General features: G+C 52.9%; 380 protein-coding genes, 3 tRNA genes, 1 pseudogene and 1 riboswitch (2 of these 385 cut by a window edge). Of the genes and pseudogenes, 148 read left to right on the top strand and 236 right to left on the bottom strand.

Translation table 11 applies throughout. The features are described 5' to 3' along the window. From rpoD to ACJJIF_RS16870, 4 genes are all read left to right on the top strand, one after another. Window positions 1–1,229, top strand: the 3' portion of a protein-coding gene (rpoD, locus tag ACJJIF_RS16885; protein WP_444929489.1) for an RNA polymerase sigma factor RpoD. It extends 643 nt beyond the left edge of the window; the window shows 1,229 of its 1,872 coding nt (coding positions 644–1,872); the start codon falls outside the window, past its left edge; the stop codon is at window positions 1,227–1,229. Window positions 1,230–1,321: 92 nt separating this feature from the next. Beyond that, window positions 1,322–1,741 carry a diacylglycerol kinase gene (locus ACJJIF_RS16880; RefSeq protein WP_444929488.1) on the top strand — a complete coding sequence of 140 codons (420 nt, stop codon included), beginning with the start codon at window positions 1,322–1,324 and terminating at the stop codon, window positions 1,739–1,741. Window positions 1,742–2,089: 348 nt separating this feature from the next. Then, window positions 2,090–2,166, top strand: a tRNA-Ile gene (locus ACJJIF_RS16875). 298 nt (window positions 2,167–2,464) lie between these two features. Then, window positions 2,465–2,716 carry a hypothetical protein gene (locus ACJJIF_RS16870; protein WP_444929487.1) on the top strand — a complete coding sequence of 84 codons (252 nt, stop codon included), beginning with the start codon at window positions 2,465–2,467 and terminating at the stop codon, window positions 2,714–2,716. 183 nt (window positions 2,717–2,899) lie between these two features. Here the strand turns inward: ACJJIF_RS16870 and ACJJIF_RS16865 are convergent, their stop codons facing one another. The 3 genes from ACJJIF_RS16865 to ACJJIF_RS16855 form a co-directional block, all read right to left on the bottom strand. Then, complete coding sequence (locus tag ACJJIF_RS16865; protein ID WP_444929486.1) at window positions 2,900–4,102, bottom strand: DNA-methyltransferase; 1,203 nt, start codon at window positions 4,100–4,102, stop codon at window positions 2,900–2,902. Window positions 4,103–4,367: 265 nt separating this feature from the next. Then, window positions 4,368–5,615, bottom strand: a complete 1,248-nt coding sequence (locus ACJJIF_RS16860; protein ID WP_444929485.1) for a hypothetical protein — start codon at window positions 5,613–5,615, stop codon at window positions 4,368–4,370. Further along, a complete protein-coding gene (locus ACJJIF_RS16855; protein WP_444929484.1) occupies window positions 5,612–6,559 on the bottom strand; it encodes a GlxA family transcriptional regulator in 948 nt (315 codons plus the stop codon). The genes ACJJIF_RS16860 and ACJJIF_RS16855 overlap by 4 nt, the downstream gene beginning before the upstream one ends. Window positions 6,560–6,882: 323 nt before the next feature. Here ACJJIF_RS16855 and ACJJIF_RS16850 point away from each other — a divergent pair, with 323 nt between their 5' ends. Further along, the gene (locus ACJJIF_RS16850) at window positions 6,883–7,158 is read left to right on the top strand and encodes a hypothetical protein (protein WP_444929483.1); all 276 of its coding nucleotides are present in this window, start codon (window positions 6,883–6,885) and stop codon (window positions 7,156–7,158) included. 82 nt (window positions 7,159–7,240) lie between these two features. Here ACJJIF_RS16850 and ACJJIF_RS16845 read toward each other — a convergent pair whose 3' ends face one another. The 3 genes from ACJJIF_RS16845 to pepB all read right to left on the bottom strand — a co-directional run bounded on the left by ACJJIF_RS16845 (window position 7,241) and on the right by pepB (window position 11,169). Continuing rightward, on the bottom strand, window positions 7,241–7,966 hold the full coding sequence (locus ACJJIF_RS16845; RefSeq protein ID WP_444929482.1) for a CARDB domain-containing protein: 726 nt from the start codon (window positions 7,964–7,966) through the stop codon (window positions 7,241–7,243). Between the two features lie 533 nt (window positions 7,967–8,499). Beyond that, window positions 8,500–9,537, bottom strand: a complete 1,038-nt coding sequence (locus ACJJIF_RS16840; RefSeq protein WP_444929481.1) for a DUF3667 domain-containing protein — start codon at window positions 9,535–9,537, stop codon at window positions 8,500–8,502. A gap of 342 nt (window positions 9,538–9,879) precedes the next feature. After that, window positions 9,880–11,169, bottom strand: a complete 1,290-nt coding sequence (pepB, locus tag ACJJIF_RS16835) for an aminopeptidase PepB (protein WP_444929480.1) — start codon at window positions 11,167–11,169, stop codon at window positions 9,880–9,882. Between the two features lie 165 nt (window positions 11,170–11,334). Here pepB and ACJJIF_RS16830 point away from each other — a divergent pair, with 165 nt between their 5' ends. Continuing rightward, a complete protein-coding gene (locus tag ACJJIF_RS16830) occupies window positions 11,335–12,435 on the top strand; it encodes a DUF4013 domain-containing protein (protein WP_444929479.1) in 1,101 nt (366 codons plus the stop codon). Between the two features lie 236 nt (window positions 12,436–12,671). On the opposite strand, the gene ACJJIF_RS16825 is transcribed toward ACJJIF_RS16830, so the two are convergent. The 13 genes and pseudogenes from ACJJIF_RS16825 to ACJJIF_RS16765 all read right to left on the bottom strand — a co-directional run bounded on the left by ACJJIF_RS16825 (window position 12,672) and on the right by ACJJIF_RS16765 (window position 32,017). Next, window positions 12,672–12,830 carry a hypothetical protein gene (locus ACJJIF_RS16825; protein WP_444929478.1) on the bottom strand — a complete coding sequence of 53 codons (159 nt, stop codon included), beginning with the start codon at window positions 12,828–12,830 and terminating at the stop codon, window positions 12,672–12,674. 91 nt (window positions 12,831–12,921) lie between these two features. Beyond that, window positions 12,922–13,083: pseudogene (locus ACJJIF_RS16820) on the bottom strand (IS3 family transposase); the annotation flags it as partial. A 22-nt stretch (window positions 13,084–13,105) separates the two neighbouring features. Continuing rightward, window positions 13,106–14,509 (bottom strand): rhomboid family intramembrane serine protease, encoded by a 1,404-nt coding sequence (locus ACJJIF_RS16815; RefSeq protein ID WP_444929477.1) that lies wholly within the window; start codon window positions 14,507–14,509, stop codon window positions 13,106–13,108. A 138-nt stretch (window positions 14,510–14,647) separates the two neighbouring features. Next, window positions 14,648–16,810, bottom strand: a complete 2,163-nt coding sequence (locus tag ACJJIF_RS16810) for a mechanosensitive ion channel family protein (protein ID WP_444929476.1) — start codon at window positions 16,808–16,810, stop codon at window positions 14,648–14,650. Between the two features lie 64 nt (window positions 16,811–16,874). After that, complete coding sequence (locus ACJJIF_RS16805; protein WP_444929475.1) at window positions 16,875–17,483, bottom strand: DUF6515 family protein; 609 nt, start codon at window positions 17,481–17,483, stop codon at window positions 16,875–16,877. Window positions 17,484–17,611: 128 nt separating this feature from the next. Continuing rightward, the gene (locus ACJJIF_RS16800) at window positions 17,612–18,928 is read right to left on the bottom strand and encodes a PepSY-associated TM helix domain-containing protein (RefSeq protein WP_444929474.1); all 1,317 of its coding nucleotides are present in this window, start codon (window positions 18,926–18,928) and stop codon (window positions 17,612–17,614) included. 17 nt (window positions 18,929–18,945) lie between these two features. Then, a complete protein-coding gene (locus ACJJIF_RS16795) occupies window positions 18,946–21,021 on the bottom strand; it encodes a TonB-dependent siderophore receptor (RefSeq protein WP_444929473.1) in 2,076 nt (691 codons plus the stop codon). Between the two features lie 226 nt (window positions 21,022–21,247). Further along, entirely contained in the window at window positions 21,248–22,351 is a 1,104-nt protein-coding gene (locus tag ACJJIF_RS16790) for an efflux RND transporter periplasmic adaptor subunit (protein WP_444929472.1), read from the bottom strand. After that, window positions 22,348–25,443, bottom strand: a complete 3,096-nt coding sequence (locus ACJJIF_RS16785) for an efflux RND transporter permease subunit (protein ID WP_444929471.1) — start codon at window positions 25,441–25,443, stop codon at window positions 22,348–22,350. The genes ACJJIF_RS16790 and ACJJIF_RS16785 overlap by 4 nt, the downstream gene beginning before the upstream one ends. Before the next feature lie 312 nt (window positions 25,444–25,755). After that, a complete protein-coding gene (locus ACJJIF_RS16780; protein WP_444929470.1) occupies window positions 25,756–26,877 on the bottom strand; it encodes an efflux RND transporter periplasmic adaptor subunit in 1,122 nt (373 codons plus the stop codon). Further along, the gene (locus ACJJIF_RS16775; RefSeq protein WP_444929469.1) at window positions 26,874–29,969 is read right to left on the bottom strand and encodes an efflux RND transporter permease subunit; all 3,096 of its coding nucleotides are present in this window, start codon (window positions 29,967–29,969) and stop codon (window positions 26,874–26,876) included. The genes ACJJIF_RS16780 and ACJJIF_RS16775 overlap by 4 nt, the downstream gene beginning before the upstream one ends. Before the next feature lie 140 nt (window positions 29,970–30,109). Next, window positions 30,110–30,925: a LytR/AlgR family response regulator transcription factor gene (locus ACJJIF_RS16770; protein ID WP_444929468.1), complete on the bottom strand. Its 816-nt coding sequence runs from the start codon at window positions 30,923–30,925 to the stop codon at window positions 30,110–30,112. A gap of 3 nt (window positions 30,926–30,928) precedes the next feature. Continuing rightward, complete coding sequence (locus ACJJIF_RS16765) at window positions 30,929–32,017, bottom strand: sensor histidine kinase (protein WP_444929467.1); 1,089 nt, start codon at window positions 32,015–32,017, stop codon at window positions 30,929–30,931. Between the two features lie 121 nt (window positions 32,018–32,138). Between ACJJIF_RS16765 and ACJJIF_RS16760 the strand changes: the two genes are divergently transcribed. Further along, a complete protein-coding gene (locus ACJJIF_RS16760) occupies window positions 32,139–32,609 on the top strand; it encodes an EVE domain-containing protein (RefSeq protein ID WP_444929466.1) in 471 nt (156 codons plus the stop codon). On the opposite strand, the gene ACJJIF_RS16755 is transcribed toward ACJJIF_RS16760, so the two are convergent. From ACJJIF_RS16755 to bioD, 3 genes are all read right to left on the bottom strand, one after another. Next, window positions 32,606–32,797 (bottom strand): DUF3094 family protein, encoded by a 192-nt coding sequence (locus ACJJIF_RS16755; RefSeq protein WP_444929465.1) that lies wholly within the window; start codon window positions 32,795–32,797, stop codon window positions 32,606–32,608. The genes ACJJIF_RS16760 and ACJJIF_RS16755 overlap by 4 nt on opposite strands. A gap of 109 nt (window positions 32,798–32,906) precedes the next feature. Continuing rightward, window positions 32,907–34,688 (bottom strand): acyl-CoA dehydrogenase C-terminal domain-containing protein, encoded by a 1,782-nt coding sequence (locus ACJJIF_RS16750; RefSeq protein WP_444929464.1) that lies wholly within the window; start codon window positions 34,686–34,688, stop codon window positions 32,907–32,909. 105 nt (window positions 34,689–34,793) lie between these two features. Then, a complete protein-coding gene (bioD, locus tag ACJJIF_RS16745) occupies window positions 34,794–35,480 on the bottom strand; it encodes a dethiobiotin synthase (protein WP_444929463.1) in 687 nt (228 codons plus the stop codon). 182 nt (window positions 35,481–35,662) lie between these two features. Between bioD and ACJJIF_RS16740 the strand changes: the two genes are divergently transcribed. Beyond that, complete coding sequence (locus tag ACJJIF_RS16740; RefSeq protein ID WP_444929462.1) at window positions 35,663–36,202, top strand: L,D-transpeptidase family protein; 540 nt, start codon at window positions 35,663–35,665, stop codon at window positions 36,200–36,202. A 46-nt stretch (window positions 36,203–36,248) separates the two neighbouring features. Here ACJJIF_RS16740 and bioC read toward each other — a convergent pair whose 3' ends face one another. Genes bioC through bioB form a run of 3 tightly spaced genes read right to left on the bottom strand, consistent with a single transcriptional unit; the run spans window position 36,249 to window position 40,029 of the window. After that, window positions 36,249–37,793, bottom strand: a complete 1,545-nt coding sequence (gene bioC / locus ACJJIF_RS16735; RefSeq protein ID WP_444929461.1) for a malonyl-ACP O-methyltransferase BioC — start codon at window positions 37,791–37,793, stop codon at window positions 36,249–36,251. Continuing rightward, window positions 37,790–38,983 carry an 8-amino-7-oxononanoate synthase gene (gene bioF, locus ACJJIF_RS16730; RefSeq protein ID WP_444929460.1) on the bottom strand — a complete coding sequence of 398 codons (1,194 nt, stop codon included), beginning with the start codon at window positions 38,981–38,983 and terminating at the stop codon, window positions 37,790–37,792. Before bioF ends, bioC begins: the two co-directional genes overlap by 4 nt. Then, complete coding sequence (gene bioB / locus ACJJIF_RS16725) at window positions 38,980–40,029, bottom strand: biotin synthase BioB (protein ID WP_444932372.1); 1,050 nt, start codon at window positions 40,027–40,029, stop codon at window positions 38,980–38,982. Before bioB ends, bioF begins: the two co-directional genes overlap by 4 nt. A 159-nt stretch (window positions 40,030–40,188) precedes the next feature. Between bioB and ACJJIF_RS16720 the strand changes: the two genes are divergently transcribed. Together ACJJIF_RS16720 and ACJJIF_RS16715 are read left to right on the top strand one after the other, a co-directional pair. After that, the gene (locus ACJJIF_RS16720) at window positions 40,189–40,881 is read left to right on the top strand and encodes a ComF family protein (protein ID WP_444929459.1); all 693 of its coding nucleotides are present in this window, start codon (window positions 40,189–40,191) and stop codon (window positions 40,879–40,881) included. Between the two features lie 160 nt (window positions 40,882–41,041). Continuing rightward, a complete protein-coding gene (locus ACJJIF_RS16715) occupies window positions 41,042–42,187 on the top strand; it encodes a beta-ketoacyl-ACP synthase III (RefSeq protein WP_444929458.1) in 1,146 nt (381 codons plus the stop codon). A gap of 45 nt (window positions 42,188–42,232) precedes the next feature. Here ACJJIF_RS16715 and ACJJIF_RS16710 read toward each other — a convergent pair whose 3' ends face one another. Then, the gene (locus ACJJIF_RS16710; RefSeq protein ID WP_444929457.1) at window positions 42,233–42,769 is read right to left on the bottom strand and encodes a PadR family transcriptional regulator; all 537 of its coding nucleotides are present in this window, start codon (window positions 42,767–42,769) and stop codon (window positions 42,233–42,235) included. Window positions 42,770–42,978: 209 nt separating this feature from the next. Here ACJJIF_RS16710 and alaE point away from each other — a divergent pair, with 209 nt between their 5' ends. The 5 genes from alaE to ppc all read left to right on the top strand — a co-directional run bounded on the left by alaE (window position 42,979) and on the right by ppc (window position 49,431). Beyond that, window positions 42,979–43,509 carry an L-alanine exporter AlaE gene (gene alaE / locus ACJJIF_RS16705; RefSeq protein WP_444929456.1) on the top strand — a complete coding sequence of 177 codons (531 nt, stop codon included), beginning with the start codon at window positions 42,979–42,981 and terminating at the stop codon, window positions 43,507–43,509. Window positions 43,510–43,549: 40 nt separating this feature from the next. Next, window positions 43,550–44,251 (top strand): aspartate/glutamate racemase family protein, encoded by a 702-nt coding sequence (locus tag ACJJIF_RS16700; RefSeq protein WP_444929455.1) that lies wholly within the window; start codon window positions 43,550–43,552, stop codon window positions 44,249–44,251. Window positions 44,252–44,839: 588 nt separating this feature from the next. Beyond that, complete coding sequence (locus ACJJIF_RS16695) at window positions 44,840–45,991, top strand: response regulator (RefSeq protein WP_444929454.1); 1,152 nt, start codon at window positions 44,840–44,842, stop codon at window positions 45,989–45,991. 165 nt (window positions 45,992–46,156) lie between these two features. After that, window positions 46,157–46,519, top strand: a complete 363-nt coding sequence (locus ACJJIF_RS16690) for a DUF4870 family protein (RefSeq protein ID WP_444929453.1) — start codon at window positions 46,157–46,159, stop codon at window positions 46,517–46,519. A gap of 248 nt (window positions 46,520–46,767) precedes the next feature. Beyond that, entirely contained in the window at window positions 46,768–49,431 is a 2,664-nt protein-coding gene (ppc, locus tag ACJJIF_RS16685) for a phosphoenolpyruvate carboxylase (RefSeq protein WP_444929452.1), read from the top strand. A 41-nt stretch (window positions 49,432–49,472) separates the two neighbouring features. Here the strand turns inward: ppc and ACJJIF_RS16680 are convergent, their stop codons facing one another. Then, a complete protein-coding gene (locus tag ACJJIF_RS16680; RefSeq protein ID WP_444929451.1) occupies window positions 49,473–50,717 on the bottom strand; it encodes a DUF945 family protein in 1,245 nt (414 codons plus the stop codon). Window positions 50,718–51,404: 687 nt separating this feature from the next. Here ACJJIF_RS16680 and ACJJIF_RS16675 point away from each other — a divergent pair. From ACJJIF_RS16675 to ACJJIF_RS16665, 3 genes are all read left to right on the top strand, one after another. Next, complete coding sequence (locus ACJJIF_RS16675; protein ID WP_444929450.1) at window positions 51,405–51,791, top strand: hypothetical protein; 387 nt, start codon at window positions 51,405–51,407, stop codon at window positions 51,789–51,791. Window positions 51,792–51,926: 135 nt separating this feature from the next. Then, window positions 51,927–52,865 carry an NADP-dependent oxidoreductase gene (locus ACJJIF_RS16670; RefSeq protein ID WP_444929449.1) on the top strand — a complete coding sequence of 313 codons (939 nt, stop codon included), beginning with the start codon at window positions 51,927–51,929 and terminating at the stop codon, window positions 52,863–52,865. A 47-nt stretch (window positions 52,866–52,912) separates the two neighbouring features. Beyond that, window positions 52,913–53,515, top strand: a complete 603-nt coding sequence (locus tag ACJJIF_RS16665) for a DUF1287 domain-containing protein (protein WP_444929448.1) — start codon at window positions 52,913–52,915, stop codon at window positions 53,513–53,515. 24 nt (window positions 53,516–53,539) lie between these two features. Here the strand turns inward: ACJJIF_RS16665 and ACJJIF_RS16660 are convergent, their stop codons facing one another. The 3 genes from ACJJIF_RS16660 to ACJJIF_RS16650 are packed head-to-tail and all read right to left on the bottom strand — an operon-like array spanning window position 53,540 to window position 55,232. After that, a complete protein-coding gene (locus tag ACJJIF_RS16660) occupies window positions 53,540–54,394 on the bottom strand; it encodes an AraC family transcriptional regulator (protein ID WP_444929447.1) in 855 nt (284 codons plus the stop codon). 60 nt (window positions 54,395–54,454) lie between these two features. After that, window positions 54,455–54,778, bottom strand: coding sequence for a DUF1330 domain-containing protein (locus tag ACJJIF_RS16655; protein ID WP_444929446.1), 324 nt, complete (start codon window positions 54,776–54,778; stop codon window positions 54,455–54,457). Window positions 54,779–54,800: 22 nt separating this feature from the next. After that, complete coding sequence (locus ACJJIF_RS16650; RefSeq protein ID WP_444929445.1) at window positions 54,801–55,232, bottom strand: DUF4345 domain-containing protein; 432 nt, start codon at window positions 55,230–55,232, stop codon at window positions 54,801–54,803. A 209-nt stretch (window positions 55,233–55,441) separates the two neighbouring features. On the opposite strand from ACJJIF_RS16650, the gene ACJJIF_RS16645 reads away from it, so the two are divergent. The 5 genes from ACJJIF_RS16645 (at window position 55,442) to ACJJIF_RS16625 (ending at window position 59,380) form a co-directional block, all read left to right on the top strand. Further along, complete coding sequence (locus ACJJIF_RS16645; protein ID WP_444929444.1) at window positions 55,442–56,353, top strand: SDR family NAD(P)-dependent oxidoreductase; 912 nt, start codon at window positions 55,442–55,444, stop codon at window positions 56,351–56,353. A gap of 497 nt (window positions 56,354–56,850) precedes the next feature. Continuing rightward, the gene (locus ACJJIF_RS16640; RefSeq protein ID WP_444929443.1) at window positions 56,851–57,135 is read left to right on the top strand and encodes a hypothetical protein; all 285 of its coding nucleotides are present in this window, start codon (window positions 56,851–56,853) and stop codon (window positions 57,133–57,135) included. A gap of 308 nt (window positions 57,136–57,443) precedes the next feature. Continuing rightward, window positions 57,444–58,478: a Mut7-C RNAse domain-containing protein gene (locus ACJJIF_RS16635; RefSeq protein ID WP_444929442.1), complete on the top strand. Its 1,035-nt coding sequence runs from the start codon at window positions 57,444–57,446 to the stop codon at window positions 58,476–58,478. Between the two features lie 2 nt (window positions 58,479–58,480). Beyond that, window positions 58,481–58,912, top strand: a complete 432-nt coding sequence (locus ACJJIF_RS16630) for an SDR family oxidoreductase (protein ID WP_444929441.1) — start codon at window positions 58,481–58,483, stop codon at window positions 58,910–58,912. 15 nt (window positions 58,913–58,927) lie between these two features. Continuing rightward, complete coding sequence (locus ACJJIF_RS16625) at window positions 58,928–59,380, top strand: hypothetical protein (protein WP_444929440.1); 453 nt, start codon at window positions 58,928–58,930, stop codon at window positions 59,378–59,380. 87 nt (window positions 59,381–59,467) lie between these two features. Here the strand turns inward: ACJJIF_RS16625 and ACJJIF_RS16620 are convergent, their stop codons facing one another. The 7 genes from ACJJIF_RS16620 to ACJJIF_RS16590 all read right to left on the bottom strand — a co-directional run bounded on the left by ACJJIF_RS16620 (window position 59,468) and on the right by ACJJIF_RS16590 (window position 67,935). Next, complete coding sequence (locus ACJJIF_RS16620) at window positions 59,468–60,367, bottom strand: hydroxymethylglutaryl-CoA lyase (RefSeq protein ID WP_444929439.1); 900 nt, start codon at window positions 60,365–60,367, stop codon at window positions 59,468–59,470. Further along, window positions 60,367–62,367, bottom strand: a complete 2,001-nt coding sequence (locus tag ACJJIF_RS16615) for an acetyl/propionyl/methylcrotonyl-CoA carboxylase subunit alpha (protein ID WP_444929438.1) — start codon at window positions 62,365–62,367, stop codon at window positions 60,367–60,369. Before ACJJIF_RS16615 ends, ACJJIF_RS16620 begins: the two co-directional genes overlap by 1 nt. 5 nt (window positions 62,368–62,372) lie before the next feature. Further along, the gene (locus tag ACJJIF_RS16610) at window positions 62,373–63,170 is read right to left on the bottom strand and encodes an enoyl-CoA hydratase/isomerase family protein (RefSeq protein WP_444929437.1); all 798 of its coding nucleotides are present in this window, start codon (window positions 63,168–63,170) and stop codon (window positions 62,373–62,375) included. 72 nt (window positions 63,171–63,242) lie between these two features. Next, window positions 63,243–64,850, bottom strand: coding sequence for a carboxyl transferase domain-containing protein (locus ACJJIF_RS16605; RefSeq protein ID WP_444929436.1), 1,608 nt, complete (start codon window positions 64,848–64,850; stop codon window positions 63,243–63,245). Between the two features lie 118 nt (window positions 64,851–64,968). After that, the gene (locus ACJJIF_RS16600) at window positions 64,969–66,138 is read right to left on the bottom strand and encodes an isovaleryl-CoA dehydrogenase (RefSeq protein ID WP_444929435.1); all 1,170 of its coding nucleotides are present in this window, start codon (window positions 66,136–66,138) and stop codon (window positions 64,969–64,971) included. 107 nt (window positions 66,139–66,245) lie between these two features. Further along, window positions 66,246–66,662, bottom strand: a complete 417-nt coding sequence (locus tag ACJJIF_RS16595; protein WP_444929434.1) for a MerR family transcriptional regulator — start codon at window positions 66,660–66,662, stop codon at window positions 66,246–66,248. A gap of 154 nt (window positions 66,663–66,816) precedes the next feature. Next, window positions 66,817–67,935: a hypothetical protein gene (locus ACJJIF_RS16590; protein ID WP_444929433.1), complete on the bottom strand. Its 1,119-nt coding sequence runs from the start codon at window positions 67,933–67,935 to the stop codon at window positions 66,817–66,819. A gap of 299 nt (window positions 67,936–68,234) precedes the next feature. On the opposite strand from ACJJIF_RS16590, the gene serB reads away from it, so the two are divergent. After that, window positions 68,235–69,344 (top strand): phosphoserine phosphatase SerB, encoded by a 1,110-nt coding sequence (serB, locus tag ACJJIF_RS16585; protein ID WP_444929432.1) that lies wholly within the window; start codon window positions 68,235–68,237, stop codon window positions 69,342–69,344. Between the two features lie 13 nt (window positions 69,345–69,357). On the opposite strand, the gene ACJJIF_RS16580 is transcribed toward serB, so the two are convergent. Continuing rightward, window positions 69,358–69,489 (bottom strand): hypothetical protein, encoded by a 132-nt coding sequence (locus ACJJIF_RS16580; protein ID WP_444929431.1) that lies wholly within the window; start codon window positions 69,487–69,489, stop codon window positions 69,358–69,360. A 272-nt stretch (window positions 69,490–69,761) separates the two neighbouring features. Further along, complete coding sequence (locus ACJJIF_RS16575) at window positions 69,762–71,705, bottom strand: M1 family metallopeptidase (protein WP_444929430.1); 1,944 nt, start codon at window positions 71,703–71,705, stop codon at window positions 69,762–69,764. A gap of 310 nt (window positions 71,706–72,015) precedes the next feature. On the opposite strand from ACJJIF_RS16575, the gene ACJJIF_RS16570 reads away from it, so the two are divergent. Next, complete coding sequence (locus ACJJIF_RS16570) at window positions 72,016–73,677, top strand: alkaline phosphatase D family protein (protein ID WP_444929429.1); 1,662 nt, start codon at window positions 72,016–72,018, stop codon at window positions 73,675–73,677. A 69-nt stretch (window positions 73,678–73,746) separates the two neighbouring features. Here the strand turns inward: ACJJIF_RS16570 and ACJJIF_RS16565 are convergent, their stop codons facing one another. Continuing rightward, complete coding sequence (locus tag ACJJIF_RS16565) at window positions 73,747–75,834, bottom strand: EAL domain-containing protein (protein WP_444929428.1); 2,088 nt, start codon at window positions 75,832–75,834, stop codon at window positions 73,747–73,749. A 714-nt stretch (window positions 75,835–76,548) separates the two neighbouring features. On the opposite strand from ACJJIF_RS16565, the gene ACJJIF_RS16560 reads away from it, so the two are divergent. From ACJJIF_RS16560 to ACJJIF_RS16515, 10 genes are all read left to right on the top strand, one after another. Then, window positions 76,549–77,862 carry a 3-dehydroquinate synthase II domain-containing protein gene (locus ACJJIF_RS16560; protein WP_444929427.1) on the top strand — a complete coding sequence of 438 codons (1,314 nt, stop codon included), beginning with the start codon at window positions 76,549–76,551 and terminating at the stop codon, window positions 77,860–77,862. Window positions 77,863–77,927: 65 nt separating this feature from the next. Next, window positions 77,928–79,037, top strand: coding sequence for an SDR family oxidoreductase (locus ACJJIF_RS16555; protein ID WP_444929426.1), 1,110 nt, complete (start codon window positions 77,928–77,930; stop codon window positions 79,035–79,037). Between the two features lie 10 nt (window positions 79,038–79,047). Continuing rightward, window positions 79,048–80,460, top strand: a complete 1,413-nt coding sequence (locus ACJJIF_RS16550) for a hypothetical protein (RefSeq protein WP_444929425.1) — start codon at window positions 79,048–79,050, stop codon at window positions 80,458–80,460. 6 nt (window positions 80,461–80,466) lie between these two features. Beyond that, window positions 80,467–82,242, top strand: a complete 1,776-nt coding sequence (locus ACJJIF_RS16545; protein WP_444929424.1) for a class I adenylate-forming enzyme family protein — start codon at window positions 80,467–80,469, stop codon at window positions 82,240–82,242. Beyond that, on the top strand, window positions 82,212–83,462 hold the full coding sequence (locus tag ACJJIF_RS16540; protein ID WP_444929423.1) for a hypothetical protein: 1,251 nt from the start codon (window positions 82,212–82,214) through the stop codon (window positions 83,460–83,462). Before ACJJIF_RS16545 ends, ACJJIF_RS16540 begins: the two co-directional genes overlap by 31 nt. Before the next feature lie 38 nt (window positions 83,463–83,500). After that, a complete protein-coding gene (locus tag ACJJIF_RS16535; RefSeq protein ID WP_444929422.1) occupies window positions 83,501–84,235 on the top strand; it encodes an ABC transporter ATP-binding protein in 735 nt (244 codons plus the stop codon). Next, window positions 84,235–86,244: an outer membrane lipoprotein-sorting protein gene (locus ACJJIF_RS16530; protein WP_444929421.1), complete on the top strand. Its 2,010-nt coding sequence runs from the start codon at window positions 84,235–84,237 to the stop codon at window positions 86,242–86,244. Before ACJJIF_RS16535 ends, ACJJIF_RS16530 begins: the two co-directional genes overlap by 1 nt. Before the next feature lie 8 nt (window positions 86,245–86,252). Then, complete coding sequence (locus tag ACJJIF_RS16525; protein WP_444929420.1) at window positions 86,253–87,575, top strand: ABC transporter permease; 1,323 nt, start codon at window positions 86,253–86,255, stop codon at window positions 87,573–87,575. 31 nt (window positions 87,576–87,606) lie between these two features. Further along, entirely contained in the window at window positions 87,607–88,425 is an 819-nt protein-coding gene (locus ACJJIF_RS16520) for a class I fructose-bisphosphate aldolase (RefSeq protein WP_444929419.1), read from the top strand. Between the two features lie 93 nt (window positions 88,426–88,518). Then, window positions 88,519–90,057: an AMP-binding protein gene (locus tag ACJJIF_RS16515; RefSeq protein ID WP_444929418.1), complete on the top strand. Its 1,539-nt coding sequence runs from the start codon at window positions 88,519–88,521 to the stop codon at window positions 90,055–90,057. Here the strand turns inward: ACJJIF_RS16515 and ACJJIF_RS16510 are convergent. Beyond that, complete coding sequence (locus tag ACJJIF_RS16510) at window positions 90,054–90,779, bottom strand: autoinducer binding domain-containing protein (protein WP_444929417.1); 726 nt, start codon at window positions 90,777–90,779, stop codon at window positions 90,054–90,056. The genes ACJJIF_RS16515 and ACJJIF_RS16510 overlap by 4 nt on opposite strands. A 559-nt stretch (window positions 90,780–91,338) precedes the next feature. Between ACJJIF_RS16510 and ACJJIF_RS16505 the strand changes: the two genes are divergently transcribed. Next, window positions 91,339–91,950, top strand: a complete 612-nt coding sequence (locus ACJJIF_RS16505) for a hypothetical protein (RefSeq protein ID WP_444929416.1) — start codon at window positions 91,339–91,341, stop codon at window positions 91,948–91,950. Window positions 91,951–91,971: 21 nt separating this feature from the next. On the opposite strand, the gene epmB is transcribed toward ACJJIF_RS16505, so the two are convergent. Further along, entirely contained in the window at window positions 91,972–92,994 is a 1,023-nt protein-coding gene (epmB, locus tag ACJJIF_RS16500; RefSeq protein WP_444929415.1) for an EF-P beta-lysylation protein EpmB, read from the bottom strand. 842 nt (window positions 92,995–93,836) lie between these two features. Here epmB and ACJJIF_RS16495 point away from each other — a divergent pair. From ACJJIF_RS16495 to epmA, 4 genes are all read left to right on the top strand, one after another. After that, window positions 93,837–94,547, top strand: a complete 711-nt coding sequence (locus ACJJIF_RS16495; RefSeq protein WP_444929414.1) for an iron-containing redox enzyme family protein — start codon at window positions 93,837–93,839, stop codon at window positions 94,545–94,547. A 202-nt stretch (window positions 94,548–94,749) separates the two neighbouring features. Continuing rightward, entirely contained in the window at window positions 94,750–95,544 is a 795-nt protein-coding gene (locus ACJJIF_RS16490) for an aldolase (protein ID WP_444929413.1), read from the top strand. 289 nt (window positions 95,545–95,833) lie between these two features. Continuing rightward, complete coding sequence (efp, locus tag ACJJIF_RS16485; RefSeq protein ID WP_444929412.1) at window positions 95,834–96,406, top strand: elongation factor P; 573 nt, start codon at window positions 95,834–95,836, stop codon at window positions 96,404–96,406. 53 nt (window positions 96,407–96,459) lie between these two features. After that, complete coding sequence (epmA, locus tag ACJJIF_RS16480) at window positions 96,460–97,413, top strand: EF-P lysine aminoacylase EpmA (RefSeq protein WP_444929411.1); 954 nt, start codon at window positions 96,460–96,462, stop codon at window positions 97,411–97,413. Window positions 97,414–97,420: 7 nt separating this feature from the next. On the opposite strand, the gene ACJJIF_RS16475 is transcribed toward epmA, so the two are convergent. The 8 genes from ACJJIF_RS16475 to ACJJIF_RS16440 all read right to left on the bottom strand — a co-directional run bounded on the left by ACJJIF_RS16475 (window position 97,421) and on the right by ACJJIF_RS16440 (window position 105,757). Continuing rightward, the gene (locus tag ACJJIF_RS16475; RefSeq protein WP_444929410.1) at window positions 97,421–98,212 is read right to left on the bottom strand and encodes a GNAT family N-acetyltransferase; all 792 of its coding nucleotides are present in this window, start codon (window positions 98,210–98,212) and stop codon (window positions 97,421–97,423) included. 79 nt (window positions 98,213–98,291) lie between these two features. Further along, window positions 98,292–99,104, bottom strand: a complete 813-nt coding sequence (gene cysE, locus ACJJIF_RS16470) for a serine O-acetyltransferase (RefSeq protein ID WP_444929409.1) — start codon at window positions 99,102–99,104, stop codon at window positions 98,292–98,294. A 16-nt stretch (window positions 99,105–99,120) separates the two neighbouring features. After that, window positions 99,121–100,107 carry an SrkA family protein kinase gene (locus ACJJIF_RS16465; protein ID WP_444929408.1) on the bottom strand — a complete coding sequence of 329 codons (987 nt, stop codon included), beginning with the start codon at window positions 100,105–100,107 and terminating at the stop codon, window positions 99,121–99,123. 149 nt (window positions 100,108–100,256) lie between these two features. Further along, complete coding sequence (locus ACJJIF_RS16460) at window positions 100,257–100,727, bottom strand: ankyrin repeat domain-containing protein (protein ID WP_444929407.1); 471 nt, start codon at window positions 100,725–100,727, stop codon at window positions 100,257–100,259. Window positions 100,728–100,783: 56 nt separating this feature from the next. Next, window positions 100,784–102,283 carry a catalase gene (locus ACJJIF_RS16455; protein WP_444929406.1) on the bottom strand — a complete coding sequence of 500 codons (1,500 nt, stop codon included), beginning with the start codon at window positions 102,281–102,283 and terminating at the stop codon, window positions 100,784–100,786. A gap of 398 nt (window positions 102,284–102,681) precedes the next feature. After that, a complete protein-coding gene (locus ACJJIF_RS16450) occupies window positions 102,682–103,098 on the bottom strand; it encodes a hypothetical protein (protein ID WP_444929405.1) in 417 nt (138 codons plus the stop codon). 198 nt (window positions 103,099–103,296) lie between these two features. Beyond that, entirely contained in the window at window positions 103,297–105,234 is a 1,938-nt protein-coding gene (gene acs / locus ACJJIF_RS16445; RefSeq protein WP_444929404.1) for an acetate--CoA ligase, read from the bottom strand. A 235-nt stretch (window positions 105,235–105,469) separates the two neighbouring features. Then, the gene (locus tag ACJJIF_RS16440; protein ID WP_444929403.1) at window positions 105,470–105,757 is read right to left on the bottom strand and encodes a cupin domain-containing protein; all 288 of its coding nucleotides are present in this window, start codon (window positions 105,755–105,757) and stop codon (window positions 105,470–105,472) included. Window positions 105,758–107,186: 1,429 nt separating this feature from the next. Here ACJJIF_RS16440 and ACJJIF_RS16435 point away from each other — a divergent pair. From ACJJIF_RS16435 to ACJJIF_RS16415, 5 genes are all read left to right on the top strand, one after another. Continuing rightward, entirely contained in the window at window positions 107,187–107,543 is a 357-nt protein-coding gene (locus tag ACJJIF_RS16435) for a hypothetical protein (protein WP_444929402.1), read from the top strand. 221 nt (window positions 107,544–107,764) lie between these two features. Next, entirely contained in the window at window positions 107,765–108,010 is a 246-nt protein-coding gene (locus tag ACJJIF_RS16430; protein WP_444929401.1) for a hypothetical protein, read from the top strand. Between the two features lie 115 nt (window positions 108,011–108,125). Continuing rightward, entirely contained in the window at window positions 108,126–108,602 is a 477-nt protein-coding gene (locus ACJJIF_RS16425; RefSeq protein ID WP_444929400.1) for a hypothetical protein, read from the top strand. A gap of 124 nt (window positions 108,603–108,726) precedes the next feature. Further along, window positions 108,727–108,963: a UPF0175 family protein gene (locus ACJJIF_RS16420; RefSeq protein ID WP_444929399.1), complete on the top strand. Its 237-nt coding sequence runs from the start codon at window positions 108,727–108,729 to the stop codon at window positions 108,961–108,963. Between the two features lie 664 nt (window positions 108,964–109,627). Beyond that, window positions 109,628–110,545: a polysaccharide deacetylase family protein gene (locus ACJJIF_RS16415; RefSeq protein WP_444929398.1), complete on the top strand. Its 918-nt coding sequence runs from the start codon at window positions 109,628–109,630 to the stop codon at window positions 110,543–110,545. A 50-nt stretch (window positions 110,546–110,595) separates the two neighbouring features. On the opposite strand, the gene panD is transcribed toward ACJJIF_RS16415, so the two are convergent. Both panD and panC read right to left on the bottom strand, forming a co-directional pair. Next, window positions 110,596–110,982, bottom strand: coding sequence for an aspartate 1-decarboxylase (gene panD, locus ACJJIF_RS16410; protein WP_252084259.1), 387 nt, complete (start codon window positions 110,980–110,982; stop codon window positions 110,596–110,598). A gap of 13 nt (window positions 110,983–110,995) precedes the next feature. Further along, the gene (gene panC, locus ACJJIF_RS16405; RefSeq protein WP_444929397.1) at window positions 110,996–111,844 is read right to left on the bottom strand and encodes a pantoate--beta-alanine ligase; all 849 of its coding nucleotides are present in this window, start codon (window positions 111,842–111,844) and stop codon (window positions 110,996–110,998) included. Between the two features lie 291 nt (window positions 111,845–112,135). On the opposite strand from panC, the gene ACJJIF_RS16400 reads away from it, so the two are divergent. The 6 genes from ACJJIF_RS16400 (at window position 112,136) to ACJJIF_RS16375 (ending at window position 119,286) form a co-directional block, all read left to right on the top strand. Further along, the gene (locus ACJJIF_RS16400) at window positions 112,136–112,795 is read left to right on the top strand and encodes a DUF6515 family protein (protein WP_444929396.1); all 660 of its coding nucleotides are present in this window, start codon (window positions 112,136–112,138) and stop codon (window positions 112,793–112,795) included. A gap of 287 nt (window positions 112,796–113,082) precedes the next feature. Next, complete coding sequence (gene speA, locus ACJJIF_RS16395) at window positions 113,083–115,005, top strand: biosynthetic arginine decarboxylase (protein ID WP_444929395.1); 1,923 nt, start codon at window positions 113,083–113,085, stop codon at window positions 115,003–115,005. A 65-nt stretch (window positions 115,006–115,070) separates the two neighbouring features. Then, window positions 115,071–116,264, top strand: a complete 1,194-nt coding sequence (locus ACJJIF_RS16390; RefSeq protein ID WP_444929394.1) for a saccharopine dehydrogenase family protein — start codon at window positions 115,071–115,073, stop codon at window positions 116,262–116,264. A 70-nt stretch (window positions 116,265–116,334) separates the two neighbouring features. Beyond that, the gene (gene nspC, locus ACJJIF_RS16385; RefSeq protein WP_444929393.1) at window positions 116,335–117,528 is read left to right on the top strand and encodes a carboxynorspermidine decarboxylase; all 1,194 of its coding nucleotides are present in this window, start codon (window positions 116,335–116,337) and stop codon (window positions 117,526–117,528) included. Window positions 117,529–117,602: 74 nt separating this feature from the next. Further along, window positions 117,603–118,475 carry an agmatinase gene (gene speB, locus ACJJIF_RS16380; RefSeq protein WP_444929392.1) on the top strand — a complete coding sequence of 291 codons (873 nt, stop codon included), beginning with the start codon at window positions 117,603–117,605 and terminating at the stop codon, window positions 118,473–118,475. 109 nt (window positions 118,476–118,584) lie between these two features. Further along, window positions 118,585–119,286 carry a DUF6515 family protein gene (locus ACJJIF_RS16375; protein ID WP_444929391.1) on the top strand — a complete coding sequence of 234 codons (702 nt, stop codon included), beginning with the start codon at window positions 118,585–118,587 and terminating at the stop codon, window positions 119,284–119,286. Here ACJJIF_RS16375 and ACJJIF_RS16370 read toward each other — a convergent pair. From ACJJIF_RS16370 to rpsF, 9 genes are all read right to left on the bottom strand, one after another. Next, a complete protein-coding gene (locus tag ACJJIF_RS16370) occupies window positions 119,276–120,367 on the bottom strand; it encodes a winged helix-turn-helix domain-containing protein (protein ID WP_444929390.1) in 1,092 nt (363 codons plus the stop codon). The two genes, ACJJIF_RS16375 and ACJJIF_RS16370, sit on opposite strands and share 11 nt — an antisense overlap. A 207-nt stretch (window positions 120,368–120,574) precedes the next feature. Beyond that, the gene (locus tag ACJJIF_RS16365) at window positions 120,575–121,708 is read right to left on the bottom strand and encodes a hypothetical protein (RefSeq protein ID WP_444929389.1); all 1,134 of its coding nucleotides are present in this window, start codon (window positions 121,706–121,708) and stop codon (window positions 120,575–120,577) included. Between the two features lie 53 nt (window positions 121,709–121,761). After that, complete coding sequence (locus ACJJIF_RS16360; RefSeq protein WP_444929388.1) at window positions 121,762–122,646, bottom strand: hypothetical protein; 885 nt, start codon at window positions 122,644–122,646, stop codon at window positions 121,762–121,764. A 433-nt stretch (window positions 122,647–123,079) separates the two neighbouring features. Beyond that, the gene (locus ACJJIF_RS16355) at window positions 123,080–123,964 is read right to left on the bottom strand and encodes a hypothetical protein (protein ID WP_444929387.1); all 885 of its coding nucleotides are present in this window, start codon (window positions 123,962–123,964) and stop codon (window positions 123,080–123,082) included. A gap of 158 nt (window positions 123,965–124,122) precedes the next feature. Continuing rightward, window positions 124,123–125,565, bottom strand: a complete 1,443-nt coding sequence (gene dnaB, locus ACJJIF_RS16350; protein ID WP_444932371.1) for a replicative DNA helicase — start codon at window positions 125,563–125,565, stop codon at window positions 124,123–124,125. A 110-nt stretch (window positions 125,566–125,675) separates the two neighbouring features. Then, window positions 125,676–126,122: a 50S ribosomal protein L9 gene (rplI, locus tag ACJJIF_RS16345; protein ID WP_444929386.1), complete on the bottom strand. Its 447-nt coding sequence runs from the start codon at window positions 126,120–126,122 to the stop codon at window positions 125,676–125,678. Window positions 126,123–126,158: 36 nt separating this feature from the next. Next, window positions 126,159–127,001, bottom strand: coding sequence for a hypothetical protein (locus tag ACJJIF_RS16340; RefSeq protein WP_444929385.1), 843 nt, complete (start codon window positions 126,999–127,001; stop codon window positions 126,159–126,161). A gap of 43 nt (window positions 127,002–127,044) precedes the next feature. Beyond that, complete coding sequence (rpsR, locus tag ACJJIF_RS16335; protein WP_108731487.1) at window positions 127,045–127,275, bottom strand: 30S ribosomal protein S18; 231 nt, start codon at window positions 127,273–127,275, stop codon at window positions 127,045–127,047. Window positions 127,276–127,287: 12 nt separating this feature from the next. Then, a complete protein-coding gene (rpsF, locus tag ACJJIF_RS16330; RefSeq protein ID WP_444929384.1) occupies window positions 127,288–127,728 on the bottom strand; it encodes a 30S ribosomal protein S6 in 441 nt (146 codons plus the stop codon). A gap of 353 nt (window positions 127,729–128,081) precedes the next feature. Between rpsF and ACJJIF_RS16325 the strand changes: the two genes are divergently transcribed. Together ACJJIF_RS16325 and ACJJIF_RS16320 are read left to right on the top strand one after the other, a co-directional pair. Beyond that, entirely contained in the window at window positions 128,082–128,912 is an 831-nt protein-coding gene (locus ACJJIF_RS16325; protein ID WP_444929383.1) for an alpha/beta fold hydrolase, read from the top strand. A gap of 206 nt (window positions 128,913–129,118) precedes the next feature. Continuing rightward, complete coding sequence (locus ACJJIF_RS16320; RefSeq protein ID WP_444929382.1) at window positions 129,119–129,916, top strand: isocitrate lyase/PEP mutase family protein; 798 nt, start codon at window positions 129,119–129,121, stop codon at window positions 129,914–129,916. 236 nt (window positions 129,917–130,152) lie between these two features. Here ACJJIF_RS16320 and ACJJIF_RS16315 read toward each other — a convergent pair whose 3' ends face one another. Then, window positions 130,153–132,039 carry an RCC1 domain-containing protein gene (locus ACJJIF_RS16315; protein WP_444929381.1) on the bottom strand — a complete coding sequence of 629 codons (1,887 nt, stop codon included), beginning with the start codon at window positions 132,037–132,039 and terminating at the stop codon, window positions 130,153–130,155. 438 nt (window positions 132,040–132,477) lie between these two features. On the opposite strand from ACJJIF_RS16315, the gene ACJJIF_RS16310 reads away from it, so the two are divergent. After that, a complete protein-coding gene (locus ACJJIF_RS16310; RefSeq protein WP_444929380.1) occupies window positions 132,478–133,575 on the top strand; it encodes an IS630 family transposase in 1,098 nt (365 codons plus the stop codon). Between the two features lie 173 nt (window positions 133,576–133,748). Here the strand turns inward: ACJJIF_RS16310 and ACJJIF_RS16305 are convergent, their stop codons facing one another. The 3 genes from ACJJIF_RS16305 to rnr all read right to left on the bottom strand — a co-directional run bounded on the left by ACJJIF_RS16305 (window position 133,749) and on the right by rnr (window position 139,812). After that, a complete protein-coding gene (locus ACJJIF_RS16305; protein WP_444929379.1) occupies window positions 133,749–135,629 on the bottom strand; it encodes an RCC1 domain-containing protein in 1,881 nt (626 codons plus the stop codon). A 673-nt stretch (window positions 135,630–136,302) separates the two neighbouring features. Beyond that, complete coding sequence (gene rlmB, locus ACJJIF_RS16300; protein WP_444929378.1) at window positions 136,303–137,058, bottom strand: 23S rRNA (guanosine(2251)-2'-O)-methyltransferase RlmB; 756 nt, start codon at window positions 137,056–137,058, stop codon at window positions 136,303–136,305. A 12-nt stretch (window positions 137,059–137,070) separates the two neighbouring features. After that, the gene (rnr, locus tag ACJJIF_RS16295) at window positions 137,071–139,812 is read right to left on the bottom strand and encodes a ribonuclease R (RefSeq protein ID WP_444929377.1); all 2,742 of its coding nucleotides are present in this window, start codon (window positions 139,810–139,812) and stop codon (window positions 137,071–137,073) included. Window positions 139,813–140,055: 243 nt separating this feature from the next. Here rnr and ACJJIF_RS16290 point away from each other — a divergent pair. After that, a tRNA-Leu gene (locus tag ACJJIF_RS16290) sits at window positions 140,056–140,142 on the top strand. Window positions 140,143–140,377: 235 nt separating this feature from the next. Here the strand turns inward: ACJJIF_RS16290 and ACJJIF_RS16285 are convergent. From ACJJIF_RS16285 to ACJJIF_RS16275, 3 genes are all read right to left on the bottom strand, one after another. After that, window positions 140,378–157,198 (bottom strand): filamentous hemagglutinin N-terminal domain-containing protein, encoded by a 16,821-nt coding sequence (locus ACJJIF_RS16285; protein ID WP_444929376.1) that lies wholly within the window; start codon window positions 157,196–157,198, stop codon window positions 140,378–140,380. Between the two features lie 59 nt (window positions 157,199–157,257). After that, complete coding sequence (locus tag ACJJIF_RS16280) at window positions 157,258–159,177, bottom strand: ShlB/FhaC/HecB family hemolysin secretion/activation protein (RefSeq protein ID WP_444929375.1); 1,920 nt, start codon at window positions 159,175–159,177, stop codon at window positions 157,258–157,260. A 133-nt stretch (window positions 159,178–159,310) separates the two neighbouring features. Next, the gene (locus tag ACJJIF_RS16275; protein ID WP_444929374.1) at window positions 159,311–161,926 is read right to left on the bottom strand and encodes a bifunctional serine/threonine-protein kinase/formylglycine-generating enzyme family protein; all 2,616 of its coding nucleotides are present in this window, start codon (window positions 161,924–161,926) and stop codon (window positions 159,311–159,313) included. Window positions 161,927–162,777: 851 nt separating this feature from the next. Here ACJJIF_RS16275 and ACJJIF_RS16270 point away from each other — a divergent pair. The 8 genes from ACJJIF_RS16270 (at window position 162,778) to ACJJIF_RS16235 (ending at window position 169,983) form a co-directional block, all read left to right on the top strand. Then, entirely contained in the window at window positions 162,778–163,266 is a 489-nt protein-coding gene (locus ACJJIF_RS16270; RefSeq protein ID WP_444929373.1) for an Hcp family type VI secretion system effector, read from the top strand. Between the two features lie 162 nt (window positions 163,267–163,428). Then, the gene (locus ACJJIF_RS16265; protein ID WP_444929372.1) at window positions 163,429–165,336 is read left to right on the top strand and encodes a type VI secretion system Vgr family protein; all 1,908 of its coding nucleotides are present in this window, start codon (window positions 163,429–163,431) and stop codon (window positions 165,334–165,336) included. Window positions 165,337–165,349: 13 nt separating this feature from the next. Then, window positions 165,350–165,928 carry a DUF6931 family protein gene (locus ACJJIF_RS16260; protein ID WP_444929371.1) on the top strand — a complete coding sequence of 193 codons (579 nt, stop codon included), beginning with the start codon at window positions 165,350–165,352 and terminating at the stop codon, window positions 165,926–165,928. Window positions 165,929–165,931: 3 nt separating this feature from the next. Then, complete coding sequence (locus ACJJIF_RS16255) at window positions 165,932–166,225, top strand: PAAR domain-containing contractile injection system baseplate protein (RefSeq protein ID WP_444929370.1); 294 nt, start codon at window positions 165,932–165,934, stop codon at window positions 166,223–166,225. 812 nt (window positions 166,226–167,037) lie between these two features. Continuing rightward, window positions 167,038–167,514 carry a DUF6795 domain-containing protein gene (locus ACJJIF_RS16250; protein ID WP_444929369.1) on the top strand — a complete coding sequence of 159 codons (477 nt, stop codon included), beginning with the start codon at window positions 167,038–167,040 and terminating at the stop codon, window positions 167,512–167,514. A gap of 26 nt (window positions 167,515–167,540) precedes the next feature. Next, the gene (locus tag ACJJIF_RS16245) at window positions 167,541–168,695 is read left to right on the top strand and encodes a lipase family protein (RefSeq protein WP_444929368.1); all 1,155 of its coding nucleotides are present in this window, start codon (window positions 167,541–167,543) and stop codon (window positions 168,693–168,695) included. Between the two features lie 322 nt (window positions 168,696–169,017). Then, window positions 169,018–169,419 (top strand): DUF6795 domain-containing protein, encoded by a 402-nt coding sequence (locus ACJJIF_RS16240; protein ID WP_444929367.1) that lies wholly within the window; start codon window positions 169,018–169,020, stop codon window positions 169,417–169,419. Between the two features lie 42 nt (window positions 169,420–169,461). Next, window positions 169,462–169,983, top strand: a complete 522-nt coding sequence (locus ACJJIF_RS16235; RefSeq protein WP_444929366.1) for a DUF6795 domain-containing protein — start codon at window positions 169,462–169,464, stop codon at window positions 169,981–169,983. Between the two features lie 365 nt (window positions 169,984–170,348). Here ACJJIF_RS16235 and tssH read toward each other — a convergent pair whose 3' ends face one another. From tssH to ACJJIF_RS16145, 18 genes are all read right to left on the bottom strand, one after another. Then, the gene (gene tssH / locus ACJJIF_RS16230; protein ID WP_444929365.1) at window positions 170,349–173,012 is read right to left on the bottom strand and encodes a type VI secretion system ATPase TssH; all 2,664 of its coding nucleotides are present in this window, start codon (window positions 173,010–173,012) and stop codon (window positions 170,349–170,351) included. A 38-nt stretch (window positions 173,013–173,050) separates the two neighbouring features. After that, complete coding sequence (gene tssG, locus ACJJIF_RS16225) at window positions 173,051–174,181, bottom strand: type VI secretion system baseplate subunit TssG (RefSeq protein ID WP_444929364.1); 1,131 nt, start codon at window positions 174,179–174,181, stop codon at window positions 173,051–173,053. Next, a complete protein-coding gene (gene tssF / locus ACJJIF_RS16220; protein ID WP_444929363.1) occupies window positions 174,145–175,974 on the bottom strand; it encodes a type VI secretion system baseplate subunit TssF in 1,830 nt (609 codons plus the stop codon). Before tssF ends, tssG begins: the two co-directional genes overlap by 37 nt. Continuing rightward, the gene (gene tssE / locus ACJJIF_RS16215) at window positions 175,974–176,447 is read right to left on the bottom strand and encodes a type VI secretion system baseplate subunit TssE (RefSeq protein ID WP_444929362.1); all 474 of its coding nucleotides are present in this window, start codon (window positions 176,445–176,447) and stop codon (window positions 175,974–175,976) included. The genes tssF and tssE overlap by 1 nt, the downstream gene beginning before the upstream one ends. Window positions 176,448–176,452: 5 nt before the next feature. After that, window positions 176,453–177,973 (bottom strand): type VI secretion system contractile sheath large subunit, encoded by a 1,521-nt coding sequence (gene tssC / locus ACJJIF_RS16210; protein ID WP_444929361.1) that lies wholly within the window; start codon window positions 177,971–177,973, stop codon window positions 176,453–176,455. A 96-nt stretch (window positions 177,974–178,069) separates the two neighbouring features. Next, window positions 178,070–179,557, bottom strand: a complete 1,488-nt coding sequence (gene tssC, locus ACJJIF_RS16205; protein WP_444929360.1) for a type VI secretion system contractile sheath large subunit — start codon at window positions 179,555–179,557, stop codon at window positions 178,070–178,072. Beyond that, complete coding sequence (gene tssB / locus ACJJIF_RS16200) at window positions 179,554–180,075, bottom strand: type VI secretion system contractile sheath small subunit (RefSeq protein WP_444929359.1); 522 nt, start codon at window positions 180,073–180,075, stop codon at window positions 179,554–179,556. The genes tssC (ACJJIF_RS16205) and tssB overlap by 4 nt, the downstream gene beginning before the upstream one ends. Before the next feature lie 50 nt (window positions 180,076–180,125). Beyond that, window positions 180,126–181,424, bottom strand: coding sequence for a type VI secretion system protein TssA (gene tssA / locus ACJJIF_RS16195; RefSeq protein ID WP_444929358.1), 1,299 nt, complete (start codon window positions 181,422–181,424; stop codon window positions 180,126–180,128). 184 nt (window positions 181,425–181,608) lie between these two features. Beyond that, window positions 181,609–182,205 carry a hypothetical protein gene (locus tag ACJJIF_RS16190; protein WP_444929357.1) on the bottom strand — a complete coding sequence of 199 codons (597 nt, stop codon included), beginning with the start codon at window positions 182,203–182,205 and terminating at the stop codon, window positions 181,609–181,611. Between the two features lie 329 nt (window positions 182,206–182,534). Further along, window positions 182,535–183,260 carry a SapC family protein gene (locus ACJJIF_RS16185; protein WP_444929356.1) on the bottom strand — a complete coding sequence of 242 codons (726 nt, stop codon included), beginning with the start codon at window positions 183,258–183,260 and terminating at the stop codon, window positions 182,535–182,537. A gap of 16 nt (window positions 183,261–183,276) precedes the next feature. Next, entirely contained in the window at window positions 183,277–183,954 is a 678-nt protein-coding gene (gene tagF / locus ACJJIF_RS16180; protein ID WP_444929355.1) for a type VI secretion system-associated protein TagF, read from the bottom strand. A gap of 14 nt (window positions 183,955–183,968) precedes the next feature. After that, window positions 183,969–187,511, bottom strand: coding sequence for a type VI secretion system membrane subunit TssM (gene tssM, locus ACJJIF_RS16175; RefSeq protein ID WP_444929354.1), 3,543 nt, complete (start codon window positions 187,509–187,511; stop codon window positions 183,969–183,971). A 57-nt stretch (window positions 187,512–187,568) separates the two neighbouring features. Next, the gene (gene icmH / locus ACJJIF_RS16170; protein ID WP_444929353.1) at window positions 187,569–188,432 is read right to left on the bottom strand and encodes a type IVB secretion system protein IcmH/DotU; all 864 of its coding nucleotides are present in this window, start codon (window positions 188,430–188,432) and stop codon (window positions 187,569–187,571) included. Between the two features lies 1 nt (window position 188,433). Next, a complete protein-coding gene (gene tssK / locus ACJJIF_RS16165) occupies window positions 188,434–189,771 on the bottom strand; it encodes a type VI secretion system baseplate subunit TssK (protein WP_444929352.1) in 1,338 nt (445 codons plus the stop codon). A gap of 52 nt (window positions 189,772–189,823) precedes the next feature. Continuing rightward, entirely contained in the window at window positions 189,824–190,483 is a 660-nt protein-coding gene (gene tssJ / locus ACJJIF_RS16160; protein WP_444929351.1) for a type VI secretion system lipoprotein TssJ, read from the bottom strand. Next, window positions 190,461–192,449 (bottom strand): type VI secretion system-associated FHA domain protein TagH, encoded by a 1,989-nt coding sequence (gene tagH, locus ACJJIF_RS16155; RefSeq protein ID WP_444929350.1) that lies wholly within the window; start codon window positions 192,447–192,449, stop codon window positions 190,461–190,463. The genes tssJ and tagH overlap by 23 nt, the downstream gene beginning before the upstream one ends. 88 nt (window positions 192,450–192,537) lie before the next feature. Then, window positions 192,538–193,968 carry a type VI secretion system contractile sheath domain-containing protein gene (locus ACJJIF_RS16150; RefSeq protein ID WP_444929349.1) on the bottom strand — a complete coding sequence of 477 codons (1,431 nt, stop codon included), beginning with the start codon at window positions 193,966–193,968 and terminating at the stop codon, window positions 192,538–192,540. Between the two features lie 58 nt (window positions 193,969–194,026). Beyond that, window positions 194,027–194,794 (bottom strand): transposase, encoded by a 768-nt coding sequence (locus ACJJIF_RS16145; protein ID WP_444929348.1) that lies wholly within the window; start codon window positions 194,792–194,794, stop codon window positions 194,027–194,029. Between the two features lie 188 nt (window positions 194,795–194,982). On the opposite strand from ACJJIF_RS16145, the gene ACJJIF_RS16140 reads away from it, so the two are divergent. The 3 genes from ACJJIF_RS16140 to ACJJIF_RS16130 all read left to right on the top strand — a co-directional run bounded on the left by ACJJIF_RS16140 (window position 194,983) and on the right by ACJJIF_RS16130 (window position 200,069). Then, window positions 194,983–195,846 carry a Stp1/IreP family PP2C-type Ser/Thr phosphatase gene (locus ACJJIF_RS16140; RefSeq protein ID WP_444929347.1) on the top strand — a complete coding sequence of 288 codons (864 nt, stop codon included), beginning with the start codon at window positions 194,983–194,985 and terminating at the stop codon, window positions 195,844–195,846. A 23-nt stretch (window positions 195,847–195,869) separates the two neighbouring features. Continuing rightward, complete coding sequence (locus ACJJIF_RS16135; RefSeq protein ID WP_444929346.1) at window positions 195,870–198,953, top strand: DUF6531 domain-containing protein; 3,084 nt, start codon at window positions 195,870–195,872, stop codon at window positions 198,951–198,953. Between the two features lie 93 nt (window positions 198,954–199,046). Beyond that, entirely contained in the window at window positions 199,047–200,069 is a 1,023-nt protein-coding gene (locus ACJJIF_RS16130; protein WP_444929345.1) for a succinylglutamate desuccinylase/aspartoacylase family protein, read from the top strand. 8 nt (window positions 200,070–200,077) lie between these two features. Here the strand turns inward: ACJJIF_RS16130 and ACJJIF_RS16125 are convergent, their stop codons facing one another. The 13 genes from ACJJIF_RS16125 to ACJJIF_RS16065 all read right to left on the bottom strand — a co-directional run bounded on the left by ACJJIF_RS16125 (window position 200,078) and on the right by ACJJIF_RS16065 (window position 215,521). Next, window positions 200,078–201,298 carry a lytic murein transglycosylase gene (locus tag ACJJIF_RS16125; RefSeq protein ID WP_444929344.1) on the bottom strand — a complete coding sequence of 407 codons (1,221 nt, stop codon included), beginning with the start codon at window positions 201,296–201,298 and terminating at the stop codon, window positions 200,078–200,080. 178 nt (window positions 201,299–201,476) lie between these two features. Further along, on the bottom strand, window positions 201,477–202,130 hold the full coding sequence (gene trhA, locus ACJJIF_RS16120; protein ID WP_444929343.1) for a PAQR family membrane homeostasis protein TrhA: 654 nt from the start codon (window positions 202,128–202,130) through the stop codon (window positions 201,477–201,479). A 139-nt stretch (window positions 202,131–202,269) separates the two neighbouring features. Further along, window positions 202,270–203,592, bottom strand: a complete 1,323-nt coding sequence (locus tag ACJJIF_RS16115) for an adenylosuccinate synthase (protein ID WP_444929342.1) — start codon at window positions 203,590–203,592, stop codon at window positions 202,270–202,272. A 112-nt stretch (window positions 203,593–203,704) separates the two neighbouring features. After that, a complete protein-coding gene (locus ACJJIF_RS16110) occupies window positions 203,705–204,898 on the bottom strand; it encodes an ATP phosphoribosyltransferase regulatory subunit (protein ID WP_444929341.1) in 1,194 nt (397 codons plus the stop codon). 196 nt (window positions 204,899–205,094) lie between these two features. Further along, the gene (hflC, locus tag ACJJIF_RS16105) at window positions 205,095–205,994 is read right to left on the bottom strand and encodes a protease modulator HflC (protein WP_444929340.1); all 900 of its coding nucleotides are present in this window, start codon (window positions 205,992–205,994) and stop codon (window positions 205,095–205,097) included. Between the two features lie 11 nt (window positions 205,995–206,005). Then, entirely contained in the window at window positions 206,006–207,157 is a 1,152-nt protein-coding gene (hflK, locus tag ACJJIF_RS16100; RefSeq protein ID WP_444929339.1) for an FtsH protease activity modulator HflK, read from the bottom strand. Between the two features lie 185 nt (window positions 207,158–207,342). Continuing rightward, window positions 207,343–208,653: a ribosome rescue GTPase HflX gene (gene hflX, locus ACJJIF_RS16095; RefSeq protein WP_444929338.1), complete on the bottom strand. Its 1,311-nt coding sequence runs from the start codon at window positions 208,651–208,653 to the stop codon at window positions 207,343–207,345. Window positions 208,654–208,784: 131 nt separating this feature from the next. Continuing rightward, entirely contained in the window at window positions 208,785–209,069 is a 285-nt protein-coding gene (gene hfq, locus ACJJIF_RS16090; protein ID WP_020413623.1) for an RNA chaperone Hfq, read from the bottom strand. A 190-nt stretch (window positions 209,070–209,259) separates the two neighbouring features. After that, entirely contained in the window at window positions 209,260–210,183 is a 924-nt protein-coding gene (gene miaA, locus ACJJIF_RS16085) for a tRNA (adenosine(37)-N6)-dimethylallyltransferase MiaA (RefSeq protein WP_444932370.1), read from the bottom strand. A gap of 70 nt (window positions 210,184–210,253) precedes the next feature. Then, window positions 210,254–212,134, bottom strand: a complete 1,881-nt coding sequence (gene mutL / locus ACJJIF_RS16080) for a DNA mismatch repair endonuclease MutL (protein WP_444929337.1) — start codon at window positions 212,132–212,134, stop codon at window positions 210,254–210,256. A 45-nt stretch (window positions 212,135–212,179) separates the two neighbouring features. Continuing rightward, window positions 212,180–213,490 (bottom strand): N-acetylmuramoyl-L-alanine amidase, encoded by a 1,311-nt coding sequence (locus ACJJIF_RS16075; protein ID WP_444929336.1) that lies wholly within the window; start codon window positions 213,488–213,490, stop codon window positions 212,180–212,182. A gap of 55 nt (window positions 213,491–213,545) precedes the next feature. Next, window positions 213,546–214,040, bottom strand: coding sequence for a tRNA (adenosine(37)-N6)-threonylcarbamoyltransferase complex ATPase subunit type 1 TsaE (gene tsaE, locus ACJJIF_RS16070; protein ID WP_444929335.1), 495 nt, complete (start codon window positions 214,038–214,040; stop codon window positions 213,546–213,548). Continuing rightward, window positions 214,040–215,521: an NAD(P)H-hydrate dehydratase gene (locus ACJJIF_RS16065; RefSeq protein WP_444929334.1), complete on the bottom strand. Its 1,482-nt coding sequence runs from the start codon at window positions 215,519–215,521 to the stop codon at window positions 214,040–214,042. Before ACJJIF_RS16065 ends, tsaE begins: the two co-directional genes overlap by 1 nt. Window positions 215,522–215,655: 134 nt before the next feature. Between ACJJIF_RS16065 and queG the strand changes: the two genes are divergently transcribed. Then, entirely contained in the window at window positions 215,656–216,765 is a 1,110-nt protein-coding gene (queG, locus tag ACJJIF_RS16060) for a tRNA epoxyqueuosine(34) reductase QueG (protein ID WP_444929333.1), read from the top strand. A 13-nt stretch (window positions 216,766–216,778) separates the two neighbouring features. On the opposite strand, the gene orn is transcribed toward queG, so the two are convergent. After that, window positions 216,779–217,318 (bottom strand): oligoribonuclease, encoded by a 540-nt coding sequence (gene orn, locus ACJJIF_RS16055; protein WP_444929332.1) that lies wholly within the window; start codon window positions 217,316–217,318, stop codon window positions 216,779–216,781. An 86-nt stretch (window positions 217,319–217,404) separates the two neighbouring features. On the opposite strand from orn, the gene rsgA reads away from it, so the two are divergent. The 3 genes from rsgA to asd are packed head-to-tail and all read left to right on the top strand — an operon-like array spanning window position 217,405 to window position 220,125. Then, the gene (rsgA, locus tag ACJJIF_RS16050) at window positions 217,405–218,445 is read left to right on the top strand and encodes a small ribosomal subunit biogenesis GTPase RsgA (protein ID WP_444929331.1); all 1,041 of its coding nucleotides are present in this window, start codon (window positions 217,405–217,407) and stop codon (window positions 218,443–218,445) included. Continuing rightward, a complete protein-coding gene (locus ACJJIF_RS16045) occupies window positions 218,442–219,236 on the top strand; it encodes a sulfurtransferase (RefSeq protein WP_444929330.1) in 795 nt (264 codons plus the stop codon). The genes rsgA and ACJJIF_RS16045 overlap by 4 nt, the downstream gene beginning before the upstream one ends. A gap of 25 nt (window positions 219,237–219,261) precedes the next feature. Then, window positions 219,262–220,125: an archaetidylserine decarboxylase gene (gene asd / locus ACJJIF_RS16040; RefSeq protein WP_444929329.1), complete on the top strand. Its 864-nt coding sequence runs from the start codon at window positions 219,262–219,264 to the stop codon at window positions 220,123–220,125. A 76-nt stretch (window positions 220,126–220,201) separates the two neighbouring features. Here the strand turns inward: asd and ACJJIF_RS16035 are convergent, their stop codons facing one another. The 11 genes from ACJJIF_RS16035 to ACJJIF_RS15985 all read right to left on the bottom strand — a co-directional run bounded on the left by ACJJIF_RS16035 (window position 220,202) and on the right by ACJJIF_RS15985 (window position 235,834). Continuing rightward, complete coding sequence (locus tag ACJJIF_RS16035; protein WP_444929328.1) at window positions 220,202–221,554, bottom strand: cyclic di-GMP phosphodiesterase; 1,353 nt, start codon at window positions 221,552–221,554, stop codon at window positions 220,202–220,204. A gap of 168 nt (window positions 221,555–221,722) precedes the next feature. Next, window positions 221,723–222,802, bottom strand: a complete 1,080-nt coding sequence (gene hemE / locus ACJJIF_RS16030; protein ID WP_444929327.1) for a uroporphyrinogen decarboxylase — start codon at window positions 222,800–222,802, stop codon at window positions 221,723–221,725. Window positions 222,803–222,962: 160 nt separating this feature from the next. Next, window positions 222,963–224,381, bottom strand: coding sequence for a glutamate synthase small subunit GltD family protein (locus ACJJIF_RS16025; RefSeq protein ID WP_444929326.1), 1,419 nt, complete (start codon window positions 224,379–224,381; stop codon window positions 222,963–222,965). 20 nt (window positions 224,382–224,401) lie between these two features. Continuing rightward, window positions 224,402–228,850 carry a glutamate synthase large subunit gene (gene gltB / locus ACJJIF_RS16020; protein WP_444929325.1) on the bottom strand — a complete coding sequence of 1,483 codons (4,449 nt, stop codon included), beginning with the start codon at window positions 228,848–228,850 and terminating at the stop codon, window positions 224,402–224,404. A 342-nt stretch (window positions 228,851–229,192) separates the two neighbouring features. Beyond that, a complete protein-coding gene (gene aroB, locus ACJJIF_RS16015) occupies window positions 229,193–230,278 on the bottom strand; it encodes a 3-dehydroquinate synthase (RefSeq protein ID WP_444929324.1) in 1,086 nt (361 codons plus the stop codon). Window positions 230,279–230,346: 68 nt separating this feature from the next. Then, window positions 230,347–230,868, bottom strand: a complete 522-nt coding sequence (gene aroK / locus ACJJIF_RS16010) for a shikimate kinase AroK (protein ID WP_444932369.1) — start codon at window positions 230,866–230,868, stop codon at window positions 230,347–230,349. Next, complete coding sequence (locus ACJJIF_RS16005; RefSeq protein WP_444929323.1) at window positions 230,868–233,021, bottom strand: type IV pilus secretin PilQ; 2,154 nt, start codon at window positions 233,019–233,021, stop codon at window positions 230,868–230,870. The genes aroK and ACJJIF_RS16005 overlap by 1 nt, the downstream gene beginning before the upstream one ends. Then, complete coding sequence (locus ACJJIF_RS16000; protein WP_444929322.1) at window positions 233,021–233,551, bottom strand: pilus assembly protein PilP; 531 nt, start codon at window positions 233,549–233,551, stop codon at window positions 233,021–233,023. The genes ACJJIF_RS16005 and ACJJIF_RS16000 overlap by 1 nt, the downstream gene beginning before the upstream one ends. Continuing rightward, entirely contained in the window at window positions 233,548–234,168 is a 621-nt protein-coding gene (locus ACJJIF_RS15995; protein ID WP_444929321.1) for a type IV pilus inner membrane component PilO, read from the bottom strand. The genes ACJJIF_RS16000 and ACJJIF_RS15995 overlap by 4 nt, the downstream gene beginning before the upstream one ends. 12 nt (window positions 234,169–234,180) lie before the next feature. Next, complete coding sequence (locus ACJJIF_RS15990; RefSeq protein WP_444929320.1) at window positions 234,181–234,756, bottom strand: PilN domain-containing protein; 576 nt, start codon at window positions 234,754–234,756, stop codon at window positions 234,181–234,183. Window position 234,757: 1 nt separating this feature from the next. Beyond that, window positions 234,758–235,834 (bottom strand): pilus assembly protein PilM, encoded by a 1,077-nt coding sequence (locus tag ACJJIF_RS15985; RefSeq protein ID WP_444929319.1) that lies wholly within the window; start codon window positions 235,832–235,834, stop codon window positions 234,758–234,760. Window positions 235,835–235,982: 148 nt separating this feature from the next. Here ACJJIF_RS15985 and ACJJIF_RS15980 point away from each other — a divergent pair, with 148 nt between their 5' ends. Next, complete coding sequence (locus ACJJIF_RS15980; protein WP_444929318.1) at window positions 235,983–238,616, top strand: penicillin-binding protein 1A; 2,634 nt, start codon at window positions 235,983–235,985, stop codon at window positions 238,614–238,616. 63 nt (window positions 238,617–238,679) lie between these two features. On the opposite strand, the gene ACJJIF_RS15975 is transcribed toward ACJJIF_RS15980, so the two are convergent. The 6 genes from ACJJIF_RS15975 to pilG all read right to left on the bottom strand — a co-directional run bounded on the left by ACJJIF_RS15975 (window position 238,680) and on the right by pilG (window position 249,428). Continuing rightward, window positions 238,680–239,159 (bottom strand): chemotaxis protein CheW, encoded by a 480-nt coding sequence (locus tag ACJJIF_RS15975; RefSeq protein WP_444929317.1) that lies wholly within the window; start codon window positions 239,157–239,159, stop codon window positions 238,680–238,682. A gap of 34 nt (window positions 239,160–239,193) precedes the next feature. Then, entirely contained in the window at window positions 239,194–245,340 is a 6,147-nt protein-coding gene (locus tag ACJJIF_RS15970; RefSeq protein ID WP_444929316.1) for an Hpt domain-containing protein, read from the bottom strand. Window positions 245,341–245,479: 139 nt separating this feature from the next. Further along, entirely contained in the window at window positions 245,480–247,621 is a 2,142-nt protein-coding gene (locus tag ACJJIF_RS15965) for a methyl-accepting chemotaxis protein (RefSeq protein ID WP_444929315.1), read from the bottom strand. A 159-nt stretch (window positions 247,622–247,780) separates the two neighbouring features. Beyond that, window positions 247,781–248,320: a chemotaxis protein CheW gene (locus ACJJIF_RS15960; protein WP_444929314.1), complete on the bottom strand. Its 540-nt coding sequence runs from the start codon at window positions 248,318–248,320 to the stop codon at window positions 247,781–247,783. Window positions 248,321–248,336: 16 nt separating this feature from the next. Then, window positions 248,337–248,699 (bottom strand): twitching motility response regulator PilH, encoded by a 363-nt coding sequence (gene pilH / locus ACJJIF_RS15955; protein ID WP_444929313.1) that lies wholly within the window; start codon window positions 248,697–248,699, stop codon window positions 248,337–248,339. 333 nt (window positions 248,700–249,032) lie between these two features. After that, on the bottom strand, window positions 249,033–249,428 hold the full coding sequence (gene pilG, locus ACJJIF_RS15950) for a twitching motility response regulator PilG (protein ID WP_020413651.1): 396 nt from the start codon (window positions 249,426–249,428) through the stop codon (window positions 249,033–249,035). Between the two features lie 350 nt (window positions 249,429–249,778). On the opposite strand from pilG, the gene gshB reads away from it, so the two are divergent. From gshB to ACJJIF_RS15905, 9 genes are all read left to right on the top strand, one after another. Then, entirely contained in the window at window positions 249,779–250,735 is a 957-nt protein-coding gene (gene gshB, locus ACJJIF_RS15945; protein WP_444929312.1) for a glutathione synthase, read from the top strand. Between the two features lie 92 nt (window positions 250,736–250,827). Beyond that, entirely contained in the window at window positions 250,828–251,736 is a 909-nt protein-coding gene (locus tag ACJJIF_RS15940; protein ID WP_444929311.1) for an energy transducer TonB, read from the top strand. A 34-nt stretch (window positions 251,737–251,770) separates the two neighbouring features. Beyond that, window positions 251,771–252,355, top strand: a complete 585-nt coding sequence (locus ACJJIF_RS15935) for a YqgE/AlgH family protein (RefSeq protein WP_444929310.1) — start codon at window positions 251,771–251,773, stop codon at window positions 252,353–252,355. A 20-nt stretch (window positions 252,356–252,375) separates the two neighbouring features. Then, complete coding sequence (gene ruvX, locus ACJJIF_RS15930) at window positions 252,376–252,798, top strand: Holliday junction resolvase RuvX (RefSeq protein WP_444929309.1); 423 nt, start codon at window positions 252,376–252,378, stop codon at window positions 252,796–252,798. A 76-nt stretch (window positions 252,799–252,874) separates the two neighbouring features. After that, window positions 252,875–253,792 carry a hydroxymethylbilane synthase gene (gene hemC / locus ACJJIF_RS15925; protein WP_444929308.1) on the top strand — a complete coding sequence of 306 codons (918 nt, stop codon included), beginning with the start codon at window positions 252,875–252,877 and terminating at the stop codon, window positions 253,790–253,792. A gap of 1 nt (window position 253,793) precedes the next feature. Next, window positions 253,794–254,576: a uroporphyrinogen-III synthase gene (locus ACJJIF_RS15920; RefSeq protein ID WP_444929307.1), complete on the top strand. Its 783-nt coding sequence runs from the start codon at window positions 253,794–253,796 to the stop codon at window positions 254,574–254,576. Between the two features lie 120 nt (window positions 254,577–254,696). Further along, window positions 254,697–255,998: a uroporphyrinogen-III C-methyltransferase gene (locus tag ACJJIF_RS15915; RefSeq protein WP_444929306.1), complete on the top strand. Its 1,302-nt coding sequence runs from the start codon at window positions 254,697–254,699 to the stop codon at window positions 255,996–255,998. Further along, window positions 255,995–257,245, top strand: coding sequence for a heme biosynthesis HemY N-terminal domain-containing protein (locus ACJJIF_RS15910; RefSeq protein ID WP_444929305.1), 1,251 nt, complete (start codon window positions 255,995–255,997; stop codon window positions 257,243–257,245). Before ACJJIF_RS15915 ends, ACJJIF_RS15910 begins: the two co-directional genes overlap by 4 nt. Before the next feature lie 91 nt (window positions 257,246–257,336). Further along, the gene (locus tag ACJJIF_RS15905) at window positions 257,337–258,365 is read left to right on the top strand and encodes an alpha/beta fold hydrolase (protein ID WP_444929304.1); all 1,029 of its coding nucleotides are present in this window, start codon (window positions 257,337–257,339) and stop codon (window positions 258,363–258,365) included. Window positions 258,366–258,460: 95 nt separating this feature from the next. Here the strand turns inward: ACJJIF_RS15905 and ACJJIF_RS15900 are convergent, their stop codons facing one another. From ACJJIF_RS15900 to ACJJIF_RS15820, 17 genes are all read right to left on the bottom strand, one after another. Next, window positions 258,461–258,790, bottom strand: a complete 330-nt coding sequence (locus tag ACJJIF_RS15900) for a hypothetical protein (RefSeq protein ID WP_444929303.1) — start codon at window positions 258,788–258,790, stop codon at window positions 258,461–258,463. A 426-nt stretch (window positions 258,791–259,216) separates the two neighbouring features. Beyond that, window positions 259,217–259,708, bottom strand: a complete 492-nt coding sequence (locus tag ACJJIF_RS15895; protein ID WP_444929302.1) for a hypothetical protein — start codon at window positions 259,706–259,708, stop codon at window positions 259,217–259,219. Between the two features lie 76 nt (window positions 259,709–259,784). Further along, a complete protein-coding gene (locus ACJJIF_RS15890; RefSeq protein ID WP_444932368.1) occupies window positions 259,785–260,795 on the bottom strand; it encodes a serine hydrolase domain-containing protein in 1,011 nt (336 codons plus the stop codon). Between the two features lie 329 nt (window positions 260,796–261,124). Continuing rightward, entirely contained in the window at window positions 261,125–262,591 is a 1,467-nt protein-coding gene (gene ubiD / locus ACJJIF_RS15885; protein WP_444929301.1) for a 4-hydroxy-3-polyprenylbenzoate decarboxylase, read from the bottom strand. Between the two features lie 155 nt (window positions 262,592–262,746). Beyond that, window positions 262,747–263,016: an RNA-binding regulator gene (gene rbp / locus ACJJIF_RS15880; RefSeq protein WP_020413665.1), complete on the bottom strand. Its 270-nt coding sequence runs from the start codon at window positions 263,014–263,016 to the stop codon at window positions 262,747–262,749. A gap of 271 nt (window positions 263,017–263,287) precedes the next feature. Next, entirely contained in the window at window positions 263,288–264,547 is a 1,260-nt protein-coding gene (gene rho / locus ACJJIF_RS15875; RefSeq protein ID WP_444920731.1) for a transcription termination factor Rho, read from the bottom strand. 367 nt (window positions 264,548–264,914) lie between these two features. Continuing rightward, complete coding sequence (gene trxA, locus ACJJIF_RS15870) at window positions 264,915–265,244, bottom strand: thioredoxin TrxA (RefSeq protein WP_444929300.1); 330 nt, start codon at window positions 265,242–265,244, stop codon at window positions 264,915–264,917. Between the two features lie 147 nt (window positions 265,245–265,391). Then, entirely contained in the window at window positions 265,392–266,606 is a 1,215-nt protein-coding gene (hemW, locus tag ACJJIF_RS15865) for a radical SAM family heme chaperone HemW (protein ID WP_444929299.1), read from the bottom strand. Further along, the gene (rdgB, locus tag ACJJIF_RS15860; RefSeq protein WP_444929298.1) at window positions 266,599–267,216 is read right to left on the bottom strand and encodes an RdgB/HAM1 family non-canonical purine NTP pyrophosphatase; all 618 of its coding nucleotides are present in this window, start codon (window positions 267,214–267,216) and stop codon (window positions 266,599–266,601) included. The genes hemW and rdgB overlap by 8 nt, the downstream gene beginning before the upstream one ends. Before the next feature lie 89 nt (window positions 267,217–267,305). Continuing rightward, on the bottom strand, window positions 267,306–267,758 hold the full coding sequence (locus ACJJIF_RS15855) for a DUF4426 domain-containing protein (protein ID WP_444929297.1): 453 nt from the start codon (window positions 267,756–267,758) through the stop codon (window positions 267,306–267,308). A 139-nt stretch (window positions 267,759–267,897) separates the two neighbouring features. Continuing rightward, window positions 267,898–268,488 (bottom strand): methionine biosynthesis protein MetW, encoded by a 591-nt coding sequence (gene metW / locus ACJJIF_RS15850; protein WP_444929296.1) that lies wholly within the window; start codon window positions 268,486–268,488, stop codon window positions 267,898–267,900. After that, window positions 268,488–269,651, bottom strand: a complete 1,164-nt coding sequence (metX, locus tag ACJJIF_RS15845; RefSeq protein WP_444932367.1) for a homoserine O-succinyltransferase MetX — start codon at window positions 269,649–269,651, stop codon at window positions 268,488–268,490. Before metX ends, metW begins: the two co-directional genes overlap by 1 nt. Before the next feature lie 152 nt (window positions 269,652–269,803). Next, entirely contained in the window at window positions 269,804–271,771 is a 1,968-nt protein-coding gene (locus ACJJIF_RS15840; protein ID WP_444929295.1) for a dynamin family protein, read from the bottom strand. A 147-nt stretch (window positions 271,772–271,918) separates the two neighbouring features. Next, window positions 271,919–272,527 (bottom strand): YggT family protein, encoded by a 609-nt coding sequence (locus tag ACJJIF_RS15835; protein WP_444929294.1) that lies wholly within the window; start codon window positions 272,525–272,527, stop codon window positions 271,919–271,921. Between the two features lie 66 nt (window positions 272,528–272,593). Next, window positions 272,594–273,427, bottom strand: coding sequence for a pyrroline-5-carboxylate reductase (gene proC / locus ACJJIF_RS15830; RefSeq protein ID WP_444929293.1), 834 nt, complete (start codon window positions 273,425–273,427; stop codon window positions 272,594–272,596). A gap of 412 nt (window positions 273,428–273,839) precedes the next feature. Then, window positions 273,840–274,142 carry a hypothetical protein gene (locus ACJJIF_RS15825; protein ID WP_444929292.1) on the bottom strand — a complete coding sequence of 101 codons (303 nt, stop codon included), beginning with the start codon at window positions 274,140–274,142 and terminating at the stop codon, window positions 273,840–273,842. Between the two features lie 27 nt (window positions 274,143–274,169). After that, on the bottom strand, window positions 274,170–274,883 hold the full coding sequence (locus ACJJIF_RS15820) for a YggS family pyridoxal phosphate-dependent enzyme (protein ID WP_444929291.1): 714 nt from the start codon (window positions 274,881–274,883) through the stop codon (window positions 274,170–274,172). Between the two features lie 69 nt (window positions 274,884–274,952). Between ACJJIF_RS15820 and ACJJIF_RS15815 the strand changes: the two genes are divergently transcribed. The 3 genes from ACJJIF_RS15815 to ACJJIF_RS15805 all read left to right on the top strand — a co-directional run bounded on the left by ACJJIF_RS15815 (window position 274,953) and on the right by ACJJIF_RS15805 (window position 277,970). After that, on the top strand, window positions 274,953–275,987 hold the full coding sequence (locus tag ACJJIF_RS15815; RefSeq protein WP_444929290.1) for a type IV pilus twitching motility protein PilT: 1,035 nt from the start codon (window positions 274,953–274,955) through the stop codon (window positions 275,985–275,987). 60 nt (window positions 275,988–276,047) lie between these two features. Then, window positions 276,048–277,199, top strand: a complete 1,152-nt coding sequence (locus tag ACJJIF_RS15810; RefSeq protein WP_444929289.1) for a PilT/PilU family type 4a pilus ATPase — start codon at window positions 276,048–276,050, stop codon at window positions 277,197–277,199. 162 nt (window positions 277,200–277,361) lie between these two features. After that, entirely contained in the window at window positions 277,362–277,970 is a 609-nt protein-coding gene (locus tag ACJJIF_RS15805) for a LysE family translocator (protein ID WP_444929288.1), read from the top strand. 3 nt (window positions 277,971–277,973) lie between these two features. On the opposite strand, the gene ACJJIF_RS15800 is transcribed toward ACJJIF_RS15805, so the two are convergent. Beyond that, on the bottom strand, window positions 277,974–278,720 hold the full coding sequence (locus ACJJIF_RS15800) for a LytR/AlgR family response regulator transcription factor (RefSeq protein WP_444929287.1): 747 nt from the start codon (window positions 278,718–278,720) through the stop codon (window positions 277,974–277,976). Beyond that, entirely contained in the window at window positions 278,717–279,874 is a 1,158-nt protein-coding gene (locus ACJJIF_RS15795; protein WP_444929286.1) for a sensor histidine kinase, read from the bottom strand. The genes ACJJIF_RS15800 and ACJJIF_RS15795 overlap by 4 nt, the downstream gene beginning before the upstream one ends. Before the next feature lie 89 nt (window positions 279,875–279,963). Here ACJJIF_RS15795 and argH point away from each other — a divergent pair, with 89 nt between their 5' ends. Further along, window positions 279,964–281,388 carry an argininosuccinate lyase gene (argH, locus tag ACJJIF_RS15790; RefSeq protein ID WP_444929285.1) on the top strand — a complete coding sequence of 475 codons (1,425 nt, stop codon included), beginning with the start codon at window positions 279,964–279,966 and terminating at the stop codon, window positions 281,386–281,388. Between the two features lie 7 nt (window positions 281,389–281,395). Here argH and cyaY read toward each other — a convergent pair whose 3' ends face one another. Next, window positions 281,396–281,722 (bottom strand): iron donor protein CyaY, encoded by a 327-nt coding sequence (gene cyaY / locus ACJJIF_RS15785; RefSeq protein WP_444929284.1) that lies wholly within the window; start codon window positions 281,720–281,722, stop codon window positions 281,396–281,398. Between the two features lie 107 nt (window positions 281,723–281,829). On the opposite strand from cyaY, the gene lptM reads away from it, so the two are divergent. The 4 genes from lptM (at window position 281,830) to ACJJIF_RS15765 (ending at window position 285,172) form a co-directional block, all read left to right on the top strand. After that, window positions 281,830–282,177: an LPS translocon maturation chaperone LptM gene (gene lptM, locus ACJJIF_RS15780; protein WP_444929283.1), complete on the top strand. Its 348-nt coding sequence runs from the start codon at window positions 281,830–281,832 to the stop codon at window positions 282,175–282,177. Window positions 282,178–282,188: 11 nt separating this feature from the next. Next, entirely contained in the window at window positions 282,189–283,442 is a 1,254-nt protein-coding gene (lysA, locus tag ACJJIF_RS15775; protein ID WP_444929282.1) for a diaminopimelate decarboxylase, read from the top strand. A 92-nt stretch (window positions 283,443–283,534) separates the two neighbouring features. Further along, a complete protein-coding gene (gene dapF, locus ACJJIF_RS15770) occupies window positions 283,535–284,365 on the top strand; it encodes a diaminopimelate epimerase (RefSeq protein WP_444929281.1) in 831 nt (276 codons plus the stop codon). A 69-nt stretch (window positions 284,366–284,434) separates the two neighbouring features. Further along, entirely contained in the window at window positions 284,435–285,172 is a 738-nt protein-coding gene (locus tag ACJJIF_RS15765; RefSeq protein WP_444929280.1) for a DUF484 family protein, read from the top strand. 53 nt (window positions 285,173–285,225) lie between these two features. Here ACJJIF_RS15765 and ACJJIF_RS15760 read toward each other — a convergent pair whose 3' ends face one another. The 5 genes from ACJJIF_RS15760 to ACJJIF_RS15740 form a co-directional block, all read right to left on the bottom strand. Beyond that, on the bottom strand, window positions 285,226–285,450 hold the full coding sequence (locus tag ACJJIF_RS15760; RefSeq protein ID WP_444929279.1) for a hypothetical protein: 225 nt from the start codon (window positions 285,448–285,450) through the stop codon (window positions 285,226–285,228). Window positions 285,451–285,832: 382 nt separating this feature from the next. Then, window positions 285,833–286,171, bottom strand: a complete 339-nt coding sequence (locus ACJJIF_RS15755; protein ID WP_108731383.1) for a P-II family nitrogen regulator — start codon at window positions 286,169–286,171, stop codon at window positions 285,833–285,835. An 87-nt stretch (window positions 286,172–286,258) separates the two neighbouring features. After that, window positions 286,259–287,518, bottom strand: coding sequence for an ammonium transporter AmtB (gene amtB, locus ACJJIF_RS15750; protein ID WP_444929278.1), 1,260 nt, complete (start codon window positions 287,516–287,518; stop codon window positions 286,259–286,261). Window positions 287,519–287,570: 52 nt separating this feature from the next. Beyond that, window positions 287,571–287,909 (bottom strand): P-II family nitrogen regulator, encoded by a 339-nt coding sequence (locus ACJJIF_RS15745; protein ID WP_444929277.1) that lies wholly within the window; start codon window positions 287,907–287,909, stop codon window positions 287,571–287,573. A gap of 50 nt (window positions 287,910–287,959) precedes the next feature. Continuing rightward, window positions 287,960–288,670 (bottom strand): TorF family putative porin, encoded by a 711-nt coding sequence (locus ACJJIF_RS15740; RefSeq protein WP_444929276.1) that lies wholly within the window; start codon window positions 288,668–288,670, stop codon window positions 287,960–287,962. A gap of 447 nt (window positions 288,671–289,117) precedes the next feature. Here ACJJIF_RS15740 and ACJJIF_RS15735 point away from each other — a divergent pair, with 447 nt between their 5' ends. Both ACJJIF_RS15735 and ACJJIF_RS15730 read left to right on the top strand, forming a co-directional pair. Continuing rightward, complete coding sequence (locus tag ACJJIF_RS15735; protein ID WP_444929275.1) at window positions 289,118–289,360, top strand: accessory factor UbiK family protein; 243 nt, start codon at window positions 289,118–289,120, stop codon at window positions 289,358–289,360. A gap of 29 nt (window positions 289,361–289,389) precedes the next feature. Then, entirely contained in the window at window positions 289,390–290,880 is a 1,491-nt protein-coding gene (locus tag ACJJIF_RS15730; protein WP_444929274.1) for a YifB family Mg chelatase-like AAA ATPase, read from the top strand. Window positions 290,881–290,991: 111 nt separating this feature from the next. On the opposite strand, the gene ACJJIF_RS15725 is transcribed toward ACJJIF_RS15730, so the two are convergent. Next, entirely contained in the window at window positions 290,992–291,729 is a 738-nt protein-coding gene (locus ACJJIF_RS15725) for a YopT-type cysteine protease domain-containing protein (RefSeq protein ID WP_444929273.1), read from the bottom strand. 534 nt (window positions 291,730–292,263) lie between these two features. On the opposite strand from ACJJIF_RS15725, the gene ACJJIF_RS15720 reads away from it, so the two are divergent. The 8 genes from ACJJIF_RS15720 to ACJJIF_RS22390 all read left to right on the top strand — a co-directional run bounded on the left by ACJJIF_RS15720 (window position 292,264) and on the right by ACJJIF_RS22390 (window position 302,355). After that, complete coding sequence (locus ACJJIF_RS15720; RefSeq protein ID WP_444929272.1) at window positions 292,264–293,094, top strand: AraC family transcriptional regulator; 831 nt, start codon at window positions 292,264–292,266, stop codon at window positions 293,092–293,094. Window positions 293,095–293,168: 74 nt separating this feature from the next. Further along, complete coding sequence (gene elbB / locus ACJJIF_RS15715) at window positions 293,169–293,828, top strand: isoprenoid biosynthesis glyoxalase ElbB (protein ID WP_444929271.1); 660 nt, start codon at window positions 293,169–293,171, stop codon at window positions 293,826–293,828. 772 nt (window positions 293,829–294,600) lie between these two features. After that, window positions 294,601–295,161: a YbhB/YbcL family Raf kinase inhibitor-like protein gene (locus ACJJIF_RS15710; protein WP_444929270.1), complete on the top strand. Its 561-nt coding sequence runs from the start codon at window positions 294,601–294,603 to the stop codon at window positions 295,159–295,161. Between the two features lie 65 nt (window positions 295,162–295,226). After that, window positions 295,227–299,597, top strand: a complete 4,371-nt coding sequence (locus ACJJIF_RS15705) for an AMP-binding protein (protein WP_444929269.1) — start codon at window positions 295,227–295,229, stop codon at window positions 299,595–299,597. A 78-nt stretch (window positions 299,598–299,675) separates the two neighbouring features. Next, window positions 299,676–300,662 (top strand): porin, encoded by a 987-nt coding sequence (locus ACJJIF_RS15700; protein ID WP_444929268.1) that lies wholly within the window; start codon window positions 299,676–299,678, stop codon window positions 300,660–300,662. A 760-nt stretch (window positions 300,663–301,422) separates the two neighbouring features. After that, window positions 301,423–301,710: a putative quinol monooxygenase gene (locus ACJJIF_RS15695; RefSeq protein WP_444929267.1), complete on the top strand. Its 288-nt coding sequence runs from the start codon at window positions 301,423–301,425 to the stop codon at window positions 301,708–301,710. Between the two features lie 7 nt (window positions 301,711–301,717). Then, window positions 301,718–302,161 (top strand): MarR family winged helix-turn-helix transcriptional regulator, encoded by a 444-nt coding sequence (locus tag ACJJIF_RS15690; RefSeq protein WP_444929266.1) that lies wholly within the window; start codon window positions 301,718–301,720, stop codon window positions 302,159–302,161. Continuing rightward, on the top strand, window positions 302,158–302,355 hold the full coding sequence (locus tag ACJJIF_RS22390; RefSeq protein WP_507021910.1) for a putative antibiotic biosynthesis monooxygenase: 198 nt from the start codon (window positions 302,158–302,160) through the stop codon (window positions 302,353–302,355). Before ACJJIF_RS15690 ends, ACJJIF_RS22390 begins: the two co-directional genes overlap by 4 nt. A 31-nt stretch (window positions 302,356–302,386) precedes the next feature. On the opposite strand, the gene bla is transcribed toward ACJJIF_RS22390, so the two are convergent. From bla to ACJJIF_RS15660, 6 genes are all read right to left on the bottom strand, one after another. Continuing rightward, complete coding sequence (bla, locus tag ACJJIF_RS15685) at window positions 302,387–303,253, bottom strand: subclass B3 metallo-beta-lactamase (RefSeq protein WP_444932366.1); 867 nt, start codon at window positions 303,251–303,253, stop codon at window positions 302,387–302,389. A gap of 9 nt (window positions 303,254–303,262) precedes the next feature. After that, window positions 303,263–304,216 carry an alpha/beta hydrolase family protein gene (locus ACJJIF_RS15680; protein ID WP_444929265.1) on the bottom strand — a complete coding sequence of 318 codons (954 nt, stop codon included), beginning with the start codon at window positions 304,214–304,216 and terminating at the stop codon, window positions 303,263–303,265. Window positions 304,217–304,361: 145 nt separating this feature from the next. Next, window positions 304,362–304,919, bottom strand: a complete 558-nt coding sequence (locus ACJJIF_RS15675; RefSeq protein ID WP_444929264.1) for a GNAT family N-acetyltransferase — start codon at window positions 304,917–304,919, stop codon at window positions 304,362–304,364. A gap of 107 nt (window positions 304,920–305,026) precedes the next feature. Further along, on the bottom strand, window positions 305,027–305,269 hold the full coding sequence (locus ACJJIF_RS15670; RefSeq protein WP_444929263.1) for a GNAT family N-acetyltransferase: 243 nt from the start codon (window positions 305,267–305,269) through the stop codon (window positions 305,027–305,029). 49 nt (window positions 305,270–305,318) lie between these two features. Beyond that, a complete protein-coding gene (locus tag ACJJIF_RS15665; protein ID WP_152450565.1) occupies window positions 305,319–305,771 on the bottom strand; it encodes a YaiI/YqxD family protein in 453 nt (150 codons plus the stop codon). A gap of 2 nt (window positions 305,772–305,773) precedes the next feature. Then, window positions 305,774–305,992, bottom strand: a complete 219-nt coding sequence (locus tag ACJJIF_RS15660) for a DUF3565 domain-containing protein (protein ID WP_444929262.1) — start codon at window positions 305,990–305,992, stop codon at window positions 305,774–305,776. A gap of 153 nt (window positions 305,993–306,145) precedes the next feature. Between ACJJIF_RS15660 and rep the strand changes: the two genes are divergently transcribed. Continuing rightward, window positions 306,146–308,179, top strand: coding sequence for a DNA helicase Rep (gene rep, locus ACJJIF_RS15655; RefSeq protein ID WP_444929261.1), 2,034 nt, complete (start codon window positions 306,146–306,148; stop codon window positions 308,177–308,179). 182 nt (window positions 308,180–308,361) lie between these two features. Here the strand turns inward: rep and ACJJIF_RS15650 are convergent, their stop codons facing one another. Together ACJJIF_RS15650 and ACJJIF_RS15645 are read right to left on the bottom strand one after the other, a co-directional pair. Beyond that, a complete protein-coding gene (locus ACJJIF_RS15650) occupies window positions 308,362–310,296 on the bottom strand; it encodes a hypothetical protein (protein WP_444929260.1) in 1,935 nt (644 codons plus the stop codon). Between the two features lie 330 nt (window positions 310,297–310,626). Continuing rightward, window positions 310,627–311,049, bottom strand: a complete 423-nt coding sequence (locus ACJJIF_RS15645) for a c-type cytochrome (RefSeq protein WP_444929259.1) — start codon at window positions 311,047–311,049, stop codon at window positions 310,627–310,629. A gap of 183 nt (window positions 311,050–311,232) precedes the next feature. Between ACJJIF_RS15645 and ACJJIF_RS15640 the strand changes: the two genes are divergently transcribed. Continuing rightward, a tRNA-Arg gene (locus ACJJIF_RS15640) sits at window positions 311,233–311,309 on the top strand. Window positions 311,310–311,803: 494 nt separating this feature from the next. Here the strand turns inward: ACJJIF_RS15640 and ACJJIF_RS15635 are convergent. Next, window positions 311,804–313,657, bottom strand: a complete 1,854-nt coding sequence (locus tag ACJJIF_RS15635) for a 3'-5' exonuclease (RefSeq protein ID WP_444929258.1) — start codon at window positions 313,655–313,657, stop codon at window positions 311,804–311,806. A gap of 293 nt (window positions 313,658–313,950) precedes the next feature. On the opposite strand from ACJJIF_RS15635, the gene ACJJIF_RS15630 reads away from it, so the two are divergent. Next, entirely contained in the window at window positions 313,951–314,274 is a 324-nt protein-coding gene (locus ACJJIF_RS15630) for a hypothetical protein (protein ID WP_444929257.1), read from the top strand. 34 nt (window positions 314,275–314,308) lie between these two features. On the opposite strand, the gene moeA is transcribed toward ACJJIF_RS15630, so the two are convergent. The 12 genes from moeA to ACJJIF_RS15570 all read right to left on the bottom strand — a co-directional run bounded on the left by moeA (window position 314,309) and on the right by ACJJIF_RS15570 (window position 323,867). Beyond that, window positions 314,309–315,550 carry a molybdopterin molybdotransferase MoeA gene (gene moeA, locus ACJJIF_RS15625; RefSeq protein ID WP_444929256.1) on the bottom strand — a complete coding sequence of 414 codons (1,242 nt, stop codon included), beginning with the start codon at window positions 315,548–315,550 and terminating at the stop codon, window positions 314,309–314,311. Window positions 315,551–315,845: 295 nt separating this feature from the next. Further along, a complete protein-coding gene (locus ACJJIF_RS15620; protein ID WP_444929255.1) occupies window positions 315,846–316,964 on the bottom strand; it encodes an ATP-binding cassette domain-containing protein in 1,119 nt (372 codons plus the stop codon). After that, window positions 316,964–317,686: a molybdate ABC transporter permease subunit gene (modB, locus tag ACJJIF_RS15615; protein WP_444929254.1), complete on the bottom strand. Its 723-nt coding sequence runs from the start codon at window positions 317,684–317,686 to the stop codon at window positions 316,964–316,966. The genes ACJJIF_RS15620 and modB overlap by 1 nt, the downstream gene beginning before the upstream one ends. After that, window positions 317,683–318,453, bottom strand: a complete 771-nt coding sequence (gene modA / locus ACJJIF_RS15610; protein WP_444929253.1) for a molybdate ABC transporter substrate-binding protein — start codon at window positions 318,451–318,453, stop codon at window positions 317,683–317,685. The genes modB and modA overlap by 4 nt, the downstream gene beginning before the upstream one ends. Continuing rightward, window positions 318,438–318,917 (bottom strand): molybdopterin synthase catalytic subunit MoaE, encoded by a 480-nt coding sequence (gene moaE, locus ACJJIF_RS15605; RefSeq protein ID WP_444929252.1) that lies wholly within the window; start codon window positions 318,915–318,917, stop codon window positions 318,438–318,440. Before moaE ends, modA begins: the two co-directional genes overlap by 16 nt. A gap of 10 nt (window positions 318,918–318,927) precedes the next feature. Beyond that, the gene (moaD, locus tag ACJJIF_RS15600) at window positions 318,928–319,173 is read right to left on the bottom strand and encodes a molybdopterin converting factor subunit 1 (protein ID WP_444929251.1); all 246 of its coding nucleotides are present in this window, start codon (window positions 319,171–319,173) and stop codon (window positions 318,928–318,930) included. 21 nt (window positions 319,174–319,194) lie between these two features. Continuing rightward, entirely contained in the window at window positions 319,195–319,686 is a 492-nt protein-coding gene (moaC, locus tag ACJJIF_RS15595) for a cyclic pyranopterin monophosphate synthase MoaC (protein WP_444929250.1), read from the bottom strand. Window positions 319,687–319,689: 3 nt separating this feature from the next. Beyond that, window positions 319,690–320,232: a molybdenum cofactor biosynthesis protein B gene (gene moaB, locus ACJJIF_RS15590; RefSeq protein ID WP_444929249.1), complete on the bottom strand. Its 543-nt coding sequence runs from the start codon at window positions 320,230–320,232 to the stop codon at window positions 319,690–319,692. 2 nt (window positions 320,233–320,234) lie between these two features. After that, complete coding sequence (gene mobA, locus ACJJIF_RS15585; RefSeq protein WP_444929248.1) at window positions 320,235–320,834, bottom strand: molybdenum cofactor guanylyltransferase; 600 nt, start codon at window positions 320,832–320,834, stop codon at window positions 320,235–320,237. 4 nt (window positions 320,835–320,838) lie between these two features. After that, a complete protein-coding gene (gene moaA / locus ACJJIF_RS15580) occupies window positions 320,839–321,816 on the bottom strand; it encodes a GTP 3',8-cyclase MoaA (protein WP_444929247.1) in 978 nt (325 codons plus the stop codon). Beyond that, a riboswitch (molybdenum cofactor riboswitch) is annotated at window positions 321,805–321,955 on the bottom strand. Its footprint overlaps the gene before it by 12 nt. Window positions 321,956–322,151: 196 nt before the next feature. Then, window positions 322,152–323,399 carry an alginate export family protein gene (locus tag ACJJIF_RS15575; protein WP_444929246.1) on the bottom strand — a complete coding sequence of 416 codons (1,248 nt, stop codon included), beginning with the start codon at window positions 323,397–323,399 and terminating at the stop codon, window positions 322,152–322,154. Window positions 323,400–323,738: 339 nt separating this feature from the next. Next, entirely contained in the window at window positions 323,739–323,867 is a 129-nt protein-coding gene (locus ACJJIF_RS15570) for a hypothetical protein (RefSeq protein WP_444929245.1), read from the bottom strand. Between the two features lie 651 nt (window positions 323,868–324,518). Here ACJJIF_RS15570 and ACJJIF_RS15565 point away from each other — a divergent pair. Further along, complete coding sequence (locus ACJJIF_RS15565; protein WP_444929244.1) at window positions 324,519–325,319, top strand: porin; 801 nt, start codon at window positions 324,519–324,521, stop codon at window positions 325,317–325,319. A 472-nt stretch (window positions 325,320–325,791) separates the two neighbouring features. Continuing rightward, complete coding sequence (locus ACJJIF_RS15560) at window positions 325,792–326,463, top strand: CHRD domain-containing protein (RefSeq protein WP_444929243.1); 672 nt, start codon at window positions 325,792–325,794, stop codon at window positions 326,461–326,463. Window positions 326,464–326,589: 126 nt separating this feature from the next. Here the strand turns inward: ACJJIF_RS15560 and ACJJIF_RS15555 are convergent, their stop codons facing one another. The 4 genes from ACJJIF_RS15555 to ACJJIF_RS15540 form a co-directional block, all read right to left on the bottom strand. Further along, on the bottom strand, window positions 326,590–327,789 hold the full coding sequence (locus ACJJIF_RS15555) for an alginate export family protein (RefSeq protein ID WP_444929242.1): 1,200 nt from the start codon (window positions 327,787–327,789) through the stop codon (window positions 326,590–326,592). Window positions 327,790–328,439: 650 nt separating this feature from the next. Next, the gene (gene rtcA / locus ACJJIF_RS15550; protein WP_444929241.1) at window positions 328,440–329,459 is read right to left on the bottom strand and encodes an RNA 3'-terminal phosphate cyclase; all 1,020 of its coding nucleotides are present in this window, start codon (window positions 329,457–329,459) and stop codon (window positions 328,440–328,442) included. Window positions 329,460–329,500: 41 nt separating this feature from the next. Next, entirely contained in the window at window positions 329,501–330,661 is a 1,161-nt protein-coding gene (locus ACJJIF_RS15545; RefSeq protein WP_444929240.1) for a slipin family protein, read from the bottom strand. Window positions 330,662–331,291: 630 nt separating this feature from the next. Then, window positions 331,292–332,524 carry an RtcB family protein gene (locus ACJJIF_RS15540; protein WP_444929239.1) on the bottom strand — a complete coding sequence of 411 codons (1,233 nt, stop codon included), beginning with the start codon at window positions 332,522–332,524 and terminating at the stop codon, window positions 331,292–331,294. 219 nt (window positions 332,525–332,743) lie between these two features. Here ACJJIF_RS15540 and rtcR point away from each other — a divergent pair, with 219 nt between their 5' ends. Further along, window positions 332,744–334,342, top strand: coding sequence for an RNA repair transcriptional activator RtcR (gene rtcR, locus ACJJIF_RS15535; protein ID WP_444929238.1), 1,599 nt, complete (start codon window positions 332,744–332,746; stop codon window positions 334,340–334,342). 60 nt (window positions 334,343–334,402) lie between these two features. Further along, the gene (locus tag ACJJIF_RS15530; RefSeq protein WP_444929237.1) at window positions 334,403–335,887 is read left to right on the top strand and encodes a C13 family peptidase; all 1,485 of its coding nucleotides are present in this window, start codon (window positions 334,403–334,405) and stop codon (window positions 335,885–335,887) included. Window positions 335,888–336,608: 721 nt separating this feature from the next. On the opposite strand, the gene ACJJIF_RS15525 is transcribed toward ACJJIF_RS15530, so the two are convergent. The 7 genes from ACJJIF_RS15525 to ACJJIF_RS15495 form a co-directional block, all read right to left on the bottom strand. Then, the gene (locus ACJJIF_RS15525; RefSeq protein WP_444929236.1) at window positions 336,609–338,393 is read right to left on the bottom strand and encodes a DUF885 domain-containing protein; all 1,785 of its coding nucleotides are present in this window, start codon (window positions 338,391–338,393) and stop codon (window positions 336,609–336,611) included. Between the two features lie 194 nt (window positions 338,394–338,587). After that, entirely contained in the window at window positions 338,588–339,325 is a 738-nt protein-coding gene (locus tag ACJJIF_RS15520) for a YopT-type cysteine protease domain-containing protein (RefSeq protein ID WP_444932365.1), read from the bottom strand. Between the two features lie 600 nt (window positions 339,326–339,925). Further along, window positions 339,926–340,663, bottom strand: a complete 738-nt coding sequence (locus ACJJIF_RS15515; protein WP_444929235.1) for a YopT-type cysteine protease domain-containing protein — start codon at window positions 340,661–340,663, stop codon at window positions 339,926–339,928. Between the two features lie 603 nt (window positions 340,664–341,266). Continuing rightward, the gene (locus ACJJIF_RS15510; RefSeq protein WP_444929234.1) at window positions 341,267–342,274 is read right to left on the bottom strand and encodes a fumarylacetoacetate hydrolase family protein; all 1,008 of its coding nucleotides are present in this window, start codon (window positions 342,272–342,274) and stop codon (window positions 341,267–341,269) included. Further along, window positions 342,271–342,831, bottom strand: coding sequence for a VOC family protein (locus tag ACJJIF_RS15505; protein WP_444929233.1), 561 nt, complete (start codon window positions 342,829–342,831; stop codon window positions 342,271–342,273). Before ACJJIF_RS15505 ends, ACJJIF_RS15510 begins: the two co-directional genes overlap by 4 nt. A 14-nt stretch (window positions 342,832–342,845) precedes the next feature. Next, the gene (gene hppD / locus ACJJIF_RS15500; protein WP_444929232.1) at window positions 342,846–343,925 is read right to left on the bottom strand and encodes a 4-hydroxyphenylpyruvate dioxygenase; all 1,080 of its coding nucleotides are present in this window, start codon (window positions 343,923–343,925) and stop codon (window positions 342,846–342,848) included. A gap of 273 nt (window positions 343,926–344,198) precedes the next feature. Further along, entirely contained in the window at window positions 344,199–344,447 is a 249-nt protein-coding gene (locus ACJJIF_RS15495; RefSeq protein WP_444929231.1) for a hypothetical protein, read from the bottom strand. Between the two features lie 344 nt (window positions 344,448–344,791). Between ACJJIF_RS15495 and ACJJIF_RS15490 the strand changes: the two genes are divergently transcribed. Next, window positions 344,792–345,772: a calcium/sodium antiporter gene (locus ACJJIF_RS15490; protein ID WP_444929230.1), complete on the top strand. Its 981-nt coding sequence runs from the start codon at window positions 344,792–344,794 to the stop codon at window positions 345,770–345,772. A 102-nt stretch (window positions 345,773–345,874) separates the two neighbouring features. On the opposite strand, the gene ACJJIF_RS15485 is transcribed toward ACJJIF_RS15490, so the two are convergent. From ACJJIF_RS15485 to ACJJIF_RS15455, 7 genes are all read right to left on the bottom strand, one after another. Next, window positions 345,875–346,189: a chaperone modulator CbpM gene (locus ACJJIF_RS15485; protein ID WP_444929229.1), complete on the bottom strand. Its 315-nt coding sequence runs from the start codon at window positions 346,187–346,189 to the stop codon at window positions 345,875–345,877. Continuing rightward, entirely contained in the window at window positions 346,189–347,148 is a 960-nt protein-coding gene (locus ACJJIF_RS15480; RefSeq protein WP_444929228.1) for a DnaJ C-terminal domain-containing protein, read from the bottom strand. Before ACJJIF_RS15480 ends, ACJJIF_RS15485 begins: the two co-directional genes overlap by 1 nt. Window positions 347,149–347,290: 142 nt before the next feature. Continuing rightward, complete coding sequence (locus tag ACJJIF_RS15475; protein WP_444929227.1) at window positions 347,291–347,659, bottom strand: hypothetical protein; 369 nt, start codon at window positions 347,657–347,659, stop codon at window positions 347,291–347,293. 413 nt (window positions 347,660–348,072) lie between these two features. Then, entirely contained in the window at window positions 348,073–348,636 is a 564-nt protein-coding gene (locus ACJJIF_RS15470) for a TFIIB-type zinc ribbon-containing protein (protein WP_444929226.1), read from the bottom strand. Window positions 348,637–348,720: 84 nt separating this feature from the next. Beyond that, window positions 348,721–350,430, bottom strand: coding sequence for a flotillin family protein (locus ACJJIF_RS15465; RefSeq protein ID WP_444929225.1), 1,710 nt, complete (start codon window positions 350,428–350,430; stop codon window positions 348,721–348,723). Then, complete coding sequence (locus ACJJIF_RS15460) at window positions 350,431–351,084, bottom strand: YqiJ family protein (protein WP_444929224.1); 654 nt, start codon at window positions 351,082–351,084, stop codon at window positions 350,431–350,433. Beyond that, window positions 351,084–351,746 (bottom strand): PspA/IM30 family protein, encoded by a 663-nt coding sequence (locus ACJJIF_RS15455; RefSeq protein WP_444929223.1) that lies wholly within the window; start codon window positions 351,744–351,746, stop codon window positions 351,084–351,086. The genes ACJJIF_RS15460 and ACJJIF_RS15455 overlap by 1 nt, the downstream gene beginning before the upstream one ends. A 1,352-nt stretch (window positions 351,747–353,098) precedes the next feature. Here ACJJIF_RS15455 and ACJJIF_RS15450 point away from each other — a divergent pair. From ACJJIF_RS15450 to ACJJIF_RS15410, 9 genes are all read left to right on the top strand, one after another. Continuing rightward, window positions 353,099–354,730 carry a TldD/PmbA family protein gene (locus ACJJIF_RS15450; RefSeq protein WP_444929222.1) on the top strand — a complete coding sequence of 544 codons (1,632 nt, stop codon included), beginning with the start codon at window positions 353,099–353,101 and terminating at the stop codon, window positions 354,728–354,730. A gap of 35 nt (window positions 354,731–354,765) precedes the next feature. Further along, window positions 354,766–356,097, top strand: a complete 1,332-nt coding sequence (locus ACJJIF_RS15445; protein WP_444929221.1) for a TldD/PmbA family protein — start codon at window positions 354,766–354,768, stop codon at window positions 356,095–356,097. A gap of 27 nt (window positions 356,098–356,124) precedes the next feature. Then, entirely contained in the window at window positions 356,125–357,756 is a 1,632-nt protein-coding gene (locus ACJJIF_RS15440) for a TldD/PmbA family protein (protein WP_444929220.1), read from the top strand. A gap of 181 nt (window positions 357,757–357,937) precedes the next feature. Continuing rightward, the gene (locus ACJJIF_RS15435; RefSeq protein WP_444899365.1) at window positions 357,938–358,663 is read left to right on the top strand and encodes a DUF4159 domain-containing protein; all 726 of its coding nucleotides are present in this window, start codon (window positions 357,938–357,940) and stop codon (window positions 358,661–358,663) included. A gap of 2 nt (window positions 358,664–358,665) precedes the next feature. Beyond that, window positions 358,666–359,664, top strand: a complete 999-nt coding sequence (locus tag ACJJIF_RS15430; protein WP_444929219.1) for an AAA family ATPase — start codon at window positions 358,666–358,668, stop codon at window positions 359,662–359,664. Window positions 359,665–359,669: 5 nt separating this feature from the next. After that, window positions 359,670–360,572: a DUF58 domain-containing protein gene (locus ACJJIF_RS15425; protein ID WP_444929218.1), complete on the top strand. Its 903-nt coding sequence runs from the start codon at window positions 359,670–359,672 to the stop codon at window positions 360,570–360,572. Between the two features lies 1 nt (window position 360,573). Next, the gene (locus ACJJIF_RS15420) at window positions 360,574–361,773 is read left to right on the top strand and encodes an N-terminal double-transmembrane domain-containing protein (protein WP_444929217.1); all 1,200 of its coding nucleotides are present in this window, start codon (window positions 360,574–360,576) and stop codon (window positions 361,771–361,773) included. Further along, window positions 361,766–364,009, top strand: coding sequence for a hypothetical protein (locus ACJJIF_RS15415; protein WP_444929216.1), 2,244 nt, complete (start codon window positions 361,766–361,768; stop codon window positions 364,007–364,009). Before ACJJIF_RS15420 ends, ACJJIF_RS15415 begins: the two co-directional genes overlap by 8 nt. Further along, complete coding sequence (locus ACJJIF_RS15410; protein ID WP_444929215.1) at window positions 364,006–365,697, top strand: hypothetical protein; 1,692 nt, start codon at window positions 364,006–364,008, stop codon at window positions 365,695–365,697. The genes ACJJIF_RS15415 and ACJJIF_RS15410 overlap by 4 nt, the downstream gene beginning before the upstream one ends. Here the strand turns inward: ACJJIF_RS15410 and ACJJIF_RS15405 are convergent. Continuing rightward, complete coding sequence (locus ACJJIF_RS15405) at window positions 365,689–366,249, bottom strand: lipocalin family protein (RefSeq protein ID WP_444929214.1); 561 nt, start codon at window positions 366,247–366,249, stop codon at window positions 365,689–365,691. The two genes, ACJJIF_RS15410 and ACJJIF_RS15405, sit on opposite strands and share 9 nt — an antisense overlap. Window positions 366,250–366,387: 138 nt before the next feature. Continuing rightward, complete coding sequence (locus ACJJIF_RS15400; protein ID WP_444929213.1) at window positions 366,388–367,164, bottom strand: ferredoxin--NADP reductase; 777 nt, start codon at window positions 367,162–367,164, stop codon at window positions 366,388–366,390. A gap of 124 nt (window positions 367,165–367,288) precedes the next feature. On the opposite strand from ACJJIF_RS15400, the gene ACJJIF_RS15395 reads away from it, so the two are divergent. Next, the gene (locus ACJJIF_RS15395; RefSeq protein ID WP_444929212.1) at window positions 367,289–368,167 is read left to right on the top strand and encodes a LysR family transcriptional regulator; all 879 of its coding nucleotides are present in this window, start codon (window positions 367,289–367,291) and stop codon (window positions 368,165–368,167) included. Between the two features lie 46 nt (window positions 368,168–368,213). Here ACJJIF_RS15395 and ACJJIF_RS15390 read toward each other — a convergent pair whose 3' ends face one another. The 9 genes from ACJJIF_RS15390 to ACJJIF_RS15350 all read right to left on the bottom strand — a co-directional run bounded on the left by ACJJIF_RS15390 (window position 368,214) and on the right by ACJJIF_RS15350 (window position 375,829). Then, the gene (locus tag ACJJIF_RS15390) at window positions 368,214–368,708 is read right to left on the bottom strand and encodes a hypothetical protein (RefSeq protein WP_444929211.1); all 495 of its coding nucleotides are present in this window, start codon (window positions 368,706–368,708) and stop codon (window positions 368,214–368,216) included. Between the two features lie 132 nt (window positions 368,709–368,840). Next, window positions 368,841–370,466 (bottom strand): M28 family metallopeptidase, encoded by a 1,626-nt coding sequence (locus tag ACJJIF_RS15385; protein WP_444929210.1) that lies wholly within the window; start codon window positions 370,464–370,466, stop codon window positions 368,841–368,843. A 157-nt stretch (window positions 370,467–370,623) separates the two neighbouring features. Next, entirely contained in the window at window positions 370,624–371,367 is a 744-nt protein-coding gene (locus tag ACJJIF_RS15380) for a hypothetical protein (RefSeq protein ID WP_444929209.1), read from the bottom strand. Between the two features lie 14 nt (window positions 371,368–371,381). After that, on the bottom strand, window positions 371,382–371,792 hold the full coding sequence (locus ACJJIF_RS15375; protein ID WP_444929208.1) for an ACT domain-containing protein: 411 nt from the start codon (window positions 371,790–371,792) through the stop codon (window positions 371,382–371,384). Between the two features lie 289 nt (window positions 371,793–372,081). Further along, window positions 372,082–372,720: a hypothetical protein gene (locus tag ACJJIF_RS15370; RefSeq protein ID WP_444929207.1), complete on the bottom strand. Its 639-nt coding sequence runs from the start codon at window positions 372,718–372,720 to the stop codon at window positions 372,082–372,084. Between the two features lie 45 nt (window positions 372,721–372,765). Then, the gene (locus ACJJIF_RS15365; RefSeq protein ID WP_444929206.1) at window positions 372,766–373,245 is read right to left on the bottom strand and encodes a hypothetical protein; all 480 of its coding nucleotides are present in this window, start codon (window positions 373,243–373,245) and stop codon (window positions 372,766–372,768) included. Window positions 373,246–373,505: 260 nt separating this feature from the next. After that, window positions 373,506–373,973, bottom strand: coding sequence for an ecotin family protein (locus tag ACJJIF_RS15360; RefSeq protein ID WP_444929205.1), 468 nt, complete (start codon window positions 373,971–373,973; stop codon window positions 373,506–373,508). A 279-nt stretch (window positions 373,974–374,252) separates the two neighbouring features. Then, window positions 374,253–374,939 (bottom strand): thiol:disulfide interchange protein DsbA/DsbL, encoded by a 687-nt coding sequence (locus ACJJIF_RS15355; protein WP_444929204.1) that lies wholly within the window; start codon window positions 374,937–374,939, stop codon window positions 374,253–374,255. Window positions 374,940–375,166: 227 nt separating this feature from the next. Then, a complete protein-coding gene (locus ACJJIF_RS15350; RefSeq protein WP_444929203.1) occupies window positions 375,167–375,829 on the bottom strand; it encodes a c-type cytochrome in 663 nt (220 codons plus the stop codon). Between the two features lie 124 nt (window positions 375,830–375,953). Between ACJJIF_RS15350 and yihA the strand changes: the two genes are divergently transcribed. Continuing rightward, on the top strand, window positions 375,954–376,613 hold the full coding sequence (yihA, locus tag ACJJIF_RS15345) for a ribosome biogenesis GTP-binding protein YihA/YsxC (RefSeq protein ID WP_444929202.1): 660 nt from the start codon (window positions 375,954–375,956) through the stop codon (window positions 376,611–376,613). Between the two features lie 37 nt (window positions 376,614–376,650). Here yihA and ACJJIF_RS15340 read toward each other — a convergent pair whose 3' ends face one another. The 3 genes from ACJJIF_RS15340 to polA form a co-directional block, all read right to left on the bottom strand. After that, on the bottom strand, window positions 376,651–376,830 hold the full coding sequence (locus ACJJIF_RS15340; RefSeq protein ID WP_444929201.1) for a hypothetical protein: 180 nt from the start codon (window positions 376,828–376,830) through the stop codon (window positions 376,651–376,653). 13 nt (window positions 376,831–376,843) lie between these two features. Continuing rightward, on the bottom strand, window positions 376,844–377,302 hold the full coding sequence (locus tag ACJJIF_RS15335) for a hypothetical protein (RefSeq protein WP_444929200.1): 459 nt from the start codon (window positions 377,300–377,302) through the stop codon (window positions 376,844–376,846). Window positions 377,303–379,270: 1,968 nt separating this feature from the next. Then, on the bottom strand, window positions 379,271–382,009 hold the full coding sequence (gene polA, locus ACJJIF_RS15330) for a DNA polymerase I (RefSeq protein ID WP_444929199.1): 2,739 nt from the start codon (window positions 382,007–382,009) through the stop codon (window positions 379,271–379,273). A 300-nt stretch (window positions 382,010–382,309) separates the two neighbouring features. On the opposite strand from polA, the gene ACJJIF_RS15325 reads away from it, so the two are divergent. Further along, window positions 382,310–382,609 (top strand): hypothetical protein, encoded by a 300-nt coding sequence (locus ACJJIF_RS15325; RefSeq protein WP_444929198.1) that lies wholly within the window; start codon window positions 382,310–382,312, stop codon window positions 382,607–382,609. A gap of 47 nt (window positions 382,610–382,656) precedes the next feature. Here the strand turns inward: ACJJIF_RS15325 and ACJJIF_RS15320 are convergent, their stop codons facing one another. Beyond that, a complete protein-coding gene (locus tag ACJJIF_RS15320; RefSeq protein WP_444929197.1) occupies window positions 382,657–383,478 on the bottom strand; it encodes a metal ABC transporter substrate-binding protein in 822 nt (273 codons plus the stop codon). A gap of 187 nt (window positions 383,479–383,665) precedes the next feature. On the opposite strand from ACJJIF_RS15320, the gene znuC reads away from it, so the two are divergent. The 3 genes from znuC (at window position 383,666) to ACJJIF_RS15305 (ending at window position 388,100) form a co-directional block, all read left to right on the top strand. Further along, on the top strand, window positions 383,666–384,457 hold the full coding sequence (gene znuC, locus ACJJIF_RS15315; RefSeq protein WP_444932364.1) for a zinc ABC transporter ATP-binding protein ZnuC: 792 nt from the start codon (window positions 383,666–383,668) through the stop codon (window positions 384,455–384,457). Next, window positions 384,458–385,258, top strand: a complete 801-nt coding sequence (locus ACJJIF_RS15310; RefSeq protein ID WP_444929196.1) for an iron chelate uptake ABC transporter family permease subunit — start codon at window positions 384,458–384,460, stop codon at window positions 385,256–385,258. 229 nt (window positions 385,259–385,487) lie between these two features. After that, window positions 385,488–388,100, top strand: a complete 2,613-nt coding sequence (locus tag ACJJIF_RS15305) for a TonB-dependent receptor (RefSeq protein WP_444929195.1) — start codon at window positions 385,488–385,490, stop codon at window positions 388,098–388,100. A 152-nt stretch (window positions 388,101–388,252) separates the two neighbouring features. Here the strand turns inward: ACJJIF_RS15305 and ACJJIF_RS15300 are convergent, their stop codons facing one another. The 7 genes from ACJJIF_RS15300 to ACJJIF_RS15270 all read right to left on the bottom strand — a co-directional run bounded on the left by ACJJIF_RS15300 (window position 388,253) and on the right by ACJJIF_RS15270 (window position 394,911). Beyond that, a complete protein-coding gene (locus ACJJIF_RS15300) occupies window positions 388,253–389,449 on the bottom strand; it encodes a dipeptidase (RefSeq protein WP_444929194.1) in 1,197 nt (398 codons plus the stop codon). 475 nt (window positions 389,450–389,924) lie between these two features. Continuing rightward, on the bottom strand, window positions 389,925–390,716 hold the full coding sequence (locus tag ACJJIF_RS15295) for a CPBP family intramembrane glutamic endopeptidase (RefSeq protein WP_444929193.1): 792 nt from the start codon (window positions 390,714–390,716) through the stop codon (window positions 389,925–389,927). Window positions 390,717–390,770: 54 nt separating this feature from the next. After that, a complete protein-coding gene (locus ACJJIF_RS15290) occupies window positions 390,771–391,457 on the bottom strand; it encodes an SCO family protein (RefSeq protein WP_444929192.1) in 687 nt (228 codons plus the stop codon). A gap of 7 nt (window positions 391,458–391,464) precedes the next feature. Continuing rightward, the gene (cyoE, locus tag ACJJIF_RS15285) at window positions 391,465–392,358 is read right to left on the bottom strand and encodes a heme o synthase (protein WP_444929191.1); all 894 of its coding nucleotides are present in this window, start codon (window positions 392,356–392,358) and stop codon (window positions 391,465–391,467) included. Window positions 392,359–392,395: 37 nt separating this feature from the next. After that, entirely contained in the window at window positions 392,396–393,487 is a 1,092-nt protein-coding gene (locus ACJJIF_RS15280; protein ID WP_444929190.1) for a COX15/CtaA family protein, read from the bottom strand. Between the two features lie 25 nt (window positions 393,488–393,512). Continuing rightward, complete coding sequence (locus ACJJIF_RS15275; protein ID WP_444929189.1) at window positions 393,513–394,148, bottom strand: redox-active disulfide-containing membrane protein; 636 nt, start codon at window positions 394,146–394,148, stop codon at window positions 393,513–393,515. Then, window positions 394,135–394,911 carry an SURF1 family protein gene (locus tag ACJJIF_RS15270; RefSeq protein WP_444929188.1) on the bottom strand — a complete coding sequence of 259 codons (777 nt, stop codon included), beginning with the start codon at window positions 394,909–394,911 and terminating at the stop codon, window positions 394,135–394,137. Before ACJJIF_RS15270 ends, ACJJIF_RS15275 begins: the two co-directional genes overlap by 14 nt. 31 nt (window positions 394,912–394,942) lie before the next feature. Here ACJJIF_RS15270 and ACJJIF_RS15265 point away from each other — a divergent pair, with 31 nt between their 5' ends. After that, the gene (locus tag ACJJIF_RS15265; protein ID WP_444929187.1) at window positions 394,943–395,167 is read left to right on the top strand and encodes a DUF2909 domain-containing protein; all 225 of its coding nucleotides are present in this window, start codon (window positions 394,943–394,945) and stop codon (window positions 395,165–395,167) included. A 56-nt stretch (window positions 395,168–395,223) separates the two neighbouring features. Here the strand turns inward: ACJJIF_RS15265 and ACJJIF_RS15260 are convergent, their stop codons facing one another. Genes ACJJIF_RS15260 through coxB form a run of 4 tightly spaced genes read right to left on the bottom strand, consistent with a single transcriptional unit; the run spans window position 395,224 to window position 399,412 of the window. Continuing rightward, window positions 395,224–396,114, bottom strand: coding sequence for a cytochrome c oxidase subunit 3 (locus tag ACJJIF_RS15260; protein ID WP_444929186.1), 891 nt, complete (start codon window positions 396,112–396,114; stop codon window positions 395,224–395,226). A 5-nt stretch (window positions 396,115–396,119) separates the two neighbouring features. Further along, on the bottom strand, window positions 396,120–396,692 hold the full coding sequence (locus ACJJIF_RS15255; RefSeq protein WP_444929185.1) for a cytochrome c oxidase assembly protein: 573 nt from the start codon (window positions 396,690–396,692) through the stop codon (window positions 396,120–396,122). A 3-nt stretch (window positions 396,693–396,695) separates the two neighbouring features. Then, a complete protein-coding gene (ctaD, locus tag ACJJIF_RS15250) occupies window positions 396,696–398,246 on the bottom strand; it encodes a cytochrome c oxidase subunit I (RefSeq protein WP_444929184.1) in 1,551 nt (516 codons plus the stop codon). A gap of 20 nt (window positions 398,247–398,266) precedes the next feature. Further along, the gene (gene coxB / locus ACJJIF_RS15245) at window positions 398,267–399,412 is read right to left on the bottom strand and encodes a cytochrome c oxidase subunit II (protein WP_444929183.1); all 1,146 of its coding nucleotides are present in this window, start codon (window positions 399,410–399,412) and stop codon (window positions 398,267–398,269) included. Window positions 399,413–400,432: 1,020 nt separating this feature from the next. Between coxB and ACJJIF_RS15240 the strand changes: the two genes are divergently transcribed. Continuing rightward, a complete protein-coding gene (locus ACJJIF_RS15240; RefSeq protein ID WP_444929182.1) occupies window positions 400,433–401,782 on the top strand; it encodes an MATE family efflux transporter in 1,350 nt (449 codons plus the stop codon). Window positions 401,783–402,006: 224 nt separating this feature from the next. Here ACJJIF_RS15240 and ACJJIF_RS15235 read toward each other — a convergent pair whose 3' ends face one another. Genes ACJJIF_RS15235 through ACJJIF_RS15225 form a run of 3 tightly spaced genes read right to left on the bottom strand, consistent with a single transcriptional unit; the run spans window position 402,007 to window position 405,196 of the window. Continuing rightward, window positions 402,007–402,837: a hypothetical protein gene (locus ACJJIF_RS15235; RefSeq protein ID WP_444929181.1), complete on the bottom strand. Its 831-nt coding sequence runs from the start codon at window positions 402,835–402,837 to the stop codon at window positions 402,007–402,009. Continuing rightward, window positions 402,834–403,112 carry a YheV family putative zinc ribbon protein gene (locus ACJJIF_RS15230; protein ID WP_444929180.1) on the bottom strand — a complete coding sequence of 93 codons (279 nt, stop codon included), beginning with the start codon at window positions 403,110–403,112 and terminating at the stop codon, window positions 402,834–402,836. Before ACJJIF_RS15230 ends, ACJJIF_RS15235 begins: the two co-directional genes overlap by 4 nt. A 35-nt stretch (window positions 403,113–403,147) precedes the next feature. Next, the gene (locus tag ACJJIF_RS15225; protein WP_444929179.1) at window positions 403,148–405,196 is read right to left on the bottom strand and encodes a M3 family metallopeptidase; all 2,049 of its coding nucleotides are present in this window, start codon (window positions 405,194–405,196) and stop codon (window positions 403,148–403,150) included. 65 nt (window positions 405,197–405,261) lie between these two features. Here ACJJIF_RS15225 and ACJJIF_RS15220 point away from each other — a divergent pair, with 65 nt between their 5' ends. From ACJJIF_RS15220 to ACJJIF_RS15210, 3 genes are all read left to right on the top strand, one after another. Further along, window positions 405,262–405,816, top strand: a complete 555-nt coding sequence (locus tag ACJJIF_RS15220) for a gamma carbonic anhydrase family protein (RefSeq protein ID WP_444929178.1) — start codon at window positions 405,262–405,264, stop codon at window positions 405,814–405,816. Between the two features lie 19 nt (window positions 405,817–405,835). Further along, window positions 405,836–406,750 (top strand): LysR family transcriptional regulator, encoded by a 915-nt coding sequence (locus ACJJIF_RS15215; RefSeq protein WP_444929177.1) that lies wholly within the window; start codon window positions 405,836–405,838, stop codon window positions 406,748–406,750. Window positions 406,751–406,835: 85 nt separating this feature from the next. Then, window positions 406,836–407,354, top strand: a complete 519-nt coding sequence (locus tag ACJJIF_RS15210; protein WP_444929176.1) for a carboxymuconolactone decarboxylase family protein — start codon at window positions 406,836–406,838, stop codon at window positions 407,352–407,354. Between the two features lie 32 nt (window positions 407,355–407,386). Here the strand turns inward: ACJJIF_RS15210 and ACJJIF_RS15205 are convergent, their stop codons facing one another. From ACJJIF_RS15205 to ACJJIF_RS15170, 8 genes are all read right to left on the bottom strand, one after another. Beyond that, the gene (locus ACJJIF_RS15205) at window positions 407,387–407,788 is read right to left on the bottom strand and encodes a hypothetical protein (protein WP_444929175.1); all 402 of its coding nucleotides are present in this window, start codon (window positions 407,786–407,788) and stop codon (window positions 407,387–407,389) included. A 15-nt stretch (window positions 407,789–407,803) separates the two neighbouring features. Continuing rightward, window positions 407,804–408,637, bottom strand: coding sequence for a shikimate dehydrogenase (gene aroE / locus ACJJIF_RS15200; protein ID WP_444929174.1), 834 nt, complete (start codon window positions 408,635–408,637; stop codon window positions 407,804–407,806). Beyond that, the gene (locus ACJJIF_RS15195; protein WP_444929173.1) at window positions 408,634–409,083 is read right to left on the bottom strand and encodes a DUF6841 family protein; all 450 of its coding nucleotides are present in this window, start codon (window positions 409,081–409,083) and stop codon (window positions 408,634–408,636) included. Before ACJJIF_RS15195 ends, aroE begins: the two co-directional genes overlap by 4 nt. A 30-nt stretch (window positions 409,084–409,113) precedes the next feature. Then, window positions 409,114–410,019, bottom strand: a complete 906-nt coding sequence (gene hemF, locus ACJJIF_RS15190; protein WP_444929172.1) for an oxygen-dependent coproporphyrinogen oxidase — start codon at window positions 410,017–410,019, stop codon at window positions 409,114–409,116. A 28-nt stretch (window positions 410,020–410,047) separates the two neighbouring features. Next, a complete protein-coding gene (tsaC, locus tag ACJJIF_RS15185; protein ID WP_444929171.1) occupies window positions 410,048–410,614 on the bottom strand; it encodes an L-threonylcarbamoyladenylate synthase type 1 TsaC in 567 nt (188 codons plus the stop codon). A 278-nt stretch (window positions 410,615–410,892) separates the two neighbouring features. After that, window positions 410,893–412,326 carry a catalase gene (locus ACJJIF_RS15180; protein ID WP_444929170.1) on the bottom strand — a complete coding sequence of 478 codons (1,434 nt, stop codon included), beginning with the start codon at window positions 412,324–412,326 and terminating at the stop codon, window positions 410,893–410,895. Between the two features lie 93 nt (window positions 412,327–412,419). Then, entirely contained in the window at window positions 412,420–413,586 is a 1,167-nt protein-coding gene (gene dprA, locus ACJJIF_RS15175; protein ID WP_444929169.1) for a DNA-processing protein DprA, read from the bottom strand. Window positions 413,587–413,660: 74 nt separating this feature from the next. After that, a complete protein-coding gene (locus tag ACJJIF_RS15170) occupies window positions 413,661–414,731 on the bottom strand; it encodes a LysM peptidoglycan-binding domain-containing protein (protein ID WP_444929168.1) in 1,071 nt (356 codons plus the stop codon). Window positions 414,732–414,913: 182 nt separating this feature from the next. On the opposite strand from ACJJIF_RS15170, the gene def reads away from it, so the two are divergent. The 9 genes from def to ACJJIF_RS15125 all read left to right on the top strand — a co-directional run bounded on the left by def (window position 414,914) and on the right by ACJJIF_RS15125 (window position 424,996). After that, the gene (gene def / locus ACJJIF_RS15165) at window positions 414,914–415,420 is read left to right on the top strand and encodes a peptide deformylase (RefSeq protein ID WP_444918663.1); all 507 of its coding nucleotides are present in this window, start codon (window positions 414,914–414,916) and stop codon (window positions 415,418–415,420) included. 75 nt (window positions 415,421–415,495) lie between these two features. Then, window positions 415,496–416,443, top strand: a complete 948-nt coding sequence (gene fmt, locus ACJJIF_RS15160; RefSeq protein WP_444929167.1) for a methionyl-tRNA formyltransferase — start codon at window positions 415,496–415,498, stop codon at window positions 416,441–416,443. A gap of 2 nt (window positions 416,444–416,445) precedes the next feature. Beyond that, window positions 416,446–417,753 (top strand): 16S rRNA (cytosine(967)-C(5))-methyltransferase RsmB, encoded by a 1,308-nt coding sequence (gene rsmB / locus ACJJIF_RS15155; protein ID WP_444929166.1) that lies wholly within the window; start codon window positions 416,446–416,448, stop codon window positions 417,751–417,753. A gap of 30 nt (window positions 417,754–417,783) precedes the next feature. Further along, window positions 417,784–419,169: a Trk system potassium transporter TrkA gene (trkA, locus tag ACJJIF_RS15150; RefSeq protein ID WP_444929165.1), complete on the top strand. Its 1,386-nt coding sequence runs from the start codon at window positions 417,784–417,786 to the stop codon at window positions 419,167–419,169. A gap of 86 nt (window positions 419,170–419,255) precedes the next feature. Then, on the top strand, window positions 419,256–420,707 hold the full coding sequence (locus tag ACJJIF_RS15145) for a TrkH family potassium uptake protein (protein ID WP_444929164.1): 1,452 nt from the start codon (window positions 419,256–419,258) through the stop codon (window positions 420,705–420,707). 97 nt (window positions 420,708–420,804) lie between these two features. Beyond that, window positions 420,805–421,839, top strand: coding sequence for an efflux RND transporter periplasmic adaptor subunit (locus ACJJIF_RS15140; protein WP_444929163.1), 1,035 nt, complete (start codon window positions 420,805–420,807; stop codon window positions 421,837–421,839). 52 nt (window positions 421,840–421,891) lie between these two features. After that, window positions 421,892–422,587 carry an ABC transporter ATP-binding protein gene (locus ACJJIF_RS15135; protein WP_444929162.1) on the top strand — a complete coding sequence of 232 codons (696 nt, stop codon included), beginning with the start codon at window positions 421,892–421,894 and terminating at the stop codon, window positions 422,585–422,587. Beyond that, window positions 422,584–423,744: an ABC transporter permease gene (locus ACJJIF_RS15130; protein ID WP_444929161.1), complete on the top strand. Its 1,161-nt coding sequence runs from the start codon at window positions 422,584–422,586 to the stop codon at window positions 423,742–423,744. Before ACJJIF_RS15135 ends, ACJJIF_RS15130 begins: the two co-directional genes overlap by 4 nt. 64 nt (window positions 423,745–423,808) lie before the next feature. Continuing rightward, the gene (locus ACJJIF_RS15125) at window positions 423,809–424,996 is read left to right on the top strand and encodes an ABC transporter permease (protein ID WP_444929160.1); all 1,188 of its coding nucleotides are present in this window, start codon (window positions 423,809–423,811) and stop codon (window positions 424,994–424,996) included. Between the two features lie 34 nt (window positions 424,997–425,030). On the opposite strand, the gene ACJJIF_RS15120 is transcribed toward ACJJIF_RS15125, so the two are convergent. Next, window positions 425,031–425,912 carry a lysophospholipid acyltransferase family protein gene (locus ACJJIF_RS15120; RefSeq protein WP_444929159.1) on the bottom strand — a complete coding sequence of 294 codons (882 nt, stop codon included), beginning with the start codon at window positions 425,910–425,912 and terminating at the stop codon, window positions 425,031–425,033. A gap of 164 nt (window positions 425,913–426,076) precedes the next feature. Between ACJJIF_RS15120 and glyQ the strand changes: the two genes are divergently transcribed. From glyQ to ACJJIF_RS15100, 4 genes are all read left to right on the top strand, one after another. After that, window positions 426,077–427,033 carry a glycine--tRNA ligase subunit alpha gene (gene glyQ / locus ACJJIF_RS15115; RefSeq protein WP_444929158.1) on the top strand — a complete coding sequence of 319 codons (957 nt, stop codon included), beginning with the start codon at window positions 426,077–426,079 and terminating at the stop codon, window positions 427,031–427,033. After that, a complete protein-coding gene (glyS, locus tag ACJJIF_RS15110) occupies window positions 427,033–429,114 on the top strand; it encodes a glycine--tRNA ligase subunit beta (protein ID WP_444929157.1) in 2,082 nt (693 codons plus the stop codon). The genes glyQ and glyS overlap by 1 nt, the downstream gene beginning before the upstream one ends. Window positions 429,115–429,169: 55 nt before the next feature. After that, complete coding sequence (gene gmhB, locus ACJJIF_RS15105; protein WP_444929156.1) at window positions 429,170–429,721, top strand: D-glycero-beta-D-manno-heptose 1,7-bisphosphate 7-phosphatase; 552 nt, start codon at window positions 429,170–429,172, stop codon at window positions 429,719–429,721. Between the two features lie 276 nt (window positions 429,722–429,997). After that, entirely contained in the window at window positions 429,998–432,979 is a 2,982-nt protein-coding gene (locus ACJJIF_RS15100) for a S8 family serine peptidase (protein ID WP_444929155.1), read from the top strand. 67 nt (window positions 432,980–433,046) lie between these two features. Here the strand turns inward: ACJJIF_RS15100 and ACJJIF_RS15095 are convergent, their stop codons facing one another. The 4 genes from ACJJIF_RS15095 to ACJJIF_RS15080 all read right to left on the bottom strand — a co-directional run bounded on the left by ACJJIF_RS15095 (window position 433,047) and on the right by ACJJIF_RS15080 (window position 435,278). Continuing rightward, window positions 433,047–433,301: a hypothetical protein gene (locus ACJJIF_RS15095; RefSeq protein WP_444929154.1), complete on the bottom strand. Its 255-nt coding sequence runs from the start codon at window positions 433,299–433,301 to the stop codon at window positions 433,047–433,049. A gap of 579 nt (window positions 433,302–433,880) precedes the next feature. After that, window positions 433,881–434,312, bottom strand: coding sequence for a hypothetical protein (locus ACJJIF_RS15090; RefSeq protein WP_444929153.1), 432 nt, complete (start codon window positions 434,310–434,312; stop codon window positions 433,881–433,883). 429 nt (window positions 434,313–434,741) lie between these two features. Continuing rightward, the gene (locus ACJJIF_RS15085; RefSeq protein WP_444929152.1) at window positions 434,742–434,903 is read right to left on the bottom strand and encodes a hypothetical protein; all 162 of its coding nucleotides are present in this window, start codon (window positions 434,901–434,903) and stop codon (window positions 434,742–434,744) included. 114 nt (window positions 434,904–435,017) lie between these two features. Beyond that, window positions 435,018–435,278, bottom strand: coding sequence for a hypothetical protein (locus tag ACJJIF_RS15080; RefSeq protein ID WP_444929151.1), 261 nt, complete (start codon window positions 435,276–435,278; stop codon window positions 435,018–435,020). A gap of 343 nt (window positions 435,279–435,621) precedes the next feature. Between ACJJIF_RS15080 and ACJJIF_RS15075 the strand changes: the two genes are divergently transcribed. Then, on the top strand, window positions 435,622–436,518 hold the full coding sequence (locus ACJJIF_RS15075; protein ID WP_444929150.1) for an aspartyl protease family protein: 897 nt from the start codon (window positions 435,622–435,624) through the stop codon (window positions 436,516–436,518). A 686-nt stretch (window positions 436,519–437,204) separates the two neighbouring features. Here the strand turns inward: ACJJIF_RS15075 and ACJJIF_RS15070 are convergent. Beyond that, a complete protein-coding gene (locus ACJJIF_RS15070; protein WP_444929149.1) occupies window positions 437,205–437,597 on the bottom strand; it encodes a VOC family protein in 393 nt (130 codons plus the stop codon). A 399-nt stretch (window positions 437,598–437,996) separates the two neighbouring features. Here ACJJIF_RS15070 and ACJJIF_RS15065 point away from each other — a divergent pair, with 399 nt between their 5' ends. Then, entirely contained in the window at window positions 437,997–438,833 is an 837-nt protein-coding gene (locus ACJJIF_RS15065; RefSeq protein WP_444929148.1) for a transposase, read from the top strand. A gap of 211 nt (window positions 438,834–439,044) precedes the next feature. Here the strand turns inward: ACJJIF_RS15065 and ACJJIF_RS15060 are convergent, their stop codons facing one another. From ACJJIF_RS15060 to ACJJIF_RS15045, 4 genes are all read right to left on the bottom strand, one after another. After that, window positions 439,045–439,374, bottom strand: coding sequence for a hypothetical protein (locus tag ACJJIF_RS15060; RefSeq protein WP_444929147.1), 330 nt, complete (start codon window positions 439,372–439,374; stop codon window positions 439,045–439,047). Window positions 439,375–439,464: 90 nt separating this feature from the next. Continuing rightward, window positions 439,465–439,866: a hypothetical protein gene (locus ACJJIF_RS15055; protein WP_444929146.1), complete on the bottom strand. Its 402-nt coding sequence runs from the start codon at window positions 439,864–439,866 to the stop codon at window positions 439,465–439,467. Window positions 439,867–439,885: 19 nt separating this feature from the next. After that, complete coding sequence (locus ACJJIF_RS15050) at window positions 439,886–440,236, bottom strand: hypothetical protein (RefSeq protein ID WP_444929145.1); 351 nt, start codon at window positions 440,234–440,236, stop codon at window positions 439,886–439,888. Window positions 440,237–440,351: 115 nt separating this feature from the next. After that, window positions 440,352–440,708: a hypothetical protein gene (locus ACJJIF_RS15045; protein ID WP_444929144.1), complete on the bottom strand. Its 357-nt coding sequence runs from the start codon at window positions 440,706–440,708 to the stop codon at window positions 440,352–440,354. A gap of 373 nt (window positions 440,709–441,081) precedes the next feature. Between ACJJIF_RS15045 and ACJJIF_RS15040 the strand changes: the two genes are divergently transcribed. Beyond that, window positions 441,082–442,068: a transposase gene (locus ACJJIF_RS15040; protein ID WP_444929143.1), complete on the top strand. Its 987-nt coding sequence runs from the start codon at window positions 441,082–441,084 to the stop codon at window positions 442,066–442,068. 442 nt (window positions 442,069–442,510) lie between these two features. Here ACJJIF_RS15040 and ACJJIF_RS15035 read toward each other — a convergent pair whose 3' ends face one another. From ACJJIF_RS15035 to ACJJIF_RS15025, 3 genes are all read right to left on the bottom strand, one after another. Beyond that, window positions 442,511–443,176 (bottom strand): hypothetical protein, encoded by a 666-nt coding sequence (locus tag ACJJIF_RS15035; protein ID WP_444929142.1) that lies wholly within the window; start codon window positions 443,174–443,176, stop codon window positions 442,511–442,513. 27 nt (window positions 443,177–443,203) lie between these two features. Continuing rightward, window positions 443,204–448,180, bottom strand: coding sequence for an RHS repeat-associated core domain-containing protein (locus tag ACJJIF_RS15030; RefSeq protein ID WP_444929141.1), 4,977 nt, complete (start codon window positions 448,178–448,180; stop codon window positions 443,204–443,206). 700 nt (window positions 448,181–448,880) lie between these two features. Next, window positions 448,881–449,873, bottom strand: a complete 993-nt coding sequence (locus ACJJIF_RS15025; RefSeq protein WP_444929140.1) for a GlxA family transcriptional regulator — start codon at window positions 449,871–449,873, stop codon at window positions 448,881–448,883. A 320-nt stretch (window positions 449,874–450,193) separates the two neighbouring features. On the opposite strand from ACJJIF_RS15025, the gene ACJJIF_RS15020 reads away from it, so the two are divergent. The 6 genes from ACJJIF_RS15020 (at window position 450,194) to ACJJIF_RS14995 (ending at window position 455,196) form a co-directional block, all read left to right on the top strand. After that, window positions 450,194–451,369 (top strand): class I SAM-dependent rRNA methyltransferase, encoded by a 1,176-nt coding sequence (locus ACJJIF_RS15020; protein ID WP_444929139.1) that lies wholly within the window; start codon window positions 450,194–450,196, stop codon window positions 451,367–451,369. A 162-nt stretch (window positions 451,370–451,531) separates the two neighbouring features. Then, a complete protein-coding gene (locus ACJJIF_RS15015) occupies window positions 451,532–451,990 on the top strand; it encodes a GNAT family N-acetyltransferase (RefSeq protein ID WP_444929138.1) in 459 nt (152 codons plus the stop codon). Window positions 451,991–452,105: 115 nt separating this feature from the next. Next, a complete protein-coding gene (locus tag ACJJIF_RS15010) occupies window positions 452,106–452,786 on the top strand; it encodes a phosphoadenosine phosphosulfate reductase domain-containing protein (protein WP_444929137.1) in 681 nt (226 codons plus the stop codon). A gap of 337 nt (window positions 452,787–453,123) precedes the next feature. Further along, window positions 453,124–454,104 carry a DNA cytosine methyltransferase gene (locus ACJJIF_RS15005; protein ID WP_444929136.1) on the top strand — a complete coding sequence of 327 codons (981 nt, stop codon included), beginning with the start codon at window positions 453,124–453,126 and terminating at the stop codon, window positions 454,102–454,104. A 175-nt stretch (window positions 454,105–454,279) separates the two neighbouring features. Next, entirely contained in the window at window positions 454,280–454,747 is a 468-nt protein-coding gene (locus ACJJIF_RS15000; RefSeq protein ID WP_444932363.1) for a hypothetical protein, read from the top strand. A 197-nt stretch (window positions 454,748–454,944) separates the two neighbouring features. Continuing rightward, complete coding sequence (locus tag ACJJIF_RS14995; protein WP_444929135.1) at window positions 454,945–455,196, top strand: restriction endonuclease; 252 nt, start codon at window positions 454,945–454,947, stop codon at window positions 455,194–455,196. Here ACJJIF_RS14995 and ACJJIF_RS14990 read toward each other — a convergent pair. From ACJJIF_RS14990 to gyrB, 4 genes are all read right to left on the bottom strand, one after another. Then, entirely contained in the window at window positions 455,190–455,594 is a 405-nt protein-coding gene (locus ACJJIF_RS14990) for a very short patch repair endonuclease (protein WP_444929134.1), read from the bottom strand. The genes ACJJIF_RS14995 and ACJJIF_RS14990 overlap by 7 nt on opposite strands. Before the next feature lie 5 nt (window positions 455,595–455,599). After that, entirely contained in the window at window positions 455,600–456,712 is a 1,113-nt protein-coding gene (locus tag ACJJIF_RS14985; protein WP_444929133.1) for a response regulator, read from the bottom strand. Next, on the bottom strand, window positions 456,712–458,925 hold the full coding sequence (locus ACJJIF_RS14980; protein ID WP_444929132.1) for an ATP-binding protein: 2,214 nt from the start codon (window positions 458,923–458,925) through the stop codon (window positions 456,712–456,714). Before ACJJIF_RS14980 ends, ACJJIF_RS14985 begins: the two co-directional genes overlap by 1 nt. Before the next feature lie 201 nt (window positions 458,926–459,126). Beyond that, window positions 459,127–461,373: the 3' portion of a DNA topoisomerase (ATP-hydrolyzing) subunit B gene (gene gyrB / locus ACJJIF_RS14975; RefSeq protein WP_444929131.1), read on the bottom strand. It continues 174 nt past the right edge of the window; the window shows 2,247 of its 2,421 coding nt (coding positions 175–2,421); its start codon lies beyond the right edge, outside the window — the gene reads right to left on this strand; the stop codon is at window positions 459,127–459,129.

Genomic DNA, 461,373 nt, shown 5'->3' with positions numbered 1-461,373 from the left:
AAGAGGAAGCTACCGGCGGTATCGATCCCGAAGAACTCGCCGAGCGTATGAACGCGCTGATCGCCGCGCAGAAAGCGGCCGACGAAGCCATCGCCGCCCACGGCCGCGACTCCAAAGAAGCCGGTCAGGCCCTCGAAGCCGTCGGCGATGTATTCCGCTTCTTCAAACTGGCCCCGCGCCAGTTCGACCCGCTGTACGGCGAAGTTCGCTACGTACTCGACAGCGTGCGCGAGCAAGAGCGCGTGGTTATGGCCATGTGTATCAAACGCGCCCGCATGCCGCGCAAGACCTTTATCAAGGAATTCCCCGGCAACGAGACCAATGATGATTGGATCCCCGCGATCATCAAGAAAAAGCGCGATTACTCCGATGCCCTGCGCCACGTCGTAGACGAAGTTGTGCGCGCTCAGCGCAAGCTGGCTCAGTTCCAAGAACGCGCCAAGTTAGAAGTCGGCCAGATCAAAGAGATCAACCGCCGTATGTCCATTGGCGAGGCCCGCTCCCGCCGCGCCAAGAAAGAGATGGTCGAGGCCAACCTGCGTCTGGTTATCTCTATCGCCAAGAAGTACACCAACCGCGGCCTACAGTTCCTGGATCTGATCCAGGAGGGCAATATCGGCCTGATGAAGGCGGTGGACAAGTTCGAATACCGGCGCGGTTACAAGTTCTCCACCTATGCCACCTGGTGGATCCGCCAGGCCATTACCCGCTCTATTGCCGACCAGGCCCGCACCATCCGTATCCCGGTGCATATGATTGAGACCATCAACAAGCTCAACCGTATCAGCCGCCAGATGCTGCAGGAAATGGGCCGCGAACCCACGCCGGAAGAGCTGGGCGAGCGCATGGAAATGCCGGAAGACAAGGTGCGCAAAGTCCTCAAGATCGCCAAAGAGCCGATTTCCATGGAGACGCCCATCGGCGACGATGAAGACTCCCACCTGGGTGACTTTATCGAGGACCAAAACCAGTCCTCGCCGGTGGATACCGCCACTCAAACTGGCCTGCACGACGCAACCCGCTCGGTACTCTCCGGCCTCACCGCCCGTGAAGCCAAGGTACTGCGTATGCGTTTCGGTATCGATATGAATACCGACCACACGCTGGAAGAGGTGGGCAAACAGTTTGACGTAACCCGCGAGCGTATCCGTCAGATCGAAGCGAAAGCACTGCGCAAACTGCGACACCCCTCCAGGTCGGAGCACTTACGCAGCTTCCTCGACGAGTAAGCGCTAAACTAAAGCCCGGTCCAACCGGGCTTTTTTTTTGCGATCTAAAAATACCCCCCGGACAGGCCTTGCGATAGAAGAAGGAAGTAGACATGCAAGAAGAAGTGGCGAATAAACAGGAAAAGCCGGAAGAACTCAGCAACAAGCCCGGCAAAAAGGGCCTCGCCCGTCTCCTGGCCGCAGCCAGCTACTCCAGCCAGGGGCTCGCCGCCGCCTGGCGCAATGAGGCGGCCTTTCGCCAGGAAGTGATTGCCGCATGCCTGCTGGTACCGCTGGCCCTCTGGGCCGGAGAGACACCCACTGAACGCGCCCTACTCATTGCCGCCGTGCTGTTCGTACTGCCGCTCGAATTGATTAACAGCGCCATTGAGGCCACCGTGGACCGCATAGGCCCGGAGAAACACCCCCTGGCCAAGATCGCCAAAGACACAGGCTCCGCCGCCGTCGCCGTCGCCCTCTTCGCCGCATTCCTGGTTTGGTGCTGCATACTTATCCCCAAGCTACCGTTTTAACGGGCCGCTGAATAATTTTGGAAGGCACGCAGAGGTCTTACGGAGTTATGCAGAAGCTCTTTAAATACTTTAGTGTGACGTTTTGGCTGCCATCTCTTGAAAACAATGCAGTTGTACCAATCAAGATAACAACTTAACACTATCGAACCAATTAAAGTCTTTTGCGGCTGCTCTCGATAGAAAGCAGCTGCAAAAAGGCCTGTGATGAAGCCGGGGCCCTGATAAAGTGAGCCGAAGATTTATCAAAATTGGCCATATCCGCCCTTAGCGCTAACAAAGGCATTGATTTGCAAGGAAAAATCTTGTACTTTTCCCAACCGCTTGCAGCGATCCTCGCAAGCACTGTGTGGGCCCTTAGCTCAGTTGGTTAGAGCATCCGACTCATAATCGGCAGGTCCTGGGTTCGAGTCCCGGAGGGCCCACCATTTTACGATTAACTCAATGTTAATCGATCCTCCCAAGATCCCTCTGCTGTATTCCCCGATTTAAACAACTGCCAACCTATCGCCTAGCCCCCTTTGGCACTGAAAATTTAATACCCCACGAGATAAGGAACAAGGTTTTCAACAGGTATCCTTATTATTTAAGGGTGGCCACAATGAAGAATTTTCTGCAATTCACCACTCTATGCCTGCGCAAACTATCCAGTATCAGCACAAAATTTTAGACGATTATCCAGCCAATTAATGACTGGTACTGAACAACCGAGAAGTGAACTTAACAATGCCAATTATCGACAATGAAACTTTACTTGCCGCCCTACAAGCAGTCTACAAGACGGTAAATCATTATGAAGCACTACTTGACACTGAAACCCTAAGAGATCCAGAGAATATTTCGGAGCTGCTATTTTTCTACAATGAAGCCTTAGAAACATTAAAGGGCGCATATGAAGCAGAAATAAACAAAGGAGAAAACCTCCCTCCACTTCAAGCAATTATTAAACCCACAAAATTTATTGATCCCCAGCAGTAACGGACGGTAACTAATCGCATCTCAAACACCCTAGGAATAAAATAGTCATTAGCACTATAAAGTGCGATATCTATTGCAATTCACCTCTATATTCAATCATCTAATCAAGCTCGATATCGATAAAGGGACAGCTGAAACCGACCTATCTTCAACTTTTAACCGATGACTGCCCCAGCTTTCTATCTAAGAACTAGATTTTTTCGCTTGAACAGATTCAGAGGTCCACAAGCCCCGAGTCTCTCTTTTTTCTTTAACCTCAGGGATAAACAAAGAATTTACTTTCCCCCGGTACCCCTGCAAAATATCACGCTCTTCCTTTACCAGCCCAAAGCGCTCGACGATATCATCTACAGGCCCAATCTCACATCCAACCCACTTTCTTTTTTTCAACTCTGCCGCCATATACGTTGTCCCAGATCCCCCAAACGGATCAAAAACTACGTCACCCTCCCTGGAAGCCATTTCAATCACTCTATCTAACAATTTAAGAGACAATTCATTGGCCCCATTGCGCCGCTTGTATTTCGCGTGTCTAACCGGCGGTATATCTATCCATACATCGGTTAAATTTACCCCTTTGGGGTTCATCTTGCTTTTGTAGCCACCATAATCTTTAAGATCCCCATAACATTTGGGGCAAGTTTGCATGGGCAATCGATCAGGACTAAAGCTATTGGGCTTCTCTCCTTTAATATAATACAAAAGAGAGTAATGGGATGGGTACAGTCGACCCTGAATGGGAAGGCTGTACTTTATATCAACGGCTATCCAGTTTCTAAAAGTAAGGTGCCCGTCCAGAAATCCCGTTAAGGAGGAGTTCCACTTCGGGAGATTCCATAGGAAAAGTGCTCCGCCGGGCTTAAGCAGCCTAATACACTCAGACAACCATTTCTCACACCAATAAAGATATTTTTCAGTTTTCAGATTATCATCAATTTTTGAAGGATACAGCTTATCTAAGTTAAACGGTGGATCGGCAAAGACAAGATCCATCGAATCATCCTTCATCTCCCTCATAAGAGAGATACAGTCTCCTTGGTACAACTTGCCTAAGCGGGTTTTATAGACCAAATCATATTGTTTAAGCTCTTCCCCGAGACTCTCCTTGCTATCATTAAGGATAGCAAGGAGATCGTCCGAATTTTCCTGAAGCAGGGAAATGGTATCCCTATCCAACCGCCCCATCTTCAAGCGTAATGCAAGCTCGGATACTTTTGCCACTTTAATAATTTTTTTTAGATCTAGCCCGGATGGTACAATATTATTGTTGTTGTAATATTTGAGTCGATCCACTGGAACATCACACGCCCTAGAGAAGGCCGCAAGATTGCCCCCTCGCCCGGGCTTTACTCCAAGCGTACCAAAAAATTGATTTGAATAGCCCATCCGAGACCTCACAAAACCTATATATTAATCGTATTATAACAGTTTGCCCCACCTATTTGCTCTCCACTCTTGCAGAGGGCTGTATCAATAACAGAGACAGGCAGCTCTACAAATCTACACCTTTTTCGATAAAATTTTCAGAGGATAAACTGGCAGGTATCAGTATGAAAGGGATAGATAAAACACTTATAAAGTGCCAAAGGCGCCGGATAATATCCGGCCCCAATATGATTAACAAAAATTTAAACTAAGACAATTGGGTGATTCAATCACTCCGACCCTTATCCTGAATAAAGCTCAGCAGCTGCAATAGCGGCCCATCCCTGCCCTCTTTATAGTCTTCCCAGCGGGTTGTCATAGGTAAATCTGGGTAGAGGGCATCGCTGGGTGTTTGGCGAAAGCCATAGTAGCGCTTGGAGATACTGATACTCCGGTTGGAGTTTTTTAATCTGAAGTGGTTCGTTTCAGAAGCGATATTTGGGTCTGCACCTGTCGGACTTCCAACCAAGGTCGCATTGAGAATTTGTTGGTATTGCGCTGCATTGGACATCGCCGCTGACTGGGTGCCCGCGTCCATCATTACGAATATCCCCTTACGCCAGTCCAGTTGATCCAGGTCCTGAATACACGCGGAGAGCGCCAAACCAACATAGAAGTCACCACCGCGATTATTGCGGAAATCTATCACCAGATTGCTAGCGCCACTGTCGCGGATTTTATCTTTAATACTTTCACAGTGCTGCTGTAGTTGTACCGATTCAGGATAACTATCAAAGTCGACATAGACTGTATTATAATTATCGAGATACGCCAGCCTGATACCGACAAGATCAAAATTAAAGTAGTGAATTTCAGGCTCCGAAATAACATAGTCGCTACTGAGTTCCGCAAACTGCTGCATTGATATCGTTTCCATATCAATAGTGATCGGTTGATCGCCTTGCGCAAATTTAAAGGTTGCTATATTGAGATCATCACTGACACCTGCGCCAAAGAGAAACTTATTCACAGTAATATGAAAGCTAAAGGAATGCCTAAAACTATAGACGTTATCCACAAAATTTATATATGGTGAGAGATTCTGTTGTAGCTGCGCCAAAGAGTAATTATTAATACCCCGCAAATCCGCCCCCAATAAAAAATGATATTCCTTCGTTGTATCCACAACTTTGAGATTCTCACCAAAGTATTTGAAACGGAGCGGATAGTGCCGGTGCGCGCCGGACATAATATTGTAAGAGGTATGCGCATCACCGATACTACGCGTCAGACGCATAATCTCAACCTCGACCTGAGCTTCATTCAGACCGGGTAAACGCCCAACCAGCTGCTCGACAGAAGCATTAAATTTCTCTTCTTTAATATTTGCAAAGGGATCAATATGCTTCTCTGTTATTAAAGTCTGTAACTGGGTGATATCTTCACCCCACAAGTGTCTTTCCTCTAGGTTAAGCGCGTAGGTATCGGTCACACAGAGCTGTAAAATCACCCAGAGTAGTAATTGGTATTTCATTGACGATTCCTACTGAAATAAGAGGGGGAAACTCCAAACTGTCCATAAAAAGCCCGGCGGAAGCTATCGTAGCTGGTAAAGCCTACCTGACGGGCCACCTGCACAAGGCTTGTAGTTTCGCAAGTGATTAAGTCCCACGCCCGGTTTAAACGAAGCTGGTTTAGATAGTGTCCGGGGGTGCTATTTAGATGTTGCTTAAATAAGCGCGTTAACTGGCGATCGCTGACCGATATACGCTCCGCCATAGCGGAAACACTGATTACTTTGTGATAATTTTCTGACAGCCACTCCAGTAGTGGATTAAGCCTCATGCTGTCGCTGGATTGCACTTTCAACAGGTCAGAGTACTGGGACTGCCCGCCCCTGCGCTGGAGGTAAACCACCAGCTCTTTGGCCACACTGGCCGCAATGGTGTTGCCGAAATCCCGGCGAATCACTTCCAGGGCTAAATCGACCCCGGATAAAACCCCGGCGGAAGACCACAGTTTACCGCTTTCAATAAACAGGGGGTCCTGTTCAACTTGGTAGTTACCCGCCTGCTCGGCAAGCTGTCGGCAGTGGCGCCAGTGGGTAGTAATACGGTGCTGTTGCTCCGCGAATAGATCGGACAGCACAAATGCACCTGTACAAACGCTCAATACCCGCTCGGCGCTATCGGCAATTGAACGCAGGGCATTCACCTGCTTGGGACTCAGGTGCAGCTGCCGCATCCCACTGCCGCCAGTAATAATCAGGTAGTCAATCTCCACGGCCTGATAGATATCGAGATCTACAGACACCACCTGGCCGTAACAGGTTTTAACTGGCGCCTTGGTTAAGCCTAGCAAGCAGCTTGAGTAGGCCTCAGAGATAAAACTATTAGCCTCCATAAAAGTATCCAGGGGCCCAAAAAGGTCCAGCGCCTGAAAACCGTCAGCAACAAAGAAACCGATCTTCTTAGTCATAGGATTTCCTCCACACGGGCAATTGTACTCCTATGCGGGTGTCGGCTATGACACAATTACGACATAATCAGACATTTGGTGAATAAGACCTGACAGGGCTCTGAATCGCGCTTTTGAATCGGACTGAAGGCCGATTAATCGCCGGATAAGTAGAAATTAGGCCTGTTACTACAGCGGCAGTCCCCGTTTCTAAAAAATGGGTATCTGATTAACAGCAGTTAGCTGGCATATGTTTTCGCGTATCAGAGATACTGTGAGATATTCGCTAGGGTTATAATCTTATTTTTAGGGCCGCTATAGCCCGCTAAAGGTATAAATTCTCCATGACTCTCACATCCATAGTCTTCGCTATGCTCACCACGGCCACTGTACCGGGTAGCTGTACTGATGGTATCGCACTAAACCGAGGTGTCGCGGCCATTCTAGAGGAATACCCCTGGCTGAGTGGGGATAAAAAGGATTATATCGTGCGGCCCTATCCTCGAATGTATCTTGTCCTCCCCAAAGTACCGGGGCAGCAAATGATCGGCAGTGAACAACCCAATGCCGCTGTGGACAAGGAGAGCTGCCAGGTTATTAATGTATTCCTGTCGAGCTAAAACTTCCACAGGGCCCTGTAAGCACTGTCTATAAAAGCTCCCTACAACTGAACTCAGGGAGCGAAAAACCCCTGTGGACTATTTAACCCTGCTCAGCATAAATCAGGGTATTATTATTTTCATTACACTCATCGACGATATCGGTAAAGTCCGTAGTCACTTCCAATACTGCATCCGGATCAAATACCCAATATCCCAAGGTGAATGCCACACTGACCGTGCCACCTGCGGGAATTGCCGGAGTGGCCTGTACATCATTCGCCAGAGTATCCAGATCCACAAGGCGCGCCTGGCTTATAGGTGCCGCCAGGGCGCCAATATTGGTAATATCGGCTACGATAATGGATTGCCCAGTACCGGAATCCCAAACGGGGTCATAGATATGGCTCACGATCAGGTCTGGCTTATTGCATACGCACAGACACATATAGTGATCATCTTCTTTAACACCATAAGGGGTTCCGATATAGCAAACAGGCTTATCGTCAAACTGATTACCATAGAGCCAGTGAGATAAAGGATCATTGATGGGCTTTTCGATGATTGCCGGATCCCGAGTTACCTTACAGACACTGGTACGCTGAAAATCATCGATCAAGTCTGTAGCGAACTCCGACTCAGGCACGCCACCAACCCAAACTGCACAGGTCCTGCGACAGGTTAGTGGCCCATACCCTTGCCAGTAATTTGGATACCAGCCCGCCTCATAGTTTTGCATAGTTAAATCCTGGATAGGATCTGCATAACTGGCCGATGCCAATAACCAAGTCACTCCGGCAACAAATATACGCAACAACAATTTAGACATAACGCCCTCCTTTAAAATAGATACATCCTACCAATTGCCCCATTAAATACATTTATACGACTCAGACTAAATTTATGGGCAGGGTGATTGTAAGCAGCGCTCACACTATATCTAGGAAAATCGCAAAATTCTGGCGGCGATAAGATTAATGTAGCCACCGTGTAATAAAAATTGACACGTTAAAATAGCTGGAATTTCTATTTTTTATTTAAGATACAAAATATAAGCAGCAAACGTTATTAACCTAAAGGAAATACTGCAAGCTACAAAAAACCAATTACAATTCAAGCAGACTACAAACTGCGGAAATTATTGCAGCCGCCCTCAAAACTGAAGTATATATTGCAATTAGAGCAAGGGTTTTTATCACGCCTAAAAGCCAGGATTCTACATGAAAATTTTTTGGCATAATCAGCAGATTTACAGATATCTACACTGTCGGCAACAGGCTTCTTAGCGGTAGCTAAGAGACTTCGGGGTTAGTTGACTTAAAAATACCCATAAAACCTCTTACCTTTTACATGTCGCAAAAACTACAATTCAGCCAAACTCCACAAAACAGTAAAGGAGGCACCTATAGATAACAAAATCAAATAAATCAACCCCAAAAAGGAATACTTACACAGAGTTATAAACCAGCCCTGCCCGTATACCCGCTTTTGCATCCAGAACAGATAGATAGGCATCCATAAAACTAACAGCAGTATAAGATTATCAAAAAGTGAAGATATAAAAGTGTATTGATCCAGTTGCTTACTGGCGCTGTAAAATAGATTTGCGATCAGGATACTTAAGCAAATAAAGGCGTGGCTGTGCAGCGCTACTATCAAGTGTTCCATATAAAGTCGGCGCTTAAAGATATAGAGCAGCCACAGTATCATGGAAAATATAGGCAACATAACCATAAGGGTTGAAGGTAGGGCTCCCAGAAAGGCTTTCTTAAAGCGATTGGGGTCCTCAGTTACCCTCTCTACATTTTCATGGGCACTCTCTACTTTGCGATTAATCCAATCCTCCACTGAATTGGGCAGCCACTTAACCTGGAAAAACTCTTCGTCAATCTCATTGATGGTCTCATTCAATCCCGACGCCAGCTGCTGTTTGGAAAGGTTTTCTGAAGCTTCCGTTTCCCCCTCAGCTCCGCCTAACTGCTCGTTAAGCTCATCCAAGTCACCGCTGAGAGCAACTTTTCCATCGATAAGATCCCGCTCCACTTCCTCCAGTAGTGTTACCGTATAGCTATTGCTATTATCCACCTGCTCTTCTTTTAACCGGCTAATATCTTTGAGGGCATCGTCATATCCCCTGCCAGCATCTTCAACATCTACCACCCCATTTCCCCAACTAATAGTCCAATCGCTATTTAACTGAGTGACAAAGAAGCTGGTTATACAGAGAAAGATAAATAAACGAACAGGGCTCACATAGCGCACGCGGCGCCCAGAAAAATACTCTGCGGTTAAAAACCCCGGTCTAAACAACAGTGCAGGAACCGTTTTCCATATACGGGAATCAAAGGCCAGCAGGGTATCAAATAAATCCCCAATGATAGAGGAGAAGTGACGCACCATACCCTTAACTGGTTGCCCACAAGAGTAGCAGTGGGGGCCTAGTAGCTCTGTATGGCAATTGGCACAATGGTTTGAATTATACGCTTTATCATTTGTAGAGGTTGCAGTGCTCATTACCGCTCACCGAATCAAGAATTATCTGCTTTACCTGGCAAGTACTTCCAGGACTAATGCTAACGAGCCAAAGTCGAAATACCTCAATTAGCAGGGGGCTACTAATAGCCCACTTTGCCACTGGAGTACAATTTTTTAATGACTTAATAAGTACTAGAGAGAGGTAAGCAGACACGCGCCTATTATTAGGCGCGTTTTGCCAGGTAATTTGGCATTAATTGCCGCTGGTTAATTATCCAGAAGGAAGCGTGCAATGGTGCGCAGGCCGTGACCTTTAGCTCCTGGCGCCCACTGATCGTTGCCACTGGGCTGGTAGGAGCCGGACAGGTCCATATGTACCCAGTTGCGCCCCTCGTCTCGCACAAAGCGCGCCAGGAAGGAGGCTGCGGTTGAAGCCCCGGGACTACCTTCAACGCCCACATTGGCGATATCGGCGAAATTGGATGGAGTTTGCTCGAGGTGGAAAGGCTCCAGAGGTAATCTCCACGCCTTTTCATTTTCCTCGGCAGCAGCTGACAATACCTTTTGCGCGGTATCATCTTCAAAACTAAAGACAGAGTTGAAATCCCGGCCCACCGCCATCTTTGCCGCGCCGGTAAGCGTAGCGGCATCCAATAACCAGCGGGGCTCTTCTGCCGAGGCCGCGATTAAGCCATCGGCCAATACCAGACGCCCCTCCGCATCGGTATTCAGTATCTCTACGCTGACACCGTTCTTATAGCGAATAATATCGCCCAGCTTAAAGGCATGGCCGGAAATCAGGTTTTCCGCACAGCAGAGATAGAGTTTAACCCGCTTGCTCAGACCTCTGGCAATGGCGAGAGCCAGACCGCCGGTTACCATGGCGGCGCCCCCCATATCGGACTTCATTGTCGCCATATTGTTGGAGGGCTTAATACTGTAACCACCGGAATCAAATGTGATTCCTTTACCCACTAAGCACATATCGACGGGCGCCTGCTCATCGCCGCTGGGATTAAAGTCCAGCTGCAACATCACCGGCTCGCGTACACTACCGCGTCCAACATTGTGGATACCGACAAATCCTTCACGCAGTAGGTCATCTCCCGCAACTATACGATAGGTGACCGCACTGGGGGCGAGCTTCTGCAACATTTCTGCTGCGCTCTGTGCCAATACACGCGGGGATACATCCTCGGGGGTGCCATTAGTGATTTCGCGAACCCAGCGGCTGGCATTTTCACGGGCGGCGAGCTCTTGCAACTCGGCAGTGTCTTCACTACCCCAGTCAATTTTGTTGGATTTGCGCGGATTAAAAAACCCCGCCCAAAATGCCCAGCGACTCTCAAGTCCCCACTTTTCCCCTTTGAGGACAACCTCATTAATCCCCATGCCATCGAGTTTGCGGGCCGCTCGCTGGGCCGCAACCAACACAGCGCCTTTAGCCGCGCCGATATGAATATTGGCAGAGCTGCCGTCAAAGCTCAGTAGTGCTGACTCTCCCCAGGGTTCTGGCGCTGAGCCTTCCACCAAATGAACATGCATAGCCTTTGTCATACAACACCTATTTTGAAACTTGTGTGCCAATTTTATCGGTAATTCTCTCGCATTCTAACAGGACCGTAAAAATACTTGATGATTGCACCGCCATCGAGTCGACGGATAAACTGTGATAAAGGACAAAAATAGTTTTTCGTAAAGAAAATCATCAAGGAAGAGTAAATGGCTGACTCCTGCCACTATCACACCAGTAACCATGCATCCTGGCAGTGCCAATACTGTTGTCGCCAATACTGTCGGGAGTGTATCCCCGGTTGCAGTGTCAACTACGGCATTCAGGGTCAGGGCCCAGGCTGCCCTCTATGCCGGGAGCCTATGGGATATATTGAGGCCAGCAATAGGGCCAAACCTTTTTGGCAAATGGGACTATTTTATTTTCTCTATGCCCTAAAGCCCGGCCCCTTAACCGTCATAGCTGTGGCCGCCGCCGGCAGTCTTCTCATTAGCTCGACGGGAATGCTGAGTCTTATTGCCTTAGTGGCCATTATCGCCGTCGCACTCCGTTACAGTCTTTTAATTATCGAAAAACTGGCGAGGGGCCAGCGGAAGGCTCCCCTATTAACAGAAGTACTAGATGACAATGGTGCGGTTCTACTCCTTAAAGTCATCGGTATGACTGTGGCTGCGGCCTTTGTCGGCTACAAACTGGTCCAGGTCACAGAGAGTTTGGATACCCTAACTGTTTATGCTGTGGCCCTGTCATTTTTGGCCCCGGCAGTCATGATTGCCTTAGCCATTACCCACAGTCTGAGATCGGCCTTTACCCCGATCAATCTGTGGGAGTTTATCCTGATTGTTGGCCGGCCCTACTGGCTGCTATTAATCCTTACCAACGTTATTTCCTTTGCGCCAAGCGTTCTTATGGCCGCAGTTACCGATAAACTTCCCCCATGGGCGGTTATACCCTCAACTGCCGCAGTCGTAGCCTACTTTTGCATGGTTTCCAGTGCGGTGATTGGCTATATCTGCCTAACCCGCCAGCAACAGCTCGAAATAGAGGCATTGCGAGAGGATGATGAAGACTATCTGGAAGAAAATGAATACCTGTGCAAACGCGCGCGTGCGGAAGCACAGATATTTTTGTGCGAGGAGAATTTCCAGCGCGCTCGTCAGGTTCTGGAAGAGGGACTGCGCCGTTTTCCCGACGATGAGATTCTGAACGAGCACTACTACCGCCTGTTGCTGGCCAGCGACGATAAAAAAGCGCTGCAAGAACTGGGGCCGCATCTGCTGGAAAAATTTGTACAGATCAATCGCCCATAGTCAAAGCGGAGATGCGTCACGCGCTCGCCCAGGCACTATAGCAACAACACCAATATGTACCTGTCGTACTGCTGTTAAAGAACCTACACAAGGAAGCCTATCCACAATTGGATGCCGCCTATCTGTTATTGGCACAAGTGTATATGGATGGACTGGGGCGGGGGGGGGGGGGAGTGAACAACCCTCCCCAACTTTTAGCCTAAAACTAGAAAATGATTAACACAAATCCCAGCCAACTATTTCTTTGAGTCATTAGTAGAAACAAACCTCTCACTCTCCTTCTTCATTTTATCAAGAACTTCAGAAGACCTGGCATCCTCTTTAGCCTGTTTAAGAATTTTAGGGTTCATCTTTCTATCTAGTTCATCAAGGGATTTAGAGCTTTCTTTAAACATAATACACCTCAGTTATATTTCTCATATGTAGTGGTCAAGTATTTTTGGCCACCCTCTTTTGAGTATATCGAAATTTTTCTTCTGCCACATTTTATGGCAAGCCGTCGTTGTGCTGATATGGCCGCACTTGGCTGTAGTAGCCAATAATATAATCGTTGATTGACTGTTTTGCCGAAAGCAAACTTGAATAGCCTACTTCCGGTACCCACTCCCCCTTTAAGCTCCTGAAAAAGCGTTCAGTTGGTGCCTTATCCCCACTTGGCACAGGGTAGACCTCAACCCGAGGCCGCCATATCTTGCGTCAACTCTTTCATTTCCCGCGCGCGCCCCTCTTCACCGAGGCGGCGATAGTAGTTGACCAGGGCCATGCCCAGCTTGGGGATTAATGGGTGCTTGACTCGCTGTTGCTTCAGGCGGCGCAATAGCTCCTCCAGCCAGGGCCAGTCCTTCTCCTCCCCTGCGCGCCGCGCCATCAGCAAATTCGCCTTGGCGGTGAGCGCCCTCGGGCTCTGGGTTGCCGCCAGGTAGCGGCGATAGCCCCGCGCCAGGGTGCGCCCATCGATGGCCGGATTGCCGGCCTGGGTAAACAGGGCGAGATTGGCCCGGTGGTAGCCCTCACTCTCCGGTGCCGCTGCCGTCAGCTCGATATAGCGCTCAAGCAAAGACAGCGCCTGGGGGTACTGGCGCACCGCTGAGGCCGCAGCGTCAGTGGCCTCGGGGAGCTTTCCCTCTTCGATAAAACGATCGATCCGCGCCAGGGCGACCCTCTGGGGCGACGGTGTCTCCCCTTCCTCGGGCATGGGTTCGACCATCGGCCGCCAGTACAGCACCACCAGCGTGAGGGCAAAGCCGGCGAGCAGGCCGCCGGTATGCGCCCAGTAGGCGATACTGGCATCACCGTATAAATAGCCGAAAATCTCCTTGCCCAACCACAGCGGTAATACCAGCAGCGCCGGCGCACTAAACTCACCAAACATAAAGCCAATGGTGTAAAAGAAACGCAGGCGGCGCACACCGTAAACCGCGACGAACATGCCCATAATCGCCGAGACTGCACCGGAGGCACCCACCATGGGCACATCGCTGCCGGACTCCACCAGCATATGCAGGCCCGCCGCCGCCAGCCCGCCCAACAGATAGAGCCCGATAAACCACGCCCCTCCCAGGGCCAACTCAACCGACAAGCCAAACAGCAGCAGAAACACCATATTGCCGATAAGGTGATCCCAGCTGCCGTGTAAAAACATATGGCCAAACGCCCCGGCAATGCTCGGGTCTGTCGGCGTCAATCCCAGTGCCGTGCTGCTGACCCTATCCCGCAGTTGGGCAAACTCCCGCCTCTGCCGCAACCATTCGGTTTCGCCCTGCGCCTCAAGCTGCGGCAACAGCCACTGGTGAAACTCGGGGTTGCCTAGGGACTCCCGGTAAAAAAACTCTTCCCCTTCCACATCCATCTGCGCCCGCCACTCCGGGTGTATTTCATTGACGTACACCAGAAAACGCTGCTCTTCGAGATCCGGCAAGTCGCTGTCAAAATAATAATCTTCCGCTGCCTGCCAACGCGTCTCGTCTGTGCCCTGATAGAAAACAAAGATCAGCAGATTAAGCGCGATCAGTGCAAAACACATCAATGGCGGTCGACGCCAGTCCGGTTTATTTTGGATAGGGATAATTAGCACGGGCATTCCCTTATTGTGATTTCATCAGCGCCCTGGGAGAAAACGCCGTAATGCCGGTTAAAGAAATTGCACCGACACCAATGCCGGTGAGCTGAAAATACTATGAAACCCTTGAGGTGTCATGCCAACCGGACCCGTCTATTTCCTCGCGCTGCGGCCGAGGATCGCCGGGACATCCCAGCTGCGCAGGTGTAGGTCCCGCTGCGGAAAGGGGACCTCAATGCCTTTATCGCGAAATTCCCGCAACAGCTCCAGGTTGTACAGGGCATAGGAGTCCCCCAGAGAGGTCACCATATTGCTGTTTACCCACACCACCAGTTTGAAATCGAGGGCGTTCTCGCCAAAGCCCATCAGCCACACTTCCGTTTTTCGCTTCCAGTCGGTGTGGGTGATATTCACCCGCGCGGCCGCCTTCAGGGCGGCCTCCCGCACCAGATCCGGGTCCGAGGCATAAGACACGCCAAAAGGTACGTGGATACGGCGCACGGGGTCGTCCAGGGTGTGGTTGATAACGCGGCCGGCAACAAACTCGGTATTGGGTACCAGGATATCCACATTGTCCCGAGTGGTAATGCGGGTTGAGCGCACGCTGATATCGCGGATACGGCCAAATACGCCCGATTCCAATTCCACCAGATCTCCCACCTTCAGGGGGCGCTCAAACAGCAGTATCAGGCCGGAGATAAAGTTCGAGAAGATCGCCTGTAGGCCAAAGCCAATACCGACCGACAGGGCCCCGGCCACCAGGGCCAGCTTGGAGGTATCCAGGCCCAGCATACTGAGCATCACAATCAGGGCGATAAAAATAAAGAGGTAGTGCAATACCCGCCCGAGGTTGTACATGGAGGATTCACTGGCGTGCTCTCTGCGCACCAGCCGGCGTAGAAAGGCCTGGATAAGGCCTGACAGCAGCCAGGCACCGACGAATACCACGATCATCTTGGCGATCAAGCGTAGGGTAATCGGGTTCTGGGCAACGGTGAATAACTGGAAGTCCGCCAGCTTGCGCCAGCGGTTATAGGCCTGCCGGGCTGCCAGAGCCACGCGCTCGCGCACGGTCGCCCACCAGCCCTGGCGCTCCTGGTAAACTTGCAGCTGGGCCTTTTCATAGCGCTGGATGTCCTGCTCCAAATCGCTGGCCTGGGCCAGGCCGCTGCCAATGCGTTCAAAGTAAGACCACCAGCGGCTCAGATCTTCGCTCTCCTCGTCCTCCCGCCAGGCCACCACCTGGCGCTGGCGCACCGCCAGCTCCCGCGATGCGCTCTCAATCACCGAGCCGGCATTTTCCAGCAGCTCCCGGCTGACAATAAGCGGGCGCTCTTCACCCTTTTCATTCAGGACCTCATTGATCGACTGCAGCAACTCACTTTTGCGTTTCTCCAGCTGCTCCTCCAGCAGGTCCACTTCCAACTGCATCAGGGTGAGGTCTTTTTGCATATTAATGGTGGGGTCGGTGGAGGGTTCGGTGGTGCCCTGGATACTGGTGCGAGTCGCAGAAATACGCTCGATGTTCTTTTTGTTGCCGGCAATACTCTTCTCTATTTCCTGTGCATTTTTGCTGGAGTACACCAGAGTATCCAACAGCAGCCGCAACTTAATTTCCGCTTCATTAATCTTGTCCCGCCAGGTTCCCAGAAAGGTATTCACCGTACTCAGCTGTTCGATAATATTCAGGTGATTAATCTGTGCTAATAGCAGCGCCTGGGCCGCTTCATCTTCCTCGGGACCACTGGAATCGCGCAAGACAATCACCTGCTTGCGCAGCAGTGACAGCGACTGCGACTGGGTCGATTTAAGTTGGCGCGCCTCCAGCTCCACTCCCGTCAACCGGCGCCGGCCACGGCTGATGGCGGAGTCGGCCTCGGCCCAATTTAATACCGTCGGGTTTTCAGGGAATTTCAAATCCGGCATTAAGGCAACTTTCAGGTACTCCTCACGTTTTTTCCAGGTAATTGCAATCCCCTGTAAACTTTGGCTAATCTTTTCTGCGCCCTCCTGTAAAACCTCATCCTGCGGTATTTCTTCTTTCCACTCCTGCCAGCTTTTGGTCACCAGACTCAACCACTCCCGCCGCTCCTCCGGCGAGGCGCTGGTCCACCCGGTCCACCAATCCGCAGAGGGGTCGGCAAAATCCGGCACCTTGGGGGTAAATTCCTTCGCTTTACTGCCGGGCAGCTGCGCTACCGCAGAGAACGAGAGACAGGAGACGCTGAAAAAAAGTAGGAGTGAAAGGGCGAGGTGAAGAAAATAAGTTTCTTTGCCGGCGTTACAACGGGGGATAAAAAAGCTGGCACCCAGCATAAAGCACTGCTATCCGTGAAAAATATCCGGCACTAATAAAAAGGCGCCTACTGGGCCATAGTATTTAGTGTAGCCCAGGCCCCTCCCCTCTCAGGGGCTTTGACCTTAAGTGCCGACTTTGGCGCAAACATTGTCGATATACCCGGCGATATTCTCGTGCGGCGCGCCTGGAGTTTTTTCCGGGTTGCCGCGTACTGCGCAACAAGTTTGCCGCGCGGGCTTCACAGTAAATATCCCAGTCCTTGCGGCTCGCCCTTTTAGCCGCTGAGCGCTGTCGCAAATGCCCGGGCGGGTGGGCGCGGGGATAGAATTTTTTCTTCGGTGCTAAAGGATTGCGATTAACATGCTGCCAATTGGGCGGTGGCGTAACCACCACATATCGACGGTCTTTGGGGTCCAACCAAAAAAAAGTGCCATTGCCCGCGAGCATATAGCGCTGCTTGCCCAGGGTGATAGGGGTTGCGAAGGGCACCCGCGATACCCGCGCCCCCAGGGGCGGCTCTATCCGGGTATAGGCATCGGGGCCTTTGCGGTAGAAATAACCATTCTTATAAAAAACGGTCTGGTTATTCACCTCGATAGGCTCAGCGCCAAGCGGCAGGTGCTCCGTTCGCACCTGGGCCAGCGCCGCAGAGCAAAAAAATACCAGGCATACAGCGGGCAGGGATCGCATGGCTTACACCATCAGCAAACTGCGATCCGCTAAGGGTATGGTGTGACGACAGCAATCCCAAACTTATCCCGAGCGGCTGTGGGAATAGCAAAAAAACACATCAACCACCGCTAGCCGAGCCTGTGCAATTATGTCGCTGTACTCGGCAGGGGGGAGTCGCGCTCCACCCGAGCTGGGGCGGCTGCGCGGCGTTTGCGCAACCAGATCAAAATGCCGGTCACACTCAACATCGCAATCACCACCCCCATAATGGAAATCAGTATGCGCCCGGGGAGGCCGAGGATCCTGCCGGAGTGCACAGGAAACTGCGCCTGCACAAACAGGTCCGCCGCCGTTCCCTGCCAGGGGATAAAGTCTCCGAGATATTCACCGCTGTGGCCATCAAAAAATAGGGCTTTGTGGCCGACACCTCCAGCACCGTGCCCGGCATCGGCATCAAAAAATTCAGCCCGGTATATCCCCCACTCGCGGGCATACCACAGGGAGTTCAGCGGCTGTCGCCAGCCCATCTGCGCCGCCTGGTTTTCGCCGATCGCGGCAATATCCCGAAATGTCAGCGTGGGAGTAATGGGGTTGCTGTGATCGTTAGGTGTGCGCTCCTCCAAAGGAGACGGGGTCACGTCCGACACCAGCGACATCATCGGGAAAAACACTTCTCGGTAGAGATTCAGGGAGAAGGCTGTAAATGCGATGGTCAGCAACAGCGCCCAGGTCCACAGGCTGAAGGCCCGGTGCAAGTCAAAGGTGAGACGGGCGCGCCCGGCGCCGGCTTTAATCATCCAGGCGGGCTTCCAGCGTTGCCACCAACTCCGCGATGGCGTCCTAGGGGATTTCTTGCGGCGGGGCAGGGTCACTGCCAGCCCCACAAAACAATCGATCGTCCACACCAGTGCGATAATCCCCAACAGCCATATACCCCAGTGATCGGTGCCCCAAAATTCGGGGATATGAAAACTGTAATGCAGCTTGTACAAAAACGACATCAGGGTTTCTGTGGTGATCGGCCAGACCCGCCCCCACTCGCGCTTACCGACAATTTCCCCACTGGCGGGGTCGATAAACACCTGATTGTAATCCACCGCATAAAATTTCCCGGTGGCCGGATCCATGCGCGGCTCCACCCAAAAAGACTGGGTGTGGCCGGGCTCCTGCAACAGCTCGAAATAAGATATCTGAACCTGCGGCAGGGACGCCTCCAGGCGCTCTGCCAGCTCGATTGAGCTCAGGGCTTCAGCGCTGGAAGCCGTTTTATACAGGTGGGGGTTGAGCCATTCATCCAGCTCGTGATCCCAGGAGATAACCGCTCCGGTCAAGCCGGTGACAATCAGGAAGACCGCCGTGGCAAGCCCCAGGTAACGGTGTAATAGGACCAGGGTTTGACGCATAACATTTACCTTTACCTTAAACACAGAAAACCCGGTACAAGTACCGGGTTTTGCTGCCATGGAGTTCTCTAGACGCCTTAGTAGCGCCAGCTCACGCTCACCTGCGCTTGGCGCGGTGCGCCGTAATAGCCCTGGGTCCAGTAGAGACTGTTGAGATATTTCTCATTGGTCAGGTTATCAATATTGAGAGCAACGGTTAAATTGTCAGAAATATCGTAGTTGGCAAAGGCACTGAGCAGCGCATAGCTATCCTGCTCTACGCGAACCCCCTCGGCAGGCTCAATATAAATATCGTCCTGCCAGTTGATACCGCCGCCCAACTTCAGGCCTTGAACCTGTGGCATATCGTAAGCCACAGCCACTTTCAGGGTGTTGCGCGGGATATAGGTACGAACATCCTCACCGTCATCGCCAACCACTTCACTCAAGTGAGTGAAGCCAAAGCTGACATTAAAATTCTCAGTAATTGCGCCGATTAATTCCAGCTCGGCACCCTTGGTGGTGAAGTCGAGACCATTATAGGTATTCACACCATCCACAGTGCCGGCATACTCACCGAGATTATTCAGGCTGGATTCGAACAGCCCAAAACTGCCGGTCGCCTGCCCAGCGGCGAGAGAGTATTTAACCCCCACCTCAGAGCTATCTCCCTCTGCAACACCCAGGGGGGCAAATTCGGGGCTAACCCAGGACTGCGGGGTAAAGACTTCGGTATAGCTGCCGTAGAGTGAGAGACTCTCATTCAGATCAAAGGTCGCCCCCACATAGGGGACTGTTTCGTCCGCAGAGCTATCGGCGTCAACACCGTAACTGTAACCGGACTGTTCCACTTTCATTTTGCGCGCACCGGCCAACAGGGACAGGCTGTCGGTAACATTTAAGCGCGTGGCAAAGTACAGGGACTTGTGCTGCTGATCGTCGTAATGGCCAGTGTAGTAACTATCTGTATCGACAAAGTCAGGCCGTGCCGTTGTGCCACTAGCCCAGTCACTGCCAAGAACTGGGAAACCATCGGAGTAACTGTAGAACGATTGGCCGGTTAATTCGATCTCCGCATAGTTGGCGCCCACCACCAGCTCGTGGTCGCGGCCAAACAGGCTGTAGCTTCCTGACAGGAACACATCGGCAATGGTTTGCTCTTCATCCAGCTGATAGCCGAAGGCGTAACCGTACAGACCCAGCTCAGTCTCTCGGTCTGGAGTGCCGTAGACATACATCTCCTCGACATCCATATCGATTTCATTGTGGGTCAGCAGTGCAGTGACAGACCAATCGGCGGAGAGGTCCCGCTTCAGCTCAGCAAAAGTTTGGGTTCTGTCCACATTGCGAAAAGCCCAGTCCGGTGCCGTACTGGTGGAAATATCGTAGTCGGTAGCGCTGCCATCGGTGTAGTAAAGCGGCAGGGCCCCGGACATGCTGCCATCGGACTCGCTGCGATTTTGGCTGCGGCCTAAGGTCAGGGTGGTGGAATCGGTCAAATCTGCTTCCACAATACCGTAGAACACCCTGCCTTCGGTTTCATAGCGATCCAGGTAGGAGTCAGACTGCTCCTCGGCAACCACCAGACGCCCCCGCACCTTATCGCTGATAGCGCCGGATATATCTCCCTCGGTGCGCAGGCCGCCCTCGTCATTGGCAATCAGACTCACCCCCGCTTCAAACCCCTCTGTCGGGCGTTTGCGGATAAAGTTAACCGTCGCCGAGGGATTGGCCAGTCCGGTGGTCAGCGCTGCTGCACCCTTTACCACTTCAACCTGCTCAAAAATCGCCGTGTCCTGATGCCCCTGGGATAAACCGGCGGAGAAGGGAACCCCGATACCATCGTATTGGAAATTCACGATATCAAAGCCGCGCGCGGTGTAATAGGTACGATCCGTCTCTACGTTCTCTACCGTTACCCCGGGCGTGTACTCCAGCAGCTCATTGATATCCTGGAGGGCAAAATCCTGAATTTGTGCCTGGGATACCGCCGTGACGGTCTGCGGGGTATCAAAAACAGATAAGCTCAGGCGCGAGGCTGTACTGGTCTCCTCCTGCTCGCCGTAAACACTAATCTCCTCAATAGTTTCAGCAGAACTTGCCAGCGGCGCGAGTGCCGCAGCAGCAATCCAGGCAGACAGCACTTTTTTCTTTACTAAGCTGTTGTTCTTCATCGGCTAAAACCTCACTCCAAATCGATGAATGCTGCGCAGGTAGCATAAATAGGGACTGCCCTATTTAAAGAAATACGCGCCATTCAATACGAATAGTTATCATTTAGAGTAGTGTATCCGCAAAATTAGCACGGATTAAGGAAGGGGTCTATCTGTCTGGATGTTAGCCGGCCAGGGCGCTCGCGCAAAGTCGATCGCCCTGTATATAAAGAGGGCCTATAAACGGTTAGCCACTGCCCGCCACCAATGGCTCCTTATCATGCACGACCTCCGACAGCACTTTAACTTCCTGCCCAGGCTGCAAGCGCTCGGCACCGCGCACTATCACCCGGTCGCCCCCGCTGAGGTCGCCGCTCACCGACACCCATTCACCGTCGCCGCTGCCGATACGCACCGATAATCGCTCCGCCTTATCCCCCTCGCCCACTCGATACACAAAGGTATCGCCATTTCTTAAAACCAGGGCGTCTCTCGGCACAGACAGTGTAGACTCGGCCTGGGCAATGGGCACTGAGACCTGCACCGGCATACCGACAATCCAGTTCCACTGCTCCGACGTACCCTGCGACAGGGCCACCATCACTTTGACCCGGCGGGAGCGATCGCTGGCCACGGGTACCAATTGACGAACCCGGCCGCTAGTTAATTGATCAGCGCGCGGGGAGACAGAATCACTGCGCAGGGCAACTGTGTCGCCGGTGCGAATCAGCGCCAGAGCACTCAGGGGAATATCCGCTTCCACTTCCATCTGCGACCTATCCAGCGCGCGCAGCAATTCTGAGCCGGTGCGCACATATTCTCCCGCCTGCAACTCCCGGCTCACCACCAGCGTGTCGAAGGGCGCATCAATCGCTGTTTTAGACAACTCGTAGGCGCGCCGGTCGCGCTCAATCTGCGCCGCAAGCAGGTCCTGGGCCATTGCCTCCCGCTCCGCCTGCTGCTCTTCCAGTGCCGCCCGCGAGGTGCTGTTGGTTTCCGCCAATTTGCGCAGGCGATTTAATTGAGCATCCATATAGGTCAGCCGTGCGCGCAGCTGCGCGATACGGCTGTCGCTACTGCGCAGCTGCAAGCGCCAGTGAGTACTATCCAGTTGAGCCAGGCGCTCACCTTTTTTAATCAAGCTGCCCGGTTCGGCGACAAATTCCAGCACACCGTCCAGTTCCGAGGAAATCAGGATATCCCGCCGGCTCACCACTTCTCCGGCAGACCACTGACTCGGGGCGATCTCCCGAACCTGCGCGCGCTCTACCAACACCGCAATAGGATCACCCTGCGCCCAAACCCCGTGGGCGCTCAGGGATAAAACAAGACCTGCGAGTAATTTCTTCACTGGGAACTCCTCGGGGCAAACCTTGCCCGCACAGCCGCAAAATTCGATAGTGGCAGGCTGCCAGTTTGCAGTAATGCCGGCAATAAAATCAGGGTAAACAGCGTACTCACCGCCATGCCGCCGACAATCACTGCGGCCAGCCCCCGGTAGATAACACTGCCCTCACCGGGGGCAACTAACAGTGGCAGCATGCCGAACACACTGGTCAGGGTGCTCATAAAAATAGGGCGCAGACGCAGGCGCAGAGCCTGCGCCACGGCATCGACCCGAGGGCTTCCGGCCATCTCTGCCGCGCGCGTCTGGTGTACCAGCAAAATAGCGTTATTCACCACTAGGCCGAGCAGTATCACAAAGCCAATCATGGTGAGCAGATCCAGGGGCTGGAAATCGATCAGATTTAAAATTTGCAGTGCCAACACGCCCCCTACTGTCGCCAGAGGCACGGTGAGCAGTACCAGGCCCGCATCCCGCAGGGAGCGAAACAGTGCGCTCATCAACAAGAATAAAATTAACAGGGCCAGGACAAAATTCTGCGATAGGGATTCCAAAGCCTTATCCAGGTCACTGGCATTGCCCCCCACCAAAATATTTTGATCCTCCGGCAGCACCTCGCGAATTTTCGGCAGTACCTCCGCCTCCAACTGCACACGCACCTCCTCCAGTGACACATCGTCCGGCGGTACAACATTCAGCGTGATGGTGCGCCGCCCATCGACCCGCAGCAAACTGCCCGGCCCCACAGCGCGCTCCACACTGGCCAGCTGGTTGAGCGGCACCACTTCCCCACGGGGCGTGACCAGCGGCGTATTCTGCAATTGTTCCGGGGTGCTCCAGGGCTGCGCCTTAAAGATAATATCCAGGCGTTTTTCACCGTCAAAATATTCGCCGACATAGAGGCCGTTGCCGAGCGTGCGAACCAGCCCCCCCATATCCTGGCGGTTCCAGCCCTGCTCCAGCATGGCGCGATCATTGGGGCGCACCGTCAATTCGGGCTCCAACAGAGATAAGCCCGGATTGGTCTGCACCGGTGTTCCCGGCATCACCTCTTCAATAACCTCCACCCCCAGAGCGGCCGCGCGCATCAGGGCTTCGGCATCGCGGGATTGCAGGTGTAGGGCTATATTGCGATCACCGCCAAACTGGCCGAACAGATTGCCCCGCGCGGCAAACCCCTGGAAATCCGGGATATCCACCAGGATCTCCTCGCGCAGGATTCTCTCCATCTCCTTGGCCTGGTCCATATCCTTAACCCGCACGCCCATAGTGCCGCCACTGGGCCAGGTGATCACGTAATAGTTTTTCAGGGCCGGTTCACGCTCCCCCTGCATATAGGGTGCCATGCGCTTATCCAGCTCGGCGACGATTTCTGTCTCCAGGGTTTTGGTATTCGTGGATGCGGGAAAATTCATCCACACATCCACCGCATCCCTTTTTACCGGCGGCAAATAATCCAGGTTGGGCAAAAATAGATAGGTCGCAGCCAGCGGCATTAATAACAGCCCAGCAATAACCTGCCAGCGCCGAGCCGGGGTACTGGTCAGTGCCATCACCCGCGCGGTAATTTTTTCCCACAGCGGAGAGAGGCGGTCCTCATTGGAGATAGACGGCAGCCACAGGCGCGCGGCCAGGGGAACCACGGCCACCGCTACCAGCAAGGAAAATACCACCGCCACCGCAATCGTCAGAGCCAGATCACCAAAGACCTGCCCTTCGACGCTGTTGAGAAAGAATACCGGCAGGAATATCGCAACTGTCGTTGCAGTACTGGCCAACAGTGCGCCCCAGACCTGGCCCGCCCCCTGCTCCGCCGCCTCTTTTGCCCCCCGGCCTTTTTCCCGCAGGCGCACGATATTTTCCAGCACCACAATCGCGGCATCGAGCACCATGCCAGTGGCAAAGGCGAGCCCCGCCAGGGAGATCACATTCACACTGCGGCCTGCGGCGGACAGCACCACAAACGTCGAAAGTAATGAAATGGGAATCGCGGCGGCGACAATTAAGGTGGCGCGCATACGCCGCATAAACCACCAGAGCACCCCGACAGCCAATACGATACCTAAAATCATATTGCCACCGAGCAGGTTTAGCGCCCGATATACAAACACCGAGGCATCAAACGACTGCACCAACACCAGCTGCTCAGTTTTCAGTTTGCCCTCATTCAACTCGGCAACTTTTTGTTTAACCAGCTCCAAAGTGGCGAGCATATTGGCATTGTTGGTGCGGTTAATACGAATGGAGACGGCGGGATTGCCGTTTTGTGTGGTGATACCGCGCGACTCTGACGGCCCCACCTTAACTTCGGCAATATCCCCCAGGCGCACCGGCTGCCCATTGCGCCACTCCAGCACCAGTTCAGACAGGTCTTTCGGTTTATACTCGCCGACAAAACGCAGGGTATAGCGGCGCCGTCCCACATCGGTAAATCCGCCAGAGACATCCCGTGCCGACGCCAGCTGACGGCTCACCGCAGGCAACTCTACCCCCAGCTCCGCCGCTTTCCAGGGATCAAAAACAACCTGTAGCTCTTCCCGTGCCGCGCTTCCCGCCTGGGCCTGAACGCTGGCAACACCGGGCACAGATTCCAGCGCCGGGCGCAGAACATCTTCAATCAGGCCGGCGTAATCATCCAGGTGACGGTGGTTTTCCGGTAATTTTTGCAGAAAAAAGTAGGTCAGTGCGGTGGCATCTCCTCCCCAGCCACCGAGGATTACGCGCGGGGGTTCTGCATCCCGGGGCAGCGGCGGCAGGCTGCTCATACGACTGATCACATCAATCAACACCTTGTCCATATCGGTGCCCATGGCAAATTCCAAATTTGCCCAGGCGCCGCCGCGACCGGCGTTGACTTGCATCATCTCCAGGCCGGTGAGGCCCTGCAATACAGATTCGATCGGCTCGACAATTTCCGCTTCCACCTCTTTCGGTGCTGCCGCTCGCCAGCCCGCCTGGATAGCGATACGCGGGTTGTCGATATCGGGAAAAAGTTGCACGGGTAGTTGGCTGGCGAGAAAGGCCCCGAGCAGGACGGCCATCACCACAGCGACTCCCGCAGCGGCGGGATTTTTTAACGCGGCGCGTGTCAATGCCATAACTTCAGCCCCAATTTTTTATTGGCACTAAAGGTTATCGAAATATAAATTCCACACAAGTTAATTGCGACTAGTTGCCAGATATATTCGACCAAGCCATGTCAGAGCAATTTACCCCTAACTAGAAAATAGAAATCAACAAATGGGCACTTATATCTAATGGAGGCAACAAAAGGGAAAATTTATCCACTTTGCCGCTTCGCTTAGGCAATGTGAAAAATAAAGACGAGGACTTATATATTTGGAAATTAAGAGGCTCAGGGCGCATGCACAAAGTAAACCGCCCTGAACTAAGCAAACTTTTATAAGTGGTTAACCACTACCCATCGGCAATAACTCTTTATCGCGCACCACTTCCGATAACACTTTAACTTCCTGCCCGGGCTGCAAGCGCTCAGCACCGCGCACTACCACCCGATCGCCCCCACGGAGGTCACTAATTACCGACACCCATTCACCATCACCACTGCCGATGCGCACCGATAGCCGCTCGGCCTTATTCTCCTCCCCCACTCGATACACAAAGGTATCGCCATTTCGTAATACGAGGGCGTCCCTTGGCACTGCGGTTGCCTCGCTGGCCGCTGAAATGGGAACTGACACCTGTACCGGCATACCCACAATCCAATCCCTATGCCCGCTAGGGCCCTGTGGCAACTCCACCATCAGCTTTACACGGCGGGAGTTATCGCTAGCCACTGGCACAAACTGCCGTACTCGACCAGTAAAGACAACCTCACGGACACCGCCATCCTCCAAAGCAGACGCAACGTCACTGCGCAGGGCAATCATATCCCCTACCTGGATCAATGGCAGTGCCCTTATGGGAATATCCGCCTCTACTTCAAGTTGTGATATATCCAACGCGCGCAAGAGTTCTGATCCTGTACGCACATACTCCCCCGCCTGCAATTCGCGGCTCACCACCAAAGCATCAAATGGTGCGTCAATGGTCGTTTTAGAAAGTTCGTAAGCACGCCTATCACGCTCAATTTCAGCGGCCAACAAATCCTGAGCCATCGCTTCCCTTTCCGCCTGCTGCTCCTCTAAGGCCGCACGCGAAGTGCTATTGCTCTCAGCTAGCGCGCTCAGTCGCTTCAACTGGGCATCCATATAAGTAAGGCGGGCACGCAAATGTGCAATACGGCTCTCACTATTGCGTAATTGCAGTCGCCAGTGGGTGGTATCCAATTTGGAAAGCGGCTCTCCTTTTCTGACGAAACTACCCGGCTCTGCAACGAACTCCAATAAGCCATCCAGCTCTGAAGATACTCGAATATCCCGGCGACTCACTACCTTACCCGCCGACCACTGACTCGGCGCTATCTCGCGGATTTCCGCCCTATCAACCAAAACTGCAACAGCATTATTTTGCGCTAACACCGGTACCGCACCAGCCAAGGACAAGGCAATACACGCTATTCGTCTTTTCATTGGGAACTCCTCACAGCCAGCCTTTGGCGCAAGCGGGTAAATTGGGGAAGGGGCAAACGTCCTGTTTGCAATAGTGCAGGTAATAAAATCAATGTAAATAAGGTACTGACAGCCATACCGCCAACAATCACCGCAGCCAAACCACGATAGATTACACTGCCCTCACCAGGAGCAATCAGCAGAGGTAACATACCGAACACGCTAGTTAAGGTGCTCATAAAAATTGGGCGCAAGCGCAGACGCAAAGCTTGCTCCACAGCCTCAACCCGTACGGAACCAGCAGCTTCCGCCACCCGGGTTTGATAAACAAGCAGAATCGCATTATTTACCACTAGCCCCAGTAAAATCACAAAACCAATCATGGTGAGTAAGTCGAGCGGCTGGAAGCTGATAAGATTCAGTAGCTGAAGAGCCAACACCCCTCCGACTGTTGCCAATGGCACGGTGAGGAGCACCAGGCCCGCATCGCGTAGAGAGCGGAATAAAGCGCTCATTAGTAAAAATAAAATCAGCAACGCCAGGATAAAATTCTGGGAAAGAGAGATCAGCGCTTTATCCAAGTCGCTCACATTCCCCCCCAGCAAAATATTGCCATCTTCCGGCAGGGCTTTTTGGATTTCCGGCAATACTTCTGCCTCCAGCTGTGCACGTACCTCCTCTAAAGAGACGTCATCTGGCGGCACAATACTAAGGGTGATGGTACGGCGCCCATCGACTCTGCGGAGGCTACCGGGCCCAACTGTAGGCTCTACATCGACGAGTTGACTGAGAGATACCACATTGCCCCGGGGGGTTACCAGCGGAGTATTCTGTAGTTGTTCCGGTACACTCCAGGGCTCGGCTTTAAAAATCACATCCAAGCGCTTTTCGCCATCAAAATATTCACCCACGTAAAGACCGTTACCCAAGGTACGGATCAAGCCCCCCATATCCTGGCGGTTCCAGCCCTGCTCAAGCAGAGCACGATCATTTGGTCTAACGGTTAGCTCGGGCTCGGAAAGAGACAGACCGGGATTAGTTCGCACTGGCGTGCCGGGCAGCGTGGATTTAATCACATCGACACCATGAGATGCTGCCGCGATGAGTGCATCAGCATCGCGGGACTGGAGGTGCAACTCAATACTCCGGCCACCTCCGAAGCGGCTGAATAAGTTACCGCGTGCAGCAAAAGCCCGAAGATCGGGGATATCCACCAAAATCTCTTCGCGCAAGATGCGTTCCATCTCCTTGGCCCTATCCATATCCTTTACCCGCACCCCCATATTGCCCCCCCCCGGCCAGGTAATAATGTAATAATTTTTCAGGGCGGGCTCCTTTTTACCGCTAATATAGGGCGCCATACGGCGATCCAACTCATTAACGATCTCCGTCTCCAACGTTTTTTTATTTAGGGCGGAGGGGTAATACATATATACATCTACCGCATCGCGTTTTACCGGAGGAAGGTAGTCGAGATTCGGCAGGAAAAAATAAGTTACGGCAACGGGCACCAGAAGCAATCCTGCAATGACCTGCCAGCGCCTGATCGGAGTGCGTGTCAACCTCATAACGCAGCCCGTTATAGAATCCCAGGCGCCCTTGAGCCGATCCTCAGTGGATATCGAGGGAAGCCAGAGCTTGGTAGCCAGTGGCACTATCGCAACTGCCACTAATAGAGAAAACACGACTGCAACAGCAATGGTTAGCGCGAGATCACCAAAAATCTGGCCTTCGACACTTTGGAGAAAAAATACCGGTAAGAAGATTGCCACCGTTGTCGCCGTACTCGCCAATAGCGCCCCCCAAACCTGGCTCGCTCCGCACTCGGATGCATCGTTCGCATTGATCCCTTTCTCTCTGAGACGAATGATATTTTCCAAAACCACAATAGCAGCATCCAGCACCATTCCTGTGGCGAAAGCGAGTCCTGCCAATGAAATAACATTGAGACTGCGCCCAGCTGCTGATAAGACAATAAACGTGGCCAGAAGGGAAACCGGTATTGCCGCAGCGACAATCAAAGTGGCGCGCATACGTCGCATAAACCACCAGAGTACGCCCACGGCTAGAACGATACCTAGAATCATATTGCCCCCGAGCAGATTCAAGGCTCGGTAGACAAATATTGAAGCATCAAAGGACTGCACCAATATCAGCTTTTCATCCTTCAGTCTGGTCTGATTAAGCTCTGCAACCTTCTGCTTAACTCGATCGAGCGTCGCGAGCATATTGGCATCATTGGTACGATCAATGCGCAGCGATACTGCCGGGTTACCATTCTGAGTGGCGACACCGCGAGCCTCTGACGGTCCAACCTTTACCTCTGCAATATCCCCAAGGCGGACCGGCTGGCCATCACGCCATTCAAGAATTAATCCCGACAACTCCTCGGGCTTATACTCTCCAGTAAAACGCAGGGTGTAACGCCTGCGCCCCACATCGGTAAAGCCACCCGAGACGTCGCGTGCTGAGGCGAGCTGGCGCCCCACAGTGGGCAACTGAATACCGAGTTCAGCCGCTTTCCAGGGGTCGAAAATAACCTGTAACTCTTCCCGGGCTGCACGCCCAGACAGAGCCCGAACACCCGCGACCCCCGGTATCGATTCAAGCTCCGGACGCAACACGTCTTCAATAAGGCCCGCATAGTCATCCAGGTGAGAGGCGTTTCCCGGAAGCTTTTGTAAAAAGAAGTAAGTCAGGGACGGGGTATTGCCATTCGGACCCCCGACAATCACCCGAGGAGGCTGTGCATCTCTTGGCAGCGGGGGCAAACTGCTCATACGGCTGATGACATCGATCAGTACTTTATCGATGTCGGTACCCATAGCGAACTCCAGATTCACCCAGGCACCGCCACGGACCGCATTCACATGCATCATTTCAAGGCCGCTAAGCCCTTGTAGAACCGACTCAATAGGTTCTACGATTTCTGACTCCACCTCCTTGGGTGCAGCTGCTCGCCAATCAGCTTCAATGGCTATACGGGGAGTTGTGATATCCGGAAAAAGTTGCACGGGCAGGCGGCTGGCAAGGAATGCACCGAGCAATACAACCATAACTACAGCTACACCCGTAGCTGCAGGATTTTTTAGAGCGGCGCGAGTGAGTGCCATTCCCTGGACCCTTCTTTTTGTAATTGGGGCAGAACACTAAAGGAAAAAAAAATTTAGACAAGGCCCACAGGCATAATTGCCTGGAAATTTAGGTCGGACCAATAACCCATATTCTGGTGGCTACTGGCCCGTATAGATTATTAGAGGAAGTGCTGTACTTTATTCTTGTAACTGCGGCTCATTTTCAAACATTCACCGCTGTCTAATACCAAGTGATATTCACCATTAATATGTGCGCGTATTTCCCGTACTCGACTTAAATTGACGATGGTCGAGCGGTGAATGCGCTGGAACAATTTCGGGTCCAACTGCTGCTCCAGCTCTTTCATCGTAATGCGCATCACATGGGTCTCACCACGGGCGTGCACACACATATAATCACCGGCCGCATCGATCCAATCGATCTCACTGGAGGGCACCAGGGTGATTTTACCCGCATCCTTCACCGCAATTTTGTCGGGGTAGGCGCTGCCGGCAAATTGTCCATTGACCAGTTTCTGCTCCAGCGCCTCGGGGGATTCCTTGGTCAGGTCGGCCACGGCCTCGAGCAATTGCTCCCGTTGCTGGGCGATATCGGCGTTGGCCCTCTGTTCTCTAACCCGGGTCAAAGCCAATGCCAGCCGCTCTTCCTCAATGGGTTTTAATACATAGTCCACCGCATTAATTTCAAATGCCTCTACCGCATACTGATCATACGCGGTGACGAATACCACATGGGGCAGAGAGTCCACAGGGATTAATTGCACCAGCTGTAAACCGTTCACAGCGGGCATCTGGATATCCACAAACGCCACATCGGGCTTCAGCTCGAGTATTTTTTCCAACGCATCGCGACCGTTGCCACTCTCTGCAACCACCTCGATATCGGCCACCTGTTCCAGGCGCAGGCGCAGGCCGCGTCGAGCCAGGGGCTCATCATCGATAACGATCGCTCTCAGGGTTTCTATTCCACTCATCTTTTATTCCTGCTCATAGGGAATACGAATATTGACCGACAAGCCCCCCTCCGGGCGGTTGCGGAAGCGCACTCTCTGGTCATCACCGTACAGGGCCTTGAGGCGCTCACAAGTATTGCGTATGCCCACCCCGTAACCCCGACCAATCAGACGCAATTCCTCCTCCGACATACCGGGGCCATTGTCGCTGACTTCCAGTAGCAGTTCGCCGGCGAAGACCCGCGACTTGATGCCAATTTCTCCACCCAACTCCAACTGTGAAATGCCGTATTTGATCGCGTTTTCAACCAGAGGCTGCAACAGCAAGCTGGGCACCAGGGCCTGGGGAGATTCGCCCTGCAAATCCAGGTTCACTCCCAGGCGATCGGCGAAACGCACCTTTTCGATATCCAGGTACAACATCAGCGCCTCGACTTCTTTCGCCAGGGTCACCTTCTGCATCGGGTCATTATCCAGCGAGTGGCGCAGGAACTGGGACAGGCGGGTCACCATATTGTTGGCCGTGCGCCCATCATTATCGAGAATCAGAGTGGAGATGGCGTTGAGGGTGTTAAATAGGAAGTGCGGGTTTAACTGGTAGCGCAGCATTTTTAGCTGGGCCTGATGCGCCATGGATTTGGCCCTTAAGGCCTTTTCCTGCTGGGCCTGGGAGGCGCGGTAATATCTGATACCGTAGTAGAGCGCCGCCCAGGTCATCAGAATCAGGAACGAGTAGGTAAACCAGTAGATAGCCAGAAGCAGCGGGTGTTCATCACCGTCATGGCCGTAGAGCCACAGGGAGCCGATAAACTTAATCGCCGCCCAAATCAACGCGGCCACCACCACCAGCAGCAGCGACCCCAACAGGCGCACAGCCGGGGGCTTGCTCCACAGCAGGTGAAAACCGAAGCGCATCCCCGCACTGAGAACAACCCCGGCGGTAGTGGCAACAATGATATAACCCGAGTGTATCCAGTGGTCATTCACCCAGAAAAAACTGCCGACAAAGGTCAACAGGGTGTAGCCGCCCCAGCCACAGATCTGTAGGGCCCAGTATTGTGAGCGATGACTGGCCAGCTTTTGTGAGAGCCACAGCAGTGTTTTACTTCCCATAATCTCCCGCTTATTGGGTAAAAATCTATACGCCGATTTGACAGCAATCGGCAGCTTCATACTAAATGGCACCGAAAGCCGGCGAAACACCAACCGGCGCAATAAAGAGACAAACTGCCGCATGACGTACTGGTTATTTAAGTCTGAACCCGACGAATACAGCCTTTCAGACCTCGCCGCCGAACCCCGAGGTTGCGGGCGCTGGGATGGTATCCGCAACTACCAGGCGCGCAACTTTTTACGCGACAAGGTGGCGGTGGGAGACGGTGTGCTGTTTTACCACAGCGCCTGTAAGGTTCCGGCTGTTGTGGGAAGCGCTGAGGTGGTGCGCGCGGCCTACCCCGACCCGGCTCAGTTCGATCCGGCGAGCAGATACTTTGATTCCAAGGCCAGTGAGGACAAGCCGCGCTGGTACTGCGTGGATATTCGCTGGCAGAGTAAATTCCAGCGGCCCGTGCCCCTCGCCGAAATCAAGGCTATCCCCGAGCTGGCAGAGATGGTTCTGGTCAAACAGGGGCGCCTGTCTATTCAGCCGGTCACCGATAGCGAGTGGCAGCTACTTCAGCACTTGGGAAGCTCCACGCCGCGCTAGACAACGCCCTTAGTCTGGGCGATATACAGGCTCAGCAGCGATAACAGGGTCAACAGTGCGGCTAGGCCGAGCAGCAGCACCCAGGGGCGGAATGGCTTGCGCTCCACACTGTTGACGCCAGACTGCAGGTATCGATCGACCTTGGCCTGATCTTCATCGGAGAGTTTTTTTGGGGAGGGATCTAACATGGGCACTTTCGCTGGTTATTTTTGTGCCCTGAGTGTAGGAGAAAGCCCGCGTCAGCTCCACAAAAAAGCCCCGCGCTGCGGGGCTTTTTAACACCTTGATACGGCGCGCTTAGAACAGTTCTTCCTCAAGCGCCATCAGGGTTGCGCTGCCCGCATTGACGCTGCCCGCCAGTGCCTGGGTGCGCGGCAACAGGCGCGCAAAATAGAAGCGCGCTGTTTTTACCTGCCCTTTATAGAAGCTATCCGCGTCAACTTTCGGCAGTGCCGCCGCGACAATCTGCGCCCACATAAACGCGTAAGCGACATAGCCGAACAGGTGCAGGTACTCCACAGAAGCCGCGCCCGGGGCGTAGGGATCGTCCTTGGTAGCGGCTATCATCTTCTCGGTGGCCTCGCGCAGGCGCTGTAGCTCAGTGCCGAGCGGCTGGACAAACTCCGCCATGGCCTCTTTGTCGATCTGCGCATCGATAAAGCTCTGCACATCGGCAGCGAACAGCTCAAACAGAGCGCCGCCGCTGGCCACGGTCTTGCGCCCCACCAGATCCAGTGCCTGGATACCGTTGGTGCCCTCGTAGATCTGGGTAATACGCACATCGCGCACCAGCTGCTCCTGGCCCCACTCGCGAATATAGCCGTGGCCGCCGAAGACCTGCTGTCCGAGGATGGTGCAGTCCAGGCCCATATCGGTGGTAAAGGCCTTGGCCACCGGCGTCAGCAACGCCACCATATTCTCCGCGTTCTTTTTCTCTTCACCCTCACCAAATTTGGAAATATCCAACCATTTGGCAACATAAGTGGACAGGGCGCGGCCGCCGTTGATCAGGGCCTTTTGAGTGAGCAGCATACGGCGCACGTCGGGGTGCACAATAATCGGGTCTGCGGCCTTCTCCGGCTGCTTGGCCCCCGCAGGAGAGCGGCTCTGAATGCGGTCGCGGGCGTATTCAACGGCGTTCTGGTAAGAGCGGTCGGAGGCGCCGAGGCCCTGAATGCCCACACCCAGACGCTCGTAGTTCATCATGGTGAACATGGCGGCGAGTCCCTTGTTCTCCTCGCCGACCAGCCAGCCCTGGGCACCGTCGAAGTTCATCGCACAGGTTGCCGAAGCCTTGATTCCCATCTTGTGTTCAATGGAGCCACAATTCACATTGTTGTGCTCACCCACACTGCCGTCTTCATTCACCTTGTATTTGGGCACCAGGAACAGGGAGATACCTCTGGGTCCCTTGGGCGCATCCGGCAGTTTTGCCAGAACCAGGTGGATAATATTTTCCGACAGGTCCTGGTCGCCGCCGGTAATAAAGATCTTGCTGCCGCTGAGGCTAAAGCTGCCATCGCCACGGGGCTCGGCCTTGGTGCGGATAATACCCAGGTCCGTACCGGCGTGGGGCTCGGTAAGACCCATGGCGCCGGCCCAGGTGCCCTCGTACATCTTGGGCAGATACTTTTCTTTCAGCTCGGCACTGGCGTGGGCGTCGATTGCCAGGCAGGCGCCGTTGGTCAGAACCGGGTAGAGGGCAAAGGAGATATTCGAGGCATTGATCATCTCCTCCACCTGCGCACCCAGCATCTTCGGCATTCCCATGCCGCCGTACTCCGGGTTGCCCAGCAGTCCACCCCAGCCGCCTTCGCAGAAAGTGGCGTAGGCCTCTTTGAAGCCTTTCGGCGTGGTCACTACGCCGTCATTCCACTGGCAGCCCTCTTCATCGCCCGAGCGATTGATCGGGTCCAGGGTATTGGCCGCCAGCTTGGCCATCTCTTCGAGAATCGCATCTGCGGTCTCACGGTCTACGGCTCCGGCCAACCCAGGCAGTTCCGCCCAAAGTTTTTCCGCAGCAAATACCTCGTGCAGTAGGAAGTTCATCTCCCTTAGTGGCGCCTTATAGTCGGCCATGCTCCCGGTCCTCATTCAAGTGTTTCAAACGCTCGTTTGAATCTAGGGCCGAAGCGTCCCAATGTCAACCATCTCGGGCCCTGACGGGCCCGGCTCGCGGTGCGATCAGTGAGATAACAGCGGGGTAATATCCAGGTGCTGGGCGCCGTTAGAATAGTCGGCGGCGCTGTCGAACGGGAGGGTGCCGAGCAGGGGCGCGGGCAGTAGCGACTTCAGGGTTTGCAGGTTTTCGTCGGCGCGAGCCATACCATCGCGGGCAAAATTTGCCACCCAGCCCGCCAGTGGCAAGCCGTCGCGGCGAATCGCCTCTGCGGTGAGCAGCGCGTGATTAATACAGCCGAGTTGCATACCCACCACCAATATCACCGGCAGGTTCAGCTCCCGGGGCAGCTGTGACAGAAAGCACCTCGGACCCAGTGGTGTGCGCCAGCCGCCGGCACCTTCGATCAAGACCAGATCGGCCCCTGCGGACATCACCCCCCGACAGACGCCGGCCATGCGCGCGACGTTCAATGACTTGCCCGCCTCTGCGGCGGCGATATGTGGGGCAATCGCGGGCTCCAGGGCAAAGGGATTCACCTGCTGATAGGGCAGCGGCAAGGTCATCGCGCGCTGGAGCAACAGGGCATCTTCATTGCGCAGCCCCTCCTCGGTGAGTTCACATCCCGATGCCACCGGTTTCACCGCCGCCGTTTGCAAGCCCGCCTCTGCCGCCGCCGCTAGCAGCGCGGCACTCACGTATGTCTTGCCCACCTCGGTGTCAGTACCGGCGATAAAGTAAGTTTTTGCCAAGGCCTCAGCTCCTCCTCCAAAGAAAGTTAACTTTTTTCATAACGCGACTTTTCACACCACACAAACGGTGATAAATTAACCGGGTAGCACAAATTTTGAACAACTCAAGCCGTGCATCGCTAAGAGAGTACGGCATTGCGCTCACACAATAACTCCCCCGTTACAGGGGAGAGACAGCAGGGATGCGGCGTCATTGCGACATAAACGACAACTATCTGAACTGCTTAAAGACCATGCGATACCTGACCCTTGCCCTGCTCCTGCTGGTGCCAATCTTTGCCTCAGCAACTGTTGCTCCCGTTGACCACGTGGTGGTGTACAAATCGAAAAAACTTATGCAGCTGATACGGGATGGCCGTGTCGTAAAGAGCTATACCGTCTCCTTTGGCGATAACCCCAAAGGGCACAAGGTCCGCCAGGGTGACGAGCGCACTCCCGAGGGCCGCTACACGCTGGACTGGAAGAACCCCAACAGCCGCTTTTACCGCTCTATCCACGTGTCCTATCCAAATAAACAGGACCGCGCGCGGGCGGCCAAAATGGGGGTCAGCCCGGGCGGGGATATTATGATCCACGGTATCAAACCCCAGTGGTCAAATATGGAGAGGCATCTGCGCCGCACCAACTGGACCGACGGCTGTATCGCCGTGGCCTCCAATCGCGAAATGGACGAAATCTGGGCCCTGGTGAAAACCCCCATCCCAATCGATATCTACCCCTGATCTCTTCAATCTTGCACCCGGCTCCCTGCGTTGCGATAGGCGCAGGTCAGCCGGCTTTTTTTGCCCCGCTAGCAGCGAGATTCATATAGATCACTTCATAGGTGACCGGCAAACCCCGCTCCTCCCGCCGATCCTCATAAGCTGTGGACAAGCGCTGTAGCTTGCGCCGGCCAGTCATACCTTTATCCGCCGCCCGGTTGATATTGTGCGCACCGACGCCCTTAAGCTCCCGCATCAACTGGCGCAGGCTGTCGAAGTGCAGCAAACGCAGTTCATCCCTAACCGCCCCGGCCAAGCCACTGTGCAGCGCGGCTTCACGCCACTGCGCGGCGGGCAGAAACTGATTGACGTGTACTCCCCCATCCACTTGAGCCCAACTCTGCTTCAGTTCCAGCAGGGTTTTAGGGCCCAGAGTGGCCAGCAGACAGCGTCCTTCCGGGGCCAGCACCCGTTGCAGCTGCGCAAACAACTGCGGTAGGCGGTAGCACCATTGCAGCGCCATACTGGAAAACACCAAATCGATGCTACCCGCCGCCAGGGGGAGTTGTTCGGCATCGGCGGCAATATAGCCGTCGGCTTCGGGTCTGCGCGCCCGGGCAAATTTCAGCATTCCCTCCGCCAAATCCAGGGCAATAATTTGCGCCTGAGGGAAGCGCTGGCGCAACAGCTCGCTACCGAAACCGGTGCCGCTGCCCAGATCGAGGATTGTGCAGGGCATCCAGTGCTCACCGGCCTCGGCCAGCAGTTGCCGGCACACTGCGCGCTGCAAGTGAGCGCAGTCATCGTAGCTTTGTGCGGCCCGGCTAAAGGAGCGGGCTACCGCCAACTTATCAAATGGCTGTGCCTGGGCACTCTCAATACGCCCTATCAATTCGAGTAAATACTCAGCGGTACTCTCGGCCCTCGAACAGTGGGGCAAATGGCCCGCTCCCGGGATCAGCGCAACCTTGCTCCCAGACGCCTCAATGGCCCGAGCGGCTTCAATGGGTACCAGGGCATCCCCGTCACCGAATAGGTGTAGCGCCGGCACGGACAGATTTGCCAGGTGTTGGCGGTTATCCAGCTCTGCCAGGCAGCGCAAAGCATCCCGCCAGGCGCCGCTATTGATCTGTGGCTTTCGCGACTTTAGGGTCTTGAGCAGTGTGCGCATGGCGCTGTCGCCGCGAGTCTGTAGCGAGCAAAAACGCTGCCAGGTACTCTCCGGGGCCGCTGTAAAAGCGTGGGAAAAATCGGCAAAAGTGGCCTCGGCCATACCCGGCCAGCCATCCCCCTCAACAAAGCGGGCATTGGCGGCGATTGTCACTAGCCCCAGTATCTTGTCCTGCTCCGCCGCAGCAGCCAGGCGAACCGCCAACATACCGCCGAGGGAGTGCCCGACCAGAACGCAGTTGGCGGGGAGTTGCCGGTAAAGTTTCTGTAGCAAGGTTTCCAGCGGGGGCCAATCTTCGCCCCCCTGCGCGGCAAACCCGGGCAGTTCGATACAGTGGAGGCGCACCTCTGTGCGACCCGCCAGAATTTCCAGCAGCGGCTGCCAGAGATGCGCATCCCCGCCCCATCCGTGCAGGAAAACCAGGTGCTCAATCTTCGTCACTGATCCAGCACCCCCACTTCCTGCAAAATGGCCTGTAGCGCACCAAGTAACTCGTCAATATCCTCAGCCCGGTGAGCCGCGCTCAGGGTAATGCGCAAACGCGCGCTGCCCTGTGGCACTGTGGGCGGGCGGATTGCACCGACGAGGAAGCCGCGCTCCTGCAATTTTCTGGCAACCCCCATCACAATATTTTCACAGCCCAATACCAGTGGCTGTATTGCACTGGCCGACGGCTGTAGAGGCAGACCGAGTCGCACGGCACCCCGGCGAAAATAGGCGATATTCACCCGCAGCCGCCCCTGCAACTGGGGCTCATCGCGGATCAGTTCGATTGCCGCCAAGGCGCCGGCAGCCACCGCCGGCGCCATTCCGGTGGTGTAGATATAGGGCCGCGCAAACTGGGTCAGAAAATCTATCAGTGCCCGGGAGCCCGCGATAAAAGCACCGGCATTGCCCGCCGCCTTGCCCAGGGTGCCCATCACAATCGGGGCTTGGTCCTGGGATAGCCCCGCCAGGGCACAACTGCCCGCCAGAGGGTGTGCCTCGCTACCCATCACGCCGAAGCCGTGGGCCTCATCAACCATCAGCCAGGCGCTGTACTCTGTGCACAAGCGGGCAATTTCAGCCAGAGGCGCCAAATCCCCATCCATACTGTAAACGCCATCCACCGCTACTAAAGTAGCGCCACCCCGGGTGGCGGCGCGCTGCAATTGGCGTTCAAGACTCGTGAGATCGTTGTGGGCAAAGCGCAGGCTATTGGCGCCGCTCAGGCGTGCGCCATCAATTAGTGAAGCGTGGTTGAGCCGGTCCGACACAATATTGTCGGCCCGCCCCAACAGGGCACAGATAGTGCCGATATTCGCCATATAGCCACTGGAGAATACCAGCGCTGCCTCTCGCCCGGTCACGTCGGCAATGCACTGCTGCAAGCGGCGGTGGATATCCAGGTGGCCATTGACCAGGTGGGAGGCCGTGGCGCCAGCGCCACACTCCGCGCCGGCCCGCTGTGCGGCGATCACTTCCGCGCGGCTGGCGAGGCCCAGGTAGTCATTGCTACTAAATACCAGTAACTCGCGCCCATCGACCCGGGCGCGCGGACCGGGTGCGCGATCGAGGGTTTTGACCTCCCGGTAGAGGTTCTGCTGGCGGCGCTCGGCGAGGCGCTGCTTCAGGGCTGCATCCAGGGTCATTTGGCCGCGTCGTAGAAGAAGGCGTCGTTTTGATGTTCGCTGATCTGCGCGTTTAATTCCGCTTCCACCTCAGCCTCATCGGCGTACTGCTGGTACTCCTCCGGCTTGATTCCCAGGCGGTTGAACAGCTGCATATCTTTGTTGGATTCCGGGTTGGCGGTCGTCAGCAGTTTTTCCCCGTAGAAAATAGAGTTGGCACCGGCGAGAAAAGCCATCGCCTGCATCTCATCACTCATCTGTTCGCGACCAGCGGACAGGCGCACATGGGATTTCGGCATCATGATACGGGCCACGGCAATGCAGCGAATAAATTCGAAGGGGTCCAGATCCTTTTGCTCTTCCAGCGGGGTGCCGGCGACTTTAACCAGCATATTGATCGGCACTGACTCCGGGTGCTCCGGCAGATTAGCCAGCTGCATCAGCAGGCCGGCGCGATCCTTATCGCCCTCACCCATTCCCACAATGCCGCCGGCACAGACTTTCATCCCCGCCGCGCGCACGCGGCCCAAAGTCTCCAGGCGATCCTGATAGGTGCGAGTGGTAATAATCTCACCGTAGTATTCGGGCGAGGTGTCCAGGTTGTGGTTGTAGTAATCGAGGCCCGCATCCGCCAGCTCTTGGGCCTGGTCGTCATTCAGCATGCCCAGAGTCATACAGGTCTCCATCCCCAGCGCTTTTACCTCGCGCACCATCTGGGTCACATAGGGCATATCTTTTTTCTTCGGCGAGCGCCAGGCGGCCCCCATGCAGAAGCGGGTGGCGCCGCCAGCCTTGGCCGCCCGGGCCTCCTGCAAGACCTTTTCAACTTTCATCAGCTTTTCCCGCTCCAGGCCGGTGTCATAGCGGGCGCTCTGGGGGCAATAGGCACAGTCCTCTGGACAGGCGCCGGTCTTAATGGAGCAGAGGGTGCTGACCTGCACCCGATTGGCATCAAAGTAAGTTCTGTGCACTTGCTGCGCGGTAAACATCAAGTCGCTAAACGGCAGGGCGAAGAGGTCCAGGACCTGCTGGCGGGTCCAGTCGTGGCGGATCTCTGCGGCGGGCATTTGCTGGGCAGCTGTCACAGGGCGTACTCTCTCTATGGCTTATTAAAATCGGATACTCTCGGCCTGATAACAGGCTGCGGTGGCGTTAGGCTGCGGCCCAATCCACCTGACTGGCCAGTTTAGCCGCGACCCAAGCGCTGTCAACTCGGATGACAAGACATGGTTTACAAGTTTTTCCGGCAAAAACTGGCCCCGAGTTTGGCCCGCTGCCTACTGTGTGGCGGGACCTCGGGAGAGAGCGGCATCTGCTCCGCCTGCACCGCAGAGCTACCGCTGCTCGGCAATGGCTGCCGCCACTGCGCCCTGCCCGTAGCGGCGGCAAGAAATAGCATCTGTGCGAGCTGCTTACAGAGGCCTCCCGCCTGCACAAAAATCACAGCTGCCTGGCAGTATGCCTACCCCATCAACCATTTAATTCAGCGCTTTAAATACCACCGGGACCTGGCCGCCGGGCACAGCCTGATCCAGCTGGCCGCCCGCCAACTGGGGCCTCCCCGGGAGGCGCCGGATCTCCTCACCCCGGTTCCCCTGCACTGGCGCCGCTACTGGCAGCGCGGCTACAACCAGGCCCAACTTATCGCCAGCGGGCTGGGAGAGGACTGGCGCCTGCCGGTAGCGCTGCGCCTACTGCGCAAAACCACATCGACCCAAACCCAGTCCCAACTCAACCGCAACCAGCGACAAAAAAACCTGTCGGAAAGTTTCGCCGTACACGGGCAGATTCAGGGTGCTCATATCGGCTTGGTAGACGATGTTGTCACCACAGGCGCGACCCTGGAGGCCATCACTGAGCGACTGCTCGACGCCGGGGCTAAAAAGGTTAGTGCATTCGTTTTGGCCAGAACACCATGACTGTTCGGCGCGACTACAAATAGAACAGCGGTCACACTAGCGTCACAATAAGCTGCCTTGCCGTCCTGGCACCTCAATCCCTCACCAGCCAGCACTGCTAAGGTTCTAAATAGCGACTAAATTGCCCGCATATCTGATGTCGCGGGCCAGGAATTCAGCGATGAGTGAATACAAATTGCCACGGGGCATCGTCATCAGTGGCACAGGTCTGTGGACCCCACCGGAATCTATTAGCAATGAAGAGTTGGTAGAGGCCTACAACGCCCATGCCGAGCAGTACAATCTTGAGCACGCGCAAGAGATCGAAGCCGGTGAACGCTCTGCAAAACCCTTCTCCTCAGCAGAATTTATCGAGAAGGCCTCCGGTATCAAGAGCCGCTATGTAGTCACCCGCGATGGTATTCTCGACCCGCAGCGGATGCGCCCCTTTCTTCCCGAGCGCGCCGATGACGAGCTGTGCCTGCAAGCCGAGATGGGCCTGAAAGCCGCTAAACTGGCCCTGGCAAAAGCCGGCAAACAGGCTTCCGATATCGACATGGTAATTGTCGGCGCCTCCTATATGCAGCGCGCCTATCCGGCTATCGCGATCGAAATTCAGGGAGCGCTGGGCATCGACGGGTTTGCCTTTGATATGGAGGTGGCCTGCTCCTCCGCCACCTTCTCACTCCAGCGCGCCGTGGATGCGATCTGCTCGGGTTCCGCCAAAACCGTACTGGTGATCAACGCCGAGCTGGCCTCCCCGCAAGTGGACTTCACCGACCGCGACAGCCACTTTATCTTTGGTGACGTGGCCGTAGCCAGCGTGATCGAGCGCCGTGAGACCTGTACTGTCGACAGCGCCTGGGAGATTCTCAGCACCAAAGCAAAAACTGTTTACTCCAACAATATTCGCTCCAACTTTGGTTACGCCGCCCGCGCCGCCGATGTGGACCCCTTCGGTCCCGGCAAGTTATTCCGCCAGAATGGCCGCAAGGTGTTTAAAGAGGTCTGCCCTATGGCGGCGGCACATATTGAGGCCCACTTGCAGGAGACCGACACCGCCCCCGGCAGTGTGCGCCGCTACTGGCTGCACCAAGCCAATATCAATATGAACAACCTGATTGCCAAGAAACTGATGGGTGACGACGCCAGTATCGAGCGCGCGCCTATCGTGCTGGACCGCTATGCCAACACCGCGAGCGCCGGCTCGGTTATCGCCTTTAACTTACACAGCGATGACTTGCAGGTGGGCGACCGGGGCATTATCTGCTCCTTTGGCGCCGGCTACTCTATCGGCAGCCTGGTGGTGGAAAAAGTCGCGATCTGAGCGGTTGCACCCGCCTAAAAAAACCGGGCCATGCCCGGTTTTTTTTTAAGGGGTATCGAGCTCTTTGAGCAGATTCTCGGCCCAGTTGATCCAGGTCTTTTCCGCCTCAATCCCCAGCAGCAGGGTCTGGTGTGCCAGCCAGTAGCGCTCCTGCAACGCCACCTCACTTTTTAGCACCCGCTCATTTTGCTCCTGGTAGTTTTCCAGGGAGCTGCGATGCTCGCGCAGCTGTGCCTCCAGGGCAGCGCGCATTTCACACCGGCTCAGGTTGTGACCGGCAAACATCCGCACCAGAAAGGGCTCGCGGATTTTCTGCGGTGCGCTGGGCTGTATAACCCAGTCTCGCAGCTCGGCGCGCCCCAGGTCGGTGAGGCTGTAGACTTTTTTGTCCGGCTTACCCGCCTGCGGCTGCTCCTCGCAGTCCAGCAGCCCCTCCTCGTGCAGCTTGTGCAGCTCGCGATACATCTGCTGGTGACTGGCACTCCAGAAATGCGACACACTGCGCTCAAAGCGCCGCTTAAGGTCGTAACCGCTGCCGGGCTCAATATCCAGCAAAGTGAGAACGGCAAAGCGCAGGGACATGAAAACTCCAACTCATCTTATGCAAAGAGTTGCATACTAACCGCAGCCAAGTGCTGGTGGCCAGCGCCCCCATTTTTGTATCGAGATAATTAAATTAACAAACAATCAAATAGTAGGACAAACGTATCGACGGAAACTGTCAGTCGAGATATGAGGCTAGCTTTTATGCAAATTGGAGATATAATCGCCGGCCTGTCGCCAAAGTCGTTATGGCGGCCACTGTCTACGAGGTTGTTTGCTCCATGTCTGCGCCCGCACTATCTCCATCCAGTCCAGATGCCCCCGAGGAAAAGGCTTCTGGTGCGCGCCGCTGGGACTTTGTACTGGACGTCTTCGCCATGAACAGCTTCTCTTGGGCTGTGGCGATCCCCATCGAACTGGTCCTGGCCGGTATGAGCTGGAACGAACACCTGAAAGTTCGCCTGATGGCCCTGGTATTCAATACCTTTATCGCCCGCCCGTTCAGCCTGTATCGCAACTGGGTAGTCAATCGCTTCGGCGGCGGCGGCTTTATCAATAACTACCTGGTAGACACCTTCGTATTCCTCAGCTTCCAGTTCCCTCTATACATGCTCAACATGCGCCTCAGCGGTGCCAGCTGGGACGAAATTGCCACCGCCAGCATCACTTTTATACTGATCGCCGGCTCACTGGGGCGGCCCTATGGAATTTATCTCGACTGGGTGCGCCGAGTGTGGATTAATACGCTGGTCCCCCTGTGGAGCAAACGGGCTGCCTGAGGGGTTACCGATACTCGATTGAGCAATACGAGAAAGGAACATGACTGTGTTGACCGATAACGCCATTGAAAACAGTTCCATGACCGTTGGCGTGGTCGCTGGCACCCCGACAGATACCCGCTTCGGCCTGGACTTCCTCGCCGCGCGCCAGCTTCGCGGAGTGGGCCTGTCCCTATCCTCCTCCCCCCAGGCCCAGACCCAATTACAGGCACTGGAGCGCGACGCCCTCACCCAGCAACTGATCGCAGCCATTGAGCAGCTCTACCAGGCCGGTGCCGAAGCCGCCATGATCTATTGCAACTCACTTTCCGGTGCTGTGGATATGGCTGCGGTAAAGGCGGCCTCCCCTATCGAGGTCGTATCCCCGCTCGAGGTGTACGCAGAACTGACCCAGCGCTATCGCAACTTTGGCCTGCTCGCCGCCAACTGCCAGAGCTGCGCCAATATCGAGCGGGAGATACTCGAGCGCAATACGACAGCCAAGGTTATCGGTATTGGCAATCTGCAAATTGTGGAAGATATCGAAGACGGCCTTGGCGCAGAAATGATCGTTCGCCAACACGCCCTCGACGACTTGGTCGCAGCCCTGGTAAAAAGTGGCGTGCAAATCCTGATTTTGGGTTGCACCCATTTCGATTATTTTTATCGGGAATTACTCGCGCACTGCGACGGTATCCGCCTGTTCCTACCCTCTGAACGCATGCTGCAACTGCTACAGGAACGCATTCCGCAGGCCGCCTAAAATTATTTTTTAGCGACAGCCCGGCACAATTTATTTCGAGCTGTCGCCAAATTACACATCCAGTCCAATAAATTGCCACTAGATCCATTACTGTAATCCGCTGCAATCACTAAATCCCGCCCCAATCCATTAACCCCAAAATAAAGCCGAGCGCAGGACAAATGGGGCCGGCAGGCAAATTTCACACTGGCACAATCATTTAGACGCCACGCTAACCCCCCAGGCAGGAAAAAAATTTCTCTTGTACCAAAAGCAGCCTTATTGCAGTATCAAAATCTGTGATGTGTTTAGGTATTTATTAAAACAAATCGTATAAAGCCCTTGTGGATTTCAGGATTTAGTCCACTTTAAACAACATTGGTTATAAGGATGATAAAAACCACTGTGTCTGCGGGAATCCCCTCCCGTCACGTATTATTACGTGCCATATGCCTCGGCTTTTTGATATTGGCTTCAGTATTTTTATCGAGTACTGTACAAGCCGATGTTATCGGCTCACTAAAAAGTCAGGTTTCACTATTTTGGCTGTTAATACTCAGCGTACTTCTATTACTTATTTGTGCGTTTGCAATAAATAGCCATGTTAAGTTGCGACAATTAGATCGCGAAAGCAGCAATCGGCTCAGAAACTTAAGCAAGGAAAACAGCAAACTTTTCCAGCAATTTCACAGCCGCAACAGCGAATTTACCGCTCTGGAGAAACAGCTGTTCGAGACGCGCTCTGAGCTGGAGAAATTGCACCAGGAGAAATCCGATCTCCTCACCATTACCCGCCATCATTTACAGTCTCCCCTGGATACACTCCTCGGCACTTTAAATTTATTGACCCGCAGTAAAGACAAAAATACCCGCGCCCTGGTTGAGATGGGAAAAAGACAACTCAACAGTGCGCTTAAATCCCTCAATGATTTACACCGGGGCGGCAATACCGAAAGCGTAGAAAGCCCCCCCCTCAAGGACAACCCCAGCCCCAGCAAGCAGCTGTCCGTATTGCTGATTGAAAACAACAAACACGACTCCCTTCAGTCCACCCTGGAAACCATGGGCCATAAAGTACAGAGAGAGTGCAACGGAATCGACGGCAGCAGTGCTGCGCTGCAACGGCAATTCGACCTTATTTTGACCGATACCTATCTTCCATTAATGGACGGTGTCGAAGCCGTGCGGGAAATCCGCCGGGAGCGCGGTACCGAATTACCCATTTTTGCCCTGCTGCAAAACGCCAGAGCCGGGGATAAAGAGCGCTACCAGGCCCGGGGATTTACCGGTGTACTCACCCACCCGGTCGGCGACCGCCCGCTGATGCAACTACTCAGCTGGGCGATGCGCCGCAACCAGGGAGGCGGTGCGCCCCGGGGGGCGAAACCCACTCGCCTGCTGAATACCGGCACCCTATTTCGCCTGCGCGATACGCTAGATCACCAGACATTTGCCGAGTTACTCAACGAGCGTACTACCAACCTGCCCAAACATATCACCTCTCTCACCAGCGCGATTACCGGGCGCCACTGGCTGGATGCGGAGCAGCAGGCGCAACAGCTGGCCCGCTCGGCCCTGGAGGTCGGCCTCGAAACCATAGCGGGCCGCCTGCGCACCCTCGCCGCCAACCTCCCTATCGATAGTGAGAGAGAGCACTGTCGCCAGCAGCGCACCGAGCTGCTGCAACTTATGCGCGAATCCGTGCGCCAGCTGAAGGCCTGGCGCGAGCGCAATGTTCACACGGAGTGGGCGCTGAAATAGTTTCCCACGCTGTGCCGCCATATCGAGACAGCACCCTGCGGGGTGCTTATTCAATGTCAATCGCCCAACAACCCACCGCACAAATAAGCCATCCCGGCGCAGCCAAGTTGAAAAGCACTATTTGCACCACACTATATTGGGGTGAATAGCAGAGAGAAAAACGTTATGTCAGAGTATTATCCCAAACGCAGCCGGGAAACGCGTGAACAAAGTGGGCGCGATTTGGCCATCATGGTTTATTTGATTCAGGCGATCAGCTTATTTACCGCCGTACCATTTTTTGTTGGGGTATTAATCAATTACTTTAAGCTCAGCGATGTGCGCGGCACCCTGGCCGAGTCACATTTCCGCTGGCAAATTCGCACCTTTTGGTTCTGGCTGCTGTGGACTGTTATTGGCTCTCTGACTTGGTGGATCTTTGGTTTGGGCTACCTCATTCTCGCCGTTAACTGGGTGTGGGTGATTTATCGGGTAATTCGCGGCTGGTTAACCCTGGCAGACCGGCGCCCCGCCTACGACTACTACTGATAAAAAATAAGTTATTCGGGCCCGGTTTTTTACGGGCCCTGAACAACCCCTGTGCGGTTCGATTTATCCTTTATTCCCCGCGAATTTTTAACCCACCCCAGATACTCCCGCCAAAAATTAACACAGCGATATTAGCCGTTCGGTTTTAGCAACCGTTGCAACTGCAACATTGTATGCTTCGCAACAAAGTGTGCGACTATGTCCCTCCGATTGACTTTCACCGCGTTGCAAACAGGGAGAAATAATTCGTGAGCCAGGACCAGAACGCCCCGCTGCGGGAAGACGTACGCCTGCTGGGAGAAGAACTCGGCACAGTACTGCGCAACCAAGTTGGCGAGCCACTATTTAATACCGTTGAAAATATTCGCCAGGCTGCGGTGGAAAGCCGCAGCAAAGGGGCGATGCAGGCGGACCACTTGCGGGAGCTTCTCGATCCCCTGGACGATGCGACCCTATTGGAAGTCGCCCGAGCTTTCAGCCAGTTTCTCAACCTGGCCAATATTGCCGAGCAGCGCCACCGCGAGCGGCTACACCGCCAGCACCAGCGCTTTCCCGGGGACCCCGATACCGATCGCGGCCTGCGCCAGGTACTGACGGAGCTGAGCAATGCGGGCAAGTCCGCCGAGGAAATCCACAGCACCCTGCAAGCGCTCTCTGTCGAGCTGGTCCTCACCGCCCACCCCACCGAAGTGACGCGCCGCACCCTCATCCGCAAATACGACCGGGTCGCAGATCTACTCAACACACTGGACAGCCCCGATCTGACCAGCGAGGAGTCCCAGGACTTGCGCCGCCACCTACAGGAGCAGATTCTATCCGCCTGGAGCACCGATGAGATCCGCCGCTCCAGGCCCACCCCGGTTGACGAGGCCAAGTGGGGCTTTGCCACCATCGAGCAATCCCTGTGGCAGGCCGTCCCCAAAAGTATGCGGGCGATTGATAGCGAGCTCGCCCTGGCCAAGCTGCCGCCCCTGCCGGTGGACTGGGTTCCCATCCACTTCGCCTCCTGGATGGGGGGAGACCGGGACGGCAACCCCAATGTCACCGCCAGTGTCACCGGGGAGGTCCTGCACCTGGCCCGCTGGATGGCCGCCGACCTCTACCTGCGCGATGTGGAAAGTCTGCTCGCGGATCTGTCCATGCACCGCGCCAGTGAAGAGTTGTTGCAGCGCACCGGCCCCAGCCACGAACCCTACCGCTTGGTGCTGCGCCAGGTTCGCGACCGCCTCAAAGTCACCCGGGAAAAAATGGAGGCCCGTATCGACGGGCGCACAGAGCCTTGTGGACGCGATTTTACCCGCACTGAGCAGCTCGCCGACGAGCTGCACCTGATCGACCGCTCCCTGCGCGCTGTGGGCCTCTCTGCTATCGCCGAGGGCCAGCTCAAAGACACCTTGAGGCGGCTCAACTGCTTTGGCATCACCCTGCTGCGTTTAGATATACGCCAGGAATCCACCCGCCACGCCGACGCCCTGGATGCCATTAGCCGCTATCTGGGCATGGGCAATTACAGCAGCTGGAGCGAAGAAGAGAAGCTGGAGTTCCTGGTATCCGAACTGGACAGCCGCCGCCCACTGGTAGGCGAGAATTTCTACCGCAGTGACTTTTGTGACGCAGAAGTGAGTGAGGTGCTACAGACCTGCCAGGTCATTGCCGAACAGGGCCCCGAGGGGTTGGGGGCCTACGTGATCTCTATGGCAACCACCCCCTCCGATGTTCTCGCCGTAATGCTGCTGCAAAAAATTGCCGGGGTACAGGAGCCGATGCGGGTGGTCCCGCTGTTTGAGACCCTCGACGATCTGGACGGCGCCGCCGCCACTATGAGCACTCTGCTGAATATTCCCCAGTACAAGCAGCGGGTGCTCGATGGCCAGGAGGTGATGATCGGCTACTCCGACTCCGCCAAGGACGCCGGCTTCCTGGGGGCCGCCTGGGCCCAGTACCGCACCCAGGAGGCCCTCACCGGGATATTCCGCAACCACGGCATCCCCCTGACCCTTTTTCACGGCCGGGGCGGCTCCATATCCCGGGGCGGCTCACCGACCCGTATGGCCCTGCTGTCACAGCCGCCGGGATCGGTAGCCGGGCGCATTCGCGTCACCGAGCAGGGCGAGATGATTCGCTTCAAGTACGGCCGCCCCTCCGTGGCCGCCTACAACCTGGAGCAATATGTCGCCGCAACTCTGGAGGCGACCCTAATGCCTCCGGCGGAGCCGCGTCCCGAGTGGCGCGCGGAAATGGAGCGGCTCACCGAGGTCTCGGTCAGCCACTACCGCGAAGTCGTGCAGGATGACCCCGCCCTGGTGGCTTACCTGCGCACAGTCACCCCCGAAACCGAGTTGAGCCGCCTGGCCCTGGGCAGCCGCCCGGCGAGGCGCAAACCCGGCGGCGGGGTCGAATCGCTGCGGGCTATTCCCTGGGTTTTTGCCTGGACCCAGATACGGCTGATGCTGCCGGCCTGGCTGGGTACCGGTGCCGCGCTGGAAAATGCCCTTAAGCAGGCGGATGAAACCGATATCCTGCGGGATATGAGCCATCAGTGGCCCTTTTTCCAGGGGGTTGTGGATATGCTCGAAATGGTATTGGCCAAAGCCGATCCCCGCGTCGCCTCCTGGTATGAAGAGCGGCTCACCAAGGATGCAGAGCTTATCCACCTCGGTGCCAATTTGCGCGAGCGACTCGCCCATACGGTCGAGGCTTTACAGCAGCTGAGCGGGCGGGAGAGCCTATTGGATAACAACCCCGTGATGCACTGGTCCATCCGCGTACGCGACCCCTACACCGACCCACTGCACCTGTTGCAGGCCGAGCTGATGGCGCGCTTGCGAGAGCGGGAGAGTGATGCGCTGTTGGAGAGTGCGCTGATGGTCACTATTGCGGGAATTGCGGCGGGTATGCGCAATACCGGCTAGCAGGTCGAGCGGCTGCAATGCAGCCGCTCGCCACTCATCGATTAGAACCTACCGGTCAGGGCCATCACAAACAGGTCCGCCGGCAGCTGCTCGCCATTCACCTCCAGTTGGCCGCGATTGACCTTGAGATACATCTGCAACTCACCGCTGTCTTCAATCAGCAGACCATAATCCCGCAAAAGCATTGCCTGGCCCATCAGCGGCGACTGCAAAAGCGCCTGCTCAGCCGCGCTTAGTGTCATGCTGCCCACCAACGGTTTGAGCCACTGGTCGATCTCACTGCGACCTCGGCGCGAGGGCTTGCGCATGCCGCGCCAGTCGATATCCGCATCCACCAGCACCGGGCCATTGCGGGATTGAATCGCCAGCTGTTGCTCCAGGCGCAGCGGTCGACTCATTTCACGAACCCAATCCCGCTCGGGCGCCGGCAGCAGTAGGCGCAGGTAGTGCCCCAGGTCTGCGGTGTTAATTCTCGGCAGGGTCATCTGCTGGCGCACAGAGGTAATCGGTGTCGCCGACTCGACCGTGGGCAAGTTCAGGTCACTGATTACTTTTAAGGTCTGAGCGGCCAACTCTTCCAGGGTCAGGTCCAGGCTGATATCGCGCAATTGAACCGGCCCGGAATCCGACTCCGCCCGCAGCAGCGATAAACGCAGCTCCGCACTACCGCCCTCGCCGGGCGTATATTCAAATTCGCCCTCTAAGGGCTCGGTAAACAGTACCTCGATACCCTCACGGATTTGGCGCAGGCTTCCCAATTCCACCATACCGTTCAGCACCGCACCGCTGTAATCGGTAGATACGGCGATCTCCCCGCCGTCAAAGGTCAGCTCGCCAAAGGGGCCGATATTCTGAAAAGGGTCCAGGCGCAGGGTATTCAGCACGCGGTTATCGGCGGTCACCAGGGTTTCCAGGACCACCGGGCTCGCCTGCAAGGCGCCGTAAATGGATTCCAGTTGAGTGCGCAGCTCGGGCTGTAGCTGATCCAGCGCCAGGCGGGTCTCGGTGTAAACCACACCCAGGCGCGGCCCCTTGGAGGTCAGCAGCAGCGGCCCGTGGTGAATCTCTGTGCTGAGCTGGGTAGTGCCATCCGGCAGGGCGACCTCGGTATTGGTCTCAGCGCCAAACCAACCGCGCTCATAGGCGGTGGAGCTGCCCCCCTGCAAGCGGCCCAACTGCTGCTTCCAGATCTCCTCTACCTTGGGACCGATAAAACCCGGCGCGGCCAGCGCAGATATCACCATTAGGGCAAGCACAACAAAGAGAAGTGAACGCAGCAGTTTCATAAAAAATCATCTAGCGAAGGGATTTGCAGCGATATTATCAGATTATCAAGCGAGTGGCTGCGATAGACGGCAGGTTACTTGGCGGAGCCTACAGGTCCCTATTGAACACAAGTTTTGGCCCGGTTTCTCCCACCCGACCCAGGGCAAACTCCGCCGCCAGGGCCAGCAAAACCACTTGCTGTACGGCGGCCCCAATCAGGAAAAATAGCTATTTAAGCAGCCATATATCCACGCTGACTAGCCAGTGAAATGGCTACAGACAGTAAACCCACTATAGGTAGTTCCTAGATTGCCAACATAAGTGACCGCCGCCTGAAACTTATCGATAACCTGGGGCCGACCTCTTGAGCCGAAGGCGCGATAAACAGATAGTGCAGAATAAAAATTTAGTCGGGCCGAATTTTTATTCGAGTAAATTTCCGAAAATAAAAACTGAATAGGCCGAAAACCAATAAGCCTATTCCCTATCCCGACAAACAGCACCGGGTGCCACAAAAAAAACACTGAATAGAATATTTATTGCCATTCAGACCATCCATTAAAATAACCCTATCGAATAAGCAGGCATTATCTCGATCGAGTCTTAAAATATCCCTTTATCACAACCGAAACTTCCATTAGCGCACATTGGGACCCCTCCCCGGATTGAGTAGACTTATGGCCAAACTAGGAGAAGGAGTAGGCATTATGCGTTATCTTGTTTCAATGGTGCTCTTGTGCTCGCTTGCAGGTTTTAGTTTTGCAGACGACCGCATGACGAGCCTCCCAGCCAATGCTGAGCCCGTACAGATTCTCGGCAAGACTTATTATCAAAGCGGCAATAATTTCTATGCTTTCAATGAGCAGGGCCGTTTTTTCTACCAGGTTCAACCCCCCACCTCAATCCGCAACTACGAGCGTCCCAAGGATATGTCTGTCCGGGGCTCACAGTCCCACTCTAAAACCTGGGGACTGACTAGAGACCAGGTAGAGGGGTGCATGAACTCCGCCGCAGATATGGCCAATGCTAACCCCGCAGTCGGTGGTAAAGTTTATATCCGCGAATACAACCTGTGTATTAATAACTTGCGCTAGCCATTGTGGCTATATTTACTGCTACAAGGGGCCTTCGGGCCCCTTTTTTCAATCGTTATTTTTTTACAGTTACTAAACTAGCAAGTCTTTCAACACACTAAAGCTATCAATCCTCTAATTTTAGAGCTATGAAATATGCAAGCCGCTATTATCAGGTCTTATGGCAGCCCCATCGAAATTGCAGAGATGCCTAAACCTTCACCGGATAAAAATAGTATTTTAGTAAAGGTTCAATCGGCCAGTATCAACCCCCTCGATAACTGGGCAATATCGGGGGCTTTACAAAATGTAATGCCTGTAAAAATGCCGCATATTGTCGGGTACGATGTTACTGGGACAGTAGTAGAAATTGGCAGCGCTGTCAGAAATTTTAAAATTGGCGATCTGATATTTGCACGCCCCGATACAAATCAAGCGGGTACGATTGCCGAATACACTTCAATCAAAGCAATGGACGCAGCTATCCGCCCCAGCAATCTTTCTAACAATGAGTGTGCCGCTTTCCCTCTCGTGGGTTTAACAGCCTGGCAATCTCTCGTTGAAGTGGGAAAGTTACAGAAAGGACAAAAAGTCCTTATTCATGCCGGCTCTGGCGGAGTCGGTACTATCGCTATTCAAATTGCCAAATATATAGGCGCCTTCGTAGCCACAACCACCAGTGATGCCAACTTTACATTAGTCAAACGGCTCGGTGCCGATACTGTTATCAATTATAAAACCGAAAAATTTGAGGAATTACTCGAGGAGTATGACCTTGTACTCGACTCTTTAGGCGGAGAAGTATTAGAAAGTTCTGCCAAAGTTCTTAACAAACATGGTCTATTAGTATCAATCTCCGTCAAAGCTAAAGAGTTAGATACCTTAATTGAAAGGATGAGGCAGCGCCTCCAACTCGTTTATTCATGGCCAAGTGGCACTACACTCGCAGAACTTGCTTCATTACTTGAGAAAGGAGTTATAAAACCGGTTATTGATCGGGTCTACCCCATACATGAAACTCAAGCCGCACTCGACTACCTAAATAAGGGAAGAGCCAAAGGTAAAATAGTCATTGATGTGTTGCAGGGTAAATAAACGATAGTATAGGATTTCAACCTAGACTCAAAAAAACTGGAGCCCTAGTGAAACGGACATTTCTATTTTTGGGTACCCTGATTTCTGCCGCCAGTTACGCACAAAATCTCAGCTTGGCCGAAGCGGCCCTGGAACGGACGTACCACAAAGTGCGCTACGATCCAGCTTATGTCTCTATTCCCTATCCAAATGGGGATGTACCGGCAGATACCGGTGTTTGCACCGATGTAGTAATCCGCTCATTCAGAAAGCTGGGTATCGATCTACAGAGAGAGGTTCACGAAGATATATCGAGTCATTTCCAAGCCTATCCATCAAAGCGGATATGGGGGCTTTCCCAGCCGGATAAAAATATTGATCACCGCCGCGTACCCAACCTACAAACATTTTTTACCCGCAAAGGGCTATCGCTCCCCATCACTGCCAAAGCAGAGGATTACCTGCCTGGAGATATTGTTACCTGGATACTGCCCGGCAATCTGCCGCATATCGGTATTGTGACTGCAAAACCCTCATCACACCCCAATCGTTACTTAATTGCTCACAATATAGGCGCTGGGCCAGTGCTGGAAGATATGCTGTTTTCCTTTCAAATTACCGGGCATTATCGCTACAGCGCTGATCAAGTACTCAAGAGGGCTGAACAGTGAGAAAATTGCGTTTTTACTCAGCGATCAGCGCCTCTCTTTGACCGGAATATGCAGATACATTTCCGCTGTCGGGCTGCTAACCTGGTATTGAGGTGGATAAAGCTCGAAGTCCGGTCTCTCGATATAGTCATAATTAGACTTTGGCAACCAGCTTCCCCAGATATACTTTAAGGTCTGTTCCAGGGTGTCGATTGACCCGCGATGGATAAACCTCGCATAGAGTTGCTCCGGTAGTTCCCGGGCCACCATTCCCTCGGGCACTTGAGTCAAGTCGGCAACTGGCGCACAGCAGATATAATTAAACCGAATTTCATTGCCGGCTTCCTCGTAACACTCATAGATACCAAAAGATTCATCGCCAATGCGGTTGGGGACCTGATCTCTGTAGGGGCGAAAAGCAGACCAGAGCTTTGGCAAGCTGAGATTTTCGTGATCGTACTCCTGCGCTACCCCCACCAGTTGCATCGCCGGGCGCGCAATAATTTGTGGCTCCATAGAGAGTTCGTTTTGCAAAAAGTGCAGCATATGCGGGCTAAATTGATCTTTATACAGCAACCGGAAAGGGTCTTGCTGCTTGCGATACTGCGCCGGAGTTACATTAAATAAAGCTTTAAATGCACGCGTAAAGGCTTCCTGGGAATCAAATTGACACTCCATCGCAAGTTCAAGAATGCCTATATCCTCACTCAGCAACCTCTTTGCCGCGACCGTCAAGCGGCGCTTGCGCAAATACTCTTTCGGCGAATCCCCCACTAATGCTTTAAAAATTCGGCTGAAATGGTAGGTTGAATAATGAGAGGCAGCGGCAATTTCATGAACGGTAATTTTGTCATATAGATGCTGCTCTACGAAATTGATACTTTTAAAAAACCGTTGCATAAGAGGCTCCTTTTTTGCCAGTTTACGCCGGGGAAGCGAGATTTTCGAGTCCCGCTCTGCCTATTCGACCTGTGCTTGAAGTTCAATCCGCTCACTGGTGATATAGAAACGTAAATGAGCAAACGCCCTGTCTCTCAGCGGAATCAGTGCCCGATAGGCGGTATCATTGAAGAGCGCATGGATCGCCGCTCGATCGGGAAAAGACAACACGGCAAATCCCTGTGCCGACTCGCCCCCATCCAGCGCCTCCTCAACCTCATAAGAGGCAATAGGAACCCCACCATAGCGCTGAATTAGCGCCGGGATTTTGCTTAGATAAGCCTGTAAAGCCTGTGTTTCCTGCAGGTCTGGCGAGGATTCTACATGTAGAAATACTGGTAACATAATCACAATCTCCAGAGCATCGCTAGTTTTGCAAGGCAACTCGTCTGTACCAGACAACCAGCAGAGGAACAATTGCAAGCTCGATAATCGTCGGCGGCAGTACCTGCTCGTCTACCAGTCCAAACTCCAGGATATTGGTTAATCGGCCCAGACCGCCAATAAACAGGGACAAAGCCGCGAAATAAAACAGCGCCTTATTTTTTTCAATATTTCGAAGAAAATAGAGTAAAACCAGACCCTGCGTAAAGAAAACCCCAAAGGCAAACCGGTATTGATTATCCCCAAATCCCCGCAAGGGGCTATCCGCTGAAAAAATCATCGCGCTACCACTTAGAACAGCACTGCCATTGAGACCGCCAAAGGCACTGATTCCCCCCGGAACAAAACAGATTAGCGCCAGAGCCACCACTAGCAACTGGAAAATTTTTCTTTCTGTAGCACTCACCTGATTCATGATGTCAGCCCTGTTTAGCGTGTTTGAAGAGATGGCTTAAGCATATTGCCCGGTGAGATCTTATTTTTGATATTTCTTGCGCTCTTGCGATATCACAAAGACAGCAAGAAATGTCAAAACCCAAGACGCTTAACCCCTTATCTTTCTCCCCAACAGCCGGGCACATCCATATCCGGACACCGATCCCCAACATCTACAGAGACAGAAAGATGATTCAGAGCGTATTGATTACCGGAGCAAATGCGGGCTTAGGCAAGGAGTGCGCCAGGCAACTGGCAGAGTACCCGCAGATTAACAAGATCTACCTCGGCTGCCGCAATCTACAGAAAGCCAAAGAAGCCCAAGCAGATCTGGTAGCGGAGACCGGCAGAAATATCTTCGAAGTATTACTTATTGATGTTGCGGATCAACAATCCGTGAAAGAAGCGGTTAAAACCCTCAACTCCCCGATTGATGCCCTGGTTATGAATGCTGGCGGTACCGGAGGTAAAGCGTTTTATCAGAAAACCCGCGAGGGAGTCACACAAATTTTTGCCGTCAACCTACTCGGGCACGTGCTCCTGACTAACGAATTGCTAAGAGCCAACAAGTTAACCCAGGCCGCCATCTACGCCGGCTCCGAAGCCGCTCGCGGTGTAAAGGAGATGGGCATGAAGAGACCGGATCTGAAAAGCGCCTCTGTGCAGGAGTTTATGCAGATCTGTGAAGGGCAGCTCTATGCCAGTAGCAAAGATGCCACAGTACCCTACGGCCCGATAAAGTATATGGGCGCCCTGTGGATGTCTTCCATGGCGCGGGAATTCCCTCATATCCGCTTCGTAACCATGAGTCCCGGGGCGACTGTAGGCACCGAGGGCTTTAATACCCTGTCATTATTCAAACAATATATGATGAAGGGCATGATGCGGATTATGCTGCTACTGGGCAAGGTCCACAAAGTAGAAGTGGGCGCCAAACGCTATATCGACGCCCTGCTGGATACATCTTTCCGCACGGGTATCTTTTACGGCAGTGAACGCGGATTAACTGGCCCTATTGGTGAACAGCGGAAGCTTTTCCCAGACCTGGACAATCCAACCTATCAGGACAATGCCAAAACGGCGATCAATCACTTTATTTAATCCCCTGTGCCATCAGGTAGGGAACCCCTGCGCCTTACCTGAACTCAACCTGAGAGTGCCCGCCTAACCCTAAATAATCCCCCCCCTTCCTTGTCTCCATCCAAACCCGATAACTGTGGATAAGTTCGTTAGGTTTTTGCAAGCCTACTCAAATCAGGGAACCTCTGAAAGGTTTTACCGCATCCACTACGTATTTCGATCTGAATGCAGCATAAGATAGTAGAAACTGGCTCGCAAATGAGGAAGACATAAGTAACTTTAGAAGACTATCATATAAAGATATTTCATTTATACACTGAGCTCTGGAAGGATATATTGACCTTATTAAGCTTGATATCGACTCAGACGAGCTTGAAGTTGATAAATACCTGGACCTTCAAGAGGATTTAATCTGCTACGAAAAACCACTTTATGGCTTTCAAAAACCTGAAAAAATCTATTGAATTAAAGCTAATTTCATCAACTCAACTTCCAGCAAAAAACGACAGGGGAAAATTATGAAGAATATTCACCAACCGATTAAAGATATCATATCGTACTATGCCAGCAAACTATCGAATCAAGAGGTTTTAGACATACTACAAAAAAACTCCATTGAATCTAAACGTGAGGCAAAGGATATTCTTTTATTTCTTGACTCTATGTGCATTGAAATTAGCAAAGACGCACAAAATAACACCCTAGTACTTCGGCAGCCGATTAAGACCGTTGATGCAGAAAAGGTCTGCGATATTATTGAAGATTACATAGAGGCAATCGGCTATGGAAACGACGCAAATTAACCCTGGGAAACTTACAAAGTTATCCTCCGCCCACATAACCATCTTTCAGCTTGAGGGCCTTAGAACCATCGGCAGCTTGTTAACAGCTTCACACTGACAACCGCTAAATTACTCTTTACATCAGGCATAACGATTGATTATTATCACTCCAAGGTAGCTTCAGCCCTTTCTTCCCACAAGAGCAGATCAATCGATCGTGAAGAGTGAACTCCCAGTCAAAGTTAGTTCATCAATAGCTTATTCTCAAGTAATCAACCGCGATATGCCATAGAGTGGGACAAGGGCTCATCGCAAGATTGAGAAATAAGATGTTGTACTCTATATCAAGCCAGGCCCTTAAACAGCAAGTCAAGGTTGCCACCAAGTTTTGGCCCTTCGCAGGCGCCAAAGCCTCTCACACAAGAGAAATTTTGTGTCGCCTATACGGTTATAAAAGCTACCATCACTTCCAAAAAATAGCATCACACAGTCACTGTGATAAGAAGCCTCTAGATGCTAAAGCTGTCACAATGAAGCTACCCGAGTGGTCAGCCAAGCTTGCTGCTCTCGGGAGAATGAACCAAGCCCAGTCAAAGCAATTGATTATCAGGCTTTGGTATGGATATTTAAAAGAGTACAAGGATACCCTTCTATATCAAAGTGAAGTTCGTTTCTACGGTGAGTGCCAGGACTTTACCAGCAACAACAATTCACTAACTTATCACTTCGACGCTAGTCCCAGCGTCAAAGACTGCATTGAGTCCCTAGGTGTTCCCCATACCGAGATAGGCAGTATTCGTATCAATGGAGACCTCTCTGAGTTTACCACCCCTGTCAGAGACCAGGACTACATCGAAGTTTTCCCCAGCAAGCCAGGTAGCTATTTTGCTTGTAAACCAGCAAAGCTTACTTTTTTATTAGACGTCCACCTGGGGGCACTTGCCCGCTACCTTCGAATGGCTGGATTTGACACCCTTTATCACCCACAAGATCAGGGAGATAAGCTGTTAGCAGAAGTAGCAGCGCTGCAAGATTGCGTACTACTGACCAGGGATATAGGCCTACTTAAACACGCGAAAGTCAGCTATGGACGCTGGCTGCGCAATCAAGATCCTGAGGCTCAGTTTTTGGAAGTAGTAAAACACTATCAACTTTCACAAGCTTTTAAGCCATTTAGCCGTTGCATAAAATGTAATGGTAAAATTGGAAAGGTCGCGACCGAAAGCATTATTGACAAAGTCCCTACAAGCGTTCTTGAGGTGCAGAAAGAGTTCAGCCAGTGCCAAGTATGCAAACAAGTTTACTGGACAGGCTCTCATTTTAAGAGAATGGAGGCATTGCTCTCTAAGGCAATGGAGGTATAAGCATGTTATCAAGGAAGCTAAAACAAAAAGCCCATGACTCACTTCTTCTGGCCAGCACACAAATAGTTCGGCAAAGTCAGATCTTTCTCTCTACAGGACAAAACCTGGAAAAGCTCCCGCTAAAAATAAAAAATACTAGAACTCTTTTCAAGCCAAAGAAGTGTTATATATTTAAAGAGCCATATCAAAAGATTGGAAAAATCTATCACTCTCTTTGCCCTTCTTGTGCTGATTTCAATAGCAGTAAAAGAGGTTATAGCGCCCCTATGCAAGGCTATCGCGCTCTAATAACCGGAGGCCGTATAAAAATTGGCTTTGCGACTGCACTTAAGTTGCTTAGGATTGACGCCGAAATATTGATCACAACAAGGTTTACCAGTGATGCCGCCAGGCGATTCCAGCAGGCTACATGGAAAATAACTGAGCATACTTAATCCACAAGGTGTATTTTGAAAGTTAAATTGAAAAAACTGATAGCTCGAGGAGCTATTACCCTGTCAATTTTATTATTTGGCTCTATTACAGCATACTTTATAGCTTTTGATCCTCCAAAAATGGCTATGGATAGGGCTAAAGATTTGGTATTTTCATTCCAAAAATTGGATCGAAAAAGCTTCGAGACCCACTGGTCTAAGTCTCACGGTCCTGTGCCTACAAATCAGGAAATAAGAGAAGAAATTATATCTTGGGGAGAGAAACAAGGTGAATTTATAAACATTGAGGAGATCAAGGAGCTAGATATAAGAAAGCATATTTCATTTACTGGCAAGGGCATCACTCATATATATAAATATCAAATCCTCTGTAAATTTACTAAGGGGGATGTAATATTTATTGTATCAGTGAAAGGCAACAGAGGTGGATTTGAGGTACTAAATCTTACTATGGGCAACCCTATTTAAATTTAGCACCGACAAGAATTTTTCTGAAACGCTCTAAATGGTTCTCTCCAGGAAAAATCCATACCCTGGAGAGAGCCCACTACTCACTCAACAGGGCACCAAAGCCTTAGCCACACGGGAATTGGTCTCCCGCCCTAACTGTTCAGAAATAAAGTTCCCAGCCTCTGCCAGCAACTGTAAATCCACACCGGTTTCAATACCCATACCATTGAGCATATAGAGTACATCCTCACTGGCAACATTGCCGGAAGCGCCACGGGCATAGGGGCAGCCGCCGAGGCCGGCTACGGCGGAATCCACTACTGCGACGCCCATTTGCAGGGCAGCATAGATATTAGCCAGTGCCTGACCGTAGGTATCGTGGAAGTGCACCGCGAGCTTTTCCACCGGTACGAGGGCCATCACCTGCTCCAGCATACGCTTGGCAGCTTCCGGGGTGCCGACACCGATAGTGTCGCCGAGAGAGATTTCGTAGCAACCCATTTCCAATAGAGCGGCACTGACTTCTGCCACTTTGGCCGGATCAATATCGCCTTCATAGGGGCAACCGAGTACGCAGGATACGTATCCGCGCACGGGTATGCCGTCTTGCTTGGCTTTTTCCACCAGTGGGCGGAAGCGCTCCAGACTCTCGGCGATACTGCAATTAATGTTTTTCTGGGTGAAGGCTTCTGAGGCCGCGCCGAATACGGCGACCTCATCGGCTTTGGCTGCCACTGCGCGCTCATAGCCTTTTAAGTTTGGCGTGAGCGCACTGTAGATAACACCGTCTTTGCGCTGGATACCCGCCAGCACTTCCTCGCTGGCGGCCATTTGCGGTACCCATTTGGGGCTGACAAAACTGCCGGCTTCAATCACCGACAGCCCACTGGCGCTGAGCTTATCCACCAGGGCGATACGGGTTTCCACAGAGATAGGCTGCTTTTCATTTTGCAGGCCATCGCGGGGCCCAACTTCGACAATTTTAACTTGCTTGGGCAAAGTCATTACTGCTCCTCCCCGGCGAAATCCACCAGCAGGCTACCGCCATCCACCAGTTCGCCTTCGGCGCAGAAGAACTGCTGCACGGTGCCGGCGGCTGGAGCGCGCAGGGTGTGTTCCATTTTCATGGCTTCCATCACCAGCAGCGGCTGGTCTTTTTCCACCGTCGAACCGGGCGCTACCAACAGGGAAATAATGGTGCCGTTCATGGGGGCATCGAGGCCGTGGGCCTGGTCATTGCTCTCGCCGATATCCGGTGGCAGCAACTTAAATTCCACCTGGGTGCCATCGATAAATACGGCACCGCCGTCGCGGGTATCCACGCTGGAAAAGCTCATACGACGGCCATTCACCAGGATAAAATCGCGGCCCGGCAGCAGGCGAATCTCGCCGCTATTTTCCCCCTCAGGCAGGGCAGCGCAAGTCCAGCGCAGGCCGTCGCCCTCACTGACAAAGCGGATTTGCGCGTGCTGGCCACGATAGTCGACGGTCTGGGCGCGACTACCGGCCAGGGCATTGCGCCAGTTATCGCCGCAGTGCCAGGGGGAGAAGGGGTCCCGCTGCGGGGCGCTATTGCGCAGATCGCGCTCTTCACGCTGCTGTAAATATCCGGCAATGGCGGCGCACTTCAGTGGTGTCAGCGTCTGCTCCTGATGCAGCACTTCCGCTTCATAATCCTCGATAAAGTGGGTCGAAATACAACCGCTGGCAAAGGCCTGGTGATTGATCACCCGGCGCAGGAATTCGATATTGTGGCGCACGCCGGCGATCTGATAATCGCGCAGTGCGCGGTCCAGTTTGGCCAGGGCCTCTTTGCGGGTGCGGCCGTGGCAGATTAGCTTGGCGATCATCGGGTCGTAATGCACGCTGATTTCATCGCCACTCTGCACGCCGGTATCCACCCGCACGCCCTCGCCTTCCACCGGGGGCTGGTGGCGCACCAATACGCCCGTTGCCGGCAGGAAATCATTATCCGGGTCTTCGGCGTAGATACGCACTTCCATGGCGTGACCGTTGATGTGCAGCTCATCCTGGCTCATGGGCAGGGGCTCGCCAGCGGCAACGGCCAGCTGCCAGGCCACCAGGTCCTGACCGGAAATCATTTCTGTAACCGGGTGCTCCACCTGCAAACGCGTATTCATTTCCATAAAGTAGAAGGCACCGCTGGCATCCAGCAGGAATTCCACTGTGCCGGCTCCCACATAGCCGATGGCGTGGGCCGCGCGCAGGGCCGCTTCGCCCATACGCGCGCGCAGCTCCGGGGTCATACCCGGCGCAGGCGCTTCTTCCACCACTTTTTGGTGGCGGCGCTGTACCGAGCAGTCCCGCTCAAACAGGTAGACGCCGTTGCCCTGTTGATCACAAAACACCTGGATTTCCACATGGCGGGGACTCACCACATAGCGCTCCAGCAACATAATATCGTCGCCAAAGGCATTCATGGCTTCGCGCTTGGCCGCAGACAGTGCCGGCTGGAATTCAGCGGCGCTGTCGACGCGACGCATGCCCTTACCGCCGCCGCCGGCAGCGGCCTTCAGCAGTACCGGGTAACCGATGCGATTGGCGTGGCCCTCCAGCAGATCTTCATTTTGGTTGGTGCCGTGGTAACCGGGCACCAGGGGCACATTGGCCTCCTCCATAATGCGCTTGGCGGCGGACTTGGAACCCATCGCCTCGATTGCACCGGTGGGCGGGCCGACAAAAATAATGCCGGCGCTATCGCAGGCGCGGCAAAACTCGGCATTTTCCGACAGGAAGCCGTAACCGGGGTGGATGGCATCGGCACCGGTCTGCTTGGCAGCGCCAAGAACCTTGTCGATATCCAGGTAGGAGTCCCTGGCCGGGGCCGGGCCCAGGTATACCGCTTCGTCTGCTATCTGCACGTGCAGGGCGTCGGCATCCGCATCGGAATAGACAGCAACAGTGGCCACCCCCAAGCGGCGCGCGGTCTTGATAATACGGCAGGCAATTTCACCGCGATTGGCTATTAACAGTTTGCGAATCATAAAAATTATCCTTCGCTACCATTCATCCATTTGGGCACACGCTTTTCCAAAAACGCGCTCAACCCTTCCTGTCCCTCCGGCGATACGCGCACGGCGGCGATCAGCGCACTGGTCTGCCCCTGTAAATCGTCGTTGATTACCCGGTTGGACATGGACATGGCCAGCTGCTTGGCCATGGCGACTGCTTTAGGGCCATTGTCGGCAATGGCATTCACTAATTTCTGTACATGCAGGTCCAGATCAGCCTCGGCACAGACTTCGGATACCAAACCGATCTGTTCCGCGCGTGCGGCGGAGAAGCGCTCCGCAGTGACAAAGTAACGGCGCGCGTGGCGGGTGCCGATCGCATTGATGACATAGGGGCTGATGGTGGCGGGCAGCAAGCCGATTTTGACTTCAGACAAACAGAAGCTGGCGCGCTCAGACGCCACCGCCATATCGCAGCAGCTCACCAGGCCCACGGCGCCGCCAAATGCGGCACCCTGCACCCGCGCGATGGTGGGGGCGGGGAAGGTGTCGAGCTTGTACAGCATGGCGGCCAGCGCGGCGGCGTCGCGGCGGTTTTCCTCTTCTGAATAAGTCGCCATGCGCTTCATCCAGTTGAGGTCGGCTCCGGCAGAAAAGCTCTTGCCATTGGAAGCCAGCACCAGCACACGCACGGCGGGGTTTTGCCCCAGGGTGTCAAAGGTGGTGGCCAGCTTGTGAATCAGTTCATCATCGAAAGCGTTGTGGATTTCCGGCCGGTTCAGGGTGACCGTGGCCACGCCCTCGCTATCCACTTCGCACAGCAATTTATCGCTCATTGTAATTCCTCGATTGGGGCGTTTCTCGATAGCGGCACCGGGGCAATCCAGCGGTGCCGCAACCACGGTTGCTTACATGCGGAACACGCCGAACTGGGTCTCTTGCGGCTCCTTGTGGCTGGCCGCCGCCAGACACAGGCCGAGCACGCGGCGGGTATCCGCCGGGTCGATAACGCCGTCATCCCACAGGCGCGCGGAGGCGTAATAGGGGTGCCCCTGGTGCTCGTAGTTATCCACAATCGGCTGTTTAAACTGGCGCTCTTCCTCCTCGCTCCAGGATTCTCCCCGCGCTGCCATCTGATCGCGCTTCACCTGGGCCAATACGCCAGCAGCCTGTTCCCCTCCCATAACCGAGATGCGCGCATTGGGCCACATAAACAGGAAGTTGGGATCGTAGGCGCGGCCACACATACCGTAGTTACCGGCGCCGAAGGAGCCGCCGATAAGAATGGTAATTTTGGGCACTTTCGCGGTAGCTACTGCGGTCACCATCTTGGCGCCGTGTTTGGCAATACCGCCCGCCTCGTACTGTTTACCCACCATAAAGCCGGTGATATTTTGCAGGAATACCAGTGGAATCTTGCGCTGCGCGCACAGCTCAATAAAGTGCGCGCCCTTCTGTGCGCTCTCCGCAAACAAGATGCCGTTGTTGGCAACAATTCCTACCGGGTAGCCCTGGATACGGGCAAAACCGGTGACCAGGGTAGTGCCGTACAGCGCTTTAAATTCATCGAACTCGGAGCCGTCCACAACCCGCGCGATAATCTCGCGCACATCAAATGGCTGGCGTGAATCTTTGGGCACCACACCGTAAATATCTTCCGGTGGATAAATCGGCTCCACCGGCTTTTGGATATCCAGGCCGGGGTTTTTAATACGGTTCAGGCGCGCCACCGAGCGGCGCGCCAATTGCAGGGCGTGTACGTCGTTATTGGCGTAGTGATCGGAAACCCCGGAAGTGCGGCAGTGCACCTCGGCACCGCCAAGTTCCTCGGCGGAAACCTCTTCACCAGTGGCCGCTTTTACCAGGGGCGGACCCGCCAGGAAGATGGTGGCCTGCTCTTTCACCATAATGGATTCGTCTGCCATCGCCGGTACATAGGCGCCGCCGGCGGTACAGCTGCCCATAACCACTGCGATCTGTGGAATATTCTGAGCAGACAGATTGGCCTGATTGAAGAAGATACGACCGAAGTGCTCGCGATCCGGGAAGACGTCGTCCTGGCGCGGCAGGTTGGCACCACCGGAATCCACCAGGTAAATACACGGCAGGTTGTTCTGCTCGGCGATGGTCTGCGCGCGCAGGTGTTTTTTTACCGTGAGCGGGTAATAGGTGCCGCCCTTTACCGTGGCATCGTTGGCGACAATGACACAGGGCTGACCGGAGACGGTGCCGATGCCGGTAATAATACCCGCAGCCGGAACATCCTCACCGTAAACCTCGTGGGCGGCCAGCTGGGAAAACTCCATAAACGGGCTGCCCGGATCGAGCAGCGCATCGATACGGTCCCGGGGCAATAATTTTCCTCGCGCCAGGTGTTTTTCCCGTGCGCGCTCGCCGCCGCCCTGGGCGATGGCTTCCACTTTTTCACGCAGGTCTGCCACCAGCGCCTGCATCTGCTCGCGATTTTCGCCAAAGGCGGCGTCGCGCGTATTTATTTTGCTCTGCAACTGATTCATAAAGTCTGATTCACTTTCCCGGAGAAAAGACCTCCACAGGGTGCAGCTTATCGCCGCAGTGCCCGGCTGGAGACAGCTGCCACCGACAGGTGCCGGCGGCGAGAAGAAATACCCTGCCTTAGCGGGTCTCTTTAAACAGCTCGCGACCGATCAGCATACGGCGCACTTCGGAAGTGCCCGCGCCGATTTCGTAGAGCTTGGCATCGCGCAACAGGCGACCGGTGGCGTACTCGTTGATATAGCCATTGCCGCCCAGTGTCTGGATCGCCTGCAAGGCCATCTGGGTTGCGCGCTCCGCAGTAAACAGGATTACGGCGGCGGCGTCCTTGCGCGAGTCCTCACCGCGATCACAAGCTCGCGCCACGGCGTAGAGATAGGCGCGGCTGGCATTCAGGTCGGCGTACATATCGGCGATCTTGCCCTGCATCAGCTGGAATTCACCGATGGCCTTGCCGAACTGCTTGCGCTCGTGAATATAGGGCACCACCACGTCCAGGCAGGCCTGCATAATACCGACGGGGCCGCCGGACAGAATGGTGCGCTCGTAGTCGAGCCCGCTCATCAAAACACGCACGCCGCCGTTCAGTTCACCGAGGATATTTTCTTCCGGTACTTCGCAGTCTTCGAACACCAGCTCACAGGTGTTGGAACCGCGCATACCCAGCTTGTCGAGTTTCTGCGCCTGGGAGAAGCCGGCAAAACCGCGCTCAACGATAAATGCGGTAATACCGCCGGAGCTGATGCCCGGCTCGGTGCGCGCGTAGATCACATAGGTATCGGCGTCGGGGCCGTTGGTGATCCACATTTTATTGCCGTTCAGAATAAAGCGGTCGCCGCGCTTTTCCGCACGCAGTTGCAGGCTCACCACATCGGAACCGGAGTTGGGTTCGCTCATCGCCAGTGCGCCCACGTGTTCACCGGAACACAGCTTGGGCAGGTACTTGAGCTTCTGCTCGCGGGTACCGTTTTTGCGAAGCTGGTTGACGCACAGGTTGGAGTGGGCCCCGTAGGACAGGCCCACAGAGGCGGAGGCGCGGGAGATTTCTTCCATGGCTACAGCGTGCGCCAGGTAACCCATATTGGAGCCGCCGAACTCCTCTTCCACGGTCATGCCCAGCAGGCCCAGTTCGCCGAACTTTTTCCACATATCGGCGGGGAACAGGTTGTCTTCGTCGATCTGCGCCGCGCGCGGCGCCAGCTCCGCCTGACAGAACTTGTAGACCATGTCACGGAGCATATCGATGTCTTCACCGAGGCCGAAATTCAGGGTGGGGTAGGAGGTGTTCATAACGGCTCCACTGATATTTAAAGTGTCTTTAATTCAAATAACCGCCTTGGCGGCTGTTCAATACCACAAGGGACCACTGCGCACTCGGTGCACAGTGTCGAATCTGTTCAGGCGCTGCTGTCGTCACCACTTTGCGCCAGGGACTCTCGGGCCCTGGACTCGGCTTCGTCCAGCTCTTCCATCAGGCTCTCGATATCCCGCAGCTGCTGCTGCAACTGCAAGCGCTTTTGCGCGATGCGCTCCAGCAGGCGGTGCAACTGCTCCACATTGCCGTGGGCCGGATCGTACATATCGATAATTTCGCGGCTCTCATCCAGGGAGAATCCCAGCCGCTTACCGCGCAGGATCAGCTTCAGGCGCACTCGCTCTTCGGGGCTGTAGACCCGAGTCTGGCCGCGCCGCTCCGGCTTGAGCAGGCCCTTGTCCTCATAGAAACGGATGGCGCGGGTGGTGATATCAAATTCCCGCGCCAGCTGGGAAATGCTGTAACTATGGGGCTCCGGTTGACTGGCTTCTGCTTTCATAACGACGTCCTCAAGATGGCCTCAAGCCTAGCAAGAGTTTACGTTAACGTAAACGTAAAGCAGACGCCAAAAAGGGACCCCGGATCATTTTCAGTCACTTAAATTGAGAACCGCTCTGTAAGCCAGAGGCATCCCGGAGTTGTTCAGGCTCCCCTTAACCCACCGGGGTTCTGTGGGGGGTGGCCTCAGCGCCGAGCAGCTGTTGCAACTGATTGTTGAGAAGTTTTTGGTAGGAAGGGCTCAGGCCGGTCACTTCCAGTGCCCAGCCGGCGCCATGGTGTTCGATACGCCCCATCAGGGAACTGTCTTCCAGCAGCTCCGGGTGTAAAAACAGGCCGCGAGATTGATTGAGCAGCTGATCGGCGCAGAAATCCGGGTTCTGCGGCTGGGATGGAACCACCGCCAGAGCCAGCTTCAAACCGGTAGTACGGCTGACGCTCTGCATCTCCCGCAGCAGTAAACCGCAGCACACTGCGCGAAAAGCCGCATCGGTACCGGAAAAATCCAGGCCAACTTGCGGCCCCGGGCAATTCAGCGGGCTGGCACCGTAGATACGCTGCAACCGGCGCATGCGCCCATCCAGCTGCCGCTGCAACCCCTCCAGGGCACTGCGGCTCAGTTGATTGCCCAGTTGCGTCCAATTGAGAGGGCGCAAATAGAGCCCGACACTGGACTCGACAATCTCGGTATCGGTGTCCGCTTCATCCGATTCGGGTGCCTGTGCCGGCAGCTTGTGTCCCCTGGACAAACTGCCGCTGAGCAGGGCCGCGGCCGCACTAAACGGCAGGGCAAAAACCAGGGTCAGCAACAGGCTGGCCCAGGGAAAGGTAATGGCGTTTCCGGGCACAAATGCCACGGTGATATTGCCGGCGATACTATCGTGTAGAACCACGGGCTCGGTAATCGTCTCGCCCCCTTTCAGGTCCCCCACTTCGGCCAGGGAATTCGATTCCACATCCTCAATTAAAATGCCGGCAACCATGGGCAACTCCAGCAGTTGGCGGGCGATCAACTGCAAACTGATGCGGTCCCCGCTCACAATACTCTCCAGGCTCTGCCCGGCGAGGATAGTCGCCGCAGCCTTTGCCGCAACTCTGTCCCGCTCTATGGCAGCGCTGTGCTGCTGACCATAAAAATGCCCCAGCGCCGCTGCACAGAATATTGCCAGTGTGCCCCAGATAGTCACAGCCAGTAATCGCTGGCGAGCGCGCTTGGACAGCTGGGTAAGCTGAGCCGGTATATTGCGAAAAGTAGATACAATGGAAGCTGACATAAACTGAGGCAGATATTTTGTGTATTGTTTTTTTACGCTTGCCCCAGCTATTTCGGAGCAGCGAGTATTTTAGCGGCAGGCACCAAAGTTGTGCACCGCCAATTAACTCCTGAGCGATTGGTAAAGCAGTCAGCGAAATAGTTCAACCGAACCCAACCAATTCGAAAAAAAATCTTATCCCCCGGCCCTATTAAAAAACGATAAGCGGCCGACATTGAAATTAAGCCTCGGCAATTTTAGCGAAGAATCTCACAAGAGCTATAATGCGCCGAACATTTTATACAAACGGGACAGCGCTTATGGGTGATCGAATAAATTCACAAGAATTCCACCTCTCCCTGGAACAGATTGCCCAGGCTTCGGGCAGCGGCACGGTGCGCTATCTGAACTACCGCGATGGGATCGCCCGAGTCGGGCTGGAATATTCTGGCACAGCCCCCTTCCCCGCTGAAAGTACCGACTTTACCCCAGCCCCCGAAGCACCGGATACACTTGAAGCCATCTGGTGTGTCACCCTACTGAGCCGCTCGGTCTCCCTATCCCAACTGCAATACCTCCTGCAATTTTTTCACGAACAACAGTGGAGTCTATTCGCCGCTGATACTTTGGCCCAGAGACACGATCGCACCGTTATTCGCTGCCAAATTGATGGGGATCTCGATTTCGACAGCGCGCGTCTGGCCTGCCTGGGGGTGGCCGATGAACTGGGGGTAGACTTGACCATCCAGGCCTCTGTTACCCAGAGGGTGCCGAAGCTGGCCGGCTTCGATATGGACTCAACCCTGATCGATGCAGAGGTGATCGACGAGCTGGCCAAAATTACCGGTATCGGGGATCAAGTCGCCGCGATTACCGGCGCCGCCATGGCCGGCAATATCGACTTTTGCGAGAGTTTCAAGCGGCGCATGGCCCTGCTGAAAGGTTTTTCCGAGCAGCGCTTGGCGGAAATTGCCGGAAAATTGCCGTTAAAAGAGGGCGCCTATGAGCTATTGAGCGCGCTGCGCGCCCTGGGCTGCAAAACGGCACTGCTGTCCGGCGGCTTTACCTACTTCGCCGAATTTCTACAGCGCGAGCGCCTGCCCCTGGATTACACCCACGCCAACGAGCTGACATTTGCCGAGGGTGCCCTCACCGGTGAAGTGGTGGAGCCCATTGTCGATGGCGAGCGCAAACGCAAGTTACTACAGGAAATCGCCGAGGAGTTAGGACTGGGGTTGGAGCGCGTGGTGGCCATGGGAGACGGCGCCAACGATATTCCCATGTTGAATTTGGGCGAGCTGGGTATCGCGATTCACCCCAAGCCCAAGGTGAGACTACAGGCGCCCCAGGCCATCAATCTATTTGGACTGGATGCCGCCCTCTACCTGTTTGGACTCAACGATCGGCAAATCGCTAAGCTCGGGGTATAACCCGACTTAGCATTTACAGCATCGCGTGAGGAAAAGGAAAGCTCGGCCGCTTGTTGTTATCCGAGCAGGCGTTGGGGCCGGATTTCTGCCCACAGCTGGCAATAAAAAGTCCCAGGACAACCAATAGTAAAGCCCGTTTATACATAGGTGCCTCCTTTCCTGAGTAAAATCTCTGGGGCAGGAGAGTACGCAAAGGCAATCCGTTTGAACAGTCGTTTAATGATTTTAATGCCAAAAATCTGCGCTATTAACAACGCTACCGTACCAGTTCGCTGAGCGATAAAAACAAGCGAAAAAAATGCGCGACGAGGCAAACTTTAGTGTTCGCCAGAGTGCAGGGGAGAGAAAAACGAAAAGGGACACTGCCGCAATCCATGCATAGCGCAGGGGAATTGCGGCAGCGGGATAAAATAGCGATTAGCCCGCTTTTTTACCGTAGATCACCAGGCTGTTCACTTTCACGCTCAGCGGGTGATAGCCCACCTTGGCGCGCTCAAAAATACGTGCAGCCACGTCTTTTTTACCGGTCTCAACCATATTGCGGTACAGCGGGCGCAGGAACTTGTTGCGGCCGATGCTGGTGAGGAAGTGCTCCAGGCGCTCGAAGGCCGGCTCGTAGTCGTTGCGCACAGCGATCATCAGCCAGCTGAAGGCCACTTCGTTGTTGCGGGATTGGGTCAGGCCAAAGGCGCTGTCCAGTTCCTGCAACTGCGCTTCGCTCAGTTTCTCCGGCATACCGTCGAGGAAGTATTTCCACTGGTGGAAGGTCCAGCCCCGGGTATCGATATCCTTCGCCGCCAGCTCGCCGCCCAGCCACTGCTGGCGCACCGGGTCCAGCTTGCTGAAGGCATCGGACTGCGGATGCGGCGCACCCTCGGGGATACCCGGCTCGAAAATCCACTGCTGAATGCGCTCGCGATCCAGTTTATCGGCGTGCTCCAGCAGCAGGGTCTTGTCCAGGTACTTGACGAAGTCCTCGGTGGTGATGCTCTGGAAGGAGAAGTGGTTGAAGTACTCCATCAGGAAGCGGTCGAACGCCTCGCGGCCCACTTTTTGCTCCAGCTCGTACAGGAACAGGGAGCCTTTCTCGTAGGGGATATTGGAGAAGACTTCATCGGGATCCCGACCGCGCAGGTCGATGGCCATAATCTCATCGCGGGGCTCTTTATCGGCCAGGTCCGCTTGCAGATCGTCATAGCCCAGGGCCATTTCCATCTGGTAGCGCTCGTCACCGTAGACAAACTGCATAATGCGGTTGGTCAGGTAGGTGGTGAAACCTTCGTTCAGCCACAGGTCGCGCCAGCTGGCGTTGGTCACCAGGTTGCCGGACCAGGAGTGCGCCAGTTCGTGGGCGATCAGGGCCACCAGGCTCTTGTCGCCGGCAATCACCGTCGGGGTGATAAAGCTCAGGCGCGGGTTTTCCATACCGCCGAAGGGGAAGCTGGGCGGCAGGATCAGCAGGTCGTAGCGGTCCCAGTGGTAGGGGCCGTAGGCCTTCTCGGTCACTTCCAGCATGGACTCGGTATCGGCAAACTCCGCCGCCGCAGATTCCAGCATTGAGGGCTCGGCGTAGACACCGGTGCGCTCGCCCATAGGCTTAAATTGCAGGTCGCCGACCGCCAGGGCGATCAGGTAGGAGGGAATGCGCTGGGGCATTTCAAACTCATAGACGCCATCTTTGGCCGCCTGCGGGTCGTTGTTGGCACTCATCACCGCGCGCAGTTCTTTCGGGGTGCGCACGGTGGCGTTGTAAGTGATACGAACTTTGGGGGAGTCCTGTAGCGGAATAAAGCTGCGCGCGTGGATCGCCTGGGCCTGGGTAAACAGGAACGGGTGCTTCTTGCCCGCAGTCTGCTGCGGCTCCAGCCACTGCACACCCGAGGCGCCCGGCGCTGTGCGGTAGCGAATAGTGATGCTGTCGGCATCTTCCGGCAGCTCAATATTCAGCGGGGTGCCCAGGTGGCCGTCCTGCTCTCCCATGGAGAATTTTACCGGCGCGCCATTGGCGGAGACAGAGACCACTTCCAGCTCGCGGGTATCGAGCACCATCGGCAGGTTCTTGTCATTGAGGCGCTTGAAGTCCAGCTGGGCTTCACCTTCCAGAACCTTGCGGGAGAAGTCGACAGTCAGGTCCAGATCCAGGTGCTGTACCTGGTAGTCATTGCTGTTGGCGAAAGAGTGGTAGTCCACACCGGACTGCGGCGCCTTATCGACACCGGGCTTCTTTTCCATCACAGCGGACGCCTTCAGCGGCGCGCTGGCACTGTCTAATTCGGCCTTGGAAGGCTCCGACTTGGAACAGCCTCCGGCAACGGCAAGGCCGCCGACGATCAGACTGGTACACAGTAAACGGGGCAACATGGGTCTACTCCCTGAGTTCAGCTTGTCAATTTGCGCCACAGGATACCCGACCACGCGCCGATGAGAAACGACAGAGGCCTGCGCGCCCGTCGCCCACCGGCGCGCCAATCCCCCACAGCACCCCGAGCTACCGACGGTCATGCCGCGTTTTGTCAATAAACCAGATTAATGTCTCAGTTTCGGCGCCTTGGGGCGAATTTCATGACTAATAGCGGTACAGGCAGAAAAATTATGAGCGGGAATTAACACGTCGTTCACCTTCCAGATTCAGACTGCGGGTCCTTTATAACAAGCACATAAGGAGAACCCCATGTCTCTGTCCCGGAGGCGGTTTCTACAATTTTCCGGCGCCAGCCTGGCCGCCCTACCCCTTTTGAAGGCCTACGGCTCCGGCCAGGAGCCCTTCCAGCACGGCGTGGCCAGCGGTGACCCCCTGGCCGACCGCGTGATTCTCTGGACCCGCATCACCCCGTCCGCCGACCCGGAATTCCAGTCTATGCTGCCCTACACTTGGCAGATCGCCCTGGACCCGGAAATGGCCATGGTGGTCAACAGCGGCAGTGGCATCACCGGGCCTGAGGTGGACTACACCATCAAAGTGGATGCCGGCGGCCTGCAAGCGGGCACCAGCTACTACTACCGCTTCTATTCCAACGGCATCGACTCGCCGGTAGGCCGCACCCGCACCCTGCCCAGCGGCCATGTGGACAGGCTGCGCTTTGCCGTGACCAGCTGCTCCAACTACCCCATGGGTTACTTCAACGTCTACCGGGAGATCGCCCTGCGCGCAGACCTGGATGTGGTGCTGCACCTGGGCGACTATATCTACGAATACGGCCCCGGTGGCTACGGCACCGACACCGGCCTCGGCCGCGAGCCAATCCCCGCCAAGGAAATGGTGGATATCCAGGATTACCGCCAGCGCTACGCCCAGTACCGCTCCGACCCGGACTTGCAGGAGGTACACCGCCAGCACCCGTTTATCTGTGTCTGGGACGACCATGAAACCACGAATAACGCCTGGGCCGGCGGCGCCGAGAACCACAATATCGAAGAGGGTGAGGGCGACTGGTTTGTGCGCCGCTCGGTGGCCAACCAGGCCTACTTCGAGTGGATGCCGATCCGCGATAACGGCCTCTTCGATCTGTTTGGCGACAGGGCCATCTACCGCAGCTTCCGCTTCGGCAACCTGATGGACCTGATGATGCTGGATACCCGCATCGCCGCGCGCTCCGAGCAGGCCGACTGGTTCGATCAGCAGAGCGCCGATGACCCGGAGCGCAGTATTCTCGGTGCCGAGCAGGAGCAGTGGCTGCACAGCAGCCTGACCCAGTCCCAAGTGGACGGCGTGCGCTGGCGGATGCTGGGGCAACAGGTGATGATGGCGCAACTCAGCCTGGCGCGGGATTTATCCGTAAATATGGATCAGTGGGATGGCTACACCGCCTCCCGCGAGCGCCTGTTCGACCATATTGCCGACAATAATATCGACAACTTCGTGGTACTCACCGGAGATATCCACAGCTCCTGGGCCTGGGACCTGGCCAGCAATCCGTTCAGTATTTTGAAATACGGCCGCCTCACCGGTCGCGGCGCCCTCGGCGGCGAATTTATTACCCCCGGGGTCACCTCCAGCTTCCTGGACAAATCCCATCTGAGTGATATCGCCTCCATCGCTATGGATGGATTGATTCCGCACCTCAAGTGGGTGGAGATCACCCAGCGCGGCTACCTGCTAATGGATGTTTCCCACTCTCGCGCCAAGGCTCACTGGTATCACGTGGATACAGTCACCAGTCAGAATTACAACGCCAGCCTGGCGCGAATTTACCAGCAGGAAGCGGGGCAGAATCATATCCAGCGCGCCTGGACCGAGAGCACGGCCGGGGAGATTGTCCCAGCCCCGGCACCACAGTACGGCGCCCTGGCGCGCAATACCATTGCCGCCCTGCGCAGCCGCTACCACGTCTGATTTATCGGCATTAAAAAACCGCGCGATCGGCAGAGATGGCGCGGTTTTTTAAACGCTGGCGGAGAGGAGTTATTCGAGACTGAAGTCGAAGTTCATCTCTTCCGCCGGAGCCTGCACATAGTAGCCCTGAATATAGTCGGTACCGGTCTGCCACAGGGTCGGCAGCATGCTGGCCTGCTCGATATGGGGCACTATCACCTTGGTATTCGCCTCACCCAGGCGCTGTACCAGCCCCGCCAGGGAGTCACTGCTCTCACCCTCGTCCTGGACCTCGCGCACAAAGGAGGGGTCTATCTTGGCGATATCCACCTTTACATGCTCCAGCGCCTTGAACGGATTGAGGCCGGTGCCGAAGTGACACACGGAGACCCGGCAGCCCAGTTGCTGCACCTGGGTGGTGAAATCCCGGGCCGCGTGCAGGTTGCTGTTGATATCCTCCTGGCGCAGCTGGAAGATCACCGTTCCCGGCGCCACCTTGGCCGCCTTAAACGCCACCCCCAGCCAACCGGGCAAGCTGCTGTCCACCAGGGAGGCGGAGGTAATATGCAGCATCAGGGTAATATTCTTGCCCTCAGCCCGGGCCGCCGCTGCGGCCTTGATCGCGGTAATAATTACCCAGCGGTCCATTTTCGCCGACAGGCCCGCATCGCCGAGTTCTTGCAGGAAGGCCAGCGGCGCCAGCTCTTCCCTGTCGTCGAGCATGCGCACCAGCACTTCGTACAACTGCTCGCCGGTCCCCTGCAAGCTGAGGATCGGCTGGTACAGCAGTTTCAGGCTGCCGGCTTCCAGGGCCTGAACCACGCGGGCGCGGTGGTAGGTATCGGCATCGGCACCGCCGTCGGTGTCCGGTTCGTAAAGGGCAAAATTGCCGCCTTTCTTATCCGCTCCCAGGGCCTGCTTGTGCGCCGATAGCGCCTGATCCAACACCTGCTGCGCACCGCTGGAGGCCTCACTCATCAGAGACATACCGATAGAGGCGGTGATTTGCAGGGTTTTGCCATCCGCATCGAAGATGGTATCGGAAACCTTTTTCAGAATATCGCGGGCGCGCTGCTCAATGCTGTCCGGGGTGGTATTGGGGCTGAGCAGGCAGAAGGCGTCCTCGCTGTATCGCGCCAGGGTATCGCCACTGCGCTGGCAGGACTTGAGCAGTTCCGCCAATGCTTTTTGCAGGGCGTCGGCGCCGGCCACCCCCACAGCTTTCAACACCTCATCTTCAAAGCGGTCCACCTCGATCAGCATCAGACCACCGGTATTGTGGGAATCTGCGGCGGATTTGATACAGGAATCCAAAACCTGAAGGAAGTGCTGGCGATTGAACAGCCCGGTCAGCGGGTCGCGGTTTTTAATATCGCTGAGCTGTGCCTCCAACTGCTCCGTATCGCCTCTGCGGGAGGCGATACGCACCTGTAAACAGCGCTCATCGTCGTAAGTGGTGCTGAGCACTTCTGCGCGGGTGGGCAGGGACTCGCCGGAGGCGGTCTTGGCGGTAAACTGCCACTCCTTCGCCTCCAGCTCGTTATTGTCGATCGCGCAGCTTTTCAGAAACTCGCGCCCCGCCTCCTGTTCACTTTCCGCCAGCATATCGATCAGCGGCTGATATTCGATATCCTCGCCGGAGTCGTAGCCAAAGCGCTCGGCCAGAGAATCATTGGCGTAGACGATCAGGCCATCAGAGATATAAGCGATAGCATCTTTGGAACTATCGAGCAGCTCTTTGGCGCGCTGCAAAGTAGCGTGATAGCGGCGATCGTGCAGGCGCGCCTGGCGGCGGTTGGCCAGCGCCGCCAGCTCCCGCTGTATCACAAAGAGCAGGTGTTGGTCCTCATCCACCACCACCACATCGCGGGCCCCGAGCTTCAGCCCCTCCACCACCGGTTGGGCACCGCTGCGCTCGGTCAACATAATGACCGGGACATCCTTTTGCAGTTTGCTAATGGTGCGCAGTGCCACTGCGGGGGACACCTGGGTGCTGCTCTCGGCAGCAATCGCCAAATCCCAGGTTTTATCCTGTAGCAGGCGGTTAAATGCTGCCTCGCTGGCGACATGCTGTGCTCGGTTGGGACGGCCTGCGTTGTGCAGCATACTCACAAGGCGTTGGGCTTCCGATGGGGTATCGTGAATCAGGAGAAGTCGTATTGTGTCGTTGCTACTCATTATTTGCTCTATTTTTAAATGGCGGCACACAGCTACCGCTGGCGGTAATTTTAGGGGGCCTAGAGGCTGGCATACAAGAGTAGATCAAACTGGCACCTGTGACCTAAATCACACAAAACACCCAGTTAAAAGAGTCCACTTTTCTGCGCCCCCGCTCCGCTGACCGCTATTCAAATTTTTACGGCGTAATTACCTGCCCTTGGGATGGCCTGCCTGGGAAACCGATCGAGCGGGTAAATATATCGAGCATAGAGATAGAGCCGTTAGCATAGATCAATTTGCTGGGAGTTTACTTCTCCAACCCTGCGCTTTCCCCCGCCAGCCGGCTCGCTGCGCTGGGGAAATAAACATGCTCCGCCTCATTTCCCCGCGACTTCCGCTAATAGCCATTCCAGAGCTGCGAAAACCATCGTCATACATACAGCTCCATTTAAATTCTGAGACGGTTAATTAAATACGCCTTGTAGCGATAAAAAACTCAATTAGCACGCCAGTAAAAAGTGTTAACAGAGGCGCCAAGCAACCGCACCTAACAGTTTTGCTAGGTGACGCTCCCCACCCTCGAACTTAGTCTAACCGCCGGTATTTATGGCCGCTGGCCAGATGCAGGGAAGCCATTACTGGGGAATCCCCAGTGATCCGACTCACTTATCGAGCCGCCCCCGATTCCCTCAGCCAGCTCCACAGATTTTCAAACGTCACCAGGAAACCGACATGGAACAAGTTGAGAGCAAACGCCCTGCTACCCCGAAAAAAAACCGCAAAGCGACACAGGAAAAAGCTTCCCCATCCAGGCGCGAGCCCACCACACCGCTGGAGCCAGTACCGCCCGCCAACACCGCTCTTTTTCCCGCAACCACCGAAGTGCGCGACAGTCGCGAGCATGTACTCTGGTATGACTCCAATGTTCTCAAAACACTGGATGAGGAAACCCGCAAGGCGATTACCCAGCGTCTCGGCCAGGGGCGTTACAACGGTATTGTCCTCTACGCCGATAATTTTGATCTTTTAAACGAAGCCGCCTCCCCCAGATTACAGCGGGTCGTGCATTTGGAGGATATGGGCGAGTGGGAAAAATTTGCCCAGCGGTTGCAAGACAGCGCCGAGCAGGGAAAACCCGCAATCGTATCCAGCTACGAAGCCCAGGTACTGAGTGCCGCGAGCGAAACCGGCCTGCGCACCAGCCTGCGTATTCACGTAGACAATGCCGAGAGCCTGCACACCTCTTTCCACCAGGGCATGCACTACGACCATCTGATGGTGTCCTTCAAAGACCCCACCAATATCCCGCTGGAACTGGTCATTGCCGAACTGCACAAGACCAACACAGTACTGCTCAAAGAGGTGCACCAGGATGTAGACGATGCCGTCATCGCACTCGGCGTCCTCGAGCTTGGCAGTGACGGGGTCCTCGCCTCTTTCACCTCCATGGAACAGTTCGACCGTTTCGCCAACAAAATGGATGCGCAGACCTCGCCGAAAATAGATATCGAAGTGGGCGTTATTGACCGCATCACTCACCTGGGCCTGGGCTATCGAGCCTGTATCGACACCACCCATATGTTCAACCCGGATGAGGGCATCCTGGTGGGCTCGACCTCAACTGGCGGCATTCTCTGCTGTCCGGAGGTGTTCCACCTGCCGTATATGGAACTGCGTCCATTCCGTATCAACGCCGCCTCGGTACACAGCTATGTATTCCAAAGCAATGATCGCACCAGTTATATCAGCGAACTGCGCGCCGGCAGCCAACTGACCACAGTCAACGCCAAAGGGGAAACCCGCCAGGTTTACGTGGGGCGCACCAAAACAGAAATTCGCCCGCTGCTCCTGATTGAGGCCACCTTCCCGCAAAACCGCAAGGTGAACATCATCATGCAGGACGACTGGCATGTGCGCGTGTTCTCCGACAAGGCAACCCCGCTGAATGTCACCGAACTCAAGCCCGGCGATCGCGTACTGGGCTTCGGCACCGAACCCGGCCGCCACGTCGGTGTGAAAGTCGACGAACACATTATCGAACTCTGATTCCCCGCCCGGAGGCGCGCTGCGCCTCCGCCAAATCACCGACCGGATATACAAGGAGAGTGAAAGTGCACCAGGTACTCATCACCGGCGCAACCGGCTTTGTCGGCAGCGCACTGGCGGCAAACCTTTTAGCTCGCGGGGTTAAAGTCATCGCCCTATCCCGCAATGATCCAGACAGCATTCGCACAATCAATGCCGTACTCACCGCTGCACACGGCTGCCAGCTGGATGTGAGCGGCGCAGTTGAAAACCACCTGACAGTGATCGATACGGATTTCAGTGCGCTGGAAAATATTCTCACCGCAACCGATCTCAGTAGTGTGACCGAGGTGTGGCATGTAGCGGCGGAGATGAGCTACTCCCCCCATAAGCTGGAAAGCGCTATTAACACCAATGTGGGCAATACCGCGCGGCTCTACCAGAACGTTCAGCAACAGGCGCCCAAGTGCCGGCGCTTCTATTACGTCTCCACCGCCTATGTCGCGGGTATGGCCGGCGGTGAAGTGAAGGAAGAGCTGCACCCCTTCAGCCAGATGGTGAATACCTACCAGACCACCAAGTGGAGCGCGGAGCACTCCCTACACCTGCTGTCGCGGCGCAACCACCTGCCGATCACGATCTTCCGCCCCAGCGTAGTCGTGGGGCACCGCCATACCCACTGGGTACACCGTAACGGCTTTGGTTTTTACATGTTCCAGGACGCCATGTTGGCCGTGGCCGGCGCGGGCAACTGCGATCTCGCCGTCGACCTGCTGCCAGAGCCGCGTCTGGACCTGGTTTCCGTGGACCAGCTGTGCGCCGACGCCTGTTCACTAACCCTGCGCAGCGCAGATTCCGGAGAGTTCGAGGTATTCCACTGCTCCGGCGGCGTTGCAGTGCCGGCAGAAAAAATGGTGCAGATTTGGGCGGATGTCGCCGGAGTGAAGGCCCACCTGGGCAACCCCAGCACCTCGATCGAACAAAAATTTGATCGGGCCGTAAGGCTCAACCAGCGCTTTATGCGCATCGAGTGGCACTTCGACCGCTCCCGCCTGGATGCCGTTACCGGGCGCACTGAACCCGTTAAACCCCTATCTGCGCAAGAGGTCTGGGCGCTGTGCGCCTGGTATGCCGAAAAACCCACAGCCACCCAAACCAGTGCGGCCGAGAAGGCTGAAACTGCCGAAGTGATCTGAGGAGCTGACCATGGACAGTTTCACCGCCTCGACAACCGCCGCCGAAGTCACCGCCACGGCCCCCCAGCCCATCGATGCCATGGCCGAGTTCTTTGTTCACTTGGGTGAGCTGGCCAACGTCAACACCAACCAGATCCTGATCGTCAGCGGGCAAATCCAACCACAATTACTGGAGCAGAGTGTGCAGCGTGCGGCGGGGCAGATACCGCTGCTGCGCACCCGCCCCAAAGGTCAGCAGCTGCACGAAGTAGATACCGGCGCCCACCAATGGGTGCACTACCTGGAGTATGTGGGGGCCTGCGACTTCAACGATCCCGATTTCCGCCAGCTGCTGATGGATTTCAGCTCGGCGCACCGCCTGCAGTGGCGCGATCGCCCGCCCCTCCAGGTCTTGCTGGTCAATGGCGGCAAGGGGCACAACTCCTGCGTCTATCTGAGCAGTCATCACGGCGTCGCCGACGCCCGCAGTGACTGTCTGCTGCTGCGCGCGATCATCGACCACTACGCCCATATCAGCGGTGTCCCCGGTGCGCTTGCCCCCAGTCAGGCGCTGCCCTTCACACCGCTGCCGGAAATTCGCCCGGACTGGTTCCGCCCCCTAAAGCGCGGCTATCGCTGGCTGCAAGCATTTGCCAGTGTGGGGCTCGACCTGATGCGCAACGACAGCGGCATGCCGGTAAAACTACGCGGACAGCGCTGGGAGACTGCGGACACTCACCGGGAAATCGGCCAACTGGATTTTTTCCAGAGCCTGATGCCCAGAGCCCTGGAAGAGCGCCTGGCCAACACAGCCAAGTCCAATGGGGTCACCATAAACACCCTGCTGTGCAGCGCCCTGGCGCGACTGATGGAAACTTCAGGTCGGCACAAGTCCGGCTATTTGCGCATGACCTGTGCGGTGAGCCTGCGCCGGCTGATAGCCCCCCGCTACGACCGCAGCTTTCGCAACTATCTAATCCCCACCGGGATTCGCCTGCGCACCGGCCTGAGCACCCCGCTCCTACTGGAAAACATGCACAGCGCCATGGCTAAGGCGCGGGGCAGTGGCCGGGTCAGCACTGAAATCGCAAGGCTGGAAACCCTGCTGCCGATACTGCGACTGCGCCCCCTGCACGGCTTGGCGCGGCGCCTGCTGAATCGGGCCCTCGGCACCAATGCCTGTTACTCCAACCCGGGGCGGATCGAGGAGGACTTTTCTCACTTTGGTTCCGAGCAACACAAAACCCAGAGCTATGTGGGCTTCGGCTGCCTAGTGCCGCCCTACGACTTCATTCTCTATACCCCCACCGTCAACGGCCGGATGCAATTGGATCTGGTTTATCGCCGCTCGGCGTTTGCCGATATCCACGCAGAATTCGCAGCCCCCTTCCTCGGTGAGTTGCGCAAGCTGCTGGACGAGCTATCCCCCACTCACCGGAGTTGATGCACTATGAGCTACGCCATTGCTATCCCCTTAACCCTGGTACTGGGCTACCTGGCTTTTGTCCTGCTACAGCTCGGCTACTGGGGGCGACTCTCCCTGCTGGCCAGCTGGGACAACCGCGTCGATCGCGCCCTGGAATTTGCCACGCGCCGTCACGGCGAGCGCGAACTGATCGAACTCACGCGACCACTTAGCTGGAGTCGCGAACAGCACTGGAGTGCCCCGCTAATCCTGCGCACCGTCCGACAACTATCGGCCTGTTGGAGCCACCTGGGGGTCAGTGCAGGAGACCGGGTCGCCATCTACAAAGCCAACCAGTTCGACTACTTCCTGTTCTCAGTCGCCGCATTGCGCATCGGAGCTATCGCAGTCCCCATCAACGGCCGTATCGCCCCCGATACAGCGGCAAGCTATATGGAGCGCATGGGGGTGAAGCTGCTGCTCACCGATACCCATGGCTGGCAAAAGCTCAGCAATACCGATAGTGCCACCCGTTTTATTACAGGGCTTACAGCGGTCGTGCTGACCGATAGCGACAAGCACCTGACCCCGAGCGTACACAGCCTGGCAGCACTGCTACTCGAACCCCTGCCCCCGGTACCTGAGTGCCCCCGAGGCGCCGCCGATCCCCTCTATATTGTTCACACCTCGGGTACCACCGGCACCCCCAAAGGGGTAATCCTGAAACAGGAGGGCATCGCACAGTCCCTGCGCTCCATAGTGCTGTTCAACCCCATTTCCACCCGCGACCTGGCCTGTTTTGCCCTGCCGCTGAACCACCAGGTCTCCCATCTCTACCTGCACGGTATGCTGATGATGGGAATACACGTCATTCTGGATGACAAGCTGGAGGCAAAAGAGCTGGTGTCGCAGCTGCACAAACGCGAGCCCAGTGTTTTCTTTGGGTTTCCCGTCACTTACACACGCCTAATGGAATCCGGCGCCCTGGATCAACCCCTGGACAGCGTGCGTATTTGGGGCACTACCGCCGATGCCAGTCACGAGGTACAGCAGCGCGCATTTATCGCTCACGGCTCCTTCTTCACCCGCCTGGGCCTGCCCTGGCGCGGCTCACTATTTGTCGACGGCCTCGGCTCCAGTGAAGTGGGTATTGCCGCACTCCTGCGTATCACCACTCCCTGGACCCGACACTTCGACCGCCGTGTGGGTCGCAAAACACCCCTGGGCCCAATGATCAAGATTGCCGACGCCGACGGGGTTCCCGTGCCCAAAGGCCAAGTGGGACGCCTGATGATCAAGGGCAAGAGCATGTTCGACGGTTACTGGAATGCCCACGACGTCTACTACGCCTCAACCCTGGACGGCTGGTGGTTTACCGGGGATATGGTACGCCAGGGCAGCGATGGGGAAATTGTCCACCTGGATCGGGAGGTGGACGTGATCCACAGCGCCACCGGACCGGTGTACACCCTGCCCCTGGAAGAAATCGTGCTGAAGCAAAGTGGCGTGCTCGACACCTGTGTGTTCGGTTTGCGCCCCTACCCAAACGGCCCCGAGATGCCGGCAGCCGTTGTCGCCCCACAGGTGGGTGCCGACCTGGCAGAGGCGGAATCCCTGCGCAAAAGTCTCAACGCCCAGCTCCCGCCGGAGCAGCGACTGGATTACCTGTGGGTGATCGACTGGGCAGAATTCCCCATGGGCGCCACCGGTAAAACCCTCAAACGTCGCCTGCGCGAGCGCTACACCCCGATAGTGCAACAGCCGCACACGGCAATTACGGAGGCGGCCCCGTGCGAAGACACAGCCTTGCAAAGCGCCTGATTGCCGCCGCCATATCCACTGCGACAATCCCCGCCCTGGGCCAGACCCAGTGGGCCTTCGATACCAGCGGCAACAGTAAAACCTGGATCAGCGACTACGAATTGAGTCTACAGATGATCCACGAGCGCGAGCAATTGGGCGAAGCTCTGGGGGATGATGACACCCGACGCAGCGCCGCCGAGCTGCGTCTGGACTTACAAATACGCTGCACCCAAGGCTATTGCAACGGCACCCGGATCGTTCTCAAACCCCGCCTCGCTGCGGACAAAGATGAGCGCCCGGCCACAGTACCAGATCCCTACCCAGACTGGTTTGCCGAGGGCTACCTGCTCTACGAAACTGGTGGCGGCACCCGTTTCGGCGCCGGCAAGCGCCTACAGGGTTGGGGCCCATCACTGCTCTACAGCCCCACCAACCGACTGTTTCCCGACAACGGCGCCGTGACACCACGGCGGGATATTCCCGGCAAGCCCATGGTTTTCGCCAGTACCGATATCTCCGCCCGGGGGCGCGCAAGCCTGTTGGTGGCGGATCCGCGCCTGGACACCGTGGAGGCTATCGACAGCGGTGGCAGCTTCCAGCTAACCCGGGCCGAGTGGAATTGGGTCGAGGGCCAGGTGACCAGCATCGGCGCTGTCATCGCTGCTGGCGGCGGTTTTCAACCCTATGCCGGCGGCTACTTCCAGCACGGCCTCGGCGATGCCTGGACCCTCGGCGCAGAGTTTGCCGCTTCGCGGGGCTACGCACAGTCCAGTGGCACAGGTATCGAACTGGTGCAAAACCGCAGTCACTGGCGCTGGGACGGAGTGATCAATCTGCGCTACGGCGCCACTTCCGGCGCCGAAACCGGCCTCGAACTTATCTATAACGGCTATGCCCTGAGCGGGACTGAACTGCGCAACCCTCAGCTCGCCGCCCTGCCATCAGCGGGCAGCGGGCCATCCCGCAACCGCCCACTGCACCCGTTTGTACAGCGCCAATACGCCCTGCTGCAAACCACTTGGCCAAAGCTGTTTGGCGACCGCCGCTGGAGCCTTACTGCCAGGGTATTGCAGGGCCTGGACCAATCCAGCAGCAGCGGCTTTGCCGAACTTTCCTACAGCCCCAGCGACAGCGTCACCCTCTATTTGGGTCTCTCCGGCAGCCGCGCCAACGAGGATCTGGCGCTGAGCCAACCGGTGACCAGCAGCAGTTACCTGGCTGTGGACCTCTTTTTCTGAATGGAACACATGGATAGAGCGAAAAAATGGAGAACAAGATGAACCTGGTCGAATTCGAATCTGTGACCAAGCGCTACCAGCTCGGCGAAGTCCAAGTCACCGCCCTCAACAGCGTCGACTTCACGGTGCAAAAAGGCGATTTTGTCGCGATCACCGGCCCCAGTGGTAGCGGTAAAACCACCATGCTGAATCTGATCGGCTGCCTCGACAGTGCCACCTCTGGCGAGATTCGCGTAGCCGGTCAAGCGGTCAGCCAGCTCAGCGATCGCCAACTGGACACCCTGCGCTCCCGCACCTACGGCATTATTTTTCAGAACTTTAACCTGGTGCCGGTATTGAGCGCATTGGAAAACGTTATGTTGCCCCTGTATCTGCACGGACTGAGCAAGGCGGAAATGCGCCGGCGCGCCCAGGCATCCCTGGCCGCTGTGAACCTGAGTCGCTTCGCCGGCTTCCGCCCGGATCAATTATCCGGTGGCCAGCGGCAGCGGGTCGCGGTGGCCAGAGCACTGGTGACAGAACCGAAGCTGATCCTCGCCGATGAGCCCACCGCTAGCCTGGACACCGCCAGCGCCCTCTCCCTGGTGGAGTTAATGAAACAGTTGAACCGGGAACAGGGTGTCACCTTTGTCTTTTCCACCCACGACCAGCGCCTGCTGCAACACGTCAAGCGGGTCGTAGAGCTGCGCGATGGCCACCTGAGCGACAGCGCCGCTGAAGCGCCGCTCACTGCAGCGGCCGAATTAACAACAGATACAAGCGAGGTGGCGTAATGTGGTCGATGGCTTTTCGCAACCTGTACCGCGACCGCAGGCGCACCCTCGCCACCGTAATCGCGGTGGCCGTGGGTTTGTTCGCGGTGCTGATGTTTCTCAGCTATATCCGCTTCGTTGAAGGGTCTCTGGCCTCAGTCGTGATCTATCGCGACGCCAACGCCCACGTACAGGTATATCGCACCGACGGCCCGGAGCAGCTGGCCGCCTCCCCAGCCCAGTACTCGCTGGATAAGAGCGAGCAGGCCCTGATCCATCGGGTGAGTGCCGAGTTACCCCATTTTCTGCGCGCCTCCAACCAGCTGGCCGGCGTGGGGGTGGTGCAGGCGGGCAGTGAAAACGCCGTATTCCTGGCCCGGGGCATAGACCCGGCTTTTGAGCGGGCACTGCAAGCGGCTAGCCCCCTGGCTGCCACTCCTCCACCGGAGGATGGGTTGCTCCTTACCCCCCAGTTGCAGGACCTGCTCGGCTACCCCGCCAAAGGCACCGAACTCCAGCTGTTCAGCGCCTCCTACGCCAACCGGATCAACGCTATTGAGGCGCCCTTACTGGGTGACTTCTCCACCGGTATTGAGGCGATTGAAGACAAGGGGCTCAAGGCACCGCTGGCGCTGCTGCAATCCCTCTACGATACCGATGCCGTTTCCAGGGTGGTGATTCAGCTCGACAACCGCCAGCACAGCGGCCCATTCCGCGAACAGCTGACGGCAAGCCTCGCGAGTGAGGCGCCGGGCCGTTTTGAAGTGACCACCTGGGACCACCCCCAGATCGGCCAGCTCTACACCAGTTTTATGGGGTTTTTTAATATGGTCTTCGCCTTCACCGGCCTGGTGGTGTTCACTATTGCCCTCACCACCATCCAACACACCCTGGCGATGAATGTAGCCGATCGCACCCGCGAAATCGGTATGCTGCGCTCGCTCGGTTTTAGCCGCAAACGCATCGCCGGTCTGTTTGTCAGGGAGAGCCTGCTAACCACCGTCGCTGCGGCCGTGGTCGCCACCATTGCCGCTTATATTGCAATGCTAACCCTCGGCGCCGCCGGTGCAGAAACCCAGTTGCCGCGCATCTCTGAGCCGGCCCGTCTGAACCTGGACCTGCCCCTATCCACAGCCCTCGGCGCCATTGCCTGTGTCGGGGCCGGTATCACTCTCGGCGCGCTGCTGACCGCGCGCAAAAAAGTCGGCGGAGAAGTTCGCCCCGGGCGCCGCAGCGTACCGCTTACCCAGTTGCTATCCGCCACAGCCAGTGTGGTCGTAGCACTGACCCTATTCCCCGTGCAACCCCAGGCAGCTGAACCGCTGGAAGTAGCGGCAACGGCCACCCCCGACAAGGAAATTATGCGCCACTGGCTACACGAGGCAGACCTGGCTCGCGGGGGTTGGGGCAGCTACCAGTGGAAGTTGCGCATTCACACTGAAGACCCCGCCGGCACCACCGAGACCGATTACGATATCGCTGTGCGGGACGGGCGGGCCCTGGCCATGACCACAGCACCCAGGCGCTACCGGGGCGAGAAAATCCTTATCGCCTCCCGCGCCATGTGGTACGCCAAACCGGGGCTGCGCAAACCCATCAGTATCAGCCCGCAGCAACGGCTCGTAGGCGAGGCGGCCAATGGCGATATCGCCTCCACTCAGTACGCCCGCGACTACACACCGGAATACCTGGGTAGTGCTGAAGTTGACGGAACACCCTGCCACAAACTGAAACTCACCGCCGCCACTGACAGCGCGACCTATGAGTCCATCGTTTATTACCTCGACAAAAACACCCTGCTGGGAGTGAAAGCGGAATTTCTCACCGCCAGTGGCATGCCCCTCAAGATCGCCCTGTTCGAGTACGGCAACCAGGTGCAGGTGGGGGACAGAAAGCAGCCTTTTGTGTCGCAGATGAAGATCGTCAACGCGAACTTTCCCGACCGCTACAGCGTGCTTGAGTACGCCCAGGTATCACTGGCCAAGCCGCCGGAAAGCCTGTTTACCGTCGACACACTGATGACTCTGTAGGAGCCCACATGACCGCTAAATTATTGCTGACAATGTCCCTGCGCAATTTGTGGCGCCAGGGGCGCAAAACTCTGGGCACTTTTGTGGTGATGAGTATTTCGGTGCTCGCCCTGTGTCTGCTGGCCGGCTACACCCAGTCCAGTGTGGCACTGATCCGCGATGCCTTTATGCACTGGGGGGCACGGGGTCACCTGGTGATTGAAAGACCCGCTTCCGACCTGGCGCGACAGGTCGAAGGCGCGGGGCAATTGCCGCTGACCGCCGAGCTACAAGGGGATATCAATTCAGTGCTGGCATCGGACCCAGACGTTGTCGCCAGCGCTCGCATCCTGCGTATTTCCGGCATGGTCTCCAATGCCCAGGTGAGCAGTATCTTCGCCGGTATCGGCCAGGATGTACGGGAAATCCGCGCCATCAAGGGCCCCGCCTACGAGTACGATGTGGTGGCGGGCACTCCCCTGTGGATGGAAACCCGTGCTGAACCTTTGATTCTCGGCCAGGGGTTGGCGGCGATACTCGGCTGCGAAATCCCCTCGGTGGGCTTCGCACCGCTGCAACCCGGGGACACGCCCGAGTCGCGCCCCATCAACTGCCCACCCGGTCCCCTGGAGCTGACCGCCACCACCCGTGGGACCGCCAGGGTCAACGCGATACGCGCGCTACCCACCGGCATCATGGACTGGGGCATTAAAGAGATAAATGATCGACTCGTCGTTCTGCCCATGGCCGATGCCCAGGCCCTGCTGAACACCTCCGATGTGAGCGAGTATCACGTGTTGCTGAGTGACAGCGCCGATGTCGGTGCAGCCCAGGCCCGAATCAAGGGGCAGCTGCAACAGGCGGGGCTCAGCGATATCGAGGTGTTCCTGTGGTCCGATCGCGCCGCGTTTTACCACCAGTTTAAAGCGGTGCTGAGTGGCTTCCTCAACTTTATCGCAATCATCGCCTGCGCCATTGGTTTTACCAGCCTGCTGAATGCCAGCTATATGAACTTTTCCCAGCGCGCGCGGGAATTCGCCACCCTGCGCAGCCTCGGCTTTACCCGCCGCTTTGTGCTGACACTGACGGCACTGGAAAACAGCTGGCTGGCCCTGGCCGCTGCGGCACTGGGTATCGGCATTACCGCCGCAATTGTCTGGGCCGTCCGCGCCGCGCAAATTATGTGGACGCCACCGGGCTCAACCAATGCTATCCCCGTCGACCTCGCCTGGGTTATTCCCATTTATCTGGCAACGGCTTGCGCCCTGGTCCTGATCGCAGCTGTCGCCAGCGCCATTCCCACTCGCAAAATACTGAGAAGGCCAATTCGCGCGGTGCTCTCCGACGCATAGCCGCCACCTCACAAGCAAAGGAGAAATTTCAATGACTGAAATGGCACGCAATAGGCGCTGGAAGCGCTTTGTAGATCCCCAGTCCGGTAAAGCACTGGTAGTCCCTTTAGATCACGGCCTGACTGTGGGCCCGATTGCCGGTATCCAGCGACCGGAGGAGATGCTCAGCTGGCTCGATACAGACGCGGTAACTGGCGTTGTCCTGCACAAGGGCCTGGCGGAGCGCCTCGGCGGCAAGCTCGACTGTGGACTGATTATTCACCTCAATGGTTCCGTATGCACCGATGAGCAGCCGGATATCAAGCAGCTGGTCACCACCGTTGAGGCCGCCGTGCGCCTGGGGGCCGATGCCGTTTCAATCCAAACCAATTTCTCCGCAGCAACCGCATCCCACAATTTGCGCTTGATCGGTCACGTTGTGGACGAGGCCCACTCCTGGGGAATGCCGGTGCTGAATATGGTTTATGACAAAAGCAGCGATGCCCAGGGCCTCGAGCGTCTGCGTCACTTTATGCGCACCGCTGTAGAGCTGGGCGTGGATGCACTCAAGGTGGCGGCACCGCAAAATCTACAACGCATTCCCGAACTTATCGATGGCATTCAGGACCATACCCCCGTGCTATTTGCCGGTGGCGCCCTGGCCGATGAACGCGCATTGATTGAGTTAGCTGCGGCGACAGTGGAGTTCGGGGCCGGGGGTATCTGTGTGGGGCGCAATGTATTTCAGCGCTCCAATCCGGCCACAACCCTGATGCAACTGCAAAGCGTATTCCGCGATGACGTGCTGTCGGAGAGCGGCTTTGCCCGCTCATTGACACTGAATCAACAGGAGCCGGAGCTGGCCCTGTAACAAAACTCGGGTAATGCAGCGCACCGCTGCACCACCAAAATAGTGTGCCGGCCCGATTGCCGGTGCAGCAGGCAACTGAGGAGAAGCCTTGCCGTGAACCCTTTAGATTCCAATCAGGGATGTGTCGATCTACTGGTCGATCGCCATGTTCGCGATGGCCGGGGCGACCACCCTGCACTCATTGAAATCGCCCCCTCCGGCCGCCGCAGTATCAGTTACCGAAAGTTGCAGCAGCTGAGCTTTGCCGCAGCCATTGATCTGAACTTACACCTGGCCGGCAGCCGCAGCCAACAGCGCATCGCCCTGGTCGGCGGGGCCACACTGGAAAATACCGTTTACTGGCTGGCGGCTATGCGCAGTGGCCACCTGCCATTTATGGTCCACCCGTCCCTCCCTCAGGGACACTACCGCAATCTGTGGGAAGATTTTGATCCCAAGGTAATCCTGGCAGCCCCCAGCGTAGAGGGGGCTGACCTGTGCGCACCTTTCGAGCCTATGTCATCGATCGAGGAATTGAGCGGCCTCGCAGCGGGGTCGGTGGCAACCAGTGAAATCAGCCGGCTGGCGGCAGACCTGGACCTGAGACCCGCCCTGGTGCTGGCCACCTCCGGCTCCACCGGAAGACCAAAACTCTGTGTGCACAGCCACCGCTCTTTTTGGGAGTTCGAGCGCACGGTCAGTGGTCCGCTGTGGAATATCCGCGCAGAGGATCGGGTGCTTGCCACTACCGGTCCCTTCTTTTCCTTTGGCTTACAGGGACTGCACGTTCCCCTGAGCCGGGGAGCCACTGCCATTATGTTGCCCCAATGGAAACAGCACTGCGATTTTCTCGATGTTATCGAAGCGGAAAAAGTCAGTGTCTTTCTCGCAGTGCCAACCCTCTACCATTTATTAATGTCCCGTGCCGAGCGCGAATATCAGCTGGAGCATTTGCGCCTGTCCCTCTCCGCCGGTGAGCGCTTACCCGCCGTAGTGCGCAGACGTTGGCAGGCCTGGAGCGGTGCGCAAATTCTAGACTCAATCGGCACCACCGAAACCTTCGCCCCCTATTTATCTGAATTGGCTAGTGGCGAAGAAGCTCTGCAAAAAGTCGAGGGATTTCGCTACAGCGAAATCCCTCACGGTGACGGCGACGATATCAGCCTGTCTCTATCTCGTGGCTGCCTGATGCTCGGCTACCTGGTACCCGCTACGGGTGAACTGCAAGCGGTAAAACAGCCCTTCGCAACCAGCGATCTTTTCTCACGGGATAAAAAGGGGTTTCATTTTATTTCCCGCGACAGCGAGCGAATTAAAGTGGCTGGGCACTGGGTCAGCCCGCAGGAACTCGAAGCATTTCTACTCGCGGATAAACGGGTAGCCAAAGCCGCAGCCCTGCCTATTGAAACGGCCGAAGGGTTGATTCGATTGCGCGCTTATGTGGTTGCCAATAATAGCGGCTACTCGGCAACCGCACTGGTGGACGACCTGATGAAGAGAATCCGGGAGCAACTGCACCCCCGCGCCCTGTGCCCCGACCGCATTGAGCTAGTGGAGGATATTGCCAGTACCCCCAGTGGCAAACTCAAGCGGCAGGAACTGCGCAGCTTTATCGGCCAGCAGGCCGCCCGTGCCGGCGCAGTATTGGCTTAAGGTCTGATCAAACCGATAGAGAGTGCCCTGGCCACAGCTTGGCGGCGGTTGGCGACGCCGAGTTTCTGTATCACATTGCGAATATGGAAATTCACTGTGGCCTCAGAGCAGCCGAGAATCCTGGAAATTTCCCAGGACGTCTTGCCTACTGCCGCCCAGTGCAGGCACTCCCCTTCGCGGCGGGTGAGCCCGATTTCAGCAGCGACGGCCCCCTGGTCAATGCGGCTAATCGCCTCGTAGGCGTATGAAGCGAGCAATTGAATCATAGGCATGGTTTCCTGCAACCAGCTGCCGAGCCTTGGGGTGTAAGTCGCTCCATTGGCAACAGAAATCATCATTAAGCGGCTCTGTCTGGCACCGCGCAGTGCTGTGGAAACACCGGAGGCAATACCGTGGGATTCGGACTCCTCATATATCCGCCCAGCGTCACCGGAAAAATGTGCCCGGTGCCAGATCATCGGGATTGGCGACTGGCGGCAGTGGCGCACGACCGGGTCGCGGGTTACCCATTTTCCCCGGCTATAGTTCTCAATGCAGTCACTGGGATAGTTGGTTTCTACCGAATACTGCTCGAGGGTACCAGCAGGATCTTCCAACCCAATAAGATAATAATCAAACCCTATCGCACTAATAGAGCGTTGCACACGGTCCTTAACCTGTTGAATTGTCTGTGCATTCAACAATTCCGGCAGGGCCTGAATAACTTCCTTTTTCGGATACAAAATTCCCTCTCCGACTTCTTACAAAAACGTCTTCACACTTATCCGCAAAAAACCTCTGGATAATAACTCTGGCGCATGACAAAAATAGAAAACAGTTTACCCGCCAAGCAACTTATTAACGCTTCACCTATTAAAAAGCAACCCGACATATCACACAGAAGCGAAATATATACAAACTATTAACAAAAGGATAAGGCAACAAAAATATGCCCCACCACAGACACACACCTATCAGCCAGCCAACAGCTGCTCTTCACAGTAGGCAAAGAAAATCTGCAAACCATCCCAGCAAGCCTAAAAACATAACGATTAACCCCGCAAAAAATCTATCAATTCTGGCCTATTTTTTTTAAAAAAATAAACATCACTGCAACAAAGGCTAAATATCGCGCAAAACCCGCAAGTGAGAATTTGGCAAAAGACAATAGAATTTAAAACAGCTTCAACGAAAACTGCTGAAGCGATATGATTGATAGTGTGGTTTTTTCGTTTAGTCACACAGTGAAAAAACACTTTAAAGTTAGCGATAGAGAGCCAACGGCAGAAAGGAGTTCCGCCCATGCTTCACACACTACACCGACTTTCCGCCCTCACCATTAGTATGTACATCCTCTGCCATATCACCAATCACCTGGTAGCCCTAGCGGGCATTGAGACCCATATCAATTTTATGCAGAGTTTCCGACAAATTTATCGGAGACAAATTATCGAAGTCCTACTGCTCGGTTGCGCCCTTTTCCAGGTGCTATCAGGGCTTACCTTTATTGTTAAAAGGTGGGGGCAACGGCAGGGCTTTTTCGATCGTGCCCAAGCAGTATCTGGCGGCTATCTGGCCTTCTTTTTAATGTTTCATATATCAGCAGTGATGTACGGCAGGTGGGTACAGGGCCTGGATACTAATTTCTTTTTTGCCGCAGCCGGCCTGCAAGCAAAGGCCTACCCGATCTTCTTTGCCCCCTACTACACCCTGGCAGTGGTATCTTTCTTTACCCATCTCGCCTGTGGTTTACGTTGGATATTTCGGGAAAAATTTTCAAGCGCAGCCCTGGATCGCAGTGCTGGGGCTGTCATAGCGGTTGGGCTGGTAGTTGGGCTCACCATAGTAAGCACTTTTAGTGGCACCTATTACCCGGTGCCACTGCCGCAGGAATACTGCCTGACCAGCTGCTAAGTAACGCGCTTGGCCAAGGCGTTACAACACCGGAGATTTAGACGGTACACCGGGGATTTCACGCACTAATTTTGGCACTAGGTAGCCGGGTACACGGTGGCGTAGCTGTTCGATAATTTCCACGGCCTGCTGGTCGGACACCTCAAAATGGGCGGCGCCGTTAACCCGGTCCAATTGGTGTAAATAGTAAGGCAGCACGCCGGCATCAAATAGGGTTTCACTCAGTGCCTCCAACGCCGCCGCGCTGTCGTTCACCCCTTTAAGCAATACCGCCTGATTGAGCAGGGTCACGCCAGCCTCGCGCAGGCGCAGCAGGGCCGATCTGACTTCGCTATCAATTTCACGGGCATGATTGCAGTGCAATACCAATACCGGCTTTAAACGGGAGCCCGCAAACCACTCCAGCATCTCGCGGTTTACCCGGCTCGGTGCGACGATCGGCAAACGGCTGTGAATTCTTAATTTATCCAGGTGGGCGATCTGCGCCAGTTCTCCCGACAACCAGGCGAGCTGTCGATCACTCAGCACCAAGGGGTCACCACCGCTCAAGATAACTTCGCGCAACTCCGTGCGCGCGCGGATATACTCCAGCGCGGCCAAGCCCTGCTTGCGGGTCAGGTGATTGTCGCCATAGGGGAATTCCCGGCGAAAACAGTAGCGGCAATTCACCGCGCACTGCCCTGCGGCAATCAGTAGCAAGCGCCCGTGATATTTATGCACGACACCGGGCAGCGGATTGGCCTCGGCCTCCTGCAAGGGATCGGCGCTAAATCCCGGTACCCGCTCCAATTCCGATGCGCCCGGCAAAACCTGTAAGAGCAAGGGATCGCTGGGATCACCGGGGCGCATTCTGCGCACAAAGGGCCGCGGAACACGCAGGGAGAAGCCCGACGCAGCTCTTAAAGCATCGGGCACTTGGCTGGGGTCCAGCTGCAATAAGTCAATTAACTCTGCCGGCTCTGTGACCAAATCAGACAATTCGTCCTGCCAGCGGCGGGTTTCCTGCGTGTCGATAAGTGCTATGTCGGGGGCCGATAACGCCATTGTGGGTACACTACAAAATAACGAATTGTAACAGATCCCAGGCAACTAGCCCTGCCCCGCTACACCATCCTTGAGCTGAGGGGCCTCTGAATAATTTCGCGATGCCTCCAGCTTGCAGAGCGGCTCTCAATCAAGGCGCGACTTCGCGGGAATGCCAGACTGTTTACGAGGCACTGTGAAAGACCCGCAGACATATTACGCAATCATTTAAGGGCTCCCTGATAGGCATAGCCCCTAATCAAAGTCACGATTCACCCTACAGATAATTCAATAAAAATCGATTTGCTCTGGCCGTGATACAACTGAAATAAACAGTTATTGCAGCGGGCCGCAGAAGCATCGCGCAGTACCAGCCCCCTTAAACCATGCAGAAACTCGCAAACACTCACAAAAAATTTACCGCGCAAATTCCCCACAAAATCCTTTACCTTTCTTTACCGGAGATGCGCCCCACTTTATGGCAGAAGACAGCGAGCATTAACTCTTACCACTGGAGTGATTACTCACTGATAAAAACCCACCCAACCAATGTTTTTAGGCAACCACCACAGTCAAAAAAACCACCACCTTCAAGAGAATAAAAAAGGATAAAGCAAAAAGAAAACCGCTCACTAGCAAAATAAAAACCACTAACAGGCGGCAACACAAAAAAAATGCCAACAAAATAACAAAAAAATCACAATTCCCTTATTCCCAATAGGGTTAATTCGATGTTAATTTAAACGCCGGCAAAGAAAATTATTTTGCCGCCCCACCCGAAGGTGGACACTATCGAGAAATAAATAAAAACACCTAAAAGGTGTTCACACAGAAAGTTTAGAATTACAAAAAGGAATTACCCGATGGAAATGCAGCTTGAATTGCTTGAAGCCAATAAAGACCTACTCATTGAGCAAACTCGCGCACATCCTTTCTTAAAACGCTGTCGCGAAGGCTCCATCACTCTGGATGAACTGAAAATATTTTTGGTTCAGCAAGGTATTTACAGTGGTTTTTTCGTTAGATACCTGTGCGCAATGATGGCCAACCTGCCCAGCAACCATGAAGTTCTGGAGCTGGCAGAAAACCTGATGGAAGAGTTAGGCCTGGAGCCCGACAGCCCCAAACCACACGCGATTATTTATCGTGAAACCCTTGAACATTTTGGTTTAACCCTGGAAAACGCCGAAGTTTTACCCGGCACCCAGCACTTGATCGACGCCATGTTCAAGAACTGTCGCGATCTCAGAGCCAGCGCCGGACTCGGCGCTCTGTGCCTGGGCGCTGAAGCGCTGGTCCCCGATTTATACAGCGATATTGTGGCCGGATTTCGCTCCTGTGGCGTAACCGATAAAGAGATGGAATTTTTCCTCCTGCACATTGAGTGTGATGACGGCCACGCAGAAACCATTCGCGATATTATGGTGGATATCGCCTCCAAAGATCCCAGCCAACTGGACATCATGCTCGAAGCCGGGCGCCACCTTGTAGAGGCCCGCCTACAATTCTTCGATTCTATTGAAAGCGCCTACCACGCCTCCAAACATAAACAGGCTGAAGCTGTCACCGCTTAAACAGCAAGTACCAATCAACCCGCTCACAGGTGTTGTTGGAGAAAGCTCCGGCATAGGGAAATGCCACCAACATAAATTCGACAAAGATCGAATAATTTTGAGTTAGGTTTTTATAAATTATTTTGCCAAGCATTAATAAATAAGGAAATTTTATTAAATAGTGCAAAAATAATTTAACTTGCTGTGAGAATTGGAGATACACATGGCTAACACACTATCAATGGCAAAAAACGAACTGGTTGAACGGGCCAGTGAAGCGATGAAACAGCACCTCAGCACACCCGAGTGGTCGCTGCGAGAAAAGCTGGCGCTGACTTGTCGAATCTTATTTAACGACGGCCACGACTCTGGCCTGGCAGGACAAATTACTGCCCGCAGCGAAAAGCCCGGGACCTATTACACCCAGCGCCTGGGCCTCGGCTTCGATGAAATTACCTCATCCAATTTACTCGAGGTCAACGAAGACCTAGAGGTACTGTCCGGCGAGGGGATGGCCAACCCCGCCAACCGCTTCCACTCCTGGATCTACCGCGCGCGCCCCGATGTGAACTGTATTGTGCACACCCACCCCATGCACGTGTGCGCGCTGTCCATGCTGGAGCGCCCGCTGAAAATTTCCCATATGGACGCCTGTATGCTGTATGAGGATATTGCTTTCCTCAAAGACTGGCCGGGAGTACCTGTGGGCAACAGTGAGGGGGAATTGATTTCTGCGGCGATCGCAGACAAGCGCGCAATCCTGCTCGGCCACCACGGCCTGATTATGGCCTGCCGCTCTGTGGAGGAGGCCTGCGTTATGGCGGTTCAGTGCGAGCGCGCGGCCAAGCTGCAAATCCTGGCCGAGTCCGCCGGTACCATTCAGGATATTGACCCGGAACTGGGCCGCGAAGCCCACGACTGGATTCTTCAGGAAAAACGCACACAGGCAACGTTTGCTTACTTTGTGCGCCGCATGCAGAGGAGAGGTTACGGCGGCGGGGAAGACCCTCTAAGCTAAGCCCGTCAGGGGCAGTGGAGCCGGCATCCACTGCCCAGTGGCGCGCCCGGCGCCGCAATATCTGTGGCGCCCGCCCCCATTATCTCCCAGGTTATTCGTTCCAGCTCCCAGCCTCCTGTATAATCCCGCTCCATCGTACAGGGCTGGCGGTAAAGTCTCTTTTCCCCAGCCAGACGAGTTACCTGTGGCTAGCATTTGTGGCGGGCACCCAGCCTTGGCCGGAACCGGCTAGAAACCAAAAACTCGTTAAAAATCATATAGATAAATGACTTAAAGGGCTCTATTTGCTATGGCTAGTTACTCCACTAACGAATTCAAGGGCGGCCTCAAGGTGATGCTGGACGGCGACCCCTGCTCAATCGTGGAAAACGAATTCGTCAAACCTGGTAAGGGCCAGGCGTTCAACCGCGTCAAGCTGCGCAACCTGAAAACCGGTCGCGTATGGGAGCGCACCTTCCGCTCCGGTGAGAGCCTGGAAGCGGCGGACGTAATGGACCGCGAAATGGAATACTTGTACAACGACGGCGAGTTTTACCATTTCATGGAGCCCGAGACTTTTGAGCAGCACCAAGCCAGCAGCGATGCGGTGGGCGATGCGGCCAAGTGGCTCAAAGAGCAGGATATTTGCACTGTAACCCTGTACAACGGCTCGCCGCTGGCAGTGACTCCGCCCAACCACGTGATTCTGGAAATCACCGATACCGACCCGGGCCTGCGCGGCGACACCGCCCAGGGCGGCACCAAGCCGGCCACTCTGGTTACCGGCGCAGTAGTGAAGGTTCCCCTGTTCCTGGAGATCGGTGAAACCATCAAGGTCGACACCCGCACCGCCGAATACCTGGGCCGTGCCAAGGAAGACTGAGCACGCCCTACCCTCCGAGCGGCCTCCGGCCGCTCGTCTCCAGAGCTACCCCCATGAACACAGATACCTGGCGCCCCACCGCCACCATTGCCGCCCTGCGCCAGCGCGCAGCGCTACTCGCTGAAATTCGCACTTTTTTTGCCGCCCGCGACGTGCTGGAAGCCGAGGTGCCGGTACTGTCCCAGCGCGCCACCAGCGACCCCCATATCGAGTCCATCACCACCGAGTGCCGGGGCGAAAACGCCTACCTGGCCACCAGCCCCGAGTTTGGTTTAAAGCGTCTGTTGGCAGCGGGATTGGGGGATTGCTACTACCTGGGCAAAGCCTTCCGCCAAGGCGAATCCGGCGGCCGCCACAACCCCGAGTTCACCATGCTGGAGTGGTACCGCTGCGGCTGGGATGACCACCAGCTGATGGGGGAAGTCTCCGAGCTGCTCAGGGGTATTTTGGCCACCGAGCAGGTTCAGTCCCTCAGTTACCGGGAGCTGTTTTTGCGAGAGCTGCAACTGGACCCCCACAGCGCCAGCGAAGCCGAGCTGATCGCCTGCGTTGAACGGGAGATGGAGTTGTCCTTTGTCCCCCGCGAGCGCGGCGAGTGCCTGGACCTGCTGATGAGCCACCGCCTGGAGCCCAGCATGAACGAGGGCATCACCCTGCTCTACGATTTTCCCGCAGAGCAGGCGGCACTGGCAAAAGTGGTGACAGATAAAGAGGGGGTTCCCGTGGCTAGGCGCTTCGAGGCCTATGTGGGGGGATTGGAACTGGCCAACGGCTACTGGGAGCTGACCGACAGCGACGAGCAGCGGCGCCGTTTTGTCCAAGACCTGGAATACCGCCGCAGTCACCAGCGCCCGCTACACCCGTTTGAAGAGCGCCTGGTGGCGGCCCTGGATCAGGGCATGCCGGAGTGTGCCGGTGTCGCCCTGGGAGTCGACCGGCTGCTGATGCTAAAAGCCGGCTACCAGTCCATCGAAGAAGTGATCGCCTTCCCTTTCAGCCGCGCCTAGCGGCCGCTTACGGCGAGCTGTACTGGTAGCGGGCGAGTTCGCCGACCGCAAAAAAACCACTGTCGAGCAACAGCTGCTGGCGATCGGCGGGCACCAAGGTCACCAGGCTGCGGTGTTGGCCACCCCGCGCCGCAGCGGCTAAATGGCTAAACAGGGCCCGGCCAATTCCCCGCTGCCGGTAATCCGGCAGCGTCACCGAGTCGTAGAGGCCCAGGGCATCGGCGGCCGCAAACAGACACGCGGCAGCTACCGGCACGCCATCCAAACGGGCGAGAAACAGTTTCAGGCGCCCGCGCCGCTGTTCGGGAATCTCTTGCAGGCCCCGATAGAAGCGCGCCAGTTGCGCCCCCTCGGGCTCCCCTGCCACCGCAGCCTGCACCGCACCATAGTCGGACAAATTCTCCGCCTGCACCGCAGCAATGGCCAGTTGTTCCACCGCCGGGGGCTCGGCAGTGCTGAGCTTCTCGATCTCCACCGCCATAGCCACCAGGGACTGGCGCCGCTTTAACCCCAGTGCGTCCAGGGTGTCGTTGTCCAGGGGTTTTGAGGCGCTGTGCCAGAGGGTGAAAGGGCTGTGCCGCTCGGCAAAATAATCCAGCACAAAGCGCTGAATAATACGCGGCGGCATCACCATATTGGAAAACACCTGATTGAGCCCCGCAGAGGGCAGGCCGCTATCACTGCGGACAATGCCGGTAATTTCCTTGGTGCCATCGGGGTTTAGCAGGCCTGCGCGGTAGTCCGCGTAAGCCTCCAAATTGCGGCAGACGAGATTTTTCGCGCTGAGACTGTATTTCATGGGTCAAAGGATAGTGCTGTTGCGTCATTTCCCCAGTGAACCCAACCCCGCAGACAGCGTTGCTGCGGGGCCACAAGCCCTACTTCTGCACTTGCGACAGGGCACACTGATCCATGGATAGCGCCGGTTCAGCACAGGTGGCCGCCCCGACAACTTTTGCCGGCACACCGGCCACCAGGGCCTTTGCCGGTACCGATTTCAGAACCACACTACCGGAGGCGACCTGGGCGCACTCGCCAATTTCAATATTGCCCAGCACCTTGCTGCCCGCGCCAATTAAAACCCCGTGGCGGATTTTCGGATGGCGATCGCCGCTCTCTTTGCCGGTGCCGCCCAAGGTAACGGACTGCATAATGGAAACGTTGTTTTCCACCACGGCAGTCTCACCGATCACAATGCCGGTGGCGTGATCCAGCAGTATACCCTCGCCCAGGCGCGCGGCCGGGTGAATATCCACGCTGAATACCACTGAGACCCGGTGTTGCAGGAACATGGCCAGAGAGCGGCGCTGCTGCTGCCACAGCCAGTGAGCCACACGGTGGACTTGCAGGGCGTGGAAGCCCTTAAAGTATAGAAAGGGTTCGTGCAGGGAGTGGCAGGCGGAGTCGCGCAGGTAGATTGCGTTCAAATCCGCGCGGGCCGCGTGCCCGATCGAGGGGTCGGCCTGTAGCGCCTCATCGATCACCTCGCGAATTAACAGCGCCGGAGCCACCGCATTGTCGAGCTTGTTGGCCAGGTGAAAACTGAGCGCCGCCTCCAGGGAGCTGTGGTTCAGGATGGTCGCGTGCAGAAAGCTGGCCAGGATCGGCTCCCGCTCCACCTGCTGCGCCACCTCCATACGAATCTTCTCCCAGATCAGATCCGCCTCGGCCTCGGTGCATGTCGCATCCATGATTGCTCTCTCCATGTTACACGGTCCCCAGAGTCAGTGGGGGCTCCAGCAATGCCGACTGCTGCTCGCGCAATGCCAGTATATGCTCAGCCCAGTAGCGGGCGGTATTAAACCAGGGGAATGCCAGGGGAAAAGCCGGGTCCTGCCAGCGCCGCGCCAACCAGGCGGCGTGGTGCATCTGGCGCAGGCAGCGCAGCGGCTCCACCAGCTGCAACTGCTGGGGGTCAAAGCGATAGAAGGTCTCATAGCCCTCCAACACCGCATCCAGGTACGCGGTTTGCTCGGCGCGATTGCCGGAAATCAGCATCCAGATATCCTGGATCGCCGGCCCCATCAGGCAGTCGTCCAAATCTACAAACCAGGGCGTCTCATCCCGCCACAGGAAGTTGCCACTGTGGCAATCGCCGTGCAGGCGCAGCGTATCCCAATCCCGCTCAAACAGCGGCGCTATCTGTTCAATAATGTGGCCGGTAACCGAAGCGTAAGCCTCGCGGTTCTCCGGCGGCAGGAAATCGCCCTCCAGAATAAATTCCCGGCTATCGATGGCGAAGCGCTGCAAAGTGAGAGATGGGCGCTGGCTAAACGGTTTGGCACTGCCGGCCGCGTGAATGCGCCCCAGCATGGTGCCCACCTGCTCCAGGTGATCAAAATTATCCAGCTCCAACTGGCGACCGCCGCGCCGGGGGAAAAGGGCAAAACGGAATCCAGCGGACTCCATCAGGGTGCGCCCGTCAAACTGGATCGGCGCCACCACCGGAATTTCCGCCTCAGCCAACTCCAGGGTGAACTGGTGCTCCTCCAGTATCTGCTCGTCACTCCAGCGCCCGGGGCGATAGAACTTGGCAATCAGCGGCTCAGCGTCCTCGATACCCACCTGGTAAACGCGGTTTTCATAGCTGTTTAAAGGAAAAATACGCGCATCGGAAAGCAGCCCGGTACTCTCGACACAGTCGATCACCACGTCCGGCGTCAGGGCTTCATAGGGATGATGATTCGGGGTCATAGTGGGTACCAACTGGATTGCAGCTGGCTATGCTAACGCGGTCGCGGGGGCGGGGACAAACTCGGAGTCGCACCGCCAGCGAAAGCGGCCACCTCAAAGGGCGTTCAGCGCGGGAAACTACCCACAGTCAAGGGCACAAAAAAACGGGATTAGTCGCCATTTGCCCGCTGTTGCTGCAACAACTGAACCACCTGGTCACGACCAAAGACCTCGGCAAAATCCTCTGCCGAGTGGCCGGCCTTATTGACCTGTTGCGCATCGCAGTCCTGATTTAGCAAGGTGCGCGCAAGGGCAAACTCACCGCGAAAAATTGCCGCCATCAGTGCGGTGTTGCCACGGCGATCCTGAGCGCAGGGATCTGCCCCTTTTTGCAACAGGTAGTCCACCGCCTGGCCATTGCCGTTATAGGTGGCAATCATCAGCGCCGTATAACCTTTTGGGTTGCGAATATTGAGGGGGAAACCGGCTTCGGAAAACTCACGCAGCACCTCGACATCCCCCACCCTGGCTGCGGCAAAATAATACTGGGACAGCTCGGTAAAATCAGATTGTGTTTTTTCCACTTCCCCGGCCTGAACCCCCAGGGCGAGAAAGACCAGTGCGAATAAAAATGCTCTCATAATTTCACCTGTACAAATTGAGCGGGCGACGGCTGTCGCCCGCTCTTTGGTAAAAATTACCGGGCCAGTTTTTTCACTTGTCCCAGATCTCCGCCAACCGCTTTGGTCAGGCGCTGGCCGTAGTCCTTGTCGGCCTGGTAGAAGTAGCTCAGCATAATGTGCTTGGTGTTGTCATCGCGTACTTTACCCAGGTCGCCAGCGAGATTTTCAATCAAATTCTGGCGCTCCTCCGGGCTCAGACTGCGATAGAAAGCACCCGCCTGGGCAAACGGCAATTGCTTGTCAATCGCCTTTTGCTGAGTGCTGCCACTGAGCGGCTTGTTGCTGTACAGACCTTTGGCGTCCTCACTGCGCACATCGATACGGCTCGGCTGGTAGTTCACATCTGAAGCCTGCTGGCCGTAGTTGCCCGCGCCGTCCTGGTTCCAGTTGTTTACTGCCACCACAGGGCGGTTGATGGGCAATTGCTGGTGGTTGGCGCCCAGGCGATACATTTGCGTATCGGAGTAGGAGAACACACGACCCTGTAGCAGGCGGTCTTCCGATGGCTCAATACCCGGGACAATATTGGCCGGCGCAAACGCAGACTGTTCAGTTTCCTGGAAGAAATTAGTGGGCACACGGTTGAGGGTCATAGTGCCGACTTTGGTTTCCTCCACGTCCAGCCACATTTTAGTGGCGTCCAGCGGATTGTAATTAAAGCTGTTTAACTGCGAGGGTTTCAGCACTTTAATATACAGGTCCCACTGGGGGTATTCGCCTTTTTCAATCGCGGCATACATATCGCGGGTTGCGTGGCTGAAATCCTTGCTCTGGATTTCCGCTGCCTCTTCCACAGTCAGGTTTTTAATGCCCTGGCGAGTTTTCCAGTGGAACTTCACGTAGTTCACTTCACCCTGGTCATTGATAAATTTATAGGCGTGAACCCCCCAGCCATCCATCTGGCGCAAGTTAGCCGGTGTGCCGTAATCGGAGTACACCCAACTCAGCATATGGGTGGATTCCGGTACATGACTGAAGAAGTCAAAGAAGCGATTGGGGTCCTGCTGATTGGTCACCGGCGAGGGCTTCAGGGAGTGGACCATATCCGGGAACTTAATCGCGTCGCGGATAAAAAATACCGGCAGGTTGTTACCCACCAGATCCCAGTTGCCCTCTTCGGTATAAAACTTGGTGGCAAATCCACGGGGATCACGCAGGGTTTCCGGAGAGCCCTTGGAGTGAATAACCGTTGAAAAACGCACAAATACCGGCGTTTTGCTGCCGCGCTCGAACACCGCCGCACGAGTTAAATCACTCAGATCCGCTGTCGCCACAAATTCACCGTGAACACCGGTGCCGCGCGCATGAACGACACGCTCGGGGATACGTTCACGGGCAAAACGCTGTAATTTTTGAATCAATTGAACATCTTGCAGCAAATTACCGCCATTTTCTCCGGCTGTTTGCGCGTTCTGGTTATCCCCGACAGGAGCGCCGTTATCGCGGGTCAGGGTCTCTGCATTGGCACCGCCTATCAGACCGATAGTTAATGCAAATAAGGGTAAGTATTTCATAGGACTATTTAACTCTACCGCCATCTCTATTACAGGGATAGAGCTTATAGGGGCAGGCAATCAGAGAGAAATTAGGCCTCCTTATCGCTCTTATAGTGGGGATCAATAGTAAGGGCGCAAGCTGATATATATTAGCAATAAATAAAAATGAGAATTATTTTCTTTTGGGATAAATTACTCTCAAGGTGCATTTATTTGCGACTCAATAATTCCCCACTAAACACAAACAGCCAAATTCCCATACAGAAGATATTTTCTAATTATGTCTTTTGAAATAATTAACAGTTAGGGAGTACAGCTACGGCGGCTTTTTAACCCACAGGGCGAAGGGAAGGTTGCGGCGGGTGTGACTGCAACCATACCCACCGCTGCAAGGCTGGGATTAGGGGGGATGCACTTCAGAGTTGAATGCAGGCGTGATAGATACCGTAAGAGGCCACACCCAGGCCAAAAAACAGCTGGCCCACCAATAACACCCGGAAGGCGAACGTATAGCGGGCCACTTCCCCCCGACGAATGGCATCGTTGGAAAAGATTCTCGCCTCCTCCGGGAAACCCATTTCCAGAGTTTTCAGAGCGGGCACCGCGAGTTTGAGCAGCTGGCGGCTGCGAATATCCATCAACCAAAATACCGTAACCAATATGACTACAAACCCACCCAGCAAGGCCAAAATCAGCGGGTGGAAGTCTTTCTCCACGGCGGTAAAAATTCCGCCCTCGACAAACATGGTCAATACAACAAAAAAATTAAAAACCCTAAGGCGCTGATCGGCGGCAAAGCGGTAGTGTTCGCAGAGGTACTGTCCCTGTTCCAAACGGAATCTCCTTAGCTGTTAATACCTATAAAAGTGCTCCGCGCTGCGGGAATGATTGACCGCAAGGCCGGCAGGTATTTATTGATCTATTTATCTGCAAAGTGCTGTACGGGCCCGCTGAAACACTGGATCTGTGTCCCACTAAAAAGGCCGGGCTATGCCCGGCCTATAACGCCTTGATTCAGCACACTATTATCGTCAGCGATTTTCGCGGTGATCGATCAGTGCGTCAACCACAGAAGGGTCGGCCAGAGTGGAAACATCTCCCAGATTATCCAGCTCATTACAGGCAATCTTCCTGAGGATACGCCGCATAATTTTGCCGGAGCGGGTTTTTGGTAGCGCCGGCGCCCACTGAATAAAGTCCGGTTTGGCAATCGGGCCTATCTCCTTGCGGCAGAGTTCAATTAACTCTGTCTTCAGCGCATCACTGGGCGCGTGGCCGGATTTCAGCATCACAAAGGCGTAGATCCCCTGCCCCTTGATATCGTGGGGATAGCCCACCACTGCCGCTTCCGCCGTATCATTGTGCAATACCAGAGCACTCTCTATCTCTGCGGTACCCAGTCGGTGCCCAGACACATTCAGCACATCGTCAATGCGCCCGGTGATCCAGTAATAACCATCACTATCGCGGCGGGCACCATCGCCGGTAAAGTAATAGCCGGGGAATGCGGAAAAATAGGTCTCCAGCATTCGCTGGCGGTTGCCGTACACATCGCGAATCATCGAGGGCCAGCTCTTTTTAATCACCAGAGAGCCCTCCCCTTCGCCATCGATCTCCCGGCCCTCGCTATCCAGCAGAGCCGGCTGTACACCAAAGAAGGGCCGGGTCGCCGATCCGGGCTTGAGGGGCATGGCGCCGGGCAGTGGCGTGATCATATGGGCACCGGTTTCAGTCTGCCACCAGGTGTCCACAATCGGGCAACGCTTATCCCCCACCACACTGTAATACCACTCCCAGGCCTCCGGGTTTATCGGCTCCCCCACCGTACCCAACAATCGTAGGGAACTGCGCGCGGCGGCTGTGACAAACTCATCACCGGCCCCCATCAACGCGCGAATCGCCGTCGGTGCGGTGTAGAAAATATTGACCCGGTGCTTATCCACAACCTGCCAAAAGCGCGAGGCATTCGGGTAAGTGGGCACCCCCTCAAACATCAGACTGGTGGCACCGGCACACAGGGGCCCGTAGACAATATAGCTGTGCCCGGTAATCCAGCCCACATCGGCGGTACACCAGAATATCTCTCCCTCGCGATAATCAAATGTATATTTGAAGGTCATGGTGGCCATCAGCAGATAGCCCGCAGTGGTATGCAAAACCCCCTTGGGTTTTCCGGTGGAGCCCGAGGTATAAAGAATAAACAGCGGGTCCTCTGCCCCCATTACTTCAGGCGCGCAGTCTGACGCCATCTCGCCGATGGAATCGCCGTACCAGATATCCCGTTTGCGGTCCCAGTCCACCGCTGTGCCCGTATGTTTAACCACGATCGCCGTATGCACATTGGGGCAGTCCGCCAGCGCTTTATCCACATTGGCTTTCAGGGGCACGCGCTTGCCGCCGCGCACCGCTTCATCCGCCGTTATCACCAGGCGGCAGTCGGAATCGAGAATGCGGTCTTTCAGGGATACCGGGGAGAAGCCGCCAAATACCACCGAATGCACAGCACCGATACGGGCACAGGCGAGCATGGCGTAGGCCGCCTCCGGGATCATCGGCATATAGATACAAACCCGATCCCCCTTTTTAACCCCACGGGACTTCAGCAGGTTGGCCAAGCGGCACACATTCTCGTACAGACTCCGATAGCTGATCGCCTTACTATCTGCGGGATTGTCCCCCTCCCACAGAATCGCGGTCTGCTCACCCCGGCTGGCCAGGTGCCGGTCGATACAGTTTACCGTGACATTCAACTGCCCATCGGAGAACCAGGCCGCATGGCCCCTGTGCAGATCCTCCTCTAGAACTTGGGTAAACGGTTTGTCCCAGTGTAAAAAATCCTTGGCCTGTTGCGCCCAAAACGCCTCGGGGCTTTCCACCGACTGGCGGTACATTTTCTCGTAATCTTCGGCGCCAATCAGCGCGTTGGCAGCAAAACTGGGGGGGATTGGGCGGGTATGCACTTCAGACATCATATTCTCCTTTATTATTAGCGCGGCATGGCTAGCCTAGAGAAATCGGAGTTTATTAGAGCTTTATTCTTGTCACTTTATAACATAGCCGCTGTGAAACAGTCCCCTCATCTCACCGCAAGGTAAGTGGGGGGGCACGCAAATCCTACAAAGTGAAATTGTAATAAGAGGAACGGGCAACGGAAGAAAGTCGATTAATAGCCCTATCGATTTTTGCAGACCCTGCAAATGTCTTTTAAATCCAGATATCGTTTTCCGCAGTTAAGCCTCCGCCGGTATCGCCGGTATTGACAACCCCTCTGGGCTCCACCAATAGAACTTCACATTCCTGTTCAGCCCTGGGTTTATGCTCCACACCTTTAGGTACTACCGTCATCTCGCCGGGCCCAAGGGAGATAACACTATCGCGAAATTCAATCTGTAGATATCCTGAAATCACAATAAACACCTCGTCGGTATCGGGGTGACTATGCCAGGTAAACTCCCCCTGAACCTTGACCAACCTGAACTGGTAATCGTTCATCTCGGCAACCACTTTAGGGGACTAATGCTCTGAGAACAGATTCAATTTTTCTTTAAAATTGATAACTTTATAATTCAATTTTCTATACCGATTTTAATTAACCTCACAACCTTCAATAAAGCAATTGGCAGCTTTTGAGGATTTTTTTTTGCGAAGGAAACGTATACAAACCTTTTGATATCTTCAGTGCAGACTTACACCTTCCACACCTCAGTGAACCCCGCCGATATCTCTGCTGCATTAACAACCCTACCTTAAGGCTAAACCGACGGCTAGCGTTTGTGTCAGGTAGCTTTGGCGCCTAAGTCTTCCTCCATATCAGAATTCAGAAGTAGACAACCCACACCTGTATCTATGCATTTGTACCATATGGAGATACCCCATTAATATTTATCACCTTCTGAGCGATTGGGGCGAACGGGCTTTGTAATTGTAGAGAAGCGTGATATATAGATGATGGTTTTTAATTGACTATTATGAGCACTAGTAACAGTTATGGACTGGCCAAATAACGTGGACTGCTATCATGCAATGGCGAAATTCACTACCTATTACATGCAAGGTGAACAGCAGGAAAAGTGGTTAAGAATCATTACTGACGGCCTTGAAACTGGAGCCTCCCCACCGGGCAAAGCTTTCTTATATGAGATCGATAAAGTGATTAACTCTTCTCCAAAACCAAGCATGCCAAATCGATCAGATTTATATCAACTAATTTGTACAGTATGCATTTAAAAACTCACAAGATACAACTTTAATCCCCCACAAACAAAAAAAGGAATCAAGACATTTTGCGATAAAAACATAAAGTTACAAAATTCAATAACAAAGCCCCACTCAGAAAATTTACACACACGGCAGTGACCAAGGAAACAAAAAGGATAGGGATACTTGAACACCGATAACGACCTCAATATTGAAACCGCAATCAAAGGTTAACCATATTACATTTCCATCAATCCAAAAAGAAGATAATTTTCATTTAAATATTTTTCAAATATTTTAATACAACCTAATACAAGCAATTACCCCCACCTCACAGAAGCATCACCAGCTTCAAAACCAAAGATCACCGAGATAACTTAGATTTGAGCATAGCAAAAACATTTCACTAGGCTAGGTACAACTATCCACTTCGCACTCTAGCCCCTAATACCCTACACTTCAACCCATACTGACCGAGCTACTTTTCTCTCGCTCCAGCTTTACAAAAATTCAATTAGAAGCAGCAGATCTTTTTAACATTTTACATAAAAAATTAGTACTGGCGGGAGAATCCATCGCCAAAAATTTAATCTTCTTGTAGCCTACAAATCTAGCACTGGAAATTTCTTTCTTCGAATCACGATAAATAGCAGAAAGACAAATATTTACAGTAGATTTGCACACAGTGCTACACACAATAAATCGATAACACAAAGAGGAATTTATGTTAAAATTATTTTTTACAACCATTTTAGCTCTTTCTTTATCCAGCAATGTATTGGGTGCAGATGTTTTAACACATACAGGAAAAGTAACTAAGGTGGTTGCATTCCCTCATTCTTACGGGAGCTATGACGAGACTCAAAAAGGACGTTTAGCAATTTATGTTGAGGGTTTACCCCAAGGGTGTGGCAGTGAGCTATCGCGCGTAGTAATAGGTGTTGATCACCCGATACATGATTCAGTTTTATCATTAGCATTAATGGCAATAGCCTCTCAAGCGGAGGTTAATGTTGCATACTTTGATCAATGTACTGTTAGATCTGATTCCTGGGATTTAGCCTACTTCAATATTAATTAACACGTTATAAATTGGGCTGCCGGTGGTTTTCAGCTAGCGGTCCCAACAGATTTAAGACGCATATGGAAACAGAAAAGCTGATCCAAAAAACAAAAATCTCTCATATGAGCAATGCCAAATGGATAAAATTGTTTAATGCATGCCAGGAATATCCATTTACCATCGGCGGCGTCGAGTGGCAGTTTTTAGGCTGAGATACATCTATTAAAAACAGTATTTGCGTGAGTGACTGCCTACATAATAACGAACACTTCAATGATTGTTTACCAGCGCCATACGCCAAACTCAATGAAATTGAATGGATCTTGATTCCCTCACAGTTTGAAGCCCCCTATTCAGACAAAAAAAGACCACTACCTAATATCTTCAATGATATAGAGGCAATAAGAGTACATCTTGAAAAATATGCCAACTTCCCTATCATTGAGGTTGAAAATGGTATCAAGATTATTGGCTACGAGTATTAACCCGGCGGAAAAGTTATTTTCAATCTTGTAAGCATCCATAAATTTTCCGCAGTAAGCTTTTCGAACTTTACACGATGCTATATTTTTAAGAGGCCTCCCCATTAAACCTAAAAATATGGAAACCCATAGAGCAGAACCAGCAGTCATTGAGTTAAATGGCTTTCTTAATGCACTAAGATGTGTGATCGACTGCCCCAAAAGGATGTTTAGTGCAACACTTATAGAAAAGAATGTTGATTTAAATTCGACCATTAAAGATATAAAAAATAGTATTGATGAGCGTGGAAGAATCATAGAGCAGAAAAAATTTGATTACCAAACCACGCATCAACTTTTCATCGATCATATCTATAAGAAGATATCGGGAACTAATACAAGAGGGCTGGATAATTTAGATTGGAACCTCATTGAGTATTATGGCCTTATCTCAACGCAAGACCTAGAGGATGGTCCCTGGAATAGACTTGTCAGCCAAGAGCATACGACATTAAGATTTCTTGATAATGAAGGAGATGAATATATTTTACTAATCGTGGAGTTTAGCGATTTTGTAGTACTAACCCAACTAGGATTAGCATGGAGTGAGAAATAAAAACAACTGAGATCAACAATACACCTTCAGCAAGTATCACATTTTTTCACATTCGTAACAACGATGCCATTTACCACAGACCGAGGTGGCCAATATTGCACCCCACTGAAGCAAAGAAGCAAATATGAAGATAGATATACCGGATGAAATTGCTAAAAGTGCAGGGTTGGGCGAAAGAGAAATGAAAGAGTTTCTTGCCGTCTCCCTGTACAAAAAGAAGCGGATTAATGGCGTTCAAGGAGGTAAAATTGTAGGCGGTTCCGAAATGGAGTTTCATGGCCTTTTAGAAAAATATAACGAATTCGTGAACTACGATACTGATGAATATATGGAAGATTCAGACATTTTAAAGGATTTCTAATATATCAGCCACAGGCTATACAACGGCACCAAGTCACTGACACTGCTTCTCCAACTCAACACGAGACAACATCTGTATTAAATCCGGCTGAGCCGGGCACTAAGGATCACAGTGAATTTACGGATAGAAATAAAAGAATCTGACAGCACGAAAAGTAAAAGGGGTGCGCTCTTATACCTTGCCTATAACTTATTTAATGTCTTCATGTTAATCCTGATTTACAGGGATTCAGCGATAATTCGTAGTGACGGCCCTTCTGGCTTTTCAGAGCTGATTATTAAGGGCTTGTAAGGACACCTTTCGGTTGAACCTCCTATGTATCGCGGCATCCTCGTTACTTATATTTTTTTCTAGTGTAGCAGTTATTGAAGCATGCTCAGATGATACTGGCCATTGCCGGGAATGGTATATTCTCTAAGCTTGTGTATTACTCGTATAGATCGGGCAGTACGGGGATCTGTTTGCATATGTGTGACTGCCCCAGCACTATAAGCAATAGTAGCGAATGAAACACTATAAAGAATTACTTAAATTCGATCCCATTGAGCACTAGACTACAGGGCAATATTGGCCACCTGACAAATAAATCAAGATAGAACGTCATATTAGATCAATATGTGGCCAGATAAACCCTCCAAACACAAAAGCACTAGAGACAGAAATCATGCAGCGTTCAATCTTTATTTTGATAATCTACCTGTTAATAATTCCTGCGGTTAATGCCAAACAACTGGCAATTACTTTCGATGATGCCCCCCGCAAAGCCGACGGCTACTTTGACGGCCCCACTCGGGCCAAAGTGCTTATTGAAAGCCTGGAACAGCATAAAATCGGCAAAGTGGCCTTCTTTTCCACCACTCAGTCTTTAGATAAAGAGGGGTTGGAACGGATTCGCCGCTACGATAAGGCCGGACATATTATTGGCAATCACACCCACAGCCACCCCAATTTTCTGAAGACAGAGCTATCCGCCTATCAAGCAGATTTTTTACGGGCCCACCAGCTACTGCAACAGTTTGATAATTTTAAACCCTATTTTCGCTTTCCCTATCTGCGCGAGGGAGAAACTGTCGAAAAACGCGATGGCATGCGCAGCCTATTACAGGAAAACAATTATCAAAACGCCTATATCACCTTAAATAACTACGATTGGTATATCGAAGAGCTTTTTCAAAGCGCAGTGAAAGACGGGAGGCCGGTTGATATGGAGAGGCTTTCCAGCTTTTATGTCGACGTGCTGATGGCGAGTATTAACTACTACGACGCTATGGCGAGTAAATACCTCGGGCACTCCCCCAAGCACGTGATACTGCTACATGAAATGGATATTACGGCGCTGTTTATTGGCGATCTGGCCCAGCGGCTGCGGCAGGAGGGCTGGAAAATAATTCCCCTGGAAGAGGCCTATAAAGACCCCATCGCCACATACCAGCTCGCCCAACCGATTAAATACAACCCCGGCAGAGTCGGTGAGATCGCTCTCGCTAAAGGGCAAAAGAAAAATCTCTGGCACTACACCCTGGATGAGTCCTACCTGCAAAAGAGGTTTAATCAGGAAGTGTTATTGATGTCTGCTCACTGAGCGGCGGACAGGGGGAGAGCTACAGGGCGCAGGCCCTGTAGCGGGGAGAATCAGGCTTCGGCAAGCTGAACCGGAATGGTATTTGTGCTGCGCTCTACCTTGTTGCTCTCATCCAGGTAGACCAGCTTGGGCTTGTGGCTATCGGCCTCTGCCTCGGTCATCTGGGCATAGGAGGCGATAATAATGCGATCGCCTACCTGCACTCTGCGCGCGGCGGCGCCATTCATAGAGATAATGCCGGAGCCGCGCTCGGCGAGAATCACATAGGTGTGAAAGCGCTCGCCATTACTCACATTGTAAATATCAATTTTTTCAAATTCGCGCAGACCCGCCAGTTCTACCAGGTCCTCATCAATTGCACAGGAACCGTCATACCAGAGTTCGGCCTGAGTCACTGCGGCCATGTGCAACTTGCACTTCAACATTTCAATTTGCATAGTTGGATGCCCCTCACAGTTCCAGGGAAACATTGTCGATCAGGCGCGCCGCACTGGTGTACATAGCGCCCAAAATCGTGATTTGTTTATCGTCATCTGCCGCCGGTTGTAAATCCTTACTGCAACAGATAGAGAAGTAGTCGACCCGAAAGCCACTCTCTTCAATTCGCTTGTGCGCCTCTTTTTCGAGGTCGGCAAAATCCCGGCGTCCCGCCACGATCTCATCCTTGGCCCAGTTCAGCAACTGATTGAGCACAGCGACCTTGGGCCGCTCATCGGCGGTGATATAACCATTGCGAGAGCTCATCGCCAAGCCGTCTTCCTCGCGATGCACCGGTGCCTCCACAATTTCCACCGGCATACACAGGTCTTCCACCATGCGGCGAATCACTGCCAGCTGTTGGAAATCCTTAATCCCGAAAATAGCCTTGTCCGGCTGCACAATATTGAACAGCTTCGCCACTACGGTGGTGACCCCCTCAAAGTGACCGGGGCGACTGGCGCCACACAGAACATCGGTCATCGCCGGGCAAACCACACGGGTCTGCTGGTCCATACCGTTGGGGTAAATTTCACTCTCATCCGGGTGGAACAGGAAGTCACAGTCCGCTTCGCGCAGTCTGGCCATATCCCGCTCCATAGTGCGCGGATACTTATCCCAGTCCTCGTTCAAACCAAACTGCAAACGGTTGACGAAGATGGATACCACCACCAGATCGCAGTGTTGTTGGGCGATTTTGACCAGCTCTATATGGGCATCGTGCAGATTGCCCATAGTGGGCACAAAGCCGACGGTCTTGCCGTCTTTGCGGGCCTGGGCCAGCGCCTCGCGCAGGCTTGCTACGTGGTGGAAGATTTGCATCTCGCTACCGCTCACTATGAATCAGCGCGGCATCATACTCGCTGAGACCGGGTGTCTCAACATAGCAAAATGACCGCTCTCTATAAGGTTTCCCCGCAGAATCCCGCCTGTGCTCCACTAAACAACCGCCAGCAATACCTGAACCACTAGTCAGCATCGCCTTTGTGGATTGCGCCGAATTTTAACCCATTCAGTTCAGGAAGTGTTCAGACCTGCCGGGGCAAACTTCACGTCAAGATACACAAACGACCTGACTTGAAAGAAAAGAGCCCCAGACTCGGGAGAGATGCTATGAGACACCTCACAACTGCCATCGCCACCCTAAGCCTATTAATGATTGCGGCGCCCGCCCTGTCCGAAGCGCACCGTGGGCACCAGCGCGCACTGGACAGCAGCCACCAATACGGCAGAGCCGAGCGCGAGCAGCGCCATATAGAGCGCGGCCACAACAAGCAGCACGATAAACACCACGACCGCCAGCAGGAAAAAAGACAGCGCAAGCAGGAGCGTAAACAGGAGCGCAGAGAGGAGCGTCAGCACCGCCGCGAGGTGCGCCAAGCCTACAAAGCGGGGTACAACAAAGGCTATAACAAGGGTCACCGGGCAGTACACAGACCTGTTTACCGCCGCAGCTATCACGGTCACCGCCCCCACCACCGTCCCTCGCACTACGGTTACGGCTACCGCTGGCGTCACCTGCCACGCAATTTTGTCAGCATCAGTATTGGTGCCGCAGGCTTCTACTACAGTGATGGAATTTTTTACCGCCCGGCCTCCTCTGGCTATGTGGTAGCCCAGGCTCCGAAAGGCGCTATCGTTCACAGCCTGCCGGCGTCAGCACTGACCGTTGCAGTGGGCGGACACAATTACTATGTGGCCTACGACACCTACTACCTGTGGGATCAGCGCCATCGCGGCTACCGGGTAGTGCCCAGACCCGGCGTGATCTAAGGTGGCCTTTAAATAATTCCACAATAATTCTGCGGGCTTGCAGAATTATTTGGCGACACTCTAACCAATACCCTCCCTCCCCTGCGGCCTTCGGGCCGCCTTTTTTCTCACCACCCCCCAAATACCCCTTGCCACACCCGCGCACAAGAAATAAAAGCGCCGCTGCGAGCGGTTTCGCCATTTACTTTTTTATACACAAAAATTAGCGTTTTTTTATCTATAGTTATTGCTTTCCGGTCCTGCTGGGCCCAAGATTCGCGCCCGCCAAATACCAACAGAAAGGCGCCATGAAGAAGCAACAAGTAAAAGACTGGACTTGCGAAGATTCGGCCGAACTCTACGGCATCCGCAATTGGGGCGCCGGATATTTCGACCTGAATGAAAACGGTGAAATTTCACTGCAAGTCGACGGCCCCGACGGGGCATCACACAGCGTATCCCTGATGGAAATTGCCCGCGGCGCCACCGAGCGCGGCCTGGGCATGCCCCTGCTATTGCGTATCGAGAATCTGCTCGAAGCGCAGATCGCCCGGATTAACGAATCCTTTGCCCGCGCTATCGATGGCTGCGGCTACGGCAACGTTTTTCGCGGTGTATTCCCCATTAAGGTGAACCAGCAGTGCCAGGTTATTGAAGAAATTGCCAATGCCGGACGCCGCTTTAACCACGGCCTGGAAGCGGGCAGTAAAGCGGAGCTGATTGCCGCACTGTCCATTCTGGATAACACCGAATCCCTGATCGTCTGTAACGGCTACAAGGACGAAGAATTTATCAACCTCGGCCTGCAGGCCCAGCGCCTGGGTGTGCAGGTTTTCTTTGTCGTGGAAACCCCCTCGGAAGTGGAAACCATTATCCGCTGCGCCGAGCGCGAGCAAGTGCGCCCGAATATCGGCGCGCGGGTAAAGCTCGCCTCCAAGGTGGGCGGCTACTGGAATGCCACCAGCGGCGATCGCAGTATTTTCGGACTGGGCAGTAACGACCTGATCGCCATGGTCGACCAGCTGCGCAACCACGATATGCTCGACTGCCTCAAGCTGCTGCACTACCACCTGGGCTCGCAGGTGCCGAATATCCGCGATATCCGCACCGGGGTGCTGGAAGCTTGCCGCTACTACGCCGACCTGGTTGAAGAGGGCGCGCCGATGGGCTACCTGGACCTGGGCGGTGGCCTGGCGGTGGATTACGACGGCAGTAAAACCAATTACACCCACTCCAAAAATTACTCCCTGGACGAGTACTGTGTGGATGTGGTGGAAGCCATTATGGGCACCCTCGATAGCGAGGGCGTCGCGCACCCGGTGATTATTACCGAGTCCGGCCGCGCCACTGTGGCTTACTCCTCGGTGCTGCTGTTCGATATTCTCGACACCACCCGTTTCGAACCGGTGGAACTCGAACACACCAAGATCAGCGAGGGCGACCACCAGATGCTGCTCAACCTGCAAGACGCAGTGCGCAGTATCACCCCCAAAAACCTGCAAGAGAGCTACAACGACGCGCTCTACTATCGCGACGAGGTGCGCTCCCTGTACCTGCACGGCCAGGTGAGCCTGCGCGAGCGCGCCAATGCGGAAAACCTGTTCCTGCAGGGCGCCCAGGATATTCGCAAACTGCTCGATGAAGCCGAGGAAATCCCCGCAGACCTGCAGGCGCTGCCGGAAGTGCTGTCGGATATCTACTACGCCAATGTGAGCGTATTCCAATCGGTGCCGGATATCTGGGCTATCGATCAGGTGTTCCCGCTATTGCCGATCCACCGCCTGGACGAGGCGCCGACCCGCTCCGCCATCATCGCCGACATCACCTGCGACTGTGACGGCAAGATCGACCGCTTTATAGGCCGGGAAAAAGAGCAGAAAACCCTGCCCTTGCACGAACTCAAAGACGGCGAGGACTATATTCTCGGCACCTTCCTGATCGGCGCCTACCAGGAGACCCTCGGCGACCTGCACAACCTGTTCGGGGACACCAATGTGGTGAGCGTGCGCATCCAGGAAGACGGCAGTATCGACTTCAGCCACGAAATTCACGGCGACAGTATTTCCGATGTACTGAGTTACGTAGAATATCAGCCCAAAGCGCTGTTCGAGCGCTTCCGTCGCCTGGCGGAGCGCGCCGTCAAACAGGGGCTGATTACTGCCGCCCAGCGCAAGCAGATTCTGCAAACCTATACCGCCAGCATGAGCGGTTACACCTATTTCGAAAAGTGAATAATAAGGCGCCAACGCCTTTGCAAAGATAGCGGCCGCAAAAGCCGCAGATTAAGGAGATCTTTATGGCCAACGTACTGATCATCGGCGCCGGCGGTGTCGGCCAGGTGGTTGCGCACAAGTGCGCACAAGTTCCTGAAGTATTTGAAAATATCACCCTGGCGAGCCGCACCAAAAGCAAGTGCGACAAGATTGCCGCTATGCTGCCGCGCAAAATCGACACCGCTGAAGTCGACGCGGACAATGTGCCGGAGCTGGTTAAGCTTATCGAGAAAGTGAAGCCGGACATGGTTATCAACGTGGCCCTGCCCTACCAGGACCTGCACATTATGGATGCCTGTCTGGAAACCGGCGTGCACTACCTGGACACCGCCAACTACGAGCCGCCGGAAGAGGCCAAGTTCGAGTACAAGTGGCAGTGGGCCTACCAGGAAAAATTCGAGAAGGCCGGCCTGATGGCACTGCTGGGCAGCGGTTTCGATCCCGGCGTCACCAGCGTATTTACCGCCTACGCCAAGAAGCACCACTTCGATCGTATCCACACCCTGGATATCCTCGACTGCAATGCCGGCGACCACGGCCTGCCGTTCGCCACCAACTTCAACCCGGAAATTAATATCCGCGAGATCACCGCCAACGGTCGCTACTGGGAAAATGGCCAGTGGGTAACCACCAAGCCGATGGAAGAAAAGCGCGTCTTCAACTTCCCCGAAGGCATTGGCGACAAGGATATCTACCTGCTGTACCACGAAGAGCTGGAGTCCCTGTCCAAGCACTTCCCGGAAATCGAGCGCGCGCGCTTCTGGATGACCTTTGGCGAGAGCTACCTGAAGCACCTGGAAGTCCTGCAAAACGTCGGCATGACCGGTATTGAGCCAGTGGAATTCCAGGGCCAGCAAATTGTACCTATCCAGTTCCTTAAGGAGCTGCTGCCAGATCCCGCCAGCCTCGGCCCCTTGACCAAGGGCAAGACCTGCATCGGCAACATTATTCGCGGCAGCAAAGACGGCGAAGAGAAGATCTACTACGTCTACAACACCTGTGACCACCAGGACTGCTACCAGGAGGTTCAATCCCAGGCGATCTCCTACACCACCGGTGTCCCGGCGATGATCGGCGCCAAGATGATGCTGGAAGGCAAGTGGATGAAGCCCGGCGTGTGGAATATGGAGCAGATGGACCCAGATCCCTTTATGGACGATCTGAACAAGTACGGCCTGCCCTGGCAGGAAACCTGGTTGGACAAGCCCTTCCAGTAAAGCGCACTTTTCTCCGTTCTCCGGGGTGGGCCCCAGCGCCCGCCCCACCGCACCAGGATATAACGCCCCCATGGACCTCACTCCCCGCGTTGACTACTTCGGACACTTTGATCCCTACCGCGTCCCCTCCCCCTGCTTTGTCGTCGATGAGATCGCCCTGCGCGACAATTTGGCCCTGCTCGCCGACGTACAGGAGCGCAGCGGCGCCAAGGTACTGGCGGCGCTCAAAGCCTTTTCCATGTTCAGCACCGGCCCCATTGTGGCCGAATACCTGTCCGGCACCTGTGCCAGCGGCCTGCACGAAGCCAAGCTGGGTTACGAAGAGTACGGTGGCCGCGACCAGGGCAAGGAAGTCCACGTATTTAGTGCCGGCTACAAGGAGGAGGAGCTGCGCGAAATACTGCAATTCGCCCACCATGTGATCTTCAACTCCTTCTCCCAGTGGAAGCGCTACCGGCAGCTGTGCCTGGATATGCAAAAGCAGCGTGCGGAACTGCGCTTCGGCCTGCGCATTAACCCGGAGCACTCCGAGGGCCACACCGATCTCTACGATCCCTGCGCCCCCTGTTCGCGCCTGGGCATCGTGCGCTCGCTGTTTGAGGGCGAGTCCCTGGAGGGAATCAGCGGCCTGCACTTCCACACCTTGTGCGAACAGGATTTCAAACCCCTGCAGCGCACTATCGCTGCGGTAGAAGAGAAGTTTGGCGACCTGATCCCGCAGATGGAGTGGATCAACTTCGGCGGCGGCCACCACATTACCCGCCGCGACTACCAGGTGGACGAACTGGTCGACGCAGTGCGCGATTTCTCCGCTAAGTACGCGGTGCAGGTCTACCTGGAACCCGGTGAAGCCATCTCCCTATTCGCCGGCATCCTGGTAGCCGAGGTAGTGGATATTGCCTGGAATGGCGAACACCAGGCCATCCTGGATGCCTCCGCCACCTGCCATATGCCCGATGTGCTGGAGATGCCCTACCGCCCGGAAATTACCGGGGCCGCCCGTCCCGGCGACCTGCCCCACACCTATCGCCTGGGCGGACAGAGCTGCCTGGCAGGGGACAGCATCGGCGAATACAGTTTCAGTGAGCCGCTGCGCCTCGGTGAGCGCCTGGTGTTCGAGGAAATGGCCTATTACACCATGGTCAAAACCAACACCTTTAACGGCATTCCCCTACCCGCTATCGCCCTGTGGAACTCGGATACCGACGACCTGAAGATGATCAAGACCTTCGGCTACGAGGATTTCAAGGAGCGCCTCTCCTAATAGGGAGCCTTTAAATAACTCCGTGATAGATGCGCTGGAGGCCAGACTAGCCCCCAGCGCCAGAGGACTTATAAATGCAGTCAGAAAACGAATACCCCATTTTTCTCGGCTCCGAAATCGAGCAGCCGAAGCCCGAAGACGCCCTCTTTCATATTATCCCCATCCCCTATGAAGAGACCGTCTCCTACGGTGGCGGTACCGGCAAGGGCCCGTCTTCCATCCTGGAGGCCTCCTGGCAGCTGGAGACTTTCGACAATTTCTCCAACCCCTGCGACCTGGGCATTTACACCCGCCCGCCGGTCTCGGTAGCCGGCCCCGCAGAGCAGGTGATGGACAATATCGCCGCAGCCACCCAAGAGGTATTGAAACTGGGCAAGATGCCGGTGGGTATCGGCGGTGAGCACTCGGTGACCTGGGGTATTATCAAAGGCCTCCTGGACGCCGGTGAAACAGACTTTGGCGTAGTGCAAATCGATGCCCACGCCGACCTGCGCGATCGCTATGAAGGTCACAAGCACAGCCACGCCAGCGTAATGCGCCTGGTGGTAGAAGCCGGCGTGCCTCTGTTCCAGCTGGGCATCCGCGCCTACTGCGAAGAGGAAGTGCAGGCGCGCAAGGACCACAACGTGGGCTACCTGGATGCCCACCAGCTGGTGCCCAACAACGTGCAGGAATTCCAATTGCCGGAGAATTTCCCCAGGAAAGTCTTCTTTACCCTGGATGTGGACGGCATGGACCCATCGGTCTTCCCCTCCACCGGCACCCCGGTACCCGGCGGTCTCGGCTGGTACCAGACCCTCAACCTGTTCGAATGCGTAGCGCAGCAGAGAGAGATTATCGGCTTCGACCTGCTGGAATTTGCACCGATCGAGGGCTTCCACGCCTATGATTTTGCCGCTGCACAGCTGATGTACAAGCTGATGGGGATTATCCAGCGCAACCGCTGACTGGTGCTCCAGTATCCAGTACTTTGACAATTCTTAACTTATTAACTTGCCTTTCATACCGGGATAGGAGTTAGTATGACTATGTGAGTAGTCACTTGCTGGAGAAACCGTGAATAAACTGAATGTCGTTATTGGCGCCAGTGCATTCCTGGCGCTGGCCACCTTTGCCTTTAGCCCACCGGCCGATGCGCGCGGCTATGAGCGCGGGGGAGAGCACCGCCACCATCATCGCAAAGATGGTAATCGCGGACCGCGTATTTCGATCGGATTTATCGCCTCAGTCCTGCCGGCTGGCCATGTGCGCGTCGCTGTGGGCGGACGCCCCTATTTCTACCAAGGCGGGCACTTCTATCGCCAAGGTCCCCGTGGCTATGTCGTCGTCGCCGCCCCCCTGGGCGCCGCTGTCGCCAGCCTGCCGGGCAGTGCTGTGCGCGTTAAAGTGGGCAGAGTCACTTACTTCCAATACGCCGACACCTACTATAAGTGGCGCCCCGCCACCCGCACCTACGTGGTCGTAGCACCGCCCGCAGGAGCACCCGTCCCCGTTGCCGTTGTTCCCGCGCCGGCGCCGGCGGTAGCGGTCCCCGTCGCTGAAGCCCCTGTGGTTGAAGTCCCTGTCGTTGAGGCCCCGGCACCCGCCACTCCGGCCCCGGGTCCCGAGGGCTTCCAGCCCGGACAAGTGCTGGAGACCCTGCCCAAGGGCTACGTTGCTGAAATTATCAATGGCATCCAGTACTACCGCTATGGCGGCAATTACTTTATGCCCACTCAGCGCGATGGCCAGGAGGTCTACGTAGTCGTCAAGCTGTAAGCACGGCTTCGCTGTTCAGCCCGTGAAAGCGGGCAAACTGCCCCAGAGCCCGGTGGTAGCTCGCCTCCAGCGAGACACCGGGCTTCTTATTCCAGTGCAGGGCCTCGACCCGCAGCACGCCCGCGTCCCGATCCGCCCTCAAGTCCACCTGCCCCACAAATTGATCGCCGTATAAAATCGGCAGGCAAAAGTAGCCATAGCGGCGCTTGGCTGCCGGCACATAGCACTCCAATTGGTATTCAAAATCAAACAGCCGGCGCAGGCGTTTGCGCTGCAATATCAGCGGATCGAAAGGGGATAACAGGCGTACTTTGCGCGCTGCTCGCACGGGCTCCCGCTCCAACTGCTCGGTGAGCAACAGTTCTTTGCCCCACTGGGTGAGTTCCCCGCTTGCCAGCATACGTTCGATGGCTTGCCGGATAAGGGGGTTATCCTCCCGGCGCAGGTAGGCAATTTCCTCCGCTCGGCCAATGCCCTGGCACCCCAGAAAAGTGCGCACCAGATGGCTGCCGTACTCGACTTCTGAAGCCGCACTGGTAGAGATATTGGCCGGCAGTACCCGCTCCGGGAGATCGAAGACTTTTTGAAAGCCCTCCCTGTGGCTGACCATCAGCTCCCCCTCGTGAAACAGCTGCTCCAGCGCCTTCTTTTCATCGGACCACTGCCACCAACCGCCCTTGGCGCGCACAAAGTCACTGGCGCGCAGAGCGCCCTCCTCGCGCACGCGATCCAGCACATAGCGACACAGCTTGGCGTTTTTCTCAAACCAGTGGCGCTGACCGGCGCGGATACGATCCATACGCACCCGTGCATAGGGGTAGTGGGTCATTGGCAAATAGGCGGCGGCGTGGGACCAGTACTCGAAGATTTCCCGACGCTGCTCCGCCTCCGCCAGGTGTGATTCGCGGTAGCCGGGCAGGCGGTTGTAGAGCTGGTGGTGGTGGGCCCGGGTAATTCGCTGGATGGCATCCAGCTGTAGGGCGCCCAGATGTTGTAACAACTCCGACAATCCTTCAGTCCAGGAGCTGTGGATAAATTGGCGTTGCAGCACCAGTGCGCGGATCTTTTGTTCGGATAACAAGATAGAGAGTCTCTGAATAATTGCATAGCATTTCTGCGACCCTTAAAGACTACAGCTGCTGTGCCGCTATTTCTTGTGAAAGCTAAAAATTCCTGTGCAACCGTACCTTGATTGATAACCGCTCTACAATCCAGCCATATCACAGTATTATTCAGAGGTTCCCCAACCTCGCCTACCGCCAAATTAAATCTTGAGAGCAATTTACAGTTAAGCAGCCCAATGCTTGTTGCCACTCCCCAGAGTATTGCTTGCCACACCTTTTAAATTTCGTGCATAGCCGCTATTTTTGGAAAAAACCTCGATCGCAAGCCAACAAACTCCTATGCCATAGGCTGCAAGTTTGATCATTGATGGTGCCGACATGCCATTGGAAACAGCTAATTCAAGGTCCGCCCAGCCCGTTGCGTTGTCAATCCCGCAAGCAGCAGCCAGGATAATCGGGGTGCGCGCGGCTTTAAGTACGCTGTTGCGGCTGTCAGCATTTTTTAAATCATACTGGTTAACATTTACATCCACCAAGTACATGCCGGCGGCTTCGCAGAACTTCTCCAGATCTTCCTTACGGGTGTTCTTTCCCCGTGGATTGGAGAAAAATACACTCTGGTTGGATAGCGTTTTCCCGTTGGCAACCAGACTACTGATACCCGGTTGTTTGGCCAGGCTTTGCAGGGCCTGTACAAAAGTACCCGCTCCCTCGCCGTGTACCAACCAATTAATAGAAGCATCATTGGCCTGCGCCTGCTGGATCAGCGCGGCCAGTGATTGCGCATTGTCCGGTTTTTGGTGTTGGCCGTTTTGCCAGTACAGAGAATAGTGTTTTCTGCTGCCCTCTAAATCTCTGGGTTTTAATGCAGCTTTATACGCAGGAAGAATATGGTTTATTAATAGTTCACCAGCCTCTTCTTTATTATCAAACTTACCACTGACCGCTGCATAATGGGCACTGCCCCATCGGTGGCTGTAGTCCATGGTTTTTAGCCGCTCGGTGTCAGTTTTCCATTTATTCTCTACATCATCTCTATTCACACGATACAAACCACTAGCCTGATTTGTCACGGAAGCGGAAATCGAGCTATCGATAATCAAACCGTATACTAGAACATCGCCGTTTGTGTGTATCTGATAGTGAAACTGGGCACCATCCAGATTTAGGGTTTTGGCTCCGATATTCCGACTGCCGGGAGTAATGGCCAAACTGTAGAGTGCCCGTACCAAGTTGGTCTTATAATAATTACCTGGGTGCTCTCGCTTCAGTTGTTCCCAGGTTCCCGCGTGGCCTGGGTGTACATAGACATTCCGATCGATATTCGGGATTTCCCCCCGCTTGATAATGAGTTTCACAATGGCTCCTTGCCGTTACTAGTTTTTATAGTCCTGAAATACCGCTAAATAGCCTATGCTTGCCAAGCCGGTGGCGGACTGCCGGGCTTGGTGATAATAATTTCACCTTCAAACTTCCCTCCCCTGCGCCACTCGGGATATACCCAGCGTTCAATATCCCGTTTCGAACTGGCCCTGGCTCCCGGCCACCGTTGTTGAGCATTCGATAATTGTGTTTTAGCATCAGCCCCAAGTTGCAGCTCGATACTATCGCAAACAGAATCTCGAATGCTGTTCATAGCCTTTAAGCACGGCTCAACCGGCGCATAGCCCAAATAGTTGAAAACAAAGTAGATATAATGGCGCTGGTCCAAGGGAATAAAAATGAAGCTGGAGAAGTGGGTGTTATAGAAGGGACACTCTACCAGTGATTCCGGCGAGTGTTGCTCATGCTTTTCAAAAAATATTGCCGTAGCTCTGTCCAGCTCATACAGTTGCCAGTTCACCGGAGCTTGTTGTACTTTGTGGTTTGGCTGACAGGGGCCATTGTAATACAAAGTCCGCATAATGACCTGCTCAAAGTGCTGAGGGTTGAGGCAGCTCATCTCTTGAGGTAGGGCATCATGGCGGATTAGTGACAACACAAATGATATATAGCCTATAGGGCGGTCACGCCAGATAGGGCCAAATAGCTGCCAGTTGCGCCTCATTAGTATCTGCCGAGCAACCCCTTCACGCTCCCACTCTTCATAGCCACTATCATCAAAGTAATTACTGTTATCAAAAATATTGACGCTCTGCGGCGGCTCCTGGCTGGAATCTGCAAAGCTGTCATAACAGACGTTGGGCGGCAGGCTAAATGCCAGGCGGCTGCCGGAGAGATCGATAGTAACCCTTTCGCGCTCGTGGCGGCGGGGAATATAGGGATATTGGCGTGAAGCAAATAGACGACCTAGCATATACAGAGCAATCCTTTGAATAGTTCTGCCCAGACTTTACTACGTTTCTTTAGGAATAATCAGGGCTTTGCCCTGTCGTTTGGTAAAACTGATTGTTACCGACAATAGCGCCCCTATACCCTACCTATTGTTTGTTATGAAATAAATCACAGAGCATCACACCGGCTATATATCTATAGCACGCTAACAACTCAAAGCGGCCAGAGTTATCTTCTTAGATTTCCTAGCCTGCTACAAGTTTTTATATCCAAGTATCCCCGCTTCAATTCGAGGAGGGTTTTATATAGGTCAGCACTGATACTTTTGTCAGCTACCACTTCCTTTTAATTATGAAAACCACCAGCCGCTACCTTACTGCTACCCCCTGTAACAAGCATATTGCTTTATTTTTTGTTAATGCTTTTTTAGCAACTTTGAAGTACGGCCAAATAGCCTATTCCTGCCAGGCTGGCGGTGGGCTGCCGGGTTTGGTGATAATGATTTTACCCTCGAAATCATCAGTTTCGTACCATTCCGGGTAAATCCAGGATTCAATATCCCGTTTAGCGCTAGCCTTTGCCCTTGGCCACTTTTGACGGGCTTTCAAGAGTTGGTCTTTGGCACCGGTACCAAGTTGTAATTGAAGACTGTTACAGATCGAGTCACGGATACTGTTCATTACTTTTAAACAGGGCTCGACAGGGGCATAGCCAAGATAGCGGAAATTAAGCTTGATATAGATATCCTGATCTAGGGGGATAAAAAAACAGCTAGAGAAGTAGGTATCGTGGTGAGGACACTCTGCCAATACTTCCGGCGGGTTGATACGATGTTTTTCAAAAAAAATCGCCGTGACCCCGTCCAACTCACGCAGCTGCCAATTCACTGGGGCCAGCTGTATTTCGTGGTTAGGGAGACAGGGGCCGCAGTAGTACAGGTGGCGCATAATGACCTGCTCAAAATGCTGAGGGTTGAGGCAATTCATATCTTTGGGCAGGGTGTCGTGGCGGTTTAGTGACAGCACAAAATCAATAGTATCGATAGGACTCCCGTGCCAAATAGGGCCAAATAGCTCCCAGCTACGCTTCATAAGAGTCTGAGAGGCAACACCCTCACGCTCCCACTCTTCATAGCCACTATCATCAAAGTAATTACTGTTATCAAAAATATTGACGCTCTGCGGCGGCTCCTGGCTGGAATCTGCAAAGCTGTCATAACAGACATTGGGCGGCAGGCTAAATGCCAGGCGGCTGCCGGAGAGATCGATAGCAATCCTTTCGCGCTGGTGGCGGCGGGGAATATAGGGATATTGGCGTGAAGCAAATAGACGACCTAGCATATACAGAGCAACCCTTTGGATACTGAGGTTTAAACCCGATGGTGGACTCGGTTGCTCGACAGCCGCAAACCCAGGGAGTCTCTAAATAATTCTACAAGCCCCATAGAACAGACCTTAAAGACTTACAGAGATATTACGAGGCTCCCCCACAGAAAAACTTATTCGCCCTGGTAGTATTCTGGCGCCAGATTATCGAAGCGAGTGTATTTGCCCACAAAGGCTGCGCGGCAGGTGCCGATCTCACCGTTACGCTGCTTGCCGATAATCAACTCGGCCATGCCTTTATCCGGGCTGTCCTCGTTGTAGTATTCATCGCGGTAGATAAACAGGATCACGTCGGCGTCCTGCTCGATCGCCCCGGATTCCCGCAGGTCCGAGTTCATCGGCCGTTTGTTGGGGCGCTGCTCTACTCCCCGGTTGAGCTGCGACAGGGCAATCACCGGGCATTCGTATTCTTTCGCCAGCGCCTTGAGAGAGCGGGAGATCTCGGAGATCTCCTGGGTGCGGCCCTCGGTGGAACCCTTCACCTGCATCAGCTGCAAGTAGTCCACCATAATCATCGCCGGCATACTCTTGGCCTCGGCGTCTTCGCGGCTTAACTTGGGGTTCTCGCGCATCAATTTGTTGATGTGATCGCGCACCGTGCGCTTGGTACGGGCGCGCACCTCGCTGGGGCTCAGTGCCGGGGTATCGTCGATATACAGGGACTTGCCTTTCATCTTCTGCACGGCGCTGGACAGCTTGGGCCAGTCCTCTTCCTGCAGTTTGCCGTTCCTGATGCGCCCCTGGTCGATACGACCAATAGAGGACAACATCCGCATCACCAGGCTGTCCGAGGGCATCTCCATACTGAAGACCAGTGTCGGGCTCTCCTGGCAGAGCATGGCGCTCTCGATAAAATTCAATGCCAGTGCGGTCTTACCCATGGAGGGACGCGCGGCGAGAATAACCAGTTCGCCCGGCTGCCAGCCGGAGGTGCGCTGGTCCAGTTCGGTCAGACCGGTGCTGATACCGGTAATATCACCCTCGGTTTTAAACAGCTCATCGATGCGCTCGACGGTCTTTTTCAGCAGCGTATCCACGCCGACAAAGCCGCCCTCTTTGGCGCGCCCCTCGGCGATTTCCGCCACGCGGCGCTCGGCCATCTGCAGCAGGTCGGCGGAGGCGAGACCACCGGGATTAAAACTGGTGCGGCTGATCTCACCGGCAGCGGCGATCAGCTGGCGCAGCATAGAGCGCTCACGCACGATCTTGGCGTAGGCGACGATATTCGCTGCGGAGGGGGTATTTTCGGCCAATTCCGCCAGGTAGGCAGGGCCACCCACTTCACCGAGCAGGTCGCGGCTGGCGAGGCCTTCGGCGAGGGTAACGATATCCAGGGGCTGTTCACCATTACTCAGCTCGCCCATCACCGCAAAAATCTTGCGGTGGCTGGCACTGAAGAAGTCCTCTTCACTCAGCTGTTCGGCAACGGCATCAATACGGCCCGGGTCCAACATCAAGCCACCCAGCACGGACTGCTCCGCCTCTACCGAATGCGGTAGCGGTGAACTCTCTTCGCTATGATTTTCGTCTTCAGGGGCGGCGTATTCGTCGATCATGGGAATATTACGGGGTAGTAAAAACAAAACGGGCGCTGGACCCGATAGGGTACAGCGCCCGATTGTAGCGCGGCTGGCGCTCGAAGCACCAACCACTCGTCAGCAAAACCTTACTCGGCTTCGATAACGACTTTAACAGCAGCGATTACGTCGGAGTGCAGCTGTACGTCTACGTCGTACTCGCCCACTTCGCGCAGTGCGCCTTCCGGCAGCTTCACTTCAGCTTTAGCTACTTCAACGCCACCAGCGGAGATCGCTTCAGCGATGTCGCGAGTGCCGATAGAACCGAACAGCTTGCCTTCGTCGCCAGCGTTAGCAGCGATGGTAACAACCAGATCGGCCAGCTTGGTAGCGCGGCTCTCAGCTTCAGCCAGCTTAGCGGCAGCAGCGGCTTCCAGTTCAGCGCGCTTAGCTTCGAACTCAGCAATGTTAGTTGCGGTAGCAGCAATTGCTTTACCAGTCGGCAGCAGGAAATTGCGGCCAAAACCGGCTTTAACATCAACGCGGTCACCCACGTTGCCCAGTTTGCCTACTTTATCGAGCAGAATAACTTCCATCTCGGTTTCCTCAATTTCTGTATTGTGCGAGCGCGCCTATTTGGAGGAGCGCCCGCGAATATCTATCCAGCTATCTACCAGGGCCAAGCCGCAAAGAAAGCCTACCAGGGGCATTGCGGCAACCACTAGCATTACATACATCGCCACCAGGGGACCTATCCCCCAATTGCGGTCAGCAACTTGCCAATGAACCAGAGCTATACCGGCCACTTGTAAGGGAAGAGCAGCAACTAATCCCCAGTGAGCGTAGCCAGGCGTAGCTAGGCAGAGTAGCCAAAGCAGCATCCCTACCAGCGCCAACCACCTAGGCAAACGCAGCTGATGGAACTCCTGGCGAAAACCGCCGGGGTTATACAGCAGGGCTTGCCAATAACGCCCCAATACCAGGGCTAAGACGGCAAACATAGCCAGCAGCCAACTCAGGTTTCCAGTGAATTGGACTTCAGCTAATGGGTTCTGCTCCAACGCCTCCCGAGCACCAGGACTCCATGAGACCCCTGTCGCCTCTAAAGACTGCTCAAGTCCCTGCACGAGACCGCCGCTTAAGTTAGAGGTCAGCAATACTCCCACTACTGAAGCAGCTGTTGCAGTCATCAGCGCGGCAGCCCAGGACTGAGTGCTACGCAGCGCTATAGCAGCGCAAAAGACGACCACAAAACCGCTAATAGTAAGACCTGCTACCTGCAAAGGTACATGGCCTGTCATGTATGTAACTACGGCAGGCAACAGCGCCCAGGCCAAAACCATCAGGCCGTTACTGCTGCCTCGGCGCAAACTCACCAGCGCGAGAATTGCCGGGCTTATCAGCGGTAATCCCAACATGGTGAGGATTACCGTCCTGACGCGTCCGCGCATAATAAATTCAGCTACGGCGCGCATAGTTAGATAGCTTCTTTATTAATGAGTCTAAGCAAACTGCGGCTTAGGCTTCGTGGCTGTCCGTGTACGGCAGCAGGGCCAGGTAGCGCGCGCGCTTGACCGCAGAGGCCAGCTGACGCTGATACTTGGCTTTGGTACCGGTAATACGGCTAGGAACAATTTTGCCAGTCTCGGAGATGTAGGCTTTCAGGGTATCGAGATCTTTGTAGTCGATACGCTTAACACCTTCAGCGGTGAAACGGCAGAACTTGCGACGACGGAAAAAACGTGCCATCTGATAATCCCCTTACTCTTCGCTTTCAGCGTTATCGGAAGAAGCTTCTGCGTCGGAAGAAGCTTTCTCTTCTCCGGCGCGCTCGCGACGCTCAGTGCGCTCTGCACGGGCAGCTTTGCGCTCACGGCTTTCTTTTTCCGCTTTCATGATCGGGCTCTCTTCAGTGATCGCCTCGTCTTCACGAATTACCAGATTACGGATAACCGCATCGTTGTAACGGAAGTTGGTAGTCAGTTCCTCAAGGGCTTCTTCAGTACATTCTACATTCATCAGAATGTAGTGAGCCTTGTGGATCTTGTTGATCGGGTAAGCCAGACGGCGACGGCCCCAGTCTTCCAGACGGTGAACCTGTCCACCGCTCTCCTTGATGGACGCAGTGTAGCGCTCCACCATGCCAGGTACCTGCTCGCTCTGGTCCGGGTGAACCAGGAATACAATTTCGTAATGACGCATTTTAGCTCCTTACGGGTTAATCAGCCTCTCGGACAGTCCGATGAGGCAAGGAGTACAACGGGCACGGATAAACCGAGCCTATTGCGGGCGGCGTATTCTAGGCAGTTGTGGGATTGGTTGCAAGTTGATCAATTACTTCAAGCCCAGTGCCTTCGCCAACCCAGTTGCAAGTTGATCAATTGCTTCAGGCTAAGCGCCCTCATTAACTCAGTTAGCGGTTACACAAAGTTGACTGGCCTGCCACTTTATTTGGCGGCAGATTTAGCAGATTGAGACATGGTACTGCTCGGTCTGGTCATGGGTCTGGCAAGCTCGCTTCGCCTATGATGCCCGGCATTAACGGGAGAAGTACCATGCCCCAACAAACCCATATTCTAAATTTTGGCCCTTTCCAGGTGCCGGTCACCACCGCCCGCAATGGCGACAGCCCACTGGTATTAGTACTCCCCGCTATGGGAGTCCCCGCCAACCGCTATCGCCTTCTGCTGGAGGAGCTGCAAAAACTCGGTTACAGCACCGCCATCAGCGAACTGCCCGGCACCGGGGAGAGCCTGCCCAGACCCCACCGCAAAGCCGACTACGGCTACAACGACCTGGTGTTCTCATTTATCCCGCAGTTGATCGAACTGCTGGAACAGCAGTTCCCCCAGGGTCCAGCACTTATTCTCGGTCACAGTATTGGCGGCCAGACCAGCACTCTGGCGGCGCGCGCCGGTCTCACCGGCAACGCCAAGGTTGTCAGTATCGCCGCCGGCCATGTCGACCACCGCAGCTGGCGCGGCCTGCACAAGTGCGCCATCTTAGTCTTCGCCTCGATTGCCAGTATTACCTCAAGCCTGCTGGGTTATTTCCCCGGTGCGCGTATGGGGTTCGGCTGGCACGAGGCGCGCAGACTGATGAAGGACTGGGCCCGATCCATTTTTAGCGGCCGCTTCGCGCCGGAGGATCGCTTTGGGCAAATGGAGAAAACAAACCAGCCCACCCTGCATATCGCACTGGACGGCGACCCCTTCGCCCCCATTCAGGCCGCCCGCAGATTGGCGGCGATCGTCGGCGGTGAAACCCGGGAGATGCAACCCACCTACCCCAAAGGCAATCCACATCTCAGCTGGATCAAGAACCCCACCCCGGTGATTGAGGCGGTACAGCAGTGGCTGAATAATAAAGAGCCCACTCCGAGCTGATTTCTCGCATCCCTAACAGAGAGAGCTTTTATGGCTGTCTCTGTTAGGGACTAATAACATTTGCCCCCCTCCCCCTACCGACATACCTCGATCAATATCGGCGTATGTACTTCCGCTTTACTGTCCAGTTCCGATTGTGGCCAGTGAGCAGTGCTCTTGAGCGGTAAATTCACCGCTGAAACAATATCGCCCAAGAGATTACCCCGATGAACAGCAGTCCATTCAACACCTTCGCCCAGCTGCACCAAGCCGCTGCCCCCCTGATCCTGCCCAACGCCTGGGATGCCGCCAGCGCTCTACTCTGTGAAAATGCAGGCGCCAAAGCCGTGGGCACCAGCAGTGCCGCCCTAGCCTGGTCACTGGGGTATGCCGACGGCGGTGCGCTGCCAGTCGAGGAACACTTAAACGCTATCGCACGTATTGCCCGTGTAACCTCATTACCGCTAACCGTGGATATTGAGGATGGATACTCCCAAAACCCCGCAGAGGTAGCGGAGCTGGCCTGTAAAATGGTGGCGCTCGGCGTTGCAGGTATCAATATTGAAGATGGCAAAGACACGCAGGAATCTCTCGGCGAAAAGATTAGCGCTATTCGCCAAGCACTTAACGGCCGCCCGCTTTTTATTAATGCGCGTACCGATGTTTATCTCAATGCTCTCGCCAGCGGTGATCAAGCGATAAAGATGTGTATAGAGAGATTGGAACTCTATAAAAGCTCAGGTGCTGACAGCGGCTTTATACCGGGGCTTAGCGCAGTTGACGAAGCGAGGCGCCTGGCAGCGGGTATCGACCTGCCACTGAATATTATGTTGCTACCAGGTATGGCCCCGATATCGGAATTTTTTGCCGCAGGTATAAAGCGCTTTAGCACCGGGCCGGTATTGTTCCAGTCTGTTTACGGCCATTTGAGCGAAGCATTAAAACAGCTGATACCGATGGAAACTGGTGATGATTTCTTTGACCAAGCGCTCGATTACAACACCCTTAACTCTGCCTTTATTTAAATAACACCAAATAAACAACAGGGCGAAAATATTTATTTCCAAGTCCTGGTTAGCCGTCCTTTTTGGCGAATGCCCCACCAGTTAGCAGTCGGCTGGATAGAGGATAATGGATGGTTTCTATATAAGGCTCAAACGTGCCGACAACCAGCATTACTCTAGTTGTCGGCACAAGGCTAACTGCCTGCAATATCTATTTAATCAACAAGCAGGGGGGACATCAGCAAGCTAATTCCTGCTTAATAAAAATCGATGGCGCTGCTATCAGCGCCAAAATCTTCGAAAAAATCACTATACCCCCAAGTCACCACAGACTTATCGTCTTTAAATGCTGCGAAGGCTCCACCATTCGTAAAGATAGTCAATACACCAGACGTCAATTGATCGCTAACACTACTGATACCGGAACTAGTAATACCCCAGCTTACTACCGATCCATCCGCCTTTAATGCGGCAAAGCCACCAAAATTGGGATAGATTGTTTCTACATCACCAGTCAACTCAGAACTGACTTCGCTACTATCGCCGCCACAATCATTGTCCCCCCAAGTGACAACAGAACCATCAGATTTAACCGCAGCAAAAGCAAGTTGGGATGCAAAGATTTTATTTACATCGCTCGCAAGCTGGCCACTTACATCGCTACTGTCGCCACCGAAGCCATCATTACCCCAGGTAACCACTGAGCCATCTGATTTGAGTGCCGCAAAAGCGCTCTCAGCTGCAAAGACCTGTACAACATCACTGGAGAGTTCTGCGCTCACCGCACTGCTATCACCACCGCGATCTTCATCTCCCCAAGTCACCACAGAGCCATCGGACTTCAGTGCGGCAAAAGCAAAGTACGATGAAAAAACCGTCACCACACCACTGGAAATTTCTGTGTTCACCGCACTGCTATCCCCTCCATCATCCGAGTCCCCCCAGGTCACTACAGAACCATCGGATTTCAGTGCAGCAAAAGCATAACCTGTAGAAAAAACCGTCACCACATCACTGGAGAGCTCCGCGCTCACCGCACTGCTATCCCCTCCTGAGTTACTACTTCCCCAGGTTACAAAGGAGCCATCCGATTTTCGCGCAGCAAAAGCTCTACTAGTTGCATAAACTTCTTCAACGTCACTGGCTAACTGGGTACTAACGGCACTGCTATCCCCACCGGAGTCACTATCCCCCCAAGTAACAATAGAGCCATCAGACTTCAGTGCTGCAAATGCATCTTCTGTTGAATAAATATTAACAACATTATCCGCCAGATTGGCACTTACAGAGCTGCTGTCTCCACCAGAATTCTCAGTCCCCCAGGTAACAACAGAGCCATCAGACTTTAATGCTGCAAAGGCCCATCCCGTAGAAAAAATTTCTACAACACCACTGGTTAAGCTGGCACTAACCTCACTAAAATTAGTAGCTGAACCAGAGTAATCATCGGGCCATGACACCACCGAACCATTATTTTTTAGTGCCGCAAAGCTAATCCAAGAGGAAACAATTTCACGCACATAGACAAGGTGTTCAATTTCTACATCCGCCGTTTCACCTTCATAGGTGGCGCTCAGGGTGGCTGAGCCACTCGCCATTGCGGTGATCAGGCCGGCCTCTACCGTGGCCGAGCCGGTAACATTACTGAGTGACCAGTCGGCCTCTTCGGTAACGTCCACTGAACTATCATCGTCATAGTAGGCGGTGAGATAGTATTGATCAAAATTAGAGGTGTCTCTATCCAGCTGCAAACTCTGAAGAATAGGGTCTACCTCGATATCAACCGTTTCACTTATCCCTTCATAGGTGGCAGCCAGGGTAAATGAGCCACTGTGCAGTGGCGTGACCAGTCCGGCCGCAACCGTTGCCAGGTCAGTATCACTTACAGACCAGTCCGCATCGGCGGTGACATCAGTAGAGGAGTCATCGCTGTAATAGGCGGTTAAAGAATACTGGTACTCATTCGCGCTATCCTGCTCCAAACCAACACTTTCCAGCGTAACGGTATCTGTTCCACCACCGCTACTACTGCCCCCACCGCCACAGGCACTGAGCAAGCCAGCAGCAAGCGTTAATATTCCAAAACGTAAAATATGTAAAATGTGTAAATGCCAAGACTGATATTGGCCTGTGATTCCATTCATAGAAAGCTCCTCCTGTGAAGGCGGGCATAATAAAAACTCACATTCTATATAGCAATATAAACGGCACTTAAAAAAATAACGCCCCCTTACAAAATAACCGACAAATATTTAGGTACGGCTGCACCAGCTATTGCAAAACGATCAAGAAGAGATACTAAAATTTTTATGCTATTTAATTTAGGGAGAGGCGCTATACTTGGCCATATAGACTTTTTAAAAATTGGGCTCGACAAATCCGCAACGGCAGGTTGGCTTTAAACCAATTTTCGCTCGATTTTGGCGAATGATCCGATAATTAGCTGTCGGCTGGATAGAAGATAATGGATGGTTTCTATATAAGGCTCAAACGTGCCGACAACCAGTATTACTCTAGTGCAGTATATTAAATAGATTACTGATATATAATGTGAGTTTCATTTAGCGATTAAGTGAAGACCAATGCCAGCTCAAGTTGAAATCAATTTATCACCGGAAGAAAAAAAGCAGTTAGAAAAGAATATAAAAAGTCGAAAAATATCGGTGAGATTGGCTGAGCGGTCAAAGATTATTTTGCTCGCTGCCAAGCAGGTTCCCAACTACCAAATTGCGAAAAAGTTAAGCGTTGATGTCAATACGGTGGGCCGATGGCGCAATCGTTTTGCAGAAAAGCGTCTGGCAGGTATAGAGAAGGATTTGCCCAGGGGGGCTAATCATGGCGGTAAGAATTCAGAAGAGCAGGCAAAACTCCGCTCGAAAATTATCAAGATGACGACAGGAAGTAAGCCAAAGGATGGGGCACACTGGACAACGCGAGGCATGGCGAAAGTCTTAGGAATTAACCACTCTTTTGTCAGCAGGGTATGGCAGGAAGTGGGCCTTAAGCCTCATCTAACCGAAAAGTTCAAGGTGAGTAACGATCCTGCTTTTGAAGAAAAATTACGCGATGTTGTTGGCTTGTATATGTCACCGCCAGAAAATGCGGTTGTCTTTTGTGTGGATGAAAAAAGCTCGATTCAGGCCCTGGATCGGACACAGCCTGGACTACCCATGAAACCGGGGCAGTGTGGCACCATGCCCCATGATTATAAACGTCACGGGACAAGCACTCTTTTTGCCGCCCTTAATACGCTGACTGGTGAGGTCATAGGTGAGTGTAGAAAGCGCCATCGTCATCAGGAGTTCTTAGGCTTTTTAAAGACCGTAGAAAAGCAAACACCCAAAGAACAGGATCTTCATCTTATCGTCGATAATTACGCGACTCACAAGCATGAAAATGTAAAGCGCTGGCTCAAGAGAAACAAACGAGTTCATCTTCATTTTATTCCGACCAGTTCATCCTGGCTAAATCTGGTGGAAAGATTTTTTGGATTACTCACAGAGAAGCAGTTGCGCCGAGGGGTATTCACCTCAGTCAAGGAGTTGGAAACGGCTATCCTGAAATTTATTGAAACACATAATGAAGCCAAGAAAGCTTTTGTGTGGACGAAATCTGCTGAGGAAATTTTATTGAAAGTGGAGCGTGCACACCAAGCACTCTCAAATCAGAAATCTATTTAATACAGCACACTAGATAGGAGATAGGCTCTGTTAAGAAACTTAAGCGCGCCGACAATCATCATTGCTGTGATTGTCGGCGCCAAGCCTAACTGCTCGCACTATCTACTTGATCAATAAGTAAAATTAATATCAGCAAGCAGTCAATAGCTTTCGCTAAATAAGAGAATCGTCATTTAGTAGAAATTGATTTCACTGCTGTCACCGCCTTGTGAATCATCGCCCCAAGTCACTACAGATTTATCGTCTTTCAACGCTGTATAGGCATCCCTAGTGGTAAAAACAGCTAACACACCACTTTCCAGATTCTCACTAACACTACTAGTATCAGCGCTACCGCCCCAGGATATCACCGATCCATTAGGCTTTAATGCAGCAAAGCCTAATGCACCGGTATAGATCGTTTCTATATCCGTTAACTCAGAACTGACTTCACTACTATCACCACCCCAGTCAGTATCACCCCAAGTAACGACTGAACTATCGGATTTAAGCGCTGCAAAAGCGCGTTCAGCGGTATAAATTATATCTACATCACCCGTCAGCTGATCACTCACATCGCTACTATCACCACCCCAGTCAGCATCACCCCAGGTAACGACTGAACCATCAGATTTTAGTGCCGCAAAAACTTTGCTATTTGCAAAGACCTGCACAACATCGCTAGAAATTTCTTCGTTCACCGCACTACTATCGCCACCCATATCACTATCTCCCCAAGTCACCACAGAACCATCAGGCTTGAGTGCGGCAAAGGCAAAGTCTGTTGAAAAAATAGTCACTACATCACTGGAGAGTTCTGCGCTCACCGCACTGCTATCGCCGCCCGCAGTAACTCCCCCCCAGGTCACCACAGAGCCATCGGACTTCAATGCAGCAAAGGCAAAGTCTGTTGAAAAAACAGTCACTACATCACTGGAGAGTTCCGCACTTACCGCACTGCTATCGCCCCCCTCAATTCCCCAGGTTACGACAGAGCCATCTGATTTTCGTGCAGCAAAAGCCGACCTAGTTGAATAAACCTCCTCAACATCACTGGCTAACTGGGTACTTACCGCACGACTATCAGCACCAGCATTGCCCCAAGTAACAATTGAACCATCGGACTTCAATGCCGCAAACGCGGTATCCGTTGAATAAATATGAACAACACCATCCGCTAGGCTGGCACTTACAGAGCTGCTGTCTCCGCCATCAATAATCGCTGTTCCCCAAGTGATAACAGAACCATCGGACTTTAATGCTGCAAAGGCATTCTTCGTAGAAAAAATTGCTGCGACATCGCTGGTTAAGCTATCACTAACATCACTAAAAAAAATACCGCTAAAAGAATAATTATCGGGCCATGACACTACCGAACCATTATTTTTTAATGCAGCAAACTCATACTCAGAGGGAAAGACTTCACGCACATAGACAAGGTGTTCAATTTCTATATCCGCCGTTTCACCTTCATAGGTGGCGCTCAGGGTGGCTGAGCCACTCCCCACTGCGGTGATTAGGCCGGCCTCTACCGTGGCCGAGCCGGTAACATTACTGAGTGACCAGTCGGCCTCTTCGGTAACGTCCACTGAACTATCATCGTCATAGTAGGCAGTGAGATAGTATTGATCAAAATTCGAGGCATCCCTATCCAGCTGCACACTCTGGAAAATAGGGTCTATCTCGATATCAACCGTTTTACTCATCCCTTCATAGGTGGCAGTCAGGGTAAATGAGCCACTGTGCAGTGGCGTGACCAGTCCGGCCGCAACCGTTGCCAGGTCCGTATCACTTACAGACCAGTCCGCATCGGCGGTGACATCGCTAGAGGAGTCATCACTGTAATAGGCGGTTAAAGAATACTGGTATTCATTCGCGCTATCCTGTTCCAAGCCAACACTTTCCAGCGTAATAGTATCCGGAACGGGATATGTCGTGCCTCCACCGTTGTTACCACTGCTCCCCCCGCCGCCACAGGCACTGAGCAAGCCAGCTGCAAGCGTTAATAGCCCAAAACGTAAAATATGCAAAATGTGCAAATACCAAGATTGATATTGGCCTGTAACTCCATTCATATAATCCCCTCCACTAAAGACGGATATAATATGAAGCCAAACCGAATATAGCAATGCAAACGGCTCTCAGTATCCAAGTTATTCCGCTAAATATAAGCAGAATAGGCAGCATAAAAAATCAACGGCTGGAAGGATAACCCCCCACCCATCTATTAAAAAAAAAACGAACAAGTAAGCCGCTGAATATAGCTATATCAATAAGTAATCTTGTACCGGCTAAAAACTGAAAAACACCCTATTTGTACCAGAACCTGAGATCTAATTTATGCTAAATATATAGGTTTTTATTCTAGCCAGGTTCGCCTTCGCTCAATTGCAGTCCGGATGACTTTCAATCTATCTATTAAAAATACCCTCTGAAAAATAAACAAGTATTCACCAGGCCAATAGCGCAGAGGGTGTTTATCAATATATTTAAAATACCCGCAGCTATAACAAGATTTCAGGCAGTTTTAAGCCGGGGATGCAAGGCAGGCACTGAGCATAATGCTCCCCATAACAAACAGCGAGCTGGTACAAAAATACCAATAATAAGTCTAGCGAGACTTTATCAGCAATATCACCGAAACCCGGAGCTATTAAGAAAATAGCTTACCGGTACAGAGCCAATATCGATATCAATCTGCACCCCCAGGGATAAACTTCCTGTGGCGGTGCAGATCAACCAGGTCGCTCAGCCGTTGCGTTGGCGCACCGCTTCAAACAGGCAGACCCCGGTGGCAACCGAAACGTTTAAGCTGCTGACCTCGCCCGCCATAGGAATTTTGATCAGGTGATCGCAATGCTCCCGGGTCAGGCGCCGCAGGCCACTGCCCTCTGCGCCCATAACCAGTGCCAGGGGGCCGGTTAACTGGCTTTGGTACACATCCTGGGTCGCCTCACCGGCCGCGCCATAGATCCATACCCCCGCCTGTTGCAACTGCTGTAACGCGCGGGCCAGGTTGGTCACGGTGACAAAGGGCAAGACTTCGGCGGCACCACAGGCCACCTTGCGGGCGGTTGGGGTCAGCCCCGCCGATTTATCTTTTGGGGCAATTACCGCATGCACTCCAGCGGCCTCAGCCGAGCGCAGGCAGGCGCCCAAATTGTGTGGATCGGTCACGCCATCCAACACCAGGAGAAAAGGCGCTTCGCCGCGCTGATCCAACTGTTGCAGCAGCTCGAACAGAAACTTTTCATCGTGAACCTTTGCCTTACTGGAACAGAGGGCAATCACCCCCTGGTGATTGGCGTCATCTTCAACCTTTTCATCCAGCGCGCGCCGGTCAATAAAGCGCACGGCGATATCATTCTTTTCCGCCTGCTGAATTATTTTCTGCAAGCGCTGATCTTTGCGACCGCGCAGCAGCAGAAGCTCCGATACATTCTGCGGGGAACCCTTTAGCAGGGCCTGCACCGCGTGCAGGCCGTAGATCACTTCTTGACTCAATTTATGCCTCGATCACTTTTTCTTTTTACTGCCAGAAGAACTCTTTTTCTTCTTTTTCAATTTGCCCGAGCGGGTCTTGGCCTTCTCGGCCTTTTGCGCGGCCTTGCGGGCGGCCACTGCCGGACGTTTTCCGCCCTTGCGCGTCGGGGTGCGCTTTTTGAGCTTGCGCTTGGGCTCGGCCTCTTCTCCCCTGCCGTCTTCACTGCCCGTTTTTACCGGCGGCATCGGTTCCGCTTCTTCTACGGGGATTTCAGCACTGGCCTCCACCGGGACAACTTCAGCAGAACCCACTTTGCGCTTGCGGAAAGGCGAGGCTTTCGCGGTGGTTTCGCTGTGTTTGGCCCAGGGGTTGGCGCTGGTATTGCGGGGATTCTCTTTGCTGTCGCGGCCCCGGCGCTCGCGTTCTAATTGGTGTTCTACTGCCATTTCCATTGCGCGGGCACTCACCCGCGTACTCTCTCTCTTTTTCTTTAGCTCGCGCTTGGCGCGCGGCACCAGTTCATTCAGGATAAAATCCACCTTGCGCTCTTCGAGATCCACTCGCGCCACCTGCACGGTAACAGAGTCACCCAGGTGGTAGCGTTTGCCGCTGCGCTCTCCGATAAGGCGCTGATGCGCCTGCTCAAAGCGGTAGTAGTCTTTGGGCAGGGCTGTCACATGGATCAGGCCCTCCACATAGAGATTGTCCAACTCCACAAATAATCCAAACCCGGTGACCGCACTGATCACACCGGAATAGGTCTCGCCCACGTGATCCTGTAGGTATTCACACTTGAGCCAGCTGAGCACATCCCGGGTCGCATCATCGGCGCGCCGCTCAGTCAGGGAGCACTGCTCGCCCAACTGCAACATGGCTGCCATGTCGTAGGGCAGAATCTGCTCGCGAGCAATCGGCTTGGCCCCGGGCACTGAGTACACTTTTTTGGCCACCGCAGCTGGGTTGGCGCTGCCATTGCGCACCAGCCAGCGTAGTGCCCGGTGCAGAAGCAGATCCGGGTAGCGGCGAATCGGGGAGGTGAAATGGGCGTAAGCCGGGTAGTCCAAGCCAAAATGTCCGCGATTTTCCGGCTGGTAAACCGCCTGATTCATAGAGCGCAGCAGCATAACCTGAATAATATGGGCATCCGCACGACCCTCGATCTGCTCCATAAGGTCCTGGAAATCTTTGGGTTGGGGCTCACTGCCACCGGGAAGGCGCAGACCCAACTCACCCAAATATTCGCGCAAATTGCTCAGCTTCTCCTCTTTGGGCGCATCGTGCACCCGGTAGAGTGCGGGCAGCTCGGATAGCTCCATCAGGCTCGCCGCGCAGACATTGGCCGCGAGCATACACTCTTCAATTAATTTGTGCGCGTCGTTACGCACCAGTGGGATAATCCGCTCAATTTTTCGCTGGGCGTCAAATAGTATCCGCGTCTCTGTGGTCTCAAAATCAATGGCACCACGGCGCTCCCGCGCTCCGCGCAGCGCCAGGTAAAGATCGTGCAGGTTATCCAGGTGCGGGGTCAAACTCGCAAATTGCTTGCGGGCGCCGCTGTCGCGGTTATCCCGTTCGTCGAGTATTTGCCCTACCTGGGTATAAGTCAGGCGTGCGTGGCTGCGCATCACCGCTTCAAAGAAACGGTAATCGCGAATCGCACCGCTGCGATCGATGTGCATTTCACACACCATACACAGCCGGTCGACGTCGGGGTTTAGGGAGCAGAGGCCGTTGGATAATTTCTCCGGCAGCATAGGCACAACAAAATCCGGGAAATACACCGAGTTTCCGCGGCTGTGCGCTTCCTCATCCAGCGCGCTACCCGGGCGCACGTAGTAGGAGACATCGGCAATGGCCACCAACAATTTCCAGCTATCGTCGGGGAGTAGTTCGCAATAGACCGCGTCATCAAAATCCCGCGCGTCTTCGCCATCGATAGTGACCAGGGGCAACTGGCGCAAATCCACCCGCGACTTTTTATGTTCTTCGAGTACCTCATCGGCGATCTCATTGACCTCCGCCGTCAGTGCACTGGGCCAAGTGTGGGGAATCCCGTAATTGCGAATTGCGACATCGATCTCCATACCCGGGGCGAGGTGATCCCCGAGCACTTCGCTGATCTCCCCCTGGGGCACTCTATCCCGGCCCGGCTGGGTAACAATATTTACCACCACATACTGGCCGTGAGCGGCGCCGGCAGTATCCGCAGAGGCCACCATAATATCGAGATTAATGCGGGGGTTATCCGGGCGCACAAAACAAATACCCTTCTCCCGGTACAAGCGCCCGGCCAGCTGCTGGGTATTGTGCTTGATCACCCGAACGACCGCGCCCTCGCGCTTGCCGCGAAAACCACCGGGGGCTTCCCGCACCAGTACTTCATCACCATCGAAGACTTTGCGCATCTGCCGGTGGGATAAAAAGAGATCGGTGCCGCCGTCGCTGGGGATCACAAAACCAAAACCATCCCGGTGGCCCATAACCCGGCCGCGTATCAGGCTCATTTTATCCAAAACGCCAAAGTCCCCGGCGCGGTTGCTGGCGATCTGTCCGTCCCGGGACATGGCGATCAGGCGCCGCCGCACGCCTTCGCGGCGGTCCTCGTCGGTCAACTCCAATAAGTCGGCCACTGTTTCCCAGGGCACCGGCTCCGCCTGTTTCTCCAGGATTTGTAACAAGTACTCCCGGCTGGGCACCGGTTTTTCGTATTTCTCCGCCTCGCGCTGGGCATGGGGGTCAACATTGAGGGGGTCTGAGGTATTTTTTTGAGTCAAAACAGCATCCGTTGTTGGGCAGTTGCCCAGGTTTGGCAACCTCCGGAGATTATCCGGCATAAAGAAAGGCGGCGCTGATGGTGGTTTCCTGGTCAATAATTCGCCGCTATTGCACGCATTATAAGCGATTTCGCCGATTTTCCCGACCCATGAAAAAAATGTTGAAAAAAGCGCAACACAACCGTTGACACAGGGGGGGCATATCTCTATAGTTCGCGTCCTCAACGGAGCACACGTTGATTTGCCCAGGTGGCGGAATTGGTAGACGCGCTAGCTTCAGGTGCTAGTGACCTAACGGTCGTGGAGGTTCAAGTCCTCTCCTGGGCACCAATTCCAAAAAGGCCGACTCGCAAGAGTCGGCCTTTTTTCGTTTGGGTAACTGACTTTGCTATCCCCAACTGCAATACGCAGATTGTTAAAGCTCTATTCGCGAGCAACTACAAAACTCTACAAATCCCGCAGGCGCGCAGAGACATTATCGCGCTACGCAAAAGCCCCCCTGTAATATACACAGCATAAAAAAAGCCGGTTTGTCAGACCGGCTTTTTATCTGTGGCAGGGTTATTTAACGCCCTGCACTACCGCCACTCAGGTCTCCCAGAACATCCCCGACCACATCGACTCCAACCTCCAGCTGAGCATCAAATTGCCGACGATCTTCATCTTCGCTATCCGCAGAAGCGACGGAAGGCGCCAGCTCTCCAGACTTGAGGCGCATCTCTGGAGAGTTCACCGCATCAATACCGCTGCTATAGGGTTTCACTGCACTAAAGATTGCCGGGTCCACCTGGCTGAAATCTTCCACCGCATTTTGCACCGCTGACTTGAGGCCCTGAGAGGCCTGAGCGCCGGCAATAGACTGCAACTCATCACCGGTACTGGTCACCGTTGGGATCTGGCCAATAAAATCGGGCTCATAGTAGCTGATGGAATAGATATCCAGTGTATCGGTGACATCCATACGCAGTGGGTTGGTTGTCTCACCAATCAGGGTCCAGAGTTGAGTTTCCGTTCCCAGAGTTACCGCAGAGGCAGTAATGTGGGTGTCACCATAGCTTTCAGCAGTTAGGTCGCCGAAACTGGAGCTGGCCAGGGATACGCTGCCGCGCCCCGCATTGATCTCGTCAATAACCAGGTCTCCCGCAGCCAACACGCTGATATTGATGTCCGCTCCGGAAGTAGCAACGCCCAAGACGCCAACGTCCGCCTCTATATCTACATCACCGGCAACAACCAGCTCTGCACGATCGGCTACCAAACTACCGCCGATGGTACCTGTCGCGCTACTCGTGACATAGATATCGCCTTCGCCATCATAGCCGAGTCGCATACCGCTAAACTGCAGTCCGGCCCCATTTTTATTGAAGCTTTCGGAAGTATTACCACCATTTTCAAAATCAAAAACCTGATCGGTCAGAACGGTAATAGAGTTAGAAGTATTATCCAGGTATTCAAAGCCGGTGAAGTCGAAGTTACCTACCTGATTACCGCTGCTATAAATCTCCCAGGTCGCGCCCGACGGGTTGTACTGGAAGTCATCAGACCCGCTGCCGCCATCCAGCTCTACGCCCTGGCCAATATCAGTATTTACCGTCAAAAGGTCATCGCCAGCACCGAGGGAGATACTGTCAATTACCGTGCCCGAGAAGGTAACTGTGTCGTTACCCGCACCGGTATTAATTTCTGTGAGTTCACCGCCATTTAAATTGAACTGGTCATTGCCAGAGCCGGCAGTAATAGACTCGATACCGGTAATAGTGAGGGATGTTTCACCATCAGATACGGTGTGCCCAGAATCATTGATATTCCAGGTAGTATTAAGATTAGATCCATAAACCGCATCAGAGCCTGAACCAGCCGCTACAGTATCCAAGTCGGCAAAGGTCACCTCGCCAATTGTCATGGTATCCAGAGCACTAAACTCATACTCACCATCGATATCCTGGCCAACGTAGCTTCCAGCGCCCGCTACCGATTCGAGGTTCTCGAAATAGACGGTCAGGCTATTAACTTCAGCTTCTACACTGCCATCAACCAGAGCGCCAGCGGAGCTGGTCGAGGTCCAGGTAGCCGCCCCATCGGCCTGTACCGTGTTACTCCCCCCCGCACCATCGACGCTTTCCAGGCCAGTGAAGTCGATACCTGCAACGCTGATATCGCCATCGGAGTTGAGGGTAAAGTTATCGTCATCATCGGTAGCCACTAAAGAGTCATTGCTACCCGAGGTATTCACCGCTTCAAGGCCACTAAAGCTGATGCCGGCAGTTGCCAGTGCTCCATCACCCTCCAATTGGAATTCAGCAGAATTGTGAGTGTTTGTCAGGATAGAAGTCGTCGCACTGGAAATACTATCGAAAGATAGTGAGCCTGCAGCCACTTGGTTGTCAGTACCGGTCAATGACAAACCATCGGTATAGGCACTGGCGTCCAGAGTATCATCGCCGCCATTGCCATCAACCGCAGACATACCGGATACGGTTATGCTGCTAATTTCTACATCACCATCAGCCTGGAGTACAAAGGCATCATCATTGGCTGTAGCAACCAAGTCTGCGTTTACGGCAGTGATATTCTCTACATTGCTAACAGTGATGCTGCTGTTAACAGCCTCCTTGTTAGCTCCCGTTAGGGCCCAATCGGCATCATCGGCACCGATAACCGTATCGTTACCCCCTCGAGCATTAATGGTGCTCAAGCCGGTAAAATCGATACCGTAGCTGGTCGCTGCGTTATCGCCACTTATAGTAAAAGTATCCGCACCAGTAGAACCTCTTAACGTAGAAGTTACGGCGCTAACAATACCGTCAAAAGTCAGGCTATCTGCCATAACTTGATTAGCCGTGCCACTGAGCTCCAGGGCACCGGTATAGTCGCTGGCATCCAGGCTATCGTTGCCACCCTGACCATCGACTGCCGATACGCCCGAGAAGGTCATATTGTCGACTTCGATGATGTCGCCAGTCGCTTGCAGCACAAAGGCATCGGCACCACTGCTTCCCAGCAAGCTGGCGCTATCTGCCGTTACGAGCTCCACATCGATAAAGGTAATACCACTGTTAATGGCTTTATTATTCTCCCCCTCCAGGGTCCAGTCGGCAGCATAGGCACCGGTAACTGAATCACTACCGTCCCCAGTTTCAACCTCCTCAACCCCGGTAAAGGCAATTTCATTCACCGCAACTGCATTATTACCAGCCACCGTGAATTCTTCATTTGAGCCGGTAGCAGTCAGTTTTGCAGTGATTGCACTAGAGATATCACTAAAGGTCAGCGTGTCTGTATCTCCGCCTGCCTCTGGAGTGAGCTTAACCTGCTCCGCTGTACCTGTGAGTGTCAGGCCCTCGTCATAGGCACTGGCATCCAGGCTGTCGCCTTCACTACTGCTGCTGTTGCCATTACCAAACACCGCCAATAACGTGCCGGAAACGCTCATTTCATTGACACTGACCGCACCCTCATCGCTCACAACAAACGTTTCTGCGTCGGCACTGCTGCCCTGAAGGTTGGCCTCGTCCACAACCAGGGCTTCTACATTACTAAAAGTGATGCCACTATTGGTTGCTACCTTAGTACCGCTGCCCAGTGTCCAGTCTTCTTCATTGGCACCTGTAACAGTGTCTGTGCCACCCTTTGCATCAACACTGTCAATTTCACTGAAGCTAATCTGATTCGCCTTCAGCTCTTCAAAACCCGTTACTTCAAAAACATCATTGCCGGATGAGGCCTCAAGATTGCCCCCGCTGGCAGCTTCAATACTGCTGAAGGTGATTGAGTTTGAGATCGCTTCTTTACTAACACCTGTCAGAGTCACCGTACTGATTGCGCTGATACTGTCATCACCAGTACCCCCGTCGACCGAGGTCACCTTACTAAAGCTTATGCCCTCAACCTTCAGAGCATTATTACCAGTGATTTCAAATTCATCTGAATCATCGGTACCTGTCAGATTTAAAGTTTCTGCACTGTCGATATCGCTAAAGGTTAGGGCATCTGCATTTGCTGAAACCTTAACCTCATTAGCCTCGCCGGTGAGTGTCAGGCCCCCACTATAGGCGGTGGCATCCAGGCTGTCGCCACCACCATTGCCAGCCACTCCTAGCATGTCCGAAACGGTCATACCGTTAACCGTGACAGCATCTTCCACGGTCAGAGCAAAGGCTTCTGCCTTGGTACTGCTGCCCTGAAGGCTAGCCTGGTCAGCAACCAGAAAATCCACACCGCTAAAGGCTATATCACTGTTTTCAGCTTTATTATTAACATCCGTATCATCACTCAGTATCCAGTCTGCATTCTCGGCACCGGTAACTCTATCGCTGCCCTCACCAGCGTTAACTTCTTCGACCTCGGTAAAGTTAATCTCATTCACCGCAACCGCATTAGCACCAGCCACCGTGAACTCTTCATCCAAATCGGTGCCAGTTAGTTTTTCCGTAATTGCTGTGGTGATGTCGCTAAAGGTTAGCGTATCTGTGTCTGAGGTAAGCTTGACCTGCTTTGTTGTGTTTGTGAGTGTCAGGCCCTCACCATAGGCACTGGCATCCAGGCTGTCACCTTCGCTACTGCTGCTGCCATTGCCCATTACCGCCAATAACGTGCCGGAAATGGTCATATCATTGACACTGACAGCGCCCTCCTCAGTCACAACAAAGGTTTCTGCGTTGGCGCTACTGCCCTGAAGGTTGGCGTTGTCGGCAACCAGGCTCTCTACATTACTGAAGGTTATGTCGCTGTTTTCAGCTTTATTATCAACATCCGTATCACTGCTCAGTATCCAGTCTGCGCCGTTGGCGCCAATAACCTTGTTGCTGCCCGCACCAGCGTCAACCTCTTCGACGCCAGTAAAATCAATTTCATTCACCGCAACCGTATTATTACCAGCCACCGTAAACTCTTCATCCAAATCGGTGCCGGTTAGTTTTTCCGTAATTGCCGTGGTGATGTCACTAAAGGTTAGTGTGTCTGCATCCGCATCTGGCTCTGGAGTGAGCTTAACCTGCTCCGCTGTGCCGGTGAGTGTCAGGCCTTCGCCATAAACACTGGCATCCAGGCTGTCGCCTTCACTACTGCTGCTGTTGCCATTACCAAACACCGCCAATAACGTGCCGGAAACGCTCATTTCATTGACGCTGACAGCACCCTCATTGCTCACAACAAACGTTTCTGCGTCGGCGCTGCTGCCCTGAAGGTTGGCCTCATCCACAACCAGGGCTTCTACATTACTAAATGTGATGCCGCTATTGGTTGCTACCTTGGCGTCGCTGCCCAGTGTCCAGTCTTCTTCATTGGCACCTGTAACAGTGTCCGTACCACCCTTTGCATCAACACTATTAATACCACTGAAGCTAATCAGGTTCGCATTCAGCTCTTCAAAACCCATTACTTCAAAAACATCATTGCCCGATGAGGCCTCAAGGTTACCCCCGCTGGCAGCTTCAATACTGCTGAAGGTGATTGAGTTTGAGATCGCTTCTTTACTAACACCTGTCAGAGTCACCGTACTGATTGCACTGATACTGTCATCGCCAGCCCCCCCATCGACCGCTGTCACTCCAGCAAAGCTGATGTATGCAGCATCCAGGGTATAATCACCGGTGATTTCAAACTCATCCGAATCATCGCTACCGGTCAGCTTGGCCGTAGTTGCACTCGTGATATCGCTAAAGGTCAGCGTATCTGTGTCTGCCTCTGGAGTGAGCTTGACCTGCCCCGCTGTACCTGTGAGTGTCAGGCCTTCGCTATAAGCACTGGCATTCAGACTGTCGCCTTCACTACTGCTGCTGTTGCCATTACCCAGCACCGCCAATAACGTGCCGGAAACACTCATGTCATTGACGCTGACAGCACCCTCATTGCTCACAACAAAGGTTTCTGCCTTGGCGCTGCTGCCCTGAAGGTTGGCGTTGTCCGCATCCAGAGTCTCTACATTGCTAAAGGCTATGCCGCTGTTTTCAGCTTTATTATCAGCATCTGTATCACTGCTCAGTATCCAGTCTGCGCCGTTGGCGCCAATAACCTTATCGCTGCCCGTACCAGCATCAACCTCCCCGACCCCGGTAAAGTCAACACTATTAACCGCAACCGTAACCGTGTCTGTATCATCCGTCGTTACGACGAACTCTTCAGCCGAATCGGTGCCGGTTAATTTTTCCGTAATTGCCGTGGTGATGTCACTAAAGGTTAGCGTGTCAGTATCGGCACCAGCCTCTGGAGTGAGCTTGACCTGCTCCTCTGTGCCAGTGAGTGTCAGGCCTTCGCTGTAAACTCTGGCATCCAGGGTATCATTGCCGTCATTGCCTTTAACAGAAGACATCCCATAGACAGCCATGCTGGAAACTGCGACATTCAGGTTATTGTCATCGTCATACTGAAGTACAAAGGCATCGGCACCGCTTGTGCCGGCTAGATCTGCATTGACCGCCGTTAGGATTTCTACATCGCTAAAGGTGATGCCATTGTTAGTGGCTTCGTAATCATTACCAGTTAGAGTCCAGTCTACACCATCGGCACCTGTAACACTGTCCGTGCCACCCTTTGCATCAACACTGTCAATTTCACTGAAGCTAATCTGATTTGCCTTCAGTTCCTCGAAACCCGTTACTTCAAAAGTATCATCGAGCGATGAGGCCTCAAGACTGCCCCCTCTGGCAGCTTCAATATCGCTGAAGGTGATTGAATTTGAGATCGCTTCTTTACTAACACCTGTCAGAGTCACCGTATTGATTGCGATGATACTGTCATCGCCATCACCCCCATCGACCTCTGTCACATCCTCAAAGCTGATGCCTGCAGCCTTCAGGGTAGAATCACCAGTGATTTCAAACTCATCCGAATCGTCACTGCCGGTCAGCTTGGCCGTGCTTGCACTCGCGATATTGCTAAAGGTTAGGGCATCTAAGCCTGTGTCTACAGCTACCGAGACCTTAACCTCATTAGTCCCGCCGGTAAGTGCCAAGCCCTCGCTATAGCTATAGGTAGTGGCATCGACGCTGTCGGTACCGCCGTTGCCTACTACCTCGCTCACACTGCTAAAACTGATCCCCGATTCAGTGTGATCGAAAGCATTTGCGCCCGTAACTACGAAGGTGTCGGTACTCTCGGTACCTGTCAGCGTGCCTACAGTCGCACTCACAATATCGCTAAAGATCAGTGTGTCTGTGTCTGTGTCTGAGGTGAGCTTGACCTGCTCCGCTGTGCCAGTGAGTGTTAGGCCTTCGCGATAAGCACTGGCATTCAGGCTGTCATCGCCGCCGTTGCCGAGCACCTGAGATATGTCAGAAAGGGTCATGCCATTGACGGTGACATCACCGTCAATGGTCAGCTCAAAAGCTTCTTGTGCACCCGTTCCCTGAAGGTTTGCACTTTTGGCAATCAGCTTCTCTACACCGCTAAAGGTAATACCGCTGTTTTGAGCCTGGTTATCCACAGCTGTTTCAGTGCCGGTATCACCATTACTAACCAGTGTCCAATCCGCTGTATCGGCGCCGGTAACCTCATCTGTACCGTCACCAGCGACAACCTCACTGACACCGGTAAAGCCAACACTATTAACCGTAACCGTAACCGTGTCTGTATCATCCGTCGTTACGACGAACTCTTCAGCCGAATCCGTGCCGGTTAATTTTTCCGTAATTGCCGTGGTGATGTTGCTAAAGGTTAGCGTGTCAGTATCGGCACCAGCCTCTGGAGTGAGCTTGACCTGCTCCTCTGTGCCAGTGAGTGTCAGGCCTTCGCTGTAAACTCTGGCATCCAGGGTATCATTGCCGTCATTGCCTTTAACAGAAGACATCCCATAGACAGCCATGCTGGAAACTGCGACATTCAGGTTATTGTCATCGTCATACTGAAGTACAAAGGCATCGGCACCGCTTGTGCCGGCTAGATCTGCATTGACCGCCGTTAGGATTTCTACATCGCTAAAGGTGATGCCATTGTTAGTGGCTTCGTAATCATTACCAGTTAGAGTCCAGTCTACACCATCGGCACCTGTAACACTGTCCGTGCCACCCTTTGCATCAACACTGTCAATTTCACTGAAGCTAATCTGATTTGCCTTCAGTTCCTCGAAACCCGTTACTTCAAAAGTATCATCGAGCGATGAGGCCTCAAGACTGCCCCCTCTGGCAGCTTCAATATCGCTGAAGGTGATTGAATTTGAGATCGCTTCTTTACTAACACCTGTCAGAGTCACCGTATTGATTGCGATGATACTGTCATCGCCATCACCCCCATCGACCGCTGTCACTCCAGCAAAGCTGATGCCTGCAGCCTTCAGGGTAGAATCACCAGTGATTTCAAACTCATCCGAATCGTCACTGCCGGTCAGCTTGGCCGTGCTTGCACTCGCGATATTGCTAAAGGTTAGGGCATCTAAGCCTGTGTCTACAGCTACCGAGACCTTAACCTCATTAGTCCCGCCGGTAAGTGCCAAGCCCTCGCTATAGGTAGTGGCATCGACGCTGTCGGTACCGCCGTTGCCTACTACCTCGCTCACACTGCTAAAACTGATCCCCGATTCAGTGTGATCGAAAGCATTTGCGCCCGTAACTATGAAGGTGTCGGTACTCTCGGTACCTGTCAGCGTGCCTACAGTCGCACTCACAATATCGCTAAAAATCAGTGTGTCTGTATCTGAAGTGAGCTTGACCTGCTCCGTTGAGCCTGTCAGCGTTAGGCCATCGCTGTAAACACTGGCATCCAGGGTATCATTGCCGTCATTGCCTTTAACAGAAGACATCCCATAGACAGCCATGCTGGAAACTGCGACATTCAGGTTATCGTCATCGTCATACTGAAGTACAAAGGCATCGGCACCGCTTGTGCCGGCTAGATCTGCATTGACTGCGGTCAGGGTTTCTACATTACTGAAGGTGATGCCATGGTTAGTGGCTTCGTAATCATAACCAGTTAGAGTCCACTCTTCACCATCGGCACCTGTAACACTGTCCGTGCCATCCTTTGCATCAACACTGTCAATTTCACTGAAGCTAATCTGATTTGCCTTCAGTTCCTCGAAACCCGTTACTTCAAAAGTATCATCGAGCGATGAGGCCTCAAGACTGCCCCCACTGGCAGCTTCAATACTGCTGAAGGTGATTGAGTTTGAGACCGCCTCTTTACTTGCGCCTGTCAGGGCCACCGTACTGATTGCAGTGATACTGTCATCGCCATCCCCCCCATCGACCGCTGTCACACCATCAAAGCTGATGCCTGCAGCCTTCAGGGTATAATCACCGATGATTTCAAACTCATCCGAACCATCACTGCCAGTCAGCTTGGCCGTGGTTGCACTAGTGATTTCGCTAAAGGTTAGGGCATCTAAGCCAGTGTCTACAGCTACCGAGACCTTAACCTCATTAGTCCCGCCGGTAAGTGCCAGGCCCTCGCTATAGCTATAGGTAGTGGCATCGACGCTGTCGGTACCGCCATTGCCTACTACCTCGCTCACACTGCTAAAACTGATCCCCGATTCAGTGTGATCGAAAGCATTTGCGCCCGTAACTACGAAGGTGTCGGTACTCTCGGTACCTGTCAGCGTGCCTACAGTCGCACTCACAATATCGCTAAAGATCAGTGTGTCTGTGTCTGAGGTGAGCTTGACCTGCTCCGCTGTGCCAGTGAGTGTTAGGCCTTCGCGATAAGCACTGGCATTCAGGCTGTCATCGCCGCCGTTGCCGAGCACCTGAGATATGTCAGAAAGGGTCATGCCATTGACGGTGACATCACCGTCAATGGTCAGCTCAAAAGCTTCTTGTGCACCCGTTCCCTGAAGGTTTGCACTTTTGGCAATCAGCTTCTCTACACCGCTAAAGATAATACCGCTGTTTTGAGCCTGGTTATCCACAGCTGCTTCAGTGCCGGTATCACCATTACTAACCAGTGTCCAATCCGCTGTATCGGCGCCGGTAACCTCATCTGTACCGTCACCAGCGACAACCTCACTGACACCGGTAAAGCCAACACTATTAACCGTAACCGTAACCGTGTCTGTATCATCCGTCGTTACGACGAACTCTTCAGCCGAATCGGTGCCGGTTAATTTTTCCGTAATTGCCGTGGTGATGTTGCTAAAGGTTAGCGTGTCAGTATCGGCACCAGCCTCTGGAGTGAGCTTGACCTGCTCCTCTGTGCCAGTGAGTGTCAGGCCTTCGCTGTAAACTCTGGCATCCAGGGTATCATTGCCGTCATTGCCTTTAACAGAAGACATCCCATAGACAGCCATGCTGGAAACTGCGACATTCAGGTTATTGTCATCGTCATACTGAAGTACAAAGGCATCGGCACCGCTTGTGCCGGCTAGATCTGCATTGACCGCCGTTAGGATTTCTACATCGCTAAAGGTGATGCCATTGTTAGTGGCTTCGTAATCATTACCAGTTAGAGTCCAGTCTACACCATCGGCACCTGTAACACTGTCCGTGCCACCCTTTGCATCAACACTGTCAATTTCACTGAAGCTAATCTGATTTGCCTTCAGTTCCTCGAAACCCGTTACTTCAAAAGTATCATCGAGCGATGAGGCCTCAAGACTGCCCCCTCTGGCAGCTTCAATATCGCTGAAGGTGATTGAATTTGAGACCGCTTCTTTACTAACACCTGTCAGAGTCACCGTATTGATTGCGATGATACTGTCATCGCCATCACCCCCATCGACCGCTGTCACTCCAGCAAAGCTGATGCCTGCAGCCTTCAGGGTAGAATCACCAGTGATTTCAAACTCATCCGAATCGTCACTGCCGGTCAGCTTGGCCGTGCTTGCACTCGCGATATTGCTAAAGGTTAGGGCATCTAAGCCTGTGTCTACAGCTACCGAGACCTTAACCTCATTAGTCCCGCCGGTAAGTGCCAAGCCCTCGCTATAGGTAGTGGCATCGACGCTGTCGGTACCGCCGTTGCCTACTACCTCGCTCACACTGCTAAAACTGATCCCCGATTCAGTGTGATCGAAAGCATTTGCGCCCGTAACTATGAAGGTGTCGGTACTCTCGGTACCTGTCAGCGTGCCTACAGTCGCACTCACAATATCGCTAAAAATCAGTGTGTCTGTATCTGAAGTGAGCTTGACCTGCTCCGTTGAGCCTGTCAGCGTTAGGCCATCGCTGTAAACACTGGCATCCAGGGTATCATTGCCGTCATTGCCTTTAACAGAAGACATCCCATAGACAGCCATGCTGGAAACTGCGACATTCAGGTTATCGTCATCGTCATACTGAAGTACAAAGGCATCGGCACCGCTTGTGCCGGCTAGATCTGCATTGACTGCGGTCAGGGTTTCTACATTACTGAAGGTGATGCCATGGTTAGTGGCTTCGTAATCATAACCAGTTAGAGTCCACTCTTCACCATCGGCACCTGTAACACTGTCCGTGCCATCCTTTGCATCAACACTGTCAATTTCACTGAAGCTAATCTGATTTGCCTTCAGTTCCTCGAAACCCGTTACTTCAAAAGTATCATCGAGCGATGAGGCCTCAAGACTGCCCCCACTGGCAGCTTCAATACTGCTGAAGGTGATTGAGTTTGAGACCGCCTCTTTACTTGCGCCTGTCAGGGCCACCGTACTGATTGCAGTGATACTGTCATCGCCATCCCCCCCATCGACCGCTGTCACACCATCAAAGCTGATGCCTGCAGCCTTCAGGGTATAATCACCGATGATTTCAAACTCATCCGAACCATCACTGCCAGTCAGCTTGGCCGTGGTTGCACTAGTGATTTCGCTAAAGGTTAGGGCATCTAAGCCAGTGTCTACAGCTACCGAGACCTTAACCTCATTAGTCCCGCCGGTAAGTGCCAGGCCCTCGCTATAGCTATAGGTAGTGGCATCGACGCTGTCGGTACCGCCATTGCCTACTACCTCGCTCACACTGCTAAAACTGATCCCCGATTCAGTGTGATCGAAAGCATTTGCGCCCGTAACTACGAAGGTGTCGGTACTCTCGGTACCTGTCAGCGTGCCTACAGTCGCACTCACAATATCGCTAAAGATCAGTGTGTCTGTGTCTGAGGTGAGCTTGACCTGCTCCGCTGTGCCAGTGAGTGTTAGGCCTTCGCGATAAGCACTGGCATTCAGGCTGTCATCGCCGCCGTTGCCGAGCACCTGAGATATGTCAGAAAGGGTCATGCCATTGACGGTGACATCACCGTCAATGGTCAGCTCAAAAGCTTCTTGTGCACCCGTTCCCTGAAGGTTTGCACTTTTGGCAATCAGCTTCTCTACACCGCTAAAGATAATACCGCTGTTTTGAGCCTGGTTATCCACAGCTGCTTCAGTGCCGGTATCACCATTACTAACCAGTGTCCAATCCGCTGTATCGGCGCCGGTAACCTCATCTGTACCGTCACCAGCGACAACCTCACTGACACCGGTAAAGCCAACACTATTAACCGTAACCGTAACCGTGTCTGTATCATCCGTCGTTACGACGAACTCTTCAGCCGAATCGGTGCCGGTTAATTTTTCCGTAATTGCCGTGGTGATGTTGCTAAAGGTTAGCGTGTCAGTATCGGCACCAGCCTCTGGAGTGAGCTTGACCTGCTCCTCTGTGCCAGTGAGTGTCAGGCCTTCGCTGTAAACTCTGGCATCCAGGGTATCATTGCCGTCATTGCCTTTAACAGAAGACATCCCATAGACAGCCATGCTGGAAACTGCGACATTCAGGTTATTGTCATCGTCATACTGAAGTACAAAGGCATCGGCACCGCTTGTGCCGGCTAGATCTGCATTGACCGCCGTTAGGATTTCTACATCGCTAAAGGTGATGCCATTGTTAGTGGCTTCGTAATCATTACCAGTTAGAGTCCAGTCTACACCATCGGCACCTGTAACACTGTCCGTGCCACCCTTTGCATCAACACTGTCAATTTCACTGAAGCTAATCTGATTTGCCTTCAGTTCCTCGAAACCCGTTACTTCAAAAGTATCATCGAGCGATGAGGCCTCAAGCTCACCCCCTCTGGCAGCTTCAATATCGCTGAAGGTGATTGAGTTTGAGATCGCTTCTTTACTAACACCTGTCAGAGTCATCGTATTGATTGCGATGATACTGTCATCGCCATCACCCCCATCGACCTCTGTCACATCCTCAAAGCTGATGCCTGCAGCCTTCAGGGTAAAATCACCAGTGATTTCAAACTCATCCGAATCGTCACTGCCGGTCAGCTTGGCCGTGCTTGCACTCGCGATACCGCTAAAGGTTAGGGCATCTAAGCCTGTGTCTACAGCTACCGAGACCTTAACCTCATTAGTCCCACCGGTAAGTGCCAGGCCCTCGCTATAGCTATAGGTAGTGGCATCGACGCTGTCAGTACCGCCGTTGCCTACTACCTCGCTCACACTGCTAAAACTGATCCCCGATTCAGTGTGATCGAAAGCATTTGCGCCCGTAACTATGAAAGTGTCGGTACTCTCGGTACCTGTCAGCTTACCTACAACTGCACTAGCAATATCAGTAAAAATTAACGTGTCTGCGTCTGCGCTTGCTGTGAGTTTGACCTGGTGAGTATCACTCGTGAGTGTCAGACCCTCGTTGTAATCACTGGCATCCAGGCTATCATCGCCGCCGTTACCAACCACCTGAGACAGGCCGGAAACGGTCATGCCGTTGACACTGACGTTGACGTTGGCATCATCGTCAATGGTCAGCTCAAAAGCTTCTTCAGCATCCGTTCCCTGAAGATTTGCACTTTTGGCAACCAGATCTTCTGCATTGCTAAAGGTAATACCGCTGTTTTTAGCCTGAGCAGCTACCGCTGTTTCAGTGCCCGTACCTGCATCAATGGTACTAACCAGTGTCCAATCCGCTGTCTCAGCGCCGGTAACCTCATCTGTACCGTTTCCAGCGTCAACCTCACTGACACCGGTAAACTCTATCGTGTTAACCGCAACCGTAACCGTGTCCGTATCATCCGTCGTTACGATGAAGCTTTCATCCGCACTACTACCGGTCAGTTTTGCAGTGGTTGCACTGGCAATACCGCTAAAGATTAACTTGTCTGTGTCTGTACCTGAGGTGACCTTGACCTGATTAGCCACACCCGTGAGTGCTAGGCCCGCGCTATAAGCACTGGCATCGACGCTGTCAGTGCCGCCGTTGCCTAATACCTCGCTCACACTGTTAAAACTGATCCCCGATTCATCGTGATCTAAAGCATTTGCGCCCGTAACTTCGAAGGTATCGGCACTATCGGTACCTGTCAGTTTGCCTACAGTCGCACTCACAATATCACTAAAGATTAGTGTGTCTGTGTCTGAGGTGAGCTTGACCTGCTCCTCTGTACCAGTGAGTGTCAGACCTTCGCTATAAGCACTGGCATTCAAGCTGTCGCTGCTATCGCTGTCGCTATCACTGGCCTTGCCAAACACCTGAGACAGGCCGGAAAAGGTCATGCCGTTGACACTGACATCACCGTCAATGGTCAGCTCAAAAGCTTCTTCAGCATCCGTTCCCTGAAGGTTTGCACTGTCGGCAACCAGATCTTCTGCATTGCTAAAGGTAATATTGCTGTTTTTAGCCTGAGCAGCTACCGCTGTTTCAGTGCCCGTAGCATCATCAATAGCGCTAATCAGAGTCCAATCCGCTGTATCGGCGCCGGTAACCGTATCAGTACCGTCTCCGGTATCAATAGTAGAGTTAAACCCTGTCACACTAATTCCATTAGCCGTGACTTCTGTTTCGCTCACTACCGTGAAGGTATCCGCCTCTGTAGAACCGTTCAGGTTAAAGGTGCTGCCGCCGTTATTGTTGATCCCTTCAATGCCAGTGAAGGTAATACCGCTTGTCTTTGCGCTATTGGCCGTTTCGGTTAGAGTCACGGTATCGATCACGACTACAGTGTCAGTCGCACTATACCCTTCCGGGTCCGCTGCTACAGTACTTACCCCGCTAAAACGGATACTCGATTGAGTGTGATCTAAAGTATTTTCTTCAATAATTGTGAAGGTGTCTTCGTTATTACGCCCCGTCAATTTAGCGGCGGTTACGGTAGCGATACCCTCGAACAGCAGTGAATCGCTGGCCTTAATTTTTCCAGGCTTATTCCTGAGTATTAAACCGTTCGTATAAGTGCTGGCATCCAAGTTGTCGTTAAAAGCAGTACCAGTGACACTGCCATACACCTGAGTCATACCGGAAACGGTCATACCATTGACGGTGACAATATCACCGTCGTTCAGCGTAAAGTTTTCTTGAGCATCTGTACCCCGAAGCTTAGCCTCCGTCCCTCCATCCTCCGATGTCCTCGCAACCAGAGTTTCTACATCGCTAAAAGTAATATTGCTGTTTTGAGCCTGATTATCGACGGCAACTTCAGTGCCAGTATCGGCATCAATAGTGCTAATCAGTGTCCAATCTACACCAGCAGCACCAGTAACTTTGTCACTCCCCCCGCCCAGATTAACTACTTCGATTTCGTCAAACGTAATAGTTGCATCTGGATTATCAGAGTCAGAAAGCGTAAATGTATTATCTTCGGTGACAGTTATTTCATCATCATTATCTGAAAATATAAAAGTATCAGTGCCGGCTCCAGCTGTCACAGTAGCTGTACTGGTTACAGTAAAATCACCCAGGGTATTAGTGGTATCAACACCTCCTAAACCCACCTTTAAGGTAAGGTTATCAACTGAAATAGCACCTGAATTGGTAAATGACCCATTGGCGCTTACATCAAGTGTGCCCCCAAGTGTTATACTTCCGGCATTAGTGAAATCCTCACCCGCCAAAATCGAGAGCTCGCCACTGCTATCATTAGTAATGCTATATCCACTTTCAATTAATACATTACTAAAAGAATCCAGAGTAAGGGTATTCGCTGAATCCAAATCGATATCGGCTAAAACACGAATACCATCGGAAAAATCGGAACTCTCGGAGTCCTCCGGCTCCACACTGCCATCTGGGCCACTCCCTGCAGTCGCACTAGAAAGTCGGATAGTTATGTCGTTACTATCAAGGCCCTGAACAATGGAAGTAACGGAAACGCAGTTTGCACTTTCACAAGTGTCGTCAATAATATCCATCCAACCTGGATCCAACAGCCACAGACCTGTCTGCCCTTCCCCATGACTCTGGGTGGAGACAAACATATTGTCCTCATCCAGATTCAGATAGATCTTGCCGGAGGTTTCCACCAGGCCGCCATCACCGCCATCTGCCCCGGATTCGGCGAGAATCGTACCGCCAAACTCGGTAGTATCATCGGCCCAAACAATAACCGTACCGCCATCGGCATCACCGACACCACTGGCATCGATATTGGCTTCTGCGGTGACACTGGTGGTTTCGGCATTGCGAATATCTGCGTTATCGCCCTGGTAATCGCCGCCAATAAGGACTTCACCACCGGAGGAAGTGCCACGGGCATCAATATCCCCACTGACCACGACTTCATCGCCTAAAACGGCAACATAGCCCCCGCTGCCCGAATCAGCCGCTACCGAGATGGCGCCGCTGTGCTCGGCGAAATCGCCCTCCAGGACAACTTCGCCCCCCGCACTGCCGGATGCCTCCAGGGTTCCGCTATTGACGACTCCGGAGCCCGAGCCAAACAGGCGTATCTTGCCGCCGCTGGTATCAATGCCACTCGCGGTTACTGTGCCTTCGTTATTGACCGCCGCAGTAAACAGGTCACCGGAGACGCTGGCTTCCATTAAAACCTGAGCGCCTTCGATGGCCCCTTCGTTTAATACCGCGCTGTCGAGTCCGAGGTCATTTTCCATAACCTCTTTCGTGACTTTGATACCGATCATGCCGTCGGCATCAAACGTTAATAGGGCTTCATCCGCTGCTGCCAGGCTGACCAGTTCAGCGCTGATCAAACCACTCGAGGCGTTTGTCACCTGCTTGCCGACCAGCACCGCACTGGATGCATTAATTACGCCCCGGTTAATCACAACCCCGGAGGAACCCGACTCGCCCTGAAAAGCAAAGTCGCCGTTCATAAAATCTTCCGGACTCATATCGAGCCCGGAAGCGGTGATCGCGCCGACATTAACCGTGGCCGTTTCGGTAAAAAGGACCCCGCGCGGGTTTACGAGAATAACGTGGCCATTGGCCTCTATTGAGCCCTGAATCGTGGTGACATCCTGATCCAGAATTCGGTTAAGTACGATAGACGAGGAGTCCGGCTGCAGGAATTGGATTAATTCCTCTTCGGTTAAATTAAAGGAGTCCCAGTCAATTGATAACAGGTCCGTTGTTTGATCAACGGTTGTTGTACTTCCATCAACGTCAATGGTACCGCTACCACCGGTTACCACTCCGCCTTCTGGTCCCGCATGGGCCATCGGGCTCATCAGCCCAGCAAGCAGGCCTGCATAGGCAAAACTTGATACCTTAATGGCACTTGCTAGTTTTCTTAACTCAAGCTTTTTATTTTTGGCTTTCATACCAGTACCTTGCGAAGCGGAACCTTGTTAATTTTAAGTATTCGGGAAAAAATATTTATTCAGTTATAAAAAATAGAGAAGTCAGCGTAGACCGTGGGCTCATCTTCACCAACTGCTGTATTTGCTATCGAGGAGCTCGACATAATGGGCCAGGCAACCGAGACTTTACTCGAGAAGCTGTCACTCCAGTTCATCTTAAACAGCATGCCGCCGCCGGAGAATCGCGCCCAATCGTCCTCTAAATCTTCTTCATAGTTATTCACATAGCCGTAGCCGACATCCGCAATCAGAGCCACCTGGAACAGGTCATTTAAGCGCTGATTAAACACAATGGGATTCATAAACTCGGGGAAATTGACATACCACTCTGCGGAGAGAACTGCACCCATATCCGCAGAAAAGTCCCTGGCAGAGAAGGCGCGCACACCATTGGCACCACCGAGCGACAGTTGCTCGAATCCCGGTAGATTACTCTCACTATATTGTGCTCGGCCCTTCAGGATCAGCCTGGAGTGATCGTCGGTAAAGGGCATCGGCAGGAATATCAATGAGCTGGAATTAATTGCCAATTTATTGAAATCTTCCCCTCTGCCCTCTTCGTCTACGCTCAGATTCTGGTGTTTCCCGTACTGTGCGGTAGCACTCAATGTATTGAGCATGGAAAGGAAACCGTTGGACAGGCTGTCCATATACACACCGACCTCTCCGCCATAGACGTGGTCATTGTCGAATTCAACAATACCTTCGAGATCTGATTCCTTTTCCGTTAACCCAAAGGAGCCGGTAAAATTAAAGTCCCGCGAGCGCCGAAACTTATGATCCAGTGAAATAGCATAATTTTTATTGACACCAGAAATTCCCAGCGCATTAATTGCAACGTTTTCACCGGTCTCGTCGTACAGATTAAACGTATTATGATCGGCTGATATTTCCAAGCGTGTGCGAGGGCCGAACAGGGGGAAACTATATCTTAACTGAGCGAGATCCGAGCCGTAATCATCATCCGACTCAGGGTTGGATTTCAAATAACCCAGGGTTAAAGCATCACCGAAACCCAGCGGATTTAACCAATCGACGGTTGTATAAATCCTTTCACTACCGGTATAAAGCGAGCCGTGGTTATCCGCCCTAAAAGTAGCGCGCCAGGAGCCCGACTCCCGTGTTTTTAGGTTAAGCTTGGTTTCTCCGGGATTATCACCGGCACTAAAGTACCCGGTAACATTTAAGCCCGGCAGGTCATTGAGTAGATACAGCCCCTCTTCGATATTTTCATGATTTACCAGCTGGCCGCGCTGGCTATCAAAGGGTTCAGCAAGTTTTTCCTCGGTATACTTTTCGTTATCCTCTGCAACAACCTGACCCAACAATCCCTCTTGTACCGTTAAGGTAACCACTCCGTCTTCTACGTCTTGGGCAGGGATTTGTACCTGGGCCAGGAAAAGCCCCTGGCGACGATAAAAGCTGGTCAGCTCGGCGGCGATCTCCTCGAGATCACCATAGCTTAACCCGCGCTCTTCATTTTGCTTTTCAATAACGCCGACAAGTTTTCTCAGTTCCGCCGGGCCCAAGCCGCCCGGATTAAACTGGGCATTCATGGCACCTAGCAGTACCGCTAACTCTTCCAGATTGTCTACGGTATAGCCACTAGCGAGGATTTGATCCTCTTTCATAAATTTCACCCGAAGCTCTTCTGCCATACTCTCGACAGTTTCTCGGGAAATACCAAACTCGGGGTATTCCTCCAAACGGTGAAACCTAAATTCTTTTACCGTGATTCGCGGCCCCTGATTGCGCTCAGCAATCTCGGGGATTTCAGTATTTAAGTTAGGGTCTTCAGCTTCGTAAGTGCGCTGCAGGAAATCTTCAGTTACATCAACTTCATTAATAGTCGCAGTATCCTGATTAAAGGCCTCCCTAACACGGCTGCGAAAACTGGACCCATCCTCCTGGGCAAACGCCGGCACTTGCGATACAAGCAAGCCAGCACCTATAAACAATGCTAGCTTACTCTTTTCTAGCCTAAGCATATCTCCCCCAGTTTTACTCTCTAAATCTCAATCTAAATCGAACCAGCTTGATTATCGTAACGATATTCACTGGCAATTATTTAACCTAGTTAACATCTCTAACAATGCGGAAACCTGTCAGCTCATCGGGCTGGCCGCTATGGAGCTTCTTGGTTGTTGTCAGGCAGCGGCTCATCGGGTCAATCCGACTGCCCCCAAGAGCGAGCAACTCTCCATCTGTACCAAAACCCCACTCCTGGACATTGCCGACGGCATTGAGCAGTCCAAAGCCATTGGAAGATCCGGCCTTGGCGGGAACCAGCTCAGCTCCCTTCTCGATACCGCCATAACTCAAGTGGCAATTTCGATCCGCTACTTCGTCCTCACCCCTGGCATTGGCGGCGGCAAACCACTCCTGCTCAGAGGGCAGGCGGTAGCGATAACCAGTCTCTTCACTGAGCCAGCTTAGATAGGCCTCTGCGGTCGCCAGGGACAGATTGTTGGCCGGCAGATCCGAAGCCGCCGGGGTCTCCTCACCGCACTGGCCCGCTATCTGGCAGAATTGTGCCAATTCGGTACTGCTAACCTCATACTTGCCCACAGCCAAAGGCCTGCCGCTCACACCTTTAATAACAACCATTGCCGGGCCTTTGCGGCCGTCCACAAGGCGGTCGCGGCAGGTGTAGCGATCACCTCGCCGGCCACTGCCGGGTACCAGGTGGCCACAGAAATCCAGCTTAAAGTCCTTCAGTGGCTGATAGGCGGGCAGTAGGGCCCTGAACTGATCGACGAGGCCTTCGGTCTGAACCGGGTCTTTAGCACCGAGATTCGATGCGCAATTGAGCAGCTCTTCACCCACTACAGGGCGTATCTTCAGGGCTTTTGTACTGTCCAGACTCGCTAAGCGGGACAACTGTGATCCGACTGCGCTGGCACTGATAGAAAAGCTACAGTTGAGCGCCACTTCCATATCATCGAGCACCGCATCAATTTGCTGCTGCTTCAGTGCCTCCAGGCGGCGACGCTCCGCCCGCTCTTCAGCCAGACGGATGCGCTCAGCTTCCCGCTCTTCGGCGATGCGTTCAGCCTCAAGGCGAGCACGCAGATTCTCTCTGTCATTCGCCAGCTGCGACTTGATCGCCTCAGCTTCTTTAGACTCGCCATACCAGTTGGCAACGCCTGCAAGCATTACGTCTGCTTGGTCAAGGTTACCCAGGTTTAGCTGACCCGTTGCCGCTGCCAGGAAGAGCTCTGAAACCTGGCGTCGGGAAGCGTCGATGAACTCTTCGTCGGAGGGGTTCAACTTGGCGTACTCCTCCAGCTCCAGCTGCAGGTCCCGCTCCCAAGCCGGGGTCAATATACTCAAACCAATCAGGCGGGTGATGGCCTCTTTCTTATCGGCGATGCGCCGGGCCAAAAGCTCCTGTTCGTGCTTGCGCTCAAGCTCGACCCTAACCCGCTCCTGCTCCACTGCGTTTTGCTGCTGTAAGTGGCCATAACCCACAACGGCCCCGCCCAAAACCATAACAAATGCACTGCCGAGCACCCACTTCCAGGCATGGCTGACAAAGAACGCCTGGACAAATTTATCAACGGTACTGGTGCGGTTCTCCCGCTTCAGTTCAAGCGCCGACTCGAGTGCCCGCCACTGTCGGCGGTTAAGACCCTTGATTCGCTTGGGCCGCAGGCCTTTCTCTAAGGCCTTGTCTGCCGGTGTTTTGTCATAGGGGTGGCGCCCACAGAAAAGCTCATAGGCAACACAGCCCAGTGCATATACATCGTCACTGGGCGCCGGCTCAGCCCCTTTGAGCATCTCCAGGCTGGCATAGGCCGGGGTGAGGGCGCCGAGTGTGCCCGCATCAAATATGGTGGTTTCACCGGCCTTACTCGCGATTCCCCCCTCGGAAACGGCTCGGGCAATACCGAAATCAAATACTTTTGCCCCCTTCTTATTGGTGACAAAGATATTGCCCGGCTTAAAGTCCGAGTGGACGATCTTGTGGGAGTGGGCATATATCAGTGCCTGGGAGATATCCCAAAACACCGAGCGGGCGCGCTCCGGCTCCAGCCCCACATCGGCGTGATCGCGCAACAACTTGTCCAAAGGAGCCCCCTCCAGGAACTCCATTGTCATAAATACGCGATCGCCATCGCGGTCAAAATCGTAGACCGTTACAATATTGGGGTGAGCCAGTGTTTGCGACTTGCGCGCTTCCCGCTGGAGGGAGATAAAGGCATCGGGGTGCTTCTGAAAATCGTCATTCAGCAGCTTGATAGCAACATAGGGCTCACTGTCATTGGCTTCCAGCTTGCGGCGATCGAGAGCTTTATAAACCGCTCCCATACCCCCCACACCCAAAAGCTTATCGAGCTCAAACCGCCCCTTGATAACCGTTTTGGTCACGGCATTTGCTTCAGTGGACTCAAAGGGCTCGGACAGAAAAGCCGATTCCACAGGGCCCAGGTCCAGCCCCTCACCGGTTCCCGAGCGATCATCCAGCCTTTTGAGCGAGGGCGCAAAAACCGTAGCATCTGAGCTAAAGTCAGCGGCAGCCGAGGGAATTACCGGCTGAGCGCCTCTAATCGGGGGGTGATCATTGGCCCCGGTCTTATCCTGCTGGACAACAACCGTTATATCACCGTCTTCTGTCAGTCCAGCACTTGAGTGACCCGAATCCGGCGAAGCGTCACTCGGCCGGACAATGCGCGTCTTATCGTTCAATTCCGCCTCCATGGGAAGCCATTACGACATATCCAAGTCCGCAAAAGCTCTGTTATAAATCCATAAAGAGCCCCTGAATAATTCCGTAACGCCTCTGACTTGCAGGACAACCTGCAATCAGGGTGCGGCTTCGCAGGAGTGTGGACCTAAAGGTCGCAATGCAGGGGGCGGGTACTCCGCAAGCCCCTAAGGGCGGGCCCGGAAAGCTATAACTGCTGAATAAAGCCCCTGCAAAGGACTGCGGCCATTCACTGCAAGCTGCGCCCAACATCTGTAGCCTTCAAGGCCTACAGAGATATTACGGAATCGTTCAGAGCCTCCCTAATGGATAAGGCAATAAATATAGGGAGCAAAGTATATCGAACAGCCTTTGCGGCAACAATAAATCAGTATTCAAATAATTTTGCCTTAACATGCCATCCAGCCAATATACCAAAGCAACACCCGTAACCACTAGGGATTAGGCCGTTACAGGGCTAAATTACATATTATTACAAGGCTATCTCAGCAAAAGCATATTACTGGATGTTTTCAAATCGATATCTATCTGTCAATCAATATCCATGACCAGATCTGCACATTTGTCCCTATTAGAGATTTAATCGTTTTTGTGAATAAAAAAATGGGGTCAGAGTCAAATAAGGCAAATGGCTATAATTCGTAACTGCCTAGGGACGCCACTCGAAATTAGTGCCAGAGTCGATTAAATAACGAGAAAATTAGTTTGTTTTTATCTCTCTCTTTGTTTAAATCACCTCAGTTGCCACCGCGACGACAACCTGAACTACTGCAAATCGCGGTGGTAAAGGATTAACCACCAATATTACACACCAACCAATGAGGGACACCCCATGGCTGTTTACATGAATTACAACAACAAGGCCATCAAAGGCAATGTTACTGCTTCCGGCTACGAAGACTGGATCGAAATCGACAACTTCAACTTCGGCGTTGGTCGTGGCATTACCATGGAAGCTGGCGCTATGTCAAACCGCGAAGCTACCCGCCCAAGCCTGAGCGAAGTTAGCTTCAGCAAGCGTTTGGACGCGGCTTCCGGCGGCCTGTTCAAGTCTTCCGTTACCGGTGACGAAGGCGTTACCGTTGAGATCCACGTAGTACAAACCGGTGCTAACTCCGTAGAGAAGTACGCTGTTTACAAACTGGAAAACACTCTGATTTCCTCCTACAGCATGTCCGGTTCTGCTGGTGGTCCTCCCGCTGAGTCCATCTCCCTGAGCTACGCTAAAATCGAAGCGGAACTCAACCACGCAGACAAGACCAACAAAAACCCAGCCAGCATGCGCGTTGGGTACGACCTGGAAACAGCCAAGCCGCTGTAAGCCTGCACGGTCTGATCTGCATGCACAATGGCCTGCGAACTTCCGCAGGCCATTATTTAGCAGTTCTTTAGCTGAGTGCTTACGGAGCCTTCAGCTAAACAACTGAACACAAAACAACAAGTACTATTCTTAAAGGCACCGTAGGGATAGTAGGGGCTGCCCATGACTACATTAAATCAAGACCAAAGACTGATTAAGGTCGACAGCCCGCTCGGCACTGATGCAGTGATCGCCACAAGCCTTCAGGGTGAGGAGTATATCTCCAAGCCCTTCCGCTACGACCTGCAACTCCTATCTGACGATCACGCCATTAGCCAGAATGATATCGTCGGCAAAGCCCTCACCATATCCATACATCACTCAGAAACCCCTCGTTACATTAATGGCTATGTTACGCAGCTATCTCTGCGCGACGTAAATGCTGAAGGGGTGCGCAGTTATAGTGCGATAGTTCAACCTGGTCTTTGGTTTACCACCCTCGGCGGCTCCAACAGAATTTTTGAAAAGAAATCTGCAAAGCAGATTCTTGAAGAAGTCTTAGGCGAATACAGTAAGGTTATTAAGTTAAGCGTTAAATTAAATGCTGAATATATAACTCGTGAATACTGTGTACAATTTGATGAAAGCGATTTCGAGTTTATCAATCGCCTTATGTCTGAAGAAGGTATCTCGTACTACTTCAAACACTCAAGTGGGCAACACGAACTGATTCTTTGCGATGACAGCCAGGACTTCTATGACTGTACCAGTGAGCAAATAGAATACGACGGCGATGGCAGCCATCCAACCAAAAATACCGTGAGCAGTTGGCAGAGAAATTTCAACTATCACGGTGGCGGTTTTGAGCTGAAAGATTATTGTGAGTTCACTGCAACCAAAGACAATAAGCAGCAGGTTAAAACTACCAGTCAGCTAAATGATGTCAGCAATTACGTCCGTGGTATTTATGGGCTGAACCATTTCCAAGTAGATGGTGAGCATAAGCATAAATTCACCGATAGCTACCATAAAGCGTTGGCCGAGCGCTCAATGGAGGCGCAAGAAGCCCTATTTGATGTAAGCCATGGGCGCAGCGACTGCCCCTCTTTTGCCGCTGGTGGCCGTTTTGACTTTGACCATACGCTCTCCTCGGAAAAAGGAAAGTACCTGATTACTTCCGTCAGTATCTCTGCAACAGACGGCAATAATAAAAGTACCCACTTCCACAATACCTTTAACTGCATCCCCGCATCAGTAACACCAAGACCTGAGCCCTCGCTATTTGCCAAGAAGGTCCACTCCCCTCAAGTCGCACGCGTCCTTGAGGTTAAGGCAACCACCGCAGATAGCTCCCAGGACCCCTATACCCAAATCAAAGTGCAGTTCCCTTGGAATTCACAACAAAACAGCTGCTGGGTACGGGTGATGCAATCATTTGCCGGAAAAAACTGGGGGGCAAATTTTGTTCCCAGGATAAACCAGGAAGTTGTCGTCACTTATATTAATGGTGACCCGGATAGGCCATTAATCACCGGAGCCGTATACAACGGTGATAATCCAGGCCCGAACTACACCGCAACTCAAAGCGGTTGGAAAACCGAGTATGAGAACAGCGCCTTCAATGAGCTCCGCTTTGATGATAAAGGCGGCAGTGAAGAAGTCTATATGGAGGCGGGCAAAGACCATAACTTCCTCATCCATAATGATCAGAATGGCAAGATAGAGAACAAACAAACTCTGGAAGTTAAACAAGACCGGACAATTACAGTTACCGATGGCAATGAGGTTGTTACCGTTGCAAAGGGCGACCAGAAACTCAATGTTAATCAAGGTCATCAAACTGTTACTATCGGATCAGGAAACCATAAACTCAAAGTCAGCCAAGGTACTCAAACTACTGATGTTATGGGGGCGATTAAAATTTCCTCCAATACCTCAATCGAGTTGAAGGTAGGCAGCAGCAGTATTAAGCTAACTCCGCAGGGCATTACCATCAAAGGTTTGACACTTTCTTGCGCGGGAGATGCCACTGCGGAAGTCAAAGGTGGCGGTACACTGACGCTGAAAGGCGGCATCACCATGATTAATTGATGCGGGTATATCAATGACGGACCTCATTAAGGTAGAAGCACTAACAGCGGATGAGCTACTCAAAAATTTTGAAGTTAGTGACGAGGCCGAAGAATATTTAGTACTAGATACAGCGCCAGAAGTCAGTATAAATCGCCTTATGGATGCCGGCCTATTTCCAGATGCGATCAAGCTGCTGGCTCACGGGCTCCCCAAGCGGGAAGCCGTGTGGTGGGCCTGCCTCGCAGCTCGGGATATCCAGAGCCCAGAAACTGACGAAGACAATGTAAATGCACTTAATGCGGCGGAAACCTGGGCAAAAAAACCCAGTGAAGAAGCTCGCTTGCGCTGTAAACTGTTCGGTGACAAAACCAAGCATAAAACACCTGCAAGCTGGGCAGCTACAGCAGCCAGCTGGTGCCATGGAAGCCTAGCCTCTGAGGGCGAACCCGTGATAGAACCTCCCGAACACCTCTACGCACACGCCGTTGCCGGCAGCGTTACTCTGGCTGCGGCATTATCCGACCCCGTTGACCCAAATAAAAGATTTATGCGCTACATGGAGCAAGGTCTCGACTTGGCTCGCGGCGGAAATGGCAGGATTGAGGGATAAACTATGGGTAAACCAGCTTCCCGTATCACTGATATGCATGTGTGCCCAATGGTCACCGGTACTGTCCCCCACGTAGGTGGCCCTATAGTCAGCCCTGGAGCCCCCACTGTTATTATCGGTGGAATGCCAGCAGCAACCGTGGGCAGCACATGCACCTGTGTAGGACCGCCGGATAGTGTTGCCATGGGAAGTACAACCGTAATGCTACAAAAAAAGCCTGCGGCACGAATGGGAGATACAACAGGCCATGGCGGGAAAATCGTTGTTGGCTACCCAACGGTATTGATCGGCGGATAAAATAAATCCGCCTTACCATTGGCTAAATACGGTATGCCGGCACCGACAAGTTAAGACCGGCCTTATCTGGATAAGATAATCTGATACTTACAATAACCTGTTTATCTTTTTAAAGTGCATTACTCCGCCACAGCACTTACTCCAAGTAAAGATAACGACTATAAAATAAAATTTTTAAATAAAAATTAACGCACAGAGAAATCTCTCTTGCGAGATTACAACCGAGTGCCCGGTAAGTAATCCGGGCTAAAAGCCTCAGAATAACTCTGCAATATCTCTGTAAGCCTTATAGATTAAGATATTCGGTATAGCTCGCCGCGAATAGCCTTAACCCTTTGCAAGAGCTACAACGCAATAACTGTAGCCGCTTCAGGGCCTGCAGCATTATTTAGGGAGTCGCAATGACTAGGCTTTCACTCTATGTGAAAGCTTTAAGCCTACCCAGAACAATAAAGCTCAAGCCTGATAAAAATAAAAACAACCAACTTAATCGACCAAGAAGAAATATAAATATAGACGAACCATAACCCCCTCCTTTGGAGAGCCTTAATAAAAATCAAGAACCCTATAAAAGCTCAAGAAAAGCCATGTAAAAATAGAGAGAAGAATCAACGCAAAAGCAGCAAGGTACTCGTATAAACCTGCAACCAAATCACAAAAAATTCACTCAAAAGATCAACAGTCTAGAGCAAGAATATAAACACCAGCAAAACATACATTCTATACGCTTCAAATCAATACAAAAATCAAGCCTGCAAGTATAGGTGAAAGAACCCTGCCAATTCAGAAGATAAATCAAGAGAGATTTCAATATGTACAAAAAATTTAAACTATTTTCAGTATTTTTATTATTAACTGCCATATCATCAGGAGGAACTAGCGCTATGGCTTCATTTAACCCATTTAAAGCTTGTACATTTTCAGAAATGAAAATCAAGTTAACCCTAAATGGCGAACCTGCATCAGGAGCCGAGATCACAAGATCAATACAATGGCAAAAAGAATGGATAGATACTTTCACTTCAGATGAAGAAGGAATTGCGATTCTCCCCGCCAAATTCTCAAATTCCTTAACTCAAGTCCTACCAGTGGAGTTTGTATCCGCACAAAAAATTACAGTCGAATATAACGACCAATCATACAAGATATGGGTATATGCAAAGAGACACCCAGAAGAAAACTCAGAACTTGACGGCAAACCTTTTGACTTAACATGCGAACTATCAGATGAACTCAAATTAGAGGAAGTTTTCGATTCATATCTAAAAACTTCTTGTAAGTTTATTTAAAATAAAAACACAAGGATGACAACACTATGCTTAGCCCAAAATACAGCGCCAAGCTTGCTGCAGATACTTACTTAGTAAAAGAACCCAATACCCGGGAGTTGTTTTTTGAAGTCTACAAGGATGATTTTGAAATTGATAAAGAGTTATCCGGAAAATTTGATGGGGAGGCCGGTGCACTCGCTATAATAAAAAGCACAGATACTAGAGGAATAGTTCTATCAGGAAAAAAACAATATAAAGGACAAGCCTTTGTAAGCATACTTGGCACTGACAGTTTATATGACTTGTTAACCGACCTAAATGCCGGCGTGAGAAGATTTCATACTGGAGGTTCCGTTCACCAGGGATTTTTTTATACCTTTGAATCTTTTTTACCAAAACTGGAAAACTTCGCACGTAACCTTCCAAGCGACATTCACACTATCCACTGTGTAGGACACAGTCTTGGTGGAGCACTAGCCACTCTTGCCGCAGACTGGCTGTCATCGCACACAGGCAAGTCGATAAAACTGTATACATTTGGTAGCCCACGAGTAGGGCTTGACCACTTTTCTAGCAACTGTAAACGAAAACTCAAAGCCGAAAACATTTATCGTGTTTATCATCGTGCGGATCCTGTACCCATGGTACCCACCTGGCCATTTATCCATATACCAAATGGCGGCACTGGGGACTTTGAGCTGCCAACTCCCAGCCTCAATCCCGGAACAAACCACAGCAGTACAACCTACATCACCTCGGTTTCTCCCAATGGAACCAGCTTAGACTGGGATGGCATAAAACTTAGAAAACCCAAAGGCAATCTAGATAAAAGTATCGAAGCATGGTTAAAATCTGATAATCACCTCTCCCTAACGATGAATGCCGCATGGATGGCTGGTGAAGCACTACTCTGGGTGCTCAAGAAAATTACAAACCTCGCAGGGATTTCACTCGTAGTAACCGGCGGGACTGCTTTCACCCTTCTCGATAGGCTTGCAATATTCATGAATAAGGCCTATCAGATTAGTGAAGATATCTCTTTCTGGGTCTTGCGACTTATTCGTAGATTAGCACAGCTAATCGGCTTGGCTGTTGTAGAGGGCGCAGATATGACCGTATCCTTTATACGCATGATATTTTTACGTATACACCGTGCAGTATCCGACTTAGTGATGAAGGCTGGCAGGCCAAATCAATAGTTAAGCGTTAAAGTTATTTCTATAAGTATGTTATCAGTGGTACCTAGTCCAGCAATGACACTTCATCAAAGTCACTGCTGGGCTAATCTACTTTTCCCTGCTCTACAGGGTAATTGCCCCATACTGATGAATATTAAAAACCTATTCAAAACAGTAGCTTCGCAATAAAATCAATAAAACTTAGATTTGAAAAATATAACCAATCAAATAAAAACACCCTTGACAGAATAACCATAATATTTTCAGCGTGAAAAACTATACATTTAGATTACTTGCAATATCTTTTATATTAACTCTTGCGTCATTTAGAGGGTCTTACGCTATGATCTCATTTAACCCCTTTAAAGCTTACACGTTTTCAGAAATGAAAATCAAGCTAACTTTTAATGGAGAACCCATATCAGGTGCCAAGATTAAACGCTCAATCCGATGGAAAAAAGAGTGGATAGATACCTTTACATCAGATAAAGATGGGGTCGTTGTTCTTCCGCCTAAGTTTTCAAACTCATTAACACAGATATTGCCAATAGAGTTTATCGCTTCTCAGACCATTAACGTTAGCTATAAGGACAAAGATTATGAAATCTGGATTTATGCAAAAAGAAATCCCGCCGAAAATTCCGAAACGGGAAAACCACTTAACCTAACCTGCGAGCTAACCGACAAACAAAGACTGGAAGAAGTCTTCGGGTCCCTCTTATTAACCTCATGCCAATTTAATTAAACACCTGCATTCAACTCCTAAACACACTATAGAATCTGGAAAATGACAACCAACTTAGCCAGAGCAATTAGAGAATATTTAGTGTGCACAAAAAAATATAGCCTCAAATTACTTATGATATCTTCTTTATTAATCAGCATACTACCTGAAGAAACCAATGCTATGGCACCATTCAACCCCTTTAAAGCTTGCATATTTTCAGAAATAAAAATCAAACTAACCCTAAATGGTGAGCCCGCAGCAGGAGCAGAAATTATACGCTCAATAGAATGGAAACAAGAGTGGGTAGATACCTTTACAGCAGATAAAGAAGGCTTTGCCATTCTTCCTGCTAAATTCTCAAACTCTCTGACACAGATACTGCCAATTGAGTTTGTAGCTTCTCAAGCCATTGACGTTAATTATGAAAATAAAACCTACGAAGTCTGGGTTTACGCAAAAAGAAATCCCAACAAAAACTCTGAAACTGGAAAGCCACTTAACCTCACTTGTGAGCTAACAGATAAAACCAGATTAGAAGAAGTTTTCGGCTCCGCCTTACTAACCTCATGCCAGTTTAATTAAATTCAAATAAAAGCAACCATGCAGAGCACATAAAAATCCTCAATACAGATAAAAAATTACAGGCGGACCTTTACCTTTCGATATGCCTGAGAGAAACCAATGAAATTAGCAGGGATATTTGGTTATGATTTTATAATTTATCTGCAGGCCAGAATAACTTATCGAATTTCCCGTTATATGGACTGAAATATGGCCGCCTCACTTATATGCATAACATTTTTATACATATACTGTTTAGTATTCGAATTAGAGGTAAAAGCTGACAGGCAAAATCGACAGTTACACGTTAAAATTATTTGTATCAGTGATAGCTAGCCCAGCAATGAAATGCAATCAAAGTCACTACTGGGCCAACTTATACTTCTCTATTCTACCGCGTAGCTAAAGTCCCCGTCCTCCGTTGAGGAAACCTTAATTGCCTTAACCTCTTCGCCACGTGCCATTTTATCTAGGCACTGGCCGGCCAACTCAGGCAACAGCGTTTTATTTAGAATAACTTCAATATTACGGGCACCGGTATCAGCTTCATGACAACGAGCGACAATATTAATTAAGACATCCTCATCATAGCTAAAGGAAGCACCATAATGCTCATGAACTCGCTTCTCAATTTTGCGCATATTAATTTTGCAGATTTCTACCAGATTCTCATCATCTAGAGGATAGTAAGCAATTACATTGGCTCTCCCCAGGAATGCAGGCTTAAATTTTTGCAACAGATGCGGGCGGATATTATCCATTAATACATCTGGCTCGGGCTTCTCTTCAACCTGGTTAAATATAGCCCGAATAGCATCCTCGCCCGCATTAGAGGTCATAATGATAACGGTATTCTTGAAATCAATATCCCGCCCTTCACCATCCTTGATGGTACCTTTATCAAAAAGGTTATAGAAAATATCCTGTACGCCGGGGTGCGCCTTTTCCATTTCATCCAATAGAATTACAGAATAAGGTCTACGGCGTGCAGCCTCAGTAAGAACACCACCTTCACCATAGCCTACATAGCCGGGAGGAGAGCCCAAGAGCATGGAAACCTTATGCTCTTCTTTAAATTCCGCCATATTGATAGTGGTAATATTTTGCTCACCACCAAATAGCTCATCTGCTAAAGCAAGGGCGGTCTCGGTTTTACCGACACCACTCGTACCACAGAACATAAAGACGCCCACGGGCTTACGCGGGTCTGTTAGACCTGCACGAGAAGTGCGAATGGCTTGAGCTACAGCTTCAATAGCATGCGGTTGCCCAATAACCCGCTTATTCAAGCGCTCAGACAGCGTTTTCACCGCAACAATCTCGTCGCTCACCATCTTTCCAACAGGAATTCCGGTCCAGTTTGCGACAACAGCAGCAATAGCTTGCTCATCCACCGCAGGCTGCATTAGCGGAGTGTCACCCTGAACAGCTTCCAAATCTGCTGTTAAGCTCTTTAGCCGTTGCTGATAGTCCGCTAACAGTGCTTCATCTGGACTTTCTTCTCCACCCTGAGCCTTCATAAATTCACTATCAATTTGATCGCGAAGCTCTTGGATCTGCTCGATCAGCTCATTCTCTTTAACCAGCTGCTGTTCCAGCGTTTCCAGGCGCTGTTCTTCTGAGGCCTTGAAGGCTCTCAGTTCTTCCAACTGCTCCTCGTGCTCTCCCATTGCAGCATTTTCGCGCTCAAGTTTAGCCAGAGTCGTACTAGTGCGCTCAATATTGATACGCGCATCTTCAATGGCTCCAGGGGTTGCCGACTGGCTGAGAGTCACCCGAGCACAGGCCGTATCCAACAAGCTGACGGATTTATCTGGCAGCTGGCGCCCAGGGATATAGCGATGAGATAATTTGACCGAGGCGATAATTGCCTCATCCAGAATTCGAACTTTGTGGTGCTCTTCCAGAGAGGCCGCAATGCCTCGCATCATATCAATTGCATTGCTCTCGTCGGGCTCTTCAACTTTTACTACCTGGAATCGACGAGTCAGAGCGGGATCACGCTCAAAATATTTTTTATACTCTGCCCAAGTTGTAGCCGCTAAAGTGCGCAGCTCACCCCGAGCCAAGGCCGGCTTCAGCAGGTTGGCCGCATCACCCTGCCCCTCTTTACCACCAGCACCAATCATCGTGTGTGCTTCATCGATAAATAAAATAATGGGGGTTGCGGAAGCGCGTACTTCTGAAATTACAGATTTTAGACGATTTTCAAATTCACCTTTTACACTCGCGCCCGCTTGGAGCAAGCCCAGGTCAAGGGTGCGTACAGCAACACCACGGAGTGGCTCAGGCACATCACCACTGGCTATGCGAAGCGCAAAACCCTCAACAACCGCTGTTTTACCAACACCCGCTTCACCAGTCAAAATCGGGTTATTTTGACGGCGACGAGTCAGGATATCGATGCACTGGCGAATTTCCTCATCGCGGCCAAGTACCGGGTCAATCTCCCCTTTTTTTGCTCTTTCGGTCAGGTTGATCGTGTACTTATCTAATGCTGGAGCCTTAGAAGCTGCTGCTGCAACTGCTGCCGCGCCATCACCCATATCCGCTGTAGCACTAATGTGGCTGGACTCACCACTCTGCCCAAACATTGCTCGCGCGGTTTCACGAATTGATTCCGGGGCTATTTCTTTCAGTTCGGGGCAAGACTCGAGAATCTGGCGGCGGGAAGTCTCTTCCAATAGCAGCGCAGCAATAAAGTGCCCAGAACTGATTGCTCTGTGCCCATAATCAATAGAAGCCAGCATCCAGGCATTCTTTGCCGCTTCTACGATGGTAGGAGAGAGCGCTGGGGGACGGCTGCTACCGGCCCGAAACCTTGCTATCGCAGTAGCTAATTGCTTGGCGAAGTTGGCGGGATTACAGTCGTGCTTTTCCAGCAAGTGGAATAAATCTGTATCAGACTGGTCCAGTAACTTCAGCAACCAGTGTTCCAACTCAACATTATACTGATTTTGTGACAAACATAGGCCGGCAGCGCCCTCAAGTGAGTCGCGCATATGCGGCGTCATGGTATCAACCAATCTCTTCAAATCGACATTGATCACGTTGACTATCCTTTCCTAAATAATGTTATTAATTTTACTTATGCAGCAGGCAAAGCTTCATCGGGTGAAATATTATCTGCACTCAAGGTAATCTGGACTAACCTATCACCATCTTGCTCACTAGCCATATGGGTATTCCAGCCCAGTAAAGGTTCATTGTCAGATTTTCTACTTAGCTGCACAGGGGCTACCTGGCTAGTTAAAAGCGTCACTGACAACTCAAAATCCAACTCAATACCAGCACTGAAATGTATAAATTCCTTAAGCGCTTCTAACTTTTTAGTTCCTGGAGCAATCGTCATAAATTGCTCATAAGGAATAGAATCAATAATTACTCGAAATTTATTCTGCGCTTGGAAGCAGTGTGTCCCAAGAATCGCATTAACGCCCAAACAGTTGTTTATACCTTTGGGTGCCTGAACGCAAGGTAAGCGACACAAGATATCATTGGGCAATTCATCCCACTGCCCCTGAAACTGCTCTATACGCACAGATAAATCAAAATAATGTTTAATCATGCCGGATAGAGCAGTGGCCGAACAGCGTCCACTGGAAAGATACCCCCCCATTCCCACCAGAGCTTCATCTGGTATCGGCATCCGGTAACGCATCTCACTAGTACCAAGCCCTGCCAGAGATGCAAGTGCCTGAGTAAATTTATCAGGAGCGGTGGAGTTTTGCAGGCGCTGCCGCTCATAGTTCACCGGCAGCTGATACTTATGCCAAGCTTGGTAAAAAAGTGAAATACTGCGGTGATTAAACATGTCGATAAAATCACGAAGTGCAGTATTATTCTCGCGTAGTTCCCTTTGCACTAATTCGGTTAAGTAATAAGGCATTACCCCCTGGCTACCGATTAGACCTGTGAACCCCACCTCCATATGCCACTGCTGAGAATTCTCTTCGCCGAGCTCTTCACCCTCGACGGTATCTTTCTCTAAACGCAGAACATCCGAGCTTACAAAAGACAAACCAGATTGGGCACTAAAGCGTATAAACTCTTTAGCCGGTGGAGCTGCACTTGCTATTGGCTCTTTACTAAAATCGGTACCAGCCAAATGGACCGCACGCTCGACCAGCCTTACCGCTTGAAAAAAATCAAAACTATAAGGCTCTCGGCGCAATCGTTCGATTACAGTAAAGCTTTTTCGCCGGCGCGAGGTGGCCATCGTTTCAACTCTCCATCTCTGCCACTCATCGTAGCAATCAGTTTTGTAAACGAATTAATCGAACAATATAGCCCCAAAAAACGCTCTATTATGCTGGCAAATAATAAGGGGCTTGTGCCATTCAACATCATCGAATCAAGTTCAATTTCAACCTCTGTACCGCGACACAAAACTACGCTTTGGTCTATCTGAATAGGTGCAGTAACAGGTTTTGTATTCAGCTTTAACAGCGACTCAATCAGGTTACGCGTACTTGCCGAGTCGCGAAAATCATAAAGCCTAAAAATTTCTTTTAATGCGTTGCAGCCACCCGCTCCTGACAGCGACAGGTGATTAAGATTGAGATGAGAGATCAATCGCCAATATCCCCGCTCTCTTCGCGGTGGTCGTAGTGTTGCGGTTGGAGAAACGACACAACTAATTCTAGCTGTGGGCAAATCGCCATCAACAACCTCAAGGTAGGGTTGCGAATTTCCACTAGGCAGTTTCTTAGCCAAGTTTCGATTGCAACAAGTCAGCTTAATATCTAGCGTTTGATCACTAATTCTGTGAGGATTAAAATTTAGATCAACCAGGTTGATATCAATTTCAGACGCCTGCTCATTTCGGTGCTCACCCTCGATGACATCTCTGCGACGACTAAACCAAAATGCCGATTGGTCATCGTGATATTGGCTGTGCTGAATACCATAGAAAGGTCGATACTTGGTTGTCTCACCATCACCATCAGTAGCCGCAACCTCATCAACAGAATATATTTCCAAACCATCTCTGCGACGCGCATCGGGAATAACATGATAACTATACTGGGCGTGACTGAGAGGAATTGGATCTGCACTTTGCTGAAATAAATTTACCGCCGGAGTACATCCCAACGCAAACATGCTAGGACTTAACTGCTTTTCTAGCTCTTCATGGGTTTCAGACAGATAAAAATAGAGATTTAACGTATCCCCATAACTATCATTCAGGGCTTCACCAATATTTAATATATCTAAGAATAGAAATTTTTCTGGGAAAGCAAAATACTCTGTTAGCAGTCGATAGCCAATAAATGCCGTATCGGGATATGGCAGTAAACCCTCATCCGGGTTAAGCCCCACTTGACTGACTTCATCTGCTGAAAGAAAAGTTGGCTTTGGATCACTTTCTCCACTGGCCACAACCAATTTTACACACTTGCTCAAAAGCAGGTCATACAAACTATGAATGTGAGATGGCTGGCCGCGCAGGAAAAAGCGCAACTTTTGCGGGCTCAACTCGGAAAACTTGATACTTGGACTTAACGTCTTCAGTGAAAGCTTAAGAACCGCATTCGCCCCCTGGACATCATTACAGCCTGGAGCAATAAATGGTCTAGGCATCAGACTGGCGCTAACCGCCTGGAACGGACAAATTTCCGCCGGATAGTTGGTCGTAAAGCGACAGGTTTGCCCCTGAAAGCTGTCACTTTCCAATAGAGTATTTTTTTCTACTGGGGTTATCGCATCCAAATCCTTCTCTGGTTCAAATTGGACAATAGCACAGGAAGGTATAGGGCGAAGATAGTGAGGATACAGCGTCTCCAGCATGGCATCGGTTAGCTCTGGAAAGTCATCGCTGAGCTTTTGCTGCACCCGGGCATTCATATAAGCGACCCCGGATAGCAGTCGCCCTACCAGAGGATCATCTACCGTGTCTGCATCCAACTGGAGTCTGGATGCCGCAGCAGGGTGCATTTTTGCAAACTCAGCAGAGGTCTGCTGAATAAATGCGAGTTCGCGCTCGTAGAGATCTATTAATTTTTCACTCATTACATAATCTCAGACACGTCTACCAGCTGGGTAACTGGGTTGAGTGCCGAATCAAATACAATAATTTCTGATGCCGGATTTACATGTAACATTGCTTCAACACGAAAACGTATACTGGGATCCTCGACATCCACTTTATCTTGGGTAGTTACTTTGACTGAACGTATCCTTGGTTCGAAACCCAATATAGTTTTTTCTATATCCCGGCAGAATTGCTTGCGGCTAATTGCTGAAGACAGGTTTACCGTCGACAAATCCGGTAAACCGTAGTTGATATTTGATTGCTGTAAATTTTCATGGGTACTGGGTGCGGAAATACATTTAAATCGCGTATTGAACAAATACTCCAAATCACGACGCACCCCCTCTCGCAACTGCCTTAACACTTGGTGAGGTTGATGCACATCCAGCCTGCTGGAAGATTCTAATAAGCGATCCAATACCGGAGCCAGTAAACGTTTTTCTCTCGCCATAATCGTTAAGAACCTCCAACGCCAATTGTTGCCAATGCTGTTGTAAGCTTCAACTCGGATACAAGGTGGTCAACGGTATAATGGCTCTTGAGATGGATAACACTTTGATAGCTACCCGCTTTACCTGGCTCATCGCTAACTTGAACACGGGATTCCCGCAGGGGATATCGAGCCTGCATTTCCCAGGAGAGGTCATCTCTGCCTGTTGTATATTCGTTAAGCCAGCTCTGTAATTGTCTTTCACAATCAGCGGCATTCATATAGGCACCGACCTTATCCCTAATCATTACCTTGATATAATGAGCAAAACGGGAGGCACAAAGTATTTGCTGAAGCATAGAGCTAATACGGGCATTAGCTGTAGCAGCCTTGGAAGTATATTGTTTTGGTCTTTGCAGTGACGGTACACTATTGAAGGCACTGTATGGGGTATCATAACAATGATTCAAACATACATAACCCAATTCACTTAAATCCCGCTCGGCGAAATCAGTAACCAGAATTGAGGTGGACATACGGATCATTCCTGGTGTGCTATCTGGCCTATAAGGCATCATTGGTAGCTGAGTGACTAAGCCTCCCCCCAGGTGATCACGTGCAACGCCCCGAATGTGGGAAAACCATCCAACCTCACTAAACTCCCTCAGCAATACAGCCCCCAAAGCAAAACAGGCATTACCCCATAAATAATTATGACTATGGGACGCCCGCACCTGCTCTTGAAATCTCAACCCGCGATATGAAGAGAACTCTTCATTGTATGGTTCTCTTAACAGGACTTGCGGCAGGGTTAAAGCAATAAAGCGGCTATCTTCCAAGTCCCTGAGGCCGTTCCAGCGAATATATTCCTTTTGACGGAATACCTCGGAGAAATTGATAGGTTTTGCCAGCTCGGAAAAATGATCTATACCAAATAGCTGTGGTGCGACTGCACACACAAATGGTGCAAATGCTGCGGCGGCAGTATGTGCAATACCCTGTAAGGTAAACACGTCATCATAGGGATGATCGGGCAAGGGGCGGTGCGATACGTAGTAATCCCCCAGCAATAAACCAAAGGGTTCCCCTCCAGGGGTGCCGAACTCTTCGTTGTAGACCAAATGAAATAGGCCTGACTGGTCAAAGTCCGGGGCCCGCTCGATATCCTTGGTGAGATCTTTCCAACTGGCATCAAGGAGTTTGATTTTAATACTCTCAGAGTGAGGGGTGTCGAATACCAATAGGGACAGCCCGCGCCAACTCGCTTCAAGCCGTTGGAATTTTTGGTGGTGAATTATACAGTTTAGTTGGTCGCAAATAATTTCATCCAACTCACTAATAACTCTACTAAGGTACTGACGAACAGAGTAATTTTCTCTATTCGCACAGGGGCATAATTCCGTTAACCAGTATTCAAAAGCAAAAAGTTCATCCGGTTCCTGTAGGAATTTGCGTAGTTCATTCTGCTGCCCTTTCGCCAACTTCTCCGGTAAAACATCAGATTGCTCTTCCGATATTTTGTCATGTGCTACACGGGGCACCGGCATACTCCAACAAGAATTATTATTTAAATAAAGTAAAACTTCGGCCTTGACCAAGGCCAGGTGAAGAGAGGACCCACTCTACCGAGCGGGTCCAAAGCATTATCCCGCAGACGGGATATTTGCCACCATACGCAAGGATGTTGTTAACTCTTCCATCTGCAACCAGGGTTTCAGATAGGCAACAGCACTGTAAGACCCAGGCTGACCCGGAATCTCTTTTACCTCTACGCGCGCCTCAGAAAGCGGATATTTAGCTTTCATTTCAGGGCTGGCATCGGGGTTGGAGTTAGTGTACTGAGAAATCCACTTGTTCAACCAGCGCTCACAGTCACTTGCTTCCATGAAAGAGCCCACTTTATCGCGAGCCATTACCTTGAGGTAGTGCGCAATACGGGAGGTCGCCATCAAGTAAGGCAGGCGTGCAGAGATAGACGCGTTGGCAGTTGCATCCGGGTCATCGTACATTTTGGGTTTCTGTGCAGTTTGAGCACCAAAGAATACAGAGTAATCGGTATTCTTATAGTGACACAGAGGTAAGAAGCCCTGAGCACTCAATTCTGCCTCGCGGCGATCGGTAATACCGATCTCGGTGGGGCATTTCTGGTCGAGGTCACCATCATCACTTTTAAATACATGAGATGGAAGGCCCTCTACTTTACCGCCACCCTCAGCACCACGGATAGCGGTACACCAGGAGTTCTCGGCGAATGCTTTCGTCATGGTCGTACCCATAACATATGAGGCATTCATCCAGCAGTATTGATCGTGCTCTGCTGGACGCGAAACACCACTTTCATCAACTTCGAACTCTTCGAAGTCAAAAGCCTCAATCGGCTTGGTGTTAGCACCGTATGGAGTACGGGCCAGAGTGCGCGGCATTACCAGGGATACAAAACGGGAGTCGTCGCTATCGCGGAAACTGCGCCACTTAATATATTCGGCAGATTCAAAAATACCGCCCAGGTCTCTCGGTTTGGAGAGTTCTGTGTAGTCATCGAAACCAAACATGCCGGCACCGGCTGCCGCAACAAACGGACAGAAGCCCGCTGCTGCAACGTTGGACATCTTACTCAACAGGTCGATGTCCTCTGGGTGACTGGTGAACTCGAAATCACCAATCATGACACCGTAAGGCTCACCACCGGCAGTGCCAAACTCTTCTTCATAAATTTTCTTGAAGGTCTGGCTCTGATCGAATTCAACGGCCTTATCCAGATCGCGGAACAGCTCACGCTTGCTCAGGTTGAGCATGCGGATCTTCATGGTTGCGCCAGTTTCAGAACTCATTACCAGATGATTCAGGCCTCGCCATGATCCTTCCAGCTTCTGAAACTTCTCGTCGTGCAAAATAGCAGACAACTGCTTGGACATAGCCTTGTCAATTGCACTAACAGCCTTCTTGATGGTCTGAGTCAGGTTACGGTCCCAGGTGACCGTTCCCTTCATAACTTGCTCAGTTAAATTCGCAAGTAGGTCTTGCGCCTCTTGAGGCTCAGTTTGTTTGGTTGCGGCAATGGCTTGATCCAGGAGGCTCGCTGACTGCTCTTCAGCTTCACCACCTGCAACGCTTTCTACTTCAGTGCTCATTCTGAATCTTCTCCTTTATCCTCACCCAAACCCAGCTGTTCAGAAATTGCGCTGACATTTTCAGTACTCTGGAGGATATCCTCAAGCACCTTCTCAAGCTCCTCTGAACGATCAGCTTTACTCAGTAGGTCACGCAATTTACTGCGAGCCTCAAGCAGTTGCTTGAGCGGCTCAACCTGTTCAACAATTTTCTCAGGAGAGAAGTCATCCATATGATTAAAGTCGAGATTAACAGCCATTTTGCTGCCGTCATCAGACAGAGCATTCTCTACCTGAAGGTTCAACTTCGGGTTAACTTTACCCATAACATCGTTGAAGTTATCGCGGTCAATTTGAACAAACTTACGCTCTTTCAACACCTTGCGGTTTTCGGTGTTATCACCAGAGTAATCACCCATAACGCCGGCCACAAAAGGAAGCTCTTTCTTAACTTCGGCCCCGTTAGTTTCGACATCGTAAGTGATATGTACACGTGGCTTGCGCACACGCTTAAGTTTATTGTGGATGCTTTCAGACATCTAAGGTCTCCTTTCCGACTTTAGGACTGCTGTTCTTAGTTAATTATCAATTACCAACCATCATTGTTGTTGGATTCTTGCGGTTCACGCCAACCCTCATCAAGGGCAGGCTCAGATACACTCTCACTCGGTGTATCTGCAGCAACCGCTGGAGCTGATGAAGTACCAGCTGTAGTCACTGGTGGGGTTATATATTTTTGTGTATCCGTGCCATCGAGACGAACACCCGTCAACTGCGAGTAAAGTGCCTTTGACTGATCATCGGGCAGTAGCTCCGACATCAGTTCTGAAACGGTCATGCGTCCCCAGCCTATCAACCGCTCCAGGCCCGGAGCCAGCGGCGTATGAGGCTCGTAGGTACGGAAGTACTTTGCCGCCTGCTCGAGTAGTTTCAGAGCATCTTCCCTGGAGACTACCGGGCCAGTTGGTACAACTACGGCACTTGTAGACACAGTAGCAACTGCGGGCCCCTCTGTCTGGGTCCCACCGCCCGTAAGCTCTTCGGAAGATTCCGGCTCCTGCGCAACTTGAGTCTGCTCCAGCGACTCCAACTTAGCTTTATACACAAAGCGGCTTGTTCGCAGTACCTCATCCAGTAGGGATGAAATATTAGTGGTGGGAGGGGCATCGTGGCCACAGCTCTGACGCAAATTGTTATTGATTGCCTTGAAGTACTCAAGTGCCCCTTCAATAGTTTGAATCAGGTTTTGTGCCCATTCGGCACTCGCACTATTTACACATTGCTCAACCTGTTCGAAACTGTAGCCCAGTGTCTCTATGCGGGCAGTTTTCGCATCCTCATCCGTTAGCTTGTCAGCATCCCGGGCCTGCTGGAACTGGAAGAATGAGAAGTCCCCATAATCCCCCTCTGGAGTAATAGCAGCACTGCGAATTGGCATCATCAAGGTGCCATCACCGCCATCACCATTAAGGCCCGTTAAGGGGGCAACCTTGGTTTCAAGGCCGTCTTCATCGGGCAGGGGGTACAGGCCTTCCCAATGCTGCTCTACCAGCGAGTCAATCAGCTGTAAGCCATCTCTAAGGCCGACAAAGCCGTGCAGGCGAATCAAGGCCTCGGTATACCAACTGGCAACTTCTAAGTCTTTACTCTTTTTACTGAGGATATTCTCAGCCACTTTCGCTACATCTCGCCAGGGCGCTAGCAAGTCAGTATCTGCATCATCAAACATTGCAGAGCGCTCAGCGGCCCGCGCACTGTTGCGCGCATCTTTGATCGAGTAGTAGTCAGAAGTTGGCGAACGATCCTCGCGGATATCTTCCCCTACGGGGTTATCCTCTGAGATTGGAGCAACTAATTCATCGATATTTATCGTGTTTGGGAATGCCATCAAAAAAGGCCCTTAAACCAAATCAAATCAAATCCTTTAATCAGAATTCTGAGAAGAGTACACGTTGTAGCTATCTAATCAAGGTAAATAGTACGCTTAATAGCTATTAGCTTGAAAAAACATAGACACTTGACCATTTTACGCTATTTATTTTTGTTAGATTTTGGCTTCTTATTCCAAGCTATTACATAGGAACTACGGTTGAATCGCAACTGTCTACGCTGGTCACAACTTTAAAGGTGGCCAGGATATGTAAAAACTCGGACCTACTCTTTTCAAAACCCTCCTGAGAAGACCATAAAAATACAGAGTAGAAACTACTCTGACACTGGAAAAATGTGACCAGATAGCGGACCGGGGTGTTTGCAACATCAGCGCACATTTCATAAATATGACCATCTCGGCGATTACCCATCAAAGGCTCGGGCCCCGATATCAGAACCCCATCCTTCACCCGGGTTAGACATTGCTGTATTTGAGCCCTGCCAAATTGTTCAAGCGATAATTGTTGGGGCAGCTGACTTCGATCCTGCCTCAATACAATCAAATAACGACTTAACTCTGAGCTTCCCGCCTGGATCACCGCCTCCCTATTCAGGTTATTAAATTCCCGCCAACCGGCAGGGACACCAATAGAGATTGCCCCCCCTACACCTTCCAGAAACTCAAGCACTGGCGGCAGCGGGGGATCGCCGCAATTACTGGACTTTTCAGTACAGTGTATTAAATGATCACCCAGACAGAGCTGCGTATGCCATCCAGCCTCCCAGAACTTTTGCATAAGTTGATATGCTTCTGTTCTATTATCAGTCGTTTTAATTTGCGATTTTACCCCGGTCAAAAGTCCCTTAATCTGACTAAAATCCAAACCAAATTCACGCCCCAGTGCAGCTATTGCATATCGCCGCTCTACAGAGCCCCTTATCCTCCCAGTGAAAATTATCCGGTAAGACATATCAGTAACCTTAGCTTCCTGCTCTGATACCTTTTTAGTCAACCAGGGCCTCTGATACACCCAATCTGATCTCAATCAGGTTGGGTACACTTTCTTAGCCAGACGCCCTGGAGTAATCAGTGATTAGTAAATAAAAATAAAACGCTAGCGTCATATCAATGCAGCGTTTTTGCGTGATTTTTTTTATGTAATACGCTCAAATTTTCTGACTGACGCAAGGAAAATAAATGTGCATAAATAAAGGGCAGGCAACCTGTATCACGCAACTTCAAGAAATCCGCATCCCCAAGCTTGCCCAGTTTTTCTTCCGAAACGCAATAAACACCCCTGAATTTATGCTTGACTCCGCCTGGCAGATCTATATTTATTTCTTTTTCAACCAGTAAATTTAACTGCTGAAGAAACTCCACAAATTTCCACGCCTGCAATTTCTGAAGGTGTATAGTCTCCAGGCGACGCTGATTATCCAGCAGGTACTTACTGGGCTGTCCATTGCGCTCAAATAGATTCTTGCCTTGAGAAGCACTATCACCTACAGACAATAGGGATGACTCAACACAAACATAGGCACTGGAAAGATCCCCCTGCCTGTATTTCAAGCCAAAAGGGTAACTGCGAATCGCTAGAGGGATATAGTCACTCTGCCACTGCCCCTGCTGCCAAAAAAGATTCTCACCCGGCTTCACACCCAACAGCGCACAACTTCCCAGCTTTCCCGTCTCTTTCGACTTGGTAAATATAATGGGGCAAGCACGCGCTATCGCCGCAAACTCTGGCAGTACAATTGGGCAAATATGTAAATTTTTACTATGCGAAAGATCAAATTCAAGCAGTCGGCAGCTGCGGTGCTTTTTTTTATCCAGAATGGTCAGCTGTCTCACTTTGCGCTCCAAAATCCTAGCTCATACTCTGCTGCAAACGTACGCCCAACATTGAACTGTAAAGTTCTGGGCTCGGTAATGACGAGCAAAGTAAGGTTGTAGGTGCCACGTGTTGTGATCCTTCACTCCACCAAAGACTATAAGTGGGATAATTACTCTTACTCATCTGCCCCAGCAAACCGGCAAAACCCCTCTCAAGACTGTTTGACAGCCCACTGGCTACAATAAAGTCTCCCTGCGCAGAGGGCAGGGAGATAATTCCAGCTCTTTCTGGTGGGGCACTAAACGCTTCACATAGCTGGTCTGCATGCAGCATATTTTGCAACGCTGTAATTGCCAGTTCAGACAAGCTCTGAAACCAGCTTTTGGCATCTGACATAAAGGCAAAAGCATCCACCACCGGGGACAACGGAGCGGCAAATGTCAGCGGAAAGTATCGCCCTACACTGTCTACACTGGGCACTAACACACCCGCCCACGCATGGGTATCGATAATCCCTTTACAGTGCACAAATCGCCAAATCGGACTAGTCAAATAATAATCCAACCACTCCTGACCTGCGAGTTCACGGGAACCAAATACCGCACGCTGCAGCCAGCCATCCCACACGGAGACAAAGCTACCGGGGAGTTGCCGCTGCACGAAATCCCCGTGCCCCGGCAACTTACCAAAAATACCTACTGTATTTTGCAAATCACTTACTCCGCCTACAGCGTCTCGGGGCACCGATAGCCGCCCAGCAAGCTGCGATCAAATGGATTGTTTACATTGGATGCAATTAATTTAAATTGAGCCTTGCGCCCCTCCTCAGAGAAAGTCACAAAATGCTCCGCATTACTCCGCCCGGCCTGCAGGTCTGAGCTGGCCAGCAATCTGTACCAGGCCCAATCCCCCTCAAAGTGTTTGCGGTGTACTGTTTCATTCAAATCCTCAAAAATGATTCGTACACGATTACTTTCACCGCCTCGCCAAGTCAACCTTTTAGTCGTCTGTGGACCATGGGAATAGGAAACTCGCTGCTCACCCAGTTCAAGCTCAAACTGACGGACACCGTGATCCAGCTTTGTCGGCTCAATACGGAAGGAGTAAGAGGCCCCTTCACCGGCACTAAAGAAGGTTTTGCGAATACGTTCTGCTCTACGCAACTGAGAAAGCGCGTTGCGTGAAAGGCTGATGCCCTGCCCTTCGACATATTTAATTTGCCAGTTTCTGGTATCCACGAATGGCTTTAGATACTGGTTCACAAACTGCTCTTCAATACCGCCCGGCTTAAAGTACTGATTAAACTCCATAACCGGTACTTCCTGCTCACGACTACTACGCAGGGGATATCGGTTTGCCAAACTATTGCTATAGCTTTGGTATACCTCTTCGCGCCAAACCCGATTGATATGCGCTTTGGTCTTGGCCATCACCAGCCCCCAAGCGCTATCGGCAATATCGGTCAACCACTGGTCAAAGGGCGCGGGCGCATTGGCCGCCTTGACCCTGAGCTGCTTAATAGCGTCACTACCACCGGCAAAACGCGCCTTGGCACGGCCAAAAGCGGCCTGATTAGAATCGGGAGCACTATCAATCTCAGTCAGGTACTCCTGAATTTGGTTGATCGTTGTCAGATACTCCTGAATTCGAGCAGGTCGGCCCTTTTCGCTCTGGGTAATTCGCTGAATCTCTTCAAACCTAACATCTACAATATTGGGTTTATAGTGCTCCTGTAGGGCTCCAGCAGCCTGGCCCAATGCAGCCTGACCCAGCCTGCGGGTAGTACTGGATACCGGCAGCGGAACTCCAGAGGCATCAACCGGAACCTCCGGGCGCAGAGTCAGTCGAGTATTATCAGAAGCAATTTCCGTAATCGCCAGTAATGGTGAATAAATCGGATCAGACAGTTTGGACAAAACATCCAGTGCCTGTGAAGTGCTGCCGAACCTCTGGATTTTGAACCCGCCGAGGAAGCTCTGCCAGCGCTGTAAGTACTCACCCAGGTAGATCCGCTTTACTTCCTCACCGAGTTTTTCCCGGTCAGCTTCCGTAAAGTCCTCACCATTCAGATCCCCACCGTAAATCCAGCGCTCCTCTGCCATGTTTGTCATTAGCTGGGAGTCTGCACCAAAATCCAACTCTTTATAGCCAGCCTTGGTGTAGAGGAAGGGAGTAGTAAAGCGTGGATTACGCGCATCCATACCAAAAATCTGCTCAGTATCCCCGCCAATTTCCTGGTAAAGATCTACAGGGGTCAGTCCGAAATCACTGTTTTGCAACTGGGCAAACAAGCGTTGCGGGACCGGTATACGGCGCAATTGTTGTCTTGCGCGAGCCACCACTCTCTCATTTTCTTTAAGTGAACTGGGCAGAGGTTGCGCAAAAAGCTGATCGAGGTGATAGCGCAATTCTTCCTGTTGCGCCGCCTCTCCTGGCAACTGGCGCTCCCAGCGAGCGGTGTAATAATCCTCAATCGTCTTAAGATCCAGCTTATCCGTATTGAAGAACATCAAGTAGGTTTTGAGTGTACTGACCAGAGCGGGATCACTGCTGCCGAGGCGGCTGAGGTCAGTTTCAATATCGCGCAGCAAGGCGGGGAGGTAAATAGTCTCCAATTTATGTCGATAGAGCTCATTCGCTGCAGTATCGATCCTGGTGTCATATAGGCCCAGGTTACTAATCCACGGGTGCTCCTCGCGTTCGTAGACTGCACTGGCATGCTTGAGGGGCTCCAGTAACTGCAGGGCATTAACAGACGTAATACTTTTACCTTTTAGCTCCTGCTCTGCGCTTTGGTAGGCGCTAAGATTGTCGCGAACCTCACCCATGGATAATTTATTCTGCGCGAGACTGCCACTCCATAGGAAAAGGGCACCGACAAAGCTGCCTCCCAAAGTGGCAAAAACGCCTCGGCGCAACCAGAGATTCGCCGACTCAATGCGTCGATTAACCCCCACCAGTTCAGCCTCAGGGAAAACGACATCCTTCAGCAGTCGATTTAAGAAAAAGCTCTTTCCAACCCCCTGGAACTTGGGGCCTACGCTGCGCTCCAAACCAAAGTCAGCCGTTACCGAAGACATCATACGGTCGACCGGGCTGCCCTCTTGAGTACCACTGGTAAAGTAGACCCCCCTGACCATTGGTACCGTTTCATAGCGATTGGGGCCAAAAGTCTGTTTGACAAAATCGGTAAGGATCTCGGTCAGGCTTTCCATGCGGGCGGGGAAACCTTGCAGTAGCGCCCGCTTTTCTATGTTTCTCTCTTGGTGAACACGCCATAAAACGCGCTGATTCAAACGCTCTATCAGCTGTTCAAATTCCGCTTTAAAGTTGTCGAGGGGAGCACCAACTGTGGCATTCGCTTCACGGGGAAAACTCATGCCCCAGACTTGTTCCCGCTCAGCTTGAGAGAGGTTGTCGAAAAACTCAGTAAAACCTGCAACCAAATCGCACTTAGTGAAAGTGAGATAAATAGGAAAGCGTATACCCAGCTCTTGCTGTAGTTCATTAACGCGCTGGCGAATAAGTTTGGCCTGATGCTGACGCTGCTCCTCTGTTTGCACCATTAGGTCCTGCAAACTAATCGCAACCAGGGCGCCATTAATCGGGCGGCGACGGCGGTATCGTTTTAACAAACTCAAAAATGCCTTCCAGGCACTATTATCGTAAACCCGATGACTATCTTGGGTGGTATATCGCCCTGCGGTATCAATTAAAACCGCATCATTGGTAAACCACCAATCGCAGTTCCGGGTGCCACCCACACCGCCGAGGGCCTCTTTACCGTGACTCTGCGCCAGGGGGAACTCCAATCCAGAGTTCACCAGGGCTGTTGTTTTACCGCAACCCGGAGGGCCGATAATGACGTACCAGGGAAGTTGGTACAGGGACACCTGGCCTTTTTCGGATTTAAACCGCGCACTGCGCAATACACCCATGGCTTCGCGAAAGCGGCCAGAAAGAGCGTCTAGCTCCTCCCGCGAGCGCTCTTCGTCGGGATCTGCCGACTCGGCTTCTTGCGACTCCTCAATACCTTTAATCAGGGCCTGATTTTGACGCCGCTCTACCAGCCACTGGCTAACATTCCACACCAGCCAAATAGCAAAAATAAAAACAATAACGGTTAGGCGGATAGAATGAGGAATTGTGGCGTTATCACTGCCAAATTTAATGTAATCAGCCGCAAACCAAATAAATAGGGACAGAGCTGACAGTCCAATGAGCCCCAGTACCCACTTATTGGTAAAAAAATTACGCAAACGTTTCATGAATTGCTCCATCTTCCGGGATATCGATAGTGCCCCGGATCAATATCAGCCCGAGTGTTAGCCGTCCCCCTGTGGAGACTCATTATCACTCTTGGACAAATCTAGAATTTGGTCTGCGACCGGTGTCGTCGTTTCATAGAGCCACCAGCGATAACCACTATAAGTTGCAACTAGCAACCCCAGCACAACACTCATGATCACCCACAGGGGAATGTAGTGGATCAGTCGGGATTTTCGCTCTACACATCCCTGCCAGCGCGGCGAAAGATCCCGGTCCATCGGCTGCTTGTGCTGCTCAATGGTTCTATAGAGTTCATCGCGAATTTGCTCTATTTGTTCGTGTCCACGCTGCACTAGGCGATACTTACCTTGGAAGCCGAGGCTTAAGCACAGATAAAAGAGTTCGAGGAGCTCTAAGTGACTCGCAGGTGTTTCCAGCATGCGCTGTAAAATGGCAAAACACTTCTCTCCACCAAAAGTCTCTTGGTGGAATAGGCTGAGTAAAGAGTGCTGACTCCAACCGCTGGCGGTGCCCCAGGGGGTGGTCAAAACCACTTCATCCACAACGGTGCAGAGCAGGTAACGGGCAGTCAAAACTGACTCGGGTGTTAAGGCGAGTCGCTTTGCTTCCTGTTCAAAACTCTGGATCTCCGTGGTAAGACGCTTGTGCAGGTCTGGCACATTAGCATGATTCATTGTTGTGCGTAATTTAATAATTACGCCTAACAATTTTGAGGCCGCTGATACCAGAGGATTGAGGCTATTGCGTACCTGAACCTCAACTGGGGCATCCTGGCTAGCAAAAAATTGCGGCTGAGCTTGTGCTGCCGCCGGTGCTGCCGCAGCACCGGGGGTGGGAATCAAAACGGTTCTATCGCCGGCATTGGGAGCATGCGGCGGAGTAAAATGGTTATTACTCATATCAATTGTTCCTTACGGCCCAGAGTTCCATGGTCAACCCAGGGAACTCGGCACCAAGATGTACCGCAAAACCGCCCGAGCGGGTCATGGCCTGCCATAACTCTCCGCTCCGCTCGACTTCAAAATAAGTAAACCCGGCGTGGTATGGGATTTGTCGCGGAGCCACAGGCAGGGGGCGCAGAGACAGGCCGGGCAACTGAGCGGAAATAAGTTCTCTGACAGCCTCGACAGGGGCAAGTTTCGCCTGGGTTGGAAAGCGGCTGCGCAAAAGATCACCGGGCATATCTGCTTTCGCAGCCATAATAAAGCTGGCCGTTTTTAATAGTGAAGGATCGGTTACTGGCGCAACATAAATGCCAAACTTGCGCTGTACCAACTCCATAGCGATCGCTGTTTGCTCCAGCACTGTGGAAAGAGACTGCCTCAATGCAGAAAACACTCCTGCAAAGCTCTGCTGTAAATCTTCATGGGCATAGGCTGGAATTTCCGGGGGGCGTTTCGACGCTGAAGTAAAAGTCGAAAGCTCACCGGCCAACTGTAGCAGTTCGAGAAATAAGCTGTGCGGGTGCAGGCGAGGCTGAGCTGTAATCTGTTTTAACAATGGCTCAAAGCGGTTAATCACTTGCAACAATAAATAATCGGCGATTTCTGCCGAGCCACTCCTGCCACTGTCACTGAGGCGATGCCCAAGAGCCGTGCCACGGTGATCGAGCAGCCCTTTAACTTCTTCAATATAAGCATTGATTACCGGAGAAGTCTCCGCATTTAACAGCGGAGGAATATAGTCCGCATCCAGTTCTACCGGTTTTTCCGGCTGGCGCTCCTTAATCCGAGCAACACCAATGGCTGCATAACCACTCAGGTCGTCACTGCCCAACTTCAAGCAAGCTCTTAATTTGCCCACCTGAATTCGTGCGGACTCACCGGATGATGCCGCACTATTGCGGGCATCAAAATTTGAGGCTTGATAGCGCGCCTGCGGAAAGTCCTCTTGGTCCCGAATAGACTCCTGACTGCCTGGACGCTTCATTGGTACACACAGGTAGACTATTTCATCGCGGGTATTCACCGGAACGTCCAGAACGTCCGGCAAATGCTCGTTTTCAGGGGCTAGTATCGGTGTGCCATCGGGGAAAACCGCTTTGACTCTCGATAGAGAAATTTTTCCCATCGATAAGGGTTCACTGTCAATCGCCAGCTCCACAAACCCCCAGGTATAAGGCCCGAGCGACGCTGTACGCGCTTCGACAAGCTGTTCGAGATAGCGATCCTGCTGTTGAAAATGCTGAGGGCGCAAAAACATGCCCTCGCTCCAGATCACTTTATTGTTTGCCGACATAAATGTTCCTTAGACAAGCTCGCATAATATTTCCGAGGCACAATTTTTTGCCCTACTGAGCCCGCTGCATATCAGGGAGCGTTTTTTTCATTCTTTCGTAATCTTCTTTGGAGATTGTCACTGTATCTCCATTGCCATCTTCGCGATCGCGACTAATCAGTTTTGCCCGGCGACGCTTGGCAATATCATCGGGGGTACCAATTCGAGTATCGGCAAGCGACACCTCATAGGTATTCTTTTTATGGTCTGTAACCGGTAAAACCATTAATGCCTCGGCATCCTGATACTGTACAAACTCAGCCAAAAGCCCGATATATTTTACGTCTGGAGTCAATGCCAGCTCTTCGATACGCTGCTCTCCAGGAGCAAATTCTTTAAGAACAACAGTGCCAAGCAGATCTTTACCGAGGCGGGACTGCGCGTTTTCGTACAAATTAAGAAAATCTTCCCGGGCAAACTGGCGTTCATCCGCGAGCATAAATACTCGTATCACGACGGGCGAAGCGCGGCCATCATCATCCGGGTTCACATCATTTTGTGTATCCACAACCAATTCGAGGCTGGTATCCAGATTTAAAGTTCGCCTTGTTGTTTGACAGCCGACAACAGCGACGGCTAAAACTGCAATTAAACCGACCTGAAATAATTTTTTAATCGACACAAGCAACTCCTTCTTTTCCGTCAATTTATTAATTTTTAATACTTCGCGCATTTTTTAACTCTGATAACTGATTCTCATAAGTCACTGCAAATTCATCACCAAACAACTTGCGATAGCAATTATCCGGATCAGCTAGCAACTCCCGATAAACTGCAGTGAATCCTTCCCATTTTTTGGCATTTTTATTGGAAAAAACACTGGAGGTATTTCCCAGCCTGCGCTCAATATTTTCCGGGCTAAAGAATTTGAGCATGGCGCTGTAACCGGCTCTCATACCAGCCAAAACCGCAACTTGATGATCTGATAAATCATCAAAGCTATCTTTTACCGCCTCAGCCGGATTCATAAACGCACCGGTACCGGCAAACATAGCCTCCAGGGCGTCCCGCTCAGTCACACTAAATTTCAGCGGATTATTGGCTTCCGTTTGAATCATGGTTCTCTGCACGCGCAGCTCATTCTTAATGCTGTTTCTCGCACGCAAAAGATCAATCAGACGAGCCACTGTCTCTCGCACAATTTCAGCGCCCTGCTGGTCAGCCTGCTGCAACTGAACCGGATTCATATTTAAACCCAGCGCGGAGGCTAAAACACTGCCCCCAGGGGAGCCAGTAACAGGAGGCTCGGGCAAGTGTGAGAACTGTTGCGCCTGGGTAGCCAGGTCCTCCGGTGAGGAAGCCTGCCCGGAACCAAACCCCGGGGTGCCATTCACTTGCTGTCCCTCCATCGCAGCAAAAGAGTCTGCGAAGGAATTGTCCTGCATGGTTGGAGGTACTAACTGCTGATTAAAAGTCGGGGGAGTCTGCCCGGTCTGCCCGGTCTGCACTGGCGGAAACTGGGAATGCTGCTGCATTGGCGGCAACTGGGAATGCCGCTGCACTGGCGGAAACTGGGACTGCTGAGGCTGCTCTATTGGCGGCAACTGGGAATGCTGCTGCACTGGCGGAAACTGGGACTGCTGAGGCTGCTCTATTGGCGGCAACTGGGAATGCTGCTGCACTGGCGGAAACTGGGACTGCTGAGCCTGTTCTATTGGCGGCAACTGGGAATGCTGCTGCACTGGCGGAAACTGGGACTGCTGAGCCTGCTCTATTGGCTGCAGCTGGGGCTGATCGAACTGTGACGGCGGTATAGAGTTCCCCACAGTTTGCTGCGGCATCTCCCCCAATCCTCCTGCTGGGGGTCGAGGCACCAACGGAGATTCTGGCTGTAAATCTGTCTCAGCAGCAGTTTCCAACACCTGCGAAGGATTTACCTGCATCGAATGCTGGTGGGCTGGCACGTGATCTTCTTCGCTACCCTCTTTCCACCACTCGTCATCGGAGGACCACTGATCAGCAGATTGCTGCTGGCCCGGGGTGCGCAGGAGGCTACCCAGTGATGATTCTGGCGCGCCCCCGCCCAGGCCCGGTTGCTCAAAGGCGAGGAGCGGGTCTAAGGAGCCCGATTGCCCAGTGATAAGGCTGTCACTCGTTGCTGTATTAACTTGACTGCTAGCCCCTATCGACCCCCACTCCCCGGTTTCAGAAGTATTGGCGGGGGCACCGGACCCCGGCACAAGATAACTATCCAGCTCCTTTGCATCAGCTTGGTTTTTCATTTTTGCCATAGCATCCGCACTGAATGTCGTTCGATCTGAATTATCGAAAATATCTGAACTACCCAGGCCTTTAGGAAGATCTCCCTCCTCTTTGGGCTTGCGCACTGAAACTTTTAACTTATATTCCCCAAGAGCGATTATATCGCCCTCTTTTAACGGGACTTGATTGCCCTTTCCTAACGGATTTTCCGAGTCGTTGTAATAGGTACCATTGGTACTAGTATCCACTAGAAAATACTGGTTCTCAGCAAAGCAAATCTGAGCATGCTTTGAGGACACCACTCGATCGGGATCGGGCAAAACCCAATAATTATCGGCAGAGCGACCCAGACTGCCACCAGCTTTCGTGAACAGTTTTGTATGTTTAAGCATATTGGCGCCGGAGGGGTCAGCCAATACAGATAGAATTAGATCCATTTATTCCTGACTCACAATAGTGGTTTATTCACAGTCTTCAGGTAAATTTGTTGCCTGTGCAACGCTATAAAGCCCTAGCCGCTGACACTTAAGTCCAGGGGCCCTTGAGTGTACCGCCCCCCAGGGAGGTAAATCGAGGCAAAATTACCTGATCGCGCCCCTGTACTGAACGCAGAGTACTAAGACCAGCCTGCATAAACTTTGCCGCAGACCGATCTGTCAGCAGTGCTTCTGCACAGGGGGTCAACCACTCACCATGGGGTAATTTGCGCAAGTGAAGAGGCAAATTTTCATAGCTTGCAGATGACGGGGGCTGCAATTTGCCAGTTTCAGAAAAATCCTGGCAAACCCCTAAGGCCAATAGGTAAACACTGTTTCCCCAGAGATAATACTCGTGGCCCTGCTCAGGGGTTAACTCTTCAAAATTAAAACACTCTGTAGTCGAGGTATCTTTTCCAAAAGGAAGCCTCAACATAAACCGGGGAGCTGCCAGCGCCACATGCTCACTCGCCGAGTACTCACGTACCGCTTGCCAACTTTCCGCGAACTGGTCACTCAGGGGGTAATACCAATCATCAGGGTCCACAGAACCCGATAAATTGGGACAACCTGCCAGCTTTGGATCTCCGCCCAGCAAAAGGGCGCTGTCCGCTGCCTCTGCGATTGTCGACAAATCTATCAGCAGATGCAGGTCCCGCTCGTCATCGGTAATAAAATAATCCCCTATGACCAAGTTATAAGGGATATTTCCGGATGCGGTTTCACGCTCAACCAGTAATTTAAATACCTGTGATTTTTCCAGGTCATTTTCGGCCTCAGCAAAGTCGGCAAGTAGCTCTTCTTTACTGACGTCTATCAAGTAAAAATCCAGATTTTTGTGCTCTTCGACACGCCTCAATAGAAGCTGCAGGCTCAGCCAACTGGCCTCCAACTGGCGAAAATCACTGTGATGCATCAATTTTCGCATCGAATCCGAAGTCGCCTCAGCCAGTGCATCCAGGTACTCAGCCTGCCGGGGGTCCTCACTTTTCTGTACAAAGGGAGCCACAATATCTTTGATCAGCCGGTCAACCTGGAAAGTATTCTGACTTTCTCTCTCATTGCGCTCACGACCAGCGGCCAGGATTGCATCTAAAACGGACTGTTCACTACTGTGCTGCTGCAGCTCTGGCTGAGCCGTCAGCTCTGGCTTCCACTGCTGTATCTCCTCCGCAGCCTGTGGGAACTGGCGCGGATCGAGCAGTCTGCGCTCCAGCTCGATAAACTTCTTAAACAGCGGCAAACGGCTATACAGGTAGTCCGGATGCAAATCATCAAAGCAGGGTAAGCCCAGGGGGCGATCCATGACCGGCAGCTGTAAACTCACCCCGAGGTCGGCAAAAACACCCTCAAAGGTATCCCGGTTCAGCAAATATACCCTGCGACTGGAAATCGTATCCGGCTCACACTGACAGCGGCTCCCTCTTCCACTGAAGTCCCCCAGGATAGCAACTTTTAATCTATCAGTGCCTAAATCCATAACTGGTTTTTCCTTATTGTTATCACCAAGGATCTGAAATCCCGCAGAAATACTGGGCCTACTCACAATTTGTCACCTGCTGACAGGGCTTATCGCCCTGCTTTATATCGAGCGTTTCTTTAGACTTTTCTGCGGCTTTATTTACTTTTTTGGGACGGCCGCGCTTTAGTGGCCGCACCCTTTGGTTAACGACCTGTTCAATTTTTTCTTTAAACGCATCCCCACCGAGCACATGACCTAATTTAATCGTCTCGGCGATGTAGTCGAGCAGCTTTCGGTCAAAGCTATACTGGAACAATTTCCTATAGGATTGCGCCCTCTCCACCGCAGTATCCCCCAGGGACAGGTACAAACGGTGATCCTTAATCAAATTATCTTTCTTAATGTTTGCATGGTGATTAAAACTTGACCAGTCGTACTCCTCAAGGGAGTCAGCCAACCCCATGTACAGGGGACGCAACTCTACATACCGGTAGCAGGTCAGCAGGTATGCGTCAGAATCAATCAAACTGGACTTATAACGCCCCCGCCACAGTGTCCCCGAGCGCTTATAGCGATGGTTGACAAACTGTACGTAGCGGCGCCCAAGAGATTGCATCATAGATGATATCCCATCCGGAATCCTAGGCGTAGCTATGATCTGGATCATATTGGGCAGCAAAACATAAGCGTGAACATCAACGCCATACTGGTCCGACGCGTTACGTAAACTAATCAAATAGTATTGATAATCCTCCTCAGCAAAGAAACAGGGCAGATTGTTGTGACCGACCTGCACAATATGTTGGGGAACATTTATCAAATTGAGCCTGGGCAAACGGGGCATTTTGCCTATGGGTCCTTTGTAGCGGGCTTAAAGCCTTTTGGGTAAATTGTTAAAGTCGCTATTATCGCAAATCAATTAAAAGTATTTCAAACTTGATATACGAGTAAATTAACATTACTTTCGCGGTTCGATTGTAATAATATTACGCCCTATTATTTGCTTTTTATTCAAGGGGAGTTGCACCAGACATGGATCAAATAAGTCTGGCGGTCAACGGGCGCACTGATATTGGCCAAGTTCGAGAGGAAAACGAAGATTGTATTCGCTGGCATGCGTCGGCGGATCAACCCTTTGCCTATATTGTGGTGGCCGATGGTATGGGCGGTTACACCGGTGGTGCCACTGCCAGTAAAATTGCGGTAGAGACGGTTCAAGCCCATCTCGATGACCTGCTGAAACACACTTTTTTCTCCTGCACATCCGAACAGCAACAGCTTATATTGCGCGCGACCATTATTGACGCGATAAATAGCGCAAATACGGCACTTCTCAACACAAAAAACCTAAACCCCCAGTTCTCCAACATGGGAACAACACTGGTTGTAGCGGTCATGTGGCGCGATTTTTTAATCGTTGCACATATCGGCGACTCTCGCGCATATCTATGGAACAATTATGGATTACAGCGCCTTACAAAAGATCACAGTGTTGTACAGGAAATGGTTGATTCTGGTCAATTAACTCCCGAACAGGCCAAAGAGTCCAATATTCGCAACCACATTACCCGCGCCCTGGGTGTTTCCAATAGTATCGAAGCCGACATTAACAGCTGGAAACTCACGGAAAACGCACTCCTGTTGTTATGTAGCGACGGTTTGACTGAATATCTCGATGATCACGCGATCGAGCGAGTGCTCGCCACTCACCGCCCCGCTCTGGAATGTGTGTACCGCTTTATTGACGACGCCAATAGACTTGGTGGACGCGACAATATTACTGCGGGAATACTGGAATATTCTTCACAACCATTGCACCAGATACTGCCTCAAGAACAAAATGTTACCGAACGTCCCAAATCTCCTGATGTAACCATTCGAAAGTTACACCGTTAATTTGTTTTATCGGATATTGCCATATGACACCGGAGCGTCTCACCCAACTAATAGCAAATTTACTCGACGCACTCACCCCTCCGCCAATCCCCCAATCTCACGAGAACCCCGCATCGGCTATACGCTGGTGCTCCGAAGTCGAGCAATTACTGGGAAATACCCCGCACAACCTGTGGCGGGAAGACTTTTGGCCAGATCTACCGCGCATTATCGCCAATCGATATACGATCGACTCAGCACCCATGGTGCCCCTCCTCTATAACGCCGATAGTAATTCAACCCAGCTGATCAATGTCCCCGGGGTCAATCCTGAAAATAAGGTGGTGCCCGCCCTGGATCGCAGTCACCGAGTTGCCGGACATATTGTCAGCGCAACGGGAGAGGTGGTTTTTGAGCGAACAGATATAGTGATTCCCGGGCCCCTACCTTTTAAATGGAAGCGCTACTACCGTTCATCTATCCATGAGGATATCGGTATCGGTGTGGGTTGGCGGCACTCCCTCAGCGAACAGCTGGTTGTGCAGGACAATACGGTCGAGCTGATCACCGCCGAGGGCAGATCCGTAAAATTCAAATTACCCGCTATTGGTCACGGGTGCTACAACCGCTTTGAACGGTTGATGCTATCCCGACAGAGCCTGCACAGCTACTGCGTAACCACATTCGATCAACAGCACAAAATTTTTCGCTCCGATGGGGTCAATAGCGCTTTACCCCTTACAGAGATTAGGGATCAATTTGGCAACGCCTTAACAATTGACTACCGGGAGGGCTTACCGCAAAAAATAATCAGCTCTTGGGGCCGCGTCATTGAATTTAATTGCCAAAATAGTCACATCTATAGCCTGATAAATAGTCATGCCGCAGAGGAGCAGAGCGATCTCTGCTGGTACGACTACCAGGAAGATCTATTAGTTAACAGCGGAAGTGGGCTAAAAAAAGAAAGGTATCGATACAAAGATACAAAAATCGCCCACCTGGACAACAGTCAATCTGGCGAGTGTCAGTTTATATATGACACCGATAATCGCTGCCATCGAATAAAGTCCAACGACTTAGACATCAATATTAGCTGGCAGGCAAATAACAATACCTGTACGGTCGAACCAGAATCATCCAGTCCCATTTATCTTCGCTTTAACAAATTCGGCCTACGAATCTCTGAACGTCAGCAATCGCATACCCTAAACTGGCTCTTTGACTCCTACGGCAACCTGTGTGAGAAAATTAAAGCTGATGGCCAGAGAGTCTTTTTCCGTCACGATGAATTTGGACGGCTTGTCCGCTCCACCTCCCAGCGCATTAGCAGTCGCTACATTTACGACGATATCGGTTACTTAAAGGCGGCGCTCATCAACGGTGAGACCCTGTGGCAATACCAGTTTAATGATAAAGGCCGCCCAGAGCTTATCATTGACCCCGCCCAACAAGCCTGGAAGTTCCTTTACACCGATCGGGGTCAACTGGCACGCGTCCAGGACCCAGAGGGGGGCAAAGTGGACTTCAGCTGGGATGGACAAGGTCAGCTGCAAAGTGTACGCCGGGAGGAAAAACGCCTGGACTTTGAGTACGACCACTGGCAGCGAATCACTTCACTAAAAGTGAACGGCGAAGTATGGCGCGAGTGGAGCTATGGCCATAGCGGCGAATTGCGCGAGGCCCACCTCGGCACTTACCAATACGGCCTGGGCTACTCCGAACGCGGCCTACCCAATGCCATCCACGGGGATAGCGGCCAAAGTCTTCTCTGTGATTACAACCGTGCCGGCAAGCCCTGCCATATCAATTTTGCCGATGGCAACAACTGGGAACTGCGCTATAGCCCGAAGGGTGAGCTAACCAGCCTGGAAACGGCGGAGGGGAGCTACCACTGGGAATACGACTGCCATGGACAACTGGTCAGGCACACGGCGCCCGGGGAGCGAATCTGGCGCTGGTACTACAATATCAACGGCAGTCTACATGAATATTGTGATAATGATTCCCGCTGGTACTTCAATTACAACAGCAGCGGCGCACTAACCGACATTCGCAATAACAGCGGTCAAAACTGTGAGTTTCACTACGATCAACAGCACAGGCTGGTACAGGCAGATAACGCCCTATCCTCGGTCCGCTTTAAATACGACAATCGCGACCGGATAATTGCCGAACACCACGACAGTGCCGAGGTCCGGGACTTCAGCCTCCAATACCAATACGACAAACGCGGCTGGCTAAAAAGCGCCAGCTCCGACAATCTCGATTTATCCTATACATTTGCTCCCAGCGGGGCTCTCTATGGCATTGATGCCAACGGTGAGTCGGTGCTCCGCACCGAGGCCAAAGACCAGGGTATCCTCCAGGTTCAGGGAGAGCTGCGCAGCAGCCACAAATATTTGTTTGGACACCTGACTGAGGTGGAATCTGGCCAGGCACTCGCCTGGCAATTTGACAAAACGTCCCCCCTGCAATTGACCAACCCGCTGCGGGCCCAGCAGCTCCCCAGCCTGCCCGAGACCGAGAGTGACAAACGCGGCAATATTATCAGCCAGGGTAATATTGCCGGGCGCAAGGATTCCCAGTACCAATACGATGGCTGGGGCCTGATGAGTCATGCTGAGTGCGGCGAGTTTAAAACGTATTTCCGCTATGATCCTTTCGGTCGGCGATTGAGCAAAACCTGCACACACAGAAAGTCGACTCGTCAGCGCCGTGTTGTCACTATTTGGAGCAGTCTGGGAATCTGGGGAGAAATTCACAATATCGACGGCAAATCCCGGGGTTTAAGCCACTGGATTAACCACCCGCAAACCGATGCCATTCTCTGCCAGTGGAGCCCCGATAATATCGAGTACTACCTTACCAACCCCGACGGCAGGCCACTCGCCATTTTTGATGCCCAGGGCACTATCCAGTGGTCCCAGAGCGGAGAGCCCGTAGAGAAAGGTAAAGACCCCCGCAACCAGAGCCCCAGTGCTTGGCGGGGAGCAAACTTACTCGCCGATATGGAAACCGGGCTCTGGTATCACCCTTCCGGCTACTGGAGTCCCAGTCTCGGTATCTGGCTAAATGGGGAGCGCTCACACAACTTGGCGAGTTCGGCCCCAGTTATCGGGCAGCTGTAACCGGGTATTCGGGCAGCGACCTCAACAGTCACTGGCCGAAGCCGCGCTGATCTGGCTATACACTTTGGGGGTATCTATCTACCCGTAAGTGTTATGGAAGAGCGCTCGGAGTTTGAGATCGGTGGGATCCACGTCGCCAGGGGCGAGTCCTGCCATATCGACCTACCCATTGTCAGGCTGTATACAAGTACAGATATGGCGATTCCCGTGTATGTGCGGCGCGGCAAAAAAGATGGCCCCAAGATATTTGTCTGCGCTGCCCTACATGGCGATGAACTCAACGGCATTGAGGTAATAAGTCGCCTTATCCAGAGTAGCAGGCTGAGATCCCTGCGCGGAACTCTGATTGCCGTGCCGATGGTTAACGTTTACGGGGTATTACAGCACACCCGCTACTTGCCGGACCGGCGGGACCTCAACCGCTCATTCCCCGGTTCGGCGAAGGGCTCTCTCGCCGCGCGTATGGCTCACGTCTTCCTCAAGGAGATAGTCAGCAAGTGTGACTACGGTATCGATTTGCATACAGGTGCCATCCACCGCAGTAACCTTCCACAAATTCGCGCCAATCTGGACGATGCACAAACTCGCAGAATCGCCAAAGCTTTTGGTGTTCCCGTATTACTCAACGCCTCAATTCGCGATGGCTCCCTGCGCCAGGCGGCCGCAGACCTTGGGGTCAGAGTGTTGCTATATGAGGCCGGCGAAGCCCTGCGCTTCGATGAGCTCTGTATTCGCGCCGGCGTAAAAGGGGTAATCAACGCACTGAAGTGCTTGGAAATGCTGCCAAAAACCCGCAAAACGAATGTTATTGAGCCGTTTGTCGCTCGGCGAAGTGGCTGGCTGCGCGCGGCAGACAGCGGCATCGCCAAGTACTGCAAAGCACTTGGCGATCGGGTCTACCGGGGCGACTTGCTGGCAACCATCGCCGACCCCTACGGCCAGGAACTAGACCAGGTATTCTGCAATGCGGACGGGATAATTATTGGCCGGCAAAATATCCCCCTGGTGCAGGAGGGAGAGGCGATATACCACATCGCCTACTTCCGCGAACCCGAGGGTGTTGCCGAAAATCTGGAGCTGCTCCAGGATACCCTGCTACCGGACGAAGACTTTTAGAGCACCCTCTACGGTTTTCGCAACAGCTCCAGTACTTCTTTGCTCGGATACCCCTGAACTTCAACGCCGGCACGCTTTTCAAATTCGCGCACCGCCTTGCGTGTGCCCGGCCCCGCCTTGCCGTCGATTTCACCGCTGTAGAGGCCCCTCTGCTTGAGTAGCCTCTGCAACTCTTCCACCTGAACACTATCGAGCGGTGTAAACGGGCGCTCCCAGTCATTGACCAGCGGAGCCCCGCCGCCAATCCGATCTGCCAGCAGGCCGATAGCGATGGCATAGCGGTCGGAGTTGTTGTAGCGCTTGAGGACAAAGAAGTTCTTGAAAACCAGGAATACCGGACCCTTGCGCCCATTCGGCAGCTTTAACTCGGCAATGGCTTTTTTACTGGGAAAGGCCTTGCCGTTGGCCCGGGTAACCCCGAGCTTTTCCCACTCGGTCACGGCCATCTTGCCCGCCGGCATTTTACCGGCGGGGATATTGACCTCGTAACCCCAGGGTTTGCCCCGCTGCCAGCCGTTACTGGAGAGCAAGTTGGCAGCGGTGGCCAGTGCATCCGGAACAGAGTTCCAAATATCCCTTTTGCCATCTCCATCGATATCGATTGCGTAGGCCTGATAGCTGGTGGGGATAAATTGGGTATGCCCCATTGCCCCGGCCCAGGAGCCCAGCAACTGCTTACCTTCGATATCGCCGGCCTGCAAAATCTTTAACGCAGCCAGCAACTGCTGGCGACCAAATTTCTTGCGCCGGGGATCCGCATAGGCCAGTGTTGCCAGGGAGCGAATCACACTGCGCATGACCTTGTCGTTGCCGAGGATGCCGCCAAAGCTGGATTCCACCGACCAGATCGCCAACAGGATATTGGGGTCCACCCCGAAGCGCTTCTGGATCTTGTCCAGCCAGGGCTTCACCTTGACCTTTTCGCGCTTGCCCCGCTCAATTGCTCTCTTTTGCACCCGGTTGTCAAAGTACTGCCATACCGGCGCTTTGAACTCGGGCTGGTAATTGGCGCGATCCAGTACCCACTGATCCGGGGAATTGATGCCCTGAAAGGCTCGATCGTAAACTTGTGCAGAGATACCGTTGTCGATCGCCGTTTTGCGGAACTCTTTTACCCACTGCTCGAAAGCCGGGTCGGCTCTCTCTTGTGCGTGGGTATTGGAAACCAGGAGAGCCGCGCTGATAGCGAGGATAGCGGATAGATATTGAAACCACTGCATTCTGGGCATGGAGTTACCTTAGACACAACTTTTGCTCGCTCAAGGGTAGAACGAGCCACCCTTATCCGAAAGGTGGACCGGTCGGTAACCGTTGAACTTCCCACCCACTATTAAACTGGACAGTCACTCCAGGGGGAAGTTCGCGCTGCTCACCTTGAGAGTGAGCCCTGCCGCAAAACAGGAAAAATTACGGGATGACGTAAAACAACACCGCAAAGAAATGCAAAATACCGCCCGCCAGTACAAAGAGGTGCCAAATGGCATGGTGGAAGCGCAGGCTGCGCCAGAGATAAAAAGCGATTCCGCCGGTGTAACAGAGACCGCCCAACACTAACAGCCACAGGCCGCCAGTTTCCAGGCTATCCGACAGCGGCTTGATAGCCGCGACCACTACCCAGCCCATCAGGGCGCTGAGGGTAATCGACAGGGCTCGGATCTTCTTCAAGGGGGTGAACTGGATAATCAACCCGACCAGCGCGAGCCCCCAAATAATCCCGAACAGCCACCAGCCCCAGGGGCCCCGCAGAGTGACCAGGGTGAAGGGGGTGTAGGTTCCCGCAATCAAAAGAAAGATCGATGAGTGGTCCAGAGTCCGCAGTATCTCCTTGGCGCCGATATGGCTGACGGCGTGATACAGCGTGGAGGCGAGGAAACACAGTATCAGCGTGGAGGCATAGACGCTGGAGCTGACAATATGCCAGGCATCGCCACGCAAAGCGGCGAAACCACTTAATACCCCCAGACCGGCAATCGCCAGCAGGGCCCCAATACCATGGGTGACGCTATTGGCGATCTCTTCAGCGAAACTATAACGACTGGCAACAGAAACGGAAGATGACATAAATTAGCCCGGTTAAATTCGGCTTATTGGCCCACATAGAATGTTCGACCAATAATTTGAAACAGGCCTAATGATCAGAGGCCTCACTTAAAATAGCAAGGCCTTACCGGGCGTATACTCACAACCGAGCAGTCAGAGCTTAGACGCTGGCGTTGTGAATACCCATTTCGCAAAGAGCGGAAGATTCGCGAACAATGGTTTCGTTGCGATCGGGACCGGTAGAAACAATATCTACAGGCGCGCCTACCAGCTCTTCGATACGGGCGATATAGGCGCGCGCATTGGCCGGCAGATCCGCTTCGCGACGCACACCGAAGGTATTTTCGGTCCAGCCGGGCATAGACTCATATACCGGCTCGACGTCTTCCCAACCTGCGGCATCAAAAGGTACCGGTACTTCTTCACCGGCACTGTTGCGGTAGCCCACGCACACCTTCACTTCCTCTAAGCCATCGAGAACATCCAGTTTGGTCAGGCACAGACCGGAGATGCTGTTGATGCGGATCGCGTGGCGCACAGCAACGGCATCAAACCAACCGGTGCGGCGCTGGCGGCCGGTAGTGGCACCGAACTCGTGACCTTTCTCACCCAGGTGACGGCCGACTTCACAGTCAAGCTCAGTGGGGAAAGGACCGCCGCCGACGCGAGTGGTATAGGCCTTGGTAATGCCCAATACATAGTCCAGGTACAGAGGACCAAAACCAGAACCAGTAGCGGTACCACCGGCAGTGGTATTGGAGGAGGTCACGAACGGGTAGGTACCGTGGTCGATATCCAGCAGGGAGCCCTGGGCGCCTTCAAACAGGATGTGCTCGCCGTTCTCGCGCGCTTTGTGCAGGTGGTCGGCAACATCGGTGATCATCGGCACCAGTTGCTCGCGCCAGATCTTGGCCTGCTCAACGGTATCTTCATAGCTCACCGGATCTACTTTGTAGTATTCGGTCAGGGCGAAGTTGTGGTAGTCGATCAGTTCCTTCAGCTGGTTGCAGAAGTTATCCCAGTTGCACAGGTCGCCCAGGCGCAGACCGCGACGGGCGACTTTATCCTCGTAGGCGGGGCCGATACCGCGACCGGTAGTGCCGATCGCTTTGGCGCCGCGCGCCTTTTCACGGGCCTGGTCGAGGGCGACATGCACCGGCAGAATCAGCGGACAAGCCGGGGACAGGCGCAGGCGCTCGCGCACGGGAACTTCGCGCTCTTCCAGTTCGGCCATCTCCTTCAGCAGCGCTTCCGGGGAGAGCACCACACCGTTGCCGATCAGGCAGGTAACACTGGGGCGCAGGATGCCGGAGGGGATCAGGTGCAGTACGGTTTTTTCACCATCGATAACCAGGGTGTGACCCGCATTGTGGCCGCCCTGGAAACGCACGACCAGCGAGACCTGCTCGGTTAGCAAGTCGACAATTTTGCCCTTGCCCTCATCGCCCCACTGGGTCCCCAGTACTACTACGTTCTTGCCCATCTGTATAAATCTCTAAACTCAGGTTTTTCTCTGCAGGAGCCGGGGCCCCTCATAAATGGATGTCTGCGGGCGAGCCCGCTGGATACTAGGCACATCCACTGCGCCCGAAAAATCAGTCTCGCGGCTTAACCACCCACGATTCGCCCTCTGCCACCAACTCGCGGTCACAGCGGGACTCCAGTTCACTATCGACGCCACCGGCGAGGGCTGTGATAACCACTTCGCCGCGCTCCCGCAGCTCGTGAACCGCCTTCCACAATTCGGCGGCTCGGGAGCCGCTCACATCTGGCGCCAGTATTGCAGCGCGCTCGTCTACGGCGGCGCTGCCCAGGTTACTCAATGCCACCAGGTCACTACTGAAGCCCGTGGCCGGGCGATCGCGCCCAAATACAGCGCCGATACCGTTGTAGCGGCCACCGTTGGCCAGCGCCTGGCCGTGCCCCGGTGTATAGGCGGCAAAGACCAGACCGGTCTCGTAGTCGTAACCGCGCACTTCGCTCAAATCGAAGAACAGCGTGACTTCCGGGTAGCGTTCGCTCAGGGCCTCTGCCACCTGCCTCAGATCGGAGACTGCCGCCAACAGGTTTTGCGGGGCGCCCGTAAACAGCTCGCGGGCGCGATCCAGACACTCCCGATCCCCAACCAGCCCCGGCAGGACTTTTAACCACTCGGCAGCTTGCTGATCGGCGACATTCTCCTCGACCCACTCGCACAGATCTGCGGTCGCTTTACTCTGCAGCATTGCCGACAGGGCGCTGCGCTGCTCGCCGTTGAGACCCGCCGCTTCCACCAGGCTCTGGTAAATAGCCACGTGGCCCAGGTCCAGATGCACCTGACGGATACCGGCAACCTGCAGGCTCTGTAACATCAGCGAGATCACCTCGAGATCCGCACTGAGGCTGTCTACACCAAACAGCTCGGCACCGACTTGTATCGGCGCCCGCGAGCCCATCGGCGTTCGCGGCTTGGTGTATACCACCTGGCCGGCATAACAGAGACGATTGGCGCCCCGGCGGGGGAAACTGTGGGCATCGATTCGAGCCGTCTGCGGAGTCATATCCGCGCGTATCCCCAGGGTGCGACCGGATATCTGGTCGGTGACCTTGAAGGTGCTCAGATCTACATCATGGCCCATCCCGATCAGGAGGGAGTCAGTAAATTCCAACATCGGCGGTATCACCAACTCGTACCCCCAACAATGATAGAGGTCCAGTAGTCGGCGGCGCAGAGTTTCCAATTGCACGGCATCCGCAGGCAGAATTTCTGCAATGCCATCCGGCAACATCCAGCGATCGGCTTGAGTCATGATGAAATGAATTCGTCAGCGAAGAAATTGCGGTGCCGCAGCGCTTCCCACAAATAAGCCACAGCACTTCCCACAAAAAAACCGGGCGAGGCCCGGTTTGCGTGATTTTAGCATCAAGTGCTGACAGGAAGGTAGGGTTATCGAAACCGAGCCCGCGCGCATAGCACCGGCACCCGCTGCTATGCGTGGCTCAGCCTTACTCTCCCTTGGGGTCTTTCAGATAGCGGAAGAATTCACTATCCGGGTCGACCAGCAACATATCCGACTTGCTCTGGAAGGACTCTTTATAAGCCTGCAAACTGCGGGTAAAGCGATAGAACTCCGGGTTTTTGCTGTAGGCCGCCGCATAAATAGCTGCCGCCTCCGCATCACCGGCACCGCGCAGCTCTTCGGACTTGCGGTAGGCCTCGGATTCAATCACCACTTTCTGGCGATCTGCGTTGGCCTTGATACGCTCACTAGCCTCCTCACCCTTGGCGCGGTGATCCCGCGCTTCCAGTTCACGGCCGGCGCGCATCCGCTGGAATACGGACTCGGAGACTTCCGGCGGCAGGTCGATGCGCTTGACCCGCACATCGATCACTTCCACACCCAGACTCTTCTGGGCAACCTGACTCAGGTTCTTGGTGATCTCCGCCATTAGCGCATCGCGCTCATCCGTATCTTCCTTGTCTACGTTCTCACCGCTGACTACCTCGTGCAGTGTGCGCACACCAAACTGGTTGCGCAGGCGGTCGTTGATTTGCTCTGACAACAGACGCACCGCATTGCGCTCATCACCGCGAGTGGCGATATAGAACTTATCCACATCGGAGATTCGGTACTTAGCGTACGAATCAACCATCATAAATTTGTTCTCACTGTTGAGCATACGCACGGGGCTGGAATCCACCGTTTGAATGCGCGCGTCAAACTTGCGCAGCTTTTCCGCAATAGGAAACTTGAAGTAAAGCCCCGGCTCGGTATAGGTGCGCACCAGCTCACCAAAGCGCAGCAACACGGCTTTTTCAGTCTCTTTCACCACAAAGGCGCTGGAGGAAAGAACCAGCACGCCCAGCAGGATGACAACAATAATACCCAGTGTTTTGTTATTCATATCATCCCCTCCTAGCGAATAGCCTGGCTGCGGCGGCTACTGGCGGTATCCTGGCGCAGACGCTCAACAATACGCTGGTAGACTTCCTCAATCATGACCGGCGAGGTGCCCTGGCTCTGGGCCGCGCGCACCGCACCCGCACTCCCCTGTGCCAGCTTGTCCAGCGGTAGATACATCATGTTATTGCCGCCCTCGACGTCCACCATCACTTTGGAGGTGCTGGACATCACATCCTGCATCGCGTCCAGATAGAGGCGTTCGCGGGTCACTTGCGGGGCGCGCTCGTATTCGGCCAGCAGCTTCTCAAAGCGCACCGCCTCACCGCGGGCACTCTCCACTACGCGGGCCTTGTAGGCCTCGGCCTCTTCGATAATGCGCTGAGCCTGACCGCGAGCCACCGGAATTTTCTCGTTGGCGTAGGCCTGGGCTTCATTTTGCAGACGCACTTCGTCCTCACGGGCCTTGGTGACATCGTCAAAGGCATCCTGAACCTCGCGCGGCGCCTTGGCGTCAGTGAGGTTGACCACATCCACTCGAATACCGGTCTGGTACAGATCCAGATACTCCTGCAATCGCTGCTGAGTATCGGCAGAGACCTGGGTCCGGTTCTGTGAGATCACACCGTTGAGGCTGAGAGAGCCGACGACGTGGCGCAGGGCGCTATCGGTCGCCTCCTGTAAACTCTTCACCGGGTCGCGAACCCGCAGAACGAAGGACTCGGCATCGCCAACCTGCCACTGCACGGTGAGTACCACCTCTACAATATTGGCGTCTTCGGTCAGCATCTGCCCGGTCGTGCGCTCGGTGCGCACCTCGGTCATATTCACCTTGGTCACGCTATCGATCAGCGGCGGATTCCAGTGCAGACCGGCGGACTCTGTCGAGTGGTATTTACCCAGGCGCAAAACAACCGCCTGTTCGTTGGCATTGACCTGATAAATCCCCAGGCCACCGTAAATCAATACAGCGAGACCAATCACCAGTACCCAGGGAAATTTGGCTGAATCGCCACTGGGGCTGCTGCCGCCACCGCCAAACAGGCCACCTAGTCGCTGCTGAATTTTTCGCAATAGTTCATCGAGATCCGGCGGGCCTCCGCTATTGCGGTTACCGCCACCACCCCAGGGGTCTTTATTGTTACCACCCGGCTCATTCCAGGCCATTTAACTTACTCCAACTATGATCACTTAATCGTTTACTTCGGCGGATTCTAGCATCCCTTGCCGACAAAATATTGCCGGCAGCCCCCGCCTGAGACAAGTGGCTGGCCCGTGAAGACCAACCCCAAATAAATTCGACTACAAACTGCAATATGGCCTGAATTTAACCATCAGTATTTATACGACAACTACTCGGCAAGCGGCTCTTCTGGCGACCATTCCGGCGCATCACTGCCGCCGATATGTGGTGCCAGTAGACGCTGGAAATCGCTGTGCGGCAACAGTATTTGCAGTTCGCAGTCACCGTTATCGCGATAGCCTTCAGACTGCACCGCATTGATCTCAAACAGCTGTGCCCGCAGCCTGGACTGGTGGGGTTTTACCACCAGCTGCCCGCGCACCATTTGCTCCCCCAGGCGCTCGGCAATCGCTTCGATTAGAAGCTCACAACCTGCGCCGGTTGCCGCAGAGAGCCACACGGCCCGGGGCACCCCCTGATCGTCCCGGTCTATACGCGGCGCGAAGTCCGCCAGCAGATCAATCTTGTTGTAGACAACCAGCTGCGGCAGTTCTGAGGCATCAATTTCCTCCAGAACCGTTTGTACCTCTTCCATCAGGTGCAGGCGATCATCTGCCGCAGCATCCACCACATGCAGAAGCAAAGTCGCGCTGGCGGCCTCTTCCAGCGTTGCCCGGAAAGCCTCTACCAGCTTGTGCGGCAAGTGAGAGACAAACCCCACCGTATCAGCCAGTACCATGGCGCCCACATTGGGTAATTCAACCCTGCGCATAGTGGGGTCGAGGGTGGCAAACAGTTGATCCCTGACATAGACATCTGCATCGGTCAGGCGATTAAACAGGGTCGACTTGCCCGCATTGGTATAGCCGACCAAAGATACCGTGGCCATTTCCGCCCGCGAGCGTGCGCGGCGCCCCTGCTCCCGCTGACGGCGCACCTTCTCCAGCCGCTTTTCGATGGAATCTATGCGTGCGCGCAGTAATCGCCGGTCAGTTTCCAGCTGGGTCTCACCGGGCCCGCGCAGACCGATACCGCCTTTTTGCCGCTCCAGGTGGGTCCAGCCTCGCACCAATCGCGTGGCCATATGGCGCAACTGGGCCAGTTCCACCTGTAGCTTGCCCTCGTGGGTTCGCGCACGCTGGGCAAAAATATCCAGAATCAGTCCCGTGCGATCCAGTACCCGGCATTTTAATTCGCGCTCGATATTGCGCTCCTGGCTCGGAGAGAGGATGTGGTCAAAGATAACCAGGGCGGCTTCCTGATCTTTTACCACCTGGCGAATCTCCTCCAACTTACCCCGACCGACAAAAGTCTTCGGGTCTGGAGTAGCGCGCTGGCCAAAAATAAAACTGACAGGATCTGCTCCGGCAGATAGGGCCAACTCCTCGAATTCACGAGGGTCGTCGGGACTGTCGATAGCGGAGAGTTCTAGGTGTACCAGTACTGCAAGTTCACCGGATTCCGGTCGATCGAAAAACAATGGGAATTCTCTATTGCGAAAAGGGCGCGACAGGCCCTGACTGAGGTGACAACCGGCAAGCCCTGCAAGGGGCTCACCGAGCTGCGGGCACCCCGATAAAGCGGGGCGCAGGTGAAACTGATACGGATCTCTTAGCTAAAAGATTCGCGCTCACCGCCTTCACCGTTACCCTCACCACCGTGCTGGGCTGCGGGATTCAACAGCGGTACGCGCACTGCACGCGACGGTACAACCGTAGAAATAGCGTGCTTGTACACCATTTGGCTCACAGTATTTTTGAGTAACACCACGAACTGGTCGAAAGATTCAATTTGCCCTTGGAGCTTGATGCCGTTTACCAGATAAATAGAAACCGGGATACGCTCTTTGCGCAATACGTTGAGGTAAGGGTCTTGTAAGCTATGCCCTTTTGACATCTTTTTTCTCCTTGTCAAAAAGCTGAATGCGGTATGCAGGCCGCAATCGCACCCGCGAAGAGCGCGGATCAAAAAACGACTGAGGTTGAATACGCGTATAAGTAGTGTAGTAGCGAGCCGGAAAAGGCCGGCTCTGTGAAAACTGACTGAACGGGCTTGTCGTTTAATAGCCCAACCACGTTATGGATGCTTAAGCGAGAAATTTCAAGGCTTCTGCCAATATTTCGTCACTCTCACGCACCCCGCCTTGCTCATCCTGAGTATACAAAGTTAGCAGGTCTGGCCAGCGCCGCAGCCAGGTTAACTGGCGCTTGGCCAGCTGTCTCGTCGCGGCAATTCCAGCGGCCACCATACCATCGTAATCGGTTTGCCCCTGTAAGTATTGCCAAACCTGTCGGTAGCCCACCGCGCGGATTGCCGGCAGGTCCTCATGCAGGTCTCCCCGCTCCCGCAGGCCCTGGACTTCATCGATAAAGCCCGCTGTGAGCATCTGGCGAAAACGCCGCTCGATACGCTGGTGCAGCAGGGAGCGATCGCGGGGCATAATAGCCATTTGGCACACTTGGTACTGCTGCTGTATTCCCCCAGCTTCCTGCTCGCGGCGCAGCTGCGAAAGCGGCACACCGGTGAGGCGATAAACTTCCAGGCCCCTCTCGATGCGCACCGAGTGATTGGGATGCAGCTCCGCCGCCAATTGCGGGTCCACCTGGGCCAGCTCCCCGTGCAGTGCCGGCCACCCCTCGCGCTCGGCGCGCGCTTCAATTTCTGCCCGCACTGTTGCATCGGCCTCAGGTAACTTGGCCATACCTTCCAACAGAGAGCGGAAATACAACATAGTTCCGCCAACCAGCAATGGCACTTTACCAGCAGCGGTAATTTCTGCCATGACTTCCAGCGCATCTTTGCGAAAACGGCCCGCCGAATAAGACTCGGCCGGATCACAGATATCAATCAGGCGGTGGGGATATGCAGCTAACTCCTCGGCTGAGGGTTTGGCCGAGCCGATATCCAGGCCTCGGTAGACCAGCGCGGAATCGACACTGATTAATTCCACCGGCAAGCGATCGGCCAGCGCCATGGCCAGATCCGTTTTGCCCGAAGCCGTCGGCCCCATCAGAAAAATTGCACGGGGCTTGTCGCCCGGCGAACTGTTATTCAATTTACCACCCACTTCTGCCGCGCAGCTATTGGCCGCGCATAAACCACTTATCCATATCCGCCAGTTTAACCTGGGTCCAAGTCGGGCGACCGTGGTTGCACTGACCGCTGCGCTCGGTGCGCTCCATATCCCGCAACAGGGCATTCATCTCCGGAATGGTCAGGCGCCGATTGGCGCGCACCGAACCGTGACAGGCCATAGTCCCCAGTACCTCGTTGATACGCTCACCAATACGGGCGCTGTCGCCTTCGCCGAGCAGGTCCGAGAGCACATCGCGCACCAGCTGTTCCACCTCGGCGCCGTGCAGCATTGTGGGCACCTGGCGCACCAGTAAGGTCTCGGGGCCGGCCCGCTGCAAGACGAAACCGAGCGCGGTGAATACCTCGCTGCGCTCTTCGAAACAGTCCGCTTCCCGCTGGCTGACCGCCAGGCTCACCGGAACCAGGAGGGGTTGGGCCTGGATGCCACCGGCCGCATAAGCCACCTTCATCTGCTCATAGACAATGCGCTCGTGGGCGGCGTGCATATCGACAACGACCATCCCGTGCTCGTTTTGCGCGAGAATATAGATCCCGTGCAACTGCGCCAGGGCAAAGCCCAGCGGCGGCACTTCTGCTTCGCTTTCAATGTCCGCACCTATGGTCGCCCCGGAAGGCGCTTGGGGCACGGACACTGGCCGGCTGCTGGGAACACCCTGCGGCTGTTGTGTCGCCGGGGATGAGTCCTGATACGGTTGGTGCAGAGCGCCGTAAGCGTTCATCTGCTCGCGCAAATTGGAGGGCGAGGGGCGATTGCTGAGTGGCATTTTATGCTGCCCGGCAAATTCACCGACCTGTAGGCCCGTGACCTGCTCCTGGCGCTCCTGTTCCGGCTCGCTTTCCGTTTCCTCTTTCTGCCCCGGGCGCACATCCGCCAGGGCACGGTGCAAACTGCCAAACAGGAAGTCGTGAACCAGGCGGCTGTCGCGGAAGCGCACCTCGTGTTTGGTCGGGTGTACATTCACATCGACGGAAGCGGGGTCCAGCTCCAGGTAAAGTACAAATGCCGGGTGGCGGCCGTGGTACAAGACATCGGCGAACGCCCGGCGCACCGCGTGGCTGACCACCTTGTCCCGTATAGCGCGGCCGTTGACGTAAAAGAACTGCAAGTCGGCCTGGGAGCGCGAGAACGCGGGTTCCGCAACCCACCCCCACAGGCGCAGACCGTTGCGCTCCACATCGATATGCAGCGCATTCTGCATAAATGCCGGCCCGCACACCTGGGCCACACGGCGCTCCATTTCCACCCGCCCGGTGCCCGCGCGCAGGTTGTGGACACCCTTGCCGTTGTGGCGCAGGCTGATAGAGACATCAAATCGCGACAGTGCCAGGCGCTTGATCGTATCGTCGATACGGTTGAATTCTGTTTTCTCGGTGCGCAGGAATTTGCGTCGAGCGGGGGTATTGAAGAACAGGTCGCGCACATCCACCGTGGTGCCACGGGGGTGAGCCGAGGGCGCAAGCTGCGCCTGCATATCGCGCCCCTCCGCACTGACCTGCCAACCCTTGCCACTTTCATCGCGGCTGCTGGTCAGTGCCAGGCGCGCCACCGAGGAGATACTGGCGAGGGCCTCGCCGCGAAAGCCCAGGGTGGCCACCGCCTCCAGATCTTCCAAAACGTGAATCTTGGAAGTCGCGTGGCGGGCCAGGGCCATGGGCAGGTCTTCCCGCTCTATGCCCTTGCCGTTATCGCGCACTTTCATGCGCTTGCTACCACCGCCGTCCACATCGACCTCAAGTCGCGTAGCGCCCGCATCCAGGCTGTTTTCCAGCAACTCCTTGATCACCGATGCCGGGCGCTCAACTACCTCACCGGCGGCAATCTGGTTGGCGAGACGAGGGGAGAGTTGCTGGATTTTATCGTGCATAAATCTGGCCTGTTAATGCTGCAAGGACCGCTCGGCGCCGAGATCTCAGCCGGAGGGGATACTCAGGGTCTGCCCCACCCGAATCACGGAGCTCTCAATGCCATTCGCTCTCATCAGGGCGGCGACAGAAATATTATACCGCGTCGCGATCCCCGACAGGGTCTCCCCGCGGGCGATCACGTGACTGCGAGACTTATCGCTCTGGTTGGCGGCGAGCCAGGTATCTGCCGGGGGGCGGCTGTTAAAGTGCGCCACTATACCGTCGGCGAGCTTTTGCGCCAGTTTGCGCTGGAAGCTGGGGTCGCGCAGGCGCTTCGCCTCCTGGGGGTTGGTAATAAAACCCGTCTCCACGAGAATTGAAGGTACATCCGGCGAACGCAGCACTGAGAAGTTGGCCTGCTCCACCTGTTTTTTATGCAGGTGAGTGACGGTGCCAATCTGCGACAGCACACTGGCGCCGATATCCAGGCTGGCATTCATGGTGGCAGTCATGGAGAGATCGAGCAATACGCCAGCAAGGGTGTCGTCCTTATCGCCCAGGCTCAAACTGCCGGCGCCACCGATAAGATCGGATTCGTTTTCCCGCGCGGCCAAAAAGCGGGCGGTCTCACTGGTTGCACCCCGCGAGGAGACCGCGTAGACCCCAGCGCCACGGGCATCTTTGCGGGTAAAGGCATCGGCGTGGATCGACACAAAAAGGTCCGCACGCATATTGCGCCCAATTTTTACCCGCTCCCGCAGCGGGATATAGTAATCCCCGGTGCGCACCAGCTTGGCGGTAAAGCCCTTCTCAGCGTTGATCTTTTTGTGCAGCTGCTTGGCGATTGCCAGCACCACATCCTTTTCCCGCAGGCGACCGGGGCCGGAAGCGCCCGGGTCCTCCCCGCCGTGCCCTGCATCAATCGCGACAATGATATTGCGCTCACTGCTGACCTGCTCCAGCGTTTTCTCGCTGCCTTTCACCTCGTCGTAAAGATCGATCACCAGCCGGTCCGGCAGACTTTCGTGGCGCGGCAGAACAAAGCTGCGCGGATTGATCTGCTGCTTGAGATCCAGCACCACCCGCAGGTCTCTCTTGTTTTGGCGGGCGTGGCGCACCCGCGCGATCGGGGTCTTGTCCAGATCCAACTTATCCAGCTCTGCTTTCAGCTCGGTCCCCGAGAGATCGACAACCACCCGGTGCGGGCCCTTGAGGGTAAATAGCTTGTGCTCCGCCGGGCCACTCAAGTCAAACACCAGGCGCGTATGGTCGGGGGCGCGCCACACCCGCACACCATCCACGTCTACCGCAGAGGCCGGCAGGACAGTAGCCAACCACAGCGCGACAATTGATAGAGACCGCCACATCAAACTCATTACTTCCCAGCCCCGTTGCTTATAGGTATCGGTAATTCCCTGTACTCTGGTGTTTTCAGGATTCTGGCAACAACTTTTGCAGTAGATCCAGCACCCGCTCCCCCTGGGGTGAATGCGCGATCAACCTGAGCTGGCGGCCGCTTTCAGGGACATCCAACTCAACCTCCAGGTCCGGGGCGGGCAGTATGCCCTCGCCCCGTTCGGGCCACTCGACCAGACTCAAGCTCTGCGCAGAGAAGTAATCCCGCACCCCCATAAATTCCAACTCTTCCGGGTCACCCAGGCGATAGAGGTCGAAGTGGTAAACCCGGTGCGCACCGAGATCATAGGGCTCCACCAGGGTATAGGTGGGACTCTTTACTGCGCCCTCGTGCCCAAAGGCCCTCAGCACCCCCCGGCAAAAAGTCGTCTTGCCCGCACCCAGCTGGCCCTGCAAATACAGCGTCAGCCCCTGCTGCAGGCCCGCCGCGAGACAGGCCCGCCCGAGCGAGTTGCCGCCGGATACGGTGGCTGCTTCATCAGCCAAATGCAATGTCAGTTCACTCGCCATCAATCTACCAAACGTCTAATCCAGGGTAATAAATCCGTCGCGAGCAATCCGCGCAGGCCCTCTTCGGCAGCGCGATTGCCCGCCTCTCCGTGTAACCACACCGCCAGTCGGGCAGCCTCCAGTAGCGGCAGGTGCTGACCAATCAATGCTGCGATAATGCCAGTAAGCAGGTCCCCCATACCACCGGAAGCCATACCCGGGTTACCCGTGTTGATCAGGTCAACGCCGCCACCGTGCGCAATCAGGGTGCCGGCGCCTTTTAATATCACTACGCCACTGAATTTTTGCTGAACTGCCACGGCAGCTGCGCGGGGATCGGCGAGCACCTCGGCGGTATCACAGCCCAGGAGGCGGGCGGCCTCCCCCACATGGGGGGTCAGCACCCAGTCGTCCCGCCGCACCCCGGCCAGGACCCGGCCCCCGGCGAGAATATTCAAGGCATCGGCATCTACGACCAAGGGCGCCTCGGCTCGGCCGGCTCGCGCCAGCAGCTGCTCACTCCAGGGGGAGCGCCCCAAACCGGGGCCCACGGCAATCACGCTGGGGCCTTCGAGCAGCGGTTCCAGCTCCTGCCCGGAGATCACCGGGTGGGCCATCACTTCCGGGCTGCGGGTCAGCGCCGCAGGCAAGTGCTCGGGGCGGGTCGCCAGGGAAATCAGCCCGGCACCACAGCGCGCAGCAGATTGCGCAGCCATCAATGCGGCACCGCCAAAGCCGCTATCACCGCCCACCACCAGAATATGACCAAACTGGTTTTTAAAACTATCGGCCGCGCGCGCAGGCAGGCGACGGATGGCATCCCCCTCGTAGCGCATAGCCAAGGGTTCGACCGCCCGATAGGCGGCCTCGGGTGCCCCCAAGTCTTCGAAAATCACCTCTCCACAGAGCGCCGGGCCGCGACCGCAGTAGAGCCCCATTTTGCGCCCGATAAAAGTCACCGTCATATCGGCACTGACCGCCTCGCCGGCACTGCCGGTATCGGCACTCAAACCGGAGGGGATATCCACCGCCAACACCGGACCGGGGCTTTTGCGGATTCGCTCAAGCGCATGCGCCACGCCAGAGCGCAGCTCACCGCTAAAGCCCGTTCCCAGCAGCGCATCCACAATCAGAGTATTGGCATCCGCCGTATCCAATTCAGCGAGGGAGTTCACCACCTGAACACCCTCCCGGCAGGCGTACTCATAGGCCTCGCGGGCGTCGCCGCTCAGGTGCTGAGGATCGCTACACGCATAGACGGTGACCGGGATTTTCTTTTGCGCGGCAAGCGCGGCTATCACATAGCCGTCGCCACCGTTGTTCCCACCACCGCAGAAAACCTGGAGGCGGCCGATCTGCGGCCAGCGCCTGCGTAGATGTGAAAAAGCCGCGCGACCGGCGCGCTTCATCAGTTGGATAGAGGGGATCTCCAGTGCAGCAATTGTCTGTCGATCCAGCTCACGTACCGACTCGGCACTGTATAGAGGTTGAGGCGTGTCCATGCAGCTCCCGCGATGTGGTCAAGAATTCATCTGTGGCAAAATAGGCAATTACATCGCCATTGTTTGCGCCAACCGCAAAGTATACCGCCCCGGCTAGGCATTGTGCTTGCAGGGAATATCGAGCCGCTTTATCTATGACCGAATCACTGCTCGCCGACTTAGCCCAACAGATTAAAATTTGGGGCCGGGAACTGGGTTTCCAACAAGTGGGTATTACCGATTGCCAACTGGAAGAGGAAGGGGAGCGCCTGCGCGCCTGGATTGAGGCGGGCTATCACGCTGATATGGACTGGATGGGCGCTCACGGTGAGAAACGCTGGCGCCCCGAATTATTGGAGCCGGGAACACTGCGGGTCATCAGCGTGCGCCTGGACTACCTGCCACCAGACACCCAGCCGATTAAAGTATTGAAGGATTCGAGTAAGGCCTATGTGTCCCGCTATGCCAATGGCCGCGATTACCACAAACTGATCCGCAAACGCCTGGCCAACCTGGCCAAGCAAATTGACAGCTACTGCGCCGAGCGGGGTATTGAGTCGAAAGGTCGGGCGTTTACCGACAGTGCCCCGGTGATGGAGAAGGCCCTGGCAGCCAAGGCCGGCCTGGGCTGGATTGGCAAAAATACGCTGGTACTCAATTCGACCGCCGGCTCCTACTTTTTCCTCGGCGAGATCTATACCAATTTGCCGCTGCCCGTGGATATCAGCGAGCAACCGGATCAGTGCGGCGACTGTGTCGCCTGCCTCAGGGTTTGCCCCACCGATGCCTTTGTGGACGACCGTACCCTGGATGCGCGGCGCTGTATCTCCTACCTCACTATTGAGAACAAGGGCCCAATCCCTGAGGAGTTTCGCGAGCCTATCGGCAATCGGATCTACGGCTGTGACGACTGCCAGATCGTGTGCCCTTGGAATAAATTCGCCAAGCCCACCAGTGAAAAAGACTTTCACCCCCGCCACGGATTGGACAATGGCGAGCTGCTGACGCTGTTTACCTGGAGCGAAGAGGAGTTCCTGCGCAAGACCGAGGGCTCGGCGATTCGCCGTATCGGCCACGAGCGCTGGCTGCGCAACCTGGCTGTTGCCCTGGGCAATGGCGAGGCCACACCCGAAGTCATCAATACCCTGGAGAGTGCACGCGCCGGCGCTACACCCCTGGTCTTGGAGCATATCGATTGGGCGCTGGAGCGGTTGCACAGCGGGCGCAGGCGCAAGCGTAAAATCAAACGCAAGCCCGCCGGCTAATCGGGAGTGGGGGTCAGAGACGGAAGAAGGTTTCGCGGTAGTGGCACAACTCGTTGATGGAATCGCGGATATCATCGAGCGCCAAGTGACTACTATGTTTTTTGACTCCGTCCAAAACCTCTGGGCGCCAGCGGCGAGCCAATTCCTTCACTGAACTGACATCCAGATTGCGGTAGTGGAAATAGGCTTCCAGCGCCGGCATATATTTCACCAGAAAGCGGCGGTCCTGGCCGATAGAGTTACCGCACATGGGGGAGGCGCCCTCGGGGACCCACTGTCGCAGGAACTCCAGGGTCTCCCTCTCTGCGTCACGCTCGGAATTGCTGGACGCCTTAACCCGCGCTACCAGCCCGGAACCGCCGTGCTGTTCGGTATTCCATTCATCCATAGCCTCCAGCAGGGCATCGCTTTGGTGAATCACCATTGAGGGGCCCTCGGCGAGAATCTCCAGGCGTGAATCCGTCACGATCGTGGCAATTTCAATAATGCGCTCTTTGTCTGGATTTAAACCGGTCATCTCCAGGTCAATCCAGATCAGGTTGTTCTGATCCACAACGGGCCTCCTCAAACTTTCCGCGCAAGTTACCGCAACTACCCGGCAATAGCTATAATCCGCCGCTAGTCTCCAGGTGCTAGTGCATGAGTAAACGCAAATTAAATCGCCGCCAACAGTGGCGTATCAACAAAATCCAGCAAGAACGCGAAGCCCGCGCGCGCAAGCGCGAGCAATCTGCCGAAGACGCCCTGGAAGAAGGGCAACTGGGGCAGGAGCAGATCGGTCTGGTTATCGCCAACTATGGCACACAGGTTTTAGTGGAGAGCGAGAGTGATCCGAGCCTGCGCCAGCGCTGCCATTTGCGCGCCAATATCGAAACCTTGGTGACCGGCGATCGCGTTGCCTGGCACCCCGCCAGCGAAGATAGCGATGGGGGCATTGGTGTTATCGGCGCGCGCCTGCCGCGCAACTCCGAGCTACAGAGGCCCGATCGCTACGGCGACCTGAAAACGGTTGCCGCCAATATCGATCGCATATTGATCGTTATCGCCCCCTACCCGGAACCCTTTGCCAATGCCATAGACCGCTATCTGGTCGCCGCAGAGACCACAGGCATAGCGCCGATGCTGCTGCTCAATAAAACCGATCTGATCGATGAGCGCAATCGCGAGTCACTGGAAGAGCTGCTCGCCCCCTACCCAGAGCTGGGCTATCCGGTTTTGCGGCTGTCCACCAAAACTGGCGAGGGCCTGCCGGAGCTGCTGGAAACCCTTGCGCAAGGATGTAGCGTTTTTGTAGGGCAGTCCGGGGTGGGCAAGTCATCCCTGGTCAACGCACTGCTGCCCAGTGCCGGCGCCCGCACCGGTGCCCTTTCAGAGGCCACACAGAAGGGGACTCACACCACTACAGCGGCGGAACTGTTTCACCTGCCCAGTGGGGGTGATCTGATAGACTCCCCAGGCATTCGCGAGTTTGGACTCTGGCATATGGAGGAGGCCGCCCTACTGGAAGGGTTTGTGGAATTCCGACCATTTATAGGACACTGCCGCTTTCGCGACTGCCGCCACCAGGGCGAACCCGGTTGCGCTATCCAGGAGGCTCTGACCGATGGAAAAATTAGCGAGCGCCGCATGAATAGCTTTCTGCATTTGCGCAACAGCCTGGAATCGGAGAACAAGTTTTGAAACTGATTATCGAAGCGGAAGAGCTCGCGGCTCAGTTTGAGCGCGAAGAGCTGCTGATTGTCGATCTCAGCTCACCCCACAACTACCTCAACGGCCATATCCCCGGGGCTGTTCACCTGCCCTTCCAGGCACTCATGGCTGGCACCGCGCCCGCACCGGGCAAGCTGCCCGGTATCGAGCAACTGACCCAGGTGTTTCAAGCTATCGGCCTAAAGCCGGAACAGCATGTGGTCGCCTGTGACGACGAGGGCGGCGGTTGGGCCGGGCGCTTTTTGTGGACTCTGGAAATGATAGGCCACCGCAATTACAGCTACCTGAATGGCGGTATGCTGGCCTGGCGAGGCGCCGACCTTCCCCTTACCAGCGAGTCAGCGCAAATCGAGCCGAGCGATATTCAAATCACCGTCAGCAGTGACGCTGCAATGGATGCCCAGCAAATCCTGGATCAACTGGGCAGCGATAAATTTCTTGTCTGGGATGCCCGCTCCCCCCAGGAGTATCGCGGTGAGCGGGTCCTGGCCATGAAGGGCGGCCATATTCCCGGGGCGATCAATTGCGAGTGGACCCAATTGATGGACCCGCAAAGAGATTTGCGTATCCGCTCCGATGCTCGCGAATTCCTCGCCGCCCTGGGAATTGATAGCTCACATAAGATTGTCACCCACTGCCAGAGCCATCACCGCTCCGGCTTTACCTGGTTAGTGGGTAGATCCCTGGGATTTGATATCCGCGCTTACCCAGGTTCCTGGAGCGAGTGGGGCAACTTGCCCAATACCCCGGTACAGCAGTAGATACATTGAGAAAAGACGTAGATTTATGAACCCTAAACTTTTTGCCGCCCTGCAATACCTCACGCCGCAACACGCACTCTCCCGCGCTGCCGGCTGGTTGGCGAATACGGAACTCAAGTGGATCAAAGATCCTTTCACCCGCTGGTTTGTGGAAAAATACGGCGTGGATATGCAGGAGGCCAAAGAGAGCGACTGCACTGCCTACCGCACCTTCAATGAATTCTTTACCCGCGAGTTGGTGGACGGCGCCCGCCCCGTTATCGAAGGGCAACACACCCTCGCCAGCCCCGCCGACGGCGCCATCAGCCAGCTGGGCCAGATCCATAACGGCCGTATTTTCCAGGCCAAGGGTCACGACTACAGCCTGGTTGAGCTGGTGGGCGGTGATCCCAAGGTAGCGGCGCAATTTAATGACGGACACTTCGCCACTGTGTATCTGTCACCGAAGGATTATCACCGTGTGCATATGCCCATGGCCGGCACCCTGCGCAGCATGACCTATGTGCCCGGGCAGCTTTTCTCCGTGAATACGGTAACGGCAGAAAATGTGCCGCGCCTGTTCGCGCGCAATGAGCGCCTGGTCTGCGTGTTCGATACAGAAGCGGGCCCTATGGCAATGATCCTGGTGGGCGCAATGATTGTCGCCGGTATCGAAACCGTATGGGCCGGACAAGTCGCTCCTATCCAGCGCAAGGTTATCAGCACAGATTATCTGGATAAGGCGCCCATCCACCTGGAGAAAGGTGAAGAGATGGGACGCTTTAAGCTGGGCTCTACCGTCATTATGCTATTTGGTGCAGACCAGGTGAGCTGGCTCGATCAGCTTGAGGCCGAGTCGCCCGTGCGCATGGGTGAGCATTTCGGTAATTTACTGTCCGATAAGGACTGATATTTAGAAGGGGCAGCGGCAGTCTTTAGGAGCCTCTAAACAACTCCTTAACTGCCGCCTCGAGAAAAGCGCGCGCTTATTTTGTCAGGCGCGTTAGCAGCTGCCCCAATCGGCCACCGCGGAATAGATAGTCGTCGCGAATATTTGCCGCATCCACTTGGGGGTAAGCCCCGGGCTCTATATCCCTGAGGATACTGATCTTTTCCTCAGCTCTCATCTTGCCGCGTTCGATCAGCTTTTGCTCGCGATCCTCGACCTCAGCCAGGTCGCACAGGCGGGGCTTAGTGAGCGCCTGTTTTTGCCCATCGAGCACAATCATCACTTTTGGCCGCAGGCGCCGGTCGTAGGTCTGCTCCACTACCACACCCACTTCTCCGGTCGACAGCTCTACCTGGGTACCGGTGGGGTAGAGACCAATAGCCTGGATAAACTCCACCACCAACTGCTCCTGATAGGCGATACCGCGCAGGTCATACAGTTTGGCAACTGCCCGGGATGGTGCCACCGGCTCACTGGAACCGCGGGGGTTAGTGGCCTCATCGTAAAAAGTTACTATTCCGCACATGCGCGCCAGCACCGAAATCCGGTCACCGCGCAAGCCCTCGGGGTAGCCGCTGCCATCGTGGCGCTCGCAGTGACCGCTAACGATTTCAATCACCTGCGCATCTATTTTCGGGTCTGCCGCCAGCATCTTCACGCTGTGCTGCACAAATTTGCGATACTCCAGCTCGCTGCGCGGGTCGCGCCGCTTCATCTGCAACACTTCCCCGTCGATAGACAGTTTACCCACATCTTTTAGCAGAGTAGCCACCCCCAACTTCAGTAAGTCAGTACGCGAAAGGCCAATATGGCGGCCGAATAGCACGGCCCAAATACTGGCGCGCACCGAGTGGCTGTAGGTGTGCTCATCTTTATCCCGCACCCGGGCCAACCAGGCGAACGCATCGGGGCTGCGCAATACACTCTCAACCAGATCCTCGACAACCTGATTGACCTGCTGCACCGGTATGGGTCTGTTATTGGCGATAAGACCCATTACCTCACTCATGCCATAGAGAATCTGGCCGTGGAGCTTGCGCGCATTGCTGGCTTCCCGCTGCACCGGCTGTGGCGGGGGGTATTTTTTATGGGAAACAGAGACAGGTTTGCAGGGGATAGTGACCGCTGTACGAGTGGAGGCGCCCCTCTTAGCGGAAGTCTCACTGTCACCGAGTAATCGGCGCAGCGTAACACCGGCACTGCCGACAGTTTTGTGAATGTCGACATACACAAAGCGACAGTATTTCTGTAATTGGCGGATTTCTTCCAGATCGCGGATATAGAAACCCTGTAGCGCAAATGGCGCTCGCGCCCAAGGCCGGTCAAGCTTGGAGACAAACATGCCGCGCTGTAAATCACCGACAGAAATTTTTGCTTGTTCGATTGCCACTGGGAAGATGCCGACAACTGTAATTAATACTACAAAGCTGCCCAGAGAGACCTGCGGCTCAATCTCCTCGGTCTCTGGGGCAAGCCAACCTTTATATCATGGAGCGATATTAAGGTTCACCCGCCCAAAGTGAGACTGCATTCACAGACTCAGCGATCAGTCGCCAAATCAGGCGTGATACTGACCCGACAGCTCTACCACAGCTTCAATCATGGCACCGGCGTGCTTGGGATCCACCTTCGGGGTAATACCGTGACCTAAATTGAAAACATGGCCACTTCCCTGCCCAAATGACTTCAGAACAGCCGCCACTTCTGTGCGAATTCGCTCGGGGCTGGCGTAGAGAACAGCCGGGTCCAAATTGCCTTGCAGGGCCACCTTGTCGCCCACGCGGGCGCGGGCACTGCCAATGTCGGTAGTCCAGTCCAAGCCCAGGGCATCGGCGCCAGTATCTGCCATTGCCTCCAGCCACTGACCCCCGCCCTTAGTGAACAGGATTGCCGGCACTCGACGACCGTCGACTTCCTTAATCAGCCCCTGGAGAATTCTCTGCATATATTTCAGGGAGAATTCACGATAAGCACTGTGGCTGAGTGCCCCGCCCCAGGTATCAAAGATTTGTACGGCCTGGGCACCAGCGCGAATCTGGGCGTTCAGGTAATCGGTAACAGAGTCAGCCAGCACCGTGAGCAATTGGTGCATCAATTCCGGGCGGTTGTAGAGCATTTCCTTGCAGCGGGCAAAATCCTTGCTGGAGCCGCCTTCAACCATATAAGTGGCCAGTGTCCAGGGACTGCCGGAGAAACCGATAAGCGGCACGCGACCATTCAACTCGCGGCGGATGGTGGACACGGCATTCATCACATAGTCCAAATCCTTTTCGCTGTTCACCACTTCCAGGGCTTCGATATCGGCCGCCGTGCGCAGGGGCTTGTGGAACTTGGGGCCCTCGCCTTCGGAGAAGTAGAGGCCCAAGCCCATGGCATCGGGAATGGTCAGGATATCGGAAAACAGAATGGCGGCATCCAGCGGGTAGCGCTCCAGGGGTTGCAGCGTCACCTCACAGGCCAGCTCGGTATTGCGGCACAGATCCATAAAGCTGCCGGCTTCGGCGCGACTGGCTCGATATTCCGGCAGGTAGCGCCCCGCCTGTCGCATCATCCATACAGGCGTTCGATCCACTGGCTGGCGCAGCAGGGCGCGAAGAAAGCGATCGTTTTTCAATTCGGACGGTTTGGTATCAGACATAGAAACACCGAGCGGGCTAAAAAAACGGCCATTGTACAGGGGCTGGGCCGCTATACACAGGGTGGCAAAGATATTGCGGGGTGCCTATTGGGACTGGCACAAATATACACGGGATAATTGGGCAGTGAGGGACGGTGCCCTCACTGCAAATCAGAAACGATTAAATATCCAGGTAATCGAGGATACCCTCACCGGCCTGGCGCCCTTCCCAGATAGCGGTCACTACCAGGTCGGAGCCTCGCACCATATCGCCGCCGGCAAATACCTTCTCATTGGAGGTCTGGAATTTGTATTTTTGTTTTTCTGGAGCGACGACACCACCCCAGTCGGCAACTTCAATATTGTGCTCTGAAAACCACTCCGCCGGGCTGGGACGGAAGCCAAAGGCCACCAGGACAATATCCGCCGGGATAATTTCTTCCGAACCGGGCACTACCTGAGGGCGGCGACGGCCGTTTTCATCGGGCTCACCGAGTTCTGTGGTTACCACTTTAACCCCAGCCACCTTGCCATCGCCAACGATCTCAACCGGCTGGCGGTTGAATTTGAACTGTACGCCCTCTTCCTTGGCATTGGCCACTTCCCGACGCGAGCCGGGCATATTTTCCTCATCGCGGCGGTAGGCACAGGTGACGCTTTTGGCGCCCAGTCGAATCGAGCTGCGGTTGCAGTCCATGGCGGTATCACCACCACCGAGAACCACCACGCGCTTGCCCTCAACCGAAACAAATTCCGAGGCGTCGCGCTCCCAGCCCATATTGCGATTTACGTTGGCAATCAGGAATGGCAAAGCATCGTGAACACCGGGCAGATCTTCACCGGGGAAGCCGCCTCTCATATAGTTGTAAGTGCCCATCCCCATAAAGACAGCATCGTAGTCATTGAGCAGCTGCTCAAAACTGATGTCCTTACCCACCTCAGTATTGAGACAGAACTCAACCCCCATCTCAGTAAACACTTCCCGGCGCTGCTGCATTACCGACTTCTCCAGCTTGAACTCGGGAATACCAAAAGTAATCAAGCCGCCAATTTCCGGGTGCTTGTCGAACACCACCGGCTGCACGCCATTGCGCACCAAAATATCAGCGCAGCCCAGACCCGCCGGGCCGGCACCAATCACCGCCACTCGCTTGCCCGTTTTCTCCACATGACTTAAGTCCGGGCGCCAACCCAGGGCGAAGGCTGTATCGGTAATGTATTTTTCCGCATTGCCGATGGTGACCGCACCAAAGCCATCATTGAGGGTACATGCGCCCTCACAGAGACGGTCCTGGGGGCACACCCGGCCACAGACTTCCGGCAGGGTATTGGTTTCGTGGCAGAGTTCGGCTGCCTCAATAACATTGCCCTCGCTGATCAGCTTCAACCAGTTGGGAATGTAGTTGTGTACCGGGCACTTCCATTCGCAGTAGGGATTGCCGCAATCCAGGCAGCGGTGCGCCTGGCTGGCCACCTGCCGCTCACTGAAAGGCTCATAAATCTCAACAAACTCGCCGGTGCGGGTGATGATGTCCTTCTTCGGCGGATCGATGCGACTTACGTCGATAAACTGGAAGTCATTGTTCAGTCTGTCTTTCATACTGTTTCTCTACCCCGCCTTTATTCGCCGCGCTTGCGCACGTCGGAAAGAAGATCTGCAAGGCTCGCCGCCTTTGGTTTAACCAGCCAGAAACGGCTCAAGTAATCATCGAAGTTATCCAATAACTCGGCGCCCCAGGCGCTCTGGGTCTCCGCCGCATACTCTTCGATAACTTCGCGCAGGTGACTCTGGTGTGGTTCGAGAATTTCGCTGCTGATTCGGCGCAGCTCGATCAACTCATGGTTGCAGCGATCGAAGAAATCCCGCTCCATATCCAGCACATAGGCAAAGCCACCGGTCATACCGGCGCCGAAATTAAATCCGGTGCGCCCGAGAACCGCGACCATACCCCCGGTCATATATTCACAGCAGTGATCTCCCGCCCCTTCGACGACCGCAAAGGCACCGGAGTTGCGCACGGCGAAGCGCTCACCGGCACAGCCCGCCGCAAATAACTTGCCGCCCGTGGCACCGTAGAGACAGGTATTGCCGACAATACTGGTTTCCTGGGAGGCGAATGAGCTGCCTTGCGGCGGTCGTATAACCAGCTTGCCGCCAGCCATACCTTTGCCCACATAGTCGTTGGCATCGCCATCCAGATACATTTCCAGACCGCCGGCATTCCACACACCGAATGACTGGCCGGCGACCCCTTTGAGGCGCAGTTTCACCGGAGCTGCAACCATGCCCTGGTTGCCGTAGCGCTTGGCGATCTCACCGGACAGGCGCGCACCCAGGGATCGGTCACAGTTGGTCACGTCGTAGCTGAACTCGCCACCTTTGAAGCCTTCGATGGTCGGCAGGATATCCGCCACCATCCGCTCCGCCAGCTCACCCTTATCCCACGGATCATTCGTCGCGGACTGACAGGTTTGCGGCTTGCTGTCCAACAGCTCATCCGTATGCAATAGAGGCGCGAGATCCAGCTTTTTCTGCTTGTCAGTTTCGCCATCCAGCACGCGCAGCAAGTCCACACGCCCCACCAGATCCTCCAGGGTCCGCACGCCCAGACGCGCCATCCACTCGCGGGTCTCCTCGGCGACAAAACGGAAGAAGTTCATCGCCATTTCTGCGGTGCCGATATAGTGCTCGTCACGCAGGTCCTTCTTCTGAGTGGCGATACCGGTGGCGCAGTTATTCAAGTGGCAGATGCGAAGATACTTACAGCCGATCGCCACCATGGGTGCCGTACCAAAGCCAAAGCTCTCGGCACCGAGAATTGCCGCCTTGATCACATCGAGGCCGGTTTTCAGACCCCCATCGGTTTGTACCCGAACCTTGCCGCGCAGATCATTGGCGCGCAGGGTCTGGTGGGTTTCCGCCAATCCCAGCTCCCAGGGCGACCCGGCATAGCGAATCGAGGTGATTGGGCTGGCCGCTGTGCCGCCGTCATAGCCGGAGATGGTAATCAAATCCGCATAGGCTTTTGCAACACCCGCAGCAATGGTGCCAACCCCAGGCCGCGATACCAGTTTTACCGAGACCAAAGCATCGGGATTAACCTGTTTGAGGTCGTAGATCAGCTGCGCCAAATCCTCGATGGAATAGATATCGTGATGGGGCGGCGGAGAAATCAGGGTCACACCGGGCACCGAATAGCGCAGCCGCGCGATCAGTTCGTTGACCTTGCCACCGGGCAGCTGACCGCCTTCACCGGGCTTGGCGCCCTGGGCTACCTTAATTTGCAATACCTCGGCATTTACCAGGTAGTGCGGTGTTACGCCAAAACGACCGGAGGCAATTTGCTTGATCTTGGAAACTTTATCAGTGCCAAAACGAGCTGGATCTTCACCGCCCTCGCCACTGTTTGAACGCCCACCCAGGCGATTCATCGCTTGGGCCAGGGATTCATGGGCTTCGGGGGACAGGGCCCCCAGTGACATGGCGGCAGTATCAAAGCGACGCAAAATCTGCTCTGCCGGCTCCACGTCTTCCAGAGCTACCGGTTCGATGTTCTCCCTGAAGTCCAGCATATCCCGCAATGTCGCCACGGGGCGCTGGTTAACCAGCTCCGCATAGTCCCGCCACGCGGCATAATCACCGGTGCTGGCAGCGCGCCGCAGGGTAGTCACCACATCCGGGTTAAAAGCGTGATACTCCTGGCCGTAAACAAACTTGTGCAGACCACCGGGGGAAACCGGTTTGCGGGCTTTCCAGGCGATATCGGCACGGGCCGCCATATCGGCTTGCAGCTCGGGGAAGCCGGCACCTTCGATGCGAGTGGGCGCTCCGGGGAAACACAGATCCACCACATCCCTGGAAATACCCACCAGCTCGAACAGCAGTGCGCCGCGATAAGAGGCAACGGTGGAAATGCCCATCTTGGACAGGATTTTTAACAGGCCCTTGATAATGCCGTTGCGATAATTTTTCTGCGCCTCAGCGGCATCCAGTAGCAATTCACCGGTATCGATCAGGTGATTGATAATGCTGTAGGAGAAATACGGGTGTACTGCGGTGGCACCGACGCCGACCAAACAGGCCAACTGATGCGCATCGCGGGCGCTGGCGGTATCCACCACAACATTGGAATCACAGCGCAAGCCCGCATGTACCAGGTGGTGGTGCACCGCACCCGTCGCCAGCAGTGCATCGATTGGCAAGTGCCCCTCGCGAATATCGCGATCGGACAGCACGACAATCACAGCCCCTGCCCTCACTGAGGCCTCAACTTTGGCGCAGAGCTGTTCAATCGCCGACTTGAGATCCAACTCAGTGGGGTCGTAGTTCAGGTCGAAGATCTCCGCTTCGAAGCCCGGGCGATCAAGGGATAAGAGTGCCGTGTACTTCATATGGGAAAGTACTGGCGAAGACAGGATTACCCGATCCGCATGCTCCGGAGTTTCCTCAAATACGGATTTCTCTCGACCCAGGCAGGTTTCCAGAGACATCACCACAGTTTCCCGCAGGGGGTCAATTGGCGGGTTGGTTACCTGGGCAAACTGCTGGCGAAAGTAGTCGTAGAGCGAGCGATTGTAGCGGGACAAAACCGCCATCGGCGTATCATCGCCCATTGAACCGACCGCTTCCTGGCCCGCCTCAGCCATGGGCCGGACGACTTTATCGCGCTCTTCCAGGGAGGAGCTGAACAGCTTTTGGTAGACTTTGAATTGCTGGTGGGAGAAGTTGTTGTCCACCGGCGCAGTAACCAGAGTAGAGCGGATACGGCGTGCTTTATTCTTGAGCCAGCGCTTATAGGGCTGTGCCCGCTTGAGCATATTATCGATGTCAGCGGTGTGGTAGAGCTTGCCTTCCTGGGTGTCCACCGACAGCATCTGCCCCGGTCCGAGGCGGCCCTTAGCCACAACATCTTCGGGAGCATAGTCGTACACGCCCACTTCGGAGGCCACAGTGATCAGGTCATCCTTGGTAATCACCCAGCGCGAGGGGCGCAAGCCGTTGCGGTCCAGGGTACACACGGCATAGCGGCCATCCGTCATCACCAATCCAGCCGGCCCATCCCAGGGCTCCATATGCATGGAGATATATTCGTAAAAGGCGCGCAGGTCCGCATCCATTCCTTCAACATTTTGCCAGGCCGGTGGCACTAGCATACGCACGGCCCGGTGCAGTTCCATACCGCCCGCCAACAGCATCTCCAGCATATTGTCCAGGCTGGAGGAGTCGGAACCCTCACGGTTAACCAGGGGCACCAGCTCATTCAGCTCTGGAATCAGGTCAGTAGCAAATTTACTGGTGCGGGCAACAGACCAGTTGCGGTTGCCGGTAATAGTGTTGATCTCACCATTGTGCGCCAGCAGGCGAAATGGCTGGGCCAGGGGCCAGCGGGGCATGGTGTTGGTAGAGAAGCGCTGGTGGAAAACACAGATCGCGGTTTCCAGGCGCGGGTCGGCCAGCTCTGGGAAAAACTTGGGCAGATCAGCCGGAATCATCAGGCCCTTGTAGGAGAGGACACTGGTTGAAAGGCTGGCGATATAGACTTCGCTACTTAAGCGCAACTCGGCTTTGCGACGGGCCACATAGAGACGGGCATTGAATTTCGCCTCGCCGAGGGGCTCGTCTGCATCGTTGATCAGCAACTGCTCAAAGTGCGGCAGGCAATCCCGGGCAATGGGGCCCAGGCATTCCGGGTTGGTCGGTACGGTGCGCCAGCCGACGGTCTTTAGGCCCTGAGCTTGCAACTCAGTTTCGAGAATTTTGCGGGCCTTCTCGGCTTCAGCTTGATCCAGTGGGAGCATGATTGACCCCACGGCGTAGGTTGCTGTCAGCTCAGCGCCAAACAGGGTCTTGGCTTCTGCGCGGAGGAAAGTATCCGGCTTTTGCAGCAAAAGACCGCAACCATCGCCAGTCTTACCGTCGGCGGCAATACCGCCCCGGTGGGTCATGCAAGTGAGGGATTCAATGGCCGTCTGCACTAACTTGTGACTTGCCACACCGTGCAAATGAGCGATCAGACCAAAACCGCAGTTGTCCTTAAACTCATCCAACTGATACAGACTGCTACCCATAGAATTCCTCGTCGCTATCGATTGGGGGACCACTGGCGCTTAAAAAAAGAAGTGCCTGTTATGGGCGAATGTCACTTTAAGCTTCGCGCTACGCTCTCCTGCGGTCCCTTGGTAAAAGATCCCGAGATAAAAAAAGCCCTCTGTTGGGGCTTTTTTTGTTGTTATTGGCGGTTTTTTACCCCGCCTTTCCTTTCGGGGGGGCGCAATATTACTTGCCCAACACTACATTTTCAACTTTTAGCAGTGTATTAGTCTGTCAAATCAAACAAAACCAAACTTATCTTCTAGTAGTCAATCTTTCTGGTACTCAATCCTATTTTTAAGACAATAAGAGCAGGGTTATCACTCAGCACCACAGTTTTTCAGTGCATTTATAATCATTTTTCTAGGGGTATCATCGACAATAATTGCTTCTCCCAGCGCCTTTAGCAGTACCAAACGCAATTTTCCGTCCAACACCTTCTTATCCACCTGCATTACTTGGAGGAATTCATCGGTTGTCATACCTTCCGGTGCCTGCTGCGGCAAATCAGCCGCCTCTAGCATCACTCGCAACCGCTCCACCAGCTCTGCATCGATATCTCCGCGCAATCTGGATAACTCCAACGCCATAACCATGCCGGCGGCAACGGCCTCACCGTGTAACCAACTGCCATACCCCTGGACTGCCTCAATAGCGTGGCCGAAGGTATGGCCAAGATTCAGTATCGCCCTACGACCACTCTCGCGCTCATCACTGGCAACAACATCCGCCTTGTCGGCGCAACAGCGCTCAATAGCGTAAGCCAGTGCTGCGGGCTCCCGCGTTAGTAACTTTTGTAAATTCTCCTCGATCCATTCGAAGAAGGGTCTGTCACAGATCAATCCGTATTTAATGACCTCGGCGAGGCCGGCGGAAAATTCACGTGCAGGCAATGTGGCAAGGGTATCGGTATCCGCAAGGACCAGGCGGGGCTGGTGGAAGGCGCCAATCATATTTTTACCAAGAGGATGATTAACGCCGGTCTTTCCCCCAACAGAGGAGTCAACCAAAGACAGCAGGGTAGTCGGTACCTGAATAAAGTTAACCCCGCGCTGATAACAGGCTGCAGCAAAACCGCACATATCTCCAACGACACCACCGCCCAACGCGATTAGTGTCGTAGTGCGGTTGTGACGCTTTTCCAGCAGCACATCAAAAATTCGATTCACTGTGTCGAGTGATTTAAAAGCTTCACCATCGGGAAGCTCGACAACATCCACTTTATCGAGCCCTTTTAGCCCTTCCAATAATGTCGCCAAATAAAAAGGAGCAATAGTTTCATTGGTAACAATGCAAACTTGCCGGCCTTTAATGTAAGGGAGGACATATTGCGGGTCACCGAGCAAACCTGAACCAATAATTATCGGATAACTACGCTCGCCGAGTTCTACGTTAAGACTGTGCATGCTGCTCTCTATCCCCTTAGTGATTATCTCAACAGAAGTGAGACGCACTTTAGCACAGGCACTTGGGGCTAATCGGACAGCAGGTTGCCTAAATGTTCCGCGACCAGAAGGGAGGCTTGTTTTGGTGAGAGGTAATTGGTGTCGCAGATAATATCTGCAACTTCGCGGTACAGCGGTTCGCGTTCCTGCAATATTTCCGCAATACGCTGACGGGGGTTGGGTACGCGCAGCAGTGGGCGATTGGTATTTTTAGACGTGCGCTCCAGAAGCTGATCGATATTGGCCTGCAAATAAACTACGTGACCATATTTCTGCAGCTGGCGCCGGTTCTCTTCCAGCAAAACGATGCCGCCACCGGTGCCGATAATCTGGCACTCACCCTGGCAGAGCTCCTCCAGTATTTCACTCTCACGGCGGCGAAATCCGGCCTCGCCTTCCACATCAAAAATCCAGGGGATATCCGCACCCGTGCGCTCTTCCAACACCTTGTCAGTATCGGCAAAAGGCAGCTGCAATTGCGCTGCCAGCAACCTGCCGATAGTAGACTTGCCGGCCCCCATGGGGCCGACCAGAAAAATAGAGCGGGTGATCACTTAGTGTAAAACGCCTCGTCTTCGAGAATACGCGGTGTGATAAACATCAGGATCTCGCGTTTGTCATCGGTGCGGATAGTCTTTTTGAATAAGTTGCCAACATAGGGGATGTCGCCCAGCAGAGGGACTTTGGTTTCACCCTCCACAACATTGCTTTCAAAAATTCCCCCCAAAACAATAGTCTCGCCGTTGCGCACCAATACCTTGGTCTCCAGGGTATTGACGTTAATTGTAGGCACTTGCCCCGCCCCTACATCGACGTAATCACCAACACTATTCTGCTCAATATTGAGCGCCATAATAATATTGTTATCCGGAGTAATCTGCGGCGTTACATTTAATTGTAAGACGGCCTCGCGGAAAGTGATCGATGCGGCGCCAGAGGAAGTTGCCTCCTGGTAGGGTATCTCTACCCCGGACTGAATGGTTGCTTCCTGCTTATCACCGGTAACTACTTTGGGCTGAGAAACAATCTCCGCCACCCCGACATCTTCAAGCGCAGACAGCTCAAGACTCAGGAAAAAATCATCTTGTAAGATCGCATAAGCCATGCTGCCTGCGGGGTTGCTCACACCGAGATCCACCAACAGAGGGTCAAAATCCCCGGTTAGACTGCCAAGAGCGGTACCATCATCCAGCGTTACACCGCCGGAGCCGACACCATAGGTACTGTCATTAATCTCACTGCCATCAACAAAATCCCACTGCACGCCCAGCTCACGCTGGAAATCGCTGTTAGCAGTAACAATCCGCGCCTCAATCATCACCTGGCGAATGGGAATATCGATTACCTCTATCAGTTCGCGGAACTGGGCAATCTTGTCTTCGGTATCAGTGAGGATAATTGTGTTAGTTCGCTCATCAACAATGGCGCTACCGCGGGAGGAAAGCATACTCATCTGCTGATCTGTACTGCCGCTGCCACCAGAAGCGCCATCAGTTCCCGAGAACAAGTTAAAGATCTCACCAGCGTCGGCATAGCGGACACTGATAAACTCTGTTCTCAAGGGGGCCAGCTCTTCCAGCTGTTTACGCGTTTCAAGCTCCTGGCGCTCGCGCTCAGCAATTTCTGCTGCCGGAGCTACCATAATAACGCTGCCCTCCTGACGCTTATCCAGGCCCTTCGCTTTAAGGATAAGAGCCAGAGCCTGGTCCCACGGAACACCATCGAGGCGCAAGGTGATTTTGCCCTGTACCGTATCGCTGGCAACTAGGTTGAGGTCGGTAAAGTCAGCGATAACCTGTAAAACAGAACGAACTTCAATATCCTGGAAATTCAGCGACAACTTCTTGCCGTTGAATTGGAACTCCTTTTCTTTTTCACGGATTTCCTGCGCGGATAGCGGCTTAACACTCAGCACATACTCAGTATCCGCCTGGTAAGCCAAATAATCGTACTCGGTATCGTTGGGGTCTACAGCAATAACGGTGTTGCGCCCATCGTAGTCCACAACAATATTGCTTACCGGTGTGGCAAAATCAGTAACGTCCAGTCTCTGGCGCAAAGACTCAGGCAATTCAGCACCCAGGAAGGTTAAATAAATTTTACCGTTGGTACGCTCAACATCGATATTTACCGCCGGGTCAGTGAGGCTCACTATTACCTTGCCTTCACCTTCATCGCCACGACGGAAATCTACATTGTTTACCCCAATGTTGCCGGCGGCCTGGAACTGTTTTTCACCGCCTAGTTTCAAACCGGTATCGCCCTCAACAGCTTCTGCAACTGAAACTGCTTTTTCAGAAGACTCGGTGCCAATTTCCATAACCAGCTGATTGCCCTGGCGTTCACTGGAATAGGTGGGCAACTGGTCGAGGTTTACGATCAGACGTGTGCGATCTTCACTGGAAACAATCACCGCACTCCTGGCTGCACCAATGCCCAGTGAGTACTTCTTCTGCGGCAGCACACTTTCAACACCGGCAAAATCCAAAACAATCCGGGCCGGCTGCTCTATGGTATAACCGGTAGGTTCAGGCGGCGTATCGCTAAAAGTTAGACGCAGTTGCACACGACTGCCAGGCAACTCAGCAAATTGAATATCATTAAGCTGATTTACTTGGGCATGCAGCGCCACAGGAAATATCAATAAACCAAGTAGTAGCAGCTGAAATCGAGCCATTACATTGGCGAACTGTTTGTGGTTCATTATTTGTTGCCCCTTTCTTCCAACGCCAGTGCCCGAGGCCTCTCAATCCAGCCGCCAGTGCCATCCGGTATAATTTCAAGAATATCAAGCTGCGAACTTGTCGCGTTAACTACGCGGCCGTGATTTTTACCTAAATAATTGCCTACTGTAATACGGTGGATTCCACCCGTACCATCATTAATTAGCGCCCACATCTGTCCATCGCGAGAGAGACTACCCACCATCGACAGCAGATCAATACTCACTCTTTCAAGCAATTCCCGCTGCCGGGTCAGGTCCGGCGCTATGTCCAGCTTGCGCCCGACAATACGCTGCTCTGACTCCAGTACCGGGCGGGAAAAGGGGCTACGCTGCGCAGCGGCACTGTAAACATAGGGGCTGTATGGCGTAAAAGTGGGTATCGGTTCAATCTGCCCTTTTGGCTTGCGCTCAACAGCGGCCATTCTTTCTTTCAGGTCACTGTGATCGGAGTTCAAGCCGCAGCCAGAAAGAAACAACAAGGTTATTGCAGCAAGTAGGTATTTTGTCATCCCTCTTCACCCTGCCCCTTGTAGCGATAGGTTTTTGCATTGATGACCATATTCAGCAGACCTTTATCACCGCGCTCACCTGTAATATTAAAATCGTGCAAAGTCACTATTCGAGGCATACCTGCAATACCGCTGACAAAGCCCCCAAACTCGTGATAGCCGCCCTGCACTTCTATTCGAATCGGCAGCTCCACATAAAACTCACCAACGCGCTCTTTTTCCAAGGCAACTTTGTTAATTGTTAAGCCCGAGCCGCGCCCGTACTCATCAATATCCTCAAGCAAGCCAGGCACTTCGGTATCTTTTGGCAACTGTTTCAGCAAAGCGCCAAAAGTCTCTTTCATTTCAACTAACTGAGTTCTATAGGCGTCAAGGTTGGCGGCTTCAAACTGCTTTCGTTCAAACTGGGTGAAGAGTTCCCTCTCTTTATTCGCCGCTAAATCAAGGCTCTCATATAAGTTTTTAATAAAGAGGTAATAACCACCGCCAATTATGACGACAGCGACAAGGGCCAATACAGCCAGGCGCCCCGGTAAAGGCCAAACGCCTATCCGAGTGAGATCGATATCATTGATATCAAGCTCATTCAACTGCTTTAGTGAGTCTGCCAGTGCCATGGACCAAATCCTTTACTGTTTTGCGCCATCTTTACTATCTTTTTGCTTGCGGCCACTTACGTTCACCGTAAGTTTAAATTCACTGGCTTGCTCACCGTATTGTGGAGTTGCCGTTACGCCAGTTAACTGGGGGGCCTCATACCAATCTGATTGGTCCAGGTTGCGCATAAAAGAGGAAACTCGATTATTTGATTCGGCCACGCCGACTAGATTTAATCTATTTCCTTCGCGCTTCATTCCACTGAGCCATAATCCCTCAGGGGTTGCCTGTACTATCTCATCAAAGTAACGCACAGAAAGAGGGCGGTTACCCTGTAGCTCCTGAATCACTCTCATGCGGTCAATGAGCTCCTGACGGCGTTTTTTGAGATCTTTGATCTCTTTTACTTGAACATTGAGCGCATTAATTTTGGTCTGCAGAATCTGGTTTCGCTCTTTCTGATCGACAACCTGATCGTCCACCATCTTCATCCAAAAGAATGCCACCGCTGCTGCGGCAATAAGCACCAGCAGTGCGACTTGCTGAAAATCTTTTTGTTTTTGCGCACGGTAGTCCTGGCGCCAGGGGAGAAGGTTAATTTTTGCCATATCAGTACTCCTTCTCCCTCATCGCCAAACCAGCGGCGATCATTAAAGAGGGAGCCTCATTCGCCAGCGCCTGCTTATTGACCCTTGAAGAGACTCCCATCTTCAAAAAGGGATTAGCAATTAGAGTGGGTCTGCCTAATTTCTCACCAATCAACTCACCCACGCCCTCCATCGCGGCTACCCCACCGCCCAACAGGATATGGTCCACATCACTGTAAGATGTCGAGGAGTAAAAGAACTGTAAAGAGCGAGTGACCTGCTGTACAACCGCATCGCGGAAAGGCTCTAACACTTCCGTAAAATAGTCATCCGGCAAGCCGCTACCGCCCTGGCGCTTTGCCAGAGCGGCCTCCTCAGCTGAAAGGCCATAGCGGCGCTGAATTTCATCGGTAAGCTGGCGTCCGCCAAAAAGCTGCTCGCGGGTATACACGGTCTTGCCATCGACAAGCACCGACAGCGCGCTCATGGTTGAGCCGATATCGATCACCGCCACTACCAGCTGCTCTTGCGGTGGGAGCTGGTCCTCCAACAAGGTGTAAGTCCGCTCTATGGCATAGGCTTCCACATCCACCACGCCGGCCTCCAGCTCTGCTTCCGCCAGCGCAGAAGTTCGCTGCTCAATATTCTCTGTGCGGCAAGCGGCGAGAAGCACCTCTACTTGCTCCTCTCCCCTTTCAGAAGGACCTTGGACCTCAAAGTCCAGACTCACCTCTTCCAGCGGATAGGGAATATACTGGTCAGCTTCTAGGGCAATTCTTGCCTCAAGATCTTCATCGGAGAGGTCCGCTGGCATTTCCAGCGTCTTGGTGATCACTGCCGACCCGGATACAGCGACTGCGGCGAGGCGCAGGCGGGTCTTGGAGCGCCGCACTACTTTGCGAATAGCCTCAGCTGTCGCTCCCACATCGTTGATATTCTTATCAACTACCGCATTGGGGGGAAGGGGTTCCACGGCGTAACTTTCGACACGATATTTGTCGCCGTTGCGACTTAGCTCCAGCAACTTGACCGCAGTAGAGCTAATATCGAGTCCCAACATGGCCTTGGGGCCTTTGTTCAGAAAAGGGAAAATTCCCATTTTTTCTTATCTTTTCCGTGGGTTATGAGGGTTTGATGTTATAGCACTTTAAATTACCGCTTCAACCTGCATTTGCATAGGTAATAGCGCACAATATTCGTATAATTATTCACCTAATCACTTGAACGAAGTACACAGAAGCAGTTTCATGACCGTAAAAGCCCGCAATCGTCTGCTCGCACTGCTTTGGCTCGGCCTGGCCGGTGTGGCCGCTACCGCTATGGCCCTAGCCAGTATCTACCTCTACCTCAAGCCGGGACTGCCCTCGGTGGAGAGCCTCCGCGATATCCGCCTGCAAACCCCGTTGAGGGTCTACTCGCAGGATATGAAACTAATCGGCGAGTTCGGTGAAAAGCGGCGCAACCCTATCACGATTGAGCAGACGCCAGAACCCTTTATTCACGCGATTCTTGCCGCCGAGGACGCAAGCTTTTACTCCCACAACGGTGTCTCCATCAAGGGCTTGATGCGCGCGGCCTCGCAACTGATCAAGACCGGCTCGATCCAGTCAGGTGGTAGTACACTAACAATGCAGGTAGCGCGCAACTTCTTTCTCAGTCGCGAGCAGCGTTTTGTACGCAAGTTCAACGAAATTTTGCTTTCACTACAAATCGAGCAAGAGTTGAGTAAGGATGAAATCCTCGCCCTCTATATCAACAAGATCTTCCTCGGCAACCGCGCTTATGGCTTCCAGGCCGCTGCTCAGGTGTATTACGGCAAAGATATCAAGGACCTGAATCTGGCCCAGTGGGCCATGATGGCCGGGCTGCCCAAGGCACCATCGACTTTCAATCCGCTGGCCAACCCCTCCCGCGCCCTAGTGCGCCGCAACTGGATTTTGAAGCGGATGCTGGATTTGGGGTATATCAGCCAGGATCAATTCAAACAGTCCATCACAGCACCGGTAACAGCCAGCTATCACAGCCGCGACCTCGACCTGAATGCTCCCTATATCGCAGAAATGGCGCGGAAAGAGGCTGTAGAACTCTTCGGCGACAATGCCTATACCGATGGCTATCAAATTATCACGACCGTGGACAGCCGCTTACAGGAGGCCGCGCGCAACGCCCTACAACACGGCCTGGAAAGCTATGACGCGCGCCACGGCTACCGCGGTCCAGAGCAGCGCCTGGCTCCGGAGTTACTGCAAGATAGCGACCAACTGATTGATTTACTCAACGAAATTCCGATTTTAGGCGGTCTGGAACCCGGCGTTGTAACTGCGGTAGAACCCAAGAAACTTCTGGTACAACTCCGGGACCGACGCGTCATCGAAGTGCCCTGGAGCAACGGCCTCGACACCATCAGACCGTACATTTCTGAAAGTGCTCGCGGCGCGCGCCTCCAGTCCGCTGAAAAAATGTTTGCACCGGGAGATGTTATCCGACTGCGCAAAGTCGTTAAGGACAGCCAAGTGGAAGAGACCCCCAGTGAAGCCGAGGCAACGGCTGGAGTGGATCTATCCACAGGCCCCGCCGAACCCGCAGAGCCGCAAACCAGCGAAGAGTGGGTACTGACCCAGGTGCCAGATGCCCAGGGCGCGCTGGTATCTATTGCACCTGAAGACGGCGCTATCCGCGCACTCGTCGGTGGCTACGACTTCCGTCAGAGTCACTTTAACCGCGTCACTCAGGCGGCGCGGCAGCCCGGCTCCAGCTTTAAGCCTTTTATTTACGCTTCGGCCATCGAGCGCGGATATACCGCAGCCAGTATTATCAATGACGCCCCGATTATCTTCGAGCAGAGCAACCTGCAAGATGTTTGGCGCCCGGAGAATGATGGCGGGACCTTTCTCGGCCCAACCCGCCTGCGTATGGCGCTATACCGATCGCGCAATATGGTCTCAATCCGCCTGCTGCAATCCCTCGGCCTGGACTACGCCCTGGGCTTTGTCGAGGGATTTGGGTTTGAGCGCAGCAAGTTGGCCCGCAACCTGACTATCGCACTGGGAAGCTCCGCTCTCACCCCCCTGGAAATGGTGCGGGGCTACGCCGCTTTCGCCAACGGCGGCTACCGTGTGGAACCCTACCTGGTGGATCGCGTGCTGGACGTCAATGGCGAGGTCCTCTACCAGGCACTGCCCCTAACCGTATGCAATAACTGCCCAGAGCTGGGCAGCGGCCCCGCAGTCCTGTCCGCCGAGCCCCTCGACCTCGCAGATTTACACCCTGAGGAGCCGCAGGTCGATCAGGGGCAGGAGCCGGCGGAGCTGCACCTACTCCCGGTGGGTCCCCTCGACCCGAGCAAGAGTCAGGCCCGCCCCCGCGCACCGCGAGCCATGTCGGCAGAGACCGCCTACATTATGGACTCGATGCTCAAAGATGTGATTAAAAGGGGTACCGGGCGCCGCGCTCTGAAGATGAAGCGCGGCGATATTGCCGGTAAGACCGGGACCACCAACGGTCCGCGCGACGCCTGGTTCTCCGGTTATAGCCCCCACCTGGCCACCAGTGCCTGGGTTGGCTTCGACTCCTACGGCGAACTGGGTAAGAATGAATACGGCGGTTCTGCCGCCCTGCCTATCTGGATCGATTTTATGAGCACCGCCCTAGAGGGGCTTCCCGAGCGCCACCTGGCGCAGCCGGATAACATAGTCACGGTACGCATCAATCCGAAAAATGGCCTGCGCACCTCCTACGGCGGCATGTTTGAGATATTTAGAACCAACCGGATGCCCGGTCGCGAGGTATACAACCCCTACCGCAATCGCTATACCGATGACACCAGGGACCTGCCCAGCCAAGAAGCCCAGGGCGACTCTCTGCCGGAAGAGCTGTTCTAAACCCATCACTCAATCAAAAAAGGGGCCTTTGGCCCCTTTTTTCGTCATACCTCAGAGACAGCCTCAGTGGCTGCGATAGCGCGCACAGGCCCGCTCCAGGCCCTGTAGGTCTGGTATAACCGCCTCCTCGCCAGACAGTGCCACATGCATCAGCTCTCCGGGACTCAGCGGCTGCTCGCGCAGCGCCAGCTCTTCCGCGGTAACCCGCACCAGGCGCGGTGTACCGTGCAGGAGCAGTGCAAAATACGGCAAGTCGCCATCGGGGTTTCCGGTGCTGAGCACCGCGATACGTCCCTCTTCCGCAACCGCCCCCAGGGCGCCGCCGCGCATCACTTCAAAGGACACAACGGGCAGGCGCTGTTCCCGCCAGACCAGATCCCCCAGATACCACTCCGGTACCTCTTGAACCGCCATCGGCGTCTGCATGGCAACAACCTCGGAGAGGCTATCCACCGGCACCAGTAGCTGCCCCTGCTCCAGAGGCAACAACAGGCTGCTCACTTCCTGGGGAACATCTACCGACAGTGCTTCAACTTCACTCATTGCCTATCTCTATTTAGTCCTGATATTTGCCATCTCAGCTGCCGACGGCCTCGGCATCTGCGTACTCACGGATAGCCGCCAGCAGTACATCTTCCTGGTAGGGCTTACCCAGGTAGTGGTTAACGCCCAGGGACATAGCGTGATCGCGATGTTTGCTGCCGGTACGCGAGGTGATCATCACAATCGGGATATCCCGCAGACGACTGCTGGAGCGAATATGGCGCGCGACTTCGAAGCCATCCATACGCGGCATCTCGATATCCAGCAGAATCAGATCTGGGATCTTATCCTGCAACTGGATAACGGCATCCTGACCATCTTTCGCGGTCCTGACCAAATAGCCCTCCCGCTCCAGGAAGCGAGTTGTAACCTTGCGCACCGTTACCGAGTCGTCCACAACCATAACCGTCTGCTGACGCGCTTCCTGCACCGGCTGCACTTCGGTCTGCTCCTGAACCTGGAGCTGTGGCACTTCCGGTCTGGCCAGCTGGGTCGCCTGGCGGCGCAGCAGGGCGTGGGCGTCGAGAATCACTACGACACTACCATCACCGGTCACGGTTGCCCCTGACACCCCCTGAACCCCGGAGAACTGCGGACCGAGACTTTTCACTACGATCTCGCGGCTGCCTTTGATCGCATCCACTTGCAGGGCCATAGCGTGCCCCTCAGAGCGCACCAGCAGCACCGGCAGTTGCATATCGTCGACACTGAGCTTGGGCTGGGCACCGGATTTCAGCAGGGTACCGAAGTAGCTCACCTGATAGAGTTCACCGGCGTACTCGAAGCGCGCGTCATCAGAGCGGTAGTAGTGCTCCAACTCAAATGGGCTGAGGCGCACAATACCTTCGATAGTATTCAGCGGCAGAGCAAATAGATCATCGCCAATTCGCACCATCAAAGCGCGGTTAACCGAGACAGTGAAAGGCAGGCGAACGACAAACTCGGTTCCCGCACCCGATTCAGAGTTGATATGGACGCTGCCACCGATTTGCTTCAGCTCGGCAGATACGACGTCCATTCCCACCCCGCGACCGGAGATCTGGGTCACCTTTTGCGCAGTGGTGAAACCAGCTTGCAAAATAAATTGCAGGATCTCGCTATTAGAGAGCTCCGCATCCGGCCTCATCAGGCCATTTTCCACCGCTTTTTCACGCACCCGAATCAAGTTGATACCGGCACCGTCATCGCGGATGGTGAGGACAACCTCACTGCCCTCCCTTTTGAGGGCTACATCGATGCGCCCGCGCTCGGCCTTGCCGGCTGCCAGGCGCTCCTCCGGCATTTCGATACCGTGGTCCACGGCGTTGCGCAGCATATGCTCCAGCGGGGCAACCATGCGCTCCAGCATTGACCGGTCCAGCTCGCCCTCGACGTTGGAGAATGCCAGCTCAACCTGCTTGCCCAGCTCAGCGCTCACCTGGCGCACGATACGGCGCAGGCGCGGTACCAGGCGGGAGAAAGGTACCATGCGGCTGCGCATCAGACCTTCCTGCAATTCGGTATTTACCCGGGATTGTTGCAGCAACAGGGTTTCGGTATCGCGAGCCTTGTTATCCAGGGTGGAGCGCAGCTCCATCAAGTCAGAGGTGGACTCGAGCAGGGAGCGGGACAGCTGCTGAATAGACGAGTAGCGGTCCATTTCCAGCGGGTCGAAGTCGCCGTCCTGTTCTGCCAACTGCTCCTGACGGAACAGGATCTGGGCTTCGGTCTCGCGGTCCAGGCGACGCAACTGCTCGTTGAGACGCACCAGCGTCACATCCATCTCGTCCAGGGCGAGACCGAACTCACTCATCTGCTCTTCGAGACGACCGCGGGAAATAGCGGTCTCACCGGCGAGGTTTACCAGCTCTTCCAGAAGCTCGGCGGCGACACGCACCATCTCCTGCGGTTGATTGCGGGTCGGCGCCGCGACTTCCTGCTCGGCACCGGCCTTGCGGATAAACGGCAAGACGTTATCGCCCTCCTGAACCGCAACCGCCTCCGGCAATTGAGGGGGAGTCTCTTCTGTCGCTGGCGCTTCGGCCTCGGTATCCTGCACAGCTACAGCTTCGCAATCGGCTTCCTGTAGGACTTCGGTGGGCTCCAGCACGACTTCCGCAGCGGCCGTATTGGCGGGTTCTTGGTCCGCCCAATCCGTACCGACCAACTGTATAAAGGCATCGAGCTGTTCACCGTTCATCCAGGCGCGAACGGTCTCTACACCATCGGCGAGACGGTCGTGAATGCCGTGGGCATCGGCAAAGAAGCTTGCGGAGGGACGCTCGCTGCCACTCATGCCCTCGATTACAGTTTCAAAGCGGTGGGCAACTTCACCCAGCCCCATCAGGCCGGCCATGCGCGCGCCCCCTTTGAAGGTGTGCAGCACCCGCTTCAGAGCCTCGCCCTGGGTGCGACTTTCCGGCTCCTCCTCCCAACTCTGGATCAATTCCTCCAGCTCGTCGGTAAGGTCTCCGGCCTCCTCCATAAAGACATCGACAACATCCGGATCAATATCTGCCAGCAACTTGTGCAAATCGACTGACTGACCGGAGCTCTGTGGCGACACCTGAGTGTCCTCTGTCTCGACAATCAAATCGCCAAACGATTCGACCGCCGAAATAGGCTCCGCCGCGACAACTTCAACCGCTACCGGCTGCAATTGCGAGACCTCCTCTGCCTCAAGCTCACCGCTGAGCGGCGGCTCGATCCACTCTTGAGGAGGCGCTTCCGCTAGCGCTAATTCGCTGACCACTGTGGACTCTGGCTGCTGCTCTTCGGGCTCGGCAACCGCCAGTGCTTCACCGTCGATACCCAGCTCGCCGAGATCGTAGTCATCCTCGGCGGAGGTGGGAGTTGCCTCGCCCTGGACCAGGTAGCGCAGCGCCTCTTCTACGGCTTCGCTGACCTCCGGCAGGTCCTGTGCCGCCGCGACCGCATCGACTAAATCGAGCAGCTCGTTGTGCCCCTGCTCAAGAGAGGCCCAGAGTGCGGGCTCCTGCTCCAGATCACCGGCAAGCACCTTGTTATAGACATTCAGTAACAACTCTGCGAGTTCGGCCAGAGTCGGCAATTGCGCCCGATTGGCGGCCTCTTGCAAGGTATTGAGTTCTTCGGCAACCAGTACCACCCGGCTCTTATCCGCCGGGTCGGCGCGCCACTCAGAGAGCATCTGGTCCGCATCGAGCAACACTCGCATGCCATCGGCCATAAGAACTTCGAGCAGTTGCGGATCCACTGCCCGGGGCTCATTGGCCTCGCGCTCGCGAATTAAGTGGCCGACTGAGCGCTCTTGCAATTCCGCCACCCGGGCGAGGAACTGCTCCGATTTTTCAATCGCCAGGGGTTCTGAAGAGCGAATCTGTTCCAGTACTTGGCGCACATAGATGGCGCCATCGCTGATCAGATCAAAAATATCTGCATCGATAGGCACCTGGTAAATGCGCAGTTCTTTAGCGAAGCGCTCCAGTGGTGCCATGATTTCGGCAACCACTTTGACTTCCGCCATATGCGCAGACCCCTTCAGGGTGTGTAGCGCCCGGTGTAATGGATCGCTGGGAACACCATATAAAGGTGCCGCAGCCTGCATCTCATGCAGGTATTCATCCACAACAACGAGGTGGGTCTCCGCCTCCTGCACAAAGATTTCCCAGAGCTGGGCCAGGTCCTCGCTGCTATCTTCAGCCGTATCAACGATAGCCACACCGCCGGCACTCTGGGCTTCCAGGTCAGCGGGCATCTCCCCCGCACTCAGCTGTTCTGCCCAGGCTTGCAACTGCAAGGTGAGCTGCTGATCCGGATCACTCTGGCCGAGCTTAAACGCCTCAATCATTGAGGGCAGCTTCTGATAGACCTGCTCAATCAAATATACATGGGCGGGGCCGGGCTTCACGCTGCCATCGATCACCCGATTGAGCATATTTTCGATCGCCCAGGCCAGCTCACCGATATCCAGAGCCTCGACCATACGGCCCGAGCCCTTCAGGGTGTGGAAGCCGCGGCGGAACTCCACCAGCGCATCTTGATTGGCAAAATTGGCTGCCCACTCGGGGAAGTAGCAGCTGATATGCGCGAGTACCTCCCCGGCCTCCTCGAGGAAAATCTCGATGATTTCATCGTCGATCAGGCTCTCGGTATCGTCACCGAGCTCCGCCATCGCATCCGCAGCGGGTTCCACTGCGGGGGGCTCTGCCAGCGGTGCTGGCTCGATAATTTCAGCGACCTCAACAGGCTCCAGCTCTGGCGCGAACACCTCGTCGGGCTCAGATACGGGTGCGATTGCCGGTGCAGCTTCATCCTGCGGCTCTTCAGTGGAGAACCAGGACGCTTCCAGTCCCACGTCGCCTGTATCTTCCGCCTCGCTCTGGACGACCTCTGCACTGCTACCCACTTCACTAACCGACGGCGCTGCGGCTGCAACGGAGGCTTCCAGAGACTCTTCGACAGCCAGTGCCGCTTCTTCGCCAGGAACCAAGTCGTAGTCGATAAGGTCCGGCAGCTCGGATTCAGGTAGTAGCTGCGGCTCCGGGCTGACCTCGGCCTCTGCTGGCGCCTGTACAGAGACGCCCAGAGCCTCGACGCTCTCTTCGGCCAAGGCCAGCAGCATCTCTGTATCAGCCAGGCCTTCCGCACGGCGCTCCAGATAATATTCAACACTGGTAATGGCGTCGGCCAGGGTATCCAGCATTGTCCATTCAGGCTGCTCCCCGGCCTTGATCAGGGCGCTATCAATATAGTGGTTACACGCGGAAATAATCTCGCCGGCACGCTGGTAGCCCACCATATCTAGGCCACCACACACCTCTTGCAAGCGCTGCGGTACACGGCTCAGGTAACTGATATCCCAGTGGCTGGCCACATACTCCATAACCGCTTCTTTTACCGCCTCCAAACCGAGTCTGGCTTCGCGCAGTACGGAGTTAGTGGCATCCCCCATAATGGGCTGCTCATCGTCTACGTTTTTATTGCGATCGACGGTGGCGGCCAGTGCGGAATCTAGCTGTACCAGCTCCCCAGCGGCGCGCATCAGATACTCTTCGACGTCGGTACCACGGGAGGCATCGCGAAGGTCTTCATAGACGCTGCGAGCTCGAAGCCGCTGAGCTTCCAGTCCCAAAATACCCAGCGTATCGGCGAGGCGCTTGGCCACAGCAGCAGTATCAGACAGTGACGGCTGCTCTATATCGGTTGCGCTGGGCTCCAGAGCTTCGCGCACTAACTGCAATTCATCGCGCACCGCAGCAATGGCGCTGCCCAGGGCCTCGGGGCCCATCGCCAGCACATCCTCCGTATCCGGGCGCGGTGTGCCGGGCACCGCCTTATCCAGGGCGAAGCGCTGGTAGAGCTTCTCACAGTGCGGGCCATTGGGACCGGCCAGGTAGACATAAAAAAGCAGGTTGCACAGAAAATCCTGGTCCAGGCGCGCATCCAGCACCTTTGCACCGCGCCCCTGTAACAACCTGAACTCGATATCCACCTTGCGCAGCAAGTGGCGCAGTGCGGGTTGCACATTGATGCGGTGCTCACCCAGCGCCTCCAGGATACCGAACAGTACCTCCCACAGGGACTGGCGGCAGCTGCCACTGTAAAGCAGCTGCATTTTTTCAATAATCTTGGTGAGATAGGCCAGGCTCTCGCCGCTGTTTACGTCTCGGATCAGACCCGCAGCGGCAACGTGGTACATCTTGCGCAGCTTGGTGACCAAGTCATTCAGGCGAGCACTATCGGCGACCAGGGGTTGGCGTTTTCCAACCACCTTTGCCAGTGAGGAGAGTTCCGGGGAAAAAAGCGCCCCCTCACTGATCAAACGCTCGCGGCGCACCGCGCGCAAGTCATTCATCAGCGGGAGTAAGAGCACTGCGTTATCGCGACGCTGGAAGGAAACCTTTTCGAGATAAAGGGGCAACTCCAACAGTGCGCGCATCAGGAACTCGCGCGTCTCGTCGGTATTCTCAACCGCTCCAGTGGCGAGAGCTTGGATAAGCTGCTCCATCTCTTCTGCCAGCATCGCGGCACCGCTGAGCTGCACCATGTGCAAACTGCCGTGTACCTGGTGCACCAGCGACAAGCTGTTTTGTAGAAGAGAGGCACCCGCATCGGGTTCTACAGCGAACGTCTCAAGAAACTGGCGCGCCTGCGCCAGCGTCTCGTTAATTTCACCGATCAGCCAATCCAAGGCCGTGAAGTTCGGATTGTCGTGACTCACGCCAAGTCCCCAATAATTTATTCAGTACTCAAGCGCTACAGTTTTCCGCGAGACATACCCGCAGATTTATCGGAAGCAATTCCGTGCGCCCCTTTTGCGCCCGGCCAAGGTTTACAGTGGCCGGGCATTATTGTGTGGGTTAGGCCAGGGCCCGATCTTCGCGGGACTCCAGTGAATGGGTGTCTTCACCTTCAATGGTAAAGGTATCTGTATCCATTTCCGGTAATTCCACGTCATACAGCTCGCTGTTGCTCTCAACACTTTCCTCTTGCGGAAGCTTGAAGCCGGCAACGGATTCGCGCAGCGCGCTGGCGGTCTGCGCCAGGTTACCAATCGACTGGGCGGTAGCCTGGGTACCCGCAGAGGTCTGCGAGGTAATTTCCTGAATCACGTTCATCGTGTTGGAAATGTGGCCGGCAGAGGAGGCCTGCTGACGTGCGGCGTTAGAAATGTTCTGAATCAACGAGGCCAGGTTGCTGGATACACTTTCAATTTCTTCCAGGGCAACACCCGCATCCTGGGCCAAGCGAGCTCCACGTACCACCTCACTGGTGGTCTGCTCCATGGAGATTACCGCTTCGTTGGTATCCGACTGAATCGCTTTTACCAGGCCTTCAATCTGCTTGGTTGCAGCGGCGGAGCGCTCCGCGAGTCGCTGAACCTCGTCCGCAACCACGGCGAAGCCGCGACCGGCGTCACCGGCCATGCTCGCCTGAATCGCAGCATTCAATGCCAGAATGTTGGTCTGGTCGGCAATGTCGTTAATCAAGCTCACGATATCGCCAATCTCCTGGGAGGATTCACCCAGGCGCTTAATCCGTTTGGAGGTATCCTGAATCTGCTCGCGGATATTATCCATGCCTTTAATGGTGTTCTGTACCACCTTGGCGCCGTTACTTGCAATATGTACCGAGCGCTCGGCTACCTGGGCAGATTCGGAGGCGTTGGCAGATACCTGGTCAATGGTGACCGCCATTTCGTTAACTGCGGCAGAAGCTCCGGCAATTTCCTGCGCCTGGTGCTCGGAGGCCTCGGCGAGGTGCAGTGCGGTCTGCTGGGTTTCCTGGGACAGGCCCGATACTTCCTGTGCCGCACCGTTAATCCGCGATACCAGCACACGCAGTTGGTCAATGGTGAAGTTGATGGAGTCGGCAATCGCACCGGTAAAGGCTTCGGTTACCGTTGCAGAGGTGGTCAAGTCACCGTCGGCGAGGTCCGCCAACTCATCCAGCAGCTGCATAATCGCGTGCTGGTTGCGCTCGTTGGTATCTTCCTCTTTCTTCAGGTTGCGGCGGGTACCGGAGAAGGCCATCGCCATCATACCGAAGATCAACAGTACGAATACCAAAGCCAGTGCAGCGATGGTCAAGTTGTTGGGCTGGCGGTGGTCGGACAGGTTTACGATTCGGTCATTCAGGCTACTCAGCGCTTCGATCAGCTGGGGGGATGACACGATAATACCGTCGGAGGCCTGGCGGGTAGCAAACAGGGCCGGGGTTGCCTCAAAGATATCCCGTACCGAGGTGCTTACAAATCCGAACAGCTCGGTAATTTCATCCAGGGAGTGGCGGGCCTCCTCGTCGGTGATACGGGAAATCCCCATCACTACATCGCCACTTTTCATACCGTCAACCACCTTACCGAAAAGACTGGCATCGGTATTAAACTGGTCGGCGGCAGCTTCGGCATCATCGCCACCCTGGAGCATTTTATCGATATTTCGACCAATACGCTCCGCACGCCATACCTGCAACTGGGCCTGCTCGACCTGATTGGCCGGGGCGTTGTTAGCCAACAGGATTTCAACAATATTGTTGTGCTCGGCCTGTAGTTCCGGCAGCGAGTCACTCAGCGTTGAAGCGATATCGTTAAGGAATACAATCGTTTCCTGATTGCCGATAATCGTGTCGACCTGCTCGCGCAAGTTGCGCCAAACCTGGTCATAGGCAGAGAGCTCGGCGCTCAGTGCGCGGCGACTGTCACTGTCCATTCGCTGAAGCTGATTCCAGGCGTTATCCATTTCTTCGGTAACGTTTTCCAGCTCAGTGAAAGCCTCACTATCACCTGCGGTTGCCGCCGGTGCATAGGAAACTACCTGATAGGAGAGAGCCCGCAATTCGGCGACTTGTTGCAGGTACTGTTTATCCTGCTCGTCTCGACTCTGTACCAAATAAATACTGACAATAAGCCCCGCCAGCGTGGCGAGTACCAGTAGACCTAATACCAACGCGGCAGGGTTACTGCGCAGCGCGGAAAAGGAACTCTGGGAGCCTGGTTTCATAATTTACTCCTAGCGGGCCGTTGCATTGGGCCGGTTTAATACCACTGTAGTTTTAACGCTTTAATGACAAAACCCCTCAGTCAGTGCCACACATCCCTGCACTAATTGCGGGCCACCCGGCTGACCACCCACGGCAACCGGAAAGAAAAACTGGATTGCTCAGCGCAAAGCCGCATCCATAAATTGCGCATCCTTGATCAGTGCCCGCATATCGAGGACCAGCCAGCGATGCTGCTGTAAAACAAATTGGCCGTGCACCATTGGTGCAAATGGCTCGCTCAAATCCGTTGGCGCCTCACGGGCATACTCGAATGCCAAGTGCTGCATCCCGTACAACTTATCGACAATGAGACCCACATAGGTCTTATCCCGCTCGAGCACTAAAACCCGGCGCTGCTGCCGGGGGCCGGAGAGATAGCCGCCGTAAAAAGCTGCGAGATCAATGAGGGGAAGCAGGCGACCACGGACATTGGAGACCCCTTTAACCCAGGGCTGCACGCCGGGAATAAAGGTGTGCTGTGGCACTTCGAGCAATTCCACGATGTCATCCATAGAGGCGACAAAGTGCTTATCCAGAAGAGAGAAACCGATACCGGTCCAGTAGGGTTTGATTTCCCGGCGACCGGGCAGGCCAGTGGCCTGCGCTTTGGCGCGCCGGGCAATATCAACCAGAGCTAAGTAAGGTGTTTGTGACTGCACTTTTCGCAGCTGGCTATTAGGCCAACACCTCCCCGATAGTATCCAGCAACTTGCTTTCATCGACAGGTTTGGTCAGGTAGGCTCTGGCGCCTTGGCGCATCCCCCAAACGCGGTCGGTATCCTGATCCTTGGTAGTTACCATAATGATCGGGATCTCACCGGTACTGCTATCTTTGCTCAACTGGCGAGTGGCCTGAAAGCCGTTGAGCCCCGGCATCACAATATCCATCAGGATCAGGTCGGGGCGCTCGGCGCGGGCCATTTCAACTCCGCTTTCACCATTCGGAGCGGAGATCGCTATATGTCCATTCTTTTCCAGAATGCTTGATAGTTTGTGTGTTTCGGTAGGAGAGTCATCAACTATTAATACTCTTGCCATCATTTCCCCCATGACATCTTTTTTCGGCAACTACGCAACAACCACTGCGCTCGGCGGTTTTGTTGTGATTATCCTCGCTAGCATGTGCCGAAATGCACTATGACTACCGACGGTCCGGGTACAGGATTTAACCCAACCACTATTCGCTGGGGCTCCATGTACACTAGTTAAAGCTATATGCTGCGGCGCCCGTGGACACAGTGCCCACGATGGAATCCGCTATCTGTATTTTCTTTTTCTACTCAACCGCTTAGGCGGCATGGTGCGGCTTGGCGTGGACACAGTGCCCACGATGGAATCCGCTATCTGTATTTTCTTTTTCTACTCAACCGCTTAGGCGGCATGGTGCGGCTTGGCGTGGGCAGAAATAGCACCCAGCAGCTCGCTCTTACTAAAAGGCTTGGTCAGGTATTGATCACAACCGACAACACGCCCCTTGGCCTTGTCGAACAAACCGTCCTTACTCGACAGCATTACAACGGGAGTGGAGCGGAACTCACTGTTATTTTTAATCAGTGCGCAGGTTTGATAGCCATCCAGGCGCGGCATCATAATGTCGACAAAAATGACATCCGGACGGGAGTCCGCGATTTTTGCTAATGCATCAAAACCGTCTGTCGCAGTGACAACCGTGCAGCCCGCCTTTTGCAACAGCGTTTCCGCTGTGCGGCGAATTGTCTTACTGTCGTCGATCACCATCACAGTCAGACTTTCCCAGTTAAGCTCCATAGTCTTTTTTGAATCCCCTGTTTACTTATTTTCGGGCACACGAAAACTTTACTTGCGCCCTTTTTTCAAACCACTTTTGGGGTTCGGGCGCCAAGCCTGGCGAAGGTCGCACGCTGAAACGAACTTTTATCACAGAACCCCAGGCGAATCCACCGGAGTCGACACCTGGCGGGCGACGCAGTTCAAATTATCGCCACCGGTATAATCCCCGCAGGGATTGCGTTAAAAGGTTGCACCTTGGCAAGGCTACTCTTACCTTATCCGCCCAATGAGAGCTGGCAACGGCAACAAAAACGAGCCTGCAACCCGTGCTGACCGGGACAGAGATACCCAACGATACGGAAGCCCCTATGAATTATTCCCTCGGTGTGGTGATGGACCCCATCGCCCAGATCAATTTTAAAAAAGATACGACACTCGCACTGTTACAAGCCGCACAAGATTGTGGTTTCCAGTTGTTTTATTTTGAGCAAAGTGATCTCTATCTGGAAAATGGCCGCGCAACTGGGCGCGGCTGCCCCATGCAGGTTTTCGCCGATGAGAATCGATGGTTTTCCCTGGAGGCACCCAGAGAGATGCCGCTTGGCGATCTGGATGTCATCTTGATGCGTGTCGACCCGCCCTTCGATAATGAATACATTTACTCCACGTATATCCTCGAAGCGGCGGAGCGCGAGGGCGCGATGGTGGTCAACAAACCCCAGGCGCTGCGCGACTGCAATGAGAAGATTTTTGCGACCAGCTTCCCCCAGTGCTGCCCGCCAGTTCTCGTCAGCCGCGATATGGCCAAGCTGCGAAAATTCCACCAGACCCATCAAGACGTCATCTTCAAGCCCCTAGATGGTATGGGCGGAGCCGGTATTTTCCACTGCAAGCCCGATGGCGCCAATCTGGGAGCGATCCTGGAGATGCTAACAGATCACGGTCGCCAGCAGATTATGGCGCAGCGCTACATTCCCGAAATCAAAGATGGCGACAAGCGCATCCTGGTGGTTAACGGTGAAGCAATACCCTATTGCCTGGCGCGAATTCCAGAAGCGGGGGAAACCCGTGGCAACCTGGCCGCCGGTGGGCGCGGCGAAGCGCGCCCACTAACCGATCGGGACCGCTGGATCGTCGAGCAGGTTGCTCCCACTTTAAGGGAAAAGGGTCTACTATTTGTCGGCCTGGATGTTATTGGGGATTACCTGACAGAAATTAATGTCACCAGTCCCACCTGCGTACGAGAAATCGATGCCGCCTACAATACGGATATTGGCGCGCGACTAATGAGCGGCATCACACACCTACTGGCGCAAAAAAGGTAAACTGGGCGTCCGAAAACTCTCAGGGCAGTTCACCACTGGGCGCAAGGCTGTGTGAAACACTCGTCAGAATAAGTAGTAGTTGATAATAGATAATGAATTCCTCCGCCAACGCGACACAATTTCACGCCATGCAGCGTGAGCGCTTTGTGTTCTCATTATTCCTTGCCGCCGCATTACATGTGCTGATTATTTTTGGAGTGGTCTTTGCCACTCCCGAGGGCACTCAGGCGCCGCCAACGCTTGAGGTGACACTCGCCCAGCACCGCGCGGCCCAGGCCCCGGACGATGCCGATTATTTGGCACAACACAATCAATTAGCCAGCGGTGCTGCCGACTCGCCGAAAGAGTTATCCACAAACCGCCGTGCAGAATTTGCCGACACGCAAATTCACGATGTTAACCCGCTACCACAACAGCAGGCGGCGCGCCCGGCGGAACAGCGCCGCCAGTTGATTACCACCATTGGCGACAGTCCCATCCAAGCGCCGGAACTCCCGGCGGAAGATAAATTTTCGGAAGAAAAGCGCGGCAATGCACCCAGTGATCTGGCGCAGAGCAACCCCGAAGTAGCCAGCCTACAGGCCCGTCTGGATAAGATTCGCCAGACCATTGCCCAGCGCCCGCGAGTGCGCAGACTCACCTCGGTGGCCACCAAGGCCTCAGCGGATGCGGCCTATTTACACGAGTGGCGGCAAAAAGTAGAAGCTGTCGGCAGCGACAACTTCCCCGAGGAGGCCCTGCGCAACCAAATTACCGGCAGCTTGCGTATGATGGTGCGACTGCTGCCCACCGGAGCCGTCGAAGAAGTTGTTATTCTTGAGTCATCTGGCGAGCGTATACTCGACGATGCCGCCCAACAAATCGTGCGCCTGGCGGCACCCTTTGCCCCCTTCCCAGCAGAGATTCGCCGCGAGGTGGACCGCCTGGAAATCATACGAACCTGGCGCTTTGAAATGACCGGATTCTCCACTTCTGCGGGGGATCTGCCTGAACGAGGCTAAAATGGGCTCTCAACCGGCGGCTTGCGACTGACCTATGCCAAATTCGAATATCGATAGCGACCTGACCCACGGCAGCCTGCGCGGCCAGTTTCTCCTGGCCATGCCCGGTATGGAGGACCCCCGTTTCAAGCACGCTATCGCACTGATCGTTGAGCACAACAGCGACGGCGCTATGGGGATCGTGATCAATATCCCCAGCAAAGTGCACTGGCACGAAGTGTTCGAGCAACTGTCCCTGGAGGACCTCAGCCTGCGCGGCGGCGAATCGGTGCTGCTGGGGGGGCCCATGTCCCCGGAGCAGGGCTTTGTACTGCACGGCACCGGTATGCACTTCGACTCGACCACCGAAATCAATACGGATATCAGTTTGACCGCCTCCAAGGATATCCTCGAATCCCTCGCCGCCGGGCGCGGCCCCGACGATGTGCTACTCGCACTCGGCTACGCGGGCTGGGGTCCCGGACAGCTGGAACAGGAGCTGGCGGAGAACGCCTGGCTGACACTGCCGGCAGAACCTGAAACTCTATTCGCCACCCCGGTCGAAAAGCGCTGGCAAAGCGCCGCCGCCCGCCACGGCATCGACCTCTCCGGCCTCGGCTCCCAAGCGGGCCACGCCTAGCAGCAGACTTACTGACCCGTATGAATAAACCCGTTACCGCCCTCGCGTTTGACTTCGGCACCCGCTCCATTGGCATTGCCTACGGCCAAAGCCTCACCGGAGGCGCCCGGGAACTGCCCCCCCTGCCCGCCAAAGACGGCAAACCCAATTGGGACTCCGTCGAAAGCCTGATCAAAGAGTGGCAACCCCACCTCTTACTGGTTGGCCTGCCCCTCAATATGGATGGCAGCGACAGTGAATTTGGCCTGCGCGCGCGCAAATTCAGCCAGCGCCTGCACGGCCGCTATGGCCTGCCGGTAGAACTGATTGACGAGCGCTTGAGCACCCGAGCTGCCAAGGAGGAGGCCAATGAACGCGGGCACCGGGGCAATTACGCACAGGACCCGGTGGACTCTATCGCCGCGCGAATTATTCTCGAGGATTGGTTGCGCGCACGGGACTAGCCCCGCTATCGCTGCAACCTCACCGCCGTACGACTCTGTTAGAATGTCGCCTTCAACCAATAAGTGATTGAACCGCATGTCTATAGATCGTATTCGCATCGCCACCCGCCAGAGCGCCCTGGCCCTGTGGCAGGCCAACTATGTCAAAGACCGCCTACAGCAGGCGCACCCCGAACTGCATATCGAATTACTGCCCCTCACCAGCCGGGGTGATCAGGTTCTGGATATTCCCCTGACCAAAGTCGGCGGCAAGGGCCTTTTCGTCAAAGAGCTGGAAGTGGCGATGCTGGAAGGCCGTGCGGATATCGCGGTTCACTCGATGAAAGATGTCCCGATGGAGTTCCCCGAGGGGCTGCACCTGCCCATTATCTGCGAGCGCGAAGACCCCCGCGACGCCTTTGTCAGCAACCTTTACGACAGTCTGGATGATCTGCCCCAGGGCGCCGTTGTCGGGACCTCCAGCTTGCGCCGACAGTGCCAGCTGCTGGCCCGCCGCCCTGACCTCAAGATCACCTTCCTGCGCGGCAATGTGAATACCCGGCTGGCCAAGCTGGATGCCGGCGATTACGACGCAATCATCCTCGCCGCAGCCGGGCTGTTGCGACTGGAAATGCCCGAGCGCATCCGCAGCTTTCTGGCCACCGCTACCCTGCTGCCCGCTGGCGGACAGGGCGCTGTGGGTATTGAGACGCGCCGCGACAACGAGCTGGAAGCGCTGATTCGCCCGCTGCACTGCGATGAAACGGCCGCCCGTCTCAGCGCAGAACGCGCCCTGGTCAAGCGTCTCAACGGCGGCTGCCAGGTGCCTATCGGCTGCTACGCCGAGCTGGAGGGCGACACCCTGTGGCTGCGCGGATTGGTCGGCAGCCCCGATGGCGAGACCATGATACGCGCGGAGAGTCGCGGGCCCGCCGCCGAGGGAGAGCGCCTGGGCACAGAGCTGGCAGAACAGCTGCTGGCCGATGGTGCCGATAAGATTCTCGCCGCTATCTGATATGGACGATCTCAACCCCGGCCCGCTGCTGGGCAAACGTATTCTCAGCACGCGGCCGGCGCCGCAGGGGGAGAACTGGTGCGCCCTACTGCGCAGCCTGGGAGCCCGGGCAGACAATATCCCCATGCTCGGCATTGAGCCCCTCGAGGATAAGGCCGCCGTGCAGACCTTAAAAAATTCGATTCTCGACTTCGATCAAGTGGATATAGCGATCTTCGTCTCCCAGAACGCCGTGCGCTACGGCGTGGATTGGCTGGAAGATTACTGGCCGCAACTTCCCCAGGGGCCCCGCTTCCTCGCTATCGGCGCGGCAACGGCGAGCGCCCTGGAACAGCGGGGCATCCCCTGTGAGCAAAGTGGCAACACGATGAATTCCGAGGCGCTGCTGCGCCTGCCCTGGCTGCAACAACTGGACGGGCAGCGGGTTATTATTTTTCGCGGTGCCGGCGGCCGCCCCCTGATCGGCGATACCCTGAGCAACAGGGGAGCGCGGGTTACTTATTGTGAACTCTACCGCAGAACCCTGCCGCAAGAGGCCGCCGCTACCCTGAAGGAATATCAATTCCAGCCCGATATTATTAGTGTCCACAGCGGTGAAACCCTCGGCAATCTGGTTAACTGTATCCAGCAAATAAACCGCAACACCCTCTTTGCGGCCACACTTATCTGCCCCAGTGTGCGGGTTACCGCGTTGGCAAAAGAGCTGGGCTTTACCCGCTGCCGCACCGCGCTAAACGCCGGTGATAACGCTATGCTGGAAACACTGCGTCAAGCACTCGGCTGATTTGCTATCGAATTCTCGATCGCTTTGCGTTAAAAATCTTAAAACGGCGTTTAGCCCGCTATTAAGGCTCGCGCCACTCGCTATAATCTGACGACATTTTCCACCTGCGCCGCTATACCCATGACCGATAAAAAAGATCAACATGCAGCCGCACCCCATGAGCCCTCGCAAGATACAGCGCCGGTAAAAGGTAAAAGCAATTTTGCCAAAGCCGCACAGGAACAGGCCTCGACCGGTAAAGCGCGCGGCGGAGCGGCAGCGACTCAATCCAATCGGCTCTGGTGGTCGCTGTTGTTTATATTTCTGTTGATCGCTGCGGCCGCGCTGACCTGGTTTAACTCACCGCAGCTGCGCGAATATATAGGCGCTTATCTCGACTTCCTGCCCAAAGCGAGCACTACCCGCATCGCGCCGGGTGCCGACGTCAGCGCGGACGGCGAGGCCCCCGCGCAGACACCGGCAGGCAGTGCCGCCCCAGAATTCCCTGCCGCTACCCCCACTGAAGCTCGGGCCCCCGATCACTCAGAGACGCTCAAACAGTTGGAACAGGCCGATAGCGGTCTGCGCGATCAACTGGAACAGCAGAGTCGCACTATCCAGCAGCTGCAACAGCAGCTGGCATCCATACAGCGCAATGTCACCGCGCAGAGCAATCGCCTGGGTCAGCTGGGAAATGTAAGCCGCGACGACTGGCAGCTGGCTGAGGCCGATTACCTGCTGCGCCTCGCCAACCAGCGCCTGCTGCTCGAAGGCGACAGCCGCACTGCTCTGGGGTTGGTCGAGCGGGTCGACGAAATATTGCGCGACGTGGACCTGCCGGACCTGTATGGCGTGCGCCAGCAACTCGCCCGCGATATCACCGCCCTGAAACTGGTTCAAAACGTCGACCGCCAGGGTTTATACCTCCGCCTCAGCGCCCTGGAAGAACAGCTGATTCGCACAAGCATCCAGCCACAATTCGATATGGCCTCGGTGGAGGCCCCCGGGGAAGCGCCGTCTGGCCACGAGGAGAATGCCCCCCTGTGGAAGCGCGAGTGGCACAACTTCGCCCGTTTTATGCGCGAATCGGTGCGTCCCATCGACGGTAATATCAACCCGGTAATGCTGTCTCCGCAGAGTGAAGCGCGCTTTCGCCAAACTCTGCGCCTGAATATGGAGCAGGCCCAACTGGCACTGCTGCGCGGGGATACTGCAATTTATAGAGACGCCCTGGATAGCGCGCGGACACTGCTGCTCAGCTATGGCACGGCCAGCCCTCAGCGCGATGCGCTGGCGCAGCAACTGGTAGACCTGAGCGAACAGCGTATCCAGGTCGATATGCCCGATCTCAGCAGCTCGCAACTGGCCCTGCGCAATTATATTGAGCGCCTCCACAAAACCTCGAGGGCGCCCACCGCTCCACAACAGGAGCAGAGCCAGTGAAAAGACTGATCTTCACCGCCCTGGTACTCCTATTGCTCGGCGCCCTGCTACCTGAGGTCATCAACAACTATCCCGGTTACCTGGTAATCGGCATCGGCGGCGCGCTGAATAAAGGCTACGAGATGAACCTTTGGTTCGCCATCTTCTTTCTGGTGGCAGCCCTGATTACACTGTTCTTCGCCATATGGCTGGCTCGCAGCCTATTTCGCGCTATCAGGGGAAGTGTCGATCGGCTGAGATTCGGCCGCCAACGCGTGGCCCGCCGGCGCCTGACCAGCGGTCTGGTGGAATTTATGGAGGGCAATTGGTCGCGGGCACGCCGGCAGCTGCTTAAGAGCGCACCGCGCTCCGAGGCCCCACTGATCAATTACTTGGCGGCGGCGCGCAGCGCCTTCGAGCTGGGCTTCCGCGAGGAGGCCAACGAGTTACTCGCCAAAGCGGAGGCCTGTGGCGAAGATACCCGCCTCGCCGTTGCCCTGAGCCAGGCGCGCATGCAGCTACTGGATAAACACTACGAACAGTGTATTGCCAGCTTGGAGCGCGCCAAACAGCTCGAGCCCAAACACCCAACCCTATTGCAACTTCTCAAGCAGGCCTATTATCTTCTCGGCGACTGGGACCGCCTTCGCGCCCTGCTGCCCGAGCTGGAGAAGCATGCCAATATGCCGGAAGAGGAGCTGCACACACTGGAGCTCGAGATATACCAGCAGCAGTTGACCGAAGCGGCCAATCGCAAAGATACCGATAAGATACACAAGACTTGGCAGGGCCTGACCAGCCGCTGGCAGCGCAATCGAGCCCTGCGCAGCCTCTATGCCCAGCAGATGCACCGCATCGGCGAGGATATCGAGGCAGAGAAGCACCTGCGCTGGCTACTCAACCGGGCCTGGGACCCCAAGCTTGCCGAACTCTATGGCTGTCTGGTGGGCGCAGACCCGGCGAAACAAATATCTGCTGCCGAGGGCTGGCTGAAAGAGTACGGCGAGAGCGCCGCCCTGCTGACCTGTCTCGGGCGCCTCGCAATGCGCAATCAGCTGTGGGGCAAGGCCCAACAGCACTTCGAGAAAAGCCTGCTGTTGCGTCAGGACCCCATCACCTCCGCCGAACTGGCCCGTTTATGCCAATCCCTGGGGGAGAAAGATAAAGCGGCCAAGCTCTACGAAGAGGGTCTGCTACAAGCCGTCAAAGACCTGCCGCAGTTGCCCATGCCGAGCCAGGACACCCCCCTGCTGGGTGCGCACGCCTGAGCCCCGACCACTGAAAGGCCCCAAAGGGCCTTTCGGGCACTCCGCAAATACGCCTATAGTGAAGCTCCACTTACCTATTAAGGACACCGCTGTGATTCCGCCAGCGCACTACACCCTCGCTCTTTTTTTTATAATCGGTGTGTTTTTTTCCAGCGCCACCTCTGCCGAATATGCGGTAAATCCCCAAGATAAACACTTGAGCGATTACCAGTACCCCTACCCGGTTAAGTACTTTCAGTGGCAACAGCAGGGGCAGCCTCTGCGCATGGCCTTTATGGATGTGGCACCCGCTGGGGACAAAAGGCCAAGAGGGACGGTACTTCTGCTGCACGGTAAAAATTTTTCGGCTGCCTACTGGAAGGACACAATCAGCCAACTCAGCCAACTGGGATTTCGGGTGATAGCCCCCGACCAAATCGGTTTTGGAAAATCCAGTAAACCGCTGGGCCAGTACACGTTTCAGCGTCTCAGCGACAATACCAGGGCTCTGCTAGATCAATTAAAGGTGGGAAAGGTGTCTGTGGTTGGGCACTCTATGGGGGGGATGCTGGCGACCAGATTTACCCTGATGTACCCGGAGCGGGTCGAAAAGCTCGCACTTGTAAACCCTATCGGCCTTGAGGATTGGAAGCGCTGGGTCCCCTACGAGGCGCTGGACAAGGCCATTAGTCGGGAAAAAAAACAGAGCCCGGAAACCATTAAGCGCTATATGAGTAAGGCCTACTTCTCCGGTCAGTGGCGCGAGGCATACAACCCGCTACTGGATATTCAGGCTGGCTGGACTCTGGGACCCGATGCCGCGCATATGGCCACGGTGGACGCGCTAACCTCAGAGATGGTCTTCACCCAACCGGTACTCTATGAGTTTGCCGATATAAAAGTGCCGACCCTATTGATTATTGGCACTCGGGACCGCACAGCCATTGGTCGCGCCCGCGCCTCTAAAATGGTGCAAGACAAATTGGGACGTTACGATCAACTGGGCAAACGTGCGGCGGCACAAATTCCCGCTGCCCAATTAATCGAACTGGACGCTGTCGGACACCTGCCCCAGTTTGAAGCATTCCCCGCTTATTTTGACGCCCTCAGTAAATTTCTTACGGCCCCGTTGGAAAAATAAGCTTCACCGGTTCAGAGCAAGCGCTAAGCCTGCACAGTGCAAATGGCGAATTAATCGCCGTTTGCACACACTGGGCTACACGCCTTAAAGCGCCATTAGGCAATCAGGGGCAAACCGACAAATAACACCATGGCAAAATAGGTAATCACCCCCTGTAAAAGGGCAATTAAAATGGCTTTCAAAAAGCCTGTACCCAGCACAAGCATATAGGCAATAGCTGCCAGGGGAATCGTCAGTAAAATCCCTGCGCTATCCGTCACCCCCGGCAACATACCACCGACGATTCTCTGAATAATCAGTGCGAGCAGCAGCGCGAATAGACAATAAAATACCCCGGTATTCTTCGCTCCCAACATGGCGGCCGCCAGCTTCAGAGGCAAAACCAGTACTGCCACCATAATGATTACAAAAATAATTAATTCCATTTGTAACCTCTCCATTTCGTTTTAGGGAGCCTCTGTAAGCCGTGCAGGGCAGACCTTGAAGGCCGCAGCTGCACTATGGCAGGGCTGTAATCATGTGCGCTACTGCGTCTAGCTCGCATAGATATTATGGAATTATTCAAAGGCTCCCGACGATTTATTCCACTACTAAGCGCCATCCCCTACCGAGAAAATTACGACCCACTGAAAATGTCGCCAGACCCAAAATATAGACTGGCCGATCTATAGGTTGGCAGCCAATATCCATCTGACCATTGATAATCTGCTATATGACGCTGTAGCAACGCAGTGGCAGATCATACTTATATAAATCAAAACCACAATAAAGTTCACAAATAAAAAAAGCTGGCGGAAAATTCACGTCAGCTTTGCGAACCAGTCACCGATAAGCTCTCAGGGAGTGCAGGTTTATTGACGCACTAAAATTAAATCTGAAGCTATTTGCTCACCATTTTTCACATAGGTCTCTTGTCGTTGTAACCTGCCATTACCCAACCATGCAAAAGCGAGGCTGTCCAAACGACTGCCCGAAGCAAAATTGGTTATATCCTTGAAGGAGAATTCTATAGCTTCCCCAGTAGTATTTTTCTGCCAACTCAACCTGGGCTGGTTGCCCTGTGGGCAGTAGTGTGTCACCAGTAAATCGTCACCATCCAGGTGATAAACCGTTAATGAATGTTGGCGCCCCTTATGAATCCAACTTTCAATGAGCACGCTTCCCCCAGCTATTTCGCTAAAATTGATTATAAAATCGTTATTTTTCTCCCCCTCTTCCCGCCACTCCCCACTGAGCGCCTTAATCTTATTAAAGGCCTCCTCTGCGCCCTGGCTGGCAAATACGGGCTTAAAAAACATCAATGTAAACAACAAAATTAATAGTCTAGGCGCTCTTGCTATCATCTTCCCCTCCACACCTTATTAAAAATCGCTTGAAAAACTGCCGCTCAGAGCAGCGGCCTATAGAATATAGGGCAACCTAAATAGCCATTAAGCGCTCGGCTATGCGCTGCATCGCAACGGCAGATTGACTATCCATATCGCGATTCATCAAGATAATAAAACCATCGTTACTTTCCCGGTCAAAATACATAGCTACAAATACACCCAGATCAGTTCCCATATGTCCCACAAGCCCATCGCGATCTCGCCAAAAGAAACGCTGCGAATCTGAAATCGACACAGGTAATTGCAGACGAAACATCTCCTGGTATATCGCCTCTGATAAGATCTGCGCGCCAGATTTATCGCGGTTATGCAGTAGCCCCAGGAGGAAATCGCTCAGATCGGCAATACTTATACGAACACCACCGTCAGGATACTGCGGATTGCCGCTGTGCGCATGCGCATGAAATTGCTTGTACTCAAACGGGGGGTTAATAAATTTTCCGATTAAATAGTTCATCTTCTCCGATTCACTATCTGCACACAGCCCAATAAATGGTACGCATTGCTCTACTTTGTAGGGAACTGCGATAGAGCTCAGATCTAACCCATTGAGCCTCCAGCTGGCAGTCTCCATATCCAGGCGGTAAAATAAAGTATCCCGGCTGTAGTTAGCCAGAGATTGACCGGTTACTGACTCAACCAATAATCCGGCTAAACCAGCAGAAAGATTGCTGTATTCCCTGTGCTCGCCGGGATTGCTTGCCAGATAATAATCCCCACTACCGTACCGGCTTCCCCCTTTAACCAGCAGAGAACGTAGATGTTGCTCCAAACTGATAGAGGGATCACGATTTTCCGCGTAAGTAGCGTAGTCGTAGTAATCTTTGATGGCTGCGGAGTGACTGGCCAGATGTCTCAGCGTAATTTTTTCCCCTTCCATATGTGGATTGTCGACCTTAAATGGTAAATAGCTATTAATATCCTCATCCAACGCCAATTTACCATCGTCGACCAATTGCAATAGTGTTGCACCCATAATCGGCTTACTTATCGAGGCAATATTAAATAACGTATCCTGAGTCACTGGTTTGCCAGTCTCAATATCGGCCGAAGCGCAAGTTCACCCTCTTTTATTCTGGCAACGGCTATTCCGGGTATGGCTGTCTCATGCATAACTACAGGAATAAACTCTTCGATATTATCAATTCCGGCACTTTGCTCCTGCTCACTTGGTACGACTAGAAAAAATATGAAAACATCTATCGATATCAGGGCCACGGTTGAGCCCGTACCTGACCGCGACGCCAGCAGTAAAAGCTATAGATGCAAAGAAGGAAGAAAAAAATAAAGAGTGACCGCTAAGCGGTCACTGTACTGAACGCCACCAGGAGCGTTTACTTGGGCGGGGGTACTGACAATAGAGTGCTGTGCTTATTCGAGGCCTAATTTAGACCAGATTTCATCAACTTTTTTAACCACTTTTGGATCGCGCTCAATGGGCACTCCCCATTCACGAGTCGTCTCCCCTTCCCATTTGTTCGTTGCATCAAAACCAATTTTTGAGCCCAAACCAGACACAGGCGAAGCAAAATCCAAATAGTCAATTGGAGTATTTTCCACCATCACCGTATCCCGCGCCGGGTCCATACGCGTGGTCATCGCCCAGATCACATCTTTCCAATCCCGGGCATTGACGTCTTCATCGGCGACAATAACAAATTTGGTGTACATAAACTGACGCAGGAAAGACCAGACCCCCATCATGACCCGCTTGGCGTGACCGGCGTACTGCTTTTTCATGGTGACAACGGCGAGGCGGTAAGAGCACCCCTCTGGCGGCAGATAAAAATCGACAATTTCGGGAAACTGTTTCTGTAGGATTGGCACAAAAACCTCATTTAAAGCCTCCCCCAGAATCGCCGGCTCATCCGGTGGGCGCCCGGTGTAGGTGCTGTGGTAAATGGGATCTTTGCGCTGGGTGATCTTCTCCACCGTAAATACCGGGAAGCTATCCACTTCGTTGTAGTAACCGGTGTGATCGCCGTAGGGCCCCTCGTCGGCCATATCCTCAGGGTAGATAAACCCTTCCAGCACATATTCAGCACTGGCGGGCACCTGTAGATCGCTGAGTAAAGCCTCGCAGACTTCTGTCTTATCACCGCGCAACAGCCCGGCAAAGGCATATTCGGACAAGGTATCCGGCACAGGGGTGACCGCTCCCAAAATGGTGGCGGGATCGGCCCCCAGGGCAACGGCTACCGGATAGGGCTCACCGGGGTGTTTCTTACACCAGTCCCGATAGTCCAGCGCGCCGCCGCGATGGCTGAGCCAGCGCATAATCAAGCGGTTCTTGCCGATTAGTTGCATCCGGTAGATACCCAGGTTTTGCCGTTTTTTCTCCGGCCCCCGGGTAATTACCAGTGGCCAGGTGACCAGCGGCGCCGCATCCCCCGGCCAGCAGGTCTGAATGGGCAGTTTGTGCAGATCGACCTGATCCCGCTCAAGCACTACCTGCTGACAGGCTGCAGCCTTTACGACTTTGGGCCCCATATTCAGGACCTGCTTGAAGACCGGCAACTTCTCCCAGGCATCGCGCAAATTTTCCGGCGGTTGTGGCTCTTTGAGAAACGCCAACAGCTCCCCCACTTCGCGCAGCTCGGCGACACTCTCCCTTCCCATTCCCAGGGCCACTCGCTCTGGGGTGCCAAAGAGATTGGCGAGTACCGGGGTATCAAAACCTATCGGATTTTCAAACAGCAACGCAGGCCCCTCGGCGCGCAATACCCGATCGGAAATCTCTGTCATTTCCAAAACCGGGTCAACGGGGTGCTTGATGCGTTTTAACAGGCCGCGCTTTTCCAGCAACTTAATAAAGTCGCGTAGATCTTTATATTTCATGGGCTAACAGGGCGTGACGATAAACCAGAGCACAGTGTAAAACAGAAGGCGCAAGATGGGTAACAACACTCCAATTGGAGCGCAGAACAGGCGGGAGGGGGTCGCGGCTCGCAAGCCTAAGCTGCGAGCCGCTGAAATAATAAGCTTATTACAGCTTAGAAGCGGGGGCGACGCGGACGATCTTCGCGAGGCTTCGCTTCGTTAACGCGGATGTTACGGCCAGACAGCGGTTGGTCGTTCATCTCTTCGATAGCTTTACGCGCTTCATCGTCGTTAGGCATTTCTACGAAACCGAAGCCTTTAGAGCGGCCAGTCTCACGGTCGGTGATAACAGTAGCCCGAGAGATCTCTCCGAACGCACCGAAAGCTTCGTGCAGGTCGTCAGAGGTTACCGCGTAGGCCAGATTTCCAATATAGATATTCACAAAAGGTTCTCACTAGGTGTGTGGGCTGTCGTGCAGTCACAAATGGATAACCAGCTCCACCAGATTAACCATTTGAGATTGGCCCTTTGCGGAGAGACTCCTGGGCCAATTCAGTCAGGCGCGTTGCCTAAAATCCATATCAAGCGCCACAATGTGGAACTTTATATGCCTTATGGCTCGCCTTTTCAACAGTAATAGGCGCAATTCATCGCCTTATTCTGTCCCAAATAAATAAAGAGCGCCTTTTTAGGCGCTACTTTATATACAAAAATTATTTCCGTTTCATGGATAGGAAGAATTCATCATTTGTCTTGAAATCTTTCAGCTTATCCACTAAGAATTCTGTCGCTGCAACATCTTCCATATCGTGCAGTAGCTTGCGCAAAATCCACACTCGCTGCAACTCGCCCTCAGGCATTAACAGCTCTTCCCGACGCGTGCCGGATCTGCGCACATTAATGGCCGGATATACGCGTTTTTCTGCGATCTTACGATCCAGCTGCAACTCCATATTACCGGTACCTTTAAATTCCTCGAAAATCACTTCGTCCATTTTCGAGCCGGTATCGATCAGTGCAGTAGCAATAATAGACAGACTTCCGCCTTCTTCAATATTTCGCGCAGCACCAAAGAAGCGCTTCGGACGCTCGAGGGCGTGGGCATCAACACCACCGGTCAATACTTTACCGGAACTGGGAACAGTTGTGTTGTAAGCGCGGGCCAGACGGGTGATCGAGTCGAGCAGGATAACCACATCCTTCTTGTGCTCAACCAGGCGCTTGGCCTTTTCAATCACCATTTCTGCCACCTGTACGTGGCGCGCGGGCGGCTCATCGAAGGTTGAGGCCACCACTTCACCGCGCACCGAGCGCTGCATTTCTGTCACTTCCTCGGGGCGCTCATCGATCAATAATACGATCAAATGGCACTCTGGATTATTGCGCGTAATGGCCTGTGCCATATTTTGCAACATAATCGTTTTACCGGCCTTCGGCGGTGCAACAATCAAGCCGCGCTGGCCTTTTCCGATCGGGGCAACAAGATCAATAATACGACCAATCAAGTCTTCGGAGGAGCCATTTCCGCACTCGAGAGTGAGGCGATCGTTGGGGAAAAGAGGAGTGAGGTTTTCGAAAAGAATTTTGTTACGTGCGTTTTCCGGCTTGTCAAAATTAATTTCGTTAACTTTTAATAAGGCAAAATATCTTTCACCTTCTTTTGGTGGGCGAATCTTTCCGGAAATTGAGTCACCCGTACGTAAATTAAATCGGCGAATCTGACTTGGAGATACATATATATCATCCGGTCCCGCGAGATAAGAAGAGTCAGCGGAACGCAAAAATCCAAAACCATCTTGAAGGATTTCTAATACGCCGTCGCCATAAATATCTTCACCGCTTTTGGCGTGGCGCTTGAGAATATTGAAAATAATATCCTGCTTGCGCGAACGGGCCAGATTTTCCAGGCCCATGCCTTTGGCTATTTCAATCAACTCTTCAATGGGTTTGGTTTTTAATTCGGAGAGATTCATACCAATTGCTTATTAATGTTTCTGTTGTCATTTGGCGCGGACACGCCTGAAATTATGAGGAGGGGTTTGATATTTAGAGATTAGCTCGTCTATTTGCCCAAAACACCCAGGTACATTTTCCCACCAAAACCACGATACTCAGTAAACTTATGCTCCCCATAATCAATTTATGGAGCATTATCAGAACAAGTTCAACTCGAGGAGTACACGCACCGGGAATGGTCTGGGACCCTGTGGAGGGGCGTCTTTGTCAGCTCGTCTCACCTATTTCAAGACCGCTGAACTATTTCAGAATTACAGCCAGTATAACGGGTGTTTCCCATCCTGCAAAGAAATTTACCCCCTTTGCAGGATGAAAGCGACAGCCTTACAGCTGGCTATCGATAAATTCGGTCAGTTGAGCGCGGGACAGTGCGCCGACTTTAGTACCTTCGACATTGCCGCCTTTGAACAGCAGCAGGGTGGGGATACCGCGAACATTGTATTTTGCCGGGCTCTCTTTGTTGGCATCAACGTCCACTTTGACGATCTTCAACTTATCGCCGTACTCACCCGCCAGGTCTTCCAGCACTGGAGCGATCATCTTGCACGGACCGCACCACTGTGCCCAAAAGTCTACCAGCACCGGGCCTTCAGCCTTGAGAACTTCTGCTTCGAATTCAGCGTCAGATACGTTGATGATTGAGTGCTCGCTCATATTGTATTCCTGTTCTTTAGTTACTCGATGCGGGGCGGCGCCAACACATCTTCTCACGGTCACAGCGGTGGTTGTACAGCTGCGATGCACCATTGCTCCCAAAATTGGGGCGCACAGTGAAATTTCAAGCCTCTCCTGCCAACAGACTTACGTCTGTTCCAGAAAGCGCTGCAAAATCTCATCGATATAGTCAAAACCAAAGGCACTGGCAGCAATGCGCTTATCTAAACACGCCACAAGTTCCATCGCCGTCAGCGCCGGCCACTGTTTTTGCAGCTCGGACAGTGGCAGGCCGGTATAGCGGGTAAAAATCTCGCTGGGAACACCATCCACCAGGCGCAGGGCATTCATCAGAAACTCCAGGGGCAAATCCTCGCGCTCAATCCTATCAGTATGAGGTTGCGATAAGGTGCTGTGCAGCAACCCGGGCTGCTGTCGGGCAGTGGACAGATAATCCCGGGGCGTGCGAGTGCGCCGACTGCGCAGAATTTGCCCCGTTTCGGCTAAAGTTACCTTGCCGTGAGCGCCGGCACCAATACCTAAATAGTCGCCAAAAGACCAGTAGTTGATATTGTGACGGGACTCAAGCTGGGGCTTGCTATAAGCCGACACCTCGTAGCGGCGATAGCCCTCCGCCGCAAGCAGCTCACGTCCACTGCCCTGCATACTGGCGATCAGCTGGGAGCCGGGGGTAACCGGTGGCGCACTGTAAAATGCCGTATTTGGCTCAATGGTGAGCTGATACCAGGAGATATGTTCAGGCGCCAGGGCAATTGCCCGGCGCAAATCGTCGAGAGCTTCCGCCTCGCTCTGCTCCGGCAGTCCGTGCATCAGATCGAGGTTAATATTGTCGAAGCCGGCGCGGCGCGCCATTGCCAGAGCGCCCTCGGCCTCCGCCCCGCTGTGAATACGTCCCAGCTGTTGTAGCTGATGGGAATCGAAGCTCTGCACACCAATAGACAGGCGGTTGACCCCGGCGGCCCGGTAGCCGGTGAACTTGGCCTGTTCAAACGTGCCGGGATTGGCCTCCAGGGTTATCTCAATCCCCTCGGCAAAGCCCACCACCTGCTCGGCCGCCGCCAGAATCTGCCCAATGGCCTGGGGGGAAAACAGACTCGGGGTACCGCCGCCAAAAAAGATGGACTGCAATTTACGCCCCTGTACCCAGGGCCGCTGGCTCAGCAGGTCCAGGCGCAGCTGCTCCACATAGTCAGATTCCGGCAGGGCGTAGTCTGAATTGGCCCGGTCCCGATCAACCTGATGGGAGTTAAAGTCACAGTAGGGGCATTTGCGCACGCACCAGGGGATATGGATATACAGGCTGAGCGGCGGCAGCTGTAATGCCGTATTGTGATCAGACAAAGTCAGCACCCTGCATATTCTGCTGCCACAGAAGTTCAAACTGCACCATGGCCTGGGCCCGGTGGCTCAGCTGATTCTTGCCCTCCCTCGGCAGTTCAGCGGAAGTCATTCCCTCAGATGCGATAAAGAACAGTGGATCGTAGCCAAAGCCCTGCTCACCTGCGGGCTCGCGCAAAATTGTCCCGCTCCACTTGGCGCTGCATACCAGGGGCACCGGGTCATCCCATTGGCGCACAAAAGCCAGTGCGCAGTGGAAGCTGGCAGAGCGCTGCTTTTCCTCGATATCCTGTAGGGCTTCCAATAGCTTTGCGTTATTTTTCTCATCGCTCGCCCCGGCGCCCGCATAGCGCGCGGAGTAGATGCCCGGAGCACCGCACAGGGCATCCACCGCCAGACCCGAGTCATCCGCCAGTGCCGGCAGGCCACTGATGCGGCTGGCGTGGCGCGCTTTGATCAAAGCATTTTCAATAAAGCTCAATCCGGTCTCGTCGGCGTCTGTCACCCCAAAGTCAGATTGGGGGACGACTTGTACGTCCCACGAGGCGAACAGCTGTGAAAATTCGCGAAGTTTGCCGGCATTGCCGCTGGCAAGAACAATTTTATTTAGCATATGGTTTCAAATAAAAAGCGGGCCTGGGCCCGCAGTGAATCTTAAAGAGGGGAATTTAGCCTGCGCTCAGCTGGCGGCATCTCGGCGGATTAATCCCGGTCCAGCTTGCGACGGAAGTTGATCGTCTCATTTTTTCCATTGGGCAGTTTGACCTCTACGTTAAAGGTGAGGGTCTCCTCATCCTCAAAGCGCAGTGGCGCGAGATAGTACACCGCCTTGCCCTCGCGGATTTCCTTGAACTCAAGTGGTCTCGACTGCTGAATCAGGTTGGTGGCGGTGCCGGACATCTCGGCGCTGAGACCATGGGTTCCGCCCTCTTTCTTGACCACCGATACATTTACGTAGGCCCGCCCCCTCGCCCGCGCCAGCTGGTACTGACGGGCGATATCCGGCTGGATAAAGTCACTGTTGAATACTGAATAGATCACTCGATAGTCGCCAAAATCGGCATAGTTCTTAATCGTGCGCGCCTCTTGTGCAGCAGCGCCGGCAGACAAGACGAGCAGGGCCACAGATGCAGCCAGGGCAAGGATAGGTTTCACATTCCACCTCCAGTTGTTATAAGCCTCACCTCTCCCAGCAGGTTCGGTGGTCAAATCCGCTCAGTCCCCACGGGAACCCAGCGCTCAATCGGTCCATCACGCCAAGGCCCTCCACTAAAGAGCTGGCGCAAATCTTAGTTTAGCGAGTTAGATGATAGATGGCTGTCTCACCAAACAAATTGGGTAAAAAGTCCTTGAGTATCCGCCCAGCTTTAGACTCGGAAACTACCTGGCGATGCAGAATCGTCCAGCGGTTTTGCCGGCACAGCACCTCAAAGTCTGTAAAAGTACAAAAGTGAATATTAGGCGTGTCATACCATTCATAAGGCAATAAATCGGAAACCGGCATACGCCCGGAAAATGCGAGGTGCCGGCGCGCCTTCCACTGTCCGAAGTTTGGGAAAGTAATGATGCAATCCCGCCCGACCCTAAGCATCTCCTCTACCACCAGGTGGGGCTTGCTCAAGGTCTGTAGCGCCTGGGTCATAACCACGGTATCAAAGCTAGCATCGGCAAAGTTGCCCAGCCCCGTATTCAGGTTTTGCTCGACCACATTGACGCCGCGTGCCACACATCGCTCAATTTGGGCCGGATCAATTTCCAGGCCGTAGCCTTTCACCCCTTTATTGCTTCCCAGCTGTTCGAGCAGCGCGCCGTCACCACAGCCCAGGTCGAGCACCCGGCTCGCAGGAGTAATCCACTCCTGAATAACATCTAAATCTATTCGCATCAGCACACCCCCTCGACGACTTCCGCTGCGACCCGCTGCATATAGGCACGAAAAATCCCCTCATAGCGGGCGTTGGGCAACAGGAAGGCGTCGTGCCCCATAGCCGACTCCACCTCGGCGTAGCTCACAGGAATATCCGCATGCATCAGGGCATCGGCAATTTCCCTGGAGCGCTCCGGCGCAAAGCGCCAGTCAGAAGTGAATGACACCAGCAAAAACCGGCACTTGGCGTGGGAAAAGGCCTCGACCGGGTCATCGCCGTACTCTCGCGCCAAATCGAAGAAGTCCAGCGCCCGGGTCATCAAGATGTAAGTATTGGGATCAAAGGTATTGGAGAAGCTCGCCCCCTGGTAGCGCAGGTAACTCTGTATCTGAAACTCCACCTCTTCATCCGAGCCCCGCTGGAAACTCCCACTGCGCAACTCGCGGCCAAACTTGCGCCCCAGGCCGTCGTCGGAAAGGTAAGTGATATGCCCGATCATACGCGCGACGGCGAGGCCCCGGCGGGGCAGCTTCTCCTCGCGCAGATAGTGGCCGTTACAAAAGTCCGGGTCGGAGGTAATCGCCTGGCGCGCGGTCTCGTTAAACGCAATATTTTGTGCGGATAACTTCATGGCCGAAGCGATAACCACGCAGTGGCGCAGGCGCTCGGGATATTCCAGCGACCAGCGCATCGCCTGCATGCCACCGAGGCTGCCGCCGATAACCGCCGCCCACTGTCGAATGCCCAACACATCTGCCAGGCGCGCCTGGCTGTGTACCCAGTCGCGCACCCGCAGCGGTGGAAAGTCCGGCCCCCAGGCGGCGCCGGTATCCGGGTTGATAGAGACCGGACCGGTAGATCCGTGACAACCGCCGAGATTGTTCAGCGCCACTACGAAGAAACGGTTGGTGTCGATCGGCTTGCCCGGACCGATATAGTGATCCCACCACCCCGGGCGCTTATCCTCGGCGCGGTGCCGCCCCGCAGCGTGATGGTGCCCGGACAGCGCGTGGCAGATCAGGACCGCATTGTTCTTTTCCCGGTTGAGCTCACCGTAGGTTTCGTAAACCAGGGTATAACTCTTGAGTACTCGGCCACAGGCCAGTTCCAGTGGCTCACTAAAGTGATGGCTTTTGGGCTCGACCAGGCCCACGGAGCCGGCATCAGCGTCAGTGGCAATTTGGGCTTCTGAAGAAGCGGTAGGATTTTCCGTCGACAAGGTACTGTATCTGTCAGGTTGAAAGGTGTTGCCCGGCAAATTGCCAAAGCCGCCAGTGAGTGAGAGCACTGCAACTTATAACAAATGCCAGACAGAACCAATATCAATTAACTTCAAGTCGTCTGCGAGGCCTTCAGGGGAGTGACGTTGCGCGCGCGCGGCGCCGGTGCAACGGGTTGCGGTGCCGAGCCGTTGTGCCGCAGCAAATCCTCCAGCGCCACCAGCGCCTTGTCATTGCGCTGCACTTCATCCTCGAGAGTGCGAAGATCTGTGCGGCGGTTGCAGGTTTTCTGCTTCAGCTCTGTCAGCTTAATCAAATGGCGGTTGAGTAACTGCTTTTGATACTGCGCATGTTGCTTGAGCGGCTCGAGGGCGTGCTCCAGCCAGTTTTCCGCCTTGTTACTCATATCCTCGTAAAGCCTGCCCACCTCACTGGCTAGTGTGGTGATAAAGCGCTCGCTGAGACGGTTGCGGCGCGCGAGTAGCAACTGCGGAGAGCGTCTCAACTGCGCCGCTTGGCGGTGCAGTCCCCGCAGCACAAAGCGGAACTTGCGGATGGTGAAATACTGTTCGGCGGTATCGACTTTCTTCAAGCTGGAGCGCTCAAACACCGCATCGAGCAAGCGATTGGCCTGATCCACTTCCCGCTCGAGATTGGACAGTTGGTAGTCGACCCCTTCCATAAAAGTATCGATGGCCTTGGCCAGCCCCATAGGCGTCCAGCGGCGATTGAGGTTAGCCAGGGTATCGTCGATCAGCGCCTGCAACTGCTGTCTGGAAATCGGCGTCAGCAGGGAAGAACTTTGCCGCGCCAGCATTCTCTGGCTCGATTTGAGCGTCAGCAGCTCCTGGTGGCAGAGTTTGTGCTGCTCGCGCACGGTGACCTGTAGCTGCTCCAACTCTGCCAATTGCTCTGCGGTATTGCCGCTATTGCGCTGCAAGTGGGCCAGCGCCGCGCGGCCACTGTTCAGGCGGCGCTTGAGCAGATCGCGGGTATCCGCCATCAAGGTGAGGGCTTGCTGCAGGGAGCGGTGTTCGGCCATTTTTTGGCGGTGTTCCAGCAGGCGCTGCACCAACATCCGCTCAAATTCACCAAAGCGGCTGTTGCGCAACAGATCGGCATCCCGCTGCTGCCGCCCCAACAGGGCCATTTTTGCAGAGACCCCAGCCACGCTCTCCTGCGGCAGAGACAGGAGAGCGGCCACTTCGGCGCGCATGCGCCGCAACAACAACTCGGCATCCTCCTCGGGGTCATCCCAGAGCACATCCATCTTGTTGAGCAGGGCCATCACAGAGGTTCCGCGATGCTCCTGCAAGGGTGCCAGGTGAGTCTCCCACATCCCCATATCGGTACCGCTGACTCCGGCATCGGCCGCCAGCAAAAAGGCGACAGCCTGAGCTCCGGGCAGTGTGCTCAAGGTGAGTTCCGGCTCGTTGCCGAGGGCATTCAGCCCCGGGGTATCGATAATGCGCAAGCCTTGATCCAGCAGCGGGTGCGGCAGGCAGATCAAGGCAAAGCGCCAGGCGGGGATTTCGACAAGATTGCCCTTGCCGTCCAGGTGACGCCGATCGAAACCGTAGCGGGCAGCCTCTTCCGGCATAACCGACTTGGTCGCGGCGACCTTTAGTAAAGTCTCTCGGGTCGCCTCGGGGTCATTGGCATCAAACTCGTGAGTTACCCACTTTTGCGGAATTCGGCGGAAGCTCTCCAGGCTGGTATTCGTCGCCAGGGTCTCAATCGGCAGCAGGCGCAGGCTGGCGCGCTCACTGCCATCACTGAAGATTTCTGTGGGGCACATGGTCGTACGCCCGGGTCTTGAGGGCAGTAAACGCTGGCCGTAGGTTTGCGACAACAGCGCATTGAGCAGCTCTGTTTTCCCCCGCGAAAACTCCCCCACCAAAACCAGAGTGAACTGATCATCGGCGAGCAGGGCGCGGGCCTGTTGTACAACTTGGCAGGCCCCGGCGGAATTGGAGAAATGCTGTTCAAGCCATTGGCTGAAGTGGGCAAATTGGCGATCGAGATTCTTTTTCCAACGGTCGTAGTCGGAAATATGCTGGCGTAAAAGTGCGTCTTCCATTTACGGTGTTCTTGTTATTGAGACCCGGTGACTAGCGACCCGCCCCCGAGATAAAGGGAGCGGCCGTAATCGATAGTATTAAGAGTCTAACACCGCGCAGATGCGATCCAGTGCGCGCGGCTGAAGAAATGTTCAGCCGGTCACATTTTAAAAGCCGGGAATATGCCAGAACAGGCTGTAGACAAAAGCGGGCATATTGGCCATCTGGGCAAAGCCCAATAGCAGTTTGTCGGCCACCGTGAGCAGGATAAAGACAAATATCGGGCTGATATCGATCACCCCCAAAGGCGGAATCAAACGTCGCACAGGACCGCAGAAAGGCTCCAGGAGTTGATGCAGTAAAATCAAAGCCGGATGGCCACTATTGGGGGCAATCCAGCTGGCGACGATGGAGATCAACAGACCGATAAACACCACCGCGATCACCGTGGAGACACAGCCAATCAGCGACCACAGCAGTGCACTGAGGGGATTAACCAGGCCGTAACCTGCGATCGTGGCACAAGCCATAATCATGGCCCAACCGACTAACAGTGCCAGCACCAGCGAGGCCATATCGATACCAAAAAGTCCCGGTACCACTTTGCGCAGCGGCAACAGTAAAGGGTTGGTCACCTTCACAACGCCCTGGGATAAGGGGTTGTAAAAATCCGCACGGCCCAGCTGCAACAAGAAACGCAATAACACGGCGAAAAGGTACAAAATGCCCAGTATGCCCACGACATAAACGCCGATACTGCTAAAGGTATTGACCATGAATAAACCCTAAACAAAAAGATTTTCAGCAGCCACCGCTGCACCTATCCAACTGGAGCGGTAGCTTTACCGATCCAACTCCTTTGCCATTTCCGCCGCCCGCTCTTCGCAATCGCGCATGGCGCTGGCAACCAACTGGGGCAAGCCGCCCTGTTCAAAGCGCTGCACCGCGCGCTCGGTAGTACCACCTGGAGACATCACGTTGCGCTTCAATTGGGCGACATCCACATCGCTGGCGACCGCCAGTTTGGCGGCGCCCAGGGCAGTTTGCAACACGAGGCGCTGCGCATCCGCGCGGGCGAGGCCACCGGCGGAAGCGGCGTCGATCATCGCCTCCATAAACTGGAAAAAGTAAGCCGGTGCCGATCCCGCGACCGCAATCACCTGGTCGATGCCGCGCTCCTCATCGACCCAGTAGGAGATACCTACCGCAGCGACGATGCGCTCGGCAGTGACTCTCTGCTCGTCACTCACTTTGGTATCGGCATAGAGACCGGTAACTCCGGTTTGAACCAGTGCCGGGGTGTTGGGCATAGCCCGAACGATAGGAAGGTGCGCACCCATCCAGCGGTGGTAAGCCGCCAGCGGAATACCTGCGGCAAAAGTGATAATCAGCGGTGCGCGATCTGCCAGGTGAGGTTGTAGCCCCTCACAGAGCTCCCGCATCACCTGTGGCTTCACCGACAGCACAATCACATCGGCATCGGCGATAGCGGCAATATTATCGTCGCTAACGGCTACCCCATGGCTCGCGGCAAAGGTATTGAGCTTGTCCCAATCCCGGCCTGTGGCAGTAATCTGCTCTGCGGGATACCCAGAGGCCACCAAACCGCCGATGACTGCACCCGCCATATTGCCGGCACCACCAATAAAAACCATTTTAGGGCTCACTGTACTCACTTATATCACCTTGGGCGGTTGCAAAATTTTGTCGCTGCTCCCCTATCGAAGCACCCCGCTAATATGTGGCCGCCGGATTCAAATAACAAGAGAGCCCAGCTGGCTCCCACGAAGAGAAGAGTATGCACAGGGGGTGGCGCTCACTGCGAGCAGCACTGCCAGCGGGTACTCGAAGATGTACCCGCCACCATCGCTATCAGGATATGCACTCGGCCAGCTTCGGGGGCTGAGACCTAGACGGTAAAGGCCTCTGTATCGGCAGCCGTTTTGGCGAGGGAACTCAACGCCACAAAGTCGAGTGCGCCGGCGGCTCACCTTTAAATAAAGAGCATCAGTCTAAATAAGCGCTAGCTGCCTGCTCCCAGGAAAAGAAAACGGCCCTAACGGCCGTTTTCTTTTCGAGTTAAGCGCTTTAAGGCCCGTCTGCATAACCGAACAGAAAGGGAAAGATTTCCACAATCGCAATCAGGTTGAGGGCAATCGCCGTAAGCCACAGCCAATAGCGCCTATCATCGCCAAATATCCCAGTAACTGCCGAGTTCATAAAGCTGGTAATCAGCGAAATTTTGGGGGAGACAAAGGAGAGCAGACAAATAAAAGCCAACCACTCCAGCGCCACCCAGGTCACCAGTACACTATTCGTTACAGACAGAGACAGTACCGCACACAGGGTCAAAAGCAGCAGTACTACATCTACAGTCCCAGATTTTGTCATCCCATTAACCCAAAAGATACTTTCGTACTAATTCCGTTGTGCAGAATAGTTTCGCGCCCCAAAAATATCTGTGCCGATGCGCACAATGGTGGCGCCGCAGGCGATAGCGGCCTCCATATCTCCAGACATGCCCATAGACAGGGTATCCAGGGTCTGCTGGGGAAGCTGTTTGCGCAAGCCTTGCAGTAGCGCTGCCAGGCGGGTAAATGGCTCGCGCTGTTCCACGGCGCCCTCGCGGGCTGCGGGGATCGCCATCAGACCGCGCAGACGCAGCCCCGGCAATCTCACCACTTCAGCCGCCAGAGCGGCCAAATCCTGTGGGGCTATGCCAGACTTGCTCTGCTCGCCATCGATATTCACCTGCAAGCAGATATTGAGCGGTGCTATATGAGCGGGGCGCTGTGCCGATAGGCGCTGGGCGATTTTCAGGCGGTCCACCGTGTGCATCCAGTGAAATCGCTCTGCCACCGCGCGGCTTTTATTCGATTGCAGTGGCCCAATAAAGTGCCAGTGAATGTCCAGGTCGGACAGGGCATCTTGTTTCTCCAGAGCCTCCTGTAAATAATTTTCACCAAAGTGCCGCTGACCTGCGGCAAAAGCGCTGCGCAAGTCCTCCGCCGGCCGAGTTTTAGAAACCGCCAACAGGGTGATTTCTGCGGGGTTGCGATCGCAGTTGTTGCAGCATGTCACAATCCGCTCACCTACTGCATTCAGGTTTTCGACGATTGTCTCTTTGCGCATATACTGGGGCCCTTACCGATTTGAGCGGCGATTTTACCTGAGCCCAAACAAGAACCCTAAGGTAGCAGTATGGATATCACTGAACTCCTCGCCTTTAGCGCCAAGCAAAACGCCTCCGACTTGCACCTCTCGGCGGGCCTGCCGCCGATGATTCGCGTCGATGGCGACGTGCGCCGTATCAACCTGCCATCCATGGAGCACAAGCAGGTACACAGCCTGATCTACGAGATCATGAACGACAAGCAGCGCAAGGATTACGAAGAGCTGCTGGAGACAGACTTCTCTTTTGAAGTCCCCGGTGTCGCCCGCTTTCGTGTGAATGCCTTTAACCACAACCGGGGTGCCGGCGCAGTATTCCGGACCATTCCCTCCAAGGTTCTCACCATGGAAGACCTGGGCATGGGCCAGGTGTTCAAGCAGATTTCAGATACCCCCCGCGGCCTGGTGCTGGTAACCGGGCCCACAGGTTCCGGTAAGTCCACCACCCTGGCGGCGATGATGGACTATATCAACGACAACAAATACGAACATATCCTCACCATCGAGGACCCGATCGAATTTGTGCACGAATCCAAAAAGTGCCTGGTGAACCAGCGCGAGGTGCACCGGGATACCCACGGCTTTGCCGAGGCACTGCGCTCTGCACTGCGTGAAGACCCGGACATTATTCTCGTCGGTGAGATGCGGGACCTGGAGACCATTCGCCTGGCGCTGACAGCGGCAGAGACCGGTCACTTGGTATTCGGCACCCTGCACACCACTTCCGCCGCCAAAACCATTGACCGTGTGGTGGATGTATTCCCGGCACAGGAAAAGGCCATGGTGCGTTCAATGCTGTCGGAATCCCTGCAGGCGGTTATCTCCCAGACGCTAATGAAGAAAACCGGCGGTGGCCGGGTCGCCGCACACGAAATTATGCGTGGTACCCCGGCTATCCGTAACCTGATCCGCGAAGACAAAATCGCGCAGATGTACTCGGCCATCCAGACCGGTGCCAGTGTCGGCATGCAGACCATGGACCAGTGCCTGGAAGACCTGGTGGCGCGGCGTATCATCAGCCGCGAAGTGGCGCGCGAAAAAGCCAAGATGCCGGAAAACTTCTAAACGGCCCCAAATCCGCCCCCCAATCTGGGGAAAAAGTCGAGTTAAAACGCGGTAGACAGCATGGATATTGAAAGACTCCTACAACTGGTTGTAGAGAAAGGTGCTTCGGACTTATTTATCACGGCGGGCGTGCCGCCCTCCATCAAACTGCACGGCCGCGTTGTGCCCTGTAGCAGCACCGCGCTCACACCGGAAAAAGCGCGCGAGCTGGTGGTAAGCACCATGAACGAGAAGCAGCGGCGCGAATTTGCCGAGCAAAAGGAACTGAACTTCGCGATTGCCGTGCGCAATGTGGGGCGTTTCCGGGTATCGGCCTTCTTCCAGCGCAACCTGGTGGGCATGGTACTGCGTCGCATCGAAACCAAAATCCCCTCCATCGACGGGCTCGGCCTGCCCGACGTACTCAAAGACCTGGCCATGACCAAGCGCGGGCTGATCATTTTTGTGGGCGCCACCGGTACCGGTAAGTCCACCTCTCTCGCCTCCATCATCGGCCACCGCAATGAGAACACCAAGGGCCATATCATCACCATTGAGGACCCGATCGAATTTATCCACCAACATCGCGGCTGTATTGTGACCCAGCGCGAAGTGGGCCTGGATACCGAGTCGTTCGAGGTCGCCCTGAAGAACACCCTGCGTCAGGCGCCGGATGTCATCCTGATTGGTGAGGTGCGCTCCCGCGAGACTATGGACCACGCCATCGCCTTCGCCGAGACCGGCCACCTGTGCCTGTGTACCCTGCACGCCAACAACGCCAACCAGGCCCTCGACCGGATCATTCACTTCTTCCCGGCGGACCGCCACAAACAGCTGTTTATGGACCTGTCCCTCAACCTGAAGGCGATGGTGGCCCAGCAGCTGGTACCGACCCCCGATGGCGATGGCCGCCGCGCCTGTCTCGAGATCATGATCAATACCCCGCTGATGTCGGACCTGATCCGCAAGGGCCAGGTGGATAAGATCAAGGAGTTGATGAAGCGTTCCGGGGAGCAGGGCATGCAGACCTTCGACCAGGCCCTCTACGAGCTCTACGATGGGGGAGAAATTACCTATGAGGATGCCCTGTCCCACGCCGACTCTGCCAACGATTTGCGCCTGATGATTAAGCTCAAATCCGAATCCGATGCCGAGTACTTAAATAGTGCCGCCGGCGAGTTGAGCCTGCAAAATGACTCAGAGTACGGCGACGGTGGCCCCCAGCTCTACTAGCCCCCAATCCTGCCAGATCAATACCGTTTACAGACAACCCGGTCTGTAAACGGTTCGCACCCGCTATAATCCGCCTCCGCTAACGCCCCGATCCAGGAGCCGGTGCCGCCCGATATTTACTGCCTCCCACTTTAATCAACTGAGAAGACCGCGAGTACAATTATGTTAGAGGCACTTTCCTCACTTATTGCCGCAACCGCTCTGTTACTCGGCTCCCCCGGGCCCGCGCCACTTGCCCTGGCCGCCTCGGGAGCAACCTTTGGAGTGAAAAAAAGCGGCCGCTTTCTTATCGGTATCCTGCTCGGCCTCAGTGTTGCTATTGTCGGGGCAACCGCCGGTATCGCCGCCCTGCTCGCGGCCTGGCCACAGGCGCGCCTGCTAGTACAGCTTTGCGGTGCCTTATATATTGGCTATATCGCGATTAAAATTGCCACGGCCCCGCTACTGGAACAGGGCAAAGCGGCAGCCGTGCACCCCCCGTCGCTGTTTGATGGATTTATTTTTAACTTATTAAACCCCAAGGCCTATGCCGCCTTCCTTGCCCTCTTCTCCCAATTTTTACTGCCGTTCGGAGAGAGTGGCCCAAGCTATTTCGCCACGGGTTTGGTCTGTTTACTGGTGGCCGCTGCGGTGGATTTTATCTGGCTGTGTTTGGGGGGAAGCCTGCGGCCAGTTTTTTATAAGCCCAGACAGGCGCGAATCATCAGAGTCTGTTTTGCGCTATCAATGCTGGCAGCAGTGCTCGCCGTTTTTATGCGCGGGAACAGTTAAGCCCTAGCAAATTTCTGCAATCAGGCTTTTTACCGAGGGCAACATGCGCCGGCTTACCAGCGGCGCCGCCGTCACTCCCTCCAACTCCACCCGATAATTTGTACCGTCCCGGCGCAGGCCAACAATATATTGCACCGCCACCAGCGCACTGCGGTGGATACGCACAAAGCGCGGGCCAAACTCTCCCTCCAGCTCTTTCAGAGACTCATCCAGAATGGTCTCTCCAGCGGGGTGGTAGGCCACCACATATTTGCTGTCGGCGATCAGACAGCGGATCGAGTCGACCTCCAGCAGCTCTACCCCCAGACGACTGATCGCCTTAATGCGGCTGCGGCCCCGGGGTTCGTCCCGCTCTCGCTTTGTTAACAGTTGCTGCTGGGGTTTACTCAGACGCTGTACCCCGGCAATCGCCTCACGCAGCTGTTCGACGTTCACAGGTTTCAATAGATAACCAGCCGCTGAAGTGGCAAAAGCGGGTAGAGCAAACTCATCGTGAGCGGTGCAGAAAATTATTGCCGGTGGGCACGGAAGACTGGACAGCTGTTGGGCCAACTGCAAGCCACTGCCGCCGGGCATTTCTATATCCAGCAGTATAAGATCCGGGTCGAGCGCATGTACCTGTGCCAGTCCGGCTTCAATATCTGCCGCCTCCCCCACAGCGCTGCAATTATCGACTCTCTCCAACTGCCGGTGCAGGCGGGTCCGAGCCAGGGGCTCGTCATCAATAATCAGTACACGCAACTGTGTCACTCCATCACCTCAATAGCTTTGTTGGAATTTGTGGCGATCGCTATTTCCTGTGGGTCCACCGCCCGGGGGGACAAGGGTAGCCGCAGTAGCACCCGGTACCGGCCCAGCTCCCGACCGGCGGTAAATTTGAAGCGATCACCGTAGTAAGCGCTGAGGCGCTGACGAATATTTTCTGTCGCCATGCCGTTACCCGCCCTTGTCGGCGCGGCGCCGACCTGCGGCAGCGGATTTTCAATCGCGATATTAAGCATGCCCTCCTCCAGCGAGAGCTGCACCGCAATCTCCCCGCCTGCACGCAGCTGGGCCACACCGTGCAACACCGCATTTTCCAGCAGGGGTTGCAGCAACATACTGGGCAGCTGGACACTATCCAGCCCCTCGCCAATCTGCCAGCGCTGCTGCAAGCGCTCGCCCAGGCGCAGGGCTTCAATCTCCAGATAGCGCTGGGCCAACGTCACTTCCTGCGCCAAGGGCACCAGTTTCGGATCGGCGAGGCTGGCGCGAAACAATACGCACAAATCCTCCACCAGCCGCTCCGCGCGATCCGGATCAACAGCGATCAAACTGGCCAGGCTGTTCATGCTGTTAAAGAGGAAGTGGGGGCGGATTCGGGATTGCAGCGCTTCGATTCGAGCGCCGAGTTCCGCCTGCTGCTGGTTGTACAGCTGCTGTTGCAGGTAGGCGTAGCGCAAAACCACCCCCGCACAGATAGCGCCGAGTAGGCAGTCGCCGGCAAACCCCCAGCTGTCGAAACTGGTCTGCAACAGTAGCGCGCGCAGATAGCGCTGCACGGCCATTACCAATATCAACACCGATAATACCGCGATAAAGCTCAAGCCGCCGGCGAGCTTGTGGGACATCTTGGCCAGACTGGGCCGCAGCCGGCACAGCAGCGCAGCCGAGGGCAGTATCACCCACTGAACCACCAGAGAAATCAGTCCCAGGCGCTGCCAGCTGAATTCACGCAAACCATCCAGAGCCAGTACCAGCACCAGGGCCAACAACTCCCCCATCAGCACCAACGCTGCCAGAGAGGTCACGCTACAGAGGTCCGGTAAGAAGGGGGCCTGCCCGGAAAACGCAGAATCCTTATTTCCTGCGCGATATTTTCGAATTTTCTGCGTTATAATGCCCAGCGGCCAGGGAAATGACATGCAGTTGTTATTCTTGATTGTCCCAAAGTTCCAAGCGCAAGATATCACCAAGCTCCCCAGCCTTTCATCTCAATGCAGCCAGGAAAACCATGAGTAACGAAAAATCCCCTTCCGAGTCCGCCAACAATCCCGCCGCCAAACTCTGGGGTGGCCGCTTTAGCGAAGCCACCGATGCCTTTGTCGAGCGATTTACCGCCTCGGTGAGCTTTGACCAGCGTATGGCCATGGAAGATATCCAGGGATCACTTGCCCACGCGCAGATGTTGTCAGAAGTGGGGGTATTAAGTGCTGATGAATATCACAAGATAGCCGATGGCCTGAAAGGCATCGCCGAGGAGATAACAGCGGGGGCATTTCCCTGGTCTGTGCAGCTCGAAGACGTACATATGAATATCGAAGCGCGCCTGACCCAGCGCATTGGCGCCACCGGCAAGAAACTGCATACCGGCCGCTCGCGCAACGATCAGGTGGCAACCGATATCCGCCTGTGGCTGCGCGGGCGCATCGACCTGATCGCGGCGGAACTGACCCGCCTGCAAAGCGGCCTGGTCGATTTGGCCGAGCGCGAAGCCGATACCATTATGCCCGGCTTTACCCACTTACAGAGCGCGCAACCGGTGACTTTTGGCCACCACTTGCTGGCCTGGAATGCCATGCTGAGCCGGGATTTCGAGCGCCTGATGGATTGCCGCAAGCGGGTTAACCGCTCGCCGCTGGGCGCCGCTGCGCTGGCTGGCACCAGCTACCCGATCAATCGCGCGCGCACAGCGGAATTGCTGGGCTTCGACGCCCCCACGGAGAACTCCCTCGACTCGGTCAGCGACCGGGATTTCGCCATCGAATTCTGCGCCTTCGCGGCGCTGCTGCTCACCCACCTCTCCCGCGCCAGTGAGGAGTTGGTGCTGTGGACTTCCAGCCAGTTCGACTTTATCGACCTGCCCGACCGCTTCTGCACCGGCTCCTCCATCATGCCGCAGAAGAAAAACCCCGATGTACCGGAGCTGGTGCGCGGAAAAACCGGCCGGGTCAACGGTCACCTGATCGCACTGCTCACCCTGATGAAGAGCCAGCCGCTGGCCTACAACAAGGACAACCAGGAGGATAAAGAGCCGCTGTTCGACGCCGCCGATACCGCGCTGGATTGTCTGCGCGCGTTTGCCGATATGGCACCGGCACTCAAGGCGAAGAAAGAAAATATGCTGGAGGCTGCGGCCAAGGGCTTCTCTACCGCGACGGATCTGGCCGATTACCTGGTGCGCAAAGGGGTGGCCTTCCGCGATGCCCACGAGATTGTCGGCCAGTCGGTATCCTTTGCCATTGAACAGGACAAAGACCTAGCCGAACTCAGCCTGGCCCAGCTACAACAATTCTCTACAGAGATTGGCGACGACGTATTTGAGGTGCTGACTCTGGAGGGTTCAGTGGCGGCCCGCGACCATATTGGCGGCACCGCTCCGAATCAAGTGCGCGCGGCCTGTCAGCGCGCGCGGGAGGAGATTGCGCAGCGCGCCTAAGCGCTGTTTAGGCGGATAAACCGAGAGAAACCTGCTCGCCCTGCTGCTCGCTCAATACGCGGTCGAGTAAAGTGGGCAGGTCTTCAGCAGTCGTGGTGCACTTCCAGCCGGGATTTTCAAACGAGAGGTGGTAGCCACCGGATTTGGCCGCAACCCACAACTCCCGGTTGGCGGACTGGCGCGAGAGAATGACCTGGCTGCCATTGTCCTCCAGGGTCAGGGTCAGCACCGCATCACTGCGTTCGTAGTCGATATCCCAATCGCAGTGATCGAGCGCATCCTCAATACCGATTAGGGTCTGCTCCACAGCCGCATCATATTCCGCTTGGCTCATCGTTGCTTACTTCTGTTACCGTGTAATTTGTTGAATCAGGTGGGCCGCTATACTATCAGGCTTTTGCCGGTTACCGCTGCGAATCTCCGACTCCCAGGATGTTATCAATGCTCAAACGACTCTCTCTATTATCTATCGCCATCAGCGCTACAGCGCTGTTGCTGGGCTGTGGCCAAAAAGGGCCCCTCTATCTGCCGCAGGACCCCGCCATGCCCGCCAGCAATATTCCCGGCGGCCCACCGCAGACAACACCGACCAGCCCTGCGGCGCAGCCCGGCGAGCCCGGCTCCGCAGCAGAGCAAGCGCTGGAAACGGTCGACGAAATTGAATCCGAAGACGGCTATGAGTCCGACTTCGATATCGATAACACCATTGAGAGCGGCCCCACTATCGAGGTCGACGACGAATCCGGTACAGCGGATGACTCCAATGTCGAGGAAGATTTAGCAGAGTAAGAATCGGTAAAATGAGAGAGTTTAGTTATCGCGATGGCAGCCTGTGGGCTGAACAGGTTTCCCTAGAGCAAATTGCCGAGCGCTTCGGCACCCCCACCTATGTCTACAGCCGCGCGCACTTTGAGCGGCAATACCGGGATTACGCCGAGGCCCTCGGCGAGCGCCCCGGCCTTATCTGCTACGCGGTAAAAGCCAATAGCAATTTGGGCATTCTGTCGCTGCTGGCACAGTTGGGCGCGGGTTTTGATATTGTGTCCGGCGGCGAACTCGAGCGGGTGCTGCTCGCCGGCGGCGACCCAGCGCGCATCGTCTTTTCCGGGGTGGGTAAAACTGCAGAGGAGATGCGCCGCGCTCTGGAAGTGGGCGTACACTGCTTCAATATTGAATCGGAGGCGGAAATTGATCGGCTGGAGCGGGTGGCCGCAGAGTGTGGCAAGACCGCGCCGATTTCCATCAGGGTCAATCCCGATGTGGATGCCCAGACCCACCCCTATATCTCTACCGGCCTCAAAGAAAATAAATTTGGCATCGCCATAGATAAGGCGATCGAAGTTTATCAACGCGCGGCGGCTTCCGCGCACCTGAAAATTACCGGTGTGGATTGCCATATCGGCTCGCAGCTCACCGAAATCGCACCGTTTCTCGATGCCCTCGACCGCCTGCTGATCCTTGTCGACCAGCTCGCCGAGCTGGGAATAATTTTGCAGCACCTGGACCTGGGCGGAGGCCTCGGCGTGCGCTATCGCGGTGAAGAGCCACCGCCGATTGGCGACTACCTGGCGGCGGTGCACCAGCGTATCGGCGCGCGCAATTTATCCCTGATTCTTGAACCGGGGCGCTCTATTGCCGCCAATGGCGGCGCCCTGCTGACTCGGGTCGAATACCTGAAACGCACCGAAGAGCACAATTTTGCTATCGTCGACGCGGCCATGAATGACAACCTGCGCCCGGCCCTCTACCAGGCCTGGCAGGATATTGTGCCAGTGACACCGGACGAGAGTGACAGTACCCTATGGGATATTGTCGGCCCCGTCTGTGAAACCGGCGACTTCCTCGGCAAAAACCGCTCTCAATCGCTGCAAGAGGGCCAGTTGTTGGCCATGTTGTCCACCGGTGCCTACGGTTTCACCATGAGTTCCAATTACAACAGCCGCTGTCGCGCCGCTGAAGTGCTTGTGGATGGCGACAAAACTTACTTGGTGCGTGAGCGGGAGACTTTTGCTGACTTGGTTCGCGGTGAAACCACGGTACCCCAAAAAGCCTGATCAGTGACTTGCATCGCAGTGGGGCCCATTTTCAGCCCGGGCCCCAAACCGCAGCCAACGCAGCGGATAATAAATACGAACAGAGAAATGGAATGCGCGTTAAATTCAGCAAGATGCACGGGCTCGGTAACGATTTTGTGATGCTCGACGGCGTCAGCCAAAAAATCAAACTGACCCCGGAAAAGATCCGCCGCCTGGCGGATCGCTGCCTCGGCGTAGGCTGCGACCAGGTGCTACTGGTAGAGCCGCCCCGCACCCCCGAAGCAGATTTTCGCTACCGAATATTTAACGCCGATGGCAGTGAAGTAGAGAACTGCGGCAACGGTGCCCGCTGTTTTGCCCGCTTCGTGCGCGAGCGCCGTCTCACCGGTAAGAAAAATATCCTGGTGGAAACTGCCGCCGGGTTGCTACACCTGAAAGTGCTCGACGGCGATCAGGTGAGTGTCGATATGGGGGAGCCGGTTCTCGAACCGCAGGCGGTGCCCTTTTCTGCCGATCGCCGCGCCGAGTCCTACCCGCTCGAAGTCGATGGCGAGACCTTCACCATTGGCGCCGTATCTATGGGTAATCCCCACGCCGTCCTATTGGTTGAAGATATCGCCTCGGCACCGCTGGAAAGGCTGGGCCCCCTGATCGAGCGGCACCCGCGTTTCCCGCAAAAGGTCAACGCCGGCTTCCTGCAAGTAGACACGCGCAATGAAGCACATCTCAGAGTATTTGAGCGCGGCGTTGGCGAAACTCGCGCCTGCGGCACCGGGGCCTGCGCCGCCATGGTATACGCCCGTCTGCGCGGCCTGGTGGATGACAAAGTCGATATGCAGCTCCCCGGCGGCACACTGACAATTCACTGGAGCGGACCGGGTCAGCCCGTTACTATGACCGGGCCCGCGACCACGGTTTTTCACGGGCAGATTATTCTCTAAACCACTGTCGGGGATATTTGGCCGTCAAGCGCCCGCTGCCCCGCACCCGTGTCGGAAAAAGCAAACACAATGGAACACACAGACGCCAATCGACCCCTCGAAGAGATTGCCGGCGACGCTCAAAAGGAAGTCCAGCGCGACGATAAACTGCTCGCGCGGCAGGTGGCCCGCTACCTGGTGCAAAACCCGGAGTTCTTTGAGGAGCGCATGGAGCTGCTGGAGACGATCAAACTGCCACGGGAAAACGGCAAAACCGTGTCATTGATGACCCACCAAACCCACTTGCTGCGGGAGCGCAATATCGAGATGCGCCAGCGCCTCGATCAGCTTTTGCACAATGCCCGGGACAACGACCAGCTGTTCTTCAATAGCCGCCGACTGATCCTGGCACTGCTGGAAGCTGAAAATATTGCGGAGGTCACCGAGACGCTCTATGCCAGCTTCGCCTCCGACTTCAACGTCGAGTTCACCAGCCTGACCCTGTTCGAGCCCATCTCCGCCCCCCGCCAAAGTCTGGGGCGAGTTCAAACCAGTACACTGGCCGATGCCGAGGGGACAATTGGCGGCATTATTCGCAACGGCCGCCCCATCTGTGGTGTTTTGCGCCAGCGGGAAAAAGAGTTCCTGTTTGCCGAGAGTGCGCAACATATCGGTTCTGCTGCGGTAGTGCCGCTGGCCAATCAACTGGGTACCCTGGCGGTGGGCTCTGCCGATCCCCAATACTACCGCTCCAGCCTGGGCACCTTATTTCTGTCCTATATCGGTGAAGTCCTGGAGCGCCTGCTGCCAAAACTGCTCAATCGGTAAGCTGCGATCACTGTCGCCACGTCCGCCGACGGCACGACAGTGAGACGGGAAATTTAGATAGGGCGGCTGCCATATTTGGGTTGCGGTTTGCGCGGGGGATCGGCGGTAACCTCGGGATCAACTTCATTAATCGCACCACCGCCGGCGAGAAACGCCTCTACATCGGAACTTAACTGGCTTCTGGCACGCCGGCGCGAAGTAATACTGCGCTCTTCGGCAAATTCCTCGGAGTCCTTGCTGCGAGCGTTCTTGCCGGGATCTTCATAACCATCTTTCATAACAAAACCCTGTAACCTTTACTCCTGTTACAGAGGGAGTACCTCTGTGCCGCCCCTCTCCCGCGACATCGACAAAACTGACAACCACTTTCGGTGGCAATCCCCTACCGCCTGAATAAGCGGCGATTAATATATAGGCAGTTCCTCACTCCGCTGCCAGTGGCACAAGGAGGAGGCTGTAGAGTTTTTTGTTGCGAATAGGAGTGGAAGTATTTCGGTTAGTTATGCAGTTTTTTGCGCCCAGCCTATAGCGGAAACAGGGAAAAGAGACAGCGCAAATAGCGCAAAGCGGGATGGGGGATTAGTAGAAGTGTGGCGAAAGCCCCTTGCGGGGCTTCCTTTAGCGCTCAATCGCCAGGCGCTAAAAGCGCGGCCAAACGAGCTACACCGCCTCGCTACCGGTTTCACCGGTACGGATACGAATCACTTCTTCGAGCGCCGTAATAAAGATTTTACCGTCACCAATTTTGCCGGTTTGTGCCGCCTTGGTAATTGCCTCAACCGCAGAGTCCACCATCTCGTCATCTACGGCGAGTTCCAGTTTTACCTTTGGTAGAAAGTCCACCACATACTCGGCACCACGATAGAGTTCGGTATGACCCTTTTGGCGCCCAAAACCTTTTACTTCGGTGACGGTCATTCCCTGCACGCCCACTTCAGACAGGGCAGTGCGCACATCATCCAATTTGAAGGGCTTTACTACAGCCGTAATCAATTTCATCTTGAGTATTTCCCCTGATTCGTCCTCGTCGAGAGAACCTTACCCAGGTCACTGCCCCGTTTGTGGGGCAGCACCGGCACTGTTAACTTATTTGCTCATAAATTCCGGGTAAGCTTCCATTCCGCATTCGGTCAAGTCAACACCCTCTTGCTCTTCCTCTTCGCTCACACGGATGCCGGTCACCCGTTTGAGCAGATACCACACCGCCAGAGAGCTGATAAATACCCAGGCAAAGATAGTCAGTGCACCGATCAACTGTCCGCTAAGGCTGGCGTCACTATTGGTCACCGGTACCAATAACAAACCGAATAAACCAACCACTCCGTGTACGGAAATCGCCCCCACCGGATCATCAATTTGCAGCTTGTCCAGGGTGATAATAGAGAAGACCACCAATACCCCGGCGATCATACCGAAGAGGGTTGCCTGCAACGCCGTCGGAGTTGAAGGTTCTGCGGTAATTGCCACCAGGCCCGCCAGAACACCATTTAGCAACATGGTCAGGTCCGCTTTGCCGAAGAGGATACGCGCAGTAATCAGTGCGGCAATAGCGCCGCCGGCAGCGGCGGTATTGGTATTTACAAATACCATAGCGACGCTGTGTGCGCTGGTGGCATCCCCCAGTTTCAATACCGAGCCGCCATTAAAGCCAAACCAGCCCATCCACAGGATAAAGGTACCCAGGGTCGCCAGCGGCAAGTTAGCGCCGGGAATGGCATACACCTGCCCCTTGAGGCCGTATTTGCCTTTGCGCGCGCCCAGCAGCAGAACACCGGCAAGGGCGGCCGCCGCACCCGCCATATGTACGATACCGGAACCGGCAAAGTCGGAGAAACCGAGATCCCCGAGGTTATACAGACCGAAAACATCTTGGCCGCCCCAGGTCCAGGCGCCTTCCAGCGGGTAGATAAAGCCGGTCAAAATCACCGCAAAAGCCAGGAAACTCCACAGCTTCATACGCTCGGCAACCGCACCGGAGACAATCGACATCGCAGTGGCCACAAAAACCACCTGGAAGAAAAAGTCTGAAGCCGCCGAATACACAGAGTCGCCTTCAAAACCATTTTCAGCGGAATCGCTGAGAACACTTTCCAGACTAAACGCCTCAATACCTGCAAGCGCCCAGCCGCCGTCGTACATAATGGCGTAGCCCGTCAGCAGGTACATAATGCAGGCGATCGCAAACAGCGCCACATTCTTGGTGAGAATTTCTGTGGTGTTTTTGGAGCGCACCAGGCCCGCTTCCAACATGGAAAAGCCGGCGGCCATCCACATAACCAGGGCGCCACACATGAGAAAGTAAAAAGTATCAACTGCGTATTGCAATTGAAAAAGATGATTCTCCATATTTCTCTCCGTTCAAATCTGGATATTTTTAAAATTATTTTTTGCTTGCTGACTAAATAGCCGCACTACCGGTTTCCTCGGTGCGTATGCGCACAACCTGCTCAAGCTCTGCGACAAAAATTTTTCCATCGCCGATCTTGCCGCTCTGCGCACTGGAACCAACTGCCTCGATTACCGCATCCAGTTGCGAATCTGCCACCGCGATTTGCAGCATGGTTTTCGGCAGAAAATCCACCACATACTCGGCGCCGCGATACAATTCTGTGTGCCCTTTCTGGCGACCAAAGCCCTTCACTTCAGTAACCGTTACACCGTTAACCCCCGCCTCCCGCAGGGCATCTCGCACAGCATCCAGCTTGAAGGGTTTAATCACTGCGGTAATTAATTTCATGGCATCCCCCAAAGAAAATGGACCCGCGCTGAGGCACAGGCCCTTTTGTGTTACCAGGTATAAGTCGCAGCGGCGAGCAGTGAAGGTTCGCACCAGTCGGTCTCATAGCACTCCCTATCGCTGGCATCGGTGCCGACGACAGAAGCGCTCAGGCTCAAAGCGTCAAAGGCTTTACTGAGGGTAATGGCGTAATCGAGATAGGAATCAGACCCATCGAGAAAGCCCTCCTCCTCGAACAGGTTGAGTCCCAGGTGTAAATCGAGAGAAAGGTCTGACGGAAGCGCGAAGCTATATTCCGCATAGGGGTAATAAAACTCACCGGTATCCGCCCAATAATCATCGGAGTAAGCGAGCCCTAAAGTTAAATCCGAGAAACTCAGACTGCCGTATACCTCCTGATAATCTTCATCTGCATTGCCGCCGTGATAGGCGTAATAGATATAGCCCAGATCAAAGCTGACAGTGTCACTGATGTCCGCGCTATAACCGCCGTAAAAATCCTGCTCGTAGTCGGTTTCATCGGAGCCGTAATCGAAATCCACTTGGGATGCCCAGGTACCGATATAGAGGCCATTGGCAAAATCGACATCGATCCCCCCCTGTAGGGCCGGGCCCCCGTCCGTTTGGCTGATGCCACGGAACTTGTAGTCAGACACAATGCCGATATTGGCACTGATACTGGGAGCGCCCTCGGCGGCCATCGCCAGGTTTGCGCCGAGAGCGAGAACGGCACCGGTGACGAGAGTGGCAACTTTATACATTTTATTTTCCACTGTGATTCTCCAAGACTTTTTAAGCGGTTATTTCGAGTGCTTTAGGAGCGCCGCCTGCCATCAGCCCTTTACGGTCGAGTGTGACGGGAGTCGCTTGCGTCTCGTGAAGTGCGACTTTCCCAGGCTCGCAATGATCGTGAATGGGACGCCGGCACAGACTGTTTACATATTGGTTGCAGACTTGATGCCAACACCGCAAGTACAAGTAAAATCAACAAGTTAGAAGCAATCCGCTTAATAAAATCGGTACGATTAGAGACTCGCAGACGGCGCTGCGCACCAACATGGAACTCCCATTGCGCCCCTGCACTGAAGTTGGGAGGAAAAGATTAAGGTGCACTCAGAACAGTGCGCTGGTAGGCTGCTTTTGCGGAAAAATGCACTGGGTTACAATCCGGTGCTATTCATACCCACCCATTTAGCGAGGAACTGCCCGTGGCAGCAGATAAACTGCAACAGCTGCTGAAAGAGCTACAACAACAGGGCGCGGTGGTGACCAGCGACTTGCGCAGCGCCCTGGAAGTCTCACTGGATAAATTGCCACTGGTCTCCCAGCGGGAGTTCGACACCCAGGTGGAGATACTGCGCCGCACTCGGGAAAAGCTGGCGCGACTCGAAGATAAAGTCGAGATGCTGGAGCAGGCCCTGACACAGCGGGACAACGCCGCCGAGGACTAAGCCCAGGGAGCCATTTCAAGGATGAAATCGTGAGCCTCTCAGTCACCTATGCCCGGGCCCAGCTCGGGGTTTCCGCCCCCCTCGTCACGGTGGAAACCCACCTGGCCAACGGCCTTCCCGCTTTCCATATTGTGGGCCTGCCGGAGGCGGCGGTGCGGGAGAGTCGCGACCGGGTGCGCAGCGCCTTAATTAACAGCCATTTCGACTTCCCCCAGCGCCGCATTACCGTCAACCTGGCCCCCGCCGATCTTCCCAAAGAGGGCGGCCGCTACGACTTAGCCATCGCCATCGGCATCCTCAGCGCCTCGGGCCAGGTGCCCACCGAACCCCTGGAGCGCTATGAATTTATTGGTGAGCTGGCCCTCACCGGCGCACTGCGGGAAGTGCGTGGTAGCTTACCGGCCGCCGTCGCCTGCACCGGCGAGGAACGCAAGCTGGTGGTGCCGACGGAAAATGGGGCTGAAGCCGCACTGGCCACGGGCGCAGTCGGCACCGCCGGCTCACTACTGGAGGTTTGCGCCGAGTTACACGGGCGCGAAGCCATGCCCAGCGCGGCTGCCGAGCCTATTGTCGAGGCGCACCAGTGTGCGGACCTGGCCGATGTGCGCGGCCAGCTAAAAGCTCGTCGCGCCCTCGAAGTGGCCGCAGCTGGCGGCCACAACCTGCTTTTCTACGGCCCTCCCGGCACCGGTAAAACCATGTTGGCCAGCCGCCTGCCCGGCATATTGCCCCCTTTGACCACTGAAGAGTCTCTAGAGGTAGCGAGCGTTTACTCCAGTGCGGGACTGCCTCACCAGAGCCTGCGCCCGTTCAGGGCCCCGCATCACAGCGCCTCGCCCACGGCACTGGTCGGCGGTGGCAGCACCCCGAGGCCCGGTGAGATATCCCTAGCCCACCGGGGGGTACTATTCCTCGATGAAATGCCCGAGTTTCCCAGACACGCTCTGGAGATACTGCGGGAACCCCTGGAGAACGGCGAAGTCCGTATCTCCCGCGCGCGGGCCCAGGTCACCTACCCCGCCCACTTTCAGCTAGTCGGGGCTATGAACCCCTGCCCCTGTGGCTATTTAGGCGAGCCGCGCTGTCGCTGCACTCCGGACCAGATAGATCGATATCGCAACAAGCTCTCAGGTCCACTGCTGGATCGTATCGATATGCAGGTGGAGGTGGGTGCTATGAATGCTCTGCAATTACAGGATGCCGCGCCCGGCGAGGCCTCCATTACCGTGAGAGAGAGAGTGGATAGTGCGCGCCAGCGACAGGTACAGCGACAGGGTAAAACCAACAACCTGTTACAAGGCGCAGAGCTGGAAAGGCACTGCGCCCTGGGGGAAAGGGAAAAAATGTTACTTCGCCAATCGGTGGAAAAACTGGGGCTCTCCGCACGCAGTTACCACCGAATACTCAAAGTGGCGCGCACCCTGGCCGACCTCGCTCACCTGGACAGTATCAGTAGCGCGCAAATTGCCGAGGCATTGGCCTATCGCAATTTGGATAGGCGCCAAACGGCTAAAGCCTAATCGGCCAATACAGTGTACATAGCCGGTCGGGCAATAGCTTGGGAGCCTCGGAACAACTCCGCAAGAAGGCCCGTCCTAAGGAGCCTTCAGAGCGATTAGGATCGAGACATTTCAAGCGTTGAAATAGTGGCTATTAATATTTTTTCTGTAGCACCCCATCTGCGCCAAAGAAAAATAGTGTCTCCCCAAATAATTTGACTCCTTACTCCCGGTTGCTCGGTTTGCCAGAGGGAAAATTGTATTGTTCAAAAAATTTTTAAGGTGCATCAGGTGCCCAAATTGAAATGCGCCTATATTTGGATCAAAAAATTCTAAATTTACAAGATCCAGGGCCATAGCGTGGTTACAGCGACCTCGGATAGCGACTAAACGATATGGATTAACCGATGGCACCTCACAAAAATAGTCACCGACCCCCGCTGAAACCCAACTTATGACTTTTCTAGGTTTCACGGCCCCAGTGAAGCCACTATCGTGCAACCAAATATTGGCGTCCTGTAGTTGAGTAGCCGGCGCCTTTATCTTGTTATTCAATTGTATTGCCGGCATTATGGCATTAGTTATGCCTCTCCCGCCTTGCCCCATTAAGGAATCTAAGTAATCCTGGTTGTTAACTGGGTCATTGAGTTGCCCATTAAGCCAATAAAGCGATAGCGCACAACAAATCCCCCCGCTAGCCTGGTTCCTTGCCAGCACAGTGTAAACTCCGCTCCCGGGAGACTGTGAAAATAGCTTGATTCTGGTACTACCATATGCCTGGCTGCGAACTCTAGCGAGAATTCTATGGGTTCCTGCAACCTCTTCAGGCGAGGGTAGGGGATCAGCTACTTTTCTGTTTCTAAAAGGCACTTTCGCATCCTCAATTATTGACCACTTTGCGTATTAATACATACATGTAAACAATTGAGACTGAGCATACAAAAGTGTCTGCATTATCTTTTGATATTTCTTGCTGCTTTCTATTTTAAAACTTGTGTTGCCAGCTTAACTACATTTATAGGCCTAGCATACTCAATCCAGACGAAATTACTTTAATTATGCTTATGATCTTCTTTGAGTTTAAAGCAGGCTAACAATTGACGCAGAGAAACGCCATAAAAAATCAGGACTATCCAGTAATAGGAATCAACATACGGGACTAGAGCCGTATATCAAATAGTTACAATTGATATAAATTGTTCACTGCATAGATATCCAAATTTTAGAATCAAATTTATACAAATCGAATATAGAAAGATACTAGGTTGAAAAAAATGGCAATACAAGTAGGATAAAGGACATCAAGTTTATCCGCGACAGTTTATGCCCCATTATGGGGCTTTTTTTTTGAGAAGAGATAAAAGCCCGTTTATCGGTGCGCTGTAAAGGGATGTAAGTGTAATCATGTGTAATTTAATCCAACTGGCCAGATCTATTTCCAGCAAAAGCGAAAATTTACCATTTTCTGTATATTCATCAAATAAGGAACAATGCATTGCTAATGTTCCAGTTATTAAACCATTACTAATATTTGTACTATCCGGCTCTAAAGAGTTAGGCAAGAATTCCGAAGTTACGTGTAAGACCGGGTCATTTGTCTTTCTTTCAAACAGCCCGAAAGTGGACATGCGTAATATTCCAGATAATCAGGAATACTTCGCGATTCTTTTAGAGTTTGATTACAGCGACTTTGAGCAATTCCATAATGAATATGTATCAAATTGTACACATGTCAATGGAAAAATTACTAAATCCATGAAAAAGTCTCTGTTTCAATTTATTGAATGGTCTGCTTTAGCACCGGCTGAGTCTATACATTATCGAAGAAAAGAAATGCTCCAGTTAATCTATATGGCTGGTTATACAGAAATATCCCAGTTGGTCCAAGCTCCCAGTCTAAGTCATAAAGTATTCGAGATTATTAGTTCAAATGTTGCTTCTAAATGGTGCGTAGAGGATCTTGCATCAAGATTGGCTATGAGTGAATCCACTTTGAGAAGAAAACTGAAGGCAGAAGGCTCTAGTACCCAGGCAATTAAAAGTAGGGCTAGGCTCGGCCATGGACTGCATTTGATTCAAACAACAATGGATCAGATTAGTTCAATTTCAGAAAGGTGCGGCTATCAATCCCAATCAAGATTTACCGAACAGTTTAAAACATTGTTTGGAATAACACCAAGTGAATTAAGAAAGACCAGATTGAACGATTTTGGAGAAGAGATGACTGCTATTTGACCTATGAGCTACGACCATCGTTGGTACAATGTATATGAGGAAATTAACCTCATATACATTTATAGGACTCATGTATGAAAAAGATTGCCGTAATACTCTCTGGTTGCGGATATCTCGATGGATCTGAAATTAGAGAATCCGTACTAACTCTGCTGGCATTGGAGTTGGCGGGCGCTCAATACGAAGTCTTTGCCCCAGATATTGACCAGCATCATGTTGTTAATCATATGACAGGTCAAGAACAGACGGGTATGGCGAGAAGCGTATTAGAAGAATCTGCAAGAATTGCACGAGGCAATATTAAAGAACTTGGCTTTTTGAATACCTCTGAATTTGATGCTTTGATTATGCCTGGTGGTTTTGGCTTGGCTAAGAATCTATCCACCTTTGCCTTCGATGGAAGCGGCGCATCCATCAACGAACTTGTAATATCAAAAATCATCGATTTCAATGACTCAGGAAAACCTATTGGTGCGATATGTATTGCACCAGCCATACTGGCTTTGGCTATCGGTAATAAAAAACCAGCCATGACCGTTGGGAATGATGACGGTGTCGCGAGTGAATTGGTTAAACTGGGTGTACAGCATCAAGCATGCCAAACTAGCGCATGTATCATTGATCAAAAAAATAAAATCGTCAGCACTCCCGCATACATGGACAACCAAGCTAAGCTGCCAGATATATACAAGGGTATAACTAGATTAGTTTCTGATATCATTAGCATGGCATAATTTTTGGTTAGCTCTCATCTGATGGGTGAGAGCCTATATTCTTAATTGCTAGCTTATGGTATTGATAATTTAAAAAATCGAAGATCATGAGATGCTGTAGGGATTGATTTCATTAGAAGCAAATCCTTAGCAGTTATTATGTGATCGTTCACTGTATTAATTAGCATCGCTAAAGATACAAGGTTATCTCCTGACAAAACTCTAACTCAGAGCTAACTGACTTTTCAAGAACTTCAGAACTTGATTCAATGCCCCATATCCAGTGAAATATTATTTTCATAGGCCCCACTAAAATAGCTTCGCAGCGACCTCCAACAAGAATTAATTTACAAATAATTCAAACTTTTTAGCGGTGAAGAGAGGCTAGTAAAACAGGCACATCATAATATATTTATTTGGCTTAAAATATTTTAATTGATCTTACCTGCATTTTTTACCCCCCATTAAGAGGTATTTGCATTTAGGAAAGAGCATACTTTCCATCTCCCCTGTATACAGGATCAAAATATTTACCTCACCCTATCCGGTCTTATCTTTCCCCACCTCTAAAACCCAAAAGAACTTTTAACAAGTTAAATTATTAATTAATTCATCATCAATTAACATTACGAATCTTGATCGATTTCGAGTAAATATTGACTCTATCTGGCGATAAGCATTTCTGCATGCCTAACGTGATCGTTTTTAGGCAAATTTTGTTTGTTTTAAGTGTAATTAATCTGAGTAACAAAAAGTAACATTTGGGAAAATTCAACTCAGATACGGAGTTTTTATGTTGCGGAAAGTTTTTACGGTTACATTATCCTTTGCTCTTTATTCAGCATCTGTCTCGTCACTGGCTATGACTCTATCAAGCCCTGATATTGTTCATGGTGAGCACTTGAGTAAAACACAAGAATTTAGTGGAGGTGGTTTCGACTGTGGCGGTGAAAATTTATCACCTGAATTGTCATGGTCTGACGCTCCTGAAGGGACAAAGTATTTTGCTATTTCAGTTTATGATCCAGATGCTCCTACAGGTAGTGGGTGGTGGCATTGGCAAGTAGTTAATATTCCCGCTGAGGTATCAATGCTTCCAGCTGGTGCAGGATCTCTGGGAAGTAAAGTTATACCTACTGGTAGTAAGACCATCGAAAATGATTATGGTCAGCGCAGCTTTGGTGGAGCATGTCCACCCAAGGGTAATGGCCCCCATCGCTATCAATTCACCGTCTATGCTTTGCCTAAGAAATTAGATTTACCTGAAAACCCGTCTTCAGCGCTGGTCGGTTTCCAGCTTAATGCATTTTCATTAGGGTCAGCCACAATCGAGGCTGTTTATCAGCGTAAATAAAAGATAGTTGTATAGGTACTTTCGGTTGGGCGAGAGTACCTAATTGATAGGTGAAGGAATACGTTATGGATTCAGGAGTAATGGTAGAAACACCGAAGATAATGGGGCGGTGGAATAAAATACGTGTAATAGCTCTTCATGGAAAAGGAAGTAACAGTGATATAACTTCCCTTCAAATGGATAATCTAGGGCTGAACTCAGACGAATTTGAAGTTGTTTGTGTTAATGGTCCATTTTCCAGCTCTGCTCCTGGAATTGGACTTAAACCACTTTCTGATCTACGTTTAGAAAATTTCTATTCCTGGTTCCCTGAAGATGATTCAGATAGTAAGGGATATTTGGATGCGATATGTTCTTCAGTTGAGAAAGTTCTTTCCGCAATCAATGACTACGGTGGATTTAATGTCATATACGGATTTAGCCAAGGTGCAGGTATAGCTAAGTTAGTGAATGAAATTTATCTTAACGAAGAATTGCTTTTTGAGATAAATAGAAGAGGCAATGTAGAAATACCAAAGAAAAGGGTGGATAACCTGCTCTTTGAATGTGGTATTTTTGCTTGTGCTTCAAATGCATTTTTTGAAGAACAGCATAAGTTGAAACCCAGCCTGCATAACTTCAATGCGAAGACCTCCTCTTTTTTTAGCCTCCATATAATTGGAAAATACGATGAGCTAAAAAATAGTTCTGAAGAGTTCTTCAGGTCGATGCCTCCAGACAAGAGCATTGTGCGGTATTTTGATGGTGGCCATGAAATTCCATCAAATAATGACGAAATAAAGCCTCTTTTATCTGACATTAAGGACTTTATCACTTCTGCTGAACCTAAATTTGTATTAGATACTGATAAGAAATCTAGCCACCAAGTTTGGTATAAAAGCTGCTCATTTAGCGAATTTTCAGTTGACGAAAAACTACAAATTGCCAATGTTCGGATATCAGATGATATCACAGAAAAAACTATCAGTAATATCCTATTGGCACAGCCGGAAAATTCTCCGCTGTTTCGACTGGCTCGTAGTACCACCGATATTTATACTAGCTATGGACAAATGTATGATTTCTGTTCAATGGGTGGTGAAGGTGACTTACGACGATTAGGTGTTAATCCTGGTGATGCTGTAGCTTATCTAGCACCTCCCGGAGGTGGCGCTGTTTCTGCTGCAGCCTTTCTAACCATTGCATCACAAGCTTGTGCTGTTCCTTTCAATGCAAGCATGACACAACAAGATGCCATGCTAGCCCTTGAACAATACAATGTTCAGCACCTAATCTTATTCAATCATGTTCAATCAGTAGGAGTTATCTCTGCTTTTGAAGCCTATGCAGAACAGAATAACGTTGGGCTACACTATGCCGAGCAATCTGATAATGATTCTCCTGGACTTTTCCGATTTAAATCATCCTTAAAAAACTTTTCTCAACTTACACCACTTAAAACAAAAGCAAAGGATCACTGCCTTCTACTACGGACATCCGGAACAACGTCTGTACCTAAAGTCGTACCTTTACGTCAAGCAGATCTGGTGATTAATGCTCAGATATTAGCTGATGGTCTTGGTATTGATTCCAATGATGTTACCTACAGTGTAATGCCACTTGACCACATTGGTGGGCTAAGTGCATCTATTTTATGCAGTATTGCTGCAGGATCATCAATAACCTGTGACGATTTATACACACCTGAGGGAATGATTGAGGCTCTGTCCATTTCTAACCCACAGCCTACTTGGTATTCCTCAGTTCCTACAATTCACAATGCGACTATTCGGCATCTGACCAGTGATACTGAGAGATATTTAGACGAAGAGGGGGTCTGGATCGGACACAACCTCCGCTTTGTGCGTTCTGGTGCTGCCGCCTTAAAAGAGACAGATAAAGAGAAGTTAGAGCATACATTGGGATGTCAGGTTATCCCTACATACAGCATGTCTGAATTGATGCCTATTTGCCAACCGGTTAAAACACCTGACGGATGGGATCAATTTCCGGAATCAGTAGGAGTTCCTGTTACAGCCTCAATGGCTATTGTTAACCCTTCTACTTTACAGGCTTTACCTTTTGGTCAAGAAGGGGAAGTGGCCATATCAGGTCCAACAGTATTCTCTGGCTATAGAGATAACAATGAAGCAAACAGAGAATCTCGCTTTCTCATGCAATCTAAAGGAGCTGAAAGTTGGCAAGATTGGTTTCTAACTGGTGATCTTGGTGAAATGTCTCAGAATGGTTCATTATCGTTGAAGGGACGAATAAAAGAACTTATCAAACGCGGGGGTGAACAGATTTCACCAGCAGAAGTTGAAAGCGTCCTGGTTCGGAGCCCATCAGTCAATATCGCAGTTTGCTTCTCGGTCCCATCGGAAATTTACGGCGAGGAAGTCGGCTGCGCAATTGTTCTTGATCCTGATAACTCTGATTTCAACTCTGAGAGTGAAGCTATATCGAGCTTGAGGGCACACCTTAAAGCACAAGATTTTTCTTTATTTAAGAGCCCAAGCGTATGGAAATTTATCAGAAATGAGGACCTTCCTAGAACTACAAGTGGGAAGCTCATTCGCAAGGGCCTATTTGAAGTACTCTCAAATACAAAATCTGCGCTAGCTAGTGCTAATCAACAATCACCCAAACCTTTAGATAACGAATATAGCAAGCCATCAAAAAGTGGATTTGATGACCCCATTGATGGATCGATCGCTTTGAGCCAAGACAAGCCAAATGTTGATTGGGCTGCACTTGCGGGATTCAGGTTCCTTCTCGCGTGCTATGTGATGTTTATGCATATTGGATCCAATGAATCCTGGGATGCATTTTCTAATCTTCGCCAGTTTCCATGGCATGTTCATGCTTTCTTTACGCTGTCTGGATTTTCTTTAGCTATTATCATGCCTTCTTTAATCAGAAGAAAAATGTCGTTCATCTCTGCTCGAATTTTAGGCATGTACCCCTTATATGGCTTGGCCTTGCTACTAGCTATTGGAAATCTTGTAGTTAGCTGTAATCCTTCTACTTTTATCTCTCAGTTTAATTGGAGCCCATTGCTTAATAGTAGTGATCAGATGTTCTGCCAAGGAACTCCTCTTATTGAAGGGAACTGGCTGACAAATTTTCTAATGACTATTGGTATTCATATCACAGGTCTTCAGGCAACTCCATTATGGGGAGCTTCATGGTTTTTAGGGTTCTACCTGTGGTTCATATCTATGTTTTTCCAGTGCCTAATTATATTTCCGGTAATGTATAACTATTTATACAAACACAGGGGAAGAACTGCCCACTTGCTTGGCATAACTGCTGTTGGACTTATAGCTAATATCGTAATCGTAATGGGATTTTGGTATGGGTATGCAATTGATGCAACTGGATACGGGCTTTTTGATGTCATAACGGGTATGCGTCTTGAGCCTACCAGTATACAGGTCGAAACTGCTGGGAAAGATAACGCCATTATCTTAGGATTTTATCTGTTCTCTCCTTTCTGGATGGTCTATTTCATCGCAGGTATGTGCGCAGCATTTATATTCGATTCTGTAAGGCCTAATGAATGGCGAAATTCGAAAATATGGGGTTATATTGCCGATGCAATTACTATCTTTATTGTTGCGATTAGTGTAGCTCACATAGCCCAAGGATACGCGCCCTATGGTGAAGAGGTCGTAAAAGTATCAGTTGATACATTCTTTATGCGTCCTGATGCAGCCAATAGTCACGCTGATCCATCCGTGGTTAATCGGATTTGGGACAATATATATGGACGTCTATTTGCCCCAATTACTTTACTGTGGATTTTCGCTATATCTACAGGGCAAGGATGGACTGCTAAAATATTAAGATTCAACCCTATTTCACAGTCATTAGCACCGACGGCTTACGCTTGCTTTCTATTTCATCAGCTAGTTGGCCAATGGTATTACGCAGCTACTCGACAGGGTGAATGGTGGAATTGGTGGAATCATCAGAAAACTTTCTATTGGTTTAGCCCTCAACCAGTTCCTGTCGAATGGTATGAGTATTTTTATGTGGTTGGACTGGTTGTTATCTTTTCCAAAGTTGTACAATCATTTGAACCGATGATCAGAAAATTGGCATCCACTTTCATTTTAAGTATCAGGAGAATCTTTTCTGACAATACTCACGTTACAAAAGAACAAAACATACAGACGAAAGTTCTAACTATTGTAGAGCGTGTTACAGGTATGGAAATTCAACCTCATTGGAGTCTTGAGGAGTGTGGCCTAGCATCACTTGGTGTAGTTCAGTTCACTGCGACATTAGAGGCAGAGCTATCTACTGACCTGTATAAGGTATCACTTAATGTTTCTGAAGTTATTGCAGCAAAAGATATTGCTAAAATAGCTGAGCTTGCAGAAGCTGCAATATCTCAAGCTCAAGAATCATGTGAACAACAAATTGGAATAGGAAATCGACAAACCGCCTGATTTTTTCTGACGATGTTCCGGCCTGAAAAAATATCAGGCTGGAACATTCGTACTTTCAATGTATGGAATCCATTACTGATGAAATTTTACGTTTTTACTGCCTTACTAGTTGTATCTTCTTCAGCTTATGCCATGGATGATTGTGCTTTTGACTATGGAGGCCATCTTTATGCCGGATTTTCTAAAGGCCAATTCGATACTAAAAATATTGATAAAGATAAAGATTATGTGACTCATAATAACGCCTCCAGGGTAGACGGTAGCATTTCCTATAGCTGTAATGATACGACAGTTAAATATATTTATTCTTCCGGGTGGGACTTAGAAGGTACACAGCTTAAAAGCAATAAGCTAATTAATGCCATATCAATCAATAATGATAATTTTGGCAGCCTTATTTATGGCCAATTATCAACTCCATATAAGTTATCAGGTAAGGCTGGTGATCCTTTTTGGGATACAGCAGCAGGGACTGTATACGCAGGAAATAATTTTGGTTTCTCAAGCTTAACCAGAGGATTCAGTCCAGATTCTTTGGTATACAAATCTCCCAACCTTAAAAACATATATATAATCGCTGGTTACAGTGGATCTAATTCAAAAGGAGATTACCATAGTGGCCTGGAATATAAAAAGGATAATCGTTTGATTGGAATCCAATATATAAGCATAGGAGATAGCCCATCAATCGCTAATGGGCAGTCGGTCGATAAGGCAGTACGACTTTATGCTCGAAATCAATTCAGTTCCTGGAAAGTCAGTTTATCATTTGAAGAAGTTGACAAAATTATTGGAAAGCGTGAGCAATACCTTAATATTTCAGCGGAGCGACCGATCGTTAATTTTGGACGAATAGCTCTTTCTTATGGCCAGGTAGCCGATGCAGGATTTAAACTTATAAATGGATCAACATACTATGGCGATGGACATGGCTATAGTATTGGGACGTTTTATGAAGCTACAAAAAATTTTGAAGTCTATTTCATCGGTTCAGCGCTTAGACTTGATGATAATGTTGACCAAGACAGCCTGGTTTTAGGTTTGAAATATAATTTCAGCTTTTAAAGTTATAGAAAAATGGATTATGTTTTTTAGCACTTAAGAGTATATACAACTACCATACTCTAAATTAGGCTTTGACACTAAGATTAATAGTATAAATAAGCACTTATCCAAAAGGCATGGTTGAAAATCTAACCTTTTTCTCCCATTTTGCTACAGTGGGCGTGATCCGCCCACCTTGCAACACAAATAGATGCTACAAAAAATTACATTTCTCAAAATAAATTTAACTACCTGATTAACATAAAAGCGCACTGCAAATATCAATCAGCAACCACCCGCATAGCGGGTGGTATCATGAAAACACCCTAGCAGCTTCGTCAATTGCATCTACTCTTGGAGACACTATTCCATCTTTTGATTCTTTATGCACTCTAGAATTACTTTCTCACCAAGCCCACTGTAATCACGCAATAGCCTCGTGCCCCAAAGTATCTCCCAGTAAAATTTCCCTATATATACTCGAATTTCCGAAACATCTAGATTACAGATTTCCTTTTGAAGAACCAACTGCACTGTAAATACTGAGCTTTGGAGGAAGTATCAACTACATATAAATGTGATACCTCATCGAATATCTTTCGATTAACTCAACGTCCTTTTTGTAGTGGCAAACTATTTTAGGCTACCTAACTCTGAGCACTCCAATATTTCCTTTTCACCATATTTACTGGCAGTCCATCCTTTTTCTGGTGGGGCGATCAGTTGACACAACCATTTATATAGTTATCATGGTAACCACAACCATCCAAGGGCACTAGATATGAACGAGCATCTATTCATTATTGCCAAGATTTCCCCCAAGGCGGAGTTCTTCATGCAAGCCAAGCAGGCCATCCTGTCCATAGTAGCTAATACATTGGAGGAAGATGGCTGCCTGAAGTTTGCAGTACACGAGGATGGGAAACACCTGTTTTTATACGAGGAGTGGCGCAGTCAGGAAGGCTTAGACAAGCATTACGCTATGCCTTATATCACTCCGATATTCGAAGCCTATCAAGAGTGGCTAAAAGAGCCTGTGGAGATCAATAAGCTGGAGAGGTTAGCTTAATACCCTTATGTTTTTTCTCAAAGAACTTCCCTCACAACAGATGGTTGAGGGATACTCCAAACGATTCTCTATAAAAGATCCCGCTGCCATTCAGGACGCGCTTGGCATGATGCGGGATGCGAGCCTACTATTGCGGGAGCTTGAGGGTTATTTTTCCGAGCACGGAATCTCCCAGCTACGCTTCCTGGTAATGATCGTTATCGACCGGGAGCCTCAAAGAGACAGTTTACTAGCCTCAGAAATTGCAGAACGCATTGATGTTTCTCGGCCGGTAATGACAAGAACCCTGAAAAGCATGCTGGAAGATAAGCTTATCGCTATGGAAGCAGATTCCAGTGATGGCCGGGCAAAATGTGTAGCACTCACCAAGATCGGTAAAAAGTTTCTACAGGAAATACTACCAGGATACTTTAAGATAATTTCTAAATTTATGAAGGAATTGAACAGGTGAAGAAATCCTTACTACACGCCCTGTGTATCTGGGCATTGGTTTACCCTATTGTTACTCTATTACTTTTGGGGATGCAGGCACTGGAATTGCAAATTGCAATTGGTTTAAAAGCACTAATAATGACCGCTATTCTGGTCCCACTAATGTATTTCTATCTTGTGCCAAAGGTACATCAATTTTTGGCCCGGCATTAATTTGCCGAGCCATGTTTTGTAGCGCCAATATCTAGTCAGCAGAATATTTTTCAGCTTCTAGCTGTTCATTTAATTTTTCTTCCGCTTTCTGTGCATACTGAAGGCAGCTTACTGATTTTTTCTGTACAGCTGTGTTTTTAAACTCCCAGCCGCTGGCAGGTACATGGGGGGTAAGTAGTAAATCACAAGGTAAATCCCGCACACGGGCGAAGCTTGTACGGAAGTCCTCTAGGATATTGGGGTAGCGGCGGTTATCAATCAGTTGATAACCGGGCGCTGAAAGGCTATCAACATAGGCTACATCTGTAATTTTACCATCCACTTTGTCTTCCCAGGTCCAGGCCATACTGCCCGGGGTATGGCCTGGGATAAAATGTACGCGTAGACGCAAGTCCCCTAGAACCACTTGCTCGCCATCATGCAGAATACGATCCGCCTTTATTGGCGGATATAAAAGTTCGTCGGCAAAGTGTATATCATTGGCGCCGCCGCGAGCCATTAACACCGCTGACTCGGCATTGGTTACCACCTGAGCGCCCGTCACACGTTTTAGCTCAGCTATAGAACCAATGTGGTCTGCATGGGCTTGGCTGTGCAAGATTAATTTTAGGTCCGTGGGGGCAACTCCCAATCTGCGCATATTCTCCAATAAGTGCTCGGCCGTCTGCTCCATGCCACCATCAATTAGAATCGCCCCCTCTTTGCCTTTTAATAACAGTGAGGTAATCCCCTCGGTACCTATTTGCCAAGTGGTATCTGCAATCTTTAGCGGCGCTACTGGCCGGCGCCAGAATTTCGGCACCTTGTAGTTTTCCAGTTGCGGCAAGACAGCAAAATTTTCCGCAGCCGAAAAACTGGAATAAGCTGCCATTACTATTGCGGCTAATCTGATTCTTATATTCATCTATTAGTCTCTTTTTTCTGCATCTGAGATACACCTCGGGGCCCCATTGAGCAGGGTACTTTTAATCCAACCAGTAATTCGCGTAAAAACTGCTTTCCGGTGATTAACACCATCCGTATCCGTCATATAGTGATCGTAACCGGGGTATTCCCAATAAGTCAGCTCACAACGTCCAGCTGATGCATAGGCATCTCGTGTTGCTCGACTGGAGCTGACCGGAGCAGATTTATCTTCTGTACCCTGGATCAATAATACGGGGGCATGGCTCTTCAATAAATCATTGACCGGCACCTGATCGACGACATCGGCCCACCAACGCATAGAATTACCTCCCCAGACTTCCGCGCTTTCAGGGTTGGCTCGGGCATAGGCGAGTTTGACATCTACTTCTTTAGCTACGTGGGGCGGAACCAAACTCTTTAACACTTGAGCAAAGGACTGCCCCAATCCACTTGAAAAGACCACTGCCGCATCAGGATTTAGCCTCGGCGCCAGTCGTGCAACAAGAGCACCACCCTCGGAACCGCCGAACAGGACCAGCTTGCCATTCCACCAATCAGCGCCGCGCAGCTCCTCAATAATTTGCTCTACATCTACCGCACGCTGCTCAACGGTGTGGTTAGCTACATACACTTTTGAACAATCTTTAAATTGCTCTTCCGGGCTGTCAGAGTGAGTTACACCATATTTTTCTACCAGCAATACAGCATATCCTGCCGCCATCTCTTTAGCCTGTTGGATAGTAGTATTTTTAACAGCAGGTAGGCAGCCAGATCCCTGGGCTATCAGGAACAAGCCATATTTCCCGTTATTCGATGGTTGCTCTAAAGACCAGTAAAGCGCTGACCCATCTGGGCGTTTACTGACTTTAAGTAGAGGTTCGGCGGACACGCCGATATGCAAAGTCGCTAGCAGAAAACCAGTTGCCGTTATAAAGGCCGATTTAAGAAAACCCATAGCGAGAACTCCCTGCCCTCACCTGAAATTAATGGCGGGACTATATTTGCTTGGTTATTGTTGAAGAGGGGGTGAACCTCATATTCACCCCCTCTCCGAACCCAAGAAAAAGTAATGGTTCCCGAGCTAACTGAAGCTAATCACATCAAGATTTTTTCCAATCATCAGCACTTAAGCGATAAAGGCAGTGCCGCTGCAGATGGCTTTCGCTGGGGACCAGTGGGTGTTCAAAGACGAGAGAATCCCGCCGCATACCCAGTCGCTCCATCACCCGCTGGGAACGAAGGTTTTGTAGTGCAGTAAAGGAAACGACTTCGCTGAGATTCAGGGTATTAAAAGCTACATCCAAAGATGCTTGTGCAGCTTCACTGGCATAGCCTTTTCCCCAATGGGGAAAGGCCAAGCGCCAGCCAATCTCTACCGCTGGAGTGAAGGGCAAATCTTCGGTCACATTTTTCATACCGACAAATCCGAGAAACTCGTTGGTGTCTCTCAGCTCCAAGGCCCAAAAGCCCCAGCCGTATTTCTCAATATGCGCAATACTGCGATCCACACCGGCATCACTCTGCTGTCGCGTCAGCAATGATGGGAAGAACTCCATCACCTTAGGGTCGGCATTCATTTCGGCAAATACAGGCTTATCTTCCTCTCGCCACTGGCGCAGCTGTAAGCGTTCGGTCGTGGGTTGTATTAATTCAGGCATGGAATATTCGCTATTCAATATTTTATTTCTGCTGAAAACCTTTAGACGGTGCAACCATAAAATCGCACTGATCCAGCCATTTTCGCTGCCCTGGATAAGCCGCTTCCTCAAAGCCCAATTTCTGGTAGAGAGTCCGTGCCGCTAGACGCTAGATTAGTACGCAGGACAAATAAAGAGCACTCGATTGCATCCAGGGCTCTAGTTCCTGTTTGTGCAAGCTGTACTACCAGCGCACGCCCCAATCCAGCTCCGCGATGATTGGGCGAGACAATTAAGCGACTTAGGTGGCCGCGGCCCAGGTGTTGGTAATATTGCCCAAAAGCCAGGACATCAACGTTGGGAGTTGCCACTCTTCCATTGGCTTCAGTCTCAAGTTCTCCACGGCAATTCCCTTTAAAGTTACTTGCGGCTCTTCGCCAGCCACCGGTCCAACTGATCGGCGAAAGCTTTGCGGTCCGCCTGACTCAGGGCCGGAGGTCCGCCGGTATGCACGCCGCTGGAGCGCAGGGTATCCATAAAGTCCCGCATATTCAGACGCGCGCGGATATTGGCTTTGGTGTAACGCTCCCCACGGGGATTCAAGGCCTCTGCACCCTTATCGATCACCTCTGCGGCCAGGGGAATATCGCTGGTAATAATCAGGTCCCCCGCCTCACAGCGCTGCACTATCTCGTTATCCGCTACATCAAAGCCGGCGGTGACTTGCACGGAGCGGATATAGCGCGACGGCGGCACCCGCACCGCTTGGTTGGCCACCAGTGTCAATTCGGTGGCGGTGCGCTCGGCGGCGCGAAACAGGATTTCCTTGATGGCGACCGGGCAGGCATCGGCATCGACCCAGAGTTTTGTCATGGCTATACAACCTTATCGAGCGTATCGGGCGCTGCGCCCTCATCGCATTTCTTGCAATTGAGCTGGAATCCCAGCATGGACTCGCGCCCCTCTTTAGTGATTACCCAGGGCCGGTTGGTCCAGGGGGGATTGTGGCGTACATGTTGGAAATGACCACAGGCGAGTTCCGCCACCCAGTGGTCCTCTTCATCCAGGTGGTAGCCGGCAATAGGTTGTTGCATGGAGGTTACACAAGCGGGAAATAAGGCGCAGTTATAGCCAATCCCAGGCACAAAGTATACGCGTGGCCGATCGTTCACACTGGTGCTGGGAGGATTTGAGTCAAGGCTGCTAGAATCTGCTGTTTTCCGCTACGCGAAGATGCAGCTCCATCTATGACCCAGCTCAACCCCCGCCAATCCGAAGCCGTGAAGTATGTCGATGGCCCCTGCCTGGTACTGGCTGGCGCCGGCTCCGGCAAGACCAGCGTAATCACCCGCAAGATCGCCTACCTGATCGAGCAGTGTGGCTATGCCGCGCGCAATATCGCCGCCCTCACCTTCACCAACAAGGCGGCGCGGGAGATGAAAGAGCGGGTCGGCAAGCTGCTGGCAGGCCCGGATGGCAAGCGCTCCAAGGCGAGTCACGGCCTCACCGTGTCCACCTTCCACAACCTGGGGCTGAATATCCTGCGCAAGGAATACCGCGCCGCCGGCTTTAAGCCGGGCTTCTCTATCTTCGATGCCGAAGACGCCCGCGCCCTGATCAAAGAGCTGATGTTGAGAGATGGCGACCTGGATACGGATCTGCTGGACCGGGTGCAGAACCAGATTTCCAACTGGAAGAACGATATGCTCACCCCGCGCCGCGCTATGGAACAGGCGCAGAGCCCCGGTGAGCAGGCCATCGCTATCGCCTACGACCGCTACTGCGAAGCCCTCAAAGCCTACAATGCGGTCGACTTCGACGACCTGATCCTGCTGCCGGTGCAGTTGTTCGACAAGGACCCGGAGCTATTGCAGCGTTGGCGCAAGAAGATTCGCTACCTGCTGGTGGACGAGTATCAGGACACCAATAACTCCCAGTACCTACTGGTGAAGCTACTGGTGGGCGGGCGCGGCGGCCTCACTGTGGTGGGGGATGACGACCAGTCTATCTACGCTTGGCGCGGCGCGCGCCCGGAGAATATGAGTGCGCTGAAGAGCGATTTCCCCAACCTGCGCCTGATCAAGCTGGAGCAGAACTACCGCTCCACCAGCCGTATCCTCAAGGTGGCCAACCACCTGATCGCCCACAACCCCCATGAGTTCGACAAGGCCCTGTGGTCCGATCGCGGTCTGGGGGAAGAGATCCGCGTACTCAAAGTGGCCAATGAAAACGAGGAGGCAGAGCGCGTCGCCAACGAGATCTTCCTGCAAAAGAGCCGTCGCGGCTGCAAGTTTATGGATTTTGCCGTGCTCTATCGCGGCAATCACCAGGCGCGCCTGATCGAAATGAAATTGCAGGAACACCAGATTCCCTACCAGATGTCCGGCGGCACCTCCTTCTTCGCCCGTGCCGAGATCAAGGACGTCATGGCCTACCTGCGCCTGCTGGTAAACCCGGACGATGACAATGCGTTCCTGCGTATTATCAACACTCCGCGCCGCCAGATAGGCACCAGCAGCCTGGAAGCCCTGGGCAACTATGCCAAGGGCCGCGAGATCTCCATGTTCAAGGCCTGCTCGGAACTGGGTTTTAAGGAATATATCAACGAGCAGGGCTATGAGCGCCTAAACCGCTTCGCCCTGTGGCTCGAAGGGGTACAGCGAAACTGTCGCGATACCAGTGCTAATAGCGCCCTGCGCGAGATGCTGGAAGATATCGACTACGCCGGCTGGCTCTCACAAAACGCCAGCAGCGAGAAGGTGGCCGAGAAGCGCATGGAGAATGTGTATTGGTTGCTGGAAAGCCTCAACAAGATTATGGAGGGCACCGACGATGAGCTGGAGCAGGATATTCGCTTGGAACAGGCCATCTCCAAACTAATCCTGCGGGACATGCTGGAGCGCCAGGAGGAAGAGGAAGCCACCGATAAGGTCAGCCTGATGACCCTGCACGCCGCCAAGGGCCTGGAGTTCCCGCACGTGTTTATGATCGGTATGGAAGAGAACTTACTTCCCCACCGCAACAGTATCGAAGACGACAATATCCAAGAGGAGCGCCGTCTCACCTACGTGGGCATCACCCGCGCCCAGCGCACCCTCACTATGACCCTGGCCGGCAAGCGCAAGCAGTTCGGCGAAACCCAGGACACCACGCCCAGCCGCTTTATCGACGAGCTGCCGGAAGAGGATGTATTGCTAGAGGGGTTTGGCAAGGCGACACCGGAGCAGAATCAGGCGAAGGGAGAGGAAACTCTGGGGTCTTTGTTGAGTATGTTTGATTAATAAACTTAATCAGTTAATCAACTCTTCTAGCAAAGGGCCACTCAGCTGAGTGGCCCTTTTATTTTGAACTATCAACAGAATACAAAGCTCTAGTTCAGAAGAATTATCAAGCCTTTATATATTCGTGAAAAAATACTATTCTAAGCCAGCAATTCCATCAGAAAAATAGACTTATCGATGAACTACTGTATTGCAGATAATTTCCAACGGTCAATATAACCCGAAGCGCCTAAACATGATTCATCACCGTTACGCTTACAGCTGTCCATCTCCTGGTAAACACGAAGATAATAAAATGTACCGTCAAAAAATAGTGGCTCAACTTCTCGATAACGCCATTCCACACAATTTACATTGTCACCTGAACAGCTGCTATATACCTCAAATTCAACATTATCTACAAAGTATCTATGCTCTCGGAAATCACCTTTATCAGACCAACCGAAAAGACTCGATGCGTATTCAGTGATGTAATCATTCCCTTTAGATACCTGTATACCACTACCATCTGTATAATAGCGCAATCCAAATTGCTCGTAATAATTCGGCAATTCCGGATCAAGTGGATCGAAAATACCACCATAATTAAAAATATCTGAAGGAACAGGAATCTCAGTACCGCGTACAACCGGAGTGGCATAACCCCCGTCAATCGAAGCTAAAGAACCATCTTCTCGGCGTAATACGCCTAAAGTTCGGATGGCTGCACCATCAACTCCAAAAGTGTAATACTCTACTTTTACACCGCGATTACTTTCGATAATCAAATTCCCAACATCATTGAATGAGAGCACACCGCTATCTACATAATCAGAGAGAAAGTCAAATCTCTGATCAATCGTTCCATTCTCATTCGGAGTAATAATCGACGGCTCCCAAAGCTCCACAGATGAAAAGTTACTATATTCAGAGCGATCCCTAAACCCAAGAATAGAAAACTCAGATGAAGATATCCCCTCTAGGCTACCAACCCGCTGGTTATTTACCTGAGCGAATCGGTCCACCAAAACAAAATCAACAGTCTCTCCACCTTCACCCTGCAACTGACAAGAATAAGCATAGTCAACCTTATATGCAGAATAAAATGCAGCATCATAATACTTTATTAACCGAACACTCTTCAAATCAGCGATAGAGCTTTCAGCATTAAGGCAATAATCAGGGAAATCACTAGTTCGGCCCAATTCAGACACATCTAAAGTTGTGATATTTTCAGTCACTTCAAAACTTACAGAGTTATTTTTTTCATAGCTAGAATAACGATCTACAAATTTTCCAGAACCGGATGAGCCACCTGATAGATTAACCGCCAATCCTTGAATACGTTCACTGTAAGTATGTAAGGTTACAAATATAAAGTCCTCCCCAGAATAACCTTCAACAGGAACAATTTGTTTATCATCACTAACAAACTGTTCAAGAATCTGCTCATAGGTTTCACCACTTACGGAAGGCGTGCTTTTTAAATTTAGTGCCACTTTTGCAGCTACTGGATAATCCTGTATGAAATCATAAGTATTTTCGTGAGAAAATAGTGACGAATCACCGCCATTAACTATATACCTAAGACCAACAGCACTCTCCAACAACATTTCCTGTGGTAAAACCTGTGATGCAACCAATAATTCATCGGATGTAGTGATATCACCTTCATTAACTTTTTCCAGAAAAGCAGCTGAAGTGGTAGACAAGGCATTTATATAAAGTGCTGGAAATTCATTAACAGAAACAAAGCCTTCACTCTCTCTCGCCTCAATTTGTGAAAAATCTCCCACATAAGATTTGAGAATAATTTCTTTACGTTCCTCAGTCGGAGGGTAGTGAACAACTATACTAACCAAATCATCAGTCGCTGCATTTTTAATCTCTGCAGAGAAAGCTTTGCTATCAACAATTGCATCGTAATCGGTGTCGCCGACTTTGATCACCACTGAAGCAATACCGTCAATATCTTCCCCTATTAAACCTTGAATAGTCAGCTGAGCTGATTGTGAGCCGCTTTCTCCAGACGCCTCTGATGATCCGACATTTTCACTATTTCCGTTATTATCTCCACCACGACAAGCAGCCAATAGAAACGATAGAGCAGCGAAAGAAAGAAACTTACCTAACGTCATACACGCAATTTCCTTTTGTTGTTGTATACATCTGACTTACGAGCAGGCGCGAATAATACAGATTTTGGGAGATTGGAGGGATAGAAGACCTAATTACAGCTTATTACATCGATGACTACAGACTATTTAATAAAAAATGTTACCTATAGTCACTAAAGACAGTTAATGGTGTTTATTTTTATACCCAATCTATTTAGCTTATGGGAAGAACAGAATAGTAACTGAACATTGCTAATGGCAAAAATCCAGTTGGCTGAAGGTAAGCCACCCTAGATAAATAACAAAAAAGGCCGCTCAATGAGCGGCCTTTTTCCTATAGCGCGGAACAGCTTATTTACTGTTATCGGCCATATAATCAACTGCAGCCTTCACTTCATCATCGCTACAGTCCATACACAGGCCTTTGGCTGGCATAGCATTGAAGCCATTAATCGCATGGCTATACAGAGTGTCCATGCCCTGGGCAATACGGGGAGCCCAGGCAGCTGCATCGCCAAATCTAGGCGCACCTGCAACACCTAATGCATGGCAGGTCTGGCAGCTTGCATTGTAGATATCCTCACCGCTGCGAGTACCGCCGCCGCTGGCACCTTCAGGTGCCGCCGCTACTGCCGCCGCACACTCCTCGCCCTTCATGCAGGTTTCACCTGCCGGCGCAATGCGCTCTGCGATTTGTTCATCAACAGACTGCTGGGCCACTGCCGCAGCCGCACTGACGGCCAGTGCCGCCACAATACCCAAAATACTCTTCATCATATTCCCCCAAAGGACCGAAGTGAGTTGGCCCGCAAACGTTCAATATACTGCCGCAAACCCTTACGCTGCGCATTATAAGCACTGCACCGCCCCCTGCCAAAGACTATATAACCCAAATCCCCTTTAATCCGTCCCCCAGCTTCGGTATAATCCGCCTCCCATTGGCGCAGACAGCCAAAACCGCCCGTAGCTCAGCTGGATAGAGCGTCGCCCTCCGGAGGCGAAGGTCAGAGGTTCGAATCCTCTCGGGCGGGCCATATACAAAGAAGCCCGCTTATGCGGGCTTCTTTGTATATGGCCAACTCCCAGGCTTTGTTCGGACTCAGGTTCGACTCGGAAGCCGCGCAGCTGCCGCAGGGCGAAGCTAATCCTCACGCGCGATCCGCCTCTGCGCCCTTGTTATAACCAACCCCCAGATTCCGTTCGGACTCAGGTTTTACTCAGAGGTCGCGCAGCTGCCGCAGAGCAACAAGCCCACAAGGCGAGGCTAATCCTCGCGTGCTACCTGTCTCTGCGAACCTCCTTGTATATAGCCAGTTCCCAACTAATCCAAATGCTGCTTTACACCAAGCAGGGATTGACGCTATAGCTGCAACCTCCGACAACAAGATTCAGTCTTACATTGCACCCAGTCAAATGGCGAACCCATGGATATGGAAGAAGTGACAAGAAAGTGGTAAAGCAATTGCAAGCTTTGAAGAGGAACAATGAATTAAGAAGTAAAACCTATATTCAAGCTATCCCCCACAAACTAACCTACCAGCATTTCACTCAGTTGATTTCTGCGGTGATAGCAAACCAACAACCGTTCTTGTGCTCGTGTCAGGCCAACATACATACGGCGTACATCATCGGCGAGGTCAATATCTTTATCTTCCTGATAGTTAGACTCATAGCTACCATCAAGAATAATTACGGTATCAAACTCTAACCCCTTACTGCTAGGGATCGGCATAACACTGACAGTTTCAGAATCGGGGTTGTAGCGCTTTTTGTATTGGCCGGCCGCAAGCCAAATACAAGGAATTCCAGCCTGCTTCATTGCAGCAGTCATCAGTTTTCCCGCACGCCCTCCTGGATATAGTACTGCTATATCTTTCCACGCCCTCCCTTTCTGATGCCAAGCCGTTAAACAACGCAGCGCAAATTCAATCTCGTCTTCTAGGCTTTCAAAGCTTTTCACCGACGGTTCAGCACCACTTTTCCCCGCTGTTTTAGGCTCGATTAAGGGAACCTCGGAGTCATTAGATTGAGAGAAGTAGTCCTTGGCAAAATGATATGCAAAATCGAGAATTTCTCTTGTATTGCGATAGTTTAGCCTAAGTATCGTAGTTCGCCCCTGAGCCTTTATCCCCACACTCGACAAGCTAAAACCAAGACCTGACTTTCTCTTATAAATAGACTGTGCATCATCGTACAGTAGCAGCAGTGAATTAGTATCAGGATCAACCATCTGAGAAATTAAGGTTAGCCATTCCGCTTCAAAATCATGCCCCTCATCAATCAGCACCGCCCCGTACTGTCCCTTGGGAATATGCCCTTTCTCAACCGAATCAATCACCGTGAATACTTGCCGCTCCCAAATGGGAGCATCCCTATTGATTAGATCAACATGATAAGCTCGCAACTGCTCGCCGCACCAATCGTGAAAATGATAAACCTGAACCCGATTGTCGATACCTTTTTCACTAATAAAACTACGCAGCCGAGCGGCAAGCGTAATATTGAAGCACAGCACTAAAATGGGCTTGTTTAACGCCTCGGCCAAATAGAGACATCGATACCCCAGAATTAATGTTTTGCCAGAACCCGCAACACCATGAACAACGCGATGACCATCCCCCAAGCTGCGGGCTAGCTGTTCTTGCTGTATATCCATGATTTTTACAATATCTGGTACACTTTCAACTAATGTGCTCTCCGCTGCACTCTCCTCATTTTCAGCAAACAAGTCTTCCTGTGCTGATTCAATACGTATTTCTGGAAATAGATACCAGCGAATACGATCAATCTGAGGCAGGGTTAATTTATTACCAAACTGGTAATTAAACATCCCCCATAATCGCTCTTGGAATTCTTCTGCGCTAACGCTTTCTGTCATCTCATCCCGACAGATCAACAGGTGGCTTGGCAGTAATTTATCGCGATACTCCTCCGGGATACCCTTATCAAGTTGCTTGCGCGTGATATTAGAAAATACCACACCATACCCATATGGAAAGCACAGTTTCCCTTTATGCTTCCCCATTGCCTGCTGCAACTGGGGGTCAGCCTCCAGCACCTTTAGAACCTGGTAGCTACACTGCCTAGCCTGCTCGATCGGGTTACTCACTTTTTTACGACCGCTGGGGGTTTCGAGTTCAACCTCAGAATGACTAATACGCTTAACACTGGATGGCTTCCAGTCTTTAACCTCCAAGAATAGAATACCGCGAGAAGGGTGCAGGATGATAAAATCTGGATAACGGCGCTTTTCTCCCAGGGGGATATCAAACCAGCACAGATAATCATCCTCCAGAAGCGCTTCGAGACGCCGAGCAAAGCGCCTTTCACCTGAAGTCATTTTGGCAAGGCAGGAACCAAGAGCGGGGATTAATTTAGCCACAAATTCCTCTCTGCATATAAAGGGGAGACTGATAATCTTCCATAATTGATACTCGAATATACAGCTCGGTTACAGTCAACTAGCGGTCACTCATATGAGCAAATGATAACCTTAAAGGATAGAACTTATCACGCCAACCCAACAAGCTTAACTGGATAAAATTTTAATAGAGATATAATCGGCACAGCGGAAATCAAAAAAATACCAATATTGCGCACCTGCTTTAATCGCATTTGCAGGCGCATAGCGCCTTACATCAAAATAGCCTTACCTTTATTCCTGAGAATTATGCAGTGGAAGGAACAAGTATTTGGCTAATTGAGCACAAAGCATCACTCGGTGATTTCTCACCCATGAATGAAGATGGCTCTAAATTCATAATTGGAACAGCTTTTGTTCCGGCCAGTAGCAAAGAAGACGCTATGTCTTTATTTGAGCAATACCTTGATAGGCAGGGAATGAAAATATTAGCGCTGAAAAGCTGTAAACAATATGATCCCGCTGACTTTAGCGAAGCCAGTAAAGATGGCCAGCGAGTAATACTTGCGGCGTCCAGCTCAATGACAGACGAGCAGGTCCGCTACATAGGCATGTCTTCTGAAGCAATGAGCCTATAGGATTCCCTTCCTACCTGCACGATATCGGGAGCCCCTACGCCAACGGCACCCCCAAAGGTTCAATTGCTACCAGCTCCCCCGCTTCCACACTGCCACTCTCGCGCGCCAAAACGATAAAGCAGTTAGCCGCAGCCAAACCGGTAAGGATATGGCTCCCCTGGGTACCCACCGGCTCTACCACCAGCTCCCCATTTTCATCGCTGCGATAAGTACCCCGCTGGAAGTCTGTGCGGCCGGGCTTTTTCTTTAGGGGTTTTAACAATTTTGCCTGTAAAGTCTGCGGGCCAGTCCACCGATCACCTTTCATGACACTCAGCGCGGGCACGGCCAGCTGGTAGAAAGTCACCAGAGCGGAAACCGGATTGCCCGGGAGGCCGAAGAAGGGCGTTTCCTGCAGGAAACCAAAGGCAAAAGGTTTACCGGGCTTCATCGCCACTTTCCAGAAACCTATCTCTCCCAGTTCTTCCAACACTTCGCGGGTGTAATCCGCTTCGCCAACGGAGACACCCCCAGAGGTAATAATGGCATCGGCCGCTCGGGCCGCGCGCTGCAAAACTTCGCTAATAGCCCGCTTGTTATCGGGCAATATGCCCAAGTCCAAGACCGCCAAATCCAACTGCTCAATAGCCGCCAACAGCGCGATGCGGTTGCTATCGTAGATATCGCCCTTGTTTAAAACCTCACCGGGCTGGCGCAGTTCGTCGCCGGTGGAGAACAGCGCGATTACCGGTTTGCGTACCAAGCTAACCGTGCCGACACCGGCGGCGGCGAGCAGAGCGAGATGGGGAACGCCGATACGCTCGCCAGCCTTAAGCAGGCAGGCCCCTGCGGCCACATCCTCAGCGCAGCGGCGGATATGCTCGCCGGGGCGAACTGCACCGTTGATTCGTATCGAGCCGGCGAGAGTGTCGACATTTTCCTGCATCACCACAGTATCCGCACCGACAGGGAGCGCAGCTCCGGTCATAATGCGCACACAAGTGCCCGGGTTCAGTACCCCCTCGAAAGGCGCCCCGGCAAAGGACTTGCCGATCAGCTCCAGCGGCAAGCCACTGGCCAGATCCTCGAAACGCAGGGCGTAGCCATCCATCGCCGCATTGTCACAGGGCGGTAGGTTAACGGTGGAGACAACGTCCTCGGCCAAGACTCGGCCATTAGCTTGTGCCAGGGGCAATATTTCGCTGCCATCGACGGGGCTCAGAGCTTCGAGAAGTTTTTCGCGGGCACTTTCTATGGGCATCAGGCCCGCTTGGTTACAGCAGTCAATGGTGGACATGGACAATACCTCTTACTTCATTCCTTTGCAGTTGGGACAAATCACTCACTGCCGTTTTGCGAGAACGCAGAGCCCATACCCAACCTTTTTAATAAGTGTTTAATCTAAATCTTCACGCTGACATCACTGATACCCAATGCACAAATAATCAATGGCTCAGTGAGGCCGGCGGAAATCAATTGCCAGGTCTGCCCTTCGCGGCTACTGCACGCCTGCCCTGAAAAGCCATTGTCCCATCTTTACCAAAGAGCACACGAAGAACAAGCGCTCTATTAAACAGGCTCAAAATGGAATCTTATAACCCAGCAAGACTACCGGCCTTAAACTGGGCAAAGTAGCCAGCACCTTCCCGCAGCTGTAGACGCTCGCAGGAGAGGCGGGAAATATCGGCGTAAAACACCTGTTCTGCCGCAGTTAATCGCAGGCGTATGCGGCCATCAACAAGCTGTTGCTGGGTCACTAAAGTTACCGGCAGGCAATTGAGGATACTGGACAGACCCGGCTTCTCTACACAGAGGCTGATATCTCCGGCTTGTAGCAGAAAAGCTGCACTATCGCCTTTGCGATAATGCCCCGTTACTCTATCGGCAAAGATAGGAACCCCACCCCAATCCAAAGTCAGTAAGCCAGCGCGCAGGGATTCCACTCGCGCTTCGATCCGGCTGCGGCAGCTATCCGCCACTCCCTGGCGATCTAAACGCCGGGCAACTTCGGCCAGGGGAAGTGGCGCGGACAACTTGGCGGAATCCATCCACAAACAGCGCTGGGCCAGCAGCTGTATTTCGTCAAAGTCGTGACTGGTCCAGATTACCAGCGCCGGATATCGAGCCCAGAAATCCCGCAGGATCGGCAATAGGCGCCGCAGTACCTGAGCGCGGTCAACCGCTGATAGCGGTTCATCCAATAACTGCAAAGGTGCATTATTAAAAAGCTGGCGCAATACGGCCACTCGCTGAGCCTCGCCGCCAGAGAGCAATTCCACCGGCTGATGTAGCAGCGCGTCAATACCAAAAGCCTTTAATAGCCGATCACACTCTTGCTCGGGCAGCGGCCTGCGACTGTAGCGGCGAGCCAGTGCCAGGTTATCAGCCACCGATTGGCCGGCAAACAGACGGCTATCCTGAAAGCCTAAAGAGAGGCTTCTCTTGTGGCTAGCCAGGGCGCGGCGCCCGCGCTGCCAGAGCGTATTGGCAAAAGTGATATTGCCCCGGCAGCAGCGCTGGCCGGCCAGCGCTGCCAGCAGTGTACTTTTGCCACTGCCAGAGGGACCGGTCAGGCCAAAAATGCCAGAGGCCGGCAGCTCCAACTGCCAGGGTGTGGCGCTATTCAGCGAGGTCACCAACCCGGTAACGCTGAGCCCGATAACCTCAGAGGAGCTGGCCGCAGTACCGAACAGAGGTGAGGTGATTTCCACTAACCCAGTACCCCCATAACCGGCTTAGCGCGCTCGCCGTTTGCTCCACGCGGGGCCAGTCTATACCCCAGCCAGCGCGCGGCGAGCAACAGCAGGGTGCTGATCCCCATCAATAGCAAAGCCAACCGGTGCGCCGCCCCGTACTCCATCGCCTCCACATGTTGATAGAGCGCGATGGAAACCACCTGGGTCTCAGCGGGAATAGCGCCACCAATCATCAGCACCACCCCGAACTCCCCCAGGGTGTGGGCAAAAGTCAAAGCGCAGGCGCTCACAATAGCGGCGCGGCTGGCCGGTAACAGCACTTTTAGCAGTGCCGCCCAGGGTGGAATACCCAGTGCAGCGGCGGCCTGGATCAGGCGCCGACCATTAGTATTAAATGCAGCCAATAGCGGCTGCACCATAAACGGCAGGGAATAAATCACCGAAGCAAATACCAAGCCGGTAAAGGAAAACACCAGGGGACCGTGAAAAATATATGACAGCCACTGACCGGGGGCGTAATTGGGGGAAAACAACAGTAGTAAATAAAAGCCCAACACTGTGGGTGGCAGTACCAGTGGCAGGGTAATTAATACCTCTATACCGTGGCGCCAGCGGCTCTGCCATTGGCTCAATTTCCAGGCCAGCGGCACGCCAATTATAAACAGCAGTAAGGTCGTTAAGCCGGCCAGCTTTAACGTCAGCCACAGAGCCTGCCAATCGGCAGCGGCGATATTCATAAACCGCTCCCTCGATATTGCGCCGTCAACACACCGTAACCCAAACGGTGCAGTTGCAGCTGTACTTCCGCTGAGCGCAAGTAATCGGCGAGAGACTGCGCCTTTTTAGGGCGGCGGCTCTGAGTGGGAATCACTAGCTGCTGCTCAATAGGGTTATACAAATGCTGCGGCAGCAACCAGAAGTGATCGCGGCCGGCTGCCAACACCTGGCTGGCGGCGACAAAACCCAGCTGTGCATTGCCGGAGTCCAGTATTAAATAGGCTTGGCCGGCGTTGTGGGCCCGAGCTAACTGGGCTTGCTTTTCCTCCCACAAACCCAGGCTTTGCAGTACCTGCCGGGCGGCGCTACCAAAGGGGGCCACCTCGGGATCAGCTAATACGATTTTACCGAGCCAGATTTGCAGTAACTGCTCGATGTTCGATTCTGATTTTGGGTGCCAGAGAGCGAGTAAACCCAGGGCGTAAGTCTGACGAGTGTTGGCCAGTGCCCCGCCCTGCTTTTCCAACAGTTCGGGACGCTCGCGATCGGCAGACAGGAATAAATCGAAGGGCGCGCGGTGCGCTATTTGTTGGTAGAGCAGCCCGGAGCTGCCACTGCTGAGTCGCACCGCGCAGGCATGGCGACGCTCAAATTCTGGCAGCACCCGCTCCAGTGCCGGGCGAAAGCTGGCCGCTACCGCCACTCGCAAAGTGCAATTATCCGCATTTACCGGCAGTGCAATCGTCACCAGTAAAATGAACAATGGCAGGCTCAGCCTTCGGACCACTTTTCCATCTCCGCAGTATCGCTGACCCGGGCCTCAACCCAGCGCTCTGAAGGCTGGCCACGCTCATCGGCAATCACTTCGCGCTTCCAAAAAGGCGCCTCGGTTTTGAGGCGATCCATAATGTATTGGCAGGCGGCAAAGGCGGCCTGGCGGTGGGCGCTGGTAACGCCGACAAAAACAATCTCATCGTTGACCTGCATGGGACCAACCCGGTGAACAATGGTGACACGCCCCAGGGACCAGCGCTCGCGGGCAGCATTGATAATCCGTTGCAGGCTCTTTTCGGTCATGCCCGCATAGTGTTCCAGGGCCAAACCGCAGACATCACTACCGGCATTGAAGTCCCGCACCGAACCCACAAACAGGGCACAGGCACCATCGCCACTACGGCCCTGTAGCGCGGTGTATTCAGCCGCTACGTCGAGAGGCGTTGCACAGACTTCGATACGATCAACAGGGTTCATGCGAGCACCACTAGCCGCCGGTAACCGGCGGGAAAAATGCAACTTCATCCCCGGCTTTTACCAGGGCTCCGCTTTCCGCCAGCTCCTGGTTCAGGGCCATACGGATATCGTCCCGTTGCAGATGCGCGCTCCAATCCGGGTACTGCTCACATAGGGTGTTGCGCAGCTCGCTGAGACTGCCGGAAAAGTTCTCCAGGGCAATCTCACCCAGGCCCAATTGCTGGCGCAGGCGTGCGAAAAACAGAACCTTGACCATCGCTGTATACCTCTACAATTTTTACACTTTGTCCGCTGCGTCAGCGCGCCAGCGGCCGCGCTTGCCGCCGTTTTTCTGCAGCAGGCGGGTTGGGCCAATTTCCATCGCCGGGTCCACAGCCTTACACATATCATAAATGGTTAGCGCCGCTACCGAAGCCGCTGTCAAAGCTTCCATCTCTACCCCCGTGCGCCCCGCCAAACGGCAGAAAGCGCTGATATGCACGCTGTGCTTTTCCGGCTGCAATTCAAAGTCCACCGCTACCTTGGTCAGTGCCAGGGGGTGGCACAGGGGAATGAGATCCGAGGTTTTCTTCGCAGCCTGGATACCGGCGATACGGGCTATGGATAGGACATCGCCTTTCTTGTGAGCCCCCTGGCTCAGCAGTTCAAAAGCCTCTGCACTCATGCAGATACTGCTCTCGGCTAGGGCGCTGCGGTCGGTGATAGCCTTCTCGGTGACATCCACCATACTGGCTTCGCCGCGCTGGTTTAAATGGGTTAGCTGACTCACGAATTACCCCCGGCTCTCGCAGGGCGCGCTGACAGAGCGCACATGGGGGACAAAGTTGCAGGGCTTGTGGCGGGCATCCAATTGCTCCAGCAATATGCCCTCCCAGGCCGTACGACAGGCACCGGTGGAACCGGGCATGCAGCAGATCAGTGTGCGATTGGCGAGACCGGCGAGCGCGCGCGACTGTATAGTGGAGCTGCCGATATCCCCCAGGGAAATATGGCGGAACAGCTCGCCGAAGCCGTCGACGGTTTTATCGAACAGCGGGCTCAGGGCCTCCGGTGTGGAGTCGCGCTCGGTAAAGCCGGTACCACCGGTCACCAATACCACCTGCACTGTCGGATCTGCAATCCAGGCGGAGACCAGCGCGCGCATCTGATAAATATCGTCCGGGGCAATGCGTTTATCCGCGAGCCGATGGCCGGCAGTTTTAAGGGCTTCCACCAGATACTGGCCGGAAGTATCGGTCTGCTCGTTGCGGGTATCGGATACCGTGAGTACCGCGATATTGAGCGGTACAAATTCTTTACTGGCGTGTGCGGACATAATCAGTGGTCTCTCACAAAACTGTTTTCTAGCGTTTTATCTGGCCTACTCAGGCCGAGATAATCTGCCGGCGTATTGATATTGCGATGCCAATCGCCGGCATTTTTAATCGGTATGGATTCCCCCCCCAGGTGACGTAGCAGCGCGCCGACAGAATTGCGTACACTGCCTTCCACCGCACGGCGCAAATAATCGACGCAGTCGCCAGTTAAGGGCAGCCACAGGGGGAAAAAGTGGCCATCAAAATAACAGGGGCGGCCTCTTGCCTGCCCCTCGGTCAATAACTCTGTGAGGTGTTCCCGCCCGAGTAAGGGCATATCGACCGGGATCACCAGGGCCGCATCGGCGCCGGTCGCCAGCGCGACCGAGTAGAGACCACCCAGAGGGCCCCGCTCCGGCACCAAGTCTGCAATAGCGCCGGGGCGAGCGCCACTAGTCACGATTTTTTCCAGCGATAACTCACTCAATAGGGCCTCGGCATACTGTAAAAAATTGCCCTGTTGCGGGTGTACCAGCAGAGCCTTGTCGCGGCCCATCCGGCTGGAGCGGCCGCCGGCCAGTACCACGCCGATTGTCGATTTGCCCCCCTGAAGCTCACTCATAAAACTACCCCCCCAGCATCGCCAGGTTGCGGGTAGCGCCGGTAAACCCTTCGTGTAAATGGTGGCCTGCGGTCTTATCGACTATCAGCTCGCGGATATGGGCCGCCAGCGCATCGCTGTCGCCAGCGGCGATGATTTCGCGCATATCAAAGCCCTGATCGGCGAACAGACACAGGTGCAACTTGCCCTGGGCGGATACCCGCAGGCGGTTGCAGCTGGCACAAAAGTCTTTGCCATAGGGGGTAATCAGGCCGATACGGCCGGCGTAATCCGGGTGGAAGTACTCCCGCGCCGGGCCCGCATCGCGGGTGCGGATAGCCTGCTCCCAGCCTTCGCGCAACAACAGGGTTTCTATATCGCCACCGGAGACATGGTTGCTGGCGAAGAAGTCGCGGTTATCGCCGGTGCGCATCAACTCAATAAAACGCAGGGTCACCGGAGTCTCGCGAACCCAGGCGAGGAAATTATCCAGCTCCGCCAGGTTGTACTGGCGCATCAGCACTGCGTTGACCTTGGTATCGATACCCAAGGCCAGGGCGCGATCCAGGCCAGCTAAGGCTTTATCCAGGCGGTTGTGGCCGGTGATATGGTGGAATTGAGCCGGGTCGAGGCTGTCGATACTGACATTGACCTGATCCAGGCCCGCACGGTGCCAGTCATCAATCTGACTGGGCAGGCGGTAACCGTTGGTGGTGATGGCGAGGCGGCGAATCTTATCGCTGGCGCGCACGGCTTCGAGTAGCGGCACCAGGTCTTTGCGCAGGGAGGGCTCTCCGCCAGTAAGGCGTACCTTTTCCGTACCCAAAGAGGCAAAAGCGCGCACCAAGGTGCCCACCTCAGCCACTGAGAGTGGGTTTTCCCCGTCCAGGGAGCGTCCGCAACCGATGCCCTCGGGCAGGCAGTAGTTGCAGCGGTAGTTGCAGATGTCCGTCACGGACAGGCGCAGGTAGTAAAACCTGCGGCCAAAATTGTCTTGTAACATTAAACGCCTTTCCAATTGCGGGAGGCCGCGCAGTTTCCCGCTAGACCCTGGTGGCCGGTACGGCCACGGTCCCGGCACCTTGCCGTGTCAATAAAAAACGACGCGGTTTAGGTAGCGGGACTCGGTGTTTAAACTGATGTCAGTGTATCAAGCTGGTTAATTTATGCTTGGGTTAGAAGTGTTACTCCCTTGGTGCTCGAACGGATGCTCCTCGGGGAGACATCAAAACGTGCAGCTTCAATCGATTAAAATTTATAAATTATAAAAACAGGTCCAAGGTGCGGGGAAAACCCCGGCCGAAGCCGGGGGCCTCGCTAAGGAGTTCTTTCAGCCGCTTAGAAATTAGCGGTTACCATAATCCAAAGCTTGTCGGTGTCAGCATACGCTGTGGAGTCATCATCAGCATCGAAAGCTGCGTACTTAACCAGAGCGGAAATATCCTCGGTGATTTTGCGCCCATAGCTCAGGTTCCACTCATCTCCGTAACTTTCAGAACCCTCGGATGCTTCAAAATTGTGATAGGTTAAACCCAGGTTGCCACCGGCAACTTTAATAGAACCACCAACATACAGGTCTTCAAGACCGTTAAGAGGAGTGGCCAGGAATTTGTCGGCAAAGCCCTGGAATTTGTGCAGGGTTGCCAGCGGGGTTTTAAAACCAACATCATTGTCGGAACCCAAAACTTCATAACCAAGTTTTGTCGCAACCGGACCCAAGTCGGCTCCCAATTCTGCCAGGTAATAGTTAGCACTATAGTCATACTGGTTATCACCAATATCTGACTGCTGTGCATAACTGAGGTTGGCTTTTACCGGACCAAATTTACCTTTGTAATCTACCCCATAAGTGCGGCTGGCATTATTGGTGGAATCTTCCAGATCCAGGTTGTAAACAAAAGCGCTGACTTTATGGTTTTCAGCCACTGGATAAATCGCGTGTAGCAGTTGGATATCACCGCCAATATCGGAATTCGAGCTGTCTTCACCGAAAATACGGTTAACGTTGTACACGTAGCTATAATCCAGCTGGAAGCTATCGGCACTACCGTACTGATAACGCACACCATCGTAGGTCTGCTCGTTTTGTCTCCAGCCAACACCGCCGACAAATCGCTGCCCGTCCAGGTTAATACGCTGACGGCCGGCGGTAATTATGGAGTTGCCACCGCTGTAGCGAATATAGGCCTGGTTAATTTCAGTTCCTTCTGGATCAGCCACCACCGGGTGGTCGATATTGCCATTGGTGGTGGAGTTGTAACTATCATTACCAATTGCAGTAACATCATCCATTTCCAGGAAGCCGGTAAAGCCACGGTAGCTACCACTGCGCCAGTTGAGGCGAGTTCTTAACGTGGATGCAACAGCTTCGTCTTCCATGTCATACTGATCGAGAGTAGGGTTGATTATGGCATCTTGATCGACAACCTCTACACGGTAACGCAGGTTCAATCCGACTTCACCGGATTTCAACGCATCCACCAGAGTGGCACTTTCACTTTCCTGCGCAGCGGCCTGCAATGCGACTGTGCTGCAGGCCCCCAACAGTAAGGCACCGAAAATTTTTGGGAACTTGGAGGTGTTCATGACGCTTTTCCTTCGCAGCAATGGTTTGAACTGAAACAAATTACAATTTTTCTGGCCCAACTGAAACCATAGTTTTTTTCACGATTAAATTTTCTTTACTCTCCAGCCTTAAAAGTGGCGTCATTCCGAGCAGCTAGTGGGCACTACCTATCCCGCAAAGCCCCGGTTTTTCGACTTTTATTACTTCAATGCATATCTCGTTCCAATTCGTAAGTAATCACACCGGTTAGTGAGGAGCGGAAGAAACTGTTATAGTGACGCCCACAGCAGTTAGCCCTAGGGTATATTCGCAGAAGCAAATAGCTGTACAGACCCTACTTGCCGCAATAGGAAGCTACTCTAACAGAATAAAATTGAATAATTACTATTGAAAGGAATATCGACTTGATAAGTTGAGCCAGCATTATCCCCGGGAGACTCACCGGTGAACTGCTCTGCGGCAAGAAGATCGAGAACTGCCGCTCCCATGCAAATTCCGAGCACTTGTACTGCCACACCGCAGGCCACATCAACCTCCTCACCTCATCTAACTTGAGTGCATTCTGGAGCGCAAGTTCGGTATAGGCTTTAAGAGTTACCGCTCCATCCTATAGATTAAGAGTACTAAAGGAGTAAATTTTCAAATGAGGCAAATCTTTATAACAAAGATTCTAAAGGAAGGAAAATCTCCCTAAAACATTTGAGCGAAACATCGACAGATGAGATAGCAGATATCGCCATTAAAAAGAACTTGAAGCTCGGCAGCAATCTTTGAATGCCGGCTGTGATATTGTTAGCCAGGATACCGAAAGGCGGTCGGTGATTGATAGAAAGTTACCAGATGAAACTATAGAAGTAATTCTCTCAGGATAGACAATATTTTATGAAAGCGAATAAGCCTGAGCTGGATCAATCTGGAATTTCCAGAAATTAACAAGAAAAGGCTTGGCATCACAAAAAATAATAGGCAATACCCAAGCTATATTTAAATCCAGCCAGAACACACTAGAAAAACGCTTCAGCTTAGTTCAACCTCCACGGCCCACAACAAATAAGCTTGGCCAGACAAGCACACTAGCGGCTCAAGCCTCCTCCATATGACATTCTAACTTATAATCTCACAGCCTTACGAGACCAACCTTGTATTTCATTCTTACCTATCATTTAATCACTGCAGAATTTTCAACACATTTTTCGGGCAAACCTTGCCTATCGCAACCAAACACTCGTACCAAACGAAATGCAAATGGACAAACAAATATGCATTCATTAAAAATAGTGGCCACATCAATACTTTTAGCAGGCTGCATTTCTGAAAGTTACGCAGAGAGTAAGTTTTATGCAGGACTGGAGCATCGGCATGACTCCATTAATGGCAACCTGAGCGCAGGCCTTAACGCCGAAATTTTAAACGGCGACACAATACATACCCAGCACTATGAGTCCTCGGAAATACAACCTAAATCATACAACTCATGGGACATTTACTTGGGATACGAATTTCAACCCAACATTTCAGTCGAAGCGGGATACTCTCAAAGTAACAATCAGAAAAAATATTTTGACGACCCAAACATTGGTCTATCACATGGAATTGGCGAGGTTCAACTCAAACACTTAAGCATTGATCTGCTAGGTAAATATAATCTCAAAAAACACGACAAAATAAGCCTAATCGGCAGTCTAGGAGTAAGTTCAAGGGAGGTAGAGTCTTATGTTCAGTATGAAACAGGCGGCGGCTGTATAAATGAGATGAACTGTAATGCTAACGTAACAAATAAAGATAGCGATAGCAGTACAAACACACGACTTCAGTATGGAGTTGGTTTTCAATACAGTCTTGGCAAAAGTGCCTCTACACGACTTATACTAAAACAACGTATCAATGATCCCGCCGAGTCAAGCTACGCCCTATCTCTTGGGGCACAGTATCATTTTTAACAAATAATGTAATTCAAATAAAGCAGGCGCTTAAAGCACATTCGTTATTTTAGGCGCTCTTTTCTCAGTTCAAAATTAGATTTCCCGTTTAAGTGAGACTGATAGATCTAGATATATTTTAGGAGAAGACAGCTCAAAGTTTTATTCTAAACCGTTAATCAATGCTCCATCTCTCTCCGGCATACCGATATACTCAATTGACTCAATCTTTAAATCAGTATGTTTTAGCTTGGAACAGAGCTTTGGCGGCTACACTTACTCGGTTTCAGCAACCAGAAATAGTAAGAGTCGAAAATACTGCCTTTTAAATTGCCTCTCAAGGGCCAATTGCCAGCTCATATGCTACAAGTACTTATCGCTAGCCTATCCCGTGATTCACGCCGATACATGTCGGTACCAACCTCCCAGATGGTCTGGCATCCAATCTTCCATCATGCAATGACGATATCGTTTTAATTAAGAGGAGAGGTTTATGGCACTGAGTTCATTGCCCAAAGCGGCTTTTTTACTACTGGCGACGCTTGCGCTGACTTACTCTGCGTTGACGATTTCCGATAGCCACACCAAAAAAGAAAAAGGTCCACCAGCGGCCAAACACGGGGATGTCGAGAAGGCGTGGTCTAATGCGGGAAACGGCCAGCGAATTACCGTATTTACCGCCGATTTAACCACTGCAAATGAAAATAAGCTCGGTAAAAAAGTCAACCCACAAACCCCTAAAGATGCACAGGGTTTCTTTATTGGCGCCTACAACAGTCTTACCCATAGAATGAGATTTATGCTTGGCTACAGCCATTTGTCCAAGGGCGGGGTGAGCATGTCGCATTTTCATATGCAATGTAAAGGTGATGGCAAAGAGCCGCCTATTTGTAAACCGGGCCAACCCAGTGGCCCAATTATCCAGACTATCTGCGGGATGCCCACACACCCCGGTATGATGTCCGATTGGCCCAAGACCCAGGCGGACAAAGGCAAACACACCCTGGCAGAAAAATGTGCTGAGGGCACCAATGGCTATATTATGGGTATATGGACGGTAGAAGAGCCTTATCGCAAGGGGCTTATGGAAGGCAAGGTCTTCGTTAATCTACATACCCCGCTGGACCCCAAAGGCGAGGTCTCCGGCCTGTTAACCAAACAGTAGTGTCCTGCACCGCTGGGTTCACTGGTGCTAAAATACGCTGGAAAAATAAGGTTCGACTGGACCCTGCTATCTCAATAGCAGGGTCCGGTTTTCGTACTCAATCTATCAATTATCGACTCTGAAAAATCAAAATTTTGCCGTAAGCATTAACCAAAGCTTATCGGTATCTGTACTGTAATCCTCCGCATCGTAACTTGCATACTTTACCAACGCAGAGAAAGTGTCATTAAATTTATGGCCGTAACTGATATTCCACTCGGTGCCGTAATCCGCTGAACCTTCATTAGCCGTAAAGCTGTGATAAGTAATACCCAAATCACCACCGGCCAGTTCCAGCTTGGCTCCCAGATATAAATCCTCAATGCCATCTGCTGGGGTTTGCAGGAACTGATCCGTATAACCTTGGAATTTGTGTAGCGTCGCCAGTGGTGTACTGAAACCAACACCGCTATCTGAACCCAATACTTCATAGCCCAGTTTGCCTTTAACCGGCCCCAGAGGAGCACTAATTTCAGCTAAGTAATAATCAGCAGCAAAATCACTGGGATTACTGCCAATATCCTCCTGGCGCGCATAACTCAGCTCAGCTGCAAACAGAGCAAAATCCCCCCGGTAAGCGGCACCAAAAGTGCGGGCGGCAAAGCTTGCTGCGTTATCCAGGTCCAGGTTGTAGAAGAAGGCGCTCAACTGATGCTTTTCTGCCAGTGGATAGCTGGCATGCAGTAGCTGAATATCCCCATCCAAGTCTGACTGAGGGCTATCTTCACCGAAAATACGATTGACGTTGTAGATATAGCTGTAATCCAGCTGCAACTGGCCCTCCCCGCCAAACTGGTAGCGCAAGCCGTCATAAGTCTGCTCGTTCTGACGCCAGCCTACACCGCCAATAAAGCGCTGGCCATCCAGATTAATCCGCTGCCGTCCGACGATAATTTTACTGTTGCTGCCGCTGTACTTTACATAGGCCTGATTGACCTCAGTGCCCTGAGGGTCAGCAACTACCGGGTACTCGGTATTGCCATTCACTGTAGAGTTGTAATTGTCGTTACCGATTTCACTGACGTTATCCATTTCAAGCAATACATCGAAGCCACGGTAGCGGCCACTGGTCCAGTTCAGGCGGGTTCGCAAAGTCGAAGCGATGGCAATATCGTCTATAGCATCCTGCTCAACATGCTCGACCCGATAGCGAAGGTTCACGCCTACCTCTCCGGAAGTTAGTGCATCCGTTAAGGTGGCAGTTTCATTTTCTGCCGCGAGCGCCTGAGAAGCAGAAGCTCCGAGGATGATAGCCGCGACTGCGGTGGATAATTTCTGTTGGTTCATTCGCCGCTCCTTTACAAAACTATTTTGGGTGAAAGGCAACTGCACGAATATGATCGAAGTTATTGCCGACCACAGCAGTTATCCCAGCGCGAGTGCATTATGCAAGCGGAGTAGCAAGCGATTTATTGATATACATCAAATAGAAGCCTCGCCTTCACCAATATTAGCGAACTATTTTTGTCAGGTTTATTCGGCGAATAAAAATTTTTGAATAAAAAAAGTGTTTGCGCGAAATGAGAAAAACTAAAAACAACTGCAATCAACAAAACTCGATAAAATTATTTTCCAGCATCGCAATCGGAAGTAATAACCATTAAAAAATTATGAAAATAGTTTCAAACGTTAAAGATTATATTCAAATTTAGTCCAGGAAAAACCAGTAGGAATCAAGCATATCTGAGCGGCGAGCCCTCTTGGCAGCTTCACAACCAAGTTCAGTATCGCAAACGTTGATCGGATTCGAAGGCATCGGGTCTTATAGGGGGGGGGCGATAACCCCCAGGGAGTGGCAGGGCATCAGCCTTCGGTTTGAATTTCTCAAGGCCCCGGCTGCCCCCGCACACACAGGGACAGACTAGGTAACCCATTGTTTTTAAAGGGTTTTTTCAATCAATCTACTCAGACAAGCCGCTGCTGGTATATCTTTTCGGTTAAAGCTTCTCTACCAGCACTCGCCACCGATCCTCTCCCTCTTGACGCAGGTCGATAGTCGCTCCCGTTAACTGGCGCACCACTTCAATATTGGTTAACAGATGCAGACTCGGCTTCAGGGTGGTAAAGCTGCCGCCAGCTCCCAGTACCAGTGGGAGTATCAGCTGGTCGGCCAGGTGTTCACCCACCGCTACACCGGCGTGTATATAGCGCTGCATCTGTCGAATCGCGCGATCGGCAACGCGCTCGGCACTGGTCCCCTGCTCAGCCATAGAATCAAACACTTCGGTCAACTGCTGGGATTGCAGGCGCAGAGAGAGCACATTGCCCGGCCCCTGAGATTTCACCTGCCTTTGGTGCAGGCGCTCCGACGGCCACTGGCACTGCTTGCGCACCCGCGCCAACTCCCGCTCGGCCACATGAGCGGGGATATGAGCCGAGGTGGCCACGGCTTCACGCTCCAGCAATTCGCCGCGCTCGGTCAACACCAGTGGCGACCACTGCGATAGCGGTTGGATGCGGGCATGCCAGGAACCACCGCCGGCCGGATAGAAGCCGTAGCCATCCAGAGCCACGTCTACACAGCCCCCCATACGCGCCAACAGGGGTAAGTAGGTCTGGGCAATAAAATCGAAGCTGGGTGCTTTTTTATTGTGGGTACCGCCTTCAAAGTGCAGCTCGCTAATCCCATCGGTCAATAGCAGCGGTAACAATACGGTTTGAAAAACCAAGCTGGTACTGCCGGCAGAACCGATAGGAAAATGGTAGCTACCGGGGCACACTTCTCCCGGTGCAAAAGTAATTTCCGCCGCGCCCAACTGCTCACCGCTAACCTCGGCGCCACTAATCGCTTTGGCTGCACGCAAGCAGGCGAGGTGCTGGCGCAACAAACCGGGCTTTCTACGGCCGGCGCGAATATTTTTTATTCGCACCGGCATACCCAAACACACAGACAAAGTGAGGGAAGTCCGCAAAATCTGTCCGCCGCCCTCCCCCTGGGCGCCGTCTATCTCAATCACTATCTTATTCCTTAAACTTACAGCTTTATTGGCGGGCGTGCCTATCCAGTGGGGCGCAACTTCACCAGTTCATTCATTACCCCATCGAGGCCGCCGTATACAGAGATTTTGTCGATACGACTGCTGACCCGCTCCAGGGCTTCCAGCTCCTTTAGGCGCAGCAGTACCGGGTTGTTGTCCATCAACTTGGCGGTATTGTGCAGAGAGCGCATCGCCTGGGTTTCTTCACGGCGCTTGATCAGGTTTGCCTCAGACTCCTTCTGCGCTTCAACCACCTGATTGAGGATCATCTTCATATCACCGGGCAGGATAATATCCTTGACCCCGACACTGGCCAGCTCAATGCCATACTGCGCCAGCTTGTCGCGAATACCCGTGGCAATCACTATATTCAGACGGTCTTTATCCGCAAGTAAGCTATCCAGTGTCTGGGTACCCACCGCCTCCCGCAGGTGCAGTTGCAATTCGCGGTAAATAAATCCCGTACTATCGCTGAGCTTGAGTGCTACTTTTTTCGCATCGGTGATTTTGTAAGCGCCGGTCAGGTTAATGCGCAGGCTGACCCGATCCTTGGTCAGGATTTCCTGGCCGCTGACCTCGATAGTTTTCAGGCGCAAGTCCAGTACCTTGACCTCAATAGAGCGGTTGTATTTCCAGTAACCGTAACAACCGGGCTGTAGCACTTCTTCCAATTTGCCGTTGACCATTAACAGACCGACGTGCTCATCGGGAATCTCGTTGTAGCTGACCGCCTGTAGGGCGCTGCGCATTTGCCCGGCGCGAACGCCGCGCCCCAGCAACCCCAGGACTTTTTTATCGATGGTGTACTCCTCAGAAATGTCCACCACTTCAACACGCACCGACTCACCACCTCTCCACACTGCACGGAAAGTGCCGGGGGGCAAAATATCCACCAGGTGGTTATCCCGATAAAATAGTCCCACCTGGTGATCTGACAACTCGTAGGATTGCAGGTATTTGCCGAGGGTTTCACCATAGGTCTTCAGCAGAAATTTGGCTTTTATTTCCCCAAAAATCACATCGGTAATATCGTAAGTCTCTGCCCTTACGTCACCGGACAGGAGCGAGATGCGATGGCTGCCGGGCGGCAACACCCCTTCAAAACGGTTGCGGCGAAATAGCAGCACTCGCTCGCTATCCGCAACGTCTACGTTCTTCCATATTTTGAACAGAGATATCATGGCTATTATCTTTTATTCCATTTTTATACTGCGCTACCCCTCAGGGCCGCAAAAGTGGGGCCCGTCCAGCAACAGGGGGGCAATCGTTTGTACCGAGCGAGGCCGGACGGCAGAGGATTCACAAGCTTCTCCAGCGGGCTCCCCCTGAGCCCCCAGCCACACTCCCTGGCCTGGAGAAACTATCGCAAATCTTGCCGCCGGGCCGCACAGGGCAGACCCGCGATCAACAGCGCTGTTGCCGGAGCACTTCCGCGATAAACGGCTAAATCCCATTTACCGCACCGGGAGGCTACCGGGCCCCGGGTAGATTTTTAACGGGGAGTTGAACCCCAGGCTCTCGCCTTTCCACAAGGTCGTTTGGAGGACGACGGAACTTTGGCAGGATTCGAACCTGCTACCGATCGATGATTATCGACTGCTCTACCCAATGAGCTACAAAGTAGGCGTTTGAGCTTCTAACCCGTAGGTACACCTGCCACCAGCGGCGGTGGTGCCGGGCCGGGATTCAGAACCGGCTCCGCTAACGGGCCAAAGGCCTCAAACTCAGTTGCAACCGCCCGGCAAATTCGCCCAGCGGCCTGCATGCTTTAGCAATTCTTGAAGTGCGGCCTATCCCTGGCCTAGACAGCGTCAGCCTTTGACGCAAACTACCTGCTTGAGGGTATACACGATTTCCACCAGGTCTTTCTGTGCTGCCATCACCTTTTCAATAGGTTTATAGGCCGATGGGGTTTCATCGATCACACCCTCGTCTTTGCGGCACTCCACATCAGCGGTGGCCGCGCGGTGCTCCTCCAGGGAGACCAGCTTTTTGGCCTTGGTGCGGGACATCACCCGCCCGGCGCCGTGGCTACAACTACAGAAGCTTTCCTCGTTACCCAGCCCCCGCACAATAAATGACTTAGCGCCCATACTACCGGGAATAATACCCATTTCACCGGTACGCGCTCTTACAGCCCCCTTGCGGGTTACCAACACATCCCTGCCGTAATGGTGCTCGCGGGAAACATAGTTGTGGTGGCAATTCACCGCTTCCATACGCGCCTCAAACTCCATTCCCAGGGCCTGCTTTACCGCACCGATAGTGCGCGCCATCATCACCTCGCGGTTGATGCGGGCAAATTCCTGCGCCCACTCCACCGCCTGCACATAATCATCAAAGTGCTCGGTACCCTCGGGGAAATAGGCCAGGTCGCTATCTGGCAAATGAATATGCCAACGCTCCATATCCCGCTTGGCCTTCTCAATAAAATAAGTGCCAATTCGATTGCCCACGCCCCGGGAGCCGCTGTGCAGCATCAACCACACACTGCCCCGTTCATCCAGGCACATCTCGATAAAGTGATTACCGGTGCCCAAGGTTCCTAAGTGATTGATATTATTGGTATTTTTTAATACCGGGTGGCGTTCTTTGAGCTGTTCGAACTGAGCCGCAAGCGGCGTCCAGCCGACCAGTACATCCTCGGGCGTATCGGCCCAAGCCCCTTTGTCACGCCCCCGTTTACCGCGAAACCCACCAGTGCGGCCGTGGGGCACTGCGCGCTCGATGGCGCTGCGCACCCCAGCCAGATTGTCCGGCAGTTGTGCCGCCGTCAGGCTGGTGCGCACCGCCATCATGCCGCAACCAATATCCACCCCTACGGCAGCGGGGATTACCGCCCCCAGAGTTGGGACCACGCTGCCAATGGTGGCGCCCTTGCCCAGATGTACATCGGGCATCGCCGCCACCCACTTGTGCACGAATGGCATCTGCGAAATATTTTTAAGCTGCGCTTTGGCTTCCTCTTCAAAGGGCACGCCCAGGGTCCAGGATTTAATCGGTACCCCACCTGCCTGCATCACTTCATATGGCATTGGCTTCATCTCTCGCTCCTTTTGAAACCGCGCTTGGTATTCATCTGTTTCGTTTGGTTATTGATATAGCGAATGGAGTGCCAACTTTTACAGAGAATTGAAAATTTTTTGTAACTTATTGTTTTTAAAGGATTTATTTTTAAATTGGACAGTTTTTAGAAGGCTAGTCGTGATAACTCAATCATAAAAATCTATCTTTTTTGATAGATAAATAATATTTTAGATAGTATGAAAACAATCGCTATCAGTATTCTCGGCATCAGCAAGGACCGGCGCGGCAAAGGCGACAAGCGCTGGGACAAGTGGCGCCCGAACATCTCCATGTGCCAACACGATGATCTGTTGATCGATCGGCTGGAACTTCTCTTCGACAACCACTCGAAAAACCTGGCCGACCAGGTCACCGAGGATATTGCGCGAGTCTCCCCTGAAACCGAGGTGGTTCACCACCGGATAAATTTCGCCGATCCGTGGGATTTCGAGAGCGTGTACAGCAACCTGCTGGATTTCGCCCGCGCCTACAACTTTAAGCCGGACGATGAACAGTATCTGGTGCATATCACCACCGGCACCCATGTGGCCCAGATCTGCCTGTACCTGCTGACAGAAGCGGGCTATTTCCCCGGGCGTCTGCTGCAAACCTCCCCGGCGCGCAAGCACAGCAGCTTGCCGGGCGAGTACCAAATCATCGATTTGGATCTATCCAAATACGACCAGATCGCCTCGCGCTTCCAGAGGGAACACCAGGAGGGCACCACCTACCTAAAGGGTGGAATCGAGACCAACAATCTCGCCTTTAACCAGATGATCGAGCAGCTGGAGCAGGTCTCGATCCGCTCCGACGCCCCCATACTGATTACCGGCCCCACAGGGGCGGGCAAATCCCAGCTGGCCCAGCGCGTCTATGAATTGCGCAAGCAGCGCGGCAAGCTGGAGGGTGGTCTGGTAGCGGTAAACTGCGCCACCCTGCGCGGCGAAAATGCGATGTCCGCCCTGTTCGGCCACCGCAAAGGCGCCTATACCGGGGCCACCACCCACCGCCCCGGTTTGCTAATGGAAGCGGATAGGGGCCTGCTGTTTCTCGATGAAATCGGTGAGTTGGGATTGGATGAGCAGGCCATGCTATTGCGTGCGATTGAGCACAAACGCTTTATGCCGTTCGGCTCAGATAAAGAAGTAAGCAGTCACTTCCAGTTGATTGCCGGTACCAACCGGGATCTGGTACAGCTCTGCCAAGAAGGTAAATTTCGTGCGGACCTGCTCGCCCGTATCGACCTGTGGACCTACCGATTGCCCTCCCTGCGCGAGCGCCTTGAAGACCTGGAGCCCAATATCGATTTTGAACTGGAGGCCTTTTCCAGAAAATCCGGGCACCTGGTCAGCTTTAATAAAGCCGCGCGGGAAAAGTACTTGAACTTTGGCCGCTCCCAAGAGGCCCGCTGGTCGGCGAACTTTCGCGATCTCAACGCCAGTATTGTGCGTATGGGCACCCTCGCCGACGGCGGGCGCATCACGATCCAGGTTGTGGATGAAGAGATCCACAGGCTGCGGATTAAGTGGCAAAACCCACAGAGTCAGTCATCCCTATCCCTGGCTCGCATTGAGGCGCTGCTGGGCCCTGAGTACATCGAGCAGATGGATTACTACGAGCAGATCAAGCTGGCGGGGCTGATTCGGGTTTGCGAGGAGTCCAGCTCCATGGCAGAGGCCGGGCGCAAACTTTTTCAGGTGAGCCGCAGCGTAAAAAAATCTAACAATGACTCCCACCGGGTACGCCAACTTTTAGATAAATACGGGCTTAAATTCGACCAACTGAATAAAACATAGAGGCCGCCTAACGGTATTTTTTGTTAGTCTCATTCTTAAACCCCAATGCCGGATCATGGAATGAGACACGCCTACTTAACTCCATTTATTTTTCTGCTCAGCGCCTGCGAGCCAACCCAGTTCGCAGGTGGTACCGCCTTGCCAGATGGCTCTGTCTACCAGGGCGATATGCTAAACGGTCTGTTTCATGGGCAGGGTCAGCTCGAATGGCCCAACGGCATCCATTACCGTGGTAGCTTCCATGAAGGTCGCATGACCGGTGAAGGTAAGTTATCTGAAAGTGATGGCTGTAGCTACGAAGGGGAGTTCCTCAACGGAGAGTTCCATGGCAAAGGCCGCTATAGCTGCGATGAAGCTGAGTGGGCGGGGGAATTCCTTGAGGGAGAGTTGCAAAACGGTACCCTGAATTGGAATGACGGCGAAACTTATAGCGGTGAGTTTTTGAACTATAGCTTCCACGGCCAAGGCAAGCTCACAAAAGAGGATGGCAGCCTTTATCAGGGCACCTTTGAAAACGGCTATTTAATACAGGGCAGTTACTCGGATAGCGATGGCTATCGCTATACCGGCAGCTTCGAATACGGTTCCTACTCCGGCGAAGGAGAACTCACCCAATCCGATGGTACGATTATCCGCGCTACTTTCCGCTATGGCGAAGCGGAGGGTGAAGGGGTGCGCATCAGTACCGATGCCAAAGGCAGCACTATCGAGGAAAGCGGCTATTTCTCCAGTGGTACCTATTACCCCAGCGAAGACGTCTGGCGTACACAGGCAAATATACCCGGCGCCCAGGCAGAAATTCGTCTCTACAGCGAGAGTGAGCGCTTACAAAATGCCATCGCCGCACTGCCCGCACAGAGGCCCGGTGTACGCGATATCTACACACTGCTCATCGGTGGTGATGGCACCTCTCCGGTATTCGCCAGAGAGCTCGACTGGGTGGCAGAGCGTCTCGACGAAGCTTTTGCCATCGACCAGCGCCTGCTGCGTCTCAGCAATGGCGGCGGTTACGCTTTCCCCCTGGCCACCCGTACCAGTATCCAGGAGAGCCTCAAGGCTATTGATCAGTTGATGGATCCCAGAGAGGATTTGCTGCTGATACACCTGGTCAGCCATGGTGCCCGCAATGGAGATTTCAAAATTGCCGAGGGCGAAATCCCCCTCAACGATTTCACCCTGAAAGATGGACAGCAATGGCTGGGCAATATTAACGCCCAGTACCAGTGGATTATTGTTTCGGCCTGCTTTTCCGGTCAGTGGGTAGAAGCGCTAAATAGCCCCAATCGAATCATCTTTACTTCGGCTGCTGCCGACCGCAGCTCCTTTGGTTGCAGTGACGATTCCCAGCGCACCTGGTTTAGCTCGGCGCTTTACGGCGAGGCCCTAAAGCAAGGCGTCGACAATCCCAAAGCCTGGTTTGAAGCTACCAAATTAAAAGTGACTGAGATGGAGAGGGAACAGGGCATCAGGAAAAGCCGCCACTCGCTTCCCCAGTATTCAGTGGGAGAGGATTTCCTAGCTTGGTGGCAGAAAAAAACCCATTAACTCGCTGGGGGCTCTCTGAAAAGATCCCTCTTAGCCCGCAATCGGTATCTATAAGCTCCCGAGCGCAGAGCACCCCTTTTTGCTAACAACGCTCTGATACGATCCAATATTTATCCCGGCGGCGTGCCGCCCTTTGCACAATCGCTGTACAAGCGATAAACACTGATATTCTTTCATTTATTACCCCCAACCTGACAGCCAGATATATAAACTCTCTGTATCATTCTCTCTACGACCCTAAACCGCTATAATTTAATATAAATTCGATAAGCAAATAAACTGGAGCAGGGTAAAATATATCGCGAGAAAATTAGACGCCTTCCCAAGAAGCCCAATTTTCAAGAATCAATTTTTAGAGCTTTAATTAGGCACTACATGGCCAAAACAATAGTTTCTATCGATTTATCAAATCTTTATTTTTATCACCCCTATAAATATCCTGCACTTCAGAGTTGAATGCAGGATATTCATTTTACCTCTCGCAGAAATGTATAAAGAAGAATAACCAGAGATACAATGTGACAAGAGTGCCTACTGTGTGGATATTAGACGTTTATTGTCTGTATAACCGCCACTTCAAATATGAAAAAAATATTGGATTTTGATCCAACAAATAGGCTTAACTTTTCAGCTACCTACAGGAAAGCTCTTACTTGCGACAGAGGATATCCCACAGCGGTTGAATCCCATTCACAGATTGTGAATGGGATTCAGGATAGGTTTAAGCAGACTTTTGCTGCTCAATAAAGCGCTGCATCTGCTCTTCCAGCATCGACAGGGGCAAGGCGCCGTTACTTAGCAGTGCATCGTGAAATGCCCGCAAATCAAATTTGTCACCAAGCTCTCTTTCCGCCTGGGCACGCAGCTGGCGAATTTTAATTTCGCCCATTTTGTAAGACAGCGCCTGACCCGGCCAGGAAATATAGCGATCGACCTCCGCGCGCACATTTGCCGGAGACAGCGACGTATTCTCGGCAAGGAAGTCCAGCGCCTGCTGGCGCGTCCATCCCTGGGAGTGAATACCGGTATCAATCACCAGGCGCGCAGCACGCCACATCTCATAACTGAGCCGACCAAAGTGTTCGTAGGGCGTGGTGTACAGCCCCATTTCCTTGCCCAGGCGCTCTGCATACAGGGCCCAGCCCTCGCCATAAGCGCTCAAGTAGAGGTTGCGGCGAAATTCCGGCACATTCTCAAGCTCCTGCGAAAGGGCGCCCTGTAAATGATGGCCCGGCACCGCCTCGTGCAGGGTCAGCGCGGGCAGCTCGTACAGCGGACGCTGGTCCAGTCCGTGCGTATTCAACCAGTAGGCACCGCCCCGAGTGCCGCCAATGGCCGCCGGGTTATAGGAGGCGGTAGTGTAATTGGGGGCTATTTCACTGGGCACCGGTACCACACCGTAAGGCGTGCGCGGTAGCCGCTTAAAGAATGCCGGCAGTAAGTAGTCGATACGCTTGGAGATATAGGCCGTTTCCTTGAGCAGCTGCTCCGGTGTCTCAGCATAGAACTGTGGATCTGTACGCAGGAACTGGGTGAACTCCGCAAAGCTCCCTTTAAAACCCGAGGCCTTAATCAGCGCGGTCATTTCCGCGCGGATTCTCTCTACCTCGGCCAGACCTGTGCGGTGAATCTCTGCCGGGTCCAGATCCAGAGTCACGTAGTAGCGGATATTGTGGCGATAGTAAGCGCTCCCACCAGGCATCTGCTCGGCCCCCAGGGTCTTGCTGGCGGCTTCGAGGTAATCTTCCTCAAGGAAGTCCGCCAGCCGCGCGAAAGCGGGAATAGCCACCTGTGCAATCACTGCCCGTCCGCGCTGTCGCAGGCGCTTCTGCTCAGCGGGCGCTATAGACTCTGGTATCTCGGCAAAAGGAGTATACAGACTGCTTTTTCTGGGATCTTTGTATACCTGGGCCCGCACTGTTGGCGCTATGCCCTCAACAACGATTTTCGGCAATACAAAGCCGCTGCGAATGCCCTCGCGCATATTCGCAATATTCTCATCGAAGTAGCGACCAAATTCGCCGATGCGGGCAATATAGTCTTCATAGTCGGCGATATCTCTCATCGCCAGGCCGCTATTGGCTTCCAGCGCATCGGCATAGAAACTTGAGAAGGTATTCAGGGGGATTCGGTCGAGAAATAACTCTTTGTGCTCAACTGAACTAGCCAGCACCCAGGAGAGCAGTTCACTATTCACCCGATCTGAAGCACTCAATTTGCGCTTGTCGATAGCTTCAAGGCGCCGAATAAAAGCCCGCTCAGCCTCAATACGGCGCAGGCGATCTTCGGCAGTCACCCCCGGCAGTTCGCGATTGTAGTCGGACACCCCAACCCGCCCAGCACTAATCGGGTCCTCTCGCAGTGTGTACTGCCAATGATCGGCAATAACCCCCTGTAGTGCTTCAGTGGCCGTGGCTGCCCAGGCTGAGGGCGTGACTAAAACGGCGGCAATCATCGGCCCCGCCAGGGATTTCAGGTAATAGGAAAGTGATCTCTTGGTTTTCACCCCGGGCTCCGTAGTGCGGTTGGTATCTTACAAGAACAACAGAGCTTGCCGATTGGCTCCTTTATAAAGACTCAGCAAAGACAAGCTTGTGTCAGCACTATACACCAAGGGGGCTATAGGGGCTCGGCGGGGTAGACATAGCACCACAGTAGGGGCGGCGCCCCTCCCCCACCAAGTGATCAGCCTATTGGCAGTTAAGCTGCGTGGGAATAACAGAACACATCATAGTTTTCACTCAAGCCGAGGGAGTACATGGACTTGCTCCAGAAGGAGTTGATAAACCAGTTGCGGAATTCATCTGCAGTGGGGAACCAGAATTCACCAAAATTTGGGTCGAAAAACGCCACGTCCTCTGCAACCCAGGCCGCCATCGCATGGCCACCCATTTTGCCCTCAATACCGATCTTCTTATAAGTACCTACACCTTTCGGTGGCTTCCGCAGGATTTCATTGACGAGATTGGCCGGATTTTGTCGTGTCGTTTTCCCCCTCCCGTAAAAGTCTCCATGAAAAGCCTGGATTCTATTCTGGGCATTTGCCCCAGGATTCACGATGCTGTCGTTCGTGTGTACCCTTAGAATATTATTAGATCGGAGCCATGACTCAGAGACCCGGTCCTGATTGACGGCATTGCCACCAATCTGGTGCAGAGTCATTACGTGAAAAAGGTGCTGTTCACTCAGTGTGCCATTGGGGAAGAGCCAATTCCAAAGACTGCCTCCCTTTGCGTGATGCTTTATCCAGTGTACAGAAAGGGCTTCACAAACCCCGGCAGAGGTATCTTTATGTATAGTGATCAACCCTCTCACCGGGTTTAAACACTGGCTGAAATTATATAAGAGTGTGCCGCCATGTTGTTGCACCGATCTCTGCACAGGAGCAACTCTGGTTCCCGTAACTGCAAGTATTGTTTTATCAAACCAAATTGGCATACCCATACCTCTGTATTTGCAAAAATATAAGCACTTTGTTTAGTGCATTACTGTGTATGGATAAGATTGAAACAGAAAAATTACAGAGCAGGTAGGCGTTTAATTTTTTTTAAAATCGACTCTGGCACTTTTTTCTCAGAAACTGAATTTACCGTTTAAGCTCGACTTCGGCACAAACTTTAATTTGACTCTGGCACTATTTTTTATCACAAGGAAAACTACTGATATTTACTTCAACCCCCCAAAAAATATAGACCAAACTGGCATTTATAGTCATTTTTATACGGGGTATTTAAATAGACTCTGACACTATTTTTTTCAAATAAAAAAACAGTGTTTACTAGATGCGGCCGTCTATTGTAACACCTTTTTCTCAGTAGGCGACAATTGCTGTATAAATTTTGCGGTACCGGAACAAATCCACAGGCATGACCTAAATCGAAAGAGTGGGTCGATAGTGATATAGGTAAGTGTAGTACTGCAAAAAAAGGCAGCCGGGTAAACCCGGCTGCCGAATGCCCATGGGGGAGGGCAGAGAGGGGGAAATGGATAGTGTACTGCTGCCGGTGGCAGCGCTAACCAAGGACAGCGTTTCCCGGTTTAGGTGCGACTAGCATAGGAGCGAACTTCATAGCCGCCGCTCAGCCCCACAGAGTACATGGAGTTATTCCAGAAAGACTGGGTAAACCAGTTAAAGAAGGCGTTTCGAGATTCGAACCAGAACTCACCAAAATTGGGATCGAAGAAAGTAATGTCCTGTGCAACCCAGGCTGCCATTGCATGACCGGCAAAGGTACCATCGAGGCCGATCTTCTTATAACAACCGGCACCACCGGTTTGATCCAGAATAATCTCCCTCGCTAAAGCATTGGGAGAGAAAACGCCACTCTGCCCCTGTGCCCTGCGGGGGTTATGGATACCTCGAATAGTATTTCCACCCCGACCATTGGGGAAAGCACCGCCAAATACATTTTGGCTGGTCGGGAAAATATTTTGCGTGCTCAACCAGGCCTCGGTTGTTCTATCTTGGTTATTGTGAGTACCGGCCTGCTGTAAAGTCATAACATGAAACAGGCGCTGCTCATTCAAAGTCCCCGCAGGCATTAACCAATCCCACAGGCTGCCCCCATCGGAATGATGCTTGATCCAAAAGGCAGACAGAGATTCACAAACACCGCCGGAGGTATCCTCGTGAATAGTGATTTGCGCTTTTACCGGATCTACGCACTGACTAAAGTTATAAGTCAGCTGGCCTCGATGATTGGCTACAGACTGTTGTACAGGGTTTACGCGGCTTGCAGTTACGGCGAGAACGGTTTTATCGACCCAAATAGGCATGTTCGATCCCTCTTTTTATAAGATAGAAAACGCTGCACAAATCCTTCTATAAAAACCGAAAATTGGTAGCGTCTGTTAATTGGGCGGGCATTGAACCAGAAAAGTTCCCGAGCCAACAGTGTATAAAAGTGATTTTTAAATCGACTCTGGCACTATTTTTTTAGAGCGCACTCACTCTGCCTATCGGGGGCAAATGAGGGGCCCAATAGTCAAAATAAATCTATCAGTGAATCACGCTTAATCGACAATAAAGAGAGTGGAAAAATTAAATCCGGAGTTTATTTTTAACTGATAATTAATACTATTCTTAACCAGCCGTTTATTAACACCGAGTTAATCTACAACATTCGCAGAAACTACAATATACAAAACCAAACAGTTTAATAACTCATTAAAGACAACAGGGCGCAACCTTCATAGCTATGAAACAAATTGCATATGCCTGCCGTAAAAGCGCTCGCCGCTCGGCCAATATTTATTCGCGCAAGAAAACTTGAGTAAAGGGCTTGCAAAAAATGCAGGCAAATAAAAACCCGATCAAATTGAAGCCCCAACAGAGGCTGATGGGATACTCATATTCGATCGGGTTTCGTTCGGGCGGGATTAAACCTGCTCTACGGTCTGCTCAATGCGGCCAAAAATGGACTGACCTTGATCGTCGAGCATTTCGATGGCAATGGTATTGCCAAAGTCCATAAACGGAGTACTCGCCGCACCATCTTGAATGGTCTCGATCATACGAATTTCAGCAATACAGCTGTAGCCAACACCGCCCTCGGCGACAGGCTTACCCGGGCCGCCATTCAGCTTATTGGATACGGTTCCAGAGCCAATAATAGTGCCCGCACACAGTGAACGGGTTCTGGCCGCGTGGGCAACCAGCTGGCCGAAGTGGAAGGTCATATCCACCCCCGCATTGGGCTCGCCGAACTTTTCACCATTCAAGTGGGAGACCAGGGGCAGATGCAGCTTGCCCTCACGCCAGTTCTCACCTAACTGCGCGGGCGTGACACACACCGGGGAGAAAGCGCTAGAGGGTTTGGACTGATAAAAACCAAAGCCCTTGGCCAGTTCCGCTGGAATCAGACCGCGCAGGGATACATCGTTAACCAGCATCACCAGCTTGATATGGGACAGGGCATCCTCGGCGGACACCCCCATGGGCACGTCATCGGTGATCACGGCAATTTCCGCTTCAAAGTCGATGCCAAAACCCGAGCTTTGCGACATCTTTACCGGCTCGCGCGGGGCCAGGAAGGTGTCGGAGCCCCCCTGGTACATGAGCGGATCACTGTAAAAGCTCTCCGGTACCTCGGCACCACGGGCTTTGCGCACCAGCTCAACATGGTTGACGTAAGCGCTGCCGTCGGCCCAGTGATAGGCGCGCGGCAAGGGTGAGGCACACTGGGTTTGATCGAATAGCTCCCCCTGAATCTCACCGTTTTGCAGGCGCTCGTGCAGCTTCTCCAAGTCGCCACAGACGGATGTCCAGTTGTCCAGTGCGCTCTGCATCGTGGGCGCAATATCGCCGGCTGACACCATACGGGTAAGATCGTCGCTGACAACCACCAGTTGGCCATCGCGGCCGGATTTAAGACTGGCTAACTTCACTGTGCCTCCCCTTCAGTTTTTTCCACAAATTCTTCCTCCCCGTGCATCCAGGCGGCATGCCTCGGGGCTTTTTTCGTACGCGACCACTCTTCCAACATATCCTCAGCAACCCGCTTCAGCTCCTTGTGCATACCGGGCTGGGCGGTGTTGGCGGCCAGCTCGATGCGGTGGCCATTGGGATCGAAGAAGTAGATCGACTGGAAGATAGTGTGATCGGTGGGGCCGAGTACGTCGACCCCGGCTGCTTCCAGCTTCTCTTTGGTCGCGAGCATTTCTTCCATGGACTCCACTTCGAAAGCGATATGCTGTACCCACTTAGGGGTATTCTCGTCGCGCCCCATCTCCGGGGAGTTGGGGATTTCGAAGAAGGCAAGCACATTCCCCATACCCGCATCCATAAAGACATGCATATAGGGGTCCGGCTCGCCGGTTGAGGGCACCTCGTTTTCGGCAATGGCCAGCTGGAAGTCCATGCCGAGCAGGTCGCGGTAGAATTCCACCGTCTCCTTGGCGTCCCGGCAGCGATACGCTACGTGGTGAATGCGCTTAATACCCATTGAAGCCTCCGTTTTTATTCCTTTTCTTTAATCACGCCGCGCTTGAGCTGATCGCGCTCAATGGATTCGAATAGGGCTTTAAAGTTGCCCTCACCAAACCCTTCGTCTTCCTTGCGCTGGATAAACTCGAAAAATACCGGACCGAGCATATTGGCGGAGAAGATCTGCAGCAGCAGACGCGGTTGACCGCCCTCAGTGGTGCCATCGAGCAGGATGCCACGGCTCTGGAATTCCTCGGTGGGCTCACCGTGACCCGGCAGGCGCTCTTCCAGCATTTCGTAGTAAGTGTCCGGCGGCGGGGTCATAAACTCCATGCCGCGCTCTTTCAGGCGATCCCAGCAGGCGATCAAATCGTCACAGGCAAAGGCGATATGCTGGATACCTTCGCCGTTGTACTTCATCAGGAACTCTTCGATCTGACCGCCGCCACCAGCTGCTTCTTCGTTCAGAGGGATACGGATCTTGCCATCCGGTGCCGTCATCGCCTTGGACAACAGACCGGTATACTCGCCTTTAATATCGAAGTAGCGAATCTCGCGGAAGTTAAACAGGTCTTCGTAGTACTTGGCCCAGTAATCCATACGGCCGCGATACACGTTGTGGGTGAGGTGGTCCAGAGTGTGGAAACCGCAGCCTGCGGGGCGGCGATCTACGCCCTCTTCCCAGATAAAGTCGATATCGTAAATGGACTCGCCATCTTCGTAGCGGTCGATCAAATACAGAGTCGCACCGCCGATACCTTTGATCGCCGGCAGGCGCAGTTCCATTGGGCCGGTATCCACATGCACGGGCTGTGCACCTTTGCGCAGGGCCTCCTCATAGGCGAACTTGGCATCTTTCACCCGGAAAGCCAGACCACAGGCGGAGGGACCGTGCTCCTGAGCGTAGTAATAGGCGTGGCTGTTGGGCTCATAGTTGGTAATAAAGTTGATATCACCTTGGCGCCACAATTCCACAGCTTTGGAGCGGTGGCGGGCGATTTTCTCAAAGCCCATGGCGGTAAAAACGGTTTCAAGAATGCCTTTTTCCGGCGCGGTAAACTCTACGAATTCGAAGCCGTTCAGTCCCATTGGGTTTTCAAATAAGTCGGCCATGCGGTCCTCCATTTCTTATCATCGCAGTACCTCAAAGCGGGGCTGCGGATTGTGGATTTAAAGCGCAAACGAAGTTAGTTGCAGATGTAACTAATGTCAAGGAACACTGAATTCACAGATAAAATAGTACTAATGGAGGGCTTTTAGTCACTAGAACCAGGCGGTGCCAGGTGAAATCCCCTGCTAACAGTGAGACCTCAGACAGGACTGGGGAGAGTCATCAAACGCTGGATGTGACACAGTGTGTTGTGCCACACCCTGACACAATCGAGCTTATTTAGGGGCGCACTTGCCGGTATCGGTGCGACAAATATGCTCTTTGTGAAACTTGCCGGTCATCTGGTCACACTGAGATTTGCTCACATCGCCAGCACAGGCATTCTCGGCATGCTGACAGCAACCGGTTTCAGCACTGCCCATTCCCGTGCCATTCATGCCCTCCTCTTTCTTGCGCTGTTCGCAGGCAGATAGGGTCAAGACCATCGCCGCAGCCAGTATCCCAATTGATGCTCTGAGTCTCATAGAAGCCTCCTAAGTACCCGGCTTAGCGGCCGGTGGTATGGATATCGCGGAACCTGCCGCGCATTGCTTTGTGCGACCCGCGTAGATTTACCCGGTATTTCCGCCCGCTGAGGGCCGACGACTGGGCGCGCCATCCCGTTTCACCCTGCAAATTTATCGGGCCATGCATTGACTCTAGCCCACACTGGCAGCGAAACCATCTGACTAGCAGGACATTTAGCTTTATTTGCCCCCGACAACCCATTCACGTCAGTGAAACCTTTTTGTATTTGCCAGAGCCGGTACAATCGTTCCCGTTTGCCGGGCCAGAGTCCCGGCTGGAATAGATTTATTGAGGACCCCCTATGCTTCTCGCCGCTCTTGCCATTATTGCCGGCTTTATTGTGCTGGTTTGGAGTGCCGACCGCTTTGTAGATGGTGCTGCTGCCACCGCAAAACACTGCGGCATGCCCACACTGTTAATTGGTATGGTGATCGTCGGCTTTGGCACTTCCGCCCCGGAGATGGTGGTTTCCGCCATTGCCGCACTCAATGGCAATCCCGGCCTGGCTCTGGGCAATGCCTACGGTTCCAATATCGCCAATACCGGCCTGATTCTCGGCTTCAGTGCCCTGTTGATCCCCCTATCAGTACACTCAAAAATTGTGCGCAAAGAGCTGCCACTATTGCTGGCCATCACTCTGCTCAGTGGCGCCTTCCTGTGGAATGGCCAACTGGAGCGCTGGGAGGGCATTGTTCTGCTATTCGGTTTCTTCGCCTTGATCGGCTGGAGTATCTTTTCTGCCCTGCGCAATAAAGGAGACCAGCTCGAGGGCGAATTGGACACCGAACTGGAAGATAACCTTATGCCACTGGGTGCCGCGATCTTTTGGCTGCTGGCGGGGCTGGTTCTATTGATTGTCAGCTCCCGGATTCTCGTATGGGGAGCGGTAACCATTGCCGAGTCCCTGGGGGTCAGCGATTTAGTGATTGGCCTCACCATTGTCGCCCTGGGAACCTCACTGCCCGAATTGGCCGCAACCCTGGTGGCCGCACGAAAAGGGGAATACGACATCGCCATCGGCAACGTCGTCGGCTCCAATATGTTCAACCTTCTGGCGGTAGTCGGCATTGCCGGCACCATTGCCCCTATGGGCAGCGTGCCCCACGAAGTGCTGGCCCGCGACTGGCCGATGGTTCTGGGCCTCACGATCGCCCTGTTTGTGTTTGCCTACGGCTTTAAGGGCCAGGGCCGTATCAATCGCTGGGAGGGCGCCGCCCTGTTATTAGCCTACTTGGCATATACCGGCTATCTGGTGGGAACCATTACCAAAGCCGCGCTCTGACCCTGTGCGGGGTGGTGCCACATCACCCCCTACCCCTATTTCTCCATTAAAAGTCGGCGACTACTGGCCTATCTTTATAAGAGGGGGGCCATAGATCGATCGTTAGCGCTTTCTCTCCAGCCGCGCCAGATGGCCCTGAAGGCGCTCTATCTCATCCAGTAACTCTAGTGCCAGTGCCGCACCGGCAAGATTTACCCCCAAGTCCCGCTCCAGACTGTAAACCCGGCGCACCCGGCGTACACAAATACCACTAAAACGCCACTGTACCTGCCTGTTGCGCGGCTCAATAATACCCTCCTCGACCAAGGCGATAATCCGCTCCGCCGGCACGCCGCAGGCCCGGCACAACTCACTTAGAGTTAACTCACTCTCTTCATCGAGAAGGACACCGCTGAGCTGCTCAACCTTTTTAGGCATCACCACGGTCCTCCCAGGGACTGGCGCGGATTGAAATGAAATGCTTCGCCAAGCTGGCGATAGGCATCGCGCTCCCTGTCGGTACTGGCCTTTGGTGTTACCGTTTGCATCACGATATACATATCCCCCGCTTGCTTTGCCGGGATACCACGGCCCTTCAGGCGCAATTTTTTGCCATTGGTGCTATTTGCCGGAATGGTCACTTTTAGGGGGCCAGCGGGCGTGGGTACCTGGACTTTGGCACCGAGTATGATTTCCCAGGGCGCCAGTGGCAGCTCCAGGTAAACCGTTTTGCCTTCTATATGAAAAAGGGGGTGGGGGTTAAACGCAACTTCCAAATAGAGATCTCCGGGCTTCCCCGCACCGATACCCGGCTCGCCCTGCCCGGCCAATCGAATCTGTTGCCCCGCAGTGATCCCTTTGGGAATAGTGATATTGAGTGTGCGCTCACGCAATTGCGGTCGCCCATCCGCGCCCAGTACCGAGTGCTTTAAGGTCACCTGGCGCGTACTGCCGCGATAACTGTCTTCAAGATCTATCGTGATACGGGCATAAGTATTGTCACCCCGAGCGCTATAAGCACGCTGCTGCCCGTGCCCATAAGTCTGATGAAATCCACTTCGACCAAACAAGCTTTCAAAAAAGTCACTAAAAGCTTCGGGGTCAGCTTCGGTATATCCGCCGCCGTGGAACTCAAACCCCTGATCCCAGTTGGGTGGCGGTCGGAAATCCTGCCCAGACTGAAAACTGCTGCCAAGTTGGTCGTAAGCCGCGCGCTTCTCTGGGTCCTTCAATACTTCATAGGCCTCATTTACTTCCTTAAAGTGCTCTTCGGCGCCCTCTTCCTTACTGACATCAGGATGATATTTGCGTGCTAGCTTGCGATAGGCACGCTTAACCTGCGCCTGATCCGCACTCCGCTCCAGACCGAGTATTTTGTAGTAATCCCTGTATTCCATGGCTTTAATAAAAGCCGATAGTGGGGACGTTCGCCATATACTTATAGCGATAAACCTGACAGGAAGATTATTTGAAGTTCAATGCCTTTTACTAAAAAAGATAGGATGGCGCCGATCGAATAAACGACGCCAATGGGAACTATTAATAACCCGTCTCGTAACTCATTGAGCCACTCAGATATTCAATGGAGCCATCGGTATAGTGAATATACACTTTTGCTAAGTTTGAAGAGTAAGCTCGCACTGTCACAGAACAGGACAAACCGGAACTGCAACCATTAATCCAGTTCACATAGTCTATAGATTTTGTAATATTTGTTATTTCCCACTTTCCAGAAGTCGATGATCCAAAACTAAAATCCAAACCGCCACAATGACTTGTTCCATTACCGTATACATGCCCCCCGGATTTAACGTTCAGTGTACACTCCAAGTCTGCGGAAAGAGCCGGCAGGGCAACTAGAGAACTCGCCAACAAGGAAATAATTATTAATAATTTTTTGACGTTCATTTTGTTTCACCTTAAAAAATACTATATATTTATTAATACTTACAAAACAACTAACAACGCCAACGATGCTAACACCGCCAATAAACACTTCCCATAACAATAAAATTACAAAACAAAAAAAATGAACTGCCTACCAATTTCTTCCGATTAATTTCTGCCAATATAGAAATCATCTGGCACAGCCATTCAATAGAGAAAAAAATTAAATAACAGAAACCTATAATTGGCTTAATAGTAAATATTATTAGAGCAAGGTAAATGTAAAATAAAATAAAATAAAGAAATTTAACCGGGGTAAAATTACGCAAGCAGACTTCAATCTATTAACGTGTAAAAACTAGCCGCAGCCACCCCCCAAGAAGCCGAACTCTCTTCTAGCTCCTCAGGAGAAAGCATATAATATCGATTAAAAGTTACCGCTCAGCAGAATAGGGATCTTCCGCATTTAAATAAGCCAAGATATCGGACTTTTGTTCGCCAGAGTATAGCCACTTTCGAATTTCTTTGACTTTATCGTACAGCTCATCGCCAAATTTTACCCGATACATTTCGGAAAAATTCTCCTGAGCTTTACTTTCTCTGATTCTCTTCTGCCATTCATGAGTAACCAGAGAGTTCAGTGAGCCGGCAAGTCCCTCCGCCTTTAACAGCTCCCACTCACCCTTATCCAACCAGATTCCACCAACGACTGTACTGTAATCAATGCGCTGTTCACTACCTGCCATAATTCTTATTTTCTGCATAATGGCACCGGATACCGGACATAAGATAGCTTGTTTGGTTTCTTCAACCTCCCTATGGCTAAGGCTCTCTTGCTCATCCGGGAAGTGAAAATCAGGATTTTTATTTTTCCATGCAAGAAAGTCTTCTACCAGTATCCAGTTCCCTTCACAGGAAGAACAGGTATACCCTCGAAATAACTCATCGATCAAACCTGGCTTGAGAAGCCCTTCTTTACAGCTGGTACAGCGCTTCATATATTTACCTTAAAAAAACAACCCGGATCTGGAAAATTAGATCCGGGCTTAATGGACTATTATTGCAAATAATAGAACAATACTTTAACTCTCAGTCTCAGCCACTTTATTCAACTCGCCAACCCCCGCCTCTTTCAGCAGGGAATCTACCAGTGGTGCCATAGCGCGATGCTTAAGTGCACTTCCGACCAAAGCTTCCGGCAAGCTTTGCCCTTTGGCCTCACTGTCACTATCCAAGATGCCGTTACTTGCGCGGCCATCAACACCATTTAAACCTTCAACCGAAATGATCTTCATGCCCTCAATATTTTCCATCGGCTTAACACTTTCACGGATAATATTGGGTAGATTTTCGTGCAAACTGAGCACTTTCTTCAGTGCGATTTGGGCTTCATTGAGGCTGTTATAGGCCTCATTCATCAAGCGCTGACCCTCGGCATCCACCGCATATTTCTCACGACTCGCTTCAACCTTGATACGAATCGCTTCAGCTTCTGCTGATGCTTGCAGGCGCAAGGCTTCGGCCTTATCTTCTGCGGCCGCTTTTTCCGCATCCGCCATGATCTTGATACCCGTGGCTTGGCGCTCTGCCTCTTTTTTCGCTTCAATAATTTCAATGCGCTTGTCACGCTCGGCCACCTCAACATCTTTGGCGGTGCGAACCTGCTCTTCGGCTTTTACTGCCTCGGCTCTGGCTACGTTAGCCTGTTGGTCAGCGAGGGACTGTTCCTTAGACTTCTCAGCAATAGCAATCGCGCGTTTCTGCTCGGCAATTTCTACCGATTTCTCTTTGGAAATACGCTGCTCATCGAGAATACGCTCACCTTCAATTTCCTGTTCTTTCAAGCGACGTTCTTTTTCAATCTCCAATAATTTAGTTGCCTGCTCGGCAGCAATTTGCGATTGGCTCACTTCGCGTTGAGCTTCAATCTCAGCCTGGCGCGCGGCGCGTTCCTGCTCGGCTAATTCACGGGCAATATCGGCTTTCTGTGCGGCTTCGCGATTTTCCAATTCGCGCTGCTGCTCCAGATGTGCATAGCGCTTCTCTTTATCGATCTCTAATTTCTGGCGCTCTGCTTCGAGGTTTTTCTTCTCGATCTGCACCATAGTTTCCTGCTCGACGTCATTGACCTCCTTGCGGCGCGCCTCAATAGAGCGAGTCATACTGGCCAGGCCCTCGGCATCAAATACATTATCCTGGTTAAAGAACTCTTTGTGGGTCTGATCCAGGCCGGTCAGGGATACGGCCTCAAGTTCCAATCCATTCTTCAATAGGTCCTCGGAAACTACCTGCTGCACTTTCTGTACGAACTGGCTGCGCTGCTCATGCAGCTCCGCCATTTCCATTTCCGCAGCAACCGAACGCAACGCATCAACAAATTTGCCTTCAATCATTTCTTTTAAGGCTTCGGGATCTAAAGTGCGCAACCCCAAAGTCTGTGCCGCATTGGCAATCGCATCCGCATCCGGCTTTACCCGCAGGTAAAATTCCGCAAGCACATCCACCCGCATACGATCCTTGGTAATCAAGGCCTGCTGTTCCTTGCGGGAAACCGCAAGGCGCAGGGTATTCATATTGACCGGGATAATTTCATGTAAAACCGGCAGCACCAAAGCCCCGCCATTCATAATGACTTTTTGTCCGCCCATACCGGTACGCACAAATGAGCGCTCTTTTGACGCTCTAGTATACAAACGTGCAAAAATAGTCCCGACAACAATCAAGGCCACTAATATGGCCCCACCAATAAATACCATAACCGGAAGGTTTCCTATCACTGCTAAATTCTCCATTTAGTTATTCTCCATAAGATGTATACTGCTGGGACGAGTTACTCGAAAATGTGCTCCCAGTTCTTCCACCAGCAACACTTTGTCCCCCTGGCCAAATATTTCACTCTCATCCGGCTCCACCATCACATAGTGTGTGGTTCCGTATTCATCACTAAAGCGCGCCTCCGCAGGTGAGCCCACTTCAGCCTTACCTATCGTTATAGTCGCTATGCGGCCAACAAAGGCGCTTCTCTCTAAGGCTTGCGATTCCTCCCTGAGGGCAAAGCGCCGCAGAACATTGCCGACAAAACGCACCTGCGGTAGCGCCAAAAAAAGAACGCCTACAGCAAGTAGGCCACCTGGCAGCAAGTACCCAACGACAGACTCGACGAGCATTTGGATGAGTAGACCCGTCACCCCAAAGCCAAGCAAAAAAACGACGAGTAGGATCAGTGCAGGTACTTCGCCAAAACGCAGCCACCCAAGTAGCTTTGTCATTCCCCCAGACAACCCAGTTTCCGCCACATTCATCTCAAAATCTGGCAGCACGTTATCCAATAAATCTGAAACACCAACACCAATCAATGTCATCACACCTTCAAGCAGCGCTATCATAAACATTAAAAGTAGCGCACCTGTGAAGATCAGATTCTGATCTTGCAATAAAAATATCATCAGCCCCCCGATTTAATCTTGGCTAAACGCTCTTTCACACGATTGCTACGTGCAATCTCCTCAAGCTCCGCCAGCTTACTGGCATCTATTCCCGAATCAGCCGTCGATACACCCACACGGCCAAATGCGTGATTAAATGCCTCTGTAGCCTGCTCTACTTGTAATTTTGCTTTATGCTCTACGCCAGTCTGTGCACTAATAGGGCGGTTGTTAATAGTCTTATTGGCATCAATGTAGTCTTGCAATTGCTCACACATTTCACGTTTCTTGCCTTGCAAAGCAAGGATATAGGAACTCAACTCCTGTATTTCCCTGGCATTTTCACTAATCGCTTCTTCCAAAACGGGCAGTTGCACCTCAATATCCATTTGCTTGGCAATGGCTGCTTCGGCTAAGTCATCGCGCCCCGCTGTTACCGCAATATCAATTTGCTCAGTCAAACGATTGTGGCGGGTATTCTCATCGCTGAGCGCTTTGCTATTAATATACTTATCCGCCTCGGCTTTTCCCAGCTGGTCCCGCACATCTGCAATCGCGCTATCAATGTCTCTAATTGCCTGTTCCATGGTGGATTCCGGCGCAGTGGCTTCAACTGATCCCACAATTGCATTAGCGGACGCAGATATTAGTCGCGATATGCGTTTAATAAATCCTTCACTCATAATCTACCCCCCTTTTCTTCTATAAAAAATACCGTCCAGCGGATGTAGCATAGTTCTAAACAATGCAGAGTTTTCCTCTATCTGATAATGGATTCTGCGTATATTTTTCTACTGCAATAACAGGATTATGCTTCCACGAGATTATTGGCAGCCAGCATACATGCAACTTTCTCTGAGAATACCACCAGGAACTGGTAATAATTATCGGACTAATAAAGAGCAACTAAGGGAAACAGTGCTTTTATGGAGGAAAGGTATCAATGAGTGGGCTTTTTACTCAGGCTGATTTACCGCTACACCATAAGCTTATATACTATTTCACTTTGTGCAGCCACAGCATCGCATTATTTGATATCCACTAGGCGCCACCTTCAGTCGATAAATACATTAAAATCAACTGGGATTTATTAGTGGTATCATCCCTTGGCTGTCACGTCTACCAATGTACACACATCTATTCCACAGGTCAATCAATAGGCTGAAATCTTGAACAAATAAGCGTACCTTACAACAGTCATACGATTATTTTCGCCCTGATAAATAGCACCTGAAAATCCTGTATAGTTTACCATTTTACTGGGACTACAGTTCGAAAAATCAATTACACCGTATAACAACATAATCTTTACTCTAATACCGGCAACACTCTGTAGCTGGCAAACGTGAGCATGTAAAGATCTTTCCGGCCATGTAAATTATCGATAAATGCAATACTCGATATCTATAGAGCCAACTATTAGTTCCGAGAGATATTCAATGCCAGTGGTTATCCAGAGTATAATCTCTGCAAATACTGGGATTCCAATATTTGATTAACTGTATTAATGTTTATCGAATCGATCAAATAAAAACACTATTGACCTTATTACTTTTGACTTATTTATATTTTGAAATACTACAGAAAATATACGGGGACACAGCTCAGCAAGATAAGATGGGGGCTGAGGTGTTTATTTGTCAGCCAACACCCCGATCACTGAAAGGGAACCTTCAAAATGCCAAGTTATTATGTGCAGAAAATTATTACAAAGGTTAAAAGAAGCGACACTTGGCGCTATATGTTAAAGCTGGGGTTAAACCCAAATCGAGGTTCAGCGGGAGTGCCCCACTCAAAACTATCGGACAGAGCCCTAAAATCAGGCACTATCTACCGAGCCCCGCTCTAGGCCAACAACCATTTACCCCCAGCAAGTGTCACTTTACCGAGCGAGCACTTTACAACATCAGCCAGTACCTGTTAGCTGTACATATCCAAAGTCTGACCTCCGTGCACACAAAGCCCTAAGTGTCAGTCGCAATAACAATAAACACCCCCAGGGAAGCTTCGTATCTTGCTGGGGTAAAGGTAGCCAATGGAAAGAAGAAAATTCCTCAAGATCGCCGGTGTCGGCTCCAGTGGTATTTTGTTGCCTCTACAGGGCATTCAGGTCAACGCCGAGCAGCTGCTCAATGAGGGCATGCACAGCTCCCATAAAAGACACCTGGCAGATATAGTCCTGAATTCGGCGCGCAAGGCCGGGGCCAGCTATACCGATGTACGTATCGGTCGCTATCTCAACCAGTTTGTAATGACCCGCGAAACCAACGTGGAGGATATCGTCAATACGGAATCCCTCGGTGCCGGTATTCGCGTGATCGCTAACGGCACCTGGGGTTTTGCCGCCACCAATGACCTTACAGCGGATGGCGTCGCCCGCGCTTCACGCCAGGCGGTTGCTGTCGCCAAGGCCAATGCCAAGTACCAGACCGAGCCCGTGCGTTTGGCACCGGTAAAAGGCGTGGGCGAGGTTTCCTGGCAGACACCGATCAAACAAAATGCCCTACAGGTGCCCATCAGTGAAAAAGTCGATTTCCTGATGGATGTTAACAATGGGGCACTCAAGGCCGGGGCCAGCTATATCCGCTCCTCCCTGTATTTGGTGAATGAGCAGAAATACTTCGCCTCCAGCGATGGCTCCTATATCGACCAGGATATTCACCGCCTATGGGCACCTATGCAGGTGACGGCTGTAGATAAGCAAAGCGGGGCCTTCAAAACTCGCAATGGCCTCTGTGATCCAGTGGGTAGAGGCTATGAATACCTGGCCGGCCACGACAAAGACAAGATTCGCGGACAGACCACACTCTATAAAGCTTCCTACGATATGGCCGAGGATGCAGTGCTCGCGGCCGAGCAAGCCAAGGCCAAGCTATCGGCCAAGTCTATTGATCCGGGCAAGTACGATTTGGTACTGGAGCCCTCGCACCTGTGCCTGACCATCCACGAATCTGTGGGCCATCCTCTTGAGCTCGACCGCGTGCTGGGTTACGAGGCCAACTATGCCGGCACCTCCTTCGCCACCCTGGATAAGTGGCGCAGTGGCAAGTTCCAGTATGGCAGCGACAAAGTCACCCTGTTTGCCGACAAGGTACAACCCGGTTCCCTCGGTGCCGTCGCCTATGACGATGAGGGGGTAAAAACCAAGCGCTGGGACCTGGTAAAAGATGGCATCCTGGTGAACTACCAGGCCACCCGCGATCAGGTGCATATGATCGAGCAAACAGAATCCCACGGTTGCAGCTATGGCGATAGCTGGTCCAGTGTGCAGTTCCAGCGCATGCCCAATGTCTCCCTGGCGCCGGGAGAGGAAAAGTACTCGGCCAAAGACATGATCCGTGATGTGGAAAAAGGCATTTACATTGTCGGACGCGGCTCCTACTCCATCGATCAGCAGCGCTACAACTTCCAATTCGGCGGACAGCTGTTCTACGAGATCAAAAACGGTGAGATCGTCGGCCAGGTCGAAGACGTCGCCTACCAGTCCAACACCCAGGAATTCTGGAATTCCTGCTCGGCGATTTGCGACAGCAGTGATTACCGCTTGGGCGGCACCTTCTTCGATGGCAAGGGCCAGCCGAGCCAGGTGAGTGCAGTCTCCCACGGCTGTTCCACCACCCGTTTTGACCAAATTAATGTAATCAATACCAAGCGCAAGATTTCCTGAGCGGCGCACAAGAATAAGTAATTGGAGAAAAGGCAATGGCCATTCTGAGTAGAAGTGAAGCGAAGCGTATTCTCGACAAGGTTTTAAAATACAGCCGCGCCGATGAAGCCAGCGCACAGCTGGCCGGCAGCGAAACCGGCAATATTCGCTACGCGCGCAACAGCGTTTCCACCAGTGGTATCGTCAACGATATCGAGCTGGCGGTAGAGGCCCGTTTCGGCAAGAAATCCGGTGTGGCCACTATCAACGAATTTAGCGATGCCTCCCTGGAAAAAGTGATGCGTCGCGCGGAAGAGTTGGCCAAGCTGTCTCCGGAAAACCCGGAAGCCATGCCGATGCTGGGACCGCAGAAATATGTCAGCGTAGACGGCTTCGCCAAGTCCACCGCAGATATCACTCCAGACCAGCGCGCCAAGGCTGCGGCGGATTCCATTATTGCGGCCAAGGAAAAGAAAGTGGTTGCCGCAGGTTACCTGGAAGACCAGCGCTCTTTTGCCGCAGTCGCCACCAGTAAAGGCTTGTTCGGCTACCACGCTTCTACCTCTGCCAATTTCACCGTAACCATGCGCACCGAGAATGGCCTGGGTTCCGGTTGGGCTGAAAGTGACGTTACCGATTTCGGCGCGATGAATACCGGCAGCACTTCCTCTGTCGCTATCGACAAGGCGGTCCTGTCCCAGGAAGCCCGCGCCCTGGAACCGGGCAAGTACACCGTGATCCTGGAGCCCAATGCGGTGTCCGGCTTAGTGGGTTATATGATGAGCGGTTTCGATGCGCGCAATGCCGACGAAGGCCGCAGCTTTATGAGCAAAAAGGGCGGCGGTAACCGTAGCGGCGAGAAGATGTTCGACAAGCGCGTAAACTTCTACTCCGATCCCGCCAGTCTCGATGTGCCGGCCCAACCCTGGACCGACGGTGACTTTATGCAGCTGGGGCGCACCGAATGGGTGAAAGACGGTGTGGTGAAAAACCTGGCGCGCAACCGCTACTGGGCGGAGCAGAGCAAGGGCGAAGTGGTCCCCGAGCCCAACAACCTGATTATGCTCGGCGGTGATAAATCCACCGAAGAACTGATCAAAAATACCCGTCGCGGCATTTTAGTGAGCCGCACCTGGTATATCCGTATGGTCGATCCGCAGTCGCTGCTGCTCACCGGCCTCACCCGTGACGGCACCTTCTATATCGAAAACGGCAAGATCAAATACCCGGTGAAGAATTTCCGCTTCAACGAGAGCCCGGTGATCATGCTCAACAATATCGAAGATATGGGCGTACCCCAGCGAGTGGGTATGTGGGGCATGTCTGCGATGATTCCCGCGTTGAAAGTGCGCGACTTCACCTTCAGCAGCCTTTCCGACGCCGTATAACAGCCAGCACCCATCGAGGATAACGAAATGGATAGAAGAAAATTTCTCCAGCTCAGCGGTGCCGGCTTGGGTGTTTCCATGTTGCCGCTGTCCGGCAATCTGGTCGCCGAGAGCAAACTAACCCAAAGCGGTATTGATCTCTCTGTAAAAAAAGAATTTGCCGATGTCGCCCTGAATACCGCCACTAAACTCGGCGCCACTTATGCCGATGTGCGTATTGGTCGCTACCTGAACCAATACGTAATCACCCGTGAGATGAAAGTGCAGGACGTGGTGAACACCGAATCTATCGGCATGGGGATTCGGGTTATTGCCAACGGCACCTGGGGCTTTGCTGCCACCAATGACCTGACAGCCGATGGCGTCGCTCGCGCCACCCGCCAGGCAGTAGCTACCGCCAAGGCCAACTCCAAGTACCAGCAGGAGCCAGTACAGCTGGCTCCGGTAAAAGGCCACGGCGAGGTGAGCTGGCAGACACCGATCCAGAAAAACGCTATGCAGATCCCTCTGGCCGACAAAGTGGACCTGTTAATGAACGTGAACAAGTCCGCTATGGATGCCGGCGCCAGCTATATCAACTCCATGTTGTACCTGGTGAATGAACAAAAGTATTTTGCCTCTACCGACGGCTCCTATATCGACCAGGATATTCACCGTTTGTGGGCGCCCTTCTCGGTCACCGCAGTGGACAAGAAAACCGGCGGCTTCCGCACCCGCCAGGGTCTCAGCCAGCCGGTAGGACGCGGCTTTGAATACCTGGATGGCCGCGCCGAAGACAAGATCCAAGCACAGACAGTGCTCTACCGCGATTCCTACGATATGGCCGAAGACGCACGCCTGGCGGCGCAACAAGCCAAGGAAAAGCTCACGGCTAAATCGGTCAAACCGGGCAAGTACGACCTGGTATTGGACCCAAGCCACCTGTGGCTCACCATCCATGAATCCGTCGGCCACCCGCTGGAGCTGGACCGCGTGCTCGGCTACGAAGCCAACTTTGCCGGTACCTCTTTCGCCACTATCGATAAATGGCGCAGCGGCAAATTCCAATACGGCAGCGACAAGGTCAACCTGTTTGCCGATAAGGTACAGCCCGGTTCACTCGGCGCCGTCGGCTACGACGATGAAGGGGTGAAGACCGGCAACTGGGATCTGGTAAAAGACGGTGTGCTAGTGAACTACCAGGCCACTCGCGACCAGGTACATATGCTGGGACAAAAGAAATCCCACGGCTGCTGCTACGCCGACAGTTGGTCCAGCGTGCAATTCCAGCGCATGTCCAACGTTTCGCTGTTACCCGGCAAGGAAGAGCTAAGCGTCGACGATATGATCAAGGATGTGGAGAAAGGTATCTATATTGTCGGTGCCGGTTCCTTCTCTATCGACCAGCAGCGTTACAACTTCCAGTTCGGTGGACAGCTGTTCTACGAAATTGAAGACGGCAAGATTACCGGTATGGTGGAGGACGTCGCCTACCAGTCCAACACCCAGGAATTCTGGAATGCCTGTTCGCAGGTCTGCGACAAGGATGATTACCGCCTGGGTGGTTCCTTCTTTGACGGTAAAGGCCAGCCGATGCAAACCAGTGCGGTGTCCCACGGTAGTTCCACAGCACGCTTCGACGGTATCAATGTGATTAACACCAAGCGCAAGCTGGGCTAATCACTGATCCACGCAGGGGTCAGGCCGGAAAACCGCTATGGCCCCAGCGTTATGATTAAAGGAAAGCAGGCACTTCACGTCCCTGTACGCTCGTAATCGGCATCTATGCCTCATACGGTCTTGAGTGAAGTACCTACTTTCCTTTCTTAACAATAAACTAACGCAGTAACAGAGTTATCCCGTGTCCCTCACCCGCAAGGCTTTTCTCCAGCGCCTGATCCTGGGTAGCTGCGCCGCAGCGCTGCCGCTGGGCACACGCGCACAAAATACCGCACCGGGTAGTGCGCAGGAGCACTACGATTTTTATTTCACCCGCTTGATGTACGAGTCCGGTGACTGGGATGTGGATCAGCGCATGCCTTCCAACCTGCTCAATTCTCTGGTGGAGTACACCAATCTCAGGGTTGACCCCAAAGAACACATAGTGCCGCTGGCCGATAAGAAAATGCTGCTGGCGCCTTTCTGCTACCTGGCCGGACACAAACTGGTGCAGTTCACCACGGAAGAGGCAAAGAATTTTCGCGATTACGTCAATCGCGGTGGCTTTGTATTTGTCGACGACTGCAACCACGATATCGACGGTCTCTTTGCCAAATCTTTCGAAGCGCAAATGGCCGAGCTGTTTGGCGAAGACTGCCTGCAAAAGCTCCCGGACGATCACGACCTCTACCGCTGTTTCTTTCAATTCGATGAATTGCCGGTAACCAGCTTTGAATTAAATGGCTGGGGTGATGATCTGGTACACGACTACCTGAAAGCCATTGTTGTTAACGGCCGTATCGCCGTGCTCTACAGCAACAAGGATTTCGGCTGCGAATGGGACTACGACTACCGCAACAAACGCTGGCTCGCCATCGATAACACAAAATTTGCGGTGAACATTGTTATTTACGCACTGACGAGCTGATTATGCTGACCACCCTGGAAAATAGTATCGAAGAACAACTGCACAGCCTCGACAATCTGCAACAGGAAATTGCGCGGGTGATTGTCGGCCAAAAACCCGTAGTGGAACAGATGCTGATCTGCCTGTTGGCCGGCGGCCACGCCCTACTCGAAGGGGTGCCGGGGCTGGGTAAAACCCTGCTGATAAAAACCCTCGCCGATGCCAGTGCGCTGGATTTTAAGCGGGTGCAGTTCACCCCGGATTTAATGCCCGGAGATATTCTCGGCAGTGAGATCCTCGAAGAGGATCACAGCACTGGCAAGCGCTTTTTTAAATTCCAGCAGGGCCCGGTTTTCACCAATATCCTGCTCGCCGATGAAATTAACCGCACACCGCCGAAAACCCAGGCAGCCCTACTGGAGTCCATGCAGGAAGGCTCGGTAACCGTGGGCGGTAAAACACTGAAATTGCCCGATCCTTATTTCGTACTGGCCACACAAAACCCCATCGAGCAGGCCGGCACCTATCCGCTGCCGGAAGCTCAGCTGGACCGCTTTCTGTTAAATATTCATATCGACTATCCCGATAAGCGGGATGAAGTTGAAATCCTGCGCTCCACCACCGGTGCCAGCAGGGTCAAACCCAGTCCCAGCCTGGATGCGGAGCAACTGCGCGAAATGCAGCAACTGGTGCGGGAAATTCATGTAAGCGACGATCTGTACCGCTACGTGGCGACACTAGTGCGCGCTACACGCATGGAAACCAGCGGCAGCGATACCCTGCAACAGTGGATCAAGTGGGGCGCCGGTCCCCGCGCGGGGCAGGCTCTGATTCTCGCCGCCAAGGCGCGGGCCCTTTTGCAACGACGCCTCGCCGTCACCCGCGAGGATATCCGCAGCCTGTTACTGCCAGTGCTGCGCCACCGGGTGCTGCTCAGCTTCCAGGCCCAGGCCGATGGCGTGCAGATGCCACAGCTGATTGACGAATTACTGACAGCGGTGCCGGAACCGGGCCGGGACTGATCAGCGTGGAATACCTGTCCCCCAAAACCCTGGCCAGTTGTCGCGACCTGGTGTGGCTGTCGCGGCATATCGCCGAGGGCGTGATGCTCGGTGTGCAACACAGCCAGCGCCGTGGCACCGGCTTGGAATTTCATCAATACCGAGGCTATCAAGCGGGTGATTCCATCCGCCATATCGACTGGAAACTGTTTGCCCGCAGTGATCGCTACTATGTGCGCGAGACCGAGCAGGAGAGCCGTATGCACGTGTGCTTTGTGCTCGATACCAGTGCCTCCCTGGGCCAGGCAAGCTTTGTCGAGCCCAGCCTGAATAAACTGCATTACGCCAAGTGCTGGATTGCCAGCCTGTGCTGGCTGCTCAACGCCCAGGGAGACAGCTTTTCCCTATTGGCGTTTAACAGCAGCCGGACGGTTTATGTACCCGAAGGCCAGGGCGAGGGCCACCAGCGCCAAATCGCCCTTCAGCTACAACAACTCGACGCCAGCGACCACTGGCCAGATCGCGCTCAACTGGCGCCGCTGTGGCAATACTTTGAACGCCCTTGTCAGGTGGTGTTGCTGAGTGATTTTTTTCAACAGGGCAATGAGATCGGCGATTTTGCCGCACGCTTGCATGCCGCCGGCCGCCCCTGCCTGCCACTGCAGTTGTTAGTTGAAGCCGAGCAGACTTTTCCTTTTGTCGGAGAGCTAAAGCTGCTCAATCCAGAAGTAAGCGCCAGTACTCCCGCAACTTTAGAAGTGGACGCCGAGCGGCAACGCCAGTCTTACCTGGATGCTTTTGCTCAAGCGCAGAGCGAGTTAAAAGCACGCTTTGCCACACAGGAGTGTTCACTGCAGACCGACCTTATCGAGCAGCCTGTGGAAAAGTCACTGCGGCAATTTATTCAACTGCACGGCAGGTTGTGCTGAGATGTTGTGGATAAATAACTTATTTCAATCCCCACAGTGGCTATGGCTATTCACTGCCCTGATTATCCCTGTCGCCATTCATTTGCTGCGCCGAAGTAATCCACAGCAGATCTCCTTTGCTGCGCTGCAATGGGTACAAAGATATTCACAGAGTCGCGTGCGCCGCCCTATTGTGGATAACAAATGGTTGCTGCTATTGCGCCTGCTAATCGTCGCCCTGCTGGCAGGTTTATTGGCACAGCCGCTGATTAAACGGGAAATTTATCCCCAAGAGGGCGTGATACTGGTAGACCCCAGAATTGGGGCGGGCGAAGCGAATACATTTATCCACAATTCACTGCCACAGCTTGTCGGGGAAGGTTATAAAGTGCTGTGGTTATCCCCAGAAACACCTTCCGTAACCTCACCCCCACCACAAAATGTAGACCTGTGGAAAACTCTATCGGCACTATCACGCCGGGCGGATTTGCGTAGGGCTCATATCCTGTTGATAAACAACGGGGGTCCAGCATCCCACCAGGCACTGAGAGTCAGTCCCCATTGGCAGTGGCACGGCCTCGATAAAGCATCCAAAGCTCCGAGCCCGGTATTACCGAGCATCGCTTTAATGGGCAATGCGCCCAGCTGGTGGGCACCAGTGTTGGAAGACTGGCAAAGCAATATGCCGGGACTATCGGTGCATATTCAGGAACAAGAAGAGACACCCAATGCCGAGCAGGCAGATTGGTTGATCTACACAGGCCCCGCTCCCCTGCCACAAGTCGTGCTGGAATTTGTTACAGGCGGCGGCCTGTTAATCACCGACAACAGTATCCCCCCTACCGATAATCTCAACTTCGTTGCTGTAGATAACAGCCAGTCAGCTCAAGCGGCCTCAGTGGGACGGGGAAGTTGGCTGCGCTACGAAAGTGACTGGTACAGCGAGGCCTTTTATCGCCGCGCGGATTTGCCCGAACTCCTGTGGCAGCACTGGTCCGGGCAAGACTGGGCTCTGCAACACCACAATCGTAGCCACTGGTCTGGCCATCGGCTGCCGGCAGAGATAGGCCTTCCTGTGGCCGATAGCGAAGTGGAAAACCGCCGCACCGAGCAGCTGTCTCCCTGGATAATAGCCGCCCTGCTGTTACTACTGGCTTTTGAGCGCCTAATTGCCCTATCGCAATCTCCTGCCAAACATAATCGGGAGGCGAACCGTGGATAAGCGCCAGTTAACCCTTAACGGTGTGCGCAGGCGCTGGCAACGGATAGCCCTGCGGCCCTACCTCTGGCTCGCCACTGGCCTCTGTCTTCTGGCTGGCTTGGGTATTTTTGTATTCGGCTGGCCCCAGTGGCTATTGCCCGCCTGGCTCGGGATTATTGTTGTAGCGATACTGCTAGATCGCAGCTGGCGCCCAAGCCCCGAGCGCTTGTGCCGACAGTTGGATGGACAATATCCCCAGCTGCAAGACAGCAGCCAGTTACTTAGCCAGCAGGAATCCTGTCTAAGTCCATTGCAGCAATTACAGCGCGCGCGTATCGAAACAGAGCTGCAACAACTGCTGGAAAGTGGCGACCGGTCGCCTTTCGGTCCAAAAAAACTCCGCAGTACCCTGACAAATGCCTTCGGTGCCTGCCTGGGACTGTTGCTATTTGTACTGAGCGATTCTCACTTCACTGGGGATAAAACTGAGACCACGCAACAAAATACAGCTATTCCCGTTGCCGAAAAACTCGCCATAACCCACGCGGCAACCCATATCCAGCCGCCCGCCTACACTGGGCTCGCAGCCGACAGCCAATCCCTACAAATCGATGTGCCGGAGCAGTCTGCGGTCGAGTGGCAACTTGAATTGAATCAGCCGGTGCAAGGGCTGGAAATGCTGGCCGAAGCTGAGCGCTTCACCTTTTCTCCGCTAGGTGCTCTACCCAGTAAAAAGTGGCAATTACAACGCACTATCGCTAAGGCAGACTTTTACCAGCTCTCAGTGCAACTCGCGGAGAGCCAAATGCTATTGCCGGAAATTCATAATATTCGGGTGCAAAAAGACAGTGCTCCGGAGTTTACCTTTGAGGCACCTAGCCTGCGCGTCGATACCATTAAAGGGAGCGCCCAAGGTATTCCCGTGAAAGTAATCATTAATGATGATTACCAGGTGAGTTCTGCGGATTTATTGGTCACCCTTGCCAGCGGTAGCGGGGAAAATTTACGCTTTCGCGAAGAGCGTATTGCACTCAGCAGCTTGCAGCCCTCCTCTTCAACAGCGGAGCCTTCACGCGAAACGCCCTCAATAAACCGCAAAGAAGTTCGCTACGACTTCACCCTACCTATCCAGCAGTTTTCCATGGAGGCGGGCGATGAACTCTACTGGTATCTGGAGGCCAGAGATAACCGCGAGCCCAGTGCCAACGTTGCCAAGAGCCAACACTTTATCTTGCGCTGGCCACAGGAGGAGATTTTTGGGCTGAGTGACAGCGAGGGTATGGCGATTAAAATACTGCCGGAGTACTTCCGCAGCCAACGCCAGCTGATTATAGATACCGAGGCCCTATTAGCCGAGCGAGAACAGCTGCACCCGCAGGAGTTTCGCAAGCGCGCCGAGGGTTTAGCCTATGAACAGAACTTGTTGCGCATGCGCTACGGCCGCTTTCTCGGCGAAGAGGATTCGGAAGCGGAGCATTCTGGCGCAGAAAGCGAGGAGCACGATGATAAAGAGGAGTCCGAACACGGTCATAGCCACGATCATCCAGAACAAGGTGAGCACCAGGCACATGGCGAAGAAACTGCCGCTCCCTTTGCCCAGCGTGGCTCCCGTTTCCAGCAGGCAGAGCGCATAGTCGCTTCCGTCGGGCATCAGCATGACAGCTCTGAACACGCCACCCTGTTTGATCCCCAAACCAAGGAGCTGCTGCGCAACGCGCTGAACGCCATGTGGAGTTCCTGGCGCGACCTGTCGGTAATCGAACCCCAGGCCTCCCTGCCCCACCAGCACCGGGCGCTGCGTTTTATCAAAGAAGTACAGCAGGCCTCGCGTATTTACTTGCAGAGAGTCGGCTTCGAGGCACCGCCTGTAGACGAAAGCCGCCGCCTCAGCGGTGAACGGGAAGACGTAGTGCCAGAAACTGTCGACAGTGCCTTTGAACAAAAACAAAGAGCACAGGTGCTCACCCTAATGGCCCTGGTAGACGCTGGCGCCGAACTCAATACCGATCTGCTGGTGCAGATAAATGAGCTAGCCGCAGAGCAATCACCAGATCTTGGCCTGGAACTCGCCAAACAGCTGCGTTTATACCAGCAGCGCCACCAACAACCGAACTGTATTGGTTGCACGGACTCCCTGAATCAACTGCTCTATCAGCTACTGCCGGCACCGGAATCCGCCCCTTCACTGCCTTTGCAAACTGAGGCCGACGGCCATTTCAGCCGCTGGCTACACCAGCAAGGGGAGAAATCATTGTGATTGATTTATTAATACCCGGCCTGTGCCTATTGGCCTGTTTAGTATCATTGGTACTGTTGCGCCGCCGAGGCGCCAAGCCGTTCGACTATGGCCTGCAACTGACCATTTGGTTGAGTGCCTGGATGCTCTGGCAGCCGCCGGCAATCATTCCCGCCGAGCGCAATATCTCTATCGACAGCAAACAGCTGGCGAGCTCACATCCAATAAATCTCAATGGTGTGGAAAATATCTCCCTCAATGGGGAGCCACTCGGCCGCGACAAACTTCGGGACCTGGCACCGGTGCGTCTGGAGTTATCGAAGATCCAGGGATCTGATGGCCACTGGGAATTCGACTGGCAGCGGCAAATTACCTTGGGTGATTCTTTAAAGTTAAAGGTTCACAACAACCAGCCACTGACCGAAAACGTAAAAATTAGCCTGCTCAATCCCTACGGCCATACTGAAGACAGTCTTGAGTTGAAAGTGGGAGAAACAATTCAGGCACGACTCACTGCCACTCCAAAACTCGCAGGCTCCCAGCTATACCGGGTGCGGATTGACAGCAAAGCCGGGGAAACCCATACAGATCCCTTACCTATTCTGGTGCGAGAGCCGCTCCAGCCCAAGGTATTGCTATGGCTCACTCGCCCTTCTTTCGAGACAGCCGCTCTCTCCCGCTGGCTGCGTCAATCCGGCGTAGCGGCACAGGTCATGACCCAATTGGCACCTGAAGTTATAAGAACAGAAGCCCTTAACGGATTGCCATTAACCAAACCTGCGGATCTACTCGCAAGCGCAAGTCCCTTCGATCTACTGATTCTCGATAGCCGTTTATGGCCACAGCTTTCCCCTCAGCAGCGGCAACAGCTCAATGAGCTAAGCACAAAAAAGTCACTGTTATGGCTGGTCAGTAGCGATAGCTCTGAGGGCTTTATCCAATACAGCGCATTCCAATCCATGCCTCTGCAAGCGGGAGACTCTCCCCCAGGTTCCGCCGGCTTTGGCTACCAAAAAGCGGATAACCCGCAAGCTCCCCTACTGCGTCATCTAGGCTTTAACGTCACCGAGCCGGGTTCCAATGATTTCTTACTGGGCAACAAAGAAAAACCTCTATTCTGGGGGCGCTCGCACCAGGAACAGCACCTGGGCTTTATCCTATTTACCGATAGTTATCGCTGGCTAACCAGTGGCTTTGCTGCCGAATTCTCCAGCCTGTGGAAGTCCATTGTCGATTACCAACTCCAACACTTGGGCAGACAGCAGCCAGTAACGCTCTCCAATAAGTTACCGCGCACACAAGAGCGCCTCACCCTGTGCAGCCCACTTTTTTCTCAGCAGAGCCCTCGATTACAGGACTCTCAAAATAGCTCCCCCCCTCTCAGCGGAATCGCCGTAGGCAGTAATTCCCAAGGCCAGTGCTACAGCTTCTGGCCACAGGGTTCTGGCTGGCACCAGCTTCAAGCCAAAGCGGAAGGGGGGTCGGTATTAGACTTCTATATCTTCGCCCAAGGGGACTGGCCCCTGTGGCAACAGTCCCTAAATACCACTGAGACACGGCAGATGGCCGCCGCGCGCTTGGGACCAATCGCGGATAATCGCGCCAGTAAAGTAGCACTGGAGCGCCGCTGGCCGGCGCTAATTCTGCTGTTACTGGTATGTATAAGCTGGTGGCGAGAGCGTAGGCTCTTGCACAGATCGCTATCTTGAAGGCTGTGCCGTGGGGTTATTGCCCCGCTGTGCCTCCTGCTGGGGAAATATCAGCTGCTCGACGGGATAGCCCAGGGCTTTGGCCTTATCTAAAAACTGCGCTAACACACCCTTGGGCATGGTCGGGGTGCGGGACAATATCCACAGGTAGGATTTATCGTAGCCAGACACCATCGCGTATTGGTAATCATCCGACAGGGCGATAACGATATAGGACGAGTAAAAGGGGCCGAGAAAAGAGACTTTCAAATGGCCGATATCCCTAGGGCCGACAAACTCGGCCCGACCCTTGGCGATTTGCCAGACATCACGCACTTTGGAATACCCCGAATTAATCACCGCGACAGACCCATCCGGGCTTAGGCTGTAGTCGGCGGTTACCCGAGTCAGGCCGCGCTCAAAAGAGTGATCCAGGCGAGCGATCTCATACCAGCGGCCTAAATAGCGCTGTAGTTGGAAATCCTGTACTGGCTCAACCCCTTCAGGCAGCCGTGTACAGGCCCCTAGCAACAAGAGGGGCAACAGCAACACAAGCAGAGAAAACAGCTTCATCCAGCCACTCCCGGCAAACTCGACTTAGAACAGAGTAGAAGCTCAATACCTCACAATGCAGGATAGCGCTGGGAAGCGCTATTTCACCCATAAAAAAACCACCGCAAGGGTGGTTTTCTTATCGCTGGACTAGCTAACTTATTTTTCGACGAAAGCGCGCTCAATCACATACTCATGAGGCACACCTGCGCGGGTCTCCTTGAACCCCCAGTCATCGAGGATATTGGTGAGATCCTTCAGCATTGCCGGGCTGCCGCACAGCATAAAGCGGTCCTCTTCAACACTCGGCTTGGGCACACCCAGATCGGTAAAGAGTTTGCCAGACAGCATCAGGTCGGTCAGGCGGCCGGTATTGCGGTAGGGCTCACGGGTCACGGTTGGGTAGTAGAGCAGCTGCTCGCGCACCATCTCGCCGAAGTACTCATGCTCCGGCAATTCGTTCTCGATCTGCTCCTGGTAGGCCAGTTCAGAGACATAGCGAACACCGTGGGTAAGGATTACCTGATCGAAACGCTCGTAGACGGTGGGGTCTTTGATAATGCTCATGAAAGGCGCCAGACCAGTACCTGTAGACAGCAACCACAGGCGTTTGCCCGGCAACAGGTGATCCGCAACCAGGGTACCGGTGGGCTTTTGGCTCACGTAAATCTCGTCGCCCGGCACAATCTTCTGCAAACGGGAAGTCAGGGGGCCATCGGGTACCTTGATGCTGAAGAACTCCAACTCATCTTCGTAGTTGGCACTGGCAATAGAGTAAGCGCGCAGCAACGGACGGCCGTTGTCCTGCTGCAGACCGATCATTGTGAAATGTCCATTCTCAAAGCGAAAACCCGAATCCCGAGTGGTCTTGAAGCTAAACAGTGTGTCGTTCCAGTGATGGACTTCCAACACCTTTTCTATATTAAATTTGGACATAAACTTAAAACCGGTTATTCCACGAGTCTCTTGGTAGTTGAATTTTAGCCCTAGAAGATCTATTGGCAAAGTGGGATATTTCGATATTCCTTATCTATTTTAACGATCAACTGGAGATATCCCTTTGCGCTATACGCTCCGCCAGCTAGAGGTCTTCCTCGCCTGTGCCCATTACGAGAATGTCAGCCGCGCTGCGGAGAGCCTGAGTATGTCCCAGTCCGCTGCCTCCACCGCGCTAAAAGAGTTTGAACAGCAGTTTGAGCTGCGCCTGTTCGAGCGTACCGGTAAACGCCTGCGTCTGAATGAATTGGGGCGGCAGTTGTGGCCACGGGCGGAAGAGCTTCTAGAGCGGGCCCAGGAGCTTGAACTGACACTGGCCACTCACCGGGAACTGGGAAGCCTGAAGATCGGAGCCACCCTCACCATTGGCAACTACCTGGCTGCCAGCGTGATGGCCCGTTATATGGAAGAGCAACCCGGCACACGAGTGGAACTAGAAGTTGCCAATACCTCGACAATCGCTGAGCGCGTTCTCAACTTTGAGTTGGATTTGGGACTAATAGAGGGGGAGATCAACCACCCAGAACTTGAAATAATCCCCTGGCGCAACGATGAACTGGTCGTCTTTTGCGCGCCCTCCCACCCTCTGGCTCAGCGCAAACGCCTAAGAGACAAGGACCTCCTCAATGCCACATGGATAACCCGGGAGTCAGGCTCCGGTACCCGCCAGACTTTTGAACGGGCAATGGCGGGAATACTTCCCAGTCTCCATATTTTGCTGGAGCTACAGCATACAGAAGCCATTAAACGAGCAGTAGAGGCCGGACTTGGTATCAGCTGCTTATCCCGGGTTTCATTAGCTGACGCACTAAAGCGGGAATCACTAATTGAGCTATCTGTACCACATAGGAATTTTCATCGAGAATTTTATTTTGCCTTACAGCGACAAAAATATAGAAGTGCGGGAATTGAGCGCTGGATAGAGCTGTGTAAGCAGGCCTAATAAAAAAGCCACCCCAAGGGTGGCTTTCTAACAACCGGCAACGATATTACTTAATTCGTACCAGCTGTGCTTTAGCTTCTTCCGGCACTTCGTCGATAGAAGCAATATTTAACCCACCCATTGGAGCTGCTGCAGTATCTGACCGAAAAGTAACGTTCACAGATTCTGGCAGTTTCCACATTGCGCCAGTTGCAGGGTCAACAATCAACCAGCCAATTAGGCCACCGAAAACGATATTACCGATGTACCAGCCGTCCATACCCGCTTCGATCTCAAAGCTCTGCTCATTGTAACCCGCCATTTGGTATTTCACCGTATAGCTCGCGGAAGAGAAGAAGCCATCGGATGCCGGCAGGGTAATAGTGTCAGGGGTTACACCACTGTGAACATCCAGGCCCACTGAATCAATAATGGTGAAGTTTGCACCGTTCGGAGTGCTATTGATAGTTACCGGATAGGAACTCTCACTCACGATACTTGCACAGCCAGTTACCGTTACCAATCCAGCAACAACAGCCCCCAAAGCAAATTTCTTAAACATATTTACTCCTAGTGTTATATATCTTATTTATCGGTAGCTAGCCGATAGGCTGCGCAATTTAACATAAACTTATATTCATATTACAAAAAATATGCACAATTTGTTCACAGTTGAACGATTAGTCACTACGCCCTAATTAGTACCAAATAGCTCCCCAAAAAAATCCCCTTCATACCAAAATGGCCTAGCTTTAGAGTCAGCCACTTCCCTGGCAATCAGGTAGTTCACCTCGGTAAACTGTTTGGCCGCCTCATAGTTAATCTGCTCGTCCGCAGCATCCCCGGGCTTATGATAGCGCTCGCGGAAGAAGGCCATCTGTGCAGCGGTACCATCTACACTGGAGTCTTTTGCCTCCCGGCCAGTAATCAAATAGATCGAGGGCACTCCACGACGGACAAAGTTGTAGTGGTCACTGCGCACAAAGATCACTTCCTCGGGCATAGGGTCTGGACTGAGTTTTAACCCAGAGCGGTGTGCAGCCTGTTCCGCAATTTGTCCCAAAGAGGAATGCTCAGCACCAAAAGCAATAATGTCGCGGAATGGATACAGCAGCATAGGCATATCAAGATTGATATTGGCTACGATAGACGGCAGTGACACTGTGGGGTACTCGGCAAAGTAGTCCGACCCCAACAGACCTTTTTCTTCAGCGGTAACAGCTACAAACAGCAGCGATCTGCGGGGGGACTGCCCAGATTCTACAAATAGGCGTGCAGTTTCCAGCATAACCGCGATACCAGCTGCATTATCCTGGGCACCGTAGTAAATCTCACCGCCTTCTTTTTTTCCAACGTGATCCAGGTGTGCGGAAAAAACAACATATTCATCTTTCAGCAGTGGATCACTACCCGGCAGAACCGCCACTACATTGGGACTGACTACGCGTTGATGCTTGGAGCTGCTGCTTAATTCCGCGCGGTACTCAAGCGGAAAACCTGTCGGAATCTTTCCCTGCTCAATATCGGCAAAAATACTTTCAAGACTGCGCTCAGCACCATTAAACAGCTTGCTGCCCGCAGCGATACTCAACATCACTCCCGGGTGCATACCCGGGATTGCGCTACCCGGCATACCATTCTTTTTCACCCAATCAAACGTATCGTCAAAGCGGTGCTCTGCATAATATGTGAATGGACGGCGCTTCTCCCGCTCGGGCGTATATAAGCGGATAAAACCTACGGCGCCGTGCTTTGCTGCGGCTTGGCGCTTGGTACGCGAAGAGGAGTGATGTGCCCCCACTTCACTGGGCAGGCTTTGTGGACGCCCAGCCAGAGCAACCACGATTTTCCCCTGGATATCCAGGCCAGCATAATCATCGATGCCGTAGTCTGGAGCCTCAATGCCGTAACCGACAAATACCAACTCAGCATTGAGCTGTGAGTTCTCACTTAGCGCAGAGGGAGATGCGAGGAAATCCTCACCAAACTGCATGGCAATTATATTGTCCGGGCCTTGCAGGATAAATTTAGGATCATCTCCATCCCAACTGGCGCTGCGAAAAGGCACCTCCTGAAAATAGCCTTGCTCACCCGCCGGGAGCAGCCCCATCTTTTGAAACTGCTGAGCGACATACTGTGCGGCTTTGCGATAGCCCTCACTACCGGTATCGCGCCCCTCCAACTCAGCTGATGCGAGGTAATTGATATCCCGTCGGATATAATCGCTATCAGCAATGGGGCTAGTCTTTTCAAGGTTTGAGGTGGTACAAGCCACCAGAAGTGCCATAGTCAGGGCACCCAATAGACTCTTAATTCTCATGGGGAGTGTTACTTCTCAGGAAAAAAGCGTGATTGTTGATACGGACAGGTCCTGTGGAGTTGTACCCTCAACTTGCAGACCGTCGAGCAATAGCCCATCTTACCACGACACCGGCTAGTCTCAGCCGCAGTCCAGCCGCAGTCCAGCCGCAACCTAGTTATGCGGCTTTCTCTATACCGGGGAACGCTCGCCTCACCGCACAAACTACTTTTTCATAAGCATTATCCGCACAAAAATCTCCGTGAGCGGCAAGAAAATGCAAAAAGGGCTGTCGCAGAATTTGCTCGAAGTCATCCCGCAACCACAACCTGGGATCTTTATCACTTGGTGTCACTCTTATCCGCCAACTGGGCACAACCTGCATCCCCCGGCGTATACCGGAAAACCTCAGCAGGTTTTTGCCAAGCCAGGTACAGCCGTGCCAGGAATTCCAGTACTGCAAGGCATCGCAACTGATAAGCAAGCCCCCACTATGCGGGAGCCACAACACAGCCTCGGGAAACTGGCTGTGGGCAAACACCATAAAGCGCCCCCCGGGAATTGGGCAGCTCTCACTCTCACACACGACTCTGTCCGCTGGCGGAGGGTAAAAATCCGAGCCTCTCTGCCGCCAATAGGTAAGGTTAAAGTGATCTCGATAGTAAAGATCGTCGCGTCCATGGTGATAGCCCAGTCGGATGGCATGACTCACCCGCCCCAAATCTTTTAATTTTTCCTCCTGCTGTGGACGCAACCTAACGGGGTTAATCAAAGTAAGCTGGTCCTGCCAGCGGGCGATCCCCATATTTCGGTTAATGGTGATCCCCGGCGCAAACTTGATAGTCCCGGGCACACAAAAAAAGTTGGGCAGCAGCTGGCGAATCTCACCGTGGGGTTGTGCGGAGGGGTAACTGATGCGCACAGGCAAGCCATTTCTCAGCTGTAGGAAACTCGGTTGCGGATACCGCGCAGAATATTTAGGGCAAACTCTGCTCTCCCTTCAGGGACAAAGATATGACTGCTGTGTAGGGTAGATACCACACTGGTATCGATCCCAGCCTCTATCAATTCCTGCGCAACCACAGGAGTGACGCGGGATATCTCGATACCCGCCAGTATCTGCAAACTAATCTGACGAAAGGGGGCACTTGCCACAATCTCTAATTGTCGGGCAGAACTTTGAGGTAGTATCACGCTCACTCCCTTACCCTCGCGAAAAAAATATAAACTCTGAGCCAAAATATGAGTGTCACGGGTATCTGCCAGCTGACAAAACACGTAAATTTCATCGTGTAGTCTGGGGTACAGGGCCCTTAATGCTCTCACTATGGATAGATCAGCTTTCATACTCTCGTTGTCATCTGGAGGTTTTCTTCAGATCGATAAACACAACCGCCTTATCTTTACCGTCAGGATTTTATGGCAGAGTCTTGCTGGTTAAGCCAGGAAAAACCAAAATTCAAAAAAGACCTATTGAAATCTTTCTAGTTAACCGGCATGGTATTTTAATTTGAAAAAAATAAGATCACACATTTTTATAATTATTGTCCCCGAAAGTAAATCCACCTAATCATCAAGTCAATCTTGAAGGTGTGCTGTTTACCTTTTATAAAGACTCAAGCTATTAAATCAAAAATTATTCCGTACCGGGGGATACATCGACTGCCGACGAGTCCTGCTCTGCATCCCAGCGTCTCAACTCCGCATCAATATCCTGCTCCAGACGTACAGGGGGGAAGGAGGGACAGGCTGCCCCACTCTCGGGATCATGCCACGCGGACAGGGGCGCGACAAAAACGATAAAAGATTTATGCAGGCGGTTCTGCCCAATACTCACTTCTGTCCAGGTTGTCTGCCAGGCAAACTTGCCTCGCACAGCATAGTCACTTTCATAGGATTTTAAGGTGAGAAAATAGGGGTAGAGTTTCCCTTGCCGGCAAACAATTCTCCGCTCGGTCTTTATATTGGCCATTTGTGTAAAAGGATCAAAGTACCAATTAATATCGTAGCCAAATACAAATTGCATGGTTCCATCCCGCCTTAAAAAGGCGTAGGACCTACCGCTACCATCGGGCTTTAAACTCCACACATAGCGGGCTTCGCCATCGCGGGAAATCAGCCAGGCACCAACCCATTGATGGGCATGGTAGCGGGATTTTGCCTGCCAGCCGTCATTGAGTGTTTTTCTTTTTTCCTCACTGGCATTGGTCATTAAAGCAAAAACAAGCAATGGTGGGAAAAGGTAGAGTTTGCTCTTTCCCCACCAGCGGATCATCTTTGCTATACCCGAGTTAAACGCGGCCGGCACAACAATCAGCGGCTAGCGACTGACAATATCCGGGCAGCTCGCCCCCGCTTTAGGGGTTTGCCAGTTCGCCAGACGGCGCTGAAAACTCAAGAGCCCACCGCCAGCCTGGAGCCAGTGGCGGCCATCGATCACCGCAAATAGCAGGGTGGTACGGCTCCAGTCTCTGAATGCGACAGAGACAACGCCACCCTTACAGCGGACCGAAGTGCCCGTTTTCACCCGCACTCGGTCGCCATCCAGCTGCCAGTTAATGGCAAAACCATGGGTTAACAGGCCCTTGGTATTAAATCCATAGGCGAACCCGGAGCCATCGGCGTGAAGTTGCCACACTAACTGGTCATCACCTTCACTCACGACCAGCCAATTTCCCGCCCACTTTTGCTGGGCGGATTCCGCCGAGGCCCACAGCGGCACCGCTAGGAGTACTGCTGTGACTAAGGAAATAACCGGTTTAATAAAATGCCGCTTTGGTAAATGACGCAAGAACTTCATGCGCAGCCCCAGGATATCGGCCCCGGTGCAATACCGGGGTGAGTTATTCAAAAGACGACTAAAGAAGTCGCCAATTTTCCTTTCCGATTACGGGGCCAAAGCCTCACTTATCGGCGTGAAAAAATGCTTGGGCGCTATTTTTCACATCCCTCAAATAGTAAGGCTAGACGCAATTTACAACGGTGGCAGGATAAGCATTAAAAATATTTAAATTTACGACAGATTCCCAATTAGAATGGGCGGTCAGGTTTTTCGCTAGCTTAATTAGCTGAACTTGCCTTAGAAAAATTCTTATCCGCCCGCCACACTCGATATTTCAGCTGTACCCCTTGGGGCAGGTAAACAACCAGGGGTAAGTGGCTGCGATAGGGCAACATCAAACCGTCGCCACGCACGCGAATAAATCGCCGGGTTTCTGAGCCCGGCGCGCACACCTTTTGGCTATTCACAGCCGGGGTTAGATCCAACAGCACATAGAAGGGGTAACCCCAGCCGGGAAGAATATCTTTGCGCAAAGACGCGCTGAAACTCTGCCCGTTACAGTCGACCAGCTCACTCTTTCCCGGCATCAGCTCGACTCTAAAACGGCTTTCATCCACCACTTTAGGTAGCTCGATCACATGGCGTGATTTGCCATCGACCTCCCCGGGAAATGCATCCAGCGGTACCGAGCCCAGGCTATCCACAGCCAGTAACAACACGAAGACAGTGGCAACTACTCTTGGCATGGTATGACCTCACTGCTAAGCCGGAGAGTGGCGGACAAAACTTTATAAAGTCTAGTTCGCTTTCCCCTGCGTCTCCCAGCAAAGCGGTGCGCTTTGTCGACGCCAGCAGGATTCGCGATTGGCATTGTTGCAGACGGTGAAGCGGCAAAACCCGCTTTAGACTTTCAAGTCAGAAAATGACTAAGGGGGAATAGAAGCTGCTGCGCGGGTGCCGGCACAGTGCTTTTAGAGGGGGCATAAAAAACCCCGCTCGAGGCGGGGTTTGTATCGTCGGCTGGCTTAGCCGCGCTCTGCACGCTCTTTGGCGACCAGGTAGTCCGCCACTTGCAGCATCAACTCCTGACCATTGCTCTTGCCTTTGTAACCGGGGAAGGAAGAGCTGATACGGTATTTGCCCGCAACAACCACTTCTGGGGTACCGGTCATTTTGTAGGCGCGCTGGTTGGCCATACCCTGCTTCACTTTGCTGTTGATCGCGAAGGAGTTCATCAGTTTGGCCGCCTTGGCACCATCTTCACCGTGCTTGTTAAACAGCGCCTCGATCGCCTTCAAGTCGGGCTTCCAGTTGCGGCCCTCGCGAATAGCCAGCATCTGGCGCTGGTTGTAGATAGTGTTGAAGATCGGGGTGTGCATTTTGTCCAGAACCCCCATGGCTTCTGCGACATAGAAAATACGCGCGTGAACATCCATCACCGGTTGCCAGATCGCAGGCAGCTTCAGCAGTGTCACATCGCTGGGCATCTTTGCTTTCCAGCGATCCAGAATCGATTCAAAGTGATAGCAGTGGGCACAACCGTACCAGAACATCTCAGTCACTTCGATCTTGTCATTGCTTTTCTGCGGTACCGCCTGCGGCAGTACTTCATAGTGCTGGCCCGCTTTAAACTCGCCACTTTCCTGGGCGCAGGCAACGAGGCTGAACATTACAGCCAGAACCATAGTGATTGGGGCGAGAACTGCTCTCATAAGTTTTCTCCAACTTTTATTTAGTGCTGCGAACGCCGTAACTCGGCGGGCTGTCGCGCCACTGAGGACACAATAGACAGCGCAGATTATTTAAGTTCCCGAACCCTCGCGCAAGGAAGCACTGCAAAAACTGTCCAGTTTATCCGGGCAGGGGAGCTTGCGATTAACCCACAGGTACAAAAAAACCGGTCACAGACCGGCTTTTTTGTACCTAAACCAACTGGCGATTAGTTCGTCAGACCGGCAATATAGTTGGCCAGAGCCTTGATCTCCGCATCGGAGAGCTGCTTGGCCACGGTGCGCATAGTGCGAACTTCACCGTCGTTATTGCGAGTACCTGCGCGGAACGCTTTCAGCTGCGCCTCGATATACTCCGGATACTGACCGCTCAGACGCGGGTAACCGGCCGGAGCATTGCCCTGTCCGCTGGGTGAGTGGCACCCCATGCAGGCGGGAACACCCGTCTCCATATTGCCGGCCCGGTAGATTTTTCGACCAAGATCCAGGCTGTCGACTTTGTCCCCATTGTTCAACATCACGGAAACAGCCTCTGCTGAACCGGTCAGCTGCATTGGCTGAGAGGCAAAGTAAGCGGCGATATCCTCTAGGTCCTGCTCTTTGAAGTTATCCAGCTGGCCTATCATTTGCGGTACATCGCGGGTTTTGCTCTGAATATCCTGAAGCTGCTTGAGCAGATATTTTTCGCCGAGCCCGGCAATCTTTGGAAAAGCTGAGGCAAGGCTGTTACCGTCTGCACCGTGGCAGGCTGCACATTGAGCGGCCTTGGTTTTGCCCGCAGCAGCGTCGCCCGCAGCCATCGCCAAGGGCACGGCGCCCAAGCCGAAAGCTAAACCGAGTGCCAGAGCAGTGTTCTTGATAATGCTGTTCATACGTCGTCCCATTGCGCGCTGTGAGATGGCGTTTCGCACCGCCCCCGATAGTCCTGCGACGCGAAAACGGCGGCATTATATACTTGCGCGCCAAGCGAGTGTACCGAATAAACAGACTTATACGATGTCAAATACAGAATTTAAAGCTCAACCACCGAAACTAAACTACCGTTCCATACAATTTCTCACCAGTGCACCCACCCTGGCGGAGTGTCCGGAGGACCTCGGTGCCGAGGTGGCCTTTGCCGGCCGCTCCAATGCGGGGAAGTCCAGTGCCATCAATGCGCTCACGGAAAACAACAAGCTGGCGCGCACCTCAAAAACCCCGGGGCGCACCCAGCTGATCAACTTCTTTCGCCTCTCCGAGCAGCAGCGCCTGGTGGATCTGCCCGGCTATGGCTTTGCCAAGGTCGCCCGCAGTATGAAAGACGAGTGGCAGCGCCATCTGGCCACCTACCTGGAAAAGCGTGAGTGCCTGCGGGGTCTGGTACTGCTAATGGATATTCGCCAACCTCTCAAGGAGTTCGACCTGCATATGCTCACCTGGGCGGTCGAGGCCAAGCTTCCAGTGCACATCCTGTTGACCAAGGCCGACAAGCTAAAGAACGGTCCCGCCAACAACACCCGCTTTGCGGTGGAGAAAGCCCTCAAAGAGCAGGGCCTGAATCACGGGGTCACCCTGCAAATCTTCTCATCGACCAAGAAGACTGGCCTGGACAAACTCGAGCGCAAGCTCAATGAGTGGCTGGAAATCTCCGAGGAGAGCGACCCGGTAGAGGACTGATCTGATTGATAGCCCGGGGGCAGCGCCCCCCGAGCGATCACAAACGCTTCTGTTCGGGAATCAGAGCGCGCAGCAGTACCCGGTGCAGCCGTCGGCGTGTTCCCGGAGTTAAACCGTGTAATTCCTCTGCGTGTAAGTATCTCTGTGCGAGAAGGGCGACCAGAGTCTCTTCATGTATGGCAATCGTCAGCAGACCGGAGTTGCCATCGGCGTCCATCCGCTCAGTCTCCTCAGTGCAAGCTGTTGCCGCCATTGATACAGGCAGACAATCTGGCGCTGGAGAAGTCGCGCATCGGCTGCTGTGCCTCTCCGGGGTACAGAGCGCTGAGGCAATCCGCAGCAATCCTCTGCTTGTGGCTGTCGCCCAATTCGCGGGCAAGCATTGAGCTGGCGCCGGCCAGTATGTAGTTTCGAAGTTTTTCATCGCCCAGCTCCCGGTAGGCAGCCATTAGCCAGAGAGCGCTCTCACTAAAGCGCGTTGCCGAAATGGCATAGGTTGGCCACTGCTTTTCCAGTAGAAAGCTGGCCAGGTCGAAGGCACAGCCCAAATAGGGAATGGCCTCAGCGTAGTTGCGCTCCTCAATCAACAGCTTGCCGCGTTCAATCCAATCGAGCCACGCCTTCTCCGCACGATCGGTGTCGGCGGTCAACCACTGGCGGTGGTTGGCACACAAATAACGTAAATTCACCGGTAAGCCCCCATATTTGACTTCAATCAAAGATAATGCGAACCATTATCATTTGCAAGTGCATTTGTGTTTAAGAGGCGCCTTTCTCGTCCTTACTTAAGGATTTGAGAAGCGTTCACGGGAATAAAAAAAGCCGGTAGATGGGGGCTACCGGCTAGGGGACAGTGCCCTTGGGGTGGGGCACTTGTCAGGCACACCCAGGGGGACGGGCGTACCTGAGGGTTCCTTACAATCCAAAACTCCTCTACCTATCCGAATAGTAGGCTCGCTTTTTCAGCTTCCCAAACGTATCTGGATGGCAGTGGAAGGAATACATCTTATCTTCCAGAAAGTCGTTATTCCGGAAGTGAGTTCCAAACCGCACACTCAAAAGTGCTTTATCACCAACAAAATCGAAATAATTTAATTATGAAGGAGAAATTTGAGAGACATAAAAAAACCCCGGAGTTGGGGACATCCGGGGTGGAAAAAGCTAAACGCTTTGGGGTTAAGGAGTAACAATGAACTGATTTCTTGGATAAGCCCTGCCCATCAATGGTTCCCAGGTCTTTGGTAAATAAGTGTAAACAAAATACGGGTTTTGGCGTTTTATCCGTTCTTCTAGATGTGTGCTGCCGATTTTATGTATGATAACCACCTGTTTGCTTGGCAGTTTCTTACTTGGCTAATCGCAGAAATAATCCAGCGATACTAGCCCAAAGATAGGGGCTACCTTCCTGGTCCTTACTAATTTACCTGCTTACAAGACATCACTATTCCTGCTGCTATCGAGCGCACCTCTAACTTGGGATACAGCGCGAGGAAACCTATTTGCTCGGGAAACTGTCGAGGCGCCGCGATATACCGTCCTACTCCCCCTTTAAAACCAATAGTCTTGAGAGATTTGTAAGCAAAGGTACAAAGATAAAGAGTAAAAAGAGTAAAGAGCCCCCACTGGGTGAAATTCAGTCCTCCAACTCTCGTTCTGGTACGGATAACTAGAAAATAAAATCCAGGAGAATATTGTGTTAGCTTCTGAACTTCGATATCGTCAAATTCCACGAAGTGATAATGCAATTAAAAGGAAGTATATCGTGCAAGTAGAAACCGATGTCAAAGCAGGTCCTGAAGCTGTTATAGACCCGCCCAAATAAGACTTTCGAACTATAAGTAAAGTCCTTGGAATTGGCTGTAGCGGTACAGTCAAGCTAGAGTGCAATAATTCGATTAAAAGGAAGTATATCATGCAAGTAGAAACCGATATCAAAGCAGGTCCTGAAGTTGTTATACCAGAACCGCCCAAATAAGACTTGCGAACGATAAGTAAAGTCTTTGGAATTGGCTGTAGCGATACAGCCAATCTACCCAGCTCTGTGTATGCCGCTCCTGGCTATATCTCCAATAACTTTTATGCACTCCTCTCTACAACAACAGCTGGCCGCCGATATGAAGCTTGCTACAGAGTAGCACTCTAATATATCGGGAAAGGCTGCTAGTATAACCGCAACGCCAAGCCCGCCACCGCCACCCCATACCGAGACAAAACCATTAGATACTGCGAATACCTACAGAACCGTATCTGCAATAGCGGCTAGTCCCCCCTAAAGTCCGCTGCTTATGCTGTGTATAACTTCCCGCTGGCAATTCTCGCTCACCCAGCCCCCATAGGTTGCTAAAAACTATGGACGCTCACTTATTGATAGAGGGGAACTCGAGGTTTGGGGTTATAGCAGACAAAAAAATGCCCCGGACTTGGGGGAGTACCGGGGCAAACATCTGACTTCCTTGGGGGATGATGACGCATTCCAACGATCTTGCCTTTTTAGAGGATCTGTCGCTGGAACAGTTCCACGGATTTTCAAAAAGATTGCAAAAACGTCTAATAAAACACATAAGTTGGCACTTTATTCATCTGTACCAATAAGAGCACGCCAACTGATTCCGTCAACGCACTCGGCCCCCACTTGTTGGATAAATTTTGCCGCCAGATTAGTGGGCCTGATCCCAGTCTCGGCCCCGGCCCAGGTCCACAATCAGGGGAACCTGAAGCTCCGCTGCGCCCTGCATCAGCTCGACAATGCCATTGGCCACAATATCGACCTTATCCTTGGGAACTTCCAACACCAGCTCATCGTGCACCTGCATAATCATCCGGGTCGCCAGCTTCTGTTCCCGCAGCCAGTTATCCACGGCGATCATGGCGCGTTTGATAATATCGGCAGCAGTACCCTGCATAGGGGCATTAATAGCCGTGCGCTCCGCTGCCTGGCGCTGCATACCGTTGCGTGAATTGATTTCCGGCAGGTAGAGGCGGCGTCCAAACAGAGTTTCCACGTAACCCTTCTCTGCCGCCTGTGCGCGGGTGTCTTCCATATAGCGCAACACGCCCGGGTAGCGTTCAAAGTAGCGATCGATATAGGTTTGAGCATCGGCGCGCGGGATATCCAACTGCTTGGCCAGGCCGAACGCCGACATACCGTAAATCAAGCCAAAGTTAATCGCCTTGGCCCGCCGGCGCTGCTCATCAGTCACTTCATCCTGGGTCACTTCGAAGACCTCTGCCGCCGTCGCGCGGTGAATATCGGCCCCCTGGGCAAAGGCGTCCACCAGCCCTTTATCCCCTGATAAGTGCGCCATAATTCGCAGCTCAATTTGGGAGTAGTCCGCCGCGATAATCTCGCTGCCACCGTCAATTCTGGGGTCAACAGTGAAAGCCCGGCGAATACGGCGCCCCTCTTCCGTACGGATCGGAATATTCTGCAAGTTTGGGTCACTGGACGACAGGCGACCGGTAGCGGCCACCGCCTGGTGGTAGGAGGTGTGTACACGACCGCTGCCCGGATCGATCATCTTGGGCAGCTTATCGGTGTAGGTATTCTTCAGTTTGGCCAAACCGCGATACTGCATAATCAGTGCCGGCAGCTCGTGGTTGTGGGCCAGCTCCTGCAATACAGCCTCGGCGGTCGAGGGGGCGCCTTTGGGAGTCTTCTTGATCACCGGAATTTGCAGCTTTTCAAACAGGATCGCGCCCAACTGCTTGGTAGAGCCCAGGTTGAACTCTTCACCGGCGACCTCGTAGGCCTGTTGTTCCAGTGCGCGCATGCGCTGCTCAAGCTCGGCACTCTGGGCTGCCAACATCTTGGCATCAATATAGGCGCCGTTGCGCTCCATACGCGCGAGAACCGGTAGCAGCGGCATCTCTATCGCATCGAGTACCTCTAGCAGAGTTGCCTCTCGCTCCAAGCGTGTATTCAACTCGTTGTGGAGGCGCAAAGTAATATCTGCATCTTCAGCGGCATAGGGGCCCGCTTTGTCCAGTTCGATCTGGTTAAAGGTCAGCTGTTTGGCGCCTTTACCGGCGATATCCTCGAAGTGAACTGTGTGCTCCCCCAGATACTTGAGTGCGAGGCTGTCCATATCGTGACGGCTGCCGGTGCTGTCGAGGACATAGGATTCCAGCATGGTATCCCGGGCAATGCCGCGCAACTCAATACCGTAGTTGGCCAGGATATGGCTGTCGTACTTCAGGTTCTGACCGACCTTTTGCTGCTGAGGGTCTTCCAGCAGAGGTTTGAGTTTGGCCAGAACTTCATCAAAGGGCAGCTGTTCAGGAGCCCCCATATAGTCATGGGCCAGGGGGACATAGGCGGCGCGATAGGGTTCCACGGCAAAAGACACCCCCACCAGTTTTGCCTGCATATAGTTGAGACTGGTGGTTTCAGTATCGAAGGCGAAAATATCTGAGTCCTTCAGTTGCTCCAGCCAGGCATCAAATTCCGCCATTTCAGTGATTATGGCGTAGTCGCGCTCAACCGCTTCCGCCACGGCTTCTTCCACCTCTTCGCTAGTCAGCTCTTCCAGCCAACCGCGAAACTCATTCTGCGAGAATAACTCAACCAACGCCTCGGTATTGGGCTCTGAATTGTGCAGTTCCTGGGGATGATACGGCATCTCCACATCGGTTTTGATCGTGGCGAGCTTATAGGAGAGTTCCGCCGCCTCGCGGTGCTCCACCATTTTCTTGCCGAGAGTTTTTGAGCCGCGGAATCCCAGCGGTGCAATGGCATCCAGGTCGGCATAAATCGTTTCCAAGCCTCCCAGGTTCTGCAACAGCGCCAGCGCGGTTTTCTCGCCCACACCGGGAACTCCGGGGATATTGTCGGATTTATCGCCCATCAGGGCGAGAAAATCGATAATCAGTTCAGGGCCGATGCCAAATTTCTTAGTTACGCCCTCGCTGTCCATTTCAGTATTGGACATGGTGTTGACCAGGGTAACGCCCGGGCGCACCAGCTGCGCCATATCTTTATCGCCGGTGGAAATTATGACCTGCTGCCCCTGACTCTGGGCCTCCAGTGCCAGGGTGCCGATCACATCGTCGGCTTCGACACCATCGACCACCAGACGCGGCAATCCCATCGCATCAATAATGTCGTGAATAGGCTGAATCTGCTCGCGCAGGTCGTCCGGCATAGGGGGGCGGTGGGATTTGTACTCGGCAAACATCTCATCGCGAAAAGTCTTACCTTTGGCATCAAAAACAACCACTACAGGGCTGCCCGGGTGCTCCTTGAGGTGGCGGCGCAGCATACTGATCACACCGCGCACCGCACCGGTGGGCTTACCCTGACTGGTGGTCAAGGGCGGCAAGGCGTGAAAGGCGCGATAGAGATAGGAGGAACCATCCACCAGTATCAACGGGGCGGCTGAGGTGTTTTGTTTGCTCATAGACGATGAATTCTTGCTTGCTTAGTTTGGCGTTCGGGACGCGCGGCAGGCCGATAGGATAACGTCCTTCGCATTGTTTTTCCGCTCACTGGCTTATTCCCCCGCAGGCGGCCCAGTACCCGCCTGCACAAAAGCCCACTCGCCCCACCCCACCGCTAAACACTATCGGCGCATCCCCCCCACCCAATCCCCGGGCTTGGCTAGTCTTGCCGAGAGCGATCTTAGGGGCTCGCGATTACCCGGCGGCCGCCCACTGGCAGCCAGGGGCTTTTATTGCCACTCGCCGATATTGGAGGAGAAATGCTAAAGATGGGAGGATTGATACCTACTCCCCTGTTTACCGCAATGATATTCACCCTTGCGGTAAGTGCCGGCTCTGGCTGCGATATCCAGCGCACCTTTGTAACCCAGACTGACGATAAAGCGCGCTCCCAGCCGCCGGCAGTGCAAGACCACGAGCAACGGCTCAGACAAGCGATACGGGAAAGTGAAAATGACCTGCTGGAGAGGCGGCTGCGACAACTGGAAAAACTGCAACGGCAGGCGGAAAGGGAGGCCGCTCGGGCAGAAAAGCTACGGCGGATAATCCAGCGGTCCTGATACGCTACCCCGCCGCCTCTTCAGGCGGCGGGATTAATAGTTGCGGCTCAGCCCTTGTTGCCATTGGGCACCAGGCTCAAACAGCTGCGGGCCTGGCTCAGCAGGGATTCAATCAGGCCTCTGTAATCCGCCCCTTCGCCCAGTTGATCCCCTAAGAGGTCCAAAGCGGCATAGCGCAATCCCAGGTTTTCAGCCAATTGCCGGTCGCGGTCATTGGCGGGCATATCTCCAAACAGGCAACCGTCACCGATACCTGATAGCTTCAGCATCGCCTGGGCCCCGTGCCCGCCGCCACTGCCGTCACCCAGGGCATGAGTTTTCACCCCTGCGGAACCAAAAAAGTGGCCGTAGGCGTCGTGCGTAACAACGATAGGAGTTTCCCGATACCCTAACAGCGCCCGATCTAAAACTGTCTGCAAGTCGCTCATTGCGCTGGCAAATGCCCGCGCACGGGCCATAAACAGCTCCGCCTGCTGCGGGCGCAACTGCGCCAGGCGCTCCGCGATCTGTGCTGCTGCAATTGCCGCATTGCTGGGGCGCAACCAGAGGTGGGGGTCGCTGGCACTGGCGCCTCCAAACTCAAGCGCGGTAATATCCAGCAACTGTATCCGCTGGTCAGCGGGTAGCAGTGACGCCTGCTTAGCTAATACGCCCTCCATTTGCGGGCCCAGCCACACCAGTAATAGAGCCCGCTCAAGCGCAGCCCGGTCGGCGACTGTCGGGGCGTAGTGGTGAGGGTCGGCGCCCTCAATAAGTACACGCACCGGTATATCCCCAGCGGTAATTTCCCGGGCGATCAGGGCCAAAGGGCGCACACTGACCACCAGCTCATCGCGATTAGCGGATTCCGGTTTGCTACAGGCCGCCAAGCAGAACCCGAATAAAAGTACGCTGGAGAGTGTAAAAAGACGTTTGAAGGGGTACATCGGCAACATTAGGCGGCAAAAAATTGCGATATAATCACAACCAGCGCCAAGCCGCCAGCCTGGCTGTCCATATTCAGCCGATGAAGTATGGAAACATACATATAAAAGAGTTCCCTGCGGAGATTGAATTCTGAATCCACCCCAGCCGCTTATCACAGCTGACAATATCGCCCTTCAGGTGGGCGGCAGGCAGTTACTTAAAGATATTACAGTCGAATTGTCCATGGGGGAGATTGTCACCCTAATCGGCCCCAATGGCGCCGGCAAAACGACCTTGCTGCGACTTCTATTGGGGCTCAGCCAGCCCAGTCAGGGCCGCATATGGCGACAGCCCGGTTTGCGTATCGGCTATATGCCCCAGCGGCTCCATATCGACAGCTCAATGCCCATGTCCGTCGAGCGCTTCTTGCAGTTGGGCCAACCGGCCATGCGGCCCGAACAAGTGCAGTCGGCGCTGGAGAGAGTGGGGGCCGGGCAGCTGATTGGCACCTCCCTGGCAAACCTATCCGGCGGGGAAACCCAGCGGGTTCTGCTCGCCCGTGCGGCATCGCGCAAGCCCCAGCTCCTGGTTCTGGATGAACCCACTCAGGGAGTGGATGTCGGCGGTCAGAGTGAGCTGTATCAACTGATTGCGACTCTGCGCGACGAACTCGGCTGCGGCGTGTTGCTGGTTTCCCACGACCTGCACTTGGTGATGGCTGCAACCGACCGGGTCCTGTGCTTAAACCAGCATATCTGCTGTCACGGACACCCCGAGCAAGTGAGCCGCCACCCGGCCTATCTGGAATTATTTGGCGACAAGGTGGCCCCCTATACCCATCAACACAACCACCAACACAAATTGAGCGGTGATATTGCCCCCGCAGGCGACTGCAACCATCAGCCCCCTCACTCAACCCCAAAAAACAAAGAGCAAGAATAAGTGGTCGATTTCGGCGAATTACTGTACAGCCAATTTCTCTGGTACGCCCTCGCCGCCGGCCTAATGGTCGCCATTGTCAGCGGCCCCTTGGGGTGCTTTGCTGTGTGGCGACGCATGGCCTATTTTGGCGATACCCTGGCCCACTCAGCCCTTCTCGGTGTGACACTGGGCTTTGTTCTACAAATAATGTCCACGGTGGCTGTCGGTATTACCTGCTGTGCACTGGCACTGTTGCTGATGTACTTACAGAAACGCCAAAAGTTGGCGGTGGATACCTTGCTCGGAATTTTGTCCCACTCGATGCTGGCACTGGGAATTGTCACTGTCAGCTTCTTCAAAATTAAGGTGGATCTCCTATCCCTATTGCTCGGAGACCTATTGGCCGTCGGTGGCCAAGACCTGGTGCTGATGGCCATTGCCGCCGCCGCAATCCTGGGGGTGCTCTACTTCCTGTGGGAGCAGCTACTGGCGTTCACTCTGCACGAGGAGTTGGCTTCGGTAGAGGGGCTCCCTGTCGAGCGGTTGCGAATTGCGCTGATGTTGATGCTGGCAATACTGATCGCCATTGCGATGAAAGTCGTTGGGGTTCTGCTGATTACCGCCCTGCTAATTATTCCCGCAGCCACCGCACGCAAGCTGTCGCGCACACCGGAGCGCATGGCTGTGCTGGCCTCACTGCTGGGCTGTCTCGCCGTCGTGCTCGGCCTCCTTGCTTCTATCCTGTGGAATACGCCGGCCGGACCATCCATTGTTCTGGCCGCAGCACTGTTTTTTCTCACCTCACAACTGCGAACTGACTAAAGGTACTAACAGGTTATATCTGTCCTAAATATCTATCTAACCTCCACATTTATTGCAAAATGTCGCTCGAATAGACCTATTAGTGAGATGCTTGTCACGGTTTGTTGCAATAAGCTAATGCTTAGCCACCAGCCAATTGTGTCCATTTTCCGTCGTTGCTAGTGTTGCCCGACGACCAGCCGCACGAGGCCAGTCATGGGTAACGACAATAAAACGGACGCACAACGATATGGAAAAACTCTCCCTCCATCGCAAGGTATTAGCCACAGCCATCGTGGCCGCAACCGCAACTACTAGCCCGCAAACACTTTTTGCCGCCGAGGAACAGGCGATCGAAGAAGTTGCCGTTGTAGGCTCCCGTATTAGCCGCAACGCTGAATTCGAAACAGCGACACCGATCCAGGTTATGGATCGCGATGCCATCGAAAAGTCCGGCTATACCAATCTGCAACAACTGTTCGAGAAAAGCCCTGCCGCCGGTAACGGTACCTTCTCAACCCGAGGCAACAACCAGGACTCCACGGCGAATGGGGCCGCCGCTGTGAGCCTGCGCGGAATGGGCGCCGATGCCACTTTGGTATTGGTCAATGGGCGCCGGGTAGCCATCAGTGCTTTTGCCGAGAGCATTACTACCAACTTTGTGGACATTAACAGTGTACCCCTGGCAGCGATTGAGCGGGTCGAGGTCCTGAAAGATGGCGCTTCCGCCATTTACGGCTCTGACGCAGTTGCCGGAGTGGTTAACCTGGTGCTGCGCAAAGACTTTGAAGGCACAGAGATCTCTGTCGATTACGGTGGTGCCGATGGCTATGACGAACAGTCCGTTTCTGCGGTCTGGGGTATCAATGGGGATGACTCAAACTTAACGGTTATCTTTGACCACCACAAAAATAGCCGCCTATCCAGCACCGAGCGCAGTGGTTTGGATACCGCCGACCAGTCCAGCCGTGGCGGTATGGACTTCCGCTCCTCCAGGGGCTATCCCGGTAGCTTCAATGTGGGTGGTGCCTTTGTTTCCGACCCCAGCTGTCCCGAAGAGCGCGATACCGGTGAGGTCTGTGTCTATGACTACGGTCCCTGGACCCTGATCACACCAGAAGCTGAGCGCACCGGCCTGTTAATGCTGGGCCATACCCAGCTAGCCGAGAGCGTGGAGTTCTTCAGTGAGATCGCCGTTCAGCACAACACATCTGTTGCCCAGGGCGCCCCTACCCCCCTGGATAGCGACGCGGGCCTCTATGTGCTGGCAGACCATCCCAATAACCCCTTTGGCGAAGATGTAGATATCTATCGCTATCGCACCGTTGATGCGGGCGCACGCCAGTGGGACATTGAAACCGATAACTTGCGCGGTGTATTCGGCCTGCGCGGCTCTATCGCCGACTGGGACTGGGAGGCTTCTGTGCAGCGCTCCCGCAGTGAAACCACCCAGAGCGGTGATCGCTCCCAGGGCTGGGTGCGTACGGACCTGCTGCAAGAGCAGATTAATGCCGGTAACTACAACCCCTTTGGCGGGGTTCAGAACCCGGACTCGGTGATTGATGCCATCACCACCAGTCTGGTCCGCCAGGGTAAGTCTGACCTGACCAGCTATAATTTCTCGATCAATGGAGATGTAGTCGATACCGCCAATGGCACCATTGCCATGGCCGCAGGCCTGGAATATCGCGAGGAGAAGGCCTCCGATATTCCCGATGACCAGTTCCAGCGCGGTTTGATCTTTGGTACAGAGTCCGTATCCGCCAGTGCCAGCCGGGATATCTCCTCAGCGTATGTCGAAGTTGCTATTCCCCTACCCGCTAGGTTCGATCTGACCTTGGCGGCCCGTTACGACGATTACAGCGACTTTGGCAGCACCACCAATCCCATGGCGAACCTGCTGTGGACTGCAACCGATCAGCTGTCCCTGCGCGCCTCCTGGGGCACCGGCTTCCGCGCGCCGTCACTGGCACAGGTTGGCTTGGGTCCATCACAGGAATCCCTGTTCTTTGCGGATACCTACGGCTGTGAGGTTAACGATGCCTACTGTGCCAGCACCGACTACACCATTATCTTCTCCGGCAACCCGGATCTAGATGCGGAAGAGTCCGAGTCCTTTAACATCGGTGCTGTTTACGAGCCTATAGAAGACCTGCAACTGTCCCTGGATTATTGGAATATCACCCAGGAAGGCAAGATTGACGAGGTCCCCTTCGGCTATATCTATAGCCTCTATTGCTGGGATCAGGACAGCACTGTGTGCCGCCGCGATACCCCGATTAACGGCGAGGCCCTTGGCGCTCTGCAATCTATCGACAGCAGCTTCACCAATATCGGCGAACAAGAAGTGTCTGGTGTTGACCTGAGTATTGTCTACAGTGGGTTCGAATTAGCCAATGGCGAATTCGGTATACGTTTAGACTACTCTTACCTGGCCGAATTTGAGCGTGTTGAGCTCAATTCCAGCGGCGATGCATTTATCACCCGCGATCTGGCCGGCGAGTACGAGTATCCGCAACACCGCTGGAACGCTACCGCTGACTGGACCTTTGATGCCATCGGATTCAGCGCTGGGCTCAGTTATATTGGCGAATTTGAGGATACCCCAGATATCGATTTCGATGGGACGCTCGACTACGACAGCAACAGCTCCCGCACTGTGGACTCCTTCCTAACCGTAAATATGCAAGCCCGCTATACCGGCTTCGAGAATATGGTGCTGAGCCTCGGCGCAGACAATGTCTTTGATGAAGAGCCCCCCTTCGCAATCGGTGATGGCGATTCAGATCTCTACGGCTATGTAGAGTCACAACACGATCCCCGTGGCCGCTTTATCTACGGCAAAATGACTTACAGCTTCTAAGTAGTAGGGCATCGCCAAATTGAAAAGGGGAGGCCTAGGCCTCCCCTTTTTCATTCGCCATCACCGTATTGATGTTAACTTCGCGCTATTTATCTTCGACATTAATAGTAAATGGTAAGAAGGTAGCGGCAGTCCAGTTAGAAGAAAAAGAGTTAGCCTCTACTGCGCTTGGCATACTCTTCATTGGCTTGCCAAACCCGGAGTAAATTCCCCCCCAGAATTTTTTCAATATCCTGTTTGCTGTATCCGCGCTTTAGTAACCCCTCAACCAAATTGGGGTATTGGGAAACATCTTTCAAACCGATAGGCAGGCTATCGCCAACACCATCAAAATCCGAGCCGATACCTATATGCTCAACGCCGACTAAAGCACGAATATGGTCGAAATGATCGAGGACATTGTCTAAACTTGCATAGATGAACTGTTCACGGGAAAGTTTATCCGTGTATTCTTTCAGTTTCTGGCTGTTCTTGGATAAACCTTTTTTCTTAGCAAAACTATCCGCCTGCTCACTGATTTTGCGGTATGAATTTAGCGACTCTCCACTGATAAAGGTAGAGCCAAAATTCACCATAATAATCCCACCGTTAGCGGCCAGTGCCTTTATCATTTCATCGTTCATATTGCGCTCAAAGCCCGGGGTAAAATGCCTGGCGGAAGAATGTGAAGCGATAACAGGCACTGCGGATAAATCAATCACCTGCCAGAAAGCCGCATCAGACACATGGGAGATATCAATCATTACTCCCCTTCGATTCATCTCTCTTACCAGGCGCTTGCCAAAAGCACTCAACCCTTCCCAGGGCCTGTTTTTATCGTAGGAGGAATCAGAGATATGATTGCTCTTTGAGTGGGCTAAAGTAATATACTTTACCCCTCTATCGGAAAAGTATTTTAAATTATCCAGATCGCCTTCGATAGGTGCGCCATTTTCTATGCCCAGAGGTAGCGAAATCAAACCGGCATCCACCTGCTTTTGTAAATCATCTAATGATTTGGGGATGGCAAACTTATCTGGATGCTTTGCAACCATTGCCTCCACTTTAGCAATGAGTGAATCGGCATAAGACTTGGCAACACCTTCATCTTCCTTGGCCGCTGGAACATAGATAGACATAAAAGGAGCATTTAGTCCCCCCTTTTGAGCTCTGGGAAAATCGAAATCCCCTTTCTCCGTACTAAGTCCAACATCTTCCTCCCCCTGCATGAGGCGATAGGGAACATCCACATGTCCATCAACAATCAAATATTCTTGCGCAAGCTGCTGTGCTAAGTCTCCCGCTTCACTGGCAAAAACAGAGCCACAAGTTAAGGCACATAATGTCCCAAGCAAAAAATAACATTTCAATGTGATTATCTCCTTATGTGTACCACACAAATGATAAATATTTAATATTGAAAAAGCTCAACTCAAGTTGCTCTGCTTAAATACATTACTTTAATTTTTCATACTACAAAGATTAGAGTTTTGTCTTTCTTTTAACCATAAAATGGCTGAATCTTAAGGATTCAATAAAATCTTGTACAAAAGGCGACCTGTGGAGCCTCTGAATAACTCCGTGATATCTCTGGCATGCAGAGCGGTTCACAATCAAGGCGCGGCTTCGCAGGAATGTCTAGACCTTTCAAGAAGTCGCAACGCGGAGTGTGAATCGCTCTGCAAGCCCCGAAGGGCGGGCCTTGAAGGCCACAGCTGCTGCGTTACCGCCCTTGCAAAGGGCTATGGCCATTCGCGGCGAGTGCGTCTAACCTCTGTAGCCTTCAAGACCCGCAGAGGCATTACGGAGTTATTCAGAGGCTCCCTGTATCTATTGATGTGGATTTTATCCTGGTAAAGGATAAGGCAATAAAAGCATATGCAATAGATTGACACCCCAGTGTGCCATAACACATATCCAAAAATTTTGTCGCAATGTCCAGAGTAGTGCATAACCGATTGAGGCTAGCATCAACAATAAGATTGCAGATATATCTGTTGACCAGCCACCGTGTAGCAGTACAAAAACTGTAGCTATTACTGGTACAGATAGCCAGCGCCAACGCCCTAAAAACTCTTCCATACCACGCTGCAATACCCAGCGAAAGAAACCTTCTTCACTAATGCATACTATTAAAAGATTAATTATTGCAGCGATAGCTATAGTGCCAGACAATTTTAACGAAGGCGCATACAGCAATAATCCACATGCAATAGGAGCTAAAATTGCCAGGCTAAGGTAAGGGAGATCCGTAAAACGGAAAGTTGGCTTCATGCGCAGCATAAAAGCCAATAAGGCAATAGCAATAACAGCTTTACCGCTATTTATACTCGCATAGATCAAATTACCACTAGAATCAGAGTATGGCGGCAGAACTTGAATAGGTTCACTACCCGGTAGTAAATTGAGCCCCGATACAAGCATCAACAGGGCCACAATAAGAAACGATAGTGCCCTTGGCCAACCACTGCTGAATTCTATTGCTCGCAGGAAAATCCAAATTACTGGCGCTATCAATCCACTCCAACCAAAAGGGATAATACAAAAGGACAGTAAGATAGGGGCCGCCCAAGGGCTGACCATACCAGAGGGAGCCTTAGCACTATTTTTTCTCAAGTCGGCAGCTTCATTTTGCATAAATTATTCCAAAATAAATACATACTTGATTATTATGCTCATTAAGCCTGATCACTATCCATTAAAGGTTGCTCGTATTGAGCGGTAGGTTAGCTTCATTTTTGCCGGGTCCAGAGGCGCCTTAAAGAAGGCATGATAATGTCCCCTTGGATTAATCAATACCACTTGCGAACCATGGTCAATGGTATAGCCGCCCTCCGCAAGAGTTACTTTATTAAAAGGCACATTCAGTTGAGTCGCAAATTTTTTCAGATCGAAAAAGTTACCGGTGACACCGCGAAACTCGGGATTAAAATAACGCACATACTGCCCCAATTGCTCCGGCTTATCCCTACTTGGATCAACAGACACCAGCATAATATCGGTAGAATCTCTGGTGTCAGAATCCAGGGTTTTATAAAAATCATTAAGTGTAGAGAGTGTTGTCGGGCAGATGTCCGGGCAGTGAGTAAAACCAAAAAAAACCAAAGTCCACTTACCGTGAAAATCTGCGGTGTTAAACCCAGAACCATTATCCGACAACAGTTCAATATCATCTATAATTCTGGGTCTCTGCAATTTAACTGCACCATTAATTCTAAGCTCTGTATCAGTAATAATTCGAGGTTGGCCGAGCTTGTGTATAAAGCCAGAAAGCACCGCGAAAATTAATAAGCATAAAATAAAAACTGTAATTTTTATCCCACGCTTCTGCTTACTGATAACCGAATGCGTATCCATGTGTACAGATTGATTTTCCACGGTTACCTCACACCTCAATTAAATAGTGATCTAATAACATAATACCGAATAGGGCCATCAGGTAGATGATTGAATATTTAAAAGTCTCCATCCCCGCATTGGTATTTTTCCCAAGGAGCATAACAAAGCTCCAATAAATAAAGCCAAGTCCCAGGACCACAGCACCCAATAAGTACAACCAGCCAAACATTGCCGTGGCAAAAGGCAATAGACTAACCGCCAACAAAATAAAGCTGTACAAAACGATATTGAGATTCGTATAGGGAACGCCATGGGTGACAGGCAACATGGGCACACCTGCCCGTGCATACTCCTCCTTCCTGTGAACGGCAAGCGCCCAAAAATGAGGCGGTGTCCAGGCAAAAATAATCAGTACCAGTAATAAGGCGTGCCCGTGAACCTCTCCGGTAACTGCTGTCCATCCCAGCAAAGGCGGCGCGGCACCTGCAAGCCCACCTATAACAATATTTTGTGGTGTAGCCCGTTTGAGGAACATGGTGTAAATCACAGCGTAGCCGAGCAGGGATATCAGCGTTAACCAGGCAGTCAAGGCATTGACAAAAATCAATAAAATCAACATTCCTGTCACGCCCAGTATCAGGGCAAACCCAACAGCTTTAGCAGGCTCTACCCGACCTTTTGCAATGGGACGGTTACTTGTGCGCGCCATCTTGGTATCAATATGGCGATCAACGAGGTGATTTACTGCTGCTGCACTACCGGCACAAAATGCGATACCTAGATTACCCAACAATAAAATATCCAACGGAACCATTCCCGGAACGGCTAAAAACATACCGATCACAGAGGTTAACAGCATTAACATAACTACTCGCGGCTTAGTCAGCTCATAGTAGTCCCGCCATTGAGTTTGACCTACTACCACAGAATTTATCGCCATAGTTTTGCCTATTTTTATATTTATATCAGGTTACTATCTAATTTAAGTTCGATACGCCAGATAGATTTACATTCCGTTCTTGCACATTAGTGTCTGTATCTTGTCGGCCTACTGTTATAGCTTTTAGCGCATATATTCTATAAGTAAAGGTGAGCAGGCTAAGTAATAGAAAAGCGGCACCGGCATTGTGTGCCACCGCTATCCCTAAGGGTAGATACATTACAACATTAGCGATTCCCAAACTTACTTGCAGGAGCAGTGCTCCTGTAAGCCACAGCGACCACGCTCTAAATCCCGTGCGCCAAGCTAAAATCGCCAGCATAAGTACAATAACTGTTACAAGCAAAGCGCCAATACGGTGGGTGAGATGTATAGCCGTACGGGCATCACTCTCCAGTGCGCCCCCCAGATAATTGGGACCAATTTGCTGAGCGATATTAAAACCTTCCACAAAATCTGCCGCTGGCCACCATTTATTGTGACAGGTAGGGAAATCTGGGCAGGCTAATGCGGCATAATTTGAACTGGTCCAACCACCGAGTGCAATTTGTATAATCACTACTGCGATTGCAACTAAGGCGAGTGGCCGCAAGCGTTTTATGGCTGGTAAATAACTTTCAGCCAACTGTCTGGGTTTATCGGCCAACCTTTCACATAAAATCCACAACATTGACAAAGTTGTCATACCACCCAGCAGGTGGGCAGTAACAATTTGCGGCCAGAGTTTTAAGGTTACAGTCCACATGCCAAAGGCAGCTTGTAATATAATAATTAACAAAAGAATATTTGTATGTTTGAAAGTTGGAGAGCGCCGCTGTTGCCATGACAAATAAGTCAGTGACAACACTAATAGAAGTAAGCTTCCAGCAAAATATCGGTGCACCATTTCCGGCCAGGTTTTACTAACATCAACTGGTGAATCCGGATAAATAAGGTTAGCAGTGCTAATCTCTTCTGTATCGTTCGGCCAGGTGAGATGCCCATAGCAACCGGGCCAGTCTGGGCAACCTAAACCTGCATCCACTAACCGGGTAAAGGCCCCCAGAACGACAACTACGATAGCCAGTACACAGGCAACCCAAGCAAGTTTTCTTCGCCAGTTCTTATGACTCTCTTGTTTAGACATCATTTAAACTCTCTCTGTACTAACTTTATTACTCATAGGAGTACTTCAATAATCTCTTTATATCTTTGAGCAACTGATTGCCACTATGCTGCCGGTCGTAGGCCATCATAGCGAAGCCTTGCTGATCCACCAGCAAAGCCTTTGTAGAAGTTACACCATCGTGTTCGGTTTTCTCTATCAGTTGTTTTAAGTTTTCATCATCCAAATTGATTATTTTTAACTTTGGATGTTCTGTCTGTAGCTGCTTTTGTCTCTCTCGCCCCAGACTATCACCGACTATCAACAGGCGCTCAAGTCGATGAGCCTTTTCCCCCAGCCGGATATGAACTTGCCTGCTGATATACAGAAGATCTTCACAGTCTTTACCACAATCACTATCACTTAAAATAAGGTAACGCCACTTGCGTTCATCCTGTGCTACTAGCGGTAATTGCTGCCCCTGCAAGGTTATTTTTATTTCAGTGATATCAAATGGTGGCTGTAACAACTCACCTTGATTAATTGTATTTTTCGGCATGCCCATACCCGTATAATACACGATATAAGCTGCTGTAATAGGAAGTACAACTGATGCCAAAATAGAGAGCCCCTGTACAAATCTATTCCCTGATTTTATTTTATTTATATTTTTTTTAGGCGAACCAGATTGATTATTTGCGTTCATTTTGAAACTCCATTTTCACACTTCCACTAAATCTACGACGAAATCTGGGCACAATGTTAGTTGCACTGTAAAACCACAAAAACCATACAGCTATTGACATAGCAAACCACTGAAAAGCATATGCATGATGCTTCTCCGGACCACTATTAAAAAAATTCCACTCAGTCACTAACGCAGTATCTGAATCAGCAAACAAACGTATTGACCAATCTTTGTTACTTAATCCTATATCTTCAGTAAAACCGATATCAACCTGCTGTATTCTATTGTCAAATTTAGGGTCTAAAATAGGATTGGCATTAGGCTCACTAATAACAGGATATAGGTATCCCTGTAATGACCTGGCACCAAGCGGGATTTTTAGCGCGGGTAATTTTTCTCTATCGTCACTGGCAGCAACCCATCCCCTATTGACAAGCCAGTCAGATTTTTCTGTAGAAAAAATTTGTAATATTTCGTAGCCAACCAAACCATTTCGGGTTCTATTATCCAGAAAATACACCTCTTTCCGATATACTCCTATTAGGCTTACCGATGTGTATTCTTGAAAGTAAGTAAAATTTGAAATATTTTTAGGTTGTAGTGATAATCTATTCTCTATTTTTTGCTTAAGTAGCAACTTCTGCTCGGCTCTATCCAGCTGCCAAACGCCCAGGAATATAAACAGAAAAAATACTCCCAGAGAGAATATCGTGGTGGGCCAATTGCGAATCAGTGGTAAACTGACATCTTTCGCAGAAGCTGATGGAATCTCTACTATCATGCGCAACTACATAAATAATGGAAAATAATAAATGTGGCTGAAAATTGTTATTTTTATCTTATTTCTTTCCGTACTTGCCAGTCTTTCAAGTGCACTTTTTTTTCTACTGAGAGATATGGGAACTCCCCAGTCCAAGCGCACACTTTATGCATTGGGTATAAGGATACTACTTGCAGTGCTCTTGCTCCTTGCTATCTGGTACGGTTTTGAAAGTGGCATCTTGGCAAAAAGTGCACCCTGGGCTAACAAATATTAGTAAATCAAGGCTTTCTAATGACGCAACTCTTATGTCAATAGAAAGCCTAATTTTTATTAAGCACCTAAAACGTAAACAAATATAAATAAACCAACCCAAACCACATCAACAAAGTGCCAATACCAACTCGCCGCTTCGAATCCAAAATGATCATCCGGGCTAAAATGATTAGCTATCACTGATCTCAGCAACATAATTAATAACATTATCGTGCCCAGAGTTACATGAGCACCATGAAACCCGGTCAGCATAAAAAATGTGGTCCCATAGATTCCGGACTCTAATGTCAAGCCCAAGTGTTGATACGCCTCATAATATTCTTTCGCTTGCAGAAAGATAAACATTCCGCCTAAGGCAACAGTAATAGCCAATAGAATATTAAAGTTATTTCTCTGATTTTTTTTCAGAAAAACGTGTGCAAAGTGCACAGTTATACTGGAGGTAAGTAATATGATGGTATTCCACAATGGCAGGTGCCATGGGTCTATCACATCTTTTGGCCCCATAAATTTTGCCGTTTCTCCATGTGCAGCAGCATCTGGAGTCACATATAGAGGCCAACTACTTTCAAAACCCTCCCAAAGCAGGTTGGAAATTCCGCGATCACCTTCACCACCTAGCCAGGGGACTGTAAAATTCCTAACGTAATACAGTGCGCCAAAGAACACAGCAAAAAACATTACTTCAGAAAATATAAACCAGCCCATTCCCCATACATACGATCGTTTCAATTGATCACTGTTAAGTCCGGCCATATTTTCTTTGATAACGGCTGCAAACCATAGCCACAGTACAGCGGCCATCGCCAAAGCGCCGATAAAGAAAATATATGAACTTCCACCATTGATCCAATTAGCTGCACCGAAAGCTATAAGGAACAGGCCGATTGTCGCAAATATTGGCAGCCTAGATTGTTCCGGCACGTAATAACTGCTTTCACTCGCCATAGGTTTTATCCCTCTCGCTCGGGGTCGATACCATTCTTATCATTTTTATCGGCAAACCTTTCCGTTACATCAAATAAGGTATAGGAAAGGGTTACCGTGTTTACACTCGCGGGGAGATCCGGGTCCACAATAAATCGTAGTGGTAACTCGGCACTCTCTCCCGCTTTTAATTCCTGCTGATTGAAGCAAAAGCACTCTGTTTTATGAAAATACCCCGCTGCTTTAAACGGAACCATGCTGGGTATTGCCTGCCCAACCATGTCTCTTGCCGTATGATTTTCCGCAATAAATACTGTGTCCTTAACCTCTCCAGGATGAACCTTTAAAGACATTACACTCGGGCGAAATTTCCAGGGCATATTTTCATTATTACTGGCTACAAACTGTACGGTGACCAGTCGATTTCTATCGATAACTGCCGGGACTGCTTCATAGCGACCACCGGTTTTACCATTGAGCCCTGTGATTTCACAAAAGGCATCGTAAATAGGCGGCATAATAAAAATAGCAAATACCAGCATACTCACAGCAACGGTCAGCAGTTTGATAGAAACCTTCGCATTCGCTCCAATATTCATAAATTAGCGTACAACCGGTGGTGTGCTAAATGTATGGTAGGGAGCAGGCGATGCCACGGTCCACTCCAGCCCTTGAGGATTATCCCAAACTTGATCAGAAGCTTTTTTACCTCCCATTACTGTTCGAATCACATTGAACAAAAAGACTATTTGCGCGGCAGCAAACAGGAAGGCACCGATACTGGCTATCTGATTAAAATCGGCAAATTGCAGGGCGTAATCCGGTATACGCCGGGGCATACCTGCAAGGCCGACAAAATGCATAGGGAAGAAGGTTACATTTAAGCCAATAAAGGCTAACCAAAAATGTACCTTACCCATAGTTTCGCTATACATATGGCCAGTCCACTTGGGTAACCAATAGTAAACGCCTGCGGTGATAGAGAAAATTGCTCCAGGAACCAGTACATAGTGGAAATGAGCAACAACAAAGTAAGTATCGTGATACTGGAAATCGGCCGGTGCAATCGCCAGCATCAAACCTGAAAACCCACCGATAGCAAATAGAATGATAAATGCAATGGCAAAAAGCATCGGGGTTTCAAAGGTCATAGACCCTCGGAACATGGTGGAAACCCAGTTAAAAATTTTCACTCCTGTCGGCACCGCAATCAGCATTGTAGCGTACATAAAGAACAGCTCACCGGCGATCGGCATTCCCACCGTAAACATATGGTGTGCCCATACGATAAAGCTCAAAAATGCAATGGCCGCTGTGGCATACACCATGGAGCTGTATCCAAATAATGGCTTGCGTGCAAAAGTGGGGATAATTGCCGAGATAATACCAAAAGCCGGCAAAATCATAATGTAAACTTCCGGGTGCCCAAAGAACCAGAATACATGCTGAAATAGCACCGGATCACCGCCACCGGCCGCACTAAAGAAGCTGGTACCAAAATGTATATCCATTAACATCATGGTTACCACACCAGCCAGTACGGGCATTACTGCAATGAGAAGGTAGGCTGTAATTAACCAAGTCCAAACGAACAGGGGCATCTTCATTAAAGTCATGCCCGGGGCACGCATATTTAGGATGGTAGCAATAATATTAATTGCCCCCATAATAGAAGAGGCTCCCATAATATGAACGGCAAAAATAAAAAAGGTCACGCTCGGAGGGGCGTACTCGGTGGAAAGTGGCGCGTAGAAAGTCCAGCCAAAATTAGGCGCGCCGCCCTCCATAAATAGCGTCGAGGCCAACATGGCAAAGGCAAAAGGAAGAATCCAAAAACTCCAGTTATTCATCCTTGGCAACGCCATGTCCGGCGCCCCAATCATCATTGGTATCATCCAGTTTGCCAGCCCAACAAAGGCTGGCATCACGGCACCAAATACCATAATAAGACCGTGCATGGTCGTCATTTGATTGAAAAATTCTGGTTGCACTATTTGCAATCCAGGCTCAAATAATTCGGCGCGAATAACCAACGCCATACATCCACCGAGCAGAAACATTGCGAAACTAAACCACAAATACATCGATCCTATATCTTTGTGGTTGGTCGTATAGAGCCAACGCTTTAAACCGGGCTGAGGACCATGTGCCATGCTAAAATTCCTCCGGGCGCTTACTGCTTATTCTTGAAGTTGAGGATATCAACGGGCTGAACTGTATCGCCCATCTCGTTACCAAACGCATTGCGCTGATAGGTGATCACCGCAGCCAGATCGACTTCTGACAATTGCTCACCAAAAGCCTGCATCGCGGGATTTATCGCTGAACCGTCGATAACGATATCTAAGTGGCCACTGAGAGGACCGGTAGCAATTTTCGAGCCTGCAATCGCCGGGAATACTCCCGGTACTCCCTGCCCATTGGCTTGATGGCAGGCCGCACAGGTACGGGTATACACTTTCTCCCCCTGAGCAAAAAGCTCCTCGAAGGTAAAGGTTTTACCGGTAAGCTCACGCATTTTTACTGCTGCTGCTGCGCGCGAACTCAACCAGGTATCGTACTCTTCCTGAGGTACGGCCTTGACCACAATCGGCATAAAGCCGTGATCCTTTCCGCATAATTCGGCACACTGCCCCCGATAAATACCCGGTTCATCGATACGGGTCCAGGCATCATTTATAAATCCGGGAATAGCATCTTTCTTCACCGCCAGGTCCGGGACCCACCATGCATGTATCACATCATTAGCGGTAATTAAGAAGCGGATTTTTTTCTTGATAGGCACAACCAGAGGCTCATCCACCTCAAGGAGATAGTTGGGCCCCTTTGCCTGAAGATTGTCAATTTGCGCTTTAGGCGTGGACATATTGGAAAAGAAAGAAACCTCGGAACCCCGATATTCATACTTCCACTTCCACTGATATCCGGTAATCATGATATCGAGATCTGCCTCCTCGGTATCATAAATATCATAGAGTGTCTTGGTAGCCGGAATTGCCATCAAAATTAAAATGGCAGTGGGAATAATGGTCCACACCAGTTCCACGGCGGTACTTTCATGGAATTGGGCCGCTTTGTACCCCTTACTCTTGCGGTGACGCCACATGCTGTAAAACATAATGCTAAACACCAGCACACCTATGGCTACACAGATCCAAAAAATCAGCATGTGTAATTCATAAGTGGTCTGGGCGACTTCCGTCACCCCTTGGGGCATGTTGACCCCCCAGCGCTCAACATCCTGCTCATCCGCTAATACTGCGTTTGCAGATAGCGAAGTAACCAGCAAGGCGAACAGCCGATCAAAGCCTCTCAACATCGCCTACAGATCTCCGTGGTTGCGGGCCTCCCAGGGAAACCCGTAATTTTTATTTTGGCCACTGGACTTCACGGATAAGCGAATTTTACCTGTATTAACTGCCTTACAGGATTAATTCCACACAAAAATTGTGGACATACTGTAGTAATACAAGACTACATACACTGGGCGAGGAGATCCCCCGCGTTACTGCCGTCAGTGCAACTTGTTATTCTTAGTAAAAGATTTTTTACTCCAGATGCCGTCGTCCGGAAAGGTACAACCAACAACCAGTTTCTTTATTTGTCGCAACTACTGCATATGCAAAAGAAACATATCGGCAGAAAAAAGTCAATCGGCGGCATTTTAAATAAATTTATGACGGTGCAGAAATGTATAAAGATCAACAAATAAATTTAATCACTTTACTGGGATATTTTTTATAAATTTAAAGCTGGCAGTCCCAATTGAGATCCAACCACTGGATTGACAAAATATGACCAGTCTCTATATCGAGAGAAAGCCCCAACAACTTCAGACTAATTTCATCGTGTCCCTGACATTGAGGGGGTGCTCAGATAAAGCACAGTGTATACATGACAAAATGATGTGGAACCGCTGTAAAGCCCCGCAGGGCGCGCTTTGTAGGTCCTGGCCGGGACTGTCGCTATATGCGGCGAGCTGTACTTTAGACCTACACACTTCAAGACTTGCTGAGTTTCAACTTTGAGGTCAAAAGTACGACTTATAAACTCATACTAAATACTGACTACACGCACCAGTGGCGACACAATTTATCCACTCAAGCAGCAAGAGGCCAAACAAGCCAGGCAGATCAATAGAAAATCTTGTACTATCCGTACAAGATTAAAATGAATATTACGCCAAATATTTTACTGCCGTTGCTTGCTGTAATTGAGCGAGTCGCTATCAGTGGTGAGGAGCCAGTCTCATACAATCCCCATTGATAGCCTATGGCGATGCAACTCTATGCTTACCCACCTTCACTAAAATTCAACTTATCTATTAGTGCCACAACCTATGCCTTTTTCTGTAAAACTTGACCAGCAGTCCATGTCTAGAGTCTGGCACCTGGCCTGGCCAATGATATTGAGCAATATTTCAGTGCCCTTGCTCGGAGCGGTAGATACCGCAATACTCGGCCACCTGCCATCTCCGGAATACCTTTCCGGTGTAGCGATCGGGGCCAGTGTCATAGCTATGCTGTTATGGGCATTTGGGTTTCTGCGCATGGGCACTACCGGCCTGGTGGCCAGAAGCTCCGATCTCGGCATCCAGTGGCTGTTGCGCGCACTGGCATTAGCCCTGGGGCTGGGACTTGCACTGCTTGTTATTGCCTCCCCGTTACTCGCTGATATCGTCAGGTGGATGAATGCCAGCCCTGACGCGGAACCCCATGCACTCGCCTACCTGCAAATACGCCTATTCTCAGCCCCTCTAGCCTTGGCCAATTTTGCTATTCTGGGTTTTTTTATCGGGCGCCAGGATAGCCGCGCGCCCCTGTATATACTTTTCGCCGCCAACCTACTGAATATAGCCCTCGATATCCTATTTATTCTCGGGCTAGGCCTCGGCGCCCAAGGCGCTGCTGCTGCAACGGTACTCGCCGATACCTTTGCCTTTCTCTTGGGGCTATACCTACTCTCCAGGGTACATGTTGATATCTGGTGTTATATTCGCGAAGAGATTGGACAGAAAAAGATTCTACCCTGGGTCGATTCCTCTCCCTGGCTGAACCTGTTAAAGATCAATTCCGATCTATTTGTCAGGACCTGCTTGCTTCTATCAATCTTCACTTTCTTTACTGCGCAAGGTGCAGCACAGGGGGATAATGTCCTTGCGGCTAACGCTATTCTCATACAACTGTTAATGATGACCTCCTACGCTCTGGACGGATTTGCTCACGCTACCGAGGCCTTAGTCGGGGAGTCTATAGCAAACAAGTCAAAAGCATTATTCACCTCGACAGTGCGCAGTGCCAGCCTGTGGGCCCTGGCGAGCGCCCTCCTAATGACCGCAGTACTGGTCGTAGGAGGGCCTTTAATTCTGTCACTATTTACCAATCTCGAACCGGTAATTGAGCAGGCCGGCAGGGTCTATGGCTGGCTCTGTGCACTGCCTCTTATCGCAGTGTGGAGCTACCAGTTAGATGGCGTTTTTATCGGTGCCGGTAAAAGCCGCGATATGCGCAACACAATGTTCGTTGCTTCCATATTGGTTTTCTTTCCATTTTGGTGGTTAACCAGGGATTGGGGTAACACAGGCATATGGTTCAGCCTATTTTTGTGGTTTGCAGCACGATCTTTAGGGCTCATTATCTATTTTAAATACTACACTATAACCGACTCTTGGCTGCGCCAAGAGTCATAGCACTAGAGCAATTTACAGGGCTCGGCCTATCGATCAGTAAACAACTGATTAAAAAACAAAAAGATTGGGAGTATTAATAGGTTTCAAGCTTATTGTTAAAATATGGTTACACGATATTTATACTTGATTAGATGCAATCGAAAAAATTCTAATTAAAATTAAACTCTCAGGATGGAAAATACTGAGCGGGCACAATAATCTACAATAGAGCCCGCTCACCATTTTTAATAGTGTAAAGATTGGATCTGTTTCTGCACTAATATTTGCTTGAAGTTAGCATAGAACGGCCTCTCCCCATGCATGACCGCAGAGTACAAACCCTCAACTTTATTTTTTAATTTCTGATTATAAAAAAACAAACTTCCACTGCGAACGCTATAAGAATTTGGGTTCTCAGCCATTGTCTTATAAAAAAGAGACACTCTTTCCAGGTAGGTATCCGCTTGTTTCTTAGAAAAACTTCCCTGTTGATAGTTATCTAAAACTTGCGCGCTGATCGCCTGAAATACCAATTCACGCTCATCCTCTGAGAAATGGTAGGCTCTCATCTGTGTATTAATATCGCGGCGCAAATCCTGCATATAGCGGTCAGCGGCCTGTGCTGAATCATACAGTGCATGAATGACCTTTTCCCGCTGTCTAAGCGCACCGCGATCCTTCAGGGTATAGATATTAGAAATCTCTGCTGCGGAGAAATCGCCCAGAGGGCGGAAAATAGTGACATGCTGCAAATTGCTATTTCTTGTCAGCTTTTCACAAATTGCTATTGCCTGTTGCCAGCGTGCAAATGACTCACCTTCCAATATTTGATCTGGTAACGCTTTTACCGCCAAGCCCAGTCTTCTTTCCTCTTCATGGTAATATTTGGGGTGGGCTTTCCAGTCGTTGGCCTGTAAACGAAATAAGGTCAGTATTCCCTGATTGACACAGCTCGCCAATAGATAAGCGACCTGTTCCCGCTGCTGCTCTGCATTTTTGCGATAGCGATCAAGGCCATAAAGGCCTATGACCGCTATCACAATAAAAACCACCAGGATAGCAAATATTTTTTTCACTTTTTACGGCTACTTGTCGGTTGGATGAATTTAACCGGCTCCTCGTGAACCTTTTTCTCTACATCCTGGCTCACACGGGTTGATACTTCTATCGGCGCTGACTGCAATCGAATTTCATCCTTAAATCCACAGGCAACACATTCTCTATAATTCTTTCCATCCTTGTGGTAATTGATAATTTTATCCATTTCGCTACAGCGGGGGCACACGGCCCCGGCAATAAAGCGTTTTTTAATAATCTTACCAGTCTCGGCTGAACTTTCTTTTTTCATCATGACTACAACTCAATATTTCATGATTGCGGTATCAGTTACGCAGGGCTGATATTCAACTCTTGCTGCTCGATACCAGAGTGGCGCAACAGGGCGTCTATTTGTGGCTCTCGACCCCGGAACTGAACAAAAAGTTCCAGTGCATCGCGGCTACCCCCCTGCTCCAATATACTGTGCAGAAATTTTTTGCCCGTTTCCCGGTCAAATATACCCGCTTCCTCAAATAGAGAAAAAGCATCTGCCGACAATACTTCCGCCCATTTGTAGCTGTAATAACCTGCGGCATAGCCACCGGCAAAAATATGGCTAAAAGCATGCTGGAAGCGGTTCTCTGCGGCAATAGGCACAACGGCAACCTCCGCGCGCACCTGATCCAGTAAAACCTGAACTTTATCAGAGGTCAATGGCTGTGCACTGGCATGGAGGCGAAAATCAAAAAGAGCAAACTCCAATTGACGCACGGTAAACATCGCGGAGTGGAAGTTTTTTGCCGCCAACATTTTATCCAGTAAAACTTCCGGCAACGCCTCCCCTGTTTCGAAATGTGCAGAAATCATGGAAATTGCCTGCGGCTGCCAACACCAATTTTCCAGGAATTGGCTGGGCATTTCCACTGCATCCCAGGCGACACCATTAATGCCGGAAACTGCGGCCACATCGATTTGTGTCAACATATGGTGGAGGCCATGGCCAAACTCATGGAACAAAGTGGTCACTTCTGTATGCGTCAGCAGTGAGGGCATAGCGCCGGCAGCTGGACTGAAATTACATACTAAATAAGCTATGGGTAACTGGATTCCGTCCGGGGTGTGACGCCGGCTGCTCACGGTATCCATCCAGGCACCGCCGCGTTTTTTCTCCCGCGCGAATGCATCCAGATAGAAACCAGCAATCTTTTCGCCGTCTCTCAGCAACCAAAAGAACTGCACATCGGCATGCCAAGTAGCAACGCTGGTATCTTCTTCTACGGTGATTCCGAATAGCTGCTCCACCACAGTAAAGAGGCCATTAACGACTTTAGCGTAGGGGAAGTAGGGTCTCAATTCCTCCTGGCTGATAGCGTATCGCTGCTGTTTGAGCTTTTCTGCCACCCAGGCCACATCCCAGGGTTGTAACTCTTCAATGCCCAGTTGCTCTGTGGCAAACGCTTTCAGCTCAGCCATTTCTCTCTGGGCTGCCGGCTTGGCTCGTTCAGCCAGGTCTTGGAGAAACTCCAGTACCCGCTGCGTATTTGGAGCCATTTTGCTAGCCAAAGACAGCTCCGCATAGTTGTTCATGCCCAGCAAGCTGGCCTGCTCCGCGCGCAGTGCCAAAATGGTCTCCATCACGTCGGTGTTATCGTATTCACCTCCCTGGGGACCGGTCTCTGAAGCCCGACTGACAAAGGCTAAGTGAACATCCCGGCGCAGCGATCTATTTTCAGCGTGGGTCATTACCGCCAGGAAACTGGGCCCCTCCAGGGTAATCAGCCAGCCATCGAGCGCCTTTGCTTCAGCGGCAGCCCGCGCAGCGGCAAGGGCAGTTTGCGGCAGCCCGCGCAGCTGTGCCTCATCTTCTGTGTGCCAGGTCCAGGCGTTAGTTGCATCGAGGACATTGTTGGCAAACTGACTGGATAACTCCGCCAAACGCCGACTGTTAGCGGCAAATTTTTCCCGGGCCTCCCCCTCCAGGCCGACACCACTGAGTTCAAAGTCTCGCACCCCCAACTCCAGAGACTTCTTACGCGCCTGAGGCCACGCCTCAAATTCAGGCGACTGTATCAATTGCAGGTAGAGATCGTAGAGTTCGCGGTTTTGCCCCTGCTTTGTCCAGTAGGCCGTCACTTGAGCCAAGGCGGCCTCATAGGGCGCCCGCCAGGGGCCACTTAGAACGCTATTCAGATGACTGACAGGGGAGAAGGCTCGATTTAGCTGGTCCTGTGCCTGCTCCAGAAGCACCAGCGTGTTATCCCAACCCGGAGTCGCCAATCCCTGTTGAAGGGTTTGTTCACAGGTTTTAATCAGCTCGGTAATGGCGGGCTCCACCTGCTCGGGTGCCAGTTTATCGAAAGGCGGCAGCAGCGGGATATTCAACAGTGGATTGGACATATAAGACTCTGTGCTCGAATTAGGATAAAGCTATGATAGAGGATTCATTGTACAGGAGCTTATTTATGTCCCCACTGCGCAGCCACGATGATTCCCACGGCGAGAAGTTTCCAGAACTTGGCGACAGCGTATATATCGACCCTCAATCCGCCGTTATCGGTGATGTCACCCTGGGCGATGATTGCTCCGTATGGCCGATGGCCGTTGTGCGCGGGGATATGCATAAAATCCGTATCGGCGCGCGCACCAGTGTGCAGGATGGCGCTGTTCTCCATATCACCCACGCGGGTCCATTCAATGCCGATGGCTGGCCACTGACCATTGGCGAAGACGTCACTATCGGCCACAAAGCCTGCCTGCACGGTTGCAGCATCGGCAGCCGGGTTCTTATCGGTATTGGCTCTATTGTGCTCGACGGAGCCACAATTGAAGACGATGTGGTGCTGGCAGCCGGTGCTCTGGTTCCACCGGGTAAAACTCTGGAGAGTGGCTACCTCTATGTCGGTGCCCCCTGTAAAAAAGCCCGCCCCCTATCCGATAAGGAAAAGGCCTTCTTTAAGTATTCCGCTGAAAACTATGTGAAACTGAAAGATCAGTATCTCCTTAAACAGCAACCATAGTTACGGCCGGCTCCCCGCTATGCTTAACCTGAATATGGATCAGCTGCATATTTTTGTACGCTCCTGTGAAGCCGGATCTTTTTCGGCGGTCGCTCGCGAAGTGGGCCGGGCTCAGTCTTCTGTAAGCAGCCTGATTCAAAATCTGGAGCTCGACCTGGGGCTGACTCTATTTAACCGCGAAGGAAAGTATCCCCGGCCCACTGCCGCTGCTTTGGCACTACTACCGCTAGCGCGTCAATCGCTGGGACAGCTACAGCGCTTCCAGCAGGCGGCAAATTCCTTCCAGCGGGGAGAGGAGCCTCAGCTCAACATATTATTTGAAGAGCTGGTAATACCGGATCGACTCAACGATATGCTGGCCACCTTCAGCGAGCGCTTCCCGCACACTGAGCTCCAGCTCGGCAGTGTTACCGGGGAGGAAGCGGTCCAGCAGGTGACACGTGGCGAAGCCGACTTTGCCTTTGTCACCTCGAGGGATTCCTATCCCAGTTCACTGGATACCAGTAACCTGGGACAGCAGCGGGTACTAAGCCTGGCCTGCCCGGAGCACCCCCTGGCCCAGAGAAAACAATCCTCCTTGAATGAGGCGGCCCAGCACCGGCAAATCACCACAGCACCAGAATCGCAAAGATACCGTTGGCAGCTCTCTGCACAGGCTTGGCGAAGTGATTCTCTGCTACAGGCCCTGGAGCTGGCCTGCAAGGGGGTTGGGTGGGTCAATGCGCCCTACGAACTGGCCCGCCCCTTTCTAAAAAGTGGCAGGCTGGTTGAGCTCAACTTAACCGGTTCACTCAATACCTGGAGCCTCGGTGTGGATCTGCTCTGGTCCAAGCAGACGCCACAGGGCTTAGCCGCGCAATGGTTTGCCCGGGAGGCCCAGCGACTCTACGGTAACTTTTACAGCCCACCTATCGAAACATCCGATAGAACCTAATTTTTACCTATCAGAACTTTGCATAAGACTTGGCGTTGTAGACCGAGGGTCTGTGACTCAATCCGACTTGATTAGGAGCCAAACTATGTCCAAACAGCAGTATCTCCAGGAAATGGAGGTCTTCTCGCAAAAATATCGCTACGACATGGACTACTTGCGTGAGTTTCTTCAGGCCTCTCCCGAGGGCTTTGAAAAGTTCAGAAATTTCCAACCCCTATCCATGCACAGGGAGTTCTTACCTATCGATGTGTTTTGGGTGAGTAAGATAGCGGCTATGCAAGTAGCTGATTGCGGTATGTGCCTGCAATTGAATGTGCGTATGGCCTTAGAGGCGGGTGTTGAACCCCACTTGGTGAAGGCTTGTATCCAAGGCGGCAGCGGCCTGCCTGAGAACTTGCAGGATATTTTTGATTTCGCAACGGCCGTGGCCAGCTACAAAACGATCGATCCTGTTCTCAACGAACGGATAGATGCACAACTGGATAACCGACAGAGAATCGAGCTGGGGGTCAGCGTCGCTACCGCTTCAGTCTTCCCCACCATCAAGCGGGCTATGGGCTATACCCAAAGTTGCAACCTGGTTGAGATCGAATTTAAACCGTGATGTGGCGGGCCTTGGCAACCAAGGCCTCCTCACTATTTGCCCTGCAACCGCAAAAGCGCCGATGCACCTATGCCGCCAAGGGCACAGGCGAGAATAATCACCAGGGGGGTCATTTGCCCGAGTACTAAAGCCCCGTAGTCATAGCCTCTCTGTGGCAGAAGGTACAAAAGCATCAACCCCGCCGGCACCAGAGATAAGAGCAAGCCCCGTATTAACCAGGCGTTGCGCAAAGGCAACAAAAACAACAACCCGAAAACGCCGCCCCAAACGATGCGCTGATACAGGTAGGCATTGCTCAGAGACGGGGCCAAATCCACGCTCAGAAACTGGGTGAAGCCATAGCGGCCCATGGCCCAGAGCCCCAGGGCGTAGCAAAGCCCACCGAAACTCCCCACCGCAAAACAAATCGACAGGTTTCGTACTATGTCGCGCACAACACTTTCTCTCTTTTATTGATCGGTTGCTCTAGTTATATTGCGGCGCAACTCGGCCATGACTGGCGCCGTCTGTGGGCGTACGCCGCGCCACAGCAAAAATGCTTCGGCCGCCTGCTCTACCAGCATGCCGAGGCCATCGGCACTCTCGGCACCCTGACCACAGGCCCATTGTGTAAAGGGTGTGGCTGTGGCCCCGTACATCATATCGTACGCCTTGCCATGGCCGGCGACACAGCCTTCGGGCAATGGCGGTAGTACACCGCCGAGGCTGGCGGAGCTCGCATTGATAATCAGGTCGTAACAACCGCGCAATGTCTCCAGGCCGCCGCCACTCAACTCTCCCTGCGGGGAAAATTCTGCCGCAAGCTGCACCGCTTTTTCTGCGCTGCGGTTGGCAATATGTAAATGTGCGGGCTGCTCCGCCAGAATCGGCAGCAGTGCTCCCCGAGCCGCACCTCCCGCGCCCAGCAAGAGGACTTTTTTCCCCTTGATCTCCCAACCCAAATTGTTGCAAATATCGAAGACCAGGCCGGCACCATCGGTGTTATCGCCAAGAATCTTTCCATCCCCGGCCAGCGCCAGGGTATTAACGGCCCCGGCGGAAGCTCCCCGCTCAGTCAGGGTATCCGCGAACTCGAAGGCCTGTAGCTTAAACGGCACCGTCACATTGAGGCCGCAGCCGCCCTCGGCAAAAAAAGCCCGCGCGAATTCGACAAAGCCCTCTAGGGGAGCCAGCTGCTTGTCGTAATCGATATCCTCACCGGTCTGTGCGGCAAAGGCACGGTGTATCTCCGGTGAGAGGGAGTGTTCGATGGGGTTGCCCACGACCGCATAGCGCTCGCTCATAGCTTCGCCCTCCTGCGCACTCTCACGGCCTCGCGAATCTTGGCACTTTCATCCACGATAATCAGGCCATCGATTTTGAGACCGTCGGCGGCTTCGCCCACCAGATAGCGGGTAGTGGAACTGTACAACTCCAGCGCTTTTTCCTCCCCCTGTGGGTGCAACAGGGTCCAGCGCAGACTCGCCAGGGTGCTGTAATCATTCAGCTCTATCACCTCGGTGACAGTGCCGAGAATCTGACAGACACCGAGGCGCCGATAGGCGTTGAGCAGTTTAACCACCTGCTGGATAAACTCATCCCGCGCTATAGTGAGTTTGACGCCATCTTCCCGGTAGTAGTGCAGGGGAAAGCGATAAAAATCAGCAATCTGCACGGCATCTCCCGTTTCAAAATGCCGCCGGTAATCGAGAAACAGAGAGTTGATTCCCTCCAGTCGCGATGGGTGCACAGCAAACCTCCATTGTGACAAGTTGCCTGGCTACACCCAGTCTCTGTGCGGCAGAAAATCGGTGTAGAGTTTCTCTTCAGCAGAGCCCGGCTCCGGTTGCCAGTCGTATTTCCAGCTCACCAGTGAAGGCAGGGACATCAGGATCGACTCAGTGCGCCCGCCACTTTGCAGCCCGAACAGGGTGCCGCGGTCAAATACCAAGTTGAACTCCACATAGCGACCGCGGCGGTAGAGTTGGAATTCACGCTCGCGCTCACCGTAAGCGATCTCTTTGCGCTTCTGCACAATAGGCAGATAGGCTTCCAGATAGCTATCGCCCACAGCGCGCATAAGCGCAAAAGCGTTGTCGTAGCCGCCTTCGTTAAAGTCATCAAAAAAGAGTCCGCCGACTCCGCGGGCTTCATCCCGGTGCTTCAGGTAGAAGTATTTGTCACACCACTGCTTGAAGCGGGGGTATATCTCACTGCCAAACGGCTCACAAGCCCGCTTGGCCGCCTGGTGCCAATGTACGACATCTTCATGAAAGCCGTAATACGGGGTCAAATCATAGCCGCCACCAAACCACCAGATAGGTTCGGCTCCGGGCTTTTTCGCCACAAATAGACGCACATTTGCATGGCTGGTTGGCACATAGGGGTTGCGCGGATGAATTACCAGGGAGACACCCATCGCCTCAAAGGAACAGCCGGCCAGTTCGGGGCGATTAGCCGTAGCCGAGGGCGGCAGTCCATCCCCATAGACATGGGAAAAGTTCACCCCGCCCTTTTCGATAAGGTTGCCCTCTTCCAGCACCCGGGTGCGGCCACCGCCACCGCCGGGCCTGTCCCAGTTGTCCTCGCGAAATGACTGGCCGTCTTCTGCGCTCAGGGCATTGCAAATGCGGTCTTGCAGGCCGAGTAAATAGGCCTTTACTTCCTTGGTATCGATATCACTCATAAGCGAAAACTACATCACTGTTTTGAAATTAGGCGCCCGCCCTCAACACGCGGCCGCTTTGCAGATCGCGTATTTCACTGGGAGCGCTGCGGCCACCGGTCGAGCCACCGCCGACAAAGTCGAGATCGCGACCGAAATAGCGCAGTACCTGGTATTTATTGCGGGCGGGTTGGGACCCGGCCGGATTTGCCGAAGTGGATACGATAGCACCGCCGAAGGCGCGTGTTAACGCAACCGTAAACGGGTGGTCGGTGCAGCGCAGGGCCACCGATTTATGTACGCCACAGACCCAGGAGGGGATTAAGTCCCGGTGGGGTACCAGCCAGGTAACCGGGCCCGGCCAACTGCTATCCAGCTGCTGCTGTTGCCCATCACTGAGATCGCTGAGGAGGGTATCAAAGTGCGCCCTGTCGCCGGAGACCAGGATCAATCCCTTCTCCAGAGGGCGGTGCTTGAGTTGCAGCAGGCGCCTGACCGCCTGCAGGTTATTGGGGTCACAGGCCAACCCCCACACAGATTCTGTCGGATGGGCAATAACGCCCCCCGCCGCCAGGGCGCGGGCAGCCTGTTTTACCGCGAGCGCTGAGTACTTCATTACAACACTGACCTTATTGAGCTTTACGCTGTTGCAGGTCTCGCTGCCACTGAGTGTCTGCGGCTTCCATTGCTGACAGGTCGGAGTCGGGCCCCATCAGAATCGCTACAAAAGGCTTACTCATTTCAACTCTCTTTGCTCTTAAAGCGGGGGGAACGCGGCAATCTAGCGGATTGCACAGCCGCGCACAAGGTGTAGCCGCCACGCTCGCCTTGGCAATCGACAGGTGGGCAAAGGCCGTGGCAATTTACCCAAAGCGGGCCCAACAGCCCCGCTCTTTAAAGCGCCATTTTTACCCCAGCCGCATAGCTGGGATGCACCTTGTGGAACTCCGCCAGCTGTCGCTGAATAATTTTATCCGGCACACCCGCCATCGCTTCGGCAATATTGCGATATAAACGCTGCTTTTGCTCATCCTCGAATAAGTCAAATAGCGCCCGCGCCTGGCTATAGTCATCATTACCTTGGCGATGGTCATATCTGTCTGCCGCTCCTGAGAGTGGCAGCGGAGGTTCCTGGGCCCCGGCATCCTCCTCTGGCCCAGAAAAACTATTGGGATCATAAAAGGCATCCGGATTGCCACTGCGTATACCCGCACTATTCATGGCGCCATCCCGGTAGTAATTATGCACAGGGCAGCGCGGCGCATTCACTGGGAGACTCTCGTAGTGCGTGCCCAGGCGGTGGCGGTGGGCATCGGCGTAAGAAAAAATACGCGCTTGTAGCATCTTGTCCGGAGAGAAACCGATACCCGGGACGATATTGGATGGCGAGAAGGCTGCCTGCTCAATTTCCGCAAAGTAATCTTGCGGATTGCGATTTAACTCCATGGTACCCACTTCAATCGGTGGGTAATCCCCGTGGGGCCAAATCTTGGTGAGATCAAAAGGGTTGTAACGGGTTTTCCCGACATCCGCCTCGGGCATCACCTGAACCTGAAATACCCACTTGGGGCAGCCCCCATTTTCTATCGCGCTGTACATCGCCTCCTGGTAACTCTCCCGGGAGCGCCCAATCACCCCTGCGGCCTCCGCATTAGTCAGGTGCCTGTGCCCCTGCTGAGTCTTAAAATGAAATTTGACCCAGAAACGTTCGCCCCGGTGATTCCACAGGGAGAAGGTATGGGAGCCATAGCCATTCATATGCAGCGGAGAGATGGGCAAGCCGCGATCGGAAAACAGTATGGTCACTTGATGCAGACTCTCCGGGCACAGCGACCAGAAATCCCACATAGCCGTAGGCGAGCGCAGATGAGTGCGTGGATGCCGCTTTTGCGTGTGAATAAAATCCGGAAACTTATAGGGATCTCGCACAAAAAAGACCGGCGTATTGTTGCCGACCAAATCCCAATTGCCCTCCTCCGTATAGAATTTCAAAGCAAAACCGCGCACGTCCCGCTCCGCATCGGCAGCGCCCAGCTCACCGGCCACGGTTGAGAAGCGGGCCAGCAGCGGGGTTTCTGTTCCCGGCTGTAGTACCTGCGCACAGGTGTAGTCAGAGATATTACCGGTAACTCTCAAAACCCCATAGGCGCCCCAGCCTTTGGCGTGTACCGCCCGCTCGGGTATACGCTCGCGATTTTGGTGGGCCAACTTTTCGATAAGCTGGTAATCCTGGAGCAACAGGGGGCCATTTGGCCCCGCCGTAAGGCTGTTTTGATTATCCGGGACCGGGGTGCCGGCATCAGTGGTGAGTTTGGGTTTATCCGCCATGATCAGCTCCGCTATTGCAATCCCCTGAGTATTAACGCTGTCACAGGGGGGCGCGAATCAATCGGCGGCTACACCATCAAACCGGGCAACCCCTCAGGGGCTGTCTAACTCTTCAGGGGATTTTATCGCTAATTTATCCTCTGCGTAGCGGCTGCCTCGCAGTGTTAACTGGTAGGCCCCGCTAAGCTGCTCCAGTAATCCCTCCAGCTCCATCTGCATCAAGACCGCCATCAATTCACCGGGATCACTATCGGTGTCCCGCGCCAGGAGCTCGATACTGCGGGGCCCACCGATAAGCACTTTGATCAATTGCCGCTGGGGCTCAGGCAGAGATCGTCCCGCTGGGGTGGCAGTGCCTGTGGGTTCCGCCAACAAGCCGCCGAGCTGACTGGCGACATCGGCGCTGGTTTCCACCAGTGTTGCCCCCTCCCGGATAAGGTGGTGGCAGCCCCTGGCCATTGGGTTGTGGATGGAACCGGGGATCGCAAAGACCTCGCGATTTTGCTCCAGCGCCAGACGGGCAGTAATCAGGGAACCGGAGCGCATCGCCGCCTCGACCAACAACACCCCCATCGATAAGCCACTGATAATCCGATTGCGGCGGGGAAAGTTTTTCGCCTCGGCGCTGCTGCCGATAGGCAATTCACTCACCAGGGCACCGCCGGCACTGAGAATATCCTCCGCCAGGGTGCGGTTGTGCTTGGGATAAATACGGTCAACCCCGCTTCCCAGTATCGCAATCGTGGTGCCCGCGCCCTGCAGTGCCCCCCGGTGAGCGGCGGCATCGACGCCCAGAGCCAGTCCCGAGGTAATAGCGAAGCCGGAGCTGGCCAACTCTGCGGCGAAGGCCCGGGCGTTATCCAGGCCCGCAACCGTAGCGCGGCGCGCGCCCACCATCGCCACCTGCGGGAGGTTCAGTGCGCCCTTGTCGCCGCGAATATAGAGCACTGGGGGCGGCTGGGGGATTTCCGCTAACAGGGCGGGATAATCGGGATCACTGTGGCAAAGTAACTGCACCCCCAAATCGGCGCAGCGGGCACGCTCTTGTTCAACCCAATCCATCAGTTCACTGGCGGCATATCGGTTGGAGACTTCTCGCCACTGGGCCTGGGCGCGGGGGGATAACTTTTCGAGCAGAGACTGGGGAAACTGGTACAGCGCCGCTTCGGCAGAGGCAAAACGCTCCAATAGCTGCCAATAGCGAGCCGGACCGATACCCTCGAGACGCAGCAACACCATAGTGGCGGTCAACGCATCCATGCGACTTACCATATTCTGTTTTGAAGGTTATGCGGCAGGGCAAACAGCAACTCCTGCCGCGAGATTAACAGCGCCTAGGGATTGCGCACCATATCCATCACCGCCAGCGGGCGACGGGCATCCACCACCAGCGCGAGACTCATTTTTTCAAAGGTGCGAAATACCATCAGTTCACCGGCGCGCTCATCCGGTAGCTTCACCACATCCCCGGCAATACGATCGCGCACCGTGGAACCGCGCTTGTAAACCGCCAGGACATTGCCCGGTTGCAGGCCGTCCCGATCGCCGGAATTGAGGATAACCACGTCAAACTTACCGATCTGGCTGACCCCTTCCTCAACCCCCACGATCACATTATCAATCTGCACGCTGGGTGCACTGGGGTGGAACAGCGCATCGATCGAGCGCTCTTCTACCGGCATCAGCCGGTCTTCAAGGCGAATCTCCCGGGAGGTATTGCGCACGCCCATTGTCGCGACAGAAAAATCCGGGTTGTTATCCGGGTCCAGTTGTAACAGATCTAAAGTACCCACGCCAAGGGCCTGGCGCCCGAGCACTTCACCGGATAGCGGATCAGTATAGACCGGGCCGGGGCGGTAGAGGCCGTAAGACGCCAGCGGCGCGGCAAAGTCTCCGCGGGCGTAAAGGGTATCCCCTGCGCCCATCAAAATATGGTTATCGGCACCAGAGATCACATAGGGTGTCCCCTCAAATGCACCGGGCTCAACAATACGGGTGCGCGACAAAAAGGCGTTGATCGCATCCAGCGGAATTGCCGGGATTGCATCCTCTACTGCCTGGCGGCGAATCGACGGTGACAGGCGATTGCCATCAACGCCCGGCGACAGTTGGTAGGCTCGGGGACCGCGCTGCAGCTGCAACTGTGGCTGGCCGTCGATATACACCAGACGCAGGCTGTCTCCCGGGTAAATCAGGTGGGGGTTTTCCACCTGCGGATTCACCTGCCAGATCTCCGGCCAATACCAGGGTTGTACCAGGAACTGGCTGGAAATATCCCAGAGTGTGTCGCCCTTTTGTACCACATACGCGTCGGGGTGACTGGGGTTCAGGCGAACCTGATCCTGTGCTTCGACACCAAGGGCAACCGCTAACATCGAGATTGCGGCCAGGATAATTTTTTTCATAGAAGCATTCCTATGCTCTTTATCGCTATAATTCTCAGCGCCGGGCCACTCCCGTGAGGGAGCGGGACCGGACCCGGGCGCACAGCGCCGGCAAAAACAGGGGTCCACTCGGTAAATTTTGAGCGCGATCATAATGTTATCAGCGCACGTTCAACGAATACTAGAAGTTTGTCACAGGTGTTATGGCTAAACTCGAGATACTGGAATTTCCCGATCCGCGCCTGCGCGAGGTCGCTAAACCCGTCGCTGAAGTGACCGACGCCCACCGCCAATTGCTCGACGACATGTTTGAAACCATGTACGCCGCGCCCGGCATCGGCCTCGCCGCCATCCAGATCAATGTGCAGGAGCGCATTGTGGTGGTGGATATATCCGAAGACGGCAATGAACCGCTCGGGTTTATCAACCCCGAGATCGAAGTGCTGGACCCGGAGATCCACCAGTACGACGAGGGCTGTCTGTCAGTGCCCGGTTTCTACGAAACGGTGGAGCGCCCGCGCAAAGTGCGCGTTAAGGCCCTGGACCGCAATGGCGAACCTTTTGCCCTGGAGGCCGAGGGATTGCTGGCAGTCTGCATCCAACACGAAGTCGACCACCTGGATGGCAAACTGTTCGTGGATTACGTCTCGCCACTAAAGCGCAACCGCATCCGCTCCAAGCTGGAAAAATCCCAGCGCCGCCGCGCCTGATCTGCGCCAACCGCAGGAGCCCGGAGCTGCCGACTGACGGCAGCTCTCCCACCCCCTTTACCTGAGAGCAAGTCAGTGAATATTATTTTTGCCGGCACACCGGACTTTGCCGCCGTGCACCTGCAAGCGCTGCTCGACAGCGAGCACAATGTGATCGCCGTTTACACCCAACCGGACAGGCCGGCGGGACGCGGTAAGAAGCTACTCGCCAGCCCGGTGAAACAGCTGGCACTCTCCCACAATATCCCGGTGTACCAGCCCCTGAGCCTGCGCGACGAGACGGCCCAGGCGGAGCTCGCTGCGCTTGAAGCGGATATTATGGTGGTGGTGGCCTACGGCCTGATACTGCCGCAGGTGGTGCTGGATACTCCGCGTTTGGGCTGTATCAATGTGCACGCCTCTCTGTTGCCGCGCTGGCGCGGTGCCGCACCGATCCAACGTGCGGTGGAAGCGGGTGACAGTGAAAGCGGTGTCGCCATTATGCAAATGGAAGCGGGCCTGGATACCGGCCCGGTTTTGGTGGAAAGCCGCTGCGCGATTACCGAATCCGATACCGGCGGCAGCCTACACGACAAGCTGGCGGAACTCGGCGGCCCCTCCCTCCTCCAGGCCCTGGCCCTGCTGGAAAGCGGCAGCGCCAGCCCCCAGGTACAGGACGATACCCGGGCTAACTACGCCAACAAAATCAGCAAGGAAGAAGCGCGGATCGACTGGCAGCGCCCCGCCGCTGAATTACAGCGACTCATTCGCGCTTTTAATCCCTTCCCGGTGTGCTGGAGCACGTACCAGGACAAGAAGGGCGAACAGCGCCTGCGTATCTACAGTGCCACCATCGAACAGGGCTGCCACAGCAATCAGCCCGGCACCATTCTCGCCTGTGACGACGAGGGTATTTTAGTGGCCTGCGGCCGCGAGGCCCTGCGCCTGCAACTACTACAGCTGCCGGGCAAAAAAGCACTGCCCGCAGCGGAAATTTTGAAAGGCTACCGGGAGCAATTCGCCCCGGGCAGCAAACTGGGATAATTATGAGCAGAGATGTACGCGCCGAGGCCGCCCGAGTGATCGCCTCACTGCTGGAAGAGCGCGGCTCGCTGGCAAGACTGCTGCCGGCCGCCGAGGATAAAGTCGAGGAGCGCGACCGCCCTCTGTTGCGGGAGCTCTGTTACGGCAGTGCCCGCACGGCACCGCGCCTGCAATTGATCGCCGCCAAGTTGCTGCGCAAAAAGGTCGCAGATATTGAGGTCAATGCGCTGATCCTGCTGGGCATCTACCAGCTCGAGTACACCCGTATCCCCGATCACGCCGCCATCTCGGCAACCGTCAATGCCGCGCGCAGCCTCAAGCTGGACAGGGCGACCGGGCTGATCAACGGGGTGCTGCGCAACGCCCTGCGCAACCGCGAACAACTCCAGCGCAAGCTGTCCGGCAACCCGCAGTTCAGCTCCATGCACCCGGCCTGGCTACAGCAGCAGATCAAGGCCGCCTGGCCCGACCAGGCGTCGGAGATCTTCCGCGCCAACAATACCAATCCGCCCATGACCCTGCGGGTAAACAGCGCCAAGATCTCGCGCGCGGATTATTTGCAGCAGCTCGATGAAACCGGCCTGTCCGCCGAGCCCTGCGCTATTTCCCCGGTCGGTATCACCCTGATTGAGCCGGTTTCCGTAACGGCGCTACCGGGCTTTGCCGAGGGCCTGGTCAGTGTGCAGGACGAATCCGCGCAATTGGCGGCCCAGCTGTTACAGCCGCAAAAAAATGCCCGGGTACTGGATGCCTGTGCGGCGCCGGGCGGCAAGAGCTGCCATTTATTGGAGCAGGAATCCAGCATTCAGCTGAGCGCGCTGGATATCGAGGAAGACCGCCTGGTGCGGGTCGAGGAAAACCTCCAGCGCAACGGGCAGAGTGCCGAGCTTATCTGTGCCGATGCCACGGCCCCGGATGAGTGGTGGGACGGGCAGCAGTACGACCAGATACTGCTCGATGCGCCCTGTTCCGCAACCGGGGTTATCCGCCGCAATCCAGATATCAAACTGCTGCGCCGGGAAGAGGATATTGCCGGACTGGTCGCTTTGCAGGGCAAAATCCTGCGCGCCCTGTGGCCTCTGGTTAAACCGGGTGGGCAGCTGCTCTACGCCACCTGTTCCAGCCTGCCGGCGGAAAACAGTGAAGTCGTCGCCGCGTTCATTGCGGAGACTGAGGATGCGAGCGACAATACCCCTGAACTGCTAAACGATAAGCCCTGGGGCGAAAAACAAGTTGCCGGTATGCAGCTGCTACCCCAAACCGGCGGTGGTGACGGTTTCTTCTACGCTCTGCTGAGCAAAGCTGAATAACGGCGTCGCTAACCGCGAGTCTCATCCGATATGAAAATTGTCATTCTCGGCGCCGGCCAGGTGGGCGGCTCTCTGGCGGAGGCCCTGGCCTCCGAGCGCAATGATATTGTCCTGGTGGACAGCGACGAGAAAACCCTGCGCGAACTGCGCGACCGCATCGATATCGGCGTGGTACTGGGCCACGCCTCCCACCCGGATATTCTGCTGGAAGCCGGGATTGAGGATGCGGATATCCTGGTCGCTGTGACCAACAACGATGAGACCAATATGGCGGCCTGCCAAATTGCGCACTCGCTGTTTCGCGTGCCCACCAAAATCGCCCGGGTGCGCGCCTCCTCCTACCTGCAATACCCGGAATTGTTCGATACCCAGGCCATCCCCATCGATGTCCTGATCAGCCCGGAGCAGCTGGTCTCGGAGTATATCTCCCGCCTGATGGAACACCCCGGTGCCCTGCAAGTGCTGGACTTTGCCAGCGGTCGCGTACAGCTGGTGACGGTTCTAGCGGTGCAGGGCGGACCGCTGGTCGGGCACCAGCTGCGCTATTTGCGTGAGCATATGCCCAAGGTGGATACCCGGGTGGCGGCGATCTACCGCCGCAACCGGCCGATCATCCCCCAGGGCGACACGGTGATCGAAGCCGGCGATGAGGTGTTCTTTATCGCCGCGCGGGCAGATATTCGCGCGGTGATGAGTGAGCTGCGGCGCTTGGAGCACGGTTATAAAAGGGTGGTGATCGCCGGCGGCGGCAATATCGGTCTGCGCCTGGCCACCAGACTGGAGAATCGCTACTCGGTAAAAATTATTGAGCAGAGCCACGAGCGCTGTGTATTTTTATCCGAAGAGCTGTCCCACACCATTATCCTGCACGGCAGCGCCTCCGATCAGGAGTTACTGCTGGAAGAGAGCATCGAAGATACCGATGTTTTTCTCGCGCTGACCAATGACGACGAGGCTAATATCATGTCGTCACTACTGGCCAAGCGCCTGGGCGCACGCAAAGTGATGACCCTGATCAACAACCGCGCTTATGTGGACCTGGTGCAGGGCGGCGAAATCGATATTGCCATCTCACCGCAGCAAAATACCATCGGCAGCCTGCTCACCCATGTGCGCCGCGGAGATATGGTCAACGTCCACTCCCTGCGCCGCGGCGCGGCGGAAGCCATTGAGGTTATCGCCCACGGCGACGAGCGCACCTCCAAGGTGGTGGGGCGCAAGATCGAAGATATCGACTTGCCCGAGGGCGCTTCCATCGGCGCCATAGTGCGGGAAACCGAAAACGGCAGCGAAGTGTTAATGGCCCACGATGACGTTATCGTACAGAGCGATGACCACGTGATTGTGTTCCTGGTAGACCGCCGCCAAACCCGCCATGTGGAACAGTTGTTCCAGGTTGGATTTGGCTTTTTCTGAATAAATTGTTGTTTCAGTTTCCGGCGACAACGATCTGCGCCGTCCAGATAACATTGCAACCAATAACGATAGGCTTGTAGGCGCCAATGCGAATTGCGGTAATTGCGCGAGTTTTTGGAATTCTCCTGACGGTATTCAGCCTGACCCTGCTGCCACCGATCGGGGTATCCCTTTGGTATGAAGATGGCACCCACAGCGCATTTGTCGCCGCCTTTGTCATCACCCTGATTACCGGCCTGTTTATGTGGCTGCCGGTACACGACCTGCGCGAGGACCTGCGCACCCGCGACGGCTTCGTGGTGACATCGCTATTCTGGCTGGTACTGGGCAGTTTCGGTGCCCTGCCCTTTATTATCAGCCCGCAGCCGGACCTGAATATTACCGACTCTATTTTTGAATCGATTTCGGGGCTTACCACCACCGGCGCCACGGTGATTACCGGGCTGGACTCACTGCCTCCGGCGATTCTCTACTACCGCCAGCAGTTGCAGTGGTTTGGCGGTATCGGCGTGATTGTGATCGCCCTGGCTATCCTGCCGATGCTGGGTATCGGTGGTATGCAGCTGTACAAGGCGGAAATTCCCGGCCCGGTAAAAGATACCAAATTGACCCCGCGCATCGCCGAGACGGCACGGGCGCTTATCGTAATTTATGTGATTCTCACGGTTCTCTGCGGTATCGGCTACTGGTGGGCGGGGATGACGGTATTCGACGCCGTTGGCCACGCATTTTCCACCGTGGCCAACGGCGGCTTCTCCACCCACGATGCCAGTATGGGCTTCTACGCCCACAACCGCGCGATCATGATTATCTGTATCGTGTTTATGTTTACCGCTGCCATCAACTTCGGTCTGCATTTCTTCGCCTTTCGCAACAGGACCCTCAGCCACTACTGGCGCGACTCCGAGTTTCGCTTCTACGTTATGTTGATTGTCGGCGCCGGTCTGTTGATCAGCTGCTACCTGTGGATACTGAATATTTTCTCCCCCGGCAACAGCCTACTGCACGGCTTTTTCCAGGTGGTGTCGATCAGCACCACCGCCGGTTTCGCCTCGGAAAACTTCTCCGCCTGGCCGGTATTTTTGCCCTACGCCCTGTTGCTGTTGGGTATTCTCGGTGCCTGCGCTGGCTCTACCTCCGGCGGGATTAAGGCGGTGCGCGGTATGCTGATTATGAAATCCGGTATGCGTGAGCTGAATCGATTGGTACACCCCAATGCGGTTATCCCCATCAAGATCAACCGCAAAATTGTGCCCGATCGAGTCACCGATGCGGTGTGGGGCTTCTTTGCAGTCTATGTTTCATCCTTCTTTATTCTCGCCATTATCGTTATTGCCACCGGGGAGGACTTTGTCACCTCCGTTACCACCGTGGCCTCCTGTCTGAGTAATATCGGCCCCGCCCTGGGTGAAGCTGCTGCCCACTACGGTGCGGTTAACGATGTCGCCAAGTGGTTCCTGATCCTGGCCATGCTGATGGGACGCCTGGAAATTTTCACCCTGTTAGTACTACTTACCCCGGCTTTTTGGCGCCATTAACGACAGCAGATAGCATCGCCGCGCTAATGCATGGCAATCTATTTTAGTTTCTGCCACAGTTATTGGTTACAGGACGTAACGGGTAAAAACAGGGTGTATGAGCAGAGATACCAGTGCGCTGCTCGGTCAACTCAAAATTGATCGGGAGGCAGCGCCCGAATCCGGTTCCCCATCACGCAAAGTTTTATTGGCGACATCTGTCGGCCTCGTTATCGGCATCGGCATCGGTCTTACTATCGGCCTGACTGGCGCGCCTTTCTTTGTAGAAAATAAAGCACCGCTGCCCGCACAAAACCGTGAGCCCCCGGCCAGGGTCCTCGATCTAAAACCCCGCACAGAAAAATTCCGCGAGACCATACTCAACGCCTCCGGCTATATCACACCTAGGCGCATGGCCACGGTCTCCGCCGAGGTTATGGGGCTTATCCACAGCGTGGACGTCGAAGAGGGCATGCAAGTCGAACAGGGGCAGATCCTCGCCCGTCTGGATGATGTCAAAGCGCGGGTCGCAGTGAATTTTGCCCAGGCTCAGATTCAGGTGCTCCAGGCCCAGGAAGCGAGTATTCACGCAAAACTCAAAGAGGCGCAACGCCAGTACCAACGCTTTGCCGGGCTGCGCGATAAGAATTATTCCAGCAAAGCACAGCTGACCCAAAGCGAATCCTCGGTGGAGGGTTTGCGTGCGGACCTGGCGAGCGCGCGCGCCAACATACAGGTTGCCATTCTCGAAGCAGAGAGGCAGCGCGAGCGCCTGGCGGATCATATTATTCGCGCGCCTTTTGCCGGCGTTGTCACCACCAAAAATGCTCAACCCGGCGAGATAGTCGCTCCCAGCTCCGCCGGTGGCGGTTTTACCCGCACCGGAATCTGCACCATCGTGGATATGAATTCGCTCGAAATCGAAGTCGATGTGAACGAGGCCTTTATCGGCCGGGTCGCCAAGGGACAGAAAGTTAATGCCAACCTGGATGCCTATCCGAACTGGGACATCCCAGCTACCGTTATCGCCATCATTCCAACGGCCGATCGCGCCAAGGCGACTGTGCGGGTGCGAATAGCTATCGACGACAAGGACGCGCGCATCCTGCCGGATATGGGCGTTAAGGTGGGTTTTCTCGCCGCAGCCCCCTAACCGGCACCGATAAAAACACCACAGCTTTTATTCTTATACGAGGGTATTTAAGATGTCAGAAAATGTGTTGTTTCAGCTGAAGGATATCAGCAAATATTTTTGCAAGGGCAAAGAGACTATTTCCATTTTTGACTCCCTGGATATGGAAATTGATCGCGGTGATTTCGTCGCCATTATGGGCCCCTCGGGCTCTGGCAAAACAACCCTGTTAAATATGCTCGGCGGTGTCGATAAACCCAGCAGCGGTGAAATCTGGTTTAATGGCGGGCGCGTCGATTCCCTCGGTGAGGGCTCCTTAACACAGTGGCGGGCGAGAAATATCGGTTTTATTTTTCAATTTTATAATTTAATGCCGATGCTCAATGCTCAGCGCAATGTAGAGCTGCCGCTATTACTGACTAAATTATCCAAACTTCAGCGTCGTCAGAATGTGGAAACTGCGCTGGCACTGGTGGGGTTGAGTGATCGAGCCAAACATATGCCCAGTGAAATGTCCGGTGGACAACAGCAGCGTGTTGCCATCGCCCGGGCCATTGTTTCCGATCCCAAACTGATTCTGTGCGACGAGCCCACCGGCGATCTGGACCGGGCCACCGCAGATGAAATCCTGGAGATGCTGCAATTGTTAAATCGCGATCACGGAAAAACCATCGTGATGGTCACCCATGATCCCGCTGCGGCTCAATACGCCAAACACACCTTGCATCTCGATAAAGGGCAATTTGTGCAAAGGGAAATAGTGGCATGAGTGACTTATATTTAATTTATAAAAATATGACGAGGAAACCTTTACGTTTATTCCTTACCTGCTTTGCTATTTTTATAGCTTTCCTTATTTTCGGCGCCGTTACCAGTCTCAAAGCCGCTTTAAACTCCAGCGTGGAATTATCTGCCGACAATCGCCTGGTGGTATTTAACCGAATTAATTTTACCCAACCGCTGCCACTGGCCTATGTGCAAAAGGTTGCGGCAATCGAGGGGGTAAAAAATGTAACTCACCTGAACTGGTTTGGCGGCTATTACCAGGAACCCAGTAAGCAGTTAGTTTCTCTCGCCGTCGATCCCGAGTCCTACTTAAAGGTCTATGGGGAAATAACTATTCCCGAGGAGCAAAAGCAGGCCTGGTTCAACAATCGTCAAGGGGCTCTGGTCGGGGAAAAGCTCGCACAAATTTACGGCTGGAAGGTTGGCGACAGAATCCCCGTCTCCTCCAGTCTTTTTACCCACAAAGATGGCGGCGACACCTGGGAATTTGTCATTTGCGGGATTTTCACAGGGGATACGGAACAATATGACACGCGCCAATTACTATTTCACTATAAATATTTTATCGAGGCACAGACTTTTGGCGAGGATTGGATTGGCTGGATGGCACTGACGACCGAGGACCCAGATCTCAATGAAACGGTGGCCAAAACTATCGACGATAATTTTGCCAATTCACAAAATGAAACCGATACCAGTACAGAAAAAGCATTCAATAAATCTTTTATTGAACAAATCGGCAATATTGGTTTAATTATTTTCTCGGTGGTATTTACTGCCTTCTTTACCATATTGGTGGTGGTTGCCAATACCATGGCCCTGGCCATTCGCGAGCGCACCGGGGAGATCGCCGTATTAAAAACCCTGGGTTTTTCCAGCAGGCGTATTTTTCGTATGGTGTTGTCTGAATCCCTGCTGATTGCCTTGGTCGGCGGCCTCTCCGGCCTGACTGCAGCCTGGCTGCTGATCGAAGGGGTAAAAAACTTCCTCGCCCGCTTCCTGCCCAATTTGATTTTGGGCGCAGACACCCTCTTGCAGGGCATTCTGTTTATGTTACTGCTGGGCCTTGTTACCGGGCTGGTGCCCGCGTTTCAAGCCCTGCGCCTCAATATTGTAAGCGCCTTTAACCGACAACAATAAGATCGCCAGCCCACCGAATCCACACAGCGGTTTTCACTGGCAGCGCCTTTAAAGGGAAGAAATTATGGGGTCTCTGATTGCACAAATTGTTTCGGTCACCGCAATGAACCTGGGCAGCCTGCGCCGGCGCCTGTGGATGTCACTGGCGATGGTCTTTGCCGCTGCGGTAGTGGTGGCCATCCTGCTGGCCTTTCTCGCTATGGCCAAGGGCTTCGAGGCAACCATGAGCGGCGCGGGCTCCAGCCAGATCGCCATCCTGATGCGAGAGGGGTCTTCAACAGAACTCAACTCAGTCATGCAACAAGAGCAGGTCAACCTGATCGCGGAGTCCGCCGGGATCGCCCGCGATGCCAACGGGCCGCTGGTGTCAGCGGAACTTTTCGTCATTGTCGACGGCACCAAGAAATCCACAGGCGGCGAAGCTAATATCCCCCTGCGCGGTCTCAATCAGATCGGTATGGCCATGCGCAGTAATATGCGCCTAGTGGAGGGGCGTATGTTTACTCCCGGCACCAACGAAATGATTGTCGGCGCGGGGGTACTGCGCGAGTTTGACGGTTTCGAGACCGGTCAAGAGGTGCGCTTCGGCAAAAACCTGTGGACAGTTGTCGGAGTTTTTTCCACAGGCGGCAATATTTTTGAGAGTGAGCTGTGGGCAGATATTAAAATTATCCAAAGCCACTACAACCGGGCGAACAGCTACCAGTCAATCCGCTTGCAGCTGGAAAATGACGGCGATCTCACGCCAGTTGAGGCAACGATTCAGCGCGAGCCGCGCCTCAATCTGGAGGCGCAGACCGAGCGGGAATACTTCGCCAACAAAGGGAAACAGCTGCAATATATCGCCACTTTTGGCTGGATTGTCAGCTCGGTGATGGCTCTCGGCGCGCTGGCCGGGGCCCTCAATACCATGTACACCTCGGTGGCGGATCGGGCCCGTGAAATCGCCACCCTGCGCGCACTGGGATTCAGTAACTTCTCCGCTTTTTGCAGCACTATCGCCGAGGCGATGCTACTGGCGCTTGCCGGTGGCTTACTGGGCTCTGTGGCCGCCTATTTGTTCTTCGACGGCCTCAATGCCTCAACCCTGGGGGGCAACTTTACCCAGGTGGTGTTCAACTTTGAGATGTCCCCGGACCTGTTTGTTCAGGGCGCTACACTGGCGCTGGTGATCGGCTTTATCAGCGGCTTCTTCCCCGCCTGGCGCGCGGCACGCATGCCCGTCGCGATCGCCTTCCGGCACACCGCTTAAAAACTCTGAAACGGGGGCTGCTGGCGGCAGGCCCCTAGTGTTTCTTGCGGTATATTTTGCTCTTGCCCTCCGGCTGCTTCCTGAAACGCTTGTATTCCCACTGATACTGTTCCGGTGCCTGAGCAATGCAGGCCTCCACACCGCGATTCATCGCCGCCAGGGAGACTTTTTGCTCATCACTTCTAATAGCATTCTCTGCGGGGAGAAATACCAGTTCAAAACCGTCATCCACACGTTTGCCGAAGCCAAACACCACATGGCAGTTAGTGCGCTGAATTAAGTTGTGAGCAAGGGTCATCGTCAGTGCGGGGCGGCCAAAGAAAGGGGCAAAATCCCCCCCCATATCCGGCTCCTGGTCCGGTAATACCATGGCCACATGGCCCGCTTTCAGGCATTTGAGCAGGGCGCGAACGCCGTGAATATTGGTTGGAACCATGGTGGCATTGGTTTTTTCCCGGCCCGCGCGGATCACCGGGTCCAAAGCTTCAACTTTGGGTGGCTGGTACAACGCCATAGACGGTCCCATAGCAGCCAGGTACATGCCGAAAATTTCCCAATTACCGGTGTGTGGCATCAATACCAGAGTACCGCAGCCATCTTCTTTTCCCTGGAATAACAACTTCTCGTTGCGGACACTCACAATGGTCTTCTTGCTGCTGTCCCAGGCGTGATGCCAAATATTGGCCATCTCAAAACCGTTGATTGCAGTATTCACCACACTCGCACGGGCGAGCTTCTCACGCTCTTTCTGATCCATGGCTGGGTAGCACTGGGCCAGGTTGATCCTGCTCAGGCGCAACCCCTCCGACCCGGTCCACACGGCAATCCTGCCAGCGAACCGGCCCAGGCGCCGCGACCAGGATAGCGGGAGTTTACCGATAAGTTTCAGTGCCCCGACAGCAAGGCGCCCTTTCATATCCACTAAATTACTTCCTATACAAAAAGCCGCAGCTGAACGGCAATATTGCCAAAGTATGGCCAATGAGCTTTTTCATGCAGCTATAGCGCTTTAAGCACAGCAGTCGCTACCGCTATAATTGCGTCCCTTTGCCCACAGCAGATACTGATCTGGAGATAGCGGTGTCCAAGCAATACGATCTCAGTACCTTTCAGGGACTTATTTTTGCCCTGCAGGATTATTGGGCGCGCCAAGGGTGCGTCATTCTACAGCCTCTGGATATGGAAGTGGGCGCCGGCACCTTTCATCCGGCGACCTTCCTCCGCGCCATAGGCCCGGAAAACTGGAACGCGGCCTATGTGCAGCCCTGCCGCCGCCCCACCGATGGCCGCTACGGCGAGAACCCCAACCGCCTGCAACACTACTATCAATACCAGGTAGTGATGAAGCCGTCCCCGGACAATATTCAGGAATTGTACCTGGATAGCTTGCGCGCCATGGGCGTAGATCCGGCCATCCACGATATTCGCTTTGTCGAGGACAACTGGGAGTCCCCAACACTGGGTGCCTGGGGTCTCGGTTGGGAAGTGTGGCTGAACGGTATGGAAGTCACCCAGTTTACCTACTTCCAGCAAGTGGGCGGCCTGGAGTGCCACCCGGTTACCGGCGAGATCACCTACGGCCTCGAGCGTATCGCCATGTACTTGCAGGGGGTCGAGTCCATCTACGACCTGGTGTGGACCCGCAACCCGGACGGCAGCCCCGTCACCTACGGCGACGTTTTCCACCAAAACGAAGTGGAGATGTCCCAGTACAACTTTGAACACGCCGATGTGGAATTCCTGTTCGCCACCTTCGATCACTGCGAGCGCGAGAGCACGCGCCTGATCGAACTGGGGCTGCCACTGCCCGCTTACGAGCAGGTTATGAAAGCCTCCCACGCCTTCAACCTGCTGGATGCGCGCCACGCCATCTCCGTAACCGAGCGCCAGCGCTATATCCTGCGCGTACGCACCCTGGCCCGCGCGGTGGCACAGTCCTACTACGATGCGCGCCGCGCCCTGGGTTTCCCCCTGGCAGATGAAGCACTGCGGGCAGATATTTTGGCGGAAGACATCGAGCAAGAGGAGAAGCAGTAATGGCTCAGGATTTTTTGGTAGAGCTGGGCACCGAAGAGCTGCCGCCCAAGGCGTTACACAAATTGATGAGCGCTTTCGCCGATGGTATTTCCCTGGGCCTTAAAAGCGCCGAGCTGTCTTTTGGCGAAGTGAAAACCTACGCCGCCCCCCGCCGCCTGGCCGTGGCGGTATTTGGCCTGGCGGATAGACAGCAGGACAAGCAAATTGAAAAGCTGGGCCCGGCGGTCAAAGCCGCCTTCGATAAAGAGGGCAAGCCCAGCAAAGCCGCTGAGGGTTTCGCCCGCAGCAACGGCGTCACCGTTGCAGAGCTGGGACGCAAAGAGACCGACAAAGGTGAGCGCCTGGCCTTTATCAGCGAACAGAAAGGCGCTGCAACCGAATCCCTATTGGCCGGTATTGTCGAGAAGGCGCTGGCTCAATTGCCAATTCCCAAGCGCATGCGCTGGGGTGCGCGCCGCGAAGAATTTGTGCGCCCGGTGCACTGGCTGGTTATGCTGTTCGGCAACAAGGTAGTGGACGGCGAAGTACTCGGCTTAAAAGCGGGTAACACCAGCCGTGGCCACCGCTTCCACTGCAACCGCGAGCTGGAGATCCACTCCGCCCACGACTACCCACAGGTTCTGCGCGAGCCCGGCTACGTTATGGCCGACTTCGCCGAGCGCCGTGAAGTGATTCGCGCCCAGGTGATCGCCGAGGCCAACAACGTCAACGGCGAAGCAGTTATCGACGACGATCTGCTCGACGAAGTAACCGCGCTGGTAGAGTGGCCCGTCGCCCTCACCGGCCGCTTCGAGGAGCGCTTCCTGGAAGTCCCCGCCGAGGCCCTGATCTCCTCTATGAAGGAGCACCAGAAGTATTTCCACGTGGTGGACGAAGACGGCCAGCTGCTGCCCTTCTTTATCACCGTGTCCAATATCGAGAGCCGGGATGCCGCCCAGGTAATCCACGGCAACGAGCGCGTAATCCGCCCACGCCTGGCAGATGCCGCCTTCTTCTTCGAAACCGACAAGAAGACCAGCCTCGAATCGCGTCGCGAGAAACTGCGCCAAATCGTGTTCCAGCAGCACCTGGGCAGTGTTTACGACAAGACCGAGCGGGTCTCCGCCCTGGCGCGCACTATCGCCGAGAAGACCGGCGCTAACGGCGACTGGGCCGAGCGCGCCGGCCGCCTATGCAAGTCGGACCTGGTCACCGAGATGGTGTTCGAGTTTGCCGATATGCAGGGTATCGCCGGCTACTACTACGCCGAAAACGACGGCGAGCCGCTGGATGTGGCCAAGGCCATGTACGAGCAGTATATGCCCAAGTTTGCCGGCGACGAGCTGCCCGCCAGCGACACCGGTACTGCTATCGCCCTGGCAGACCGCCTGGATACTTTGGTGGGTATCTTCGGTATCGGCCAGCCCCCCAGTGGCTCCCGCGATCCGTTCGCCCTGCGCCGCGCCAGCCTGGGCATTATCCGCATCCTGGTGGAGAAGCGCCTCGACCTGGACCTGCGCGAACTGCTGGAACTGGCCCGCGACAACTACCCGCGCACCGCCCTGGGCGAGTACGACAAGGTGGTAGAGCAGACTTTGCAGTATGTCCTGGAGCGCTTCCGCGCGCGCTACGAAGACCAGGGTATCGCCACCGAAGTCTTTATGTCGGTTGCCGCGCGCAAGCTGTCGCGCCCGCTGGATATCGACAACCGCGTACACGCAGTCAACGCCTTTAGCCAGCTGCCGGAATCCGGTGCGCTGGCCGCCGCCAACAAGCGCGTGTCCAATATCCTCGCCAAGCTGGATGGCGCCGTACCCAGTAAAATTGATGAAGCCCTGTTGCAGGAGGACGCAGAAAAAGCGCTGTTCTCCGCAGTACAGACTGCCCGCACAGAAGTGGAGCCGCTGTATCGCGATGCGCTGTTCGCCGAGGGCCTCGCCGGCCTGGCGGGACTTCGCGAAACCGTGGACAACTTCTTCGACCACGTAATGGTGATGAGCGACGACGAGCAACTGCGCGACAACCGCCTGGCCCTGCTGGCCCAGCTGCGCGCACTGTTCCTCGAAGTTGCCGACATTTCCCTGCTGGTACCGGCCAAGTAACCACTTGTAGAAGCGGGGCCTACGGCCCCGCTGCGCCGCACAGGGAGACACCAATATGGCAATTATCATTCTCGGCCGCGACGGGGTGATTAACGAAAACCCCAACCAATTCGTCAAATCCGCCGACGAATGGCGGCCCCTACCCGGCAGTATTGCAGCGCTGGCGGCACTCAGCCAGGCCGGCCACCAGCTGGTGATTGCCACCAATCAGAGCGGTCTGGCGCTGGGCCGCTTTGACCTGGATGATCTGGAGGCAATACACGCCAAAATGCGCACTCTGGTAGAGGATGCCGGCGGTGAGATCGCCGCAATTTTCTACTGCCCCCACGGCCCCGAGGACAACTGCCGTTGCCGCAAGCCGCTGGCGGGTCTGCTGGATGCGATCGAAGCGGAATTCGATACCAGTCTGCACGACTGCTATCTGCTCGGAGATAAACTCGCAGACCTCTATCTGGCCCTGGAAAAGGGCTGTAAACCGGTATTGGTGAAAACCGGGGTCGGCGAGCAGACACTACAGCACCTGATAGCGCAGCCGGACCCGCGCCTGGCCGCCACCTCCGTTTTTAGTGACCTGGCGCAGTTTTCACAGTTTTTCCTCTCCCCCTAGACACCCGCCCCCGCACTTAGCGAGATTATTTGCGCGCCCGATATCCAACCTGGCGCACTGTTTTTGCTATCCGTTGTTTACCCAGGCGCCAGCTTATTGAGTTGTGCGACACATTCCATTAAAAGCAACTGGCGGGAGGGCGAGCCCATTGTTGTATCAGCGAGTCGTGCCAGGCCATGGATGGGCTGGGTCTGACTAGCGCTCTGAGTGGTTCTGCTGGAGAGCGCTATCTGGCCTTTTGTTGCCACCTGCACACAACAACAAAGGGATACTCCAATGAAAAGAAAGATTCTTTCTGCCCTGATGGCCACTATGCTGCTATCTGGCAGTGGATTTGCTGAGTCATTGGGGGAGAGGTCTGCCCCCAGCCAGGAAAAAGCGCGCAAAGTCTATATTGTTCAACTGGAGGGGGAGCCACTATCCTCCTACAGCGGTACCCTCCCCGGCTTGCCGGCCACCAAACCCAGCCCGCGCAGCAAGCTCGATCCCCAGAGCAGCAGCTATCGACACTACTCGGGTTTCCTCAAATCCCGCCGGGAGCAGGTGCTCTCCACAGTGCCCAGCGCGCGCAGGGTGCACGAATACGACACCGCCTTTAATGGCTTCGCCGCCGTTATGAGCGACAGGGAAGCGGCCGCACTGCGCGCTCGTGGAGATGTCAAAGGCGTCTGGGAAGATAAGTTACTCAAGCCCCATACCGACTCCAGCGCAGATTTCCTCGGCATTACAGATATGCCCAGCCCCTGGCTGTGGGGGATTACCGGCGAGGATATTGTGGTGGGTGTCATCGACACCGGCATCCACCCGGAACACCTGGGTGTCGCCGACATGGCTACCCCCTTCCAGGGCAATATGGGGCCGCAGGTTGCCTACGGTGCTATACCCGACTCCTTCACCGGTGAGGGCTGTGATTTCGGCAACAGCGACCACAACCCCAACGACGCGGCCTTTACCTGCAACAATAAACTGATCAAGGCCAGGTCATTTTCCGATGCCTTCCTGGCCAACAACGAACTGGCGGATTACGAATTCCTCTCCGCGCGGGATGCGGATGGACACGGCACGCACACCGCCACCACAGCCGCCGGCAACTATGGCGTTACCACCCCAGACGGGAAAACCCTGACCGGTATGGCGCCACGGGCCCGTATCGCGGTGTACAAAGTGTGCTGGGACGCTCCAGACCCGGACGATAGCGGTTGCTCATCGGCGGACTCTATGGCCGCTATCGACGAGGCCGTGGCCGACGGTGTCGATGTTATCAACTATTCTATCGGCGGCTCCGGTACCACCTTCAGTGGCGCCGATGATATCGCCTTTCTATTTGCCGCCGATGCCGGCGTTTTTGTCGCCACCTCTGCCGGTAACAGCGGGCCGGGGCCGGAGACCATGGGCACCCCCTCAGGTATTCCCTGGATTACCGCCGTCGGCGCCTCCGAAGATGACCAGAGCTTCGGCTTGGCTATGCAAGTGTCCGCACCGGTAGAGGTTGCCGGCACTTACGAGGGGCGCGAGGGCAATAGCACCGTGAGCCTGGAGGAGGTCGGCGCCCTCTCCGCCGACATCGCTCTGAGCGAACCGCTGGAGGCCTGTAGCCCCCTCACCAATACCGATGCCCTCGGAGGCGCTATCGCCCTGGTCAGGCGCGGAGGTTGTTCCTTTACCGACAAATACAACCACGCTGCCGACGCCGGTGCCGTGGCTATTGTGGTCTACAACGACGGCACAGCCGATGACCGCATCAACCCGATCACCATGTCGGCCCCGGATACCCGTATTCCCGGGATGATGATTTCTTTCTATGAAGGCGACGCCCTCGCCAACAGCAGCGGCGTCTCCGGTGCTATCGACCCGTCTCAATTAATCGCCCGGGAAGACCGTGTCGCCAACTTTTCCTCTCGCGGCCAGAACGGAGGCGCGCCAGATATTATCAAGCCGGATATCAGCGCCCCGGGCGTGGGGATTATCGCGGGGATATCTCCAGTGCTGAGCGGAGGCGAGCTGTTTGGGGCCCTGAGTGGCACCTCAATGGCCAGCCCTCATGTCGCCGGTGTTATGGCCCTATTAAAGCAGGCCAACCCACACTGGAGCCCGGCAATGGCCAAGTCCGCACTGATGACCACCGCGCGCAGTGACCTGCGTAAATCCTACGGGCTTGAGGATGCCACCCCCTTTGATATGGGCGCCGGTATCATAGTGCCCCGCGACGCCTTTAAGCCGGGCCTGGTTTACGATGCGGGCTTCAATGATTACCTCGCCTTCCTGTGTGGCGCTGCACTCCAGCCCCAGCTCGTCGATAGCGCAACCTGCGATGCGCTGCTGTCCCAGGGTTACTCCAGCGATTCCAGCGACCTGAACCTCGCTTCCATCGCGGTCGCCGAACTGCTCGGCAGTCAGACGATCAAGCGCCGGGTTACCAGCGTCTCTCCCGGTCGGCGCTGGTATTGGGCATCGGTCAACGCACCGGCCGGTATCGACGTGGAGATCAATCCAAAGGTAGTGAGCCTCGCAGAGGGGCAGAGTGCGGAGTTTGAGGTGACCTTCACCACCACCGAGTCGGCTGAATTGGACACCTGGGTATTTGGCGACCTGACCTGGCAATCTGTGGGCACGCAAGTCAGCGTGCGCAGCCCGATCGCCGTGCGCCCGGTGCCACTCGCCGCACCACTGGATCTTAGCGCCGCCGGTACCGATGGCAGTCTCGACCTCAATGTGGGCTTCGGCTACAACGGTGATTTCCAGGTGAGTATCGCCGGTTTGGCTGAAGGGCTGGCCACCAATGCCACCATCGAAGATGGCGATGTTGAAGTTATTTTCTTTGATATCCCCGATGGAACCGAGCTGGCCACTATCGCCATGTTTGATGCCGATGTGGGCGATGGGGGTGGCAGCGATGACCTGGACCTGGAGGTTTACGGCCCCGCGCCCAATTACCCCGAAGTCGGTACCAGCGGCAACGCCACTTCCACTGAATCTGTCTCAGTGACCAACCCCACTCCCGGGCAGTACGCAGTGGTGGTTGTCGATTACGCCACTGCCGCAGGTCCCACCGATTTCAGCCTGTTTAACTTTTATCTGCATGGAGATAGCGGCAACACCGCGCTCAATGCACCGACTCAGGCACAAATCGGCACAACAGGTATCGTTTCTCTAGAGTGGATGAATCTTGCCCCCAACACCCGCCACCTGGGTATTTTGACTCACGGAGACGGTGAAAAGGTATTTTCACAGACTCAAATTATGGTAAACACTCAGTAGGCCTTCCGCTCTGATTATTTACAGCGCGAATAGCGAGTTAAAACCGGCCAGAGTTTGGCCGGTTTTTTTATTCACAATTGAGTTTATCCTGCTGATAAATAAAGGCGCTCGCTATTTCCAGAGAGACTCGCGCAAAGTCCCAAAAGGTTTTTGTCTTTCGATTGATATTGACCGCAACAGAAAGCTGATACTCCGGTATTATCATTAACCAGCTCTGACTGCCGCGACTCACTCCGCCGTGGTTGGCCACTCTCGTTAATCCCACCTCGGGGATTTCTACTTCAGTCACCCGCCAACCCAAAGCATAATTTTGTTCATTCACTTCACCACTGGCCAATTTTTGTGGCGCCCAGTCTCACCAGGTCACTGAGGGTGGAGATAAAGCCTGTTCTGGAGCGGCTAGGTATATCACCCAAGCACTGGTTCTATCTCAACCGGAATTTTGAAAGCCGCTTTAAAGGCTTGGTGGGATCGGTAGAGGTTGTACAGCAAGTTTGTGCTCAATTCGATAAACGCTGGGTACACGGCATAAACGACTGTCGGCGCCTCCTCTCAGCTACGTCCTGCTAACCTACCCCGGCCTCAAGTACTCAACAGCACGATTACCGCCCTTTTATCCAAAAGCAGCGATCCCCAAAACCTAACCAGCAATTCCCAGCATTTCAACTCCTTTACTTGTAAATCAAAGAGAAAGAGCCGCCAGGGAGGGCGCTAGCTCTATTGCCGACACCACCCTTCAGTCTTTGGCTGTCCTAGATCTTCGGCGTCCTAGATCTTCGGCAATGTTGCTGGCATCGCTTTCCAATCCGCTTTCCAATCTGTGGGTGTCCAGTTTTGTGCTAGAACTGGAAGTCTATGGATGTCCAGAAAAATAATGGGTGTCCAGAAAAATACTTGATCATTAATCATTGGTTACGATGTCAATAGAAATATTCAGTCGCCCGCATTCCGTTAATAACTTAGGGGGGAAGTTTATATCTAGTTGATCATCTTCGATCCATAACTCTATAAAGACCCATACCTTAAGCTGATTATTTTTTAAAGTTTTAAATAAGCTAGACTCTTGTGTTTTAAGCCAGTCAGTAAATTTATCTATTCCAAAAGCTAAGGCCTGTTCAAAAGCTGCATCTGGATCTTTTTGGTCGTGATAGTTGGATAGCTCATCTTCGATGAAGACTATTATAGATGATAAGCCTGCGACTCTGTTGTAAATAACTCCCTTAATGTCAGGGCTATCTATGCTGTTTAATTTATCGACAAAGTCAGATTTTCTGACTTTTCTACCATCAAGATAGTTTGCAGCCAATCCAATATTTGCATTAACTATTGCCATTAAATTGATCCCTCAGTTAATCCTGGACACCCACCAAACAGAAATTATAAACCGCCAATCCTATTGACAAAAGATTGAAACCCCACAAAATACTGGATATTAATACAGGCAAATGCGCGTGCAGCCGATGACTCTACCGCGAAGCACCCAGATATCTCTTGATGCCGCTCAATCTTTGGCTGTCCTAGATCTTGGTCCATATACGCTCAGTGAGCGTTCTATGATATCTGGTGTAGGGTGAGTGAGCAGCCTGATAGAAAATCTTAAATTATAGTAGTTCAGACACTCACAATAATTCAACTCCAAAAACAAATCAATTGAGGACGCCCAGGATTATTTTCCTGATCCGTGAAAATTCAGACCTATTTTACCCCCAACCAAACACTTACCACACAAAACCAAGGCTTCAAATAATACAGTATTCTACTTCTATAGCACTTTAGGTATATTCACAGATTTTCCTTTTATACGATCTATAAGTTCAAACAATTCTGAATCTACACCTGATACGCAAGACTTACAAAATATAACCAGATCTTTATCCACCCCAGCAATGATTCCTCTATAGTCTAAATCCTTATCAGATTCCATATTACTTTAATAACCTATTATTTGAGAAAAATAAAATATAGCTAAGGGTTTTAAACTTAATTTATTTAAACAGGCACCATATAAAGAGAGTTAACACATATAAACAAAGAAAGCTTATTTGTTAGCAACTAAGTCCTTCACCAATACAATAGCCCGGAGAGTCTTATGGTAATAATTCAATTGACGCAGCTTCAGTGCTCTCATTGACTCGACAGCCAGGGGGCTGAATTTTTTGAGAACTCCAATAAAACTGTACTTCTCCCTGAGCTTCATCTTTAGCGGTAATTTTGCTCCTGCACCGTTTTGCATGATAAAGGGCATTGCGAATCGGATCACTATCACAACTCTTATTCCTGGAACCAGCATAGCAATCATCTACTTACTGGGAGTATGGGCCTTTCTCGTGGGATTTGGGGAAATTTTCGGTCTCATTCATTGGGCGATGATCAACTATAGACGCAAACTTGGTTTCCCCCCTCCAAGGATCGGTATTATTGACTCAACCGTCAGGTACGGGCGTACCGCCTTTTCTAGTTTTAAGTACTTTGGGACAGGGTGGCATAAAGTTGCTCCACTCTGCTCTTCTATAAGATTCAGGGGGTCGATGCATCTAATCTGACAGTGGGAGCGTCAAATACAGAATCAACCATCTTAGCTTATAGCTTAAGTCTTGATAGAAAACTGATAAATCGCACTTCATTGATTAAGAAGGTCAAATATGAAATTTACCCACAGATGGTTATCCAGTTTCGTACTTATTTGTACAATGCCTATCCTGCTAGGTTTTACTCATAACTCGGCATTCGCACAAGATGCTTGTGAACTTACAAAAAGTTCAGCTGAAAACTGGATAGTTCGTACGCCATTTGAGGTTATCGATGGTCGTATCTACGTACAAGTAAGCGTTAACGGGAGCGGCCCATTTCGCTTTGCTGTTGATACAGGTGCTAGTGGCATGGGACGTGCTGATTCCAGCCTCGTCAGTAAACTTGGTTTAACTATTGAGTCCCAGAGAAATAACTCTGATGGGATCACAGTTACTAAAACTGACGTTACCCAATTTGATTCTCTCCAGGTTGACAAGCTTGTTCGTAATAACATTAAAGTTTTGACGCGGGACTATAGTAGCAATAAACCACCCAAAGAAAAATTCTTCGGGATCGTTGGGAGAGATTTCTTTGAAGATGGTTTAGTAATAATAGACTACCCAACAAAAATGCTATATTTCACGACGCTACTTACATTGTCACAAGAAGAGGGAATTCTTCAATATGAGCGTGCCTTTCGTATTCCGGTATCCATCGGTAGCTTACAAACAACAGGGAATTTGGATACGGGAGCAAACGTGACTTTCGTGCTGCCTCAGTCCATGTACACAAAACTAAGCAGCAAAGCAACAGAGAAAACTGCTGTAGGAACACTTTCAAATACAAAAATTCGAATGGAGAGGGCCAGCATTCATGGACCTCTCAAAATGGGGAACGTTACAGCTTCTGACATCGAAGTACTTATTTCCGAGCGTTACCCAGAACTGCTCATAGGTGCACACGCTCTTCAGGATATGACTATTTTGATTGATCAAAGGTCAAAGTTAGTTGCACTTTGCCAACAATGAGGAAAATTGAGTTGTCAGCTAATGTCGCTTCAGGTGAAAACTTACACTCCTTACCAGATGAACTACACGGTATTTCATCTGCCAGTGAGCAATCAGCTGGGCTTGTACACAGCTATTTTTGCATGGATCGATACGTACGAAGTATACACCCTACCCTTACCTGATCGGTTCGGATTAATTCCAAACACACTAGATTTACCTTAAACCAACAAAAATTATAAGCCCCCGTATAGTGGTTGGCATGATGAAAGCCCCCTTTGGGGGCAGATCCTATTCGCTTATAGATCCAAGATGAATTCTCGTAGATTAATAGCGAAATCACCCCAACTTTCTCCATCAAGTCCTCGGCTCTATTTACGACTGATGCTCTATAGGCACTCGCAAAATACATCCATCTCTGCAGCCTTCCCTGGTACCCAACAAAGCCAGCGATATCAAGTTAGATTTTCGGAGTTAAATACTGAGCCTGTATCTTTCCCTGTCAACGCTTAACGCTGACCGCTACGGAACAACGCTCATGACTTGGAGTCCCAGCGGTTTGCTAAACCTTACCGGGCAGAGTGCCTTCACCTCCAATCTTCTTCCAATTTAGCTCGGCGCCCTAGGTGCCCAGAACTGTTCCGCTACTGCTGAATATTCAACGGAATAAACCCTTCCGGCACATCATAATCATTCATTATTATATCCTAATATCTTCGATAACAATCCCATTCATTTGGGTCAATATAATTATCATCTTCATAACTTTCACATTCTACTAATATCTTATTTCCATCTGGATCGACAATCATCCCAGAGTACCCCCCCGGTGTCATTGCAATCACCTTAAATACAACCCCCTTATCCATTAGTTCTTTACAATAACTAAGAAAACCATCTTTCAGTTCACACCTAAAATAACAATAGCTTTCAAGCGGGAGAATTTTCTTGATCTGTGGCCGTATTCTAACTTCATCATAGCCAGAGATATTCAGTTTAAAACCATAATCATCTTCAGAAAAACCCATTTTATTCTCATAAAAATCCTTGGAAGCATCTATATCCCTTGTAGGAATATAAGAAATAAACATAGAATTCATCCTTTCTCTTTACAACCTTTTATAGATTTCGCAGGGGGCCTTGTACTTTCTGGGGCCGCCGCCCGCGCATCTGCAACTCTTTTTCTAGGCGCTCTATGCACCTTAGCCCCCAAACTTTCTATTCTTTCCTTTTCTATGTTAATCCTGGACACCCACCATATAGAAAGTATAAACCGCCATCCCTATTGACAAAAGATTGAAACCCTACAAAATACTGTATGTTTATACATTCAAATGCGCGTGCAGCCGATGACTCTACCGCGAAGCACCCAGATATCTCTTGATGCAACACCGTACTATCACTGTGTCTCCCGCTGTGTACGGCGTGCATTTCTTTGTGGCAGAGATAGTGAATCCGGAAAAGATTACGAGCATCGGCGCGAATGGATTGAAAGCCGTATGCATAAGTTAGCCGAGGTGTTTGCGCTAGATATTGCCGCCTATGCAGTAATGAGTAATCACTACCATATTGTGCTCTATATCGACACAAAATCGGCTAACAAGTGGTCTCTTACAGAGGTAATTACTCGCTGGAAAAAACTCTTCAAAGCCTCTAGCTTGGCCCAGCGCTATCTTCAGGGTGATACCCTCGATCACGCTGAGGAAGACAGGCTAAAAGAGGTCGTTTCCCTATGGCGGGAGCGTCTAATGGATATCAGCTGGTTTATGCGCTGTTTAAACGAATCTATCGCCCGTCGGGCCAATGCTGAAGACAACTGTACCGGCCGTTTTTGGGAAGGCCGGTTTAAGTCTCAGGCTTTACTGGATGAAAGAGCACTCGCCGCCTGTATGGCTTATGTAGACCTTAACCCCATCCGTGCCAATATTGCCAAGACACCTGAAAAGTCTGATTACACTTCGATTCAACAACGTATTCGTACGGCTGTCTCAGGTAAGCAGCCCAAAAATCTACTTCCGTTTGTCGGCGGTGAGCGTTTGAATATGCCGAAAGGGCTACCTTTCCAGTTGGATCACTATTTGGAGCTAGTGGACTGGAGCGGCCGGCATTTAGACCCCAGAAAACGGGGTTGTATTGCCGAAAACACGCCGCCTATTCTGGAGCGGCTCGGTATTTCACCCAAGCACTGGCTCTATCTCAGCCGGAACTTTGAAAGCCGCTTTAAAGGCTTGGTGGGATCGGTAGAGGTTGTACAAAAAGTTTGTGCTCAACTCGATAAACGCTGGGTACGCGGTATAAGCGACTGCCGGCGCCTCCTCTCAGCTACGCCCTGCTAACCTACCCCGGCCTCAAGTACTCAATAGCACGATTACCGACCTTTTATCCAAAAGCAGCGATCTCCAAAACCTAACCAGCAATTCCCAGCATTTCAACTCCTTTACTTGTAAATCAAAGAGAAAGAGCCGCCAGAGAGGGGGCTAGCTCTATTGCCGACACCACCCTTCAGTCTTTGGCTGTCCTAGATCTTCGCTCCCCTAGATCTTCGCTCTATATTTTTTCAACCTTTGCGTTTAACAAGTCAAATATTGTTATATCTATACTGTCGATATCTCCAACTTCATCTTGAAATACAATCAACTCCTCATCTTCAGGGTTTATCAACAAATCCCACCCGTCAGTGCTAACCGCAAATTTGAGTAAATTATTGTTGGGGTTAAAACGGTTAGACCAGCAATCGTTAAATAAATATTGAACGCTCAATAAAAATCTATCATGGCTAGAATGGAAAGATGCAGGGAGAGTATCTTTTTCACTAAAACGGCTCAGAAACTCAACCATAGCCTCTGGCTTTTTTCCCTCAAAACTACTACTACTCATTTATAAATCCTCACTGTGACGGTATAGGAAAAGCCCTTTCCAATCTGTGGGTGTCCAGTTTCGTGAGGTGGGTGTCCAGTTTCGTGAGTTTTAGGAGGGCTTAAATCGTCTCAACAACCTTTCTACATCCTCGTAGCTAGTTTCACAAGATTGACTAATCCGAGATAACAACCACTCAATACGTGGCTTGTATTCCGGTGTCAACTCATAACCAGAATCCTCTATCGCACAAGCAGCTACAACAGCAACCTCTTTTTCTTCATCTAAAAGCAGCAATTGAGCTAACAACTCCATACAACGCTTACTTTCGGACTCATATAACGCTTCTGCACAACGAACACGCCAATACTTAGGTTTGCCTTTTATAGATTTTGTCAACTCACCCCAGGCTTTATCGTCAAGTTCATCTAATGCTGCTGCAGCAAGCTCGACGCTATACTCTTGCCAACCACTGTCTTTGGAGCCAATGGACTTATCTATATTTTCAAGCATCTTGAAACTTTCTTTAGGGCTATGGTATAGCTTTTCCACCAGTAGGAAGTGATGACGTTACAACACCGTTGTCTTTAAGAACTTGCCACTCAACACCATCAATTATCTTAATGTGAGAAGTAGTTTTAATACCATTTAACTCTCTTAAGACTACTCCAGGTGTAGCAGCTGTTTGTCTACCGGCATCAAGTATTTGCGCATTAGACCACGTTGGTGGTGCAATCGTATGTATATTGGGAGACTTTTGAGCAGACCAACCAATATTGCCATCTTTGCGTTGCAATATCATCTTAAAGCCGGTAACTGAAACTGTACCATCTGGATTTTGAATCCTCACCGCATCCATTTTATAGCTAGAAGAGTTCAACACATCTGGTGAGTGGCCACCGATGGGCGAGTTCTTATTAGGCTATATTTTGGTATCAATTGCGCTTAAAGGCCCTATAAAATTCGCATCACCCGGAGCTGCAGCCTTGTTTGGAATATTAAACTAACCTAGCAACCACTTCCTTGAAAGCCTTATTTTCAGCCGGTTCCCCCTCAAATAAATTGCCCCAAAATCCAGGCACCATAAACTCTTTTGGGCCAGAGCGGAAAGTTCCGCTCTGTGTTGTTTCTGAGATCCAATCGTCGTCTGGACCGGACTCAACCTCAAATAATACAGCTTCAAAGAGCATTGGTTTTTGAGAAATATCATCTCCGATGATTCTATAGAGCTTTTCTTGGTCCTGCGGCTTTTCAATAAAAACCGCAGTATAAACCTGTCCAACCGTTAGCCAATCATTTCTGTCAACCGACTTTCCTGTTGCCTTATCAATCAAATTTAGACACTTAACTTTCATTTCTAATTCCTAGTATGAACGTGGCTTTCCATCCAATGTATGACTCTGCTTAGTTGGGTGTAACCCCTCGCTAACTCGCCAATCTCTGAGATCTTTACCCCAGTCGCCATCATGATTGAAAACAGACTTATAGTCGAAATCAAATTCATTCAAATCCAGTTTTTCATTCCGATAAAAATGAACTTGGAATGGTCCTGATGGACTATCAACTGACGGAGTCGAAAACTTAGCCCAGTCATTTAGTTCACCACCTAGGCTATGCTTAATCCTGGACACCCACCATATAGAAAGTATAAACCCCCATCCCTATTGACAAAAGATTGAAACCCCACAGAATACTGGATATTTATACACATAAATGCGCGTGTAACCGATGACTCTACCGCGAAGCACCCAGATATCTCTTGATGCAACACCGTACTATCACTGTGTCTCCCGCTGTGTACGGCGTGCATTTCTCTGTGGCAGAGATAGTGAATCCGGAAAAGATTACGAGCATCGGCGCGAATGGATTGAAAGCCGTATGCATAAATTAGCCGAGGTGTTTGCGCTAGATATTGCCGCCTATGCAGTAATGAGTAATCACTACCATATAGTGCTCTATATCAACACAAAATCGGCTAACAAGTGGTCTCTTACAGAGGTAATTACTCGCTGGAAAAAACTCTTCAAAGCCTCTAGCTTGGCCCAGCGCTATCTTCAGGGTGATACCCTCGATCACGCTGAGGAAGACAGGCTAAAAGAGGTCGTTTCCCTATGGCGGGAGCGTCTAATGGATATCAGCTGGTTTATGCGCTGCTTAAACGAGTCTATCGCCCGTCAGGCCAATGCTGAAGACAACTGTACCGGCCGCTTTTGGGAGGGGCGGTTTAAGTCTCAGGCTTTACTGGATGAAGGAGCCCTCGCCGCCTGTATGGCTTATGTAGACCTTAACCCCATCCGTGCCAATATTGCCAAAACACCTGAAGAGTCTGATTACACTTCGATTCAACAGCGTATTCGTGCGGCAGTCTCAGGTAAGCAGCCCAAAAATCTACTTCCGTTTGTCGGCGGTGAGCGTTTGAATATGCCGAAAGGGCTACCTTTCCAGTTGGATCACTATTTGGAGCTAGTGGACTGGAGCGGCCGGCATTTAGACCCAAGAAAACGGGGTTGTATTGCCGAAAACATACCTCCTATTCTGGAGCGACTCGGCATTTCACCCAAGCACTGGCTCTATCTCAGCCGGAACTTTGAAAGCCGCTTTAAAGGCTTGGTGGGATCGGTAGAGGTTGTACAAAAAGTTTGTGCTCAACTCGATAAACGCTGGGTACACGGTATAAGCGACTGCCGGCGCCTCCTCTCAGCTACGCCCTGCTAACCTACCCCGGCCTCAAGTACTCAATAGCACGATTACCGACCTTTTATCCAAAAGCAGCGATCTCCAAAACCTAACCAGCAATTCCCAGAATTTCAACTCCTTTACTTGTAAATCAAAGAGAAAGAGCCGCCAGAGAGGGGGCTAGCTCTATTGCCGACACCACCCTTCAGTCTTTGGCTGTCCTAGATCTTCGGCAATGTTGCTGGCATCGCTTTCCAATCTGTGGGTGTCCAGTTTCGTGGCGTTTACCTGTAAACCAAAGAGAAAGAGCCGCCGGAGAGGGGACTAGCTCTATTGCCAGCACCACCCTTCAGTCTTTGGCTGTCCTAGATCTTCTAGATCTTCCCTAGATCTTCGACGAGATTGAAGGCTCCAATCTATGGGCGCCGAGAACTTGTCCCTTGGATGCTCTAGATTCCCTAATTATTGAATATCATTAAGCCTATTTCGCAGCCTTACACAAAACGCTATTCCCTACAAATTTGTTTCCTACGGCCCAATAATGGTTATTGTTTCTCGTTAGCCATAGGTTGAAACCCGGCCTAAAGAAGTTCTTCTTATGCAAGAGAGATTCATCAATAAAATCTTCCAAAAAAAATGCAGAAACAGTTACCCACTTAGACTTCTCCAAAGACCAGTCATATAGAAGCCACAAGGAATCGTCATTTGGCAACTCATTCAACAGGAACTCGCCAATAGCTCCATACACGTACTTATGGAGTAAGTTTTCTCCAGGCGCAAACTGCTCGAGCGATTCAGCAATGCTAATATCATCTATAGCCAGAATGAATTTAATAGCTTTTTCGTCTTCATTCTCATCCATGATATCAACTATTGATTTTAGGTGATCTCTAACTAAGCCACATAATTCATTGTCAGATATCAGTTTTTTACTTTCCTTTCCGTTTAAAATCTCCTGATACTTTTTATATAAAGATTTTCCATTTGGGTATAAAAATAACGCTTCTTTAGCAGCCTCGCTCGGTAGTTTTTCAAAATAACATTTTCTGTAAGGGCAGTTATCGTCGGAGAGGTCTAGACCAGCCTGTTCAGCTTCGGGTAAATATCTTTTCAGGATATTTTCTAATTCATTTATTAAGTTGCTCATTCTAAAGCCTAAATATCTTTTGGTGGTTTAATCAATAATGTTAACTTGCCAGCGATCATTAAGTTCACTTAGCTCCTCATCAAACTCTTTTAGTGATGAGCTATTGTCAATTGCTTGATCAAGTTCTTTATGGTATCTGGTTGAACCTGGCGCTGTTACATCGCCAGTAGTATCATTAATAATACGATGCCCTCCAGGTTGCCCTCGAAGTTGGTGGTCGATATCTGACGGTATTATCCATCGCAACTTTTCTGTTGAGACGGCATAATCAACATGAACTTGTTGAGCAGTAACCCCCCACTCTTTCCATTTAGGGGCTCTTGAAACCATAAGAAACTCATGCATCCCTCCATCAGCTCTTAATCCACTTTCAATTTTTCTGCGAATTTTTTTATCAGAATTATATAAGTACTGAATTTCTTCTGGAGTTCGAGCATCAAACCATTCGTTAAAATTTCCACTCTTGTATGTAGGTATATCTTTTGCTGTAATTTTAGTGACATCATAAATTTTTTGTACTTGCGGACCAGCAACAGAGTTAACATATCTATTCGTATTTTCTTTTGCCGCCGTCAACCCTAAAGGATCAACCCACTCAAGCGGATTGGGTGCATACTGATAGCTATTCGACCCACCCAACAATCCAACCGGGTCCTGCTGCGTAAACTCCCCAACTTCTGGATCATAATACCTAAACCGATTGTAGTGCAGCCCGGTCTCTTCGTCGAAGTACTGCCCTTGGAAGCGAATCGGCTGTTCTATCTGGTTCTTGTGGGCCAGGGCAATATTGCCATAGCTCTGATAGGCAACACTCCATACCACTTCACCTTCCTGATTGGTAAGGGTATCAGGCGTACCCAGATGGTCCAGGTGGTAGTGGCAAACCTGCTCTTTCTCTTCTTTGCCATCCTTTAGTGCAACCGGCTTGAAAGTACCCGGTTCAAAGTAGTAGGTCCGAGTATTTAGGTCTTGCCGGGTGTGGATATCAGTTTTACTTTCACGAAGCAGGACATTGCCATCCCATAGGAAGTTGGTGTATTCACTGTTGCTGCTTTTACCAATACGACGGCCTAGCGGGTCGTACTGGTAGTGAATCTCCTGCTGAAGCTGTTCTATCCCTTCTTCCAGTTTGAGCTTTTCTACCCGCACCAACTGTTGGCGATAGTTGTAGTGATAGCGGGTTTGCAGTTTCTGCCCTTTACCGCGTAGTTCGGCAATGCGGTTGCCGTGAATATCGTAGCGGTAGTGGGTATCGCCACGGAAGGCTAAGCGATTGCCTTTAACTTGAGTGGCACTGGCTTGCTGTTTCGCTCCATCCTTTGAGTTGGCGGCGGCGAGAATATTATGTGCAGGGTCGTGTACAAAATACTCGGGGTTGGGGCCATCTACCTGGGTGAGGCGATCCAGGGCGTCGTAGTGGTAGCTACGCGTGCCACGCAGGCTATCCTCAATCTTGGCGATCTGACCGGCTTTGTTGTACTGGTAGTTGCGCTCCAGGATTGAGCTTGGCGCAGTAGGGTCTGATACTGGGTTATTAGATTTACCCAGGCGCAACTTTTGCAGCCGCCCCTGAGGATCATAATCCCGCTGACTCTCCAACCCATTGCCGTGCTGGCGCTGACTCTCCCGGCCCTGTTCATCGTGACTGATGCTGGTGATCAGCTGATCGGTGTCACCACCCACTGGGCGGCGGTGCAGGCTCTGGAATTGGCCGGCGGGGTTGAAGGCGAAGTTGAGCACTTCGCCATCGGGCAAGGTTGTGGCGATACGGTTGCCGGCGGCATCGTATTGATGGGTAAGCTTCTCTTTGCCCTGCCAGTCCGCAGTGACGCGGCCATTGGCATCGTACTCCCAGCGCAGTTTGCGCTGGCTATTTTCCGCTTCGATTAACTGGCCGCTGCGGTTGTAGCGGAAATTGGTAATCCCATCTGGAGTCACTTCCTCCAGCATACGACCGAAAGGATCGCGTTCAAAAATCGTATCGATACCCTTGCCAGTATCAGGATCAGTTACCGCTCTTGAGGCGATCAGATGGCCGGCGCGGTTATAGGCGTAGCGGGTTACGCGGCCGTCGAAGCCCACTTCTTCAATCAGGCGTTCGTTGAGGTCGTATTTAAGCTGGTAGCGCTCGCCATTTTCATTGGTGAGTCCGATTAAGTTGCGCTCACCATCGTAGTGGTACTCCAGGCGGCTGCCATCTGGGTTGGTGCGCGCCTTAACCTGGCTGAGCCCGTCGTAGGCGTAGCAGGTGCTGCGGCCTTCGGAGTCAGTAATTTCGGCAAGCAATCCTTGGGCGTTGTAGCTGTACTGGGTGCGGGCACCATCTGGGGTAATAACCGCATGGATACGATCTTGGCTGTCGTATTCGTAGCGGGTGACTTGGCCGGGGGCGTGTTGTACTTCTTGCAGGCGGCGGGCCATATCATAGCGATAGTGCTGGCTGCGGCCCATGGGGTCTTGGATTGCTGCGAGCCGACCTTCCGGGTTCCACAGGTAGCGGGTGGCATTGCCGAGGGGGTCGGTAACACTGCCGATCAGGCCGACCGGGTTATAGCTGTAGCGGGTGCTGTTGCCGAGGGCATCGGTGGTGGCGACGATCTGGCCGTTTTTGTTGTATTCGCGCTGCCAGGTATTGCCAGATGGGTCGGTGACTTTGCCAGGCAAGCCTTCGCTGTTGTATTCAATGCGGTGGCTATTGCCGGCGGCATCGGTCTTTTGGGTCAGGCGCCCCTGATTGTCGTACTGATAGACCTCTTCACGCAGGCTGCCATCATCGCTGGGCAGCTGGACCTTGGTCACCTGGCCCAGTTCGTTGTAGCTGTAGAGGGTCTCTGCGCCTTCGGGGTCGCGGTGATAAATGGGTAGGGCGCGCTCATTAAAACGGTAGCGTTCCTGCCCGCCACGGGTATCGGTCACCGTAACTCCGTGGCCATCCTCGTCCCAGGCAAACGTATAGTTGTAGGTAGCCTGACCATTGATGGGATCGCCCCACTGGCGTATACAGCGGGCCGAGGGACCCTCTCTATCCCATTCAAAGTAAAAGCGGTAGCCGGTTTTTAAAGTGCGCTTAGTAATAACATGCTGGTGATATTCATAGTGCTCACTGTAGCCATCCACATCGGTGGCTTTTATCAGGTCGCCTTCGTCACTGTATTCGTACTGAGCCAGTATTTTAATGCGGCCATCGCGAGTTTCTTTCTTTAGCTCACCCATGCGCAGGCTGTTGCGCTGCCCTTCCGGTGGGCTGATATGTAGGGCTTCGCCGAGACTGCTCTCGATACAAATCAGGCGTTCGCCGATATAGTGGAACAGGTAGTAGTTACCGTAGCCATCGCGAATTTCAGAGAGTTTTAGAGTGCCACTCTCGCCTATCGCTTTAAAGTGTTTTTGTACGCCATTTAAGGCGCCGTAGGGGCTTAGCACCCAGTGCTCATCGCTTACTTGGGTGAGGGAGAGTTTTTCCACCACATTGTGGCTGCGCCCGCTATTGCCCGGTGTCGGCAAACTAATTACCCGACCCTCGGCATCATAAAACTTTACGGTTTTATTACCCGGGACCAGGCGCTCGTTTAAGGTGTGCGCCCAGCCATGGCCTAATCCAAAATCCTCACTATTACTGCTGCGATAAGATCGAGTCAGGGTTAATGGCAGCGGGCCATCCAGCACCGCATCTACCAGGGATAAAAACTCCTCCCCGGTTTTTAAGTTGATTGGATCACCGCTGTGACGGGAGTTATCTGCACAGGGTACAGCCTCACCTGCCGGCGTCTGTCCCACTGTAGCAGTTGCGTTGTCAGGCTCGTTGCTATCGTTCGCTTGACTATTCTGGGTACTATTTGAATTACTGCTGGCGCTACTGTCGGAATTGCTATTGTTTTGATTACTGCTGGAACCACTAGAACTGCTAGAGCTGGAACTACTGGAAGACGGGCCGCTGGAACTCTCAGGTACCGCAGCCTCAGAGGAGCTAAAGTCGGAAAAGCTGGCGCTGCCGCCCTTAGCACCGCTTTCCTTGGCGGCCAGCAGCCGCTGTTTTTTCAGCTTGGCTAAATCCAACATTAGCTCGCCGACATTTTTAAAGGACTTCAGCAGGCGTGCATTTTTAACCATCGCCGCAGCCGCACCGACACCCCCGGTAACGGCGGCAAGAACAATCGTGAGAATAATCTCAAAGGCACCACCACCAGCCATTTCGGTTATTTCCAGGCTGTGCTGGGCTTTTACATAATCCTGGGCAAAGCGGAAAATAATATCGCGCAGAGCCGGGTCATCGTAAATAAGCTGGGTAACATCCAGAGCCAGTTCCAGCTGCTGCCGGGTGATCGCGGAGGGATCAAAGCCGAGAACATCGACGATTTCCCGTTGCAAGGCAGTGACATACTCCCGGTTAGACTCTTCGAAGCTCTTGTCATGTAGGAAGTAGTTCGCTGTGGCAACCCCCAGCCTATGGGATTGGCGGATGGAATTGAGCATCAGCGCTACTTCAAGCACATCTTTAGTCCATACCGCCAGGCCCCAGGCGGCATTGCCCAAACCTGTGGCCCCGCTTTCAATATAGGCGCCCACTTTTTCCAGAGTGGAGCGCTGTTCGTGTTGCCGCTGGATCTGGGCCGCTTCGGCGCGCTCTTGGGCGATAATTTGCTGTAACCCCAGACGGATTTTAACGATTAAGTCCGCCGGCTGGTTTTCCTGTGCCGCAATAGCAGCGGGCGCCTGTTCGATAATCAGGCGGCTCTGTACCAGGGCGCGATAAATTTCCCGCGCATGAATGGATAAATAGCTCGGGGGCTCGGATGCAGGCCCTGAAAAAGGCGTGCCTGAGTTACTGGCTTGGAAACCGCTACTGAGTGGAAAAAAGTGTGTGTAAATCTTCTCAATGGCGACATCGTCAAACATTGAAAGTAAATGGCTGGCATCGATCGGCATCGGGAACGCGCTTGAACCTCCCCCCGCTATTCTGATTTCGTAGAGGATGCCTTGCTTATTTTCAATACGTAACAGCATGATAATTTCTTAAACGTCCGCGCTTAGGGAGAAGCTAACTCGGTTAATAGCGACCAGAGGGCACGAGGTGCGCTCCTGGGCGATGGGTTAATCAAATTGATTGGCCAGGCTCAACAAATGAAACTATCTAGTCACAAATAACTAGCTATTTCAGATAAAGTCGTTCCCGGTTAAATCCTAAATAGCCAGACCTGCTAACACCACGCACAACAGAAAGGGATCATTTAAAGGTGCTGCCTCTATCGAAATAAGAGTGTTTAAGTACTATCGCACCAGTAAAACACTAACGATTAGATTGTTATCCTCATCTCACTGTGGAGAAGTGAAAAATCCCGGTGGTGTTCAATAAAATACGGGGCTGAGATCCATTTGCCAAGACTACCGCAAATTGGCAAAAGAGAGTAGGCAGAAAGCATTAGCGAGAAGGGATCTCAGGGGCTTGAGCTAAAATCTCAATTATTTTAAGTTAATCGTATATATTTTACTATCAACTAAAAACTGATGCTGTAAGGTTAAAAACATTCTGAGTAACTATTGGTTTATCAAAATTTTAATTTCCGCTACAGCACGCCTATGCACATCGTAAATCTCTCTACTTTATCGACCAACTATCCCCCTGATCTGCTACTGACTCACACAAAAAGATAATTCCCAAATTGCCCACCCAAAATTATCAAAGATATATTTTTACGCTGTGATTTCAGTGGAAACGCTTGCGATATTCACTGGGCAAAATACCTTTATGCTTGCGGAAGGCCCTGCGCAACTGTTCCTGCGACTGAAATCCACAGAGCTTGGCCACCTTGTCCTGCGCTTGGTTTTGTTCGGAAAACAACTGGCAAGCCCTTTCCACCCTGATCTGTTCGAGAAAACGAGCCGGTGTCACCCCGAGTTCACGGACAAATGTACGGGCGAAATTACGCGGACTCATCGCTGCCTGCTGAGCCAGCCTCTCCACCGTTATGGGCTGCTCAATATTTTGGTACATCCATTCAATTAAAGCGGCAAAGCGATCGCTATTGATCTGGTTCTCCAGGCGAACGCTAAACTGCTGTTGCCCACCATCCCGCTTTAAATACAGGACAAGAATTCGCGCCAGGTTCAGCGCCAGGCCCCGCCCGTGATCTTCCTCAACCATATACAGCGCCAAGTCGATGCCAGCGGTAATTCCGGCGGAGGTATAGACATTGCCATCGCGGACAAAAATAGCGTCCGGGTCCACTTCTATCTGCGGGAATGTCTGTAGGGCGGGGACGTCCGCCCAATGGGTCGTTGCACGCCGCCCATTTAAAACACCCGCACTGGCGAGTATCAGTGCTCCGCTACAGATTGAGCCAATGCGAGCCACCTTTTTCTGCTGCTCCGCCAACCACTCCAAAACCGGACTACTCTCACAAGCGCGCTGGCAGGACTCCGGTGGTATACCGCTCACTAGCAAGGTGTGGATATCCTCAACTTCTGCCAGGGCGTGCTCTACAAAAACCTTGACCCCGGTTGAGGTCATAACCGGGCCGGGCTCGGGCCCCACCAGCTGAATGTCGTAAAAGTCCCGGTTGGAGCGCCCCAGCTTGCGCAGCTGGTCGTTTGCCAGAGAGAAGACTTCCAGGGGGCCTGTAATATCCAAGCTGGTTGCCCCCGGGCAAACCACCATCGCAACCTTTCTAGCGCTATTATTTTCTGTTTGTTGGTGCATATTCATCTCGGCAGTTTTCCACAACAGCAAGGTGACAAGAATGACGTACTGACACTAAATTCTGCCATCAATTGTCAGCTTAGACACTCTATTCGATGAAATTGGTGACTATCCCCCAGGTCGTGGGGCTTCAGTGGAGGCCCCCAGTGTGCAGCCGCGCTATCTCTGGCTTTCGGCGGCGCTGGGCTAAAGCATGGCTCCGCGACTGTGGACTCAATCTCCCCAGGAGATAAAGGCCCAGCTGGGAGATAGAGACTTGACCTCCACAGAGTGGTCCGCACAATTGCGCTCTAATTTGTACAAGTTAACGGAGATTCCCTTTGCTGGAGTTAATACTAAACCGGGGCGCAGAGCGCCGACTCAAGCGCGGCCACTTGTGGATTTACAGCAATGAAGTGGATACCAAGCGCACTCCATTAAAGGGAATTGAGGCGGGCAGTCAGTGCCATATTCGCGATAGCCAGGGCAAGCTGCTCGGCACCGCTTTTATCAACCCGAGCCAATTAATTTGTGGCCGATTAGTCAGCCGCGACACTGACTTTTCCACAGATACCGTAAGTGAGCGCATACAAACGGCGTTCGAGCAGCGCCAGCGCTACTTTTCTCACCCCAGCTATCGAATGATTTACGGCGATTCGGACTGGCTCCCCGGCCTGGTTGTGGATAGGTTTGGGGACTACTTGGTAGTCCAGGTCAGCAACTGGGGCATGGAGCGCTACCAACAGACAATTGTGGATAAGTTGGCGGACTTAATTAATCCCAAGGGCATTCTCCTGCGCAATGACCACCAGGGCCGTGCAGTCGAGGATATGCCTCAAGTACAGGCTGTGGCTTTTGGCGATGTACCGGAGATGGCCCCGTTTGAAGAGAACGGCGTGCCACTTCTGGCCCCGGTACACCAAGGTCAGAAAACCGGGTGGTTTTACGATCACCGGGAGAATCGCAGGCTGTTAAACCGCTGGATCGGCGGCAAGAGGGTGTTGGATCTGTTTTCCTACGCCGGTGGCTGGGGCATCCAGGCACTTGCCCACGGCGCCACTGAGGTCGTCTGTGTGGATGCCTCCCAACAGGCTTTGGACTGGTGTTCCCTCAATGCGGACCACAACGGCCTCGCTGACAAACTCGGCACCGTCCAGGGCAAGGCGCTGGATGTTCTCAAGGGAATGGTTGCTGAGGGCGAAAAGTTCGATGCCATTGTGCTCGATCCCCCCGCATTTATTAAAAGAAGGAAGGATCACAAGGCCGGCCTCGCCGCCTATCGCCATATCAATGAGCTGGCAATGCGTTTGCTGGCAAAGGATGGGCTGTTAGTAAGTGCTTCCTGCTCTATGCACCTGCAATCCGATGAGCTCCTCGACTGTGTGCGCGGCGCCGCCCACCGCCTGGGGCGCCGCGCATCCATTCTCGCCAGCGGCGGCCAGGGCGCAGACCACCCGGTACACCCAGCAATCCCGGAAACCAATTACTTAAAAGCCCATTTCGTACACCTGGGCTAAGCAGCCTCGCCCATAGGCTCGCAAGGGGGACTGTAGCACACTGCTCAGTCCCTATTTTTCTTTTACAGGTAGAGTGTAAGCGCTCACTTAGCTTTGGTTTTGTTTGGGATATAGCACCATTTTTGACTAGGATTTGCCCAATTGTTCAGGGTGGAGCTGGTTATGCTTCGGGCAGCAGAACGTTCAGACCTGAATCGACTTGAGCAGCTCTGGTTGCACGCCGCAGTCCACTCCCACCCCTCTCTATCGCGCCATTTTTGGCTCAACCATAGCCGCCTGTTCCGTAGCGAGCAGAGGGACTGCAAGCGCTGCATTGTCTTTACTGACCGCCACGCCGCTGTCGCTGAAGCCTTTATCACCATCACTGTGGATAATCGCCTGGCTTACCTGTGCGTCAGCCCTCTGTTCTCCAGCTGCGGTATCGGCGCCCGCTTGATGTCTGCGGCCAGCCGGGGGCTGCCAGAGCTCCGCGCCGAGCTCCTCAGGGAGAACCTGCGCACGCGCTACTTCCTGCAACGGCACGGGTTTGTGGAGTCTGCACGCTACTACCGGGCCGAATACGGCCAGCATATGTTGCTGATGTCCTATCGCTGCAGCCGATCCGGGCAGCAGCGGAGGTAAATTTTCACTCTACTTATAACTTTAACTTCTTGATTCACTTCTTTTTATTGTTTCTACGCGACTCCTGAACCGGGTAGCATGACCCCTATCCTAATTTTTCTGGGCGCTGATTTTTATGGGACACAACGCTTCCAGCCATACTTTACAGCCAGTTCTGGAGCGCACTTTTCACCAGGGTGCCGATCTGGAATCGATGAATTTGCACTTCGCCGGGGCCAAACCCAGCGAAATTATGCAATTCACCATGGAGCACGCTCAGAACCCGGTGGTGTTCACAAACTTCCGCCCGCTGGCGGTGGCCTTTCTCCACTTGGTCACCCGCGCCAAGGCAGATATCCCGGTAATCTGGGTGGACCACGGCTACAACACCCCGGAGACCTACCGGCATATTGAGAATGTAGTCAAATCTCTCAATTTGAATCTGCGCACCTACTCACCGAAGATGTCCGCAGCCCACTACAACGCCGTATACGGGGGCATTCCACCGCTGGATACCCCTGAGCACGACTTTTTCTCCAGGACTGTCAAGCTGGAGCCCTTCAACCGCGCCATGCAGGAACTTAAGCCGGATGTGTGGCTAAACGGCATCCGCCACGACCAGAATTCGCACCGCAAGAACCTGGATATTTTTACTCCGGGCAACCACGGCACTATTCGAGTGGCACCGATGTTCCACCTGAGAGAAATCGATGTGGAAGAGTATGTTTACGAGAACGACCTTCCCGATAACGATGTGTACTTTGACCCCACTAAGGGGGAGGAGCACCGGGAGTGTGGGCTGTTACTGGAAAAATAGAAGGCAATGTCTGGCGGAGGCAAGTTTACTCCGCCCGACCTACTTTATTGTGTCCAAAGTGCTTCTAACTACTCAACAATAACGCTGCTCTGCCATTCTAAGAGTCGCCAATCAAATAGCGGGATTACTTATCCCATTATGGCGACTTCAAACCTGATTACTCCGCACTTAAATAACTTTTACCACATGTATTCAAATATCAATGTACAGTAGTTGGTAATCCATCATATTTCAGCCTGCAAAGAAAACAGTCAGTATCAATAGCTGGAATTGTAATCTTCTCTTGTTTACTGCTGCTGGCTTGTTTAACCTGGCATAAACGAATTGGATTTTTTTGATGCTTACTTTTGTAGACCTTTTTTGCGGTGGGGGCTTTGGTGCACGTGGTGCAGTCAGCGCCGGAGCGGTACCTCTTCTGGCGGTTGACGCATGGGATCTGGCGACAGAAACCTATCAACATAACTTCCCCGAAGCCGAAGTTCTTACCAAACGCATAGAGGATGTGGTACCGAGGAAATATGCGCGTAAGTATCAACCAGATGTACTTCTTACCTCTCCTGAATGTACCTCCCATTCGATTGCCCGGGGTGCCCGCCCCGGCTGCGAACGGAGTAAGGAAACCGCCCTGGGAATAATCCCCTGGATGCAAGCCTTAAAACCCCGTTGGGTAATCGTAGAAAACGTGCCACGTATGAAGAAATGGGATGGTCTGGAAAGCCTTATCCTGGATATCCAGGCTCAAAAGTACGAGGTTAGCCCATTGGAACTGAATGCTGCTGACTTTGGGGCCCCACAAGCCAGAAAGCGTATGTTTCTGGTTTGCGACAGGATGGGAACGACGGTAACCAAGGAAGATCTTCTGAAGCTTCATAGGCGTCGGCGGAAAACGGCTGCATCAATTATTGACCGTTCAGGGCAGTACAAATCCAAGCCTCTATACAGCCCGAATAGAGCAAAGGCAACTATCGAGCGTGCCGAACGCGCTATTGCCGAGCTGGGAAGAAACAAAGACTTTCTTATTGTCTATTACGGTTCCGACTATGCCGGAGGCTGGCAAAGGCTTGAAGACCCTTTGCGTACAGTAACGACACTAGACCGCTTCGGCTTGGTCACATGGGAGAAAGGTGAGCCTCAGCTTAGAATGCTCCAACCACCGGAACTGCTTAAAGCAATGTGCGGCAATAGCAAACACAAACTGCCTGTGGGTAATCGCCGGGATAAAGTCAAACTTTGTGGTAATGGAGTCTGTTCACCAGTTACAGAAATTATTTTCAAAAAGTTGAACCAGCTCGCGCAGATCAACCGTGAAGTAGCATGATGGAGATCATCAGTACAGATCTTTTCGACCAGGATCTTTTTGTTGATACAATTTACGGTGGTTCCAGAGAGGGTAACTACTCTGATGAGCCGCTTCCTGCACTGTTAAGTGTTGATAACGGAGCAGGGTTCCGTGTCTCGGAAGCCCGAGAACGGTAGTTGACACTCTTAAGTTACTGGTACTTCAGACTGATTCCTCGAATCTTGACTGGCCAGATGAGCTGGATATTGAAAACGGCTTGTTTACTTACTATGGTGACAAGCGCGGGCTTGGCGATCTGCATGATACAAAGCGTGACGGAAATAAAATCCTTCGCAGTATTTTTGAGTACTGCCACGGCAAGCCCTCACCCACAACGGCATTCCCCCCTATCCTTCTCTTTTGGAAAACAGGCACATACCACGATACGAGATTCCTAGGGGTGGCTGTCCCGGGTGCCAAGGGCATGAGTTCTGACGAAGATCTCACCGCGATTTGGAGCACATCTTCTAAAGGAGTGCGGTTCCAGAACTATCGGGCGATGTTCACAATACTAAATGTGCCCGTTGTGTCGAGGTGCTGGTTGCGGGATGCGCAAAACGGCTTGGCCCTGACTTCCCCTTACGCCCCTAAGCCATGGCTGGACTGGATAAATAAACGTTAATACGATCGGCTGGTCGCAGACAGAACTGTTGCTATCCGGTCAACGAAAGATCAAACGGATCTTTCTGCCGAAGAACAATCAGTTATCTCATCCGTTTACAATCGCTTCAAGGATTCTCCAACCGGGTTTTAGTCCCTCGCCGCTGATTTGGTCAGCATCGCGATGCCAAATGCTCACAATATTGAGGTAACCCGGGGATGGAGGCAAAATGCTATGCAATCAACAATGGTGTTGGAGTTAAAGAGCTTTCACGTTTGATTTCCCGGTTGCGCCATCGACAGTTTGGGGTGTTAGTAATCACTTCCTATCTCGCAAGCCAAGCTTACAAGGAGCTTAAAAGTGATGAACACCCAGTTGTTGTTTTGAGTGCTATTGATATTGCCAGGCTTCTGCTTAAGAAACTAGGCCACCTTTTGGATGTTCAGAGGTGGTTGGAGAAAAATTACTGATTCAGGAGAGCTTCAACGCGATTCACGCAGGCCGGTAAATCCTCTTTTATCTCATGCTCCCAGATCCTGAGAACCTGCCACCCTGACTCTTGTAGTTCTTTTGTGACCCTCTTATCCCTCTCACAGTTTTTATTGATTTTATCAACCCAAAACTCAGTGCGAGTTTTTGGCGTTACAAAATGTTTTGGGCATTTGTGCCAAAAACAGCCGTCAACAAATATAGCTAGTCTTTGACCGATGAAACACATATCAGGCTTTCCTGGTAGCGTACTTTTTACCCGGTACCTATAACCCTTTATCCAAATAGCTTTCCGAAGTAGCAGTTCTGGCCCTGTATCTGTTCCACGTATCCGCGACATACAACGTCGTCGCTGTTTCGTGCTTAATACATCAGCCACTCCGGTTAACTCTCTGGAGACAATAGCTTTTTAGTATTTTTGACAATTTTCGATTTATGGAGATCTGGTTGACCCTGACGCCCCACGTAAGCTGAAAAGCGTGATTGAATATCCTTCAAGAACAAACCTGAGACCGTGGCAACTCTCGAGGTCTTTGAAAATTCGTCGTACGACCAAGTAAGTATATTCTGAAAGTCTATTAGCGAAGGACTTAGATCACTGTGTCCGGGAAGGAATACGAACTTCTCCCTCTGCCCTTTAACAAGGGTGTTCAACAGTTTTTCCCGTTTATCTGATGTGTCTTGATCAGGTTTTAGAATACCGTGATCCAAGAATTTTTGGCGCTCTACTTGAATAAGTGGAGCAATAATAATTCTTCCTGCATTTATTTCAGGTTTTCCTTCGACTACATTCCTTACCGCAATATCACACGCGGGAGACAGTACGATGTACGTAGCTCCGCATTCTGCTTTAACAATATCCCCTGTAGCGATATGTTGTCTAATTGGCGGTCTTACATAGACTTCCGCCTCATGAAAATGTCGATCATTATCTTCAGGGAGATGTAGATACTCTCCTAGATGATTTATGGTATATCTAACTAGTGCTCGATCGGATAGCGGGTTTTCTGTATCTAAATCATGGGCTAGATGTTTCCAGAAAATTTTATGCAAATATTGATCAATTTCCCCTCTGACTCCAAGAAACTTAGTTACGCCGGTCTGTATAAGGCTTAGTAATGTATTGAATATTTTTTCATTGGGTTCGTCGCGACTATAGAAGCGGAGTACATTTGATTTTTGACCTACAATTTCGGGGTCAAGATTGTTCAAATTCCCCGAAACTACAAATACGGGAAAACGTTGGTTATCAACTATTTCATGAAGAACCAGATTTCCTGTCGGCTGATCTGGATCGTTTAATAAGTTTAAGTCGACAATAGCTCCATCGAAATTACTTGATGATAAAGCTTCGATCGCTTTCTTTGCGGTATCCGCTCTTTCGATTTCGATTTCGATTTGACTATCTTTGTTAGAGAGCTCTTCTGCAGTCTCTTGATAGCCTTCGAACATGTCGTCGTCATCTTCGACAATCAAGAGCTTATAGTTGTTTTCCATTATTGCTGCGGTCCTTTAAATTCGATTTCAAATGCTGCTCCACGGTCATCATGCTTGGCCTCTATCGTTCCACCAAGACGACTCATCGCTTCTCCAGCTAGTGCCAGTCCTAGTCCTGTTCCACCGGGCTTCATACTATAGCCTGGTTCGAACATTAAGCTCAGATTCCCACCTTGGAACCCTGGACCATTATCTGAATATTCGATCAAAATTTTGTCATCTTCCGTCAGCACATTTACAGATATTTTTTTGTTCGTTGATTTCGAATGACTGTGCCAGAAAATGCTGTTTTCGATGAGGTTGGAAATGACTGTAATAAAGTCCATCTCATTTCCGGTGACATAAAGCTTGTCATCTACCGTGTTCACTTCGAAAGAAATTCGTGCTGAATCCAACTCGGAGGCGAAAATTGCAAAAGCATTCTGTACCTCGGTCTTTACTATCAAATTTTTATTTGGTGAGCGTCGAGTACGAGCCAGCGGCTCAATTTTGTTAAATAAATATCTCAACCCTTTACTGTGAGATATAACTTTATCTCCACGCTCTTCTATTTTTGAGGCAAGCTCTTCACTGGGTGAAGTTCGCATATGAGATGACCACTTTGCTATCCGCGGCACAGTCTCAGAGATGTACTTAATGTGTTTCCGACCCTCATGAAGCAGTACATGAGTAATTTTGCCAAGAGTAGCCTGTCCTTGATAGATTGCGATTGTGTCCCTGATTTTTCTGGCTATCACAGACTTCTTATGTTTTTCGTCTTCTAGGACTTTTTCAACAACTGCACCAACTCGCGCTCTCTCTTTTTGCGAAATGCCGAGTTCATCTAGACCTTTACTAATCCGTTTACGGGTATCGTCGAAATCAAATAGAGTATTAACTTCATCGTCTAGTGTTCTACTACGCCCACCTTTTTGTGCTTTCTCCCGGTAACGACTCCTTCTCGCAGCAAGTTCATTTACTGCTAAGGATACAACTGTGACTAGGCCATAGTATGCGCCGTTTTCGACCAATCCATCTCGCGCACTTTTTTCTTGTAATCCAGACTGTTCTTCGGGCCGGACATATATAAAGCCGATGACTTGATTATGGCCAATCTTATGAGAAGGATCTTGCACCCTCTTTTTATCTAGCTCTAACCAATCGAAGGATTGCTCACCGTAGGGTCTTATCTTGAATTGTTCTCGATATAGGCCTACACCGTAGTATTCATCAAGAATTTTCCGAGCTTCTTGCTTCCCTACGTATTCTCCTGAAGTGGGGTTTTTCAATCCTCTTTTGATTATGTGATCAATGCTATCTGGATCGCGATCGTAAACTCGAAGATCTAAAAATATTTCACCCGGGTACACTTCGCCGGTACTGATATCCAATGGAATATTTAGCTGAATTTTTTCAGGCGGTAATCCAGGCACATTTTGATTTTCGAAGGCAAGTTCAGCTTTTCCGGACGCATCAACTTTCCCGGAGATTTTGTAATCATAAAGATCAAGGACAGGAAATGGTTCAACTTCAATGTTACGGTTAGAGTAGTCTTCTAGTGGAAACTCACCGAACTGCAACTCCATTTCGAATTTATCATGGTGTATTTCATAGCCTTGGCTATGCGCCATCTCATAAACTTCGGCTGGTGCAGTGAGGCCTCGTAACTCTACGAGTAGTTTGTGGAGCTGTTTTGGGGTCCATATATCTCGGATCTCCTGAGGAGAGACACCATCTCTCTCTATCTCTAGCCTTGTACCATTAGGCTTTCCTGTTTTTATAACATCGATGAGAATATCAAACTCATCCAGGTACTGGGTGGACTCGAGCTGCTCCATATCTAAGATTAGCGATGTAGTGACACCATCTTGTGTAGTTTCGAGCAGGATTCGCTGTCCCAAAATCGCGGCAGCAAATCGGCCAATTCCCTTCCTTCCCTGTAGAACACGCCCTCTAGAGCTATTTTTCCTTACCAATTTGTCGTCGGTCGCAGGTACTAACCACTGATTGGTAACGATATCCTCGCTCATTCCATGACCATGATCCTCTACACCGATGGTCAAACGACTACTTTTCTCCTCGTAATTAAAAGAAATAACCACATCAGGTGAATCTGCATCGTATGAATTCTTAACCAATTCGACGATGGCCGCATAGATATCTTTGATTAAATCCTGGCCGATTGTTCTGATCAGTCTTGCGGCCGGTCGGATCTTATAGGTTGGACGGCTCATAGTATTGCCTATTTTTTTCACTATTTCGCACGTGTGAGCTCGAAATTACCTCACTAACCTCTATATTGATTTGCGTTATTTCGTGCGAGCCTACAGCCAGAATATGTTTTTGACTTGGTCACTCAATCGGAGGGAGGCTCCCCGGCCGCAGTGCATCTATCTGAGACTGGGGAGCAAAGTTTCTGAGACCCGAAATGCCAATTAAACGTCCAGATTCTCCACCGCCAGGGCATTGGTCTCGATAAAGTCGCGGCGCGGCTCTACCTGATCGCCCATCAGGGTGGTAAAGATCTGGTCTGCTGCGATAGCATCCTCAACGGTGACTTGCAGCATACGGCGGCTCTCGGGGTCCATGGTGGTTTCCCACAGCTGGTCCGGGTTCATCTCACCCAGTCCCTTGTAGCGCTGGATACCGTAGCCCCTGCGACTCTCTCCCATCAACCACTCCATCACTTCCGGGAAGCTGCCAACCGCGTGCTGCTTCTCGCCACGCTGGATAAAGGCGCCGTCTTCCAGCAGGCCCACCATCTTCTCGCCCAGCGCGCAAATAGCGGCGTACTCAGCGGAGTCGAAGAACTCGTGGTTGATCAGGTAGTCGCTGCCCACACCGTGGGCCACGATATGGATATGGGGCAGGAACAGGCCGCGCTCGGTGTTCTCCTGCACCGTTACCTCGTGGCGACGGGTTCCACCACTCTCTTCACCGGCGAGTTTTTCCTGTAGTGCCTCGCTCCAGGCGGTAACTTTTTCCCGGGACTGTAGATCTTCCTGGGACAGGCGCGGCAGGTAGATCATGCTGCGCAATACTTCCTCTGGGTAGAGGCGCGACAGGCGGTCTATAGTGGCCAGGACGCTGCGGTACTCGCCAACCAGGCTCTCCAGGGAGGCGCCAGATAGCCCGGGGGCATCCGGGTTCACAAACAGCGTGGCGCCCTCCAGGGCGGCGTTGGTAAGGAATTGGGTCAGGGCAGCCTCATCCTTCAGGTACTGCTCCTGTTTGCCCTTGGAGATCTTATACAGCGGCGGCTGGGCGATATAGATGTGGCCCCGCTCGATCAACTCCGGCATCTGACGGAAGAAGAAGGTGAGCAGCAGGGTGCGGATATGGGCTCCATCCACGTCCGCATCGGTCATGATGATGATGCTGTGGTAACGCAGCTTGTCCGGGTTGAACTCACTCTTGCCGATGCCACAGCCCAGTGCGGTAATCAGGGTACCCACTTCGGCACTGGAGAGCATCTTGTCGAAGCGCGCTTTTTCCACATTGAGGATCTTACCCTTCAGCGGCAGGATCGCCTGGGTGCGGCGATCGCGGCCCTGCTTGGCAGAACCACCGGCGGAGTCACCCTCCACCAGGTAAATTTCAGATAGTGCCGGGTCTTTTTGCTGGCAGTCCGCCAGTTTCCCAGGCAGGCCGGCAATATCCAACGCGCCCTTGCGGCGAGTCATCTCGCGGGCCTTGCGGGCCGCCTCGCGGGCTTTGGCTGCGTCGATCATCTTGGTGACGACAGATTTGGCTTCCTGTGGGTTCTCCATCAGGTAATCGGTGAAGTGGTGGCCCATCTCCTGCTCTACAGCGGGCTTCACCTCGGAGGAAACCAGCTTGTCCTTGGTCTGGGAGGAGAATTTCGGGTCCGGCACCTTCACAGAGATAATCGCGGTGAGACCTTCCCTGGCGTCATCGCCAGTGGTGTTCACCTTGTCTTTCTTGCCCAGGCCTTCCCGCTCGATATAGCTGTTCAGGCCGCGGGTCAGGGCGGCACGGAAGCCCGCCAGGTGGGTACCGCCGTCGCGCTGGGGAATATTGTTGGTGTAGCAGAAGATGCTCTCCTGGAAGCTGTCGTTCCACTGCAACGCCACCTCTACTGCAATACCGTCTTCGCGCTGGCTCTGGAAGTGCAAAACCTTATTGATCGGGGTTTTGTTCTGGTTGAGGAACTCCACAAAGGCACTCAAACCACCTTCGTATTCGTAGACCTCTTCCTTACCGCTGCGCTCGTCTTTCAGCACGATACGCACCCCAGAGTTCAGGAAGGACAGCTCGCGCAGGCGTTTGGCCAGCACGTCGAAGTGGAATTCGATATTGCTGAAGGTGTCTGCTGACGGCTTGAAGTGTACCGTAGTGCCGGTGGTGTCGCTGTCACCGACGATATCCAGCGGCGCTTGGGGCACGCCGTGGTGGTAGGTCTGCTCGTGGATCTTGCCACCGCGACGAATAGTCAGCTTCAACTCCCGGGACAGGGCGTTAACTACCGAGACCCCTACCCCGTGCAGACCACCGGAGACCTTGTAGGTGTTGTCATCAAACTTACCGCCGGCGTGGAGGACGGTCATAATCACCTCTGCCGCAGAGACGCCCTCTTCCGGGTGAATCTCTGTGGGAATACCACGGCCGTTGTCGGATACGGAGATAGACTCATCCGGGTGGATAGTTACGCGGATCTCATC

The sequence above is a fragment of the Microbulbifer regidiadema (SeqCode) genome (assembly GCF_052467605.1).
The sequence above is the reverse complement of the archived record's forward strand: the minus strand, read 5'-3'. Positions and strand labels throughout refer to the sequence as shown.

Bases quoted from the DNA above. Each gene is read 5' to 3' on its own strand.
- ACJJIF_RS16880 (WP_444929488.1), top strand. From the start codon at position 1,322: ATGCAAGAAGAAGTGGCGAATAAACAGGAAAAGCCGGAAGAACTCAGC.
- ACJJIF_RS16870 (WP_444929487.1), top strand. From the start codon at position 2,465: ATGCCAATTATCGACAATGAAACTTTACTTGCCGCCCTACAAGCAGTC.
- ACJJIF_RS16865 (WP_444929486.1), bottom strand. From the start codon at position 4,102: ATGGGCTATTCAAATCAATTTTTTGGTACGCTTGGAGTAAAGCCCGGG.
- ACJJIF_RS16860 (WP_444929485.1), bottom strand. From the start codon at position 5,615: ATGAAATACCAATTACTACTCTGGGTGATTTTACAGCTCTGTGTGACC.
- ACJJIF_RS16855 (WP_444929484.1), bottom strand. From the start codon at position 6,559: ATGACTAAGAAGATCGGTTTCTTTGTTGCTGACGGTTTTCAGGCGCTG.
- ACJJIF_RS16850 (WP_444929483.1), top strand. From the start codon at position 6,883: ATGACTCTCACATCCATAGTCTTCGCTATGCTCACCACGGCCACTGTA.
- ACJJIF_RS16845 (WP_444929482.1), bottom strand. From the start codon at position 7,966: ATGTCTAAATTGTTGTTGCGTATATTTGTTGCCGGAGTGACTTGGTTA.
- ACJJIF_RS16840 (WP_444929481.1), bottom strand. From the start codon at position 9,537: ATGGTGCGTCACTTCTCCTCTATCATTGGGGATTTATTTGATACCCTG.
- pepB (WP_444929480.1), bottom strand. From the start codon at position 11,169: ATGACAAAGGCTATGCATGTTCATTTGGTGGAAGGCTCAGCGCCAGAA.
- ACJJIF_RS16830 (WP_444929479.1), top strand. From the start codon at position 11,335: ATGGCTGACTCCTGCCACTATCACACCAGTAACCATGCATCCTGGCAG.
- ACJJIF_RS16825 (WP_444929478.1), bottom strand. From the start codon at position 12,830: ATGTTTAAAGAAAGCTCTAAATCCCTTGATGAACTAGATAGAAAGATG.
- ACJJIF_RS16810 (WP_444929476.1), bottom strand. From the start codon at position 16,810: ATGCTGGGTGCCAGCTTTTTTATCCCCCGTTGTAACGCCGGCAAAGAA.
- ACJJIF_RS16805 (WP_444929475.1), bottom strand. From the start codon at position 17,483: ATGCGATCCCTGCCCGCTGTATGCCTGGTATTTTTTTGCTCTGCGGCG.
- ACJJIF_RS16800 (WP_444929474.1), bottom strand. From the start codon at position 18,928: ATGGCAGCAAAACCCGGTACTTGTACCGGGTTTTCTGTGTTTAAGGTA.
- ACJJIF_RS16795 (WP_444929473.1), bottom strand. From the start codon at position 21,021: ATGAAGAACAACAGCTTAGTAAAGAAAAAAGTGCTGTCTGCCTGGATT.
- ACJJIF_RS16785 (WP_444929471.1), bottom strand. From the start codon at position 25,443: ATGGCATTGACACGCGCCGCGTTAAAAAATCCCGCCGCTGCGGGAGTC.
- ACJJIF_RS16780 (WP_444929470.1), bottom strand. From the start codon at position 26,877: ATGAAAAGACGAATAGCGTGTATTGCCTTGTCCTTGGCTGGTGCGGTA.
- ACJJIF_RS16775 (WP_444929469.1), bottom strand. From the start codon at position 29,969: ATGGCACTCACTCGCGCCGCTCTAAAAAATCCTGCAGCTACGGGTGTA.
- ACJJIF_RS16770 (WP_444929468.1), bottom strand. From the start codon at position 30,925: ATGAGTGGAATAGAAACCCTGAGAGCGATCGTTATCGATGATGAGCCC.
- ACJJIF_RS16765 (WP_444929467.1), bottom strand. From the start codon at position 32,017: ATGGGAAGTAAAACACTGCTGTGGCTCTCACAAAAGCTGGCCAGTCAT.
- ACJJIF_RS16760 (WP_444929466.1), top strand. From the start codon at position 32,139: ATGACGTACTGGTTATTTAAGTCTGAACCCGACGAATACAGCCTTTCA.
- ACJJIF_RS16755 (WP_444929465.1), bottom strand. From the start codon at position 32,797: ATGTTAGATCCCTCCCCAAAAAAACTCTCCGATGAAGATCAGGCCAAG.
- ACJJIF_RS16750 (WP_444929464.1), bottom strand. From the start codon at position 34,688: ATGGCCGACTATAAGGCGCCACTAAGGGAGATGAACTTCCTACTGCAC.
- ACJJIF_RS16740 (WP_444929462.1), top strand. From the start codon at position 35,663: ATGCGGCGTCATTGCGACATAAACGACAACTATCTGAACTGCTTAAAG.
- bioF (WP_444929460.1), bottom strand. From the start codon at position 38,983: ATGACCCTGGATGCAGCCCTGAAGCAGCGCCTCGCCGAGCGCCGCCAG.
- bioB (WP_444932372.1), bottom strand. From the start codon at position 40,029: ATGCCCGCCGCAGAGATCCGCCACGACTGGACCCGCCAGCAGGTCCTG.
- ACJJIF_RS16720 (WP_444929459.1), top strand. From the start codon at position 40,189: ATGGTTTACAAGTTTTTCCGGCAAAAACTGGCCCCGAGTTTGGCCCGC.
- ACJJIF_RS16715 (WP_444929458.1), top strand. From the start codon at position 41,042: ATGAGTGAATACAAATTGCCACGGGGCATCGTCATCAGTGGCACAGGT.
- ACJJIF_RS16710 (WP_444929457.1), bottom strand. From the start codon at position 42,769: ATGTCCCTGCGCTTTGCCGTTCTCACTTTGCTGGATATTGAGCCCGGC.
- alaE (WP_444929456.1), top strand. From the start codon at position 42,979: ATGGCGGCCACTGTCTACGAGGTTGTTTGCTCCATGTCTGCGCCCGCA.
- ACJJIF_RS16700 (WP_444929455.1), top strand. From the start codon at position 43,550: ATGACTGTGTTGACCGATAACGCCATTGAAAACAGTTCCATGACCGTT.
- ACJJIF_RS16690 (WP_444929453.1), top strand. From the start codon at position 46,157: ATGTCAGAGTATTATCCCAAACGCAGCCGGGAAACGCGTGAACAAAGT.
- ACJJIF_RS16680 (WP_444929451.1), bottom strand. From the start codon at position 50,717: ATGAAACTGCTGCGTTCACTTCTCTTTGTTGTGCTTGCCCTAATGGTG.
- ACJJIF_RS16675 (WP_444929450.1), top strand. From the start codon at position 51,405: ATGCGTTATCTTGTTTCAATGGTGCTCTTGTGCTCGCTTGCAGGTTTT.
- ACJJIF_RS16670 (WP_444929449.1), top strand. From the start codon at position 51,927: ATGCAAGCCGCTATTATCAGGTCTTATGGCAGCCCCATCGAAATTGCA.
- ACJJIF_RS16660 (WP_444929447.1), bottom strand. From the start codon at position 54,394: ATGCAACGGTTTTTTAAAAGTATCAATTTCGTAGAGCAGCATCTATAT.
- ACJJIF_RS16655 (WP_444929446.1), bottom strand. From the start codon at position 54,778: ATGTTACCAGTATTTCTACATGTAGAATCCTCGCCAGACCTGCAGGAA.
- ACJJIF_RS16650 (WP_444929445.1), bottom strand. From the start codon at position 55,232: ATGAATCAGGTGAGTGCTACAGAAAGAAAAATTTTCCAGTTGCTAGTG.
- ACJJIF_RS16645 (WP_444929444.1), top strand. From the start codon at position 55,442: ATGATTCAGAGCGTATTGATTACCGGAGCAAATGCGGGCTTAGGCAAG.
- ACJJIF_RS16640 (WP_444929443.1), top strand. From the start codon at position 56,851: ATGAAGAATATTCACCAACCGATTAAAGATATCATATCGTACTATGCC.
- ACJJIF_RS16635 (WP_444929442.1), top strand. From the start codon at position 57,444: ATGTTGTACTCTATATCAAGCCAGGCCCTTAAACAGCAAGTCAAGGTT.
- ACJJIF_RS16630 (WP_444929441.1), top strand. From the start codon at position 58,481: ATGTTATCAAGGAAGCTAAAACAAAAAGCCCATGACTCACTTCTTCTG.
- ACJJIF_RS16620 (WP_444929439.1), bottom strand. From the start codon at position 60,367: ATGACTTTGCCCAAGCAAGTTAAAATTGTCGAAGTTGGGCCCCGCGAT.
- ACJJIF_RS16615 (WP_444929438.1), bottom strand. From the start codon at position 62,367: ATGATTCGCAAACTGTTAATAGCCAATCGCGGTGAAATTGCCTGCCGT.
- ACJJIF_RS16610 (WP_444929437.1), bottom strand. From the start codon at position 63,170: ATGAGCGATAAATTGCTGTGCGAAGTGGATAGCGAGGGCGTGGCCACG.
- ACJJIF_RS16605 (WP_444929436.1), bottom strand. From the start codon at position 64,850: ATGAATCAGTTGCAGAGCAAAATAAATACGCGCGACGCCGCCTTTGGC.
- ACJJIF_RS16600 (WP_444929435.1), bottom strand. From the start codon at position 66,138: ATGAACACCTCCTACCCCACCCTGAATTTCGGCCTCGGTGAAGACATC.
- ACJJIF_RS16595 (WP_444929434.1), bottom strand. From the start codon at position 66,662: ATGAAAGCAGAAGCCAGTCAACCGGAGCCCCATAGTTACAGCATTTCC.
- ACJJIF_RS16590 (WP_444929433.1), bottom strand. From the start codon at position 67,935: ATGTCAGCTTCCATTGTATCTACTTTTCGCAATATACCGGCTCAGCTT.
- serB (WP_444929432.1), top strand. From the start codon at position 68,235: ATGGGTGATCGAATAAATTCACAAGAATTCCACCTCTCCCTGGAACAG.
- ACJJIF_RS16580 (WP_444929431.1), bottom strand. From the start codon at position 69,489: ATGTATAAACGGGCTTTACTATTGGTTGTCCTGGGACTTTTTATTGCC.
- ACJJIF_RS16575 (WP_444929430.1), bottom strand. From the start codon at position 71,705: ATGTTGCCCCGTTTACTGTGTACCAGTCTGATCGTCGGCGGCCTTGCC.
- ACJJIF_RS16570 (WP_444929429.1), top strand. From the start codon at position 72,016: ATGTCTCTGTCCCGGAGGCGGTTTCTACAATTTTCCGGCGCCAGCCTG.
- ACJJIF_RS16565 (WP_444929428.1), bottom strand. From the start codon at position 75,834: ATGAGTAGCAACGACACAATACGACTTCTCCTGATTCACGATACCCCA.
- ACJJIF_RS16560 (WP_444929427.1), top strand. From the start codon at position 76,549: ATGGAACAAGTTGAGAGCAAACGCCCTGCTACCCCGAAAAAAAACCGC.
- ACJJIF_RS16550 (WP_444929425.1), top strand. From the start codon at position 79,048: ATGGACAGTTTCACCGCCTCGACAACCGCCGCCGAAGTCACCGCCACG.
- ACJJIF_RS16545 (WP_444929424.1), top strand. From the start codon at position 80,467: ATGAGCTACGCCATTGCTATCCCCTTAACCCTGGTACTGGGCTACCTG.
- ACJJIF_RS16535 (WP_444929422.1), top strand. From the start codon at position 83,501: ATGAACCTGGTCGAATTCGAATCTGTGACCAAGCGCTACCAGCTCGGC.
- ACJJIF_RS16530 (WP_444929421.1), top strand. From the start codon at position 84,235: ATGTGGTCGATGGCTTTTCGCAACCTGTACCGCGACCGCAGGCGCACC.
- ACJJIF_RS16525 (WP_444929420.1), top strand. From the start codon at position 86,253: ATGACCGCTAAATTATTGCTGACAATGTCCCTGCGCAATTTGTGGCGC.
- ACJJIF_RS16520 (WP_444929419.1), top strand. From the start codon at position 87,607: ATGACTGAAATGGCACGCAATAGGCGCTGGAAGCGCTTTGTAGATCCC.
- ACJJIF_RS16505 (WP_444929416.1), top strand. From the start codon at position 91,339: ATGCTTCACACACTACACCGACTTTCCGCCCTCACCATTAGTATGTAC.
- epmB (WP_444929415.1), bottom strand. From the start codon at position 92,994: ATGGCGTTATCGGCCCCCGACATAGCACTTATCGACACGCAGGAAACC.
- ACJJIF_RS16495 (WP_444929414.1), top strand. From the start codon at position 93,837: ATGGAAATGCAGCTTGAATTGCTTGAAGCCAATAAAGACCTACTCATT.
- ACJJIF_RS16490 (WP_444929413.1), top strand. From the start codon at position 94,750: ATGGCTAACACACTATCAATGGCAAAAAACGAACTGGTTGAACGGGCC.
- efp (WP_444929412.1), top strand. From the start codon at position 95,834: ATGGCTAGTTACTCCACTAACGAATTCAAGGGCGGCCTCAAGGTGATG.
- epmA (WP_444929411.1), top strand. From the start codon at position 96,460: ATGAACACAGATACCTGGCGCCCCACCGCCACCATTGCCGCCCTGCGC.
- ACJJIF_RS16475 (WP_444929410.1), bottom strand. From the start codon at position 98,212: ATGAAATACAGTCTCAGCGCGAAAAATCTCGTCTGCCGCAATTTGGAG.
- cysE (WP_444929409.1), bottom strand. From the start codon at position 99,104: ATGGATGCGACATGCACCGAGGCCGAGGCGGATCTGATCTGGGAGAAG.
- ACJJIF_RS16465 (WP_444929408.1), bottom strand. From the start codon at position 100,107: ATGACCCCGAATCATCATCCCTATGAAGCCCTGACGCCGGACGTGGTG.
- ACJJIF_RS16460 (WP_444929407.1), bottom strand. From the start codon at position 100,727: ATGAGAGCATTTTTATTCGCACTGGTCTTTCTCGCCCTGGGGGTTCAG.
- ACJJIF_RS16455 (WP_444929406.1), bottom strand. From the start codon at position 102,283: ATGAAATACTTACCCTTATTTGCATTAACTATCGGTCTGATAGGCGGT.
- acs (WP_444929404.1), bottom strand. From the start codon at position 105,234: ATGTCTGAAGTGCATACCCGCCCAATCCCCCCCAGTTTTGCTGCCAAC.
- ACJJIF_RS16440 (WP_444929403.1), bottom strand. From the start codon at position 105,757: ATGAACGATTACCAGTTCAGGTTGGTCAAGGTTCAGGGGGAGTTTACC.
- ACJJIF_RS16435 (WP_444929402.1), top strand. From the start codon at position 107,187: ATGTTAAAATTATTTTTTACAACCATTTTAGCTCTTTCTTTATCCAGC.
- ACJJIF_RS16425 (WP_444929400.1), top strand. From the start codon at position 108,126: ATGGAAACCCATAGAGCAGAACCAGCAGTCATTGAGTTAAATGGCTTT.
- ACJJIF_RS16420 (WP_444929399.1), top strand. From the start codon at position 108,727: ATGAAGATAGATATACCGGATGAAATTGCTAAAAGTGCAGGGTTGGGC.
- ACJJIF_RS16415 (WP_444929398.1), top strand. From the start codon at position 109,628: ATGCAGCGTTCAATCTTTATTTTGATAATCTACCTGTTAATAATTCCT.
- panD (WP_252084259.1), bottom strand. From the start codon at position 110,982: ATGCAAATTGAAATGTTGAAGTGCAAGTTGCACATGGCCGCAGTGACT.
- panC (WP_444929397.1), bottom strand. From the start codon at position 111,844: ATGCAAATCTTCCACCACGTAGCAAGCCTGCGCGAGGCGCTGGCCCAG.
- ACJJIF_RS16400 (WP_444929396.1), top strand. From the start codon at position 112,136: ATGAGACACCTCACAACTGCCATCGCCACCCTAAGCCTATTAATGATT.
- speA (WP_444929395.1), top strand. From the start codon at position 113,083: ATGAAGAAGCAACAAGTAAAAGACTGGACTTGCGAAGATTCGGCCGAA.
- ACJJIF_RS16390 (WP_444929394.1), top strand. From the start codon at position 115,071: ATGGCCAACGTACTGATCATCGGCGCCGGCGGTGTCGGCCAGGTGGTT.
- nspC (WP_444929393.1), top strand. From the start codon at position 116,335: ATGGACCTCACTCCCCGCGTTGACTACTTCGGACACTTTGATCCCTAC.
- speB (WP_444929392.1), top strand. From the start codon at position 117,603: ATGCAGTCAGAAAACGAATACCCCATTTTTCTCGGCTCCGAAATCGAG.
- ACJJIF_RS16360 (WP_444929388.1), bottom strand. From the start codon at position 122,646: ATGCTAGGTCGTCTATTTGCTTCACGCCAATATCCCTATATTCCCCGC.
- ACJJIF_RS16355 (WP_444929387.1), bottom strand. From the start codon at position 123,964: ATGCTAGGTCGTCTATTTGCTTCACGCCAATATCCCTATATTCCCCGC.
- dnaB (WP_444932371.1), bottom strand. From the start codon at position 125,565: ATGATCGACGAATACGCCGCCCCTGAAGACGAAAATCATAGCGAAGAG.
- rplI (WP_444929386.1), bottom strand. From the start codon at position 126,122: ATGGAAGTTATTCTGCTCGATAAAGTAGGCAAACTGGGCAACGTGGGT.
- ACJJIF_RS16340 (WP_444929385.1), bottom strand. From the start codon at position 127,001: ATGCGCGCCGTAGCTGAATTTATTATGCGCGGACGCGTCAGGACGGTA.
- rpsR (WP_108731487.1), bottom strand. From the start codon at position 127,275: ATGGCACGTTTTTTCCGTCGTCGCAAGTTCTGCCGTTTCACCGCTGAA.
- rpsF (WP_444929384.1), bottom strand. From the start codon at position 127,728: ATGCGTCATTACGAAATTGTATTCCTGGTTCACCCGGACCAGAGCGAG.
- ACJJIF_RS16325 (WP_444929383.1), top strand. From the start codon at position 128,082: ATGCCCCAACAAACCCATATTCTAAATTTTGGCCCTTTCCAGGTGCCG.
- ACJJIF_RS16320 (WP_444929382.1), top strand. From the start codon at position 129,119: ATGAACAGCAGTCCATTCAACACCTTCGCCCAGCTGCACCAAGCCGCT.
- ACJJIF_RS16315 (WP_444929381.1), bottom strand. From the start codon at position 132,039: ATGAATGGAATCACAGGCCAATATCAGTCTTGGCATTTACACATTTTA.
- ACJJIF_RS16310 (WP_444929380.1), top strand. From the start codon at position 132,478: ATGCCAGCTCAAGTTGAAATCAATTTATCACCGGAAGAAAAAAAGCAG.
- ACJJIF_RS16305 (WP_444929379.1), bottom strand. From the start codon at position 135,629: ATGAATGGAGTTACAGGCCAATATCAATCTTGGTATTTGCACATTTTG.
- ACJJIF_RS16285 (WP_444929376.1), bottom strand. From the start codon at position 157,198: ATGAAAGCCAAAAATAAAAAGCTTGAGTTAAGAAAACTAGCAAGTGCC.
- ACJJIF_RS16270 (WP_444929373.1), top strand. From the start codon at position 162,778: ATGGCTGTTTACATGAATTACAACAACAAGGCCATCAAAGGCAATGTT.
- ACJJIF_RS16265 (WP_444929372.1), top strand. From the start codon at position 163,429: ATGACTACATTAAATCAAGACCAAAGACTGATTAAGGTCGACAGCCCG.
- ACJJIF_RS16260 (WP_444929371.1), top strand. From the start codon at position 165,350: ATGACGGACCTCATTAAGGTAGAAGCACTAACAGCGGATGAGCTACTC.
- ACJJIF_RS16255 (WP_444929370.1), top strand. From the start codon at position 165,932: ATGGGTAAACCAGCTTCCCGTATCACTGATATGCATGTGTGCCCAATG.
- ACJJIF_RS16250 (WP_444929369.1), top strand. From the start codon at position 167,038: ATGTACAAAAAATTTAAACTATTTTCAGTATTTTTATTATTAACTGCC.
- ACJJIF_RS16245 (WP_444929368.1), top strand. From the start codon at position 167,541: ATGCTTAGCCCAAAATACAGCGCCAAGCTTGCTGCAGATACTTACTTA.
- ACJJIF_RS16240 (WP_444929367.1), top strand. From the start codon at position 169,018: ATGATCTCATTTAACCCCTTTAAAGCTTACACGTTTTCAGAAATGAAA.
- ACJJIF_RS16235 (WP_444929366.1), top strand. From the start codon at position 169,462: ATGACAACCAACTTAGCCAGAGCAATTAGAGAATATTTAGTGTGCACA.
- tssG (WP_444929364.1), bottom strand. From the start codon at position 174,181: ATGGCCACCTCGCGCCGGCGAAAAAGCTTTACTGTAATCGAACGATTG.
- tssF (WP_444929363.1), bottom strand. From the start codon at position 175,974: ATGAGTGAAAAATTAATAGATCTCTACGAGCGCGAACTCGCATTTATT.
- tssE (WP_444929362.1), bottom strand. From the start codon at position 176,447: ATGGCGAGAGAAAAACGTTTACTGGCTCCGGTATTGGATCGCTTATTA.
- tssC (WP_444929361.1), bottom strand. From the start codon at position 177,973: ATGCCGGTGCCCCGTGTAGCACATGACAAAATATCGGAAGAGCAATCT.
- tssC (WP_444929360.1), bottom strand. From the start codon at position 179,557: ATGAGCACTGAAGTAGAAAGCGTTGCAGGTGGTGAAGCTGAAGAGCAG.
- tssB (WP_444929359.1), bottom strand. From the start codon at position 180,075: ATGTCTGAAAGCATCCACAATAAACTTAAGCGTGTGCGCAAGCCACGT.
- tssA (WP_444929358.1), bottom strand. From the start codon at position 181,424: ATGGCATTCCCAAACACGATAAATATCGATGAATTAGTTGCTCCAATC.
- ACJJIF_RS16190 (WP_444929357.1), bottom strand. From the start codon at position 182,205: ATGCAAAAGTTCTGGGAGGCTGGATGGCATACGCAGCTCTGTCTGGGT.
- tssM (WP_444929354.1), bottom strand. From the start codon at position 187,511: ATGAAACGTTTGCGTAATTTTTTTACCAATAAGTGGGTACTGGGGCTC.
- icmH (WP_444929353.1), bottom strand. From the start codon at position 188,432: ATGAGTAATAACCATTTTACTCCGCCGCATGCTCCCAATGCCGGCGAT.
- tssK (WP_444929352.1), bottom strand. From the start codon at position 189,771: ATGTCGGCAAACAATAAAGTGATCTGGAGCGAGGGCATGTTTTTGCGC.
- tssJ (WP_444929351.1), bottom strand. From the start codon at position 190,483: ATGCGCGAAGTATTAAAAATTAATAAATTGACGGAAAAGAAGGAGTTG.
- tagH (WP_444929350.1), bottom strand. From the start codon at position 192,449: ATGGATCTAATTCTATCTGTATTGGCTGACCCCTCCGGCGCCAATATG.
- ACJJIF_RS16150 (WP_444929349.1), bottom strand. From the start codon at position 193,968: ATGGATTTAGGCACTGATAGATTAAAAGTTGCTATCCTGGGGGACTTC.
- ACJJIF_RS16145 (WP_444929348.1), bottom strand. From the start codon at position 194,794: ATGCCCCGTTTGCCCAGGCTCAATTTGATAAATGTTCCCCAACATATT.
- ACJJIF_RS16140 (WP_444929347.1), top strand. From the start codon at position 194,983: ATGGATCAAATAAGTCTGGCGGTCAACGGGCGCACTGATATTGGCCAA.
- ACJJIF_RS16135 (WP_444929346.1), top strand. From the start codon at position 195,870: ATGACACCGGAGCGTCTCACCCAACTAATAGCAAATTTACTCGACGCA.
- ACJJIF_RS16130 (WP_444929345.1), top strand. From the start codon at position 199,047: ATGGAAGAGCGCTCGGAGTTTGAGATCGGTGGGATCCACGTCGCCAGG.
- ACJJIF_RS16125 (WP_444929344.1), bottom strand. From the start codon at position 201,298: ATGCCCAGAATGCAGTGGTTTCAATATCTATCCGCTATCCTCGCTATC.
- trhA (WP_444929343.1), bottom strand. From the start codon at position 202,130: ATGTCATCTTCCGTTTCTGTTGCCAGTCGTTATAGTTTCGCTGAAGAG.
- ACJJIF_RS16115 (WP_444929342.1), bottom strand. From the start codon at position 203,592: ATGGGCAAGAACGTAGTAGTACTGGGGACCCAGTGGGGCGATGAGGGC.
- ACJJIF_RS16110 (WP_444929341.1), bottom strand. From the start codon at position 204,898: ATGACTCAAGCCGATCGCTGGATGTTGCCGGATGGCATTGCAGAAATT.
- hflC (WP_444929340.1), bottom strand. From the start codon at position 205,994: ATGAATAACAAAACACTGGGTATTATTGTTGTCATCCTGCTGGGCGTG.
- hflK (WP_444929339.1), bottom strand. From the start codon at position 207,157: ATGGCCTGGAATGAGCCGGGTGGTAACAATAAAGACCCCTGGGGTGGT.
- hfq (WP_020413623.1), bottom strand. From the start codon at position 209,069: ATGTCAAAAGGGCATAGCTTACAAGACCCTTACCTCAACGTATTGCGC.
- miaA (WP_444932370.1), bottom strand. From the start codon at position 210,183: ATGGGGCCGACGGCTTCGGGCAAAACGGATCTGGCCATGGCGCTGGCC.
- mutL (WP_444929337.1), bottom strand. From the start codon at position 212,134: ATGCACGATAAAATCCAGCAACTCTCCCCTCGTCTCGCCAACCAGATT.
- ACJJIF_RS16075 (WP_444929336.1), bottom strand. From the start codon at position 213,490: ATGAGTTTGATGTGGCGGTCTCTATCAATTGTCGCGCTGTGGTTGGCT.
- tsaE (WP_444929335.1), bottom strand. From the start codon at position 214,040: ATGGCGAGTGAACTGACATTGCATTTGGCTGATGAAGCAGCCACCGTA.
- ACJJIF_RS16065 (WP_444929334.1), bottom strand. From the start codon at position 215,521: ATGGACACGCCTCAACCTCTATACAGTGCCGAGTCGGTACGTGAGCTG.
- queG (WP_444929333.1), top strand. From the start codon at position 215,656: ATGACCGAATCACTGCTCGCCGACTTAGCCCAACAGATTAAAATTTGG.
- rsgA (WP_444929331.1), top strand. From the start codon at position 217,405: ATGAGTAAACGCAAATTAAATCGCCGCCAACAGTGGCGTATCAACAAA.
- asd (WP_444929329.1), top strand. From the start codon at position 219,262: ATGAACCCTAAACTTTTTGCCGCCCTGCAATACCTCACGCCGCAACAC.
- hemE (WP_444929327.1), bottom strand. From the start codon at position 222,802: ATGTCTGATACCAAACCGTCCGAATTGAAAAACGATCGCTTTCTTCGC.
- ACJJIF_RS16025 (WP_444929326.1), bottom strand. From the start codon at position 224,381: ATGAAAGACAGACTGAACAATGACTTCCAGTTTATCGACGTAAGTCGC.
- gltB (WP_444929325.1), bottom strand. From the start codon at position 228,850: ATGGGTAGCAGTCTGTATCAGTTGGATGAGTTTAAGGACAACTGCGGT.
- aroB (WP_444929324.1), bottom strand. From the start codon at position 230,278: ATGCACAGTCTTAACGTAGAACTCGGCGAGCGTAGTTATCCGATAATT.
- ACJJIF_RS16005 (WP_444929323.1), bottom strand. From the start codon at position 233,021: ATGAACCACAAACAGTTCGCCAATGTAATGGCTCGATTTCAGCTGCTA.
- ACJJIF_RS16000 (WP_444929322.1), bottom strand. From the start codon at position 233,551: ATGACAAAATACCTACTTGCTGCAATAACCTTGTTGTTTCTTTCTGGC.
- ACJJIF_RS15995 (WP_444929321.1), bottom strand. From the start codon at position 234,168: ATGGCACTGGCAGACTCACTAAAGCAGTTGAATGAGCTTGATATCAAT.
- ACJJIF_RS15990 (WP_444929320.1), bottom strand. From the start codon at position 234,756: ATGGCAAAAATTAACCTTCTCCCCTGGCGCCAGGACTACCGTGCGCAA.
- ACJJIF_RS15985 (WP_444929319.1), bottom strand. From the start codon at position 235,834: ATGGGAATTTTCCCTTTTCTGAACAAAGGCCCCAAGGCCATGTTGGGA.
- ACJJIF_RS15980 (WP_444929318.1), top strand. From the start codon at position 235,983: ATGACCGTAAAAGCCCGCAATCGTCTGCTCGCACTGCTTTGGCTCGGC.
- ACJJIF_RS15975 (WP_444929317.1), bottom strand. From the start codon at position 239,159: ATGAGTGAAGTTGAAGCACTGTCGGTAGATGTTCCCCAGGAAGTGAGC.
- ACJJIF_RS15965 (WP_444929315.1), bottom strand. From the start codon at position 247,621: ATGAAACCAGGCTCCCAGAGTTCCTTTTCCGCGCTGCGCAGTAACCCT.
- pilH (WP_444929313.1), bottom strand. From the start codon at position 248,699: ATGGCAAGAGTATTAATAGTTGATGACTCTCCTACCGAAACACACAAA.
- pilG (WP_020413651.1), bottom strand. From the start codon at position 249,428: ATGGAGCTTAACTGGGAAAGTCTGACTGTGATGGTGATCGACGACAGT.
- gshB (WP_444929312.1), top strand. From the start codon at position 249,779: ATGAATTATTCCCTCGGTGTGGTGATGGACCCCATCGCCCAGATCAAT.
- ACJJIF_RS15940 (WP_444929311.1), top strand. From the start codon at position 250,828: ATGAATTCCTCCGCCAACGCGACACAATTTCACGCCATGCAGCGTGAG.
- ACJJIF_RS15935 (WP_444929310.1), top strand. From the start codon at position 251,771: ATGCCAAATTCGAATATCGATAGCGACCTGACCCACGGCAGCCTGCGC.
- ruvX (WP_444929309.1), top strand. From the start codon at position 252,376: ATGAATAAACCCGTTACCGCCCTCGCGTTTGACTTCGGCACCCGCTCC.
- hemC (WP_444929308.1), top strand. From the start codon at position 252,875: ATGTCTATAGATCGTATTCGCATCGCCACCCGCCAGAGCGCCCTGGCC.
- ACJJIF_RS15920 (WP_444929307.1), top strand. From the start codon at position 253,794: ATGGACGATCTCAACCCCGGCCCGCTGCTGGGCAAACGTATTCTCAGC.
- ACJJIF_RS15915 (WP_444929306.1), top strand. From the start codon at position 254,697: ATGACCGATAAAAAAGATCAACATGCAGCCGCACCCCATGAGCCCTCG.
- ACJJIF_RS15900 (WP_444929303.1), bottom strand. From the start codon at position 258,790: ATGGAATTAATTATTTTTGTAATCATTATGGTGGCAGTACTGGTTTTG.
- ACJJIF_RS15895 (WP_444929302.1), bottom strand. From the start codon at position 259,708: ATGATAGCAAGAGCGCCTAGACTATTAATTTTGTTGTTTACATTGATG.
- ubiD (WP_444929301.1), bottom strand. From the start codon at position 262,591: ATGAAATATAAAGATCTACGCGACTTTATTAAGTTGCTGGAAAAGCGC.
- rho (WP_444920731.1), bottom strand. From the start codon at position 264,547: ATGAATCTCTCCGAATTAAAAACCAAACCCATTGAAGAGTTGATTGAA.
- trxA (WP_444929300.1), bottom strand. From the start codon at position 265,244: ATGAGCGAGCACTCAATCATCAACGTATCTGACGCTGAATTCGAAGCA.
- rdgB (WP_444929298.1), bottom strand. From the start codon at position 267,216: ATGCTAAATAAAATTGTTCTTGCCAGCGGCAATGCCGGCAAACTTCGC.
- metW (WP_444929296.1), bottom strand. From the start codon at position 268,488: ATGCGAATAGATTTAGATGTTATTCAGGAGTGGATTACTCCTGCGAGC.
- ACJJIF_RS15840 (WP_444929295.1), bottom strand. From the start codon at position 271,771: ATGGAAGACGCACTTTTACGCCAGCATATTTCCGACTACGACCGTTGG.
- ACJJIF_RS15835 (WP_444929294.1), bottom strand. From the start codon at position 272,527: ATGGTCAATACCTTTAGCAGTATCGGCGTTTATGTCGTGGGCATACTG.
- ACJJIF_RS15825 (WP_444929292.1), bottom strand. From the start codon at position 274,142: ATGACAAAATCTGGGACTGTAGATGTAGTACTGCTGCTTTTGACCCTG.
- ACJJIF_RS15820 (WP_444929291.1), bottom strand. From the start codon at position 274,883: ATGCGCAAAGAGACAATCGTCGAAAACCTGAATGCAGTAGGTGAGCGG.
- ACJJIF_RS15815 (WP_444929290.1), top strand. From the start codon at position 274,953: ATGGATATCACTGAACTCCTCGCCTTTAGCGCCAAGCAAAACGCCTCC.
- ACJJIF_RS15810 (WP_444929289.1), top strand. From the start codon at position 276,048: ATGGATATTGAAAGACTCCTACAACTGGTTGTAGAGAAAGGTGCTTCG.
- ACJJIF_RS15805 (WP_444929288.1), top strand. From the start codon at position 277,362: ATGTTAGAGGCACTTTCCTCACTTATTGCCGCAACCGCTCTGTTACTC.
- ACJJIF_RS15795 (WP_444929286.1), bottom strand. From the start codon at position 279,874: ATGTCATTTCCCTGGCCGCTGGGCATTATAACGCAGAAAATTCGAAAA.
- argH (WP_444929285.1), top strand. From the start codon at position 279,964: ATGAGTAACGAAAAATCCCCTTCCGAGTCCGCCAACAATCCCGCCGCC.
- cyaY (WP_444929284.1), bottom strand. From the start codon at position 281,722: ATGAGCCAAGCGGAATATGATGCGGCTGTGGAGCAGACCCTAATCGGT.
- lptM (WP_444929283.1), top strand. From the start codon at position 281,830: ATGCTCAAACGACTCTCTCTATTATCTATCGCCATCAGCGCTACAGCG.
- lysA (WP_444929282.1), top strand. From the start codon at position 282,189: ATGAGAGAGTTTAGTTATCGCGATGGCAGCCTGTGGGCTGAACAGGTT.
- dapF (WP_444929281.1), top strand. From the start codon at position 283,535: ATGCGCGTTAAATTCAGCAAGATGCACGGGCTCGGTAACGATTTTGTG.
- ACJJIF_RS15765 (WP_444929280.1), top strand. From the start codon at position 284,435: ATGGAACACACAGACGCCAATCGACCCCTCGAAGAGATTGCCGGCGAC.
- ACJJIF_RS15760 (WP_444929279.1), bottom strand. From the start codon at position 285,450: ATGAAAGATGGTTATGAAGATCCCGGCAAGAACGCTCGCAGCAAGGAC.
- ACJJIF_RS15755 (WP_108731383.1), bottom strand. From the start codon at position 286,171: ATGAAATTGATTACGGCTGTAGTAAAGCCCTTCAAATTGGATGATGTG.
- amtB (WP_444929278.1), bottom strand. From the start codon at position 287,518: ATGGAGAATCATCTTTTTCAATTGCAATACGCAGTTGATACTTTTTAC.
- ACJJIF_RS15745 (WP_444929277.1), bottom strand. From the start codon at position 287,909: ATGAAATTAATTACCGCAGTGATTAAACCCTTCAAGCTGGATGCTGTG.
- ACJJIF_RS15740 (WP_444929276.1), bottom strand. From the start codon at position 288,670: ATGTATAAAGTTGCCACTCTCGTCACCGGTGCCGTTCTCGCTCTCGGC.
- ACJJIF_RS15720 (WP_444929272.1), top strand. From the start codon at position 292,264: ATGTGTAATTTAATCCAACTGGCCAGATCTATTTCCAGCAAAAGCGAA.
- elbB (WP_444929271.1), top strand. From the start codon at position 293,169: ATGAAAAAGATTGCCGTAATACTCTCTGGTTGCGGATATCTCGATGGA.
- ACJJIF_RS15710 (WP_444929270.1), top strand. From the start codon at position 294,601: ATGTTGCGGAAAGTTTTTACGGTTACATTATCCTTTGCTCTTTATTCA.
- ACJJIF_RS15705 (WP_444929269.1), top strand. From the start codon at position 295,227: ATGGATTCAGGAGTAATGGTAGAAACACCGAAGATAATGGGGCGGTGG.
- ACJJIF_RS15700 (WP_444929268.1), top strand. From the start codon at position 299,676: ATGAAATTTTACGTTTTTACTGCCTTACTAGTTGTATCTTCTTCAGCT.
- ACJJIF_RS15695 (WP_444929267.1), top strand. From the start codon at position 301,423: ATGAACGAGCATCTATTCATTATTGCCAAGATTTCCCCCAAGGCGGAG.
- ACJJIF_RS15690 (WP_444929266.1), top strand. From the start codon at position 301,718: ATGTTTTTTCTCAAAGAACTTCCCTCACAACAGATGGTTGAGGGATAC.
- ACJJIF_RS15680 (WP_444929265.1), bottom strand. From the start codon at position 304,216: ATGGGTTTTCTTAAATCGGCCTTTATAACGGCAACTGGTTTTCTGCTA.
- ACJJIF_RS15675 (WP_444929264.1), bottom strand. From the start codon at position 304,919: ATGCCTGAATTAATACAACCCACGACCGAACGCTTACAGCTGCGCCAG.
- ACJJIF_RS15665 (WP_152450565.1), bottom strand. From the start codon at position 305,771: ATGACAAAACTCTGGGTCGATGCCGATGCCTGCCCGGTCGCCATCAAG.
- ACJJIF_RS15660 (WP_444929262.1), bottom strand. From the start codon at position 305,992: ATGCAACAACCTATTGCCGGCTACCACCTGGATGAAGAGGACCACTGG.
- rep (WP_444929261.1), top strand. From the start codon at position 306,146: ATGACCCAGCTCAACCCCCGCCAATCCGAAGCCGTGAAGTATGTCGAT.
- ACJJIF_RS15650 (WP_444929260.1), bottom strand. From the start codon at position 310,296: ATGACGTTAGGTAAGTTTCTTTCTTTCGCTGCTCTATCGTTTCTATTG.
- ACJJIF_RS15645 (WP_444929259.1), bottom strand. From the start codon at position 311,049: ATGAAGAGTATTTTGGGTATTGTGGCGGCACTGGCCGTCAGTGCGGCT.
- moeA (WP_444929256.1), bottom strand. From the start codon at position 315,550: ATGTCCACCATTGACTGCTGTAACCAAGCGGGCCTGATGCCCATAGAA.
- modB (WP_444929254.1), bottom strand. From the start codon at position 317,686: ATGAATATCGCCGCTGCCGATTGGCAGGCTCTGTGGCTGACGTTAAAG.
- moaE (WP_444929252.1), bottom strand. From the start codon at position 318,917: ATGAACCCTGTTGATCGTATCGAAGTCTGTGCAACGCCTCTCGACGTA.
- moaD (WP_444929251.1), bottom strand. From the start codon at position 319,173: ATGGTCAAGGTTCTGTTTTTCGCACGCCTGCGCCAGCAATTGGGCCTG.
- moaB (WP_444929249.1), bottom strand. From the start codon at position 320,232: ATGTCCGCACACGCCAGTAAAGAATTTGTACCGCTCAATATCGCGGTA.
- mobA (WP_444929248.1), bottom strand. From the start codon at position 320,834: ATGAGTGAGCTTCAGGGGGGCAAATCGACAATCGGCGTGGTACTGGCC.
- moaA (WP_444929247.1), bottom strand. From the start codon at position 321,816: ATGTTACAAGACAATTTTGGCCGCAGGTTTTACTACCTGCGCCTGTCC.
- ACJJIF_RS15575 (WP_444929246.1), bottom strand. From the start codon at position 323,399: ATGAACACCTCCAAGTTCCCAAAAATTTTCGGTGCCTTACTGTTGGGG.
- ACJJIF_RS15570 (WP_444929245.1), bottom strand. From the start codon at position 323,867: ATGGGAGCGGCAGTTCTCGATCTTCTTGCCGCAGAGCAGTTCACCGGT.
- ACJJIF_RS15560 (WP_444929243.1), top strand. From the start codon at position 325,792: ATGGCACTGAGTTCATTGCCCAAAGCGGCTTTTTTACTACTGGCGACG.
- ACJJIF_RS15555 (WP_444929242.1), bottom strand. From the start codon at position 327,789: ATGAACCAACAGAAATTATCCACCGCAGTCGCGGCTATCATCCTCGGA.
- ACJJIF_RS15545 (WP_444929240.1), bottom strand. From the start codon at position 330,661: ATGATATCTCTGTTCAAAATATGGAAGAACGTAGACGTTGCGGATAGC.
- ACJJIF_RS15540 (WP_444929239.1), bottom strand. From the start codon at position 332,524: ATGAAGCCAATGCCATATGAAGTGATGCAGGCAGGTGGGGTACCGATT.
- rtcR (WP_444929238.1), top strand. From the start codon at position 332,744: ATGAAAACAATCGCTATCAGTATTCTCGGCATCAGCAAGGACCGGCGC.
- ACJJIF_RS15530 (WP_444929237.1), top strand. From the start codon at position 334,403: ATGAGACACGCCTACTTAACTCCATTTATTTTTCTGCTCAGCGCCTGC.
- ACJJIF_RS15520 (WP_444932365.1), bottom strand. From the start codon at position 339,325: ATGCCAATTTGGTTTGATAAAACAATACTTGCAGTTACGGGAACCAGA.
- ACJJIF_RS15515 (WP_444929235.1), bottom strand. From the start codon at position 340,663: ATGCCTATTTGGGTCGATAAAACCGTTCTCGCCGTAACTGCAAGCCGC.
- ACJJIF_RS15505 (WP_444929233.1), bottom strand. From the start codon at position 342,831: ATGGGTATTAAGCGCATTCACCACGTAGCGTATCGCTGCCGGGACGCC.
- hppD (WP_444929232.1), bottom strand. From the start codon at position 343,925: ATGGCCGACTTATTTGAAAACCCAATGGGACTGAACGGCTTCGAATTC.
- ACJJIF_RS15495 (WP_444929231.1), bottom strand. From the start codon at position 344,447: ATGAGACTCAGAGCATCAATTGGGATACTGGCTGCGGCGATGGTCTTG.
- ACJJIF_RS15490 (WP_444929230.1), top strand. From the start codon at position 344,792: ATGCTTCTCGCCGCTCTTGCCATTATTGCCGGCTTTATTGTGCTGGTT.
- ACJJIF_RS15485 (WP_444929229.1), bottom strand. From the start codon at position 346,189: ATGCCTAAAAAGGTTGAGCAGCTCAGCGGTGTCCTTCTCGATGAAGAG.
- ACJJIF_RS15480 (WP_444929228.1), bottom strand. From the start codon at position 347,148: ATGGAATACAGGGATTACTACAAAATACTCGGTCTGGAGCGGAGTGCG.
- ACJJIF_RS15475 (WP_444929227.1), bottom strand. From the start codon at position 347,659: ATGAACGTCAAAAAATTATTAATAATTATTTCCTTGTTGGCGAGTTCT.
- ACJJIF_RS15470 (WP_444929226.1), bottom strand. From the start codon at position 348,636: ATGAAGCGCTGTACCAGCTGTAAAGAAGGGCTTCTCAAGCCAGGTTTG.
- ACJJIF_RS15465 (WP_444929225.1), bottom strand. From the start codon at position 350,430: ATGGAGAATTTAGCAGTGATAGGAAACCTTCCGGTTATGGTATTTATT.
- ACJJIF_RS15460 (WP_444929224.1), bottom strand. From the start codon at position 351,084: ATGATATTTTTATTGCAAGATCAGAATCTGATCTTCACAGGTGCGCTA.
- ACJJIF_RS15455 (WP_444929223.1), bottom strand. From the start codon at position 351,746: ATGAGTGAAGGATTTATTAAACGCATATCGCGACTAATATCTGCGTCC.
- ACJJIF_RS15450 (WP_444929222.1), top strand. From the start codon at position 353,099: ATGGAAAGAAGAAAATTCCTCAAGATCGCCGGTGTCGGCTCCAGTGGT.
- ACJJIF_RS15445 (WP_444929221.1), top strand. From the start codon at position 354,766: ATGGCCATTCTGAGTAGAAGTGAAGCGAAGCGTATTCTCGACAAGGTT.
- ACJJIF_RS15440 (WP_444929220.1), top strand. From the start codon at position 356,125: ATGGATAGAAGAAAATTTCTCCAGCTCAGCGGTGCCGGCTTGGGTGTT.
- ACJJIF_RS15430 (WP_444929219.1), top strand. From the start codon at position 358,666: ATGCTGACCACCCTGGAAAATAGTATCGAAGAACAACTGCACAGCCTC.
- ACJJIF_RS15420 (WP_444929217.1), top strand. From the start codon at position 360,574: ATGTTGTGGATAAATAACTTATTTCAATCCCCACAGTGGCTATGGCTA.
- ACJJIF_RS15405 (WP_444929214.1), bottom strand. From the start codon at position 366,249: ATGAAGCTGTTTTCTCTGCTTGTGTTGCTGTTGCCCCTCTTGTTGCTA.
- ACJJIF_RS15400 (WP_444929213.1), bottom strand. From the start codon at position 367,164: ATGTCCAAATTTAATATAGAAAAGGTGTTGGAAGTCCATCACTGGAAC.
- ACJJIF_RS15390 (WP_444929211.1), bottom strand. From the start codon at position 368,708: ATGTTTAAGAAATTTGCTTTGGGGGCTGTTGTTGCTGGATTGGTAACG.
- ACJJIF_RS15385 (WP_444929210.1), bottom strand. From the start codon at position 370,466: ATGAGAATTAAGAGTCTATTGGGTGCCCTGACTATGGCACTTCTGGTG.
- ACJJIF_RS15375 (WP_444929208.1), bottom strand. From the start codon at position 371,792: ATGAAAGCTGATCTATCCATAGTGAGAGCATTAAGGGCCCTGTACCCC.
- ACJJIF_RS15370 (WP_444929207.1), bottom strand. From the start codon at position 372,720: ATGATCCGCTGGTGGGGAAAGAGCAAACTCTACCTTTTCCCACCATTG.
- ACJJIF_RS15365 (WP_444929206.1), bottom strand. From the start codon at position 373,245: ATGAAGTTCTTGCGTCATTTACCAAAGCGGCATTTTATTAAACCGGTT.
- ACJJIF_RS15360 (WP_444929205.1), bottom strand. From the start codon at position 373,973: ATGCCAAGAGTAGTTGCCACTGTCTTCGTGTTGTTACTGGCTGTGGAT.
- ACJJIF_RS15355 (WP_444929204.1), bottom strand. From the start codon at position 374,939: ATGAGAGCAGTTCTCGCCCCAATCACTATGGTTCTGGCTGTAATGTTC.
- ACJJIF_RS15350 (WP_444929203.1), bottom strand. From the start codon at position 375,829: ATGAACAGCATTATCAAGAACACTGCTCTGGCACTCGGTTTAGCTTTC.
- yihA (WP_444929202.1), top strand. From the start codon at position 375,954: ATGTCAAATACAGAATTTAAAGCTCAACCACCGAAACTAAACTACCGT.
- ACJJIF_RS15340 (WP_444929201.1), bottom strand. From the start codon at position 376,830: ATGGACGCCGATGGCAACTCCGGTCTGCTGACGATTGCCATACATGAA.
- polA (WP_444929199.1), bottom strand. From the start codon at position 382,009: ATGAGCAAACAAAACACCTCAGCCGCCCCGTTGATACTGGTGGATGGT.
- ACJJIF_RS15325 (WP_444929198.1), top strand. From the start codon at position 382,310: ATGCTAAAGATGGGAGGATTGATACCTACTCCCCTGTTTACCGCAATG.
- ACJJIF_RS15305 (WP_444929195.1), top strand. From the start codon at position 385,488: ATGGAAAAACTCTCCCTCCATCGCAAGGTATTAGCCACAGCCATCGTG.
- ACJJIF_RS15295 (WP_444929193.1), bottom strand. From the start codon at position 390,716: ATGCAAAATGAAGCTGCCGACTTGAGAAAAAATAGTGCTAAGGCTCCC.
- cyoE (WP_444929191.1), bottom strand. From the start codon at position 392,358: ATGGCGATAAATTCTGTGGTAGTAGGTCAAACTCAATGGCGGGACTAC.
- ACJJIF_RS15280 (WP_444929190.1), bottom strand. From the start codon at position 393,487: ATGATGTCTAAACAAGAGAGTCATAAGAACTGGCGAAGAAAACTTGCT.
- ACJJIF_RS15275 (WP_444929189.1), bottom strand. From the start codon at position 394,148: ATGAACGCAAATAATCAATCTGGTTCGCCTAAAAAAAATATAAATAAA.
- ACJJIF_RS15270 (WP_444929188.1), bottom strand. From the start codon at position 394,911: ATGATAGTAGAGATTCCATCAGCTTCTGCGAAAGATGTCAGTTTACCA.
- ACJJIF_RS15265 (WP_444929187.1), top strand. From the start codon at position 394,943: ATGTGGCTGAAAATTGTTATTTTTATCTTATTTCTTTCCGTACTTGCC.
- ACJJIF_RS15260 (WP_444929186.1), bottom strand. From the start codon at position 396,114: ATGGCGAGTGAAAGCAGTTATTACGTGCCGGAACAATCTAGGCTGCCA.
- ACJJIF_RS15255 (WP_444929185.1), bottom strand. From the start codon at position 396,692: ATGAATATTGGAGCGAATGCGAAGGTTTCTATCAAACTGCTGACCGTT.
- ctaD (WP_444929184.1), bottom strand. From the start codon at position 398,246: ATGGCACATGGTCCTCAGCCCGGTTTAAAGCGTTGGCTCTATACGACC.
- coxB (WP_444929183.1), bottom strand. From the start codon at position 399,412: ATGTTGAGAGGCTTTGATCGGCTGTTCGCCTTGCTGGTTACTTCGCTA.
- ACJJIF_RS15240 (WP_444929182.1), top strand. From the start codon at position 400,433: ATGCCTTTTTCTGTAAAACTTGACCAGCAGTCCATGTCTAGAGTCTGG.
- ACJJIF_RS15230 (WP_444929180.1), bottom strand. From the start codon at position 403,112: ATGATGAAAAAAGAAAGTTCAGCCGAGACTGGTAAGATTATTAAAAAA.
- ACJJIF_RS15225 (WP_444929179.1), bottom strand. From the start codon at position 405,196: ATGTCCAATCCACTGTTGAATATCCCGCTGCTGCCGCCTTTCGATAAA.
- ACJJIF_RS15220 (WP_444929178.1), top strand. From the start codon at position 405,262: ATGTCCCCACTGCGCAGCCACGATGATTCCCACGGCGAGAAGTTTCCA.
- ACJJIF_RS15215 (WP_444929177.1), top strand. From the start codon at position 405,836: ATGCTTAACCTGAATATGGATCAGCTGCATATTTTTGTACGCTCCTGT.
- ACJJIF_RS15210 (WP_444929176.1), top strand. From the start codon at position 406,836: ATGTCCAAACAGCAGTATCTCCAGGAAATGGAGGTCTTCTCGCAAAAA.
- aroE (WP_444929174.1), bottom strand. From the start codon at position 408,637: ATGAGCGAGCGCTATGCGGTCGTGGGCAACCCCATCGAACACTCCCTC.
- hemF (WP_444929172.1), bottom strand. From the start codon at position 410,019: ATGAGTGATATCGATACCAAGGAAGTAAAGGCCTATTTACTCGGCCTG.
- tsaC (WP_444929171.1), bottom strand. From the start codon at position 410,614: ATGAAGTACTCAGCGCTCGCGGTAAAACAGGCTGCCCGCGCCCTGGCG.
- ACJJIF_RS15180 (WP_444929170.1), bottom strand. From the start codon at position 412,326: ATGGCGGATAAACCCAAACTCACCACTGATGCCGGCACCCCGGTCCCG.
- dprA (WP_444929169.1), bottom strand. From the start codon at position 413,586: ATGGATGCGTTGACCGCCACTATGGTGTTGCTGCGTCTCGAGGGTATC.
- ACJJIF_RS15170 (WP_444929168.1), bottom strand. From the start codon at position 414,731: ATGAAAAAAATTATCCTGGCCGCAATCTCGATGTTAGCGGTTGCCCTT.
- def (WP_444918663.1), top strand. From the start codon at position 414,914: ATGGCTAAACTCGAGATACTGGAATTTCCCGATCCGCGCCTGCGCGAG.
- rsmB (WP_444929166.1), top strand. From the start codon at position 416,446: ATGAGCAGAGATGTACGCGCCGAGGCCGCCCGAGTGATCGCCTCACTG.
- trkA (WP_444929165.1), top strand. From the start codon at position 417,784: ATGAAAATTGTCATTCTCGGCGCCGGCCAGGTGGGCGGCTCTCTGGCG.
- ACJJIF_RS15145 (WP_444929164.1), top strand. From the start codon at position 419,256: ATGCGAATTGCGGTAATTGCGCGAGTTTTTGGAATTCTCCTGACGGTA.
- ACJJIF_RS15140 (WP_444929163.1), top strand. From the start codon at position 420,805: ATGAGCAGAGATACCAGTGCGCTGCTCGGTCAACTCAAAATTGATCGG.
- ACJJIF_RS15135 (WP_444929162.1), top strand. From the start codon at position 421,892: ATGTCAGAAAATGTGTTGTTTCAGCTGAAGGATATCAGCAAATATTTT.
- ACJJIF_RS15130 (WP_444929161.1), top strand. From the start codon at position 422,584: ATGAGTGACTTATATTTAATTTATAAAAATATGACGAGGAAACCTTTA.
- ACJJIF_RS15125 (WP_444929160.1), top strand. From the start codon at position 423,809: ATGGGGTCTCTGATTGCACAAATTGTTTCGGTCACCGCAATGAACCTG.
- ACJJIF_RS15120 (WP_444929159.1), bottom strand. From the start codon at position 425,912: ATGAAAGGGCGCCTTGCTGTCGGGGCACTGAAACTTATCGGTAAACTC.
- glyS (WP_444929157.1), top strand. From the start codon at position 427,033: ATGGCTCAGGATTTTTTGGTAGAGCTGGGCACCGAAGAGCTGCCGCCC.
- gmhB (WP_444929156.1), top strand. From the start codon at position 429,170: ATGGCAATTATCATTCTCGGCCGCGACGGGGTGATTAACGAAAACCCC.
- ACJJIF_RS15100 (WP_444929155.1), top strand. From the start codon at position 429,998: ATGAAAAGAAAGATTCTTTCTGCCCTGATGGCCACTATGCTGCTATCT.
- ACJJIF_RS15090 (WP_444929153.1), bottom strand. From the start codon at position 434,312: ATGGCAATAGTTAATGCAAATATTGGATTGGCTGCAAACTATCTTGAT.
- ACJJIF_RS15085 (WP_444929152.1), bottom strand. From the start codon at position 434,903: ATGGAATCTGATAAGGATTTAGACTATAGAGGAATCATTGCTGGGGTG.
- ACJJIF_RS15080 (WP_444929151.1), bottom strand. From the start codon at position 435,278: ATGATTGCTATGCTGGTTCCAGGAATAAGAGTTGTGATAGTGATCCGA.
- ACJJIF_RS15075 (WP_444929150.1), top strand. From the start codon at position 435,622: ATGAAATTTACCCACAGATGGTTATCCAGTTTCGTACTTATTTGTACA.
- ACJJIF_RS15070 (WP_444929149.1), bottom strand. From the start codon at position 437,597: ATGAATTCTATGTTTATTTCTTATATTCCTACAAGGGATATAGATGCT.
- ACJJIF_RS15065 (WP_444929148.1), top strand. From the start codon at position 437,997: ATGCATAAGTTAGCCGAGGTGTTTGCGCTAGATATTGCCGCCTATGCA.
- ACJJIF_RS15060 (WP_444929147.1), bottom strand. From the start codon at position 439,374: ATGAGTAGTAGTAGTTTTGAGGGAAAAAAGCCAGAGGCTATGGTTGAG.
- ACJJIF_RS15055 (WP_444929146.1), bottom strand. From the start codon at position 439,866: ATGCTTGAAAATATAGATAAGTCCATTGGCTCCAAAGACAGTGGTTGG.
- ACJJIF_RS15045 (WP_444929144.1), bottom strand. From the start codon at position 440,708: ATGAAAGTTAAGTGTCTAAATTTGATTGATAAGGCAACAGGAAAGTCG.
- ACJJIF_RS15040 (WP_444929143.1), top strand. From the start codon at position 441,082: ATGACTCTACCGCGAAGCACCCAGATATCTCTTGATGCAACACCGTAC.
- ACJJIF_RS15035 (WP_444929142.1), bottom strand. From the start codon at position 443,176: ATGAGCAACTTAATAAATGAATTAGAAAATATCCTGAAAAGATATTTA.
- ACJJIF_RS15030 (WP_444929141.1), bottom strand. From the start codon at position 448,180: ATGCTGTTACGTATTGAAAATAAGCAAGGCATCCTCTACGAAATCAGA.
- ACJJIF_RS15025 (WP_444929140.1), bottom strand. From the start codon at position 449,873: ATGCACCAACAAACAGAAAATAATAGCGCTAGAAAGGTTGCGATGGTG.
- ACJJIF_RS15015 (WP_444929138.1), top strand. From the start codon at position 451,532: ATGCTTCGGGCAGCAGAACGTTCAGACCTGAATCGACTTGAGCAGCTC.
- ACJJIF_RS15010 (WP_444929137.1), top strand. From the start codon at position 452,106: ATGGGACACAACGCTTCCAGCCATACTTTACAGCCAGTTCTGGAGCGC.
- ACJJIF_RS15005 (WP_444929136.1), top strand. From the start codon at position 453,124: ATGCTTACTTTTGTAGACCTTTTTTGCGGTGGGGGCTTTGGTGCACGT.
- ACJJIF_RS14995 (WP_444929135.1), top strand. From the start codon at position 454,945: ATGGAGGCAAAATGCTATGCAATCAACAATGGTGTTGGAGTTAAAGAG.
- ACJJIF_RS14985 (WP_444929133.1), bottom strand. From the start codon at position 456,712: ATGGAAAACAACTATAAGCTCTTGATTGTCGAAGATGACGACGACATG.
- ACJJIF_RS14980 (WP_444929132.1), bottom strand. From the start codon at position 458,925: ATGAGCCGTCCAACCTATAAGATCCGACCGGCCGCAAGACTGATCAGA.